At 61.4% G+C, this 459,484-nt stretch carries 405 protein-coding genes, 8 tRNA genes, 3 rRNA genes and 8 pseudogenes (1 of these 424 running past the window's edge); 230 read left to right on the top strand and 194 right to left on the bottom strand.

Features of this window, described 5'->3' with window-relative positions:
- The 6 genes from OCX61_RS10405 to OCX61_RS10380 form a co-directional block, all read right to left on the bottom strand.
- On the bottom strand, window positions 1–759 hold the 5' portion of the coding sequence (locus tag OCX61_RS10405) for an amidohydrolase family protein (protein ID WP_261943706.1). 306 nt of this gene lie to the left of the window's left edge; only the first 759 of its 1,065 coding nucleotides appear in the window; it begins with the start codon at window positions 757–759; its stop codon lies off the left edge, out of view.
- A complete protein-coding gene (locus tag OCX61_RS10400; RefSeq protein ID WP_186598568.1) occupies window positions 759–1,487 on the bottom strand; it encodes an amino acid ABC transporter ATP-binding protein in 729 nt (242 codons plus the stop codon). The genes OCX61_RS10405 and OCX61_RS10400 overlap by 1 nt, the downstream gene beginning before the upstream one ends.
- Window positions 1,484–2,227, bottom strand: a complete 744-nt coding sequence (locus tag OCX61_RS10395) for an amino acid ABC transporter permease (RefSeq protein ID WP_261943705.1) — start codon at window positions 2,225–2,227, stop codon at window positions 1,484–1,486. Before OCX61_RS10395 ends, OCX61_RS10400 begins: the two co-directional genes overlap by 4 nt.
- A gap of 3 nt (window positions 2,228–2,230) precedes the next feature.
- Window positions 2,231–2,932, bottom strand: coding sequence for an amino acid ABC transporter permease (locus OCX61_RS10390; RefSeq protein WP_189684746.1), 702 nt, complete (start codon window positions 2,930–2,932; stop codon window positions 2,231–2,233).
- Between the two features lie 30 nt (window positions 2,933–2,962).
- Entirely contained in the window at window positions 2,963–3,766 is an 804-nt protein-coding gene (locus OCX61_RS10385) for a transporter substrate-binding domain-containing protein (RefSeq protein ID WP_261943704.1), read from the bottom strand.
- A 72-nt stretch (window positions 3,767–3,838) separates the two neighbouring features.
- Window positions 3,839–5,041, bottom strand: a complete 1,203-nt coding sequence (locus tag OCX61_RS10380) for an aminotransferase class I/II-fold pyridoxal phosphate-dependent enzyme (RefSeq protein ID WP_027907280.1) — start codon at window positions 5,039–5,041, stop codon at window positions 3,839–3,841.
- A gap of 114 nt (window positions 5,042–5,155) precedes the next feature.
- Here OCX61_RS10380 and OCX61_RS10375 point away from each other — a divergent pair, with 114 nt between their 5' ends.
- A complete protein-coding gene (locus OCX61_RS10375; RefSeq protein ID WP_261943703.1) occupies window positions 5,156–6,082 on the top strand; it encodes a LysR family transcriptional regulator in 927 nt (308 codons plus the stop codon).
- Here OCX61_RS10375 and OCX61_RS10370 read toward each other — a convergent pair.
- The gene (locus tag OCX61_RS10370) at window positions 6,066–7,307 is read right to left on the bottom strand and encodes an MFS transporter (RefSeq protein WP_202883343.1); all 1,242 of its coding nucleotides are present in this window, start codon (window positions 7,305–7,307) and stop codon (window positions 6,066–6,068) included. The two genes, OCX61_RS10375 and OCX61_RS10370, sit on opposite strands and share 17 nt — an antisense overlap.
- Before the next feature lie 752 nt (window positions 7,308–8,059).
- On the opposite strand from OCX61_RS10370, the gene OCX61_RS10365 reads away from it, so the two are divergent.
- The 9 genes from OCX61_RS10365 (at window position 8,060) to OCX61_RS10325 (ending at window position 16,985) form a co-directional block, all read left to right on the top strand.
- Window positions 8,060–8,866, top strand: coding sequence for a transporter substrate-binding domain-containing protein (locus OCX61_RS10365; protein WP_186598564.1), 807 nt, complete (start codon window positions 8,060–8,062; stop codon window positions 8,864–8,866).
- Between the two features lie 147 nt (window positions 8,867–9,013).
- Window positions 9,014–10,357 (top strand): OprD family outer membrane porin, encoded by a 1,344-nt coding sequence (locus tag OCX61_RS10360; protein ID WP_410011113.1) that lies wholly within the window; start codon window positions 9,014–9,016, stop codon window positions 10,355–10,357.
- Window positions 10,358–10,471: 114 nt separating this feature from the next.
- Complete coding sequence (locus OCX61_RS10355) at window positions 10,472–11,404, top strand: SMP-30/gluconolactonase/LRE family protein (RefSeq protein WP_261943702.1); 933 nt, start codon at window positions 10,472–10,474, stop codon at window positions 11,402–11,404.
- A 79-nt stretch (window positions 11,405–11,483) separates the two neighbouring features.
- On the top strand, window positions 11,484–12,431 hold the full coding sequence (locus OCX61_RS10350; protein WP_049818762.1) for a LysR substrate-binding domain-containing protein: 948 nt from the start codon (window positions 11,484–11,486) through the stop codon (window positions 12,429–12,431).
- Between the two features lie 168 nt (window positions 12,432–12,599).
- The gene (locus tag OCX61_RS10345) at window positions 12,600–13,430 is read left to right on the top strand and encodes a transporter substrate-binding domain-containing protein (protein ID WP_261943701.1); all 831 of its coding nucleotides are present in this window, start codon (window positions 12,600–12,602) and stop codon (window positions 13,428–13,430) included.
- A 51-nt stretch (window positions 13,431–13,481) separates the two neighbouring features.
- Window positions 13,482–14,132, top strand: coding sequence for a 5-oxoprolinase subunit PxpB (gene pxpB, locus OCX61_RS10340; protein ID WP_261943700.1), 651 nt, complete (start codon window positions 13,482–13,484; stop codon window positions 14,130–14,132).
- Window positions 14,129–15,121 (top strand): 5-oxoprolinase subunit C family protein, encoded by a 993-nt coding sequence (locus tag OCX61_RS10335; protein WP_261943699.1) that lies wholly within the window; start codon window positions 14,129–14,131, stop codon window positions 15,119–15,121. Before pxpB ends, OCX61_RS10335 begins: the two co-directional genes overlap by 4 nt.
- Entirely contained in the window at window positions 15,111–15,875 is a 765-nt protein-coding gene (locus OCX61_RS10330) for a LamB/YcsF family protein (RefSeq protein WP_186598559.1), read from the top strand. Before OCX61_RS10335 ends, OCX61_RS10330 begins: the two co-directional genes overlap by 11 nt.
- A gap of 168 nt (window positions 15,876–16,043) precedes the next feature.
- Window positions 16,044–16,985, top strand: a complete 942-nt coding sequence (locus OCX61_RS10325; RefSeq protein WP_261943698.1) for a LysR family transcriptional regulator — start codon at window positions 16,044–16,046, stop codon at window positions 16,983–16,985.
- 17 nt (window positions 16,986–17,002) lie between these two features.
- Here OCX61_RS10325 and OCX61_RS10320 read toward each other — a convergent pair whose 3' ends face one another.
- Genes OCX61_RS10320 through OCX61_RS10310 form a run of 3 tightly spaced genes read right to left on the bottom strand, consistent with a single transcriptional unit; the run spans window position 17,003 to window position 19,249 of the window.
- On the bottom strand, window positions 17,003–17,422 hold the full coding sequence (locus OCX61_RS10320; protein ID WP_261943697.1) for an acetyl-CoA carboxylase biotin carboxyl carrier protein: 420 nt from the start codon (window positions 17,420–17,422) through the stop codon (window positions 17,003–17,005).
- 3 nt (window positions 17,423–17,425) lie between these two features.
- Window positions 17,426–18,781 carry an acetyl-CoA carboxylase biotin carboxylase subunit gene (gene accC / locus OCX61_RS10315; protein ID WP_261944293.1) on the bottom strand — a complete coding sequence of 452 codons (1,356 nt, stop codon included), beginning with the start codon at window positions 18,779–18,781 and terminating at the stop codon, window positions 17,426–17,428.
- Between the two features lie 6 nt (window positions 18,782–18,787).
- Window positions 18,788–19,249, bottom strand: a complete 462-nt coding sequence (locus OCX61_RS10310; protein WP_261943696.1) for an acetyl-CoA carboxylase biotin carboxyl carrier protein — start codon at window positions 19,247–19,249, stop codon at window positions 18,788–18,790.
- 956 nt (window positions 19,250–20,205) lie between these two features.
- Here OCX61_RS10310 and OCX61_RS10305 point away from each other — a divergent pair.
- A complete protein-coding gene (locus OCX61_RS10305; protein WP_261943695.1) occupies window positions 20,206–21,162 on the top strand; it encodes a GlxA family transcriptional regulator in 957 nt (318 codons plus the stop codon).
- Between the two features lie 43 nt (window positions 21,163–21,205).
- Here OCX61_RS10305 and OCX61_RS10300 read toward each other — a convergent pair whose 3' ends face one another.
- On the bottom strand, window positions 21,206–22,828 hold the full coding sequence (locus OCX61_RS10300; protein ID WP_261943694.1) for a methyl-accepting chemotaxis protein: 1,623 nt from the start codon (window positions 22,826–22,828) through the stop codon (window positions 21,206–21,208).
- Window positions 22,829–23,931: 1,103 nt separating this feature from the next.
- Between OCX61_RS10300 and OCX61_RS10295 the strand changes: the two genes are divergently transcribed.
- From OCX61_RS10295 to OCX61_RS10285, 3 genes are read left to right on the top strand one after another with little or no spacing between them, the layout of a single operon-like run.
- Window positions 23,932–25,245 carry an MFS transporter gene (locus OCX61_RS10295; RefSeq protein ID WP_261943693.1) on the top strand — a complete coding sequence of 438 codons (1,314 nt, stop codon included), beginning with the start codon at window positions 23,932–23,934 and terminating at the stop codon, window positions 25,243–25,245.
- A gap of 10 nt (window positions 25,246–25,255) precedes the next feature.
- Complete coding sequence (locus tag OCX61_RS10290) at window positions 25,256–26,251, top strand: amidohydrolase family protein (protein WP_027907293.1); 996 nt, start codon at window positions 25,256–25,258, stop codon at window positions 26,249–26,251.
- A gap of 55 nt (window positions 26,252–26,306) precedes the next feature.
- Window positions 26,307–27,086: an IclR family transcriptional regulator gene (locus tag OCX61_RS10285; protein WP_261943692.1), complete on the top strand. Its 780-nt coding sequence runs from the start codon at window positions 26,307–26,309 to the stop codon at window positions 27,084–27,086.
- Between the two features lie 1,115 nt (window positions 27,087–28,201).
- Here OCX61_RS10285 and OCX61_RS10280 read toward each other — a convergent pair.
- The 3 genes from OCX61_RS10280 to OCX61_RS10270 form a co-directional block, all read right to left on the bottom strand.
- Complete coding sequence (locus OCX61_RS10280; RefSeq protein WP_522731681.1) at window positions 28,202–29,392, bottom strand: D-alanyl-D-alanine carboxypeptidase family protein; 1,191 nt, start codon at window positions 29,390–29,392, stop codon at window positions 28,202–28,204.
- 85 nt (window positions 29,393–29,477) lie between these two features.
- A complete protein-coding gene (locus OCX61_RS10275; protein WP_261943691.1) occupies window positions 29,478–30,878 on the bottom strand; it encodes a sensor histidine kinase in 1,401 nt (466 codons plus the stop codon).
- Entirely contained in the window at window positions 30,856–31,533 is a 678-nt protein-coding gene (locus OCX61_RS10270; protein WP_261943690.1) for a response regulator transcription factor, read from the bottom strand. The genes OCX61_RS10275 and OCX61_RS10270 overlap by 23 nt, the downstream gene beginning before the upstream one ends.
- Window positions 31,534–31,659: 126 nt before the next feature.
- Here OCX61_RS10270 and OCX61_RS10265 point away from each other — a divergent pair, with 126 nt between their 5' ends.
- On the top strand, window positions 31,660–32,493 hold the full coding sequence (locus OCX61_RS10265; RefSeq protein ID WP_261943689.1) for a molybdate ABC transporter substrate-binding protein: 834 nt from the start codon (window positions 31,660–31,662) through the stop codon (window positions 32,491–32,493).
- Between the two features lie 1,175 nt (window positions 32,494–33,668).
- On the opposite strand, the gene OCX61_RS10255 is transcribed toward OCX61_RS10265, so the two are convergent.
- Both OCX61_RS10255 and OCX61_RS10250 read right to left on the bottom strand, forming a co-directional pair.
- Window positions 33,669–37,877, bottom strand: coding sequence for a bifunctional RecB family nuclease/DEAD/DEAH box helicase (locus OCX61_RS10255; RefSeq protein WP_261943687.1), 4,209 nt, complete (start codon window positions 37,875–37,877; stop codon window positions 33,669–33,671).
- A 30-nt stretch (window positions 37,878–37,907) separates the two neighbouring features.
- Window positions 37,908–39,770, bottom strand: a complete 1,863-nt coding sequence (locus OCX61_RS10250) for a hypothetical protein (protein WP_261943686.1) — start codon at window positions 39,768–39,770, stop codon at window positions 37,908–37,910.
- A gap of 1,197 nt (window positions 39,771–40,967) precedes the next feature.
- Here OCX61_RS10250 and OCX61_RS10245 point away from each other — a divergent pair.
- The 4 genes from OCX61_RS10245 (at window position 40,968) to OCX61_RS10230 (ending at window position 45,504) form a co-directional block, all read left to right on the top strand.
- Window positions 40,968–42,245, top strand: a complete 1,278-nt coding sequence (locus OCX61_RS10245; RefSeq protein WP_261943685.1) for a hypothetical protein — start codon at window positions 40,968–40,970, stop codon at window positions 42,243–42,245.
- 1 nt (window position 42,246) lies between these two features.
- Window positions 42,247–43,353 carry a hypothetical protein gene (locus tag OCX61_RS10240; RefSeq protein ID WP_261943684.1) on the top strand — a complete coding sequence of 369 codons (1,107 nt, stop codon included), beginning with the start codon at window positions 42,247–42,249 and terminating at the stop codon, window positions 43,351–43,353.
- Between the two features lie 124 nt (window positions 43,354–43,477).
- On the top strand, window positions 43,478–44,095 hold the full coding sequence (locus OCX61_RS10235; protein WP_261943683.1) for a hypothetical protein: 618 nt from the start codon (window positions 43,478–43,480) through the stop codon (window positions 44,093–44,095).
- Window positions 44,096–44,169: 74 nt separating this feature from the next.
- On the top strand, window positions 44,170–45,504 hold the full coding sequence (locus tag OCX61_RS10230) for a hypothetical protein (RefSeq protein WP_261943682.1): 1,335 nt from the start codon (window positions 44,170–44,172) through the stop codon (window positions 45,502–45,504).
- A 298-nt stretch (window positions 45,505–45,802) separates the two neighbouring features.
- Here the strand turns inward: OCX61_RS10230 and OCX61_RS10225 are convergent, their stop codons facing one another.
- On the bottom strand, window positions 45,803–46,711 hold the full coding sequence (locus tag OCX61_RS10225; protein WP_261943681.1) for a site-specific integrase: 909 nt from the start codon (window positions 46,709–46,711) through the stop codon (window positions 45,803–45,805).
- Window positions 46,712–46,884: 173 nt separating this feature from the next.
- Here OCX61_RS10225 and OCX61_RS10220 point away from each other — a divergent pair, with 173 nt between their 5' ends.
- Both OCX61_RS10220 and OCX61_RS10215 read left to right on the top strand, forming a co-directional pair.
- The gene (locus tag OCX61_RS10220) at window positions 46,885–47,859 is read left to right on the top strand and encodes a DNA-binding protein (RefSeq protein ID WP_261943680.1); all 975 of its coding nucleotides are present in this window, start codon (window positions 46,885–46,887) and stop codon (window positions 47,857–47,859) included.
- A 329-nt stretch (window positions 47,860–48,188) separates the two neighbouring features.
- Entirely contained in the window at window positions 48,189–48,617 is a 429-nt protein-coding gene (locus OCX61_RS10215) for a hypothetical protein (RefSeq protein ID WP_261943679.1), read from the top strand.
- A 135-nt stretch (window positions 48,618–48,752) separates the two neighbouring features.
- Here OCX61_RS10215 and OCX61_RS10210 read toward each other — a convergent pair whose 3' ends face one another.
- Window positions 48,753–48,911 carry a hypothetical protein gene (locus OCX61_RS10210; protein WP_261943678.1) on the bottom strand — a complete coding sequence of 53 codons (159 nt, stop codon included), beginning with the start codon at window positions 48,909–48,911 and terminating at the stop codon, window positions 48,753–48,755.
- Between the two features lie 135 nt (window positions 48,912–49,046).
- The gene (locus OCX61_RS27325; protein WP_410011100.1) at window positions 49,047–49,211 is read right to left on the bottom strand and encodes an antitoxin Xre/MbcA/ParS toxin-binding domain-containing protein; all 165 of its coding nucleotides are present in this window, start codon (window positions 49,209–49,211) and stop codon (window positions 49,047–49,049) included.
- Between the two features lie 1,358 nt (window positions 49,212–50,569).
- Between OCX61_RS27325 and tnpA the strand changes: the two genes are divergently transcribed.
- Genes tnpA through tnpC form a run of 3 tightly spaced genes read left to right on the top strand, consistent with a single transcriptional unit; the run spans window position 50,570 to window position 52,798 of the window.
- Window positions 50,570–50,887, top strand: a complete 318-nt coding sequence (gene tnpA, locus OCX61_RS10200; RefSeq protein ID WP_261943676.1) for an IS66-like element accessory protein TnpA — start codon at window positions 50,570–50,572, stop codon at window positions 50,885–50,887.
- A complete protein-coding gene (gene tnpB / locus OCX61_RS10195) occupies window positions 50,884–51,219 on the top strand; it encodes an IS66 family insertion sequence element accessory protein TnpB (protein ID WP_261943675.1) in 336 nt (111 codons plus the stop codon). Before tnpA ends, tnpB begins: the two co-directional genes overlap by 4 nt.
- Window positions 51,220–51,268: 49 nt before the next feature.
- The gene (gene tnpC / locus OCX61_RS10190) at window positions 51,269–52,798 is read left to right on the top strand and encodes an IS66 family transposase (RefSeq protein ID WP_261943674.1); all 1,530 of its coding nucleotides are present in this window, start codon (window positions 51,269–51,271) and stop codon (window positions 52,796–52,798) included.
- Between the two features lie 17 nt (window positions 52,799–52,815).
- Here the strand turns inward: tnpC and OCX61_RS10185 are convergent, their stop codons facing one another.
- On the bottom strand, window positions 52,816–53,274 hold the full coding sequence (locus tag OCX61_RS10185) for a winged helix-turn-helix transcriptional regulator (protein WP_261943673.1): 459 nt from the start codon (window positions 53,272–53,274) through the stop codon (window positions 52,816–52,818).
- 96 nt (window positions 53,275–53,370) lie between these two features.
- Here OCX61_RS10185 and OCX61_RS10180 point away from each other — a divergent pair, with 96 nt between their 5' ends.
- Window positions 53,371–54,327 (top strand): aromatic alcohol reductase, encoded by a 957-nt coding sequence (locus OCX61_RS10180; protein WP_261943672.1) that lies wholly within the window; start codon window positions 53,371–53,373, stop codon window positions 54,325–54,327.
- Between the two features lie 77 nt (window positions 54,328–54,404).
- On the opposite strand, the gene OCX61_RS10175 is transcribed toward OCX61_RS10180, so the two are convergent.
- Entirely contained in the window at window positions 54,405–54,782 is a 378-nt protein-coding gene (locus OCX61_RS10175) for a hypothetical protein (protein ID WP_261943671.1), read from the bottom strand.
- Here OCX61_RS10175 and OCX61_RS10170 point away from each other — a divergent pair.
- Window positions 54,753–55,055 carry a hypothetical protein gene (locus OCX61_RS10170; RefSeq protein WP_261943670.1) on the top strand — a complete coding sequence of 101 codons (303 nt, stop codon included), beginning with the start codon at window positions 54,753–54,755 and terminating at the stop codon, window positions 55,053–55,055. The genes OCX61_RS10175 and OCX61_RS10170 overlap by 30 nt on opposite strands.
- A gap of 814 nt (window positions 55,056–55,869) precedes the next feature.
- Here OCX61_RS10170 and OCX61_RS10165 read toward each other — a convergent pair.
- A complete protein-coding gene (locus OCX61_RS10165) occupies window positions 55,870–57,018 on the bottom strand; it encodes a hypothetical protein (protein WP_261943669.1) in 1,149 nt (382 codons plus the stop codon).
- Window positions 57,019–58,048: 1,030 nt separating this feature from the next.
- On the opposite strand from OCX61_RS10165, the gene OCX61_RS10160 reads away from it, so the two are divergent.
- From OCX61_RS10160 to OCX61_RS10140, 5 genes are all read left to right on the top strand, one after another.
- Window positions 58,049–58,750: a hypothetical protein gene (locus OCX61_RS10160; RefSeq protein WP_261943668.1), complete on the top strand. Its 702-nt coding sequence runs from the start codon at window positions 58,049–58,051 to the stop codon at window positions 58,748–58,750.
- Between the two features lie 829 nt (window positions 58,751–59,579).
- Window positions 59,580–60,215: a hypothetical protein gene (locus OCX61_RS10155; protein WP_261943667.1), complete on the top strand. Its 636-nt coding sequence runs from the start codon at window positions 59,580–59,582 to the stop codon at window positions 60,213–60,215.
- A complete protein-coding gene (locus OCX61_RS10150) occupies window positions 60,212–62,092 on the top strand; it encodes a TnsB C-terminal domain-containing protein (protein WP_261943666.1) in 1,881 nt (626 codons plus the stop codon). Before OCX61_RS10155 ends, OCX61_RS10150 begins: the two co-directional genes overlap by 4 nt.
- Window positions 62,093–62,186: 94 nt before the next feature.
- Window positions 62,187–63,134, top strand: a complete 948-nt coding sequence (locus OCX61_RS10145; protein WP_261943665.1) for a TniB family NTP-binding protein — start codon at window positions 62,187–62,189, stop codon at window positions 63,132–63,134.
- Complete coding sequence (locus OCX61_RS10140) at window positions 63,127–65,673, top strand: hypothetical protein (RefSeq protein ID WP_261943664.1); 2,547 nt, start codon at window positions 63,127–63,129, stop codon at window positions 65,671–65,673. The genes OCX61_RS10145 and OCX61_RS10140 overlap by 8 nt, the downstream gene beginning before the upstream one ends.
- 124 nt (window positions 65,674–65,797) lie before the next feature.
- Here the strand turns inward: OCX61_RS10140 and OCX61_RS10135 are convergent, their stop codons facing one another.
- Window positions 65,798–66,046 (bottom strand): hypothetical protein, encoded by a 249-nt coding sequence (locus OCX61_RS10135; protein WP_261943663.1) that lies wholly within the window; start codon window positions 66,044–66,046, stop codon window positions 65,798–65,800.
- Between OCX61_RS10135 and OCX61_RS10130 the strand changes: the two genes are divergently transcribed.
- Both OCX61_RS10130 and OCX61_RS10125 read left to right on the top strand, forming a co-directional pair.
- Complete coding sequence (locus OCX61_RS10130; protein ID WP_261943662.1) at window positions 66,045–67,247, top strand: NAD(P)/FAD-dependent oxidoreductase; 1,203 nt, start codon at window positions 66,045–66,047, stop codon at window positions 67,245–67,247. The two genes, OCX61_RS10135 and OCX61_RS10130, sit on opposite strands and share 2 nt — an antisense overlap.
- Window positions 67,248–67,482: 235 nt before the next feature.
- Window positions 67,483–69,108: a methyl-accepting chemotaxis protein gene (locus tag OCX61_RS10125; RefSeq protein ID WP_261943661.1), complete on the top strand. Its 1,626-nt coding sequence runs from the start codon at window positions 67,483–67,485 to the stop codon at window positions 69,106–69,108.
- Between the two features lie 151 nt (window positions 69,109–69,259).
- Here OCX61_RS10125 and OCX61_RS10120 read toward each other — a convergent pair whose 3' ends face one another.
- A complete protein-coding gene (locus tag OCX61_RS10120; protein ID WP_261943660.1) occupies window positions 69,260–70,666 on the bottom strand; it encodes a purine-cytosine permease family protein in 1,407 nt (468 codons plus the stop codon).
- Between the two features lie 317 nt (window positions 70,667–70,983).
- Here OCX61_RS10120 and OCX61_RS10115 point away from each other — a divergent pair, with 317 nt between their 5' ends.
- The 12 genes from OCX61_RS10115 to OCX61_RS10060 all read left to right on the top strand — a co-directional run bounded on the left by OCX61_RS10115 (window position 70,984) and on the right by OCX61_RS10060 (window position 82,047).
- Window positions 70,984–71,469, top strand: a complete 486-nt coding sequence (locus OCX61_RS10115) for a flavin reductase family protein (protein WP_261943659.1) — start codon at window positions 70,984–70,986, stop codon at window positions 71,467–71,469.
- Between the two features lie 75 nt (window positions 71,470–71,544).
- Entirely contained in the window at window positions 71,545–72,585 is a 1,041-nt protein-coding gene (locus tag OCX61_RS10110) for an LLM class flavin-dependent oxidoreductase (RefSeq protein ID WP_261943658.1), read from the top strand.
- A gap of 320 nt (window positions 72,586–72,905) precedes the next feature.
- Window positions 72,906–73,502, top strand: coding sequence for an amino acid synthesis family protein (locus tag OCX61_RS10105; RefSeq protein ID WP_060478410.1), 597 nt, complete (start codon window positions 72,906–72,908; stop codon window positions 73,500–73,502).
- A 68-nt stretch (window positions 73,503–73,570) separates the two neighbouring features.
- Window positions 73,571–74,404, top strand: coding sequence for an alpha/beta fold hydrolase (locus OCX61_RS10100; protein ID WP_261943657.1), 834 nt, complete (start codon window positions 73,571–73,573; stop codon window positions 74,402–74,404).
- Complete coding sequence (locus OCX61_RS10095) at window positions 74,401–75,882, top strand: aldehyde dehydrogenase (protein ID WP_261943656.1); 1,482 nt, start codon at window positions 74,401–74,403, stop codon at window positions 75,880–75,882. The genes OCX61_RS10100 and OCX61_RS10095 overlap by 4 nt, the downstream gene beginning before the upstream one ends.
- Before the next feature lie 13 nt (window positions 75,883–75,895).
- Entirely contained in the window at window positions 75,896–76,381 is a 486-nt protein-coding gene (locus OCX61_RS10090; protein ID WP_261943655.1) for a flavin reductase family protein, read from the top strand.
- A 306-nt stretch (window positions 76,382–76,687) separates the two neighbouring features.
- Complete coding sequence (locus tag OCX61_RS10085) at window positions 76,688–77,077, top strand: carboxymuconolactone decarboxylase family protein (RefSeq protein WP_060478414.1); 390 nt, start codon at window positions 76,688–76,690, stop codon at window positions 77,075–77,077.
- A 90-nt stretch (window positions 77,078–77,167) separates the two neighbouring features.
- Window positions 77,168–77,920 carry a GntR family transcriptional regulator gene (locus OCX61_RS10080; RefSeq protein ID WP_261943654.1) on the top strand — a complete coding sequence of 251 codons (753 nt, stop codon included), beginning with the start codon at window positions 77,168–77,170 and terminating at the stop codon, window positions 77,918–77,920.
- Window position 77,921: 1 nt separating this feature from the next.
- The gene (locus tag OCX61_RS10075) at window positions 77,922–78,485 is read left to right on the top strand and encodes an NUDIX hydrolase (protein ID WP_261943653.1); all 564 of its coding nucleotides are present in this window, start codon (window positions 77,922–77,924) and stop codon (window positions 78,483–78,485) included.
- A 109-nt stretch (window positions 78,486–78,594) separates the two neighbouring features.
- A complete protein-coding gene (locus OCX61_RS10070) occupies window positions 78,595–79,047 on the top strand; it encodes a hypothetical protein (RefSeq protein ID WP_261943652.1) in 453 nt (150 codons plus the stop codon).
- Window positions 78,977–79,777: a M12 family metallo-peptidase gene (locus tag OCX61_RS10065; protein ID WP_261943651.1), complete on the top strand. Its 801-nt coding sequence runs from the start codon at window positions 78,977–78,979 to the stop codon at window positions 79,775–79,777. Before OCX61_RS10070 ends, OCX61_RS10065 begins: the two co-directional genes overlap by 71 nt.
- Before the next feature lie 101 nt (window positions 79,778–79,878).
- Window positions 79,879–82,047 carry a GAF domain-containing hybrid sensor histidine kinase/response regulator gene (locus OCX61_RS10060; protein ID WP_261943650.1) on the top strand — a complete coding sequence of 723 codons (2,169 nt, stop codon included), beginning with the start codon at window positions 79,879–79,881 and terminating at the stop codon, window positions 82,045–82,047.
- A gap of 6 nt (window positions 82,048–82,053) precedes the next feature.
- Here OCX61_RS10060 and OCX61_RS10055 read toward each other — a convergent pair whose 3' ends face one another.
- Window positions 82,054–82,668 (bottom strand): LysE family translocator, encoded by a 615-nt coding sequence (locus OCX61_RS10055; protein WP_261943649.1) that lies wholly within the window; start codon window positions 82,666–82,668, stop codon window positions 82,054–82,056.
- 111 nt (window positions 82,669–82,779) lie between these two features.
- Here OCX61_RS10055 and OCX61_RS10050 point away from each other — a divergent pair, with 111 nt between their 5' ends.
- Window positions 82,780–83,232, top strand: a complete 453-nt coding sequence (locus tag OCX61_RS10050; RefSeq protein ID WP_261943648.1) for an Lrp/AsnC family transcriptional regulator — start codon at window positions 82,780–82,782, stop codon at window positions 83,230–83,232.
- 414 nt (window positions 83,233–83,646) lie between these two features.
- Window positions 83,647–85,059: a purine-cytosine permease family protein gene (locus tag OCX61_RS10045; RefSeq protein WP_261943647.1), complete on the top strand. Its 1,413-nt coding sequence runs from the start codon at window positions 83,647–83,649 to the stop codon at window positions 85,057–85,059.
- Between the two features lie 126 nt (window positions 85,060–85,185).
- Here the strand turns inward: OCX61_RS10045 and OCX61_RS10040 are convergent, their stop codons facing one another.
- The 5 genes from OCX61_RS10040 to glnT form a co-directional block, all read right to left on the bottom strand.
- Entirely contained in the window at window positions 85,186–86,490 is a 1,305-nt protein-coding gene (locus OCX61_RS10040) for an ammonium transporter (RefSeq protein WP_261943646.1), read from the bottom strand.
- Between the two features lie 186 nt (window positions 86,491–86,676).
- Window positions 86,677–88,002, bottom strand: a complete 1,326-nt coding sequence (locus OCX61_RS10035; protein ID WP_261943645.1) for an FMN-binding glutamate synthase family protein — start codon at window positions 88,000–88,002, stop codon at window positions 86,677–86,679.
- A gap of 15 nt (window positions 88,003–88,017) precedes the next feature.
- Window positions 88,018–88,692, bottom strand: a complete 675-nt coding sequence (locus OCX61_RS10030) for a GltB/FmdC/FwdC-like GXGXG domain-containing protein (protein WP_261943644.1) — start codon at window positions 88,690–88,692, stop codon at window positions 88,018–88,020.
- Window positions 88,693–88,717: 25 nt separating this feature from the next.
- Window positions 88,718–89,623 (bottom strand): class II glutamine amidotransferase, encoded by a 906-nt coding sequence (locus OCX61_RS10025; RefSeq protein ID WP_261943643.1) that lies wholly within the window; start codon window positions 89,621–89,623, stop codon window positions 88,718–88,720.
- A 66-nt stretch (window positions 89,624–89,689) separates the two neighbouring features.
- The gene (gene glnT, locus OCX61_RS10020) at window positions 89,690–91,024 is read right to left on the bottom strand and encodes a type III glutamate--ammonia ligase (protein WP_261943642.1); all 1,335 of its coding nucleotides are present in this window, start codon (window positions 91,022–91,024) and stop codon (window positions 89,690–89,692) included.
- A 346-nt stretch (window positions 91,025–91,370) separates the two neighbouring features.
- Here glnT and OCX61_RS10015 point away from each other — a divergent pair, with 346 nt between their 5' ends.
- Window positions 91,371–91,964: a helix-turn-helix domain-containing protein gene (locus OCX61_RS10015; protein WP_261943641.1), complete on the top strand. Its 594-nt coding sequence runs from the start codon at window positions 91,371–91,373 to the stop codon at window positions 91,962–91,964.
- A 110-nt stretch (window positions 91,965–92,074) separates the two neighbouring features.
- Here OCX61_RS10015 and OCX61_RS10010 read toward each other — a convergent pair whose 3' ends face one another.
- Window positions 92,075–92,779, bottom strand: a complete 705-nt coding sequence (locus OCX61_RS10010) for an NrtR DNA-binding winged helix domain-containing protein (RefSeq protein ID WP_261943640.1) — start codon at window positions 92,777–92,779, stop codon at window positions 92,075–92,077.
- Window positions 92,780–92,916: 137 nt separating this feature from the next.
- Here OCX61_RS10010 and OCX61_RS10005 point away from each other — a divergent pair, with 137 nt between their 5' ends.
- Window positions 92,917–93,567, top strand: coding sequence for an isochorismatase family protein (locus OCX61_RS10005; protein ID WP_261943639.1), 651 nt, complete (start codon window positions 92,917–92,919; stop codon window positions 93,565–93,567).
- Window positions 93,564–94,763: a nicotinate phosphoribosyltransferase gene (pncB, locus tag OCX61_RS10000; protein WP_261943638.1), complete on the top strand. Its 1,200-nt coding sequence runs from the start codon at window positions 93,564–93,566 to the stop codon at window positions 94,761–94,763. The genes OCX61_RS10005 and pncB overlap by 4 nt, the downstream gene beginning before the upstream one ends.
- 299 nt (window positions 94,764–95,062) lie before the next feature.
- Here pncB and OCX61_RS09995 read toward each other — a convergent pair whose 3' ends face one another.
- On the bottom strand, window positions 95,063–95,950 hold the full coding sequence (locus OCX61_RS09995) for a LysR family transcriptional regulator (RefSeq protein WP_261943637.1): 888 nt from the start codon (window positions 95,948–95,950) through the stop codon (window positions 95,063–95,065).
- Between the two features lie 109 nt (window positions 95,951–96,059).
- Here OCX61_RS09995 and OCX61_RS09990 point away from each other — a divergent pair, with 109 nt between their 5' ends.
- Together OCX61_RS09990 and ppnN are read left to right on the top strand one after the other, a co-directional pair.
- On the top strand, window positions 96,060–97,121 hold the full coding sequence (locus OCX61_RS09990; RefSeq protein ID WP_261943636.1) for a YeiH family protein: 1,062 nt from the start codon (window positions 96,060–96,062) through the stop codon (window positions 97,119–97,121).
- 63 nt (window positions 97,122–97,184) lie between these two features.
- A complete protein-coding gene (ppnN, locus tag OCX61_RS09985; RefSeq protein ID WP_261943635.1) occupies window positions 97,185–98,558 on the top strand; it encodes a nucleotide 5'-monophosphate nucleosidase PpnN in 1,374 nt (457 codons plus the stop codon).
- A gap of 21 nt (window positions 98,559–98,579) precedes the next feature.
- Here ppnN and OCX61_RS09980 read toward each other — a convergent pair whose 3' ends face one another.
- On the bottom strand, window positions 98,580–99,746 hold the full coding sequence (locus tag OCX61_RS09980) for a GGDEF domain-containing protein (RefSeq protein ID WP_261943634.1): 1,167 nt from the start codon (window positions 99,744–99,746) through the stop codon (window positions 98,580–98,582).
- Window positions 99,747–100,053: 307 nt separating this feature from the next.
- Window positions 100,054–101,382, bottom strand: a complete 1,329-nt coding sequence (gene pssA / locus OCX61_RS09975) for a CDP-diacylglycerol--serine O-phosphatidyltransferase (RefSeq protein WP_261943633.1) — start codon at window positions 101,380–101,382, stop codon at window positions 100,054–100,056.
- Between the two features lie 158 nt (window positions 101,383–101,540).
- Between pssA and cahR the strand changes: the two genes are divergently transcribed.
- Window positions 101,541–102,536 carry a transcriptional regulator CahA gene (gene cahR / locus OCX61_RS09970; protein WP_261943632.1) on the top strand — a complete coding sequence of 332 codons (996 nt, stop codon included), beginning with the start codon at window positions 101,541–101,543 and terminating at the stop codon, window positions 102,534–102,536.
- A 13-nt stretch (window positions 102,537–102,549) separates the two neighbouring features.
- Here cahR and OCX61_RS09965 read toward each other — a convergent pair whose 3' ends face one another.
- The 3 genes from OCX61_RS09965 to katG all read right to left on the bottom strand — a co-directional run bounded on the left by OCX61_RS09965 (window position 102,550) and on the right by katG (window position 107,786).
- Window positions 102,550–103,884, bottom strand: coding sequence for an MFS transporter (locus OCX61_RS09965; RefSeq protein ID WP_261943631.1), 1,335 nt, complete (start codon window positions 103,882–103,884; stop codon window positions 102,550–102,552).
- Window positions 103,885–104,064: 180 nt separating this feature from the next.
- Window positions 104,065–105,276, bottom strand: a complete 1,212-nt coding sequence (gene creA, locus OCX61_RS09960) for a creatinase (RefSeq protein WP_261943630.1) — start codon at window positions 105,274–105,276, stop codon at window positions 104,065–104,067.
- Window positions 105,277–105,530: 254 nt separating this feature from the next.
- Window positions 105,531–107,786 (bottom strand): catalase/peroxidase HPI, encoded by a 2,256-nt coding sequence (gene katG / locus OCX61_RS09955; protein ID WP_261943629.1) that lies wholly within the window; start codon window positions 107,784–107,786, stop codon window positions 105,531–105,533.
- Between the two features lie 349 nt (window positions 107,787–108,135).
- On the opposite strand from katG, the gene OCX61_RS09950 reads away from it, so the two are divergent.
- The 3 genes from OCX61_RS09950 (at window position 108,136) to OCX61_RS09940 (ending at window position 110,170) form a co-directional block, all read left to right on the top strand.
- On the top strand, window positions 108,136–109,044 hold the full coding sequence (locus tag OCX61_RS09950; protein ID WP_261943628.1) for a LysR family transcriptional regulator: 909 nt from the start codon (window positions 108,136–108,138) through the stop codon (window positions 109,042–109,044).
- A gap of 113 nt (window positions 109,045–109,157) precedes the next feature.
- On the top strand, window positions 109,158–109,745 hold the full coding sequence (locus OCX61_RS09945; protein WP_261943627.1) for a hypothetical protein: 588 nt from the start codon (window positions 109,158–109,160) through the stop codon (window positions 109,743–109,745).
- A 107-nt stretch (window positions 109,746–109,852) separates the two neighbouring features.
- A complete protein-coding gene (locus OCX61_RS09940) occupies window positions 109,853–110,170 on the top strand; it encodes a DUF2388 domain-containing protein (RefSeq protein WP_261943626.1) in 318 nt (105 codons plus the stop codon).
- A gap of 131 nt (window positions 110,171–110,301) precedes the next feature.
- Here the strand turns inward: OCX61_RS09940 and glcC are convergent, their stop codons facing one another.
- On the bottom strand, window positions 110,302–111,066 hold the full coding sequence (gene glcC / locus OCX61_RS09935) for a transcriptional regulator GlcC (RefSeq protein WP_261943625.1): 765 nt from the start codon (window positions 111,064–111,066) through the stop codon (window positions 110,302–110,304).
- A gap of 196 nt (window positions 111,067–111,262) precedes the next feature.
- Between glcC and glcD the strand changes: the two genes are divergently transcribed.
- From glcD to OCX61_RS09910, 5 genes are all read left to right on the top strand, one after another.
- Window positions 111,263–112,762: a glycolate oxidase subunit GlcD gene (glcD, locus tag OCX61_RS09930; protein ID WP_261943624.1), complete on the top strand. Its 1,500-nt coding sequence runs from the start codon at window positions 111,263–111,265 to the stop codon at window positions 112,760–112,762.
- Window positions 112,762–113,814 carry a glycolate oxidase subunit GlcE gene (gene glcE, locus OCX61_RS09925; RefSeq protein ID WP_261943623.1) on the top strand — a complete coding sequence of 351 codons (1,053 nt, stop codon included), beginning with the start codon at window positions 112,762–112,764 and terminating at the stop codon, window positions 113,812–113,814. Before glcD ends, glcE begins: the two co-directional genes overlap by 1 nt.
- A gap of 10 nt (window positions 113,815–113,824) precedes the next feature.
- Window positions 113,825–115,060: a glycolate oxidase subunit GlcF gene (glcF, locus tag OCX61_RS09920; RefSeq protein ID WP_261943622.1), complete on the top strand. Its 1,236-nt coding sequence runs from the start codon at window positions 113,825–113,827 to the stop codon at window positions 115,058–115,060.
- Window positions 115,053–115,451 carry a heme-binding protein gene (locus OCX61_RS09915; RefSeq protein WP_261943621.1) on the top strand — a complete coding sequence of 133 codons (399 nt, stop codon included), beginning with the start codon at window positions 115,053–115,055 and terminating at the stop codon, window positions 115,449–115,451. The genes glcF and OCX61_RS09915 overlap by 8 nt, the downstream gene beginning before the upstream one ends.
- A gap of 148 nt (window positions 115,452–115,599) precedes the next feature.
- On the top strand, window positions 115,600–117,768 hold the full coding sequence (locus OCX61_RS09910; protein ID WP_261943620.1) for a malate synthase G: 2,169 nt from the start codon (window positions 115,600–115,602) through the stop codon (window positions 117,766–117,768).
- 247 nt (window positions 117,769–118,015) lie between these two features.
- Here the strand turns inward: OCX61_RS09910 and OCX61_RS09905 are convergent, their stop codons facing one another.
- Window positions 118,016–118,597, bottom strand: coding sequence for a flavin reductase family protein (locus tag OCX61_RS09905; protein WP_261943619.1), 582 nt, complete (start codon window positions 118,595–118,597; stop codon window positions 118,016–118,018).
- 171 nt (window positions 118,598–118,768) lie between these two features.
- Here OCX61_RS09905 and OCX61_RS09900 point away from each other — a divergent pair, with 171 nt between their 5' ends.
- Both OCX61_RS09900 and pdxR read left to right on the top strand, forming a co-directional pair.
- Window positions 118,769–119,107: a hypothetical protein gene (locus OCX61_RS09900; RefSeq protein ID WP_261943618.1), complete on the top strand. Its 339-nt coding sequence runs from the start codon at window positions 118,769–118,771 to the stop codon at window positions 119,105–119,107.
- A gap of 39 nt (window positions 119,108–119,146) precedes the next feature.
- Entirely contained in the window at window positions 119,147–120,580 is a 1,434-nt protein-coding gene (pdxR, locus tag OCX61_RS09895) for a MocR-like pyridoxine biosynthesis transcription factor PdxR (RefSeq protein ID WP_261943617.1), read from the top strand.
- Here pdxR and OCX61_RS09890 read toward each other — a convergent pair.
- On the bottom strand, window positions 120,573–121,769 hold the full coding sequence (locus OCX61_RS09890) for a cyanate transporter (RefSeq protein ID WP_261943616.1): 1,197 nt from the start codon (window positions 121,767–121,769) through the stop codon (window positions 120,573–120,575). The two genes, pdxR and OCX61_RS09890, sit on opposite strands and share 8 nt — an antisense overlap.
- A 201-nt stretch (window positions 121,770–121,970) precedes the next feature.
- Here OCX61_RS09890 and OCX61_RS09885 point away from each other — a divergent pair, with 201 nt between their 5' ends.
- A complete protein-coding gene (locus tag OCX61_RS09885) occupies window positions 121,971–122,408 on the top strand; it encodes a carboxymuconolactone decarboxylase family protein (RefSeq protein ID WP_261944291.1) in 438 nt (145 codons plus the stop codon).
- 98 nt (window positions 122,409–122,506) lie between these two features.
- Here OCX61_RS09885 and OCX61_RS09880 read toward each other — a convergent pair whose 3' ends face one another.
- Together OCX61_RS09880 and OCX61_RS09875 are read right to left on the bottom strand one after the other, a co-directional pair.
- Complete coding sequence (locus tag OCX61_RS09880) at window positions 122,507–123,232, bottom strand: hypothetical protein (protein WP_261943615.1); 726 nt, start codon at window positions 123,230–123,232, stop codon at window positions 122,507–122,509.
- 79 nt (window positions 123,233–123,311) lie between these two features.
- The gene (locus OCX61_RS09875; RefSeq protein WP_261943614.1) at window positions 123,312–124,055 is read right to left on the bottom strand and encodes a sulfite exporter TauE/SafE family protein; all 744 of its coding nucleotides are present in this window, start codon (window positions 124,053–124,055) and stop codon (window positions 123,312–123,314) included.
- A 132-nt stretch (window positions 124,056–124,187) separates the two neighbouring features.
- On the opposite strand from OCX61_RS09875, the gene OCX61_RS09870 reads away from it, so the two are divergent.
- The 3 genes from OCX61_RS09870 (at window position 124,188) to OCX61_RS09860 (ending at window position 130,719) form a co-directional block, all read left to right on the top strand.
- Window positions 124,188–124,811: a glutathione S-transferase family protein gene (locus tag OCX61_RS09870; RefSeq protein ID WP_261943613.1), complete on the top strand. Its 624-nt coding sequence runs from the start codon at window positions 124,188–124,190 to the stop codon at window positions 124,809–124,811.
- A gap of 106 nt (window positions 124,812–124,917) precedes the next feature.
- On the top strand, window positions 124,918–127,749 hold the full coding sequence (locus tag OCX61_RS09865) for an RHS repeat-associated core domain-containing protein (RefSeq protein ID WP_261943612.1): 2,832 nt from the start codon (window positions 124,918–124,920) through the stop codon (window positions 127,747–127,749).
- 213 nt (window positions 127,750–127,962) lie between these two features.
- Complete coding sequence (locus tag OCX61_RS09860) at window positions 127,963–130,719, top strand: RHS repeat-associated core domain-containing protein (protein WP_261943611.1); 2,757 nt, start codon at window positions 127,963–127,965, stop codon at window positions 130,717–130,719.
- A gap of 79 nt (window positions 130,720–130,798) precedes the next feature.
- Here OCX61_RS09860 and OCX61_RS09855 read toward each other — a convergent pair whose 3' ends face one another.
- Complete coding sequence (locus tag OCX61_RS09855; RefSeq protein ID WP_261943610.1) at window positions 130,799–131,968, bottom strand: MFS transporter; 1,170 nt, start codon at window positions 131,966–131,968, stop codon at window positions 130,799–130,801.
- A gap of 94 nt (window positions 131,969–132,062) precedes the next feature.
- Here OCX61_RS09855 and OCX61_RS09850 point away from each other — a divergent pair, with 94 nt between their 5' ends.
- Complete coding sequence (locus OCX61_RS09850; RefSeq protein WP_261943609.1) at window positions 132,063–132,974, top strand: LysR family transcriptional regulator; 912 nt, start codon at window positions 132,063–132,065, stop codon at window positions 132,972–132,974.
- Window positions 132,975–133,102: 128 nt separating this feature from the next.
- Here the strand turns inward: OCX61_RS09850 and OCX61_RS09845 are convergent, their stop codons facing one another.
- Window positions 133,103–133,723, bottom strand: a complete 621-nt coding sequence (locus OCX61_RS09845) for a TetR/AcrR family transcriptional regulator (RefSeq protein WP_261943608.1) — start codon at window positions 133,721–133,723, stop codon at window positions 133,103–133,105.
- Window positions 133,724–133,846: 123 nt separating this feature from the next.
- Between OCX61_RS09845 and OCX61_RS09840 the strand changes: the two genes are divergently transcribed.
- From OCX61_RS09840 to OCX61_RS09830, 3 genes are all read left to right on the top strand, one after another.
- Window positions 133,847–135,526, top strand: coding sequence for an amidohydrolase (locus OCX61_RS09840; protein WP_261943607.1), 1,680 nt, complete (start codon window positions 133,847–133,849; stop codon window positions 135,524–135,526).
- Between the two features lie 27 nt (window positions 135,527–135,553).
- Entirely contained in the window at window positions 135,554–136,705 is a 1,152-nt protein-coding gene (locus OCX61_RS09835) for an MFS transporter (RefSeq protein ID WP_261943606.1), read from the top strand.
- A gap of 419 nt (window positions 136,706–137,124) precedes the next feature.
- Window positions 137,125–138,102, top strand: coding sequence for a D-2-hydroxyacid dehydrogenase family protein (locus tag OCX61_RS09830; protein WP_261943605.1), 978 nt, complete (start codon window positions 137,125–137,127; stop codon window positions 138,100–138,102).
- 17 nt (window positions 138,103–138,119) lie between these two features.
- Here OCX61_RS09830 and OCX61_RS09825 read toward each other — a convergent pair whose 3' ends face one another.
- Together OCX61_RS09825 and OCX61_RS09820 are read right to left on the bottom strand one after the other, a co-directional pair.
- Complete coding sequence (locus OCX61_RS09825; RefSeq protein WP_261943604.1) at window positions 138,120–138,569, bottom strand: acetyltransferase; 450 nt, start codon at window positions 138,567–138,569, stop codon at window positions 138,120–138,122.
- Window positions 138,570–138,748: 179 nt separating this feature from the next.
- Window positions 138,749–139,537 (bottom strand): formate/nitrite transporter family protein, encoded by a 789-nt coding sequence (locus tag OCX61_RS09820; RefSeq protein ID WP_261943603.1) that lies wholly within the window; start codon window positions 139,535–139,537, stop codon window positions 138,749–138,751.
- A gap of 550 nt (window positions 139,538–140,087) precedes the next feature.
- Here OCX61_RS09820 and OCX61_RS09815 point away from each other — a divergent pair.
- From OCX61_RS09815 to OCX61_RS09800, 4 genes are read left to right on the top strand one after another with little or no spacing between them, the layout of a single operon-like run.
- Window positions 140,088–140,564 (top strand): cell division protein, encoded by a 477-nt coding sequence (locus OCX61_RS09815; RefSeq protein ID WP_261943602.1) that lies wholly within the window; start codon window positions 140,088–140,090, stop codon window positions 140,562–140,564.
- The gene (locus OCX61_RS09810; protein WP_261943601.1) at window positions 140,557–141,999 is read left to right on the top strand and encodes a TIGR01777 family oxidoreductase; all 1,443 of its coding nucleotides are present in this window, start codon (window positions 140,557–140,559) and stop codon (window positions 141,997–141,999) included. Before OCX61_RS09815 ends, OCX61_RS09810 begins: the two co-directional genes overlap by 8 nt.
- 9 nt (window positions 142,000–142,008) lie before the next feature.
- A complete protein-coding gene (locus tag OCX61_RS09805; RefSeq protein ID WP_261943600.1) occupies window positions 142,009–144,450 on the top strand; it encodes a PEP-utilizing enzyme in 2,442 nt (813 codons plus the stop codon).
- Window positions 144,450–144,770, top strand: coding sequence for a YceK/YidQ family lipoprotein (locus OCX61_RS09800; RefSeq protein WP_261943599.1), 321 nt, complete (start codon window positions 144,450–144,452; stop codon window positions 144,768–144,770). The genes OCX61_RS09805 and OCX61_RS09800 overlap by 1 nt, the downstream gene beginning before the upstream one ends.
- 17 nt (window positions 144,771–144,787) lie before the next feature.
- Here OCX61_RS09800 and OCX61_RS09795 read toward each other — a convergent pair whose 3' ends face one another.
- Complete coding sequence (locus OCX61_RS09795) at window positions 144,788–145,408, bottom strand: LysE family translocator (RefSeq protein ID WP_261943598.1); 621 nt, start codon at window positions 145,406–145,408, stop codon at window positions 144,788–144,790.
- A 90-nt stretch (window positions 145,409–145,498) separates the two neighbouring features.
- Between OCX61_RS09795 and OCX61_RS09790 the strand changes: the two genes are divergently transcribed.
- The 3 genes from OCX61_RS09790 to OCX61_RS09780 all read left to right on the top strand — a co-directional run bounded on the left by OCX61_RS09790 (window position 145,499) and on the right by OCX61_RS09780 (window position 148,942).
- Window positions 145,499–146,485: a 5'-nucleotidase gene (locus tag OCX61_RS09790; RefSeq protein ID WP_261943597.1), complete on the top strand. Its 987-nt coding sequence runs from the start codon at window positions 145,499–145,501 to the stop codon at window positions 146,483–146,485.
- Between the two features lie 305 nt (window positions 146,486–146,790).
- Window positions 146,791–148,128 carry an MFS transporter gene (locus OCX61_RS09785; RefSeq protein ID WP_085676021.1) on the top strand — a complete coding sequence of 446 codons (1,338 nt, stop codon included), beginning with the start codon at window positions 146,791–146,793 and terminating at the stop codon, window positions 148,126–148,128.
- A gap of 100 nt (window positions 148,129–148,228) precedes the next feature.
- Window positions 148,229–148,942 (top strand): GntR family transcriptional regulator, encoded by a 714-nt coding sequence (locus tag OCX61_RS09780; protein WP_085676022.1) that lies wholly within the window; start codon window positions 148,229–148,231, stop codon window positions 148,940–148,942.
- Between the two features lie 9 nt (window positions 148,943–148,951).
- Here OCX61_RS09780 and OCX61_RS09775 read toward each other — a convergent pair whose 3' ends face one another.
- Together OCX61_RS09775 and OCX61_RS09770 are read right to left on the bottom strand one after the other, a co-directional pair.
- The gene (locus OCX61_RS09775) at window positions 148,952–149,902 is read right to left on the bottom strand and encodes a PDR/VanB family oxidoreductase (RefSeq protein ID WP_261943596.1); all 951 of its coding nucleotides are present in this window, start codon (window positions 149,900–149,902) and stop codon (window positions 148,952–148,954) included.
- A gap of 55 nt (window positions 149,903–149,957) precedes the next feature.
- Window positions 149,958–151,019 (bottom strand): Rieske 2Fe-2S domain-containing protein, encoded by a 1,062-nt coding sequence (locus tag OCX61_RS09770; protein WP_261943595.1) that lies wholly within the window; start codon window positions 151,017–151,019, stop codon window positions 149,958–149,960.
- Between OCX61_RS09770 and OCX61_RS09765 the strand changes: the two genes are divergently transcribed.
- Window positions 151,018–151,191, top strand: a complete 174-nt coding sequence (locus tag OCX61_RS09765; RefSeq protein WP_261943594.1) for a hypothetical protein — start codon at window positions 151,018–151,020, stop codon at window positions 151,189–151,191. The genes OCX61_RS09770 and OCX61_RS09765 overlap by 2 nt on opposite strands.
- 272 nt (window positions 151,192–151,463) lie before the next feature.
- On the opposite strand, the gene trbK is transcribed toward OCX61_RS09765, so the two are convergent.
- The gene (trbK, locus tag OCX61_RS09760) at window positions 151,464–151,643 is read right to left on the bottom strand and encodes an entry exclusion lipoprotein TrbK (protein WP_085676025.1); all 180 of its coding nucleotides are present in this window, start codon (window positions 151,641–151,643) and stop codon (window positions 151,464–151,466) included.
- Window positions 151,644–151,790: 147 nt separating this feature from the next.
- On the opposite strand from trbK, the gene OCX61_RS09755 reads away from it, so the two are divergent.
- A complete protein-coding gene (locus tag OCX61_RS09755; RefSeq protein ID WP_261943593.1) occupies window positions 151,791–152,561 on the top strand; it encodes an SDR family NAD(P)-dependent oxidoreductase in 771 nt (256 codons plus the stop codon).
- Between the two features lie 2 nt (window positions 152,562–152,563).
- Here the strand turns inward: OCX61_RS09755 and OCX61_RS09750 are convergent, their stop codons facing one another.
- Window positions 152,564–153,250, bottom strand: coding sequence for an HD domain-containing protein (locus tag OCX61_RS09750; RefSeq protein ID WP_261943592.1), 687 nt, complete (start codon window positions 153,248–153,250; stop codon window positions 152,564–152,566).
- A gap of 213 nt (window positions 153,251–153,463) precedes the next feature.
- On the opposite strand from OCX61_RS09750, the gene OCX61_RS09745 reads away from it, so the two are divergent.
- The 7 genes and pseudogenes from OCX61_RS09745 to OCX61_RS09715 all read left to right on the top strand — a co-directional run bounded on the left by OCX61_RS09745 (window position 153,464) and on the right by OCX61_RS09715 (window position 160,838).
- The gene (locus OCX61_RS09745) at window positions 153,464–155,185 is read left to right on the top strand and encodes an ABC transporter permease (RefSeq protein ID WP_261943591.1); all 1,722 of its coding nucleotides are present in this window, start codon (window positions 153,464–153,466) and stop codon (window positions 155,183–155,185) included.
- 9 nt (window positions 155,186–155,194) lie between these two features.
- A complete protein-coding gene (locus OCX61_RS09740; protein ID WP_261943590.1) occupies window positions 155,195–156,496 on the top strand; it encodes an ABC transporter ATP-binding protein in 1,302 nt (433 codons plus the stop codon).
- A gap of 130 nt (window positions 156,497–156,626) precedes the next feature.
- Window positions 156,627–157,230: pseudogene (gene gstA / locus OCX61_RS09735) on the top strand (glutathione transferase GstA).
- A 364-nt stretch (window positions 157,231–157,594) separates the two neighbouring features.
- Entirely contained in the window at window positions 157,595–158,218 is a 624-nt protein-coding gene (locus tag OCX61_RS09730; RefSeq protein ID WP_261943589.1) for an NAD(P)H-dependent oxidoreductase, read from the top strand.
- A complete protein-coding gene (locus OCX61_RS09725; protein WP_261943588.1) occupies window positions 158,215–158,814 on the top strand; it encodes a TetR/AcrR family transcriptional regulator in 600 nt (199 codons plus the stop codon). Before OCX61_RS09730 ends, OCX61_RS09725 begins: the two co-directional genes overlap by 4 nt.
- 169 nt (window positions 158,815–158,983) lie before the next feature.
- The gene (locus tag OCX61_RS09720) at window positions 158,984–159,901 is read left to right on the top strand and encodes a DMT family transporter (RefSeq protein ID WP_410011099.1); all 918 of its coding nucleotides are present in this window, start codon (window positions 158,984–158,986) and stop codon (window positions 159,899–159,901) included.
- 166 nt (window positions 159,902–160,067) lie between these two features.
- On the top strand, window positions 160,068–160,838 hold the full coding sequence (locus OCX61_RS09715) for a class I SAM-dependent methyltransferase (protein ID WP_261943587.1): 771 nt from the start codon (window positions 160,068–160,070) through the stop codon (window positions 160,836–160,838).
- Window positions 160,839–160,949: 111 nt separating this feature from the next.
- Here OCX61_RS09715 and OCX61_RS27320 read toward each other — a convergent pair.
- The 9 genes and pseudogenes from OCX61_RS27320 to OCX61_RS09675 form a co-directional block, all read right to left on the bottom strand.
- Window positions 160,950–161,471, bottom strand: a pseudogene (locus OCX61_RS27320) (methyl-accepting chemotaxis protein); the annotation flags it as partial.
- 390 nt (window positions 161,472–161,861) lie between these two features.
- A pseudogene (locus OCX61_RS27315) lies at window positions 161,862–162,833 on the bottom strand (cache domain-containing protein); the annotation flags it as partial.
- A 104-nt stretch (window positions 162,834–162,937) separates the two neighbouring features.
- Entirely contained in the window at window positions 162,938–163,657 is a 720-nt protein-coding gene (locus OCX61_RS09705) for an ABC transporter ATP-binding protein (RefSeq protein ID WP_261943585.1), read from the bottom strand.
- On the bottom strand, window positions 163,654–164,454 hold the full coding sequence (locus tag OCX61_RS09700) for an ABC transporter ATP-binding protein (protein ID WP_261943584.1): 801 nt from the start codon (window positions 164,452–164,454) through the stop codon (window positions 163,654–163,656). The genes OCX61_RS09705 and OCX61_RS09700 overlap by 4 nt, the downstream gene beginning before the upstream one ends.
- Complete coding sequence (locus tag OCX61_RS09695; protein ID WP_261943583.1) at window positions 164,451–165,317, bottom strand: branched-chain amino acid ABC transporter permease; 867 nt, start codon at window positions 165,315–165,317, stop codon at window positions 164,451–164,453. The genes OCX61_RS09700 and OCX61_RS09695 overlap by 4 nt, the downstream gene beginning before the upstream one ends.
- Window positions 165,310–166,203 carry a branched-chain amino acid ABC transporter permease gene (locus OCX61_RS09690; protein ID WP_261943582.1) on the bottom strand — a complete coding sequence of 298 codons (894 nt, stop codon included), beginning with the start codon at window positions 166,201–166,203 and terminating at the stop codon, window positions 165,310–165,312. The genes OCX61_RS09695 and OCX61_RS09690 overlap by 8 nt, the downstream gene beginning before the upstream one ends.
- 63 nt (window positions 166,204–166,266) lie before the next feature.
- Complete coding sequence (locus tag OCX61_RS09685) at window positions 166,267–167,385, bottom strand: ABC transporter substrate-binding protein (protein WP_261943581.1); 1,119 nt, start codon at window positions 167,383–167,385, stop codon at window positions 166,267–166,269.
- 192 nt (window positions 167,386–167,577) lie between these two features.
- Window positions 167,578–168,867, bottom strand: a complete 1,290-nt coding sequence (locus OCX61_RS09680; protein WP_261943580.1) for an OprD family porin — start codon at window positions 168,865–168,867, stop codon at window positions 167,578–167,580.
- A 139-nt stretch (window positions 168,868–169,006) separates the two neighbouring features.
- The gene (locus OCX61_RS09675) at window positions 169,007–170,326 is read right to left on the bottom strand and encodes an MFS transporter (protein ID WP_261943579.1); all 1,320 of its coding nucleotides are present in this window, start codon (window positions 170,324–170,326) and stop codon (window positions 169,007–169,009) included.
- Between the two features lie 332 nt (window positions 170,327–170,658).
- Between OCX61_RS09675 and putA the strand changes: the two genes are divergently transcribed.
- The 3 genes from putA (at window position 170,659) to OCX61_RS09660 (ending at window position 176,439) form a co-directional block, all read left to right on the top strand.
- Complete coding sequence (putA, locus tag OCX61_RS09670; protein WP_261943578.1) at window positions 170,659–174,594, top strand: trifunctional transcriptional regulator/proline dehydrogenase/L-glutamate gamma-semialdehyde dehydrogenase; 3,936 nt, start codon at window positions 170,659–170,661, stop codon at window positions 174,592–174,594.
- A gap of 68 nt (window positions 174,595–174,662) precedes the next feature.
- A complete protein-coding gene (gene proC, locus OCX61_RS09665) occupies window positions 174,663–175,454 on the top strand; it encodes a pyrroline-5-carboxylate reductase (RefSeq protein ID WP_261943577.1) in 792 nt (263 codons plus the stop codon).
- Window positions 175,455–175,521: 67 nt separating this feature from the next.
- Window positions 175,522–176,439 carry a LysR family transcriptional regulator gene (locus OCX61_RS09660; protein WP_261943576.1) on the top strand — a complete coding sequence of 306 codons (918 nt, stop codon included), beginning with the start codon at window positions 175,522–175,524 and terminating at the stop codon, window positions 176,437–176,439.
- Between the two features lie 71 nt (window positions 176,440–176,510).
- Here the strand turns inward: OCX61_RS09660 and OCX61_RS09655 are convergent, their stop codons facing one another.
- Together OCX61_RS09655 and OCX61_RS09650 are read right to left on the bottom strand one after the other, a co-directional pair.
- Window positions 176,511–176,888, bottom strand: coding sequence for a DUF4440 domain-containing protein (locus tag OCX61_RS09655; protein ID WP_261943575.1), 378 nt, complete (start codon window positions 176,886–176,888; stop codon window positions 176,511–176,513).
- Window positions 176,889–176,935: 47 nt separating this feature from the next.
- Entirely contained in the window at window positions 176,936–178,348 is a 1,413-nt protein-coding gene (locus OCX61_RS09650) for an aminotransferase-like domain-containing protein (protein ID WP_261943574.1), read from the bottom strand.
- Window positions 178,349–178,469: 121 nt separating this feature from the next.
- On the opposite strand from OCX61_RS09650, the gene OCX61_RS09645 reads away from it, so the two are divergent.
- Entirely contained in the window at window positions 178,470–179,339 is an 870-nt protein-coding gene (locus tag OCX61_RS09645) for a DMT family transporter (protein ID WP_013971616.1), read from the top strand.
- A gap of 272 nt (window positions 179,340–179,611) precedes the next feature.
- Window positions 179,612–180,511, top strand: coding sequence for a LysR family transcriptional regulator (locus tag OCX61_RS09640; protein ID WP_261943573.1), 900 nt, complete (start codon window positions 179,612–179,614; stop codon window positions 180,509–180,511).
- On the opposite strand, the gene OCX61_RS09635 is transcribed toward OCX61_RS09640, so the two are convergent.
- The gene (locus OCX61_RS09635) at window positions 180,508–181,641 is read right to left on the bottom strand and encodes a porin (protein WP_410011098.1); all 1,134 of its coding nucleotides are present in this window, start codon (window positions 181,639–181,641) and stop codon (window positions 180,508–180,510) included. The genes OCX61_RS09640 and OCX61_RS09635 overlap by 4 nt on opposite strands.
- Window positions 181,642–182,021: 380 nt before the next feature.
- Between OCX61_RS09635 and OCX61_RS09630 the strand changes: the two genes are divergently transcribed.
- Together OCX61_RS09630 and OCX61_RS09625 are read left to right on the top strand one after the other, a co-directional pair.
- Complete coding sequence (locus OCX61_RS09630; protein ID WP_261943572.1) at window positions 182,022–183,341, top strand: MFS transporter; 1,320 nt, start codon at window positions 182,022–182,024, stop codon at window positions 183,339–183,341.
- A gap of 3 nt (window positions 183,342–183,344) precedes the next feature.
- A complete protein-coding gene (locus tag OCX61_RS09625; protein ID WP_261943571.1) occupies window positions 183,345–184,520 on the top strand; it encodes a M20 aminoacylase family protein in 1,176 nt (391 codons plus the stop codon).
- A gap of 214 nt (window positions 184,521–184,734) precedes the next feature.
- Here OCX61_RS09625 and OCX61_RS09620 read toward each other — a convergent pair whose 3' ends face one another.
- A complete protein-coding gene (locus OCX61_RS09620; RefSeq protein WP_261943570.1) occupies window positions 184,735–185,712 on the bottom strand; it encodes a YiiG family protein in 978 nt (325 codons plus the stop codon).
- Window positions 185,713–186,098: 386 nt separating this feature from the next.
- Between OCX61_RS09620 and OCX61_RS09615 the strand changes: the two genes are divergently transcribed.
- Window positions 186,099–187,364 (top strand): DUF4303 domain-containing protein, encoded by a 1,266-nt coding sequence (locus OCX61_RS09615; RefSeq protein WP_261943569.1) that lies wholly within the window; start codon window positions 186,099–186,101, stop codon window positions 187,362–187,364.
- Window positions 187,365–187,894: 530 nt separating this feature from the next.
- On the opposite strand, the gene OCX61_RS09610 is transcribed toward OCX61_RS09615, so the two are convergent.
- Window positions 187,895–188,248: a CPCC family cysteine-rich protein gene (locus OCX61_RS09610; protein WP_261944288.1), complete on the bottom strand. Its 354-nt coding sequence runs from the start codon at window positions 188,246–188,248 to the stop codon at window positions 187,895–187,897.
- Window positions 188,249–188,372: 124 nt separating this feature from the next.
- Complete coding sequence (locus OCX61_RS09605) at window positions 188,373–189,182, bottom strand: IclR family transcriptional regulator (RefSeq protein ID WP_261943568.1); 810 nt, start codon at window positions 189,180–189,182, stop codon at window positions 188,373–188,375.
- Window positions 189,183–189,262: 80 nt separating this feature from the next.
- Here OCX61_RS09605 and OCX61_RS09600 point away from each other — a divergent pair, with 80 nt between their 5' ends.
- The 8 genes from OCX61_RS09600 (at window position 189,263) to OCX61_RS09565 (ending at window position 195,305) form a co-directional block, all read left to right on the top strand.
- The gene (locus tag OCX61_RS09600) at window positions 189,263–190,375 is read left to right on the top strand and encodes an MFS transporter (protein WP_261943567.1); all 1,113 of its coding nucleotides are present in this window, start codon (window positions 189,263–189,265) and stop codon (window positions 190,373–190,375) included.
- A gap of 144 nt (window positions 190,376–190,519) precedes the next feature.
- Window positions 190,520–191,047, top strand: coding sequence for a DUF3455 domain-containing protein (locus OCX61_RS09595; protein ID WP_261943566.1), 528 nt, complete (start codon window positions 190,520–190,522; stop codon window positions 191,045–191,047).
- Between the two features lie 103 nt (window positions 191,048–191,150).
- Complete coding sequence (locus OCX61_RS09590; protein ID WP_261943565.1) at window positions 191,151–191,699, top strand: sigma-70 family RNA polymerase sigma factor; 549 nt, start codon at window positions 191,151–191,153, stop codon at window positions 191,697–191,699.
- Window positions 191,696–192,382, top strand: a complete 687-nt coding sequence (locus tag OCX61_RS09585; protein WP_261943564.1) for an anti-sigma factor — start codon at window positions 191,696–191,698, stop codon at window positions 192,380–192,382. The genes OCX61_RS09590 and OCX61_RS09585 overlap by 4 nt, the downstream gene beginning before the upstream one ends.
- Before the next feature lie 296 nt (window positions 192,383–192,678).
- Entirely contained in the window at window positions 192,679–192,894 is a 216-nt protein-coding gene (locus OCX61_RS09580; protein ID WP_261943563.1) for a tautomerase family protein, read from the top strand.
- Complete coding sequence (locus tag OCX61_RS09575) at window positions 192,891–193,547, top strand: DsbA family oxidoreductase (RefSeq protein ID WP_261943562.1); 657 nt, start codon at window positions 192,891–192,893, stop codon at window positions 193,545–193,547. Before OCX61_RS09580 ends, OCX61_RS09575 begins: the two co-directional genes overlap by 4 nt.
- Window positions 193,548–193,575: 28 nt before the next feature.
- Window positions 193,576–194,286 carry an SDR family NAD(P)-dependent oxidoreductase gene (locus OCX61_RS09570; protein WP_261943561.1) on the top strand — a complete coding sequence of 237 codons (711 nt, stop codon included), beginning with the start codon at window positions 193,576–193,578 and terminating at the stop codon, window positions 194,284–194,286.
- A gap of 95 nt (window positions 194,287–194,381) precedes the next feature.
- The gene (locus OCX61_RS09565) at window positions 194,382–195,305 is read left to right on the top strand and encodes a LysR family transcriptional regulator (protein WP_261943560.1); all 924 of its coding nucleotides are present in this window, start codon (window positions 194,382–194,384) and stop codon (window positions 195,303–195,305) included.
- A gap of 2 nt (window positions 195,306–195,307) precedes the next feature.
- Here the strand turns inward: OCX61_RS09565 and OCX61_RS09560 are convergent.
- Together OCX61_RS09560 and OCX61_RS09555 are read right to left on the bottom strand one after the other, a co-directional pair.
- Window positions 195,308–195,622: pseudogene (locus OCX61_RS09560) on the bottom strand (cysteine hydrolase family protein); the annotation flags it as partial.
- Window positions 195,623–195,976: 354 nt separating this feature from the next.
- Complete coding sequence (locus OCX61_RS09555; protein ID WP_261943559.1) at window positions 195,977–196,801, bottom strand: AraC family transcriptional regulator; 825 nt, start codon at window positions 196,799–196,801, stop codon at window positions 195,977–195,979.
- Between the two features lie 128 nt (window positions 196,802–196,929).
- Between OCX61_RS09555 and OCX61_RS09550 the strand changes: the two genes are divergently transcribed.
- The 4 genes from OCX61_RS09550 (at window position 196,930) to OCX61_RS09530 (ending at window position 199,732) form a co-directional block, all read left to right on the top strand.
- Window positions 196,930–197,448, top strand: coding sequence for a carboxymuconolactone decarboxylase family protein (locus tag OCX61_RS09550; RefSeq protein ID WP_261943558.1), 519 nt, complete (start codon window positions 196,930–196,932; stop codon window positions 197,446–197,448).
- A 531-nt stretch (window positions 197,449–197,979) separates the two neighbouring features.
- Window positions 197,980–198,522, top strand: a complete 543-nt coding sequence (locus tag OCX61_RS09540; RefSeq protein WP_261943557.1) for a redoxin domain-containing protein — start codon at window positions 197,980–197,982, stop codon at window positions 198,520–198,522.
- 11 nt (window positions 198,523–198,533) lie between these two features.
- A complete protein-coding gene (locus OCX61_RS09535) occupies window positions 198,534–199,064 on the top strand; it encodes a DsbA family protein (RefSeq protein WP_261943556.1) in 531 nt (176 codons plus the stop codon).
- Window positions 199,065–199,177: 113 nt separating this feature from the next.
- A complete protein-coding gene (locus tag OCX61_RS09530) occupies window positions 199,178–199,732 on the top strand; it encodes a low temperature requirement protein A (RefSeq protein WP_261943555.1) in 555 nt (184 codons plus the stop codon).
- A gap of 119 nt (window positions 199,733–199,851) precedes the next feature.
- On the opposite strand, the gene OCX61_RS09525 is transcribed toward OCX61_RS09530, so the two are convergent.
- The 7 genes from OCX61_RS09525 to OCX61_RS09495 all read right to left on the bottom strand — a co-directional run bounded on the left by OCX61_RS09525 (window position 199,852) and on the right by OCX61_RS09495 (window position 209,125).
- Window positions 199,852–201,171 (bottom strand): serine hydrolase domain-containing protein, encoded by a 1,320-nt coding sequence (locus OCX61_RS09525; protein ID WP_261943554.1) that lies wholly within the window; start codon window positions 201,169–201,171, stop codon window positions 199,852–199,854.
- A gap of 20 nt (window positions 201,172–201,191) precedes the next feature.
- Window positions 201,192–203,045, bottom strand: coding sequence for a DUF1302 domain-containing protein (locus OCX61_RS09520; RefSeq protein WP_261943553.1), 1,854 nt, complete (start codon window positions 203,043–203,045; stop codon window positions 201,192–201,194).
- A 174-nt stretch (window positions 203,046–203,219) separates the two neighbouring features.
- Window positions 203,220–204,404, bottom strand: a complete 1,185-nt coding sequence (locus tag OCX61_RS09515; protein ID WP_261943552.1) for an acetyl-CoA C-acyltransferase — start codon at window positions 204,402–204,404, stop codon at window positions 203,220–203,222.
- A gap of 21 nt (window positions 204,405–204,425) precedes the next feature.
- Window positions 204,426–204,860 carry an acyl-CoA thioesterase gene (locus OCX61_RS09510; RefSeq protein ID WP_261943551.1) on the bottom strand — a complete coding sequence of 145 codons (435 nt, stop codon included), beginning with the start codon at window positions 204,858–204,860 and terminating at the stop codon, window positions 204,426–204,428.
- 2 nt (window positions 204,861–204,862) lie between these two features.
- Window positions 204,863–206,026 (bottom strand): iron-containing alcohol dehydrogenase, encoded by a 1,164-nt coding sequence (locus tag OCX61_RS09505; protein ID WP_261943550.1) that lies wholly within the window; start codon window positions 206,024–206,026, stop codon window positions 204,863–204,865.
- A 43-nt stretch (window positions 206,027–206,069) separates the two neighbouring features.
- Window positions 206,070–207,857 carry an acyl-CoA dehydrogenase C-terminal domain-containing protein gene (locus tag OCX61_RS09500; RefSeq protein WP_261943549.1) on the bottom strand — a complete coding sequence of 596 codons (1,788 nt, stop codon included), beginning with the start codon at window positions 207,855–207,857 and terminating at the stop codon, window positions 206,070–206,072.
- On the bottom strand, window positions 207,854–209,125 hold the full coding sequence (locus OCX61_RS09495) for a 3-hydroxyacyl-CoA dehydrogenase (RefSeq protein ID WP_410011097.1): 1,272 nt from the start codon (window positions 209,123–209,125) through the stop codon (window positions 207,854–207,856). The genes OCX61_RS09500 and OCX61_RS09495 overlap by 4 nt, the downstream gene beginning before the upstream one ends.
- A gap of 67 nt (window positions 209,126–209,192) precedes the next feature.
- Here OCX61_RS09495 and OCX61_RS09490 point away from each other — a divergent pair, with 67 nt between their 5' ends.
- The gene (locus OCX61_RS09490; protein ID WP_261943547.1) at window positions 209,193–210,092 is read left to right on the top strand and encodes a LysR family transcriptional regulator; all 900 of its coding nucleotides are present in this window, start codon (window positions 209,193–209,195) and stop codon (window positions 210,090–210,092) included.
- Window positions 210,093–210,190: 98 nt separating this feature from the next.
- Complete coding sequence (locus OCX61_RS09485; protein WP_261943546.1) at window positions 210,191–212,149, top strand: alkyl/aryl-sulfatase; 1,959 nt, start codon at window positions 210,191–210,193, stop codon at window positions 212,147–212,149.
- 39 nt (window positions 212,150–212,188) lie between these two features.
- Here the strand turns inward: OCX61_RS09485 and OCX61_RS09480 are convergent, their stop codons facing one another.
- Entirely contained in the window at window positions 212,189–213,526 is a 1,338-nt protein-coding gene (locus tag OCX61_RS09480; RefSeq protein ID WP_261943545.1) for a DUF1329 domain-containing protein, read from the bottom strand.
- A 151-nt stretch (window positions 213,527–213,677) separates the two neighbouring features.
- Between OCX61_RS09480 and OCX61_RS09475 the strand changes: the two genes are divergently transcribed.
- The gene (locus tag OCX61_RS09475; protein WP_261943544.1) at window positions 213,678–214,640 is read left to right on the top strand and encodes a LysR family transcriptional regulator; all 963 of its coding nucleotides are present in this window, start codon (window positions 213,678–213,680) and stop codon (window positions 214,638–214,640) included.
- Here OCX61_RS09475 and OCX61_RS09470 read toward each other — a convergent pair.
- The 4 genes from OCX61_RS09470 to OCX61_RS09455 all read right to left on the bottom strand — a co-directional run bounded on the left by OCX61_RS09470 (window position 214,625) and on the right by OCX61_RS09455 (window position 219,278).
- Window positions 214,625–215,935, bottom strand: coding sequence for an MFS transporter (locus tag OCX61_RS09470; RefSeq protein ID WP_261943543.1), 1,311 nt, complete (start codon window positions 215,933–215,935; stop codon window positions 214,625–214,627). The genes OCX61_RS09475 and OCX61_RS09470 overlap by 16 nt on opposite strands.
- 64 nt (window positions 215,936–215,999) lie before the next feature.
- Window positions 216,000–217,163: an acyl-CoA dehydrogenase family protein gene (locus tag OCX61_RS09465; RefSeq protein ID WP_261943542.1), complete on the bottom strand. Its 1,164-nt coding sequence runs from the start codon at window positions 217,161–217,163 to the stop codon at window positions 216,000–216,002.
- A gap of 15 nt (window positions 217,164–217,178) precedes the next feature.
- Complete coding sequence (locus OCX61_RS09460) at window positions 217,179–218,726, bottom strand: AMP-binding protein (protein WP_261943541.1); 1,548 nt, start codon at window positions 218,724–218,726, stop codon at window positions 217,179–217,181.
- Window positions 218,727–218,885: 159 nt separating this feature from the next.
- Window positions 218,886–219,278, bottom strand: a complete 393-nt coding sequence (locus OCX61_RS09455; RefSeq protein ID WP_261943540.1) for a RidA family protein — start codon at window positions 219,276–219,278, stop codon at window positions 218,886–218,888.
- 141 nt (window positions 219,279–219,419) lie between these two features.
- Here OCX61_RS09455 and OCX61_RS09450 point away from each other — a divergent pair, with 141 nt between their 5' ends.
- From OCX61_RS09450 to OCX61_RS09435, 4 genes are all read left to right on the top strand, one after another.
- Entirely contained in the window at window positions 219,420–220,322 is a 903-nt protein-coding gene (locus OCX61_RS09450; RefSeq protein WP_261943539.1) for a LysR family transcriptional regulator, read from the top strand.
- Between the two features lie 112 nt (window positions 220,323–220,434).
- Entirely contained in the window at window positions 220,435–221,343 is a 909-nt protein-coding gene (glsB, locus tag OCX61_RS09445) for a glutaminase B (RefSeq protein ID WP_261943538.1), read from the top strand.
- A 93-nt stretch (window positions 221,344–221,436) separates the two neighbouring features.
- Window positions 221,437–222,144, top strand: coding sequence for a tellurite resistance TerB family protein (locus tag OCX61_RS09440; RefSeq protein ID WP_261943537.1), 708 nt, complete (start codon window positions 221,437–221,439; stop codon window positions 222,142–222,144).
- A gap of 196 nt (window positions 222,145–222,340) precedes the next feature.
- Complete coding sequence (locus tag OCX61_RS09435; protein ID WP_261943536.1) at window positions 222,341–223,135, top strand: substrate-binding domain-containing protein; 795 nt, start codon at window positions 222,341–222,343, stop codon at window positions 223,133–223,135.
- A 434-nt stretch (window positions 223,136–223,569) separates the two neighbouring features.
- Here the strand turns inward: OCX61_RS09435 and OCX61_RS09430 are convergent, their stop codons facing one another.
- Window positions 223,570–224,067: a hypothetical protein gene (locus OCX61_RS09430; protein WP_261943535.1), complete on the bottom strand. Its 498-nt coding sequence runs from the start codon at window positions 224,065–224,067 to the stop codon at window positions 223,570–223,572.
- A 42-nt stretch (window positions 224,068–224,109) separates the two neighbouring features.
- On the opposite strand from OCX61_RS09430, the gene OCX61_RS09425 reads away from it, so the two are divergent.
- Window positions 224,110–224,460, top strand: a complete 351-nt coding sequence (locus tag OCX61_RS09425) for a hypothetical protein (RefSeq protein ID WP_261943534.1) — start codon at window positions 224,110–224,112, stop codon at window positions 224,458–224,460.
- A 120-nt stretch (window positions 224,461–224,580) separates the two neighbouring features.
- On the opposite strand, the gene OCX61_RS09420 is transcribed toward OCX61_RS09425, so the two are convergent.
- The 4 genes from OCX61_RS09420 to OCX61_RS09405 all read right to left on the bottom strand — a co-directional run bounded on the left by OCX61_RS09420 (window position 224,581) and on the right by OCX61_RS09405 (window position 227,468).
- The gene (locus tag OCX61_RS09420) at window positions 224,581–225,096 is read right to left on the bottom strand and encodes a ProQ/FinO family protein (protein WP_261943533.1); all 516 of its coding nucleotides are present in this window, start codon (window positions 225,094–225,096) and stop codon (window positions 224,581–224,583) included.
- Between the two features lie 122 nt (window positions 225,097–225,218).
- The gene (locus OCX61_RS09415; protein WP_261943532.1) at window positions 225,219–225,569 is read right to left on the bottom strand and encodes a hydroxyisourate hydrolase; all 351 of its coding nucleotides are present in this window, start codon (window positions 225,567–225,569) and stop codon (window positions 225,219–225,221) included.
- Complete coding sequence (locus tag OCX61_RS09410; RefSeq protein ID WP_261943531.1) at window positions 225,566–226,069, bottom strand: nucleoside deaminase; 504 nt, start codon at window positions 226,067–226,069, stop codon at window positions 225,566–225,568. Before OCX61_RS09410 ends, OCX61_RS09415 begins: the two co-directional genes overlap by 4 nt.
- A 61-nt stretch (window positions 226,070–226,130) precedes the next feature.
- The gene (locus OCX61_RS09405; RefSeq protein WP_261943530.1) at window positions 226,131–227,468 is read right to left on the bottom strand and encodes a nucleobase:cation symporter-2 family protein; all 1,338 of its coding nucleotides are present in this window, start codon (window positions 227,466–227,468) and stop codon (window positions 226,131–226,133) included.
- Between the two features lie 181 nt (window positions 227,469–227,649).
- Here OCX61_RS09405 and OCX61_RS09400 point away from each other — a divergent pair, with 181 nt between their 5' ends.
- Window positions 227,650–228,564, top strand: coding sequence for a LysR family transcriptional regulator (locus tag OCX61_RS09400; protein WP_261943529.1), 915 nt, complete (start codon window positions 227,650–227,652; stop codon window positions 228,562–228,564).
- 10 nt (window positions 228,565–228,574) lie between these two features.
- On the opposite strand, the gene OCX61_RS09395 is transcribed toward OCX61_RS09400, so the two are convergent.
- The 3 genes from OCX61_RS09395 to OCX61_RS09385 form a co-directional block, all read right to left on the bottom strand.
- The gene (locus OCX61_RS09395) at window positions 228,575–229,960 is read right to left on the bottom strand and encodes an MFS transporter (RefSeq protein ID WP_410011096.1); all 1,386 of its coding nucleotides are present in this window, start codon (window positions 229,958–229,960) and stop codon (window positions 228,575–228,577) included.
- 76 nt (window positions 229,961–230,036) lie between these two features.
- Window positions 230,037–231,620, bottom strand: coding sequence for an aldehyde dehydrogenase (NADP(+)) (locus OCX61_RS09390; RefSeq protein ID WP_261943527.1), 1,584 nt, complete (start codon window positions 231,618–231,620; stop codon window positions 230,037–230,039).
- A gap of 98 nt (window positions 231,621–231,718) precedes the next feature.
- Window positions 231,719–232,666 (bottom strand): LysR family transcriptional regulator, encoded by a 948-nt coding sequence (locus OCX61_RS09385; RefSeq protein ID WP_261943526.1) that lies wholly within the window; start codon window positions 232,664–232,666, stop codon window positions 231,719–231,721.
- Between the two features lie 116 nt (window positions 232,667–232,782).
- Between OCX61_RS09385 and OCX61_RS09380 the strand changes: the two genes are divergently transcribed.
- Entirely contained in the window at window positions 232,783–233,964 is a 1,182-nt protein-coding gene (locus OCX61_RS09380; RefSeq protein ID WP_261943525.1) for a fumarylacetoacetate hydrolase family protein, read from the top strand.
- Window positions 233,965–233,983: 19 nt separating this feature from the next.
- The gene (locus OCX61_RS09375) at window positions 233,984–235,771 is read left to right on the top strand and encodes an IlvD/Edd family dehydratase (RefSeq protein ID WP_261943524.1); all 1,788 of its coding nucleotides are present in this window, start codon (window positions 233,984–233,986) and stop codon (window positions 235,769–235,771) included.
- Between the two features lie 83 nt (window positions 235,772–235,854).
- Here the strand turns inward: OCX61_RS09375 and OCX61_RS09370 are convergent, their stop codons facing one another.
- The gene (locus OCX61_RS09370; protein WP_261943523.1) at window positions 235,855–236,751 is read right to left on the bottom strand and encodes a homocysteine S-methyltransferase family protein; all 897 of its coding nucleotides are present in this window, start codon (window positions 236,749–236,751) and stop codon (window positions 235,855–235,857) included.
- A 103-nt stretch (window positions 236,752–236,854) separates the two neighbouring features.
- On the opposite strand from OCX61_RS09370, the gene OCX61_RS09365 reads away from it, so the two are divergent.
- From OCX61_RS09365 to OCX61_RS09345, 5 genes are all read left to right on the top strand, one after another.
- The gene (locus OCX61_RS09365) at window positions 236,855–237,676 is read left to right on the top strand and encodes an ABC transporter substrate-binding protein (RefSeq protein ID WP_261943522.1); all 822 of its coding nucleotides are present in this window, start codon (window positions 236,855–236,857) and stop codon (window positions 237,674–237,676) included.
- Window positions 237,673–238,494: an amino acid ABC transporter permease gene (locus OCX61_RS09360; RefSeq protein ID WP_261943521.1), complete on the top strand. Its 822-nt coding sequence runs from the start codon at window positions 237,673–237,675 to the stop codon at window positions 238,492–238,494. Before OCX61_RS09365 ends, OCX61_RS09360 begins: the two co-directional genes overlap by 4 nt.
- A gap of 527 nt (window positions 238,495–239,021) precedes the next feature.
- Window positions 239,022–239,930, top strand: coding sequence for a DUF2167 domain-containing protein (locus tag OCX61_RS09355; protein WP_261943520.1), 909 nt, complete (start codon window positions 239,022–239,024; stop codon window positions 239,928–239,930).
- A gap of 397 nt (window positions 239,931–240,327) precedes the next feature.
- A complete protein-coding gene (locus OCX61_RS09350; protein ID WP_060513428.1) occupies window positions 240,328–240,570 on the top strand; it encodes a hypothetical protein in 243 nt (80 codons plus the stop codon).
- Window positions 240,571–240,673: 103 nt separating this feature from the next.
- On the top strand, window positions 240,674–240,940 hold the full coding sequence (locus tag OCX61_RS09345) for a DUF3077 domain-containing protein (RefSeq protein WP_261943519.1): 267 nt from the start codon (window positions 240,674–240,676) through the stop codon (window positions 240,938–240,940).
- A gap of 900 nt (window positions 240,941–241,840) precedes the next feature.
- Here OCX61_RS09345 and OCX61_RS09340 read toward each other — a convergent pair.
- The 3 genes from OCX61_RS09340 to OCX61_RS09330 are packed head-to-tail and all read right to left on the bottom strand — an operon-like array spanning window position 241,841 to window position 243,357.
- The gene (locus OCX61_RS09340) at window positions 241,841–242,815 is read right to left on the bottom strand and encodes an ImmA/IrrE family metallo-endopeptidase (RefSeq protein ID WP_261943518.1); all 975 of its coding nucleotides are present in this window, start codon (window positions 242,813–242,815) and stop codon (window positions 241,841–241,843) included.
- Window position 242,816: 1 nt separating this feature from the next.
- On the bottom strand, window positions 242,817–243,131 hold the full coding sequence (locus tag OCX61_RS09335; protein WP_261943517.1) for a hypothetical protein: 315 nt from the start codon (window positions 243,129–243,131) through the stop codon (window positions 242,817–242,819).
- The gene (locus OCX61_RS09330) at window positions 243,124–243,357 is read right to left on the bottom strand and encodes a colicin E3/pyocin S6 family cytotoxin (RefSeq protein ID WP_261943516.1); all 234 of its coding nucleotides are present in this window, start codon (window positions 243,355–243,357) and stop codon (window positions 243,124–243,126) included. The genes OCX61_RS09335 and OCX61_RS09330 overlap by 8 nt, the downstream gene beginning before the upstream one ends.
- Window positions 243,358–244,230: 873 nt before the next feature.
- Between OCX61_RS09330 and OCX61_RS09325 the strand changes: the two genes are divergently transcribed.
- On the top strand, window positions 244,231–244,422 hold the full coding sequence (locus OCX61_RS09325; RefSeq protein WP_261943515.1) for a hypothetical protein: 192 nt from the start codon (window positions 244,231–244,233) through the stop codon (window positions 244,420–244,422).
- Between the two features lie 98 nt (window positions 244,423–244,520).
- Here the strand turns inward: OCX61_RS09325 and OCX61_RS09320 are convergent, their stop codons facing one another.
- Window positions 244,521–244,697, bottom strand: coding sequence for a hypothetical protein (locus OCX61_RS09320; RefSeq protein ID WP_261944377.1), 177 nt, complete (start codon window positions 244,695–244,697; stop codon window positions 244,521–244,523).
- Between OCX61_RS09320 and OCX61_RS09315 the strand changes: the two genes are divergently transcribed.
- From OCX61_RS09315 to OCX61_RS27310, 3 genes and pseudogenes are all read left to right on the top strand, one after another.
- A complete protein-coding gene (locus OCX61_RS09315) occupies window positions 244,629–244,892 on the top strand; it encodes a DUF3077 domain-containing protein (protein WP_261943514.1) in 264 nt (87 codons plus the stop codon). The genes OCX61_RS09320 and OCX61_RS09315 overlap by 69 nt on opposite strands.
- Before the next feature lie 344 nt (window positions 244,893–245,236).
- The gene (locus OCX61_RS09310; protein WP_261943513.1) at window positions 245,237–246,070 is read left to right on the top strand and encodes an HNH endonuclease; all 834 of its coding nucleotides are present in this window, start codon (window positions 245,237–245,239) and stop codon (window positions 246,068–246,070) included.
- A 43-nt stretch (window positions 246,071–246,113) separates the two neighbouring features.
- Window positions 246,114–246,257, top strand: a pseudogene (locus OCX61_RS27310) (IS66 family transposase); the annotation flags it as partial.
- A gap of 299 nt (window positions 246,258–246,556) precedes the next feature.
- On the opposite strand, the gene OCX61_RS09300 reads toward OCX61_RS27310, so the two are convergent.
- The 11 genes from OCX61_RS09300 to thrS form a co-directional block, all read right to left on the bottom strand.
- Complete coding sequence (locus tag OCX61_RS09300) at window positions 246,557–248,836, bottom strand: DEAD/DEAH box helicase (RefSeq protein WP_261943511.1); 2,280 nt, start codon at window positions 248,834–248,836, stop codon at window positions 246,557–246,559.
- Window positions 248,833–249,567, bottom strand: a complete 735-nt coding sequence (locus OCX61_RS09295; RefSeq protein WP_261943510.1) for a hypothetical protein — start codon at window positions 249,565–249,567, stop codon at window positions 248,833–248,835. Before OCX61_RS09295 ends, OCX61_RS09300 begins: the two co-directional genes overlap by 4 nt.
- A gap of 209 nt (window positions 249,568–249,776) precedes the next feature.
- Window positions 249,777–249,853, bottom strand: a tRNA-Pro gene (locus OCX61_RS09290).
- A 112-nt stretch (window positions 249,854–249,965) separates the two neighbouring features.
- Complete coding sequence (locus OCX61_RS09285; RefSeq protein WP_008100384.1) at window positions 249,966–250,322, bottom strand: MerR family transcriptional regulator; 357 nt, start codon at window positions 250,320–250,322, stop codon at window positions 249,966–249,968.
- On the bottom strand, window positions 250,303–250,605 hold the full coding sequence (ihfA, locus tag OCX61_RS09280) for an integration host factor subunit alpha (RefSeq protein WP_003250679.1): 303 nt from the start codon (window positions 250,603–250,605) through the stop codon (window positions 250,303–250,305). Before ihfA ends, OCX61_RS09285 begins: the two co-directional genes overlap by 20 nt.
- A gap of 4 nt (window positions 250,606–250,609) precedes the next feature.
- Window positions 250,610–252,991, bottom strand: coding sequence for a phenylalanine--tRNA ligase subunit beta (gene pheT / locus OCX61_RS09275; protein WP_261943509.1), 2,382 nt, complete (start codon window positions 252,989–252,991; stop codon window positions 250,610–250,612).
- A gap of 193 nt (window positions 252,992–253,184) precedes the next feature.
- Complete coding sequence (pheS, locus tag OCX61_RS09270; RefSeq protein WP_261943508.1) at window positions 253,185–254,201, bottom strand: phenylalanine--tRNA ligase subunit alpha; 1,017 nt, start codon at window positions 254,199–254,201, stop codon at window positions 253,185–253,187.
- A gap of 109 nt (window positions 254,202–254,310) precedes the next feature.
- Entirely contained in the window at window positions 254,311–254,667 is a 357-nt protein-coding gene (gene rplT, locus OCX61_RS09265) for a 50S ribosomal protein L20 (protein ID WP_003250671.1), read from the bottom strand.
- Between the two features lie 27 nt (window positions 254,668–254,694).
- A complete protein-coding gene (gene rpmI, locus OCX61_RS09260; RefSeq protein ID WP_003250667.1) occupies window positions 254,695–254,889 on the bottom strand; it encodes a 50S ribosomal protein L35 in 195 nt (64 codons plus the stop codon).
- Window positions 254,890–254,950: 61 nt separating this feature from the next.
- Window positions 254,951–255,502: a translation initiation factor IF-3 gene (infC, locus tag OCX61_RS09255; protein ID WP_176509498.1), complete on the bottom strand. Its 552-nt coding sequence runs from the start codon at window positions 255,500–255,502 to the stop codon at window positions 254,951–254,953.
- A complete protein-coding gene (thrS, locus tag OCX61_RS09250) occupies window positions 255,502–257,424 on the bottom strand; it encodes a threonine--tRNA ligase (RefSeq protein ID WP_261943507.1) in 1,923 nt (640 codons plus the stop codon). The genes infC and thrS overlap by 1 nt, the downstream gene beginning before the upstream one ends.
- Before the next feature lie 337 nt (window positions 257,425–257,761).
- Between thrS and OCX61_RS09245 the strand changes: the two genes are divergently transcribed.
- Window positions 257,762–258,067 carry a hypothetical protein gene (locus OCX61_RS09245; RefSeq protein WP_261943506.1) on the top strand — a complete coding sequence of 102 codons (306 nt, stop codon included), beginning with the start codon at window positions 257,762–257,764 and terminating at the stop codon, window positions 258,065–258,067.
- Window positions 258,068–258,230: 163 nt separating this feature from the next.
- A complete protein-coding gene (locus OCX61_RS09240) occupies window positions 258,231–258,443 on the top strand; it encodes a cold-shock protein (protein ID WP_003250656.1) in 213 nt (70 codons plus the stop codon).
- 275 nt (window positions 258,444–258,718) lie between these two features.
- Here the strand turns inward: OCX61_RS09240 and OCX61_RS09235 are convergent, their stop codons facing one another.
- Window positions 258,719–259,039, bottom strand: a complete 321-nt coding sequence (locus OCX61_RS09235; protein WP_261943505.1) for an I78 family peptidase inhibitor — start codon at window positions 259,037–259,039, stop codon at window positions 258,719–258,721.
- A 260-nt stretch (window positions 259,040–259,299) separates the two neighbouring features.
- Between OCX61_RS09235 and OCX61_RS09230 the strand changes: the two genes are divergently transcribed.
- A complete protein-coding gene (locus OCX61_RS09230; RefSeq protein ID WP_027920507.1) occupies window positions 259,300–259,512 on the top strand; it encodes a hypothetical protein in 213 nt (70 codons plus the stop codon).
- On the opposite strand, the gene OCX61_RS09225 is transcribed toward OCX61_RS09230, so the two are convergent.
- The 7 genes from OCX61_RS09225 to OCX61_RS09195 form a co-directional block, all read right to left on the bottom strand.
- Window positions 259,484–260,491 (bottom strand): nucleoside hydrolase, encoded by a 1,008-nt coding sequence (locus OCX61_RS09225; RefSeq protein ID WP_261943504.1) that lies wholly within the window; start codon window positions 260,489–260,491, stop codon window positions 259,484–259,486. The two genes, OCX61_RS09230 and OCX61_RS09225, sit on opposite strands and share 29 nt — an antisense overlap.
- A 208-nt stretch (window positions 260,492–260,699) precedes the next feature.
- Window positions 260,700–261,098: a D-ribose pyranase gene (rbsD, locus tag OCX61_RS09220; protein WP_261943503.1), complete on the bottom strand. Its 399-nt coding sequence runs from the start codon at window positions 261,096–261,098 to the stop codon at window positions 260,700–260,702.
- Window positions 261,095–262,003 (bottom strand): ribokinase, encoded by a 909-nt coding sequence (gene rbsK, locus OCX61_RS09215; RefSeq protein ID WP_261943502.1) that lies wholly within the window; start codon window positions 262,001–262,003, stop codon window positions 261,095–261,097. The genes rbsD and rbsK overlap by 4 nt, the downstream gene beginning before the upstream one ends.
- 11 nt (window positions 262,004–262,014) lie before the next feature.
- Window positions 262,015–263,037, bottom strand: coding sequence for a LacI family DNA-binding transcriptional regulator (locus tag OCX61_RS09210; protein WP_261943501.1), 1,023 nt, complete (start codon window positions 263,035–263,037; stop codon window positions 262,015–262,017).
- 4 nt (window positions 263,038–263,041) lie between these two features.
- Window positions 263,042–264,037, bottom strand: coding sequence for an ABC transporter permease (locus tag OCX61_RS09205; RefSeq protein WP_261943500.1), 996 nt, complete (start codon window positions 264,035–264,037; stop codon window positions 263,042–263,044).
- Window positions 264,034–265,587: a sugar ABC transporter ATP-binding protein gene (locus OCX61_RS09200; RefSeq protein ID WP_261943499.1), complete on the bottom strand. Its 1,554-nt coding sequence runs from the start codon at window positions 265,585–265,587 to the stop codon at window positions 264,034–264,036. Before OCX61_RS09200 ends, OCX61_RS09205 begins: the two co-directional genes overlap by 4 nt.
- A 20-nt stretch (window positions 265,588–265,607) precedes the next feature.
- Window positions 265,608–266,564 (bottom strand): sugar ABC transporter substrate-binding protein, encoded by a 957-nt coding sequence (locus OCX61_RS09195; protein WP_261943498.1) that lies wholly within the window; start codon window positions 266,562–266,564, stop codon window positions 265,608–265,610.
- 404 nt (window positions 266,565–266,968) lie between these two features.
- Here OCX61_RS09195 and OCX61_RS09190 point away from each other — a divergent pair, with 404 nt between their 5' ends.
- Window positions 266,969–268,057 carry an asparaginase gene (locus OCX61_RS09190; protein ID WP_261943497.1) on the top strand — a complete coding sequence of 363 codons (1,089 nt, stop codon included), beginning with the start codon at window positions 266,969–266,971 and terminating at the stop codon, window positions 268,055–268,057.
- 325 nt (window positions 268,058–268,382) lie between these two features.
- Window positions 268,383–268,625 carry a DUF1654 domain-containing protein gene (locus tag OCX61_RS09185; protein WP_261943496.1) on the top strand — a complete coding sequence of 81 codons (243 nt, stop codon included), beginning with the start codon at window positions 268,383–268,385 and terminating at the stop codon, window positions 268,623–268,625.
- 3 nt (window positions 268,626–268,628) lie between these two features.
- Here OCX61_RS09185 and OCX61_RS09180 read toward each other — a convergent pair whose 3' ends face one another.
- The 4 genes from OCX61_RS09180 to OCX61_RS09165 all read right to left on the bottom strand — a co-directional run bounded on the left by OCX61_RS09180 (window position 268,629) and on the right by OCX61_RS09165 (window position 270,195).
- Window positions 268,629–269,054 (bottom strand): GTP pyrophosphokinase, encoded by a 426-nt coding sequence (locus tag OCX61_RS09180; protein WP_261943495.1) that lies wholly within the window; start codon window positions 269,052–269,054, stop codon window positions 268,629–268,631.
- Window positions 269,055–269,116: 62 nt separating this feature from the next.
- The gene (locus tag OCX61_RS09175) at window positions 269,117–269,689 is read right to left on the bottom strand and encodes an SPOR domain-containing protein (RefSeq protein ID WP_261943494.1); all 573 of its coding nucleotides are present in this window, start codon (window positions 269,687–269,689) and stop codon (window positions 269,117–269,119) included.
- Between the two features lie 173 nt (window positions 269,690–269,862).
- Window positions 269,863–269,939, bottom strand: a tRNA-Val gene (locus tag OCX61_RS09170).
- Window positions 269,940–270,118: 179 nt separating this feature from the next.
- Window positions 270,119–270,195: transfer RNA gene (locus tag OCX61_RS09165), tRNA-Val, on the bottom strand.
- A gap of 201 nt (window positions 270,196–270,396) precedes the next feature.
- Here OCX61_RS09165 and OCX61_RS09160 point away from each other — a divergent pair.
- Window positions 270,397–271,680: an NAD(P)/FAD-dependent oxidoreductase gene (locus OCX61_RS09160; protein ID WP_261943493.1), complete on the top strand. Its 1,284-nt coding sequence runs from the start codon at window positions 270,397–270,399 to the stop codon at window positions 271,678–271,680.
- Window positions 271,681–271,800: 120 nt separating this feature from the next.
- On the opposite strand, the gene OCX61_RS09155 is transcribed toward OCX61_RS09160, so the two are convergent.
- The gene (locus OCX61_RS09155) at window positions 271,801–272,487 is read right to left on the bottom strand and encodes a peptidase C39 family protein (protein ID WP_261943492.1); all 687 of its coding nucleotides are present in this window, start codon (window positions 272,485–272,487) and stop codon (window positions 271,801–271,803) included.
- 212 nt (window positions 272,488–272,699) lie between these two features.
- On the opposite strand from OCX61_RS09155, the gene OCX61_RS09150 reads away from it, so the two are divergent.
- Window positions 272,700–272,870: a hypothetical protein gene (locus OCX61_RS09150; RefSeq protein ID WP_261943491.1), complete on the top strand. Its 171-nt coding sequence runs from the start codon at window positions 272,700–272,702 to the stop codon at window positions 272,868–272,870.
- A gap of 51 nt (window positions 272,871–272,921) precedes the next feature.
- Here OCX61_RS09150 and OCX61_RS09145 read toward each other — a convergent pair whose 3' ends face one another.
- Window positions 272,922–273,674, bottom strand: coding sequence for a TerC family protein (locus tag OCX61_RS09145; RefSeq protein WP_016391529.1), 753 nt, complete (start codon window positions 273,672–273,674; stop codon window positions 272,922–272,924).
- Between the two features lie 29 nt (window positions 273,675–273,703).
- Entirely contained in the window at window positions 273,704–273,943 is a 240-nt protein-coding gene (locus tag OCX61_RS09140; protein ID WP_261943490.1) for a hypothetical protein, read from the bottom strand.
- A 132-nt stretch (window positions 273,944–274,075) separates the two neighbouring features.
- Between OCX61_RS09140 and nhaR the strand changes: the two genes are divergently transcribed.
- From nhaR to OCX61_RS09125, 3 genes are all read left to right on the top strand, one after another.
- Window positions 274,076–274,969 carry a transcriptional activator NhaR gene (gene nhaR / locus OCX61_RS09135; RefSeq protein ID WP_261943489.1) on the top strand — a complete coding sequence of 298 codons (894 nt, stop codon included), beginning with the start codon at window positions 274,076–274,078 and terminating at the stop codon, window positions 274,967–274,969.
- A gap of 94 nt (window positions 274,970–275,063) precedes the next feature.
- Entirely contained in the window at window positions 275,064–276,275 is a 1,212-nt protein-coding gene (sstT, locus tag OCX61_RS09130) for a serine/threonine transporter SstT (protein ID WP_261943488.1), read from the top strand.
- A gap of 150 nt (window positions 276,276–276,425) precedes the next feature.
- Window positions 276,426–277,073 carry a YceH family protein gene (locus OCX61_RS09125; protein ID WP_261943487.1) on the top strand — a complete coding sequence of 216 codons (648 nt, stop codon included), beginning with the start codon at window positions 276,426–276,428 and terminating at the stop codon, window positions 277,071–277,073.
- A gap of 5 nt (window positions 277,074–277,078) precedes the next feature.
- On the opposite strand, the gene OCX61_RS09120 is transcribed toward OCX61_RS09125, so the two are convergent.
- The 8 genes from OCX61_RS09120 to OCX61_RS09085 all read right to left on the bottom strand — a co-directional run bounded on the left by OCX61_RS09120 (window position 277,079) and on the right by OCX61_RS09085 (window position 284,504).
- On the bottom strand, window positions 277,079–277,267 hold the full coding sequence (locus OCX61_RS09120; protein ID WP_085676091.1) for a hypothetical protein: 189 nt from the start codon (window positions 277,265–277,267) through the stop codon (window positions 277,079–277,081).
- 167 nt (window positions 277,268–277,434) lie between these two features.
- Window positions 277,435–278,997 (bottom strand): alkyl hydroperoxide reductase subunit F, encoded by a 1,563-nt coding sequence (ahpF, locus tag OCX61_RS09115; RefSeq protein WP_261943486.1) that lies wholly within the window; start codon window positions 278,995–278,997, stop codon window positions 277,435–277,437.
- A gap of 125 nt (window positions 278,998–279,122) precedes the next feature.
- Entirely contained in the window at window positions 279,123–279,686 is a 564-nt protein-coding gene (gene ahpC, locus OCX61_RS09110) for an alkyl hydroperoxide reductase subunit C (protein ID WP_054884952.1), read from the bottom strand.
- Window positions 279,687–279,882: 196 nt separating this feature from the next.
- Window positions 279,883–281,238 (bottom strand): glutathione-disulfide reductase, encoded by a 1,356-nt coding sequence (gene gorA, locus OCX61_RS09105; RefSeq protein WP_261943485.1) that lies wholly within the window; start codon window positions 281,236–281,238, stop codon window positions 279,883–279,885.
- Between the two features lie 157 nt (window positions 281,239–281,395).
- Window positions 281,396–282,235: a UTP--glucose-1-phosphate uridylyltransferase GalU gene (gene galU / locus OCX61_RS09100; protein ID WP_085676094.1), complete on the bottom strand. Its 840-nt coding sequence runs from the start codon at window positions 282,233–282,235 to the stop codon at window positions 281,396–281,398.
- Between the two features lie 196 nt (window positions 282,236–282,431).
- The gene (locus OCX61_RS09095) at window positions 282,432–283,352 is read right to left on the bottom strand and encodes a c-type cytochrome (protein ID WP_261943484.1); all 921 of its coding nucleotides are present in this window, start codon (window positions 283,350–283,352) and stop codon (window positions 282,432–282,434) included.
- On the bottom strand, window positions 283,349–283,999 hold the full coding sequence (locus OCX61_RS09090) for a c-type cytochrome (protein WP_261943483.1): 651 nt from the start codon (window positions 283,997–283,999) through the stop codon (window positions 283,349–283,351). Before OCX61_RS09090 ends, OCX61_RS09095 begins: the two co-directional genes overlap by 4 nt.
- A 145-nt stretch (window positions 284,000–284,144) precedes the next feature.
- Window positions 284,145–284,504 (bottom strand): hypothetical protein, encoded by a 360-nt coding sequence (locus OCX61_RS09085; RefSeq protein ID WP_261944287.1) that lies wholly within the window; start codon window positions 284,502–284,504, stop codon window positions 284,145–284,147.
- A gap of 159 nt (window positions 284,505–284,663) precedes the next feature.
- Here OCX61_RS09085 and OCX61_RS09080 point away from each other — a divergent pair, with 159 nt between their 5' ends.
- The 8 genes from OCX61_RS09080 (at window position 284,664) to csrA (ending at window position 290,537) form a co-directional block, all read left to right on the top strand.
- Window positions 284,664–284,966, top strand: a complete 303-nt coding sequence (locus OCX61_RS09080) for a DUF1883 domain-containing protein (RefSeq protein ID WP_060479928.1) — start codon at window positions 284,664–284,666, stop codon at window positions 284,964–284,966.
- 9 nt (window positions 284,967–284,975) lie between these two features.
- Window positions 284,976–285,146, top strand: coding sequence for a hypothetical protein (locus OCX61_RS09075; protein ID WP_261943482.1), 171 nt, complete (start codon window positions 284,976–284,978; stop codon window positions 285,144–285,146).
- 24 nt (window positions 285,147–285,170) lie between these two features.
- Window positions 285,171–286,247 carry an NAD(P)H-dependent flavin oxidoreductase gene (locus OCX61_RS09070; RefSeq protein ID WP_261943481.1) on the top strand — a complete coding sequence of 359 codons (1,077 nt, stop codon included), beginning with the start codon at window positions 285,171–285,173 and terminating at the stop codon, window positions 286,245–286,247.
- 226 nt (window positions 286,248–286,473) lie between these two features.
- A complete protein-coding gene (gene modA, locus OCX61_RS09065; RefSeq protein WP_261943480.1) occupies window positions 286,474–287,232 on the top strand; it encodes a molybdate ABC transporter substrate-binding protein in 759 nt (252 codons plus the stop codon).
- Window positions 287,232–287,912, top strand: coding sequence for a molybdate ABC transporter permease subunit (gene modB, locus OCX61_RS09060; protein ID WP_261943479.1), 681 nt, complete (start codon window positions 287,232–287,234; stop codon window positions 287,910–287,912). Before modA ends, modB begins: the two co-directional genes overlap by 1 nt.
- A gap of 1 nt (window position 287,913) precedes the next feature.
- Complete coding sequence (modC, locus tag OCX61_RS09055; protein ID WP_261943478.1) at window positions 287,914–289,005, top strand: molybdenum ABC transporter ATP-binding protein; 1,092 nt, start codon at window positions 287,914–287,916, stop codon at window positions 289,003–289,005.
- Window positions 289,006–289,062: 57 nt separating this feature from the next.
- A complete protein-coding gene (locus OCX61_RS09050) occupies window positions 289,063–290,085 on the top strand; it encodes a DNA topoisomerase IB (RefSeq protein WP_261943477.1) in 1,023 nt (340 codons plus the stop codon).
- 254 nt (window positions 290,086–290,339) lie between these two features.
- Window positions 290,340–290,537: a carbon storage regulator CsrA gene (gene csrA, locus OCX61_RS09045; RefSeq protein WP_012315047.1), complete on the top strand. Its 198-nt coding sequence runs from the start codon at window positions 290,340–290,342 to the stop codon at window positions 290,535–290,537.
- A 70-nt stretch (window positions 290,538–290,607) separates the two neighbouring features.
- Here csrA and OCX61_RS09040 read toward each other — a convergent pair whose 3' ends face one another.
- The 4 genes from OCX61_RS09040 to OCX61_RS09025 form a co-directional block, all read right to left on the bottom strand.
- Entirely contained in the window at window positions 290,608–290,961 is a 354-nt protein-coding gene (locus tag OCX61_RS09040; RefSeq protein WP_261943476.1) for a response regulator, read from the bottom strand.
- Between the two features lie 12 nt (window positions 290,962–290,973).
- Complete coding sequence (locus OCX61_RS09035; protein WP_261943475.1) at window positions 290,974–292,419, bottom strand: ATPase domain-containing protein; 1,446 nt, start codon at window positions 292,417–292,419, stop codon at window positions 290,974–290,976.
- A 5-nt stretch (window positions 292,420–292,424) separates the two neighbouring features.
- Window positions 292,425–293,585, bottom strand: a complete 1,161-nt coding sequence (locus tag OCX61_RS09030) for a two-component system sensor histidine kinase NtrB (protein WP_261943474.1) — start codon at window positions 293,583–293,585, stop codon at window positions 292,425–292,427.
- Window positions 293,586–293,669: 84 nt separating this feature from the next.
- Complete coding sequence (locus OCX61_RS09025) at window positions 293,670–293,954, bottom strand: hypothetical protein (protein WP_261943473.1); 285 nt, start codon at window positions 293,952–293,954, stop codon at window positions 293,670–293,672.
- Window positions 293,955–294,156: 202 nt separating this feature from the next.
- Between OCX61_RS09025 and OCX61_RS09020 the strand changes: the two genes are divergently transcribed.
- Together OCX61_RS09020 and OCX61_RS09015 are read left to right on the top strand one after the other, a co-directional pair.
- Window positions 294,157–294,241: transfer RNA gene (locus tag OCX61_RS09020), tRNA-Leu, on the top strand.
- A 104-nt stretch (window positions 294,242–294,345) separates the two neighbouring features.
- Window positions 294,346–294,759: a DoxX family protein gene (locus OCX61_RS09015; protein ID WP_261943472.1), complete on the top strand. Its 414-nt coding sequence runs from the start codon at window positions 294,346–294,348 to the stop codon at window positions 294,757–294,759.
- Between the two features lies 1 nt (window position 294,760).
- On the opposite strand, the gene OCX61_RS09010 is transcribed toward OCX61_RS09015, so the two are convergent.
- Complete coding sequence (locus OCX61_RS09010) at window positions 294,761–294,955, bottom strand: hypothetical protein (protein ID WP_261943471.1); 195 nt, start codon at window positions 294,953–294,955, stop codon at window positions 294,761–294,763.
- Window positions 294,956–295,602: 647 nt separating this feature from the next.
- On the opposite strand from OCX61_RS09010, the gene OCX61_RS09005 reads away from it, so the two are divergent.
- The gene (locus OCX61_RS09005; protein ID WP_261943470.1) at window positions 295,603–296,277 is read left to right on the top strand and encodes a polysaccharide lyase family 7 protein; all 675 of its coding nucleotides are present in this window, start codon (window positions 295,603–295,605) and stop codon (window positions 296,275–296,277) included.
- Between the two features lie 55 nt (window positions 296,278–296,332).
- On the opposite strand, the gene OCX61_RS09000 is transcribed toward OCX61_RS09005, so the two are convergent.
- Window positions 296,333–296,406: transfer RNA gene (locus OCX61_RS09000), tRNA-Cys, on the bottom strand.
- 154 nt (window positions 296,407–296,560) lie between these two features.
- A complete protein-coding gene (gene sohB, locus OCX61_RS08995) occupies window positions 296,561–297,580 on the bottom strand; it encodes a protease SohB (protein WP_261943469.1) in 1,020 nt (339 codons plus the stop codon).
- A 195-nt stretch (window positions 297,581–297,775) separates the two neighbouring features.
- On the opposite strand from sohB, the gene OCX61_RS08990 reads away from it, so the two are divergent.
- From OCX61_RS08990 to OCX61_RS08975, 4 genes are all read left to right on the top strand, one after another.
- The gene (locus OCX61_RS08990; RefSeq protein ID WP_261943468.1) at window positions 297,776–298,486 is read left to right on the top strand and encodes a histidine phosphatase family protein; all 711 of its coding nucleotides are present in this window, start codon (window positions 297,776–297,778) and stop codon (window positions 298,484–298,486) included.
- Window positions 298,487–298,540: 54 nt separating this feature from the next.
- On the top strand, window positions 298,541–298,858 hold the full coding sequence (locus OCX61_RS08985; protein ID WP_027920549.1) for an SCP2 sterol-binding domain-containing protein: 318 nt from the start codon (window positions 298,541–298,543) through the stop codon (window positions 298,856–298,858).
- A gap of 185 nt (window positions 298,859–299,043) precedes the next feature.
- Entirely contained in the window at window positions 299,044–300,111 is a 1,068-nt protein-coding gene (locus OCX61_RS08980) for a phosphotransferase family protein (RefSeq protein WP_261943467.1), read from the top strand.
- Window positions 300,112–300,134: 23 nt separating this feature from the next.
- Window positions 300,135–300,902 carry an SDR family oxidoreductase gene (locus OCX61_RS08975; RefSeq protein WP_261943466.1) on the top strand — a complete coding sequence of 256 codons (768 nt, stop codon included), beginning with the start codon at window positions 300,135–300,137 and terminating at the stop codon, window positions 300,900–300,902.
- A gap of 102 nt (window positions 300,903–301,004) precedes the next feature.
- On the opposite strand, the gene OCX61_RS08970 is transcribed toward OCX61_RS08975, so the two are convergent.
- Window positions 301,005–301,355: a hypothetical protein gene (locus OCX61_RS08970; RefSeq protein ID WP_060513485.1), complete on the bottom strand. Its 351-nt coding sequence runs from the start codon at window positions 301,353–301,355 to the stop codon at window positions 301,005–301,007.
- Between the two features lie 102 nt (window positions 301,356–301,457).
- Between OCX61_RS08970 and OCX61_RS08965 the strand changes: the two genes are divergently transcribed.
- From OCX61_RS08965 to OCX61_RS08945, 5 genes are all read left to right on the top strand, one after another.
- Window positions 301,458–301,751: an RcnB family protein gene (locus OCX61_RS08965; protein ID WP_085676118.1), complete on the top strand. Its 294-nt coding sequence runs from the start codon at window positions 301,458–301,460 to the stop codon at window positions 301,749–301,751.
- Window positions 301,752–301,912: 161 nt separating this feature from the next.
- Complete coding sequence (locus tag OCX61_RS08960) at window positions 301,913–302,095, top strand: hypothetical protein (RefSeq protein WP_261943465.1); 183 nt, start codon at window positions 301,913–301,915, stop codon at window positions 302,093–302,095.
- Between the two features lie 74 nt (window positions 302,096–302,169).
- Entirely contained in the window at window positions 302,170–302,562 is a 393-nt protein-coding gene (locus OCX61_RS08955; RefSeq protein ID WP_261943464.1) for a glycine zipper domain-containing protein, read from the top strand.
- A gap of 154 nt (window positions 302,563–302,716) precedes the next feature.
- A complete protein-coding gene (locus OCX61_RS08950) occupies window positions 302,717–304,546 on the top strand; it encodes an SLC13 family permease (RefSeq protein ID WP_261943463.1) in 1,830 nt (609 codons plus the stop codon).
- A gap of 138 nt (window positions 304,547–304,684) precedes the next feature.
- Complete coding sequence (locus OCX61_RS08945; protein ID WP_261943462.1) at window positions 304,685–306,109, top strand: GGDEF domain-containing protein; 1,425 nt, start codon at window positions 304,685–304,687, stop codon at window positions 306,107–306,109.
- A gap of 2 nt (window positions 306,110–306,111) precedes the next feature.
- Here the strand turns inward: OCX61_RS08945 and OCX61_RS08940 are convergent, their stop codons facing one another.
- Window positions 306,112–306,873: a sulfite exporter TauE/SafE family protein gene (locus OCX61_RS08940; RefSeq protein ID WP_261943461.1), complete on the bottom strand. Its 762-nt coding sequence runs from the start codon at window positions 306,871–306,873 to the stop codon at window positions 306,112–306,114.
- Between the two features lie 99 nt (window positions 306,874–306,972).
- Here OCX61_RS08940 and OCX61_RS08935 point away from each other — a divergent pair, with 99 nt between their 5' ends.
- Entirely contained in the window at window positions 306,973–307,893 is a 921-nt protein-coding gene (locus OCX61_RS08935; protein WP_261943460.1) for a LysR family transcriptional regulator, read from the top strand.
- A 116-nt stretch (window positions 307,894–308,009) separates the two neighbouring features.
- Here OCX61_RS08935 and OCX61_RS08930 read toward each other — a convergent pair whose 3' ends face one another.
- Entirely contained in the window at window positions 308,010–308,204 is a 195-nt protein-coding gene (locus OCX61_RS08930) for a hypothetical protein (protein ID WP_261943459.1), read from the bottom strand.
- Window positions 308,205–308,667: 463 nt separating this feature from the next.
- Here OCX61_RS08930 and OCX61_RS08925 point away from each other — a divergent pair, with 463 nt between their 5' ends.
- Both OCX61_RS08925 and OCX61_RS08920 read left to right on the top strand, forming a co-directional pair.
- Window positions 308,668–309,240 (top strand): cysteine hydrolase family protein, encoded by a 573-nt coding sequence (locus tag OCX61_RS08925; protein ID WP_261943458.1) that lies wholly within the window; start codon window positions 308,668–308,670, stop codon window positions 309,238–309,240.
- 123 nt (window positions 309,241–309,363) lie between these two features.
- The gene (locus tag OCX61_RS08920; RefSeq protein WP_261943457.1) at window positions 309,364–311,277 is read left to right on the top strand and encodes a tyrosine-protein phosphatase; all 1,914 of its coding nucleotides are present in this window, start codon (window positions 309,364–309,366) and stop codon (window positions 311,275–311,277) included.
- Between the two features lie 84 nt (window positions 311,278–311,361).
- Here OCX61_RS08920 and OCX61_RS08915 read toward each other — a convergent pair whose 3' ends face one another.
- From OCX61_RS08915 to OCX61_RS08905, 3 genes are all read right to left on the bottom strand, one after another.
- Window positions 311,362–312,330 carry a helix-turn-helix transcriptional regulator gene (locus tag OCX61_RS08915; RefSeq protein ID WP_261943456.1) on the bottom strand — a complete coding sequence of 323 codons (969 nt, stop codon included), beginning with the start codon at window positions 312,328–312,330 and terminating at the stop codon, window positions 311,362–311,364.
- 121 nt (window positions 312,331–312,451) lie between these two features.
- Window positions 312,452–313,168 carry a glycosyltransferase family 25 protein gene (locus tag OCX61_RS08910; RefSeq protein WP_261943455.1) on the bottom strand — a complete coding sequence of 239 codons (717 nt, stop codon included), beginning with the start codon at window positions 313,166–313,168 and terminating at the stop codon, window positions 312,452–312,454.
- Window positions 313,169–313,226: 58 nt separating this feature from the next.
- Window positions 313,227–314,597 (bottom strand): oligosaccharide flippase family protein, encoded by a 1,371-nt coding sequence (locus OCX61_RS08905; protein ID WP_261943454.1) that lies wholly within the window; start codon window positions 314,595–314,597, stop codon window positions 313,227–313,229.
- A 339-nt stretch (window positions 314,598–314,936) separates the two neighbouring features.
- Here OCX61_RS08905 and OCX61_RS08900 point away from each other — a divergent pair, with 339 nt between their 5' ends.
- The 3 genes from OCX61_RS08900 to OCX61_RS08890 are packed head-to-tail and all read left to right on the top strand — an operon-like array spanning window position 314,937 to window position 319,005.
- A complete protein-coding gene (locus tag OCX61_RS08900) occupies window positions 314,937–316,436 on the top strand; it encodes a sensor domain-containing diguanylate cyclase (protein WP_261943453.1) in 1,500 nt (499 codons plus the stop codon).
- A gap of 51 nt (window positions 316,437–316,487) precedes the next feature.
- A complete protein-coding gene (locus tag OCX61_RS08895) occupies window positions 316,488–317,738 on the top strand; it encodes an MFS transporter (RefSeq protein WP_261943452.1) in 1,251 nt (416 codons plus the stop codon).
- A gap of 7 nt (window positions 317,739–317,745) precedes the next feature.
- Window positions 317,746–319,005, top strand: coding sequence for an arsenic transporter (locus OCX61_RS08890; protein WP_261943451.1), 1,260 nt, complete (start codon window positions 317,746–317,748; stop codon window positions 319,003–319,005).
- A gap of 251 nt (window positions 319,006–319,256) precedes the next feature.
- On the opposite strand, the gene OCX61_RS08885 is transcribed toward OCX61_RS08890, so the two are convergent.
- The 5 genes from OCX61_RS08885 to OCX61_RS08865 form a co-directional block, all read right to left on the bottom strand.
- A tRNA-Gly gene (locus OCX61_RS08885) sits at window positions 319,257–319,332 on the bottom strand.
- A gap of 63 nt (window positions 319,333–319,395) precedes the next feature.
- A complete protein-coding gene (gene pgsA / locus OCX61_RS08880; RefSeq protein WP_027920568.1) occupies window positions 319,396–319,956 on the bottom strand; it encodes a CDP-diacylglycerol--glycerol-3-phosphate 3-phosphatidyltransferase in 561 nt (186 codons plus the stop codon).
- Window positions 319,957–319,989: 33 nt separating this feature from the next.
- A complete protein-coding gene (gene uvrC, locus OCX61_RS08875) occupies window positions 319,990–321,813 on the bottom strand; it encodes an excinuclease ABC subunit UvrC (RefSeq protein ID WP_261943450.1) in 1,824 nt (607 codons plus the stop codon).
- A 6-nt stretch (window positions 321,814–321,819) separates the two neighbouring features.
- Complete coding sequence (gene gacA / locus OCX61_RS08870) at window positions 321,820–322,458, bottom strand: response regulator transcription factor GacA (protein WP_027920570.1); 639 nt, start codon at window positions 322,456–322,458, stop codon at window positions 321,820–321,822.
- Window positions 322,459–322,521: 63 nt separating this feature from the next.
- On the bottom strand, window positions 322,522–322,911 hold the full coding sequence (locus OCX61_RS08865; protein WP_261943449.1) for a helix-turn-helix domain-containing protein: 390 nt from the start codon (window positions 322,909–322,911) through the stop codon (window positions 322,522–322,524).
- 525 nt (window positions 322,912–323,436) lie between these two features.
- Between OCX61_RS08865 and OCX61_RS08860 the strand changes: the two genes are divergently transcribed.
- The 11 genes from OCX61_RS08860 (at window position 323,437) to OCX61_RS08810 (ending at window position 337,792) form a co-directional block, all read left to right on the top strand.
- Complete coding sequence (locus tag OCX61_RS08860; RefSeq protein ID WP_261943448.1) at window positions 323,437–324,744, top strand: nucleotide sugar dehydrogenase; 1,308 nt, start codon at window positions 323,437–323,439, stop codon at window positions 324,742–324,744.
- A gap of 92 nt (window positions 324,745–324,836) precedes the next feature.
- Window positions 324,837–326,366, top strand: coding sequence for a glycosyltransferase (locus tag OCX61_RS08855; RefSeq protein WP_261943447.1), 1,530 nt, complete (start codon window positions 324,837–324,839; stop codon window positions 326,364–326,366).
- A gap of 16 nt (window positions 326,367–326,382) precedes the next feature.
- A complete protein-coding gene (locus tag OCX61_RS08850; protein ID WP_261943446.1) occupies window positions 326,383–327,546 on the top strand; it encodes a PilZ domain-containing protein in 1,164 nt (387 codons plus the stop codon).
- Between the two features lie 34 nt (window positions 327,547–327,580).
- The gene (locus tag OCX61_RS08845; protein ID WP_261943445.1) at window positions 327,581–329,011 is read left to right on the top strand and encodes a tetratricopeptide repeat protein; all 1,431 of its coding nucleotides are present in this window, start codon (window positions 327,581–327,583) and stop codon (window positions 329,009–329,011) included.
- Entirely contained in the window at window positions 329,008–330,462 is a 1,455-nt protein-coding gene (locus tag OCX61_RS08840; RefSeq protein WP_261943444.1) for an alginate export family protein, read from the top strand. Before OCX61_RS08845 ends, OCX61_RS08840 begins: the two co-directional genes overlap by 4 nt.
- Before the next feature lie 14 nt (window positions 330,463–330,476).
- On the top strand, window positions 330,477–331,904 hold the full coding sequence (locus tag OCX61_RS08835; protein WP_261943443.1) for an MBOAT family O-acyltransferase: 1,428 nt from the start codon (window positions 330,477–330,479) through the stop codon (window positions 331,902–331,904).
- Between the two features lie 9 nt (window positions 331,905–331,913).
- Entirely contained in the window at window positions 331,914–333,008 is a 1,095-nt protein-coding gene (locus tag OCX61_RS08830) for an alginate O-acetyltransferase (RefSeq protein WP_261943442.1), read from the top strand.
- An 18-nt stretch (window positions 333,009–333,026) separates the two neighbouring features.
- Window positions 333,027–333,656 carry an alginate O-acetyltransferase AlgF gene (locus OCX61_RS08825; RefSeq protein WP_261943441.1) on the top strand — a complete coding sequence of 210 codons (630 nt, stop codon included), beginning with the start codon at window positions 333,027–333,029 and terminating at the stop codon, window positions 333,654–333,656.
- A 27-nt stretch (window positions 333,657–333,683) separates the two neighbouring features.
- The gene (locus tag OCX61_RS08820) at window positions 333,684–335,114 is read left to right on the top strand and encodes an alginate O-acetyltransferase AlgX-related protein (protein WP_261943440.1); all 1,431 of its coding nucleotides are present in this window, start codon (window positions 333,684–333,686) and stop codon (window positions 335,112–335,114) included.
- Window positions 335,115–335,194: 80 nt separating this feature from the next.
- Window positions 335,195–336,334 carry a polysaccharide lyase gene (locus OCX61_RS08815; RefSeq protein WP_343596777.1) on the top strand — a complete coding sequence of 380 codons (1,140 nt, stop codon included), beginning with the start codon at window positions 335,195–335,197 and terminating at the stop codon, window positions 336,332–336,334.
- A gap of 3 nt (window positions 336,335–336,337) precedes the next feature.
- A complete protein-coding gene (locus OCX61_RS08810; protein WP_261943438.1) occupies window positions 336,338–337,792 on the top strand; it encodes a right-handed parallel beta-helix repeat-containing protein in 1,455 nt (484 codons plus the stop codon).
- Between the two features lie 124 nt (window positions 337,793–337,916).
- Here OCX61_RS08810 and OCX61_RS08805 read toward each other — a convergent pair whose 3' ends face one another.
- Complete coding sequence (locus OCX61_RS08805) at window positions 337,917–338,348, bottom strand: GNAT family N-acetyltransferase (RefSeq protein ID WP_261943437.1); 432 nt, start codon at window positions 338,346–338,348, stop codon at window positions 337,917–337,919.
- A complete protein-coding gene (locus OCX61_RS08800; protein WP_261943436.1) occupies window positions 338,338–338,724 on the bottom strand; it encodes a DUF488 domain-containing protein in 387 nt (128 codons plus the stop codon). The genes OCX61_RS08805 and OCX61_RS08800 overlap by 11 nt, the downstream gene beginning before the upstream one ends.
- 121 nt (window positions 338,725–338,845) lie before the next feature.
- Here OCX61_RS08800 and OCX61_RS08795 point away from each other — a divergent pair, with 121 nt between their 5' ends.
- A complete protein-coding gene (locus tag OCX61_RS08795; RefSeq protein WP_261943435.1) occupies window positions 338,846–340,462 on the top strand; it encodes an inorganic phosphate transporter in 1,617 nt (538 codons plus the stop codon).
- Between the two features lie 169 nt (window positions 340,463–340,631).
- Here the strand turns inward: OCX61_RS08795 and OCX61_RS08790 are convergent, their stop codons facing one another.
- From OCX61_RS08790 to OCX61_RS08770, 5 genes are all read right to left on the bottom strand, one after another.
- Window positions 340,632–341,327, bottom strand: a complete 696-nt coding sequence (locus tag OCX61_RS08790; RefSeq protein ID WP_261943434.1) for a glutathione S-transferase N-terminal domain-containing protein — start codon at window positions 341,325–341,327, stop codon at window positions 340,632–340,634.
- Between the two features lie 105 nt (window positions 341,328–341,432).
- Window positions 341,433–342,176 (bottom strand): OmpA family protein, encoded by a 744-nt coding sequence (locus OCX61_RS08785; RefSeq protein WP_261943433.1) that lies wholly within the window; start codon window positions 342,174–342,176, stop codon window positions 341,433–341,435.
- A gap of 11 nt (window positions 342,177–342,187) precedes the next feature.
- Window positions 342,188–342,577 (bottom strand): DUF4398 domain-containing protein, encoded by a 390-nt coding sequence (locus OCX61_RS08780; protein ID WP_261943432.1) that lies wholly within the window; start codon window positions 342,575–342,577, stop codon window positions 342,188–342,190.
- A 204-nt stretch (window positions 342,578–342,781) separates the two neighbouring features.
- Window positions 342,782–343,279, bottom strand: coding sequence for a PaaI family thioesterase (locus OCX61_RS08775; RefSeq protein ID WP_261943431.1), 498 nt, complete (start codon window positions 343,277–343,279; stop codon window positions 342,782–342,784).
- 57 nt (window positions 343,280–343,336) lie between these two features.
- The gene (locus OCX61_RS08770) at window positions 343,337–344,719 is read right to left on the bottom strand and encodes an amino acid permease (protein ID WP_261943430.1); all 1,383 of its coding nucleotides are present in this window, start codon (window positions 344,717–344,719) and stop codon (window positions 343,337–343,339) included.
- A gap of 267 nt (window positions 344,720–344,986) precedes the next feature.
- On the opposite strand from OCX61_RS08770, the gene gcvA reads away from it, so the two are divergent.
- Together gcvA and OCX61_RS08760 are read left to right on the top strand one after the other, a co-directional pair.
- A complete protein-coding gene (gene gcvA, locus OCX61_RS08765; protein ID WP_261943429.1) occupies window positions 344,987–345,883 on the top strand; it encodes a transcriptional regulator GcvA in 897 nt (298 codons plus the stop codon).
- A 209-nt stretch (window positions 345,884–346,092) separates the two neighbouring features.
- Window positions 346,093–347,343, top strand: a complete 1,251-nt coding sequence (locus OCX61_RS08760) for a 2-aminoadipate transaminase (RefSeq protein WP_261943428.1) — start codon at window positions 346,093–346,095, stop codon at window positions 347,341–347,343.
- Between the two features lie 8 nt (window positions 347,344–347,351).
- Here OCX61_RS08760 and OCX61_RS08755 read toward each other — a convergent pair whose 3' ends face one another.
- A complete protein-coding gene (locus OCX61_RS08755) occupies window positions 347,352–347,654 on the bottom strand; it encodes a hypothetical protein (RefSeq protein ID WP_261943427.1) in 303 nt (100 codons plus the stop codon).
- A gap of 263 nt (window positions 347,655–347,917) precedes the next feature.
- On the opposite strand from OCX61_RS08755, the gene OCX61_RS08750 reads away from it, so the two are divergent.
- The gene (locus OCX61_RS08750; RefSeq protein ID WP_261943426.1) at window positions 347,918–348,343 is read left to right on the top strand and encodes a hypothetical protein; all 426 of its coding nucleotides are present in this window, start codon (window positions 347,918–347,920) and stop codon (window positions 348,341–348,343) included.
- Window positions 348,344–348,416: 73 nt separating this feature from the next.
- A complete protein-coding gene (gene fusA / locus OCX61_RS08745; RefSeq protein ID WP_261943425.1) occupies window positions 348,417–350,528 on the top strand; it encodes an elongation factor G in 2,112 nt (703 codons plus the stop codon).
- A 112-nt stretch (window positions 350,529–350,640) separates the two neighbouring features.
- On the opposite strand, the gene OCX61_RS08740 is transcribed toward fusA, so the two are convergent.
- The gene (locus tag OCX61_RS08740) at window positions 350,641–352,083 is read right to left on the bottom strand and encodes a SulP family inorganic anion transporter (RefSeq protein WP_261943424.1); all 1,443 of its coding nucleotides are present in this window, start codon (window positions 352,081–352,083) and stop codon (window positions 350,641–350,643) included.
- A gap of 197 nt (window positions 352,084–352,280) precedes the next feature.
- Between OCX61_RS08740 and OCX61_RS08735 the strand changes: the two genes are divergently transcribed.
- The 17 genes from OCX61_RS08735 (at window position 352,281) to OCX61_RS08655 (ending at window position 373,337) form a co-directional block, all read left to right on the top strand.
- Window positions 352,281–353,015, top strand: a complete 735-nt coding sequence (locus tag OCX61_RS08735; protein ID WP_261943423.1) for a secretin N-terminal domain-containing protein — start codon at window positions 352,281–352,283, stop codon at window positions 353,013–353,015.
- A 490-nt stretch (window positions 353,016–353,505) separates the two neighbouring features.
- Window positions 353,506–354,831 (top strand): isocitrate lyase, encoded by a 1,326-nt coding sequence (gene aceA / locus OCX61_RS08730; RefSeq protein WP_138221560.1) that lies wholly within the window; start codon window positions 353,506–353,508, stop codon window positions 354,829–354,831.
- A 224-nt stretch (window positions 354,832–355,055) separates the two neighbouring features.
- Window positions 355,056–355,718, top strand: a complete 663-nt coding sequence (locus OCX61_RS08725; protein WP_261943422.1) for a lysoplasmalogenase — start codon at window positions 355,056–355,058, stop codon at window positions 355,716–355,718.
- A gap of 381 nt (window positions 355,719–356,099) precedes the next feature.
- Window positions 356,100–356,513 carry an NADH-quinone oxidoreductase subunit A gene (locus OCX61_RS08720; RefSeq protein WP_011534614.1) on the top strand — a complete coding sequence of 138 codons (414 nt, stop codon included), beginning with the start codon at window positions 356,100–356,102 and terminating at the stop codon, window positions 356,511–356,513.
- A 10-nt stretch (window positions 356,514–356,523) separates the two neighbouring features.
- Window positions 356,524–357,201 (top strand): NuoB/complex I 20 kDa subunit family protein, encoded by a 678-nt coding sequence (locus OCX61_RS08715; protein WP_027920598.1) that lies wholly within the window; start codon window positions 356,524–356,526, stop codon window positions 357,199–357,201.
- 79 nt (window positions 357,202–357,280) lie between these two features.
- The gene (gene nuoC / locus OCX61_RS08710; RefSeq protein WP_261943421.1) at window positions 357,281–359,062 is read left to right on the top strand and encodes an NADH-quinone oxidoreductase subunit C/D; all 1,782 of its coding nucleotides are present in this window, start codon (window positions 357,281–357,283) and stop codon (window positions 359,060–359,062) included.
- 2 nt (window positions 359,063–359,064) lie between these two features.
- Window positions 359,065–359,562, top strand: coding sequence for an NADH-quinone oxidoreductase subunit NuoE (nuoE, locus tag OCX61_RS08705; RefSeq protein WP_003251433.1), 498 nt, complete (start codon window positions 359,065–359,067; stop codon window positions 359,560–359,562).
- Window positions 359,559–360,935, top strand: a complete 1,377-nt coding sequence (gene nuoF, locus OCX61_RS08700; RefSeq protein ID WP_261943420.1) for an NADH-quinone oxidoreductase subunit NuoF — start codon at window positions 359,559–359,561, stop codon at window positions 360,933–360,935. The genes nuoE and nuoF overlap by 4 nt, the downstream gene beginning before the upstream one ends.
- Before the next feature lie 132 nt (window positions 360,936–361,067).
- Window positions 361,068–363,782 (top strand): NADH-quinone oxidoreductase subunit NuoG, encoded by a 2,715-nt coding sequence (nuoG, locus tag OCX61_RS08695; protein ID WP_261943419.1) that lies wholly within the window; start codon window positions 361,068–361,070, stop codon window positions 363,780–363,782.
- Window positions 363,779–364,786, top strand: a complete 1,008-nt coding sequence (gene nuoH / locus OCX61_RS08690; protein ID WP_027920602.1) for an NADH-quinone oxidoreductase subunit NuoH — start codon at window positions 363,779–363,781, stop codon at window positions 364,784–364,786. The genes nuoG and nuoH overlap by 4 nt, the downstream gene beginning before the upstream one ends.
- 11 nt (window positions 364,787–364,797) lie before the next feature.
- A complete protein-coding gene (nuoI, locus tag OCX61_RS08685; RefSeq protein WP_043209143.1) occupies window positions 364,798–365,346 on the top strand; it encodes an NADH-quinone oxidoreductase subunit NuoI in 549 nt (182 codons plus the stop codon).
- 10 nt (window positions 365,347–365,356) lie between these two features.
- Window positions 365,357–365,857: an NADH-quinone oxidoreductase subunit J gene (nuoJ, locus tag OCX61_RS08680; protein WP_261943418.1), complete on the top strand. Its 501-nt coding sequence runs from the start codon at window positions 365,357–365,359 to the stop codon at window positions 365,855–365,857.
- A gap of 3 nt (window positions 365,858–365,860) precedes the next feature.
- Complete coding sequence (gene nuoK, locus OCX61_RS08675) at window positions 365,861–366,169, top strand: NADH-quinone oxidoreductase subunit NuoK (RefSeq protein WP_008096201.1); 309 nt, start codon at window positions 365,861–365,863, stop codon at window positions 366,167–366,169.
- Window positions 366,166–368,019, top strand: a complete 1,854-nt coding sequence (nuoL, locus tag OCX61_RS08670) for an NADH-quinone oxidoreductase subunit L (RefSeq protein ID WP_085676170.1) — start codon at window positions 366,166–366,168, stop codon at window positions 368,017–368,019. The genes nuoK and nuoL overlap by 4 nt, the downstream gene beginning before the upstream one ends.
- Before the next feature lie 49 nt (window positions 368,020–368,068).
- The gene (gene nuoM / locus OCX61_RS08665; RefSeq protein ID WP_261943417.1) at window positions 368,069–369,601 is read left to right on the top strand and encodes an NADH-quinone oxidoreductase subunit M; all 1,533 of its coding nucleotides are present in this window, start codon (window positions 368,069–368,071) and stop codon (window positions 369,599–369,601) included.
- Between the two features lie 7 nt (window positions 369,602–369,608).
- Complete coding sequence (gene nuoN, locus OCX61_RS08660; protein ID WP_261943416.1) at window positions 369,609–371,078, top strand: NADH-quinone oxidoreductase subunit NuoN; 1,470 nt, start codon at window positions 369,609–369,611, stop codon at window positions 371,076–371,078.
- A 195-nt stretch (window positions 371,079–371,273) separates the two neighbouring features.
- A complete protein-coding gene (locus OCX61_RS08655; RefSeq protein ID WP_261943415.1) occupies window positions 371,274–373,337 on the top strand; it encodes a TonB-dependent receptor family protein in 2,064 nt (687 codons plus the stop codon).
- A gap of 9 nt (window positions 373,338–373,346) precedes the next feature.
- On the opposite strand, the gene OCX61_RS08650 is transcribed toward OCX61_RS08655, so the two are convergent.
- Window positions 373,347–374,411: an AI-2E family transporter gene (locus tag OCX61_RS08650; RefSeq protein ID WP_261943414.1), complete on the bottom strand. Its 1,065-nt coding sequence runs from the start codon at window positions 374,409–374,411 to the stop codon at window positions 373,347–373,349.
- A gap of 129 nt (window positions 374,412–374,540) precedes the next feature.
- Between OCX61_RS08650 and trhP the strand changes: the two genes are divergently transcribed.
- The 5 genes and pseudogenes from trhP to OCX61_RS08625 all read left to right on the top strand — a co-directional run bounded on the left by trhP (window position 374,541) and on the right by OCX61_RS08625 (window position 378,007).
- Window positions 374,541–375,905, top strand: coding sequence for a prephenate-dependent tRNA uridine(34) hydroxylase TrhP (gene trhP / locus OCX61_RS08645; RefSeq protein ID WP_261943413.1), 1,365 nt, complete (start codon window positions 374,541–374,543; stop codon window positions 375,903–375,905).
- A gap of 31 nt (window positions 375,906–375,936) precedes the next feature.
- Window positions 375,937–376,053: pseudogene (locus OCX61_RS08640) on the top strand (copper resistance protein B); the annotation flags it as partial.
- 14 nt (window positions 376,054–376,067) lie between these two features.
- Window positions 376,068–376,496: a DUF411 domain-containing protein gene (locus tag OCX61_RS08635; RefSeq protein ID WP_261943412.1), complete on the top strand. Its 429-nt coding sequence runs from the start codon at window positions 376,068–376,070 to the stop codon at window positions 376,494–376,496.
- Entirely contained in the window at window positions 376,496–376,933 is a 438-nt protein-coding gene (locus tag OCX61_RS08630) for a YqaA family protein (RefSeq protein WP_261943411.1), read from the top strand. The genes OCX61_RS08635 and OCX61_RS08630 overlap by 1 nt, the downstream gene beginning before the upstream one ends.
- Before the next feature lie 75 nt (window positions 376,934–377,008).
- Window positions 377,009–378,007 carry an alpha/beta fold hydrolase gene (locus OCX61_RS08625; protein ID WP_261943410.1) on the top strand — a complete coding sequence of 333 codons (999 nt, stop codon included), beginning with the start codon at window positions 377,009–377,011 and terminating at the stop codon, window positions 378,005–378,007.
- Window positions 378,008–378,034: 27 nt separating this feature from the next.
- Here the strand turns inward: OCX61_RS08625 and OCX61_RS08620 are convergent, their stop codons facing one another.
- The 6 genes from OCX61_RS08620 to OCX61_RS08595 all read right to left on the bottom strand — a co-directional run bounded on the left by OCX61_RS08620 (window position 378,035) and on the right by OCX61_RS08595 (window position 383,605).
- Complete coding sequence (locus tag OCX61_RS08620; RefSeq protein WP_261943409.1) at window positions 378,035–378,616, bottom strand: DinB family protein; 582 nt, start codon at window positions 378,614–378,616, stop codon at window positions 378,035–378,037.
- Window positions 378,617–378,628: 12 nt separating this feature from the next.
- Window positions 378,629–379,738 carry a cell division protein ZapE gene (gene zapE / locus OCX61_RS08615; protein WP_261943408.1) on the bottom strand — a complete coding sequence of 370 codons (1,110 nt, stop codon included), beginning with the start codon at window positions 379,736–379,738 and terminating at the stop codon, window positions 378,629–378,631.
- Between the two features lie 154 nt (window positions 379,739–379,892).
- Complete coding sequence (locus OCX61_RS08610; RefSeq protein WP_261943407.1) at window positions 379,893–381,041, bottom strand: PQQ-dependent sugar dehydrogenase; 1,149 nt, start codon at window positions 381,039–381,041, stop codon at window positions 379,893–379,895.
- Window positions 381,042–381,084: 43 nt separating this feature from the next.
- Window positions 381,085–381,402 carry a hypothetical protein gene (locus tag OCX61_RS08605; RefSeq protein ID WP_261943406.1) on the bottom strand — a complete coding sequence of 106 codons (318 nt, stop codon included), beginning with the start codon at window positions 381,400–381,402 and terminating at the stop codon, window positions 381,085–381,087.
- Window positions 381,403–381,537: 135 nt separating this feature from the next.
- Complete coding sequence (speB, locus tag OCX61_RS08600) at window positions 381,538–382,500, bottom strand: agmatinase (protein WP_261943405.1); 963 nt, start codon at window positions 382,498–382,500, stop codon at window positions 381,538–381,540.
- A 25-nt stretch (window positions 382,501–382,525) separates the two neighbouring features.
- Window positions 382,526–383,605, bottom strand: coding sequence for an extracellular solute-binding protein (locus tag OCX61_RS08595; RefSeq protein ID WP_261943404.1), 1,080 nt, complete (start codon window positions 383,603–383,605; stop codon window positions 382,526–382,528).
- Between the two features lie 103 nt (window positions 383,606–383,708).
- Between OCX61_RS08595 and OCX61_RS08590 the strand changes: the two genes are divergently transcribed.
- On the top strand, window positions 383,709–384,599 hold the full coding sequence (locus OCX61_RS08590; protein ID WP_261943403.1) for a LysR family transcriptional regulator: 891 nt from the start codon (window positions 383,709–383,711) through the stop codon (window positions 384,597–384,599).
- Between the two features lie 115 nt (window positions 384,600–384,714).
- On the opposite strand, the gene OCX61_RS08585 is transcribed toward OCX61_RS08590, so the two are convergent.
- From OCX61_RS08585 to OCX61_RS08575, 3 genes and pseudogenes are all read right to left on the bottom strand, one after another.
- The gene (locus OCX61_RS08585; RefSeq protein ID WP_261944286.1) at window positions 384,715–387,138 is read right to left on the bottom strand and encodes a TonB-dependent receptor; all 2,424 of its coding nucleotides are present in this window, start codon (window positions 387,136–387,138) and stop codon (window positions 384,715–384,717) included.
- Window positions 387,139–387,267: 129 nt separating this feature from the next.
- The gene (locus OCX61_RS08580) at window positions 387,268–388,143 is read right to left on the bottom strand and encodes a FecR family protein (RefSeq protein ID WP_261943402.1); all 876 of its coding nucleotides are present in this window, start codon (window positions 388,141–388,143) and stop codon (window positions 387,268–387,270) included.
- Between the two features lie 4 nt (window positions 388,144–388,147).
- Window positions 388,148–388,654: pseudogene (locus OCX61_RS08575) on the bottom strand (RNA polymerase sigma factor); the annotation flags it as partial.
- Window positions 388,655–388,789: 135 nt separating this feature from the next.
- On the opposite strand from OCX61_RS08575, the gene OCX61_RS08570 reads away from it, so the two are divergent.
- A complete protein-coding gene (locus tag OCX61_RS08570; RefSeq protein ID WP_261943401.1) occupies window positions 388,790–389,278 on the top strand; it encodes an LEA/WHy family protein in 489 nt (162 codons plus the stop codon).
- Between the two features lie 9 nt (window positions 389,279–389,287).
- Here OCX61_RS08570 and OCX61_RS08565 read toward each other — a convergent pair whose 3' ends face one another.
- Window positions 389,288–389,551, bottom strand: coding sequence for a hypothetical protein (locus OCX61_RS08565; RefSeq protein ID WP_027920628.1), 264 nt, complete (start codon window positions 389,549–389,551; stop codon window positions 389,288–389,290).
- A 129-nt stretch (window positions 389,552–389,680) separates the two neighbouring features.
- Here OCX61_RS08565 and OCX61_RS08560 point away from each other — a divergent pair, with 129 nt between their 5' ends.
- Entirely contained in the window at window positions 389,681–390,001 is a 321-nt protein-coding gene (locus tag OCX61_RS08560) for an ElaB/YgaM/YqjD family protein (RefSeq protein WP_261943400.1), read from the top strand.
- A gap of 3 nt (window positions 390,002–390,004) precedes the next feature.
- On the opposite strand, the gene OCX61_RS08555 is transcribed toward OCX61_RS08560, so the two are convergent.
- A complete protein-coding gene (locus tag OCX61_RS08555; protein WP_261943399.1) occupies window positions 390,005–390,622 on the bottom strand; it encodes a MiaE family protein in 618 nt (205 codons plus the stop codon).
- Between the two features lie 153 nt (window positions 390,623–390,775).
- Here OCX61_RS08555 and OCX61_RS08550 point away from each other — a divergent pair, with 153 nt between their 5' ends.
- The gene (locus tag OCX61_RS08550) at window positions 390,776–391,639 is read left to right on the top strand and encodes a universal stress protein (RefSeq protein WP_261943398.1); all 864 of its coding nucleotides are present in this window, start codon (window positions 390,776–390,778) and stop codon (window positions 391,637–391,639) included.
- 79 nt (window positions 391,640–391,718) lie between these two features.
- Here OCX61_RS08550 and rrf read toward each other — a convergent pair.
- From rrf to OCX61_RS08525, 5 genes are all read right to left on the bottom strand, one after another.
- A 5S ribosomal RNA gene (gene rrf, locus OCX61_RS08545) occupies window positions 391,719–391,834 on the bottom strand.
- A 135-nt stretch (window positions 391,835–391,969) separates the two neighbouring features.
- Window positions 391,970–394,860: ribosomal RNA gene (locus OCX61_RS08540) — 23S ribosomal RNA — on the bottom strand.
- Between the two features lie 245 nt (window positions 394,861–395,105).
- A tRNA-Ala gene (locus OCX61_RS08535) sits at window positions 395,106–395,181 on the bottom strand.
- Window positions 395,182–395,187: 6 nt separating this feature from the next.
- Window positions 395,188–395,264 (bottom strand) — tRNA-Ile (locus tag OCX61_RS08530).
- Window positions 395,265–395,341: 77 nt separating this feature from the next.
- Window positions 395,342–396,878 (bottom strand): 16S ribosomal RNA (locus OCX61_RS08525).
- Together the 16S, 23S and 5S rRNA genes with 2 tRNA genes alongside form the textbook arrangement of a ribosomal RNA operon.
- 926 nt (window positions 396,879–397,804) lie before the next feature.
- Between OCX61_RS08525 and rhtA the strand changes: the two genes are divergently transcribed.
- Both rhtA and OCX61_RS08515 read left to right on the top strand, forming a co-directional pair.
- Window positions 397,805–398,692 carry a threonine/homoserine exporter RhtA gene (gene rhtA, locus OCX61_RS08520; RefSeq protein ID WP_261943397.1) on the top strand — a complete coding sequence of 296 codons (888 nt, stop codon included), beginning with the start codon at window positions 397,805–397,807 and terminating at the stop codon, window positions 398,690–398,692.
- Window positions 398,693–398,883: 191 nt separating this feature from the next.
- Window positions 398,884–399,165, top strand: coding sequence for a hypothetical protein (locus OCX61_RS08515; protein WP_261943396.1), 282 nt, complete (start codon window positions 398,884–398,886; stop codon window positions 399,163–399,165).
- A gap of 56 nt (window positions 399,166–399,221) precedes the next feature.
- On the opposite strand, the gene OCX61_RS08510 is transcribed toward OCX61_RS08515, so the two are convergent.
- The gene (locus tag OCX61_RS08510) at window positions 399,222–401,030 is read right to left on the bottom strand and encodes an aminopeptidase P family protein (protein WP_261943395.1); all 1,809 of its coding nucleotides are present in this window, start codon (window positions 401,028–401,030) and stop codon (window positions 399,222–399,224) included.
- A 220-nt stretch (window positions 401,031–401,250) separates the two neighbouring features.
- Here OCX61_RS08510 and OCX61_RS08505 point away from each other — a divergent pair, with 220 nt between their 5' ends.
- Together OCX61_RS08505 and OCX61_RS08500 are read left to right on the top strand one after the other, a co-directional pair.
- A complete protein-coding gene (locus OCX61_RS08505; protein WP_261943394.1) occupies window positions 401,251–402,369 on the top strand; it encodes a DUF3182 family protein in 1,119 nt (372 codons plus the stop codon).
- Window positions 402,353–403,123, top strand: a complete 771-nt coding sequence (locus OCX61_RS08500) for an alpha/beta hydrolase family protein (RefSeq protein ID WP_261943393.1) — start codon at window positions 402,353–402,355, stop codon at window positions 403,121–403,123. The genes OCX61_RS08505 and OCX61_RS08500 overlap by 17 nt, the downstream gene beginning before the upstream one ends.
- Here the strand turns inward: OCX61_RS08500 and OCX61_RS08495 are convergent.
- Window positions 403,102–403,482, bottom strand: a complete 381-nt coding sequence (locus OCX61_RS08495; protein ID WP_261943392.1) for an antibiotic biosynthesis monooxygenase — start codon at window positions 403,480–403,482, stop codon at window positions 403,102–403,104. The two genes, OCX61_RS08500 and OCX61_RS08495, sit on opposite strands and share 22 nt — an antisense overlap.
- Before the next feature lie 85 nt (window positions 403,483–403,567).
- Between OCX61_RS08495 and soxR the strand changes: the two genes are divergently transcribed.
- Window positions 403,568–404,020, top strand: a complete 453-nt coding sequence (soxR, locus tag OCX61_RS08490; RefSeq protein ID WP_261943391.1) for a redox-sensitive transcriptional activator SoxR — start codon at window positions 403,568–403,570, stop codon at window positions 404,018–404,020.
- On the opposite strand, the gene OCX61_RS08485 is transcribed toward soxR, so the two are convergent.
- Window positions 404,012–405,001, bottom strand: a complete 990-nt coding sequence (locus tag OCX61_RS08485; protein WP_261943390.1) for a GlxA family transcriptional regulator — start codon at window positions 404,999–405,001, stop codon at window positions 404,012–404,014. The genes soxR and OCX61_RS08485 overlap by 9 nt on opposite strands.
- A gap of 82 nt (window positions 405,002–405,083) precedes the next feature.
- Between OCX61_RS08485 and OCX61_RS08480 the strand changes: the two genes are divergently transcribed.
- Entirely contained in the window at window positions 405,084–405,632 is a 549-nt protein-coding gene (locus OCX61_RS08480; protein ID WP_261943389.1) for a cysteine hydrolase family protein, read from the top strand.
- Window positions 405,633–405,644: 12 nt separating this feature from the next.
- Here OCX61_RS08480 and relB read toward each other — a convergent pair whose 3' ends face one another.
- Window positions 405,645–406,208, bottom strand: coding sequence for a type II toxin-antitoxin system RelB family anti-toxin (gene relB, locus OCX61_RS08475; protein WP_261943388.1), 564 nt, complete (start codon window positions 406,206–406,208; stop codon window positions 405,645–405,647).
- Between the two features lie 84 nt (window positions 406,209–406,292).
- Here relB and OCX61_RS08470 point away from each other — a divergent pair, with 84 nt between their 5' ends.
- The 7 genes from OCX61_RS08470 to OCX61_RS08440 all read left to right on the top strand — a co-directional run bounded on the left by OCX61_RS08470 (window position 406,293) and on the right by OCX61_RS08440 (window position 413,450).
- Window positions 406,293–407,243: a DMT family transporter gene (locus OCX61_RS08470; RefSeq protein ID WP_261943387.1), complete on the top strand. Its 951-nt coding sequence runs from the start codon at window positions 406,293–406,295 to the stop codon at window positions 407,241–407,243.
- Between the two features lie 149 nt (window positions 407,244–407,392).
- Entirely contained in the window at window positions 407,393–410,308 is a 2,916-nt protein-coding gene (locus OCX61_RS08465; protein WP_261943386.1) for a monovalent cation/H+ antiporter subunit A, read from the top strand.
- Window positions 410,308–410,652: a Na+/H+ antiporter subunit C gene (locus OCX61_RS08460; protein ID WP_261943385.1), complete on the top strand. Its 345-nt coding sequence runs from the start codon at window positions 410,308–410,310 to the stop codon at window positions 410,650–410,652. The genes OCX61_RS08465 and OCX61_RS08460 overlap by 1 nt, the downstream gene beginning before the upstream one ends.
- Complete coding sequence (locus tag OCX61_RS08455) at window positions 410,649–412,328, top strand: monovalent cation/H+ antiporter subunit D (RefSeq protein WP_261943384.1); 1,680 nt, start codon at window positions 410,649–410,651, stop codon at window positions 412,326–412,328. The genes OCX61_RS08460 and OCX61_RS08455 overlap by 4 nt, the downstream gene beginning before the upstream one ends.
- Window positions 412,325–412,813 (top strand): Na+/H+ antiporter subunit E, encoded by a 489-nt coding sequence (locus OCX61_RS08450; RefSeq protein ID WP_261943383.1) that lies wholly within the window; start codon window positions 412,325–412,327, stop codon window positions 412,811–412,813. The genes OCX61_RS08455 and OCX61_RS08450 overlap by 4 nt, the downstream gene beginning before the upstream one ends.
- The gene (locus OCX61_RS08445) at window positions 412,810–413,088 is read left to right on the top strand and encodes a K+/H+ antiporter subunit F (protein WP_003250109.1); all 279 of its coding nucleotides are present in this window, start codon (window positions 412,810–412,812) and stop codon (window positions 413,086–413,088) included. The genes OCX61_RS08450 and OCX61_RS08445 overlap by 4 nt, the downstream gene beginning before the upstream one ends.
- Window positions 413,085–413,450, top strand: a complete 366-nt coding sequence (locus OCX61_RS08440; RefSeq protein WP_261943382.1) for a Na+/H+ antiporter subunit G — start codon at window positions 413,085–413,087, stop codon at window positions 413,448–413,450. Before OCX61_RS08445 ends, OCX61_RS08440 begins: the two co-directional genes overlap by 4 nt.
- Window positions 413,451–413,461: 11 nt before the next feature.
- Here OCX61_RS08440 and OCX61_RS08435 read toward each other — a convergent pair whose 3' ends face one another.
- Window positions 413,462–413,674, bottom strand: a complete 213-nt coding sequence (locus OCX61_RS08435; protein ID WP_261943381.1) for a hypothetical protein — start codon at window positions 413,672–413,674, stop codon at window positions 413,462–413,464.
- Complete coding sequence (locus OCX61_RS08430; RefSeq protein WP_261943380.1) at window positions 413,671–414,141, bottom strand: hypothetical protein; 471 nt, start codon at window positions 414,139–414,141, stop codon at window positions 413,671–413,673. The genes OCX61_RS08435 and OCX61_RS08430 overlap by 4 nt, the downstream gene beginning before the upstream one ends.
- Window positions 414,142–414,514: 373 nt before the next feature.
- Here OCX61_RS08430 and OCX61_RS08425 point away from each other — a divergent pair.
- A pseudogene (locus OCX61_RS08425) lies at window positions 414,515–414,646 on the top strand (hypothetical protein); the annotation flags it as partial.
- A 6-nt stretch (window positions 414,647–414,652) separates the two neighbouring features.
- Here the strand turns inward: OCX61_RS08425 and OCX61_RS08420 are convergent.
- Together OCX61_RS08420 and OCX61_RS08415 are read right to left on the bottom strand one after the other, a co-directional pair.
- Window positions 414,653–414,847 (bottom strand): hypothetical protein, encoded by a 195-nt coding sequence (locus tag OCX61_RS08420; protein WP_261943379.1) that lies wholly within the window; start codon window positions 414,845–414,847, stop codon window positions 414,653–414,655.
- Window positions 414,848–415,033: 186 nt separating this feature from the next.
- Entirely contained in the window at window positions 415,034–415,438 is a 405-nt protein-coding gene (locus OCX61_RS08415; protein WP_027919101.1) for a TraR/DksA family transcriptional regulator, read from the bottom strand.
- 299 nt (window positions 415,439–415,737) lie between these two features.
- On the opposite strand from OCX61_RS08415, the gene OCX61_RS08410 reads away from it, so the two are divergent.
- Complete coding sequence (locus OCX61_RS08410) at window positions 415,738–420,276, top strand: coiled-coil domain-containing protein (protein ID WP_261943378.1); 4,539 nt, start codon at window positions 415,738–415,740, stop codon at window positions 420,274–420,276.
- 37 nt (window positions 420,277–420,313) lie between these two features.
- Here the strand turns inward: OCX61_RS08410 and OCX61_RS08405 are convergent, their stop codons facing one another.
- The 9 genes from OCX61_RS08405 to OCX61_RS08365 all read right to left on the bottom strand — a co-directional run bounded on the left by OCX61_RS08405 (window position 420,314) and on the right by OCX61_RS08365 (window position 437,162).
- Window positions 420,314–421,087: an enoyl-CoA hydratase gene (locus OCX61_RS08405; RefSeq protein ID WP_261943377.1), complete on the bottom strand. Its 774-nt coding sequence runs from the start codon at window positions 421,085–421,087 to the stop codon at window positions 420,314–420,316.
- A 13-nt stretch (window positions 421,088–421,100) separates the two neighbouring features.
- The gene (locus tag OCX61_RS08400) at window positions 421,101–422,228 is read right to left on the bottom strand and encodes an acyl-CoA dehydrogenase (protein WP_261943376.1); all 1,128 of its coding nucleotides are present in this window, start codon (window positions 422,226–422,228) and stop codon (window positions 421,101–421,103) included.
- 8 nt (window positions 422,229–422,236) lie between these two features.
- Entirely contained in the window at window positions 422,237–423,430 is a 1,194-nt protein-coding gene (locus OCX61_RS08395; RefSeq protein ID WP_261943375.1) for an acetyl-CoA C-acyltransferase, read from the bottom strand.
- An 11-nt stretch (window positions 423,431–423,441) separates the two neighbouring features.
- A complete protein-coding gene (locus OCX61_RS08390) occupies window positions 423,442–424,209 on the bottom strand; it encodes an SDR family NAD(P)-dependent oxidoreductase (RefSeq protein WP_261943374.1) in 768 nt (255 codons plus the stop codon).
- Between the two features lie 14 nt (window positions 424,210–424,223).
- Window positions 424,224–425,870, bottom strand: a complete 1,647-nt coding sequence (locus OCX61_RS08385) for an acyl-CoA synthetase (RefSeq protein ID WP_261943373.1) — start codon at window positions 425,868–425,870, stop codon at window positions 424,224–424,226.
- A 128-nt stretch (window positions 425,871–425,998) separates the two neighbouring features.
- Complete coding sequence (locus OCX61_RS08380; protein ID WP_261943372.1) at window positions 425,999–430,549, bottom strand: NEL-type E3 ubiquitin ligase domain-containing protein; 4,551 nt, start codon at window positions 430,547–430,549, stop codon at window positions 425,999–426,001.
- A 72-nt stretch (window positions 430,550–430,621) separates the two neighbouring features.
- Complete coding sequence (locus OCX61_RS08375; protein ID WP_261943371.1) at window positions 430,622–435,142, bottom strand: NEL-type E3 ubiquitin ligase domain-containing protein; 4,521 nt, start codon at window positions 435,140–435,142, stop codon at window positions 430,622–430,624.
- Between the two features lie 78 nt (window positions 435,143–435,220).
- Window positions 435,221–436,234: an AraC family transcriptional regulator gene (locus tag OCX61_RS08370; RefSeq protein WP_261943370.1), complete on the bottom strand. Its 1,014-nt coding sequence runs from the start codon at window positions 436,232–436,234 to the stop codon at window positions 435,221–435,223.
- Between the two features lie 64 nt (window positions 436,235–436,298).
- On the bottom strand, window positions 436,299–437,162 hold the full coding sequence (locus OCX61_RS08365) for a LysR substrate-binding domain-containing protein (protein WP_261943369.1): 864 nt from the start codon (window positions 437,160–437,162) through the stop codon (window positions 436,299–436,301).
- Window positions 437,163–437,274: 112 nt separating this feature from the next.
- On the opposite strand from OCX61_RS08365, the gene OCX61_RS08360 reads away from it, so the two are divergent.
- Both OCX61_RS08360 and phnX read left to right on the top strand, forming a co-directional pair.
- Complete coding sequence (locus OCX61_RS08360) at window positions 437,275–438,381, top strand: 2-aminoethylphosphonate--pyruvate transaminase (protein ID WP_261943368.1); 1,107 nt, start codon at window positions 437,275–437,277, stop codon at window positions 438,379–438,381.
- A 34-nt stretch (window positions 438,382–438,415) separates the two neighbouring features.
- Window positions 438,416–439,243, top strand: coding sequence for a phosphonoacetaldehyde hydrolase (gene phnX / locus OCX61_RS08355; RefSeq protein WP_261943367.1), 828 nt, complete (start codon window positions 438,416–438,418; stop codon window positions 439,241–439,243).
- Between the two features lie 88 nt (window positions 439,244–439,331).
- Here the strand turns inward: phnX and OCX61_RS08350 are convergent, their stop codons facing one another.
- A complete protein-coding gene (locus OCX61_RS08350) occupies window positions 439,332–443,789 on the bottom strand; it encodes an NEL-type E3 ubiquitin ligase domain-containing protein (RefSeq protein ID WP_261943366.1) in 4,458 nt (1,485 codons plus the stop codon).
- Between the two features lie 124 nt (window positions 443,790–443,913).
- Window positions 443,914–444,474: an NADPH-dependent FMN reductase gene (locus tag OCX61_RS08345; RefSeq protein WP_261943365.1), complete on the bottom strand. Its 561-nt coding sequence runs from the start codon at window positions 444,472–444,474 to the stop codon at window positions 443,914–443,916.
- A 158-nt stretch (window positions 444,475–444,632) separates the two neighbouring features.
- Between OCX61_RS08345 and OCX61_RS08340 the strand changes: the two genes are divergently transcribed.
- Window positions 444,633–444,851: a hypothetical protein gene (locus tag OCX61_RS08340; protein WP_261943364.1), complete on the top strand. Its 219-nt coding sequence runs from the start codon at window positions 444,633–444,635 to the stop codon at window positions 444,849–444,851.
- On the opposite strand, the gene ldcA is transcribed toward OCX61_RS08340, so the two are convergent.
- The 4 genes from ldcA to OCX61_RS08320 form a co-directional block, all read right to left on the bottom strand.
- On the bottom strand, window positions 444,835–447,084 hold the full coding sequence (gene ldcA, locus OCX61_RS08335; RefSeq protein ID WP_261943363.1) for a lysine-specific pyridoxal 5'-phosphate-dependent carboxylase LdcA: 2,250 nt from the start codon (window positions 447,082–447,084) through the stop codon (window positions 444,835–444,837). The genes OCX61_RS08340 and ldcA overlap by 17 nt on opposite strands.
- A 65-nt stretch (window positions 447,085–447,149) precedes the next feature.
- Window positions 447,150–447,905 carry a DNA polymerase III subunit epsilon gene (dnaQ, locus tag OCX61_RS08330; protein WP_261943362.1) on the bottom strand — a complete coding sequence of 252 codons (756 nt, stop codon included), beginning with the start codon at window positions 447,903–447,905 and terminating at the stop codon, window positions 447,150–447,152.
- Window positions 447,906–447,956: 51 nt separating this feature from the next.
- On the bottom strand, window positions 447,957–448,403 hold the full coding sequence (gene rnhA / locus OCX61_RS08325) for a ribonuclease HI (protein WP_261943361.1): 447 nt from the start codon (window positions 448,401–448,403) through the stop codon (window positions 447,957–447,959).
- Between the two features lie 13 nt (window positions 448,404–448,416).
- Window positions 448,417–449,190, bottom strand: coding sequence for a class I SAM-dependent methyltransferase (locus OCX61_RS08320; RefSeq protein ID WP_261943360.1), 774 nt, complete (start codon window positions 449,188–449,190; stop codon window positions 448,417–448,419).
- A gap of 85 nt (window positions 449,191–449,275) precedes the next feature.
- Between OCX61_RS08320 and gloB the strand changes: the two genes are divergently transcribed.
- The 7 genes from gloB (at window position 449,276) to OCX61_RS08285 (ending at window position 459,153) form a co-directional block, all read left to right on the top strand.
- Window positions 449,276–450,055, top strand: coding sequence for a hydroxyacylglutathione hydrolase (gene gloB, locus OCX61_RS08315; protein WP_261943359.1), 780 nt, complete (start codon window positions 449,276–449,278; stop codon window positions 450,053–450,055).
- Between the two features lie 100 nt (window positions 450,056–450,155).
- Window positions 450,156–451,580, top strand: a complete 1,425-nt coding sequence (locus tag OCX61_RS08310; protein WP_261943358.1) for a lytic transglycosylase domain-containing protein — start codon at window positions 450,156–450,158, stop codon at window positions 451,578–451,580.
- A 278-nt stretch (window positions 451,581–451,858) separates the two neighbouring features.
- Window positions 451,859–453,631 (top strand): extracellular solute-binding protein, encoded by a 1,773-nt coding sequence (locus OCX61_RS08305; RefSeq protein WP_261944285.1) that lies wholly within the window; start codon window positions 451,859–451,861, stop codon window positions 453,629–453,631.
- Window positions 453,628–455,454 carry an extracellular solute-binding protein gene (locus OCX61_RS08300; protein WP_261943357.1) on the top strand — a complete coding sequence of 609 codons (1,827 nt, stop codon included), beginning with the start codon at window positions 453,628–453,630 and terminating at the stop codon, window positions 455,452–455,454. The genes OCX61_RS08305 and OCX61_RS08300 overlap by 4 nt, the downstream gene beginning before the upstream one ends.
- A 1-nt stretch (window position 455,455) precedes the next feature.
- Window positions 455,456–456,529 (top strand): microcin C ABC transporter permease YejB, encoded by a 1,074-nt coding sequence (locus OCX61_RS08295; RefSeq protein ID WP_261943356.1) that lies wholly within the window; start codon window positions 455,456–455,458, stop codon window positions 456,527–456,529.
- Window position 456,530: 1 nt separating this feature from the next.
- Window positions 456,531–457,550 (top strand): ABC transporter permease, encoded by a 1,020-nt coding sequence (locus tag OCX61_RS08290; RefSeq protein ID WP_261943355.1) that lies wholly within the window; start codon window positions 456,531–456,533, stop codon window positions 457,548–457,550.
- Between the two features lies 1 nt (window position 457,551).
- Window positions 457,552–459,153 (top strand): ABC transporter ATP-binding protein, encoded by a 1,602-nt coding sequence (locus OCX61_RS08285; protein ID WP_261943354.1) that lies wholly within the window; start codon window positions 457,552–457,554, stop codon window positions 459,151–459,153.
- Window positions 459,154–459,484: the final 331 nt, after the last annotated feature.

Here is a 459,484-nt window from a genome sequence, read left to right as displayed (position 1 = left end):
CAGGCCGCCCAATTTGACTCGGACATTCGGAAGCTCTGCAAGTCTGGCTAGACTTGCCCGCCACTCGTTGAAAACCAGCCCTCGGTTGTTAGCGTACTCGCGAACGCCCAGTGGCCCCCCGACATGATCCAGTACAATCACCACCTCTGGATTTGCTAGCGCGAGATCCAGAACTTCTGCCAACTGGGTGTGGTACGCCCATACATCGAGCACGAGGCCATAGTCCTTCAACGCGCGAACGCCTTGCCGAAACTTTGAACTGCTCAACAACCCAGCGGGTGGGGGGTTGGGGTTCGAGACAATTTCAGAATCCCTGTGCCATGCCGTCGTGTTCCTCACGCCGCAAAGCCGGGGGCCGGCTCGCTCCTGCATTTCAGCCAACACCCGCCGCACCGCGTCCCCCAGGCTCAAGTCGGCTCCGGCCACGATGCCTGCGCAGAGCCTGGCATGACCGTACAGTCCGCTAGCAGAGAGGGCCGCAATGCCGTTGGCGAACTCAACTTCTCCCACAGTCTTGAATGGGTCCACTCGCCCTTCCTGGAACATCGAACGACACTGAACGTAAACCGACGCAATGATGTTGTGCTTACCGGATGTATCCGCTCGGAGTTCGTCAAATAGGTAACGACCGCTCGGCCGATCCCAAAGGTGGTGATGAGCATCAACGATCGGCAGGTCTGCATCAAGAGCCTCCTCCTGATGCAATGCCAACCATTCCTCCCGAACAGCGATGTGTGGCGAGCGAGCTGCAGTGTTCATCAGTGGGCCCGGATGTCCGAAATGAACTTCGCCGCTCGCGGATGCTTCGGCGCGGTGAAGAAGTCCTCCGGGGTCCCGCGCTCCAACACTGTGCCGGCATCCATGAACCAGATACGATCCGCCACTTCGCGGGCGAAGCCCATCTCGTGGGTGACGCAAATCATGGTCATACCTTCCGATGCCAAGTCCTTCATGACCTGCAGCACCTCCCCTACCATCTCGGGGTCAAGCGCGCTGGTCGGCTCATCAAAAAGCATGACCGGCGGATCCATCGCCAATGCTCGGGCAATCGCGACGCGCTGCTGCTGACCGCCCGAGAGCTGGGGAGGCATGGCGTCGGCCTTGTGCGCAAGACCCACCTTGGCCAGCAACGCCAGGGCTTTGTCCTTAATCTCTTTGCGATCGGCTTTGAGAACCGTCAGCGGGCCGATCATGACGTTATCGAGCACGCTCATGTGCGGGAATAAGTTGAACGACTGGAAGACGAAACCAATGCGGCTACGAATGGCGTTCAACTGCGTTTTGTGAGCATGCACTTCAGAGCCGCAGACTACGATGCTCCCGTCCTGAATCTCTTCCAGGCGATTGACTGTACGAATTAACGTCGACTTGCCAGACCCCGAAGGACCGCAGACCACCACAACCTCCCCTTTCTCGACGGTTTCGGTGATGCTGTTGAGCGCGTGATAATCGCCGTACCACTTGTTTACATTTTTAAATTCGATCATTTCGAGGCCTCCAGGTGCACTGGCGTATCAATATTGTTTTGGGACTGGCGACCTACGCCCGAACGCTTACGGCCGATATAGCCTTCAAGCCACTTGGCCATGCGGCTCAGCGAGAAGCAGAGGACGAAGTAGCATAGAGCTAGCAGGATGTAGACCTGGAACGGTTTGGTGAGCAGTTGGTTGTTGATCTGATAAGCCGCGAACGTAACCTCCTGAGTACCAATGAGGTAGGCCAGTGAGGTATTTTTGGTGATCAGAACAAACTGGTTGAGAATGCTCGGTATCATGTTGAAGAGCGCCTGCGGCAGAATGATCTTTCGCATGCATTGCCAATAGGTCATTCCCAAGGCGCGGGCAGCCTCGGTCTGTCCTTTGTTCACCGAATCGATGCCAGCACGGATCACCTCTCCGAGGTATGCGCCCTCGTAAAGAACAAGCGCTACCACCATGGTGACGAAACCAGAGATGTTGTAGCCAGTTACCAAGGGGACGACAAAGTAGGCCCAGAACACCAGAAGTACCAATGGAACGGCTCGAACCACGTAGGTGTAGGCTGCGGCAACTTGATAAATCGCCTTGATCTTCGAGGTTCGTGCAAGGCCGATGCAGATCGCCAACGGGAACGACACGAGCAAACTGGTCACAGCAAGAACAATGGTAAGCGCCAAACCGCCGAGCGGGCCGTTGGGAAACTGGCCGACCATCAGCATCACGCCATATTCATTAATGATGTCGATCATTTCTCACCTCGACCCTTGAATTTGAATACGGCGCTGCCAGATGCCACCCAATGCCATGATGGTCCAAGAGCCAATCAGGTAAATGATGCTGGCTACCGCATAGGTCTGGAACGTCATGTAGGTCTCGCCCTCAATCTGCCGCGTCATATACATGACTTCCGCAGTACCGATCGCCATCGCCAGCGCGGTAGTCTTGAACAGGCCTAAAGTCTGGTTAACCAGTGCAGGAGCTGCCGCACGGATCGCTTGAGGGATCAGGATCTTGCGCAGTGTCTGGAAGTAGTTGATGCCCAGCGCACGCGCAGCTTCCGTTTGCCCGGTAGGCAGCGAGCGGAAGCCACTTCTGAGATCCTCGGAGATGTAAGCAGCCGCGTTGAGGGTGAGCGACACGATGGCAAAGAACACCTCACCGCCGTGCACGTTAATCCAGTCCTGGGTGGTTTGCGGCAAAAGCTGCGGCACCCCAAAGTACCATACAAACAGCTGAACCAGGCTGGGCACGTTGCGGTGGTATTCAACATACACCGTAACCAGTGAATCACCGATGCGCCCTGGGGTGAGCCGGATCATCATCAAGATGCAACCCAGCAGTAAGGCAGCAATGAGCGAGACCACAAAAAGCTGGGCCGTCAGGGCTATACCTTGTAAGAACAAGTCGAGATAGCTTCCCGTCAGGAGGGAGCTAAATCCAGAGAAGATTGCCATTTATGCGCCTCCAAAAGCCGCAACTGTCAATTAACGAAACTCGGTAACAGCCGTGAGCTTCTTCTCTCTGGCCAGCTTGTATTCCGTTTCTGGACCGTACCAGTGGTCCCAGATGGCCTGCAGCTCTCCTGAATCCTCCATGGCCTTTAGCGCCCCATCTACCGCTGCCGTCAGAGAGGTTTCCCCCTTCTTGATACCGATGCAGCTCGGTTCAAAATGAAGGCTTTGAGCCAGGAAGTGCATACTTTCAGTTCGAGTATGGAATCGAATGGCTGCCGGCTCAGTCATTGCCATCCCTTGAACCTTGTTCTGCTCCAACGCCATGAATGCTCCCGGCGCATCCTCGAAGCCAATTACCTTGGCACCTGGAATCTGCTGCCGCGCGTACAGTTCAGGAGTAGAGCTCTTTATAGCGCTGATTCGTTTGCCATTTAAGTCAGAGAACTCGCTGACGTTGGAGTCTTTTCTGACCAGAATCTTTACGGGAATTTGATAATAAGCCGAGCTGAAGTCGATCTGCGAAGCACGGGCCTCGGTATAACCCAACGCTGCAGCGACCAAGTCAACTCGACCGGTCATGAGACTGGGAATCCGTGCGCTGACGGCTACTCCTTGAATATCAGCTTTCACGCCAAGATGCTTTGCAACGCCTTTGCAGACATCAACATCCAAACCAACCAGCTGACGACTGGTCGGATCCTGGTAACCCAAGGGCACGCTGTCGGTGAGTGTTGCACAGCGAATCGATCCACGTGCCTTGATGTCACTCAAAGCATCGGCGTGTACAACACTCGATGCGATAAGACCAAGAGCGATAAAAATTATACTTTTCATGCGATACCACTCAAAAGTTACGGCAGGTCAAAGCCATTTTGTTTTATTTAATTATTCTGGCCAGCGGAAATCTCACACCAGCTTGCTGCATGCTTCCTTGATCTGCTTACAGCCTTCCTCAATGATCTCAGTCGAGGTAGCGAATGACAGTCGCAGATACGGGGAAAGCCCGTATGCTCCGCCGTCTAGGACTGCGACATTGGCCTCCTCGAGTAGGTAGTTACGAACATCAGTATCAGTCTCCAGGATCTCGCCCGACGGGGTTCGTTTGCCGATCAGTCCACCGCAGTTCGGGTAGGCGTAGAAGGCACCCTCTACCTGGGTGCAGGTTAGACCTGGAACTTCGTTGAGCATTTTGACGACCAGGTCGCGGCGAGCACCGAACACTCGAGCGGCCTCGTCGACGAAAGGCTTGGAATTGGTCAGCGCCTCGATGGCTGCAGCCTGGCTGATAGAGCAGGCGCCGCCGATGCTTTGCGACATGAACTTGTCCATTGCCTTGGTCAAGCTCTGCGGGCCGCCGGCGTAGCCGATACGCCAGCCAGTCATGGCATAAGCCTTAGAGACACCATTGATGATCAGCGTGCGATCACGAAGTTCCGGATACAGGTTAGTGATCGCTACTTGGGAAACACCACCGTAGTTGAAGTGCTCATAGATCTCATCAGTCAACAGCCAGACGTGGTTATGACGTACCAGTACCTCGCCGAGCGCTTTGATTTCTGCCTCGCTGTAGACAGCGCCACTTGGGTTATTTGGCGTGTTCAGCACCAGCCATTTAGTACGCGGGGTAATCGCCGCCTCGAGCTGCTCCGCGGTGAGCTTGAACCCCTGGGTATCCGGGCATTCGACTACCACCGGCACACCGCCGTTGAGCTTAACAATGTCCGGGTACGACACCCAGTAAGGTGCTGGAACAATAACTTCGTCACCGTCGTCCACGGTGCAGGTGAAGGCCGTGAAGATCAGTTGCTTCGCTCCCGACCCAACAACGATCTCTGCCGGATCGAAGTCAAGTCCATTCTCGGACTTGAACTTATTGATGACTGCCAGCTTCATCGGCCGAGTACCAGTGGTCGGTGTATAGCGAGTTTCGCCGCGCAAGGCCGCCGCAAACGCAGCTTCGCTGATATTGCTTGCCGTCACGAAATCCGGTTCACCGACGCAGAAGTCAAGGATTCTTTTGCCCTGAGCTTCAAGCTCAGTCACGCGGGCTTTAGCACTGACGCTTGCAGATGGAGAAAAACGGTTGAGACGTTCAGACAGCGGATACATGACCTTCGACCTTTTTGTGTGCGAGTCACTGGAGCTTAAGGTCCGTCGAGATGGACAAAAAGCGAATTTTTCACCTAGAATAAAATCGCAAAATACGATGAAAGGTTTTTCACTATGATTACTCTCAAGCAGATCGAAGCGCTCTACTGGGTAGCCCGCCTAGGTAGCTTTGAAGCCGCGGCCGATTACCTGAATACAACGCAATCCGCCATATCCAAGCGTATTCAAGACCTCGAGGCACGGTATGGCCAAGCCCTCCTCGATCGAACTCGCCGCAGCTCCCAGCTCACTCCGCTCGGCGAAGAGGTGGTGGAACTCACCACCAAGCTGCTTGGCCAGCGAGACGCCATCGTTCAGCAGCTTGAGCGGCCCGATACGCTCAAACGCAAATTGCGTCTTGGCGTTACCGAGCTCACCGCCTTGACCTGGCTGCCGATCATGGTAAGCGCCCTGCGTGAGCGATACCCTCAAGTTGAAATCATCCCCGAGGTCGATCTCAGCCCGAATCTTCTTGAGCGCCTAAGTAGCAATACAATTGATCTCATCATTATTCCCGACATTTTCCCTGACAACCGATTTGAATCTGAACTTCTAAGCGACGTCGAAAATGCCTGGATGGGCTCACCTACCCTGATTGGGGACAAGCAGATCCAATCCCTTGAAGAACTGGCCGATTTGCCCTTGATTGTCCAAGGCACTACTTCTGGCATGGGAGTGGCGTATGGACAATGGTTCAAACAGCTTGGCCTTCACATTAACAAACCAATCATCTGTAGCAACCTGTTAGCACAGATCGGTCTAGCGGTGTCTGGCCTAGGCATCTCCTACCTGCCGCTACATTACCTAGGCGCACTTTTGGACAGCGGAACGCTCGTTCGCCTCGATGTCCAACCACTTCTACCACGCATCAAATACCGAGCACTGCATCGTAATGATGCCAATGATCTCTTTATGCAGGATCTTTTGGCCATCGCCAAAAAAACTTGCGACTTCGGCTCGTACGTAACTCAGCCACAACCCGTCATCATGACTCGCTCATAGACGACTGCTTGGCTCGAGCGAACTGGAAATAAAGCCCGATCGCCAATATGGCAAGTATTGATCCTTCAACGCCGAAAGTAACCTTCGCACCGTAGTAGCTGGCCAACCAACCAGCCACTAACCCACCAACAGCCTCGAACCCTGAGCGTAACGATATATACAATGAAACGACACGCCCCCGCATGTGATCGGGCGAATAAGTCTGCAATAGAATATTGGAACTCACATTCGTGCAACTGATGCCAAATCCCATCATGCATAATGCTAAAAGGCTGAGGTTAAATTCAGAAAAGCTACTAAGCAGGAACATGCCACCGCAGCTGACGATCAATGCCGCCGCAATGATACGTTTCAAGTGGGAAGTATTACTCAGGGCTGACAAGAGAATCGTAGCTGCCAATGCGCCAAAACCCGCTGCCCCCCACAGCCCGCCTAGTGTTTTAGAATCACCATCCAGCATGTCTTTGGTGACAATAGGCAAAAGCACTGCATAACTGGCTGCCGTAACATTAACTACAACAACCGAGAGCATTAGCACTCGAATAATCGGCGTTGAAAACGAGTAACTCAGCCCTTCCTTGAAGGCGTTCAGCAGCGAGGACTGCACAGCTGGCTGTGGCCGACCTGGAATCAGCACTATGGCGATCAGCGGCGCAATGAATGCCAATGAGTTCAACGCGAAGCATGCCGCCTCTCCAGTCAAGGCTACAAGCAACCCAGCAAGAGGTGGACCGATGAAACGCGAGGCGTTGAATAACATGGCATTCAAAGCTAGACCATTAGGGATGTCATCCTTATGACCGATAAAACCCGAGATCATGGCCTGCCTTAATGGGTTCTCAATAGCGTTGAGCACACCGAGCAGCAGCGACATCAATATGATCACGATAGGTGTGACCAGCTCTAGCGCTGTCAGCACTGCCAGGGTCAACGCTTGAATCGCTAGCAGTGCCAGCACCACAATCAAAAGAAAACGCTTGTTGACCTTATCGGCCCAAGCACCAGCAGCTGGACCGACTATAAGCTGGGGCGCCAACGAACAGAACGTAGCGATACCAAGCAACGTCGCAGAAGACGTCAGGTGATAAACCAACCACGAAAGGCCCACCTGCTGGATCCATTTGCCTAAGTGCGAAAACGCCTGCCCAAAGAAATAGAACCGGAACTCACGGTGGCGCAGGGCACGGATCGGCGTGGGCCACGAGCTGATACTGGTAGATTGCAAATCATATTCCTATCGCAGCAATGCTGCTTGACAACCGTAGGTTCACGCCAGCCCCAAGCTGGGCTCAGGTCACGCCTCGACGCATGGCTGCAGCCAAAGAGCTTGTTCGCATCGGAGCTTGATAGGCTATTCCTAAAATGAGAAGAGGAGCTTCCCTGCGGTCACTAACGATAACGAAGGCCGACGCTTGGATTTTCATGGAGCATGGAATGCATTAACAGGACCAATCATAACCGCGTTATGAAAAATTAAGCAACGCTTGACCGCCCCCTCCTCCTGACTGCCAGCTCAGCCGGACTGGGGAAAACCTGCTACACCGCCGCTGAGCGGCCTGGACGAACTCGTATCATCAGCCCCTGAATAGCTTCCTAGAGCCTGGGACACCTATCCACCCTAGGTAAAACGACAGAAATTGACCTGGCTAGCCAGTGAGAATCTCGTTCTCAACTGTTCGATAAGGCTCGAATGCGCAAAAAGCTCAAGCCGTCTTAGGGGCACGTTGCGGAAAAAATACGATGAATAGAATGGAAAAAAACTCGCTTTTCTTCATTTCAGATGGCTCATAGGCTGCCTCCATCGATGCGACGACAATGCGGACTCCCCGCAATTTTAGGCGTTCGATAGGCTGTAAGGACACTGAGCTCGACCACTCCTAATCTCTGAAAAATATAGAGCCGGGCTGCATGGAGCGAATAACAGAATGCAATACAAATTTTTATAAAAACTGCCCTATCTGTTAACGAGAGACACTCATGAAAAAGATTCCTTTGATCGCTCTGGCATTTGGCTTGATATCCTGCCATGCAATGGCTGACGCACTGCAAGACATTAAAGATCGAGGCACGCTGCGATGCGCAACGCTCACAGACAGCGTGCCCTTGGGCTATCAAGATCCGAAAACTCGAGAAATTGTTGGCCTTGACGTAGATCTATGCAAAAGTTTGGCCAAGCATCTCGGAGTAACTTTAGAACATCAAGGAATCGCAGTAAGCGCCCGAATCCCTACGCTGATTGCCGGGCGCGCCGATGTCGTAGCTGCCGCCCTTGGATACACTAAGGATCGGGCAACCCAAATCGACTTTACTGCTGCGTATTACCAAACCCCCATCAAGATCCTCGTTAAAGATAGCAGTGGAATCAAGTCTTTCGCCGATCTGGCAGGCAAGCGAGTCAGCTCTGTAAAAAGTTCAACTCCAGAATTGTATGCTCGACAACAACTACCCGACTCAAAAGTCATTGGCTTTGAAGATGCGCCCGCGGCTTTTGTAGCACTGGAGCAAGGAAAAGTGCAGGGGCTGGCTATGTCCGAACCTGCGGCAATCCGATTCCACGCGCGTACCTCCGGTATGCATTTCCTAGATCAAAATCTGCATTTCGAGCCCAACTGCCTGGGGGTCAAGAAGGGTGAAACCTCCCTGCTGGCCGCGCTGGACGGCGCTCTCCAAGACATGGAAAAAAGTGGTGAACTTCAGTCCATCTGGGACAAATGGTATGGCGATCACACTGAGTACAAAATGATCCGTCAAAAGAAACTGACCCAGATCGCAGACTTCGAATAAAGCTTTCTCCCCGCCACCACTTGATCGAGCTCCAGCGATCGCTGAAGCTTGTATCACCGAGCACTGACGACCTTTCAGCCACAATACGCGGCTGACCAAATAGTGCCGGCTATAAGAAATGTAACAGGAGCATCAATGAAACTCTCGATTTCAGCGTCGACTGCACTGATGGGCTTTGGCGTATCTGTACTCCTATCGAATAATGCACATGCTGACTTTCTCAAAGACAGTAAGTCAGTCATTAGTTCACGCACCCTTTACTTTGATAGCAACGCCCGTGAGCAAGATGCCGATCAAAGGCAGACAGTGACCGGCCTTAAGCTTGACTTTATTTCCGGTTACACCAATGGCCCCGTTGGGTTCGGCTTGGATCTGCAAGCTGTCGGAGCAGCAACGCTGGGTGGCGGCACGGACAACCATTCGGCCAGCACCGTGAACACCGTCTCCCCAGTCACAACCGACGGCACCCCCGTTGATGCATGGTCCAGTCTGCGAGGGGCGGCGAAAATGCGCATCTCCAAAACAGAAGTCAAGGTGGGCAACAGTTTGCAACCGCAAGTCCCAGTCCTGATGTCCAACGATGGGCGCGTGCTGCCTGCCGCTTACAACGGCACCCTTTTCACCTCGAACGAATTCGATTCGGTGACCCTCAACGCCGGTCGCCTGGACCGCGAGATCGGCCGCGCCTCCAGCAACTGGGCAGGTATCGCAGCGAACGGCGGTACACGCGGTGCGGACGCATTTTGGTATGGCGGCGCGGACTGGCGGATTAACAAGAATCTGCTGGTGCAGTATTACTACGCAAACCTCCAAGATTACTACAAGCAGAACTTCCTGGGACTGGTGCACACATACCCGATTGCCTCTAACCAATCACTCAAAACCGACTTGCGTTTCTTCAATAGCCGGTCGGATGGTCGCAACGGCCAAACCGGCTACCTGTTCAATAATAATAGTGGCTACGCGAAGAACCCAGGCGAAGTCGACAACAACACTTGGTCGGCCATGTTCACCTATGCATTGGGTGCTCATTCATTCCTGCTCGGTCATCAACAGGTCAGTGACGACGGCGGCATGGCATCCGTCAACAATGGCAGCGTCCGAGATGGCCGCGGCCGGCCTGAAGGCGAAGGCGGTTCCAGCTACTACCTGTTCACAGACTCAATGATCAACGCATTTGTAAGAGCTGGCGAGAACACGTCCTTTGGGCAGTATGCCTACGACTTTGCTGGCTTGGGCGTCCCTGGATTGAAAGCATCCGTGACTTATCTGCACGGTGACTCGATCAAGGACGCTACCGGTAACGGCAAGACCTACAAGGAGTGGGAGCGTGATTATCGCCTCGATTACACCATTCAGTCTGGCCCAGCCAAAAACCTTAATTTCTCGCTGCGCCGCGCGAACTACCGGACCGGCGTCCCCGATGCACAAGGCGGTTATGACGTCGACCAAACCCGCTTCTTCGTGAACTACTCGTACACCTTCAACTAGACCTCATCGTCGCGAGCTCGACTCCGTCCACTTTCAGCCGGTGTCGAGCCTCGCTGTTGCAGCTCGTCTAGTACAACTGCACCTTTCCAAGACCAGACGGCAAACGGACACATCATGAGCTTTTACTCGCCACCCGCCCCCATCTCAACGGATCTATTCACCAGTCTGCCGCGGGAGTTCTGGAAGAATGGCGATTCAGATTGGGTTCGAGCCAACAAGCCTGGCAAGAAGGTGACTTCCTTCTTGGAGGGCCCATCTTTTGATCGAGACGGTAATCTGTATGTGACCGACATCCCCTATGGACGAATTTTCAGGATCAACCCAGACGGTGAGTGGTCCTTAGTGGTCGAATATGATGGATGGCCCAATGGCTTGAAGATCCACAAAGATGGCAGGTTGTTTGTAGCAGATTATAAGTACGGCATCCTGGTGATCGACCCTCTCAACGGGAAAGTTGAGCCCTTCCTAACGCATCGCAAAAGTGAAGCTTTCAAAGGGGTCAATGACCTTTTTTTTGATATGTCAGGCAATCTATTTTTCACCGACCAAGGACAGACAGGCATGCATGACCCTTCAGGTCGTGTCTATCGCTATGATGTCGAGAGGCACCGGCTCGAGTGCCTAGTAGATAACTGCCCTAGCCCGAATGGCCTGGTGATGGACCTGAGTGAGAACAACCTTTTCGTGGCCATGACTCGTGGCAATGCAATCTGGAGGATGCCCATTCAGAAAGACGGCACGACCAGCAAAGTAGGCATCTTCACCGCCATGGCAGGCGGCGCATCAGGCGCAGACGGCTTGGCCTTGGACGAACGCGGGAATCTCTATGCATGTGATGCCGGAAATGGCTGTGTTTGGGTTTTCGACCGCGACGCCGTACCACTCTATCGCATAGCATCCTGTACGCCAGGGCGGACAGTGACCAACTTGGCGTTTGGTGGCCCTAACAATAACTTGCTCTTCATCGTTGAGTCTGCAACGGGCCACATCGTTAAGGCCAAAGCGCCTTACCCAGGCAAGTTCATGTTCTCGCATGTAGCAGGCTAATCCCTCTCCAGATCCAGCCCCTCTCTTGCGAGCGGCTCCGCAGCCACACGGAAGACAGGGTCAACGAATGAGGTGAGGCATGATCTCGACTCGACCACTGAACCTTCGGCGGCTGATGTACTTCGTGAAAAGCGTTGAGATTGGCAGCCTCACACAGGCAGCGGAGGTTCTCTACATTGCTCAACCAGCTTTGAGCCAACAGTTGGCCGTGCTCGAGAGCGAACTGAAGCAGACGCTGTTGATTCGTACCAAACGCGGTGTAGCCCCCACCCCGGCCGGAGCCGCCCTCTATAGGCATGCGCTGCTGATCATTCGGCAGTGCGAGCAAGCCCAATCGGAGGTCCACTCGGTTGCCGGGGACATCTCAGGCAAAGTTCGCATCGCTCTGGCCCAAAGCTCGATGGCCGAGCTATTAGCAATGCCATTACTACATCAGATACGCGACCGACATCCTGGAATTGTTTTGGACCTGAACCAGAACTCAGGATTGCGCCAAAGTGAGTTGGTCATGAGCGGCCGTATTGACTTGGCTATTCTGGGCACAAGCCTGTATACCGCCGGCATACCATATGGCATTCGTTTCACCCCGGTCTTTGAAGAACCGCTGTACTACCTCTCGGCGCGAAGGGATATCCCCGAAGGTCCGATCAAACTTGCTGACATCCTTGATGACTACTACATCCTGGCAAACACAGAGCACTTCTTGCGACGCATTGTCGAGGATGCGTTTCAACGCATGAACAGGCAACCGAAGGTGGTTGCCGAAATCTGCAAAACATCGACACTAGGAGAAGCCATCGCTTCCGGCCTCGGCTCATCTGTCCTCCCCCGCTCCGTAGCCATGCATTTACGCTCTGAGATGCCCAGCATCAGCTGTCATCCCATCGAGGCTCCTGTTATCGCACATCTAGCCTTGTGCGAAGCAGAACGCATCCAGCCAACCCAAGCAGTGCAGGCCGCCCGTCAAGTGCTGTTGGAGGTTCTCGAACGACACGTCCACACGATGCGGGATCACCATAAGCAATAATTATATCTGCATAGGCCCGTGATATTTCTTTGCAACGCCTGAACTGTGTACTCTGGAAATGCAGCCAGATAATAAAACCCAAAAACTTACTGACTCTGCATCCGGTTGCATCATCTCTTTACGTCTGCCCTACAAAAACTCACAACCCATAGCGAGGCGGATTTAGATATGCGTACATTATTTATTGGTTTGAGTGCAGCCGCAAGCCTTGCATCAATGAGCGTTCAAGCGGATCAACTTGCAGACATCCAGAGCCGTAAGTCTCTGACCTGTGCGGTCCAGTCGAGCACTCCGCCTTTCGGATTCATTGATCCGCAAACCCGTAACCCCAGTGGTCACGATGTCGACCTTTGCCGTGCCATCGCTGAAAAAATTGGCGTAAAAGCCATAATTAAACCGGTAGCCACTGAAGCTCGAGTTGCTGAGCTGATCTCCGGCAAAGTGGATTTAGCTGTCGCAAACCTGGCGTATACCAGTGTGCGGGCCAAGCAGATCCAATTCAGCCATGCTTACTATATCACCAGCGAAGTTATCGTAACGCCTGAGGAGCGCAAACACCTCACCATTGCAGACTTCAGAGGGCTGAAGCTGGCGACGCCAACAGGCTCCACTTCAGAAAGTGCGGCCAAGAGCAACTCAATATCAACGATCGCGTTTCACGATACTGCGTCCTCCTACCTATCCGTGATGCAGAATAAAGCAGCAGGTTTCGTAACTTCAAACATTACGGCCAAATACTACGTCCATAAATCTCAGGATTCAGATAAGAAACTGGCCATCATCAAACAGCCGCTGGCAATAGAGCCAATCGGCGTAGGCATTCGCAAAGACCAACCCCAGCTTACCGACGAGGTGAATAAAGCACTCATCGCCTTGGAAGATGAGGGCACCCTAACATCCATCTGGAATCATTGGGTCGGACCCACAACCTATTATGGCCTTGAACGAAAAGACAAAGTTACTCCATTAGAAGACATTGCCATCAACCCTGACATTTAGTCCTCATAGCATCCCTCGCATGTTCACGGGGGCGTCGGAGACACATGATTCATGACCTTCACTCCAAGACTTAGCCTCTTAGGTGAGTCAGCTCTACTACTGGAAGTTCCCGGCCCTATGTCTCTGGAAACTCAAAGAAAGATCTGGGGATTGCACGAGATTGCTGTCGACTGGCCTGGTATTCGAGAAGTCCTGCAAGGGATGAACAACCTGTTGTTTGTTCATGATCCGCTCACCTTTGACTTTCTTGCGTTTAGCGAACGGGTCACTCGAGCGTGGACAAATCACGACATCAGGCATCGAGAACACCATTGCCTAAAGGAAATGCCAGTTTCCTACGGCGGCCCGGACCTTCTCTACGTTGCTGAGCGCACTGGTTTGTCCCCTGTAGAGGTGGCGGAACTCCACGCCAGCGCCACCTACACGGTTTTCGCTCTCGGCAGTTCCCCCGGTTTCGCCTATCTCGCCGGCATCCCCGAGCAGCTCATAATTCCAAGGCGCAAAGAGCCATTACTAGACGCGCCAGCCCTATCCGTAATGATCGCAGGAGAACAGACCGGGGTCCGTGCTGCTGCTGGACCGACAGGCTGGTATTCGATAGGCGTCCCCCTGACGCCAGTATTTGATGTCCATCAAACCCCACCCTCGTACTTTTTGCCTGGCGACACTGTCCGCTTTGTAATCGATAAGGTAATCACATGATCCAGATCCAGCGCGCAGCGCCCTTGGCAACAGTCCAAGACTTGGGGCGCAGTGGATATCGCCAGTATGGCGTCGGCCAAGCAGGTGCAATGGACCCTGTCGCAATCCAGCTCGGCAATGCCCTGGTCGGTAATGAAGCGGGGGCAGCAGCCATCGAACTGTGCATGGCCCCTTTGACGATCAAGTTTCAACAGACCGCAAGTTTCTGCCTCACCGGCGCGCATGTTGCCGCACGACTGAATGACACTGTCATCCTCCCGTGGACCTGTTACTGCGCAACGGCTGGGCAGATATTGAACCTGTCAGCCATAGCGCACGGAGCGCGATCCTACCTCTGCATTTCGGGAGGCATCGACGTGCCGTCCGTACTTGGGTCCAGAAGCACGCAGAACCGAGGTTCGCTGGGCGGTTTTGAAGGTCGCTATTTGCGTGAGGGCGATCAACTCCAGATTGGCTTATGCACCGACAGTCAAAATGCACCCTTCGGTATTCGCGCGCCAAGGGAGTATCTGACTGATATGGCCGCATGCCCGGTTCATGTAGTGGCAGCTGGGGATGCAGAGCTCTTCACCGACGAAAGCGTCTGCCGGTTTTACCAATCGTCCTGGACGATCTCTAACCAGAGTAACAGGATGGGTTTTCGTCTCAACGGCGATCCACTGATTTTCAAGCAGCCAGTCGAAATGAAATCCCATGGAATCATTCCGGGTGTGATTCAAGTTCCACCAAATGGCTTGCCGGTTGTACAAATGGCCGACGCCAATGTTACCGGCGGCTACCCTAAGATTGGCGCTGTGATAAGGGCTGACCTTTGGCGCCTGGCTCAGATGCCCATCGGTACCAAGATCCGCTTCGCACCAATCGACTACACCGACGCCCTCGAAATGGAGCGTGCGCTGCAAGAGCGAATCTCTAGTACTCAAAAGAACATCGAATTCGCCCGGCGCTACATATCCCGGACTCAGCCAGGACATACCCATGCAAATTGACTTGAACTGCGATATGGGGGAAGGCTTTGGGCCATACTCAATGGGCGACGATGAAGGACTGCTGCGTATCGTTTCCTCCGCAAACATCGCTTGTGGTTTCCATGCCGGCGATCCTTTGATCATGACGCGCACCGTCGCACTAGCAGCTAAAAATGGGGTCGATATTGGGGCCCATCCCGGCTTCCATGACCTTAGGCATTTTGGACGTCGACAACTGCCGCTTGAACCATCCGAACTGCGGAGTGAGCTGCTCTACCAACTGGGCGCCCTCTCGGCGATCACCAGGGATGCAGGGCATAAGCTTACCCATCTGAGCTTCCATGGTGCGCTCGGCAATAGACTTTTCCGAGACGAAGAGCTCGCCGACATTCTTGTCAAGACTGTCCACAGGTTTGATTCAGAACTGATATTTCCTGTAGTGCCCAACGGCGCAGTTGCCCGTGCGGCTATGCGATACGGCATGCGAACACATAACAAATTTTTCTCTGATAGGGCTTACGGTGATGACGGCATGCTAGTCCCCCGAGGCAATCCCGGGGCAACGATCAAAGATCCCGAGGAGGCGGCACGACGGGTAACGCAGCTACTAGACTCTGGCACCGTGACAACGATCACAGGTAACTCTATACGGATCAACGCTTCGGTCATCATGGTGCACGGCGATGGCCCGAACGCAGTCGAAATTGCACAAAAGCTTCGCGTTCTTATTGAGAATGGTGGCGGTGTAATCACCCCATTGTCTGCCATGCGCTAGAAACCACTGTAAAGCCGGCAGCGCAAGGCTGGCGGCATTTCAAGCTATATCTGCCTCGGCTTGAAGCAACTGCATGCTAGGATTGAGCGACGCCTAAAGGGCACCATTGTCCAACCTGAGCCGACCTAGCGATGTTCTCGTTAACATCGCGGACTCGAGGAGTAGCCGTTGATCACATTCAAACAAATCGAAGCCATCTATTGGGTCGCTCGTCTCGGCAGTTTCGAGGCAGCTGCCGACTTTCTCAACACGACACAATCTGCAGTCTCCAAACGTGTGCAGGATCTGGAGTCCCGCTACGGCCAACCCTTGTTTGACCGCAGCCGGCGCAGTTCTCAACTGACCCCCCTGGGCGAGCAGATTGTCAGTCTGGCGCTGCCCTTACTCGATCAGCGCGATGCGATTCTGCAACGCTTAGAAAGCCCGGCAACCTTGCGGCGGAAGCTGCGTCTAGGCGTGACCGAGTTGACCGCCCTCACCTGGCTACCCGATTTGGTTCGAGGAATAAAGGCGACCTACCCACTTGTGGAGATCATTCCTGTAGTCGACCTCAGTGTGACATTGCACGACCGTCTGCAAAGCAACTCCATTGATCTGATCATTGTGCCCGACATTTTTGACGACAATCGCTACACGACGCAGCCGTTGGGAAAAGTGGAAAATGTTTGGATGTGTGCGCCAAGTCTGGCAGGAGAGCAGAAGCATTTTACCTTGGATGAACTCACCGGACGCATGCTGATCGTTCAGGGCGTGCTTTCGGGGATGGGCAAGGCTTACGGACAGTGGTTCAAGGCACAGGGCGCGGACCTATCACGTTCCATAGTCTGCAGCAATCTACTAGCGCAAATCGGACTCGCGGTGTCGGGCTTGGCAACCGCGTACCTGCCAAAACACTGCCTTGGCGCCCTGCAGGATAGAAGGCTTCTGGTTGCCTTGGAGGTCACGCCGCCATTACCCAGAGTTCAGTACGTGGCCATTCACCGTAGTCCGGCGACGGACATTTTCATGGAGGGGATCGTCCACATCGCACAGCAGTCCTGCGACTTCACAAAATTCATCATTCAGGACACGCTCGACGAAGTTGAGCCTAATGCCGGTGGCGCGCCCTGAATTCTTAATATAAACAATCAACTTGAAACTTCGCCGTCCTTTGCTTGTATAGCAAGCAGTGGCGTCCCATATTCGACCAATTGACCATCCTCCACCAAGTAGCCTTGCGCCACCCCACATGCCCCTGAAACGACAGGTAGCGACAATTCACCCACCTCAATGATTCCGATTGGATCGCCAACCACTACCAACCGCTCATCAGCGATCATAGGGTCGGCACCCCGCGGGGGTCGCCGGTAAAAATGCCCACAGAATGATGAGGCCACAATCTCTACTGTCGGGGGAGCGATGGCCAGTGCTGGTGGGAGCTCAACAGAAGATAAATTGTGCACCGCACGATGCATCCGTACTTCAACGGTGCTGCCGGTGAGGTTCAGCTCGGAGAGTTCGGCTTCCCTCATCCAATCAGCCAGCTGGCGCAGCTCTTCAATTTGCATATATCAGCTCCTTCCTTGCTTGAGCTTCAGCCAAGCTTCTAGGTGATGGATATCAACGGCGCCATTCTTGAATGCACTATCCTCGAGAATCTGCAGGTGCAGCGGCAAGTTGGTAGAAACACCTTCGACATGAAACTGAGCGAGCGCGGTCCGCATTCGTACCAAAGCCTGATCTCGCGTGGCCCCGTGCGTGATGACCTTGGCAATCATGGAATCGTAATACGCGGGTATCTTGTAGCCCGCTCTTACATGCGTATCGACGCGCACGCCAATTCCACCTGGTAGATCCCACCGTGTTACTGTCCCAGCGTTCGGGATGAACGTCTCAGCACACTCTGCGTTAATACGGCACTCGAGCGCATGCCCTAGCGAGCGAACATCGCTCTGCTGGATCGACAAACGCTCTCCTAAGGCGACTCGCAGTTGCTGCTCAACGATATCGATTCCGGTTGTCATCTCGGTCACGGGATGCTCTACCTGCAGACGCGTGTTCATCTCTATGAAGTAGAACTCGCCGTCCTCGTAAAGAAACTCAAACGTGCCAACCCCGTGATAACCGATGTGCATGCAAGCCTCTACACATCGCACCCCGACACGCTCCATCAGTCCAGCATCAATGCCAGGGGCAGGCGCCTCTTCCAGCACCTTCTGATGTCGCCGTTGCAATGAGCAGTCACGGCTTCCTAGCCAGATGCCATTTCCATGTTGATCGCACAGTACCTGGATTTCGACATGCCGAGGTTGGCCGAGAAATTTCTCCATATACAGCTCAGGATTGCCAAACGCTCGACGTGCCTCCTCGCGTGTGACGTTCACCGCTTGAATCAACTCACTGTGTTGTGTCACCACGCGCATGCCACGTCCACCACCTCCTCCAGCAGCTTTAATAATGACCGGATAACCAATCTCGGCAGCGATCTTTAAAACTTCCTGCTTGTCATCGGGCAAGGCTCCCAGGGGACCTGGCACACAAGGTACTCCCGCGTCCCGCATCGCTTGCTTAGCCGCGACCTTGTCTCCCATACGTCTGATGCAGTCGGCGCTCGGGCCAATAAAGGTCAAACCGGCATCGGTCACCGCCTGACTGAACTCACCATTCTCTGAAAGAAAGCCGTAGCCAGGATGGATCGCCTGAGCACCAGAAGCCAATGCGGCACATAGGACGGCCGTCTTGTCGAGATAGCTTTGTCCTGGAGCTGCTGGGCCGATGCACACCGCCCTGTCTGCGTATTCTAAGTAAGCAGCGCCTGCATCTCCTTGGGAATACACCATCACGGTCTTCAATCCTAGATGCTCACAGGCCCGTTGTATTCGGACGGCAATTTCGCCCCGATTGGCGATTAGAACAGTGTCAAACATGGGCATTCAGACCTCCGTAAGCTTGAAGAGCACTTGTCCACTATCAACCTCGTCTCCTGAACGAGCACAGACCACCTCAACGATGCCACCCTTCTCCGCTCGCACCGTATGGAACATCTTCATCGCTTCAATGATGCATAGTGCCTGGCCTGCCTGAACTTCACTTCCCAGGGTCACGAATTCAGGCTCCTCGGGTGAAGGTGTCAGATGCAAAACACCGAATAGCGGTGAGCGAACTTCTCGCGCCAGCGGCCCAGCGCCGGGATCTTCTTGGACACGTCGCACAGTTTCTCGACTAGATGACGGTTCTTGCGCAGATGAATGTGGCTCGGCGTGGTCACACACGGCGAGCGCCGAGCGGACGTATCGCTTCAGGTGAAGTGTGCTTCCGCCTTCACGGAACGAAAGATCGGTCAGATCGGATGCCTTGACCAGGTCGATGAATTCTTTAATACGTTGCGGATCCATTCAGTTGCCCTATACGCATGGGTTGCGGATATGGGCAACTGTATCTGGAAGGTTTTGGCTCGCGCCAAGAGCGATTCTATGTAGAACCATAAGATATACTTATGGACACAGAAAAATCGATGGTTTCCTAACCTCTCCGTCCCCGAATCCAGCAGAGAGGCACAGGCTCAGTGCATTTTTGGAGAGGGTCGCTCGAACACTACATAGCCATTGCCCGGCATGCACGAGATTAACGCCAACATCATCACATGAGAGTCGTCGGCCTTACTCAAATCGTTCCAACTCCCAATATAATGAAAGCTTATGACCCCAATCAGGCAATTGCATTTTGGAGGTAAGATCGATATCTTCATGCGACAGGGGATGGACAAACTGAAAGAGCTTTCGATATAGACGACCAGAGAAGAAGTCGCGAATGAATTCCCACAAAGTAAATTAAGCTTGAGATCCGTGCCAGCAATTGGTGCACGGAGTTAACGAACGCCCCAATTTACAGCCGATATTGGCGAGCACGCTCAATGTTTGAAAAAAATTGGACATCGAGAGGTTAGAACCTCGGCAATGTCCCCAACAGGGCATAGCCAGGCCACTAAGCGATGAAAGGTGATAAGCAATGGATAGATAGAACAAGGTTCTACTTCAACAAATATCTGTTAGCAGATCTAATCATACGCCGCCATTCAGAAGAACTAACCTTCCCATCAAGCGCCAGCATTGATGCAATACGTATCGCCTCAGCATACTGTTCCTCAGATAGGCACCGCGAATCAAGATAAACTTTGCGCCACTGTCGAATTGCTTGGTTTTTCCTTTTCACATCATGTCTCGCACTCGACAACTCGTATAAGGCCTTGCAGCACCCATGAAAGCGCATGCTTGATTCACGCATGACTATATTTCACACTACCTTGCCAGAGTAGTGTGAATCGTGATTTTTTTTAGGTGAAATAGGCAGCATGCATACTACAATACTAGTTACAGATCTATGCTCATTCACTTCAGCGCATTTAGCCCTAGACTTCCTAGAAGCAGCTAACCTTATAGCAAGCCAGACCACACGCAAATTCACCATAACTATAGCGTCTCTAAACGGCAAACCAGTATATAACTCTAGTGGGCGAGAATTAAAAACCGATGCAGCGCTAAAAGACATAAAACATACTGACATTGTACTCATTCCAGGCTATGTTTTCAGTCTAACTGAAGCACAGCCCAGCTTTAATCAATATAGCGAATGGTTGAAAACGCAGCATGCGCAAGGCGCATTTCTGGCATCTATGTGTACATCTGCTTTCATGCTCGCAGAAGCAGGCCTGCTTAATGAAATTGAGGCCACAACTCACTGGGCATTTTTATCAAAACTGAAGAGAAATTATCCCGGGGTGTGCATTAACGAAGGGCGCATGGTATACGAACACAATCGAATTGCCACTTCCGCAGGCGCAAATGCCGCAGTAGATTTATTACTACATATAGTAAGAAAGTTTATGTCCTTAGAAGTCGCCTTGCGCTGCAGTGAGTATTTTTACGCTCACCCACCAAAAGCTCAACAATCTGAACATCCTTTTTGGGCTCTACCAAAACAGCATGGTGACCGCGCAATACTGCAAATACAGGATTGGATGGAAGCTAATCTAGCTCGGAAAATAGTTATTGCAGAAATTTGCCAGAAATTTGGATTTGGCGAAAGAAATTTCAAGCGCAGATTCTTGGATGCAACAGGCTTCCCTCCCCTCTCCTATCTTCAACTACTTCGAATTGAAGAAGCCAAACGACTATTGGAAATGACGGAAGCGAGTATAGATGCAATAATTAATAAAATTGGCTATGAAGACAGCAACTCCTTCCGCCGCCTGTTCGTGCAACGGGTAGGATTGTCGCCGGCAAAATATCGAAAAAAATTCCGCCAATAACCCTAACGTCACCGCCTAATGAGGCGGTGACGTTAAAAGCTAACTAAATATTAAACCTTCTTACTATGCCGTTTAGATCGACAGCTAAACGTGAAAGCTCTTGGCTGGCAGAGCTCGTTTGATCCGCCCCCGCAGACGTTTGCAGAGAAAGATCTTTAATATTTAGCAAGTTACGATCCACTTCACGCGCGACGTTTGCTTGCTCTTCAGACGCGCTGGCTATCACAAGATTCCGCTCGTTTATCGACGAAATAGCCTGCGCTATTTCATCGAGTGCAGCCCCAGCAGCACGTGCGACCTCTAAAGTATGATCCACACGATCCCGACTTGACCGCATCGAAGCGACAGCAGTTGTTGCACCCTCCTGAATCGTATTAATCATTTGTTCAATTTCTTGTGTAGACTGTTGTGTACGGTGCGCTAACGCTCGAACTTCATCTGCAACGACAGCAAAGCCCCTCCCTTGCTCTCCCGCTCGAGCTGCTTCAATTGCCGCATTCAAAGCCAGGAGATTCGTCTGCTCTGCGATGGCGCGAATTACCGACAAAACTTGACCGATGTCACGAACATTATTTGCGAGCTCCTCTACTTTAACCGAAGTTCCGCCCATTTCTCCTACAAGCTGGGCAATAGACGTTACCGTATGTTCTACCCGATCTCGTCCGCTCCGCGCTGTTTGATTAGCCTTGACCGATGCGTCTGAAGTTGATAAGGCATTATGTGCTACCTCCTCAACGGCACTTGTCATTTCATTAACAGCAGTAGCGGCCAGCTCGATTTCTGCGTTCTGTTGATGCAATCCTCTAGTCGAATCTTCGGTTACTGCATGAAGCTCTTCAGAAGCAGAAGCGAGTTGGGTCGATGAATTAGCGATTTGCTCGATAGTTTCACGCAAATTACTCCGCATATCTGACAGCGACTTAAGCAATTGCGCAGGCTCGTCGCACCCTTGAATATCAAAGCTATAGGTCAGATCTCCAGAGGCAACAATTTTCGACGCTTCGATCGCTTGAGAGAGAGGCACCGTTATGGTTCGTGTAAATGTCAATGCCAACACCAATGTAAGTACTATTGCAATGCCAACCATACCTAGAATGAACTGAACAGCGTTAGCGAATGTCTCATCACTTGCTATAGATGAGGCATTTGCGGACTTACTATTAAATTCTGCCAATTTCATTAGGGCGTCAGCTAAAATTTCCGCGTTGGTCCCAAGTCTCTCTTCTATTATTTCCCTAGCCGCACCTATCTTACCGGATTGAACTAACGAGATAGCTTTCTCCGAATCCTCCAAGTAGTTATCTTTAGCTATTTTGTAAGAGTGAAAAAGCTTCTCCTCTTCTGGGGAGGCAATCATCTCCTTATACATCAACTCGGAATTCGCAAGTGCACTTACTGCCCTGTTCAAACTTTCAAGAGTGCTGTCTCGGTATGTACCTTCTACCACCGCGTATCGTAAGGTCATCGAGCGCACCCTCGAACTTGCCGCGGTCATGTCATTAACCGCCATGATTGCAGGCAACCATTTTCCGTCGATTTCTTCACTTCGATCATCCATTTGATTCATCTGATAGAGGGCTACAGCACCTAGAACTAGAAGAAGCCCCGCCAGCAATGAAAAAGACAGCGCAGACCTTCGACCGACACCCAAGTTTCTCAACCACATAACCCACCCCCATCGATTAGTATATTGCACTGTTCTGACAGGCCGAAGCAAAGCATGCCGCCGTCACTTTTATCTTCGCCCTTTAGCCTCTGCGATATGATACAAACATAACCCACTTGCGACTATGCTTGACCAGATCAACGCACACAAGGACAGACAGTATATTTATCTCTTCAATGATATTGGCATCCTTTCAGCCACGAATACCAAACGAAACACTTTAATGAATTTTTATTTGACTCCATTATAAATGGTGCGCGAAGCTGCTTCTAGTGCACACCTGCATCCTTAAGGCCATAATCACATGCGAAAAATGACTTTTTTTTAGTCAATAGTGAAATGTGATTAACGCGTCTACACATGACCAAGACTGTGCCCTTCGCAAAATTGGTTTTCCCGACCAAATCGCTAGGTGCCGTCGAATCATAAATAAGTGAACTTTCACAAAGCGACTTGAAAATTTCTAACCATTTACACCACCTTAATTTCAGGCTCAACAATGCAATAGCATTTAGATTTACGTCTACCTCACTAGGCTACTGGCTTGAATTAATAATATTTCTAGTAAGAAATACGGGTATCTAGTCATTTATTACTTAGGCATGACCGCCACTAACCTACGGTACCTCCTACCAACCGGAGCATATTTTGTGTATTCAATGTCAGACGCCTGACAAAATGCGAAGTTTCTGCCCCAACAACGCTTGAACGGATTGATAGTTTCCGTAGGACTGTACAAAACCCAGAAAACCAGGTACCGCCTGTCAAACGCTGAGATTTTTTGAGTCACCGCCATCGATGCCCCCTAGGCCGCGCCGTCTTGGTCTGACGCCTAAAAAACCCCTTACTCAGCGATGTCTACAAGGCACAAATACGCTTCCTCCACTCCTGGCGGGTCAAGCGGGTGACATCATCTGCGCCCATCGCATGTGCTGAACGGCTCCCATCTCCGTTCGTCAGGACGGAACCCTCCCTCCAGTTACCCCTAGCTGAACACTGCTCATTTCACTTGCAAAGTGAAAAGCTACGATCCTAGTATTTGTAACGCATGACGATATTGTGTATCGCCAGACGTTACAAATACAAGCAAGGCGGAGAATTGGATGAAGAAGCTGGGATGGTATTCAGAGCTTAATAGCCGGGAGCGGCGGACCTATTGGGCGTGCTTCGGTGGGCTAGCACTTGACTCGATGGACTCGACAATTTTTGCGCTGGTGATGCCGGTTTTGATCGTCACCTTAGGTATCACCCAAGGTGAAGCGGGCATTCTTGGATCGGTTGCTTTAGTTGGCAGCGCGATCGGTGGATGGGGTGCCGGAATGCTGGCTGACCGCTACGGGCGCGTACGCCTGTTGCAAACTACAGTGCTGTGGGTCGCATTCTCCACGCTGATGGCCGGTGCTTGCTCCGAGTTCTGGCAATTCTTCATCGTTCGAGCACTGCAAGGGATCGGCTACGGGGGGGAAGCAGCGGTCGGTGCCGTACTGATCAGTGAAACGGTAGTGCCCAGACTTCGTGGCCGAGTCGCCGCATCGGTACAGAGTGGCTATGCCGTGGGATATGGCGTATCGGTAATGGCGATGCCGCTTATCTTCGCCTTAGCGCCCGAACACCTGGCATGGCGTTTTTTCTTCGCGATCGGCGTGCTGCCTGCGCTATTCGTCTGGATCATTCGTCGCTTGGTGGTCGAATCCGACGTATTCCAGGAATCGCGAAAGACCGTCTCCGTAAGGCAGGACGCACCCGACTTCAGGGCCATTTTCCGTGGTCCCCTGTTACGCGTGACCGTGACCAGCACGCTGCTCGCCAGCGGTGTCCTGGGCGGTGCGTATGTCATGATCACCTGGTTACCGACCTATCTTCGAATGTCGCTTGGCTTGCCCATGGCATCCACTGCCGGGTACCTCGCCGTAAACATCCTAGGTTCTCTGGCAGGCCCCTTCATCTATGGCCTGCTTAGCGACCGCGTAGGTCGTGGAAAATGCTTTATGTTGTTTCTGCTTCTGCAAGCCATAAATGTGTCCGTCTACATTTTCTACCCACTCAACCCTTCCGTGACGCTGACTCTTGGATTCCTGTTGGGGCTGCTACAAGCCGGTTTGGCGTCGGGGTTGACGCCTACATTTGCCGAGCTCTATCCAACAGCCATCAGAGCCAGCGGAGCAGGCTTCTGCACAAGCTTCGGTCGTGGGATTGGTTCAATCGTCCCAGCCCTGGTCGGAATTCTGTCCACCAACATGCCGTTAGGTTCGGCCATGGGCTTATGCGCCATCTGCGCCTACGCCGTAGGTTTCATTGCCGCTTCGATCTTGCCAGATGCAACGGGGGTCGACATGGCGAGCCAGGCCAACGCTAACGATCTGGGTACAGGCACAAAAAGCAATCCAAATTCCGCCTCCGAACAACCAAACCACTAAGGGGTATTACATGATCATTGATATCCATGCGCATTACACTCAGGCTCCCTCGAAGCTGGATGCTTACCGCGGCCAGCAGATTACCCGACGTAACCGGCCAACTAAGGGAAAGTTGAGCTTTAGCGATGAGGAGGTCACAGCGTCTCTGTTACCAAATATTCGCCAGATGCGTGAACGCGGCATCGATCACTTGATGTTTTCACCACGCGCTTCGGGGATGGGCCACGACTTCGGGGATGAGCTGATCAGCCGTTACTGGACTGAAGTGAACAATGACCTGATTGCCCAAGTGTGTGGCTTGTTTCCAGAGCAATTCTCACCTGTGTGCCAGCTACCCCAGACACCAGGCGTCAGCCCCGTAAACTGCCTCGAAGAACTGGAACGCTGCGTCAACGAGCTGGGATTTGTTGGCTGCAACATCAACCCGGATGTATCGGGCAGTGTAGAACCTTTCACGCCCGGATTAGGCAGCGAGTGGTGGTACCCGCTGTGGGAGAAGATGGTAGAGTTGGACGTACCAGGTATGATCCACGCCAGCTCTACCCTCAACCCGGCGCTTGATGTCAATGGCTGCCATTACGTGAACATGGACACCGCAGCAGTAGTTGAACTGTGTCGCTCCCGCGTGTTTCAGGACTTCCCCACCCTGAAGCTGATCATCCCTCACGGAGGTGGTTCGGTTCCTTATCAGTTCAGCCGGCACAGGGCGTTGAACATTAATTGGGGTGCGCTCCCATTCGAAGAACAGATCCGCCACCTGTATTTCGATCTAGCCATCTATGATCAAGACTCCATGGAAATGCTGATTCGTCGCGTGGGCGCAGATCGAGTGCTCTATTCAAGCGAGATGTTCGGCACGGCTAAGTGCTGCAACGTCCATACTGGCAAGCCTTTCGATGACACCTTGGCGCTGGTACGTGGCATCGACTGGCTTAGCGACCAAGATCGGGATCTGATCTTGGGTGGCAATGCCAAGCGTGTGTTTAGCCGAGTGGAAATTGGGTGACGTAGCTTCGGGGTGGTCGCATACTGTGCGGCCACTTTCTACTTGAAGAGTACGTATGAGCGAAGATACGGTTCGAGCTGTGGCGCGCGCCCTCTCGATACTTCAAACCTTCAAAAGTGACGACAAGGCCCTCACCCTTTCGGAAATCGCTCGACGGGCAGAACTGAACAAGATGACTGCCATGCGTCTGCTTGCGACCCTCGAGCAGGCGCGGTTCGTTGATCGCCTTCCTTCAGGCGGCTATCGGCTCGGTGGCGCCGTAATCGGTCTTGCACATGTGTATAACTCAGCGCTGAACCTGGAAGAATACGTACAACCCAGCCTTGAACGACTTGCTTTCCAAAGCGGGGAGAGTGCTGCGTTTTATAGGCGGGAAGCCGACCATCGGGTATGCCTATTCCGAGTAGACTCGCAGCATCGCGTTCGGGCTCAAACCCAGGTTGGCGACCGGGTTCCGCTGCCTCGCGGTGCCTTTGGCAGGGTACTAACCCGCTACGAGGACGACACCGTAACTGAGTCTGCCGGCGTCATCATCACCTTCGCTGATAACGATCCGGATCTGGCTACGGTAGCGGCTCCCGTTTTTGGCCACGGACCGAGACTGTTGGGCGCAATCGGAGTGTCAGTCCCGATCTACCGAGCCTCAGCTGACGGCATTCAGAAACTTGTCACAAATGTCATTGAGGAAGCGATTATACTTACAAATCAATTAGGGGGGGATTCAAAAATTCTCAGAAGTAACCACCTCGATGGCTTTGTCTTCATTCGCTGCGGCGAAGAGATGCAAGGTGATTTGAGGACACTGGTGGGAACACAGGGCATGCTGGAGCACTAGTTCTAATAACTTGGCTAGCTAGAAACGCAAGGTGATTAGATGCTTTTGTTGCGTGCCAGAGGTAAGCCATCAGTGTAATGATGAAACAAGAGTACTTGTACAATCATCCAATTTTAAGCAATGGTTGGTTTACATTTGCTCATACAGGCAAGCTGCCTGTTAATGAGGCGTTGCAACCAATTACACTAAGGCGGTCACCAGCCCTCTACCTGGATCATCCCATGCAAGCAGACGCAGTGCACGCGATGAAGAGATACCATGAGTCGCAAACCTCAGGGGCTCCCGCAGAAGAGATCGAGCGATTGCGCCAAATCGCAGTATCACAATTTTATGCAGTCCGCGAGTATCAGTTAAGAGCATTAGGCTGCAATTCGCGAACAATCCACTGAGCTGAGACGATCGCCAATCTGATCGCAGAAACGCATGAACATGTAAAGACTGGATGTACCTAGCATACTCTCCCCAGCCCGGATGGAGGGTCTTGGGAGGGTTATGAGATCGGGGTGTCGATCGAGCAGCTGTAGACCTACCTCGCTGACGTGTTCATAACGCAAGATCGCTAAATGCTGCATGGGCTTCGATGCAGCGGAAGATAGATTGAAGATCGCCTCCCCGACAGAGGCCATCAGCACCGGACTGCGCCGCTAATTGCGGCAGGACGAAGTGGCGAAACTGCACCGCAACAGGTCCGCTGTGGAGCAGCGGCCGGCACCACAGACGCCACACTCCGTTTAGTTACGGTGCGCTGAGATATCCGCGCCGATCAAGCCCGCGAAGCGCGCCGGCCTCGCTCCACGACGCTAAGCTGAAAAGATTGCGCACATGCCCCACCGAGGCACAGATGCTTCAGGACTGCCGCACTAAGCTGACGGCTACTATTACTGCGGTCATACTTGCTGTTGGCCAAAAAAAGCCATGAGCCGTCACCGCAGCGCAGGCCGTGGGTGGATTAGCGGTGAACTTCTGAGTTGAATAGATCGATATCCATGACAGCCCTGCTTAGTCGACGCGGTCATGATCTACTCCGCAGCCGGCAACTAGCCGTTATTCTGAGTTCGCAGCCAGGTCGAGTCGATCACCGCTACCTCGAAGATCAGCTCTAAGAAGGGGATTGCTCAGGTCGTCGAGGACTGAGCATCGAAGGCATCCTTGCATAGGTTTTGGATAAACAACTTCACCGTATCCCACGCTCGCCACCACCACGGCCCAGCGGCCTCCGTTTCAAGGGCAACCAAGGGTCGCGTAACCAGCGCGTGATCACCCTCCAGTAGGGTCAACTTGCCTACGATATCGCCCTTGGTGACTGGCGCCACGATAGGCTCTTCGAACTGCATCCTAGTCTGGACGTGACGAAATCCATTTTTTGGAAGGGTCAGGCTGAGATTGTCCAGAACGCCTACTGGCAGGGTATGCTCCTCACCTTTCCAGAGCTGTGGACGGGCCAGTTCATGAGCCGCCTTTGCGTAGGTACGGGTTTCAGAGAACCTATAACCATAGGTCAGCAATTTCTGAGTATCGGCTGCGCGATTCTCCATCGAACTGGACCCGAGCACAGCGGTGATCAGCCGGCGTCCGTTTCGAATGGCCGATGTGACCATGCAGAAGCCAGCTGCCTCGGTATGCCCGGTTTTGAGGCCATCGACTGACTTGTCGCGCCATAGCAATAGGTTGCGGTTCGGCTGTCGTATGCCGTTCCAAGTCAGATACTTTTCCTTATATAGTGCATAGTAGTCTGACTCATCGTTGATGATGGCCCTCGCGAGCGTTGCCATATCCATTGCTGAGGAATAATGCTCAGGGTCTGGAAGGCCGGTCGGGTTCATGAAGTGGGTGTTCTGCAGCCCCAACCGCTTCGCAGTAACATTCATCATGCCAGCGAAGACATCCTCGCTACCGGCAATATGTTCAGCGAGCGCGACACTGGCATCATTGCCCGAATCAATCACGATCCCCCGCAGCAGATCATGCACTGAGACGTTGCTCCGGGGATCGAGAAACATACGCGATCCTTGAGTGCGCCAGGCATGCTCGCTCACAACGACCCTATCGTCAGGCTTCAGCCTTCCACCTTGTATCTCAGTGGTGGCAAGATAAACAGTCATCAGCTTCGTTAAGCTGGCGGGTGGTAAGCGCTTCTGAGGCTCATGACTGGTGATCACATCCCCGCTCGCTGCATCCATAAGCACCCAGGATTTTGCGGATAGTTGTGGTGGAGAAGGAATTGGCATGGAGGGTGCCGTCGCAGCAAATGCTGTATTCAAGGTAATGCACGAAATAATCGCGAGGCGCAAAATCAGATCAGTCACAAACTTAAGGCCTTGGTTCAGCGTGGAGGGCCCAAACTTAGGTCAGGGGATCAAGGCCCTCAAATTAAGTGGCGTTAAGAAATGTTTAGGCTGAGCCCTCCTGCACCTGTTGGAGTGGACAAATCAGGATGATTCGTGCTCCACACCCCCCCGGTCCCGCATCGATTTCCAGACAAAAACGGTGCAAATCGGCAACCGCAGCCACAAGCGAAAGTCCCAAACCGCTTCCTGGCTGCTGTCTTGTCCCGTCGCCACGATAAAGTCTGCGGGTCACGCGCTTGCGATCACTCTCTGGGATACCTGGGCCGTTATCCGTAACCTCAATGTTCACACTATTCTCGCCAAGCAGGCAGGTTAAATGAATGATACCTCCGGGCGGTGTGAACTTGATGGCGTTGTCAATCAAATTCACCAACGCCTCGAAGAGCAATGATTCGTCGCCTAGCAGCGATGGGCAGTCCCCGTTCACCTCCAGCACGAGTTGCTGGCTTTTCTCCTGAGCTAGCGGCTCATAGAACTCGTGTGCCTGAGCCAGTAGCACCTCGGGGTGGAAGTGCACAAAAGCCGAGCGACGGCGCGTGTCTTCAAGCTCAGCAATGCGCAAAAGCCCCTGGAAGCGTGACATGATCGAGTCGCTTTCTTCCAACGCCATGCTCAGGCTCTCGGCATCAACAGGCTCCAAGGGCAGCTTCTGAAGTTGATAAAGCCGAGTGTGTAGCCTCGTAAGGGGCGTTCGCAGATCATGAGCAATTCCATCGCACACGCCTTTGACTTCGAGCATCAATTGCTCGATGCGCTCCAGCATCATGTTTACCGCATTGGCGAGCATATCTAATTCGTCTCGCCTGGTTGAGAGTGGCAGGCGCTCCCCCAGGTTTCCCGAAACGATGCTTTCCGTTGTGCGTTGTAATCGTTCAACCCGGCGGATTGGCCGCCGGCGGAGTAGGCTCCAACCTATCAGGCCTGGTACAAGCGTCAACGATAACCCCCAGAAAAAGGCTTGGCCAATGATCCCTCCGACAGCCATGATCGATCCACCGTCACGCGATAGCACCAAGATCCTGCCGTCTGGGCGATTAACTCGCAGCGCGTAGCTGCTCCGGTTCTCCTCATGCAGCAGGGGAATATGTAACCCCCGTTCCAGGTAATGCACCCGGCCATCATCGGGGAGGTTGGCGCGCAATTTTCGAAGATTACCAGTCAGATGACGGCCGTCGGCCTCGAACAAGCCGTAGGCATCAAGACCTGGTGTTGAATAACTCTCACCTTCAGCCAGCTCTGAGATCAGCGCCTCGTCACTGACTTTCTGGTAATAATGAGCGCGCTGCATCAGGGTGCGCTCGGCCACGGAGCCAAGGTAGCGCGAAATTTCCCAATACAACACACCAGTGAACATTGCCCCCCAGGCGACAAAAAATAAAGCGTACAAGCCGATCAGTCGGCTTCCGCTTGAACGCCAGCGATCAGTTTTTTTCGACAAGAACATATCCCGACCCGCGTATCGTCTGAATCACAGGAGCCTCTGGTTCAGCAATCTTTTTTCTGAGGCGTGCCAAATGGACATCAATGATGTTTGTCCCAGGGTCGAAGTGATAGCCCCAGACCTCCTGGAACAGCATGGTACGTGTAACCAGCTTTCCCGCATTACGAATTAGATAAGTCAATAGCTTGAACTCGGTTGGCAACAGTGGAATCGCGGCTCCTTTTAGCGTCGCCGTTTGAGTAATCAAGTTCACCTGTAAACCATCGAAACTGATGCAGTGATTCGTTTCACCGAACGCTTTATCACGCAACAACACTTCTAGGCGAGCGATCATTTCCACCATTGAAAATGGTTTCGTGAGGTAATCGTCCCCACCTGAGCGCAATCCTCGCACTCGCTCGTCCACATCAGACAAGGCGCTGATCATAAGCACCGGTGTCTGAATAGCCAGTTGGCGAAGCGTACTGACGATCGTTAGCCCATCAAAACCCGGCAGCATGCGGTCAAGGGTGATCACGTCGTGCTTTTCAGCGATGGCCTGCGTCAAGCCATCTCGCCCATTGTTGGCCCATTCGGTGCTGAATCCATGGGCCTCCAATTCAGTAATGATGGCATTCGCGGTGACCTCGTCGTCCTCAATTACCAATGCACGACTCATTTTTAACCTCCTGACATAAGGGCTTCTAGTCTAAGGGCAATGAGCGTGCGAACTGATGCCTGAGAGCCGGATATGAAGATTTCTTAATGCGACGTAAGGTGAAGGCAAGCGAAGAACAGCCTTAGCGTGACTGCTTTTCCGGAAAAATCTATGGCTGTTTTGCGCCCCATTTTCATTGCGCTAATGCTTGGTGGCATGCTATCTGCCACTCTTGCCTGTCATGCCAGTGTCAAACTCAACCGGAGTCGCATAACGCTGACGGTCTTGAGTTCCAGCGGATTTGCACAAACGTTGAAGATGGTTGCGCCGAAGTATGAAAAGGCAAGCGGTGTACACCTTGATGTCCAGTTCATCAGCTCCAGCCAACTGAAGCCTGCTGTCAACGCCGTGCATCCTCTACCGGCAGATGTGGTACTGACCGAACGCTCTATCATGGACCGCTTGCTCTATCTGAATCAGATCGAAAAATCGACGCGCATCGATCTGGCGCGTTCGTTCATCGCAATGGCAGTGCGTGAAGGTGCACCACTGCCGGACATTTCGACAGTACCTAGGTTACGTGAAACACTATTGCAGGCGAAGTCGATGGCATCCTCAGACAGCCCGAGTGGACGCTACCTTGCGCATTGGCTATTTCAAACATTGCATCTCTGCAACGATTTCTCGCTCAAAAGCAAAACCTTCAGTCATCAACGCGTGGCCGATGTGATCGCACGAGGCACGGCTCAAATCGGTCTGGAGCAGTTGAGCAAGCTGAAGTCGCTACCCGGAATTTCCATTGTCGGATTGATACCTGATGAAATTCAGAAAATGGTTATATACTCCGGAGCAGTCGTGAGAGGCAGCGCACATACAACTGAAGCGAATGCTGTTCTTGAGTACCTGCTTTCATCCAACGTCCATAAAGCTTTCAAACAAGGTGGCCTTGAACCACTGCACCAAGAGGGACAGCTACCTTGATCCTGCCTATCATTTTGGCGGTCAGTGTGGAGCATGGTTCCATAACACGTTTACAGGTGTTCCCCCGAGCCTACCCACGTGTTGGCCTTGGTCCGATCCGACATCACTGCTTTGTAGCGTGCAGGGAATGGTGGCTTCGACAATCGTAAGGCCGGCCGTTCAGGCCGGCGGAACCGCAGTCTGGCAGAGCCCAAGAAGACCAGCGGCTACTTGGCTTGATCAAGCATGTTTGGCTGGAGAGTGGAGGTGTACGCGGCTATCGAAATTTCACCTGCGAGAGCTGGGCGGAATCGGCTCAGGCGCTTGATGCTTGGAAATTTCCAGGGTTCCTTGGTAAGGACGCTCCAGCAACCGCGCCGATGTTGACAATGCGCAATCTTGGCGTGGTCTCACCACCGCTGCTTTTTTTATTAACTGCCCGCATAAAATTATCACAATCGGTATACGTCCAAGATTTTTCATCAGTTACGAATGCCGCCTACGTTCGGTTTGATCGTTTTCTACATACCATAGACTGCGAAGTAGTTGAGCCTTGCAAAATTATAGAGGTAAAAAGATGCGCATTCAGAACGTGTCCCTGAGTAGTCAAACTCAGGGGCTTGTTTTTTGGTATTGCTATCGTACCGTCCTCAAGGCTATCGACGAACGCTACGACGTACGCGGCTCTACTTTGGCAGAGCTGGTGAGGTCGTGCTTAGAGAATCGAGGTAGGCCCTCGCCTTCACAGCGTGCCTATTACAATCGTCACATGCAGCAAGAGGCGCTGGCGTTCCTCGAGTGTTTTACAGAACGCTTATTGTTCGGCCCAGATGGCAGGCTTTCGCTCCATGAGTACCGTTACTTGGTGAAACTCTCATCAAACTCGGATGAAGCCTAGCTCCAATATCTAGCGAAATAAGTGAGACCGGAACTTATAGAGCAATTTACCGAGACGACGAACAAGGACCTGGAGTCTAGATCATCAAAGTAGCAAGGGAGATATTGGATTTACAGCTAAAGGCTGCTCAGCACACATACTGAGCCAACAACCCGTAACGTGCAGCCCCGTTCTTAAACGGTCTCATGACTGGCAAACAGACCCAGCAGCCAACGCCATTAATGTGTTAATGGCGCACATCCCGTTACCGTACTTACCAGAGCGACAGGCGGAGCATGATTCCGCCCACCACATGAAATTACGTCTGAAGCTGCTTACAGCGGTACGAGCCTTGGCGTCGGCTGATATTCCCTTCTGCTTTAAACGGGATCGATATCTCCGTACGGCTATCGAGGAATGTTTCGGCAAAATACTTGAGCAAGCGAGAGTCGCGCATGATCTTGATATCACCCGGCAGATGGTTGATGACCTCCTGACTAGCCAGCACAATCAGTTTCGCTCGGGGCCGGGACGACATGACGTTAAAGCGATTGAGCGACAGCAGAAATTCGTCTTCATCGGCAATGGCATCGGGGTCTCCCAATGCATAGCTGGCAATGATGACATCCCGCTGCTGACCTTGGAAACGTTCGACGGTGTTGACGGCATCACGAATCAACTGAGCATCGTCACCCATTGGTCCGAACAGTGCCTGCAAACGAGAGACCACCAGTGCCTTGTGCGCCCGGTGCGGAGTGACCACGCCGACTCCGCTCTTCCAAAAGCTTTCAGCGTCATGCAGATCGTTTCCTACAGCACCTGGTAGGTTGGTTAAATTTTTCATGAGGTGGCGCCGCAGCAACACAAGCAATGACGCGACCGTTTGTGCCTCGAAGTCATTCCATTGACTGCTTCTACCCTCAGGATAAATAAACGCGGAAATAGGTTGCGCCGGATCCAACAGGATCGACAATTCCTCGGCAAACTCTAAACTCTGCGGCCAATCCAGAGGGCGGACCTTCGGCAGCGGCACGTCTGTGGCGATCCGCAAATCAGGGAAGAATGCAGTCAATTCTACCGGGTACCCCGCAAAGCGGCTGAACCCCACAATATCAGCATTGGAACGGTAGTTTTCCAGCAAACTAACCGGCTTAACACCGCGATGATCCGCTACAAAGTCATAAACCGAACCTACCAGTTTCTCAAGACCAACGGGCGGCTCGACTTGCTGGATAGGGGGCAGTTGCTTAGGGTCACCCACCACAATTGTGGCGCCATTGGCTGCAATGGGAGCCAGGGCCAGGACGGCATTCGCCATGTCCATTTGCGACGCTTCGTCAATCAGCACAACATCGAACAAAGGTTCTGCCGCATTACCGTTTAGAACAGCAAACTTAGTAACTTGCTGCGGCGGTGCCGACACGATGACGCTGCAGAGCTTCGCCCGCAGCGTCGCGTGAAGCTCGCGAACCTTGGGATCCATTGGATCATTCAGCAGGTTAATCTCCGCTGCCAGATCCTTTGATGATGCCTTGGAACCAGAACGCAAGCGCACCAACTGCACTGGCCCAGTCTCTTTTGCTCCCAACGCCAAGATATTTTGGAAACCCTTCACCACAACGTTGTCAGTCGCGTCGTAGGTGTTGCTAGTGACTAGAATGCGTATCGGACTCTCATTTTGATGTGAGTCCACCAGCAGGCCGAGCAGAATGGCCCGCAGCGTCTCGGATTTTCCTGTACCCGGAGGCCCCCAGATTAACGCTAGGCGCTGCTCCACTGCCTGACGCAATGCATCCCACTGGCTGTCATTCAAACTGATACCGTAGCCTTCCAGGCGAGGTCGAATTCTGCTTACGCTTCGCTGCGTCGGAGTATGTGCAAGTGCTGCGGTATTCCACAGCACTTCTTCGACCGGAACCGAAGCGCTGACTTTCTTGACGGCGGGCTTGCCCAATACCTGCGACGTCGAAACACCCGCCTTTACGGCGAGCGGGGGATTGCCAATTGCCTTCAAGGCCTTTTCCAAACGCTTGGTCATGAAGTCGGTCACCAACTTGTCCAATACAACGTCTCGACTCAGGTCCAGGTCACCCTCGATCAAACGCAGGAAGTCGTCAATGGCCGGATCCAGGTACACTGCAATGCAACGCTTCTCCCGATCAATCGCCAAAACCGTGACCTTGGTTAACGATGTTGCGTAAACGTAGGGACTTAGCTTGATCTCAGACGGCAACGCTTGACTGCCGATTACATCCCTCACCTGCTGCATATGAAAATCAGCCATGGATGCCGGTGACAGCGCACAAAGGAAGTCCCCCGGTTCGAACTTCGCTTCCAGAGAATGTTGACCAAGCTGGTAAAATCTTACACCAGGTTCTCGAGCGATCCCCAGCGACACAGCTGCTAGATTGGCCTCAGCCCCCATCAGCTCGCGCTCAAGTCGGGCAGCCAGATAGCGCGCCTCTCGCTCATGTACCGGAGTGGCCATGGTGATAGCTTGTTCAAGTGCCGCCACTTTGGCATTCAGCTTGGCGTAGGCAAACCAGACCTGCCCATCAGCGCTGACCTTGTCTAACATAGACGGAGCCTTGATGTTGGCGATCTTCGGCGATGTGCTACGCAGCTCCCCTTTCAGCTCCAAGCGTAAGCGATAGACAATCGAGGCCGTCGCGCGCAACTTCGTGGTCACTGTCGATCTGAGCTGGGAGACCTGCTGGCTCCACGGACGCGGTGCCCCCATCCGGGTCCAGATTTCATGAGCCCGCTCTGAAGGCACCTGGTCGGACAACGGATCCTCAAAAATAGTCGGCACTCGGAAATCAAAGGGCGTACGGTCAGGCTTAACCGGCGGCCGGAACTCGCGCGCTAGAGCCAATAATGAGTAGTAATGGGGAATCGGGGCCGCGACCAACGCTTGCACCGCGTTTCGCACGATGGTGATGGGCGCATCTGCGGAGCGGTAGCTTGCGTTTTCGATCAACTCGTCGGCAGGGAACAGCCAGGCCAGCTTTTTAAGATTGCTATCGGCCATGATGTATTGAAGGTGGCGGCCAATTACCCGGATCAAGTGCTCATATGTCACTGAGTCCCAGAGGTAGATTTGTACAGTGGCCTTGGGCTCTGCCTTCAGCGTTGCGCTCAACGCTTTACTTAGGTAAGTCAGGAAATTCAGCAGCTCTCGGCGTTCGCTCTCAATACTGCGAGTGTCATTCACAAACACCTGCGCATCGACGCGTTCGGTCTCGCCATTAATCCTCGAGAAACCGGCTATGCCGAACGCTAGCGTCAAACCACTTCCGACATCAAAGTCTGCGGAGAGGAAGAGGCTGAGGTCCGACCAATTGGGCAGCACTGCAGAGGTACCCGAGCCTGAAGGGATACTGCTGACCTTGGTAGAGAGAGCCTGTGCTCTGCCCGCCACGACCGTGCGCGCTGCTCGTAACCGTGGGTGGCAATCAAACGCCTCATCATCTGCAGATAGACCCGCCAGGGTTTCTGCCTGGATCACCGCGCGATCCCCCAAAGCCCGTCGTGCCCCCCGAGGCAAGAAAGCAATCGAACTAAGGTGGCCATCCTTTGCGGCGCGCGGCATGCAATGCTCAGCATGAGGCACAACATCTGGGCTCCAGCTATAGCCCAAATATTCACAACCACTGCAAGCGGTACTGACGTGATAGTCCTGGTCGCGCCAAGGTTTCTCAAGGGCGGCACGCAGTTCAACGTTGAAAAAATAACGCAGCCGTGGTGCGAATACTTCGATTTCAAGCGTTTCAATGTCCAGCTTCAGAGCTGCTCGCAACTCCGCATCCGAGGCTTGCCGCCCCTCCTCGCGCCTAGCCGCTTGTAGCTTGACGATCTCAGCTGCATCGTGCGAGCCGGGCCAGATCGCTGCTTCAGCAACCACAGCGAATCGCTCGGCAAAACCCTGATCTTGCAGCCAACCGGCGAGCGCAAGTGAGTAGTAGGTAATCTCGGCAAAATACGATGCGCTGGGCTCAGCCGTCATTTTGATGTCGATGACCCGAAGCCCTACTCGTCCATCGGCAGGGTGCACAGTGCCGTCAGCGTGAACGATCCGCTCAATGTCCTCCGGTGCAATCACCTGGATCAGATCGGGAATGAGGTTGGCGAATGCGAGCTTGTAAGCGGTGCTCATCTCGTCAATGGTCAACGCTCGCATGAACGTCTCACCAACTTGGTACTCAGGCCTGACGAGGAACATGCCGGGCAATGCGCGAGGGATGACCGCCGACAGCTTTTGGTCTTGGTAGTCGAGCTTGGTTTTCATTCCAAGCACCGCTTCGGCTCCGAAGGTAACCTCCAGATCATGAAGTTTGGCCTGCTCCCAGCGCCCTCCTTCTTCAGTCAGTGCATTCATACCTGTACGCCCCACTGCTTTGGGCGGCATTTCAAGTGCGCTGCGCGCAGGCTCGTACTGCTTGTTGTGGGGGTAGAGCATCAACGCCAGCTGGCGCGGACAATCGGTTCGAAAATAGTTACTGATAACCCGCTTACTCAGATAAGGCACTGGCATTCCCTTCCACTTCAATTTGGCTGTTTAACGCAGCGCCTCCTTGAGCGGTACGTGATCAAGCCCGATTATTTTATTCTTGGCCAAGGCTTGCCCCACAAGGAAGGCCCTCCTCAGAGCAATCGCGTCGATCGCATTGAAGGCTATCGACAGGCAACCATATCGCTCGCGCCATTCAGCGACCGCCTCATCTGCGGCCAGGATATCGGCCGGGGAGACGAAGAGTTCTCGCGCCTGACCCACAAGACGCCGGCCACGTCGCAGGATAAAGATGGCATCCCACAGGCCACGCTCTCCTTGTCCATGCAAGCCCATACCTACTTCACCAGGCATCGGCAGAACACGAGTAACATGTAAGCCGGTAGCGGCAATGGCCTCCGCTAACGCCAACCATGCAGGGGCTTCAGTATGCCGATAGCTAAATGCTACCACTCCTTTAGGCCGCAGTACTCGTTCAACCTCCACAAACGCCTCTCCCAGCCCAGAGATAAAGTGCTGAACACTCTGCGGCTGGTGCTTGCGTGCGACCAAACTCTCGCTCATGACATGATCACGGGGCAAGCTGCCGATCACCCCTAGAGCTTTCAACCATGGCGTGAAGAACTGAGCAAGCTCGGAATACGCAATATTGTCGAAGTAAGGCGGGTCTGTCATGACCACGTCGACAGAGCCACTCTTTAGAAAGCTCAGCGTACGTGCGCTGCCGAGGTGGATGCGTCCTGGGCGCTTAGATATTCGACGCGCGACAGGAACGAATTCTGCAGCCGCCCTTGGCTCCTTGGGAGACCGCGCATAGGCAGCGGCCTGCCCTAGCTTGCGTACCGTGTTTGGGAAGCTCCCTCGCCCCGTCCGCTCGATCCATGGGTTCAACTCCACCGGCCGCTGAATATGGCGAAACGCGCGGAGCGAAAATAGCGGCGTCAGACGACGCCACCCATAAGCATAGGAAGCCATCATGCAATTGGTCGTAAGATGGTCGCTGAATGCCATGGATATGAATGATCGAACCGGCTCCGGCAATGTGGCTATTTCCTTCATTAGCCACGCCAAGTGCAAAAGTTGCCGATCATTGAACAGCTCTGACCAATAACGATACCCGTACGCGGTCAGGCGTTCGTCCGACCACCCGTCAGCCTCTATCGGGTCTGTCGGTAACGTGAGACTGCCCTCGGCCAGTCCGCGATGCAACAACACTGAAGCCTCCGCGAACTGCTGGCGGTCATCGTCAGTGGCGCGTCTGAATACGCGATTGGCTATTGGCACTACCCGACGGTCATCGGTGCGGGGAATCGTCTCGACGGCAAAAAGCCGCCATGCGGGGACACCGCTGCGGCGGCCGCGGTCTATCAACGGCTCCGCATGTCCGCAGCTAGGGCATGCAGCTCGCCCCCCCTTCCCTGGACCTTCGTCACAGACCGTGTGCTGACCGCAGGCGGCACAATCAAACGCTCGCGTGCCGGAGGCAAGTGTTGCGACCTCATTACAGTATGCGCACACAGCATGACGCACCTTTCCGTCGTCGGCGAGGATGTAGCTGGGGTGAGCATCGAAGTCAGCCGAACACTGCTGACAACTGACATGCTGCACCCAGAAATGATGCAGTACGAGATCGTCACCTGAGCGGTGGAATTGGAGCACCTTTTGTCCAACCCGCTCTTTGAGCTGCTCCAAAGCCGGTTGCAAATCCGGCATTGTGGCGGCATCGAGTTCGAGCTGGCTGACCGCACAAGCCACTGGATCAACGTCGCAGCCGTGGACGTTAGCGCCTAAGCGAAAGGCTTCAAATACCGAAGTACCGCCGCCTACGAACGGATCCAGGACGGTGAGCCCGTTTAAGTCGGCATCACCGTAATAAAGCGACTCGAAATCAGCCCCGGGCACGGTGGTCACCCCGATTAGCAAGCTTCGGAATACTGACGGAAGGCGACGAGCAAACCACTTATGGGCAGTATAGATCGGACGTGGGCGCCGACCGTCTCGCAAAGCAAAACGGATCAGTGTCTCAACCGGAATTTCGTCAGCTTCCGCAAGGGTTAACGCAGGGATGGTCAAACGTTGCTTAGCTGGCGCGGGCGACGCCAACGCAGGATTTGGAGTGCTTACATCACCCACTGGTATTTCTCGCTTTAAAATGTGGCAACTGCGGTGCCCGATTGCCCCAAGACAATGGCCAGGCCAGGCAGGTCGTCCGCTAATAAGATGACCGGCGATAGTACCCTTTTTGGCCACCACGGGTCACCCTTACGATGGTTCGCACAGCCTGGATGCAACCCCAACCAGGCTACTGTGGCTCCGTGCATAGCAGGAATGCCTAAGAGTAGTCAGATCAGACCTATGAACTGGCTGGGACAGCCCTGGCGGTCGATTTGCCGACGGCCACATAGCAAAGCACTTCAGGGCACCGAGCATAATGATCACTGAGCAGCACTGAGCTGCCTCGGCGTGATTTTACGGGAAACTGGCATCAGACAGATGGACGATCTGCCTAGTGATGGCGGTATGATAGCATCCTGCATTCATCGCTATCAGGGATAGAGAGCTAAGGTATGGATATTGATGGAGAAACTCTGCTGTGTTCGGAGGCCCCACCATGGGTCCAGGCCGCGCTTCCGCGGTTTTGTACCCAAGAGATCAGATTCGAGGGGGATCTGTGGGGAAAACGTGCACTGGGTACGCAACATCATGCTCCTCCTAGAAGACTTCAATCGACACTCCAGCCATCAAGAGTCTTCGCGGGCCATTTACCCGCATACGACAACCAGAATCAAATAGCTGCGCGAGGCATATTGCAGACGCTCAGCAATACCCCCAAAAGTCCCAACAACCGAAGTTTTTTCCACTGGCCCAAATTGGCCTATCCGCGGCGCGCACTGAAGATAAAATAGTTTACCTAGATAACTCGGGCATGCCGCGCACCGGAAAATCCATGGACACATCAGTACTGAACAGAAGCCGGGGCACTCCCTACTGAGCATCAAATATAAAAATTAACTTTGCACCATACGATCATGTTCGAAATCCGTTTACAAAGCACACAATCAACAATAAAGCCAAACAACCATCCAGACAAAGACAAAAGAGCAAACTATGTTAAAAGGCCGAAAACTTATTGAACTCTCATACGACGTGCAAGCAGGGCTGGGTCGTATAGATGTGCCTGATTTTGACCGCCTCCGAACAATGGGCATGGCCGCGACCTTGGCAATACACCTGAGAGGCCTTCAGGAAATCGAATTCGAAGTCCTCAGAAAAGTTAGCGATCATTTCTTTTCAATACCGTCATATGCCTTAAGAGAAGTAATCGAGATACTGGGAGAAATAGAATATGTAGGCATAGTGAAAAAAGACGGTAAAATATTATCGATAATACCTGACATACCCCACTTCAAAGATATCTATGAGCGAGTGGGCGATTATTTCAGTTTCTCCGAGCTCAATGAGCATGAACAAGGGACGCTACTAATCCTGTCGGAGCTTCAACAGAAACCTGAAAATCGTGACCGCTTAGTATCTAACATTGGCATTGATCACAAATTAATGGAGCGCTGCGTCAACATCGGCGAAACAGGAAATTATTTTAAAGAATTCCGAGCGCGAGGACGCAACATAATCGCGAGCCCATTTTACTTCTCGGACAATTTAGGTGAGCTAGCCGACCTTACGGCGAAGGTTGGTGCAGATGACATATCCATAGTCCTTGACGTCATAAAAAGCAATCAGGGCTGGCCACTTTCATTAATCCAAAAGCGTGCCGAACTTGGCGGCAAAAAGCTCACCAATCAGCAGATGCAACTATTGATCCATTTATGCTCAGAGGGAATACTGAAGCCTCCCTCCATTGAGTTCAAGAACTCCAAGGAGACTTTTGTCTTCACCCCTAAGCCAGGCAAAAGCCGGCTTGACTCTTCGAACAGAGAAATCTATGAACGTGCAATGGCCTTAGTCGCTTGCGTCCGAAAAGGTCAACTCCTAGCAGAGCAGTTCAGAATCAAAATGCCAATCAGGATCCTTGAAGTACTTCGTGACCAAGGTTATATTGGTTCGAACTCTGAGGCGGCCAGCCAATATAGAAACTTAGTTTTCCTCCGTGTCGGGCACCTGAAGCATATCGCTGGCGACAGGTATCAATTTCACTTAAATCCCGAACCAGAAAACAAAGCCGCCCTGGATTTAGCCATCAATCTCCTACGAACTGGAGAATTGGCAAACTTAGATGTAAAGCAAGAAGCCAGAATTGCTTTATCTAAGGATGAGAAATATATCCAGTCAATCATTTCTGCTGCCGAGCTAAAAGGGCGAAGTCAAGTTACACTTCATGGTGAGTCTGCGGAACAATTCGAACAACTAATCCTTGCGTACGAATGACATGGCCAATCTAGATAAAGATATACATCAAAAAGAAATGGCGATTCGCTTCTGCTTGGTCAACGACATGATTCCTTTCCCTGAAGTCGACATTCAAAATTTCAGAGAGCTTTCAACGACCAGCACGATTATTACCGACATGGACGTCTTAGGGGTCAAGATTGATTCTACTGGTCGGCCACGACGAGTACTATTTGATTGCAAAACTTTAGGTAAAACCAGCCCAATCAATCGAGCGTTTTGGGCCGGGGGCTTGATGACATTTAGTGGTTGCGATGAAGCATTTATCATCTTGAGAAAAAAAGCATCTGAAGCACATCGCCTGTCCGCAAAACAAATCAAAGTGCATTTATTTGACGAAACTCAGTTTCAAAATTATGCAAATTCTTGCTCGCTTGACTTCAGCATCGACTATTGCTACTCAACCTCCATTGAAAACTGGACTAAACTTTATGATATCACCCTTAATGAACCAGCTCTTGCTAAATTTTCAGCTTTTCTTCACAGTGAAGCACCAATCGAAAAAGATGCAGTTAAAGCTTTACGCAAATTTTTATCCGCACTTTCAAAAATAAAAGGTGAGCTTGATCCGGCAAAGGACAAACACAAAAGCCTTTTCTTATACTCGCTTTCAATATTCGCCTTCCTAATGGCGCAAGTGATACACGACCTCCGCAACATAGTTGAGTTTGATGCAGAAGAAAAGCAATTCGAGAGCATTCTAAAGTTCTATATTTGGGGAGGCAGAGACAGTTACACGCTGCGCAGCAGGCTTACTGAACTCTTTACCGCGCAGCGTGAAGGCGCAGCCCCACAAGATCCCGAGCTCAAAGACTGGTCAGGCTTCATGGAGTTAACTCGAAAACTCTTGAATTCCCCCACGGACATACAAAAGTGCATACTTCCACTCAGGGAGCTTGCTCTAATGAAAATATCCACAAAGGAAGCACATAAAGACGAGTACATCTCTCAGGCCATTCAGTCCAACAAAAGAATCAGGCAATTCAGCATGAACATGTCACGCTACCTAGTAGAGTCACTGAAGATCCCGCGTGAATTTTCAGTCCATTTGGAAGAGGATTTCAATGACCTCAGATCCTCCGCATAACCAGTTAAGCCTGGCGACCCATTAATACGGGTCGCCAGATTTGAGCAGACTATTCAAAAATTGCACACCAATATACAAGCCTATGATAAATAATAATCATTGAAAAGCCCCGAACGGACGCACAATGAAATTCGAAACCACAAAACTAAATAAATATTACTACCACGAACTACATTACCTAGCTTACCAAATTGACAAAAAATGCAAGTTAGTCTTCGATAACACCCAGCCACTTTTCCCGGGCGCTTTCATACAAAATGACCCAGAAACACATAGCATAATAACCTCACTGCTGAATGATGCAGCAGGAATTTCAAGACTAATCTCCCTTCCCAAGAAAAAAAGCAAAAGTGAAACCGCACCTTTATTCGCACTGCGCACAAATAGAGCAGAAACAATCAATGCTTTTTTAGAATCCATTGACATAACAGAAATCCAGAATAGAACAGTACGCAATTCAGTAGAGCACTTCGACGAGCATCTAGATCGACTTAATCTCAGACTTTCTAACGATCCTTTCGACCCGCCCCCAATTGCATACAATTTAACCATTTCCGACTGGGACATTTACGAACCAAAACTCCTCCCAATAAAGCTATACGTGGTATCAGAAAAGAAATTCTACAACATGGGCAATAAGGTAGATTTAAACAAAATCCATGAAGAAGCGGAGCAAATATTAAAGAAATGTAGCTCCGCTGGCATATCCCACATACCAATGGGGCTTTTTCCTTCTGCGTGATTTAAATAGTCTCCCCAAGCGCCATAACGCATCGGGCGTGATGACAAAAAACCGACAACCACTGGATTTCAACCATGATTAGTGAAGCGGCAGCCACCTACCTCCCAGACTACCAAGTAATTAAATTTAAATCTGCCTTCCAACCATTTGCCGATCCTGAAAACCTACGGGGCTTTGAAACCCCCCAAGAATCAGGCTTCTTCATTCATGAATGGCTACACTTCCTGCACAATATATCCACATATCACGGCATAGTCGCGTATTCTCACACCGTATTGCTTTGGTCGAATGTCCGCACTTATGTTTATGACAGTCCTACAGCACCCGACCCTCAGCACTTTAACAACATCCACAGACAGCTTAATTACAGGCTCAACGCTCGCTCTCCTAAGGCCAACAGAATACCGCACAACACACCAAGCAGCAGCGTAAAACTCTTATCATACTCACTACGGAGCTGGTCAATTGACGATGATATAAATTACAAGTGCACTGAAATAGTGTGCGACACAGTCATTGACGGCAAGGAACACATCGAAACCCTTATCGGTTGCCATGAGATTGTCGAGTCCGTAGCCTTTTTACTCGAAGAACGATACCTTATTAAAAACAAAGAGCTTGCCTCTGCAAATGTTTATCCCTATCACTTAGTCAGTAAACTAGCATCTTTTATCGCGCCCGACTTGGCTGCTGAGACAGTGTTGAAATGCGGTATCCTTTCACTTCAACACCTCGACCCACCGGAATGGTTGCCGAAACTGCTTGAACGTGCGCAAATAGCCAGTGAACAAGGCATTGACCCCGATCAATTAATTATCAAAGCAGCTTTAGAACATCTTAAGCTCAATGCAGATGCAATTGCCAGAAATATTGACTTTATTGACAGCTTATTCCCTGCCGATGAACCGGTTGCAAGGGCCGTGAAGTACGCCACAAAAAAAATGCGTGAGAATCTCGACCACCGACTAAGCGATCCTTTTTTCGAAATATCTTTAGTTGACACATTTGCATCTGAAGGCGCAGCAGCATTATTCCATTCTCTGGAGAAGTACGGAACTGGCTTCTTGGTCCAAGAAAGAGCTGGTGAAAGTGATAAGCCGCAAAAGGATTTAATGTACGACATATCCTTAGCCGACCAACTCGATCCAGAGCTATCTGCAGGCCGTCGGATGGCACAAGCGTCATTCCTCTATACGTTTAGCTTCCTAAAATTGGACCCAAAAGAAATAAAACACCCCGACGCTCTGATTTGTCCATTTTATACTAGCTGTACAAATACATTAAGGATGGGTAGCTCGGACACCTGTAAAAAACGACCGTGGATCAGCCAATATTTACACCTAAACAACATGTGTTTCTTCGGTAGAGCGGTGCTGAATACAATAGGTTGTGCTCGAACCAACGACTAGATAAAAAATAATTGATTCGCTCCGCGGAGTACAGCTTTCGCGGAGCATTAACCGCCTTAACATATGCTGCATGCACACGATCAGCAATGACCGAACAAACACCAAAAAGTCAAGATAACCCGACCGCTTGGCAAACAGTCCCTATTGTTGACCGAAAGTTTTTTCGCGAGAAAACCATCAACTTGCAGGAAAGCCTGCGGGAGCAGCGATCCACACCTGTGTACAGTAACCCTCTTCAAATAACTCACCTCTCGCAATTCTAAGCCCCATAATACAGCTGATTATTTCGTTAATAATATTACAAAGCCCAATTACCAAACGGTCCATCACTGTCTATGTAGCGTATAGCTGACTGCACATCACGCCAGCCGACGTAATCCATCAAAGCTTTATGACTCCATTGATTCGCACTAGCCCACGTGGCGAAGCCTCGGCGCAGGGAGTGTCCCGAATAGCCTTCCGGGTCGACGCCGCTACGTAGAAAAACTTGACGCAGTAGTCGGGATACGCTGTTGGCGTTGAGGGCCTGCTCACCGATATGCCCCCAGCGATCAATGGAGCGAAACAGCGCGCCCTCGGTAAGCTCACTCTCATTCAACCACACCTCATAAGCCGCGACTGGGCACAAGCGCTTAAGTGCCGGAACTTTGACCAACCGGCCGCGGTTGCTGCGGTCAGTTTTGCTATTTGGTAGGAACAGCTCCAACCCCTGAGCTTTGCGCCACTGGATGTTCTCGATACGCAACCGGCTCAACTCGTCGCTGCGAAATGCCCGCCAGAACCCTAGCAGGATCAGTGCCTGATCACGGGCTGCACGCAGCCTCACCACTGGCAGCGGATCCGCAAGCTCTTCAGCCAATTGATTGATGCAGAGCTCCAACTCGTGGAGCGCTAGGGCCTCGGCCTGCTTCACCGGCTGCGGATGCAGCGCCTGAATCCCCTTCAGCGTATCGCGCACCCGATAGGATTTGGTGGGATCGGCAAAGCCCAATTGCTGGTGCCAGCGCGCCAAGGCGGCCAGGTGCACCCGCAGGGTTCGGCTCGTCAGTTGGTCGCCGTAATGCGTGAGGTAGCGCACCACACTTTCACTGGAGGCGGGCAGCAACCCACCCCACTCCGTCTCGAAGTGCGCAATGGCCTGGGCGTAGCGCCGCTCGGTACTGGCGCGACGCGCGGCCTGGAGATAACGATCGGGCGAAGTGTCCACCACCGCCTCCGTCTGTACCCCCGCAAGCGGCAAATCACCGCTAAACGCGCTATCACGTGCGAGAAACTTGGCTTCTCAAACGTCAGTCTGTCCGATTATTGGTACCGGATCAGGCGCTTGTACACGTGTACTTCCATACTGATTGAACAGTACGAAAAAGTGGGAGCAGACCCATGGCCCGCGCTGGTATCAACAAAGCCCTCGTGCAGCGTGCACGGGATGCCCTCCTCGCCCGGGGTCTGTCACCCAGCATTGAGGCCGTGCGAGCAGAGCTCGGTCACACGGGTTCAAAGACCACCATCCTTCGTTTCCTCCGTGAGCTAGCCGTGGCTGAACCCCATCCACCACAGGTGAATCTGTCGGAAGAATTACAGGCGCTGCTGCTGAGTCTAGCTGAGCGTTTGGCCAACGAAGCGCAGGCCACGGTCGCCGTCGACCGGGCCCGCCTGGAGCGGCAACAAGCGGCCTACCAGCAGCAGCGAGCGGTGGAGGCCGCGCGGTTCGAGCAGTTGCAGGTGGCACACACCGCAGAGATGGAGGCCCATCGGCAGTTGCGTCTGCGTGAAGTGCAGCTCACGGGCCAACTGCAGCTGGCCGAAGGTGAGCGACGGCGTCTTGAGGAGGCGTGCCGACAGCAGCTCCAGCTGCTCGAGGAGCGTGCGGCGACGATCCACTCGCTCGAGACCAAACACCAACAGGCGCGTGAATCCCTGGAGCACTTTCGTCAACAGCATCAGTTACAACGCCAGGAAGAACTGCAACGGCATGATCAGCAGTTAAGTCAGTTGCAAGCTGAGGTGCGGGGATTGCGTGAACAACTGGCCGTTCGCCAGGAAGAGCTGACACAGCTCTACCGAGACCTGGAACGTTCGACCAGCACGCAGGGTTACCAGCAGCAACAGCTCCGTCAGTTTGAGCGTGAGTTGAACGCCGCGCAGCAGCAATTGGCGGCCGAGAAGCTGCACATGAAACAAGCGCATCAGCAGGAAGAAATAATGGCGGGCGAGATCACCTTGCTACGCGAGAAGTCCAGGTCTTACCTCTTGGCCCACCGACATGACCAGCGCCTCCTACGGGCGCAGGCGCAACAATTGGCACGCCTGCAAGGCTTGGTCGAGCCGGGATCATCCGACAGCCCAATTCAATGACGAATTGAGCCTGGCGCGGAGTCGTCCCTCCACACGCGAGCGTCGCGGTGTGCCTCAGCGCATGCGGGCAGGAAAGTTAAGAAAAAATGCAGCAAAACGCCAAAACTGAAGATTTTCATGGGCCGCTTAAGAAAAAGCTGACGCCCGAGTCTTTCTGAACAGAAAATTCCCGGATAGCCTCATACCACTCCAGCACTAAGCTAGCCTGCCACAGCGACCTGGCAGTCCCTACTCACGACCCTGGTCCGCCCGCACCGGCCGGATGTGAGCTTACTAGCCACATCATAAAATTGGGTGGTAGGCGGCCACTGATCACCGGACGGAGATCCATGTCCCTGCGCCCTACCCTTTCCCGTGAAACGGCCATGCTGGAGAAGGGCAAAGCACGCCTCCTGAGAAGCGGTGATTTCTTGAGTGTCGATGCGTTTGCAGTGGTGGCACAGCTAAGCACGGAGCAATCCAGAGCTGAACTCAAGGAGTGGAAACGCGCGGGCAACATCTTCTCGCTGGCTCAGGAGGACAAGGAATACTTTCCCCTCTATGCCTTTGACCCCGCTTCCAACTTCCGCCCATTTTCGTCAATGGCAGTCATCATCACGGCGCTCGGTTCCAGCAAGCCAGACTGGGCTGTGGCGCTCTGGTTCGGCTCATCCAATAGCTACCTAGGGGGGCAGATGCCAAAAGATGTGATGGTGGACGACCCGGCGCGGGTACTGGATGCTGCCCGAAGTGAGAGGTACGGGGCGCTACAGGGTTGATGGGTTGCCTCACCATTTACCTAGGTTTGGCCAAAGTCGTAGACGTACCAAATCGCGATACGTTACCCCCGTGAGCGAGGTCAAAAGCTGACACCACAGGCTCAGCACTGGACCCGGGAAAGTCCGCAGATAGACTTAACCTGCCAGACGCCCTACAGGCTCCCAACTCCGGTCTTTGGAGGCAGCAATGTCGAGAAAGCGACTTTGGTTGCTGCGCTTGGCCAGTGTTTGGCGTGCTTCTGCTTGAAAACGGGCGGTCATCAGAGGCTTGGGTTCTTGTTTGAGCTGCTTCATGGGCACCCCGCGTGTCATGACATTTCGGTGGATAGTATTACGCTCAGCGACCCTGCCCAAGCGCTTCGTCGTCTCCTACCCGAATGGGGCAGCATCGGGGCAGGCAGCAACTGCTACCTAGAGTATACGTGGCGATCAACAGACACCGTAATCGAGCCGTACCAGGAAATCCACAACCTCCATGTACCCCTGATCAGTTTCCAAGAGCATGCACGGCAGACGCCGGCCAAGTCCAATCGCCTGCTTGGTGAGCCATGCTTCAGCCAGCTCAGAGTTGCCCAACACTTGCTCAGCTGCCATCAAAATTTGTTCGCGGCGTCTCCTGAAACAGCGGTGCTTTAGGCTCCAACACCTGTCAGGAAATGGCGAGCCGAGTATGAGGATTCTAAATACGGTCATGCTGCATAACGCCCGAGTGGTAAACCCGAACTGCATCGGGGAAATCTGATTGGCGATGGTGATGTCTCATAGGGGCTGCCGGTCCTTTTACCCCGTAACTGTATTCATGAGGAGAGAATCGTCCCGAGCCAAATAGCAACTGAGCGGTGCACGATTCCACGAACGCAATAGCCTCGCTTTGCACGCTGCGTTCGTAACGGGCGCGATAGGCCAGAGGCACGGTAGCGCGATTGCCTAAACAAAGGCTGACTAGCTCCGATAATAGATAGCCACGGACGTCGTATCGCATATCCGCCGCTTTGAGCACAGTTGCATAACAAAAGTGGTAAACGAGCGTTGCATCACCGGAGCTCTGGGGCAAATTTTGATCGCTAATCTCTAAATTCCTATTACGCCATTGAACAGCTAACGCTGTGACGACACAACTTCCTAATCTGGGATGCCAGCAGCCAAGGCTTCAAGGTAACGTCTCCAGGTAACCACGGCCTGCTGGGCTAGCGGTTGGCTCTCGGTATCCGTCCGGCCAACACACCTTCGGCGGAGGCGTCAGGAAGTGTTGGCCGGACGGATACCTTGACTATCGTGAAATCTCGATAAATCTACTGTCCACATTCCATGGAATGTGGACAGTTGGCATTCAGTAGTCTGCAGAAGTCAATGGGTATGTTTCAGGCACCCTATACCAGTGCCCACCAAAAGCGTCTTATTCCGTCTCCAAATTTCCCACTCATCAACCCGATCCTGATTCTTGGTCTGCCGCGCCAGGTAGCGCCCGCACGTTCTGTAGCGTCTACCGTACCGTGATCAGCCGACCGAGATTTCACCTCTAATAGCGGTTATATGCCATAGATGCGAGAATTTAGGAAATTGGAGCCTAAATGGTGATCAAGTCAAGGTCATGCATTGCACTCTAAGACGTGCGGACCGCTTCGGTGCTGCTTGGGTTCATGGGCCTAGAAGGCGGTAACTCTCTCACCTTGTGTGTCGCCAGTGGACCTGCTGCCGCGCTAACTCGGGCAGTGGTGGAGCACCTTGTACATTTTCGACAACTCCTCAGGGCTGCTCACGCAGCAGTCAAAGCGTCCAGCATTTCTAGTCACGACGGACAAAACGAGCATGGATGACCGCGTATTAACTTCACCTCAAACGCCCCTTGAAGCGTAAGCGGCCAGCGAACACACCTTCAGAAATCCGGAATTAGGGGTGATGGTGTCCGCCTATTTTTAAGCGGACGCGATCACCCTTATCGCCAGGATCCCATGCGCCAACGAAGCTCTTACCCCAAATCTTTCAAGGCGCAGATCGTGCAGGAATGCCTGCAACCCGGTGCCTCAGTTTCCAGCGTCGCCATCTGCCATGGCATCAATGCCAACGTAATTCGCAAGTGGCTGCCGATATACCGCAACCAGGCCGTCGTGCCACTTCCCGCGTTTGTACCGCTGCAAACGATGCCTAAACAGCGCGCTGACGAAGCAGCTGTCATCGTACTGCCGCTGGGCGACAAATCTATCACGGTCAAATGGCCCAGCTCCGACCCTGACGGCTGCGCACGTTTTATCCGCAGCCTCTCGCAATGATCCGCATCGACGCCATCTGGCTCGCCACCGAGCCCATGGATATGCGCGCTGGCACCGACACGGCGCTGGCCCGCGTGGTCGCGGTATTTGGTGCGGCGAAGCCGCACTGCGCCTATCTGTTTGCCAACCGACGCGCCAACCGGATGAAAGTGCTGGTGCACGATGGTGTGGGCATCTGGCTTGCAGCAAGGAGATTGAACCAAGGGAAATTCCATTGGCCTGGTACTCATCGCGGTCTGGAAGTCGAACTCGATGCCGAACAACTACAAGCGCTGGTGCTTGGTTTACCATGGCAGCGGATTGGTTCTAACGGCGCAATTACACTGATTTAGCCTCGCCTTTCAGCTGTGGCAGGTGGGCTGCTTTGGTAAAATCCACGGCATGACTTCCTCGCCCAATCTCGACCAGATGACGCCTGAAGAACTGCGCGCCCTCGCTGCGCAGTTGCTGTTGAAGGTCGACACCATGGGCCGAAAGATCCATCGTGACGAGAGGATCATCGAGCAGCTTTCTCACGAAATCGCGATCCTCAAACGCCACAAGTTTGCCAAGCGCAGCGAGCAAATAAGCCCGGCGCAAGGCAGCTTGCTGGATGACTTGCTCAACACCGACCTCGAAGCCATCGACGCCGAGTTGAAAGCACTTCGTCCCGCCCTGGCACCGGACAAACCCCGTCAGCAGCCCAAGCGTGCTCCGTTGCCTGCGCAGTTCCCACGTACCGTAATCCGTCATGAGCCGGAAAGCACTCGGTGCGCTTGCGGCTGCCAACTTCAGCGCATCGGTGAAGACGTCAGCGAGAAGCTGGATTACACACCGGGCGTGTTCACCGTTGAGCAACATGTGCGTGGGAAGTGGGTTTGTCGCCAGTGCGAAACCCTGACCCAGGCGCCGGTACCGGCACAGGTGATTGACAAGGGCATCCCCACCGCCGGCTTGTTGGCCCACGTAATCGTGGCCAAGTTCGCTGACCATCTTCCGCTGTACCGGCAGGAAAAGATCTTTGGCCGTGCCGGCCTGGCCATCCCTAGATCCACCTTGGCGCAATGGGTGGGCCAAACCGGCGTACAACTGCAACCGCTCGTGGATGCACTGCACGAGGCAGTGCTGGCCCAGCAAGTCGTCCATGCCGATGAAACACCCGTCCAGATGCTGGCACCGGGTGAAAAGAAAACGCACCGAGCGTATGTCTGGGCCTACTGCACGACACCATTCTCTGCACTGAAGGCGGTGGTCTACGACTTCAGCCGGAGCCGTGCTGGCGAACACGCGCGTAACTTCTTGGGCTCGTGGAATGGCAAGCTGGTCTGCGATGACTTCGCGGGCTACAAGGCCGGCTTCGAACGGGGCATCACCGAAATTGGCTGCATGGCCCATGCTCGCCGCAAGTTCTTTGACCTGCATGTGGCGAACAAAAGCCAACTGGCCGAACAGGCGCTGCACTCAATCGGAGGCCTATACGAGGTCGAACGGAAGGCCAAAGAGATGAGCGATGAGGATCGCTGGCGATTACGCCAAGAAATGGCGATGCCCATCGCGGAGAAGTTGCATGAGTGGATGCTGGCTCAGCGCGCACTTGTGCCCGAGGGCACGGCCACGGCCAAGGCTCTGGATTACAGCCTGAAACGCTGGGCAGCACTGACGCGCTACCTCGATGATGGTGCTGTGCCCATCGACAACAACCGGGTCGAAAATACAATCCGGCCATGGGCCCTTGGCCGTTCGAATTGGCTCTTCGCCGGATCATTGCGTAGCGGTAAACGAGCGGCGGCAATTATGAGTTTGATTCAATCGGCACGCATGAACGGGCATGATCCGTTCGCGTATCTCAAGGATGTACTGACGCGGTTGCCGACACAGAGGGCCAGTGCGATTGGCCAATTACTACCGCATCAATGGGCACAGGGCTCCTAATACGCTGAGAGCTACATTTAGTCAGACGCTTCTGAGCCTAATGGTGTCGATGTAGGTATTTGCCATGCGGGTTTTTTGTCACCCTGGCTGTCGAAAATACGCCGCGCCTTGCGGAAATCCTCAACGTTCTCGACAACCCAAGTCCAGATAGGGGACATGCGGATCAACAGTCCCATACCAAGCGGCGTCAGCTCATACTCGACACGTGGGGGGATTTCACCGAACTCCCGCCGATCCACTAGGCCATCCCTCTCCATGGAGCGTAGTGTCTTGGTCAACATCCGCTGAGTCACCCCAGTCATCTGCCTCTTTATTTCGGCATGACGCATCGTGCCGTACACCCCCAGGGCATGCAGGATACCCAACGACCAGCGGTTGCCTGCGTGAGCAAGCACTTCCCGCCTGACGCCATCATCGTCTTCTCTAAGCGTTCGGCAGATTGTCTCTGCCTGGCTGAGAACCTCCTGATCGGTCATTTCTCTCTTTGGTATCACAGGTGTGCCTTCTTACGAGTGTTGCCAAATCGTGCAAGCATTTGTTCATCTTACAGACAATAGGTCTCAGGAGAAATCATGACCGAAGTGACCCAGTTTCCCCCCCAATCTATTCTCGTTCTAGGCGCCGGTGAGCTTGGGCTACCGGTTTTGCGCAATCTTGCGCGAGTAGCAAAGCGCGCGCCCGGTTCCACAATCAGCGTCCTGCTCAGGGATTCGACCATCAACACTCAAGTGCCCGAGAAAAAGGTCGAAATCGATGAGCTTCGGGGCCTCGGCATCCAGATGGTGGCCGCAGACCTTGTGAATGACTCAATCGATCAGCTGGCTGAAGTATTCGCACGTTTCGATACCGTAATAGGCTGTGCAGGCATGGTTGCAGGCCGGGAAACACCAATGAAGCTGGCTACCGCTGCTCTGAAGTCCGGTGTGAAGCGCTACTTCCCGTGGCAGTTTGGTGTCGACTTCGAGGTAATCGGTCGGGGCAGTCCTCAGGATCTGTTCGATGCTCAGCTTGATGTACGCGAATTGCTTCGTGCCCAGGATAAAACTGAATGGGTAATCATCTCGACGGGTATGTTCACCAGCTTTCTGTTCGAGCCAGTATTCGAGGTGGTTGACTTCGAAAACGATACCGTGAACGCGCTTGGCAGTCTTGAGACCAGCGTGACGCTTACGACTCCAGACGACATTGGTGCGTTGACAGCGGAAATCGTTTTCTTCGAACCTCGCTTCCGCAATCAGATTGTGTACCTCTCGGGAGACACTGTGACGTACGGAGAGGTTGCGAGCCTCCTCGAACGTGTACTGGGCCGCCCGTTCAAACGTAACGTGTGGACTGTTCCGTACTTGCTCCAAGAATTGGAGAAAGACCCAACGCATCACATCAAGAAGTACCGCGCTGTGTTCGCTCAGGGCAGAGGTGTGGCCTGGCCTAAAGCAGGCACGTTCAACGCGCAGCAATCGATTCAGGTCACGACCGCTGAGGAGTGGGCCCGGGCAAATCTGGCAACCTCTTCAGCGCAAGTGCAGTAGCCGAACGAGCGTTTCCGCGCAGGGAGTTGACCTACTGAATAGCTGCGAGGTCTCAGATGCTCCAAAGCCACCAGCCATTAAGTTTTCTCAGCGCGGATTGCAAACCACAGCGCTTTAATCAAACGCTTGCCATGATTGTAGGATTTTGAAGGTGTGTTCGTCGGACGCTTACCTTGAAGCAGAGGCCCCGAAACCTGAGGTGAAACCGCTGGTTGTGCTAAATGCATGTGCCGCCAAGTTTCGTTCTTCGCCAGACCGTTGAAATTTTGGCGCACGCAATGAAACGCGGTGACTTGGTCAAGGGCTAGGAAACTGCACTCATCGCGGCCCCTCAAAAATCCTAGCGGACGACGACGGTCCGATCGCTCGAGGCCAAACACCAGCAGGCGCGTGAATCGCTGGAGCACTTTCGCCAACTGCATCAGGTGCAACGCCAGGAAGAACTGCAGCGGCATGGTCAGCAGTTCAGTCAGTTACAAGCCGAGGTGTGGGGGCTGCGTGAACAACTCGCCGTGCGCCAAGAAGAGCTGACGCAGTTGTACCGGGACTTGGAACGCGCGAACAGTATGCAGGGCTACCAGCAGCAACAGTTCCGTCAGCTCGAGCGTGAGTTGAGCGCCGCGCAGCAGCACTTGGCGGCCGAAAAGCTGCTCGTGAACCAGGCGCATCAGCAGGAACAAATAATGGCGAGTGAGATCACCTTGCTACGCGAGAAAGTCCAGGTCTGACCTTCTCACCCACCGCCATGACCAGCGTCTCCTGCATGTGCAAGCGCAGCAACTGGCACGGCTGCAAGGATTAGCCGAGCCGAGGTCACCCAATAGTCCAACTCCTCCATAAGGGTTCAAACCTAACGCGGAGTCATACGCCTCACACAAACATCGGTGGATGCCTCAGCGCATGCTGGGACAGGAAAATGAAGAAAAATTGGAGAAAAACGCCGAAAATTAAGATTTTCATAGGTCGCTTAAGAAAAATCTGTCGACCGGGCCCGTCTAAACGGAAAATTCCCGGATAGCCTAACCTCACTCCAACATTTCGCCTGCAATAGCCAGCTGGCGATCCTTAGGCTCGCCGCTGGACTCTGCCCGCATAGGCCGATTGTGGATATACAGATCACTTCAAATGGGCGGCGGGTGGCCATTGATCCCAGGACGGATATCCATGTCTAAACGCCCCACCCTTTCGCGTGAAGCGGCCATGCTGGAGAAGGGCAAAGCACGGCTCCTGGGCAGCGGTGATTTCATAACTGGCGAAGCAATCCTGATCGCTGTGCACTCCTGATCGGTTTTCAAAAGCTGGCAAGGTCTGCGCCCGTCCGAGTCCGATCACCGGGATGGTGAATCTTCTAGGCCTAATAGTTGACTGCCGGGTGCTCCCTATAGCGGTGTGAACGTATCTGCAAAAAAATGTGCAGAATCCTGTCACAATGCATCCCTAGCGAAGCCATGAAAGGCCCACCGGTGTTGAACGATAAGGGCTGGAAAGGTGCGCGAAAAAATGTGCACTCTGCACCCGCATTGATATACGTATCGCGCCTAATCAAGGTGGGCCCTGACCATCAACGAGTCGAGGGCCGCTGCGACGTCGTTTACCCCCAGGGCGCAGCTGACTCCAATCCACCGGCCGGGCTAATGCATCATGCTCCAGCCAGTATTCCAGCACGCGTGTAAATGCCGTCGTGTAGGCCAACCGTTTGAAAGTAAAGACGGCGTCAGCTCGCCATCGTCGTTGCCGCGCGCATCGCGCAAGCAATTCGTCGACAGCGGGAGCCACTAAGTCTTCCACACCCTCTGCACTAAACAGAGCCAAGTCTGAAACGAACGGTACGCAACAATGCTGGCCTGGTTTGGGGTTGTTGAAGATACTCAAATCATGAAACATCAAGCGCAGCGTGCGCAACGCTGCAGCTTCGCTCAAGCAATGCTCTAGACGCAGTTGCGCTTCTAATGTGGCCAAGCGAGCCAGGCGGCCCTCAAATTCTTTCACATCTTGCGGCCACCCCGGTACCGGCCATATAACACCGCGGCGCGTCAACTGATCGATCACCAGAAATAACGCAGTGGCACTTGAACTCAAATTCGGATGCAGGCAGTGCAGTAAGAAAACGAGTGCGAATCGCCGAGCAAGCCAGCACCGCGTTGTTTGGTATTGAGGCGCCCGACTCGCCAGTACGGCGAGTTGGATGGACAGTACCGGCCACTCGCCAAGGAGCATCAACCGCTGACGGACTGTTGGCGAAGCTTCAAGAAAAGGTCGCTGGTTAATGTACAGCCGGCGTAATGGCTGATTAACCATCTTGATAAGGTGTCGGCGACTCCGCCGCCGCTTCCCTCTTCCCAAGGCATCTAGCAGCCGCGCTGCCTGCTCCAGATGTAGCAGCACAGACCACAACGGGCTAGCCAGTGTCATCAACACGATGGGAAAGGCACGGCAGGCCGCTTCACGCACCCTTAGCGACATCATCACGCCACTGCAAAAGCGAGACCACTTGCCACGACAGCCTTCACTGGCAAAGCCAAAAACTACCGTTTCAAATTTCTTCCCATATTCCCCAAAGGCGTCGTATGGCGCTGGAGCCGCAACGATATCCGCTGCGCTGGCCAGTGCTTGAGCCACTACGCGCGCGTAAATGCTTCTGATCGTGCCTCGCAGGTTGGAAGGTAAGCCGTCACCCTCAGTAGCCTTCACGACGTCGCCCCTACTAGATGTTCACTTTATTAAACACCTTTTTGAGGCGATTGATAGAGCCGAGTATCGATAGAGCCAAGTAATGAAGGCCAGAAAAATTAATACAAAACTGGTAAAAATAATTAAAAATAAAATGCTTGTCACATATATCTAAACAGCATAACCCGATCATACGGGCATTTCTACGCAAAAGATTTCGCAAAATTCCTAAATATTGCGTTACGAAACCTCCAGCACGGTGAGCCACAATACGAATCCGAAGCGGAAACCGACCCTAACTTGACCAACCTGGAGAACCATCATGGTGCGCCGCCACAAGATCCTGTACACGCCTGCACTCCGGAAAACTGCTTGCCACCGGCAGGGTGTTCCTGAGCGCCGTTGCTCCTTTAAAGCGTCTCAAACCACCGCCAAGGCGTCCGCAACGCAATTTGAGGCAGCTTTCCTTTGGGAGCGGAACCAAATTGGAGCAGAGCTGGTGATAGGGGATGAAACGAGCACCGATTGTTACGCATCCCAAATTGCTTGGGATGCACGCTCACGCGTGATCTGGGCCTATCGCTTCGCAGAAACACTCGCAACTTTGAGAAAGACTCCTTGGGTCGTTGACCCCCGTTGTCTCATGCAGCGCCGAGTACGTAGCTATTCTAAGAAACATTACTCATTCAATTCTCTCGTAATCGGCTCCTCACTTAGCGCTCCCTGCCTCCTTATTAGGCCCATGCCCGCGTTCCCTTCCCACTTCCGTAAGTGGGCGCGGTTGCAAGTAGGCAGGTCGTATGCCGACGCCGATGGGTGCATAGCCCTAACGGCTACTCGGCGCCGCATGATTTTTTCCGCTCTGACCGTGTGGCGAAGGACCCACATGCTCTCGTTCTCCTAAAGACGCGAAGTCTATGCAAAAGCGCATAGGGACCCTGCGATGAGCCTTGGAGCAAACTCCTCTATGGTCAGTCCTGCTCATTGCGGTGATCCCTTTCATACAACGACCGACCAACATTGATTGGTGCGTAAGAATCAGGAGGTAGCTATGTTCACTTATCCTTTCAGCATGCTTCCAAACGGTGTGTCGGTAACTCAACCCCCCTCTCGGAAGAGCATTCTTTCTACACAACGCCTCGCGCTTTTCCGATCCATGAAAAATGGGATGATCATGTCCTGCAACCCAAGGCATACCTCCTTCTGTATCCGCCTCGAATTTGACAGGCGAATAAACGCCTATACCAACCGCCCGTTTGCTTTCCACTTCACCGACCAGCAGTACACCGTGTATCCAACCTACATTGCTTGCCTGACTGATGGGACCTGTTTGCATTATCAATTGACGACGCGTGAGCAGAGGTACGATCCCGAAGTTCGCAGCCTTCTGCGGCGGTGCCGCATCTGTTTTGCCGATGTTGGACTCGTCTTGAAACAAGTCGATGTCGACTTCGACTGCCCTACACTTCGTCGCCTGTACCACGAAGCCACGCTCGGTTCCGCGTCACAGATCCCGGCCATTCAGCAATTGCTGAAAGAGCAACCCCATGGTCGGGCGACGCTTCACTATCTGCTCCATCAGGGCATGCAAAAAAACGATGTCGCCTACGGTCTCTTCCATGGTTACCTGGCTGCAGACCTGGTCCGACCACTGACAGCGGACACTGAAATCGCAACAGCTAGAGCTATGCCGCCTCACCTCCCCATTGGCTCGCCTGCTAGCGATGCCCCTTTGCTGTCGAGCGCAGCCTAACGGGGCTGGCTTGACCTGATGGACGCGGGCGTTAATTGAAACGTTCTACGATCGCGAGCAACTGTATCCCTTTTGGGGCGCACCTCAGAGCCGACTCCGGCCATGGCGGAGGCGCAGCGGCTATTGCAGCCGCCTGCCTCAAAATTAATGTGAATCGACACAGTCAAAAGGAGCAAATAATGATTATCTCTTCTGGACGTGTATTAAAGTTTGTACCGCGCGATCACCCAGATGGTGGTGTACCTCAACATTACATAGTCGATGGAGCAGCTGAATATGTACCTGGTTACATACAAGAACTGATCATGATGCTGGGTCGAGAAATCTGCTACTGCGCACCAGCTCCACCCAACCATAAGCCTTACGTAGAATTATTTTTTGCATCCTGCGCAAAGAACTAGTGGACCTGGTGACAAGTCAAATTTTTAGCCCCTGCCGATCGCGTCGACTATGAATGATGCAGTCCATGCGCAGATCACGCGCCTCCAGGCACCGCTAAAGGTGATTACGCCTGGCCGCCAAATCAACTGCCACCGGTTTGGTTTACTTTTCGCCGGACAGTAACTCATTGTGTAACCAAGCGACTTTGCTTGACGAATTGAGGTGACTGGTCGGCGCTATCAGTTGACAACGCGTGAACAGATGTACGATCCAGAAGTTCACCGACTTCTAGGGCTCTGCCACGTCTGCTTTAACAGCAATGTAGAGATGCCCTACCCGCTACAGGGACACACCACAGTCCCCTCTGTAGCCGCTGCGTTGGCAAACCAGCCATCACAGCCGGCTTCCCTGAATTGATTTGAGTCATCGCACTCAAATGGAGCAAGCAATGATTACCTCCGCCGAAAGTGCAATCAAGTATGTGCCTCGTAAGGAGCTGCGCAAGGGCTGTCATGGGAAGCGAGTGACCTTGTTTTATTCGCGTAAGAACGACACCACAGTGGCCTGCGCCAACGTTCTGCAAGCCGAGCAGTGCATCTACCTCGAGTACCGTAAGGACGTCATCGCCTACGAGTGCCGTCCGCCCACCCTTTGCCAAGGCACAACCGTGTTCAATGCGGACTTCCTGGTTCATCTTAAAACGGGATCAAGCGTGTATTACAAATCGCTGAGTCCGCATTTTCGTGAAGCGCCTTACGCGCAGCAAGCGATGAATGCAGTGGAGACCATGGTACTGGATAGCGGCTGCTTCTTTCACTGGGTTGAGCATGCTCAACTTCCCAATTCACTCATTACCCAAAACCTGCAGTACCTCTACCACCATAGCTTGGCTGGAAGTGAAAGCTCTGCACAGCGTTTACGCCAATTGGTGAGTGACGTACAAACCAACCAAACGGACCTACAGACCCTTATAGGCATGGATGTGGCCACCTCGGATATCTGTTACGCGATTTTCCAAGGCTATCTGTCGGTCAACCTCAATCAAAAGTTGACAATGTCGACCCGCATTTGGAGGCAATCATGAACACGTTCGAAATGAAGGTCGGGGAGCGCTACCAGTACCGCGGTTGCCGCTACGAAATTACACAGATTCGCGGTGAACACGTTCAATTGCGAGCGACCGAAGGTTCAAAAACAATACTTCGGAACACCTTGCCCCTGCTTTATGGAGCATGGAAAAGCGGTCGACTGGTCAAAGTTCAAGAAGCACCTATCCAACATGAACCTACAGCCGTTCTCGCTGGATTACCCAAGCGCATTGCAGAAGCATATAACCGTCGTCAGCATTATACGAAGCCGGTCAATGATCGCTTTCCAGGTAGACTGCCTAGTGTCCTGACCCAAGCATTGATTCGCAAACTTGCCCAACAAATCAATGATATCAGCGCACCCAGCCTGAATACCGTACGAGGATGGGTTCGCAAATTGCGCCTCGGCGGAGAACGTTATATTAGCTTGTTGCCGAAGACCCGAACCAGACTCAAGCAACGAATAGACAATCAGCCTCAAGAGGTACAACAAATCATTGAAGCGGAAATTAAGCTTCACTACTTAAACGCGGAGCCCGCCCGAAAAACCGAAGTGATCGACACGATTATCGAGACACTCGACGAAGTTAATGAGACGCGCCCTGACTGCGACAAGTTAAAAGTCCCGTCCAGCTCAACCTTGAATCGAATCTTGCGGGAAGTCGATAGTTATGAAAAAGATCTCGCACAGAAGGGGGTCAAGTATGCCCGTCGGCAGCACCATTGGTCCGTGAAGCACACTAGGGCAACGCATGTCTTGCAGCTGATGGAAGCAGACACCCAAATGCTGCACGTGATAATAGTCGATCAGTTTGGCGAGGTAATTGGCCGGCCATACTTGACCGCCTTCATGGACGTTTGCACCCGCATGATCTGCGCATGGTCTGTATCATTCAATCCTCCCTCTTTAGACACCACACTACGAGCGCTTCGATTGTCCTTGTCTAGCGACAACCCATATGGCGGTTTAGGCCAACGTTACGTTTTTGACGGTGGACCCGAGTACATAGCTGAAAACTTACAACGAATTATCCTGATGCTGGGTGGAGAAATCTGCTACTGCGAGCCAGGCTCACCCAACCAAAAGCCCCACATAGAAGCTTTTTTCGGAACTCTTTCCAAAGAACTTATTCACCTGATGCCAGGGACGACTTTTGCCGCGCCTGCTGATCGCGGCGACTATGACTCCGAGGAGCGCGCAATGTTGCAACTTGACGAGTTAAATGGATTCATCGGCCGGTGGATTTCAGAAGTTTACTCTGAACGGAGGCACAGCGCCATCGGAATTTCACCCCGGCAAGCCTGGGAGAAATACAGCAACGCGCTTTTTCAACCAAAACGATATTCATCGGATGAGCTAAATAAACACTTTTGGCAAGCATTCAGAGCGACGCCAAACCAAGGAAGGTTACGCTTTGATTCGCTGTTTTGGACAGGCCCAGCGGTCGGCTACCTTGCTAAACAGTATTCCACAGAGAAGAAACTACTGGTTTATTACGACCGTAGTAATTTAGGAAAAGCTTGGGTCTGCCACCCTGATCACCGCGAGGAGTTATTCGAATTAGAAGCGGTAGACGCTGACTATCAAGACGGCCTTACTTTGCATCTGCATAAGCTCATACAAAAACGCCTGCGCGAAGACCGGCAGACGTTTAACTCTCGCGTAGCACGCAGAGCCAGGGTCAAAATCCTGCGTGAGATCTCCGACATTAAGAACAAGAAAAACCGGCTAAAACGTCATCGTATTGAAGAATGCAAACAGGGAATGCAACTGAAGCCGAAGAAAAGCAAGTTGATACAACGCACGGAACCTGTAGTGGATTACCCCTATCATCAAGATACACCAGATGATTACTCGGCACCTGGAATTTAACGCAGCAGGAATCAAATCAAGGGAAAAACACCTGTATTTACCTTCACTACCTCTCAGTGGATCAGTGAGGGGCCAGATATCCTTGGAGGTCATAATGACACCGGACATGGCCAGTGCTTTGCTTGCATTTGATAAAACCATCATTTTCTACCCAAGCTTTCGCCGAGCGTTTTCGCAAATCCAGAGCGCGATTGAAAACACACAAACATTGGGGAGGCCAGTTTGCGCTTTACTTTCTGCCCCTAGCGGGCTTGGAAAGTCGACGCTGCTCAACTATTTTCGCACCCTTCACCAACCCGACGATGTTAGGGAGGACGGTGTCTACACACGGATGCCAGTAATCTACTGCGAAGTCCCTGCCCAAGCAACCGTCAAAGGCCTTATAACTAATATCTTGCGCATGTTGATCAATCGGACCCCTGGGGGCACACGAGAAAAGCTGACGCACCAACTCGTCACGTGCTTGATCACAGCAGGCGTCAAAGTCATTTTTCTCGACGAAATTCAACGCCTGTGCGTCACCGCAGGGGAAAACGTTCGGGTTGACTCGTTAGCATGGATAGTTTCTCTTTTGAATACACTCCGGATTCCAATTATTCTTTCGGGCACCGAAGAGTGCATAAATATTCGTGACAACAACAGAGCTTTTGCACGCCGTTATCCATACCTAGTAGAGTTGAATAACTTCCTTTACTCAGAAGGGCCGGATTCTGAGTTTTATTCGATGCTCCAAAAACTTGACTCCAGCATGTACCAGCTAACACCGCTCGGTCTTGGGGCGCATCTGAACGACCGAGCTATTGCATCGGCGTTATACGTTGCCACCAATGGTAACATCGGGACACTGCGCCTTATTATCAGCGACGCCCTAAAATATTGCCTCAATCGTAACGGAACCAAGTCCCTTACTGCAAATGACTTCCTAATCGCCACTGAATATATTGATCTGCCCGAACGCCTAAGCGCGACCAACCCTTTCACACTCAGTTACTCGGAGCTCAAAGAAATAATAAACGAAAAAGATGGAGACCCTGATGAATAACTTACTATTTATTCCTATCCCACAAGCGGAAGAAAGCCCCACCAGCATACTTAAACGCATGGCATTTAAACATGGATGTTTTTACGGGCGTGAAATTTTCAAAATCTTGGGCACTACCTCCATTAGCTCTGCTCCTATTTGTCAAGACAATCCAGCAATAATGAAAATGGCTGAGGAGGCTGGCCCGCTTCGAGACCTAGTCCTCAGTGGTTTCTACCCGCCCGCACCAGATGAGGTAGTGTCATCTTCATTGATAATCAGCGGCATAAAAGTGCCTAGAAAGTACATAAGAGCACGCAACAATGCATTTTGCTCTAACTGTTGGAAAGAAGGCAAGGAACACTTCATAATAGACATAAAACTAAGCACATTTTGCCCATTCCACCACACTCAATACATTCTGATATGCCCACGCTGCAAAAAATCAATTAAATGGTGGAAGCCCATAGAGGACAAATGCCAATGCGGTTGCGTCCTCAAGTCGCCTCCCTGCGACCCAGCAGACACGGTGATTGAGCAATTTTTGCTTAAAATATTTCGATCCCATGACCAGGAAAAATTCGACGCATTGCAAAAAATTTTGATATCCATTACAAATTCATTTGCGTGTGACTGGCAGAGCTCAACAGACCGAGCCATTTTGGGTATTGCAATAGGCGTTATCGATGAATGCCAATCACTGATAGAAGAAAACCTTAAGAAATTTCGCACCCTTTATCCAGACATACCCGCCCGGGTGCTGTTTGCTAAATTCTCTCGAATCCCGCAGCCTATTATGCAGAACTCTGTATTACGCGCATTACGCCACCACTGCAGTGAGGAAAATTCGACCCTCCAATATACAAATAACAGCTTAAATGCTAAGAAAGGTAAACCTGTAGAGTTCAGACTTATCAGCTCACAACTCGGGGCGTGGCTTAAAATCCCGATGCCACACTGGCTTGCCTTCGTCTCATCTATTGTAAACATTAGTGACCGTGGGCCTTACACTTGGCGTCAGGCGCTCGCTATTTCTGACGCGGCGTTAAAATTCCGTCTCAACATGGGCAAAGTAAAGGCAAGCCCAGCACTACCGTTACATCTGTCAAGATCCGAGACAATGCAAAAATTATGCATTAGCCTAAAGATGCTTCGCGAGATCTTGAACGAAGGTCTTTTAACGGGACTGCGAACTCCGACCAGCCAAACAGTTATCACTACTGAATCCGTATCTCGGTTTGACGATAACTTAACGTCAATTGAGCTATTAGCAGCCAGCCACAACCTTACAACATCACGCATCCTCAAGGCGCGAGCAGCGCTTGGAATTCCGCCACCTAGCTGCAGAAGTCGGCTATTACAAGAAAAATTGATACACCGGAAATATCATTCAGCAATCATAGCCTACTGCAACTCCTCCATAACTCCCCCGCCTGTACGCACACTTAACCTTCCGATGATTTCAGACTCACCCACCGAAACTTGGCTTACGGTTACAGAGGGTGCGTGCTACATGGGAAGGAGCAGAATGGTAATACGAAGTCTAGTTTCGAAGGGACTATTAAAAGGCGCTTATACTTTCAAGACCAAAAATGGCTTCTCTGTTAGCAAAGAATCCATTGATACCTTTCTTGATAAACATTTCAACTCACGTGATGCAGCAAACCTACTTGGATGCGCTATAAATCGCCAATCTAGCAAAGCAGCCGAACTCAATATAGTTCCAGTCTGCAGTCCTGAGATAGATGGCACGCCCTGTATCTTTTATTCTAAAGACAGTTTCAAGAGCTTGCAGAGCAAGACCGCTCAAGGAGCAATTATAGAACATGAAAATGGCCTAACGTTCACTGAAACTGCCAGGCTTCTTCACGTAGACTCCGCAGCAATAGCTTCAATGGCAAATCGCAACCTTTTGAAGTCTGTTTATCACCTGACACTTAAACGTCGCCTAATCACCAGCTCGTCAGTTAATAAATTTTATGAGCTTTATGTGAGAGCAGTCACTTTAGCCGATTGGTTAGGCATCACCCCTTCAAAAATCGTCAAAGCTCTTTCTCAACTTGGAATAGCGCCAATCACGGGAAGTCCACTGGACATCTCGCGTTCGCGCTTATATTCTATTGAATCCTTAACAAACTCTCCTTTTTTCATTAGAAATACCTCCCCCGAAAAGACCCCATCACCTGCAAAACACCGAACACACCTAGACCACTGCTTCAAACTAAATCTACACAATTTACAGAGCGTTATCAAACCCCACAACATAAGCCCTCTTGCATTTTACAACTTATTCACCAAGCCAGGCACCATTAAAATTATCACCATTAACAAATTAAAATTCATAACCCCTAGCGACAAAAGTAAAATTGATGAAATTTTTAGTAACTATTACACTTGCCCACAAGCCAATCTCATTCTAAAACCTAAGTACGCAGAAGCTCTAATTAAAACAGGCAAACTCATCGCGCGCTACCCGTTATCTTCTGCCACAGCGACCCCTTTGCTGTCAAAAAAAGATGTACATGACTACATTAAGTCCCTTAAATCCTCAGAAAAATAATTAATTCTCTTAATTTTAGATCTCAAATCTTTGGCATGATTTGGCTATTACAGTGACTATTTTCGACAAAACTCAGAGAAACTTGACAGTCAACTGTTAAGTCATTTTGGCATTCCTATGTAATTCAAAGGGCTAAATTCACCGTCAGATTGAAAAATGGGGGCGGCCTGGCACCGCCCGTCGCTATCTTTCGCGCAATTTTCGCCCGCGAAAGCCCATTAACACAGGCCTTGACTGGGTTTCGTGCGGGCATTGCGAGGTGCGCCATCGCAAAAAAAACTTGCCGATCAGAACTCCGATCAATAGAGTCGTAGTTGTTCGGGGCGCACAACCAACCCTCGAAATCCTCTTCAACCTTGTGGAGCACTTCCATGAAATCGAACATCCTGATCATCGGTGCCGGCTTTGCCGGAGTGTGGAGCGCCCTGAGCGCCGCCCGTTTGCTCGACCAGGCCCAGCGCGATGACCTGAGCATCAGCGTGCTCGCCCCGCAACCGGAGCTGCGCATTCGCCCGCGCTTCTACGAAGCCGACGCGCACAGCTTGAAAGCACCGGTAGGTGAACTGTTCGAAGCGGTCGGGGTGCGCTTCATTGCCGGTAATGCCCAAGCCATCGATGCCGAGCGGCGCAGCGTCCGCTACACCGACGCCACCGGTGAACACCGGCAGATCGGCTACGACCGGCTGATCCTCGCCGCCGGCAGCCAGGTGGCGCGCCCGGCAGTGCCGGGGCTGGCTGAACATGCCTTCGATGTCGACCAGATGGAATCGGCCGTGAAGCTCGAGCAGCACCTGGTCGGCCTGGCTGCCCAGCCAGCCTCGCCGGCACGCAACACCGTGGTGGTCTGTGGTGGTGGCTTCACCGGTATCGAAACCGCCACTGAAATCCCGGTCCGCCTGGGTGCCATCCTCGGCAGCGAGGCTGCGATACGGGTGTTGGTCATCGATCGTGGCCCTCAGGTCGGCGCGGCCCTGGGTGCGGGCATCACCCCATCGATCGTTGCCGCCTGCAAGCAGGCCGGTGTCGAGTGGCTGACCGGCACCTCGGTGGTGGCAGTGGATGCCGGTGGCGTGACCCTGAGCAACGGCGAATACATCGCCAGCAAGACCGTGATCTGGACCGCCGGGGTCAAGGCCAGCCCGCTGACTGCCCAGGTAGCTGGCGAGCGCGACAACTTCGGCCGACTCAAGGTCGACGACCACCTCAAGGTAATCGGCCAGGACCACATCTACGCCACCGGCGACACCGCCTGGGCTGCCGTCGACGAGGTGGGCAATCACGCCCTGATGACCTGCCAGCACGCCATCCCCATGGGCCGCCACTCGGGTAACAATGCCATGGCCGACCTGCTCGGTGTGGCGCCGCTGGTATACCGCCAGCCCAAGTACGTCACCTGCCTGGACCTTGGCGAATGGGGGGCAGCTTACAGCGAAGGCTGGGAGCGCGAACTGAAGCTGCAGGGCGATGAAGGTAAAGCGCTCAAGCGCCAGATCAACTCGGTGTGGATCTACCCGCCAGCGGCCGATCGGACCGTGGCGCTGGCCGCGGCCGACCCCATGATCCCCATCGCATAAGTGCGAAATCCTGACAAATCCGTCAGAAAACGACGGATTTGTCGGAATTTGTCGTTACATTGAATGACTGGTCAATAATAATGGCCATATGGCATCATTTAAATAAAAAACAGATTCGAGAGGGTGAGACACACACTTAAATCCGCAGCGCATCGAGATGCCTGGCGCCATCCCCGGTGACCCGGCCACACGTCCATGCTCTTGACGCCTGCACGCCAACGTCAAGGAGCATTCCATGCAGTTACGGAATATGAAGATCGGCACCCGCGCTACCAGCGTGTTCGCCCTGTTGGGCGTATTGGTCCTGGCCATGGGCCTTATCACACTCTATGAAACCCGGCGGATGGACGCCGCCACCGATGAAATTCGTGTCACCTGGATGCCCGCCGTGGTCTCCCTCGGCGACATCAGCACCGACCTCGGTCGCGCCCGTGCCATTACCCTGCGCGCGGCGCTGGATGACAGCCCCGCTGAACGCGCCCGCAACATCGACCTGGCCAAGAGCATCAACGACCAGCTCAAAGGCCGCCTCAAGGATTATGAGGACACCCTCATCGCCGCCGATGGCCGCGCCCTGTTCAACGCCTTCAATGCAGCCCACCAGCAATACCTCGACCTGCAGACCCGCGTGCTGCAGGCCATCGCCGCTGGCCGCATGGACGAGGCCAAGCAACAGATCAGCGGCCCCCTCACCCAGTACGCCGACACCATGATGAAAGCCATGACCGCGCTGATCGCCTACAACGGCAAGGGCGCCGAGGACGCCTCGCAGCGCAGCAGCGACGTGGCCGACGAAGCCTTCACCGTGATCATCGGTTCGCTGGTGATCATCATGCTTGCCTTGGCCGCCATCGCCGTGGTGCTCACCCGCAGCATCGTGGTGCCCCTGGCCGATGCGGTCGCCGTGGCCGAGCGCGTGGCCACCGGCGACCTGACCCGGGATATCCGTGTCGCCGGCCGCGACGAACCGGCCCTGCTGTTGCGCGCCCTGGGCCGCATGCAGGGCAGCCTGCGCGAGACTATCCGCAAGATTGCCGCCTCCTCCGACCAGCTGGCTTCGGCCTCGGAAGAACTGCACACCGTCACTGAAGACACCAGCCGCGGCCTGCACCAGCAGAGCGCGGAGATCGACCAGGCCGCGACTGCCGTCAACCAGATGACCGCCGCCGTGGAAGAAGTGGCGAACAACGCCGTGAGCACGGCCGACGCCTCGAAAGGTGCCGACCAGACCACCCGCGATGGCCGAGACCAGGTCAACCAGGCGTTGGCCTCGCTCCAGCATCTGGTCAATGACGTGACGGGCACCTCCTCCGAGATCGAACAGCTGGCCAGCAACGCCAACGAGATCAGCCGCGTGCTCGATGTGATCGGCGCGATTGCCGGGCAGACCAACCTGCTGGCACTGAACGCGGCGATCGAAGCCGCCCGTGCCGGTGAAGCCGGTCGCGGCTTTGCCGTGGTGGCCGATGAGGTGCGCGCCCTCGCCCACCGTACCCAGCAGTCGACGGCCGAGATCGAGCAGATGATCGCCGGGATCCAGAACGGTACCGAACGGGCGGTGTCGGCAATGCACAGCAGCCGAGGCCGGGCCAACGGCACGCTGGAAGTGGCGCAAGGTGCCGGTGAGGCGCTGGAGGTGATTGCCGAGGCGATCGCGTCGATCAACCAGCGCAACCTGGTGATCGCCAGTGCTTCCGAGGAGCAGGCGCAGGTGGCGCGGGAGGTGGACCGCAACCTGGTGAACATTCGTGATCTGGCGATGCAGACATCGGCGGGAGCGAATCAGACCAGTGCAGCGGCGCAGGACCTGTCGCGCCTGGCGGTGGACTTGAATGGCATGGTCGCGCAGTTCAAGGTCTGATCCAAAACAACTGGGGCCGCGTTGCGGCCCTTCGCGGGCAAGCCCGCTCCCACAGGAATTGCGCAGCCCTCGTGGACAACTCATCACCTGTGGGAGCGGGCTTGCCCGCGAAGGGCTGCAAAGCAGCCCCTGTTACAGCAACAACAATCTGTCAGTCGTTGACGCTAACCACCCGCCCTGCCTTCTCGGCAGCCTGGCCGCGCGTCGCCAGGCAGTAATACAGCGGCACGGTCACGATCAAACCGAACAACCACGACAGGTCAGCCCCCTCGACAATGTTCGAGTACGGCCCCACATACAGCGACGTGTTGGCAAACGGCAGCTGCACCAGGATCCCACAGGCATAGGCAATGATCGCGTGGTGGTTGAAGCGGCCATAGATGCCGCCGTCGGCGCGGAAGATCGAAGCGATGTCGTACTGGCCCTTCTTGATCAGGTAGAAGTCGATCAGGTTGATCGACGCCCACGGCACCAGCACCAGCAGCAGCGCCAGGATCAGGCCGATGAACTGGCCGATGAAGCCCGCCGAGGCGTTCAACGCCACCATCGCGCAACCCACCAGGATCACCGACGCCAGGATCACCCGCACCTTGATGCTCGGTGTCCACTGGGCGATGAAGGTCTGGATCGCCGTCACGATCGACAGCACCGCACCATACAGGTTGAGCGCGTTATGGCTGATGATGTTGAGCAGGAACAGCACCATCAGGATCGGGCCCAGCCAGCCGGTGGCCTGCTTGACCGCATCCATCGCGTCGGTGCCTTCCGGCACGCACAGCACCGCGATCGTACCAAAGCTGAAGCACAGGATAGTGCCCAGCGTAGCGCCGAAATAGGTGGCCCAGAACGGCTTGGCGATGCCCAGTTCACGCGGCAGGTAGCGCGAGTAGTCGGAGGTGTACGGCGAGAAGCTGATCTGCCAGATGACGCCCAGCGACACGGTGGCGATGAAACCGGACAGGTTGAACGCACCGCGGCTGAAGAAGTCGGCAGGCAGTTCCTGGACGAACATCATGATGAAACCGGCCAGCAGCGCCGACCCCATCACCCAGGTGCCAATGCGGTTGAGAATATGAATGAAGCGGTAGCCGATCACGCCAATGGCCGTCGCACTCAGGGCACCGATCACGATAGCGCCTGGCATCGGCACGCCCGGGGCGATGCCGTGGATGGTCTTGCCCGCCAGGACGATGTTGGAAATGAAGAAGCCGACATAAATGAGCGCGGTGAAGAACACGATCAGCAAGGCGCCATAGCGGCCGAACTGGCCCCGGCTCTGGACCATCTGCGGAATGCCCAGCTGCGGTCCCTGCGCGGAGGCCAGGGCGATGAACACGCCCCCGATGAGATGACCCAGCACGATTGCGATCAGCCCCCACAGCAGGTTCAGGTGGAACACCTGGACCACCATGGCGCCGGTGACGATAGGCAGTGGCGCGATGTTGGTACTGAACCAGAGGGTGAACAGGTCGCGCGCCTTCCCGTGGCGCTCGGCAGGTGGAACGTAATCGACCGTGTGATTCTCGACAAACTGGTGTTGCGACGACGGTTGGGACATAGGATTCAGCTCGAAAGGTCGTTTTTTATCTTTGTAAGGAAACCGCATCTAGGCGGCCTCTCAGCTGCGGACCATATTATGGTATTCCAAACTTTTGACAACACTGATCCGTAGGAAAAAACGCCCACTGATCTGTTCGCGCAACCCCTGCGACAAACCGCCTCACCGCTCAAGCCCACGGTTTACGTGGCCTTGAGCCGTTCATCGTGAAAAACCAGGGCCGAAAATTCCGCTTGCAAAATAGGTATTACGGTATACCATCAGACACATCAACGATAAAAACCGCGGACCACCGCAGCCCCTTAGAGGTACATGAGATGATCGACGCAACCGTCTACAAGAACGTCCTGGGCTCCTTCCCGTCCGGCGTGACCGTCATCACCACCCTGGACGACGACGGCTCGGTCGTCGGCCTGACCGCCAGCGCCTTCTCCTCCCTGTCGATGGACCCGCCGCTGGTGCTGTTCTGCCCCAACTACACCTCCGACTCCTACCCTGTGCTGATCAAGCAGAAGCGCTTCGCCATTCACCTGCTCTCCGGTGAACAGCAGACCGAAGCCTACGCATTCGCCAAGAAAGGCAAGGACAAGGCCACCGGCATCGAGTGGAGCCTGAGCGCGCTGGGCAACCCGATCCTGGCCGGTGCCACCGCCGTCATCGAGTGCGAACTGTGGCGCGAGTATGAAGGTGGCGACCACGCCATCATGGTCGGCAAGGTACACAACCTGATCGTCCCTGAAGAAGCACCACGACCGATGGTCTACTGCCGCGGCAAGATGGCCAGCCTGCCGGCCTTTGCCTGAAGCCTATTCTGAATCGAGACACCTGGCGCCTGCGCAGCCTGGCGACAGACACTTTCAAGCGTTGAGGAAAGCCCCATGAAATTTTCGTTGTTCGTGCACATGGAACGTTGGGATGAACAGGTCAGCCACCGCCAGCTGTTCGAAGACCTGACCGAACTGACCCTGATGGCCGAGCACGGCGGTTTCAGCACCGTGTGGATCGGCGAACACCACGCCATGGAATACACCATCTCGCCAAGCCCGATGCCGCTGCTGGCCTACCTGGCCGCGCGCACCGAGAAGATCCGCCTGGGTGCCGGCACCATCATCGCGCCATTCTGGAACCCGATCCGCGTCGCCGGCGAATGCGCCCTGCTCGACGTGATCAGCAATGGCCGCATGGAAGTGGGCCTGGCCCGTGGCGCCTACCAGTTCGAGTTCGACCGCATGGCCGGTGGCATGCCGGCTACCGACGGCGGCAAGGCCCTGCGTGAAATGGTCCCGGTGGTGCGCAAGCTGTGGCAAGGCGACTACGCCCATGACGGCGAAGTCTACAAGTTCCCGACCTCCACCAGCGTGCCGAAGCCGTTCAACGCCACCCCGCCGATGTGGATCGCCGCCCGCGACCCGGATTCGCACAACTTCGCCGTGGCCAACGGCTGCAACGTCATGGTCACCCCGCTGATGAAGGGCGACGAGGAAGTGCTGGACCTGAAGAACAAGTTCCAGGCCGCCCTCGACAACAACCCGGACGTGCCGCGCCCGCAACTGATGGTGCTGCGCCACACCCACGTGCACAGCCCGTCGGAGCCTGAAGGCTGGAAGATCGGTGCCCAGGCCATCTCGCGCTTCTACCGCACCTTCGATGCCTGGTTCGGCAACAAGACCACCCCGGTCAACGGCTTCCTCGAGCCGAGCCCGGAGTCGAAGTTCGCCGAAGTGCCAGCGTTCCAGCTGGAGAACATCCGCAAGAACACCATGATCGGCACGCCGGAAGAGATCATCGCCCGCATCAAGTACTACCAGGAGCTCGGTGTCGACGAGTTCAGCTTCTGGTGCGACAACAGCCTGCCCCATGCCGAGAAGAAGAAGTCGCTCGAGCTGTTCATCAAGGAAGTGGTGCCAGCGTTCGCCTGAATTCCCATTGCCTGAGTCATTGCGGGACGCGCCCGCTCCCGTGGGCCCCAGTGGCCCGCGTGAGCGGGCTTTTTTTAAGCCTGTGCTGGCCTCTTCGCGGGCAAGCCCGCTCCCACAGGTACAGCGCGGGCCCGAAGGCTTCGCATTACTTGTGGGAGCGTGCTTGCCCGCGAAGAGGCCAGTACAGAGCCCCCATAAATCAAGGCATCAGGCCACCTTTCGTCCCCTCGCAAGAGAAATTTCCAGCCACCTCTTGCACAACAAATATTATGGTATACCATCAGACAACAAGAGCTGATAACCCTCACCAGGAGCCACCCATGAGTTTCGAAATCCGCAAGATCGTCACCTACTCCGAAGAGACCCGCATCGAAGGCGGCAAGGCCACCGACAAGCCGGTGACCATGGTCGGCCTGGCCGTGGTGATCAAGAACCCATGGGCCGGTCGCGGTTTCGTTGAAGACCTGAAGCCGGAAATTCGCGCCAACTGCTCGGAGCTGGGTGCGCTGATGGTCGAGCGCCTGACCGCTGCCATCGGCGGTGCCGACAAGATCGAAGCCTACGGCAAGGCCGCCGTGGTCGGCGCCGACGGCGAGATCGAACACGCCTCGGCGGTGATCCACACCCTGCGCTTCGGCAACCACTACCGCGAAGCGGTAAAGGCCAAGAGCTACCTGAGCTTCACCAACAAGCGCGGCGGCCCAGGCACCTCGATCCAGATCCCGATGATGCAGAAGGACGACGAAGGCCTGCGTTCGCACTACATCACCCTGGAAATGCAGATCGAAGACGCCCCGCGCGCCGATGAAATCGTCGTGGTTCTGGGCGCAGCCGACGGCGGCCGCCTGCACCCGCGCATCGGCAACCGCTACATCGACCTGGAAGAACTGGCTGCCGAAAAAGCCAACGCTCAATAACAACAACCAAGACGGGCCGGGGCGTGGCGTGCTTACCCGCCGCGCCCGACCTTCAAGGAGCGCCCTCCATGATTCAGCCTGTCGCTGAACGTACACCTGCCGGCACCAGCTACCTGTCCGTCGGCCAGGGTCAACCCGTGGTACTGATCCACGGCGTGGGCCTGAACAAGGAAATGTGGGGTGGTCAGATCGTGGGCCTGGCCAACGACTACCGCGTCATCACCTACGACATGCTCGGCCACGGCCAGAGTGCGCTGCCGGCCGCCGACATCGGCCTGGAAGGCTACGCCGACCAGCTCGCCGAACTGCTCGACCACCTGCAGATTCAACAAGCCACCGTGATCGGCTTCTCCATGGGCGGCCTGGTCGCCCGGGCATTTGCCCTCAACTACCCGCAGCGCCTGGCTGCACTGGTCGTGCTCAACAGCGTGTTCAACCGCACCCCCGAGCAGAGTGCCGGCGTCATCGCCCGTGCCGCCCAGGCAGCACAGCTTGGCCCCGACGCCAACGTCGACGCCGCGCTCGACCGCTGGTTCAGCCGCGAATACAAGGCGGCCAACCCGGCGCAGGTCGCCGCCATTCGCCAGGTGCTGGCAAGCAACGACCCGCAGGGTTACCACACCACTTATTCGCTGTTCGCCACCCAGGACATGTACCGCGCAGGCGACCTGGGCAGCATCCAGGTGCCGACGCTGATCGCCACCGGCGAACTCGACTCGGGCTCCACCCCGGCCATGACCCGCCAGCTCGCTGCCAGCATTCCTGGCGCGCAAAGCGTGGTCCTCGCCGAACAACGGCATATGATGCCAGTGGAAGCACCGCGTGAAGTCAACAAGATGCTCCTGGACTTCCTCGCCCAAGCCCGCACCCTCACCGAATCCGCCAAGGGGATTGTTGCATGACCCTCGTTCGTTTCCAGATGTGCATCGACGGCCAATGGCTCGATGCCCAGAGCGGCAAGACCTTCGACAGCCTCAACCCGGCCACTGCCCAGGCCTGGGCGCAACTGCCCGACGCCGACGAAGCCGATGTCGAGCTGGCCGTTCAGGCCGCCCAGCGTGCCTTCGACAGCAAGCAGTGGCGCAGCATCACCGCCACCGCGCGCGGCAAGCTGCTGCGTCGCCTGGGTGACCTGATCGCCGAGAACAAGGAACACCTGGCCCAGCTGGAAAGCCGTGACAACGGCAAGCTGATCCGCGAAACCCGCGGCCAGGTCGGTTACCTGCCAGAGTTCTTCCACTACACCGCGGGCCTGGCAGACAAGCTCGAAGGCGGCACCCTGCCGCTGGACAAGCCGGACCTGTTCGCCTACACCGTGCACGAGCCGATCGGCGTGGTGGCCGGGATCATCCCCTGGAACAGCCCGCTGTACCTGACCGCGATCAAGCTGGCCCCGGCCCTGGCCGCCGGCAACACCATCGTGCTCAAGCCGTCCGAGCACGCCTCGGCGACCATCCTCGAACTGGCCCGCCTGGCCCTCGAAGCCGGCTTCCCGCCAGGCGTGGTCAACGTGGTCACCGGCTACGGCCCGAGCACCGGCGCAGCACTGACCCGCCACCCGCTGGTGCGCAAGATCGCCTTCACCGGCGGCGCCGCCACTGCCCGCCACGTGGTGCGCAGCAGCGCCGAGAACTTCGCCAAGCTGTCGCTGGAACTGGGCGGCAAGTCGCCCAACATCATCTTCGCCGATGCCGACCTGGACAGCGCCATCAACGGCGCCGTGGCCGGCATCTATGCCGCCTCCGGGCAGAGCTGCGTGGCCGGCTCGCGCTTGCTGGTACAGGACGAGATCTTCGACGAATTCGTCGAGCGCCTGATCGCCCGTGCCAAGCGCATCCGCATCGGCAACCCGCAGGACGATGCCAGCGAAATGGGCCCGATGGCCACCGCCCAGCAACTGGCCGTGGTCGAAGGCCTGGTCGCTGCGGCCAAGGCTGAAGGCGCCAAGCTGCACATGGGCGGCAAGCGTGCCGAAGTCGAAGGTGAAGGCTGGTTCTACGAGCCGACCCTGTTCGAGTGCGACAGCAACTCGATGACCATCATGCAGGAAGAGGTGTTCGGCCCGGTCGCCGCGGTGATCCGCTTCAAGACCGAGGAGGAGGCCCTGGCCATCGCCAACGACTCGCAGTTCGGCCTCGCCGCCGGCATCTGGACCCGCGACCTGGGCCGTGCCCACCGCCTGGCCCGCGACGTGCGTTCGGGGATCATCTGGGTCAACACCTACCGCGCCGTGTCGGCCATGGCGCCGATCGGCGGCTTCAAGAACAGCGGCTACGGCCGCGAGAGCGGCATCGATTCGGTGCTGGCCTATACCGAGCTGAAGACCGTGTGGATCAACCTGTCCACCGCGCCGATGCCCGACCCGTTTGTGATGCGCTAAGAGGTAGCACGAGATGATCGAACCAGGCATCTACAAAGACGTGATGGGCTCGTTCCCGTCCGGCGTCACCGTGGTCACCACCCTGGACGCCGACGGCGGCATCGTCGGCATCACCGCCAGCGCGTTCAGCGCGCTGTCGATCGACCCGGCGCTGGTGCTGTTTTGCCCCAACTATGCGTCGGACACCTACCCGATCTTGCGTGACAGCAAGCAATTCGCCATTCACCTGCTGTCCGCCGACCAGACCGCCGAGGCCTATGCCTTCGCTGGCAAGGGCAAGGACAAGGCCAAAGGCGTCGAGTGGCACCTGAGCGAGCTGGGCAACCCGCTGCTGGCCAGGGCCACGGCGATCATCGAGTGCGAACTGTGGCGCGAATACGACGGCGGTGACCACGCGATCATCGTCGGCGCGGTGAAGAACCTGGTGCTGCCGGCCGAGCCGGTGACGCCGATGGTCTACCACAAAGGCAAACTGGGCGCCCTGCCGCCGCTGGGCTGACTTGAGACCGCCGGGGCTGCTTTGCAGCCCTTTCGCCGGCAAGCGCGGCTCCCACAGGAATTCCGCAGACTGCTGGTCCTGTGCTGTACCTGTGGCTCCTGCGGGAATTCCACAGACTTATGGCCCTGTGCTGTACCTGTGGCTCCTGCGGGAATTCCACAGACTTATAGCCCTGTGCTGTACCTGTGGGAGCCGCGCTTGCCGGCGATGGGCCGCACAGCGGCCCCCGTTTCACCCCTTTTTCAGGGGCCGCGCTAATCGTCTCACCCTCGGTTGCGGTCCCTGTTTTATTCCGGAGTACTGCGCATGAGCAACGAAAAGTACGAGAAAGGCCTGCAGATCCGCACCCAGGTGCTGGGCGAGGAATACGTCAACCGCTCGATCCAGAACGCCGACGCGTTCACCCAGCCGCTGCAGGAGCTGGTCACCGAGTATTGCTGGGGCCACGTCTGGGGCCGCGAAGGCCTCTCGCTGAAAGAGCGCAGCATGATAAACTTGGCCATGATTTCCGCGCTCAACCGGCCCCACGAGCTCAAGCTGCATATTCGCGGCGCATTGCGTAATGGCCTGAGCCGTGAACAGATTCGCGAGATCCTGCTCCAGGTCGGCATTTATTGCGGCGTGCCCGCGGCGGTGGACAGCTTCCGCCTGGCCCGCGAAGCGTTCGCTGAAGCCGATGCGGAGTCAACCCGTTAACAGCGGGCTGTTCGAACCCACGCAAGGAGCACCCGAGGTTCGTGGTGCTATTGCAGTTGTGGCCGGGCAGCCTCATTCAGAGCGCACTTGATGAAACGCCAGCCCCTCGACGACAGCTTCAAGGTCAACCGCAACCCCGTTACCCTGCGCGAAATCGTGCTCGACAAGCTGCGCGGCGCGATCATGAACTTCCATCTGCTGCCGGGTGACCGCCTGGTCGAACGCGACCTCTGCGACCGCCTTGGCGTCAGCCGCACCTCGGTGCGTGAGGCCCTGCGCCACCTGGAATCCGAAGGCCTGGTGGAATTCGCCGACGCCAAGGGCCCGCGCGTGGCCATCATCACCCTGGAAGACGCCCGCGACATCTACGAGCTGCGCTGCGTGCTCGAAGGCCTGATCGTGCAGCTGTTCACCCTCAACGCCAAGGCCAAGGACATCCGCGCCCTGGAACGCGCGCTGGAGGTCAACCGCGAAGCCCTCGAAGAAGGCGAACTGCAACAGGTGCTGGACTCGGTGCAAGGCTTCTACGACGTGCTCCTGGAAGGCTCCGGCAACCAGGTCGCGGCCCAGCAACTGCGCCAGCTGCAGGCCCGCATCAGCTACCTGCGCGCCACCTCGGTGTCGCAGGAAAACCGCCGTGGCGCCAGCAACCGCGAGATGGAGAAGATCGTCGAGGCCATCAAGAGTGGCGACCCGCTGGTGGCTCATCAGGCTTCGGTCGATCACGTGCGCGCCGCTGCCAAGGTAGCCCTGGAGTACCTGCGCCAGAAGCAGGACGACAACACCAAGGTGCGCGACATCGTCGAGCCCTTGGCCCTGAAGGAACCTCGAATAGGCCGCTGACATGCCCAACGCCCCGCGCTACTGCCCGCACTGCACCACGGAACTGGCCCGGGGCGTTCCCACAGGCGATACCCACGAACGCCTGCACTGCACCGGCTGCGGCTACATCCATTACATCAACCCGAAGATCATCGCCGGCTGCATCATCGAGCGTGACGGCAAGTACCTGCTGTGCCAGCGCGCCATCCCGCCGCGCCCCGGCACCTGGACCTTGCCGGCCGGGTTCATGGAAGCCGGCGAGACCACCGAGCAGGCGGCCTTGCGCGAGGTGTGGGAAGAAAGCGGCGTGCGCGCCGACATCGTCTCGCCCTATTCGATCTTCAGCGTGCCGAAGATAAGCGAGGTGTACATCATCTTCCGCGCCATCGCCACCGAGGAGACCGGGCAGTACGGGCCGGAGACACTGGCGTACAAGTTCTTCGAACCCGACGAAATTCCCTGGAATGAGATCTACTACCCGGCGATTCGGCAGATTCTCGAGCGCTACATCCTCGAGCGCCAGGCCGGGGTGTATGGCATCTATATGGGGAACGATGACAGTGGCAAGGTGCACTTCATTCGCTGAGCCATCCGCTGCCTACCTGGTAGATTTGCCAGGTTTCAACGCCACACGCCCTGCGTAGAGTTCCCTGTATCCGCCGTGCCTTCGCCGGCACGACAGCAGGGATCTCACCATGGGCAAATGGATAATACCTATTGGCTTGCTGGCACTCGCGATCGCACACGGGTTGATCGAGCAACTGGACATACCCGTCCTCACGGCAGAGCCTGCCGAGAATCGGTCACGGGCCGCCTGGGTCGACAGGCAATGGTCGGTGCGGGTCGACAAGCTCGCCCCCACGACTGAACGGTTGAAGCTGAAGATTGCTGGGATGGAGCGTCTCCAGGCGCACAAACAACGAGCAAGCACACTTGATGACGGTACGCTGGTCTGGCAGGGCGCTTTGAGTGGCAACGGTGTACCTCCCGCGGCAGGCACCTCGAAGGCGGCGACCAACACGATCCTGCTGATCAGCAACGACCGCGGCATGACCGGGACATTGCGCTGGGAGGGCCATGTCTATCGGATTTACCAGAGGCAGGCAAACCGTACTGGAAGAAGTCAATCCATCGAAACTGCCACCTGACCATGAGCCAACAGACGCACTGGGTGCGTCGGCCTGCCCTCCCCAAGGCACAACCGGGGGCCTGCAACCCGGCGTTACCACTATTCGTGTGCTGGTGGTTGCAGGCAAGAAAGCGGCCGCAGCCCATGAAGACATCGAGGCGCTGGCGCAGTTGGCCATCGAAGAGGGCAACCAGACGCTCGACCTGAGTGCTATCGGATTGTCGTTCCAACTGGCAGGGTTCGAGCTGCTGGACTACGTGGAGGCCGGTCAGGGCAACAGCTTGGAGATGTTGCGGCTCTGGAGAAAGGACGATGGCCATATGGATGAAGTACACCCGCGGCGTGACGCGCTTGCCGCAGATGCAGTGGTGCAGCTTGTCGATACCACCCATCCGGACAGTTGTGGAGTAGCAGCAGGAATGACCGAAGACAAGGCGTTCGCTGTCGTGAACATGGCGTGCATAGGGGTGTCACGCTACACGTTTGCCCATGAAATCGGCCACATCATAGGGGCAGCGCATGATGGTGGCGGTGGCCCGTTCGCCTATGGCCATGGCTACGCCCATGAGCCGGCAGAGAGTTCAAAATTGTATACCGTCATGGCCGCTGGCAGACCGGGTATCGTCCGGCTGCCTTATTGGTCAGACCCACAGCGTGAGGTGGACGGCATTCGCTTGGGGGACAAAGAAACCGCCGATAACCGCCGTTTGCTTGAAGAGCGCAAAGGCATCGTGGCGGGATTTCGCTGACAGCTCGCCACTCGCCTGGCAGACCACCACAAAACACTCGCAAATCACGCCATCTCAGTGCATCTTTTGAGCATCTCAAGCAAAAGGATCGGCACCCGGGCATGCTGAAATGGCTAGACGGCGGCGGCTTGATGGCCGAGCGCATCCGCAACCACAACTGGACGCGTACCAGCCTCGGACCGCTCGAGGCCTGGCCAGATGCGCTCAAGACCACCGTGGCGCTGTGCCTGGCCTCGCGCTTCCCACAGGCCGTGCTGTGGGGGCCCGACCTGATTACCCTGCACAACGACGCTTTCTTGCCGATCCTCGGTCAGAAACCCATGGCCTTGGGCACCCCTTTTCGCGAGGTCTGGCAAGAAGCGTGGACCAGCATCAGCAGCATGGCCGAGCGTGCGCTGGCCGGCGAAGCGGTGTACATCGAAGACTTCCCGCTGACCATCGACCGCAATGGCGGCCCCGAGAAGGCCTACTTCACCTTCTGCTACAGCCCGATTCGCGACCACGATGGCCAGGTGCTGGGTATGCTAGACACGGTCACCGAAACCACCGCCAGCGTGCTCACCAACCAGCGCCTGAACTTTCTCGACACCCTCGGGCGCGCCGTGACCGAGGCCACCGACCCCGACCAGATCATGGCCATCACCACGGGCATGCTGGTCGACCATCTTGGCCTGTCCAGCTGCGCCTATGCGGTGATGGACCCGGACCAGGACGGTTTCACCATTTGCGGCGATGCGGTAGCACCCGGCTCACCCCGCCTGGTGGGCCACTACCACCTGCATGACTTCGGCCGCCTGGCGGTCAGCCGGCTGCGCAGCGGCCTGGCCCTGGTGATAAATGACAACCTGCGCGAACTGGCCGCTGAGGAGGCAGCGACATTTCAGGCCATCGGCATTACCGCCACCATCTGCATGCCGCTGATCAAAGGTGGCAGGCTGACCGCGCTGATGGCCATCCACGACCGCGTACCACGGGTATGGACCGGCGATGAACAAGCGCTGATCAGCGACGTGACCGAACGTTGCTGGGCACATATCCAGCGGGTTCAAGCCAATGCCGAAGTGCGCGAGGCAATGGCAGCACTGGAAGCACTCAACGCTCACCTGGAACACAGGGTCGAAGAGCGCACCACCCAGCTGTTGCACACCGAAGCCGTGCTGCGCCAGACCCAGAAACTCGAAGCCATTGGCCAGTTGACCGGCGGCGTGGCCCACGACTTCAACAACCTGCTGACCATCATCCGTTCGTCGCTGCATTTCCTGCAGCGCCCCAACCTCGATGACAAGCAGCGCGCACGTTATCTCAAGACCATGGCCGACTCGGTCGACCGCGGCGCCAAGCTGACCGGCCAGCTGCTCGCCTTCGCCCGGCGCCAGGCCCTCTGCCCGCAGGTGTTCGAAGCCGGCCCACGACTGGAAGCCATGGCCGACATGCTCGATACCGTCACGGGGGCGCGGGTCCAGGTGGAGCTTGAACTGCCTCAAGCGCCCTGCCATATCCGCGCCGACCTCAGCCAGCTGGAAACGGCGGTGATCAACCTGATGCTCAACGGCCGCGATGCCATGGCCGGCGAAGGCACCCTGCGCCTGCGCCTGCAGGCCGACCAGCACATGCCCGGGCAGCCCGGGGTATTTGCCGCCATCTCGGTGACCGACAGCGGTGTCGGCATCGCCCCCGAGTTGCTGGAGCGCATCTTCGACCCCTTCTTCACCACCAAGGCACCTGGCGAGGGGACCGGCCTGGGCTTGTCGCAGGTGTTCGGTTTCGCCAAGCAGTCGGGTGGCGACGTCAAGGTCAACAGCGTACAGGGCCAGGGCACCCGTTTTACCCTGTACCTGCCGCAGGAGACCGCGCCAGCCGCGGCGCCAGCGAGCCACACCGATGACAACACGCACGCCCAGCCCGTTGGCGCGCGGCGGCGCATCCTGGTGGTCGAAGACAACCCTGATGTCGGCAGCTTCACCGCGCAGATTCTCCAGGACCACGGCTACCGCATCAGCTGGGCCAGCTCGGCCGAGGAAGCCCTGACCCAGCTGAACGACCCAAGCGGGCATTTCGATGCGGTGTTTTCCGATGTGGTCACGCCGGGGATGGGCGGCTTGGCGCTGGCCAGGCAACTGCGCCGCCAGCGGCCACAGTTGCCGGTGATCCTGACATCAGGCTACAGCGAGGCGATCGCCGAAGGTGGCCATCAAGGGTTTGCGTTCCTGGCCAAGCCCTATTCGGCGGAACAGGTGTGCCAGATGCTCGGCAAGGTGCTGGGTGACTGACAGGGCTCAGTTCAACTGCCCGTAGATCAGCCCGAGCGCCACCGAGATCATGGCCATCCCCGACACCCGCCCGACCAGCCTCGCCGCCTGCGGGCGGGTGCTCAGCACGGCTTTGGCGCCATAGCCGACCAAGGTGTAGATCACCAGCGAGCTGCACAGGTGCACCGCGCCAAGCAGCAGGATCTGCACCGGCATCGGCCAGTTCGAGGTCGGGTCGGTGAATTGCGGCAGCAAAGCCAGGAACAGCAGGAACACCTTGGGGTTCAGCCCGCTCACGCAAAAGCCCTTGAACGCCCAGCGCGGGCCAGACTCCTGCACACCGGCCTGCCCCGCCTCCGGCACCGCCGGGCTCAGCAGCAGGTTGCCACCCAGCCACAGCAAGTACACGCAGCCGGCGACGGTCAACAGGGTCAAGGCCAACGGATGCCCGGCCAGCAGGCTGCCCACCCCCGCCGCCACTATCAGGGTCGCGAGAAAATGCCCCGACAGCATGCCCATCACTGCAGGCATCACCCAGCGCCCGCGCATGCCTGCCGAAATGGCATAGGCCCAGTCGGCGCCGGGGGTGATCACGAACAACAACGACACGGCCCAGAACGCCGTCAGCACACTGATCGCCACTTGAGTCTTCCTTTCACACAGTTTGGGGGTGAAGAAAGCCTACGGATTCCACCGAGGGATTTTCTTTCGTATATTTCCCGCCAAACCCCTGATGCTGGAAGATTCTTCTCAATGGACCGAACAGACCGAAAGATCCTTGCCGAGCTGCAAAAAGACGGTCGTCTCTCGGTGACCGAACTGGCCGATCGCGTCGGCCTCAGCCTGTCGCCCTGCCATCGCCGGCTGAAGGCGCTGGAAGAGTCCGGCGCCATCCTCGGCTACCACGCACGGCTGGCGCCCAGCGCCTTGGGGCTGAACTTTGCCGCGTTGATATTCGTGACCCTGCGCGAGGTGACCCGCCAGCCCGTGGCGGATTTCGAGGCGGCGCTGGCGGAGATACCGCAGATCGTCGAGGCGCAGCGCTTGTTTGGCGACCCCGATTACCTGCTGCATGTGGTGGCCAAGGACTTGCCGGCGTTCCAGAAGCTGTATGACGAGCAGTTGACCAGCATTCCCAATGTGAAGCGGCTGAGTTCGACCTTGGTCATGAAAGAGGTGATTCAGGACCGGCTGTTGCCGATGTAGCATTTTTCTCTTGTGCCGGCCTCTTCGCGGGTAAACCCGCTCCCACAAGGACAACGCTGACTCGCAGGTTTTCGATGTACCTGTGGGAGCGGGTGTACCCGCGAAGAAGCCGGCACAGGCAGCCTTTACACCTGCCCTGTCAACGCGCACTGTGCACCACGACAGCCCACCCCTTGCACCGACGAACAGCGCAGCCCCCTCTATTCCAAGCCCTCCAGCCAGCTGGCACCCTCCTTGCTACCGTCCACCGCTTAAGCTTTTGTCAGCCTTAGGTTTTTTAAGGTTTATGGGCACATATTTACTAATTTCTCGTTATCTCCGCGCCCCGCATCATCGCTCCAACAAGAACGCGTCGCCCTTCGCCGGCACGCATCCGGGCAACACCCGATGCCCCACCTTGCCTTGGAGTCAGTCATGACCAGTGCAGCCAATTCGGCACCCCTCATAGAAAAACACACGATCGGCTACGTACCGCCGGAAGACCGCCATGGAAAGGTAAGGGATCTGTTCACACTGTGGTTCGGCGGCAATATCGCGCCGCTGCCCATCGTCACCGGCGCGCTGGGCGTGCAGCTGTTTCACCTGAACCTGGTGTGGGGCATCGTCGCCATCCTGGTCGGCCACCTGGTCGGCGGCGTGCTGATGGCGCTGCACTCGGCCCAGGGCCCGCAGATGGGCATCCCGCAGATGATCCAGAGCCGCGCCCAGTTCGGCACCCTTGGCGCCTTGCTGGTGGTGGTGATCGCCGGGGTGATGTACATCGGCTTCTTCGCCTCCAACATCGTCCTGGCCGGCAAGTCGCTGCATGGCGTGGTCGAAGCCGTACCGGTGCCGGTGGGTATCGTCATCGGTGCGTTGGGGTCGGGCATCATCGGCATCATCGGCTATCGTTTCATCCACGTGCTCAACCGCATCGGCACCTGGGTGCTGGGGATCGGCATCGTGGTCGGCTTTGGCTACATCTTCAGCCATGTGCAAAGTGACGACTTCCTCACCCGTGGCGGCTTCAACCTGGCCGGCTGGCTGGCCACCGTGTCGCTGGCAGCGCTGTGGCAGATCGCCTTCGCCCCGTACGTGTCGGACTACTCGCGCTACCTGCCGGCTGACGTGAAAGTCAGCTCGACCTTCTGGACCACCTACCTGGGTTCGGCCCTGGGTTCGAGCCTGTCGTTCATCTTCGGCGCCGTGGCGGTGCTGGCGATCCCGGCTGGCGTGGACACCATGGACGCGGTCAAGCTCGCGACCGGCACCCTGGGCCCGGTGATGCTGGTGCTGTTCCTGCTCAGCGTGATCAGCCACAACGCCCTCAACCTGTATGGTGCGGTGCTGTCGATCATCACCCTGGTGCAGACCTTCGCCTACCGCTGGATCCCCACTGCCAAAAGCCGTGCGGTGCTATCGCTGATCGTGCTGGCCGCCTGCTGCGTGGTGGCGGTGTTCGCCTCGGCCGACTTCATCGGCCACTTCGTCGACATGGTGCTGGTGCTGCTGGTGGTGCTGGTGCCGTGGACGGCGATCAACCTGATCGACTTCTATGCCATCCACAAGGGCGACTACGACATCCAGTCGATCTTCAAGGTCGATGGCGGGATCTACGGCCGATACAACCCGCAGGCGCTGATTGCCTATGCGGTGGGCATCGTGGTGCAGATTCCGTTCATGAACACCCCGCTGTACGTCGGGCCGATCTCCGAGCACATCAACGGCGCTGACCTGTCGTGGCTGGTGGGCCTGGCAATCACTTCGCCGCTGTACTGGTGGCTGGCTTCGCGTGACAGTGCCTACCGCCGTCGGCAGAACAGTGCCAAGTTGGCCATGGGGCACTGATTAAACCTGTCCCGGCCTCTTCGCGGGTAAACCCGCTCCCACTGGTACTGCACAAGTTCAAGCATCTGTGCGATTTCTTTGGGAGCGGGTTCACCCGCGAAGAGGCAAGCACAGGCGACACATTTGTCAGAGGTTGTAAGCCCGCTCATTGTGCTCGGCCAGGTCCAGCCCCTGCTCTTCCTCTTCCCGGCTGGCCCGCAGCCCCACGGTCAGCTTGATGGCCCCAAGAATCGCCCAGCTCACCACAAAGCAATAGACGAAGGTGAACGCCACGCCCTTGAGCTGCACCAAAGCCTGCCCGATCGGTGAAGCCCCTTCCACGTAGCCCCCCAGCGACGGCGCGGCAAACACCCCGGTCAACACCGCCCCGACCATGCCGCCAACCCCATGCAGCCCGAATACATCGAGGCTGTCGTCATAGCCCAGCGCCTGCTTCAACCGGGTTACGGCGAAGAAGCAGATCGCCCCGGTCAGCAAGCCGATGACCACCGCACCCAAGGGCCCCACAAACGCACAGGCCGGCGTGATACCTACCAGCCCGGCCAAGGCCCCCGATGCGGCCCCCAGCGCAGTAGGCCGGCCATGCATGACTTTCTCGGTCAGCAACCAGCCAACAATGCCGGCGCACGCCGCCACCATGGTCGCCAGCATCACCACCCCTGCCCCTTCGTTGGCCGCAAGCCCCGAACCTACGTTGAAGCCGAACCAGCCGACCCACAGCAGCCCCGCACCCACCAGGGTGAAACCGAGGTTGTGTGGCGGCATCGCCACCTGCGGGTAGCCTTTGCGCCTGCCCAGCATCAACGCAGCCGCCAGCGCAGCCACACCGGAGTTGATGTGCACGGCAGTGCCGCCGGCAAAGTCCAGCACCCCCCAGTTGACCATCAGCGCCCCCGGCCCACCCCACACCATATGGGCGATCGGCGCGTACACCAGGACGAACCAGGCCGCCATGAACAGCAGCGAGGCACTGAATTTCATGCGCTCGGCAAAACCGCCGGCGATCAGGGCCGGGGTGATGATGGCAAAGGTCAGCTGAAACACCGCGAACACCCCTTCCGGGATGGTGCCCACCAGGCTGTCGTGGCCGATGTTCAGCATCAGCGCCTTGTCCAGGCCGCCGATGAAGCTGTTCAAGGTCAACTGCCCTTCGACCATGCCGCTGGTATCGACCACCAGGCTGTAGCCGAACAGCACCCAGAGGATGCCGATCACCCCGGCTACGGCGAACAGCTGGGTGAACACCGAGAGGAAGTTCTTGGCCCGCACCATGCCGCCGTAGAACAGCGCCAGGCCTGGGATGCACATCATCAGCACGAACATCGCCGCGCAGATCATCCAGGCGGTGTTGCCGGTATCCAGGGTGGGTTCGGCGGCATGGGCCAGGTTGGCCAAGGCTAACAACATTACAGCGAGGGTGAGGTGCTTCATGGAGTCACTCCTGTGTGAATGAAGAGATGCCCTTGGACCGCGTTGCGGCCCATTCGCGGGCAAGCCCGCTCCCTCAGGGCCACCACAGTTCTCAAGGCCTGTGAGCTTCCTTGTGGGAGCGGCGGTTCGGCGCCCCGACTCGCCCGCGAAGGGCCGCAACGCGGCCCCAATAGCCTGTGAGATGAATCAGTACTGGGCCTGCCCCGGCACCCAGGCGGTGCCAGCCAGCGGCACCCGGGCCATGGCGGCGGCCTCGACGGTCAGCGCCACCAGGTCTTCGGGGTCGAGGTTGTGCAGGTGCGACTTGCCACAGGCACGGGCCATGGTCTGCGCTTCCAGCACCAGCACCCGCAGGTAGTTGGCCAAGCGCCGGCCAGCCTCTTCCGGGTTCAGGCGCTTGGCCAGTTCCGGGTCCTGGGTGGTGATGCCGGCAGGGTCGCGGCCGTTCTGCCAATCGTCGTAGAAGCCGGCGGCCGAGCCGATCTTCTTCAGCTCGCTGTCCAGCCGCGGGTGGTTGTCGCCCAGGGCAATCAGCGCCGCCGTGCCGATGGCTACCGCGTCGGCGCCCAGGGCCATGGCCTTGGCCACGTCGGCGCCGTTGCGGATGCCGCCGGAGACGATCAGTTGCACCTTGCGGTGCATGCCCATCTCCTGCAGCGCCTGTACCGCCTGCGCAATGGCCGGCAGGATCGGGATGCCGACGTGCTCGATGAACACTTCCTGGGTGGCCGCGGTGCCGCCCTGCATGCCGTCGAGCACGATCACGTCGGCACCGGCCTTCACTGCCAGCTTGACGTCGTAGTACGGGCGACTGGCGCCGATCTTCACGTAGATCGGTTTTTCCCAGTCGGTGATTTCGCGGATCTCGGCAATCTTGATCGCCAGGTCGTCCGGGCCGGTCCAGTCCGGGTGGCGGCAGGCGCTGCGCTGGTCGACGCCAATCGGCAAGGTGCGCATGCCGGCTACCCGCTCGGTCACCTTCATGCCCAGCAGCATGCCGCCACCGCCCGGCTTGGCGCCCTGGCCGAGGACGATCTCGATGGCGTCGGCCTTGCGCAGGTCGTCGGGGTTCATGCCGTAGCGCGATGGCAGGTACTGGTACACCAGGTGCTGCGACTGGCCGCGCTCTTCCGGGGTCATGCCGCCGTCGCCGGTGGTGGTGCTGGTGCCGGCAATGGTCGCGCCACGGCCCAGGGCTTCCTTGGCGTTGGCCGACAGCGCGCCGAAGCTCATGCCGGCGATGGTCACCGGGATCTTCAGGTGGATCGGCTTCTTGGCGAAGCGGTTACCCAGCACCACGTCGGTGCCGCACTTTTCGCGGTAGCCTTCCAGCGGGTAGCGCGACACGCTGGCGCCCAGCAGCAGCAGGTCGTCGAAGTGCGGCACACGGCGCTTGGTGCCGCCGCCGCGGATGTCGTAGATGCCGGTTTCGGCGGCACGCTGGATTTCCTGGATGGTCAGGCGATCGAAGGTGGCCGACTCACGCAGTACCGGGGGGAATTGCTCGCTCATGGGAATGCTCCTGGATCAGTACGCGCTGGCGTTGTCGACTTTGAAGTTGTACAGCTGGCGGGCCGAGCCGTAACGTTTGAAATCCGCAGCCTTGTGCGCAAGGCCGGCCTTGTTCAGCAGTTCCTGCAGCTCTTGCAGGTGCTCGGCGCGCATCTCTTTCTCGATGCAATCCGAGCCTAGCGACTGCACCGAACCCTTGACGTAGATGCGCACCTCGTACAGCGAATCGCCCAGTGCATCGCCGGCATCGCCACACACCACCAGGCGCCCGGCCTGGCCCATGAAGCAGCTCATGTGGCCGATGCTACCGCCGACCACGATGTCCACGCCCTTCATCGAAATGCCGCAGCGCGCGCCGGCATCGCCCTCGATCACCAGCAAGCCACCATGGGCGGTGGCGCCGGCAGCCTGGGAGGCACTGCCCTTGACCCGCACCGAGCCGGACATCATGTTCTCGGCCACGCCCACGCCGACGTTGCCGTGCACAGTGACGCTGGCCTGCTGATTCATGCCCGCGCAGTAGTAGCCGGCGTGGCCCTCGATATCCACCGACACGGCGGCGTTGATGCCCACCGCCAGGTTGTGCTTGCCGTCGGGGTGGGTCACCCGCCATTCGCGGTCCTGCACATCGCCATGCAGGGACTGGTTGAGTACGCGCACCGAGGCGCTGGAAAGGTCGATCGTCTTCATGAATGTCTCCAGTGATTCGGTGGGGTCAGGCGCTTTCGCGTTCCCAGACGTACAAGGTGGCCGGCGCCGGCTCCCAGACCTTGGCCTTGTCGATGCCCGGCAGGCTGGCCAGGGCCTGGTACTCGGAGGCCATGGCCACGTAGTCGTCGGTCTCGGCCAGCACGGCCGGTTTGCAGGCAATCGGGTCGCGGATCACGGCAAAGCCGTTGCGGGTGCCGATGGCGAAGGTGAAGAAGCCGTCCAGGTCTTCCAGCGCGCCATCCAGGGCCTGGGCCAGGGTGTCACCCTGTTGCAGGCGCCAGGTCAGGTAACCGGCCGCCACTTCGGTGTCGTTGTCGGTTTCGAAGCTGATGCCTTCGCGCTTGAGTGCCTGGCGCAGGCGGAAGTGGTTGGACAGCGAGCCGTTGTGCACCAGGCACAGGTCGGCGCCGGTGGAGAACGGGTGGCTGCCTTCCATGGTCACGGCGCTTTCGGTGGCCATGCGGGTATGGCCGATGATGTGGCTGCCCTTCATGCCGGCCAGGCCGAAGCGGCTGGAGATTTCCGCCGGCAAGCCCATGCCCTTGAGGATTTCGATGCTCTGCCCGGCGCTCATGATGCGCACGTCTGGGGCCAGTTCGCTCAGGGCCTGGCGGGCCGCTGCCTCGCTGGTGTGCACCTTGAGCACGGCGGCGCTGGCGTTCTGGAACCAGTCCAGCGAGCAACCCAGGCGCCCCTCCAACTGGCCCATCAGGGCCGCCCAGGGGTAGTTGATGTCCGTCGCCTGCAGGGTCAGCTTGACCCAGCCATCGGCCACTTCGTCACCGTAGATGGCGAAACCGGCGCTGTCCGGGCCACGGTCGGTCATGGCTTGGAGCATGGGTTCGAAGAGCTTGCCGAGCTGGGCTTCCAGCGCCGGCTTTTTCAGGTACAGACCTACGATTCCACACATGGTGATACTCCTTCTAGGCAGTGGGTAGCCGCTGCGTTTGCCGCTACCCAGGGATAGGGTTGGCGGTCAGAAGAATTCGGTGTAACGCTGGATTTCCCAGTCCGAGACGTGGCGGCTGTACTCCACCCACTCCATGCGCTTGAGCTTGATGAACTCGTCGACGATCTCGGCACCGAGTACCTCGCGGAACAGCGGGTCGGCCTCCAGCGCGTCAGCCGCTTCCTTGAGCGATTGCGGCAAGGTCTTGATGCCGCGTGCGGCGATCTCTTCCAGGCTCAGGTTGTAGAGGTTCTCGTTGCACATCTCGCCCGGTTCCAGCTGGCGATCGATGCCGTCGAGGCCGGCGGCGATGATGGCGGCGGTGACCAGGTACGGGTTGCAGCCAGCGTCTGGCAAGCGAAACTCCAGGCGGCCATAGGGGATGCGCACCATCGCCGAACGGTTGTTGGCGCCATAGGCGACGAAGGCCGGCGCCCAGGTGGCGCCGGACAGCGAGCGGCCGACCACCAGGCGCTTGTACGAGTTGACCGTGGGGGCGGCGAAGGCACACAGCGCGGGGCCGTGGGCCAACAGCCCGGCGGCAAAGTGGTAGGCCAGTTTCGACAGGCCCATGCCGCTGCTGTCGGAAGGGTCGTGGAACAGGTTCTTGTTGGTGCTGCTGGCCAGCGACAGGTGGAAGTGCATGCCATTGCCGGCGCGCTTGGGATCGGGCTTGGGCATGAACGAGCAGATCATCCCTAAGTCGTTGGCGATTTCGCCGGCGGCCATGCGGAAGAAGGTGAAACGGTCGGCCGACTCCAGGGCGTCGCTGTAGGTGTAGTTGATCTCGAACTGGCCGTTGGCGTCTTCGTGGTCGATCTGATAGATGTCGAAGCCGACCGGCTGCAGGGCCTCGGTGAGGCGCTCGAGGAACAGCCGCGAGCGCGACAGGCCCTTGTAGTCGTAGCAGGGTTTGTCGAGGTTGTCGGAGGCGTCCACCAGCTGCAGCTTGCCGCCTTCGTCGCGACGGAACAGGCTGAACTCGGGCTCAAGGCCAGTGTTCAGGGTCCAACCCTTGTCGGCCAGGCGCTGCACCTGCTGCTGCAATACATGGCGGCTGTCGTAGGGCCAGGGCTGGCCGTTGACATGGCCCACGCACACCACCCGGCCATAGCCCGGCTGCCACGGCACCGGGATCAGCGTTGACAGGTCGCCACGGGCCATGAAGTCCGGGCCGTGGGGCTCCATGCCCATGCCGCAGATGGCGAACCCGGCAAAGCCAGCGCCCTCTTCAGCCACCATCTTGAGGCCCGAGACCGGCACCGACTTGGTCTTCGCCGAACCGTGGATATCGACGAACTGCGCCAATACATACTTGATGCCGTACTGGTCGAGGGTGCGCTGGGTTTCTGCTGGCAACATGGGTTGATCACTCCTGGGTGAGGGGCACTAATTCCGCATGGGAAACTTACTTTCCTCATAGGAATGCAACGTGCTTGCCAACTCTGTCCAGGGTGATGGTCTTGTGTGGCCTGTACCGGCCTCTTCGCGGCTAAAGCCGCTCCTACAGGGACCGCGCAAAGCCCTGTAGGAGCGGCTTTAGCCGCGAAGAGGCCCGAACGGGCGACACAAAACCCATGCAGGTTTTTATGCTCTTTTTATGGGAAACTTGTTTTCATCCGAGGAAAGAAGCAGCCCAGGCTGCCGCCTTTCGCACTTTCCCAGTGCGAAATCTTTATTCTTGAACTGAAACCGTGCAGGACACTCGATGCTAACCGAAACCGAACCGCGCCTCCGCCTGGAGCAGTACCTGGGCCTGCAGATCAAGCGCCAGCGTCAGGCCCAGTCACTCAAGCTCGCCGATGTGGCCCGCATCGCCGGCATCAGCCAGGGCATGCTGAGCAAGATCGAGAACGCCCAGGTGTCCACCAGCCTCGATACCCTCAGCCGCCTGTGCGATGTACTGGGCATGCCGATGGCCAAGCTGTTCAGCCAGTATGACCAGCCCGACGGCAATGCCTTGCTGGTCAAGGCCGGCGAAGGGCTGGAGGTGGTACGCCGCGGCACCGAGAAGGGCCATACCTACCATTTGCTCAATCACGCCCGGGGGCCGAAGAAGAACTTCGAGGCGTACATGGTGACCATGGACGACGCCAGCGAGGAATTCCCGACCTTCGCCCACCCGGGTACCGAATTCCTCCATCTGCTGGAGGGTGAACTGGTCTATCGCCACGGCAACCAGCTCTATCGCATGCAGGCCGGCGACAGCCTGACGTTCGATGGCGAAACCCCGCATGGCCCCGAGCAGCTGGTGCAGGTGCCTATTCGCTTGCTGTCGATCATGAACTACGGCGACGAGTGACGCGCGGCTGCAAGGCAATTTCGCGACCTTGGGTTTGGCCTGGGCAATGAGCTCGAGCGCCGCACGCGCGGCGTTCGAACTCACCGTCACAAAACCCTGTCGGCGTGCACCTAACTGCCTTCAGGCAACAGACTGCGGTCAAACATGAACACCCGCTCCCCCTGCGGCGTGTACTGATACAACTGCTGCGGCCGGCCCAGCCTTGGCTGGTTCTTCTCCCCGGTATCGCGCACCCAACCCAGCTCGCGCAGGCGATCCAGGCGCTTGCGCAGCGAGGTGTTGTTCACCGCCTGCCCCAGGCACGCCTGCACCGCCCCCAGCGCATCGAGCACGGTGAACTTCTGCGCCAGCAGGTGCAGCGGCAGGCTGCTGTACACCGTCTTCGCCGCCAACCGCTCCCTGGCTCGCTCGACCAGCAGGTTATGGTCGAACGGCAGCAGCACCTTGCGGTCAATCACGCTGTCCAGGTCAAAAAACGCCAGCTGCTCACCTTCCACCTGCTGCTGCGGGTCAAGCAACGCCAGGTAATAGGTACTCAACGACCAACCACGCGGGTCGCGGAAGGCATTGCCTTCGGTTCCCACCTGTTCGAGGTGGCGCGGCACCACCAGGGCTTTCTCGCGCAAGGCGCGTTCGGCAGCGCCCTCCAGGCTGGTGTCCGGGGTGCGGCCATTGACGATCACGCCAGGCAAGGCCCACTGGCCGGCATGGGGCTCACGCTCACGACGGTGCAACAACACTTGCAGATGCTGGGCATCAGGGGCCAGGCGCAGGGCGACAATATCGACACTGGCCAGGACTTCAACTGTACTCACCGGGGGCTCCTTGTTCATCGGCACAATAATCCACCAGAGCTTCTAAGTATGGCAACCCGCAAGCCTATGGAAATTGTCACTTGACACACTTATTACACCAGGTGAATTATATAGCCATTCCAGCGAGGAGACCCGCCATGAAGATCGCCAGTTTCGATGTCGACGCGCAAAACGGCTTCACCGCCAACGCCCCTCAGGAGCTGCCGGTACCAGAGGGCAACGAGATCGCCCAGGACCTCAACGCCATGGCGCTGCGCGCCGACCTGCGCCTGGGCAGCAAGGACGCCCACCCGGCCAACGCCGTGTGGGTGGTGGCCGACCCTGGCCAGATGCTGCAACCGCTGCCCCTGGCCAACGCCGACCTGACCTGGGTCAGCCACTGCGTCCCCGGTACCGCCGGCTTCGAGCTGCTGCCCGGCCTGCCCGCCCCGATCGATTACGACTACTTCGTCTGGAAAGGCGTCGAGCCCGACCTGCACCCCTACGGCGCCTGCTACCACGACCTCGCCGAGCGCCGCTCCACCGGGGTCATCGAGTTTCTCAAGGTGCAACAGGTGGGCGCGGTGATCGTCGGCGGCCTGGCCCTGGACTACTGCGTCAAGACCACTGCCCGGCAATTGCGCCAGGCCGGCTTCCAGGTGCTGCTGTACCTGCCGGCCTGCCGCGCTCTGACCCAGGAAGGCGCCATCAGCGCCTGCGGCGCTCTGGCTGCCGAGGGCGTGATCCTGTGCGGCGATGAGGCCGCGCTCGACTACCAGCTCTCTCTGATCAAGGAAGACCGCCCATGACCGAAAGCGTTTTCGGCCCACGGATCATCCAGAACCTGCTGGACACCGACTTCTACAAGATCACCATGATGCAGGCGGTGCTGCACAACTACCCCAATGCCGAGGTGGAGTGGGAGTTCCGCTGCCGCAACCGCGAAGACCTCTCCCCTTACCTGGCAGAAATCCGCAACCAGATTGAGCAACTGAGCGAAGTCACCGTCACCCACGACCAGCTGGCCTACCTGGAAAAGATCCCGTTCCTCAAGCCGGACTTCATCCGCTTCCTCAGCCTGTTCCGCTTCAACCTGCGCTATGTGCAGGTCGGCCTGGACGCGGCCGGGCAGCTGGCGATCCGCGTGCGCGGGCCGTGGCTGCACGTGATCCTCTACGAGATCCCGTTGCTGGCGATCATCAGCGAGGTGCGCAACCGCTACCGCTATCACGACGTGACGATCGAACAGGTGGGCGAGCGCCTGTACCAGAAATTCGACTGGCTCAAGGCCGAGGCCAGTGCCGAGGAGCTGGCAGGCTTCCAACTGGCTGACTTCGGTACACGACGGCGCTTTTCCTACCGGGTGCAGGAAGAAGTGGTGTACCTGCTCAAGCACGACTTCCCCGGCCGCTTCGTCGGCACCAGCAACGTGCACCTGGCCCGCGAGCTTGAGCTCAAGCCGCTCGGCACCATGGCCCACGAATGGTTCATGGCGCACCAGCAACTCGGCCCGCGGCTGGTCGACAGCCAGGCCGCCGCGCTGGAAGCCTGGGTCCGCGAGTACCGTGGCTTGCTGGGCATCGCCTTGACCGACTGCATCACCATGGACGCCTTCCTGGGTGATTTCGACCTGTACTTCGCCAAGCTGTTCGATGGGCTGCGGCACGACTCTGGGGACCCGCTGGTCTGGGCGGAGAAAGCCATCGCCCACTATGAGCGGCTGGGGATCGACCCGCAGGGCAAGACACTGATCTTCTCCGACGGGCTGGATTTCGCCAAGGCGCTGGGCCTGTACCGGGCACTGCACGCGCGGATCAACGTGAGCTTCGGCATTGGTACCCGGCTGACCTGCGATATCCCGGGGGTGGAGCCGATGAACATGGTGATTAAGATGACCGACTGCAATGGCGCGCCGGTGGCGAAGATCTCCGACAGCCCGGGCAAGACCCAGTGCCGGGACGAGAACTTCGTGGCTTACATGAAGCATGTGTTCAAGGTGAGTTGATGCAGCCTGGACCGGCTGTCTTGCTCAATTCCTTGAAACTGGCGCGATCCTTGTGGGAGCAACTGTCTCGCTTGATTGCAAAAGCTGGCTCGATGTGGGAGCCGCGCTCGCCGGCGATGGGCCGCGAAGCGGCCCCGGTATATAAGTGATCGCTATCGACCCATGTCAAACGCAAGAATGTTGGGGCCGCTTCGCGGCCCATAGCCGGCAAGCGCGGCTCCCACAAGTACGGGGCACGCCTGGAAGCTGGCGATAATCGTGTGGGTGCGGCGTTCGGTGCCCCAACTTACCCGTGACAGTCACCCCTCTTCTGACTGCCCGACACACAGCTCCATGAACCGTGCAGCCGCCCGCGACGGCGTGGCGGCATGGGGCAAGAGGATGGAGAACCGCCGCACCAAAGGCTCAGGTGCAACCCGCAGCTGCCGCAACACGCCGTCTTCATGGCGGATCGACATGGCCGACACGAAGCCAATCCCCATCCCGGCCCGTACCGCCTCCTTCACCCCTTCCACGCCAGCGATCTCCAGCGCCACGCGCATGGCCACGCCGTGCCGGGCAAAGGCCCGCTCGACGATCTGGCGCACCCCCGAACCACTCTCACGCAGCACCAACGGGTAAGCCCCCAACGCCTGCAAGCCTTGCTGTTCAGCGCCTGCCAGGGGATGGTCGCACGGCACGATGGCCACGATCTCGTCCTCGCGCCAGGCTGTCACCCCGGTGCCCAGTGGCAGCTCCTGCCCAGGCGGGCCTTCGATCAGGGCGATATCGACGCTGTCCAGCGCCGCGATGATCTCCGCCGTGTTGCCGTGGGACGTGGTCACCAGCACCTCTGGGTGGCGCCCATGGAAGTCGGCAATCAGGTACGGCAGCAGGTAGCTGGCCGGGGTGGTACTGGCGCCGATGCGCAAGGTGCCGCGCTCGAGCCCGCGCATGGCCTCGCACAATGCCTGGGCCTGGCGAAAGGTGTCCCGCAGGCGCTGGGCATGGGCCAGCAACTGCTCGCCGGCAGCGGTCAGGCGCACGCCACGGCCGGCGCGCTGGTACAGGGGCTCGCCAAAGTCCTCTTGCAGCAATTTCAGCTGGCCGGATACCGCCGGCTGCGACAGATGCAGGGCCTGGGCCGCATGGCTGATGTTGCCGTGCTCGGCTACCGTGGCGAAGGTTATCAGTTGCTCTGGGGTCATCCACTTAAAATATCAGCTAGACGGATATTTGCCATCCTAAATTACGATTTTATATAAGCTTATAACCAGATTAACGTAGGCCATGTCGAAACACTTCCGGAGGACTCACATGGCCACGGCAACTTCCAACCCTGCGTTGGCGCCCACCCTCTCTACCCGAGGGCGGCTCAACGGCATCCTGTTCGTCGCGCTGTTCGCGCTCGCCGTCACCCAGCTGGCGGCGCTGCCCGCCATCGCCAGCCTGGGCATCAGCCCGCTGATCGTCGGCATCGTCGCCGGCGCCCTGTACGGCAACGCCCTGCGCGACGGCGTACCGGCCAGCTGGGCAGCCGGTATCAACTTCTCGGCCCGCGGGCTGTTGCGCATCGCCGTGGCCTTCTTCGGCCTGCGCGTCAGCCTGCAAGAGATCGCCGAAGTCGGCTGGTCCGGCTTGAGCGTGTCGCTGTTGGTCGTGACCAGCACTCTGCTGATCGGCCTGTGGTGTGGCACCCGGCTGTTCAAGCTGGACCGCGACACCGCCCTGCTCACGGCGGCCGGCAGCGCGATCTGTGGCGCCGCCGCCGTGCTGGCATTCGAATCGGCGCTGCGCAGCGCACCGCACAAGAGTGCCATGGCGGTGGGCAGCGTGGTGCTGTTCGGCACCCTGTCGATGTTCCTCTACCCGCTGGCGATCAACGCCGGCTGGCTGCCCCTGGACACCCTGGGTGCCGGCCTGTTCCTTGGCGGGACGATTCACGAAGTGGCCCAGGTAGTGGGCGCGGCCAGCAACGTCAGCCCCGAAGCCACGCACATCGCCACCATCGTCAAGATGACCCGGGTGATGCTGCTGGTGCCGGTGCTGCTGGTGGTCGGCCTGTGGATCAGCCGCTCGCGCCAACCCGGCCAGGCCCAAGGCAATGGCCGCATCGCCATGCCCTGGTTCGCCTTCGGCTTCCTCGCCCTGGTGCTGGTGAATTCGCTGCAGGTGCTGCCCGGTAGCGTGACCCAGGCGGTCAACAGCCTGGACACCTTCGCCCTGACCATGGCCATGACCGCGCTGGGCATGGAAACCCGCTGGAGCCAGATCCGCCAGGCCGGGCCGCGGGCGCTGATCACCGGGGCGATCCTCAACCTGTGGCTGGTGGGTGGCGGCCTGGCGATCACCCTGGGGGTGCAACGCCTTTTAGGTTGACGTGCATTGATCGGTATGGTGTTGTCTTGCAAGGATGTTTTTACCTGCACAGGAACGACTTAGATGCCTCAACGCCATGTCATCAACGCATCCGTCAGCCCCAAAGGCAGCCTGGAGACGCTGTCGCAACGTGAAGTCCAACAACTGAGTGAAGTCGGTACCGGCACCCTCTACACCTTGTTCCGCCAGTGCGCCCTGGCCATCCTCAACACCGGCGCCCATGTCGACAACGCCAAGACCATTCTCGAGGCGTACAGGGACTTCGAAGTCCGCATCCACCAGCAAGACCGCGGCGTGCGCCTGGAGCTGCTGAACGCTCCAGCCGACGCCTTCGTCGATGGTGAAATGATCGCCAGCACCCGCGAAATGTTGTTCTGCGCCCTGCGCGACATCGTCTACACCGAAAGCGAGCTGGCCAGCCAGCGCATCGACCTGGAAAGCTCCCAGGGCATCACCGACTACGTCTTCCACTTGCTGCGCAACGCCCGCACCCTGCGCCCCGGCGTGGAGCCGAAGATGGTGGTGTGCTGGGGCGGCCACTCGATCAGCAGCGAGGAGTACCAGTACACCAAGAAGGTCGGCCATGAGCTGGGCCTGCGCAAGCTGGACATCTGCACGGGCTGCGGCCCGGGGGTGATGAAAGGCCCGATGAAGGGCGCGACCATCGCCCATGCCAAGCAGCGCATGCACGGCAGCCGCTACCTCGGCCTGACCGAACCGGGCATCATCGCCGCCGAGGCGCCGAACCCGATCGTCAACGAGCTGGTGATCCTGCCGGACATCGAGAAGCGCCTGGAGGCCTTCGTCCGTGTTGGCCACGGCATCATCATCTTCCCCGGCGGCGCCGGCACCGCCGAGGAGTTCCTCTACCTGCTCGGCATCCTCATGCACCCGGACAACCAGAGCTTGCCGTTCCCGGTGGTGCTCACCGGGCCACGCAGCGCCGAACCGTTCCTGCAACAGCTGCATGCATTCGTCGGCGCCACCCTTGGCGAAGCTGCCCAGCGCCACTACCAGATCATCATCGACGACCCGGCCGAAGTGGCCCGGCACATGGTCGAGGGGCTCAAGGAGGTCAAGCAGTTCCGCCGCGAGCGCAACGACGCCTTCCACTTCAACTGGCTGCTGAAGATCGACGAGGGCTTCCAGCACCCGTTCGACCCAACCCACGCCAACATGGCCGAATTGGCTCTGCGCCGCGATTTGCCGGCCCATGAACTGGCGGCCAACCTGCGCCGGGCGTTTTCCGGGATCGTGGCGGGCAACGTGAAGGACAAGGGAATACGGCTGATCGAGGAACACGGGCCGTATCAGATTCGCGGTGATGCCGCGGTGCTGGAGCCGCTGGGGCGCCTGTTGCAGGCGTTTGTCGACCAGCACCGGATGAAATTGCCGGGGGGCGCGGCGTATGTGCCTTGCTACCAAGTTGTGACCTGAGATCGCCGGGGCCGCAGCCATCTATCTGACTGGACTCGCCAAGGTCCGGTCCACCAGGCGAATGCTGTCACGCCCGCCACGCTTGGACTGGTACAACGCCACATCCCCTTGCTCGATCAATGCCGCCAGACTGGCCGGCGGCTGGTCGAACAGGTTGGCACCGATACTCAAGGTCACCGCCTGCGGGGTCGGCATCGCCTCCCTGGCAAACCGCTGGAACTGGTCGCGCAGCTGGCTGCCCAGCTCCACCACCTTCTCGCTGCTGGCATCGCTGAGCAGGATCACGAACTCATCGCCACCCAACCGCGCGGCCAACGAACGCTCCGGCAGCACTGCGCGAATCATCTCGCTCAACGCGATCAGCAGGCGGTCACCGGCCGCATGGCCATGCAGATCGTTGACCAGCTTGAAGTTGTCGATATCGATCAACAGCAACGCCCCAGGCTGCGCCGGGCTGACTGTCTTGAACAAATGCGTGGCGCGGACTTCCAGGGCCCGCCGGTTGTACAGTGCCGTCAGCGGGTCGCGGGCGGCCAGCCGGGCGATGCGCTCTTCACGGCGATAACGCACGGTACCGGTCATCGACAGCGCGATCAGCATGATCGCCATCGCCCCTTCGACCAGGGAAATCTGGATGATCAGGCCGCCAAAAGTCGCCAGGTCGATCAGCGTGCCCGGTGTCACCGCCACGATCGCCTTGGCCACATAGAACAGCCCATGGATGAGCAGCACGTAACGCAGCTGCACCGCCCCCACGCTCAGCGACTTGCCATGCGGGCGCAGCAGGAAGCTGGCCTTGAGCGTGAGTAACGCCACCAGCAGCGAGTTGACCATCAGCATCACTTTCGACCACTGCGGCCCCACCGGCAGCAGCAACAAGCCGAACCACACCAGCACAATCAGCAGCCACGCCCGCGATAATCGGGCCTGGGTAAAACGCACTACACCCAGCAGAAAGAACGCATGGGCGACCACCAGCAAGCCGTTGGCGAACCAGATGCCGATCAGCAGCAGGCCGATCCCGCGCAGCAGGGCCAGGGTCGAACCGACCGTGATGGTGGCGAAACCGGCGCTCCAGAACAGCAGCGACGGTTCGCGGACACTGCGCCACTCGATCGCCAGGTACAGTGCAGCCGCAGCGGCCAGGGCGATGGTGATCGTCAGCATCGTGGGTGGATCAAGCGCCATATACGGATTGGCCTATCTGGTTAACGTGGAAAAGGGCAGATTGTATGCGCTTGAGATAACTTTTCAGAGGGGCGAACCGTCACGCTGCATTCAAATGAATGTAACCGTGCTAGGCGCGACACAGTCCATAGTCTTCCCACCACTGTCATACCGCTGACGTTGCCCAGCTTGATGATAGCCCGTACGCGCGCAGTCAACGCCGCACCCCTGCAAGGTGCGGCGCCTGCAGCCAGCGCAACAGGCCCGTTAGTTGTGCCGAGTGCACGGGTATGGAAGTGGATCCACGAAGAGCCCCGTGCAGTCGAGCTCAAAGCACCCGCTTGATCAAAGGCTCCAGCCGGCTGTAGCGCAGGCGCCGCAGGAACCTGCGTACCTCCTTGGGGTGCTCGGCCTTCTCGCCCAGCTCGCTCGCCGTACCGATCTGCGGCGCGTGCCGGCGAATGGCCTCCAGCTCCACCGCTCGCGGCACCAGCCACTGCCCGTGTGGGTCGTCGATCAGCAGGCCGTTTTCCAGGTCCAGGTTGAACCCGCGCGGGTTGAGGTTGTTGCCGGTCAGCAGCGAATAGCGCTGGTCGACCCACACTCCCTTGGCATGGAAGGTATGGCCCGGATCGTTCCAGATCCGTATCTGCAACTGGCCACTGGCAATGGCTGCCTGGCGGCGCCGGGCAAAGGCGCGCAGGTTGTCTTCGTACAGGTACGGCAAGGCACCGCTGGCGCTGAACGGCTCGCCCGGAGCGATGTAGAAATCGTTGGCGGTGCGGTGGCCAACGATCAGCTCGATGCGCACTCCCCGGTCCAGGGCATGGTCGATCTCGCGCATCACCACCCGTGGCGGGTTGAAATACGGCGTGCTGATGATGATCTGCGTGTGTGCCGCCGCCAGCAGCGCGCACAACGTGCGGTTGAGCGGATTACCACGGCCGACACCCAGCAGCGGGATCACGCGCAGCCCCTGCCCCGCCATGGCGGCCGGTGCGTCATAAGCCATGCGCCGCAGGCGCGCGCGCAGGCGCCGGATATCGCCGCGCAGCGTGCGGGTAGCGGGTGGCGTCGGCAGGTCCAGGCGCGGCGTGGCGGTGTGGTGCAACAGGCGCCGGACCAGGTCGACCATGGCGTCGGCCAATGCCGGCGACTGGAACAGGTGGTAACGGTCCAGCCGGTATCGGTCGAACCGGTGCAGGTAGACGTTGTTCAGGCTGGCACCGGTATAGATCACGCAATCGTCGATCACGCTGCCCTTCAGGTGCAGCACGCCGAACAGCTCGCGGGTCTGCACCGGCACGCCATGGATCACCACGTCGAGCCCGCGTAGCTGGCGCTGGGCCTGGTACCAGGCCGCATTGCCCGGCTGGCGCCCGGCCCCCAGCAGGCCACGGCGAGCACGGAACCAGTCGACCACGATGACGATCTCCAGGCCCGGCCGCTCGGCCTTGGCCTGGTACAGCGCATCGAGCACCTCCTGGCCGGCCTCGTCTTCCTGCAGGTACAAGGCAACGATGACGATACGCCGGGTCGCCGTGGCGATGCGCTCGAGCAGGCAGGTGCGGTAGGCCGCGGCATCGGGCAACACCTGGATCGCCTCAGGCGCGATGGCGAAACCTGGCAGTGCCGCCAGCATGGATTCGGGGTTCACGTACGATCACCTTCTCTCTGCAATCAGGTCCATTCCTGGCCGTTGCGCCCGGGGTGTAAGATCAGCCCGGCAACGACCCATAACAACAAGAAACACGCGAGGCCTGTTTTCCCACTGCCCCTGACGAACTAAGCCTCAGCTTGCACAGGAAGATCGCAATGGTCCACCCCGCTTCCATCAGCGTAACGCCTTACCCAACCAAAACCTTCGGTTTTCTGGTGCTGCCCAATTTCACCACCATTGGCCTGGCATCGGCGGTGGAAACCCTGCGCATGGCCAACCTGGCAGCGCGCCAACCCTTGTACCGTACCGTGCTGATTGCCGCCAGCCCGGAGCCGGTGGTGGCCAGCAATGGCATGCGCGTGCTGCCCGACCACAGTATCGCAGACGCCCCGGCGCTGGACGCCCTGTTCGTGGTCGGCGCCAACCCGATCGACCGCAGCCGTGGCGGCACCCGCCCCCTGATCGACTGGCTGCGCCAACTGGCCCGCCAGCGCCTGCCGCTGGGCGGGATCTGCACCGGCAGCTACCTGCTGGCCAAGGCCGAGCTGCTTGACGGCTACCGCTGCACCATTCACTGGGAAGACCTGCAGACCCTGCAGGAACACTTCCCCGACATTGTAATCTCCAGCCAGCTGTTCGAGCTGGACCGCGACCGTTTCACCTGTTCCGGTGGCGTGGCGGCCATGGACATGATGCTGCAACTGGTCGCCCGCCAGGCCGGCGGCCAGGACATCGCCGCCAAGGCCGCCGAACTGTTGCTGTGTGACCGTATGCGCGGTGAGCGCGAGCGCCAGCGTGTGCCATTGCGCACCTTGCTTGGCAGTGCCCAGCCCAAGCTGAGCCAGGTGGTGGCGATCATGGAGGCAAACCTGGAGGAGCCGCTGGGGCTGGAGGAGCTGGCCAGCCTCAATGAAGTGACCGTGCGCCAGCTGGAGCGCTTGTTCCATAAATACCTGCAGCGCACCCCCAGCCAGTATTACCTGGAGTTGCGCCTGTCACGGGCCCGGGAACTGCTGCTGCGCAGCGATGTGCAGGTACGCGAGGTGGCACTGGCTTGCGGCTTCAGCTCACCAGCACACTTTTCCAAGAGCTACAGCCGCTTCTTTGGCCTGTCGCCGCTGGGCGAGCGGCGCCAGGCTTCATTGCATTGAGCGCTTGCTCGCCTCAATCCTGCAGGGCTGAATGCGCGGTCTCCCGGCACATCAACATCGCCAGCAAGGCCACCAGCGCCGCCGCCAGCAGGTAACCGGCCGGCGCCAGCTTGCTGCCCGTGGCCTGGATCAGCCACGTGGCGATGAAGGGGGCTGTACCGCCAAACAGCGCATTGGCCAGGTTGAAGCTCAGCGCAAAGCCACTGAAGCGCACCGAGGTCGGGAAGATTTCGGCGAGCAGGCACGGCAAGGTACCGTCGTTCATGGCCAGCATCGCGCCGAAGAAGATCTGGATCGCCAGGATCACCAGCAGTGGCTGGCCATCGAGCAGCTTGAACAGCGGCACGGTCAGGCCGAGAAAGAGTAACGACGCCACCACCAGCATGGCCTTGCGACCGAACTGGTCGGACAGCCGCCCCATCAGGAAGATCAGGCCGATGTAAGTGGCCAGTGACACCGTCGAGGCGATGAACGAATCACGCTCGCTCATGCCCATCTCGCTGGACAGGTAGGTCGGCATATAACTGAGCAACAGGTAGAACGCCACCGCATTGAGGCAGGTGACCCCGAGGCCGATGGCCAGGCTGCGGCGGTGGTGAGCCAGCAGCTCACGGATCGGTGCAGGAGTCATGCAGGCCTTGCGTTCCAGGCGCTGCTCCATTTCCAGGAACTTCGGCGTGTCCTGCAGGCTCATGCGGATGTACCGGCCCACCAGGCCGAACGGTGCCGCCAGCAGAAATGGCAGGCGCCAGCCCCAGCTGTGCAGATCTTCGCTGCTCAACAGTTCATGCAGCACCGCGACGAATGCCGCACCGAACAGCAGCCCCGCAGCGGTGCTGGCCGGCACGATGCTGGTGTACAGCCCGCGCCGGCCTGGCGGGGCGTATTCGGCAAGAAATGCTGCGGCACCGGCGTATTCCCCCGAGGCCGAAAAGCCCTGCACCAGGCGGATCAGCAGCAGCAGGCCGGGCGCCCACAAGCCGATCTGCGCATAACCCGGAAGCAGCCCGATGCAAAATGTCGACAACGACATGATCAGGATCGACCACGACAGGGCGTTGCGCCGCCCGTGGCGGTCACCGAAGTGGCCCCAGACCACACCACCCAGCGGGCGGACCAGAAATGACAGGGCAAATACGGCAAAGGTCGCCAGCAGGCCGCTGGTCTTGTCTGCCTGTGGGAAGAAGGTAGCTGCAATGATGGTGGCGAGGTAGCCGTAGGCGGCGTAGTCGAACCATTCGACGAAATTGCCCATGAAACTGGCACGCGCGGCCTTGCGCAGGGCCTGGCGTTCGGCGTCTGGTGCGGTGCCGTCGAGGGAAGGAGCGTTGAAGGTGGTGCTGGACATGACGGGTACCCTCTGATTCTTCTAATTGGCGGCAGGGTCTGATGGTCATACAGTTGTTTTTGTGTTGCCCGGATCGGCCTCTTCGCGGCTAAAGCCGCTCCCACAGGTGTTTCACTGGCCTTCAGGGCAGTGGTACCTCTGTGGCAGCGGCTTCAGCCGCGAAGCAGGCGACGCCGGTGCTTATTTGCGAATGATGTTGTGCTCCGGGCCGTACGGGAATCGGGTGATGTTCTCGGCACCGTGCTCATTGACGATCAGGATGTCATGTTCGCGGTAGCCTCCCGCCCCAGGCCGCCCCTCGGGCAGCATGATCATCGGCTCGATCGACACCACCATGCCCGGCTCCAGGACCGTGTCGATGTCTTCGCGCAGCTCCAGCCCTGCTTCCCGGCCGTAGTAGTGACTCAGCGTGCCGAACGAGTGGCCATAGCCAAACGTGCGGTACTGCAGCAAATCGTGACGCAGGAAGATCTCGTTCAGTTCGCGGGCGATGTCGCAGCATCGCATGCCCGGGCGCACCAGCTTGAGACCCGCTTCATGCACTTCGACGTTGGCCTGCCACAGGCGCAGGTGATCGTCCGGGCAATGGTCGAGGAACAAGGTGCGCTCCAGCGCTGTGTAGTAGCCGGCGATCATCGGGAAGCAGTTGAGGCTGAGGATGTCGCCCTTGTTGACCTTGCGGCTGGTGACCGGGTTATGCGCGCCGTCGGTGTTTAGCCCGGACTGGAACCAGGTCCAGGTGTCCATCAGCTCGCTGTCGGGAAAGCTTCTGGCAATCTCACGGACCATCGCCTGGGTGGCATGCAGCGCCACTTCATATTCCGGCACCTGGTCGCGCAGCGCCTCGACCACCGCCGCCCCGCCGATATCGGCAACCCGTGCCCCATGGCGAATCAGCGCCTGCTCCTCGGCCGACTTGATCATGCGCATGCGCATGCACGGTGTACCGATGTCCAGCAGCTCGGCCTTGGGGTAGCAGGCAGCGAGCTTGGCATGGTTCTGCAGGTTGAGGTGGTCGTATTCGACGCCGATGCGCGAGGCCAGCGGCAGGGCCTGCTGGATGGCGACGAAGTAGTTGTCGCGCTGCCAGTCGGTGTAGACGATGTTGTCGGTACCCAGCGTGCGCCGCCAGGGCTGGCCGCCGTCGATATTGGCGCTGATCGACACCACCTTGTCGTGGGTGACCACCAGCGCGTAGGGACGACCGAACGAGCAGTAGAGGAAGTCGCTGTAGTAGTTGACGTTGTGGTACGAGGTGAAGATGGCCGCCTCGATATCCTGCTCGGCCATGTAGGCCCGCAGGCGGGCATGACGGGCGGCGTACTCCTGTGCGGAGAAGGTCGGCTTGACCTTGTCGCCATTGCGGATTTTCAGGGTCTGGGGCATTTGCATGGTCGGTGTTCCTTGTCGTTGTGAGCACGCTGTTCAGGCCGGCCGCCTGGAAAGCATTGCAACAGAACCGACGAGGACGCTTTTGTATCTATCCGACCTGGAATTGGCGAGATTACCAATGGGGGCTGCCTTGCAGCCCATACGCGGCACAAGGCCGCTCCTACAGGTAGTGCGCCATGTTCAAGCCCGGCGCTGTAACTGTGGGAGCGGCCTTGTGCCGCGAATGGGGCGCAGAGCGCCCCCGACATACGTGCCTATTTCAAGTCGAAGCGGTCCAGCTCCATCACTTTTTCCCAGGCCGCCACGAAGTCCTTGACGAACTTGTCATTGCCATCGCTGCTGCCATACACCTCGCTCAGCGCCCGCAGCTGCGCATGCGAGCCGAACACCAGATCGACCCGGCTGCCGGTCCATTTCACTTGCCCGGTCTTGCGGTCGCGGCCCTCGAAGCTTTCGTTGTCCGCCGAAGTCGGCTTCCACTCCACGCCCATGTCCAGCAGGTTGCGGAAGAAGTCGTTGCTCAGGGTGCCAGGCTTGTCGGTGAACACGCCCTGCTTGCTGCCGCCATGGTTGGCGCCGAGCACACGCAGGCCGCCGATCAGCACGGTCAGCTCCGGCGCGGTGAGGGTCAGCAGTTGCGCCTTGTCCAGCAACAGCTTCTCGGCCTTGACGCTGTAACGGGCCTTGCTGAAGTTGCGGAAGCCGTCGGCCAGCGGCTCGAGCACGGCGAACGACTCGACGTCAGTCTGCGCCTGGGAAGCATCGACGCGGCCCGGGCGGAAGCCCACGCTGACGTTGTGCCCGGCATCCTTGGCGGCCTTTTCCACTGCCGCGGAGCCTGCGAGGACGATCAGGTCGGCCAGGGAGACCTTCTTGCCACCGGCGTTGAACTCGCTCTGGATCTTCTCCAAGGCTGCCAGTACCTTGCCGGTGCCCTGGTTCGCCGCCCAGTCCTTCTGCGGCGCCAGGCGCAGGCGGCCACCGTTGGCCCCACCGCGCTTGTCCGAGCCACGGAAGGTCGAGGCAGCTGCCCAGGCGGTGGCCACCAGTTCGGCGACGCTCAGCCCGCTTGCGAGAATCTTGGCTTTGAGCCCGGCGATGTCCTGCTCGCCCACCAGCGGGTGGTCGACTTTCGGCAACGGGTCTTGCCACAGCAGCTCTTCGTTGGGCATCTCCGGGCCCAGGTAGCGAGCCAGCGGGCCCATGTCACGGTGGATCAGCTTGTACCAGGCGCGGGCGAAGGCGTCGGCCAGTTGGTCCGGGTTGTCCTTGAAGCGCCGGGCGATCGGTTCGTAGATCGGGTCGAAACGCAGGGCCAGGTCGGAAGTCAGCATCGACGGGGCATGCTTCCTGGCCGGATCGTGTGCATCCGGCACGGTGCCCGCGCCCTTGCCGTCCTTCGGCCGCCATTGATGGGCACCGGCGGGGCTCTTGGTCAGCTCCCACTCGAAGTTGAACAGGTTGTTGAGGTACTCGTTGCTCCATTTTGTCGGCGTCGAGGTCCAGATCACTTCCAGGCCGCTGGTGATGGTGTCGCCACCCTTGCCGCTGCCGAACTTGTTGGCCCAGCCCAGGCCCTGCAGCTCCAGGCCTGCCGCTTCAGGCTCAGGGCCGACATTGTCGGCCGGGCCGGCGCCGTGGGTCTTGCCGAAGGCGTGGCCGCCGGCGATCAGCGCCACGGTTTCTTCATCGTTCATGGCCATGCGGCCGAAGGTTTCGCGAATATCCCGGCCCGATGCCACGGGGTCCGGGTTGCCTTCCGGGCCTTCCGGGTTGACGTAGATCAGGCCCATCTGCACGGCAGCCAGGGGGTTTTCCAGGTTGCGTTCGGCCGAAAGGTCACGGTTCTGTTCTTCACCATGCTTGGCAGGTTCCGCCACCAGGTCTCCTTGGCCGGGCGGCTGGGCCTTGACCTGGTCCTTGCCGTAGCGGGTATCACCACCCAGCCAGACCTTTTCCGAGCCCCAGTACACGTCTTCGTCCGGTTCCCATACATCGGCGCGGCCGCCGGAAAAACCGAAGGTCTTGAAGCCCATGGACTCCAGGGCAACGTTGCCGGTAAGCACGATCAGGTCGGCCCAGGAGATCTTGTTGCCATACTTCTGCTTGATCGGCCACAGCAGGCGCCGGGCCTTGTCCAGGCTGACGTTGTCCGGCCAGCTGTTGAGCGGCGCGAAACGCTGCTGGCCAGAGCCGGCACCGCCACGGCCATCACCAATGCGGTAGGTGCCGGCGCTATGCCAGGCCATGCGGATGAACAGCGGGCCATAGTGGCCGAAGTCGGCTGGCCACCAGTCCTGGGAGTCGGTCATCAAGGCGGTCAGGTCTTTTTTCAGGGCCTGGAAGTCAAGGCTCTTGAACGCCTTGGCATAGTCGAAGTCCGGGTCAGGGCTGGACTTGGACGAGTGTTGATGGAGGATCCTGAGGTTGAGCTGGTCAGGCCACCAGTCTCGGTTGGTGGTGCCGCCACCTGCGGTTTGATGGAACGGGCATTTCGATTCGTTCGACATCTGCTGTTACCTTTGGGTCGGTTATCCAGATTTCCGGTCTATGCCAGGTGTTCTTTCAGCCGAGCACATGGGCTCATGCCTACCCCTCATCAGGTCTGGTCGGTCACGTGCCGACACGGGGCTTGCGAAGCTCTCACGCCTTGTGCAGCGCGGTCTTGCATCCAAGTGCTGAGACGCCGCCCGCACGCGGATTTCGCAGGGCCAGGGGAAAGACTAGTCGAGCTTGGGCAGAGGTCTAATAGAGTGGCTCTTGCAGGCCGATAGCCACGGCACATCCATACAAGGCGCAACGGCCGCCGCCGTGCTTCAATACACCGCCAACCCCTCTAGCCCCGGTGAGCCAAGCCCCATGAACCGCAACGACCTGCGCCGTGTCGACATGAACCTGCTGGTGCTGTTCGAAGCCCTGATGATCGAACGCAACCTGACCCGCGTCGGCGAAAAGCTGTTCATCACCCAGTCCACCGTCAGCGCCGCCCTCGCCCGCCTGCGCGAACTGTTCGACGACCCGCTGCTGATCCGCAGCGGCCGGGCCATGGAGCCGACCCCGCGGGCCATGCAGATCTTCGCCGAGCTGGGCCCGGCCATGGATGTGATTTCGTCGGCCATCAGCCGCGCCCGCGACTTCGACCCGGCCAACAGTTGCAACCAGTTCCGCCTGGGCCTGTCGGACGATGCCGAGTTCGGCCTGTTCCCCGCCCTGCTGCAGGCCTTGCGCGAAGAAGCGCCCGACATCAGCGTGGTGGTGCGCCGCGCCAACTTCCTGCTGATGCCGGGCCTGCTGGCCAGTGGCGAGATATCCGTGGGCGTGAGCTACACCACTGACCTGCCGGCCACCGCCAAACGCCGCAAGTTGCGTGATATCGGCGTGCGTGTGCTGCGCGCCGACGACCGCCCGGGCCCGCTGTCCCTCGACGAGTATTGCGCCCGGCCCCATGTGATGGTGTCGTTCTCCGGCGACATGAGCGGCAACATCGACCTCGACCTCGCCCGCATCGGCCGCTGCCGCAAGGTGGTGCTGGCCGTACCGCAGTTCGGCAGCCTGCGTGCCCTGCTGCGCAACACCGAACTGATCGCCACCGTGCCGGACTACGCCGCCTGTGCCCTGGCCGACGATGGCAGCCTGCGCGCCGACCCGGCGCCGTTCGAGATCACCGAGGCCGAGCTGTCGATGGTCTGGAGCGGCGCCCACGACAACGACCCGGCCGAACGCTGGCTGCGCGAGCGCATCCTGCAGTACATGGCCCGCCCGAGCTGATTCATCGACCTCATCGATAGCCACCATGAATGCCATCAAGTTCCGCCGCAACCGCTGCGGGCGGAAGATGGCGGCATTCACTGATCGATGAGGCTCTACCCATGAAAACCGGCATGCTCGCTGCCCTGCTCGCCCTGTTCGCTGCCCTTGGCGGTTGTGCCGCGCCGGCTGGCCAGCAGGCTGCCCAGCCCTACGGGCACTTCTACTCGGCCACCGCCATTTCCAGCGTCGCGCTGGCCCCAGGGCAACACGTGGCCGTGCTGCTCGGGCGCAATGCCGACAGCACCCTCAGCTACCTGCAGCAGCACCGCGGCGCAGCGGCGGCGAAAAGCCCGCCGCGCAGCATTCCGGTGGCGACCCTGCGCGGTGGCAGCCAGGCCTACGACTGGCTGGCGCGTTCGCTGGCCCAGCAGTTCGCCGAGGTGACCTTCTATGAAGACCTGGACAGCCTGCTCGCCGACCATCCGGACGTGATCGTGCTGCTGGACAGCGAAAGCCGCCTGGCCACGGCGGACGTCGAGAGCCGGGTGGTGGCGCGCTTCTTCGACAGCCAGCTGAGCTACATCGGTCGCGCCGAAGGCCGTGCGCGCAAGGATGTCAGCAATGTGGCGCGGATGCTGGAAGATGAACAGGCCGCCAAGGCCGATGCCCTGCGCGATTTCGACGCTTCGCTGCAGCGCTTGCTGGGCAGCAAGGTATAAGGCGCCACGGCGCTTCGGCAGAAACCAGGGAACTCTTGCCAATCGCCTGTCCTCTTAAACAGTGAGTGGTTTATTTCCCTGTGCTTCACGTTACTGGAGAACACGACATGCGCCACCTACTCCTCGCCCCTGCGCTGCTGCTCCTGCTGCCTGCCGGTGCTGCCCTGGCCCGCGTCGATGCGGGCGACGTCGCCACCTCGGCCGGTGTTTCCGCTTCGCTGTATTCGACCTTCAAAGACGACAAACGGATCATCCCCGCCCGTGACGAGCTGTCTGCATTCGTTGCCAGTGGCGGTGCCATACGCGGCGCCTACGTGGAGTCGGCGCTGGAACAGGCTCGCAAGGAGCATCCCGGCCTGCAGGCCAGTGACGAAGAGCTGGCTCGGGCAATCCTCTCCCAGGATGACCCGGTCGCCCAGCATTGATCATTTAAGCTATCGCCAGTACCGGCCTCTTCGCGGGCAAGCCCGCTCCCACAGGTAATGCACAGTACTCAACAGCTGTGCCATACCTGTGGGAGCGGGCTTGCCCGCGAAGAGGCCGATACTCGCATAACCTAGCCCCAGCCATCCATGCGCATGGTCGCCCTGACCAAGCGCTGCTCCTCTTGCTCGATCTCACGCAAGCTGTCGCAAATCCCGTTGATATGCTCGCGCGCCGCCCGTTGCGCCTGCTCGGGCAACTGCTCCATCACCGCGTGATACAACCGTGCATGCTGGCGGTCGATCTGGCGCTTCTGCGCCGGGCGGCAGTAAAGGTTGTTGACCGAGGCGAACACCGTGCTCAAGGTCAGGTCGCTCAGCGACTGCAAGGTATGCACCAGCACCGGGTTGTGCGACGCCTCGCTGATCGCCCGGTGAAACGCATGGTCACGCCGCGCGTGTTCACGAGCATCGAGCGCTTCGGCAGCGGCATGGGCGTCGAGCATCTCTTCGTAGCGCCGGCGGATCAGCAGGCGGTCGATATCGGTGGCGCGCAAGGCCGCCAGGCGTGCCGACTCGGCCTCCAGCAAGGCACGCACCTCCAGCAGGTCGAACAGCGTGCGCGGCTGTGAGCTGAACAGGTGCATCAACGGCGTGGCGCTGGCCTGCCCGTTGAGGTCGGTGACGAACGAACCGCGCCCCTGCTCGGTGTCGATGATGCCGCGCCCGCGCAGGATGCGCAGGCCTTCACGCAGCGCCGAACGCGAGCAGCCGAGCTTTTCGACCAGGCGCCGTTCCGAGGGCAAGGCCTGGCCGACCTTGAGCACGCCCTCGACGATCAGCCGCTCGACCCGCTCGGCCACCTGGTCGGCGACCTTGGCCTTGCCTTCAATCCCCATGCGCAGACTCCAACTGGTAGGACCACTTCTGTCGACGGTTCCAATCTAGCCGTTCCAAGCCATGGATAACCAGTACTTTGCGGAAAAACTGGTAGGACCAGTTATCTGAACCCTCGACCACCCCCGTCCAAGCGCGCAGGCTGCAAGGGTGATCGGTTTGCCTACAAATACAAAAAACTGCCGCTGAGTGAGCCTGATGAACATCCTCTACGACGAACGTGTCGACGGCGTGCTGCCTGCCGTGGACCTGCCCGCACTGCTGCAGGCGTTGCGTGATGCCATCCCCGACCTGGAGATCCTGCACCGCGCAGAAGATCTCAAGCCTTATGAATGCGACGGCCTCTCGGCCTACCGCACCGTGCCGCTGCTGGTAGTGCTGCCTGAACGCCTGGAACAGGTGCAGACCTTGCTCAAGCTCTGCCACCAGCGTGGCGTGCCGGTGGTGGCACGCGGTGCCGGCACCGGCCTGTCGGGCGGCGCGCTGCCGCTGGCCAAAGGCATCCTGCTGGTGATGGCGCGCTTCAACCGTATTCTCGAAGTCAACCCGCAAGGCCGCTTCGCCCGGGTGCAGCCCGGTGTGCGCAACCTGGCCATCTCCCAGGCCGCTGCGCCCCATGGCCTGTACTACGCCCCCGACCCGTCTTCGCAGATTGCCTGCTCGATCGGCGGCAATGTCGCGGAAAACGCCGGTGGCGTGCACTGCCTGAAATACGGCCTGACCGTACACAACCTGCTCAAGGTCGAGATCCTTACCGTCGAGGGCGAGCGCCTGACCCTGGGCAGTGACGCACTCGACAGCCCAGGCTTCGACCTGCTGGCGCTGTTCACCGGCTCCGAGGGCATGCTCGGCATCGTCACCGAAGTCACCGTCAAGCTGCTGCCCAAACCCCAGGTGGCACGGGTCCTGCTGGCCAGTTTCGACAGCGTCGAGGACGCCGGCCGCGCCGTGGCCGAGATCATCGCCGCCGGCATCATCCCCGGTGGCCTTGAGATGATGGACAACCTGGCGATCCGCGCCGCCGAGGACTTCATCCACGCCGGTTACCCGGTGGACGCGGCTGCCATTCTGCTGTGCGAGCTGGATGGCGTCGAAGCCGATGTCCAGGAAGACTGCGAGCGTGTCGCCGACGTGCTCAAGCAAGCCGGCGCCCGCGATGTGCGCCTGGCCTGTGACGAAGCCGAGCGCGTGCGCTTCTGGGCCGGGCGCAAGAATGCCTTCCCGGCGGTGGGGCGGATTTCCCCGGACTACTACTGCATGGACGGCACCATCCCGCGCCGCGAACTGCCCCAGGTGCTCAAGGGCATCAGTGAACTGAGCGAGGAATACGGCCTGCGCGTGGCCAATGTGTTCCACGCCGGCGACGGCAACATGCACCCGCTGATCCTGTTCGATGCCAACCTGCCTGGCGAACTGGAACGCGCCGAGGCCATCGGTGGGCGCATCCTCGAACTGTGCGTGGCAGTGGGCGGCAGCATCACCGGCGAGCACGGCGTGGGGCGCGAGAAGATCAACCAGATGTGCGCGCAGTTCAACAGCGACGAAATCACCCTGTTCCATGCCGTGAAAGCGGCGTTCGACCCGCAAGGGCTGCTCAACCCGGGCAAGAACATCCCCACCCTGCACCGCTGCGCCGAATTCGGCGCCCTGCACGTGCATCACGGGCAACTGCCCTTCCCTGAGCTGGAGCGTTTCTGATGAGCATGGACCGCGACATGAGCCAGGACCTGCTCGAACAGGTCAACCAGGCCCTGAACCTGGGCACAGCGCTGCGCATCCAGGGCGGCAACAGCAAGGCCATGCTCGGCCGCCCGGTAGCCGGCGAAATCCTCGATACCCGCAACCACCGTGGCATCGTCAGCTACGACCCGACCGAACTGGTGCTCACCGCCCGCGCCGGCACGCCATTGCTGGAGATCGAGGCAGCGCTGCACGAGGCCGGGCAGATGCTGCCCTGCGAACCCCCGCACCTGGGCGCCGAAGCGACCCTGGGCGGCATGGTCGCGGCCGGGTTGTCCGGGCCGCGCCGGCCGTGGGCCGGTTCGGTTCGTGACTACGTGCTCGGCACGCGGGTGATCACCGGGCACGGCAAGCTGCTGCGTTTTGGCGGCGAGGTGATGAAGAACGTCGCCGGCTATGACGTCTCGCGGCTGATGGCCGGCAGCTTTGGCTGCCTGGGGCTGCTGACCGAGGTGTCGCTGAAGGTCCTGCCACGCCCACGCGAGTGCCTCAGCCTGCGCCTGCCGATGGACCGCCACCAGGCCCTGGCCGAACTGGCCGAATGGGGCCAGCAGCCCTTGCCGATCAGCGCGGCCTGCCACGATGGGGCAACGTTGTACCTGCGCCTGGAAGGCGGTGCAGGCTCGGTGCAATCGGCCCGCCAGCGCCTGGGCGGCGAGGTGCTCGACAGCAGCTTCTGGAGCGACCTGCGCGAGCAGCGCCTGGGCTTCTTCAATGACCCGGCACCGCTGTGGCGGCTGTCGCTGCCCACGGCCAGTGGAGAACTCGACCTGCCGGGGCAGCAGCTGATCGACTGGGGCGGCGCGCAACGCTGGCTCAAGTCGACGGCACCGGCGCAGGAGATTCGCGAGCAGGTTGCCAAGGTCGGCGGCCATGCCACGGGCTACACGCCGGGGGATGACAGCACCGCCCCGCTGCCCGCCGCACTGATGCGCTATCACCACGCCCTCAAGCAGCAACTCGATCCCCAGGGCGTGTTCAACCCTGGCCGCCTGTACCCTGACCTGTGAGGCCACGCCCATGCAAACCAACCTGAGCGAAAGCGCCAAGCGCCTGGCCCGCGGCGAAGAAGCCGAAAGCATCCTGCGTTCGTGCGTGCACTGCGGTTTCTGCACGGCCACCTGCCCGACCTACCAGTTGCTCGGCGACGAACTGGACGGGCCTCGTGGGCGCATCTACCTGATCAAGCAGGTACTCGAAGGGGCACCGGTCACCGCCAGCACGCAGCTGCACCTTGACCGCTGCCTGACCTGCCGCAACTGCGAAACCACCTGCCCTTCAGGGGTGAAGTACCACGATCTGCTGGACATCGGCCGCGCCGTGGTCGAGCAACAGGTACCACGCCCGCTCGGCCAGCGCCTGCTGCGCCAGGGCCTGCGTGCGGTGGTGCCGCGCCCGGCGCTGTTCAAGGCCCTGACCCGCACCGGCCAGGCCCTGCGGCCGGTGCTGCCGGCCAGCCTCAAGAACAAGCTGCCGGCCCAGGTGGCGCCGGCCGGCAAACGGCCCGCGCCCCGCCATGCCCGGCGCATCCTGCTGCTCGAAGGCTGCGTGCAGGCCGCCTTGTCGCCCAACACCAATGCCGCCACCGCGCGCCTGCTCGACCGCCTGGGGATCAGCGTGGAACCGGCCTACGAGGCCGGCTGCTGTGGCGCGGTGGATTACCACCTCAATGCCCAGGAACAGGGCCTGCAACGCGCGCGGCGCAATATCGATGCCTGGTGGCCTGCCATCGAGGCGGGTGCAGAGGCCATAGTGCAGACCGCCAGTGGTTGCGGTGCCTTTGTGCGCGAATACGGCCATCTGCTGGAAAAAGACCCGCACTACGCCGCCAAGGCTGCACGGGTCAGTGCACTGTCGCGGGACCTGGTCGAAGTGCTGCGCGACGAGCCGGTCGAGCAGCTCGGCGTGTGCGCCGAACAGCGCCTGGCCTTCCATTGCCCGTGCACCCTGCAGCATGCGCTCAAGCTCGGCGGCCAGGTGGAAAGCCTGCTGACGCGCCTGGGCTTCACCCTCACCCCGGTGCCGGACGGCCACTTGTGCTGTGGCTCGGCCGGCACCTATTCACTGACCCAGCCCACGTTGTCGCGGCAACTGCGCGACAACCGCCTGAACGCACTGGAAAGCGGCAACCCGCAAATCATCGCCACTGCCAACATTGGTTGCCAGACCCACCTCGACGGGGCCGGGCGCACGCCAGTGCGGCACTGGATCGAAATCGTCGAAGCAGCCTTGAACCAGGAGAACAGCCATGCATAGCAAGTCCGTGATCGGCCAGGCAGAAGTGAGCTGCCTGCTCGCTGCCGCCCGCCAGGAAGCCCAGGCGCAACAGTGGAACGTGACCATCGCCGTGGTCGACGACGGCGGCCACCCGCTGGCCCTGGAGCGCATGGACGGCTGCGCACCGTCCAGCGCCTACATCGCCATGGAAAAGGCCCGCAGCGCTGCACTGGGGCGCAAGGAGACCCGTGACTTCGAACAGATGGTCAATGGCGGGCGCACCGCCTTCGTTACCGCGCCACTGCTGACCAGCTTGGAAGGTGGCGTGCCGCTGCGGGTCGATGGCCAGGTGGTGGGTGCCATCGGCGTGTCCGGGGTCAAGCCCGAACAGGATGCCCAGGTGGCCAAGGCGGGCGTCGCAGCCCTTTGAACCGGCGCCGGCCTCTTCGCGGGCAAGCCCGCTCCCACAGGGACCGCACCGGTTTGAAAGGTGCGCAGTACCTGTAGGAGCGGCTTCAGCCGCGAAGAGGCCCGCACAAGTGGCACATCTTCTAAACCTCAACAGCGAGCGAGAAAAAATGCCCCACCCACTCAAGGTCGACCCGACCCTGCAACGCTTCATCGAGGATGAAGTGCTGCCCGGCACCGCCATCGACGCCGCCAGCTTCTGGCAAGGCTTCAGTACCCTGGTCCACGACCTCGCCCCGCGTAACCGTGAATTGCTCGCCGAACGCGACCGCCTGCAAACCGAACTGGACCGCTGGCACAGCGCGAACCCAGGCCCGATCAGCGACATGCCCGCCTACCAGGCTTTCCTGCGCAGCATCGGCTACCTCGTTGAAACCCCGCAGCAGGTGCGCATCAGCACCACCCAGGTCGACCGCGAAATCGCCGAACAGGCCGGCCCGCAGTTGGTGGTCCCGCTGAGCAATGCCCGCTACGCGCTGAACGCCGCCAATGCCCGCTGGGGCTCGCTGTACGACGCGCTGTACGGTACCGACGCCATTGCCGACAGCGACGGCGCCCAGCGCGGCCAAGGCTACAACCCAGTGCGCGGCGCCAAGGTGATCGCGTTCGGCCGGGACTTTCTCGACCGTTCGGCACCGCTTGCGGGCGCTTCACACGCTGACGCCCAGGCCTACGTGATCAACCAGGGCACACTGCAGGTACGCTTGAGCGATGGCCGCCAGGTTGGCCTCGAAGACACTGCGCAATTGCGCGGCTATCAAGGCGAACCCGGCCAGCCAACGGCCATTGTGCTGCAACACCATCGCCTGCACTTCGAAATCCAGATCGACCCGGCCAGCACCATCGGCAAAGCCGACCGCGCCGGGGTCAAGGACATCCTCGTCGAAGCCGCGCTGACCACCATCATCGACTGCGAAGACTCGGTGGCTGCGGTGGACGCCGAAGACAAGGTGAATGTCTATCGCAACTGGCTGGGCCTGATGAAGGGCGACCTCAGCGAGCAGGTGAACAAGGGTGGCAAGACCTTCACCCGCGCGCTCGCCAAGGACCGCGAGTACCACGGTGCCGATGGCGGGCAATTGACCCTGCCAGGGCGTTCGCTGCTGTTCATCCGCAACGTCGGCCACCTGATGACCAACCCGGCGATCCACGACCGCGATGGCCGGGAAATCCCCGAAGGCATCCTCGACGCCGTGGTCACCAGCCTGATCGGCCTGCACGACCTCAAGCGCCGCGGCAACTCCCGCGAAGGCAGCCTGTACATCGTCAAGCCAAAGATGCACGGCCCGGCCGAAGTCGCCTTCGCCGACCAGCTGTTCAGTCGTGTCGAGGACCTGCTGGGCCTGCCGCGGCACACCCTGAAGATGGGCATCATGGATGAAGAGCGGCGCACCAGCGTCAACCTGGCGGCCTGTATCGCCAGCGCGGCGGCGCGGGTGGTGTTCATCAACACCGGTTTCCTCGACCGCACTGGCGACGAGATGCACAGCGCCATGGAGGCCGGCGCCATGCTGCGCAAGGGCGACATGAAAGGCAGCGCCTGGATCCAGGCCTACGAACGCAGCAACGTGCTGGTCGGCCTGGCCTGCGGCCTGCGCGGCAAGGCGCAGATCGGCAAGGGCATGTGGGCCATGCCCGACCTGATGGCGGCCATGCTCGAACAGAAGATCGCCCAGCCCCGCGCCGGCGCCAACACCGCCTGGGTGCCCTCGCCCACTGCCGCGACCTTGCACGCCTTGCACTATCACCAGGTGGACGTGCCTGCTGTGCAGGCACAACTGGAAAAGGTCGATCTGGGCGCCGAGCGCGAACCGTTGCTGCACGACCTGCTGAGCATCCCGGTGAGCCCGGACCGGCCCTGGAGTGCGGACGAAATCCAGGCCGAGCTGGACAACAACTGCCAGGGCATCCTGGGCTATGTGGTGCGCTGGGTCGAGCAAGGGGTGGGTTGCTCGAAGGTGCCGGACATCCACGACGTCGGGCTAATGGAAGACCGCGCCACCTTGCGCATCTCGGCCCAGCACATCGCCAACTGGCTGCACCACGGGGTGGTTGGCAGTGACCAGGTCGAAGCGACCTTGCAGCGCATGGCCAAGGTGGTGGACCAGCAGAATGCCGGCGATCCGGCGTACCGGCCGATGGCTGAGAACTACGCAGGTTCCTATGCGTTCCGTGCGGCGCGGGAGCTGGTGTTCAAGGGCCGTGAGCAACCCAGCGGGTACACCGAGCCGTTGCTGCATGGCTGGCGGTTGAAATTCAAGCAGGAGGTTCGACAGTAAGGCCCATTCGCGGGCACGCCCGCTCCTATGGGATTCACACCAGCATCCAGGCGTGAGCTGTACTGGTGGGAGCCGCGCTTGCCGGCGATGGGCCGCGAAGCGGCCCCACGATTTCAAGGTTGTTGCATAAATTGCCGGGGCCGCTCTGCGGCCCATCGCCGGCAAGCGCGGCTCCCACAGTGGTCGCGCCAGCCTTTAACATTTGAGCAAGACAGTGACTCCCCGGAATGGGGCGGCACAGGTACTGTCAATCCTTCTGTTCCACCACCACCGGCTCGCCAATCGCATAGAAATGCCCACCCGCCACGTAGTGCAGGCTACGCCACTGCGGGTCGGCATTCTCATAAGCCCAGTGCCCATCACGGAACACCCGGTCATCCGCCCAGGCCGCCACCACTTCACCAATGAACAGGTCATAGGTGCTCTGGTTATGCGGCTCGTCGATCACCCGGCACATCAGCCAGGCCGAACACCCCTGGACCAGTGGCGCCGCATACCCCTCCACCCGCGCCAGCTCGACGCCGATGCTGGCCAGCTTGTCCGGCTGGTCGAACAGGCTGCGGGTACCCACCTGGTGGGTCAGCTGCGCCTGGGCGGCGGTCGGCACCTGGATCACGAACCAGCCACTGCCCTCGACCAGTTGCCGGGTGCGGGCGATCTTGTCCAATACCACGGTGACCTTGGGCGGGTCGAAGTCCAGCGCACAGGCCCAGGCGGCGGCCATGATGTTGTCCACGCCAGCATGGCTGGCCGACACCAGCACAGTCGGCCCATGGTTGAGCAGGCGGTAGGCCTTTTGCAGGTCGACGGCTTGGAAGTGGCGGTTCATCGGTGTCCTCGCTGAGCACAGAAATCAGGCCAAGAATTGTGCCGCATCAATACAGCACAAGCACCCTCCTAGTGACTTCAGAAAATTCCTACATCCTTTTTTAAAGCGTCTTACTTGTCGCCGTGGGCCGGTGAAAACAAGATCGAGACTGCGACCCAGAGGAGGCAGCGCATGCACCCAGATACCCGCACCACCGCCGAACTGCGCAGTGCCCTGCGCGAACTGCTAGCCCACGACGTCAGCAACCCGGACCACGACCCGCACTTGTCAGGGGTGCTGTTCTTCTGCGCCACCGACGAGCGCACCCGGCAACTGGTCGAACGCATCGAGCTGCTGGCCAGCGAAATCTTCTTTAACCCATGCGGGCGCGCCATCAGCCACCAGATGCGCGCCATCCGCGTCAAAGGGGTATGCATAAAGCAGAAGCGCAAGGCCCCTGCGGATGAAACAGTGATACGCATTGACCTGCACGACAAGGGCTACATCACGGTAAGCACCGCAAGGCTCTGATCCGCTATCCTCAGCACTCCCGTGTTTCGGATTGTGATCATGGAACTGCATATCCGCCTGGACGGCCGCAAAGGCCTGGCCGACCAGCTGTATCAGCAGCTACGTGCCGGCATCGACAGCGGCCACCTGGCCGCCGGCACGCAACTGCCGCCGACCCGGCTGCTGGCCGAGCAACTGGGCGTGTCGCGCAAGACCGTGGCCGAAGCCTATTCACGGCTGACCTACGACAACCTGCTCAGCGGCGTAGTCGGCCGTGGCACGTTCATCACCCCGCGCCAACCGCTGCACAGCCGTGAAACGCAAGCCGTGCCCCTGGCCGCTGCCGCCTCACTGCAGCGCTGGCAGCAGCGCGCCACCGTGCTCGCCAGGCGCGCCCAGGAAGCCCCTTCGCGTTATGACTTTGTCGGCGGCGCTTCGAGCAAGGCGCAGTTTCCCTTCGACCAGTGGCGCAGCTGCCTGAACTACGCCCTGCGCCGCAGCCAGCGGCATCCCGAGCGGCAGTTTGCCGCCCAGGGCCTGGCCGAACTGCGCGAGGCCATCGCCCACCATATCGCCTACGCCCGCGGCGTGCAGTGCACAGCAGCGGACGTGCTGGTGTGCAACGGCGCCCAGCAGGCCCTGGACCTGATTGCCCGGGTGCTGGTCGAGCCCGGCTGCCAGGTGGCCATGGAAGACCCCGGCTACCCGCCGGCACGCCAGCTGTTCCTGGCCCTGGGGGCAAAGCTGCAGTCTGTGCCGGTGGACGATGAGGGGATGTGCGTGTCGCACATCGCCGAGGGTACCCGGCTGATCTACGTGACCCCTTCGCACCAGTTTCCCCTCGGCATGCCAATGAGCGAGCAACGCCGCCATGCTTTGCTGGCACGGGCCGCCGAGCTTGGCGCGTTGATCATCGAGGACGACTACGACTGCGAGTTCCGCTACCAGGGCCCGGCCGCCGACGCCCTGCAGCGCCTCGACCGGCAAGGGCTGGTGGCGTATGTCGGGACCTTTTCCAAGACCTTGCTGCCGGAACTGCGCCTGGGTTACGCGGTGCTGCCACCGGCGGTGCTCAGCGCCGCCTGCGTGGCCAAGCACCTGAGTGACTGGCATAGCCCGACCTTGCTGCAGTGGGCGCTGGCGCGGTTCATTGGCGAGGGCCACCTGAACAAGCATATCCGCCGCTGCCACGACATCTACAGCGCCCGCCGCACGCGCATCCTCGCGCGGCTGGACGGCGACCTGGCGCCCTGGTTCAGCGCCGTGCCCGCCAGCGCCGGGTTCCACCTGAGCGCCCTGGCGCGGCCGGGGGTGGATGTCGAGCTGCTGGCCAACCTCGCGCGCAAGGTGGAGGTCGGCCTGTATTCACTGGCGCCGTTCTTCAACGAAGCACCCGTACGCCCCGGATTGCTGCTGGGCTTCGGCGCCATCGACCTGCTGGATATCGACCCGGCGCTGGACCGGGTCCGCGATACCCTGCAACGCCTCAGTTGACCAATGCTGCCTGGCTCCCCTGCCTTGGCCGGGCGATGGCGGCGGCATAGCCGCGCGGGGCGAAGCAGGCGGTTACCAGCAGCATCGCCAGCACGGTGACGGTGAGCAACGTCCACGAGGCCTGGAAGTCGCCGCTGACATCGCGCAGCCAACCGGTGATGTACGGGATGATGCCGGTGATGATGAAGCCGATGCCCTGCACGAATGCCGCCAGGCTGCCGGCTTCAGCGGGCGTCTTGAGGTGCTCCAGGGTCAAGGTCAGGCTCAGGCTGAAACAGGCGCCCAGGCCAAAACCGATCATCGCTACCCAAAAGCCCATGGCCAGGTTCGGCGCCAGCAACAAGCCGAGGAAGCCCGCCAGCTGGATCGACAGCGCCAGCCACAAACCCGGACGACGGTCGGCAACACCGCGCAGCAACAGCGGCAGGCCCAGGGCACCGCAGACCTGGAAGATCGTCATCATGCCCACCAGGTCGCCACCGCCCTGCGCCGTACCCCCATGTTCCAGGTGGTAGGCCGGCAGCCATGCCACCATGCTGGTATAGCCGCCATTGATCAGGCCGAAATACAGCGCCAGCAACCAGGCCCGGCGCGTGCCGAACCAGTGCCCACCGGTGGCGCCGGCCAGCTGGGGTGCGCTTTGCCGAGGGCGCAACGCGGCCCAGGCCAGCACGGCCAGCACGGCCGGGATCGCCCACAAGCCAAGCCCGGCCTGCCAGTGGCCAAAGTGCCCGCTGAGATGCGGGCCGAGCACGGCTGCCAGGCCACCGCCACTCATCAGCGCCGCCGAGTACAGGCCCATGGCTCCGGCCAGGCGGCTGGGGAACCAGCGATTGACCAGGCCCGGCATCATGCCCTGCACCACCGCCACGCCCAGCCCAGCCAGTACCGCGCTGGCGATAAGCGCCCAGGCGCTGTCCAGTTGCAGCCGCCACAGGCAGGCCAAGGCAATGGCACCAAGGCCACCGAGCATGCCACCGTGTTCGCTGATCCAGCGTCGCAGCCAGGGCTGCAACAGCGGCACCAGGCCCATGCACAGCACCGGCAACGCCGTCAGCAGCGCCGCCTGCTGGTAGCCCAGCCCGGTGCTGGCGCGCATCGGCTCGAGCAACGGGCCGATGCTGGTCAGGATCGGTCTCAGGTTCATTGCCAGCAAGATCACCAGCAACAGGTTCAACGCCGCTCTCATCACGAATCGATACTCCCAAGCAAGACCCGGTCATTATCCTGTCCAGGCAGTCAGGGTAGAAATGAAGAGATTGGATGCAGGTCAGTGGCCACCTTAATGGCCCGATTGGCCTCCCGGCAAAGCGCGCGATTGGCTATCGGGGCAATGGTCGGCGGGCGCTAAGGTAGTGCCATGTCCACCACACATTCCCTGGAGCACAGCATGAACAACCGTATCGAATGGGCCAAATACTCGCCGGAAGCCTACAAGGCCATGATCGGCCTGGAGCAGGCCCTGGCCAAGAGCGGCCTGGAAAACTCACTGCTGGAACTGGTGCGCCTGCGGGCTTCGCAGATCAACGGCTGCGCCTATTGCGTGAACATGCATGCCAATGATGCGCGCAAGGCCGGCGAAACCGAAGCGCGCTTGCAGACCCTGTGCGTCTGGCAGGAAACGAATTACTTCACGCCGCGTGAACGTGCCGCCCTGGCCTGGGTGGAATGCCTGACCCGGCTGCCCGAGCGTGGCGCCCCGCAAGCTGAATACGAAGCGCTGCAGCAGCACTTCGAGCCGGCCGAGGTGGCCAACCTGACCTTGGCCATTGCCACCATCAATGCCTGGAACCGGTTTGGTGTGGGGTTTGCCATGGTTCCGGCCTGATTGAGCGAATGGGTCGGGCTGGAGATTTGCAGCGCCTGTGAGATCGAGCGCCGCCCGCGCGGCGCTCGATCTCACAAACACTGCAAACGCAGAGCCGATCACATCACAGTCCGCCGCCGCGCCAGGCAGGCATACCCCATCCCCAGCAGGCCAAGCAACAATACCCCGAGCAGCGCCACCAACTCGCGGCTGTAGCGCGCCACCAGCGCCGGGAACCCGGTGAACTGGCGAGAAACCCGCACATCCGCCTCGCCACCGGCAAAACTGACACCGATGCCGCCCTGGCGAATCTGCGAATAGTCGGCATCGAAGTAGACCCAGACCCTGCACGCCCCGCCCTGCTCGATGACCGGTATCTCCACCTGCGCCGTCGCCGCCTCGTAAAGCGTGTCGTTGCCTGCCGCATCACGCACCTGCACCAGGCCCCTGGCCGGCAGGCGGACCTTCACCTCACGCACATCGCTGTCACCACGGTTGTGCAGGTCGATGAGCAAGCCCGTGCGGTGATCCACCAACCCGGCTTCGAAGGGTTTGGCGAACAGCTGGGCATAAGGTGCCTGGGCCAGTTCGACCAGCTTGTCGACCTGATATTGGCTCAACGCACCGCCGCTGATGTTGTTGATGCGAGGCTGCAACTGCTCGTACTTGAGTTGCTCGTTGGCCTTGCTGATACGTTCGCTGAACTGGCTGGGATACGTGAGGTAAGCATAGGTCAGGGTCGCCTCGAGCCGAGGCGAGTCCTTGAGCAGCACGTAGGCCACCAGCAAGACCATCAGGCCAAGCAGCATGGCTACCAGGCGTTTGCCGACTTTGTCCCAACTCAACGGTGCGGTTCCTTCTGTTTCGGCGCGCAAGATCGATGCGGCGCAAAGGGTGCCAAGTTCAGCGTCGCCAGGCAAGCGCTCAACGGCTCAACAATGCCGGTAACGACGCCATCAGCATGGCCACCCCGGAGGCCGTCAGCAAACCCAGCACCACCCGGCGAAAGGCCAGCTCGCTGATCCCCAGGTACACCCGTGTACCCAGCAGCGCCGGCAACGCCATGGCCAGCAGCACCACGCCGAATGAGGGCAGCATGTCGCGGGTCACTACCCCGGTGCCGAGGTAGGTGAGCATGGTCACCAGCAGCATCGACAGGTTGAAGTTCTGGATCACCGCGCGCTGGGTGTCGCGCTCGAAGCCGCGCAAGGTACACCACAGTGTAGGCACTGTGCCGGTAAAGCCACCGATCCCGCCCAACGCCCCGCCCACCAGGCCCACCGCGCCATCGGCCAGGCGATTGCCCGGCAGCCGTGGCAGGCGCGGCGCCACCAGCATCAGCGGGCACCATAGCACCAGCAGGGTGCCGAACACGGCCTTGAACCAAAGCATGTCCAGGTAAGGCAGCACCCACACCCCCAGCGGGATACCTGCCAGGCCGCCGAGCACGAACGGCCACAGCAAGGCCCAACTGAAGCCGCGGCGAACGCTGAACACGGCGATGAGCTGGCCGGTGAGGCTGCCGAACACGGTCAGCGACGCCGCCAGCCGCGGCTCCAGGCCCCAGGCCCAGAACGACATGGCGACCATGCCGAAGGCAAAGCCGGAAAGACCCTGGACGAAACCGGCGACAATGGCGCCGAGGGCGATGAGGTAGAAGGCATCCATGGGGTGATGTGAGCCAGGCTTGAACGGCGTTCCACCTTGCCAGAGACGGGGGCGAATGTCTGCACCAGGTCGAGCTTGACTGGCGCCGTGCCGTCGTCGACGATCGGCGCTCAGCCAATCAAGGAAGACAGCATGTTACGCATACTGGGCAGGGCCTCTTCGATCAACGTGCGCAAGGTGCTGTGGGCCTGCGCCGAATTCAACATTCCCTTCGAACGCGAAGACTGGGGCAGCGGCTTCCGGCCCACCGACGCGGCCGAATTCCTTGCGCTCAACCCCAACGCCATGGTCCCGGTGATTCAGGACGGTGACTTCACGCTATGGGAATCCAACAGCATCATTCGCTACCTGGCCAACCGCTACGGCGCCCCGGCCCTGTACCCCGCCGAAGCCCAGGCACGGGCCCGTGTCGATCAGTGGATCGATTGGCAGGCCTCGGACCTGAATCGCGCCTGGAGCTACCCGTTCATGTCACTGGTGCGCCAGTCGCCTGCGCACCAGGATGCCAACGCCCTGGCCGCCGGGTGCGCCGAGTGGGCCCGTTACATGAGCATCCTCGAACAACAGCTGGCCGTCACCGGCGCCTTCGTTGCCGGCGAACACTTCACCCTGGCCGACATCCCCATCGGCCTGTCGGTGCAGCGCTGGTTCGCTACGCCGCTGAACCACCCAGGCCTGCCTGCCGTGAGTGCGTACTACGAGCTCCTCAGCCAACGCCCGGGCTATCTTGCTCACGGGCGCAATGGCCTGCCTTGAGCAGGCCTGCACTGCGAGAACTGGTATTTTTGCCAGGTGCGTGAGCCAGGGCACGGCATTAGACTCATGACCTTGTAGCAGGCACAGCCCCCAGCGGAGACTGCCGATGCACAAGGCTGCACGCGTCGCCCTTCATGCGAACACGCCCAGTCTGGCTGTCCGGTCCAGCGCCGACAGCCCGTTGCTTGCCCTGCGCCTGTTGCGCCACCCCGATGAGCCGCAGGCCCGGTTGCTGCGCACACGTACCGAGGCAGACCTGCTGACACGTAAGACCTGGGTGTTCGGTGCCCGCCCTCTCAGAGCAGCCCCGGCAGCGCCGCTGCTGCCCGACGCCACTACGGTCAGCAGCCTCGACGGCCAGACGCTGGAACGACACACAGCTGATGGCGATACCACCCTGGAACTCAAGGACAGCGCCGGGCGCTTGCTGTGGGCGCAGAATGCCCAAGGCACTCGCAACTGGTACCTGTATGAAATCGCCGCTGAAGGTGGTCGGCCACTCGCAACTTTCGAACAACCAGCCGGTGGCATGCCGCGCCAGCGCGAACGCATGCTGCACGCACAAGCGACTTCCGCCGAGCGTGACCGCAACCTGGCGGGTGGCATCATCGAACAGTTCGACAATGCCGGGTACCTGCGCACCCGCTCACGATCGTTGACCGATCAGGTGCTGGAAACCGAACGGCGCCTGTTACAGGTCGAAGCACAGCTGCCGGACTGGGCAGGCGGCAGCGAAAGCGAACTGGAACCCTCCCCCCTGCGCATGACCGCTTGCCACGACGCCACCGGTGCCGCGCTGACCAGCACCAATTCTACGCACGTCACCGTGCTGACAGCCTATGACATCAGCGGTGCGGTAAGCGAAACCCGGCTGCGCCGAGGCACTGCTCAGGCCGTGGCATTCAGCGCCGTGCAGCGCCGGGCCGACGGTGCGCTGCTATCGCAGACCGCAGGTAACGGCGTGGTCGACACCTATGCCTACTCACCCACCACGAATCGCATTGCCCGTCACCGGACTTCACGCCCAGCCGGGCACCCGCTGGGCGCGCTGGTGATCTGCGACCTGCACTACCACTACGACCCTGTGGGCAACATTCAGGTCCTGGATGATCGCGGTGCCGCCCCGGTTTGGCACGGCAACCAGCAGGTCAGCGGCCGGCGTGAATTTGCGTACGACACCCTGTACCGCCTGGTGCACGCCACTGGCCGCGAGCGCGCTACCGTGGGCAGTTTCTGGGCACCGGCGTTCAGTGCCGCCGACCGCCAGGGTGGCAGGGTCTGGAGCCAATACAGCGAGCGCTACACCTACGACGACGGCGACAACCTGACCGCCCTCAATCACATTCACAACGGTGACGTGGGCGCAAGAAGCCGCAAGCTCATCGTTGCAACCCAGAGCAACCGGGCATTGGCGCAAGACAATGGCCTACAGCCGGGAACTGGCTTCCTCGCCGGTGGCCTGCAGAAACAGCTGGGCGCTGGCAGGCCGTTGGCGTGGCAGGCGGACAATCAACTGCGTGAGGTATGCCTGGTCGGCCGCTCAGCTGGCGAGGTCGACGACATTGAGCATTATCACTACGCCGACGGCAGTACCCGTACGCGCAAGATCACCTCGGTGAAAAAGGGAAACAGCAGGCAGATGACCGTCACGACCTATCTGCAGAACGTTGAGATACGCCAACGCCTAAACGTCGGCCAGCCGCTGCCGCAGAAGGACGTCGCAATCAGCGAAGCTGCTGGCCTGCGTTGGGTGCATGATCGGCTGAGCGATGAAATCCATTTGCGTTATGCATTCAGCGATCATCTGGGCAGCGTCGGTGGGGAAACCGATCGTGATGGGATACTGGTTACGCGTGAAGAATATGCGCCGTTCGGGGAAACCACTGGGCTGGATGAGGACATCTCGGAAGCCGGTGGCCTGATTCAGCGAAGCTGGCGCTATTCGGGCAAGGAGCTGGACGCGTCCGGGCTCTACTACTACGGCTGGCGCTATTACCAGCCAGGGCTGGCCCGTTGGTTGAGCGCGGATCCGGGCGGGCTGGTGGACGGCCCCAACCTGTTTCGGATGGTCAGGAACAACCCAGTCCTACTGCGAGACAGCCTGGGCATGGCACCGGGAGAATACAGTCCGGGAGATTTCCAAGAGCCGGTGACAGAGGGCGCTGGCACATCGAACAACGCGGTGACTCCCTTTGAATGGATCCGTCGCATCCTCTCCATTTTCCTCGGCATCGCAGCGTTGGTTCTCACCAATCTTCCATTCATCATCAGGACTTACCAAGTTGCCACAAAAAATGGCACCGAGCGATTTTCCCCAAGCCGTCTGGGCAATGCACTCAACAGACATCTACGCACGCGACACGGAGCAGTACAGCGATTGCAGGCAGTGGGCGATATTGTCGAGCAAGGACTAGGCATAACCGGACTGATATTGGCCGTCAACGGTGATATGACGCAAGCAACGTACACCTTGACGGCCTCGACAGCACTCTCGTTTGTCATGAAATTGATCACTACAGTCAATCAGCTGCTGAATTACAGGGAAGACCCCAGCATGCTTAGCGACATTCCGATGGCAAGTCAAAGGTCGGTCAACTTAAATCCCAGGTCCAGCTCGCCGGACGTCATTGCGCTGGTGAATGTGCAGACAGTGGGCTCAAATGTAGAATCGCCCACTGAGCCCGGCCCGCAAAGGGAAAGTGAGCTTGTGCACAACGACGGCGAAACCGCATCGAGCAGCTCACCGGCCCGCACAGAAAACGACAGTCCATCTGAAGGTCCCTCGGCCAATCAAGTACCCACGAACTCTGGCGCACTTCGCAGAAGCGCCAGCGCCCCCAATTATCGAGCCCGCAGACATGAGCTCCCCCGCAACGTTGCGTCCAAAACCTTGTCTTTAGAACGCAGGCGCTCACAAGCCAAGGATCGCCGACAGTAGATAGATCTGCGGTGTAGACAAGCTCAGCCCCGGCTCGCGGTCGTCCGACGCCCCCGCCGATGCCGACATTCTCGCTGGCCTGAGAGAGCGGCACGGCTTCATCATCGATCGGAGCAACGGTCTGCCGTGCACATGACCTGATATTTTTGCCAGCTGCTCGGCAGGCGTCCCACGTCTAGACTCGGCAATCAAAAGGGTCAGCAGGGCAAACCGATGTCCACACTGGAGCATGCATCAGTTCATCGCGCCACACCTGAAGTGGCAGCCCGGGCCAGTACTGGTAGCCCAGCGTTGACCCTGCGCTCGCTACGCCTTGCCGACGGCATGGACGTACCCGCACGCTGGCTATGCACCCGCACTGATACCAGCAGGCTGACTCGCACTTCTCGGCTGTTTGGAGCCCGCGCGCTGCGGGCTTCGTCGCAGCACACGCCACTGGCCGATGCCATGCAGATCTCCAGCCTGGGTGGCCAGGCGCTTGTGCAGCAAACCGCCGATGGCGATGCCGTGATCACCTTGAATGACAGCGCGGGTCGCGCACTCTGGTCGCTCAATGCCCAAGGTACCGCTCAATGCACGCAGTATGAGGCGCCACTGAATGGCGGGCGGCACATCGCCACGCTTGAGCGCCCGGCTGGCGGTCCCGGCCGCTTGCGCGAACGCCTGCGCCATGCCGATGCCAGCGCGAGCAACCGCCAGCACAACCTGGCGGGAACCGTGTTCGAACATTTCGACAATGCCGGCGTCGTGCGCACCTGCGCACAATCATTGACCGCCAAGGTGCTGGAAGCGCAACGCCGCCTGTTGCGCCCGGAAGCGGACTTGCCGGATTGGGCTGGCACAAGCGAGGGTGAACTGGAGCCGCCCCTGCTCACGATGGCCAGGCATGATGCTGTAGGTGCGATACTGGCCGACACCAGCTCGGCGGGTATCTGCACGTTGTCGACGTATGACATCAGCGGTGCTCTGAGCAATACCTTGCTAAGTCATGGCGAACGCAAGGCTATCGCACTCAAGGCGGTGCAACGTCGCGCTGACGGTAGAGTGCTATCGAGCACTGCTGGCAATGATGTGGTCGACACCTATGTCTATTCGCCCACGACACATCGCCTGATCAGTCACCAAACCGCACGCCCAGGTAAACACCCACTGGGTGGGCTGGTCATCAGCGACCTGCACTACCAACATGATCCCGTCGGCAACCTGCTCAGCCTCGAAGACCGGGCGGCCAAGCGACAATGGCATCGCAACCTTGAAACCGAGGGCTTGCGTGAGTTCCGCTACGACTCCCTGTACCGCCTGGCTTCAGCGACCGGCCGCGAGCGCAGCACAGTTGCAGGCTTCTGGTCCCCGGCGCTCGATTCTGCAGACCGCCAGGGGGGCATGGCATGGAGCCCTTACACCGAGCACTATACGTACGACGACAGCGATAACCTGACCACCTTCAGTCACAACGGCGGCGCCGGCTCCCGCAGCCGCCATCTGGTGGTCTCGGCACGCAGCAACCGGGCACTGCCGGAAGGCCACAACCTGACTCCGGACACGGGGTTTCTCCCCGGAGGGCTGCAGAAGCAACTGGCCGATGGCAGGGCCTTGAGCTGGCAGGCCGACAATCAGTTGCGCCAGGCAACCTTGCTCACGCGCGCAGAAGCGGATGCCGATGACACAGAACACTACCACTATGCGGACCCCGGCACCCGCACCCGCAAGATTGCCACGGTGAAAACCTCAAAAGGCACGCAGATCACCGTCACAACCTATGCAGCAGGCTGCGAAACCAGGATGAGGTGGCTAGACGACCACTTGCTGAGGCATGTCGTCATCTGCGAAGTCGACGGCACGCGCTGGGTCGAAGACCGTCTCAGCGGCGAACTGCATCTGCGTTACGGGTTTACCGACCATCTGGGCAGCAGCGGCGGTGAAACCGACAGCGAGGGCAAGTTGGTTTGCCGCGAAGAATATGCCCCGTTTGGGGAAACCACCGGGATCGATGAGCCCAAGCTGGAGGCCGACAGCCTAGCCCAGAGAACCTTGCGTCACGCTGGCAAGGAACTCGACGCTACCGGGCTTTACTACTACGGAGCGCGCTACAGCCAGCCGACGCTAGGTCGCTGGCTAAGCGCAGACCCTGCAGGGCTGGTGGACGGTCCCAACCTCTATCGTCTGGTAAGGAACAATCCCCTGCGTTATCGAGACAAGCAAGGTTTTAATCCTGTCGAAAGTGATCCGACTGCTCTGCCCAACCCGCCAGACCAAGCGCCGACGCAAGGCCCGCCAGAGACCGCACCATCCAGCACACTGGATGTGACGGATTTTGTTTTGGGTAGCTTGGGCACCACCCTGTTTTTTCTATCGGGTGTGATCCCGGTAGCCGACTCGCTACTCCACGCTTTCAACCAAGGCGAAAACTGGTCCGACGGCCTTCGCCGTGTGGGTGCCGATTTGCTGCGCCAGCTGCGAACAGTCCCTGGCGCCATGATCATCGTCGCCACACTGTTGAGGCTTTTCGGCCTTCCGACATCGATGATCAGTACACTGAACGGTTCTGCCAATGTGAGCTTCTATGCCAGAAAAATGGTAGCGGGGGCAGCCATCCTTGCCGCAGGTGCGGCGTTATTCAAATTCTGGGAAAACCCCAGGGCACGACAGTCCGCACGCCCACCGATGAGGAGTGCGGCACCGAACGAGACCGGCAACCTACCAGACCAAACCAGCGCTGGGGACGTTGGGGGCGCTGGCAGCGTGCCTATGCACGTCATTAGCGGCAGCTCCGGTCGTGAGCTCCCCACCACGCAGCCACCCGTAACGGAGGCCTCAACCTCGGGAACCAACCATGCCAGAGACCCAGCGTTGCAACCCCCAATCCAAATTTCGACAGCTTACCCGCGCAACCGTCGAAGGCGCTCCGATCCAGGGCCATTCAGGCAGCGTAGTAGGTCAAGTAGCCCCGCAACGATCACAAAGCTGTGATCGAGAACAGCCAGCTCAGCCCCGGCGCCCTGTCGCCCTACCCGAATAGGGCCGTTGGAGGTGTCTGGCACACTACTGCTTATGCCACGGCCCTTGACACGGGTGCAGCCTGACGAGTGCGCCAGGCAAGCGTCAGCACCAATCCCAGCGCTGCCATCGATGCACCCGCAAACGACACCGCTGCATACCCAAGCCCGGCGCTGATCACCGCACCACCCAACGCCGCACCAATCGCATTGCCCAAATTGAACGCCCCGATGTTCACCGCCGAGGCCAGGTTGGGCGCGTCCTTGGCGGCATCCATCACCCGCATCTGCAGCGGTGGCACCAGGGCGAAACTGGCAATGCCCCAGACCAGGATCGCCAGCGCTGTCGGCAGCGACCAGCCAAGCATCGCCGGGAACACCAGCAGCACCGCAATCAGCACCAGCAGCGACACGATCAAGGTCCGGTCGACCGAACGATCCGCCGCCTTGCCACCCCACACATTGCCCAAGGTCAGGCCGACACCGAACAGCACCAGCATGGCAGTGATGAAGGTGGTGGACGCCTGGGCCTGGCTGTGCAGGATCGGCGCTATGTAGGTGAACACGGTGAACATCGCGCTGGAGCCGACCACGGTCAGGGTCAACGCCGCCAGCACCGGCCCACGCCCCAGCACACGAATTTCGGCCATCACCCCGGCGCTTTTCGGCAGCGGCACATTGGGCAGCGCGAACCACAGCGACGCCATCGCCACCAGGCCCAGGCCGGCAATGCCCCAGAACGCCGTGCGCCAGCCAAGCAGTTCACCGAACCAGGTGGCCAGCGGCACACCGCCAATGGTGGCCAAGGTGAGGCCCATGAACATGGCGGCCACCGCCCCTGCCCTTTTCTCTGGCGGTACCACGCTGGCCGCCACCACCGAGCCGACACCGAAGAACGCACCGTGGTTGAGCGAGGTCACCACCCGCGCGATCAGCAGGCTCTGGTAATCGGTGGCCAGGGCCGACAGCAGGTTGCCCAGGGTGAAGATGGCCATCAGGCCGATCAGCAGGTAACGCCGCGGGACCTTGCCGGTGGCCAGGGTCATCAACGGGGCACCGATCAGCACACCCAGCGCGTAGGCACTGACCAGCAGGCCTGCAGCCGGAATCGACACGCCGAGGTCAGCGGCGATACCGGGCAGCATGCCCATGGGCGCGAACTCGGTGACACCGATGCCGAAGGCACCAATGGCGAGTGCTACAAGAGGGGGATTGATACGCATACAAGGCTCCTTATCTATGACAGGAATGCTACGATCCAGCTTTTAAATGCACTAGACCGGTTTTCCGGCAACCACCTTTGCGCTGGAGGCACAGATGGACTACAACGGGCGATCCGGGGAGATGGAGGTGTTCGCCAAGGTGGTGGATGCCGGCAGCCTGTCTGCCGCTGCGCGCGAGCTGGGCCTCACCCCCTCGGCGGTAAGCCGCATCATCGCCCGTGCCGAGCAGCGCCTGGGCACGCGCCTGCTGCTGCGCACCACCCGGGCGATCACCCTTACCACCGAGGGCGAGGCGTACCTGCGCGGGGCGCGGCGCATCCTGGCGGACCTGCTCGAAGTCGAAGAGGCGATCACCGACCAGGGCGTGCCACGCGGGCGGTTGCGGGTCAGCGCGGCGCTGGGGCATGGGCGGCAGACCGTGGTGCCGTTACTGACGGCGTTCAGCGCGCGGTATCCGCAGGTACTGGTCGACCTGACGCTGAGTGACGAAATCGCCGACATCCATGGCGGTCAGGCCGATGTGGCGCTGCGCTTCGGCGTGCTGCCAGACAGCTCGCTGAGCGCGCGCTGCATCGGCCATACCGGCCAGGTGGTGGTGGCTTCGCCCGAATACCTTGCGCGCAGTGGCACGCCGCAGGTGCCGGAGGACCTGGCGCAGCACAACTGCCTGCGCTTCAACTTCCGGCGAGCAGCGCCGGATTGGCCGTTTCGTCGGGCGGGGGAGGATTTTTCACTGAAGGTGACGGGGAATATCGAGTGCAGCAGTGGCGAGGCGCTGGCGCAACTGGCCAGGCTGGGGGCGGGCATTGCCCGAATCGGGACCTTTACCGTAGCCGATGAGCTGAAAAACGGTCAACTGGTGGCGCTGTTGGAGGACTACAACCCCGGCGACCGCGAGCCACTGCATGCGGTGTTCGTCGGCGGGCCGGCGATGCCGGCAAGGGTGCGGGTGTTTGTCGACTTTCTGGTGGCGCATCACCAGGGCTGGCCGCTCAACCAGCCCTGACATTGTTCCCTTGTGGGAGCCGCGCTTGCCGGCGATGGGCCGCAAAGCGGCCCCACGATCTCAAGGTTGTTGCATAAATGCCGGGGCCGCTTCGCGGCCCATCGCCGGCAAGCGCGGCTCCCACAGGCTTAACCTTGCATGCCAGCCAGCAAGAACCCCATGAACCGGCGTACATCCTCGCGGTGCGCCACCAGGTCCAGCGGCTCGCAGTTGCACAGCCGCAGCAGCTGCAGATGCCCATAGTCGTTGATCAGAAACGCCGCATAGCCCACGTCGAGGTCGGCGCGCAGCTTGCCGCTGTCGCACAGGTCCTGGAGCAGGTGCTTTAGCTCCTCGACCAGCGCGTCGTTGACTCGCTTGTAAGCCTCGGGCACATCGCGCTGATGGCTGCCCAGCAACGGCAGCAAGGGCGGCAGAATCTCCCGCCACAGCGCTGCCGGCAGTACCTCGAAGGCGTAGTCGGTCAGGTGCGTTTCGTAGCAGCACAACGCATCCAGCGCCTGGTCGAATTCCGCCAGGCGCCTGCGCGCCTCGGCCACCGCGCGGTGGTCGGCCTCGCGCAGTTTTTCCAGCAGGATCTCCTGCTTGCTGCCGAAATAGGCGAATACCGTGGGCACCGACACCGCCGCCAAACGGGCGATCTGCTCCATGGTGGTGGTGTGGAAGCCCTGGCGCTCGAACAGGCCCAGCGCCGTACGGCTGATCGTCTCCCGGCGCAGTGCCTTCTGCTGCTCGCGCAATCCGCTCACTTGGCAACCCTTTGTCAAAACCGGTGGCCAGCATACAGCAAAGCCAACCCGCAAAAATATTTTATTGACTAAAACTTTTAACCGACACAAAACTAGCGCGGCATTTTGCCCCAGGGAGCCGCCATGACCACCGCCGCCGATCTCATCATCCACAACGCCCGCATCTACACCGTCGACCCGCATTTGCCATGGGCCAGCGCCGTGGCCGTGCAGGGCGAGCGCATCCTCTGCGTTGGCGACCACGCCAGCGTCATGGCCCACGCCGGCCCCGCCACGCGCTTGCTCGACGCTGCCGGCAAGCTGGTGCTGCCAGGCTTCGTCGAATCGCATTGGCACTTCTCCAGCACCGCCTTCGCCTTCCAGGCCCTGGTCAACCATGAAGACCCGCATGAGGTGCTGGCCCTGCTCAAGCGCTACGTGGCGGCCAACCCCGGCGAGAAGGCCATCACCGGCATGGGCTGGATCCAGCCACTGATGCCGGCCGCCCTGCTGCGCCGCGAAGTGCTCGACGAGATCTGCCCGGACAAGCCGGTGTGCCTGCTGTCCACCGACTACCACACCATGTGGGTCAACACCTACGCACTCAAGGCCGCCGGCATCGACCGCGACACCCCGGCCGTGGAAGAAGGCGCCAGCTGGTTCGAAAAAGACCCGATCAGCGGCGAGCCCACTGGCGTGATCATCGACTGCGCGGCCTATTCGTTGCTGATGCAACGGCTGAGCGAAGCCGGCTACTTGCCAACCGGCATCGACCTGTACCTGCGCTCGATCCCGTTCTGGCAAGAGAAACTGGTCGCTGCCGGCATCACCACCGTGTTCGATGCCGGCTTCCTCGACCCGGCCGGCGACCAGACCTTGCTGTACGAAACCCTGCAGCAGCTGGAGCGCGAAGAGCGTCTGAAACTGCGCGTGGTCGGCAGCTACATCAACATGGGCACCGAGGATGATCCGGTGACCATCCTGCAAGGCATGCGCAGCCGCTATGACTCGCCGCTGGTGAAGGCGCAGACCCTGAAACTGATGCTCGACGGCACCGAGCTGAACCACACCGCGTTCCTGCTCGAACCCTACTGCGACAAGCCGCACTGCGGCTCGACGACCATGCCCGAAGCGGTATTCGAACAGCACGTACGCCAGGCCGATGCCGCCGGTATCGATGTGATGGTGCACGCCGTGGGCGATGCGGCCGTGCGCATGGCGCTGGACGTGTTCGAACGGACTTTCGCCAGCAACCCGCCGCGCGACCGCCGCCATGTGATCACCCACGCCTTCCTCACCCACCCTGATGACATCCCGCGCTTTCGCCGCATCGGGGTCATGGCCAACACTCAGCTGCAATGGGGCGTGGTGGATGCCTACGCCGAAGCGATCCAGCAGTCCTATGGCTTCAAGCGCTGGGCCTCGATGTACAAGTTCCGCACCTTCATCGACCAGGGCGTGACCGTGTCGATCGGCATGGACGGCCTGGTCTGCCAGTGCCGTTGCCAGCACAAGCCGGTGGAGCACATCGAGTCGGGCCACACCCGCCAGCTCAGTGGCGAGCCGAATGCGCCGGTGATGCCCGATGCCGACGAGCGCCTGAGCATTCCGCAACTGATCGCCGCCTACACCCTCAATGGCGCCTATCAGCTGGGGCTGGAAAAGGAGATTGGCTCGATCACCACCGGCAAGCGCGCCGACATCATCATCCTCGAGCAGGACCTGTTCGAGCTCGACCGCTATGAGATCGGCAAGACCGATGTGGCGCTGACCCTGATGAACGGCCGCATCACCCACGACGCAGGCACCCTCCCCCACGCCTGAACCTGATGCGCCCACCGGGAAACTCCAATGCACAACAAGAACAACAACCTGCTGCTGCGTGCCGCCCTGATCTACATCGCCGCCACGGCACTGATCATCATTGGCGTGCAGCCGATCTTCATCGGCCTGGTGGCCGAACGGCTGAACCTGGACCTGAGCCAGCAAGGCTGGGTCCTGTCCAGCGAAATGACCGGCACTCTGCTCGGCAGCCTGTTGCTGCCGTGGCTGGGCCGGCGCTTCGGGGGCCGCGGCCTGTACCTGGCGGGCGCCTGCGCCGCGCTGGCGCTCAATCTGCTCAGTGCGATGCTGGGCTCACTGGCAGCCCTGGTGCTGTGCCGGCTGGCGTGCGGCGTTGCCACCGGCGTGCTGTATGCCGGCGCGATCAGCGGTCTGGGGCGCCTGCCAGGGCAGGATCGCTCGTATGGCTTGTCATTGTTGATCCAGACCGCCGTGTTCGCCCTGTACGCCACCTGCATGCCGCAGCTGGCGGAGGTGTTCGGCAATCGAGGCGCCGTGGCCAGCATCGGCTTCTGGTTCGTGCTGATCGCCCTGGTCGCGCTGGCCATTCCGCAGCGGCTGCACCGCGAGGCAGCGGCGCCGGTAACCCAGCGTGGCGTTGGCTGCGCCACCCTCGGGCGCTATGCCCTGCTGGGGATGCTGTGCCTGCAACTGGCGATCTATTGCATCTGGGGCTTTGTCGACCAACTGGCCCGCGAACGCGGCATCAGCCCGCTGGATGTGGGCTGGGCATTCGGCCTGGGGATCCTCGGCGGCTTGCCTGGCGGGGCCTTGCCCAGCGTGCTGGGGGCACGGGTGAGGCGTGGGCCGATGATCGGCTTCGGCTCACTGCTGGTGCTGCTGTCGATCGTGTTGCTGGCGCGCCATGCAGCGGATGCCGGGCAGTTGTGCGTGACGCTGTTCCTGATGAACTTTGGCTGGGTGCTGGCGCTGACCTACTACATGGGCGCCATCGCCACCAACGACCCGCGCGGCACCTTGACGCCCTGGGTGAGCATCCTGCAAGTGGCGGCGGCGGCGCTGGCCCCGGCGTTCGTGGCCTTGCAGCAGCAGAGCGCCGGGCACGAGGCGATCTTTGTCAGTGCCGGGGTGGCGGTGATGCTGGGGGTTGTGCTCAAGTGTATGGCCGGGGTGAGGCTGCGACGGGCCAGGCCAGCCTGACAACAACCTGATGGATGGCACGGGCTAAGCCCGTGTCCGCGGGGCAAGTCGGGGCGCCGAACCGCCGCTCCCACAGGGATCGCGCATGCCTTGAGGTAAGCATTGAACCTGTGGGAGCGGGTTCACCCGCGAAGAGGCCGGCACAAGCAGCACAAGACAGTTGCTCCCACAGGGTCTGCGGACCGCTTGCGAACTCAGTTCTCTACGCGAAAGCGCAGGCCAAAGGGCTGGGTGATCTCCCACAGGTACAGCGCAGTCTTCAGGTTCGGCGTGAATGCCTGGTCGCTCAGGGAGCAACGGGCTTGCTCAAGGCTCGAAAGCTAGCACTATCCTGTGGGAGCCGGATTGCCGGCGATCACGGGCGCAGCCCGTGCCATCCATCTGTAGACTCGCCACAACCAACCTCAGGGCCGACCGACATGCGCATTGCCATTCCCGATGACTACCAGGACGTAATCCGCTCACTCGACTGCTTCAAGCGTCTGGCGGGGCATGACGTCAGTGTGTTTCACGACAAGCAGCCTGCCTCAGTGGACGCGCTGGCCGCACGCTTCGCCGACGCTGACGCCCTGGTCCTCACCCGCGAACGCACGCGCATCGATGCCGCCCTGCTCGACCGGCTGCCGAAGCTCAAGCTGATCAGCCAGACCGGCAAGGTCGCTGGCCATCTGGACCTTGAGGCCTGCACGGCTCGCGGCATCATCGTCACCGAAGGCCGCGGCTCGCCGGTGGCGCCGGCCGAACTGGCCTGGGCGCTGATCCTCAACGCCCGGCGCCAGCTGGTGCCGGCGATCGAGGCGTTCAGGCAAGGTCGATGGCAGGTCAACCTGGGCCAGGCAATCGCCGGCCAGGTGCTGGGGATCTGGGGCTACGGCAAGATCGGCCAGCGCCTGGCACGCTATGCCCAGGCGTTCGACATGCCGGTGCTGGTGTGGGGCAGCGAGGCCAGCCGGGCAGCGGCCGAGGCCGATGGGCACCGGGCGGCGACATCGCGCGCGGCATTCTTTGCCGAAGCCGATATCCTCAGCCTCAACCTGCGGCTGTCAGATACAACGCGCCACGGGGTGACCATCGATGACCTGTCGCGGATGAAAACCGATGCCCTGCTGGTGAACGTCAGCCGCGCCGAACTGATTGCGCCTGGGGCCCTGCTGCAGGCGCTCGACGCCGGCAGGCCGGGCTTCGCCGCAGTGGATGTCTTTGAGCAGGAGCCGATACTCGAGCCGAACCACCCCCTGCTCACCCACCCGCGGGTACTGAGCACACCGCACCTGGGCTACGTGGAGAAGAACGGCTACGAGCTGTACTTCGGCGATGCCTTCGACAATGTGCTGGCATTTTTCCAGGGTGCCCCGAAGAACGTGGCCAATCCACAAGCCTTGAAAGTGCCTCGCTGACCGTCGAACCCGTTTCGTCAGCCCGACACGTTGTCGGGCAAGGCCATATGCAACAAAGGGAACGGCCGCCCCTCACCGTCCAGCGGTGAACGCCCGGTCTGCACAAAGCCATAGTGCAGATAGAACCCTACCGCCTGCGGGTTCTGCTCGTTCACGTCGACACTCAAGGTGTTGCGCGTGCTGCGGCAGAAATCCAGCAGCGCACGGCCAATGCCCCGGCCATGCAGGTCGGGATCGATGAAGAGCATTTCCACGTGGTTATCGCCGAGCCCGATAAAGCCCAGCGGGTTGTCTTCAAGGTCGACAGCCACCCACAGCTCGACGGCATGCAGGTAGACATCGCGCAGCTGTGGCAGCAGCGCGTCGATGTCGGACGCCTGCAGAAAGTGGTGGGTCGCGCGCACGGCGCGCAGCCAGATGTCGACCAGCCGGGGGTGATCGGCAGCGATAGCTTGGCGAATGATCATGGAATCATCCTGAGATTTTCTGATGACGGATTATCGGTGCGCCTTGGCCAGGCGACCGTGCTCATGTCGGCATCATGTATGCCCGCTTCGCGAATCAACGCCTGGGCGGTGCACGGCAGAACGGCCGCAAAGGAGGGAAGCAACAATGCTACCCAGCCTTGCCGGCGAGGTAAAGGCCGTTACTGCGCTGACGCCTGCTCCTGGGCCGCAGCGCCAAACGACACGTAGTACGCCAGGCCGACGAAGATCGCGCCGCCCACCGCATTGCCGAGGAACACCGCGACCAGGTTATGCACCAGCGCCGCCCAACTCAGGTAGCCGGCAAAGATCGCCGCCGGGATCAGGAACATGTTGGCCACCACGTGCTGGAAGCCGATGGCGACGAACGCCATGATCGGGAACCAGATGCCGAGGATCTTGCCGCTCATCTCACGGCTGGCATAGGCCAGCCACACCGCCAGGCACACCAGCCAGTTGCAGCCGATGCCGGAGACGAAAGCATGGACGAAATCGGCGCTGGCCTTGCTGCTGGCGGCGGCCACGGTCTTGTCCAGGTAGGCGCCCTCGGTCAGGCCGAGCAGGTGGCCGAAGAAGTACGCCACAAACAGCGCACCCAGCAGGTTGGCCAGGGTCACCAGCAGCCAGTTGCGTGCCACGGCCGCCAGGCGTATGCGCCCGGCGAACATGGCCAGTGGCAGGCTCATCATGTTGCCGGTGAGCAGTTCACCGCCCGCCAGGATCACCAGGATCAGGCCGATGGGAAATACCGCGGCGCCCAGCAGGTTGCCCAGCGAAGCCCATTGCCCGGGAATCATCGCGCTGACATGGATGGCCAGGATGAAGCCCATCGAAATGAAGCCGCCGGCGAGGAAACCGAGGATGAGCAGCGCACGGATGGGCAGTCGGGCTTTCTTGGTACCGGCCTCGATGACGAGCTCAGTGATCCGGGAGGGGGCATTGACAGACATTTCATTAACTCGAACGCAGGGACGCCGGATCACGCCCAGGAGCATGCCGGAAGTCGGGAATTTACGGATTGCGGGGGTGCGACAGAGGGGTCAGGGGGAAGGCAAAACAGGGGATCTCTGGGGCTGCAACGAAGAGCCGCGCACGTTACTGAGGCAGAATGTCGCAGTCAAATTGATACGGTGGATGGGTTGATAGATAGGGTTGATCAGGGGTGTTCGCCTCACGGTATTCAGCGCCTGTGAGATCGAGCGCCGCCCGCGCGGCGCATCGCGAGCTACGCTCGCTCCTACGTTTGTTTCGGGCCAGTAACGCCTGTGACAGACGCGCGCGATCGCCTTATGGGTACATCGCGATATCGAGTCATGCGCCAAGGCGTCCGCGCGCAAATTCCACAGAAATAATTGGCCCGAAACAAACGTAGGAGCGAGCGTAGCTCGCGATGCGCCGCGCGGGCGGCGCTCGATCTCACAGGCGCTGAAGGTCTTGCGGCAAACCATCAAGCGAATCGAGGTACACTACCCGCCGACATGGAAGCCGCAAGGTCAAGGAATGCTCTTCTCTTCTACAGTGCAGGTGCGCCGCATCTGGGTGCGCTGGCTGCAAGCTGCAGCATTGATGCACTTGCTGATTGGCCTGGGCCTGACCTGGGCCGGCCATAGCCCGCTGCTGGGCAACTACCAACTGAGCATCGAGCAGGCCTTCTGGGGCCAGGCAGCGCCAGCGCCTGCCCGTGAGCAGCAAGTCTGGTGGCTGGCGCTGTTCGGCGCCACCTTGCAAAGCTACTCACTGTACATGCTCGGCCTGATCCACCTGGGCGACCGTCTGCGCAGCCACAGCGCCTGGGCCTGGCTGGCGTGCGGCATCGTGCTGTGGGCACCGCAGGACATGCTGGTGTCGCTGCAGGCCGGGATGTGGTCGCACCTGGTCATCGATGGCCTGGCCTTGCTCGCCCTGCTGCCGCCCTTGCTGTGGCTGTATCGCCACGACCGCCCCACCACCACTTTGAAAGGACTTGAACGTGGCTGAACTGCCGATCCTGAACTGGGCCCTGAACTTGCTGCTGATCCAAGGCCTGCTGGGCGCATTGGACACCCTTTACCACCATGAACTGACCGTGGCCCTGCCCCAGCGCTACAGTGCGCGGCTGGAGCTGGCGATCCATGCGGTGCGCTCGTGCTGCTACGGCATCCTGTTCCTGGGCATCGCCCATGTGGCCTTCCAGGGTGCCTGGGCGGTCATCGTGGCAGTGGTCTTCACCCTGGAAATCGGCCTGACGCTGTGGGACTTCGTGGTCGAGGACCGCAGCCGCAAACTGCCTGCCATCGAGCGCATCATGCACACCGTGCTGGCGATCAACGCTGGCGCCTTCTTCGCCCTGTACGGCCTGCAGCTGCTGCAGTGGTCGAGCCTGCCCAGCGGCCTGGTGGCCATCGACCTCGGCTGGCGCGGCTGGTTGCTGACGTTGTTCGCCCTCGGCGTGACCGCGTCGGGCATTCGCGATGCGCTGGCAACCTTGCGCATGCAACGCCAGGGGCAGCCGGCCAACCCGTTTGCCGGAGGGGCCTACAAGCAGGTACTGGTCACCGGCGGCACGGGTTTCATCGGCGAAACCCTGGTCAACCAGCTGCTCGATGCCGGGCACAGCGTCAGCGTGCTGGCCCGCGACCCACTGCGCGCCGCCTACCTGTTCGACGGCCGCGCCCGCTGCCTGCGCAGCCTCGACAAACTCGGCCATGACGAACGCTTCGATGTGGTCATCAACCTGGCTGGCGCCCCCGTCGCCGGGCCACGCTGGACGCCACGCCGCCAGGCCCAGCTGCTCGCCAGCCGGGTCGGCACTACCGAGGCCTTGCTGCGCTGGATGCGCCAGGCCAGGCACAAGCCGGCGCTGTGGATCCAGGCCTCGGCCATCGGTTATTACGGTGTGCGCGACGCTAGCCAGCCACTGGACGAAGGCGCCAGCAAAGGCGATGGCTTCATGGCCGAATTGTGCGATCGCTGGGAAGCCTCGGCCAGCCCGGCCAGCACCCTGGGCGCCCGCCAGGTTGTGCTGCGCCTGGGCGTGGTGTTCGGCCCGGGTGGTGCGCTGACGCCCCTGCTGATGCCGTTTCGCCTGGGCCTGGGCGGGCGCATGGGCGATGGCCGGCAGGTCATGAGCTGGGTGCACCGTGACGATGTGCTGGCAGTGATGGCGCGCGCCATGGCCGACAGCAGCATGCAGGGTACCTACAACCTGGTGGCGCCCGAGCCGGTCAGCCAGGCCACTTTCGCCCAGGCTGTCGGCCGGTTGCTCAAACGCCCGGTGTGGCTGCATATCCCGGCAGCACCAGTGCGTGCCCTGGCCGGTGAAATGGCCGAGCTGTTCTTCGACGGCCAGCGCGTGCTGCCGAGCCGCCTGGAGCAAGCCGGCTACCGCTTCCAGTACCCGACCCTGGACAGTGCGCTGCGTGACCTGGCCTGAGGAGCATCGATGAACAAGCCCCTGCTTTACCTGCTGGCCGGCAACGGCAGCGCCGCCGACTGGTGGGACGATGCCCTGCCGCACTTCCGGCACTACCGGGTGCAGGCCCTGGAGCTGCCGGGTTTCGGCGACAACCCCTCGCCGCCCTGCACCAGCCTGGACGCGTACGCGCAAGCACTGCTCAGCCTGACCGAACGCGGTCACGCGATCATGGCCGTTGGCGTCAGCGCGCTGATCGTGCTGCATGCGCTGCAGCGTCGCCCGGGGCACTTCAGCCGCAGCGTGCTGCTGGCCCCGGTCGGCGCTTTCCTCTGGCAGCGGCGCCTGCCGGCACTGATGTCGCCGCTGCCGCTGCGCAAGGCCATCCACGGGCTGCTCAGCCATAAACCGCACTGGTTCGCCGGCAAGTTTTCCAGCCAGCGCTGGACGCCGGCGCAGTACCAGCGCATGGGCGCCGGCTACGCCCGTTGCCGGGCCTTCGTGCCGTCCTGGGAACAGCTGCGTGCCGACACCGCGCTGCCGCTGCTGGAATGGATCACCGACCCGGTCGAGCTGGTATGGGGCGACCACGACCGCATGCTGGGCATTGCGCAGGCGGCCGCCTGGTCGGCGATCCTCGCCCGCGCCGACCTGCGCATCAGCCTGCAACCCGGCTGGGGCCACTACCCCTGGATCGACGCACCCGCAGCATTCGCCGCCTGGCTGGAATCGGGCAGCCAAGGCTTTGTCGCCCACACCAAAGGCGGCCGCCTGCGGCTGGCGGCGCTTGCCGGCCAGGCCGTGCCAGAAGCCCTGAGCCTCGACGATGGCAACGACCCGCGCCTCGCCTCATTACTCGCCTCGGCCCCGCACGCCCTGTGGGCAGTGCGCTCGTCCAGCTACGGCGAGGACCAGGCCGATGCCGCCAACGCCGGCCTGAGCACCACCTACCTGCGCGTGCCCGGCAATGCCATCGCCGCCCGCGTCAGCCAGTTGCGTGAAGCCGGCGTCGAGGAAGTGGTGGTACAGCGCTTCATCGCGCCGAAGGTGTCCGGTATCGCCTTCGTGCGCCACCTGTCGGTGGAACTGGAGTGGCTCGAAGGCCACCTGGAAGCCCTGGCCGACGGCCAGGCCACACCCCTGCGCGCGACGCTGTCGCGCCTGGGCCCCGCCTGGCAAAGCGGCCAGTTCTCCGACCTGCACGGCCTGACAGCCACTGCGCTGTGGGACTTCCTGCAAGCCGTGCTGAAGGTGTTCCACTACGTGCCCGGCGACATCGAATGGGCCTGGGACGGCCAGCAACTGTGGCTGCTGCAGTACCGCCCGATCAGCGAGCACGGCTGGCGCCGCCACCTGACCTCGGCGAACATCGCCGAGATCCTGCCGCCCCAGCCCAGCCGCTTCGTCGAATATGCCCAGCGCCGCGCCGCTGCCAGCATCCCGGCGATCATGGCGCGCTGGGACAGCCGCGTGCTGCAGGACAACGAGCCCTTCACCGCCGTGTTCGGTGGCGCCTCCTATATCAACAACGACCTGTTCCTCGCCCGCCTGGCCGACTGGGGCATCTCTGCCGCCAGCTACGCTGGCGAGGTTGGCGGCGCTACCCCGGCACTGCCCTGGCGGCCGGCACGCCTGCTGCGCTCGCTGCCGCGCCTGTGGCGTATGCAACGCGCAGCGCGCAGCCACCTGCAAGCCCTGGCCCCCGGCCTGCAACGCTTCGACGAGGAACTGGCGCAGCTGCAGGCGGCCGCTGCCGACGGCCAGCAACTGGCGGACTGGTTCAGCCGCTTCTACGTCTTCGTGGTGCAAGGCAACCTGTGCATCGCCACGGCCCTGGCCAGCAGCGGTGGGGCCTGGCTGGGCCGGCCACCGACCGCTTACGACGACCTGCAGCACAGCCCCCACCGCCTGCCCTGGGAGACCGACCCCGGCACCCCGCGCCCGGCGCCGACCGAACTGCCCCTGCAGCCGATGCCGGCCTGGCCGCATGCCGTGACACTTGCGCACCGCGTTGGCCTGCCCGGCTTGCGTGGTTACTACCTGCAAGTGCGCGAGTGGTACCGCGACAACCTGATGCGGATATTTTTCCGCGTGCACCACGCCATGCCTGAAGCGGAGCGTGCGTATTGGTTCGCCCCACATCCAGACGTGCGCAGCCGCGATGGCAGCTTCTGGCAGGACGGCAGCCAGGGCAGCGAACAGGCCAGCGGTTTCATGATCTATCCCGGCCAGGTGCAAGGCATCCTGGGCCAGGACATCCTCCTCGAAGACAGCCTCGACCCTGGCCGCCATGCTCAGTATCAAGCTGCGCGGGCAGTGATTGCGCGCATGGGTGGGCGGTTGTCCCACGGTTCGACCTTGCTGCGCGAACTGCGCAAGCCCTCGGCGGTGCTGCCGCAAGTGAGCAGTGAATGGCTGGGGCGCGAGGTGCAGTACCGGGATGGTGAACTGCGCCTGGTTGAAGCGCGTTGATGAACGACACGGAAGGTATGACGGAGCTTATGAAAAGGATTGCCAAATGCCTGGTGCTCACCCTGCCGCTGTTGTTGAGTGGCTGCTGGAGTACGCTCATTCACCTCGATGGCGAGCGCTGCGTGTATCCGGGCACACGCTTGGGCTGGAACTTTGCTACTCAGAATGGCGCTGACGGCTGGGTTGGCCTGATCGACGTGCCCTTCTCTTTTGCGCTGGACACGGTGCTGCTGCCTTATGACCTGACCGCGTTTCTTCCGCAAGACATGGGTGGTGAAAACCGGGAATGCAATCTGGATGGTTCGATCAACGTCATGTAGGTCTCTGCGCTGGGCGCCTATCGCTTGCCCAACGCCAGCCGAGCCGCGAACAGCACGAATACCAGGCCGGTCGCACGGTCCATCCACTGGATGACCTTGCCCCGCCGCAACAGCCCCGCCAACGGCCGAGTCGCACCAATCAGCGCCAGCGCCCACAGCAGGCCGAGCACCACGTGGATGCTGACCAGGCCGAAGGTCCAGGCCACCAGGGGCTGGCCTTGCGGGATGAACTGGGGCAGGAACGACACGTAGAAGATCCCGACCTTGGGGTTGAGCAAGTTACCCAGCATGCCCTTGAGGAACCAGTTGGCAGTGCGCTGGCCGTCCTCCCCGGCGGGTGCCAACGATCGCCGTGGGCGCAGGAGCATGTTGACGCCAAGCCAGGCCAGGTAGGCAGCCCCGCAGTACTTGAGGATGTTGTAGGCAAGCTCTGAAACCGCGATCAATGCACCCAGGCCGAACGCAACGGCTGCGCCCCACAGCAGGCAGCCGGCGTTGATGCCCAGGGCAGCGCGCATGCCCTGCTTGCGCCCCTCTACCGTGGCCGTCCTGAGAATCAGGGCAGTGTCCAGGCCTGGGGTCAGGGTCAGCAGCGTGGCTGCCAGGGTAAAGGCGATCAGGTTGTCGACGATGGGCATGCGGGATCTGGCCTTGGAGGAACGCTGGCGCAGATTAGCATGGCGTTGGCCTATCATGGTGGCTGGTACCCGCCTTTCTCTGGACAGCCCATGCCCTACCCCATCGAACAGAAACTCGTCGTCGGCGTCGCCTCCAGCGCCCTGTTCGACCTGACCGTCTCCGACAGCATCTACCAGTCCGAGGGCGTCGAAGCGTATCGCCTGCACCAGGAAGAAAACCTCGACGTGCCTTTCCCCAAGGGCGTGGCCTTCCCGTTCATCCGCCGCTTCCTGAGCATCAACAAGGCCTTTCCCGAGCAACTGCCGGTGGAAGTGGTGCTGCTCTCGCGCAACTCGCCGGAAACCGGTCTGCGGGTGTTCCGTTCGATCAACCATTACAACCTGGACATCACCCGCGCGGCGTTCATGTCCGGTCGTTCGCCGTACGAATACATCCCCGCGTTCAACGCCTCGCTGTTCCTCAGCGCCCATGAAGGCGACGTGCAGCGAGCGATCGATGCCGACTACCCGGCGGGCCTGGTGCTGCCGAGCAAGATCTACGATGACGAGATCGACACCGAGCTGCGGGTGGCCTTCGACTTCGATGGCGTGATTGCCGATGACGAGGCGGAAAGCGTTTACAAGCAGCGCCTGAACCTGGATGAGTTCCAGGCCCATGAACGTGAGCGCAAGGCGATTCCGCATCAACCAGGCCCCTTGGCGGACCTCTACAAGAAGCTGTCGCTGATCCGCCAGCTCGAAGACCGCAAGCTGGCGCAGGACCCCGCGTACAAGCGCATCCTGCGCATCGCCATCGTCACCGCGCGCAATGCGCCGGCCCATGAGCGAGTGGTGACCACCTTGAAGAACTGGGGGGTTTCGCCGGACGAGTCATTCTTCCTCGGAGGGATGGAAAAAGAGCGAGTGCTGCAGATTCTCAAGCCGCATATGTTCTTTGATGACCAGCGCAGTCACCTGTATTCGGCGGCGGGGGATCTGCCCATGGTGCATGTGCCATTCGGGGTGGCGAATAACGGCCCCCAGAAGCGCCACCCTTCCCCTGCCACAGGGGTTGACCCCCTCAAAATGGATCCATAAATCAGCAATCATTCTCTGTTCGATAATCGAACTGAATTATCGCCAGGAAAACGAATGTAACTCATTGATTTAAAAGCATTTTTTATAATAAAAATGAAATCGAGTCTCTAGAACGGCAAAGTCGCTTGGCCGACCTATTGATGTAGGGATCCACAAAAAGCTTTGATTTGCACCTGACGTGCTGGCACTCGAGCCAGTACCGATCACAAGAACAAAGGTGCTTCCATGTACGAACCGTCCCAAGCCGCCCCAGGGTGGCTGCCTTCGCCTTTCTGCCCTGCTGCCCCTGCCACCGAGGTGCAGCCATGAATCAGTGCCTGAGAGAGGTGATCAACGAACACCCCATGCGCCCCTTCCAGTACCTGGCCATCGGTGTGTGCATCGTGCTCAACATGATCGATGGCTTCGATGTCCTGGTGATGGCATTTACCGCTTCGTCGGTCGCCAGCGAATGGAACCTCAATGGCGCGCAGGTCGGCTTGTTGCTGAGCGCCGGGTTGTTTGGCATGGCAGCAGGCTCGCTGTTCATCGCGCCCTGGGCCGACCGCTTCGGCCGGCGACCGCTGATCCTGTGCTGCCTGGCCCTTTCCGGCATCGGCATGCTGCTGTCCGCACACACCCAGACGCCCTTGCAGCTGGCGCTGTTGCGCGGGCTGACCGGGCTGGGGATCGGCGGCATTCTGGCCAGCAGCAACGTCATCGCCGGCGAATACGCCAACAAGCGCTGGCGCGGCCTGGCGGTTAGCCTGCAGTCAACCGGCTATGCCCTGGGCGCAACCTTCGGCGGGCTATTGTCGGTGTGGCTGCTGACCCACTTCGGCTGGCGCTCGGTGTTCACCGTCGGCGGCTGGGCTACCCTGGCGACGCTGCCGGTCGTCATGCTGTGCCTGCCCGAGTCGCTGGACTTTCTGCTGGCCAAACGCCCGGCCAAGGGCGTGGCAAAGCTCGACCGCCTGGCCATCCAGCTCGGCCAGCCTGCCCCAGGCGCCTTTCCGCCTGCCGCAGCGGCCTCACCGGCAGCCCAGCGCAGCGCCCTGCTGCAGTTGCTCAGCGCCGAGGCACGGGGCACCACCCTGCTGCTATGGGGCTTGTTCTTCCTGGTGATGTCCGGCTTCTACTTCGTCATGAGCTGGACACCGAAATTGCTGGCGTCCGCCGGGCTGTCCGCCCAACAGGGCGTCAGCGGCGGGGTGCTGCTCAGTGTCGGCGGCATCGTCGGCGCGGCCCTGATCGGCCTGCTGGCATCGCGCTGGCGATTGGCAACGGTACTCTCGCTGTTCATGCTGGTCACCGCCGGGCTGCTGGTGCTGTTTGCCTGCACGGCCACTTCGGTGACATTCGCCCTGGCCCTGGGTTTGCTGATCGGCCTGGCCGCCAATGGCTGCGTTGCAGGGCTGTATGCACTGTCACCGATGCTCTACGGCCCGTCGGTGCGCGCCACTGGCGTGGGCTGGGGGATTGGCATCGGCCGCATCGGTGCGATCCTCTCACCCAGTATTGCCGGGCTGCTGCTTGACGATGGCTGGCAACCCTTGCACCTGTATGGCGTGTTCGCCGTGGTGTTCGTGATCGCCGCAGCGGCGTTGCTGCTGTTCAACCCTCGGCCCGAGGCGCGACAACCCAGCGCACTGTCCAACGCCTGAACCTGGCGGCCCTGGGGCGGCATGCAACCCGCGCTGCCCTACCTGCACAGCCTTGATTCGTTGCGCTAACATGGCGGCCTCTTTTCCGAGGTCGCCTGCAATGAGCAAACACGGCCAGACCATCCTGGTCGCCCTGCGCAAGATGATCGCTTCCGGCGAACTGGCTGGTGGCGAGCGCTTGATGGAGGTCCCTACTGCCGAGCGCTTCGGCGTCTCACGGATGCCGGTGCGCATGGCGTTTCGCACTCTCGAGCAGGAAGGCCTGCTGGTGCGCCACGGTGGCAAGGGTTTTCAAGTCAGGGCCTTGAGCGTCGAGGACATCACCGGGGCCGTGGAAGTGCGCGGTGTGCTGGAGGGCCTGGCGGCGCGGCAGTGCGCCGAGCGCGGCCTGGCACCTGAGGCCCTGGCCACGCTGCAGCAATGCCTGGATCAGGGTGACGCGCTGTTCGACAAGGGCTACATCACCGAGCAAGACCTCGAGCGCTTCCACGACCTGAACCTGCGCTTTCACCAGGTGATCGTCGAAAGCAGCGGCAACCCTGCCATTGCCGAGGCCCTGGCACGCAATGACCATCGCCCTTTCGCTTCCGTGTCGGCGCTGGCCTTCGACCGCCACGACATGGCGCGCGAGTATCGCCGCTTCAACTTCGCCCACATGCAGCACCACTCGCTGGTGGATGCACTGCGCAGCCGCCAGGGCGCGCGCGCCGAAGGCATCATGCGTGAACACGCCAACGCCACGCTGCGCTACGCCGAAGTGTTTGGTGCAGCCAGCGCAGCGGGCGGGGTACAGGTGATTTCCAGAAGCGACTAGTCTGCTGGCTTACAGGTCCAGCACCAGCACTGCGGACTTGGCGCGGGAGCAGCATGGGGTGAACTGGTCGTTGGCCGCCTGTTCGTCCTCGGTCAGGTACAGGTCGCGGTGCTCCGGCACCCCGTCCAGCACCCGTGTCAGGCAGGTGCCGCACACCCCTTGCTCGCAGGAAACGGCAATCGACACCCCGTGGCTTTCCAGCACCTGGACCACCGTCTTGTCCGCCGGGATTTCGAACACTTGCCCGGTGCTGCCGAGCCTGACCGAGAACGCACCATCGTTGCCGGTGTCGACCGGTGTGGCGGCGAAGTACTCCCGGTGCAGTTGCGCCTGGGGCCAACCCTGGTCGCGGGCAGTGTCCAGCACATGCTGCATGAACCCGGTCGGGCCGCACACATACAGATGATCATCAGCCCCTGGCCGCGCCAGCACCTGCGCCGCATCCAGACGTGACTCGGGGTTTTCGTCGAAGTGCAGGTGCACCTGGCTGGCGAATGGCGCGCCGGCCAAACGCTCGAGAAACGCCGCCCGCTCGCTTGAGCGCGCGCAGTAGTGCAGTTCGAACAGGTCGCCCTGCAGCCACAGCTGCTCGGCCATGCAGAGTATCGGCGTAATGCCGATACCACCGGCGAACAGCAGGCTGCGCGTGGCACCTGGCACCAGCTCGAAGAGGTTGCGCGGCGCACTGATGCGCAGCCGTTGCCCGGCCTGGACCTGCTCGTGCAGGCAGCGCGAACCACCGCGTGAAGCGGCGTCGTTGAGCACGCCGATCAGGTAGCGGTGGCGTTCCTGGGGGTGGTTGCACAGTGAGTACTGGCGCACCAGCCCACCGGGCAGGTGCACGTCGATATGCGCGCCGGCGCTGAACGCGGGCAAGGGGTTGCCCTGGGCGCAGGTCAATTCGTAGCTGCAGATGCCTTCGGCTTCATGGTTTCGGGAATTAACGACAACTTCAATCATGGTGCACCTTCCGTAGACGGCCACTGCGGTGGCCGTGCGCGACATCGACAGGGGGTTACTGGGCAGTTGCGATCAACTGCGGCGTCACCTGCGCCTGCTCCTCGGCGAGCAGCCGCTCCAGGACCTTGCGCGACTGCACGCCACCGGCGTCGATGTTGAGCTTGAGCAGATTGCGCTGCGGGTTGGCCAGCAGGTTCGCCTGCTGCTGTTCGAGCATGTCGAGGTCTTCGCTGAAGATCTTCCCCTGCCCTTCGCGGATGCTGGCCGTCAAGGCCTTATCCTGTGGGTTGAAGCTGCGCGCCATGCCCCAGAAGTAGTGGATGGAGGTTTCAGTCTCCGGGGTGATGAAGTCGACCACGATGCTCGATGCCTTGTGCTCGGGCGCTGCGTCGTAACCGCCCTTGCCGGCCAGGGCCACGCCCACTTCGATCAGCACGTGGCTGGGCGGGGTAAAACGGCAGATCTGCCAGCGGTCGACCGGCTGATCGTCAGGCAGGTTGTTGCCACGCAAGGCCATGCGCCAGAACGGCGGGGCCATGATGTTCTCCATGTGCCGGGCAGTGACCACCTCATCGCCATTGACCGTGGTCACCGGCGGGGCTTCATCGATCTCTTTCTGGCCGATGCTGGAAGCGTGAACGTAGGTTTCGTGGGTCAAGTCCATGAGGTTGTCGATCATCAGGCGATAGTCGCACTTGATGTGGAACAAGCCGCCGCCGTAGGCCCACTGCTCGTTCTCGGCCCATTCCAGGTGGCAGATGGTGGCGGGATCGGCCTTGTCCTGGTCGCCCGGCCATACCCAGATGAAGCCATGCCGCTCGACGGCGGCGTAGGTCTTGTTGCACGGGAAACCGCGAACGCGCTGGCCGGGCATCGACACGGTCTTGCCGTCACACCCCATCACCAGGCCGTGGTAGCCACAAACCAGCTGGCCATTTTCGACATAGCCCAGGGACAGCGGCGCGCCACGGTGCGGGCAGAAATCCTCGACCGCGTGGACCTGCTTCTCAAGGCCACGGTAGAACACCATTTTTTCGCCACAGATCTGCCGACCCAAGGGCTTCTCGGCAATTTCGTCAGGTGTGCAGGCGACATACCAGGCGTTTTTCGGGTACATGAAGCTCTCCATGGATTTTGTTTTTGTGGATCCATTGAAAGGCATAAATCGATTAAAAGTCAATTCAAATCATTGGATAACCATTTTTGTGGATCCACAAAATGAAAATGGCGTTTTCGAAGGCTTACTCATTGCCAGTCGCGACTCGGCATCGGTAGTGAAAGGCCATTGAACAGGGAGGCCATTGGGGCTGCGCTGTCGCGTAGAGAACTGGGTTCGCAAGCGGTCCGCATACCCTGTGAGAGCGGCTTTAGCCGCGAAGAATCCAACGCGGTGCATGGCACCGGCTGCGCCGGTGTTCGCGGGCAAGCCCGCTCCCACAGGGACCGCGCCAGCTTTTAGAAATTGAGCAAGACAGTAGCTCTCACAGTGTCCCTGCTAATTCAATGCGTGCAGTGCTATGAGAGCGGACCGACGATGGGCCGCAAAACCCTGGCTGCAGCCTCAGGGGGATTGCCGAGGCATGCACTTCTCGACCAGCGTATCCCGGTTGGGATTGTTGGGGAGGGTCTTCAAACGATCGGGCTGGCAGTGTTCATCGGACACCGCGTAGTGGGAAGAATCATCGCCACAGCCCGCCAGCAGGACAGCGATGACAATCACAAGCAGGGGTTTGCGAATCATTTGCTCACTCCATTGAAAGGCGGAGGTTTGGCAAAGAAAGGATTCTTGCCCAAAGCGTAGCGCGTCACAGGCCGAGTTCAATGCCAGACTGACATTGATCCAACAAACGATCGAGCTGATTTTGCCCACTGCCGCGTGAGGTACTGCATGAGCCTGATACCCAACCTGAATGGCCAAGCCAATGTCCTGATAGGCGGCGCAAGCCGAGGCATAGGCTTGGCGCTGTGTACGGCACTGCTGGCCGATGATGAGGTGGCCAGGCTCTGGGCCGTCTCACGCAACGCCAAGGGCAATGAGGCGCTTGCAGAACTCGCCAGCCAACACGGCGAGCGCCTGGTGCTGGTGGATTGCGACGCGCGAGACGAACAAGCGCTCGCGGCACTGGCAGCTGAGCTTAGGCATGCCTGCGACCACCTTCACCTGGTCATCAGCACCTTGGGCATCCTCCAGCAGGACGGCGCCAAGGCGGAAAAATCATTGGCGCAACTGGATCTTGCCGGCCTGCAGGCGAGTTTCGCGAGCAATGCCTTCGCACCGATACTGCTGCTCAAACACCTGTTGCCCTTGCTGCGCAAGGAGCCCGCCACCTTTGCCGCGCTGTCAGCCAGAGTTGGATCGATCGGCGATAACCGCCTGGGCGGTTGGTACAGCTATCGGGCCAGCAAGGCAGCGCTCAATCAGCTGCTGCATACGGCCAGTATCGAGCTGAGGCGGCTGAACCCGGCGGCCACGGTGCTGGCGCTGCATCCCGGGACCACCGACACGCAGCTGTCGCGGCCGTTTCAAGGAAATGTGCCAGCGGGCAAGCTGTTTGACCCTGCGTTCGCGGCGCAATGCGTCATCGAGCAGGTGGGACGGTTGGGGCCCACGGACAGCGGAGGGTTCTGGGCGTGGGACGGGCGAGCGATTGAATGGTGAGATTATCGGCAACCGTCAGCGCACACAGCGTTGCCCTGGCTCGCGCCCACCTCTTCCATGAAATCTGCAAGAAATGCCTCGAGCCGCCCATGGCGCTCGGCAGCCAGCCGAGCTCCTTCGCCGGTTGTGAAACCTGAGGCAAGTTTCAGCAGCTTGGTTTGAAAGTGCTCGATCGCATAGGCCGTATCTCGATACGCCCTGCCCTGCGCACCGGGGTTCTCGAAGTCGTATAACGCCGAGCCCATTCGCCCAGCCGTGTAGAAACACCGGGCAATACCCAACGCACCCAAGGCATCCAGCCTATCACTGTCCTGGAGGATCTTGGCCTCAAGCGTCTCAGGTTCGAAACCGGCCGAGTAGCTGTGGGCCTTGACGGCATGTGCCACCTGCTCGATACGCTGCGCAGACCAACCCACGCCAGCCAGGATCGACGCAGCCTTGTCCGCGGACAGCGTCGATGCCTGGTCACGCAGTGGCGAGTTCTTTTCCACGGCGACGCAGTCATGCAGCACCGTCGCAGCCAGCAGCACCTCCAGATCGCCGCCTTCCACCCGCTGGATCCGCTGCGCGTTGACCCACACGCGATGGATATGGGACAGATCATGGGAGCCGTCTTGCTGGCCAGCCGGCAGGCTTTTCAGCAACGCGGCGGCGAGGGCCTGGAAAGGGGCAAATGTTTCACCAGTCATCTGAAGTGCATTCCATACTTATCAAAAAAGTTACCCATGACCCTCGTGCCTTCACGTGACATTCCATTTCGGACAACCGAACCTTATCCGAACAGCGTGGCTACCTCCATCTGACCGTCCGCTTTCGACACATTGACCTGCCAGCCACGTGAACCATACTGGCTCACGTTGTGGCATCCGCCCATTCCACATCCTGACGATCGAGACCTGTTCATGGCCCGCCTGTTCAACCCGTCGCCAGGCCTGCGTGACGCCGCGCCCAATCGCTGGGACTGGATCCTCCTGCCGCTGGTGCTGGTCTTGCTGGTGCTCGCCGCCTATGGCGCGATGCAGATGAGCCGGCCGTTCGTGGTCGGCGAGGCGCTGCCGATATCCCTCGATCCGGTCAACCTGCCCTATTACCTGATGCGCACCATCCTGCGGATGTTCATCGCGCTGGGCTTCTCGCTGCTGTTCGCCTTTGTGTTCGCCGCGCTGGCGGCCAAGTATCGCGCCGCCGAGAAGGCCATGATCCCACTGCTGGACGTGCTCCAGTCGGTGCCCATCCTGGGCTTCCAGGCCATCGCCATCGCGCCCTTCATTGCGCTGTTTCCGGGCAACCTGCTGGGCGTGGAATGCGCGGCGATCTTCGCCATCTTCACCTCGCAGGCATGGAACATGGCGCTGAGCCTGTACCAGTCGTTCCGCACCGTGCCGCCCGAACTGAACGAGGCCGCGCGGGTCTTCCGCCTCTCGGCCTGGCAACGCTTCTGGCGCCTGGAGCTGCCTTTTGCCATGCCCGGCCTGCTGTGGAACATGATGATGTCGATGTCCGGTGGCTGGTTCTTCCTGGTCGCCGCCGAGGCCATCTCGGTGGCCGGGCAGGACATCAAGCTGCCCGGCATCGGCTCGTACATCGCCGTGGCCATCGACCAGCGCAACCTTGCTGCCATTGCCTGGGCCATCGGCGCGATGCTCACCGGCATCCTGCTTTACGACCAGCTGTTCTTCCGCCCCCTGCTGGCCTGGGCCGACCGCTTCCGCTTCGAAGACACCCAGGGCGACACCGCACAGCGTTCCTGGGTGCTTGACGTGGCCCGTCGCAGCCGTTGGTTGAGCGCCTTCAGTGGGTGGCTGGCGATGGGTTTGCAGAACGCCATGGGCTGGTTTGCCGGGGGCCGCGACGGCACCGTGGCACGGCGCCAGTGGCTGCGCCTGCCCGCCTGGTGGCCGCGGGCCTGGGACCTCATCCTGGTGCTGGCCTGCGCCTTCGCCTTCTTGCGCCTGGGGCTGTTCGTGCATCAGGACGTCGGCTGGGGCGAAGCCCTGCATGTGCTCGGCCTGGGCCTGATCACCCTGTGCCGGGTGATGCTGCTGATCGGCCTTGCTTCGCTGGTGTGGGTGCCGCTGTCGATCTGGATCGGCCTGCGCCCTCGCTACTCGCAGAAGGTCCAGGCGCTGGCGCAGTTTCTTGCCGCCTTCCCGGTCAACCTGCTGTTCCCGCTGGTGGTGTTGCTGCTGGTGCATTTTGAGCTCAGCCCGAACATCTGGCTGAGCCCGCTGATGGTCTTCGGCACGCAGTGGTACATCCTGTTCAACGTGGTCGCAGGCGCGGCCAGCATCCCCTACGAACTGCGCCTGGCCGCCGACAACCTTGGCCTGCGCGGCTGGCTGAAATGGAAGCGCGTGTACCTGCCGGCGGTGTTCCCCAGCTTCGTCACGGGCGCCATCACCGCCAGTGGCGGCTCGTGGAACGCCAGCATCGTCGCCGAGTACGTCAGCTGGGGCGACACCTCACTGGTGGCAGACGGCCTGGGCAGCTACATCAAGCAGATGACCGACGCCGGCGACTTCCACCGCATAGCTTTGGGCATCGGTGTGATGTGTATCTACGTGATGCTGCTGAACCGCTTCTTCTGGCGCCGCCTGTACCTGCTCGCCGAAAGCCGTCGTTGAGGACCTGCCATGAAACCACTGCTGATCGAACTCAAGGGCGTGAGCAAGGCCTTCCAGGCCTCCGACGGCACCCCGCGCACCGTCCTCGAAGGCGTCGACTTCCACCTGCGCGAGCGTGAGATCGTCGCCCTGCTGGGCCGCTCTGGCTCGGGCAAGTCGACCCTGCTGCGGATCATCGCCGGCCTGGTCGGCGCCGACCGCGGTACCGTCAAGTACCATGGCCGGCCGATCCATGGGCCGGTGGGCGGCGTGGCCATGGTCTTCCAGACCTTCGCGCTGTTCCCCTGGCTGACCGTGCAGCAGAACGTCGAGCTCGGCCTGGAAGCCCAGGGCGTGACCCCGGCCGAGCGCGAGCGCCTGGCCGGCGCGGCGCTGGAGCTGATCGGCCTGGCAGGTTTCGGCGGCGCGCTGCCGCGCGAACTGTCCGGCGGCATGCGCCAGCGCGTGGGCATTGCCCGCGCCCTGGTGATGAACCCCGAGGTGCTGCTGATGGACGAGGCCTTCTCGGCGCTCGACGTGCTCACCGGCGAAACCCTGCGCGACGACATGCTCGAGCTCTGGGAAGAGCACCGCATCACCACCCGCAGCATCCTGGTGGTGTCGCACAACATCGAGGAAACGGTGATGATGGCCGACCGCATCCTGATCCTCTCCAGCGACCCGGGCCGGGTGCGCTCGGAGCTGCACATCGACCTGCCGCGCCCGCGCAATGCCGATTCGGCCGAGGTCCGCGCGCTGGTCGACGAGGTCTACGCACTGATGACCCAGCGCCCCGAAGCCATCGCCGCCGCTGGGGCGCCGCCGGCCGTGGAGCTGGGCTACCGGCTGCCCGGCGCCGACATCGCGCGAATGGAAAGCGTGCTCGAACTGATCGCCGGCGAGCCGTTCAACGGCGAGGCCGACCTGCCGCACCTGGCTGAGGAAACCGAGCTGCCCGACGAGGTGCTGTTCCCGATATACGAGGCCCTGGGCCTGCTCGGCTTCGCCCAGGTGATCGAGGGCGACATCCGCCTCACGCGCCAGGGCCGCCACTACGTCGCCGCCCGCCAGGCGCGGCGCCAGGACCTCTTCGCGCGCCAGTGCAAGGGCCGGGTATCGCTGATCGGCTACATCCTCGACAGCCTTCACCTGGAACCCGCCGGCCTGCTGGAAAAGACCGTGCTCGACCGCCTGACCGAATACATGGACGCCGAGGAAGCCGAGCGCGTGCTCAAGGTGGCCATCGAATGGGGGCGCTATGCCGAACTCTATGCGTACGACTTCCACACCCGCCGCTTGACCCTGGCGCGGGAAATGCTGGGTGAGCAATGATTCGGCTGGCAGTCACTTGCCGCTGGTCACTGGCTGGCTTGAGATCCCGCTCAGGTGGCATAACCTGAATGCTGCACAGTGCCTCACCTCGCTGCCGCCCCGCGGCTGACCCACGCAATGGGAGAAGACAATGAAGCTCTTTTATTCGCCAGGTGCCTGTTCACTCTCGCCGCACATCGTACTCAACGAACTGGACCTGCCCTACACCGTCGAGAAAGTCGACCTCAAGACCCACACCACCGCCAGCGGCGCGGATTTCTACACGCTCAATGCCAAGGGCTACGTGCCAGCCCTGCAACTGGATAACGGCGAAGTCCTGACTGAGGGCCCGGCCATCGTCCAGTACCTTGCCGAGCAGAAACCCCAGGCCAACCTGCTGCCAGCGGCGGGCTCGCTGGGGCGCGTGCGGGTGCAGGAATGGCTGAACTTCATCGGCACCGAACTGCACAAGACCCTCGGAGCCCTGTTCAACCCCAGCATCAGCGCAGAGGCCAAGAGCAGGACCCTCGATACCTTCGGCAAACGCCTGGGCTTTGGAGAAGGCCTTGCAAGGCAAGGACTACCTCACCGGCAAGGCCTTCAGCGTGGCCGATGCCTACCTGTTCACCATCGTCAACTGGGCGCCCATGCTGGGCATTGACCTTACGCCCTGGCCGACTGTGGCGCAGTTCCAGAAGCGCGTAGCCAGCCGACCGGCCGTGCAGAAGACCCTGCAGGCTGAAGGACTGATCTGACGCCGCTGGCATCTTCGTCGGGATCATGCCTGGCACAGGAATGATCAGATCGATCTCGGCGAGCTTGATCCATGTGATCCCTGAATCCGCTGGCCATTTCACGTCAGTCATCACAGCGTTCCTCAGCATGCCGTTCACCTGCGTGCTGAGCAACGACGCTTTCCAGTTCGCAATCCTCCCTATCCTGGCCGAGACCGCGGTGGCGCCGATCGCCCCCGCGCCTTGCTCGCAAGGGGGGGAACAACGGGTCAGGCACAGACAGTTCACGCGTAGACAAGTTACCTTTGGTAAGTTACTTTCAGTATATAGAGAGTGGCGCTTGATGGTTAAGCGAGCTACTCGCCTGACACTCGGAGAGCTAACCATGCACAGCGTGATCGTCGTCGCCCATCCCAATCCCCATTCATTGACTCATGCCATTGCCCAGCGCATCGCGCAAAGCATCACCGCTTCGGACTCCCGACACAGCGCGCAAATTGCTGACCTCATTGCCGAGGGTTTCGATCCGCGCTTCAACCTGGCGGATCACGGACTATTTCTCAAGCAGTCTGCCCCGCCCGCTGACGTTGCCGCAGAACAGGAACGACTTGATCGTGCGGACGCCCTGGTCATCGTCTACCCGATCTACTGGTGGTCATTCCCTGCCGTGCTCAAGGGCTGGATCGACCGCGTCTTTGCGCAGGGCTGGGCTTATGAGGAGATGAGCAACGGTAAGTTGGTAAAGAAATTGGGGCACTTGCAGGTGCACTTGGTGGCCATCGGCGGCGCCGATGAAGGCACCTACATGCGACACGGCTATACACCCGCCATGAAGGCCCAGATAGACCACGAGATTTTTGACTACTGTGGCGCAAATGTGCGCAGCTCCTGCCTACTGCTTCCCTCGGATGGTCACTATGCAGAGGCTCATCTGCACACAGCGCACAGGATCGGTGCCAGTATCTTCGCTCCCCAGGAACCAGCCACAGCGGGGCAAACCTGCGCATGACGTCGCCAACTCCCGTACCTTCGCGCCGACGCCTGACCCGGGAAGCCCGTGCACGCCAGTTGCTGGAAGTCTCCTGGGCGTTGATCAACGACGAGGGTACCGATTCTCTCACGCTCGGTCGTCTGGCTGAGGCGGCAGGCGTCACCAAACCGGTGGTCTACGATCACTTCGGAACCCGAAATGGGTTATTGGCTGCACTGTATGAAGACTTCGACATTCGCCAAACCGCCCTCTTCGATCATGCTGTCGCAGCGGCTGAGCCTACGGTGCAGGACAAAGCGAGGGTTTTCGCCAACGCCTATGTCGATTGCGTGATGACACAGGGGCGCGAGATCCAGGGCGTCCTGGCGGCCCTTGGCGGCTCGCCAGAGCTGGTCATCGTCAAACGCCACTACCAAAAGGCCCTGCTCAAGAAATGCGCCGAGATATTTGCGCCTTTCACTGGGCCGGTTGGTGTATCCAACGCCAGCCTCTGGGCGATGTTAGGGGCCGCAGATGCGCTGTCGGATGCTGCGGTATCAGGCGACATCGCTGAGCATGAGGCAAAAGAAGAGTTGCGACTCAGTATCCTGCAGGTGGTTCAACGCAGCGCCTAGAAATCAGTTTCTGCCATGGGCGAAAGGCTCAGGCCAACTCCACTCCGCCGTTCCAGCTCGCCAATATTCACAGCAACAAGATCCTTGACTGTAGAGCAGGCTCTACACATTACCCTGCGCCGATGGGTAGCCATTTTCAGCGACATGCGCTCTGCCCACGCCAAAGACAATGAAAGGGAATATCATCGTGCGATCTCATCTAGGCAAAGGCATCCTGTTTGCGCTCTGCGCCGCATCCTTGAATGCAACCATCGGTGTACTCAGCAAGTTCTTGATCAGCGTGGGTTTCAGCTCGAGCAGCATCGCCTTGATCAAAACCGCTCTCGGCTGCCTGCTGTTGTCAGTTCTCCTGCCATTATTGAAACGACCCGCGTCCCCTGGCAGGTGGCTACCTGCAGCCATTTGTTCGTTTCTCGGAATATTCGTGTTGTTTCACTTTGAAACTGCCGCCTACAGCCATTATGCAGCGGCCGGCGTCGTCATCATTCTGATGGCGAGCGCCTCCATTTCCTCGATTCTATTGGGGCGCATCTTCCTTCACGATCCCATCACAGCCAACACCATGATGGGCGCCGGCTTGACGATTGCCGGGATTACGGTGATTTTTGGCGCCGACCTGCAACAAGGCTTCACGCTGCAAGGCGCGGTACTTGCTGCGATTGGCGGAGGCGGCTATGGGGCCTTTTCGGTTGCCATGAAGCGCATGGGTGTATCGGGAGGGCTGCATTTCACCCGGCAATTGTTGTTCTTTGGCAGCTTCTACCTCCTGATGCCGGCGGCTACCGATGGTTTCGCAGCGGGCGAGCTATCGCCGCTGGCGATCGCCACACTGCTGGCGCTCGCCACGCTGCCGACAATTCTGGGCTTCTTCTGCACCACAAAGGCAATCGAGTATCTCAAACCATCCCAAGTGCAAGCGTTGGAGCTGACAGAGCCACTGTTCGCCGCACTGCTGGCCTTTATAGCGCTCAATGAAATACCGCGAGAAAGCCTGTACGCGGGTGCGGCACTGATCCTCGTTGGCCTGTGTTTCTCTAATGAGCTAATCCGCATAGGCAGCAAAGTATCGCTGCCGTCCACCGAATGAGCCCCCTTGGATAACCTGTAACTCAGCCAGTTGCAGTTTCTCTGGCGATTGATAGCCACTGGTGGGCCTGCCTAGGGTGCAAGCCTACGCAGGAGTGTTTCACCTTCACACCACCGCAAGGTTTCTATAATCCGCTCATCCCCAGCCCTGTCAGGAGCCACCCCGCATGCCTTCCATTCATGACGCAGCCCAGAGCGGATACTCCAGCCAGGCCCATACCTACGCCCAGGGCCGGCCCACATACCCTCAAGCCTTGACCACCTGGCTGCAACAGCGGCTGATGATCGACAGGCAAACCCGCGTGATCGACCTTGGCGCTGGCACCGGCAAATTCACCCGCCAGCTCCTGCCATTGACTGACCGGTTGATGGCCGTCGAGCCCGTCGATGCGATGCGCCGGGAGTTCGCCAAGAGCGTGCCCGGCATCGAGGTGCTGGCCGGCACAGCCCAGGCAATACCCTTGCCCGCGGCCAGCGCCGACGTGGTGCTGTGCGCCCAGGCGTTCCACTGGTTCGCCGACGCCCAGGCACTGGCAGAGATCCACCGGGTGCTCACCCCTGGCGGGCGCCTGGGGCTGGTGTGGAACGTACGGGACGAATCGGTCGATTGGGTCGCGGCGATTACCCGGATCATCACCCCTTACGAAGGCGATACACCGCGCTTTCATACCGGCCAATGGCGCGCCGCGTTCGACGGTTCGGGGTTCTCGGCGCCGGAACCGACCTGCTTCGAGCACACTCACCTCGGCAGCGCCGAAACGGTGATCATGGACCGCTTCCTGTCGGTCAGTTTCATCGCCAGCCTGCCGCCTGCGGACAAGGCCGAGGTTACCCGGCAACTGCGCGAACTGATCCAGACGCATCCTGCGCTGCGGGGCCGGGAAACCATCGCGTTCCCCTATCAGACCCAGGCGTACCTCTGCCATCGACTCGGCTAAGGCTCAGTTCCGTTCGGAACGTCACGCAGCCCAGGTTTCGTGAAGATGACGCCATAGCACGCGCTCGCCTCGCAGGCTGAACAGTGCGGCCACCGACAACCATCGAACGCACTAACGCTGGATGCAGAAGCCTGCCACCATCTGGCGCAATTCACCCGATCTGACATCCATCGTCTTGCAAACGTCCAGCGTCTGCTGTTGGCCCATTTGAACATGCTGATTGAGCGTCGCGATTTCGCCCACTTCGCGACTGATCGACTCGACCACCGCGCGCTGCTGACCCGTGGCGGCGGCAACGGACTGGTTCATTGCATCAATATCGGCCAAACGCTCGATGACCGCCTCAATCCCCCCACAGGCCTGAGCAATGACGTTTACGCTGTGCTCGGCATGCCGATGACTGGCAACCATCGAGGCAATCGACGCTTGGGCGCCGAGCTGAAGCGATTCGATCATGTCATGGATCTCCTGGGCCGACCCCTTACTGCGATGCGCCAGTTGACGAACCTCATCCGCCACTACCGCAAAACCTCGGCCAGACTCCCCTGCTCGCGCAGCTTCAATGGCTGCGTTTAGCGCAAGCAAATTGGTCTGTTGGGCGATGCTGTGGATCACTTCAAGGATACGCCCGATGGCTTCGGTCTGACCGCCCAATTGCTCCATGCTCGCACGGGCGGTTTCAACTTGGGCCGCGAGCGCATCAAGTGCCGTGGAACCATCGCGCAGAATACGCTGGCCCTGCTCGGCCTGCTTGCGCGCCGCAGCACTTTGCAGCGAAACATTGGCGGCGTTACCGGCGATTTCCTCGGCGGCGGCGCCCAATTGCTCAATGGCCGCGGCAACCGTGTCGCTACGCTGCACCAGCTCGCCTGACTGGCGCAGGGTAGCCTGGCTGGCCTGGACCACACTGCGCGCACCGTCATCGACACCGACGCAACCCGTGGCGACCAGCCCGATGGTGCGCTGCATGCGCTCGACGAAAAGGTTGAAGGCCTGGGCCAACTGGGCCAGTTCGTCACGGCCAGTGGCCGGCAGGCGCTGGGTGAGGTCGCCTTCACCGGCGGCAATGTCCTGCATGGCGACGATCATGCGTGACAGCGGCTTCAGCAGCATACGCAGCAACACCCCGAGGGCGAGCATCACCAGCAGCACCGACACCAGCATGGCGATCAAGGCCGAGCCGCTGAAGTCGCGCAACTGCCGGTAGGCCAGATCGCGATCGACCGATAGCCCGATATACCAATCGGCAGCCGGCAGCCCGGCTACCGGGACGAAGGTGTCGAGGCGAACCTGGCCATTGACCTCGTGCTCTTGCAGGTCACGACTGACTTTCAGGGGGTGCGCCGGGTCCAGTTCGTCGAGACGACGGTTGATCAGCTCGGTCTGTGGATGCACCAGGATCTTCCCGGCACCATTGACCAGATAGGCATAGCCCTTTCCTTGCAGATCGACGCTGCCAATGATCTGCACCAAGGTATCGATAGGCATTCCCGCACCCACCGCGCCAAGCAACTCGCCGGCACGCACCACCGGGGCGGCGGCGGCCATGATCATTTCCTGGGTGGCGGCATTGACATAGGGCTCGGTAAGAACGCTGTCGTTGCGCCTCTGCACACGCAGGTACCAATCGCGCTGGCGGGCATCATAACCGGCGGGCATATCCTGCTGCGGGCGAATGCTGAAACTGCCATCGGCGCGCGCCAGGTAGACCATGTTGAAGGTGTTCTTCAGTACATCCTGGTCGAAAGCCTGCTCGACAGAGGCCTCGCTGGTATCTGCGGCCAATCGTTGTGCCAGGCTTTCCACCAGCAGTACTCGCCCGCCAAGCCAGTTGTGAACGCTGTCAGCGGCCAGGGCGCCAACCTCGCGCAGCTGGCTTTGCAGCTCTCGAGCCAGCAGGCGCTTTTGCCAGATGTGGTTGTACAGGGTGAACGAAGCGAAGGCACTGACCACAACCAGTGCAGCGGCCAACAGAATCTTGTGGCTGAATTTCATCATCTAGGCCCTAAAAAGGGCCGCGCAGCAAAAGCTGCGCGACCAGACACACGCTACGCCGTTCGCGGCCCCAGGAGCGCGAGCAAGCGAATACCGACAGAGTCTCAGGCGACCCGGCCGCCCAGGTACAGTTCGCTGACTTGCGGGTCGTGCATCAGCTCCCGGGCATTGCCGGTCAACGCCACACTGCCCATCGACAGCACATAGGCGCGGTCGGAGATGCGCAGCGCCTCCATCGCGTTCTGCTCCACCATCAGGATGGTCACACCTTTCTGGTCGCGGACCTGCTGGATGGCTTCGAACACTTCCAGCAGCACCTTGGGCGACAGGCCCGCCGAGGGCTCGTCGAGCAGCAGCAAGCCAGGCCTGGGCATCAGTGCCCTGGCCAGGGCGAGAATCTGCCGCTCACCACCGGACATGGACGCCGCAGGTGCGTTGAACTTCTTTGCCAGGATCGGGTAGGCCGTGCACAGTTCATCGATACGTCGCAGGTTGTCCTGGGGGCACTGGTAGTGCCCGCCCACCTGGAGGTTTTCGCGGATACTCAGGCTGGCGAACACGTTGTCGGTCTGCGGCACGAAGCCAAGCCGGCAGCGGCGGATCTTCTCGTGCACCGGTACCCGTGACACGTCCTGCCCCTGCAGCAGCACCTGCCCCTTGCGCGGTAGCAGGTAACCGGCAATGGTCTTGAGCAAGGTGCTCTTGCCACAACCATTGGGGCCCAGCAAGGTAACGATCTCCTTCTGTTGGGCATGCAAGGTCATGCCGCGCAGGATGTCCACTTCCACGTTGTAGCCGGCGACGACGTCCTTCACTTCAATCATGGCGCGTTCTCCTCGAGGGCTTGCGGGCTGTGTCGGCCACCCAGGTAGGCCTGGATCACCCGCGCGTTGGAGGCCAGTTTGTCCGGCCTGCAACTGGCGACGATCTCGCCGCGGTCCAGGACCACGCAGCGGCTGCAGACATCGCGGATGAAGTGCATGTCATGCTCGACGATCACCAGCGTCATGCCCTGGGCATTGAGGCGCTTGAGCGCCTCTACCAGGTCACGGCGCAAGTTGGGGTGCACCCCGGCGGTAGGCTCGTCGAGCAGCACCAGCTTGGGCTCGCCCATCAAGGCACAGACTATGCCCAGCAGTTTCTTCTGCCCCCCCGACAGCGCCGACGCAGGCAGATCGCGCACAGGCCTGAGCAGCAGCTCATCGATCAGCCGCTCGGCCTTGGCCCGCGCTTGTTCTTCGGCCCGGCGCAGCGCCGCAAGGCCGAGCAGCGTGGCGAACACACCGTGCTGGCGAGTGCAGGCGGCCATCGCCACTTCAATGACCGACATCTTGGTGGGCATGGAAGGCAGTTGGAAAGTCCGGGCAATACCGTGGTGGACGATTTGGTGGGCCTGCAACCGCTCGATACGCCGCGTTTCAAGCGCAATAGCGCCGCCATCCACCGCTTCAAAACCCGTGATGCAGTTGAGCAAGGTGCTTTTACCGGAGCCGTTGGGCCCAAGCAGGCCGACGATTTCGCCGCGCTGCACGTTGAAACTCACGTCGCGCAGCACCTGGTTGCCGCCAAAGGCCTTGGCCACCGATTGCACGCTGAGCAGGTATTCGCGGGAAGCACTCATGGGATCTTCCTTACTTTTTCAGGGATCAGACCTTCACTGCGCCACATCAGGCAGGCCAGCAGGATCGCGCCGATCAGGCCCAGGCGCAGGGCGCCGGCGAGGTCGGAGTCAAAGCCCAGGTAATCCTTGGCGAACGGCACCAGGCTGTAGGCGGCCTGTACCAGGAACACCCCCAGCAGCACGCCGCACAGGTTGCCCAGGCCACCGATCATCAACATGGTCCAGAGCAGGAACGTTTCGGAAGCGAGCAGGTAGTCGGGGCCGACATAACTCATGAAGTGGGCGTACAGCGAACCGGCGACGGCGGTTAGCGCAGCGCTGGCCATGATCGCCCGTGACTTCAGTGAGGTCAGGTCGTAACCCATGCAGGCGGCCAGTTGCGGTTCTTCGCGCATGAGCCGCAGGGCACGCCCGAAGCGGCCATCGGCGAGGCGCTGGCAGAGCAGCGTGGCAAGGCCCAGCAGCACCAGCATCAGCACCAGAAAGCCGACACCGTCGAAAAGCGCAGGGATCGCGCCGATACCTTGCGCACCACCGGTAAGCCAGCCCTCGTTGGTCGCCACCACGCGCAGGATTTCGGCAACGGCCAGGGTTGCGATACCCCAGTAGTCCGAAGCCAGCTTGCGCCCCAGGCGGGCCACGCATCCGCCCAGTCCCATGGCCAGAAGAACGCCACCGGCCATGCCCAGCCATGGCGAATGGCCCGCCTGGACCGCGATGCCGGTGGCGTAGGCGCCGAGGCCGGCGAAGGCGATGTGGCCGAAATTGAGCAGGCCACCGAAGCCGGCCTGCAGGTTGAGCCCCAATGCCATCAGGCCATAGAGGCTGGCGAAGGTAAGCGCGGAAACCAGGAAATCAAACACGCCGCACCTCCCGGTCGAACAGGCCATAGGGCTTGAACAGCAATGCCAGTAGCAGGATCAGGAACGCAGCGCCACTGATGTACGACACTGGCAGAAAGGCCATTTCCCGGCCCGTCAGCCAACCGAAGTTCAGGTTGGTGACCAGGGTTTCGGTGAAGGCGATCAACAAGGCGCCGGCGACTGCCCCCATGGGGTTGCCAAGGCCTCCGAGGATGGCCGCAGCGAACACTGGCAAGAGCAGGTCATGCCCCAGGTTGATGTGGGCACCGGTGGACAATGCCAGCAGGCCACCACCCAGGCCGGCAATGGCACCACTGGCGAAGGTCACCATCAGGGTGATCCGGGCAGCGTGCAGGCCGCTGGCGTTGGCCAATGCCGGGTTGCCGGCCAGCGCGCGCATCGCTCGCCCCAGACGGCTATGGAACAGTGCCACGGTGAAAGCTGCCAGCAGTGCCGCGGTGGTGGCAAAGAAATACAGCTGGGTACAGGTGATACGCGCATCGCCCAACACGATCGGCGCCGCCAGGGGTAGCTCGAACATCCGCGGGAAGGTACCCGCGCTGCCCTGAAGCGCGGCAACCAGCAGCATGGCGATGGCCAGCGAGCCAATCATGGCGATGGCCGGGCCGCTTTTGAGCAGACGCTGAAACACCAGGCGCTGCAGCACCAGGGTCAGGGCGCCGACCAGCAGTGCGGCAAACAGCAAGGCCAGTGGCAAGGGCACGCCGGCGGCGTCCAGGCCATAGGTCAGGTACGCACCCAGCATGGCGTACTGTACGTGGGCGATATTGGGAAACTTGACCAGGCCATACACCAGGCTCAGGCCGAAGGCGATCAGCGCCAGGTCGGTTGCCCGCAGCAAGGTATCAATGAGGAACTGCAGCATGGAAAACACTCCGCAAGAGCAGGCACAAACCCGCCCGGCAAACCGGGCGGGCGTATCGCGTACTTATCGAGGTACGACCTTGCCGCCGTCATACTTGAGCTTGGCGTAGGGCGGATCGAGGCGCTGGCGGCCATCGTCGAAGGCGACTGTGCCAGTCACGCCGTCATAGCCTTTGCCCACCTCCTTGAGCGCAGCCTGTACTGCGGCCGGCTCGGTGCTGCCGGCCTTTTCGATCGCCTTGGCTGCCATCAGCACGGCGTCATAGGCATAGCCGGTATAGGAAGTTTTCATGCCTTCCTTGTACTTGGCGGCAAAGGCTTCGGCGTAAGCCTTGCCCGTCTGGCCAACGAACGATCCGACCTCCATGCCCAACTGGCCTTGGGCGATGTTGGCCGGCGTGTCCGACAGGCTCATGGACAACAGGATCGCGTACCACGGTTGTTCACGCAGCCCCAACTCCAGTGCCTCGCGGTTGATGACCGCAGACTCCTGCCCGTAGGCGGTATAGATGTACGCGTCCGGTTTGCTGCGGGCGATCTGTTGCAGCTCGCGGCGGTAGGTTGATTGGCCGGCGGTGTACAGCGTCTCGTTGACGATCTTGCCACCGAGCTTTTCGAACTCGGCGCGAAAACCGTGTGCTACCCCCTGGCCGTAGGCATTGTTCGGAGCCAGAACGGCAACGTTACGAAATCCCAGGTCCCAGGCATCTTGGGAAGAAAACTTGTTGCCCTTGTCTTCCAGGCCGATCAGGTTGAACGAGCTACTGCCCAGGTCGCGGATCTTCACGCTGGTGCTGGCGATGTTGATATGCACCACGCCCTCTTTCACCAGATACTGGCCCATCGGAATGCTGATACCCGACGAGTATTCGCCGATCACCACCGGCACCTTGTCAACGCTGACCAGCTTGCGCGCGGCGTTGATGGCGGTAGTGGGGTTGCCGCCGGAATCTTCGACGATGACCTGGAATGGCTTGCCAAGCACACCACCATCGGCGTTGACCCTGTCTTCAGCCAGCTTCACGGCACGGCGTACGTCTTCGCCAACGGTGGCGTTGGGGCCCGTCAGGGAAAGCACGGCGCCCATCTGCACAGCCTCGGCGGCAGACGCAAACGGCGCGGCCATGGCCAGGGTGAAGAACATCGAAGTCGAGATAAGCATGGAGCGGAACTTGAAAGGCATAACTGTCTCCTTGAAATGATCGTGACGGCGTCGCCGTCGCTCACTGCGTCATGCAGCCCCCTGCGCCAGCGGGGTAGAACAGCTCAAGCACCGATGCTCCCTGAGTCGCTTGTGGCAAATCACGGGCGCACCGCTCCGGCCCTCCCGAGGGTTGCGGGAGGAGGAAAAATTCATTGCATCGCTTCGAAGCCCTTACCAGATCGGCAAGGTGTAACTGACGGTCAGGCGGTTGTGATCGATATCGCCCAGCACGTCGCTGCGCAGTACACCGTTGCGCCAGGCAACGCCCACGCCTTTGAATGGTCCGCCCTGCACCACATAGCTCAGTACGATGTCGCGCTCCCACTCTTCACGGTCGGCACCAACGGCAGTCTTGATCTGGTCGCCCTTGAGCCAGGTGACGCTGGCGTTCAGCCCTGGTACGCCAAGCGCGGCGAAGTCGTAGGCATAACCGCCAAGGATGGTGCGCTCACCGGCATAGGTGAAGTTCTGCACCAGGCTGTCGGTGATCAGATAGGTGCTGGTGCCACCTGCGCCCTCGTTGGCCAGGCCGCCCTGGTTCAACTGGGTGAAGATGCTGTCGTCCGACACCTGCTGGTAACCCAGGGTCAAGGCATGACCGCTCAGGGCGTAGGTGAACTTGGCGCTCCAGGTCGAGTTGTCCAGTTCGCCATCGTTGCCGCTGCCGTTGGTCGATGCCAGGTAACCTGCGGTACGGTCGGCATTTTTGCCATCGGAGGTGGTGCGGAAGTAGCGCAGGTCGGTCTTGAGCACGCCGGGGCCCAGTGGCAGGCTGTGCAGCGCACCGAGGAAGTGCTGGTCGTAATAATCTTCGAGGTTGGCGAAGTAATACTGCAGGGTCAGGTCCTTGATGCCCTTGTAGTCGCCCCCGACAAAACGCAGGTGGTTGCTTTGCTGGGTGCCACCCGCGATAGACATGCCGGTGAAGTTGCTCGACATACGCCCCACTACATGCTCGATCTGGCCGCCGGTGAGGGTCAGGTTGTCGATCTCGTTGCTGGTGATCTGCCCCCCTTCGAACAGTTGCGGCAGCAAGCGGCCGTCGTTCGACCAGAGGATCGGCAGCTTCGGCGTGAGGATGCCATAGCGGGCCTCGGTCTTGGACAGGCGCACCTTGCCGGTCAGGCCACCGCGGCTGAAGTTGTCCACGGCCTCGCCGTCACTGTCGGCCGGGAAAATGGAACGCGCACCCGGTGCATCGAGCTTCACGCCCAGGGTGTAGGTAGCATCGGCCCCGAAGCCGACAACCCCTTGGGTAAAACCGGACTGCACGTTGAGCAGGAAGGCCTGGCCCCACTCGTCCTGGGTCTGGGTATCGGTGTCACGGAAATCGTGGTTGAAATAGAAATTGCGTAGCTCGAGCTTTGCCGTGCTGTCTTCGATGAACCCTGCAGCAAGCGCCTGCCCGCCAACACTCCCCATGGCCGCAAGCATGGCCAGATTCAATAGTTTTCTCTTCATGTGAAGCGACTCTCCTTGTTTATTGCTTTTTTTTCAGGACGCGCGCCCCCGCGGAACTGCCATGGCAAGGCAGGCCCGGGGAACGGATACGGAGTGGCGACAGATTGAACCCGGAGCACCCAGGCTCCGGTTATTGCATTCAGGCAGCGCGAGCGCCGCCTTGAATTGCGTCGTCTTTGCGACGTTTACCAACGGACAGAATGGCGACCAGCGAGATGGCTACGGTTGCCAGCATGTACAGGGCCACTGGCTGCCAGTCACCTTTGTACTCGGACAGCAGCCAGGTTGCGATCAGCGGTGCCGTGCCGCCTGCCAGTGCGGCGCCCAGCTGATAGCCCAGGGTGATGCCGGTGTAGCGCACACGGGTGGAGAATATTTCCGAAGACAAGGTGCCAAGCACAGCGGTGACCGGCGACCAGAGCACGCCAAAGCCGATGACGGTGGCGACAGTGATGCCCCACTGGGTGTGGGTATCGAGCAGCATGAAATACGGCACGATGTACAGCGCGATGGCCAGGATGCCGCCGATGTACACGCGCTTGCGGCCGATGCGGTCAGACAGCCAGCCCATGACCGGAATCAGCAGCGAGGCTGTCAGGGCACCGATCATGACGGCGTTCAATGCTGAGACTTTCTGGTAGCCGAGGTTGTTCACCGCGTAGCTGACCACGAAGGTCGAAAAGATATAGAACGGCGCCGTCTCCACCACTTTCAGGCCTGCGGCGATCAGCACTTCACGCCAGTGATTGCGCAGTGTCTCCACGACCGGCATTTTCGAGACGTTACCGCTGGCCTTGGCTTTCTTGAAGTCCGGGGTTTCGTCGAGGCCGTGGCGGATCCACAGGCCGAGAAACACCAGACCTGCGCTCAGCACGAAGGGCACACGCCAACCCCAGGAGAGGAAGTCTTCCTCGGGCAGCATCGCCATCAGGCTCACTGCCATGGTGGCGAGCAGCATGCCCAGCGTCACGCCCACTTGTGGCACGCTGCCGAACAGCCCCTTGCGGTTGGCCGGTGCGTACTCATAGGCCAGCAACAACGCCCCACCCCACTCGCCACCAATGCCAAGGCCCTGTATCACTCGCAGCAAGATCAAAAGTATCGGTGCCCAGACGCCGATATGTTCATAAGTTGGCAGGCAGCCGATCAACACGGTTGCGCCCCCCATCAGCGACAACGTGATGACCAGGGTCTTCTTGCGCCCGATGCGATCGCCGATATGCGCAAACAGCACGCCGCCAATAGGGCGAATAAAGAACGTGAGGGAAAACGACAAGTAAGCCAGCAGCAGCCCAACGACCGGATCAAAGTTTGGAAAGAACAGTTTGTTGAAAACCAGCGCGGCGGCTGTTCCGTAAAGGAAGTAATCGAACCATTCAATCGAACTGCCCGTGAGGCTGGCGACCAGCGCGCGGCGGCGGGTCTTGGCCGATTGCTCCTCGGCGAGGGAAATGCTCATGTTTTTGTGCCTTATTTTTTTGGTTGGGCCACGATAACCCAAGTATCACTGGGTAGCACCGATCCTAGATTTCATTGAGCACAGGGTGCAACCACAGACTTTTCTATGGGTATTACAAAATGGATAACTGACGCGCAAATGCACCATTGCAGTGCACTTTCGGCAAGTGCCAAACGTTTGCTGCCTTTGCCTGGCACATAATTGTTTTTATTGAACAAAGATCCAACAAAGTTAATGGGGAGTATCAGGTTGCACCCGGTTGCACCTTAATGGATTCCGAGTTTAATCTGCGCACCGTTCCGTTAGCCAACTCCCTACCCGGTGATAACAACATGGCAACCACCACACTTGGCGTGAAGCTTGACGACGCCACCCGCGAGCGACTCAAACAGGCTGCACAACAGATCGCCCAAACCCCGCACTGGATGATCAAACAGGCCATCTTCAACTACCTGGAGCAGATCGAAGGCGGCATGAACCCAGCCCAGCACTCTGCCCTGGCCGCTGTTGCAGGCGAGGAGCAGGCAGAACACCTGGCTGAGGGCGCCTTGCAGGTATTTCTCGACTTCGCCGAGAGCGTCCTGCCGCAATCGGTGCTGCGCGCTGCCATCACCGCGGCCTATCGCCGCCCGGAAGCCGACGCCATACCGATGCTGCTGGAGCAGGCGCGCCAGCCGGCAGAGATGGCGAAAGCGACTCACCAGCTTGCTTACAACATTGCCCAGAAGCTGCGTAACCAGAAGAGCGCTGGCGGCCGGCAGGGGCTGGTACAAGGCCTGTTGCAAGAGTTCTCGCTGTCTTCGCAGGAAGGTGTGGCGTTGATGTGCCTGGCCGAGGCCCTGCTGCGCATCCCTGACAAGGGCACCCGTGACGCCTTGATCCGCGACAAGATCGCCAATGGCAACTGGAGCCAGCATCTGGGGCAGAGCCCGTCGATGTTTGTCAACGCTGCCTCATGGGGCCTGCTGATCACCGGCAAACTGGTGTCGACCCACAATGAAACGGGCTTGTCGTCCTCACTCAACCGCATCATCAGCAGGAGTGGCGAACCGCTGATCCGCAAAGGTGTGGACATGGCCATGCGCCTGATGGGCGAGCAGTTCGTCACCGGTGAAACCATCGGCGAGGCCCTGGCCAACGCGGCACGTCGTGAAGCAAAAGGTTTCCGCTACTCCTACGACATGCTGGGCGAAGCCGCACTGACCGAGCATGACGCACAGAAGTACCTGGCGTCCTACGAGCAGGCCATCCACTCGATCGGCAAAGCCTCCCATGGCCGCGGCATCTATGAAGGCCCGGGCATCTCGATCAAGCTGTCGGCGCTGCACCCGCGCTACAGCCGCGCCCAGTACGAGCGCGTGATGGAAGAGCTGTACCCGCGCCTGCTGTCGCTGACCCTGCTGGCCAAGCAATATGACATCGGCCTGAACATCGACGCCGAAGAGGCCGACCGCCTGGAGCTGTCCCTCGACCTGCTCGAGCGCCTGTGTTTCGAGCCGGCCCTGGCGGGCTGGAACGGGATCGGTTTCGTCATCCAGGCCTACCAGAAGCGTTGCCCGTACGTGATCGACTACATCATCGACCTGGCCAAGCGCAGCCGCCACCGCCTGATGATCCGCCTGGTAAAGGGCGCCTACTGGGACAGCGAAATCAAGCGCGCCCAGATCGACGGCCTGGAGGGCTACCCGGTCTACACCCGCAAGGTTTACACCGACCTGTCCTACATCGCCTGCGCCCGTAAGCTGCTGTCGGTCCCAGAGGCCATCTACCCGCAGTTCGCCACCCATAATGCTCACTCACTGGCGGCCATCTTCCATATTGCCGGGCAGAACTACTACCCGGGCCAATACGAATTCCAGTGCCTGCATGGCATGGGCGAACCACTGTACGAGCAGGTCGTAGGCAAGGTCGCCGACGGCAAACTGAACCGCCCGTGCCGCATCTATGCGCCGGTCGGCAGCCACGAGACCCTGCTGGCCTACCTAGTGCGCCGCCTGCTGGAAAACGGCGCCAACACCTCGTTCGTCAACCGTATCGCGGATCGCTCCATTACCCTGGATGAGCTGGTCGAAGACCCCGTTGTGCAGGTGGAGAAAATGGCCGCACAGGAAGGCGCACTAGGCCTGGCGCACCCACGCATCGCGCTTCCACGCAACCTGTATGGCGCCACTCGCCTCAATTCCGGCGGCCTGGACTTGTCCAATGAGCACCGGCTCGGCTCACTGTCCTCGGCGCTGCTCGCCAGCGCCAACCAGCACTACACTGCCAGCCCCACATCAAGCAACGAGCCCGGCCACCCGCGTACCGTTACCGCCGTACGCAACCCGGCGGATCATCGCGACCTGATCGGCCAGGTCTACGAAGCCAACGAAAGCGATGTGCAAAACGCCCTCCTCCGCGCCCAGGCCAGCGGCCCGATCTGGCAGTCGACCCTGCCCACCGAGCGAGCGGCCATTCTGGAGCGCGCCGCCGACCTCATGGAAAGCGAGATGCAGCAACTGATGGGCCTGTTGGTGCGTGAGTCTGGCAAGACCTTCAGCAACGCCATCGCCGAAGTCCGTGAAGCGGTCGACTTCCTGCGTTACTACGGCGCCCAGGCTGGCAGCTTCAGCAACGACAGCCATCGCCCCTTGGGCCCTGTGGTATGCATCAGCCCCTGGAACTTCCCGCTGGCAATATTCAGTGGCCAAGTTGCAGCTGCCTTGGCCGCCGGCAACACCGTGCTGGCCAAGCCTGCCGAGCAGACACCGCTGATCGCCGCCCAGGCCGTGCGCATCCTCCATGAAGCCGGGGTGCCGACCAGTGTCGTGCAACTGCTGCCAGGCCGGGGCGAGACCGTTGGGGCGAGCCTGGTCGGTGACAGCAGAATCAGGGGGGTAATGTTCACCGGTTCCACCGAGGTCGCCGGCATCCTCAGCCGCAACCTTGCCGGCCGCCTGGATGGCCAGGGCCAGACCTTGCCACTGATCGCCGAAACAGGCGGCATGAACGCGATGATTGTCGACTCTTCGGCACTCGCCGAACAGGTGGTCGCGGATGTCATCAGCTCTGCGTTCGATAGCGCCGGCCAGCGCTGTTCAGCGCTGCGGGTACTGTGCGTGCAGGCAGACGTGGCCGACCCTGTCTGCCAGATGCTGCGAGGCGCGATGGCCGAATACCGCGTTGGCTCGCCAGAGCGCCTGGATACCGACATCGGCCCGGTGATCGACCGCGAAGCCCGGGACAACATCCTCAACCACATCGAGCACATGCGCCGTAAAGGCCGCACCGTCTTCCAGGCTGCCCGGGCCGACGGCCAGGTACTGCAACGGGGCACGTTCGTGCTGCCGACCCTGATCGAACTGGACAGCCTCGACGAACTGGAGCGGGAGATCTTCGGCCCCGTGCTGCATGTGGTGCGCTACGAGCGCAGCCAGCTCAACGAACTGCTGGAGCAGATCAACGCCAGTGGTTACGGGCTGACCCTTGGCGTGCATACCCGCATCGACGAGACCATCGCCCAGGTGGTTGAAACCGCCCGCGTCGGCAACCTCTACGTCAACCGCAACATCGTCGGCGCTGTAGTGGGCGTGCAGCCGTTCGGTGGTGAAGGCCTATCCGGCACCGGCCCGAAGGCGGGTGGCCCACTGTACCTGTATCGCCTGCTCGCCACCCGCCCACTCGATGGCGTGGCACAGGCCCTGGCTGACGGCGACAGGCATCCGGTTGCAGCTCCCACAGATGTGGTGAACGCACGCAAGGCATTTGCCGCTTGGGCCGAGCAGAAAGAACCGGGTATCGCCAGGCTCTTCGCCCGGTATCTGGAACAGTCGCAAAGTTACACCACTCACCTGCTCGCCGGCCCCACCGGTGAGCGCAACAGCTACACCCTGCTGCCGCGGGAGGTGGTGCTGAACCTGGCCGAAAACCGCCTGGACCTGCTCGCCCAGCTCGCTGCCAGCCTGGCAGTCGGCAGCCGCGCGCTATGGCTGGATAGCCATGAGGCCCTGCGCGCAGCACTGCCGGCATCGGTGCAAGCGCGCATCGACAGCATCAGCGACTGGACCGACCCGCAAGCCCGTTTCGACGCGATCCTGTACCACGGCGATAGTGATCAGTTGCGCCATGTCAGCCAGCTGTGCGCACGGCGCCACGGCGCCATCGTCGGCGTGCACGGCCTGGGTCGAGCTGACACTGACATTCCGCTGGAGCGCCTGCTGATCGAGCATGCCCTTAGCGTCAATACCGCAGCGGCCGGAGGTAACGCCAACCTCATGACCATCTGCTAGGCCCCACGATCGAACCCGCGCAGCGCCCCTTTGCGCTGCGCACCTTCGCACTACAACGAGGAACCACCATGAACGCACTTTTCCTGGGCTACGGTCGCATGGGCAGCGCCATTGGCCAAGCCTGGCTCAAGGCCGGCCTGGTCAGCCATGTCAGCGCCGTTGACCCCTACCTGCAAACAGCCAACCAAGTGTCCCTCTACAGCAGCGTCGAAGCCCTGCCTACACTGCCGTTTGACATCATTGTGGTGGCGGTCAAGCCAAACTACGCATGCGAAGTGCTGGCTGCGCTACCCCACGCAGTTCGTGAACACGCCGTAGTCATTTCGGTCGCCGCAGGTGTGCCCCATGACAAGCTCAGCCTGGCACTAGGCCACGGCTGCCCGGTGGTACGGGCGATGCCCAATACGCCGGTACTGGTCAACGCGGGCTGCACCGGCCTGTTCGCTCCGCCTGACCTGGATGCAGCCCTGCGCGAGCGGGTAACTCGGCTATTCGAAGCCGTCGGCAGCGCCAGTTGGGTAGAGCACGAGGACCTGCTGGATGCTGTGACGGCTTTGTCCGGCAGCGGCCCGGCGTACTACCACCTGTTCAGCGAGGCCCTGGCTGCCGCAGGTGTCGGGTTGGGCCTGAGCCCGGAACTGGCAAAGACCCTGGCAGCACAGACAGCCCTGGGTGCCGCAACGCTGCAGACCCAGCCAGACGCAGACTTTGTAGCGCTACGCACCGCAGTCACCTCGCCCAATGGCACCACGGCGGCGGCGATCACCTCGTTCGAACACGATGACGGCTTGCGCCGGCTGGTCGACGCCGCGGTGCAGGCCGCCCATTCACGTTCGCAAGCGCTCTCGCGCGAATCCTGAAAGCCCTGGGCAGCGGGCGGCCAGCAGGGCTGCCAACGCTGCACCACGTAGCCGATGTACAACGCCTATGAAGCTCCATCAACTTAAAGTGTTGGTCACCATCTGTGAGAGCGGCAGCTTTCAGGAAACTGCACGTTTGCTGCACCTTTCCCAGCCTGCGCTCTCCAGGACCATCAAGGAACTTGAGACATCGCTCGGGGTGCCTCTGTTGGTCCGTTCCAACCGCGGCATCACCACCACCGAATTCGGCGAACGCCTGGTACGCAGGGCCCGCCTGATGCTGGAAGAGGCCAATCGTGCCAGGGAAGAAATCGCAGCGCTGAAGGGGGAAACCAACGGCCGGGTATCGATCGGCTTGTCACCGGCGACGCCTCGTGCACAAGTGATTGCGGCGATCAATCAATACAGCGAACGCTACCCAAAGGTGCGCCTGCGCATTCATGAGATGCGCCCTTCAAAGCTGATGGAAGGCCTGCGTGAGGGGCAAGTGGACCTGGCATTGTCGTGCCAACCGGCCAGTCGCTATGGCGACGGGTTCCAATGGACCGAGCTTTACCACCAGCCGACCGCATTGGTGGTACGCCGAGGCCACCCACTGCGCCACACACGTTCCCTTGAACAGCTACGCGATCAGCGCTGGCTGCTGCAGGAGCCATTGGATAGCTCGCAGATCGGCTTGATGTTTGAGCAGTACCAGCTGGCGCCCCCGGAAAACATTCTTGAATGTTCAGCCGGGATCATTTTTTGCGAACTGGCCCGCACCACGGACGTGATCAGTTTTTGGCCGCTTCGCATGCTCGACTACGTCAACCGAGATGGTCAGGCCATGGAGATACTGAACATTGAGGAACAGGTGCCAGCGCTCAATATCTCCCTGGTCTATCGGAACCAGGAGCTTCTCACACAAGAAGCCCGGCTGCTCGCCGATGAGCTCGTGTATGTATTTACCAACTCAGGGACGCCGCCGCATAACGGCGGTTACTGAGATGGCGTGATTGACTGCAGGTTGCAGGTCGTCGAGCAGTCGGCCGATTGCCGTCGCCCCGTCCCGGAACATCATGCAGCCCAGGTTTCGTGAAGATGACGCCATAGCACGCGCTCGCCCTGAAGGCTGAACAGTGCTGTGGAGATCCGTGTCTTCGCGTCCTGGCCGGGTAGCCGGTGTGTCTCCTGATAGCGGATCACTGCCCCCTGCGGCCACTGCGCCAAGGTTTCCAGCGCGGTCAGCTCGATGACCAAACCTGGCTGGCCGCCTGCACGCTTTGCGAACAGGCTGGCTACCTCCTGCAGGCTTACCTGAAGTCCGGTAGGGGTGATCATGGAGAAGTCCTGGGTGAAGCGCGCGATCATCGCCTCAACCTGGCCCTCCCCTCTGGCGAAGAGCGCCTCGATCAGTACGTGCAGGTCGATGACTTCTTGTAGGTAAGGATTCATGGCGTTCCAGTCCTGGATTGATAAGCTGATTGATGCCGCAGGTGTCATCACACCGACAATGTGGAGTGCTCTGGCGACTGCGCACCCAGCGCCCGTTTCAACACTTCGTAGAGTCTGCCGTCACCCGACTGAGCAACGTTGAAGCGCAGGAAATCCCCCGCCGTCATCGACTGGCTGAACGCATTACCAGGCGCCAGCACTACACCTTCATTCAGGCAGGCCCTGGCCAGCGTTGCTGCATCCTTGCCTTCAGGGAGCTGGCACCACAGGTACATGCCTGCCTGGGGAATCATCCACGGCTTGATACCAATGGCCTGAAGCCTCGGCACCGTTCTGTCCATTGCCTCGCCTAACCGGTGGCGCACACCTTCCATGTGTTTTCGGTACCCGCTATCCGTAATCGCTTGATAGATGAGGTCCGCGGCCAAGCGTCCCCCTCCGAAGGTGGTCGCGATCTTCAGGTCGACCAGGCTCTCGATCCATTCACCACGGGCGGCGATGTAGCCGCATCGGACTGAAGCGGAGATGGTCTTGGAAAAGCTGCCTATCTGGATCACCCGCGAGAGGCCGTCGAAGGCAGACAGCCGAGGCGCGGGGGCATTCTCGAAATCCGCGAAGATGTCGTCCTCCACGATCACCAGGCTGGAGGTGTCGACCAGCTTCAGCAGCCTGTGCGCGGTGACTGGCGACAGGCTGGCCCCGGTTGGGTTGTGGATGCCGGAATTGGTGATGTACAACCTGGGAGCGTGCCTGAGCAGGGCTGCGGCAAACGCATCGATGTCCGGGCCCGTCTGCGTGTAGGGTACGCCAACAATGTTCACCCTGTGGGCTTTGAGCAGTGCGTGAAAATTGAAATAGCAGGGGTCGTCGACCAGGACCGTGTCCCCCGGCTCCAGCAGAAATCGGCAAATCAGGTCGATGGCGTGGGTGCCCGACTCGGTGAGCATGATCTGCTCCAGCGGGGCTTCGATGCCGATGCCAGCCAGCCGTCGCGACAGGAACTGCCTGAGCGGCGGATGCCCAAGCGGCGACGCGTACTCGGCCAGTTTCACCGTGTCGGAACGGGCTGCGACTCGCAGCGCTTTACGCATGCCGGCTTCGTACATCCAGGCGGCAGGCAGCCACCCGCACCCTGGTTTCAGCGCATCGCTGGAGGTTTCAAGAGACTGGCGCGAGATCCACAGCGGGTCGACCTCACGATCGAGCCTGGGGCCGAGTTCGGTCAGCGCCAAGGGCGCCACGGGCCCTGCCACGTAATAGCCAGAGCCAGGGCGAGCGCTGAGTACACCCTCTGCCATCAACCGTTCATAGGCCTCAAGGACGGTAGAAACCGATACCTGCATGGCCTGCGCCATTGCCCGCACCGAAGGGATTCGCGCACCTGGGGTGTAGGTCCGGGAGGCTATCCTCGACTGCACCTCACCCATGACGGTCCGAATCAGCGTTCCACTGCGTTTCATCGCACCCTCAACTGTGCTGGATTAATGTGCATAACAGTTCGGTCAAACTGTATTGGATTGTACATGGCCTTGATGAGCCCGTCAGTGATGTACTGAACCCGGACTTATCGAGGACTGGGTGATGGAAAAATCAACAAGCGGGTGGATCAATGGCTTCATAGGCGTTGCAATCTTCGCCGGCTCGCTGCCGGCCACCCGTGTGGCAGTGACGGCCTTCGAACCGACCTTCCTGACCTGTGCCAGGGCAACGATTGCCGCCCTGCTGGGTGCGCTTTTCTTGCTTGTGCTGCGCCAGCCTCGACCAGAACGCGGTGACTTGTGGTCATTGGCGGTAACAGCATTGGGCGTGGTCATCGGTTTTCCGCTGTTGACGGCACTGGCCCTGCAGCACGTCACCTCTGCGCACTCCATTGTCTTTGTCGGGCTGCTGCCGCTGTGTACTGCCGGGTTTGCCGTGCTGCGGGGCGGTGAGCGACCTCGGCCACTGTTCTGGCTGTTCTCGTTGACGGGTGCCGGAATCGTCGTTGGTTATGCGCTGATGAATGGCGGGGAGGCATCTGCGCTAGGCGATCTGCTGATGATGGCCGCGGTCATTGTCTGTGGGTTGGGTTATGCCGAAGGGGCGCGCCTTTCGCGGACGTTGGGGGGTTGGCAGGTGATCAGTTGGGCGTTGCTGGTGGCGTTGCCACTGATGCTGCTGCTGACCATCACTAATCTTCCGACGCCAGATGCCTTCGCCAAAGTAAGCGCCCCTGCGTGGTTCAGCCTCGGCTACGTTTCACTGTTCAGCATGCTGATCGGTTTTGTGTTCTGGTACCGGGGGCTGGTCCAGGGTGGCATTGCAGCAGTGGGCCAGTTGCAACTCTTTCAGCCGTTCATGGGGCTTGGGCTGGCAGCGTTGCTGCTGCACGAACAGGTCAGCTGGATGATGCTGGTGGTGACGCTGGGGGCTGTCATCTGTGTTGCCGGGGCCAAGAAGTACGCTTTGTAGTGCTCCCCACCGGCAGCAATTGTAGGCCAAGTTGACGCTCGACCAACTGAGCACCCAGCGGCAGGGTCGGTGAAAAACCATCAAGTGGTCCAGGGTGCAACGCCCCATAGCCTTCTATCGCCTTGTTCAGGTATGTTCCTGCCCCAAAACCGACTGGTACTCATGGAAGAATCGATGCGGATCTACATCACTCACCCTGGCGTTGTGGCAATTGCAGGATGTTGGCTGAAGTCTTGCACTCACTCGTCAATCAACAAAACGAGTCGAGTAGCGTGAAACTCCACCAAATCAAAGCACTGGTCGCGGTAGACCAATGTGGCAGCATCAATGAAGCCTCCCAACGGCTGCATGTGACACAACCGGCATTGAGCCGCTCCATCAAGGAACTTGAGCGCGAACTGGGGCTGACGTTGATGCAGCGCACCTACAAGGGCATGTCGCTGACCGAAGAAGGCCGGCGCGTCCTTCGCCACGCGCAGATGGCGGTGGAGAGCATGCGCCGGCTACAGATCGAGGCTGACAACATTCATGACGCCGCCGTCGGTGAAGTGGCCGTCGGGGTAACGTCCCTGACAGCGGTGTTGCCGGAATTCGGGCCATGCATCAGTGATTTCCAGGCGAAAAACCCGCGTGTGCGGCTCAAGCTCACCGAGCAGCGCCCAAGCCACATCGTCCAGCGCCTGCGCGACGGCTCGCTGGACTTCGCCCTCACCTCACAACAGAACACGCAACGGCTTAACCTGGACTGGGAAGCCGTGCAACGCATCAAGGGCAATGTGTTCTGCCACCCCAGCAACCCGCTGCGCCATGCGCGCTCACTGCGTCAATTGCAGTACGCCAACTGGATCAGCCTGGATGCGGTTGACGATCGTTCCTCGCAGTTTTACCAAATGTTCGAGGTGAACGACGTCAACCCGCCGCAGAATGTCATCGAGTGCTCTTCCATGCTGCTGGCATTGGGCTTGGTGGAGAACGCAAACGCGTTCATGACGCTCAGTGATTTTGCCGCAGCCAGTACCCTGACACCGGTGCCGACCGCAAAACTGACCAGGGTCGACGTGGAGGAAATCATCCCCGAATACCCTATCTACCTGGTCAGCGTCGATCGGCACGCGCTGACGTCACCGGCCCGGGAGCTGTTCCATAGCCTGCGCGCCAGGCTGCAGCGCTAGAAGTGGTAATACATGCCGATGGCCACATTCTGCGGGTCATCGCCGCTTTGCTCGAGCGGTATGCCCGCATAGCTGACAGCTGAGTTGCGGTGGTTGGCGATCATTGCCAAACGCCCGTAGATTGCCCACGTGGGCCGCAGGAAGTGGTCATAGCCGAGCATCATCCCGTAGGCGTCCTTGTCGCCAAATTCGATGTCGCGCTTGACCAGCGCCAGGCGTGCGACATCGGCTTTGCCTACCGGTGCACTGAGGCCCAGGGTCCACGCCTGCATGCTGGGCGTGCCGTGATAGTCCACGTCCTGGCGCTGCCAGGTCAGGCTGCCAGCCACCGGCCCGAAATCGCGAAAGACCGACGCACTCTTGAAGTAGTTGTGGGTTTGCCGATTGTCATCACCCCAGGGGTCGCTCAGGTAATCGTTGTAAGACCCCAGCACAATCCACTGCGCGTCGCTGTACTGCACGCTCACGCCCTTGCCCCGCAGGGTCTTGCCTGAACTGGCGGTGTCGTTCCAGCCGAAGGTTACCGCGCTGCCCACGCTGATGCCCGCGAATTTTGGGGTGGTGTAGGCCAGGGTATGCTTGGGCCGCATGTCGAGGTAGAAGGCCCCGTTGCCCGCCGGCGGGCTGGTCAGGTAGGTGTAGGGTGACCCGTAGGTAGCCAGGAACGGGTCGGTGTAGGTGGGTGTTCCCATGCCGTAGGTCTTGCCGAATTCCAGCTTGCCATAATCGCGCGAACGCAGTGCGACCAGTGCCAGGCGCAAACCGCCAATCTGCTTCCAGTGCTGTGACAATGCCTGACCGTTGACGTTGAAGCCCTCCTCCACGTCCATTTCGAGCACCGTGTCCGGCCCGAATGCCTTGCGCATGTACAGCCCCAGCTTGTTGGTCCAGGCACCGCCGCCAGCGATCTTGTAGCCTGAGTAATGGCCGGAGTCCTGGTAGTTCACGAACGCATCGACCGTGCCATACACCTTGAGCTTGTCGTCATAACCCTTGTCCACGTTGTAATAACCGAAGCCCGGTGCCACCCGCGCCAATGAGGGAAACCCCTCTGCCTCGCTTGCCAGTGGCAAGCCGAGCCCGACGAACATGATGGCCAGCGACCGAGTACGTGTAGCGAACGCCCCCATTGCAGACTCTCCGTGCAAGTGTGTACGGGTTCGCAGCCTCCACGAAAATAAAAATGCTCGGAAATCGCCAATTTGGTAAGGCTATGCCTTGTTGTTAATTGGCTGTGTTCAACGCGGGATAACACCGTCGCGTTTCGCCCCGAGTGAGGTGGCAGAAAACGGCAAATGAAGGTTCTCAGGCCACTACCACTCACCAGCCGGGCAAACAATGTGTGCAAGGCCAGGCTGAAAATCCCGCCTGCGCATCCGATTGGTGCGCTTTTGACCTGCAAACGGCGACCTTATTAACCGTTGGTAATGTGCTTGTAAAAAGCGCAAGTGATTCAGCGCCCGGGTTACTCGATAGTTCGTCCACAACACGAATGACTCGGAGAGAGCCCATGACTACTCTGCACCCGGATACCCGCCTGGCGACCGACACACGACCTGTCGAAAAACCTGGCGTCGGCTCCAGACGCACCACCGTGGCGTGTGCACTAGGCAACGCCCTCGAGATGTACGATTTCACCATCTACAGTTTTTTCGCCGTGATCATTGCGAAGAACTTCTTCCCGGCACAGTCACCGGTGGCATCGTTGCTGATGTCGCTGACCGCATTCGGTGTGGGCTTCCTGATGCGCCCCGTGGGGGCCTTGGTCATCGGCCGGCTGGCCGACCGAAAGGGCCGCAAGGCCGCCCTGACCCTGACCATCGGGTTGATGTGCCTGGGCACCGCGTTGATCGCCTTCGCCCCCACCTACCAGCAAGCGGGCGTATTCGGCACGGTGATGCTTGTGATCGGGCGCCTGACCCAGGGGTTTTCCGCAGGGGGTGAAGTGGGCACGGCATCGGTACTGCTGATGGAGTCCACCACCACCCGCAGCCGTTGCGCGAGCGTCAGCTGGCAAGCCGCCAGCCAAGGTTATGCAGCCCTGGTAGGGGCCGGCATCGGCCTGCTGCTGAGCAGCGTCATGAGCACGCCGGACCTCGAAAGCTGGGGCTGGCGCATTCCCTTCCTGGTCGGCCTGCTGATCGGCCCGGTCGGCTGGTACATTCGTCGCTGCATGCCCGAAACCCTCGAGCAGCAGGCGCCCTGCATGCCTGGCCCAGTACCCGCCAAACCCGATTGGCGCAGCGTGATCGACCTGCGCCACACCGTGCTGGCGACCGGGTTGATGGCCAGCGCGACCATCGGCATGTACCTGTTCATCTTCTACATGCCCTCGTACCTCATCACCACGTTGCACTACCCGCAGCGCAGCGCCATGGCGATTGCCTGTGTCGCTGCCGCATGCCTGGCGATCATCAGCCCGATTGCCGGGCGCTACGCCGACCGCCATCGCCTGCGCAAGAAACTGCTGGCGTGGACCGTTGCCCTCCCGGTCATCAGCGCATGGCCGGCCTTCTGGCTGTTGTCGCACACCACCGACCTGTATGCCGCGATGCTGATCGTGGCGCTGCTGGTATTGCCTGGGTGCGCCGGCACGGGGGCGTTCTTCGCCTTGATCATGGAGGGCTTCGCCAAGCCGCAGCGCGCCTTGGGGACCTCCGTCAGCTACAGCTTTGGTGTCACCTTGTTTGGTGGCTTCTCACCGCTGATCGCCACTTGGCTGACGTCGACCTTGAACGACCCGTTGGCACCCGCCTTCTATCTGCTGGCCGGTGGGGCAATCAGCCTCGCCTGCCTGAAACTGTTCCCCGAAAACATCGGAAGGGCCTGAACCATGGATGCGCTACAAACCTGCACTGCCTTGAGCGAAACCGAATTACACGCCTTCGCGGCCCTGCGCCGCCAGATTCATGCGGCGCCGGAACTGGGCGGCGATACCCCGCACACTGCTGAGCTGGTTGCTGCCAAATTGCAGCAATGGGGCTATCAGGTGCATCGAGGGATCGGTGGGCATGGGCTGGTCGGTGTGCTGCGCAAGGGCCAGGGCACGCGCCGTATCGGCCTGCGTGCCGACATGGACGCACTGCCCATGCAAGAGAAAAACACCTTTGCCCATGCCAGCCAGATTCCCGGGCGCATGCACGCCTGCGGCCACGACGGCCACACGGCAATCTTGCTGGCGGCCGCCTATCGCCTGGCGAATTGCCCCTTCAACGGCACGCTGAACCTGATCTTCCAACCTGACGAAGAAGGCCTGTGCGGCGCCAAGGCGATGATCGACGACGGCCTGTTCGAGCGATTCCCCTGCGACGCCATTTTTGCCTTGCACAACATGCCTGGCGCCCCCGTGGGCAGTGCGGTAGTGCAGGCAGGGCCCACAATGGCCTCCTCGGAACGGGTACAGGTGCACATCACTGGCAAAGGTGGCCACGGTGCCATGCCGGAACTGGCCGTGGACCCTTTGCCTGTGGTGGCAAGCCTGATCAACGCCATCCAGACCATCAAGTCGCGCAACCTTGCCCCGGAGGAGTACGCCGTGGTCAGTATCGGCATGTTGCAGGCCGGTAGCGTGTACAACATCATCCCGGACGAGGCCAGCATGCTGATCAGCGTGCGCACCGACACTGCGCAGACCCAGCAGAAGATCAACCAGCGCCTGGAACAGATCGTTCGTGGCCATGAGCAGGCGTTCGGTGTCGCCATCGCATTGACCTTCACTCAACTGGCCCCTGCCCTGATCAACCACACGGCCGAGACAGAGCAGGTTCGTCAAAGCCTGACACCGCTGTTCGCACCAGGGCAGCTGCACAGCAAAGGGCCAAAGGTCATGGGCACGGAGGATTTTGCCTGGATGCTGACGCAGGTACCGGGCTGTTACTTCATGCTGGGCAACGGCGAAGGTGAGTTTCACGGCTGCTCGGTGCACAACCCGCACTACGACTTCAATGACGAGCTCATCCGCCTGGGCGCGGATTGCTGGTACAAGCTGGTCAGTGATTTCCTGGTTTAGGTGGGTGTCGCGTGCGTGGCGATCAGCGATCGCCCGCTGGTTGGCACGGGTGGCTTTTGTAGTCGGCCCTGTAGCGGTGGACGGTGAAGGGTTCCGCTGGATCGGGGTTCTGCAATTATTGAAAATACAGCAGACCCAGTGCCTTGCTGGCCTGGGTCTGCTGCAGATGTCTACCGCGTGCCCGGATCGACTGCTATCTGCGCGCTCACCTTGCTCAACTGCAGGTTGTAGCGTTCAGCCCGTTGATCACATCGTCGAAGGACTTGCCGAAGAACTTCGCGTCACGCTCGATCGGGTTGCTGTTCTTCCACGCCATCTGGCGCTGCTCATTGTACTTGTAGCCACCGGTCCTGGCCGTGTCGATGGCCTGGCGGCCCTTGCCGACGAACTGGTTCATCTGGCTGAGCAGCACAGTGCAGCCGGGGGTCTTGGCGGTGCTCTGCTTGTGCCAGCCTTCGATCATCTGCGCGGTCTTGCCCAGGCTTTCTTCGAACGGCTTGACCGACGCCTCGGCCCCGGCCGACTGGAAGAACTCCGAGGACAAGCGCACAGACTGCTTGGCGTACAGCACGATACCGGCGCGGTAGTACGCCAGCGAGCCCTTTTCGGCTTCGTCGAACGCTTGCTGGGTGTTGATCTCGTCGCGCTTGCTCAGGCCGTCGTAGAACTTGACCTGTTCGACGGCAACGCTTTCGAGCGCCGCGTCCAGGGCAGGCTCCATGTCCTTGCCCTTTTTGCCGCCGTCGCTCAGGTAACCTTTGGTGTCGGCGTAGTTGGCCAGCTCGCTGTGGATCGGTTCGAGTTTTTCCAGTGCCACCAGCATCTCCTTTGCCGGCTCGTCCAGCTCCGGCATCGGCGTCGACAAGGCCAGGGCCTTCTTCAGGTTGTCGCGCAGGCCGCTGATGTCATAGGCGCTGAACAGGTAATACTCGGTCAGCTTGTTCTTCGACGTGAGCTGCTTCGAATACTCTGTACGGCGATGTTCCAGAATGGCCGCGAAGTTGCCACCACGGTTCGCGGCGTCGACATAGGCGTTGTATTTTTCGATCTCGATCTGTTCAGCGCTGGGTTGCTCAGTTGCCGCCTGACCTTGCCGGGCCGCTGCTCTGCCAGGCGCCTGGCCGTTATCGCAACCTGCCAGCAGAACCCCGGCCGCGACCAGCAGTCCTAGCCATACACATCTTGCTTGCATTGTCTTCTTCCTTGATTTGTCGAGAGGCGATCGGCTACCGACACATTGCCACTAGCCGGGAGCGGTATCCTAGAGCGCCAAGGCGCGATGAAGTTCACACAAAAACCAACTTTTTGCTTTTTTGCGTCTGACTTCTCATTCTGCGGCCGTGACTGCCTCGTAAACTTGTGTTCGCAACGAAAAGCAATTCTCCGCGATTGTCGGGATTGGCCTGGATACGACCAATAGGGCCAGCACATGCACTTGAAGCGCTTGGCGACGTTCCAGGTCCGCTTCTTTGCGTAGGCACACTCATCAACGATATTGACCTAGCCCGTCTGAAAAGCACCCATGAGGGGATGCTTGATCTGCTCGGCTGAACTCACTTGTAGGCAAGGACTTGAACGATGAATTGGAAAGCTCTGGAACAGGCGCTGTTCGACGCCGCCAGGCAGGCATTGCAAACGCTGCTCGATGAGGGGGGCAGCCCTTTGTATGCCGCAGCGTTTCATGCCAGCTACCGAGAAGAAGAGGCGGTTCTGTCGCTGCCCAGCTTTGCCGCAAACAGCCTGCAAGCACTCAGCGAAGACTGCCCCGACGAGGAAGATGAAAGCTTCAGTTCAGTGAAGTGGAACCCGGTGGACTGGCGCTGGGATTGGGAAATCTGCACGGGTGAACCGTTCACGCGGCTCGATCATGAACTGCAAGCCCACGCCAATCGGCTTGGCCCTCGCCAATGGCAAGCGGCTGAGCAACGCTTGCTGGTCACCGTTAGCCGTGCTGCCAGATCGCTGGGCCGCCATTTTAGTCAGCACCCGGGTGTGACGCCTGGCTTCGTGGTCATTTTTCATGACTTTGCAGGCTACATGTCCCTGGCCAAGCGCAGCATGACTCGCCAGCAGTTCGAGGTTAATTTCCCTGTCGAACTGGCCATTGAAAACACCCTGCACGATGTCGCGGCCTTGCCGCTCGCCGAACAGGTCACGTTCTATGTCAGCCGCTTACATTGTTCGGATGGCATTTCGGGGGAAGACGCAGAGCGCTGGCTGATTGCCAACGGCCGTTGCGCACAAACAGCACTTATCGAGCAACTCGACGGGCAGAGAGCGCCTGCCGCTGCCGCGCGTATTCTCGGGCTGGCCGGCATGACTGATGAGCCCGTCATCCAGGCCCTGCGCCGACAGGCAATTGAGGCCCGTGAGCAGCCGACCCGCAACTGGTGCGCAAATGCCTTGGGTTACCTTGAGGATTTCGACTGGCTTATGCAGCAAGCGCCCGACGTCGCTGTCGCGGGTATTTGCGCTAACTTCGACGGTTTCCGCTGGCGAGGCGTGCAGCCGCCGGTGCTGAACTACACCCCCGTTGAGCGCCTGCTTGATCAGCGCCCTGCGCTTCGGGCGGCTGTTGAAGAGACCTTTGAAGAAGTCCACGGCCAGATCGATACCACCACCGCCGATGTCAGCGAAGCCTTGCGCGGTTTGGTTTCACCTCACGTAGCCATTCGTCGTCATGCTGTGAGTGGACTGAATAACCGTGGCCTGCAGCCCGGCGACACGCTTCGAGCCATCGAGGCGCTACGCCTGGCAACACTGGATACCGATGAACACGTGCGGCACGTCGCGGGTCTTGGCCTGGAAGCGATGAAACCCATCCTGGCTCATCGTTCTTCGTGAGTGCATCGCAAATGGGTTGTCGGTAATCTCTGAAATCTGAAGGTCGGCTAAGGGTCGTTAACCGCCATTCGCGAATGGACAGCTTTCGACCCAGAGCCGCCGGTGAAGTTGGCAGTGATTCTGTGGGAGCGGGCTTGTCCCGCGAAGAGGCCGGCCCATGCGATTCAGTTACCTGGCACGGGCTACGCCCGTGTTCGCGGGGCAAGCCCGCTCCCACAAAGATCGCCTCTGAGGTCACTGGCGGCTCTGGGGCGAGAGCGGTCAATCGCAACCGGCAGCTTTCGACCCAAAGCGGCCATTGCGCAAGTACTGCTATTGCTCATTTTTCGAGGCCGGCGCAAACCCTGTGGGAGCGGGTTTACCCGCGAAGCAGGCAACGCGGAGGATGGCACGGGCTTCGCCCGTGTTCGCGGGTAAACCCGCTCCCACAAAGATCACCTCAGATACGAATGTCCGCTATGGGTCGTTAACCGCCATTCGCAAAGGACAGCTTTCGACCCATAGCGGACTTTTTACGCCATTTCACGCAACTAGGTTCGCAGCCAATGGTAGAGGTCGTATTTCGATTGCATGTTTTGAGAATGTTGGTTCTCGGACTTGGCATCTGGGATGGCAACTCGGCGAACCCAGAGCGGGAACCACTCGCCATCCCGCACATCGCCATGGTTAGCGACTCGCACATTCTTCGCCATGCCTCGCTCGCAGGCACCGAATTGGAAGAAGTTCACCTGCGCCTCAATCAAACTACATTTATTCGAGCCACCTTTCTGGTGAGGGTAGTAGAGTTGGAAGAGGTCATCCTCCCAGAAACAAATTGGACAAATGTCGTGTGACCCTGGGGGCTCCTCGAAGACTGCATATCCGCAGCATGGGCAGGTAAACATCAAATCACTTATGGGTGCCATCTACTTTTGCTCGATTTTAGCCACATGCTGAACAACTGCAATGGGAAAAAGCGGCCATTCACGTGAACGGCTGCTCTCAGCGGCCCCCCTCCTCATGGGATGCTCACACCCCAATCACCGCTTCAACTTCTGCCTTGCATTGAAGTAGCGCCGCCTTCAGCACTTCCAGATTGTCGTGGAAGCGCAGTGCCGGGACTGCCAGCGAGATCGCATAGTGCTCCGATAGCCCGCTGCGGATATGCACGCCGATACCGCAAACACCCTGGGCGTGCTCTTCCTGATCGATGGCCCACCCTTGTCGTCTGGCGACACTCACTTGCTCCATCAGCACATCGAAAGAGACGATGGTCAACGCTGTGCGACGTTCAAGGGGTGCCGTCAGCATCTGGGTCAAGTGCGCTTCCGAGAACGTGCTCAGCAGCGCCTTGCCATGCGCGGTGCAATGGATGGGAAATGCTGTGCCCACCGGGGAAACGACGCGCAATTCCTGATCCGAGGGATATTGATCCACGGAAATGGCATGAAGCCCTTTGTACACGGAGACATCGACAGTCTCACGGGTACGCCGCCCGAGGCTCTCGACATAAGGCCGGGCAATTGCCACCAGATCTGTGTGGGCAGACGCCGCAAGCCGAACAAGTGCGGGACCCAGCCGAATCCCCGAGCTGCCGGTAATCACCATCTGCTGAGCTTCCAGCGCCGTCACGATGCGATGCACTGTAGTACGTGGCAACCCGGACGCCTTGGCAACCTGGCTCAGGCTCAATCCATCGCGCTGATTTTCCAGCGTTTTCAACACCGCAGCGGCACGCGCGATGACCTGCTTTCCAGCACCCTCTGCTTCAGATGTCACCTCTTCCCCCCTTTGCCATTCGTCGATCCTCTCGTTGACATCGACAGGATAACCCAACATGCTCTGTTCCGTTATTCGGATATGTGTTCCATTTAACGGGCAAGCCTATGAATCCACCACTTTCTCGATCAGGATCTCTCGTGCTACTGGCAGTCGCGTCGCTGACCATCATGGTCGGGTGCGTCATCGTCCCGGGGTTGCCTACCATTGCTCACAAACTGGGCGTCGGTAACGCTGCCAGTTGGCTGGTCACTGTCCCGTCGTTGGGTGTCATCGTCTTTGGGCCAATGGCGGGCAAGCTCATCGACCGAATCGGGCTATACAAGAGCTTGTGCCTTGGCCTGTTTGCCTACGGGCTGTTAGGCATGCTGGGCTGCATTTTTCACGGCCCAGCGATATTTGTAGACCGACTCCTTCTGGGAGGATCGACGGCCATGATCATGGCCGCCGGAACCGGGCTGATCTCGGAGTTCTACGAAGGCAATGCCCGGTTGAACATGATTGCCAGGCAAGGCATGTCAATCGAGCTGGGCGGCGTGCTCTTTCTCTCCGCAGCCGGCCTTCTGGCAAACGTGGGATGGCAGTGGCCATTCGCGCTGTACCTGTGCGCGTGGGTGCTGCTTGCGCTGGTGCTGGTATGCGTGCCACAGCCTTCCGTTACCAGGCACGCGACGCCAGCAGGCGAGATCTCTCGTTCGCCCTCGGCTGCGCTGAGGCTTGTGTATGCGTTAGCCACGCTCTCCATGATCGTATTCTTCAGCGCGATCATCATGCTGCCATTGCGGTTGCATGACATTGGCCTCAATGAAGCCCAGGTCGGGTACTTTCTGTCTGGTGTTTCACTGGTTGCGGTGGGAGCAGCGGCCCTCATGCCCATTGCTGCCCGCAAGGCAGGCGAACACGCAACACTGATTTTCGGATTGGCTTTTTACGCGCTGGCGCACTTGGCGTTTGTGACCGCAGAGGGCATGACGTTGATGATCGAAGCCGGAATTTGCCTTGGTCTTGGATTCGGGCTCACCGTGCCATTGCTCAACCACATGACCATCGAGCTCAGTCATGCTGCCCAGCGGGGACGTAATCTGGCCTGGCTTTCTGTAGCAATCTTCGGCGGGCAGTTCCTTTCTTCATTCATCGAGTTCGTGCCAGGAGGGCGAACCTATGGATTTCTGTGGGCAGCCGGCGTGGCCTTGGTGGCGTGTGCGATAGTGGCAGGTAGTGCCAGCCGGCGCCGATTCAGAGCCACTTCTTGAGGAGCCTGGCCCTCAGAGGAATGGATGGAAAGCTGTGGGTGGAAGCTTGCGCCCCATTCAGTGCATCCAGTTTGCTCGTTGGCGGGTATTGCTAGTGGGCGGTTTGTGACTGCCCAGCCAAATCACCTGTCAGGAGCACTCCCCATGAGCCTCAAAACCTCCGCCTGCCTGCTCGCCTGCAGCCTCGCCCTGGCGCTGCAGCCCGTACACGCCCAAGCCCCGCTGCCAGATGCGGTCAAGGTCCCCGATGGCCATCGTGTCTTGCTTGAGACCGTCGGCGTTGGCGAGATCACCTACGAGTGCCGAGACAAGGCCAACACCCCCGGGCAAACCGAATGGACCTTCGTCGGCCCCAAGGCCGTGCTCAATGACCGCGCCGGAAAACAGGTGGGTGACTACTTCGGCCCACCTGCCACCTGGCAGGCCAAGGATGGGTCGAAAGTAACCGGCACCCAGCTGGCGGTGGCGCCGGCCGACAAAGGCGCCCTGCCCTACCAACTGGTCAAGGCCAACCCGGCCGAGGGCAAGGGCGCCATGCACGGCGTCAGCTACATTCAGCGCCTGGCCACCCGCGGCGGCGTGGCCCCGGCAAGCGACTGCACGGCGCAAAACAAAGGCGCCCGGCAGGTCGTCCAGTACCAGGCCGACTATGTGTTCTGGACAGCCAAGTGAAGGGCACTTGAGCAGACACCTTGCAATCGTTCATCTACGCTCGTTGGCAAGCCCCCGGCTCAATGGCCGGGGTACCTTGCACACATCAAGGAATGCGGACACGTTGGACTCGCCTGCCACCCACTTCGACTTCGACCGTTGTCTCAAAGCCTGTGCCCAGGGCGACCGCCAAGCCCTGCATGCGCTCTACGATCACGAGGGTGCACGCCTGCTGGGTGTTGCCCGGCGCATCGCGCGTGACGACGCCACCGCCGAAGATATCGTCCACGATGCAATCATCCGCATCTGGACCCGCGCTGCCAGCTTCGACCCGGCGCGCGGCTCGGCCCGGGGCTGGATCTACAGCATCACCCGCCACCTGGCGCTGAACACGATCCGCGATACTCGCCGTGAAACCGTGCTGGATGACGCCGACATCGATACTTCAACCGCAGTGCAGGGCGGCTTTGATGACATTGACCTCTGGTCAGGCTCGGCGAAAATCTACCGTTGCCTCGAACAATTGCAGCCAGCCCCCCAGCGTTGCATCCTGCACGCCTATGTGGACGGCTGCAGCCACGCCGAAATCGCCGGGCTGCTGGGTGCACCTTTGGGCACCGTCAAGGCCTGGATCAAGCGCAGCCTGAAGGCGCTGCGGGAGTGCCTGGAATGAACCCGGATACTGCCGAAGCACTGGACACCCTCGCCGGCGAATACGTTTTGGGGACCTTGTCGCCCCAGCAACACGCCGCGGTCACCCAACGCCTGGGCACCGACCCATCCTTGCGCGCCGCAGTGGATGCCTGGGAGGCACGCCTGCTGGAGCTGACCGCGCTGGCTGCTGCGCGGCCACCGAGCGCCCGCCTGTGGGGCCGTATCCAGCGTAGCCTGAATGAACTGGCCGCACCCTCAGTCAAGTGGTGGCAACGCCTCGGCCTATGGCAGGCACTGAGTGCTGCGGGGCTGGCTGCAAGCGTGTTGCTGGCGTTCATGTTGCTGACAACACCCCCGCCCACCACTCAATTCGTGGTCGTGCTGGTGGCGCCGAGCAGCCAGGCCCCCGGCTGGGTGGTTCAGACCAGCGACAGCCGTATGATCGAGCTGATCCCGCTTGCCAAGGATGCCGTCCCCGAAGGCATGGCCCTGCAGTTCTGGACCAAGGGCGAGCAGTGGCGCGCACCGGTGTCGCTGGGCCTGGTCAAACCTGGTGAACCCTACCGGGTTCCGCTACTGAGCCTGCCACCGTTGGAGGCCAACCAGTTGTTCGAGCTGACATTGGAGAAAGCCGGCGGTTCGCCCACCGGGCTGCCGACGGGGCCGGTGAAATTCATTGGCCGCGCGGTAAAAGTGATATGACCCCAAAAGTCTGCCGGAACTGACCGACAGGGGTCGATGGCGATTCTTCACGGCGGTCAGCAATCGACTCAAGGCTGCCAGGGAGTTTGCCAGTGATTCGGTGAAAGCCGGCTTGCCCCGCAAAGAGGCCAGCCCCATGAATTGGAGTTGCCTGGCACGGGCTACGGTGCCCGTGATTCGATACACGAGATAACAAATGAAGTACCTCAGGGCATATTTATCAACTCGCTCTGAATTCTTAAAGTTTCTCCATCAACTGCTCATCACCCAACGCACACTTGATAGAGGAACTCCCCATGCCATTCATCAGCGTCCGCATTACGCGCGATGGTGTTACCCGTGAGCAAAAAGCTCAGGTAATAAAAGAAATCACTGACACGATGGAGCGCGTGCTTCATAAAGACCCGACGTTGACCCACATCGTGATCGAAGAAGTCGACACGGACAACTGGGGTTACTCTGGAATTACGACAACCGCGTACAGAAAGCAATTAGCCGAAGCAAAACCATGAAGCACACAGTCATAATCGACTTTGTTTCTGATGTCGTATGTCCGTGGTGCGCGCTTGGCTCGATTGCCTTGGACCAAGCCATCGCCAACGTAGCCGGCGAAATCGATGTCAAGTTGACGTTTAAACCGTTTGAGCTCAATCCCGACATGCCCGTCGAGGGTGAGGATGCCATCCAGCACATGATTCGCAAGTACGGAAGAACTTCGGAGCAGGTGACGGCACGTAATCTGATGATTATTGAAAGAGGACGGGAGCTGGGCGTTGAGTTCAATCTTCAAAGACGAACTCACTTTTTCAATACCCATGATGCACATCGCCTGCTGTTCTGGGCAGCGAGCCAAGGGCTGCAAAGCGAGCTTCACCGAGCATTGCTTGAGGCTTACTTCGTGAATGGGCAAAACCCCAGCAGTCACGAGACGTTGGTGGCGTTGGCTCAGAAAGTCGGTTTGAACGCCCAGCAAGCGCAGGCAGTACTTGAACGCGGGCAATTCACCGATGAAGTCCGAGCGCTTGAAAGTTTTTACTTGGATCGCGGCATCACCTCGGTACCCGCACTGGTACTGAACAATCGGCAAGTCGTCGCAGGCTCACAGTCTGTTGAGTATTACGAAGACGTGTTACGGCAGGCGGCACACGTCGCTTCGTCTGACTGAAAACTGAATCCATAGTTGAGGAAACATCATGAGCAACTCTCAAAAGGTAGTCATCGTAACGGGTGCATCCCAAGGCATTGGTGCAGGTGTAGTGGAAGGGTTCCGAGCCCTCGGCCACAAAGTGGTAGCGACCTCGCGCTCCATTCAACCATCGACCGATCCAGATATCCTGACTGTTGCCGGTGATATCGCGGATCCGGCCACAGCCGAACGCGTGGTGCGCGAAGCCGTGGCCCGCTTCGGGCGCATCGATACGCTCGTCAACAACGCCGGGATTTTCGTCGCCAAACCGTTCACCCGCTACACCAAAGAAGACTATGCGCAAGTCGTTGCAACCAATATGAGCGGCTTCTTCTACATCTCCCAGCTCGCCATCGCGCAAATGGAGAAGAATGGTAGCGGGCATGTGGTCAGCGTCACCACCAGCCTGGTTGACCACGCAATCGACGGTGTTCCGTCGGTAATGGCATCGCTCACCAAAGGTGGCATCAACGCTGCAACCAAATCGATCGCGATTGAGTATGCCAAGCGAGGCATCCGCGCTAACGCCGTGTCGCCTGGCATCATCAAGACCCCAATGCATGGCGCCGAAACTCACGATACCCTGGGCAAGCTGCATCCCGTCGGTCACATGGGCGAGATCAACGACATCGTTCAAGCGATTCTCTACTTGGACAGCGCTTCGTTTGTCACCGGCGAGATCCTGCACGTCGACGGCGGTCAGAGCGCAGGTCATTGATTGACAGAATGCAAGCAGCACGCTCAGTTCGGTGTATCTGTCTACCGCAGTGTGCGACGCCCAGCCTCCTACCAGCCTCTGTACGGATAAATCCCATGAAGCGGCACTTTGACGATCTGCAGTTGGGAAGCATTGAGCTGTTTTGTCTGTCGGCGGAAGCGGGCAGCTTTACTGCCGCAGCTCAGCTCGCTGGCGTTACCCCGGCCGCAGTGAGCAGGTCGATCCTTCGTTTGGAAAAAAGGCTGGGCTCTCGGCTGTTCACAAGGACAACCCGAAGCATTCGATTGACCGATACGGGAAAGGATTTCTTCGAGCAGTGCAGCCAGGCACTGACGCAACTGGTGGAGGCCCAGCAGGCCGTTATGGGCGCTCAAGCAACGCCTTCAGGCCGTCTTCGCATCAGCCTGCCCACGACTTATGGGCACCACCGCATCCTGCCGTTGCTGCCAAAATTTCGGGACCTGTATCCTGAAGTAACGGTTGATATCCACCTTGGTAATCGAAATATCGACTTCGTTGCAGAAGGGTACGATCTGGCGATTCGTGTACGAGCTCAGCCTGACTCCACGATGATTGCGAGGTTGCTGGAGGATGCCAAGCTGGTTGTCGTAGCGTCCCCGGCCTACCTGGAGAAAGCCGGGACACCGCAGACCTTGCAGGACCTGGAGCAGCATGAATGCATTCAGTTTGAGCTTCCGAGTAGCGGTAGGCGTATCTCGTGGCTGTTCCAAGAGGACGGTCGAGAGCGTGAGGTATTCACCGCTGGAAGCTATTCGTGTTCCGACGATGTGTTGGGCGGAGTGACACTCGCCAAGAACGCTGCCGGTTTATTCCAAACCTACAAATTCATCGTGGAACAAGAGCTGGCTGACGGACGACTCGTCGAAGTCTTGAAACCGTTTGGCGGGCGATCGAGACCGTACACCTTGCTGTACCCTCACGGTCGTCATGTCCCGCAGAGGGTGCGCGCTTTTGTGGATTTCCTGGTTCAGTATCGTGAAGAGTGGGCTTCGCTCTAGCGCGAATGTCGTTCACCCGTTCGCAGTTCTGCTGTCGCATCGCGTACCAGCGTCACGTGATAACCCAACTCCATGGCGAAGCGTGCGGTCGATTCGATGCAGGTGTTCGCCAGCAGGCCGACGACGATCACGTGTGTGATGCCTCGCTGCTTTAGCTGGAAGTCCAGGTCGGTATTAGCGAACCCGCTTTGTCCCCAGTGTGCCTGGATGATGATGTCGCCCTCCTGCGGCACGAAGTCGGGATGCCATTCGCCGCCCCAGGAACCCTTGGCAAAAGTGTGGCGTTGCTGGATCAGGCGTTGGGTCGGATTGGGATGGTGCTCCAGGTGAACAGAGAGGCGTTCCGGGACGTTTGCCAAAGCGGCAACTGCCCCACTGCTACAGCGTAAGCCGCACAGGGCCATGATGTGGGTGTTGCCAGCGTTTGTCCTCACTGCGGCGACGCTGTGGAACGCAAGGACTTGGAGGCGCTCATCAGCGATCGTTTCCTTGACGAACGCGAGTCTCGTCGAGAAGCCTTCAAGCGCAAGTAGCTGGGGCTACGAGGGCATCCCGTACTGACATCCTTGAATTGCTGCCAAAGGAATACTGCCAAGCCAGTCTGCGCTGAACTCGCAATCACCGGGCTTGCAAACAACGGCCAGCGAAGTACGGCAATCTGTGTTCAGGCATCATGCCGGCTTCTGCTGCAGCCATCCTTTCGGGCTTGTACCCACCTTCCGCCGAAAGGTGCGGGCCAACGCAGACGGGCTTTCATAGCCCACTTCATCTGCAATGAGGGCTATCGGGCGGCCTTCGCGCAGGCGCTTCTGGGTCAGGCTGATGCGCCAGTTCGCCAGGTAATCTGCCGGCGTAATACCCACCGTCTCGCGAAAGTGCGCAGCAAAGCTCGCCCGCGACATGCCGGAACGACCGGCGAGTTCTGCCACGGACCAATTGCGCTGAGGTTCGTCGTGAATGCACACGAGCGCTCGCGACAGCTGAGCATGGGCCAACCCCGCCATCATCCCTGAGGCGATGGTCCGCCTGGCCATCAGGTGCCGAAGCAGCTGAATCACCATCAGTTCGAACAGCCGATTGAGGACTACATCGCGGCCACATTCATCGCCAAAGGCCTCTGCAAACAGCCAGTCGAGGGTGCCATCGAGGCCCTGCAATTCGCGCAACGGCATGATGATGAAATCCGGCAACGCCAAAGTCAGCGGATTGTTGGCCCCCCCGTCGAAATGCAAGGTGGCACATACCAGTTGCGCATCATCGGCTTCGCTCGCCAGCAATTGATGCGCCTGTGGGCGCACCGCCAGGATCAGGCTTGGCTCAGACAATTCGGTGGGCTGGCCGCGATTGTTCCTGAAGGTCAGCCGCCCTGCACGCAGCAGATGTGCATGGCCGAAACTGTGCTGCCCGTAAACGGGCGTGGTGCCACAGAATCCACCCTGATGAAACGTCGATGCATGCAAGTTGAAGTGCTTGAGCAATGTCGATAGACGGTCCATGGCGCCCTCAGGTTTAGACGATCTGTTGCATAACTTGGACGATCTGAACCCGAAAGGAAAGCTCATCTCCTTACGATTCATACCAAGCCGATCGACAAACCGATCGAGCATCCCAAAGGAGAAATACCATGACCCGTATTACTGCGCTCTCGCTGGAGCAAGCCCCTGCCGGCTCGCGAATTGCCCTGGAAGGTATTCAGAAAGGCCTGGGCTTCATTCCCAATGCATTCAGGACACTGGCGCACTCGCCGGCCGCACTCAATGGTTACCTGGGGCTCGCGCAGGCCCTGGGCAAAAGTTCACTCAGCGCCGCCGAGCGTGAAGTCGTTGCCCTCGCCACCTCGCAAATCAATGGTTGCGACTACTGCCTGGCAGCCCATAGCTACTTTGCTACCAAGGCCGGCTTGAGTGATGAAGCCATCAGCCAGGCCCGCAACGGCACACTCAGCGCGGTCGCCACACTGGCGCAACAGATCACCGAAAGCCGCGGCCAGTTGAGCGATGCACAGATCACGGCAGCACGCGAAGCAGGCCTCACCGACAGCAAGATTGTGGACGTGGTGGCACAGGTCACACTGTTGACGCTGACCAACTACCTGAACAATGTCGCCACGACCGACATCGACTTTCCGCCGTCGGCCCGTTAGGAGGGAAGCGCCATGAGCCGGGTGACTGTCTACACCACTCGACACTGCCCTTACCGTGTGAGCGACAAGCGATTGCTATCACGCAAAGGCGTTGATCCTATCGAGATTGATGGAGTGCAGTCTCCCGCCCCCCCTGGCTCAGATGCTGCAGCGCTCCGGGCGCAGAAACGTCCTGCACCGTGAGCCCAACGCGATATTCGTCAAGAAGTGTTGCTTGACTGGAGGGTAGCGAAAATTCGTTCTGCGACTCCGGTAGGCGCCAACACCGACTATACTTTTTGGTGAGTCAGAGCAAATCCGACCGCTTCCCTGCCAACCTGGCCTCAATCCAATTCCGCGAATACACGGCGGATCTTCTTGTGTTCCTTGTTGCGGAACGTGAACGCCTCGCTGCCGAAAAACCCAGGCTCAGGTTGAGATAGAGGCATGCTTGCCTTTTTTCAAACCCCTTGATGGTGGATGGAGTTATCCCCCGGGCACGTCATCTCCCACTGAGCACGCCCCAACCACCCATCTATCAAGGTTCAGGCAATGAACACTTCAGAATTTGATAATGCAAAAGAGGCGAATGACGGCCTGGTTCAAGGGCCGCTGCCGGCCGGTACTGCCGCGCCAGACTTCACGCTGTACGCAACCCCTGATCAACCGTTATCGCTGCGCGAGTTGAAGGGAAATCCCGTGATACTGGCGTTTTATCCTGCTGACTGGACTTCCGTGTGTGGTGATCAACTGACTTTGTACAACCAGTTGTTACCCACCTTCAAAGAATACGGTGCAGCGCTGCTGGGTATCTCAGTTGACAGCACCTGGTGTCATCAGGCCTTTGCCAAAGATCGGAATTTTCACTTCAGCCTGCTGGCCGATTTCGAGCCCAAAGGGGCTGTGGCGCGACAGTATGGCGCGTACGAGACCCACCTGGGGGTTTGTAAGCGTGCACTGTTCGTGATCGACAAGGAAGGAGTGGTCGCCTGGAGTTACGTCTCACCCATGGCCATCAACCCTGGGGCGGACGGCATTCTGGATGCGCTGGATGCGCTGGCGATTTCATCACACAGCACGCCAACAATAAGTTAGCAGGTGATCCCATGGCCACTCTCAAAGTTCCGGTAAGTGCCAACGACCATTGCCAGGGAAGTGCGCAAGCCAAGGTCATTTTGGTAGAATTTGGCGACTATCAATGTCCCTATTGCGGTGAAGCGCATTGGATGGTGAAGAATCTGCAACAGCATTTTCGCGATGACTTGCTGTTCGTGTTCCGTAACTTTCCACTGACCACCGCTCACCCGCAGGCGATGGGTGCAGCCATCACCGCTGAGTATGCCGGAAGTCGAGGATTCTTCTGGGAAGCTCACGATGAACTGTATGAAAATCAGGACCGATTGGGCATGCCGCTGTTTCGGGCCATCGCTCTGAAACACAGCCTTTCCGTAGAAGAACTCTACCTGGCCATGCAAGACGGTACCTACGCACCCAAAATAAGATCCGATTTCAATGGCGGTGTACGCAGCGGCGTGAATGGCACCCCGGCGTTTTACATTGACGGACTTCGCTATGACGGTGTTCCCGAGTTCACTGCGATAAGTCATATCATTGAGCTTTCGATAGCACGTGGGTGAAATCGCCAAGCCCAGACAGTGACATCAGTCTGGCATTACCCCTGCCCGGCTTGAGGCCCAGGCACCGTCAGTTCCCTTCTACATGACAGAGGTGCACACGGAGCCAGCAGCGCATGAAACCCTTGAAGTATCATGAAAAAAATCGACACGCCACATGGCTGGAGTTGTTTTTTGATCTGATTTTTGTTGTTGCGATTGGCAAGGTTACGCATACGCTCGGGCACGTTCAGCAGGGTCACTTTGAACAGGAGCAATTATGGACATTTTTCCTGCTTTTTGTTCCGTTATGGTGGGTCTGGTCCAGCCACACGATTTACTCCAATAGAAATGATAGCAATATGAGTGGGCACGCCTTGATCTACTCGCACCTTTTTCTATTCATGGGGCTGGCCCTCCTGGCAAACTTGATCCGGCATGCCATCCTGAATGACATTGCCATACTCGATTTCCAGATCATGTCATTCATCGGCATGACCTTGTTTTTCCTGGGCAAGCAATACGGCTATTTCATAGCTGTACCGAAAATCAGAAAATACATAGTACAGAATACCTTGATCGTACTGGCTTTAGGCGGGCTGGTTATACTCCTGCCGCGAGTCGATTACATATTGTGCGGCCTGACCGCAACCATGATTTGTTATGTTTTCCTAAATTTCAGATACCGTTGAGTCTTCATCATCAGGCCCGTTGATCGTGGGGGCGCCCTGCAACAGGACGTTGCCCCTCTTCTCGCCTCGTCCCACCATTCATCAACGTCCGCTTCACGCACCCCATGCCCCCTCACAGCTCAACCAGGCAGCGCCGCCAGCAATGCAGCAACCATGCTGTTGAACGTGGCCGGCGAGTCCACGACGCGGGCGGTGGTTTTTACCTCGCCGTCGGCACGCGTGGCGCGCCTGGCCTGATCGGCGGTGGCTGACAGCTTCACGATCACCACTTCGCGGCGAGGGTTGATGTAGATCTTCTGACCGAAGCGCCCGCTGGCCTCGACCGAGCCATCGCCGTCATTCTTCTGGTACCAGTAGTTGCGGTAGCCGTAACCTGGCCGGCCAGGCCCAAGGTTGCCACGGGCGAACACCGCCGGGTCCGCAGGCTGGAAGGTGCTGTGCACCGCCTGGTTGAAGCTGTCGCCTTTGGCATCGCGGGCCAGTTCGCGGCGCACCAGCTCGGCGAAGCGGGCGGTGTCGCGCAGGTTGCAGCTGATGCCACCACTGGCCATCTCGGTCCCGAGCGGGTCGACCTGGACATAGGCAACGTCCTCGGCGAAGCGTGACCACAACCGCTGCTCGACCAGTTGGGCCCAGTTGAGCCCGGTGATGCGCCGCAATGCCCAGGCCAGGGCCTCCGGCGAACCGTTCTGGTAGAAGAAAGGCGCATTGCCGTCAGGGTTCGGCGCCTGCTGCACCTGCTGGAGGAAGCTGTAGATATCCCCTGGCATGCCCTCGCCCCGCGGTATCAGGCCGGTGGCGGCAAACAGGCCAAGGTCCGGCGGCATCTGTGCGGGATACTCCACCGCCACCCGCATGTCCAGATTGGCCTGTACGGTGGACTCGCCAAACGGCGTGCCGCTCAGTTCCGGCACGTAATGCGCCAGCGTGCGCTGCGGGTCCAGCACACCTTCTGCGATCAGCTGGGCGGCGATCAAGCCGGTGACCGACTTGGTCATCGATGCCCAGATATGCGGCTGGCCAGGTTGGAAACCTTCCAGATAACGCTCGTACACCACCTTGCCGCGGTGCAGCACGATCAGCCCGTCGGTGCTGGATTGCTGCAGGTAACCGCCCACGGTCAACGGCTGGTCGCCGGCACTGAAGGCCAGCTGATCGAGCGCCGCAGCGCTGCCTTCGGGCAAGGCCAGCGGCTTGGCTGCACGGCCAATGCCACGGGTCGGCGACACCTCGCGGGCGTGGCGCATCGACCAGCGCAGGTACGGTGGCTGAAAGGCATTGGCCTGGTTGACACGCAACTCCGGTGCCGGTGGGAACCCCTGCATCACGCCCTGCCCGCTCGAAGCAGCGGCCGCCAGCCCAGGGGCCAAGGCACCGGCCAGCACCAGGGCGATGCCAGGCAGGTTTGCGGATGAAGGCTGCATGTTGCGCTTGGACATGGTCTTGCTCCTTGGTTGCACTAGAAGTTGGCGCCCACGCTGAACGCCACATAATCGCGGTCACCGCGGGTGCCGTAATCACCGTCGAGGTAATCGGTATAGGCCAGGCTGGCCCAGTACTGGCTGGCCAGGCTGACGTCCACGCCCAGGCTGATCGAGCGCGAGCCTTCGTTGAAGGCCGAGCCATCAGCGGGTGAGTAACCCTTCACGTCATGGGCCCAGGCCAGGTTGGGGCGGATGTCCAGGCCCTGGATCAGGTACGGGTAGCTCCAGGTCGCACGCAGCCGGTACCCCCAGGAAAAGGGCGTGACAAAACCTTCGCTGTTGCAGTCGCCCGGGCTTTTCGAGATCGCCAGGCACAGGCTGTTGTCGGCCAGCTCGCCATTGCCATAGGCCCCGGAGCGGCCATAACGCGGCCCAAAACGCCCCTCCAGGCCACCGACATAGGTGGCCCCCACCTCGCCCATCAGCAGCAACTGGTTGGCGCCCATGACCTGGCTGAACGCCTGTACGGCCGATACCTGGGCTTGGGTTACCTCCTTACGCCGGTAACCGTCGAACAGCGTGTTGTCGGTCGCAGGGCGCAAGCCATCGGCGTTCAGCGGGCTGCGACCGGGGGCATTGAGCAACGACTGCAAGATGTCGTTGCCGTTGAGTTGCACCGGCATGTTCGGCCGGTAACTCAGCTCGCCTTGCACTGCGGCACCGTTGCGCAGGGTGGTGGCAAAGGTAAGCCCATACAGACGGATGTCTTCAGGGTATTGGGCTCGATACTGCGAAGTCCCCATGCGTAACGCGCCGGCCAGGGTCTGCCCGTTGCTGGAGGCCAGAAAGGCGCCGCAGTTGGCCAGCGCCACGCCGACATTGCCGCACAGTCCCCGGGCAAAACCATTGTTGGCATAGTAGGGGCTGCTGACCGTGCCCAGGTAGGGGGAGCGGCTGTGGTAATTGGCGGCGAACAGGCCGAACTCGGTATCCAGCGGTTCGACATACCAATGCAGCGACAAGCCCCATTGGCCACCGTTGCGCGCATCCTGGTCGGCGCCCCGGGGCACGCGCACGCCCTCCTCCGTGAGCGTCACACCGAAGGGAGCCAAGGCTTGCGAAACGGCCGGGTTGGTCACCATTTGCCCGCCGACATCCAGGCCCGTGCAACCTTCGGGCATGAAGTCGTTGCCGGAAAAGAACGTGGCACAGTTGTCCAGCCGGGTCTGCTCCCAGTCCAACTGATAGAAGGCGTCGAACGACAGCGCCGGGTTCAGGTTCTGCGTGACATACACCAGGTTGACCGGCGCCAGGGCATCTTTCACCTCTGAACCGGGCCGGCGCAGGGCGGCCTGGTTGAAGGGGTTGATCACATTCAGCCCGCCCTGGATGAACAGACTTTCTCCCCAGTTGACCACCTGTTTGCCCAGGCGCAACGAGCCGGGCTCACCGTCGATGTCGTAGAGGGCATAGGCAAAGGCATCGAGCAACTCTGCGCCAGCGGTTTTCGCCGATTCCTGGCGGTTGTGGTCGTCGATGTCCACCGCCCGCTGGCTGTGGTCACGCTGCAGGGTGTCGTACCAGTAGGTACCGCGCAGGAACACACCGAGGTTGTCGCGGCGCAGCTCCAGGTCGTGGGTGCCTTTGAAGATTGCCGAGAACACATCGCCTGCCCGGTAGTTGCGCCGCCCGTCATTGCCGTTGGCGGCCTGTAACTGGTGGTTGTCCGGATTGGCCGTGCTGACGGCGGTACCGAACGACAGGGCTGAGTCGAAACGGCCCTGTACCGGGCCAACATCGAATTGCACGCCGGCAACGGGGGTGGCAAGCAGGCAGCACAGTGCCGCCACCGGCGCACGGCGTCGGCAGAAAGAAAGGATTGCGCTCACGCTTAACCTCTTGTTGTTTTATTAGAGAGGGAAATGATGTATTCAGCGCGGACGCGCCGGCCGCCCAGGCCGGCGGTGTCGGTGATGACGAGTATCAGGCAGGTTGAACGGCCCTCACAAATAGCGTCTTCGGATCAATGCCATGCCACTTCGTTATGGCTCGTTGGCGATCAATCAGAGCACCTCGAACAAGGCCGCAGCCCCCATGCCTCCGCCGACGCACATGCTCACCACCACATGGCGCACCTTGCGCCGACGGCCTTCGAGCAAGGCATGCCCGACCATGCGCGCACCGCTCATGCCGTAGGGGTGGCCAATGGCGATGGCCCCACCGTTGACGTTGAGCCGTGCCGGGTCGATATCCAGGCGCTCAACGCAGTAAAGCACCTGGCAGGCGAACGCTTCGTTGATCTCCCACAAACCGATGTCCTCGACCCGCAACCCGTGGCGCGCCAACAGGCGAGGTATTGCCAGTACCGGGCCAATGCCCATTTCCTCCGGGGCCAGGCCGACCACCGCCATGCCTCGGTACAACCCCAGCGGTTGGCAACCCGAGCGGGCCGCCCGGGCACCGCTCATCAGCACACAGGCGCTGGCACCGTCAGACAATTGGCTGGCGTTTCCTGCGGTCACGCAGCCGCCGTTGAGCACCGGCTGCAATGCCTCAAGGTCCGCCAGCTGGGTCTGCGGGCGGTTTCCTTCATCCTGGGCCAGGTACACACGTTCGTAGGTCTGAATACCGGTGACCTTGTCGACGACCTTGCGCTGCGCCGTTACCGGCACGATTTCATCGGCGAACAGCCCGGCAGCCTGGGCGGCTGCCGTGCGCTGCTGCGACAGCAAGGCGTAACGGTCCTGCGCCTGGCGACCGATGCCGTAACGATCGGCGACAAGCTCGGCCGTTTGCAGCATGGGCATGTAGGCGTGCTCGCACATGCGCCGCACCGTGGCGTCCTGAGCGGCGGTGGCGGCCTGCATGTGGGCCTGCTGCACCAGGCTGATCTGCTCCTGCCCGGCGCCGACCACCACGTGCATACCCTCGCCGCGAATTTGCTGGGCGCCGATCGCGATGGCCATCAGCCCCGAAGCGCACTGCCGGTCGATGGTTTGCCCAGGCACCGACAGCGGCAGCCCGGCCGCCAGGGCCGAGAGGCGCGCCGGGTTGATCGCAGCAGTACCGCTTTGCATGGCGGTGCCCAGCACCAGGTCCTCGATTTCACCCGGTTCCACACCCGCGCGCTCGACTGCAGCGCGAATGGCGATGGCGCTCATGCTCGGTGTGGTGAGGTCGTTGAAAGCGCCGCGCCAAGCCTTGGCGATGGGCGTGCGCGCGGTGGAGACGATGACGGCGTCTTGCATGAAACGGCTCTCCTTGAGCAGTCAAAGCGACAGCAGGCGCTGGTAGGCGCTGCGCAGCCTGGCGGGAATGGCGACCGGGCGGTTATCGCGACGGTCGACGAAAACATGAATGAAACGGCCAGCCGCGCAGGCTTCAGGTTCGCCCTCGACGAACACGGCCAGGGCGTAGTGCACGGAACTGTTGCCCAGCCGCTCGACGGCTATGCCCACCTCAATGCGTTGCGGGAAGGCAACAGAGGCGAAATAGTCGCAGGCAGACCCGGCCACGTAGGCCACCACCGGGTCGCGATGGATATCCAGGCCGGCATGCTCAATGAGCCAGGTATTCACGGCGCTGTCGAAAAAACCGTAATAGACGACATTGTTCACATGCCCATACAGGTCGTTGTCGTGCCAGCGCGTGGTGATCGGCTGGAAATGGCGGTAGGCGCCGCGCAGCGGGCGCTCCCTGGCCATGTTCAGAACGCCGCCTGGTAGAGGGCCAGGGCATCGGCGAGGGTGACCTTGCGCGGGTTGTTGACCAGCAACCGTTGCTGTTGCAGGGCATCCTCGGCCAGCAGGGGCAGGCTGTGCCGTGGCACGCCCACATCACGCAGCCGGCTGGGCAGGCCGCAGCGTGGCGCCAGCTGCTCCAGCTCAGCGATAAATTGGCTGCACAGCTCATGGGGGTCGCCAGGCACCAACCGCTCGCCCAGCAATGCCGGCGCCAGCGCCGCGTAGTCCGCAAACGCCTCGCCACGGTTGAAGCGCATCACATGGGGCAATACCAGGGCGTTGGCCAGCCCGTGGGGCACGTGATAGCGCGCACCCAACGGGTAGGCCAGTGCATGCACCGCCGCCACCGGCGCGTTGGCAAATGCCTGACCGGCCAGGCAGGCGCCCAGCAGCATGGCCTGGCGCGCCGCCAGGTTGCCACCGTTGTGCACCGCCTGATCCAGGTTGCCGGCCAGCAGCGCCAGCGCTTCACGGGCCAACAGGCTGGACAGCGGGTTGCGCTTGAACTGGCTGGTGGTGGCCTCGATGGCATGGACCATGGCATCGATACCCGTGGCTGCGGTGATCGCCGGGGGCAAACCCAAGGTGCGCTCGGCATCGAGCAGCGCCAGGTCGGGCAACAGCAACGGTGAAATGACCGCCATCTTGGCCGCCTCGCCGGTGGTGATCACCGCGACGGGCGTTACCTCCGAGCCGGTCCCGGCGGTGGTTGGCACCTGGATCAGTGGCAGGCGCGCGCCCTTGGCCTGGTCGATGCCGTAAACAGCCTCCAGCGGCTGCTCGCACTCGGGGTGCGCCAGCAACGCCACCAGCTTGGCGACATCCATGGAGCTACCGCCACCAAAACCGACAATCAGCTCGGCGCCGATATGCCGCGCTCGGCCGACCGCCGCCAGTACGCAGGCATGGCTGGGGTCGGCATTGACTTCACTGAAGATCGCCACGCTCAGGTGCGCCTGGGTGAACCCCGGCAGCAGGTCATCGAGCATGCCCAGGTTGACGATGCCTGGGTCTGTGACGATCAGCACGCGGCGCACCCCGCGCTGCCGGCACAACTGCGCCAAGCGCCCGGCGGCGCCGGCTTCGCAGAGCAAGTGGGGGGTGGTGGCAAAACTGAATGGCTGCATGTTGGTGTTCCTCTTGTTCTTGTGGGTGAACAGCCGGGCCGGGTCAGAAGGCGAAGTGCGCTTCATCCAGGCTCATCAGGCACTGCGCGCCGCCACGCAACGCCTCACAGTGGGCACTCGCGCGCGGCAATACCCGCCGCCAGTAGAAGCTGGCAGCGTGCAACTTGGCCTGGTAGAAAGCGCTGTCTGCAGCGCCTGCCGCCAGCGCCGCGCTGGCACGCTCGGCAGCCCGCAGCCACAGCGCGGCCAGCAGCACGTAGCCTGAGTAGGCGAGAAAATCCACCGACACCGCGCCGATCTCCTGGGGGTCGCAGCGGCAGGCGTCAAGGATCTCAGCGCTGAGGTTGCGCCACTCCAGCAGCCGCTGGGTGACGGCGTGGGCCATGCCTGCCAGCGCGTCGGCGCGGCAACTGCGCGATGCTTCGAGCAGTTCATCGATGAGCAGGCGCAGCTGCTCGCCGCCGTCGCCGAGCAGCTTGCGGCGAACCAGGTCCAGGGCCTGAATGCCATTGGTGCCCTCGTACAGCTGGGTGATACGGCTGTCGCGCATCAGTTGCTCCATGCCCCATTCACGGATGTAGCCATGCCCGCCATACAGCTGTACGCCCAGGCTGGCGACCTCCTGGCCGACATCGGTGAGGAACGCCTTGACGATGGGGATCAGCAACGCCGCCCGGCGCCCGGCGGCTGCCTGCACTTCAGGCTGCGCGGCGCCGTGTTCGAGGTCGAGGGCCTGCGCCGCGAAGGCGGCCAGCATGCGGCAGCCTTCACTGAGGGTCTTTTGGGTCAACAGCATGCGCCGCACGTCCGGGTGGCAGATGATCGGGTCGGCACTGCGTTCGGGCGCCACGGGCCCTGCCAGGCTGCGTGACTGCAGGCGTTCACGGGCATAGGCCAGGCCGCCCTGAAAGGCCGCCTCGGCGATGCCCAGGCCCTGCAACCCAACCTGGAAACGTGCATCGTTCATCATGGTGAACATGCAGGCCAACCCCTGGTTGGCTTCCCCTACCAGCCAGCCACGAGCGCCATCGAAGTTCATCACGCAGGTCGCCGCGCCCTTGATGCCCATCTTGTGCTCGAGCGCACCACATTCGACGGCGTTGCGCGCCCCCAACCCACCGCCATCGACGCACTCGAACTTGGGCACCAGGAACAGGCTGATGCCACGCACGCCGGCCGGTGCATCGGGCAGGCGTGCCAGCACCAGGTGGACGATATTGTCGGTCAGGTCCTGGTCACCGCCGCTGATGAAGATCTTGCTGCCGCTGATGCGGTAGCTGCCATCGCCTTGCGGCTCGGCACGGGTACGCAGCAGCGCAAGGTCGGTGCCCGCCTGTGGCTCGGTCAGGCACATGGTGCCGGCCCATTCGCCACTCACCAGCTTGCCCAGGTAGTCGCGCTTGAGCGGCGCGCTGGCATGCCGGTGCAAAGCCAGCACCGCGCCCTCGGTCAGGCCTGAATAGATCCGAAACGACAGCGAGGCAGCCATCAGCATTTCGTGAAAGCAGGCCGACAGCAGTTGCGGCAGGCCCTGGCCAGCGTATTCCACCGGGCCGGTCATGCCGCCCCAGCCCTGCTCAACATAGTGCTGGTAGGCCTGGCGGAAACCGTCGGGTGTGCGCACGCTGCCCTGCTCCAGGCGGCAGCCTTGCTCATCGCCCTGGCGGTTCAGCGGCGCAACCACCTCGCCAGCAAAGCGTGCACCCTCTTGCAGAATACCGTCGATGGTTTCGCGGTCCAGTTCATTGCCCAGGCGCGCACAATGCGCCGTCACATCGAACAGTTCGTGCAGGACGAACTGCATGTCACGCAGGGGGGCTTGGTAGTTCATGCGCGGCCCTCGCAAACATCACTCAACCGTTGGCCTGCGGCGGCCAGGCGCATCAGCAGCGCGGCCGGCCGCCAGTGCTCACCGAACAGGCCCTGCAAGCGCTCCAGACGCGCCAGCAGCAGGCCCAGCCCCTGCTGGTCGGCCCAGCGCATCGGCCCGCCGACGTGGGCCGGGAAACCGTAGCCATTCAGGTAAACCCGGTCGATGTCAGCGCTGCAGCTGGCCACCGATTCTTCAAGTATCTTTGCCCCTTCGTTGACCAGCGCCAGCAGGCAGCGCTCACGGATTTCCTCGTCGTCGATCTGGCGCCGACGCACGCCCAGGTCGTGGGCGACCTTGAGCACCAGTGCATCGACTTCGGGGTCGTGCACCGCATCACGGCTGCCAGGGGCATAACGGTAGTAACCCTGGCCGGCCTTCTGCCCGAAGCGCCCCAGCGCACACAGGCTATTGTCGACCTGGGCCAACGGCGCATCCATGCCTTTGCCAGCCAGCTGGCGCGCCCGCCACTCCAGGTCGATGCCGATCACGTCGTACATGCGAAACGGGCCCATGGCCATGCCGAACCTTTGCAACGCCTCATCCACCTGCTGCGGCGTGGCGCCTTCGAGCAGCAGCTTGCGCGCCTCGGCCACATAGCTGGCGAGCATGCGGTTGCCGATGAAGCCTGGGCAGTTGCCGGCCACCACCACTTCCTTGCCCATGCGTTGCCCCAGGGCCTGGGCCGCCTCCAGCACGGCAGGCGTCGTGCGGCTGCCGCGCACCACTTCCAGCAACTTCATCACATGGGCGGGGCTGAAGAAGTGCAGGCCAAACACCTGTTCAGGCCGACCGGTCACGGCGGCGATGGCGTCGATGTCCAGTGCCGAGGTGTTGCTGGCAAGGATGGCATCGGCCTTGAGTGTGCCGTCCAGGGTGCGAAAGATCTCCTGCTTGAGTGCAAGATTCTCGTACACCGCTTCGATCACCAGGTCCGCTTCGGCGAGTTCGGCATAGGCAGTGACCTGGCGCACGCGCGCCAGGCAGGCATCGGCCTCGGCCTGGTCGATGCGGCCCTTGGCCACCTGCTGCGCCCAGGTCTGCGCGATTACCGCCAGGCCGGCTTCGGTGGCACGCGGGTCGTTGTCCAGCCACGCCACCGGTACGCCTGCACGGGCCAGGCTGATGACGATGCCGCGGCCCATGGTGCCGGCGCCGATCACCGCCGCCTGCCGAACGTTGTAGGAAGTAATCACGGGTGACGCTCCTGAGTGCTGTTGTGAAGGCATTGCCCCCACCCTAGTCAGGCGCCTACTATTTTTGAAATTCTCATTTTCCATCCCATGTATTTCGCGCATGAATATAGCCAACTTTGATCTCAACCTGCTGCGCGTGCTGGACATGCTGTTGCGTGAACAGAACGTGTCCCGCGCCGCCGAGCGCCTGGCCCTGACCCAGCCGACCGTGAGCAATGCCTTGGCGCGCCTGCGCGACCTGCTGGGCGACCCACTGCTGGTGCGCGTGGGCCGGCGCATGCGCCCCACCCCACGCGCCTTGGCCCTGGAAGGCCCGATCCGCGCGGCGCTGCAACAGATCGAGCAAACCCTCGGTGGCGGCGACCGTTTCGACCCGCAGCTCAGCCACCGGCAACTGCGTATCGCCCTCACCGACTTTGCCGAACAGCTGTGCATGCCCAGGTTGCTGACCACCTTGCAAACCCAGGCCCCCCATTTGCGCGTAGACGTGCTGCACCTGGCGCCCAACCTGCCGGCCGAAGCCCTGGACCGCGGCGAGCTCGACCTGGTGCTGGGGCGCTTCGACGATGTGCCGGCGCGCTACGAGCGGCGCCACTGGCGCAGCGAAACCCTGCAAGTGGCGGTGCGCCAGGCGCACCCCGAGGTGAACGGTACGCTCGACCTGCAGGCCTTTCTTGGCCTGCGCCACCTGTGGGTGCACGGTGGCCAGACCCGGGGCATGGTCGACCAATGGCTGGCTGAACAGGGCCTGGCCCGGCGCATCGTCTATACCACGCCCAACTACCTGCAGGCCGCGCACCTGGCCGCAAGCTCCGATCTGTGCGTGGTGCTGCCCACCGCACTGGCCGGCCATTTCGCCCGGTTGCTGCCGCTGCAGGTGTTCGACCTGCCGTTCGCGCTGGAGCCGTTCCAGCTGGAACTGGTGTACCTTGCCCATCGCCAGCATGACCCGGCGCTGGCATGGTTGGTCGCCCGCATCATGGACATCGGCGCTGGCTGATCCATCGCATTTGGGCATGGCTGGCCATGCAAGAGTGGTATTGGTTCGCCATTGACGTCTGTCCTTAGAGTGATCGCCTCCACAACAAGGACCACCCCATGCGCCTACGATCACTGCCCTGCCTGCTGGCCTTGGCCCTGCCCTTCGCGGTGCTGGCCGACGAGCCTGCCAAGGACGCCACCGACCTGACCCGCCAGAGCAACCAGCAATGGCTGCAGCGCCTGCCCTTCGCCGACCGCAGCGACTTCGACAACGCTCGCCGCGGCCTGCTGGAAGCCGCCGACAAGCCCGTGCTCAATGCCGACGGCAAAACCGTCTGGGACCTGCAGCGCTATGCCTTCCTCAACGGCGAGGCGCCAGCCACGGTCAACCCGAGCCTTTGGCGTATCGCCCAGCTCAACACCATCGCCGGTTTGTTCAAGGTCACCGACGGTATCTATCAGGTGCGCGGCATGGACCTGGCCAACATGACCCTGATCGAAGGCGAGCATGGCCTGATCGTGATGGACCCGTTGCTGTCGGTGGAAACCGCCAGGGCCGGCCTGGCCATGTACTTCCGCCATCGCCCGCAGCGGCCGGTGGTGGCGGTGATCTATACCCACCCGCATGTCGATCATTTTGGCGGCGTGCGCGGGGTGATCGACGAGGCCGACGTCAAGGCCGGCAAAGTGCAGGTCATCGCCCCGCAAGGCTTCTTCGAGCACGCCATCAGCGAGAACGTGCTGGCTGGGCCGGCGATGAAGCGCCGGGCTCAATACATGTATGGCGCGCCTCTGCCACGCGGGCCGCGCGGCCAGGTGGATGCCGGCCTGGGCAAAGGCGTGCCGGCCAACGCCACGGTCAGCCTGATCGCGCCTACGCGGTTGATCGAGAAACCCTTCGAGACCCTGCGCATCGACGGCGTCGATATCGAGTTCCAGCTCACCCCTGGCACCGAGGCGCCCGCCGAGATGAACCTGTGGTTCCCCGGGTTCAAGGCCTTGTGCATGGCCGAAAACGCCTCCCACGTGCAGCACAACGTGCTGACCCTGCGCGGTGCCCAGGTGCGCGATGCCAAGGTGTGGGCGCACTACCTGGACCAGTCGCTGTTGCGCTATGGCGAGCAGGCCGAGGTGGTCTTCGCCCAGCACCACTGGCCGACCTGGGGCGGCGCGGCGATCCGCGAATACCTGGCCGATCAGCGCGACATGTACGCGTTCATCGACAGCCAGACACTGCGCCTGATCAACCGCGGGCTGGGCCCCACCGAGATTGCCGCAGAGCTGACCACGTTGCCGCCACGGCTGGCCAGCAAGTGGTACAGTCGTGACTACTACGGCTCGCTCAGCCATAACGTGCGGGCGGTATACCAGCGCTACATGGGCTTCTACGACGGCAACCCGGCAACCCTCAACCCACTGCCGCCGAGCGACGCCGGGGCACATTACGTCAAGGCCCTGGGCGGTGCCGAGCGGGTGCTGACGCTGGCGCGTGAGGCCTATGACAGCGGCGACTATCGCTGGGTCGCCGAGCTCACCCGGCACCTGGTTTTCGCCCAGCCCGACAACGGCGCGGCACGCGAGCTTCAGGCCGACGCCCTGGAACAACTGGGTTACCAGAGCGAGAACGCCACCTGGCGCAACGCCTACCTGACCGGCGCCCAGGAACTGCGCACGGGGGTAGCGCCGTCGGCCAGCAAGGGCGGCAGCGCCGATGACCTGGTGCGAGCCCTGACCCCATCGCTGTTCTTCGACTACCTCGGCGTGCGCGTGGACGCGGCCAAGGCCGCCGCGCAGGACCTGACCATCAACTGGCGGTTCACCGACCTGAACGAGGATTACGCCCTGACCCTGCGCAACGGTGTGCTCACCCACCGCGACCAGGCCCGCCATGCGCAGGCCGATGTCGAGGTGAAGATGAGCAAGGCCACCCTCGACCGCATCGCCCTGAAGCAGACCGGCTTTCTCAAGGAAGCGACCGTGGGTGATATCGACATCAGCGGCGAACGCCTGAAATTCATGCGCTTCATGGCCGGGCTGGACGAGCCGGACGGCCGCTTCAATATCGTCACGCCCTGAGCCACCGACACCGCTGCTCCAGTAGCAAGGCGACCGCTGTCAGCGCAGCCCCTGGCTGCGCAATGCGCCGGGTGAGAAGTACGAAGCGCTGGTGCGCACGTCGAAAGCGTACGGCCGTGGCTGCTCGTTGGTCAGGCCCGACAGCTGGTAGCGGCCACTGCGCAGGTCGTAGATCGCCTCCATGGCGTTGACCAGCGCCTGACCGGTGACGTGGTAGTAGCTGTGGGCCTGGGCAGTGCGCCACAACTGCCCCTGACGGTCGAAGAAATCCGCCTCGACGATGGCCCAGCTGTCCTCGTCCAGGTAATAGCGGCGGCTGGCATAGATGTGCTCGGCGCCGGGCTTGAGGGTCCCTACCACTTCCCATACCCGGTGCAGCTCGTAGCGGGTCGGTTGCGGGTTGACATGGCCCGGCCCGATCAGCTCGGCATAACCGAGCAGGGGCGAAGCCAGCCGGTAGCTGTTGTAGGGCACGTGCAGGGCCTTCTTGCCCACCAGGGTCCACTGGTAGAGGTCCGGGGCCCCATTGAACATGTCGCGGCTGTCTGCGGTACGCAGGCCCGCCGAGCCCGGGGTGATGCTGTCATAGGCCAGCGCCGGAGCACGCCGCACGCGGCGCTGGCTGCTGCTGTACAGCCACGACAGGCGCGGCTGCGCGACCTGGTCGAGGGTTTCGTGCAGCACCACGGCATCTCCCGCCAGGCGCGACGGTGCGGTCATGCGGTAGCTCAGGTAATACAGCACAGTGCCTGGCTCGCCATCGTCCAGCACGTCGGGCCGGGCAAAGGTCTGCTGCAGGCTCATCGTCGCGAAGCGCCCGTCAGGGCGTGGGGTGATACTGTCCGAGGCCAGGCTGAAGCTGCCGTTGCGTGGCCGGGTAAGGTGGTTCCACAGCACCTGCAAGCCATTGCCGGGCTGGGGGAAAGCCAGCACGCCGGCGAACCCCTGCACGCCGTTGCCGCCATTGACCAGACGGGCACTGGCGGCATTGCGCCGGGCCCACTCGCCGACCTGGGGCGGCACCGCGACACTGCGGTGCGACGGGTACACCGGCAGGTAGAACGATTGTGGGTAGCGCTGGATCAAGGCCATCTGCCCTGCGGTGAGCTGCGCCTGGTATTGCTTGTAGTTTTGCGCATTGATGACGTACAGCGGCTGCTCATCGGCATAGGGGTCCAACGGCGTGCCATTGACCGCAAGGGACACCTGCTCCGCCCGCAGGCCGCCGTTCCAGCCTGGAATGCGCCCGTCGCTGCTGGGCCCTCGCTCGGCCCCAACTGGCGTCAGGTAGGCAGGCAGCGGCTCGGCGCCAACATGCAGGGCCAGCAGGCTGGCGTTGACCAACAGGATGCTGCGCAGCAGGGCAAAAGGCTTCATCGGGCGTATTCTCTTGTTGTTCTGTCGTTCGACCAGGGCTTGCCTTGGCCAGCCCATTCAGGGGGATACTAGGAGCCGCGCTTCGAACCCCACAAATAACGTGTTCGGATACGTCCCATATCAGCTCGGCATACCCCTTGGAACCGCTCCGATGACCTTGAAACAGCTCCGCTATCTGATCGCCATCGTCGAAGCCGGCAGCTTCTCTTCTGCCTCGCGCCGCGCCTACATCGCCCAGCCAGCCCTGAGCAGGCAGATCAGCCTGCTGGAAAGCGAGCTGGAAATGCAGCTGCTCGATCGCCAGCACGACGGCATTGCCCTGACCGATGCAGGGCGCCAGCTTTACGAGGTGGCCCGCCAGGTGGTGCAGAAACTCGACTCGGTGAAGGACGAGCTGAAATCCAGCCGCGGCGACCCCAAGGGCCACGTGGCCATTTCCATCCCGGCCACCGCCGCCGACCTGCTGTTGCCGGAAATCGTCAGGCGCGCCGAACAACGCTTCCCGGGTGTGACCCTGACGGTGTGGGATGGCCTCAGCCGCGAAGGCGGCCAGGCTATCGAACTGGGCAAGGTGGACTTTGGCGTGGTGCCCAATGCCGAGGAACTCGACCATGTCGAAGCCGAGCCGATCTTCACCGAGGCGCTGTACTGGGTCGGTGCCGCAACGCCGGGGGCCCCCGACACCATCACCCTGGCCGAAGCCGCCGCCACCCGGCTGGTGCTGCCGCCGCGGGCCCTGCACCTGCGCCGCCGCATCGAGCAAGCCGCCATGGAGGCTGGCGTGCCGCTGGCAGCGACCTATGAGCAACAATCGGCGCCCGGCATCGCCAGCCTGGTGCGTGCCGGGCTGGCGGCGACCATCAGCAACTGGCCGCCGCTGAGCGAACTGCTCGAACCCACCACAGCGCGGCGCATCGTCGAGCCGCGGATCAGCCGCACCATCACCTTGGCGCACTCCCGGCACAAGCCTCTTTCATTCGCCGCCGCGTGCCTGCGCGACCTGGTACGCGGCGTGCTGATCGACCTGGTCAACAGTGGCCGCTGGCGCGGCGAACTGATCGGCCGCGAGGCCGAGCCGCTGGAGTCCGTGCTGGGTGTTCAGCTGGCGGTCTGAGCGCGTGCCTGCTTGCCTCCTGCCACCGGCTCACCCAAGCGCTGCAGGGTGCGTTGCGGGTTCAAGGTGAGCAGCCCGACCAGCCCGGCCACCACCAGCACCACACCGCATACCAGGAACCCCTGGGCGTACCCCGCCGGGTGTTCGCTACCGGCGCCCTGCACCAGCACGCCAGTCACCACCGGCGCTGCCAACCCGGCCAGTGAAGCGATGCCGTTGCCCATGGCGAGAATGCCCCCGCGCTGGGCCGCTGGAGTGAACTCGGCGAGCATTGCCGGGCCCACCGAATACATGACCAAGGCCAGGCCACCGCTGAAGGTCAGCGCGGCGACCCGTACGCCAGTGCTCAACCCGCGCAGGATCAGCGACGCCGACAACAGCCCGCCCAGTATCAGGCACACCGAAACGAACACGCCACGTGCCACCCGCGAGGGCAGGCCACGGCGCATGAGGCGTTGGGAAAACCAGGCCAGCAGCAAGCTCAGCGGCGTGGTCACCACCACGAACATGACGAAGATGCGCCCGGTCTGCAGCGGGTCGATACCCAAGCCCACCTGCAGGTAACTGGGCACCCAGGTCAGGGTCAGGGCCAATGACCAGTTGGCGGCGAAGTGGCACAGGTAGTTGCCCAGCACACTGGGGTCACTCAGCAGCCTGCCATAGGGGATTGCCGGCTCATCAGCCTTGAGCTGGCTGGCGCGCAGGCGCTCGAGGGTGCCCTCCTGGCCCAGCCGCCACCACAGCAGGCACCAGACCAGGCCGATAACCGCAAGAATGATGAAATTGCTGCGCCAGCCATAATGCAGGCTGACCCAAGGGATCATCGCCCCGGCCACCAGCAAGCCCATCGCACTGCCAGCATGCAGCAGGGCCACAGGCAAGTTGCGCCGGTCGTTGGGGAACCACTTGTACAACGCATGGGTGGCAACCGGGGATGCCGGCCCCTCACCTATGCCCAGCAGCACGCGGCAGGCGACGATGGCCCACAGCGAAGTGGCAAACAGCATCGGCAGCTGGATCAGTGCCCAGAACAAGCCCATGCCCAGCAGCAAGGTGCGGGTGGGGCGGCGATTGGCCAGGAAGCCGCCGATCACGGCGGAGATGGCGAAGAACCAATGCAGAGCGCCGCCGATCAGGCCAAATTCGGTGGCGGTCAGGCCCAGCTCGGTGCTCATCGGCACCGCCACCAGGCCGATCACCACCTTGTCGAGAAAGTTGACCAGCATCAGCAGCGCCAGCAGCGCGGCCACCAGCCAGGCAGTCCGGGGGTTGGGCAGGGAAGGATCCGCAGTCATGGCAAGTACTCTTGTTATTGTTGTGAAGTGTTACGAAAAGGCCGCCTCAGCAGCGGCCCGTCGATCAACCGGGCATCAGTACCCCTTTGGCAATGGTGTTGCGCTGGATCTCGCTGGTGCCGGTGAGGATACGCATCATCCGTGTGGCACGGAAAATCCACTCCACCGGGTGCCCCTGCAGCAACCCCGCGCCACCATGCACCTGCACCGCCTTGTCGGCGATGCGGAAGGCGGCCTCGGAGACAAACAGCTTGCACATCGGCGCCTGGGTGCGGATATCGCCCCCGGCGTCGTTCACCTGGGCCGTGGCGTACACCATGCTGCGTGCTGCGTGCAGCTCGGTGGCCATGTCGGCGATCATGTGGTTGACCGCCTGGAACATGGCGATCGGCTGGCCAAACTGCTTGCGGCTGCGTGCATGGTCGATGGACAGGTTCAAGGCCAGGCCGGCCATCCCCAGCAGGGTCGGACAGTGCAGCAGGCGGTTGAGGGTGATGCGCCCCATCGCCAGCTTGAAGCCTTGCCCCTCCTCACCGATCAGGTTGGCCGCCGGCACCCGCACCTCATCGAGCAGGATATCGGCATGGGCACCGCCACCGGACATCACCGAGTAGTCGCCCTCGATGCGCACGCCTGCTGCCTTGAGGTCGACGAAAAATGCCGATATGCCCTGTGCGCCCTGGCCCGGCCCGGTCACCGCCAGCAGCACCGCCAGGTCGGCGTAGGTAGCACCGGAGATGTAACGCTTGCTGCCGCTGAGCACATAGTGATCACCGTCGCGGCGGGCCTGGGTGCGGATGGCGGTGGCATCCGAACCGGCCTCGGCTTCGGTCAGGGCAAAGCACACGGCCCGTTCGGCGCGGCACACCGGCTTGAGGAAAGCCTCGACCTGGTAGGGGCTGGCCACCTTGAACAGGTGGCCGACCCGGGGCGGCCCCGACAGCTCGCCCAGCACATGCGGCGCGAGCATCGAGCCGGTCAGCACCGTGGCCTCCTTCACCGCGCACAGGTCGGCCACGTTCAGCCCGGCGCCCCCCATGCTTTCCGGCAGCATGACCGTGTACAGGCCTTGCTCGCTGGAACGCTTCCATACCTCTCGCAGCACCGCCTGCGGATGCGGCCGTGCCCAGTCCAGTTGAGCCTGCTGCTCCAGCGGGCGAACCTGGTCACGGACAAACCCCTCGATCGCTTCAATGATCTGTGCAGCCTTGGCACTCGGTTGATACATGGTGATACTCCCTGTTCAGATGCGACGTTCGCTGTGTTGCCAGTAGGTGTCCCGGACCAGGCGGCGCACCACCTTGCCATTGGGGTTTTTTGGCAGTTCGCTGACAAAGTCGACGCCGCGCGGCTTCTTGAACCCCGCCAGAGCACGGCCGCAACGTTCGATGAGCTCGTCGGCCTGCAACTGGGCGCCGGGCTTGAGCACCACCACCGCGCGCACCGCTTCGCCCCACTGCACATCGGGCACGCCGACCACCGCGACCTCGAACACTTCGGGGAAGCCGTAGATCACCTGCTCCACTTCGCTGGGGTAGACGTTGAAGCCACCGGAAATGATCATTTCCTTCTTGCGGTCGACAATGAACACGTACCCCTGGGCATCGACCTTCGCCAGGTCGCCGGTAAGGTAATAGCCGTCACGCATCACTTCGGCAGTGAGCGCCGGGGCCCGCCAGTAGCCCTGCATGATGTCCGGTCCCTTGACCACGATTTCGCCGACCTCGCCGGGTGCGACGTCCTCGAACGCCTCGTTGACCACCCGCAGGTCGGTCTCGAAATAGCAGCGCCCGCAGGAAGCCAGGCGCTGATAATCGCCGTCTTCCACCAGATGGTCCTGCTCGGTCAGTACCGTCACCAGCGAGCAGGTTTCACCGGCGCCGTAACCCTGCGCGAGAATCGGCCCGAACAGTTCGATGGCTTTTTTCACCAGTGCCGGCGCCATCGGCGCGGCGCCGTACATGACCAGCTTCAGGCTCGACAGGTCGAAGCGCTCGACGCCGGGGTAATTGACCAGCCGGTTGATCATCGCCGGCACCAGGAACAGCCGCGTTACCCGTTCGCGCTGAATGGTTTCGAGCAACAGGCGGTCGTCGTAACGGTCGAGCAGCAGGTTGCACGCGCCCACCGCCAGCAGCGGCATGATCTGCATGCCACTGGCATGGGTGATGGGCCCGACGTGGGCCATGACGTCGCCCGGTTCCGAGCGCCGTGTGGGGCTGGCGATGCTCTTGCGCACCAGCGCCTTGCGGTTGCCGAACGACAGCATGGCGGCCTTGAGCACCCCCGAGCTGCCGGAGGTGTAGTGCAGCACGGCCAGTGCATCGTCGGCAGGGTCCAGGCCCAGGGGGGCGTCGTTGCCGCGTTCGAGCAGCGCGGCATAACCCACGTCACCGCCCTCGCCCTCCAGCACGATCAACTGGCGTAACAGCGGCAACTCGGCGCGCCGCGTCGCCAGCGCCTGGGCAAAGCGGGCGTCGGTGATCAGTGCGACGCTGCAGGAGTCTTCCAGCACCCGCACCACTTCATCCAGTGACAGCCGCGCATTGATCGGCACCTTGACCATCGCCGCCTTGTACAGCGCCACTTCGGCTTCTACCAACTCCACACGGTTGGCCGCGAGGATCGCCACATGCTCGCCGCTGGCCACGCCCAACGCGCCCAGCCCTGAGGCCAGGCGGTTGCTGCGGCGCTCCAGCTGGGCGTAGGTCACACGCGACTGGCTGTCCGCCACGGCGATGTGGTCCGGCCAGTAGCGGGCGCTTCGGGTAATGATCGTTCCAAGGTTCACGTTGTTGTTCTCGTCGACAGGAAGACTTCGACGATGCTAAACAGCCGTGCTCAGGCACATGAAATACAACATTCAGATGCCGGCCATAACGTTATTAGCTGGCGGGATACTTGGGTGCGTTGATACAGGCTCAGCGCCTTTCTGAAAGCAGTGATCCCGTCAGGGTAGCCGGGCGATCACCTTGATCTCGAAGTCGAAGCCGGACAACCACGTCACGCCGATAGCGGTCACCGTCGGGTAAGGCGCTTCGCCCCAGAACTCGGCGGCAACTTCCCAGAGGGTCTCGAACCTGGCAGCGGGGTCGACCATGAAGATGGTGGTATCGACCACATCGGCGAAGCTGCTGCCCGCCGCGGCCAAAATCGCATTGAGGTTGGTGAAGGCCAGGCGCACCTGCGCCGCGAGGTCGGGCTCGGCCGAGCCATCCTTGCGGCTGCCGACCTGCCCGGATACGAACAGAAAGCCATTGGAGCGTATCGCCGGCGAATAGCGGTGCAGCTCATACAAGGCATGGCGGTCAGGGGGGAAAACCACATCACGTTGGCGGGTCATGGCAAATCTCCAGTGGGGCCGGTCGCGGCCCGTTGGTTACGGTGAAGCCACTGTAGAAAACGCACCCGAGCGGATAAACGGGCAATGCTGGTCATGACTGTTTGTATAATCCAAACAATCCCGACCGGAGCGAGGCCTGAAATGGACCGTATCAACGCGATGCAGGCCTTTGCCCGCGTGGTGGAAACCGGCAGCTTCACCAAGGCCGCCGACACCCTGAACATGAGCAAGACCAGCGTGACCCAGCTGGTCCAGCAGCTGGAGGCCGGGCTGCGCGTGCGCTTGCTCAACCGCACCACGCGCAAGGTCAACGTCACCGCCGATGGTGCGGCCTACTATGAGCGCGTCATCCGCCTGCTGGCGGACATCGACGACGCCGAGACCAGCCTGTCCAGCGCCTCGACGGCACCGCGCGGGCGCCTTCGGGTCGATGTGCCCAGCCCCCTGGCGCGTCTGCTGCTGATACCCGCCCTGCCCGGCTTCTATGCCCGCTACCCGGACATTCAGCTGACCCTGGGCGTGAGCGATCGCATCGTCGATATCATCGAGGAAAACGTCGACTGCGTGGTGCGCGGTGGCGAGATCACCGACCAGTCGCTGGTGGCGCGGCATGTGGGCGACCTCAAGCTCGGCGTCTATGCCACCCCAGGCTACTTGCAGCGCGCCGGAACGCCGCTGCACCCACGGGAACTGGAAGAAGGCCAGCACCGCACCATCGGCTATCTCTGGTTCCGCACGGGCAAGGCACTGCCGCTGGTGCTGCAACAAGGCGATGACCGTCTCGAAGTCCAGGGCCGTTCGGCACTGACGGTCGACGACGGCAACGCCTACCTCGCCGCCGGCCTTGCCGGTCTGGGCGTGCTCTGGCTACCGCACTACATGGCCAAACCGCACCTGGCCAGCGGCGAGCTGGTGCCATTGTTCGAAGACTGGCAACTGGCGCCGATGCCGCTGTACCTGGCATTCCCACCCAATCGCCACGTCAGCGCCAAGCTGCGCCTATTCATCGACTGGGTGATGGAGTTGATGACCACACACACCTGATGCACATGCCCAGCTGCGCCAGCTTGGTGCGAAAGTGTGATCTGTTGTGCTGAGCCTGCGTCTGAAACGCTACCCCTCGCCGTCGCCTGGGGGAGTGATGACAGGGCCTTCCATGCAAACGCTGTTGAACGAGATTCTCGACGAAGTGCGCCCCTTGATCGGCAAGGGCAAAGTGGCTGACTACATTCCTGCGCTGGCCGATGTGCCGGCGCAGCAACTGGGCATCGCCGTGTATGGCAACGATGGCAGTTACTACTGCGCAGGCGACGCTCAGGTACCGTTTTCGGTGCAGAGTATTTCCAAGGTGTTCAGCCTGGTCCAGGCGATTGGCCACTCCGGTGAAGCCATCTGGGAGCGGCTTGGGCACGAGCCCTCGGGCCAGCCGTTCAACTCGCTGGTGCAGCTGGAGTTCGAGCGCGGCCGCCCGCGCAATCCCTTCATCAATGCAGGCGCGTTGGTGATCTGCGATATCAACCAGTCGCGCTTCGCCGCCCCTACGTTGTCGATGCGCGATTTCGTGCGACGGCTGTCGGGCAACCCACACATTGCCATCGACGCCCGCGTCGCGGATTCGGAATACCAGTTCCGCGCGCGCAACGCGGCCATGGCTTACCTGATGCAGTCGTTCGGCAACTTCCATAACGAAGTCGAGACGGTGCTGCGCAGCTACTTCAGCTACTGCGCCCTGCAGATGAGCTGCCTGGACCTGGCCCGGGCGTTCTGTTTCCTGGCCAACGACGGGTTCTGCAAGCACAGCGGCGAGCAGATCCTGACCCGACGCCAGACCCAGCAGGTGAACTCGATCATGGCCACCAGCGGGCTGTATGACGAAGCGGGGAACTTCGCCTACCGCGTGGGCCTGCCGGGCAAGAGTGGCGTGGGTGGCGGGATCGTGGCGATCGTGCCGGGGCAATTTACCGTGTGCGTGTGGTCGCCGGAGCTGAATGCGGCGGGCAACTCCTACGCGGGCATGGCGGCGCTCGAGTTGCTGAGTTCGCGGATCGGGTGGTCGGTGTTCTGAGCCGATAGCCATCAGCCAGACGGTCATGGCGGTTCGCTTCGAGGGGGCTATCGTTGCTGGTCTGGGCAACGACTACCGATCGAGGGTAGAGCCATGAACACCAGTGATTTGCTCGAACAGTTACTCCGGGCCGGCCAGGGTTCGCAGGCGCAATCAGGCAGCGGCGGCCTGGCATCGCAAGACGGCCTTGGCGGCTTGCTGGGCGGTTTGCTCGGCGGCGCAAGCAGCACGGGCGGTGGCAATGGCCTGGGGGGGTTGTTGGGCGGCCTTTTGGGGGGTGGCAGCGCTGGTGGCTCTGCGCAGGGTCGCTCGGCAGGTGGCATCAATTACGCGGCCCTGGCGTCGTTGGGCATGATGGCGTTCCAGGCTTACCAGAGCTGGCAACGCAGCCAGGCGGCAGCGCCACAACAGGAGGTGCGCACTGTCGATCAATTGTCCGGGCCCGAGGCCGAGGATCATAGCCACGCGATCCTGCGTGCGCTGATTGCCGCCGCCAAGGCAGATGGTCGCATCGACGCACAGGAAGAACAGCTGATCTACGCGGAAATCAAACGCCAGACCAGCGACCCGCAACTGCAGCAATGGCTGGATGACGAAGTCAGCAAGCCGCTCGATGCTGCCGAGGTGGCGCGGTCGGCACAGGACCCGGCGATGGCCGCGGAAATGTACCTGGCCAGCGTGATGCTGGTGGATGACCAGCAGGATGCGGAGCGGGCGTACCTTGATGAACTGGCCAGCGCACTGCAGATCGACCCCACATTGCAGGTGCATCTGGAACAACAGGCCAAGGGCGCTGCTTGACGGGCTGAGGAAAAGCCCGCCACCGCGCATCGGCCTTCACAGCCAGTCAAAAGCTGCCAGCGGGCTCAGAGGTGATCTCGGTGGGCGATCCGCCATGTGCAGACCGCAATGTAAAACATTCTTAATAGTTGATTAATCCCGAGCTTGCTCCTCGCACCGGTAAAATTTCGCGCTTTTACCTGTGGAGGAAGCGCCAATGCTTCGAATGTTGTCCTGTGCCGCCCTCTTGAGCACGTCATTCATTTGCTCGGCTGCTGACGTTGTACAAGGCGGTGAGCAAACCCTGACCGTTCTGAGTTCCGGCGGCATCATGGGCGCTATCCGGGAAGTGGCGCCAGCTTATGAGAAGAAATATGGTGTGAAGCTGGATGTTCTCGCCGCGCCTTCGATGGGGCAAACCCCGCAGGCCGTCCCCAACAGGCTCGCCCGCGGTGAGCAGGCGGATGTCGTGCTGATGGTAGGTTCGGCGCTCGACAACCTGGTCGCCAGCGGTCAAGCCGACAAGACCAGCCGAAGGGATCTGGGCAAATCCTACATCGCCATGGCCGTTCGCAAGGGCGAACCGAAACCCGACATAAGCACCCTGCAGGCCTTGCGCACAGTGCTGCAAAACAGCAGCTCTGTCGCCTACTCCGACAGCGCGAGCGGCGTCTACCTGTCCAAGACCCTGTTCCCTCGCATGCAGCTCGGTGAGCAGTTCGAGGCCAAGGCTCACATGATCCCTGCCGAGCCTGTCGGCGCAGTGATCGCTCGCGGCCAAGCACAGATCGGCTTCCAGCAGCTGAGTGAACTCAAGCCAGTAAAGGGCATCGACATAGTGGGTCTGATCCCGGCTGAAGCGCAGAAGATGACCCTGTATTCGGGCGCTGTCGTCAGCAAGAGCCAGCACCAATCTGCAGCCAAGGCACTTCTGGATTACCTGGCATCACCACAAGCTGACGCCGCGATCAAGGACAGCGGGCTGACACCACTGGAGCATTCAAAGGGCTGACTGCAAACGCAGCACTGTTACGGGATGCGGCCAGAAACGCCTGCATTGCTTTCCCCATAGGCAGGGTCCTGCGAGTGTCAACAAAGGGTCGATAGCTGTCGGTCGAGGATCACTGCCTTCGACCCATGATTGCCTGTAAGTTCAGAGGCGATCTTTGTGGGAGCGGGCTTGCCCCGCGAACACGGGCGTAGCCCGTGCCAGGTAACTCCATCGCATGGGCCGGCCTCTTCGCGGGACAAGCCCGCTCCCACAGAATCACTGCCAACTTCACCGGCGGCTCCGGGTCGATAGCGGTCTGTCACGACCGGCTGTTTTCGCCCCCTATCGGACAGAGAGAAAGCAGCCACTGAGGTGGCTAAGCACTTCTTTTACTGACAATGCCGTGACCGGCACTGGCGTCTGCGGTTACCTGCGCATGCATTGCTGAAACACGCTCACCGTCCGCTCGGCAAGGGCGGTCGAGTTTCGATTTGTTCAAGGCTTACGCGGTAGGTGGTGTAGGTATCGCCGTCTTGCAGATAAAGGTTGCTGCGGTAATCCGAGACTGCGCCTTTGAGCTTGATGTGCAGGCCGTTGGCGACACGCTGGATTACCACGTCTTTCACATCAGTGTCTGAGACCAGAAAGGGTGGTGTCTTGGCAACAAGCACCTTGATCGCCTCTTTACTCCTACCGCCGCCGTCGTAGACATAGAACCTCAGCTTCTTGGGTTCTTCGGGATCCCTGGCCTCCTGAACGATGTAGATCGATTGCCCCGGAATGAAGGCTTGCTCCAGGACAATCTCAGACGGGAATTGCGGTTTTATCAGGTATGCAAAGATGGAAAAGCAGGCTAAGCAGAGCAAAACAGTAATCAAGCGATGCTCTTTGACGCCGACTACAAGACGCTGCAGTAAGGACTTGCGTATGCCTTTCAATGTTCGACCTTCCATGTCTTGAATTCCATTTCCACCCTCACAGTCGAACCCGTCAAAATGCTCGTCGAACTCAAGGTTCGCAGGCAGAATCTCAAGCCAGTTCGTTCAAGGAAGTTATCCGGCATGATACCACATGACGCTTTACGATTTACCCGCTGGGTAGCCGGCTTCTCGATCGCCACCGTGATCCTGGGTGTGGCATTGGCGTTGTACGTACTGCAATCACCCACCTCCTCCCCCGTCAAATTCTCAGGCGTTCTGGCGCTGGGCGTGCTGTGGCTCACCAACTTGATCACCTTGCTGATGAACGCGGTTTACTGGTTTATCCGCAGGTGGCCGAAATGGCTGCTGGTAATGATCGTGGCACAGGGGGCTGTAGCAGTGATAGGGCTGCTGCCTATGTTCTGACCCGATGAGCATTTCAGATGAATGCTTTTGCTTGACCTGAGCGAGCCAGGCTGGAGGAAGCTGCTCGGTCGGCGGGACGGGGCAAGGTTGAATACCCTGCCCTGTCATTCTGCGACTGACTCAGTCCGCCGCCTGTTCCGCAGCGGTATCGGCAACAGGTGCCGGAGCTGCCGCCTTTGCCTTGGCACGGTCTTTACGGCCTTTGCCACGCTGGCGCGAAGCTTGCTGCTTGGCATACAGCGCCTGGCCGGCGGTGACGATGCCAGCTGGCTGACCGTTCAAGTCCAGGCGCGGCGCGTTCTCTACCATGCAGGCCCAGTAGCGGTTGCCCCGGCACCAGGTCGAGATGCCCAGCTTGAGCTGTTCGCTGGTGATGCCGAGCAGTTCCAGGTGTTGCTCGGCATCCTTGAAGATGCCCTCTTTGAGCGGCACCTTGGGGGCCGGGTTTACAGGGAACGCCAAGGGGAAATGCTTCTGCAATGGCCAGATCGCTTCCACCGCCGGGTCCACCTCACGCGCCTTCGCCTGTGGCGCGGGCTTGCGCTTGGCGGGGCGCGGCGGGTTCTCGGCCTTTTTCTGCTGCTCTTTTTCAGACCGCAGGCGGTCACGTAACTCAGCTAGTTGTTCAAAACCCATCGTTAATTCACTGCTTCTACGTTGATTGCGTGGCGCAAGGATAAGCCATGCAGCGCCAACGAGCAGCAGAAAGAGGACAAATCGCTGCTGTTTTTACTGAAATGGCATGACCACGCGCCCGTTCAAGCGCCACCCCGGAAGCAACTAACGCCCCAAGCGGTGATCTTGAACGGCAAGTGATAGTGCGCCTGTGCATCGCCAATACCGAAGCGATACACAAGCTCGTCGATAAACGGAATTTCAGGCAATTCAGTACCCAGCTGGCGGTAGAACTGCGCCACCTGCAGACGCACTTCATAGACGCCCACCCCGAACAGCGCGTTCATATCGGCCAGCCCCGCCCACTGGCCACGCGCATCGATGACACCCTGCGCGATCGGCGCGCCGCCCGGCAACGCGATGCTCAGGCGCAGCCCTTGCGCGGCACGCCCGCTGGCGATGTCCACAACATGCACGGAAACGCCACCGTTCATGCCCAGAACCCCTGGTGGGCAGCTGCGGCCTCTTCTTCAAGCACCGGACCATGAACCTGCACGGTGCGCTGACCACGCGCGAACACCTCGCGGCACGGCAGCGAGAAGGTGGGGTTTTCCGGGTGCGCACCGGTCAGCCCGAGCAGCGCGTGTTCCGACAACGCATACACCACCCGGCCAATACCGGTCCAGTACACCGCGCCCGCGCACATGCAGCAGGGCTCGGCGCTGGTGTACAGGGTGCAGCCTGCCAGTTGCTCCGGGGTCAGCAGCTTGGCGGCGCGCGCCGCCGCGACCAGTTCGGCATGCTGGGTCGGGTCGCCCTCCGGAGGCATGGAGTTGTTACCGGCACTGGCGATGATCTGGCCTTGGGCATCGGCGACAAGGGCGGCGAACGGGTGGCGGCCATCGTTGCGCGACTGCTCGGACAGGCGGATCGACTCGCGCAGCAGGGCCAGGTCCATTTCGGACAGGTCAGCGCCGGAGCGGGTGAAGGTCATGGCTGTTACTCCTTGAACGGCGTTTGAAAGCGCGCCAGCTGGCGCGCGTGAGAATGCAGGTTCACTTGGCCAGGCTGGTATCGACGGCGTCCTGGCTGCCGGGTTCGGCTTCACGGTTGAGCAGCAGGTTGAGCAGAATGGCGCTGACAGCGGCAAGGAAGATCCCGCTTTCCAGCACCAGCTTCAGCGGGCCGCTGACATGCTCGAACAGCGCCGGCATCGACATCGGCAACACACCGATGCTGACCGACACCGCCACGACCAGGCCGTTGCGGGTGCCCTCGAAACGTACGCGGGCCAGTTCCTGGATGCCGGCCACGGTGGTCATGCCGAACATCACGATGGCGCAGCCACCGAGCACGGGCGTCGGCACGCTGGCGATCAACGCACCCAACTTGGGAAACAACCCCATCAGCACCATGATGGCGCCCGCTGCCGCGACCACGAAGCGGCTCTTGACCCCGGAAAGCGCGATCAGGCCGGTGTTTTGCGTGAATGCGTTGTACGGAAAGCTATTGAACAGGCCGCCGAGCATGGTCGACAGGCCATCGGCGCGAAACGCGTTGCCCAAGGTGCGCTGGTCGGTGGGCTTGCCGGTCAGCTTGCCGATGGCCAGGCAGTTGCCGGTGGTTTCGGCCATGATCACCAGCATCGCCAACAGCATGATCAGCACGGGGGTGAAGGCGAACTGCGGGGCGCCGAAGGCCATTGGCGCGCTGAGCTCGAACCACTTTGCATCGGCCACCCGGCTGAAGTCAGCCATGCCGCAGGCCACGGCCACCACGCTGCCGGCGATCAGCCCCAGAAGCACGCTGAGGTTGCCGATAAACCCACGAAACCGTGCGTGGATCACCAGCGTCATCGCCACCGTGGCCACGCCCAGCATCAGGTTGGCCGGTTTGCCGAAGTCCGCAGTGCCTGGCTGCCCTCCCCCGAGCCAGATGGCCGCGGCCGGCATCAGCGAAATGCCGATGACAGTGATCAGGCTGCCGATCACCACCGGCGGGAAAAACCGCAGCAGTCGGCTGAACAGCGGCGCGATGGCAACGGTCAGCGCACCGGCTGCGATCACTGCACCGAACACGTGAGGTAGCCCGAATTCCTTGCCGATCATGATCATCGGCGCCAAGGCAATGAACGAGCAGCCCTGGATCAGCGGCAAGCGTGCACCGAAGCGCCACAGCCCGAGGGTTTGCAGCAAGGTGGCACCCCCCGATGTGAGCAGGTTGGCATTGATCAGCGTGACCACCTGGGCCTGGGTCAGGCCCAGGGCGCTACCCAGAATCAGTGGCACGGCAACGGCACCGGCGTACATCACCAGCACATGCTGCAGGCCGAAGGTGAACAGCTGCCGCGCAGGCAGTACTTCATCCACGGGGTGGATAACAGGTTGGCTCATGTCGTGACTCTCCTCATGTGCGGCTCTTTTTATTGTTGAAGGCGCCCGGAGTGACATTCAGCGCAGGGAAGCAGGGGCAGCTGCCGCGATGTCGGAGTGGAGAATCCTGCGAAATCAGCGATGGAGCAAATGATTAACCATCGTTACCATCGATGGATCGACGCGTAGAAAGGATCAGGCCATGCGCTTTTCTCTGGATCAGTTGCAGGTATTCGTCAGTGCCGTGCAGGCCGGCTCGTTCTCTGCCGCTGCGCGGCGGCTGGGGCGTACCCAGTCGACGGTCAGCGCGGCCATCAGCAACCTGGAAACCGACCTGGGTGTGCAGCTGTTCGACCGCACCAGCCGCATCCCCGCCCTGACCGCCGCCGGGCACAAGCTGTTGCTGCGCGCCGAGGGCATTCTTGAGCGCTGCTATGCCCTGGAGGGCAGCGCCGACAGCCTGGCGGGCCAGGTGGAAGCCGCGCTGACCTTGGCGATCGAGGTGCCTTATGGCCCGCTGATACCGCCGTTCAAAGACTTTGACGCGGCGTTTCCTTTCGTCGACCTGCTGATCCGCCACCCGCTGCACGGCGATGTCAGCGAGATGATCCTGACAGGCGAGGCCGACCTTGGGGTGAGCTTCGCCCAGCCCCACTACCCGCCAGAGCTTGCCTTCCAGCAGTTGGGCAAGCTGATCATGACCCACGTCTGCCACCCGCAGTTCGCCCTGGCCGGGCAGTGCCCGGTGAGCTTTGCCGACCTCAACGCCCATCGCCGGCTAGCCTTTTTCGCCCATGCCGACAAGCTGCCCAGCAGCGAATACCTGCGGGCCGGCCAGCTGTGGCGGGCGGAGAGTTACCTGGCGCTGGTGGAGATGGTGCGCGGTGGGCTTGGCTGGGCGACGCTGCCGCGCCAGCTGGTGCAGCACGAGTTGGCAAGCGGGCAACTGGTGGAGCTGCAGCTGGAGGCCTACCCCCACACCGACTGGCTGGTGGGGGTAGACCTGCTGTGGCACCGCAAGCGCCAGCCTGGGCCGGCGGCGCGCTACCTGCGCGAGTGCCTGCAACGCAGCAAGGTGTTCGAGCTGGACCGCATGGGCAGGTCCACGACCTTGTGAGGGGCGCCACTCAAGCTGCTTTGAGCTCCAGTGGCTTGCGCGGCTCGGCGCCCGAGCGCGTGAGCATGCCAGCGGGGATCGCCAGGATCAGCAAGCCGCTGATGAACAGGCACAGGCCCAGCACGTAGGTGCCGTCGTTGATGTTACCGGTCAGGGTCTCTGCCATTGCCGTGATCATCGAGCCGGTGAAGCCCGACAGGTTGCCGATGGCATTGATCATGCCGATGCCCGCCGCCGCCGCGACACCCGACAACACCGTGCCCGGCAGTGTCCAGTAGATCGGCATCAGGCTCAGCACACCCGAGGCCGCCACCGTCAGGAACAGGATCGACAGCGTCACATCATGGGCGAACGCGGCGCTGAGGATCAGGCCGCAGCCACCGATGAACGCCGGAATCGCGGCATGCCAGCGGCGCTCACCGGTGCGGTTGGAGTGGCGTGCGTTGAGGAACATGGCAATGATCGCCACGCTGTAGGGAATGGCGGTCAGCAGGCCGATCTCCAGGCTGCTGGTCACGCCCGCGCTCTTGATGATCGACGGCATCCAGAACGCCAGGCCATAGAAGCCGGTGTTGAAGGTCAGCAGGATCAGTACCAGCAACCACACCCGCGGGTTGAAGAACACCTCGCCCAAGCGCGAGACCTTGCCGTGCGCCTCTTGCTGCAGGTTGGCCTTGAGCAGCTGCTTCTGCGCATCCGACAGCCAGGTGGCCTTGTCGATGTTGTCGCACAGGCAGGTGAACACCACCACGGCCATGATCACCGAAGGCACACCCTCGATCAGCAGCATCCACTGCCAGCCCGCCATTTCATGCCAGCCATCCAGGCTCGTCATCAGCCAGCCCGACAGCACGCCACCGAGGGTGAGGCTGACCGGCATTGCCATCAGAAAGCCCGACATGACCCGGCTTTGCCGATGGGTCGGAAACCAGTAGTTGAGGTAGAGGATCACCCCAGGAAAGAAACCGGCTTCGCAGATGCCCAGCAAAAAGCGCAGCACGTAGAACATGGTGCTGGACTCTATGTGGAAGAACCCGGCCAATGGCTGAGTGAAGGCCACCGCCATCGAGATGATGGCCCAGCTCAGCATGATCCGCGCGATCCAGAAGCGCGCGCCGTAGCGATGCAGCAGCAGGTTGCTGGGCACCTCGAACAGGAAGTAGCCCCAGAAGAACACGCTGGCGCCAAGGGCATAGACCGTGTTGCTGAACTGCAGGTCGTCGAGCATGCTCAGCTTGGCAAAGCCGATATTGACCCGGTCAAGGTAGGCGGCGATGTAGCACAGCAGCAGGATCGGCAAGATACGCAGGATGACCTTGCGGTAGGTGCGATCTTCAAACGCCTGATCGTGGGTGGGGGCGACAGAGTGATGAGCCATGGCCAAGCCTCTTGGCATGTCGTGCATGCCTGATTGTTGTTATTGGAAGCCCCCAGGTGCGCGTGCACCCAGGGGGGACTATCAGCAGCGGTTGTCAGCGGATCGGGTCTCGGCTGGGCTGGCCGTCGACCAGGCGCAGCAGCCCCAGCGGGTTGGCATCGCGCAGCGCCTCGGGCAGCAACGCATCGGGGAAGTTCTGGTAGCACACCGGGCGCAGGAAGCGGTCGATCGCCAAGGTGCCGACCGAGGTGCCACGGCTGTCGGAAGTGGCCGGGAACGGGCCGCCATGAACCATGGCATCGCACACCTCGACGCCGGTCGGGTAACCGTTGACCAGCACGCGGCCGGCCTTCTGTTCCAGCAATGCCACCAGTGGCGCAGCGTTGGCAAGGTCGTCGGGCTCGCCGATCAGCGTGGCCGTCAGTTGCCCGCCCAGCGCATGCAGCGCCGCCAGCAACTGGGCCTGGTCGGCAAGCTCGACCACCACGGTGGCCGGGCCGAAGATTTCCTCCTGCAGCAGCGCTTCGCCACCCAGCAACAACTGCGCATCCGCCTGGAACAGCTGCGGCCAGGCCTGGTCGCCCTGCTGCTCGGCACCGGCCAGCAGGCGCACACCGGCATGGGCCTTGAGCGTGGCCACGCCGTGGGCATAGCTTGCCAGGGTGCCGGCATTGAGCATGGTCTGTGGCGGCTGCTCGGCCATCTGCGCCGCCAGGTGCTCGACAAAGGCGCTGAATGCTGGCGAGCGAACCCCCAACACCAGGCCTGGGTTGGTGCAGAACTGCCCGCAGCCCAGCACCACCGATGCGGCCAGTTCGCGGGCCACGGCCTCACCGCGCTGGGCCAGCGCCCCAGGCAGCACCAGCACGGGGTTGATGCTGCTCATTTCGGCGAACACCGGGATCGGCTGCGGCCGCGCCGCCGCCATGTCGCACAGGGCACGGCCGCCCTTGAGCGAGCCGGTGAAGCCCACGGCCTGGATGGCCGGGTGCTTGACCAGCGCCTCACCGACCCGGCCACCGTAGATCATGTTGAACACCCCAGCCGGCATGGCACAGCGCTCAGCGGCAGCAACAATGGCCTCGGCCACCCACTGCGCCGTGGCCATATGGCCGCTGTGGGCCTTGAACACCACCGGGCAGCCGGCGGCCAGCGCCGCGGCGGTGTCGCCGCCGGCGGTGGAAAACGCCAGGGGGAAGTTGCTGGCACCGAACACCGCGACCGGCCCCAGACCCATGCGGCACTGGCGGATGTCCAGGCGCGGCAGCGGGGTACGCTGGGGCTGTGCACGGTCGATGCGCGCGCCGACGAAATCACCGCGGCGCAACACCGTGGCGAACAGCCTCAACTGGCCACTGGTACGGGCCCGTTCACCGTGGATACGCGCTGGCGGCAAGGCCGTTTCCTGGCAAACGGTAGCGATGAAGGCCTCCCCCAGGGCATCGAGTGCGTCTGCGATCGCGTCGAGAAACTCGGCGCGGCGGGCGGCGGGCAAGGCCCGGTACGCGGGATAGGCAGCTGCTGCCGCCAGCGCTGCGGCATCGACTTCTTCGTCACTGGCCTGGTGGAACGCGCCTGGCAGAGGCTGCCCGGTACGCGCATCGACACTGTACAAGGCCGCCTGACCGGTGGCGCGGCGAACCCCGCCGATGAATTGCTGGCCTGCGTGGGACGTCATGGATGATTCCTCGGCATTGCGAAAGACATGGGGCGCTAATCTAGGCGGCTCTGCGATGCTTTCCCAATGGCATTTATGGATCATCCGATAACGCTGCGTTATCGCTCCCCTTGCCCACGGCCCGCGTGGGCCAGCAGGATTTCGGCAAACTCCAGGGCCGCCCCGCTCAACGGCTCGCCCTTGCGGGTGAGGATGCCGTAGTCCTGAGGCGCCAGGTGCAGCGGGGTGTCGAGGTTGACCAGCACACCGCTGGCCAGGTGCGGCTCGACCATCGCCTGGGGCAACATGCCGATCATCGGCCCGCCCAGCAGCACCTTGAGGAAGGTCTGCATGGAGATGGTATCGATGGTGTTGCGCGGCACCGCCACGCCAGCCTCGGCGAACGCCCGCTCCATGCGCCCGCGAATCGGGGTGCCCTTGGGGTAGAGAATCCACGGCCATTCCAGCAGTTGCGGCAAGGTAACCGGCCCGATATCGCTCAACGGATGCTGATCGTTGACCACGAAACAGAACGGTTCCGGCGCCAGCGGCTGGAAGTCGAAACGCTGCTGCTGGGACACGTCGGTGAAGCGGGCCACGGCCAGGTGCAGGTGCTTGTCTTCGAGCATGGCCATCAGGTGGTCGCTGGTCTGCTCCACCACCTCGATCGCCAGCAACGGCTTGCGCTGCTTGATCTCGACGATGGCATCAGGCAGCGCCACGGCAGTGGCGGCAAAAATGCCACCGACCTTCAGCTGCCCGTGCCCGCCCTGGCGCAGGCTGTCGATCTGGTCGACGAAGTTGCGCGCATCGTTCAAGGCGACCTGGGCATAGCGCAGCACCTGCTCGCCCAGGGCCGTGGGCGGCATGCTGCGTGGCAGGCGTTCGAACAGGGCAAAACCCAGCAGGTGCTCGATTTCCTTGAGCATCTTGCTGATCGCCGGCTGGGTCAGGTTCATCTGCTGCGCCGCGACGTGCATGTTGTGCGTGCGCCCGAGGGTCTCGATCAGCAACAGGTGGCGGAACTTGAGCCAGTTGCAAACGTGGGAAAAGGAAAGGTCCGACATGCAAGCCCCTGCGGCTGCGATAACCGCTTGTTATTGAATGGTGAGATTAAGCCATTGGAGTTTATCGCGCCGCTTGCCTAGCGTGCAGCTCTCACGTTCCGAGAGATTGCGATGCCATGCCGATTACCCTCACTCCCGCCAACACATTGCCCGCGGACGGCCTGACCGGCACCCTGATCGGCCGCGCCTGGACCCCCGGCGAGCCTGGCGGCCCCTCCCCGATCACCTTGCGCCCCGACGGTGTGTTCGACCTGTCCGAGCGCTTTGCCACCCTCAGCCAGCTGCTTGAAAGCGAGAACCCGTTGCAGGCCGTGCGCAGCACCCCGGGCCGCTTCCTGGGCAGCCTTGAAGCGTTGCTGGGCAACAGCGGTGAAGCATTCGACGCCAACCAGCCCTACCTGCTTGCCCCGGTCGACCTGCAAGTGATCAAGGCGGCAGGCGTGACCTTCGCCGCCAGCATGATCGAGCGGGTGATCGAAGAGCAGGCCGCCGGTGACGCCAGCAAGGCCGAAGCGGTGCGCGCCACCGTGCATGCGGTGATCGGCGACAACCTGCGCGCGGTGCGCCCCGGCTCACAGCAGGCCATGGCCCTCAAGGCGCTGCTGATCGAGCAAGGCATGTGGTCGCAATACCTTGAAGTGGGCATCGGGCCGGATGCCGAGGTGTTCACCAAGGCCCCGGTGCTGGCGGCCGTCGGCAGTGGCAGCGCGATCGGGGTACACCCAGGCTCGGCATGGAACAACCCTGAGCCCGAGGTGGTGCTGGCAGTCGATAGCCGCGGGCGCATCCACGGCGCCACGCTGGGCAACGACGTCAACCTGCGCGATTTCGAAGGCCGCAGCGCGCTGCTGCTGAGCAAGGCCAAGGACAACAACGCCTCGTGCGCCGTCGGCCCGTTCATCCGCCTGTTCGACGAGACGTTCGGCCTGGACGCGGTGCGCCACTGCGTGGTCGACCTGGAAGTCCAGGGCGACGACGGCTACCGCCTGCTCGGCAGCAGCTCGATGGACCAGATCAGCCGCGACCCTGAAGAGCTGGTGCGCCAGACCCTCAACGCCAACCATCAATACCCCGACGGTTTCCTGCTGTTCCTTGGTACGCTGTTCGCCCCCATCGAGGACCGCGACCAGCCCGGCGCGGGGTTCACCCACAAGGCCGGTGACCGGGTGCGCATCGCCAGCCCGCTGCTCGGCCAGTTGCACAACCGGGTCACCACCAGCGACCAGGCACCGCCGTGGACTTTCGGCCTCGGCGCCATGATGCGCAACCTCGCCGCCCGCGGCCTGCTGCATCGCTAGAACAACAAGAGAGCATGACATGACCGATACCGCGAAACGCCCGCTGCGCAGCCAGCAATGGTTCGACGACCCGAGCCACGCCGACATGACCGCGCTGTACGTCGAGCGTTACATGAACTACGGCCTGACCCGCGACGAGCTGCAGTCGGGCCGGCCGATCATCGGCATTGCCCAGACCGGCAGCGACCTCACCCCGTGCAACCGCCACCACATCGAACTGGCCCAGCGGGTCAAGGCCGGCATCCGCGATGCCGGGGGCATTCCCATGGAATTCCCGGTGCACCCGATTGCCGAGCAGAGCCGCCGCCCCACTGCCGCCCTGGACCGCAACCTGGCCTACCTGGGCCTGGTGGAAATCCTCCACGGCTACCCGCTGGACGGCGTGGTGCTGACCACCGGCTGCGACAAGACCACCCCGGCCTGCCTGATGGCCGCAGCCACCACCGACCTGCCGGCCATCGTGCTGTCGGGCGGGCCGATGCTCGACGGCCATCACAAAGGCCAGCTGATTGGCTCGGGCACAGTGCTTTGGCATGCCCGCAACCTGATGGCCGCCGGCGAAATCGACTACGAAGGTTTCATGGAAATGACCACGGCTGCCTCGCCGTCGGTGGGCCACTGCAACACCATGGGCACGGCGCTGTCGATGAACGCCCTGGCCGAGGCCCTGGGCATGTCGCTGCCGGGCTGCGCCAGCATCCCCGCGCCCTACCGTGAACGCGGGCAGATGGCCTATGCGACCGGCAGGCGCATTTGCGAATTGGTACTGCAGGACGTGCGCCCGTCCTCGATCATGACCCGCGAAGCCTTCGAAAACGCCATTGCCGTGGCCTCGGCACTGGGCGCCTCGAGCAACTGCCCACCGCACCTGATCGCCATCGCCCGGCACATGGGCATCGAGCTGTCGCTGGACGACTGGCAGCGCATCGGCGAGGACGTGCCGCTGCTGGTCAACTGCATGCCCGCCGGCAAGTACCTCGGCGAAGGCTTCCACCGCGCCGGCGGCGTACCGGCCGTGATGCATGAACTGCGCAAGGCCGGCCGCCTGCACGAGGCCTGTGCCACGGTCAGCGGCAAGACCATTGGCGAGGTGGTCAGCGATACCGTCACCAGCAACCGCGAGGTGATCCTGCCGTTCGACGCACCACTCAAGCACAACGCCGGCTTCATCGTGCTCAGCGGCAACTTCTTCGACAGCGCGATCATGAAGATGTCGGTGGTCGGCGAGGCCTTCCGCAAGACCTACCTGGCCGAGCCCGGCAAGGAGAACAGCTTCGAGGCCCGGGCCATCGTGTTCGAGGGCCCGGAGGACTACCACGCACGTATCGACGACCCGTCGCTGGACATCGACGAGCGCTGCATCCTGGTGATCCGCGGCGCCGGTACCGTGGGTTACCCAGGCAGCGCCGAAGTGGTCAACATGGCGCCCCCGGCCGCACTGATCAAGCAAGGCATCGACTCGCTGCCGTGCCTGGGCGACGGCCGCCAGAGCGGCACCTCGGCCAGCCCGTCGATCCTCAACATGTCGCCGGAAGCGGCGGTAGGTGGCGGCCTTGCGCTGTTGCAGAGCAACGACTGGCTGCGCGTGGACCTCAACCAGCGCCGCGTCGACCTGCTGGTGGACGATGCGGAAGTGGCACGCCGCCGCGCCGCCTGGAAGCCGAACATCCCGGCCTCGCAAACGCCTTGGCAGGAGCTCTACCGCCAGCTCGTGGGGCAGTTGTCCACGGGCGGCTGCCTGGAGCCGGCGACCCTGCACATGCGCGTGATCGCCCGGGAAGGCGGGATGCCGCGGCATTCCCATTGACCCTGGCTGCCAGCCGGCATGGGCGCCCGTCAGCGCTGCCCATGCCGGCGTCTGCTTGAGCTAGCGCCCAGCCCCTGGCCTGCTCACAGGTTGCGCTTGATCTCGGCGATGTGCTCCGGGCCGATGCCACAGCAGCCACCGATCAGGCTCGCCCCACGCGCACGCCAGTCGCGGGCCCATACCAGGTAACCTGGCGGGTCGAGGTCTTCGCGCAGCTCGCTCAGGCCATCGTTGGCGGTCGCTTCTTTCGATTGCGGCGGGAAGGCATTGGCATAGGCACCGATGGCGATATCCGCCTGGCGGGCCTCGATCACCGCGCGCGCCACATCCAGCGCCGCGCCGATGACTTCAGGCTGGCTGCAGTTGAACAGCACCGCCACCACCCCGAGGTCGGCCACCGCATTGATGGCATCGGCCACCGGCTCACCCGAACGCAGGCGCGGCACGCTGTCGACGTCTTCGTCCTGCAAGGTGAACGACACCCAGAACGGCTTGCCGTCCGCTGGCAGATGGCTGTGAATGGCCCGCACTTCGGCAATCGAGCTCTGGGTTTCCGCCAGCCACAGGTCCACATGGGGCGCCAGCCCCTGCAGCAGCGGCGTCAGCACCTCAGTTACCCGCTGCGGCTGGAACAGGTCCGGCCGGTAGGAGCCGAACAACGGTGGCAACGAGCCCGCCACCTGCACAGGTTGCGCACTGGCATCGGCCGCCTGACGTGCCAGTTGCCCCGCCACCGTGGCCAGCTGCAGGCCCTCCCGGGCGAAACGCTCTTCACCGATATGGAACGGCACCACCGCATAGCTGTTGCTGGTGATCACCTGTGCACCGGCAGCGATGAACGCCGCATGCACGCCGACTACCGCCTCGGGGGCCTCGCTCAAGGCCAGCGCCGACCACTCGGGCTGGCGGAACGGCGCACCGCTGCGCTGCAATTCCCGCCCCATGCCACCGTCCAGAACCACCAACGCTCGCTGTGTCATATAACGTTCCTAAAGGTGCTTATGAATAAAATTCATTATGTTTGGTTTATTTATAACTATTTAATACCTCTTATCCCGTTTTGCCAACACTTCAGGAATTTACATGCGCATCCCAGCCCTTCTCGGCGCCAGCCTTCTGTTACTCGCTACCGCCACTCAAACCTTTGCCGGCACCACCCTTGAGCGCGTCGAGTCGAACAAGGAACTGGTAAACGTGCTGATGGAAAGCTACCCACCGTTCTCGTTCCTCAACGAGCAGAACCAGCTCGACGGCTTCGATGTGGACGTGGCCAAGGCGGTGGCGAAGAAGCTTGGCGTCAAGCTGCGCCTGGAAACCCCGTCCTGGGACGTGATCGCCGCCGGCCGCTGGAGCGGCCGCTACGACATCTGCATCTGCTCGATGACCCCGAGCAAGGCCCGCGCCGAAGTGTTCGCCTTCCCGGTGGAATACTACGCTTCGCCCGCCGTCATCGTGGTCAACGCCAAGGATGAGCGCATCCACGGCGCCAAGGACCTGGACGGTCGCAAGGTCGGCCTGACCGCCGCCTCCAGCTACGAAAGCTACCTGAACAAGAACCTGGTGATCGAAGGCGCCGAAGACCGGCACATCGACTACCCGTTCGAGGCCGTGCAGATCGCCCCCTACGACACCGACAACGTCGCCTTCCAGGACCTGGGCCTGGGTGCAGGCGTGCGCCTGGACGCCATCCTCACCAACCTGGTGACCGCCAAGCCGCGCCTGGACCAGGACAACCGCTTCAAGCTGGCCGGCGCCCCGCTGTATGAAGAGCCCAACTCGGTAGCCATCGAAAAAGGCGACCCCGAGTGGGACGCCAAGGTGCGCCAGGTGTTCGCCGAGCTGAAGGCTGACGGCACGCTGGCGCAGATCTCGCAGAAATGGATCGGCGCCGACATCAGCAAATGAGCACCTTCCCCCCTGCCCCCAAACCCGTGGCCCGCGCCACGGGCGCACGCCTGTTCGGCTTTCGTACCCGGCTGTACCTGACCTGGCTGGCGCTGTTTGCCCTGTTCGTGGCGTTCTTCCTCAGCTTCGATTTGAAGTTCGCGATCATCGTCGAGAAATTCCCCAATCTCGCCGGCTTCAAGCTCGGGCCCAATGGCTTTTTGCAGGGCGCGGCGCTGACCCTGTTCCTGTGCCTGTGCTCGATGGTGGTGTCGGTGGCGTTCGGCTTTGCCGCAGCGCTGGCGCGGCTTTCGAACAGCGCGGTGCTGGTGGGCATCGCCAGCTTCTACACCTCGTTCTTCCGCGGCACCCCGCTGCTGATCCAGATCCTGCTCATCTACCTGGGGCTGCCACAGCTGGGCCTGGTGCCCGGCGCCATCAGCGCCGGCATCATTGCGTTGTCGTTGAACTACGGTGCGTACCTGAGCGAGATCTTCCGCGCCGGCATCCTCGGCGTGGCCCGCGGCCAGCGCGAAGCAGCCCTGGCGCTGGGCATGCGGCCGGTGCAAATCTTCTGCAGCATCGTGCTGCCCCAGGCCATGCGGGTGATCATTCCGCCTACGGCCAACCAGTTCATCTCGATGCTCAAGGACTCGTCGCTGATCTCGGTAATGGGGGTTTGGGAAGTGATGTTCCTGGCGCAGTCGTATGGCCGATCAAGCTATCGGTACCTGGAGATGCTGACCACGGCGGCGGTGATCTACTGGGTGTTGTCGATCCTGCTGGAGCTGGTGCAGGCACGGCTTGAGCGGCATTTTGGCAAGGCCTACCAGCGCTGACCTACCCGCCCGCCCCAAACCGCTCCCGTGTGGGAGCGGCTTCAGCCGCGAAGGGCCGCAAAGCGGCCCCAGCTACGGCAACCCACTGCCGCATCATCCATCACTCAGCGCCTGGCGGAATACCGTCCTTGTTCTTGTCCTTGAGCCGCGCTTTTTCCTCTTCGGTCGAGTGAGCAGGCACTTCGGATTGTTGTTGCTGATCCTGTTTCTGGTCTGTCATGGCATAGCCCTCACAAGTGATCTCTAAACTGTGAATGCGCGGACCGGCCAGTGGTTCCTGAATAAACCGCAGCGCTTGTTATTTCATCGCCAACACCGTCGGTAATTGCCGCGTGGGCTTGATGAAATGCTGACGGCGCCAGCAGAAGCCGGGCATCGCTGATGTCACTCGCATAACCGCCAAAGAGGAGCAAGCGCCATGGTGTCCCGTTGGCAACGAAGATAGGCACGAACATGAATTCTGGCGATTGGCCAGTTCTTTCAGTTATCCTGCGCGGCCAAATTGATTCAAATTGTAAGGGACTACAATGAAACACCTGCGCCAGCTATTGGCGGCAGTGTTGCTTTGCGCAACCGCTTTGCCCGCCATTGCCGCCAACACGCCCGCGTCTGCGCCAACCGCCAGCGAACAACCACAGCAGACCGCCGAACAGTGGCTGGCCACGCTCAAGCCACAGCACGGCAACATCACCCTGCCCAGCGGCATCGCCAGCCTGCAACTCAACAATGAGTTCTACTACCTCTCGCCGGACGACACCGAGCGCCTGCTGACCGAAGGCTGGGGCAACCCACCGGGCTTCGAGACCCTCGGCATGATCATCCCGACCGCCGTCAACCCACTGGCCGACAACGGCTGGGGCGTGATCATCAGCTACAAGAACGACGGCCACATTTCCGACGATGACGCAGCCAAGATCGACTACGCCGACCTGCTCGAGCAGATGAAGGCCGATGACGAGGAAGACAACAAGGAGCGTCGCGAGCAAGGCTATGCCGGCCTGACACTGCTGGGCTGGGCCGAGCCACCGAGCTACGATCAGGCGACCCACAAGATGTACTGGGCGCGAGAGTTGAAGGCCGAAGACGCCGACCAGACCACGCTGAACTACAGCATCCGCGTGCTGGGCCGCGAAGGCGTGCTGGAGCTCAACGCCGTGGCGGCGATGGCCGACCTGCAGACCATCAAGCAGGAAACGCCGAAGATCCTCGCCTTCACCAACTTCACCGACGGCAACCGCTACGCCGACTACGACGCCAAGACCGACAAGCTGGCGCCCTACGGGCTGGCCGCACTGGTTGCCGGTGGCATTGCTGCCAAGGCGGGGCTGTTCGCCAAGATTGGGGTTGCCTTGCTGGCGTTCAAGAAGTTTATCGTTCTGGGGTTGGTGGCCATCGCCGGGTTCTTCGGCAAGCTGTTCAAGCGCAAGCGAGCCTGATTCTGAGCTGGCTCACCCATACTGGGTGGGCCAATACCGCAATTGTTCGAGTCGGCTTATGGGGCTGAGCAGTCACATATTGTTACGCCCTTTGGCTAACAAAATCAGATTTAGCCCCTTCCTTGTAGGACCTTTCCCAAAGATACTGCCGACGTCCATTTTTCGTTGCACATGGTCAACGTGGAACTTAGTCTCGGCCGGTCGCTGCCAATTCAGCGATCGGTTTTGACAGACCGTCGATTGTTGTCCGTGTGCACACGCTTATGGCGGCTGTACGTGCGGGCACATTATTGTGCGCCGAGTGCCAACAATCTCGGTCTGTCAACCCGCGTACAGCTGCCACCCTCCCGTTTGACAGCGAGGTGGATCGCAGCTCAACCATTGTTGGAGCGTAAGCATGCTGAAAATCGTCCCCGATCCACCCCATAATCTCCACTCCCTCGAAGACACGCTGATGATGGCGGCTGACTACGCACTTTGCGCAGAGGTCGTTGCGCAGCAGGCAATGCTGATGCAGCCCAAGTCACCCGTGTCGCTGCTGATCATGACGTCAATGCACGAGCTAGAAACCCTGCGCAAATTGCTCGAATCGGCGCTGGTTCAAATCCAGAAACCAGCCGACCCGCAGACGCTACATTAAATCGCATCATGATTCTGCCTGGTCTGAAGCTTTCGTCTTCGGGTCCCCAGCTTGCGAGCGATTAGGCCGGCCCAGGCAGCTACAACTTCAGGGAGATCAGCCAATGGCCACCGAAGAAACCAAATGCACAGTCGGCAAAACCACCTTCTACCAAGGTGATAACCAGACCCATCCGCTCTTCCGCATCGAACCCGGCATCCCTTGCCAAAGCGCCCGCGAACAGGCCTCAGAACTGATGGGCTACGTCCGCGACCTGACCATCGACGGCCTGATGGAAGACAAACCCCAGCTGCTCTGGGCCTCGCACTATCTCAGCGCCCTGGCCAAGGCACTGCTCGATGATGCCGAACTGGGCATGATGAAAGATTGAAACAGTTCACCTCCGGCACCGCCGCTTTCATTCATGTGGGCGCCGCACTTGCCGGCGATGGGCCGCAAAGCGGCCCCAACAATCGAAGCCCATGTCCAACCTCCAGGAGAATTCACCAATGATTAAAATCACCACCCCGAGCGATTCGAGCGGCGACAATACAGCTTACTCGGGTATTGTATGGTGAAATATCCTGGACTGCCTTGGCTCATAGCATAAGGTGTATAAAATATTCCGAGGATGAAGAAGCCCGACGGTGTCCAATTATAAGCTGGAACCGTCACCTGAGACTGAACCAGCAAGACTTGATTGAACTGCAAACATGATAATCAACTTTTATGCAGCAATCTCAACTTAAGTCTTATCAGGAGCTAAAAACAAGGGGCTTGATGAGCCTGCCGAGTGCATTCTAGATTACAGGCGGAACGGTCTAACAATCTAAAACCAAATGCTCTGCGAGTTAAATGATACACCGCTGCGTTTATTCCTCTCTAGTTTACAAGTAAGTGATAATTAGGCTCAACCACTGCTGGACGTGATCAGCATTCCATCAATGCTAACGTGCCCCCCGCATAAACGCTGTAAATGGCCGCTTGCCGACAAGAGCCTCAACGCCCAAGCACTACGCCGATACTGCGATCTGAAACCCGTCATATCATTGCGCTCCACGAGACGCAAACCTAAACTTTTTTACCGAGGCTATTTAGTCGACGTAAGTAGTGACAGCGCAACATCACCGAACGGATGTTTGGCGCGCTGAAAGTGGACCGCCGGATGGTAACGTGCTCCGGCAGGTTCGCGAAAAGCCATATTGCCATGGTCTCGCCGGCCTATTCCAGGCGGTGTCTGCTACTTCTATTTCCGCATATAGACTAGTAAGGTGCCGTCGCACTTTGAGCCTCATGCCTTGCTAGAAATTAGCTCCTTAATTTTACTTGCGAGAAAATCTTTAAACCTTCCATGCTTTATAATAGCATCGAGAGTTTCGTTATTGTAGAAGCGCTGCAAACAGGCGCTATAAAGGGTAGCTTCTGTATAGGTGCCTTTCCGCATGATACTATTCGCATATCCGAGAACGCCATTAATTTTTTGCTTATACCTCATTTGCAAGTCTGGATCCTGCGTACAATCCTTAACCATTTCATCAAGGATCTGGCGCCAATCGCCTCGACCGTCGCGCTCCAAGGCGACCTCATTCGAAATTCTAAACCATACATATTCACTGCCCCCAATCACGACTGAGTATGACGCGCTAACACTTTCAAGTCGACTCAGGACATCTCTGCTACTTCCCTTGCCAGGCGGGCTTGCGCATGTCTCATCACTTCGACCAGAATAATTAATTACACCATCAGCACCAACGACAATGAAGATATATCCAGGCGATAATAGAGAACGAAGCCGCAAGGTTGCCGCTATGGGAGAAACCTTGCATTCCTTTGCAACTAGTTTATTAACAGAAGCCAAATCCGTGTTATTGCCTATCTGCTCTAACACCCATGCACTAGGCATCAAAAGCTCAGTCGCGAAAGAGTTTGCTTCAGCCTCCATTTCCCAATAATCTTGAGCGCCATCAGCGGCTTTCTCGATGGTAACATCGCAAATCGTCCCCATATGCCAAGGTATAATTACATGGCCGATTTCGTGTGCAATGGTGAAGCGCTGCCTAGTTGCCACTCGATTTTTGTTCACAAGGATGGTCGGTCGCTTATTAAGCTGCTTTAAATTAGCTGCCACACCGTCGATGTCGACTGGGAACTCTTCAAATCTTAAGTCGGCATACTTGTTAGCTAGAGCCTCCACATCAACCGGGAGACTTAAAGCGTGCCGGACATGCATCCTCTTCGCCAAATTAACGACAATGTCTTTACGCAATTTATATTCCCTTTTGTTTTAACCATTCCATCAGAGCCTTGGCCTTTTTTGGCGAGTCGGCACGTGCAGCAAGTGGGAGATCGTGCATATCTTCCAACATCATCTCAAGAGAGCGACCTTGAATTCTAGCGGTTATTATAAAGTACAGCAAATCGGGCTCACGAGTCCAAAGGCGATACTCCTTTTGAGACATGCCAAGATATGTATATATCTCGCCAGGAAAATCTGACTCATGCCATGCATCAATGTAGTCGTCTATCTCTTCAGGAAGTGCCAAGCCTTCCGCGCAAAGCTCAATGAACACTTTCTCAGACATTGATTTTTCTCCCTTTTACAGCATCTTTGATAGTCTCCCCGCTTTCTGCATCTAATACTTCAAGATGCTTACCTCTTGAGTTGAAGACCTCAATTTCCCCATGAAAAGCATCCCAGGTATAAATGCGACGCTTACATAACGATCTCCAGCGACGCTCACCATGGATAAACCCTAGATACTCTTGCTTATCAAGATAGGAAGGACTGGGGATAGGTAATTTAGTCACCACGGCTCCTTGGGATGACCGGTAAGGTGACCAATCGTAACATATGCGCGCGATTTCCTCTATGGTCATGAAATCGTTAACTGGTGCGCGAAGACTCGCTGCAGTATGAAAAATTGTGTGACCAGGTATACGCTGAGAAAGGCACCACACCTGGCGCACACCGGCACTAAAAATCTTATAGTCAAGAGTTACACGTTGCTGCGCCACGCACCGAAACAAACCAGTGAGAATTCTGGCGAGTGATGATGGCGTAACACTATTGCCCGGAATTGCACGCCGGCTGTGCTGATCGCAATCACGATTTAGGCTCTCGAATGGGCCAGATCGCGCCGGGAGCGTGGCCCTGCAGTGAAGACTCCAACATTGCGTAAGTCACCTGCTGCGCTGGAGTTCTCAGCAATAATCCAATGCACTCATAATCCAAATGCCAGGCCTCACCTCGCAGGAATACTGAGTGAGCCGGGCAGCTTGGTTTGTCTGAGTCTCCTCCATGAAGCCCTTATGGAACGACAGAGAAAGATATTAAAATTGCTATTTCCGAAACTGAAAATTTACATATTATTATGTGCTACAGACGAAAAATCAGATTCAACTCCTTTCCTTTAGGACGTTACTCAAAGATATTACTGACGCCCATTTCGTTGCACATGGTCAATGTAAATCCTAGTCTCGGTCAGTCGCTGCTAATTCGGCGACCGAGCTTGACGGGCCGTTGATCGTTATCCGTTTGCATACGCTTATAGCAACTGTACGTGCGGGTACATTGTGTGCGCCGAGTGCTAACGATCTCGATCCGTCAACCTACGTACTGCTGCCACCCTACTTGCTTGACGGTTAATTGGTGTGCAGCTCAACCATCGTTGTAGTGCAAGCATGCTGAAGATCGTTCCCGATCCACTCTACAATCTCCACTCCCTCAAAGACACACTGATGATGGCCGCCGACTATGCGCTCTGTGCCGAAGTAGTTGCCCAGCAGGCGATGTTGATGCAGACGAAATCACCTGTGTCGTTGTTGATCATGACGTCCATGCACGAGCTTGATGCCCTGCGCAAATTGCTCTAATCGGCTCTGTTCCAAATCCAAAAACCAGATGATCCGCAGACGCTGCATTAATCCGCATCAGGATTTGCCTGCCCTGACGCTTTCGCAGGGTAGCGCCCTCACACAGTGTCCCTGAGGTTGTAGACGACTCTTAGGCGTGTGGTGCCCTTGTGGGAGACCGGCTTGCCGGCGATAGGGCCAGCCCAGGCATTTACCACATCAGGAAGATGAACCAATGGCAACCCAATAAACCAGCCGGCAAAACCACCTCCTACCAAGGTGATAATCAGATCCATCCCCTCTTCCGAATCGAACCCGGCATCTCTTGCCAAAGCGCCCGCGAACAGGCCTCGAAACTGATGGGCTACGTCCGCGACCTGACCATCGACGGCCTGATGGAAGACAAACCCCAGCTGCTCTGGGCCTCGCACCATCTTAGCGCCCAGGCCAAGGCCCTGCTCAATGATGCCGAACTGGGAATGAAAGATTGAAAAAACCCCTCCAGCAGCACCTGCACCGTCCGCGCTGTGGGAGCTGCGCTGCCGGCGATGGGCTGCAAAGCGGCCCCAACAATCCAAGTCCCTGCTTCAGGAGAATTCACGAATGCTGCAAATTAACATCCTAAGCAGTTTCAGCGACAACGATCGGGGCTACCGCTACAGACCATTTCAATGACTGTTCACCGATATCCCCGGGGCACGATCTTCAAGGGATTTCTTAGGACCGCTCACCGCAAATCGATGCAGATATTGATGTAGGAGATTTCCTTTCCCTTTGTAGGACTTCACGCTAGAGTGTCAGGCAATATGCCATCGCTAAGCGTGAGATTCATACAGTGCCATCAATAACTGCCCTAATGCCGGGGACAATCATCAACAACGAAATTCTGACCAACACTTTTCAGTGCAGCACTCAAGGTGGAATGCGACGATCCCATGCAACGAATACCTTAGTAATCGTCTCTAACCATGTGAAATCTGTTTATGATGACAGATGGATAGGTGACATTTTTCACTATACCGGCATGGGCCAGTACGGCGATCAAAATTTAAACCTCGCTCAAAATAAGACGCTAAACGAACTACCAAAGAATAACGTCACAGCACACCTTTTCGAAGTATTTAAATCTCAGCAATATACTTATATCGGCGAGGTTTTATTGGCCGGCGACGCATATCAAGAACAGCAATACGACGCTCGCAAAAAACTCAGGAAAGTATGGGTATTTCCACTCCAACTGAGTATCGGAGAGCCTCCGACAATTCCAGCCTCATCACTATTAGGTGTATTTAAAGTAAAAGAGAAAAAAATAAAAAAATTTAACGACGCGGAGATTGAGGAAAACGCGCGCCGGACTGAAAGCTCGTTCGTTAGTCGGCGCCATACGGAAGCGCCATACTACCTAAGATCGATATGGGTAGCGGAATTTGCCAAGCGACGCTCCAAAGGGAACTGCGAACTCTGCACAAAGCCCGCGCCATTTGAGCGCAAAAATGGTGAGCCGTATCTGGAAACGCACCATATAAAATGGCTTGCTAATGGAGGAGCAGATTCAATCGATAATACAGTTGCGCTTTGCCCCAACTGCCACCGAAGAATGCACATCATCAACTGCAAAAAAGACATCAAGGTTTTACAAAAAAAGGCAACACAACAAAATCATCTATAAAGAGGAAAAGCAATTACTTGAAGAGTTGAGACAGGCCAGCGGCGAGCGCTTTCAGCGCCTGCTGAATCTGATCCGCGACAGCCTATTGAATAGCCGCATCGTTCATTGCGATGAAGCTCGGGTCCAGACTCTTAAAGAGCCTGACCGAGAAGCCAGTAGCCAATCATGGATGTGGCCCAGCATGTCGTCCAGGGGTATCATCGTGCGCTGCCGGAACTCCACCACCATCGCCTCTTCAAAGGCGCTTGGCGCCGCGCGGGTTGGCAGGCTCCATCTGAGCGTCCTGCGTAGTGGTTCGTAATTGTCACTTGGGACGCTCTTCACGTTCAGCCGGTATCGGGATTTCGACTCTTTCGACGCTTGGAGTTCAGCTCTAATTTGCGGCGTCGTGCGGGCTGAACCATGGAGCCGTCTTTCCAAAATGCATCCTCCTCGTGGGGGTCAAGGGTGCACCATAACTTTTGCGGACTGAACACCTAACAAACCCTACGGCCGATACCATTCCGTCAAATCTTGAATATGCCGAGGAGCTTTGGCGATAGCCGGAGAGAAGACAATCTCCTTCTCATTAACAAATAAAACGTAATCGGATATCTCAGAAACACTCTCCGGAGGGAAACCATACCTCATTAATAGCATATGCATTACATTGTTAGTACCATACCTCAATAGCTCTGCCATTTTTTGAGCGCGCGTATCGCCAGTCAGCTCCCCATACACCCTGAAAGATGCTAAAAACACATCCGATAGGGAAAACGATATTACTTGGTCCATATAGTCATAGGTATCAAACACGACAGCATCATAGCTAACATTTCTTGCCAACACGCCACTAAACAGTGAGAAACTATTAGTCAGCCTTGCGTCTGGAAGCTTATGCGCAGGCTGTGCGAAATCGGCAGGACCATCACGCCCCGAATCACGCTTTGATATATTACTGAAACGGATGCCCGCAATCTCTCTGAAAGAGCGACCACTAACCGCCAATAAAAATATCATTATTGCGGTGTCAAACACTTTTTCCTCACCAGAATAAAGTGGACGCTTTATAGAGGCAGTGAAAATTATTTTTAAATTTTCTCGCACCGCCATACGCTGATCTTTACTTTCTTTACCAGAGAGGCCACTCCTAATTTCATTTCCTTCGTATATTATATCAAGCACTTTTCGGCATGCAGCCAACACAGGTGAAGCCGATAGACGTGCAACCTTAGTTTGCGGCATGTTATAGTCATCATCAAACGAGCCGTCTTTAATCGAGTCTATTACCTCCTTTACTTCCGCATCATCACCTTCATACTCTTTATCGAGAATAGATACTTCACTAAGGGAATACGTATCATTTAAACGTTCCGCATATAATTTCGGACTTTCAGTAAAGACATACCCGTAATCATATTTTTTGAAAGCTGTCAATCTTCCAGCTCTCCCAATAAGATTTTTAAATGATAGCGACTTATCGCTTCCATCGCCAATCATCCTCATATTTTGCAACCAGAGAATATCAAATGGCATGTTAACTCCTTGGGCCAAGGTACTCGTAGCGAAACAAATTTTCGCATACTTTCCCCTGATGAATTTCTCAACTAAAAATCTAACCTCCAATGGAACAGAACCGTGATGAATCACTACGCCTTTCTTGAGTAGAGCTACTAGCTTAGAGCGATGTTCCTTTACATCAGCCCCCAACATATGCTCAACCGCTTTGATTATCTCTAGAGCCTCCTCATCAACAATATCAGGAAATTCGTTTATATATTTTTCAAACCCAGCAGAAAACCTATCATTATAGATAGATGCTTTAGACACGAATATTAATATGGAATGCTGTCCATTAAACGCAAACCCCTCAAAACCACCTTCATACTCGCAAGCATTAGTCAATAAATAACCCTTCTCCTGAAACGGTGAGAAATAATAATCCTTTTGATTTGCATGCCTAAATATACTTATTTTCCCTACAGCACCGTGAGAATAAGATCGTGCATATCCTTTTTCAACTGGAATGCTATGCTTTTTGAATTGCGCTACTGGATTTTCAACAAATGGATGAGCAAATATTAATTTCGCTTTGGGGAAAGCTTTAGCAACGCGCCGCACAAGCACATCGAAATCTACACCTCGCGTCTTTTCTTCAGAAACCTGTGCCTCATCAAAAAAGAACACATTGACACTCAGCTTAGGTCCCGATACAAACAATTCTCTAGCGCGCTCTGGCGTTAAAATAAAGATGCGCCTTAGGTTACGATTCGTGAATACAGAATCAATAAATGAAGACACCATTACGGTCTTATCGCCAGCAAAACGATCCCTAATTGTATTCATGTACTCTGCGATCAACGCCCGAGATGGAACAACGATAACTGCATCGCCACTCTGCTCTGCAATGAAGTCCCGAATAGAATATGACTTCCCTGCCGATGTTGGTGCAGATATCGAAACAAACTGCTTTTCTTCAATTGCACGCCTTACGCTTGCTTGCACAGGAGTTAACAGCTCCCCGAAGTCCTTTTTATGCTGCGCGCCGACTGATGACATCAGCAAAGCGTATAAATTGGCAGGCGAATTTATTTTATAAAAAAGACCGATCGCTGATATGATAGACTCTTCTAATTCTAAGAAAACATCCTTATGAAATTCCTTATAGAGCGCTAAGCTCTCTAGCATTTCCGAGCGCACCGGGCCTTCTTCATGTAAAACCCCAAGCAGCTTCGAAATACCAGAATATGGGTCCTTAGAATTTTTTATTTCAAGTATATTGCTCACAAGTCCTCCTTGACACCAACAAGATAGAACCCACTTACACTATTATCACCCAAAAATGTTTTAGCCGACTCTAGAGCATTCTTAAAAATCAACATTGGATTGTCAGAGTTAACTGAAAATGCTGCAACAACCCCAAATTTATCATCATCCAAATTAGAGATGGAAATCGGGCAGGCAAGTTTCTCTAAGTGCGCGCGATCGCGAAAATGTTTTTCTACTTTAATAAAATCTGAAGCCTGCCCAATTGCCAACCCGTGAGGATTCGAAGAGCCCGAGTATTTTGCCTCACCGAAGTTTATGAAGCTTGATCTGCAAACCGTGTGAAAATCAAAACCCTCGTTTTGTTTTGCCTGCGGCTTCCAAAGTTCAGCTATCGGTAAACGAACGTGTTCAAAAATTTGCTCAAGAGCCCTGGCTGAACCTATAGAAACCATTAGTTCGCCAAACTCAGCACCTATAGTCCCTTCAGCGCTAGTTTGCTCAAAAACTTCAACCAGAAGAGCAGCTGTTTCTTTGACTGTATAGTCATACTGCCTTCGAACGCCCTTATCTAGGCTCATCATCCACGACGTATCAAGCACTGTACCCGTCAGCTTTTCAGAAAAATCCTTTAAGCTACGAACATTGACGAGGCAGATTCTTATATCTCGATATCCAAAAGAATCTGCAATTTCGTGGTATGAGCACCCCCACTCCAAGTCGGACTTCTCGTCGCCTAGCACCAACCCCATGTCGCCTCCATTCATGGATACGCGGCGCATAGATTTCAGAACAGCCGCACATATCATAATGCCATTACATACGGATCCAAACCTTATGTAAAGACGTACGTTATCGCTACAAGGTGAATGGCAGACTAAATCTAAGAGGTGGTGGAGGATATTTTTCGGGATAACAAAAAAGCCCAGTCGTTTCCGACTGGGCTTTTTCGTTTCAATAATGGTCGGGACGGAGTGATTCGAACACTCGACCCCTTGCACCCCATGCAAGTGCGCTACCGGGCTGCGCTACGCCCCGACTGGGCTTGAAGCATGTTCTCAATCTTGCCGAGAACGTTGAAGAATGTACCCTAACCTCCTGATAAATGAAACCTTTTTCTCAAAAAATTTTCCACTCATCAGAAACCAGCCTACTTCTTCAACACCACCAACACATCCTCCAACTCGACAATCATCTGCCGAATCAGCTGCTTGTACTGGCTCGATTCATCCTTCACCTCATCACTGGAGAGCCGCAACCGCGCCCCGCCAATGGTAAACCCCTGGTCATACAGCAGGGCGCGGATCTGGCGAATCATCAGCACATCCTGCCGCTGATAATACCGCCGGTTCCCCCGCCGTTTCACAGGGTTGAGCTGAGGAAACTCCTGCTCCCAATACCGCAGCACGTGTGGCTTCACGGCACACAACTCGCTGACCTCACCAATGGTGAAGTAGCGTTTGCCCGGTATGGGGGGCAGTTCGTCGTTATGGCTTGGTTCCAGCATAGGCCTCAACCCGGGCCTTCAACTTCTGCCCTGGACGAAAGGTGACGACGCGCCGTGCGGTGATCGGGATCTCTTCCCCTGTCTTGGGGTTGCGGCCCGGCCGCTGGCGTTTGTCGCGAAGGTCGAAGTTGCCGAAACCGGACAACTTGACCTGCTCGTTCTCTTCAAGTGCGTGCCGAATTTCTTCAAAAAACAGCTCGACCAGCTCCTTGGCCTCACGCTTGTTAAGCCCCAGCTCCTCGTACAGCCTTTCGGCCATCTCAGCTTTCGTCAGAGCACCCATGCCGTTATTTCCTTAACGTGGTGTTCAACCTTTGTTCGAGCGAGGTGAGGATATTTTGCAGTGCGGCGTTCACCTCATCGTCGTTAAGAGTGCGCGATGGATGCTGCCAGGTCAAGCCGACGGCGAGGCTTTTTCTATCAGGATCAATACCTTTACCCTGGTAGACATCAAACAGCCTGAGGTCTGTGAGCCATTCGCCTGCATTGTCACGAATTACTTCAAGCACCGAGCTAGAAGCTACATCACGTCCTGCGATCAAGGCCAGGTCGCGACGGGTTTCCGGGAACTTGGAGAGTTCGCTGAATTTCGGCAGGCGGCCTTCGACCACATCACCCAACACCAGCTCGAAGACGAACACCGGGCGGTCCAGGTCCAGGGCTTTGGCAAGCTCTGGGTGGAGGGCGCCGAGGTAGCCGACGTCCTTGCCGTCGCGCTGGATCACGGCGGTCTGGCCAGGGTGCAGGGCTGGGTGCTTGCCGGCGGCGAAGGTGAAGTCGCTCAGGGCGCCGCTGTAGCCCAGCAAGGCTTCCACGTCGGCCTTGACGTCGAAGAAGTCGATGGTGTCGCGACCGTTCGCCCAGCCTTCTGGCAGGCGGCTGCCGGTGACGACGCCGGCGATCATGGGCTGCTGCTGCAGGTTACCGAGCTGGCCGACGAAGCGCAGGCCGCTTTCGAACAGGCGCACGCGGTCTTGCTGGCGGTTGAGGTTGTGCTGCAGTGCCTTGACCAGGCCCGGCCACAACGAGGCGCGCATGGCGGCCATGTCGTTGGAGATCGGGTTGGCCAGCAGCAGCGGCTCGACGCCTGGGCTGAACAGCTCGAACAGTTTCGGGTCGATGAAGCTGTAGGTGATGGCTTCCTGGTAGCCGCGGGCGACCAGCAGGCGGCGCAGGTTTGGCAGCTCGCCGCGGGTTTCCGGGCGGGCTTGCGGCGCGAGGCGGGCTTGCGGGTAGCGCACTGGCAGGTTGTTGTAACCGTACAGGCGGGCCAGCTCTTCGATCAGGTCGACTTCCAGGCTGATGTCGAAGCGGTGGCTTGGGACGTTGACGGTCCACTGCCCTGCCCCTTCAGCTTTAGTCGCCAGGCCAAGGTTGTTGAGCAGCTGCTCGACCTGGGCCGGGTCCATCTCCATGCCGAGCATCTGGGTGATGCGTTCGGCGCGCAGGGTGACCGGGGCGACGTTCGGCAGGTGCTGCTCGCTGACGGCTTCGACCACCGGGCCGGCTTCGCCGCCGACGATGTCGAGGATCAGCTGGGTGGCGCGCTCGATGGCTTCGCGGGCCAGCTGCGAGTCGACGCCGCGCTCGTAGCGGTGCGAGGCATCGGTGTGCAGGCCGTAGGAACGGGCCTTACCGGCAACGGAGATCGGCTCGAAGAAGGCGCTTTCGAGGAACAGGTCGCGGGTTTTTTCGGTGTTCACACCGCTGTGCTCGCCACCCATGACGCCGGCGATGGCCAGGGCGCGGGTGTGGTCGGCGATGACCAGGGTGTCGGCACGCAGGGCCACTTCCTGGCCGTCGAGCAGCACCAGCTTCTCGCCCTCTTCAGCCATGCGCACGCGGATGCCGCCGTTGATTTCGGCGAGGTCGAAGGCGTGCATCGGCTGGCCGAGTTCGAGCATCACGTAGTTGGTGATGTCGACGGCGGCGTCGATGCTGCGCACGTCGCTGCGGCGCAGGCGCTCGACCATCCACAGCGGGGTCGGCTTGCTCAGGTCGACGTTGCGGATGACACGGCCCAGGTAGCGTGGGCAGGCCGCCGGGGCGCTGACTTCGACCGGGCGCACTTCATCATGGGCCGGGGCAACGGCTGGCACCACCGGGCGGGTGACCGGCACGTCGTACAGGGCGCTGACGTCGCGGGCCAGGCCGGCGATGGACAGGCAGTCACCGCGGTTCGGGGTCAGGCCGATCTCGATGCTGGCGTCGTCCAGGCTCAGGTACTGGCGGATGTCTTCGCCAACCGGGGCGTCGGCAGCCAGTTCCAGCAGGCCGTCGTTTTCTTCGCTGATCTGCAGTTCGGCGGCCGAGCAGAGCATGCCGAACGACTCGACGCCGCGCAGCTTGGCCTTCTTGATCTTGAAGTCGCCTGGCAGTTCGGCGCCGATCATGGCGAACGGGATCTTGATGCCTGGGCGGGCGTTAGGCGCGCCGCACACGACCTGGAAGGTTTCCTGGCCGTTGCTCACCTGGCACACGCGCAGCTTGTCGGCGTCCGGGTGTTGTTCGGTGGCGAGGATCTCGCCCACGACGATGCCGCTGAACTGGCCGGCAGCGGGGGTAACGCTGTCGACTTCGAGGCCGGCCATGGACAGGCGGGCGACCAGTTCGTCACGGGAGACTTGCGGGTTTACCCAACCGCGCAGCCACTGTTCACTGAATTTCATGCTGTTCTCCTGAAAGTTGCGTCGGGCATTGACTGAGTGACCTGTACGACCAACCCGCACGCCCAACTTCGGCACCAGGCTTCGCACCGCTGCGTTGCCACTCCTCGCCGTAGCTGGCTACGACTCGTCGTGGCGCCTTGCGGTGCAAAGCCTGGCGCACGAATTTGGGCGCGCGCCTTGGCCGCACAGCCCACTAACGGAATTGCGCGAGGAAGCGCAGGTCGTTGTCGAAGAACAGACGCAAATCGTTGACGCCATAGCGCAGCATGGCCAGGCGCTCGGCGCCCATGCCGAAGGCGAAGCCCTGGAATTCTTCAGGGTCGATGCCAGACATGCGCAGCACGTTCGGGTGCACCATGCCGCAGCCCATGACTTCCAGCCAGCCGGTCTGCTTGCACACGCGGCAGCCCTTGCCGGAACACATCACGCACTGGATGTCGACTTCGGCGGACGGCTCGGTGAAGGGGAAGAACGACGGGCGGAAGCGCACGGCCAGTTCTTTCTCGAAGAACACCCGCAGGAATTCTTCGATGGTGCCCTTGAGGTCGGCGAAGTTGATGCCGCGGTCGATCAGCAGGCCTTCGACCTGGTGGAACATCGGCGAGTGGGTGATATCCGAGTCGCAGCGGTACACGCGGCCCGGGCAGACAATGCGGATAGGCGGCTGGGTGGACTCCATGGTCCGCACCTGCACCGGCGAGGTGTGGGTGCGCAGCAGCATGTTGGCATTGAAGTAGAAGGTGTCGTGCATCGCCCGGGCCGGGTGGTGGCCAGGGATGTTGAGCGCTTCGAAGTTGTGGTAGTCGTCTTCGACCTCAGGGCCTTCGGCGATGCCGTAGCCGATGTGGGTGAAGAACTGCTCGATGCGCTCGAGAGTACGGGTGATCGGGTGCAGCCCGCCGGTGGTCTGGCCACGGCCTGGCAGGGTGACGTCGATGCATTCGGCAGCCAGGCGAGCGCTGAGCTCGGCTTCTTCGAAGGCGGCCTTGCGTGCGTTGAGCACGGCGGTGACGCGCTCTTTGGCGTCGTTGATCAGCGCGCCGACTTTCGGGCGCTCGTCGGCTGGCAGGTTGCCCAGGGTCTTCATCACCTGGGTCAGTTCGCCCTTCTTGCCGAGGTACTGAACCCGGATCTGTTCCAGGGTATTGATGTCTTCAGCGCGCTCGACGGCCTCTAGGGCTTGGGAGACCAGCGCATCCAGGTTTTCCATGTACAGACTCCAGATACGAAAATAGGGGAAGAGCTTTGAAGGCTCTTCCCCTATCGATGACGTTCAATGCCCGGCGCCGCAAGCGCCGCCGGGTGATTGTCGCGGGTACTTAAGCCAGAACGGCTTTAGCTTTCTCGACAATCGCAGCAAACGCCGCTTTTTCGTTCACTGCCAGATCGGCCAGAACCTTACGGTCGATTTCGATCGAAGCCTTTTTCAGGCCAGCAATCAGACGGCTGTAGGACAGACCGTTGGTGCGGGCACCGGCGTTGATACGAGCGATCCACAGTGCGCGGAACTGACGCTTCTTCTGACGACGGTCACGGTAGGCATATTGACCAGCCTTGATGACAGCCTGCTTGGCAACGCGGAATACGCGCGAGCGTGCACCGTAGTAGCCTTTAGCCAGTTTCAGAATTTTCTTGTGACGCTTACGAGCGATGACGCCACGCTTAACACGAGCCATGAGTAACTTCCTCTATCTAAACCAGAATTAACGTACGCGCAGCATGCGCTCGACTTTTGCCACGTCAGACGGGTGCAGCAGGCTGGCACCGCGCAGTTGACGCTTACGCTTGGTCGACATTTTGGTCAGGATGTGGCTCTTGAAAGCGTGCTTGTGCTTGAAGCCGGAAGCGGTCTTCAGGAAGCGCTTCGCAGCACCGCTCTTGGTTTTCATTTTTGGCATGTTGGAACTCCGCATTCGATAAAATTACACAATAATCATCAGGCCTGCCGTGCCCGGGAGATTACTTCTTCTTTTTGGGGGCGATGACCATCATAAGCTGGCGTCCTTCCATCTTCGGATGCTGCTCAACGGTGCCGTATTCGGCGAGGTCGGTTTCGACCCGCTTCAACAGCTCCATGCCCAGCTCCTGGTGGGCCATCTCACGGCCGCGGAATCTCAGAGAGATCTTGGCCTTGTCCCCATCGGTAAGGAAACGTACCAGGTTGCGTAGTTTTACCTGGTAATCCCCTTCTTCCGTCCCTGGACGAAACTTGATTTCTTTGATCTGGATCTGCTTCTGGTTTTTCTTGGCTTCGTTGGCCTGCTTCTTCTTCTCGAAGAGGTGCTTGCCGTAGTCCATCACCTTGCAGACAGGCGGTACCGCGTCTGCAGAGATTTCCACCAGATCCAGCTTCGCTTCTTCAGCGATACGAAGCGCTTCATCAATCGAGACGATGCCAACCTGCTCGCCATCAGCGCCAATTAACCGAACCTCGCGGGCCGAGATATTCTCGTTGATCGGGGCCTTCGGTACAGCACGCTTATCGTTTCTCATTTCACGCTTAATAGTCATTACTCCGATTCTTGGCGTCCACGCCGGGAAACCGCTTGTGCCAGAAGCTCAACGAACTGGGCGACGGGCATGGAGCCCAGGTCTGCGCCTTCGCGAGTACGCACAGCGACGGTTCGTGTTTCGACTTCACGGTCCCCTATAACCAAAAGGTACGGGACCTTGAGCAAAGTATGCTCGCGGATTTTAAAGCCGATCTTCTCATTTCTCAAGTCCGACTTGGCACGGAAACCGCTACCGTTCAGGGCATTTTCCACTTCGAGGGCGAAATCGGCCTGCTTGTCGGTGATGTTCATGATCACCGCCTGGGTCGGTGCCAGCCACGCCGGGAACACGCCAGCGTAGTGCTCGATCAGCATGCCGATGAAGCGCTCGAACGAACCAAGGATCGCACGGTGCAGCATGACTGGGCGAACCCGGCTGTTATCTTCGGCGATATAGCTGGCATCCAGGCGCTCTGGCAGGTTCGGGTCGTACTGCAGGGTACCGCACTGCCAGTTACGGCCGAGGCAGTCGCGCAGGGTGAACTCGATCTTCGGGCCGTAGAAGGCGCCCTCGCCCGGCTGGTATTCCCACTCCAGGCCCGACTCGTTCAGGGCGTCGGCCAGTGCGCCTTCGGCACGGTCCCACAGCTCTTCGGAGCCGACACGCTTGGCCGGACGGGTGGACAGCTTCATGGCGATGTCGGTGAAGCCGAAGTCCTTGTACACGTCCAGGGTCAGCTTGATGAAGTCGGCGGCTTCTTTCTTCACCTGTTCTTCGGTGCAGAAGATGTGCGCGTCGTCCTGCACGAAGCCACGCACGCGCATGATGCCGTGCAGGGCGCCAGATGGCTCGTTACGGTGGCAGGCACCGAACTCGGCCAGGCGCAGCGGCAGGTCGCGGTAGCTCTTCAGGCCCTGGTTGAACACCTGCACGTGGCACGGGCAGTTCATCGGCTTGACCGCGTAGTCACGGCTTTCCGACGAGGTGGTGAACATGTTTTCGGCGTAGTTCGACCAGTGGCCGGAACGCTCCCAAAGGATGCGGTCGACGACTTGCGGGGTCTTGATTTCCTGGTAGCCATTGACGCGCTGAACCTGGCGCATGTACTGCTCGAGCACCTGGTACACGGTCCAGCCGTTGGCGTGCCAGAACACCATGCCCGGGGCTTCTTCCTGCAGGTGGAAGAGGTCGAGCTGCTTGCCGATCTTGCGGTGGTCGCGTTTTTCGGCTTCTTCGATGCGCTGGATGTAGGCAGCCAGCTGCTTCTTGTCAGCCCAGGCGGTACCGTACACGCGCTGCAGCTGCTCGTTCTTGGCATCGCCGCGCCAGTAGGCGCCGGACAGCTTGGTCAGCTTGAAGGCCTTGAGGAAACGCGTGTTCGGCACGTGCGGGCCACGGCACATGTCGACGTATTCTTCGTGGTAGTACAGGCCCATGGCCTGCTCGTCCGGCATGTCTTCGACCAGGCGCAGCTTGTAGTCTTCGCCACGGGCCTTGAACACTTCGATGACTTCGGCGCGCGGGGTCATCTTCTTGACCACGTCGTAGTCTTTTTCGATCAGCTCCATCATGCGCTTTTCGATGGCGGCCATGTCTTCAGGGGTGAAGGGGCGCTCGTAGGCGATGTCGTAATAGAAGCCTTCGTCGATCACCGGGCCGATCACCATCTTGGCGGTCGGGTACAGCTGCTTCACCGCGTGGCCGACCAGGTGGGCGCACGAGTGGCGGATGATCTCCAGTCCCTCTGCATCTTTAGGGGTGATGATCTGCAGGGTGGCGTCGTGGTTGATCAGGTCGCAAGCATCGACCAGTTTGCCGTCGACCTTGCCGGCCACGGTGGCCTTGGCCAGGCCGGCGCCGATGGAAGCGGCGACGTCGGCAACGGATACGGCGTGATCAAACGAACGTTGACTGCCATCGGGAAGAGTAATAACGGGCATGGCGCCTCCTCTCCTAGTGGTGACCCCTACCAAAGGTCACGTGGGTTGGGATGAGCCAGTACAAGATCCGACCTGCCTTCCCTTCGGGGAAGCCTGCCTCACAGTGGCAGAAGCCTTTCGGCTTGCCAGGGACGAACCAGAGTGACTGGAAAGAAAAAAGATAGCTGCAAGCTGCACGTTGTCAGCTGCAAGCCGGGCATGCTAGCACGCGGGCTGCACGGCCCGTAGAAATATTTGGAAAATACGCCATTGCGGTGAACTATCGAGGAAAAATTCCTATCAGACCTTGGGAAGCAACCTACTCTTGTTGAGACCTTAACCCAAGGAGTAACTGGTTATGCGAGTACCGTCTCTTCTGGCTCTGGCGGCCGCTGGCGCCCTGCTGCTGCCGATGGCTGCCAACGCTGGCAACTTCCCTGCCGGGAAGGAAGGCCACTACATGACCCAGTGCCAACAGGCGGCCAGCGGCCAGGGCGTCGACGCCGCAGCCGCGAAAAAGCACTGTGAATGTGGTGCCCAGGCGATCAAGAAGAATTTCACCGACGCAGAGATTGCCGACCTGGACAGCACTGACGGCGTGGACGCCAAGCTGATGCAGAAGGCGCAAAGCGTCGTGAAACAGGCCTGCGCGCCAAAGAGCTGAAACCTTAAAGCCAGAGCAGGCCAGGCATTATTTGCCCTGGATCAATATCCTGCGAAGGTAAAAGGCGCTAGATGCGCAGAATTAGACTATGATGTCCCCCGTGCTCCGTAGCCTCGGCCGCATTGCACCACTGAAAAAACTAAATGTTCTGGAGATTCACCTCATGTCCAATCGCCAACAAGGCACCGTCAAATGGTTCAATGATGAGAAAGGCTACGGCTTCATCACCCCAGCAGGCGGCGGCGACGACCTGTTCGTACACTTCAAAGCCATCGAATCCGACGGCTTCAAGAGCCTGAAAGAAGGCCAGACTGTTTCCTTCGTCGCCGAGCGCGGCCAGAAGGGCATGCAGGCTGCTCAGGTTCGTCCGGAGTAATTCGGGCAGCTGTAAAAAAACCCGCCACATGTGGCGGGTTTTTTTATGGGCGTTTGTCGCTGCCCGGTGGGAGCAGCTGTCTTGATCAATTTCTAGAATCTAGCGCCCCCACCCACCCTGTGGGAGCCGCGCTTGCCGGCGATGGGCCGCGAAGCGGCCCCACGATTTCAAGGTTATTGCATAAATTGCCGGGGCCGCTTCGCGGCCCATCGCCGGCAAGCGCGGCTCCCACAGGGGGGCGCGCGCGCGCCAGCTTTAAGAAGTTAAAGTGCCGGTCAGCCGCAGTTGACGCGGGTCACCACACCTTGCTCATCCACGTTCAGGTTCAAGCGTTCGGAGCGGTACTCCAGGGTTACCACGTCGTGCGGCTTGAGCATGCGCGCCATCTGCGAACCACTGGCCTTGCGCGCCTGCTCCAGCAGCTCGGCGCTACCGCGCTTGCCAATGGCGAAGTCGGCGCCGCTGGCCTCGCAGCGGCCATCATTGCCTGCCGACGCCTCAGGTGCCTTGCCGCCCCTCGAGTTACCGCCAGTGCTGCAACCCGCCAGGACAGCAGCCACCGCCAGGGTTGCCAGGAAAGCACGGGTACGGAACATGAATCCTCCTAAATCGATCTGGGAACTGCCTGATCGGACAGCTCCTTCATTAATTCGTTGCAAAACCGCGCAAGTCTGCCTGAACTCGGCACGCCGAGGCCAAAGGCAATCGTGACCGAATTTTACCGCTCAACCGACGAGGCGCTTGGTGTGCGTTGCAAAGTCATGATTTACTTTAGGAAGTGAAGGCACAGTGCCTTCTTCGAACGCCAGGATCCGGTGTTCGCCCCTCCGCCCCGGGTCTTCCGCGAGAGCCTTTCATGAGCAGCCACAGCATCGACGCCGATATCAAGGTCAAATGGGCCGAGGGCCAGAGCGCCTACAGCCCCAGCACGCCCGAAGAGTTGCTGCTGATCGCCATCGACCTGCTGGTGCGTGACCGCGGCGGTGAAGCGGCGCGCAGTTTCATCGACCAGGTCTTCGAGCGCTACGCGCCGCACGCAGCTATTGCAATCGAGCCAGGCGCGCGCTGAGCAGGTCGAAAAAGCCCTGGGCATCCGCCTCGTTGATCCACAGCACATTGGCCGGCTGCTTGAGCACGCCGTACCAGTCGGCGATGGTCTGGCCAAAGGTCGGGCCTTCGCGGCTGTCGACGCGCATGTGGATGCGCCGGCCGCTGAACAGCTCGGGCTTGAGCAGATAGGCGATGACACTGGCGTCATGCACCGGGCCACCGGGCATGCCGTACACGTCCATGTCGTGCTTGACGTAAGCCTGCAGAATGTCGACCACCTGCTTGCTGGCCTGGTTGTTCACGGCAGCCAACTGCTTGAGGCGGGCGTCGCTGGTGATGACTTTGTGCGTGACATCCAGCGGCAGATAAGTGAGTTGCACGCCACTGGCCAGCACCACTTCGGCGGCATGCGGGTCGGCGTAGAGGTTGAACTCCGCCACCGGGGTCATGTTGCCGCCATTGAAGTGGGCGCCGCCCATGACCACGACTTCCTTGATGCCTTGGGCGATCTCTGGCCGCTGGATCAGCGCCAGGGCCAGGTTGGTCTGCGGGCCGAGCATGGCGAGGGTGATGCTGTGGGGTTTGGCGCTACCCAGGGTGTCGACCAGGTACTGCACGGCATTGCCTTCGGCCAAGGGCTTTTTCGGCTCATGCACCTGGACGCCGGTCAGGCCTTCTTCGCCGTGGACATCGGCGGCGTAGATGGGCGGGCGCACCAATGGCCGCCCTGCCCCGGCGTATACCGGGATGTCTTCGCGGTTGGCCCATTCGCGGGCCAGGCGGGCGTTGCGCGAGGTCTTTTCCAGGCGCACGTTGCCGGCGACGGTGGTGATGGCGCGGATGTTCAGTTCGTCAGGTGAGGCCATGGCCAGGAACAGTGCGACCACATCATCGGCGCCGGGGTCGGTGTCGATGATCAGGTCACGCGGGGCGGCCTGGAGGGTGGTGGTAGCGGCTGCGGCCATGAGGGTGAGTCCTTGTAGCAGGGGCTTGAGCATGGGGCACTCCTGTTGCCTTGGATACATGTTTCCAACGTATTACCGGCCCCTGTGGGAGCGGGTTTACCCGCGAAGAAGACACCGCGCTGGATGGCACGGGCTTCGCCCGTGTTCGCGGGCAAGCCCGCTCCCACAGGGATCGCGCCAGATTCTAGAAATTGAGCAAGACAGTTGCTCCCACAAGGACCAGCCTTTAGAAATTGAACGATTAGAAGGTCACGCCGGAAACCAGGGCGATGTTGCTGTAGGGCTGGCACTCGCCGGTGCGCACGATCGCCCGGGCACTGCGCGACAGCACCTTGAAATCCTCATGGCTCAGCCATTCGCGCTTACCCAGCTTGCCCTTCAGGCGCTCGATTTCGACCAGCGCCGGCGGCACCACCTTCTGCATCTCTTCAGCCAGCACATGCCGCTCCACCTGCAGCTCGCTCAACACCGCGCGCAGCACGCTGGCAAAATCCGGTATCCCCGCCGTCAACGCCAGATCGATCAGCTCGACCCCAGGCGGCACCGGCAACCCCGCGTCGCCAATCACCAGGATGTCGCCATGGCCCATCCCGGCGATGGTGCGCGACAGGGCGACGTTGAGCAGCGCAGTCTTTTTCATGGCGTCAGCTCCGCAAGATAAGGAATCGACGGTTGGGCACCGGCACGGGTAACGGACAACGCGGCGGCACGCTGGCCGAACGCGATGGCCTCGCCCTCCTCCTTGCCCTGCACCAGCGCAGCGGCAAAACCGCCGATGAAGGTGTCACCCGCCGCCGTGGTATCCAGCGGCTGAACCTGGGGCGCCGGGAAGTGCCGGCTGCCGTCACGGCTGACGAACAAAGCCCCCTGCGCGCCCAACGTGACGATCACCTTGCCGGCCCCCAGTTGCAACAAGCGTTCGCCAGCACGGCGGGCGCTGTCCAGATCGCTGACCGGCAGGCCGGTCAGGGCCTCGGCTTCGCTTTCATTGGGCGTGAGGTAATCGATGTGGGCAAACCAGTCCGCCGGCAACGGGCCAGTGGCCGGCGCCGGGTTCAGGACCACCTGCTTGCCCAGTTCGCGCCCCCGGGCCAAGGTCCAGGCCACGGTCTCGGCCGGCACTTCGAGCTGGCAGATGATCACCTCGGCCGCTTGCAGCAAGGCATCGAAACGCTGCACCGACTCAGGCGTCAGCAGCCCGTTGCCGCCTGGGATGATGACGATGCAGTTCTGGCTGGCAGCGTCCACGGTGATCAGCGCCACGCCACTGGACACGCCCGGGCACACGCTGACCGCCTGGCAATCGATGCCTTCCACTGCCAGCGCCTGGCGCAACTGCTGGCCGTAGGCGTCATCCCCGACATTGCCCACCATCGCCACGCTGCCGCCCAGGCGCGCCACCGCCACCGCCTGGTTGGCACCCTTGCCGCCGGGCACGGTGAAAAAGCTCTCCCCCGCCAGTGTTTCACCGGGCCTCGGCAGCCGCTGGGCGCGGGCCACCAGGTCCATGTTGAGGCTGCCGACCACCACTACCTTGGGATTCATGGCGCAATTCCTTAGCGGTAATCGTTGAACAGGTCCGGGCGCGGCCCGGTGGATTCGCGCAGCACGATGCGCGGGGCGACGATGCGCTGTTCGGCCGCATCGCGACGGGGCGTGGCGATACGCGACAGCAGCAAGGCGGCAGCATTTTCGCCAAGCTCGCGAATCGATTGGCCGACCGTGGTCAGCGACGGGTACACATAGCGGCTCAGCTCGATATCGTCGAAACCGATCACCGACAGCTCGCCCGGCACACTGATGTTGCGCTCGGCAGCGGCGCGCAACACACCAAAACCGATCATGTCGTTGCCGGCGAAGATCGCCGTCGGCCGCTCGCCCTCAAGCAACTGCACGGCGGCGGCATGGCCACCTGGGCTGGTGAAGTCGCAGTGCAATACCCGGCCTGGCAGCACCTGGGCCTCGGCTTCGGCCATCGCCCGGCGGAAGCCGCTCAGGCGCAATTGCGTGACGCCGGTCTCGGCGGGGCCGCCGATATAGGCGATGTCGCGATGGCCCAGCTCCAGCAGATGGCGGGTCGCCAGGTAGGCGCCGCGCTCATGGTCGATACGCACCATATCGGCGTCGACGCCTTCCAGCTCACGGTCGACGATGACCATCGGCGTGCGCACGCCGGCCAGGCTCTGCAGCAGGTCGGCGTCCTCGCCCACCGATGCCACCACCAGGCCATCGATGCGTTTTTCCAGCAGCACGCGCAGGTAGCTGCGCTGCTTCTGTGGGTTGTCGTCGGAGTTGCACAGGATCACGCAATAGCCGTTGCGCTCGCAGGCATCCTCGATGCCCCGGGCCAGTTCGGCAAAGTACGGGTTGACGCTGCTGGGTACCAGCAGGCCGATGGTGGCCGTGCTGCGCGCCTTGAGCGAGCGCGCCACGGCGCTGGGCACGTAGTCGAGCTCGAGGATGGCCGCCTCGACCTTGAGCCGCACCTGCTCGCTGACCGGGCGGGTCTTGTTCAGGACATGGGATACCGTGGTGTAGGAAATGCCCGCGAGGGCCGCGACGTCTTTGATGGTTGCCATGTTGTCAGTTCCGCCGGCCTGCACGCCGGCTGCGATAAGTGTCGAGCACCACGGCGATGACGATCACCGCCCCGGTGATGATGCGCTTGGTGGGTTCCGACGCGCCGATCTGCGCAAGGCCTGCGGCCAGCACAGAAATGATCAGCACGCCGAAGAAAGTACTGATGACCGAGCCGCGCCCGCCCATCAGGCTGGTGCCGCCGATCACCACGGCAGCGATCACCTGCAGCTCAAGGCCAGACCCGGCGTTGGGGTCGGCGGCCTCCAGGCGCGAAATCTGGAACAGCGCGGCCAGGCCGGCGAGCAGGCCCATCAGGGCGAACACCAGCACCTTGTAAGGGCGCGGGTCGATGCCGGCCAGGCGCACGGCCTCTTCGTTGGTGCCGATGCCGATCAGGTAGCGGCCAAACACCGTGCGGGTCAACACCAGTTGCGCCAGCACGATCACCAGCAAGGCGATGATGAAGGCCGGCGAGATACCAAAGGCGACCGGGTTGGAGAACCAGGCGTAGGCATCGCCGATATAAGCGGTGCGCGAGTCGGTGAACTGGTAGGCCAGGCCGCGGGCCATCTCCAGCACACCGAGCGAAACGATGAACGACGGGATGCGCCAGGCCACGGTGACGCCACCGGTGACGCTGCCAGCCAGGGCGGCAACGGCCATGCCGAGCAAGGCAGCGGGCAGCACGCCCCAGCCCCAGCCGAGGATCGCCACGCTGACCGTGGATGCCGCCAGGGCCAGTACCGAACCGACCGACAGGTCGATGCCGCCGATGATCAGCACGAAGGTCATGCCCACGGCCAGCACCATCAGGTCGGGGATCTGGTTGGCCAGGGTGCTGAAGGTTGCGTACGACCAGAAGTGGCTGCTCAGGAACGAGAACAGCACGATCATCGCCAGCAAGGCGCCGGCCAGGCCCAGGTAGGTGCCCAGGCCAAAGTAGCTGCCGCTGCGGCGCACAGGCGCGCCGCTCGGGGTGTCGAGGGGTGTGGTCTTCATGCATCCATCCTGGGCGCTGCTTCATGCAGCAGGGCGTCACGTTTTTGGTAGCCGGCGAAGGCAGCGGCAAGGAGCTGGTCCTGGCTCCAGTGCTCGCGGTCGAAGGTATCGATCAGGCGGCCGGCAGAGAGCACGGCGATGCGGTCGCAGATCAGCATCAGTTCTCGCAGGTCGCTGGACACCACCACCAAGGCCTTGCCCTGGCGCGCCAGTTCAGCCAGCAGGCCATAGATGTCGAACTTGGCACCGACGTCGATGCCGCGGGTGGGCTCGTCGAACAGCAGCACCTGGCAGTCGCGCTCCAGCCAGCGGCCGATCACCACCTTCTGCTGGTTACCGCCCGACAACTCGCCGACCGCCTGCGCCGGGCTGGCGCTGCGGATGCGCATGGCGCTGATCTGGCGTTCGGCCAGGGCCTGCTCTGCCTCATGGTCGAGCACGCCGGCGCGGGATACGGCGGGCAGGTTGCCGAGGGCGATGTTGGCGCTGATCGACTGGGTCAACAGCAGGCCTTCGCCTTTGCGGTCCTCGGTGATCAGGGCAATACCCGCTTTTACCGCAGCCTTGGGCGAATCGATGGTCACCGCCTTGAGCGGTTGGCCGATCTCGATGCTGCCGCTGTCGGCGCGGTCGGCGCCATAGATCAGCCGCAGCAGCTCGGTGCGCCCGGCACCGATCAGCCCGGAGATGCCAAAAATCTCCCCTGCCCTGACCTGCAGCGATACATCACGCACCTTGTCGCCGCGGCACAGCTTGTCGACCTTGAGCAATGGCGCGCCGATCGTGCGCCGGCCCAGGTCGATATGCTCGCCCAGTTCGCGCCCCACCATCAGGTTGACCAGCTCGGCGCTGGTGTAGCGCTGGATCGGCTCGTCACAGACCAGCTGGCCGTCGCGCAGCACGACGATACGCTGGGCCACCCGTTGCAGCTCCTCCAGGCGATGGGAGATATAGACGATGGCCACGCCGCGCTGGCGCAGGCGCTCGATCTGGGTGAACAGCAGTTCCACTTCGCGGGCGGTGAGCATCGCCGTGGGTTCGTCGAAGATCAGCACATGGCAGTCGCCGATCAGGTTGCGGGCGATCTCGACCATCTGCTGATGGCCGATACCCAGCTCGCCGACCGGGGTGTCCGGGTCGATGGCATCCAGGCCCACCTGGGCCATGGCGGCCGTGGCCAGCTGGCGCAAGCGCTTGTGGCTGATCCAGCCGAAGCGGCTGGGCAGGTTGTCGAGGAACAGGTTTTCCGCCACGGTCAGGGTCGGCAGCAGGTTGAGCTCCTGCATGACCATACGCACGCCAAGGCGCTCGGCCTCGCTGCGGCTGGCCGGCGCGTAGGCCTGGCCGCGATAGGTCATGTGCCCGGTGGTCGGTGTTTCCAGGCCACAGATGAGCTTGGACAAGGTGCTCTTGCCTGCGCCGTTCTCGCCGGTCAGCGCCAGCACTTCGCCGGCGCGCAGGGCCAGGCTCACTTCGCTCAGCACCGGCTGGGCGTAGCTTTTGCCCAGCGCGCTGGCGGCAAGCACCACTTCATTGGCCGCTGCTGACATGGCCACTTCTCCTGCTGGGGTCAGGGCTGGGTGATGAGCTGGACCGGGGTCTGGATGACGTTGTCGGCGTCCACGTTCGGCTTCTCGCCCTTGAGCACCTGCAACGCGGCCTGGATGCCGTACACCGCCTGCTGGCTGGCGGCCTGGTCGAGGGTGGCGAGCACGCGGCCATCCTTGAGCATCGGCTTGATGGCGTTGATGTTGTCGTAGCCCACCACCTGCACCTGGCCGGTCTTGCCAGCGGCGCGCACGGCCGAGACGGCGCCCAGGGCCATGCTGTCGTTGCCGGCGAGCAGCGCCTTGAGGTCCGGGTATTCGTTGAGCATGGAGGCGGCGACGGCGTTGCCCTTGTCGATCTCCCAGTTGCCAGACTGCACCGAGACGATCTTCATCCCTGCGGCATCCATGGCGTCCTTGAAGCCAGCGGTGCGCTGCTGGGCATTGGTGGTGGTCGGCACGCCTTCGATGATGCCAACCTGGTCACCAGCCTTGAGCTTCTGGCTGGCCAGGTAATCGCCGACCAGGCGCGCACCCTTGCGGTTGTCGGGGCCGACGAAGGGCACGCTGATCTGCTTGCTCTTGAGCACGTCAGGATCAAGGCGGTTGTCGATGTTGACCACCACGATCTTGGCGTCCATGGCTCTTTTAAGTACCGGCACCAGGGCCTTGGAGTCAGCCGGGGCGATGACCAAGGCGTTGACGCCGGAGCTGATCATCTGCTCGACGATCTTGATCTGCTCGCCAGTGTCGGTTTCGTTCTTGATGCCGTTGGCGACCAGGTCGAATTCGTTGGCGTGACCTTTCTGGTAGTCCTTGGCGCCGTCTTCCATGGTGCGGAAAAATTCGTTGGCCAGCGATTTCATGACCAGCGCAACTTTGGGCTTTTCTTCGGCTTGGGCAGCCGAAAATGGCAGGGCGAGGGACAGCGAGGAGATGACGGCGAGCGCCAGCAGACGACCGGGGAACGGCAGTTTCATGGGGGATGACTCCGAATCTTGTGTTTTTTATCGGATCGCAAACGTTTGCGTTGAGTAACTATGGAAACAAGACCTGGTTTTGTCAAATCCGTTTCGCTGGCGGGGTCAAGACGCTGCTGGCGCAGATTATCCGGAATTTTTCCGAAAAACCGAACATCTTTTCCTATCCTTGTTCGGATTTCCGAATGGAATAGGCCCTTGCAGGCGCGGCCTTGCGTCACGAAACGGCCACAACGCGGCCCCGGCAATTCAAGCTGCGAAGCTGAAAACCCGTGGGCGCTTCGCACCCCTTTCGCGACGCAAGGCCGCTCCTGCACACCTGGCCGTAAGGAGTGGTACGGAATCTGCGTACGTTCTTGCGCGACACAGCAACCATCTCATTAGGAAGAGAGAGAACAATAATCATGAATGCTGCACTGAAGTCCTTCGCCCCGAGCGCCCTGGCGCTGCTGCTGATCCTGCCCACCACGGCCTCGGCAAAGGAAGCCGAAACCCAGCAGAAACTGGCCAACGTGGTCATCCTCGCCACCGGCGGCACCATTGCCGGCGCCGGTGCCAGCGCTGCCAACAGCGCCACCTACCAGGCCGCCAAGCTCGGCGTCGACAAGCTGATTGCCGGTGTGCCGGAACTGGCCGACCTGGCCAATGTGCGCGGCGAACAGGTGATGCAGATCGCCTCCGAGAGCATCACCAACGACGATTTGCTGAAACTGGCCAAGCGCGTCGCCGAGCTGGCCGACAGCAAGGACGTCGACGGCATCGTCATCACCCATGGCACCGACACCCTGGAAGAAACCGCCTACTTCCTCAACCTGGTGGAAAAGACCGACAAGCCGATCGTGGTGGTCGGCTCCATGCGCCCGGGCACGGCGATGTCCGCCGACGGCATGCTCAACCTGTACAACGCAGTGGCGGTGGCCAGCGACAAGCAGTCGCGTGGCAAGGGCGTGCTGGTGACCATGAACGACGAGATCCAGTCGGGGCGCGATGTGAGCAAGTCGGTGAACATCAAGACCGAAGCCTTCAAGAGCGCCTGGGGCCCGATGGGCATGGTAGTGGAAGGCAAGTCGTACTGGTTCCGCCTGCCGGCCAAGCGCCACACCAGCCAATCGGAGTTCGACATCAAGCAGATCAGCAGCCTGCCGCAGGTGGACATTGCCTACAGCTACGGCAACGTGAGCGACACGGCGTACAAGGCCCTGGCGCAGAGCGGCGCGAAAGCGATCATCCATGCTGGTACCGGCAATGGTTCGGTGTCGTCGCGGGTAGTGCCGACGCTGCAAGAGCTGCACAAGAATGGCGTGCAGATCATTCGCTCGTCCCACGTCAACCAGGGTGGTTTCGTGCTGCGCAATGCCGAGCAGCCGGATGACAAGTATGACTGGGTGGTGGCGCACGACCTGAACCCGCAGAAGGCGCGGATCCTGGCGATGGTGGCGATGACCAAGACCCAGGACAGCAAGGAGCTGCAGCGGATTTTCTGGGAATACTGATACTGGTATGACCCAGGGCTGATGAGCTACGCATACAAGCACTTGTGGGAGCCGCGCTTGCCGGCGATGGGTCGCGAAGCGGCCCCGGCAATTTATGCAACAATCTTGAATTTGTGGGGCCGCTTCGCGGCCCATCGCCGGCGAGCGCGGCCCCCACAGGGAATCGCACAAGATTCAAGAAATTGAGCAAGACAGTTGCTCCCAAAAATAACGCATAAGCCTGTAGGGGCGGCTTCAGCCGCGAAGAATCCAGCAGCGATGGAGTTGCGAAATGATTTGCCTTGAAATACTGTACGCACATACAGCAAAACAAGGAATCGCCTCCGTGGCCAACACCGCCGAAGCAAGCGCAAGCAGCTACCAACAACTGGGCCTGCGCATTCAGAAGATCATCAACAACCCCCTCGCCCAGCGCAGCCGCGCCGCGCTGATCTTTCGCCTGGAGCACGAGTCGCCCGATGACTGGGAAACCCTGCTCGAGGAAATCGCCGAGAATGACAACGTCACCCTCGCCCACCGCGACGACGGCGGCGTGCAGATCTTCTGGACCGTGCCGAAGGAAGACTGAGGCTCAGGCCAGCGCCTGCAGGTAGGCGCTGGCCTCGCGGTAACGGGCCAGCCGTGCCAGGTCGGCAGGGCCAGGGGCGGCAATACGCGAGAGATCGCTGTTGTCGGCCAGGTCGGCCAGCTTGACGGTACGCGCCAGCGGGTCGCTGCCCAGGCGCACGACGAAGTCGTGATAGCTTTCGCCCTTGTTCCGGCTCAGGGCCAGCAAGGCGGCGAGAATCTTCAGGGGAAAGCCCTCTCGGGCCAGATCGGAAAGGGTCAGCGACGTGTCTTCGATCACGTCGTGCAGCACTGCGACAATCCGCTGCTCCGGGGTACTGACCCGCATCATCACCCGCAACGGGTGGAGGATATAAGCCGCCCCACCCTTGTCAAATTGCCCTTCATGCGCCCTGGCGGCCACAGCAATGGCCCGCTCCAGTGTAGACATGAGGCCCTCCCCGTTTGGCTTGTCTCAGGCCAAGCATAGCCGGGGAAGACTACAGATTACAGTTAGCGCTGCGCACCATGCTGGATGACGATCGAATCGGTACCCAGCTTGGCCATCACCTCGGCCTTGCGCGCATCGGCCTCAGCCTTGCTCGGGAACGGCCCCATCAGCACCACCGGCTTGCCGTCGCGGTATTCGACCGAGGACGGGATGCCCTTCTCGATCAGGCGTGCGGTCATGTCGCTCAGCGCACCCATGTTGGCGCCCTGGATCACTTCGACATCCCAGCCTTCAGGGGCCGGCTGGTCGGCCAGCGCCTCGGCGCGACGCTGCAGGTCGGCACCGCCACAGTATTCGCGGATACGCAGGTTGTTGCCGCCGTCATCGACGATGATTTCATACTGGCCATCGGCACCCTTGATCGCCACGTAACTGCGGTAAGCCTCGTACTGGCCGGCATCGTCCTTGCCACGCACCTGGCCGCAGATGGTGCCCTTGGTGTCGATCCGCACGTTGCCGAACTTGGCGGTCTTGGGGTTGTGCAGGTGCTCGGCAACCTGCTTGTGCACACCTTCGACCTCGTTCTCACAGCCCGCCAGGGCCAGCACTGCCAATACCACTGCCAGTTTGCGCACGCGTGTACCTCCAGATTCGAAGGGGCGGATTCTACCACGGCCGCCCACGGCACCGCCCGCGACCAAAGGTTACACGCTGCTTCGAGGGGGGCTTTTTCGAGAAGGGCATGAAAAGCAGAAAGGGCGACCCTTGCGGATCGCCCTTTCTGATGCCCGGAGACCGGGACTTTGTTTGGTAGGCACAATTGGACTCGAACCAACGACCCCCACCATGTCAAGGTGGTGCTCTAACCAACTGAGCTATGTGCCTGTCGTGTGGTGCGCATATTAGTGATCAAATGCGTACCTGTAAAGCGTTTTTTTCAAAAAAATCTAAAACTTTCAGAAACCTACGGGCGCCAGCAACAGCAACCTCGAATGCGCCCATAATGCAAAAAGGGCGACCCTTGCGGATCGCCCTTTTCGCTGCCCGGAGACCGGGGCTTTGTTTGGTAGGCACAATTGGACTCGAACCAACGACCCCCACCATGTCAAGGTGGTGCTCTAACCAACTGAGCTATGTGCCTGTCGTGTGGTGCGCATTCTACGCAATCCAAAAACCCTGTCAACACTTTTTTTCGCGCTAACTCACTGAATCTTAAACTGTTTATAGAGAAGGGCGCGCTTCAGGCCAGTAAAGGATTTTCAACGGACGACTAGCGGGTGTTTATTATTATTGATAGCATCGGTACATTCGTTAAAAATATAAAACACGAGGTTCCTGCAGCATGGCTAACACCCCCTACCCCCAGTCCTACTACGCCGCCTCGGCCAACCCGGTGCCGCCACGTCCGGCGCTGCAGGGTGAGGTGGAAACCGATATCTGTATCATCGGCGCCGGCTACACCGGCCTGTCCAGCGCACTGTTCCTGCTGGAAAACGGCTTCAAGGTGAGCATCGTCGAAGCGGCCAAGGTCGGCTTCGGCGCATCGGGCCGCAACGGTGGCCAGATCGTCAACAGCTACAGCCGCGACATCGACGTCATCGAACGCACCGTCGGCCCCAAGGAAGCACAGCTGCTGGGCAAGATGGCCTTCGAAGGCGGCCGCATCATCCGTGAGCGCGTGGCCAAGTACAACATCCAGTGCGACCTGAAGGACGGCGGCGTGTTCGCCGCACTGACTTCCAAGCAGATGGGCCACCTGGAGTCGCAAAAGCGCCTGTGGGAACGCTTCGGCCACACCCAGCTGGAGCTGATGGACCAGAAGCGCATCCGTGAAGTGGTGGCCTGCGACAGCTACGTCGGCGGCATGCTGGACATGAGCGGCGGCCACATCCACCCGCTGAACCTGGCCCTGGGCGAAGCGGCCGCGATCGAATCGCTGGGCGGCATCATTTATGAGCAGACCCCGGCCATCCGCATCGAGCGTGGTGCCAACCCGGTGGTACATACCCCACAGGGTAAGATCCGCGCCAAGTTCATCATCGTTGCCGGCAACGCCTACCTGGGCAACCTGGTACCGGAGCTGGCTGCCAAGTCGATGCCGTGCGGCACCCAGGTAATCACCACCGAGCCGCTGGGCGAAGAACTGGCCCGCACCCTGCTGCCGCAGGACTACTGCGTGGAAGACTGCAACTACCTGCTCGACTACTACCGCCTGACCAGCGACAAGCGCCTGATCTTCGGCGGTGGCGTGGTGTACGGTGCGCGCGACCCGGCCAACATCGAAGCGATCATTCGCCCGAAGATGCTCAAGGCCTTCCCGCAGCTGAAGAACGTCAAGATCGACTACGCCTGGACCGGCAACTTCCTGCTGACCCTGTCGCGTCTGCCACAGGTCGGCCGTATCGGCGACAACATCTACTACTCGCAAGGTTGCTCGGGCCACGGCGTGACCTACACCCACCTGGCGGGCAAGGTGCTGGCCGAGGCCCTGCGTGGCCAAGCCGAGCGTTTCGATGCCTTCGCCGGCCTGCCGCACTACCCGTTCCCGGGCGGCCAGATGCTGCGTGTACCGTTCAGCGCCATCGGCGCCTGGTACTACAGCCTGCGCGATCGCCTGGGCTTCTGATGTAGGCAGGCCCGGCCTCTTCGCGGGCAAGCCCGCTCCCACAGGATCTGCGCCACACCTGAATGTGGCGCAATCTCTGTGGGAGCGGGCTTGCCCGCGAAAGGGCCGGTGCAGGTAAAACTACTTATTCAGGCTACGCACAGCCTGTTTCGCCGCCACTTCCTGGCCCGCCCGGGCCAGTTCGTCGGCAGCCTGCAGCCAACGCTGGCGGTCCACCTGGGCCGGCAGCTGGCGCGGGGGCTGCACCAGCACCGCCCAACTCCCCTCCTTCGCCCACGCCGAGGCAAAGTCGTCGAACGCCATCAGTTGGCGCCGATGCATCCCTGAGCGCAGCAGCACGCGCTTCTTGAAGCTGTCATAGCCGATCAGCACCGCGTAACGCGGCTCGCTCCACCACGCCGAACCCTCCTCGTAACGCAGCAGCACCGGATTGCCAGCGGCCACCTGGGCCAGCAAGGCATCCAGTTGCTTGTCCAACGGGTACACGACCATGCCGTACTCGCGCGCCACGCGCGGGATGCTGGTTTCCAGGGCATCGGCGCCCTTGGGCAGATTCAGCGGTTTGTCCAGCAGCCCCGGCGTGATCGGCGCGCCTTGCTGCGAAAGCAATGCGGCCAGGGCCATCGCCCCGCTGTGGTTGGCATTGCCGCGGTAGAACGGCACGCTGCTGATCTCGACCCGCTGGGGCATGCCCTTGAGGCTTGCAGGGGGTGCGCTGGCGCAGCCGCCCAAGGTTGCAGCCACCAGGCAGGCGGCCAACAGTTGACGTGGGACAGTCGCCCAGCGCTTGCAGGAATGTTGCTGCATGGACACTCGCTTGTTCCGATGCCAGGCGGGCAGCGCCCGGCTCTGGCAGCGATCATAGGGCGCCGCGTTGCGCGGGTATAGTCCGACAAGTGAACGGAACCAATCGGCTTAAGCAATCGACCTTTGGTCAATGGAACGTCACGGCCGCGCAGCTAGACTAAAGCAGTGTCTGGAGGGCTAACCCCAGGTTGGTCCAAGAGAAGGAGGCACACATGAGCCTGACAATGGCAATCCTCATGCTGGTGGGTATGTGGCTGAGTGTCGCAGCCGCCATGCTGTGGGGGGTTCTGCGTATCGTGCGGCGTCATTCCCAGCACCACCACCTGCCACCGCAGGCCCCGCAGCCTGTGCGCAGGGCGCGGCGGCATGCCGGGGTGCACTGAGGCAATTTCACCTGAATGCGAACGGGGCGCCAAGCGCCCCGTTGTTTTTCATCAGCCTTCTGCTGCTTCACGCTTGAGCCGCGCTCGGCGAGCCAGGATGTTGAGGATCTCGATCACCGTCGAGAAGGCCATCGCCGCGTACACATAACCCTTCGGTACATGGGCGCCAAAACCTTCGGCGATCAGCGTCATGCCGATCATGATCAGGAAGCCCAGGGCCAGCATCACCACGGTCGGGTTGTCGTTGATGAAGTTGGCCAGCGGGTCGGCGGCCACCATCATGACGATGACTGCGGTGATCACGGCAATGATCATGATCGGCAGGTGCTCGGTCATGCCCACGGCGGTGATGATGCTGTCGACCGAGAAGACGATGTCCAGCAGCAGGATCTGGAAGATAGCCGCAGCAAAGCCCAGGGTGACCGTGGAAGAGACTTTGGCCTCTTCCTTGGCGCCGTGCGGGTCGACGTTCTCGTGGATCTCCTTGGTGGCCTTCCACAGCAGGAACAGGCCGCCGGCAATCAGGATCACGTCCTTCCAGGAGAAGGCATTGCCGAACACTTCGAACACCGGGTCGGTCAACTGCACGATCCAGGCCACGGTGCTGAGCAGCGCCAGGCGCATGACCAGGGCCATGCTGATACCGATACGGCGTGCCTTGGAGCGGTACTCCACAGGCAGCTTGTTGGTCAGGATCGAGATGAAGATCAGGTTGTCGATGCCCAGTACCACTTCCATGGCCACCAGGGTAGCCAGGGCAACCCAGGCGGTAGGGCTAGCGGCGAGTTCCAGCAAGTATTCCATTGTTCAAATCCTGAAGCGGCGGTTGGGGGTCAGATTTCCTGGGTGTGGGCTTTCTTGTCGGCTTCCTTGGGCTTGTGGCCCTCGTGACCGATGGCATCGCTCAACGCCTGCTGAGCAGCCTTGTTGGTGTCGTCAATGGCCTGCTTGGCCGACTTTGCGGCCTGGTCGAGCATCTGCTGGGCGGACTTCTCGGCCTGGTCGCAACCGGCCAGGGTCAACAGTGCCAAGGCCAGCACCAGCGGAGTGCCAATGGATTTGAGTTGCAGCATGGTGTCCTCGCTTGAAAAATCCCGGCGGCGCGAAGCGCCTGATGGGAACGCATTCTAAAGACGCCAATACCTCAGGAAAATTCGTATTTCCAGTGTGTATACTTCGGTTTTTTCGAATCGGGACCCGCTTGCGTGCTCAACTATCGCCAGCTCCACTACTTTTGGGCCGTGGCCAAGACCGGCAGCATCGCCCGCGCCAGCGAGCAGCTGAACCTGACTCCGCAGACCATCAGCGGGCAGATCAGCCTGTTCGAGCAGACCTACGGGCTGGAGCTGTTCCAGCGCGTCGGCCGGCAACTGGAGCTGACCGAAACCGGCCGTCAGGCGCTGGTTTATGCCGAGCAGATGTTCCAGATCGGCAGCGAACTGGAGGCCATGCTCAGGGCCGGCCCGCAGGAGCAGATACTGTTCCGCGTGGGGGTGGCTGATGTGGTGCCGAAGTCGATCGTCTATCGCCTGCTGGCACCGACCATGGAGCTGGACGAGGCGCTGCGCATCAGCTGCCGCGAAGACAAACTCGAACGGTTGCTGGCGGACCTGGCGATTCAGCGCCTGGACCTGGTGATTTCCGACAGCCCGATGCCCAGCCACCTGGACATCAAGGGCTATAGCCAGAAGCTTGGCGAATGTGGCCTGAGCTTTTTCGCCACCCCGGCCCTGGCCAGGCAGCATGCTGGCCCCTTCCCCGCCTGCCTGCAAGATGCCCCACTGCTGATTCCCGGCCCGGAAACCGTGGTGCGCAGCCGCCTGTTGCGCTGGCTGGGCGAGCAGCAGGTGCAGCCGCAGATTATCGGTGAGTTCGACGACAGTGCGCTGATGCAGGCGTTCGGGCAGTCGGGCAGCGGAGTTTTCGTTGCGCCCAGCGTGATTGCCGAGGAAGTGTGCCGGCAGTATGGCGTCGAGCTGATCGGCCAGACCGAGGCGGTGCATGAGTCGTTCTATGCCATTTCGGTGGAGCGCAAGGTCAAGCATCCGGGGATCGTGGCAATTACCGAGGGGGCGCGGCGGGAGCTGTTCCACTGGTAGTGATGGCGGCTTTTTCGTGGCGGTTCGGCGCGAAAGGGCCGGGCCTGATTGTGCTAGAGTCGCGCCCTTTGAAGATTCCGAGACTGCGCTGCACATGACACCTGTTTTCCACCTCTTGAACCGCACCAGCCTGGTGACCCAGATCGTCATCGGCCTGGTCGCCGGTATCGCCCTGGCCCTGCTGGCCCCTGCCATCGCCCGCGACCTGGCCTTCCTCGGCAAAGTGTTCGTCAGCGCCCTCAAGGCGGTCGCACCGGTATTGGTGTTCATCCTGGTCATGGCCTCGATCGCCAATCACCGCCACGGCCAGGAAACCCATATCCGGCCGATCCTCTGGCTGTACTTGCTGGGCACCTTCGCCGCCGCCGTGGTGGCGGTGGTCGCCAGCATGCTGTTCCCTTCGCATCTGGCCCTGAGCACCGGCGAGGCCACCCTGAGCGCGCCAGGCGGCATCACCGAGGTGATGCAGAACCTGCTGCTGAGCGCAGTCGACAACCCGATCAACGCCTTGATCAACGCCAACTTCATCGGCGTGCTGACCTGGGCCATCGGCCTGGGCGTGGCCTTGCGCCATGCTGGCCAGACCACCCGCACCGTGGTCGAGGACCTGTCCAATGGCGTGACCCTGATCGTGCGCGTGGTCATCCGCTTTGCCCCGCTGGGCATCTTCGGCCTGGTCAGCTCGACCCTGGCCCAGTCCGGCCTGAGCGCCCTGCTCGGCTACCTGCACCTGCTGGGCGTGCTGATCGGCTGCATGCTGTTCGTGGCGCTGGTGATGAACCCGCTGATCGTGTTCTGGAAGATCCGCCGCAACCCTTACCCACTGACGTTGCTGTGCCTGCGTGAAAGCGGCATCACGGCGTTCTTCACCCGCAGTTCGGCGGCCAACATTCCGGTCAACCTGGCGCTGTCGGAGCGCCTGGGCCTGCATGAGGACACCTATTCGGTGTCGATCCCGCTGGGGGCGACCATCAACATGGCAGGCGCGGCGATCACCATCACCGTACTGACCTTGGCGGCAGTGCATACCTTGGGCATTCCGGTCGACTTGCCGACAGCGGTGCTGCTCAGCGTGGTGGCGGCGATCTGCGCCTGTGGCGCTTCAGGCGTGGCTGGTGGGTCGCTGCTGCTGATTCCGCTGGCGTGCAGCCTGTTTGGCATCCCTGGCGAAATTGCCATGCAGGTGGTGGCGGTGGGCTTCATCATTGGCGTGCTGCAGGATTCGGCGGAGACGGCGCTGAATTCCTCCACGGACGTGCTGTTTACCGCAGCGGCTTGCCTGGCGCAGGAGCGGCGCAGCGCTTGAGTTTGCCGGGGCCGCTTTGCGGCCCATTCGCGGGCAAGCCCGCTCCCACAGGTACTGCACTGGCCCTGAGGTGGGTGTACTACCTGTGGATTGCTTAAGCCAGGCGCTTTACCTACGCTAGTGGCCTTTCCCCAGCAATGAGACAGGGCCATGTCAGAACACGAAACCGCAGGCGAAGGCCGCTTCAGCAGCATCGAGATCCGCATTCTCGGCGCGCTGATCGAAAAGCAGGCGACCAGCCCGGAAAGCTACCCGCTGACCCTCAACGCCCTGGTCCTGGCCTGTAACCAGAAGACCAGCCGGGAGCCGGTCATGAACCTTACCCAGGGCCAGGTCGGCCAGGCCCTGCGCGCCCTCGAAGGCCAGGACATGACCCGCCTGCAGATGGGCAGCCGCGCCGACCGCTGGGAACAGCGGGTGGACAAGGCGCTGGAGCTGGTACCGGCGCAGCTGGTGCTGATGGGCCTGATGTTCCTGCGCGGGCCGCAGACCCTCAACGAACTGCTGACGCGCAGTAACCGCCTGCACGACTTCGACGATACCGAACAGATCCAGCATCAGCTCGAACGCCTGATTTCGCGCGGCCTGGCCCTGCACCTGCCACGCCAGGCCGGGCAACGGGAAGACCGCTATACCCATGCCCTCGGCGACCCGGCGGAAATCGAGGCGATTCTGGCGGCGCGCCAGCAGGAAGGTGGCGCTCGCAGCAGTGGCGCCAGCGTGTCGGAAGAACGTATCGAAGCCCTGGAAGCGCGGATCGCAGCGCTGGAGGCGCGCCTGGCCGAGCTGGAAGGCTGAGCCGCCTACTGTTCAGGGTCGGGGAAGTTGCGACAGCTCTTGCGTTCGGCCAGCTCCCGGTCACTGGGGCGCTGGTCGACGAACACGGTGCGGCCGTCGGCGTAGATCTCGAGGTAGCCCCAGTGCAGGTCCTGCTCTTTCTGCCCGGGCTTGGGCGGAACTAGCCACCAGGGTTCGCGGCTGATCAGGGTCATGGTGAAGCTCCAGAGGGTGCCTGCGGTAAGCATAGACACCCTCCGGTTTTGCTTTGCTTGTGCCGGCCCTTTCGCGGCTAAAGCCGCTCCTACAGGGATATCACCGCCCTTGAGGCTTGCGCTGTACCTGTGGGAGCGGCTTTAGCCGCGAAGAGGCCGGTACAGGCTTACGCCGGCGCGGAAGTGCGGATCAGGTGATCGAACGCCGCCAGCGAGGCCTTGGCGCCCTCACCCACCGCGATGACGATCTGCTTGTACGGCACGGTGGTCACGTCACCTGCGGCAAACACACCCGGCACACTGGTCTGGCCCTTGGCGTCGACGATGATCTCGCCACGCGGCGACAGCTCGACAGTGCCCTTGAGCCAATCGGTGTTCGGCAGCAAGCCGATCTGCACGAAGATGCCTTCCAGCGCCAGGTCATGCACCGCGTCAGTGGTGCGGTCCTTGTAACGCAAGCCTGTCACTTTCTCGCCATTGCCAACCACTTCGGTGGTCAGCGCACTGGTGATCACCTTGACGTTCGGCAGGCTGTGCAGCTTGCGCTGCAGCACTGCGTCGGCGCGCAACTGGCTGTCGAACTCGATCAGCGTGACCTGGGCGACGATACCGGCCAGGTCGATGGCCGCTTCCACGCCCGAGTTGCCGCCGCCGATAACCGCCACGCGCTTGCCCTTGAACAGCGGGCCATCACAGTGCGGGCAGTAGGCGACGCCACGGGCGCGGTATTCCTGCTCGCCCGGCACGTTCATTTCACGCCAGCGGGCGCCGGTGGCGAGGATCACGGTCTTGGCCTTGAGCGAGGCGCCGCCGGCCAGGCGCACTTCATGCAGGCCGCCATCGGTGGCCGGGATCAACGCTTCACCGCGCTGCAGGTTCATGATGTCGACGTCGTACTGCTTGACGTGCTCTTCCAGCGCCGTGGCCAGCTTCGGCCCTTCGGTTTCCTGCACCGAGATGAAGTTCTCGATGGCCAGGGTATCGAGCACCTGGCCACCGAAACGCTCGGCAGCGACGCCGGTGCGGATGCCCTTGCGTGCAGCATAGATGGCCGCTGCAGCACCGGCCGGGCCACCGCCGACCACCAGCACGTCGAAGGCGTCCTTGGCGTTGATCTTCTCAGCCTGGCGTGCGCCGGCATTGGTATCGATCTTGCCGAGGATTTCTTCCAGGCCCATGCGGCCCTGGCCGAACACTTCGCCGTTCAGGTAGATGCTCGGCACCGCCATGATCTTGCGCGACTCGACTTCATCCTGGAACAGGGCACCGTCGATGGCCACGTGGCGCACGTTGGGGTTGAGCACCGCCATCAGGTTCAGCGCCTGGACCACGTCCGGGCAGTTCTGGCACGACAGCGAGAAGTAGGTTTCAAAGGTGAATTCGCCTTCCAGCGCCTGGATCTGCTCGATCACTTCGGCACTGGCCTTGGACGGGTGGCCGCCCACTTGCAGCAGCGCCAGCACCAGCGAGGTGAATTCGTGGCCCATGGGGATGCCGGCGAAGCGCAGGCTGATGTCGGCACCCGGGCGGTTCAGCGAGAACGAGGGACGACGGGCATCGCTGCCGTCCGCGCTGAAGGTAATGAGGTTCGACAGACTGGCAATTTCCGCCAGCAGGTCGTGCAATTCGCGGGACTTCGCGCCGTCGTCGAGGGAGGCAACGATCTCGATCGGCTGGGTGACCCGCTCCAGGTAGGTTTTCAGTTGCGATTTAAGCGTGGCGTCCAACATACGGGCGATTCCTTTTTCAAAACTCGGATACAAAAACGCCCAGGCGAGCTCGCCCGGGCGCTTTTACGGGGCGGTGGGTACTTCAGCTTTGGCGGCTGCTCACCGCCCGCGATTGATGCATGACCTTAGATCTTGCCGACCAGGTCCAGCGATGGCGCCAGAGTGGCTTCGCCTTCTTTCCACTTGGCCGGGCACACTTCGCCTGGGTGAGCGGCAACGTACTGGGCAGCCTTGACCTTGCGCAGCAGTTCGGCTGCGTCGCGGCCAACACCACCGTCGTTCAATTCGACGATCTTGATCTGGCCTTCCGGGTTGATCACGAAGGTACCGCGATCGGCCAGGCCGGCTTCTTCGATCAGCACGTCGAAGTTGCGCGAGATGACGTGGGTCGGGTCACCGATCAGCGGGTACTGGATCTTGCCGATGGTTTCCGAGGTGTCGTGCCAGGCTTTGTGGGTGAAGTGGGTGTCGGTGGACACGCCGTAGATTTCCACGCCCAGCTTCTGGAACTCGGCGTAGTTGTCGGCGAGGTCACCCAGTTCGGTCGGGCAGACGAAGGTGAAGTCAGCCGGGTAGAAGAACACGACGGACCACTTGCCTTTCAGGTCGGCTTCGCTGACCTGAACGAACTCGCCTTTGTGGTAGGCGGTGGCGTTGAACGGTTTGACCTGGCTGTTGATGATTGGCATGAGAGACGCTCCTTCATGGGGTTGGAATCAGTTGATGGAGAGAATCCTAACCGCTGGTCCCGACAAAGGCTCATTGGCAAAGCTCATGCTTGTGATTGGTTTTGGCTATAACCGCAGATAATTAATAGAAGGGAATGGGCTGAGCAAACGATCTGGAGGATGGCGCCGCTCCTGCAAGGCACGGCGCCAGGCTTGATCAGCGGGTCACGGTACGCATGGTGACGAACTCTTCCGCGGCGGTCGGGTGCACGCCGATGGTCTCGTCGAACTGCAGCTTGGTCGCGCCGGCCTTAAGGGCCACACCCAGGCCCTGGATGATCTCGCCGGCATCGGGGCCGACCATGTGGCAGCCCAGCACCTTGTCGGTCTCGGCGTCCACCACCAGCTTCATCAGGGTCTTTTCCTGGATGTCGGTGAGGGTCAGCTTCATGGCGCGGAAGCGGCTTTCGAAGATCTGCACCTTGTGCCCGGCTTCCAGCGCCTGCTCTTCGGTCAGGCCGACGGTACCGATCGGTGGCTGGCTGAACACGGCGGTCGGGATGTTCTGGTAATCCACCGGGCGGTATTGCTCAGGCTTGAACAGGCGCCGCGCCACGGCCATACCTTCGGCCAGGGCCACCGGGGTGAGCTGCACGCGGCCGATCACGTCGCCAATGGCGAGGATCGACGGTGCGGTGGTCTGGTACTGCTCGTCGACACGAATGAAGCCGCGGGCATCCAGCTCCACGCCGGTGTTTTCCAGGCCCAGGTTGTCGAGCATCGGGCGGCGACCGGTGGCGTAGAACACGCAATCGGCAAGCAGCTCGCGGCCGTCCTTGAGGGTGGCTTTCAGGCTGCCGTCGTCAAGCTTGTCGATGCGCTGGATGTCGGCGTTGAACTGCAGGTTCAGGCCGCGCTTTTCCAGCTCTTCCTTGAGGTGGGTACGCACCGAGCCGTCGAAGCCGCGCAGGAACAGGTCGCCGCGATACAGCAAGGTGGTATCGGCGCCCAGGCCCTGGAGGATGCCGGCGAACTCGACGGCAATGTAGCCACCGCCGACCACCAGCACGCGGCGCGGCAGGTCTTTGAGGTAGAACGCCTCGTTGGAGGTGATGGCCAGTTCCTTGCCCGGAATGTCCGGCACCTGCGGCCAGCCGCCTGTGGCGATCAGGATGTGCTCGGCGCTGTAGCGCTGGCCGTCCACTTCCACTTCGTTGGCGCCGGTGATGCGTGCATGGCCTTGCAGCAAGGTCACGCCGCTGTTCACCAGCAGGTTGCGGTAGATGCCGTTGAGGCGCTCGATCTCGCGGTTCTTGTTGGCGATCAGCGTGCCCCAGTCGAAATGGCCCTCTTCCAGGGTCCAGCCGAAGCCTGCGGCCTGCTCCAGCTCATCGGCGACGTGGGCGCCGTACACCAGCAGCTTCTTCGGCACGCAGCCGACGTTGACGCAGGTGCCACCCAGGTAGCGGCTCTCGGCCACTGCCACTTTTGCACCGAAGCCCGCAGCGAAACGCGCCGCGCGCACACCGCCGGAACCGGCACCAATCACGAACAGATCAAAATCGTAGGCCATGTATTCACTCTCCTAGGCAGGCGCCCAGCATAACGCACTGGGGCCGCTTTGCGCCCCTTCGCGGGCAAGCCCGCCCCCACAGGTATCGCACAGACCCTGTAGGAGCGGGCTTGCCCGCGAAGGGCCACAAAGCGGCCCCAGTCAACAGCAACTTGAATCAGTAAGCCTTGCCGGCCTTGTAGAAGTTTTCGAAGCAGAAGTTGGTCGCCTCGATGTAGCCTTCGGCGCCACCGCAGTCGAAACGCTTGCCCTTGAACTTGTAGGCGATCACGTTGCCTTCGGCGGCCTGTTTCATCAGCGCGTCGGTGATCTGGATCTCGCCACCTTTGCCCGGCTCGGTCTGTTCGATCTTCTCGAAGATGTCCGGGGTCAGGATGTAGCGACCGATGATCGCCAGGTTGGAAGGTGCGTCTTCCGGCTTCGGCTTCTCGACCATGGCGTCGACGCGGAAGATGCCGTCCTTGATCTCTTCACCGGCGATGACGCCGTACTTGTTGGTTTCCTGCGGATCGACTTCCTGGATGGCGACGATCGAGCAGCGGTACTTCTTGTACAGCGCGACCATCTGCGCGAGCACGCCCTCGCCGTCGAGGTTGACGCACAGGTCGTCCGCCAGCACCACGGCGAACGGCTCGTCACCGATCAGCGGGCGGCCGGTCAGGATGGCATGGCCCAGGCCTTTCATTTCGGTCTGGCGGGTGTAGGAGAACGAGCACTCGTCGAGCAGGCGACGGATGCCGACCAGGTATTTTTCCTTGTCGGTGCCCTTGATCTGGTTTTCCAGCTCGTAGCTGATGTCGAAGTGGTCTTCCAGGGCGCGCTTGCCGCGACCGGTGACGATGGAAATCTCGTTCAGACCAGCATCCAATGCTTCTTCAACGCCATACTGGATCAGTGGCTTGTTGACCACCGGCAGCATTTCCTTGGGCATGGCTTTGGTAGCAGGCAGGAAGCGCGTGCCGTAGCCGGCTGCCGGGAACAAGCATTTCTTGATCATAAACATCCTTAAACATAGGCGAGGCCTGTGGAATTCGGCGCAGTCTAATCAGCCGGCAGGCAGCTTACAATGCCCTGCCTGCGACGACCGCTGCCTTCATAGAGATAACCTAGTGTAGATAGTTCCAGAAAGTTCGTGAAATTCCCGTCATCCGGCCCTTGCGGGGCAGCCCCGAAAAGGCCGGCGGAACGTGGTTTCAGCTACCACTTCCCTGCCCGATCAACACCCCGTCGACCTGCTGGCCATACAGGTTGACGCCATCGTTGGCATGGAATTTCAGCCGCGTCTTCTCGACGGAGCCTTCCACCAGGCGCGGGTCCTGGGGGCGCTCGTGGCGGTTGACCCAGGCGGCCACGTCCCAGGCCTGCTGATCGCTCAGGCTGCCCGGCTTGCCCAGTGGCATGTTGTGCTTGATGAACGATGCCGCGGTATTGATCCGGTGCATGCCGGCGCCCCAGTTGTAAGAGTCCTTGCCCCACAGTGGCGGCATCACATACTCACCTGCGACCTTCTGCCCCTCGCCGTTGGCACCGTGGCAGAGGGCGCACTGTTCGCGGTAGACCTGCTGGCCGCGCTTGAAGTCGTAACCGTCTTTTGGCTGTGGCACCTCGGGGTAGCCGCGACCGGCGATTTCCACGCCCGTGGGCGCCTGTGTCGAAAGCCAGTACGAATACACCGCAAGCGCCGTCATCTGCGCGCTGTCGGCGGCCGGCGGCTTACCGTTCATGCTGAACTGGAAGCAGCCCTGGATGCGCTCGGCGAAGGTGTTCACCTTGTCGTTCTTCTTGCGGTAGGCCGGGTACATCGGATAGGCGCCCCACAGCGGCGCTGAATGCGCCAGGCGGCCCTGATCGAGGTGGCAGTTGCTGCAATTCATGCCATTGCCCACGGCCTCGGGCATCAGCCGGCGGGTATCGACAAACAGCGCGTGGCCCTCACGGACCATCTTGCCGAAGGCATTGTCCGGCAGTGCGCTTTCGGCCGGCGGTGCGAACTGTGGCGCGGCCTGGGCAGCAGGGACCTTGAGTTGCGACTGGTCTTCCATGGCGATGGGCGCCTGATTGGCCAGGGCATTGCCGATGTACAGCAGCATGAACGTGGGCAACAGGGCTTTCATGGCTTGACCTCCGGGCTGGCGGGCTGGGCGAAGTACTCGGCAATCGCCTTGACTTCGGCGTCGGTCATGGCCTTCGCCACGCCTACCATCAACTGGTTGGGGTCATTGCTGCGGCTACCCTCGCGCCAGCCGTTGAGCTGGGCCACCAGGTAGGCAGCGGGCTGCCCAGCCAGCGGCGGGAAGTGCTCGCCGACCCCACTGCCGCCAGGGCCGTGGCACTGCACGCAACCGGGAATCTGCCGGCTCCAGTCGCCATAGAGGGCCAGGCGTTCGGTGGGGTTGCTGGCGATCTGCTGGCGGCGCAGGTCCGGGGCAGGATCACCCGGCAAGCCGGCCAGGTAGCGGCTGACAGCCTCGATTTCGTCTTCGCTCAGGGCCTTGGCCAGCGGCGCCATGACCGGATGCTGGCGGCTGCCAGTGCGCCAGTCATGCAGCTGCTTGCTCAGGTAAGCGACCGGCAGGCCAGCCAGGCGAGGGAACCCGGCGGCGGCAACCCCCTTGCCGTCCGGGCCATGGCAGCCCACGCAGGCCATGGCAGCGGGGTTGGTCCCGCCCTGGGTAAAAATTGTCTTGCCTTCGGCGGCATGCGCCGCAGGCCAGGCGAGGATCAGCAGGCCGCCGATCACGACGCGACTCAACGGTGTCATCACGAATCTCCATTTCTTTTGTTATAAGCTTAGGCTTAAAAAACATAAGCAAATGGATACTAGTCCTGTAAGGGAATTCGCAACAACGCCCGAGTCGACCACCGGCTGGCAATTGGCCCTCTAAGCGTCGATCCGTTGAGCCAGATCAACTACCAGAGATGCACTCGGTCGTTGCCTCGCGCACATCACCCGGGCGCAGCGGGAAGTTATTCATGCGCTCATGCAGTTTGATGCTGCTGCCGCTGCCTCGCTTATGGATGTCGAGCAATGCTGCCGGTCCGGAACCTGCCGTGAGCTTTTGCGGCACGATCAGGCGCAGGCCGTCATTGCGCTGTTCCTCCACCAGAGGGTCACGGCTTTTGGCCAGGTGCGCCTTGACACAATCGGCATATTCGCGCGGCGTCTTGCCAGACATGACATCCATGGTTTCATGGGATTGCTCAAGTTCCGAAACACTGACACAACCGCCCAGCGCCAGGAACAACGCCGCCACCATCCACTTCATTTGCCGCACCTCGAAAAACAAGAGAGCGTAGGACAACAGCCAGGCGGTTTTGCTCCCCGCTTTGGCCGTTTTATCTGCCAAGTGCCATCAGGCGCGGCAGCGCAAGCCGACATCGTGGTATCTTTCGCCTTTGCAGAACCAATCCTTGCGGAGCACCCCATGAAATTCGTACACCAGCGCGAGCACCTCAACGAGGACGATATCGTCGTCATCGAGTGCTCCCAGCGCTGCAACATCCGCCTGATGAACGACGCCAATTTCCGCAGCTTCAAGAACGGCGGCCGGCACACCTACCACGGTGGCCACTTCGAGCGCTTCCCGGCCAAGATCACCGTGCCCAGCACCGGTTTCTGGAACATCACCATCGATACCGTGACCAGCCGCCCGATCTCGGTAACGCGCAAACCGAACCTGACCCACAAGATCAAGATCATCCGCCGCTCGTCGTCGAAACTCGGATAAGGCCCCACCATGACCCAGAACATCAAATACGTCATCAAGTACAAGCTCGACGGCCAGCGCCGCTGGGACTTCGCGGTGATGGCCGACGCCTCGCACGAACAGGCGCTGGAAGCCCTGCGCAAGATCCACGGCGAAGACGCCGAGAAGATCAGCGACATCCAGGTGAGCAAAGCCCTGTAAGGCAGCCGCGGCAAGGAGAAGCGCATGAGCAACTGGCCCGACCGTCGTATCCTCGATCTGCTGGGCATCGAGTTGCCCATTCTGCAGGCGCCCATGGCCGGCGCCAGCGGTTCGGCCATGGCCATTGCCGTGGCCAGGGCGGGCGGCTTGGGCGCCCTGCCTTGCGCCATGCTCACCGGCGATCAGGTACGTGGCGAGATAGAAGCATTCCGCGCGGCCTGCCCTGGCCGGCCGCTGAACCTGAACTTCTTCTGCCACCAGCCGCCAGCGCCGGACCCCGCGCGCGACGCTCGCTGGAAGCAGGCACTGAAAGGGTATTACGCCGAAGTCGGCGCCGACTTCGATGCGCCGACGCCGGTGTCCAACCGTGCGCCGTTCGATGAACAGAGCTGCGTGCTGGTCGAGCAGATGCGCCCGGAGGTGGTGAGCTTTCACTTCGGTTTGCCGCACGCTGCACTGCTGCAGCGGGTCAAAGCCTCGGGCGCCAAGGTGCTGTCCAGCGCCACCACCGTGGAAGAAGCGCAGTGGCTGGAAGCCAATGGCTGCGATGCGATCATCGCCATGGGCTATGAGGCCGGCGGGCATCGCGGCATGTTCCTCAGCGACGACATCACCAGCCAGATCGGCACCTTTGCCCTGGTGCCGCAGATCGCCGATGCCGTGGGCCTGCCGGTGATCGCCGCCGGTGGCATTGGCGACTACCGTGGCCTGGTGGCGGCCCTGGCCCTGGGCGCCAGCGCGGTGCAGCTCGGCACGGCCTACCTGTTCTGCCCCGAGGCCAAGGTCTCCCCTGCCCACCGCCGCGCATTGGACACCGCACCGGCCAGTGACACCGCGCTGACCAACCTGTTCACCGGGCGCCCGGCGCGGGGCATCAACAACCGCATCATGCGCGAGCTGGGGCCGATGAGCGAACTGGCCCCGCGCTTCCCGCTGGCCGGCGGCGCACTGATGCCACTGCGGGCGATTACCGATGCGCAGGGCAACAGCGATTTCAGCAACCTGTGGTCGGGGCAGGCGTTGCGCTTGGGCAAGCACTTGCCGGCTGAGCAGTTGACCCGGGAGATGGCTGACAGGGCGTTGGCGCTTATTGCTCGGTAATGCTTTGAAACTGCGTCTGCCTCTTCGCGGGCAAGCCCGCTCCCACAGGGAGCGCTAAAGCTTCAGTAGCTGTGAAAAACCTGTGGGAGCGGGCTTGCCCGCGAAGGGGCCTGCACTGACAACCTATCACCCACAAGCTATAACCCTTCCTGCAGCCCCTTCCGGCAAAAGGTCTATCGCTATATAGTTAACGACATAACGATAACCACCTCCAGGAGCTGTCTTCATGCGTATCCGCCTGCCTCACTTGGCCGCCACCACCCTGGCCAGCCTGATCTCCCTCAACAGCGCCTGGGCCGACGAGGTGCAGGTTGCGGTCGCGGCGAACTTCACCGCACCGATCCAGGCCATCGCCAAGGACTTCGAGAAAGATACCGGCCACAAGCTGATCGCCGCCTACGGCGCCACCGGGCAGTTCTACGCACAGATCAAGAACGGCGCGCCGTTCGAAGTGTTCCTTGCAGCTGACGACAGCACCCCGGCCAAGCTCGAACAGGAAAAGGATACGGTCCCAGGCTCGCGCTTCACTTACGCCATCGGCACCTTGGCCCTGTGGTCGGCCAAGCCTGGCTATGTGGATGCCAAGGGTGAAGTGCTGAAGAAGAACCAGTTCCAGCACCTGTCCATCGCCAACCCGAAAGCCGCCCCTTACGGCCTGGCCGCCACCCAGGTGCTGGACAAGCTGAAGCTGACCGAGGCCACCAAGCCCAAGATCGTCGAAGGCCAGAACATCGCCCAGGCCTTCCAGTTCGTGTCCACCGGCAACGCCGAGCTGGGTTTCGTCGCTCTGTCGCAGGTCTATAAGGATGGCAAGGTGACCGAAGGTTCGGCCTGGATCGTGCCTGCCAACCTGCACGAGCCGATCAAGCAGGATGCGGTCATCCTCAACAAAGGCAAGGACAACCCTGCCGCCAAGGCCCTGGTCGACTACCTGAAAGGCCCGAAAGCCGCTGCAGTGATCAAGTCCTACGGTTATGAAATCTGATGCCGCTGGACGCCAGTGACTTCGGCGCGATCTGGCTGACCCTCAAACTGGCCAGCCTGACCACGCTGATCCTGCTGATCGTCGGCACGCCCATCGCCTGGTGGCTGGCGCGCACGCGCTCGTGGCTACGTGGGCCGGTGGGCGCGGTGGTGGCATTGCCACTGGTGCTGCCGCCGACGGTGATCGGCTTCTACCTGCTGATCGCCCTCGGCCCGCACGGCTGGCTCGGCCAGGCTACCCAGGCACTGGGCCTGGGTACCGTGGTGTTCAGCTTCACCGGCCTGGTGATCGGCTCGACGGTGTACTCCATGCCCTTCGTGGTGCAGCCGCTGCAAAACGCCTTCGCCGCCATCGGCCAGCGCCCGCTGGAAGTGGCGGCGACCCTGCGTGCCAGCCCCTGGGACACGTTCGTTCACGTGGTGCTGCCGCTGGCCCGCCCCGGCTTCGTCACCGCCAGCATCCTCGGCTTTGCCCATACCGTGGGTGAGTTCGGCGTGGTGCTGATGATCGGTGGCAATATCCCCGACAAGACCCGTGTGGTCTCGGTGCAGATCTTCGATCACGTCGAGGCCATGGAATATGCGCAAGCCCACTGGCTGGCCGGTGCCATGCTGGTGTTCTCGTTCCTGGTACTGCTCCTGCTGTATGCGGGACGCCGCGGCAAGACGGGTTGGAGCTGAAATGAGCGGATCGATTGTGGCGCGCCTGAAGCTGGCACGCGACGACTTCACCCTGGACGTCGACCTGAACCTGCCCGGTCGCGGCATCAGCGCGCTGTTCGGCCACTCGGGCTCAGGCAAGACGTCATGCCTGCGCTGCCTGGCCGGGCTGGAGCGTGCGGCCAGCGCCTATATCGAGGTCAATGGCGAGGTCTGGGAAGACAGCGCCCGTGGCCACTTCCTGGCACCGCACCTGCGCCCGGTGGGCTATGTGTTCCAGGAAGCCAGCCTGTTCCCGCACCTGTCGGTGCGCGGCAACCTGGAATTCGGCTGGCGGCGCATTGCTGCGGCCGAGCGCAAGGTCAGCCTCGACCAGGCCTGCCAGCTGCTGGGCATCGGCCACCTGCTGGCACGCAAGCCGGCCACCTTGTCGGGCGGCGAGGCACAACGGGTCGGCATTGCCCGCGCATTGCTCAGCAGCCCGCGGCTATTGTTGATGGACGAACCACTGGCGGCACTCGACGGGCCACGCAAGCGCGAGATACTGCCCTACCTCGAACGGCTGCACGCTGAACTGGACATCCCGCTGGTGTACGTGAGCCATGCCCAGGATGAAGTGGCGCGGCTGGCCGACCACCTGGTGCTGCTGGAGCAAGGCCGGGCCATGGCCAATGGGCCGATCGGCGAGACCTTGGCCCGCCTCGACCTGTCCCTGGCCCAGGGCGAGGACGCCGGGGTGGTTTTCGAGGGCATGGTGGTCGGCCACGACCCGCACTACGACCTGCTGGACCTGCGCCTGCCCGGCAGCGACGCACCGGTGCTGCGCATCGCCCACCCGCCACTCAGCATCGGCAGTACCTTGCGCGTCAAGGTCCAGGCCCGGGATGTAAGCCTGGCACTGCGCGCCGACAGCACCTCAAGCATTCTCAACCGCCTGGCGGTGCGGGTGCGCGAGACACGCCCGGCGGACAACCCGGCGCATGTGCTGGTAAGCCTGGATGCCGGCGGCAACGCCTTGCTGGCGCGCATCACCCGGTTCTCGGCGGACCAGCTGGGCTTGCACCTGGGCCAGGCGCTGTTCGCGCAGATCAAGTCGGTAGCGTTATTGGGCTGAGCATCATCGTAGCCGCCGTTGTCCATTGATCAGTGACCTGATCGAGGCCTGCCACCGATGCTCGACTGCCCTCTGCCGCCCAGCCTGCATTATGTCGACGACAGCCAGCCGGGCCTCACCCGGCGCCGCTGGCGCGACCGCTTCATCTACCTCGATGCCCAAGGGCAGCGCGTTCGCGACAAAGAAACCTTGGCGCGCATCGCCGCGCTGGTGATTCCGCCGGCCTACACCGATGTGTGGATCTGCAGCGACCCGCAGGGCCACCTGCAAGCCACCGGCCGCGATGCCCGTGGCCGCAAGCAATACCGTTACCACGCCCAGTGGCGTGAGCTGCGCGACCAGCACAAGTACGGGCGCATGCTGGCCTTTGCCCAGGCGCTGCCGAAACTTCGCGCGCAGCTGGAGGCGCACCTGGCGCGCCCAGGCCTGGATCGAGAGAAAGTCATGGCGCTGGTGGTGAGCCTGCTCGACCACACGCTGATCCGCATCGGCAACCAGCGCTACCTGCGGGATAACCAGTCCTACGGCCTGACCACCCTGCGCAATCGCCACGTGCAAGTACAGGGCAGCACCGTGCGCTTCCAGTTCCGCGGCAAGCGCGGCGTGGAGCACAATGTCACGCTGCGTGACCGGCGCCTGGCCAACCTGCTCAAACGCTGCATGGAGCTGCCTGGGCAGGCGCTGTTCCAGTACCTGGATGAAGACGGCCAACGGCACAGCATCGGCTCCAGTGAGGTCAATCAGTTCCTGCAGCAACTGACCGGCGCCGACTTCACCGCCAAGGACTACCGTACCTGGGCCGGCAGCAGCCTGGCCCTGAGCCTGCTCAGGCCACTGGCATGGGAGCCGGAGAGCGAAGCCAAGCGCCAGGTCGCGGCCATCGTCAGGCAGGTCGCCGCCCGCCTGGGCAACACCCCGGCGGTTTGCCGGCGCTGCTACATCCACCCGGCCGTGCTCGAGCATTACGCCCTCGGGCGCCTGGCCAACTTGCCCGGGCGCCGAGTGCGCAAGGGGCTGGACAGCGAAGAGGTGGCCTTGCTGCTTTTTCTCCAAGCCCTTGAAACAACAGCCGATGATTGAGCCGAACTATTCGGGCCATCATGCAGAGAAATTTCCCATAAAGGCCGAAGCCCCCTATTCTTGCCATCGAGCACCTTCGCCGACACGCTTAACAGCATTTTCCTCGGCACCTGCGACTAAAGACACACAACAGAATTTGTCTTTCGGGGAATTACTATCCGCTGAAAGCGTCTTTAATGAGAAGGAAGAGGGACAAGCTCCCACCGTTGCGGCCCAATGGCCCGGCGGATTTCTACATCACCAAGGAGAACTACATGCTGATACTCACCCGTAAGGTTGGCGAAAGTATCGTCATCAACGATGACATCAAAGTCACCATTCTGGGCGTAAAAGGGATGCAGGTGAGGATTGGCATCGATGCACCAAAGGATGTCCAGGTGCACCGTGAAGAAATCTTCAAACGCATCCAGGCCGGCAGCCCGGCTCCGGAAAAGCACGACGACCAACACTGACCTGAGCGCCTCGCTTCAAGCCGCACGGACGCGCTTGATCGAATGGCCGGCGCAAGCCGCAACCTGAACCTCAGGTGCCGAGCAGCTCGCGCACCTTGGCGATCATTCTGTCCATGTCGAACGGCTTGTCGAAGACCGCAGCGAACAGCTCCGGGCGCCCTTGGCTGGCCTGAGCGCCGCTCATGAGAATCACCGGCAGGTCAGGCAGTGCCAGTTCGTCGCGAATCGCCCGCACCAGTTCCTCGCCATTGAGCACCGGCATCATGTAGTCGGTGATCACCAGTTCCACGCGTTTTTCCTTCAGCGCCTCCAGCGCCTTGCGCCCGTTGCTCGCCTTTTCCACCAGAAAGCCTTCGTCCTCCAGGGCAAAACCGAGGATATCGGCGATCAGGTATTCGTCATCGACGATCAGGATGGTGTTCATCGCCAGGCCCCGTCAGCCACCCCCTTGCGGCACCGGAGTGCCCGAAAGTACGCCACAGGCGCCCTCGAACGCCTTGCGCAGGCTAATGCCCTGCGGCCCGATCTGCAGTTCGTGCAGCGCTGGGTCGTGATGGCTGTCGCGCACCTTCAGGATCGACAGCATGCGCCGCAGCTGCGAGTCCAGTTCGACGAAGCGCATCAGCATGAGGTTGTCGACGATGCTCGACAGGTCCGGTGCCGGGGCGGTGATTTCCGAACCGAAAATATCACGCATCTCCCAGGTGAGCATGACGCTGACATCCCGCGCCCGCAGCTCGCCAACCAGCGCACGGAAGAACGCATTGAGCCGCGCCGGGTCGGTTGCCAGGCGGCTGAACGCGCCCAGGCTGTCGATCAGCACGCGCTTGCTGCCCTGCTGCTCGACCTGCGCGAGCAGTCGTGCACCCACCTGGTCCAGCAGGCCTTCGGTGGTCGGTTGCCAGCATAGCTGCAAAGCACCCGCGCGCTCTTGCGCGGCGAAGTCGTAGCCCAGTGATGCGGCCTTGAGCCGCAGCCTGGCAGGGGTTTCGTAGAAGCCGAAATGCAAGGCTGGCTGCTCGGCGCTGGCGGCCGCCAGAAAGGCCAGGCCCAGGGAGGTCTTGCCGATCCCCGAGGGGCCGATAAGCAGGCTGACCGAGCCCAGTGTCAGGCCCCCGCCCAGCATTTCGTCCAGTGCCCCAACGCCTGTGGATACCCGGTTCAAGGAGGCGCTGCCGAGCTGGCTGGGGTGGCTGTAAAGTGCTTCCAGGCGCGGGTAGACATGCATCCCCGACTCATCGATCAGGCACTCGTGACGCCCGGACAATGCCCCGCTGCCACGCGTCTTGCGCAACTGCACATGGCGCACCGCGCGGCTACCGACCAGTTGCTCGCCCAACTCGATCACACCATCGACCATGGTGTGTTCCGGGCTGTTGTCATCCAGCCGGGCACTGGTCAGCAACAGCACGGTACAACCGGCAAAGGCCGCATGCCCCTGCAGTTCCGAGACGAATTTCTTGGTATCCAGCGCCGTTTCCGCGCGCACCCGGGCATTGAGCACCCCATCGACGATCAGCAGGCTCGCCTGCTGTTTGCCGATTTCCTGGCGCAGCAACCTGACCACCGCATCGAGCCCCTCCTGCTCCAAGGTATCGAAGGCACTGACGAACTGGATCTGGTCACCGACCAGGGCCGGGTCGAAGAACTCGAGGGTCGCCAGGTACTGGAACAACCGCTCATGGGACTCGGCGAGCAAGGTCGCCACCAGCACCTTGCCACCGTCACGCACGTGGCTGCAGGCCAACTGGTTGGCGAGGATGGTCTTGCCCGCGCCAGGCGGCCCCTGAACGATGTAGGAGGCGCCCGCAACCAGGCCGCCCTTGAGCAGCGCATCGAGCCCTTCGATCCCCGTGACCAGCCGTTTGAGTGCCTGCACCATGGTGGCTACCTGTTGTCTTGTGCCCCTGCTACGGGCTGATAGGCCGGGAGGTACAGGCGCATGCATGTACCTTGGCCGAGCGTGCTTTCCACACTGATGGCGCCATTGCTTTGCTTGGCGAAGCCGTAGACCTGGCTGAGACCAAGACCGGTCCCCTTGCCGAAAGGCTTGGTGGTGAAGAACGGCTCGAATATGCGCGGCAGCACCTGCGGGTCGATACCGTCACCACTGTCATTCACTTCGAAGCACACGAACGTGCCATGCAGCCCCTCCACTTCGCCCGCCAGATCGACCGTGAGCACCGCCAGGTCGATGCTGCCCCGCTCGCCTATCGCATCGCGCGCGTTGAACAGCAGGTTGAGCAACACCATCTGCAGCTGCCCGATATCCACCTCGATCAGCGGCAGGTCGGGCTGCACGTACTCCTGCAACTCGATTTCACGCGGTAGCGCGTGCTCCAGCAGGCCACGCGTGGACTCCAGAAGCCTGGTCGGAGCGATGAGCGAGACATCGAGCTGGCGGTGGCGGGCAAAACTGAGCAATTGCTGGGTCAGTTCGGTGCCGCGCTGGCCGGCATCGAGGATATGCTCGAGCATGCGCGCGACCCGCGCCGGGTCATGGCTGGCCTGCGCCAGGCGCGCCGAATTGATGATGATGGTCAGCAGGTTGTTGAAGTCGTGTGCCAGGCCGCCGGTGAGCTGGCCCAGCGCTTCGAGCTTCTGCGCCTGGAACAGCTGTGCGCGCACAGCGTCGAGCTGCAGCGCCGATTCGCGCCGGTCGGTGATATCACGGGTGACCTTGGCCAGGCCGACGATCTGCCCCTGTTCGTCGCGGATCACATCGAGCGCGGCCAAGGCCCAGAATTGCGTGCCATCCTTGCGCACGCGCCAGCCCTCGTCCTGTGCCACCCCCTGCTCCAGCGCCTGCCTGAGCAGGCGCTCCGGGCGCCCTTCGGCGCAGTCCTGCGGGGTGAAGAACAGCGAGAAATGCCGGCCTATGACTTCTTCGGCGCGGTAGCCCTTGATCCGTTGCGCACCTGCATTCCAGGACACTACATGGCCGGAGGCGTCGAGCATGTAGATGGCGTAATCCACCACTGACTGCACCAGCTGCTCATAGCGGCTGGCGGGCATGACAGGGTGATCGGTACAGTCGGCTGAAACCATGCAAACTCCACAGGCACAGCGGGAGGGACCTGCTTAGCTTAGCCAAGCGTACCCTTCTGCAACAGCGCATGCTGTAACAGATTATCAACGCTCAGGTTCGACCAATACCGGGCTGATACGCCGCGGCATCGCCACTTTCAGCAGCCACAGGCCCACCAGCAGGATCAGGCCGCCACCGCCCAGCGCCATCAAGCGCTGCGGTTGCGGGTGTTCGGCATCAAGCCCGAGCATCAGCAGGTAACCACCGAGGGTCATCAGGCTGAGGTACAGAAACGCCCCCATCAGCAAAACCTGCGCGAACAGCAGGCGCCAGAACAATCGAGGACGGACAGTTTGCCCGGGAACAACCGAGGGGGTGGCCTGGGACATGGCATCATGCTCATTGGATCCAATAGATGGGCAACAGTGGCGTAATGACAGCAACGTGTCAATTACCCGTTGGATCACCCCTCATTCCTTTGAGCATAGGTGCTGCGTTTGACTCAACTATAACAATGGGTTATAAAGCGCACTTGATTGTCAGGCCCTTCTGCCTAGGAAGCGCGCCGGTCGCCATGACCCTTTCAAGCGTGCGAGTGTGGTGGAATTGGTATACACAGCAGACTTAAAATCTGTCGGCGTGAGCCTTGCGGGTTCGAGTCCCGCCACTCGCACCAAACTTCTTTGAAAAGGCGCCCTTGCGGCGCCTTTTTGCTGCCTGGCAGCAATCTCCCGAGCAACTGCTAGAGTGGAGCTTGTCCCCGCTCACCGGTATGCCGCCATGCGCTACTCCCTGTTCGATGGTCAACGCGACTTCATCCTCCTGATCGCCCGCGTGCTGCTCATGATCCTCTTCGTCCTTTCCGGCTGGGCCAAGCTCACCGGCTTCGAGGGCACGGTCGGCTACATGACTTCGCTGGGCGCCCCCGCCCCGATGCTGGCGGCGGCGGTTGCGGTGTTCATGGAGTTCATCGTCGGCATCCTGCTGATCCTCGGTTTCTACACACGCCCGCTGGCCTTCCTGTTCGCCCTGTTCGTGCTAGGCACCGGGCTGCTTGGCCATCCGTTCTGGAACATGGTCGACCCGGAGCGCGCCGCCAACATGACCCAGTTCCTGAAAAACCTCAGCATCTGCGGCGGCCTGCTGGTGCTGGCAGTCAGCGGCCCGGGGCGCTTCTCGGTCGACGGGCGCTGATTCAGTCGTCCAGGTCGTCGTGCCAGGCTGGGTGATCAGGCTCTTCGTCATCGAGGTCATCCAGCAGCGCTTCGTCCTCCTCGACTTCATCCTCGGCGCCCTGGGCATCCGCCTCAGGGTCGAAGTCTTCATGGAGGAATTCGTGATCGAGCAGGTGATCGTGCTCGGGCTCGTGCAGGTCGTCTTCGTCGCGCATGGTGGCTCCTGGAAATCTGGCACGCCTGTATAGGCGCATCGTTGGTCGTGGTCAATGGATTACGGTTAATGCTGACTTAACCGACCGGCCCCAGGCTGAAATCTCTCCCTTCAAATCGTTCATTGCCCGCCTTCATGGCGGGCTTTTTTTCGCTTGTTGGCAAGCACCCTTCATCGCCAAGCTCAAGCCAGACGGGACGAGATGGCGACATGGGCTTCACGATTTCATGACAAGGCTTTGGGCACCATGACTGTGCTCCATACGTTCTTTGAACCCGCCACTTGCTGGCGGGTTTTCTTTTTTCTGAGGGCGTGACTTGGCGCCGCCGCCATGACGATGCTGGCATAGCCAAGAATGCCTGAGCAAAGCCCGGCCCTGAGCCGGGCTTTTTCTTGCCTGCCATTGGCTGATCGAAGTCCTGGTTTTTCCGCGCATTCGACCCTTGCAGCTACGCCGGCTTGCGGATATGCATAAACGCATATACTGTATATGCATACAGCCGATTCATCCCCAGCGACACTCGGCTCCAGAGCATGACACCCGAACCATCCGGCTGTGCATTCAGGAGTGCATAGCCGGATGCGGAGGAACGCATCACGGTTGGAAGGCAATCGTGCCAGGCCAATGTTTTATCATCAGGAGCATTTATGACCGTGAACATCAGCAATCTAACGATCGCCACCCCCGTGGCAGTTTCTTCAACGAACCCCGTAGCGCTTGAACTCAACGGTGCCGAGGCAATCGCCCAGTTTCCTAGCGTGGTGAAAGTGCTCAGCGACGGGTCGATCCAGTTCTCGGCGCCGACCAAAGGGGCGTCAAGCAAGAGCACCCACAGAACCCGTTGCGAATGGTCGGAGACACAGAACTGGACGCTGGACAGCGCCCCGGACCACTGGAATCGCCAGACCATGACGCTGACCAAGGTCAACTCGGCGCAAAAGGTGGTCATCAGCCAGATGCACGTCAGGGGCGATGACAGCCCGCCGGTGAAAGTGTTCTGGAACAAGGGCAATATCACCATGGGATTCCGCCAGTCCTACAACCAGGCCGATCCAGTCAACAGCACCCTGCTGCAGGGCGTGCCGCTCGGCACGGAGTTCGACGTGATCATCCATGCCACGTCGGCGGGCGCGGTCAAGGTGACCGCCAGGTGCAATGGCGCCTCCAAATCATCGAGCAGCCTGCAACTCGATGACACCTGGGACACACGCCTGTTCGAATTCCACGGCGGCATCTACAACCAGGTCGACTACACCGATGCAACGCCGTCCAGCGATGGTTCGGTGTGCATCATTAGCGCACTGTCGCTCAGTCATGGCTGAATGCCGGGCAAATGAAAAACCCCGCAGACTTTCATCTGCGGGGTTTTTCGAATGGTGGAGGCCGAGGTCGGAATCGAACCGGCGTAGACGGATTTGCAATCCGGAGCATAACCACTTTGCTACTCGGCCTCAAAGTTCGGATCTAGCTGCTTACGCTTTGCTATCTCCTTGAAACACCGCATCTTTTTCAAAGTTTGCTGCGTTTCGATGGGCGCCATTATGTCTGCATTCCTTCAACCTTGCAACCCCCTGAACAGAAAAAAATTTCAGTGGGTTCAAGGTGTTAGCGCAAGCGGCCGAGTTTGCTCCACAACCCTACCACCGCGTTCTCAACGGTACCGCTGGCCGCCATGCCGATACGCTCTTGCAAGCTCTTGCGCTCGGCGTAGTGCAGGTGGAACAGATTGGCCGTGCGGGCGCGGTCACTGAGGTACTCGTCACTGGTCTGCAGTTCATCGACCAGCTTGCGGTTCAGTGCGGCAACGCCGAGCCAGACTTCACCGGTGGCCACCTCATCGATGTGCAGCTGCGGGCGGTAGCGGGAGACGAAGTCCTTGAACAGCTGGTGGGTGATGTCCAGGTCTTCCTGGAACTTCTCCCGGCCCTTTTCGGTGTTCTCGCCAAATACCGTCAGGGTACGCTTGTACTCGCCGGCGGTCAGTACTTCGAAGTCGATGTCGTGCTTCTTCAGCAGGCGGTTGACGTTGGGCAACTGTGCCACCACACCGATCGAACCCAGCACGGCGAACGGTGCACTGACAATCTTCTCGCCGATGCAGGCCATCATGTAGCCGCCGCTGGCGGCGACTTTGTCGATGCACACGGTGAGCGGGATGCCGGCCTGGCGGATACGCGCCAGTTGCGAGGCCGCCAGGCCATAGCTGTGCACCAGGCCGCCGCCGCTTTCCAGGCGCAGCACCACTTCATCGCGCGGGGTGGCGAGGGTCAGCAGTGCGGTGATCTCGTTACGCAGGCTTTCGGTGGCGGAGGCCTTGATATCGCCGTCGAAATCGAGCACGAACACCCGGCCCTTCTCTTCGGCCTTGCCCTTCTTCTGCTGTTTCTGTGCCTTGGCCTGCTGCTTGCGCAGGGCCTTGAGCTGGGCTTTGTCGAGCAAGCCGCTTTCCAGGCGTTCGCGCAGCTCTTTGTAGAATTCGTTGAGGCGGGTGACCTGCAACTGCCCACCGGCCTTGCGCCGCCCCTTGCCACGCAAACCGGCGATGGCGGACAACACCACCAGGATGGCAATCACCAGGGTGGCGGTTTTGGCGAGAAAGCTTGCGTACTCGGCAAGAAACTCCACGTTGACTCCTTATGAACCTGCGCCAGATCGGCGCGAAACTGTTGCAAGCATACCGTTGCGCCCGTGCCCTCGCCAGCCGAGGTAAACGCTGGCAACACAGTTCAAACAACCTTTTCAAACGCTTGTATGTTTTTTCGTTGACAGCCTGTGTGGCGCATCCTAACCTCGCAGCAACCTTCAACGCCGGATACCCCAGTGGGCAATCTCTACCTGATCCGACATGGCCAGGCTTCCTTCGGTGCAGACGACTACGACGTCCTCTCACCGATCGGCGTGCGCCAGAGCCAGGCCCTCGGCGAACACCTCGCCCAGCTCGGCCTGCGCCTGGACCGCTGTGTGGCCGGCGATCTGCGGCGCCAGCAGGACACCGCCAGGCACGCGTTGCAGGCGCTGAACGCAGGTGGTTGCGCGGTACCGGCCATTGAGACCGACCCGGCCTTCAATGAGTTCGATGCCGATGGCGTGATTCGCGCCCTGCTCCCCGGCCTGCTGGCCGATGAGCCGCACGCCCGGGATATCCTGCGCAACGGCGCGCAGAACCGCAGCGAGTTCCAGCGCCTGTTCGCCCTGATGGTGCAACGCTGGCACGCAGGTGAACATGCCGATGACGGCTTGGAAACCTGGCAGGCGTTCACCGCCCGGGTCGCAGCTGGGCTGCAGCGTGTGCTGGACACCGCGGGCAGTGGCGACAACATCGCCGTGTTCACATCCGGTGGCACCATCGCCGCCCTGCTCCACCTGGTTACCCGAATCACCCCCAGTCAGGCCTTTGCGCTGAACTGGCAGATCATCAACACGTCGCTCAGCCAGCTGAAGTTCCGCGGCCGCGACGTGGCACTGGCTTCCTTCAACAGCCAAGCCCATGTGCAGCTGTTGAGGGCGCCGGAGCTCATCACCTACCGTTGAGCCCGGCCCATAGTGTCCCTGCGGACGCGACTATCACTTAACAAGGAAAACACCATGAGCGATGTAGCTAAAGCCGTCGAGGCGATGAAAGCAAAATTCAACCCAGCTGCTGCGGCTGGCCTGGACCTGGTGTTCGGCTTCAACATCACCGACGAAGACAAGCACTATGCGCTGCTGGTCAAGGACGGCACCTGCGAAATTCAGGAAGGTGAAAACCCGGATGCCAACTGCACCCTGGTACTGGACAGCGAAACCCTCAAGGGCATCGTCAGCGGTGAAACCGACGGCATGCAGGCCTTCATGGGCGGCAAGCTGCGCGTTGAAGGCGACATGATGCTGTCGATGAAGCTCAGCGAGCTGTTCCCTTCCTGAGTGATGGGCACACCGTACAATGAGAAAACCGAAGCCTGACTGGCTTCGGTTTTTTTTTGCCCGGCATTCGGTGCAGTGATCGACCAGCAACACCCTCGCCTATATGGCTCCTGGCACGCTTGTTCCAGCGCCGCCAGGCCATTAGATTAGCCAATAGTCCTTGCGCCAGAAAATAAGGAAAACGCATGACGCTCACCGACCAGTCCACCCAGGTACGCCCCGGCGAAGAACTCGACGCGGCCGTCATCGATCCTTACCTGAAGGGCCACATCGCCGGCCTCGAGGGCACGCCGAGCATCAGCCAGTTCCCTGGCGGGGCGTCCAACCTCACCTACCTGGTCAGCTACCCGGGCCGTGAATTCGTGTTGCGCCGCCCACCCTTCGGCCAGAAGGCCAAGTCGGCCCACGACATGGGCCGCGAGTTCCGCATTCTGAACCAGCTCAACAGCGGTTTCCCGTACTGCCCCAAGGCCTATGTCCACTGCACCGACGAATCACTGATCGGCGGTGAGTTCTACGTGATGGAGCGGGTCAAGGGGGTGATTCTGCGCTCGGACATCCCGGCCGAACTGGGCCTGGATGCCAGCCGCACCGAAGCCCTGTGCAAAAGCTTCATCGACCGCCTGGTCGAGTTGCATCAGGTGGATTACCACGCCTGCGGCCTGGCCGACCTGGGCAAGCCAGAAGGCTATGTGCAGCGCCAGATCGAAGGCTGGACCAGCCGCTACGAGAAAGCCCTGACCCCGGATGCGCCACGCTGGGAAAAAGTGATCGCCTGGCTGCGCGAGAAGATGCCCGCCGACCATCCGCGCCCGGGCATCGTGCACAACGACTACCGCTTCGACAACGTGATCCTCGATGCCGAAAACCCCATGCGCATCATCGGTGTACTCGACTGGGAGATGGCCACCATCGGCGACCCGCTGATGGACCTGGGCAACAGCCTGGCCTACTGGATCGAGGCCAGCGACCCGGCGCCAGTACAACTGATGCGCCGCCAGCCGAGCAATGCACCAGGCATGCTGACTCGCCGCCAGTTCGTCGATTACTACGCCGAGCGCGCCGGCATCCAGCTGGACAACTTCGATTACTACTATTGCTACGGCCTGTTCCGCCTGGCCGGCATCGTCCAGCAGATCTACTACCGCTATTACCACGGCCAGACCCAGGACAAACGCTTCGCCCAGTTCATCCACATGAACCGGCTGCTGGAGCAAATGAGCCTGCAGGTCATCGGCAAGTCCACGCTCTGACGCCAGATAACAAGGAAAACAGCATGTCCAAGACCCAACTGTTCGACCTCGACGGCAAGATCGCCTTTGTTTCCGGTGCCAGCCGTGGCATCGGCGAAGCCATTGCCCATCTGCTGGCCCAGCAGGGCGCCCACGTGATCGTTTCCAGCCGCAAGCTCGACGGCTGCCAGCAGGTGGCCGACGCCATCATTGCGGCGGGCGGCAAGGCCACGCCGGTCGCCTGTCATATCGGTGAACTGGAGCAGATCCAGCAGGTGTTCGCCGGTATCCGCGAACAGTTCGGGCGCCTGGATATCCTGGTCAATAACGCGGCCACCAACCCGCAGTTCTGCAACGTGCTCGACACCGACCCGAGTGCCTTCCAGAAGACCGTCGACGTGAACATCCGCGGCTACTTCTTCATGTCGGTGGAGGCCGGCAAGCTGATGCGCGAAAACGGTGGCGGCAGCATCATCAACGTGGCCTCGATCAACGGCGTTTCGCCGGGCCTGTTCCAGGGCATCTATTCGGTGACCAAGGCCGCGGTAATCAACATGACCAAGGTGTTCGCCAAGGAATGCGCGCAGTTCGGCATTCGCTGCAACGCCCTGCTGCCGGGCCTGACCGACACCAAGTTCGCCTCGGCGCTGGTGAAGAACGACGCCATCCTCAATGCCGCGCTGCAGCAGATTCCGCTCAAGCGCGTGGCCGACCCCAAGGAAATGGCCGGCGCCGTGCTGTACCTGGCCAGCGATGCCTCCAGCTACACCACCGGCACCGCGCTGAATGTCGACGGTGGTTTCCTGTCCTGATCAGGCTTTAGGGGCCCCTTCGCGGGTAAACCCGCTCCCACAGGTTCAGTGAGGTCCTGTAGGAGCGGGTTTACCCGCGAAGAGGCCGGTAGCGCAGAGACGTTACAGGCAGGTCGCCGCCGCCGCCCGGCGCTGCAAGGCCATGCCGTCATTCTTCTGCGCGTAGTAATCCACCCGTGTACCGCCCGCTTGCGGATACACATCCACGAACGACTCCGCCTCGCGGGTATAAACAGTCAACCCGCCCTGCTTGCGTGGCTCCAGGTAGCCACTGGCATCGTCGCCAAACACGTCCTCTTTCTGCCAGCTGAACTGAATGCACTGGGCCACCAGCTCCGGCGCCTTGCGCGAATCGAGCTGGGCCGTCGGCTTGCCACCCCGCGCCGCATCCATGGTCGCGCTCGCGCAACCGACCAACACCAGCGCCGCAGCCATCGGCAGAATTGCTCGCATGTTCCATCCTCGGGGCAAAAAAGAAAGCGACTCTAGCATTGCGAATGAATTGTCCCAAGCGGGCCGCTGTCGCAGATAAGGAATGCAACCAAGGAGAGCCCCATGCAAGCCAGACACCTGCTGCCCGCACTGCTGATCGCCAGCCTGCCCGCGCTGAGCTTCGCTGCCCCCTCGGCAGAAGAGAGCATCAAGGCGCCGGAAACCCACAACCGTGAACTCAAGGTCGGCGACAAGGCCCCCGACCAGTACAAACGCGATGACCAGGCCATCAGCGACTGGAAAGCCAAAGGACTGCCCGCCCCCGAAAAAGAAAGCCACTGGGTGCGCATGGGCGAGCATTATGTGCTGATCCAGATCACCAATGGCGTGGTACTGGCGATCCATCCCGCGTCCTGAAGCTACCCGCCGCTTGACCTGAGCTGATCCGACCGCTGCCGTGCAAGCATGCCATTCATCGCTCGCACGGCATTTTTTTGCGCGCCCGGGAAACCAAATGGATCGATCCCAGTCTCATTCAGTGTCCCGTAAACCTTTGCGGATCAAGGACCTATATCGAGATGGCCCGCTTTGTAAACTTTTCGCTGATTGCCGCCTTCCTGCTGTTGTCCGGCTGCTATCACCACCACTACCGTGATGATGACGGCTGGCGAGACGACGATCGCGGCCACCGTCACCACCACCGACACGATCGCGACGACGACGATGACCGCCAATGGCGCGGTGACCGTTACTACCGCTGAAGCGTCTCCCCTACCCTGACCCGCCGCCCAACCGTGCGGCACCTTAACCTGATGATTCCTTTGAGGTTCAAATCATGCGTCTGACTCTGCCTTCCATTGCCCTCGGCCTGCTGCTGTGCCAGGGCGCTTTCGCCGGTGACGGTACTGCCGCCATTGGCGGTGGCCTGGGTGGCGTGCTGGGCAACGTTGTCGGCCAGCAGCTCGGTGGTCGTACTGGCGCAGCCATCGGCGCCGGTGTCGGTGGTGCAGCCGGTAGTGCGGTAGGTGCGAGGAAAGGCAACCGTACCGAAGCGGCCATTGGCGGTGGCCTGGGCTCGGCAGGCGGTTCGCTGCTGGGCGGCGCGGTAGGCGGCAAGACCGGTTCCACCATTGGTGCCGGCCTGGGCGGTGCAGCCGGTGGTGCGCTGGGTAACCACCTGGGCGACAATGGCGGCAGCCACAAGCACCGCCATCACCGCCGTCACTGAGTAAAGACAATGACAAGGGCCGCATTTTGCGGCCCTTTTCATTGGCGTCATGGGTGCAAACCCTGCAGCACATCAACACCACCTTCACCGCAAGCTGCCACACTGACTGCTACTGTCTTTCGTGCCCCCTTGAGTGAAGGAACACCTCCCCCCCATGAACCAGGAACTGCTCTGGGTCCTCGGCCTGCTGGCTGTCGTCGTCATCCTCTTCGTCATCAACCGCCCGCGCATGGACGTGGTCGCCTTGCTGGTGATCCTCGCCCTGCCGCTGTCTGGCATCCTCACCGTCGAACAGGCCCTGGCCGGCTTCAGCGACCCCAACGTGGTGCTGATCGCCGCCTTGTTCGTGATTGGCGAAGGGCTGGTGCGCACCGGCATCGCCTACCGCATCGGTGAATGGATGAGCGAACGAGCCGGCAACAGCGAAGCCCGCCTGCTGGTCTTGCTGATGGTTTCAGTGGCCGGGCTGGGCTCGGTGATGAGCTCCACCGGCGTGGTGGCGATCTTCATCCCGGTAGTGCTGAGCATTGCCGCGCGCCTGAAACTCTCACCCAGCCGGCTGATGATGCCGCTAAGCTTCGCCGGCCTGATCAGCGGCATGCTCAGCCTGGTGGCCACGCCACCCAACGTGGTGGTGCACAGCGAGCTGGTACGTCACGGTGGGGCCGGTTTCAGCTTCTTCAGCTTCACCCCGTTCGGCCTGGTGGTGCTGGTGCTGGGCATCGGTTACATGCTGCTGACCCGCCACTGGCTCAATGGCGAAGTGCGCAAGGACGGCCGCGTGGAAAGCCGCCGCACCTTGCTCGACCTGGTACTCGACTACAAGCTCAACGGCCGCGAACGGCGCCTGCGCATCCGCCCGCACTCGCCACTGATCGGCCATACCCTGGGCGAACTGGAGCTGCGCACAAAACACGGTGCCAACGTGATCGGCATTGAACGCCAGCACAAGTTCACCACCCGGGTAATCGCTGCCGATTCGGGCACTGTGCTGCAACAGGGCGATGTGCTGCTGCTCGACCTGTTCGCCAACCGCGGCGACCTGCGCAACCTGTGCCAGACCATGCAGCTGGAGCCACTGCACTTCAAGGCGGCCTACTTCATCGACCAGTCCCAGGAACTGGGCATGGCCGAAGTGTCACTGCCACCAGGCTCGCAACTGATCGGCAAGAGCATTCTGGAACTGGCCTTCCGCACCCGCTACGACCTCAACGTGGTCGGCCTGCGCCGCGAGCAGGCGGCCATCGAAGAGCAACTGGTGGAAGAGAAGCTGCGCCTGGGCGATACGCTGCTGGTGGTCGGCCCATGGAAGGCCGTGCGCCAACTGCAGAGCCGGCCACAGGACTTCCTGGTGCTGAGCCTGCCGGCCGAAATCGACCAGGTTGCACCGGCCCGCACCCGTGCACCGCAGGCTTTGCTCAGCCTGGCGGTGATGGTCGGGCTGATGGTCAGCGGCGCCGTGCCCAATGTCATCGCCGCGTTGATTGGCTGCCTGCTGATGGGCGCCGGGCGCTGCATCGACATGAACAGCGCCTACCGGGCCATTCACTGGCAGAGCCTGGTGCTGATCGTAGGCATGCTGCCATTCGCCCAGGCGCTGCAGAAAACCGGCGGCATCGACCTGGCCGTGGGCGGGCTGGTCAGCCTGCTGGGCGGTGCCGGGCCGCTGGCCATGCTGGCCTGCCTGTTCATGGTCACGGCAGTCATCGGCCTGTTCATTTCCAACACCGCCACCGCCGTACTGATGGCTCCGGTGGCGATCAGCACGGCAACGCAGTTGGGCATGTCGCCCTACCCGTTCGCCATGACCGTGGCCCTGGCGGCCTCGGCGGCATTCATGACACCGGTGTCATCCCCCGTCAACACCCTGGTGCTCGGCCCAGGTCAGTACCGCTTTGGCGACTTCGTCAAGGTCGGCGTGCCCTTCACCGTGCTGGTGATGCTGGTGACCGTGCTGATGGTGCCCTGGTTCTACGGTCTGTGAGCAATCTGGCAATGAATAGAGGCTATTTGCCATTAACTTGCACGAATACGGCAGATTGACATCAAGCACCCGGTGCCAACACACTGACGCGTCAATGCCCCAGGTGCTTATTGCCGTTGTCCTGGATTTCGTTCCCGCTTGTCGGTCGAGCCTATGGTTTTTCCAGCACAATCGCGCGTGTTGCCCTATATCGCCCTGTTTGGCCTCACCTTTGCCCTGACCCTCGGCGGGGTCCTGGCTCGGCCGATCGAATCACTGTCGCTGTTCTGGCCGGTCAATGCGGTACTGGCCGGCGCACTCTTGCGTTATCCACGCCAGGCCAACCTCGTGGGCTTCACCCTGGTGTGGCTGGCGATGGTCGCAGCCGACCTGGCCTGCGGCAGTGCCTGGGCGCCAGCCCTGTGGTTCAACCTGTGCAACCTCGGCGTGGTGGTAACGGTGTGGTGGTGGTTGTCGCGCCTGCCCCGCCTGCACCGGCGCATGCGAACCCCGCATGGCGTGCTGAGTGTGTTCGGCGCCTGCGCGGCGGGCGCCGTGGTGGCCGCCAGCATGGCCTGTGTGATGGCCGCACCGTGGTTCGACAAGTCGCTGCAGACCACTTGGCTGGCCTGGTTCAGCGAACAGTTCTCGACCAGCGTGCTGGTGCTGCCGATTCTGCTCACCACCCCTTCGGCTCGCGCCTTGGTGCGCAGCGGCGCCCAGGCCATCCGCGTGGGCCCCTTGCTGGTGCTGCTGGCCTCACTGGCCTTCAGCATCGCGTTCGGCGGGCCAGGCGCCATCGCCTTTCCGATTGCCGCACTGCTGTGGTGTGCCTGGACGTATTCGCCGTTCCTGGTGTCGTTGTTGACACTCACTGCCGGCAGCACACTGATCGTGGCGGTGGCGCAGAACCTCATGCACTTCAGCGTGCCGCAGAGCGAACCCGGGGTCACCACACTGATGTCGGCTCGCCTGGGTATCGCCATGCTGGTCCTCGGGCCGTTGGTGGTGGCCTGTGTCAGCCAGGCCAATCGCAGCCTGCTGGCCCGCCTGGCGCGCCAGGCCACCATCGACCACCTCACCGGCCTGCTCAGCCGCAGTGCCTTCAGCCACCGTGCCAACGCCCTGCTCGACAGCCGCCAGCAGCATGCCCAAGGGCTGCCACTGACCCTGATGATGCTCGACATCGATCATTTCAAGTCGATCAACGACCTCCATGGCCACGCCGTAGGCGACCAGGTGCTGCGCCAGTTCGCCCGCACCCTGCAGGACCAGTTGCACGACGAAGAACTGCTGGCTCGCCTGGGCGGCGAGGAGTTCGTGGTGGTGCTTCCTGGGCTGGCGCCGGAGCGAGCCCAATTTACCGCCGAACGCCTGCGACGCGCCGTGCAGGACCTGCACCTGGCCCAAGGCGATGCACGCCTGCAGATCACTGTCAGCATTGGCCTGGCCGGCTGCGGCGCGGACGAAGCCTCCCCCAGCCTGGACGAACTGCTGGCGCGCGCCGATCTGGCGCTGTACCGGGCCAAGGCCCATGGCCGTAATCGCGTCGAGCAGGCAGAGCCGCAGCGCCAGGTGATCTGAGTTCAACTCATCAGCAAGTCCCAGGACAGCTTGGCAATGAGCACGCACAGCAGAATCAGGAACAGCCCGCGCACGAACCCGGCGCCCTTGCGCACCGCCAGCCAGGTCCCGGTCAAGGCACCGAGGATGTTGCACGCGGCCATGGGCAGGGCGATGGCGTATAGCACATTGCCCGACGGTACGAAGAACACCAGGGCCGCCAGGTTGGTGGCAATGTTGACCACCTTCGCCGACGCCGAGGCATGCAGGAAATCCAGGGCGAAGAAGCGAATGAACAGGAAGATCAGGAAGCTGCCGGTGCCTGGGCCGAACAAGCCATCATAGAAACCGATCGCCCCGCCGATCAGCACCGCCAGGCACTGCTCCCGGCGGCCGATCTTCGCCGGCTTGTGCAAGGTGCCGAAGTCCTTCTTGCAGAAGGTGTAGATCGCCATGACCACGATCAGCACCAGCACCGCCGGGCGCATCACGCTGGGTGGTACCAGCGAAACCGTGGCCGCCCCGGCGAACGACATGACAAAGGCACTGACCGCCGCCGGCACGATCAGGCCCCAGTCCAGGGTCACCTTGCGAATGAACGAGCGGGCGGCAAAGGCTGTGCCGCACACCGAAGCCAACTTGTTGCTGCCCAGCAACGCCGCCGGTTGCGCAGTGGGCAGTACGTTGAACAGCGCGGGGATCTGAATCAGCCCGCCACCGCCGACGGCGGCATCGATCAGGCCGGCAGCGAAAGCGAACACGGAAAGTACGGCGATATCCATCATGGCGCGGTTCCAGGCAGTGAAGACAGACTGCAAGGCTAATCAAAGCGGCGCGCTTGTGTTGAAATGCCATATTGCGAAAACTGCAATGAGGAACCCTCCATGGCATTGGACATGCTGCGCGAAATCCAGGCGTTCGTCAGTGTTGCGCACAAGCGCAGCTTCGTCGCCGCCGCACGCACCCTGGGCCGCTCGCCTAGCGCAGTGACCCGCGCGGTGCAAACCCTGGAAGACAACAGCGGGTGCAAGCTGCTCAACCGCAACGCCAACGCCGTGACCCTCACCGAAGCCGGTGAGCGCCTGCTGCCCCACGCCGAACGCTTGCTGGATGTGCAACGCGACGCTGCCGACGAACTGGCCGCGCTTACCGGCAGTGCACAAGGCTGGGTTCGCTTCGCTGCGCCGCAACTGCTCGGCGAGCACGTATTGCCCGGCGTGCTGGCCAGCTTCAACCAGCGCCACCCGCAAGTGACCCTCGACGTGCAGTACAGCGACGCAGCCCTCGACCCGTTGCAAGGCAAGTTCGATTTCGTGGTCCGCGGCGCCTTCCCCCAATCGAGTGAACTGATTGGTTATCCACTGTGGCACTACCACCGCCACTTGTATGCCAGCCCCGCCTATGTCGCCCGCGCCGGCATGCCCGAACACCCCGAGCAACTGGACCAGCACGCCCTGATCCTGCATACCGCTCCGCGCATCCTGAAAGCCTGGCACTTCTGCCGCGCCGGCCAGATCACCAGCCTGCGCCCGCACCCACGCTTGCGCCTGGGCTCAGGTGATGCGGTGTACCACAGCACCCTGGCCGGTGCCGGTATCGCACGCCTGGCGGACTGGGTAGCGCAAGCGCAGGTGAAGGCTGGACGCCTGGTGCGGGTGTGCGCGGATTACCGGCTGACTTCAAGCACCGGCCAGGACCCGCAGATGCATGCGGTGTACCCCTCAGGCGAGCTGCCGGCCCGGGTGCGCGAGTTGCTGCTGGCCTTGCGCCAGGCTGGCCAAGCCGCCTCTGATCGGGCGGGCTGAACGCTGTTCAAATTCTGCTCAATTTAACAGAGCCCGCAAATTGCCTGGCTTGCAGAACTTTATCCACAGACCTACCCACGTTTTTTGTGGACAGATTTCCTCAAGCAATGAAGGACTTATCGCACGCTCAGCAGCGCAACATTCGCCGCCTTGACCAGCTCGATCCATTCCTGCGCACTGATCACCCCGGAGTGTTTCAGGGACTCGGCACAGCGCAGCGCCTGATCGTATTGATCCTCTTCGAGAATGCCTTCGCTGAGATAACGGCTGCGCCACTCCAGCATGGCTGAAGTGTCCTTCTGGTATTCCATCTATGTGCTGACTCCCGAGGCAAAAGACTGGGTTCGCCATACGCGACCCATTATGACGCAGCGGGAGACTACACGAGGCTTCTGCACGTGAGAACGACGTGCACCTACCACTAGTCCAGCGGTAGAGCCGAGGAGAACTGCCATGATCTGGCAGGAATCTGGCCCATCTCGCGAGACAGATGGGCCGGAGGGCATGAGGAGAATCAGCCTGGTAGATCAGCTTGGCGGAATGGTGCCGAGCAGGCCGATCAGAACGGTCAACAGCAGAAAGCCACCCAGAAACAGCGCGAGCTTGCCCATCGGAACCTCTTCAGTGTGATAGCAGGGACGAAAAGCATTGTCGGCGCCAGGCTGATACGGTTACAGATTCAGGTTCGACGAAAAAAAGCGTATCAGATGATGCGCGCGGGCCCCAGCCTGCGACCTGTGCTAGGGTCAGACACCCCCTTACATGGAGTTCTGCATGACTACGCTCGCTGCCAACGCCGCACTGTTGCTGATCGACCTGCAGGTCGGTATTCACCACCCACGCCTGGGCCGACGCAACAACCCCGAAGCAGAATTGCGCATGGGTGAACTGCTCGCGGCGTGGCGCCTGGATGGCCGACCGATCGTGCATGTACGGCATCTCTCGCGCTCGCCCGATTCGGTGTTCTGGCCGGGGCAAGCGGGCTGCGAATTCCAGCCGGCCTTCACGCCGCTGGCCAGTGAAACGGTGTTCGACAAGCACGTGCCGGACGCCTTCGCCCACTCGGGCCTGGAGCGCTGGCTGCTCACGCGCGGCATCTGCGAACTGGTTATCGCAGGGGTGATCACCAACAACTCGGTGGAGTCCACTGCACGCTCGGCGGGCAACCTTGGTTTCGACGCGGTGGTGGTGGCCGATGCCTGCTTTACCTTCGACCAGCGTGACCTGCAGGGGCGGCATTGGCCCGCCGAAGAGGTGCATGCCATGTCGTTGAGCAACCTGGCGCTCGATTACGCGCGGATTCTGGACTGCGCCGAGGTGTGCGCAGGCCTCCCGGGGGCGGCGTAGACAGAAAACGCACATTGCAGACAGATTGCGCAGCCATTTGTGTCGCGCCGCCACTCGTAACATTCAGTTTCATCTAGCCCACCGACAGTAGCCAGCTCAACGCATCCGATCGAGGCTACTTCCGTGTTGCAACGTCTGTTCTGCTCCGTGTCCCTGCTTACCCTGGCCATTTCCGCTGCCCATGCCGCCGACGCGCTCGACACGCCGCGCCTGGCCGGCATGGACAACTTCCACGACATCGCCGGCACCACCAGCGCCTACAGCACCCGCCATGATGGCGTGATGCGCGCCGGCGTGTTCTACCGTTCCAATGCCCTGACCCCGACAGCGGCCGATCTCGCCGTCCTCAACGGCCTGGGCATCAGCGATGTCTACGACCTGCGCACCCCCAGCGAAATCGCCAGCACACCCGACACCCTGCCGGCCGGTGTCCGCTACACCAACATCGACATCATCGGCAGCACCACTTCAGGCTCGAACATCACCAACATCTCATTCACCAGCGCTGCCCAGGCGCGGGCGATGATGCAGGAAACCAACCGCGCCTTCGTCAGCGATGCCGGCATGCGCGGGCAGTTCAGTGTGCTGTTCAACGAACTGGCCAACGCCGACGGTGCGGCGCTGTTCCACTGCACCGCCGGCAAGGACCGCACAGGCTGGACCGCAGCCGTGCTGCTGAGCATCGCCGGGGTCGATGACGCGACCATCATGAGCAACTACCTGGCCACCAACGACTACACCGCCACCCGCGTCGCAGCAACGCTGGCCGCCATGCCGGCGAGCATGGCCGAGATCTACGCACCGCTGCTCGGTGTCGAAGCCAGCTATCTGCAGGCCGGCCTGGATGAAGTCTCCGCCAAATACGGGAGCATGGACAACTACCTCAAACAGGGCCTGGGGCTGTCGCAGGAAACGCTCTACGTGTTGCGCGGCAAGATGGTGCGCTACGGCACACTGCCAGGCGAAGCCGGCCTGCTGGGCAACGCCGCTGCCGGTGCGCAGCTGCTGCGCCAGTTGCAGGACACCTCGCTGTCGGGCCGCTATACCGCCTACAACTATTACCTGCAGTCGGCCATCGATGCCGGCACGCTGGGCGGCGTCGAGTCGACCGTGGGTGGTCAGGTGCATGCCGACGCCGCCAGCTACTTGCTGCGCCAGGCGGCGATGATCGACCGTGCGGCCGCCCCCTTTGCCGATGGCAGTGACCTCAAGGTTGGCCAGTCGCGCCTGTGGAGCACCGCGCTGGCCGGCTACCTGGGCACCGATGGCTCGTCACACGCGGCCAGCAGCAACGAGCACAGCCAGGGCCTGATGGTCGGCATGACCCAGCGCTTCTCCGAGCAGCTCAGCGCCCACGGCGGCTTCGGCTACAGCAATGGCAATGTCGGCGGTGCCGGTGGCGAAGCGGACAGCGACCTGACCTTCCTCAGCCTGGGTGCGCGCTTCGCGCCGAATGGCCTGGAACAAGGCCTGTTCATCGACGCCGATGCCAGCGCCGGCTGGCTCGATTATTCGAGCAAGCGTGAACTTGGCGGCGGCCTGGGCACGGCCAAGGGCGACAGCCACGGCACCCTGGCCGGCGGCAGCCTGGCGCTGGGTTATCGCCTGCCCACCGGGGCCATGGTGCTGGAGCCGAGCCTGGGGCTGCGGGTCAGCCGCGTGGACCTCAACGGTTTCACCGAGAAAGGCAGCGAGCTGGCCTTGCAGGTAGATGACCTGAAACAAACCCGACGCGCCGCCGTGGCCAACCTCAAGGCCTCCTTCGCGCCGGTCGCCATGGGCAGCTGGCAGCTGGTGCCAGGGGTCGAGGTGGGTTACGAGCATGCCCTGGGCGATCACCAGGTCGACAGCCAAGGTCACTTGCTGGGGCTGGATATCGAGCAGCGGGCGGCCTTCGACAACCGCGACCAGTTCATTGGCGGTGTCAACCTGATGGCCAACCTCGGGGCGCTGAGTGTCGGGGCCGAGGTGGCCGCCATGGGCGGCGGGGACAGCCACGGGGTCAGCGGCAGCCTCAAGGCCAGCTATGCCTTCTGATGCCTGAAGGGGGCCACTGTGTGGCCCATCGACGCGGTTCGTCGCCACGACAAGCGCGTCGATGGGCTGCACAGCAGCCCCCGGCTAGCGACGCCGAACCAAAGCCGGGCTGACACCAAAAGCCTGCTGGAAGTACTGGGCAAACCGCCCGGCATTGCTGAAGCCATGGCGCAAGGCAACCTCTGCCACCGACCCGCCCTCCCCGCGTTCCAGCACTTCACGCGCCTGCTCCAGCCGTACCTGACGCTGATAGCCGACGATCGACGTCCCGGCAAAACGCCGGAAGCCATCCTGCAACGCCCGCAAACTGACATTGGCCAACCCCGCCAGCTCGCTGCCGCTGACCGGCCTGGCGGGATGCTCGCGCAGATAAGCCATGGCCAGTTTCACGTGCCGTGGCGCAATCGCCGGGGCCGGGTTGCGCAACGCCTCGCTGTAATTGTGCGGCCAGGTTTCGAGCAGCGCATCGACCAGCATCTCCTGCAAGCGCACAGGCATCAGCAGGCCGGTGTTGATCAATTGGTCGAACTCGGTACCGGTTGCCAGCTCGAGCAAAGCCCGGATCCCCTGGAACGCCGGGATGTTCAGGTCGACCCGCGACGCAAAGCGGATCGGCGCCGACAACGGCTGCTCCAGCAAGGCCGAAAGGCGCTCGGTAAACGCCCCACGGCGGATCGACATGCCGCACTGGGCGTGGCCCTCGGTGATGCGCACCGAGCGAATGTCGAGCTTGTCCACCGCCAGGCCGACCTGGGCAGCGCCGATCGACTCGCCGCGGTGATCGAAGATGATCTTGCCTGCAGTGGGTAGCACAAAGGTGATTTCGTCCTGCGGCGCCGGCAGGACGATGGTGAAGTCGCCCTGGTACTGCATGCGCCGCACGCTCATGCCGTCGAAGCGGCCGTAGACGCCAGCGATGGCGATGCCCTCGCCCAGCGGCGGCATGTCGGCATACAGGTTGCCGTACAGTTGCGTGAACAAGGCGGCGAACTCGTCGCTGCGCATGTCGCTGGAACGCAGCATGAACTGCTTGCGGGTCGTGCCGGGATACACCGTGCCGCACACCTTGTGCCATTGAGGGGACTGGCACACTATCAGCCACGCATGACAGGCACGTGACGCCCGGTCCAAGCCCGATCAGTGCCCAGCACCAACAGGCGGCACACCTTGCGTGCTATCGGGTCCGCCTGAGTTTTTCTGCCTTGAAGCGCCGATACAAGGCCATCACCGGCCGCAGCATGGCCAGCCGGTCAAAGATCGACAATGCATGCAGGTCGGTGCGCGAAGGCCTCTGGTAGCCCAGGTTCCAGGTGAAGTAGTAGGCCTGGATGTTCTTGTCGCTGTGAATGAGGGTATTGAGGGCGGCGTCATAGTGCATCGGGCCGCCGTCCGGGTGCCCCGGGGGGCGTTGCAGAATTTGTGCGAGAAAGTCGCGCAGCTTGCCCACGCTCTTGCCGTTTACCGCGTAGAAGTGCGACAGGTGGATGGGGCGGTCGACCAGCACCCAGCCAGGCGTATTCGAATTGCCCTCGCAGGAATGGCCAAGGTAGGCAATGTCCCAGTCCATGCCTTGCAGGGACTCGATGGCCTGTTTGCCAAACGGGCCAATGCGCCGGGAAAACTGGATGTCGTCTTCCATGATGAGGATGTTGTCGACCTTCAGGCGCACGGCTTCTTCCAGTATCTGCATGTGGCTCATGAAGCAGCCCCGGGCGCCGATGCTGGGGAAACCCTGCTGATCGGTGGGCGTAACCGCCGGGAAAAAGCCGATTTTTTCGTCATCGATATGGAAGCCATTGCGGGCGAACTCGGCTTCGGTTTCCTGGCGGCGGTCCGTTCTGGACGGGATATTGATGATTCGGGTCCGATCAAAAAAGTCGATCACATTCATCTGTCAGGTCCTTGGTGCAGCTGATCAGAACGACGGTGCTGGCACGCGCACAGCATGCTCAGGCAAACAGATGGCTGATGAACTGGCCACACAGAGCACCGAACACCATGACTGGCAACACCAGCAGCTCGCGCTTGATGCTCAGCATGCCCAGTTGGTGACTGACCTTGAAGATCAGGATCAAGGTGAAGAAGGTATGCAGTGCCACCCCCCATAGCGCGTAGGTCACCCCACCGATGGCCAGCAGCAGCGGCATCAAAGTGAACAGCGCCACCACCCGGATGATGTTGTCCATGGCCATGTACTTGGTCAGCCCCAGGGCCATCCAGATCTGTTGCGTCAGGCCGTAGCGCAAGGTGAACAGCGACAACGAAAGGATCGCCATCATCTGCCCGGCGTCCTGATAGCGGTCGTCATACAGCCAGTGGATGATCAGCGGGCTGGCGGTGAACAGGAAGCCACAGGTGAACAGGGTGAGCACATCGAAGATCAGCCTGAAGCGGAAATACAGTTGGCGCAGGCGCCCCATGTCACCCGTCCTGGCCGCCTCGCTGAAGGCCGGCAAGGCCACAGCCCCGGCCAGCCGCTGCAGGCTGAGCTGGAAGGCCGCCAGAATGCCCACGGCAATCGAATACACCCCCAGTTGCGCCACCGTCATGCTGCCGCCGAACCAGATGCGGTCGCCCTGCATGGCCAGCACACCCACGGCGGAGGACAGGAACACCCAACGGCCGTAGTTGACGATTTCGCGCAGCGCTGCCGGGTCCCACTGCGGGCGGTCCTTATGCCCCGGGAAGATCATGTGGCTGAGCACTGTGGTGACCAGGGTCGAGACCAGCCCGGCGGCCACCAGCGCCCAGATGGAACGGGTGAGGTAACCAATCAGCAACATCACCACCAGGCCGGCGATTTGCGAAACCAGTTCGACCAGCACCACTTTCTTCTGCTGGAAATTACGGATGGCCAGATCGATCTTGGTCGACTGGAAGGCGAAGATGATCGCGAAAAAGCCGGTGACGGCCAGCACTGCGGGCAACTCCGGGGCGGCGTAGGTGGAATGCGCCGGCCACATGTCGAAATGTTGGGATACCCATGAGGCCAGTGCCACCAGCTCCATCACCACGAACAGGCCAAAGCCGCGAATGATCTGCAGCGACCAGATGGTGTTGAGGAACAACGGCTCATCGCCGCGCGGGCTTTGAATGATGTTCTGCCGCAGCCCCACATCGGACAGCAACAGCAGCAGCACCGACACCGTGGTGGCGATGGCCATGAGGCCGAACATCTCTGGCAGGAGCAAGCGGGTGATGATCAGGTTGCCGCCCAATCGGATGACCTGGGAGGCCACGATGGACCCGATATTCAGTGCCCCGGCCAACAACACGCGTTTGCGAAGACTTTGCGAGGACGACAGATCGATCGTAGACATGGCACCCACTGATCCGGTTTTTAAGAAGTTACTATAGTCTCAATCTGCCATGTTGCTATTGCGCCAGCGGGTATTGGGTGTGGTCTGCGATCAGTGAGAAACCGCCCTGAATTGGCTTTGCCAAGGCTGGCGTCTGATAAACGAGCCTGCCTGCAGGGTTCTTCCACTAGCCAGCAAATGTGTCCACGCACACGATTGCGCCAGATTTTTTGTCAGACATTCCAACGCTGTATAATGCTATATTTCTGGCATTGTACTAGCCAGTTACTTCCTGACCGCCTGGTTAACTAGTCGCAAGGAAAGCGAGCAAGAGAAACCGGAATCTCATCAGGTACTGACGTGAAGCGTGATATCCACCTCGTTGTTCTCCTGCTGTTGGTCATTGGTTGTTCCCTCGCATCGCTGACGCTATGGAAGGTCATGGCCTCCCGCGAGCAAGCACTCGAAGAAGTCAACATCCACGGCCTGAACCTGGCCCAGGCGCTATCCACTTATTCAGAAGGCATCGTGCGGCAGAGTTCACTGCTGTTGCTCGGCCTCGTCGAGCGCCTGGAAACCGAGGGCAGCGGGCCTGCGCAGATCGAACGCCTGAACCAACTGGTCAGCCGTCAGCAGCCCCTGATGCCACAAATGAGCGGCATCACCATCTACGCCAAGGACGGGAGCTGGCTGATGTCGTCGAACCGCCCGATCCCGCTCAACGCCAACAGCAGTGACCGGGCCTACTTCATCCACCACCGCGACGACCCCTCCCGGGAGCCCTTTATCGGCCTGCCCATCCGCAGCCGTGCCAACCAGGAATGGGTGATCACCATCAGCCGGCGCTTCAACGACGCCCAAGGTGAGTTTGCCGGTGTCGTGGCCGTGACCCTTGGCGTGGAGAACTTCCTGCGCCTGTTCGGCCAGATCGACGTGGGCCATGACGGCGCCATCGGCCTGTCCTACACCGACGGCGCGATGCTGGTGCGTTACCCGTTTCGCGAGCAGGACATGGGGCGCAACTTCTCGAAGTCGCCCATATACGCCAAGTATCTGGTCGACCGGTCAGTGGGCACTGCTTCGTTCACTTCAAGCCTGGACGGCGTCGAGCGCCTGTATGCGTTTCGCAAGAGTGACAAGCTGCCCCTGGTGACGACCGTCGCGCTAGGCAAGCGCGAGGCGCTGGCGGCCTGGCAGTTCGAGGCAATGCTGTCGTTGCTGGTGGTTTCCGGGCTGCTCGCGCTTACCGGCGCCATTGGCGCTCTGCTGATCCGCGCCATGAGCCGCCGCGCTGCGGTTGAAGGTGAACTGAGAGCGACCCAACAGCAGTTGCTTGACAGCAATCAGCAGCTCGAGCGCCAAGCGATGCACGATGCGCTGACCGGGCTGGCAAACCGGCGCTGCTTCGACGAGGTGTTGACCGAGGAGATTCAAAGAGCCCGGCGAAATGGCACAACTCTGTCTTTGCTGATGATCGATATCGATCATTTCAAGCGCTACAACGACACCTACGGGCACCCCGCTGGCGACGCCTGCCTGCAACAGGTGGCTGGCCTGCTCTCGACCTGTATCCGACGCCCTGGCGACCTGCTGGCAAGGTATGGGGGTGAGGAAATGGCGATCATTCTGCCCGATACCAGCAGCGACGGTGCGGCGGCCGTTGCGCGGCTGATTATCGAGCGCCTGGCCCTGGAACCTATCGCTCACCAAGACAGTCCTTTTGGATATGTGACCGCCAGTATCGGCATCGCCAGCGCTGCCGGAACCAGCGCTGAAGGCTGGCTATCGCTGCTTGAACGCGCCGACCAGGCGCTCTATATCGCCAAGGAAGCGGGCCGCAATCGCCTGCATGTCGACTGAGCGAAGCTTGCGTTGACGTGCTCCACTCTTCTGGCTCACCGAGATCGTTCTTTGGATAACTCCCGGTCAAATCAATCGCATCAACGCGCACTCGATTGGCTGAACTTCTTCCTTGCCGACGTGCGCGATGGTCTGGGGCCTTATCTGGCGATCTACCTGCTGGCCGTGCACCACTGGCAACCGGCGAGCATCGGCCTGGTGATGACGCTGGCGGGCATCACTGCGCTGCTTGCGCAGACCCTGGCTGGCGCCCTGATCGACACGACACCGGCCAAGCGAGCGGTCGTGGTGATCGCCGCTTTGCTGGTTACCGGCAGCTGCCTGTTGCTACCACTGATCTCGACATTCGGGCTGGTGGCCGCGACCCAGAGCATCAGTGCACTTGCAGGCTCAGTGTTTGCCCCGGCGATTGCCGCCATTTCCCTTGGCATTACCGGCCCCAAGGCCTTCACACAGCGTGTGGGGCGCAACGAGACCTTCAATCACGCCGGCAACGCCTGCTCAGCGCTGCTGGCCGGAGGCCTGGCTTACCTCTACGGCCCGGTAGTGGTGTTCTACCTGATGGCCATCATGACCGTGGCCAGCATCATCGCGGTCAGTCGCATTCCTGCGGCGGCCATCGATCATGAAGTCGCACGCGGCCTGGTCCATGCGCAATCGGGTGAGGTTCACCCGACAGATCTGCGCCTGCTGCTGCACAACCGCACGCTACTGCTGTTCGCGGTTTGCTGCGCCCTCTTCCACTTGGCCAATGCGGCAATGCTGCCGCTGGTGAGCCAGAAGCTGTCGCAAGTCAACCTGAGCCTGGCGACGCCGCTGACCTCCGCCTGTATCATCGCGGCGCAACTGGTCATGGTGCCCATGGCGTTACTGACCGGCGCCAAGGCCGAGCAATGGGGGCGCAAGCCGTTTCTGCTGGCAGGCTTTCTCATCCTGCCGCTACGCGGCGCGCTCTACGTGGTATCCGACAACCCATTCTGGCTGGTCAGCGTGCAACTGCTCGACGGCATTGGTGCGGGGATCTTCGGTGCGCTATTCCCCATCGTGGTCAAGGACCTGACCGAGGGCACCGGGCGATTCAACGTCAGCCTGGGGGCGCTGACGGCAGTTTTCGGCCTGGGCGCCGCATTGAGCCCAGGCATTGCCGGCCTGGTGGTACAGGAGGCCGGCTACGATGCGGCGTTCCTGACACTGGCCGCCATCGCCGCAGCAGCGTTCCTTCTGGTGCTGATCAGCCTCCCGGAAACCCAACCCCGCTTGAACGACACGCCGACTGGCTTACCCACATCCGCTGGACACTGAACGTACAATGCTTATCTCCAACACCGCACTCACCATCTGGGCCGTGGCCGCCCTGGCCACCTGTGGCGTCATCCTGCGCCCCTGGCGCATCCCTGAATACGTCTGGGCCATGGGTGGCGCACTGCTGCTGACCGGGCTGGGGCTGATTCCGCTGCGCTCCGCCCTGGCGGCCATTGCCGAAGGCGGCGATGTGTACCTGTTCCTGATCGGCATGATGGTGCTGGCCGAGCTGGCACGCCAGGAGGGGTTGTTCGACTGGCTGGCCAGGTACGCGGTACGCCATGCCCGGGGCTCCGGGCAGCGGCTGTTCGACCTGGTGTTCGCAGTGGGCACGCTGGTCACCGTGTTCTTGTCCAACGACGCGACCGCTGTGGTTCTCACACCTGCGGTATACGCGGCCTGCAGGGCGGCCAAGGCAGAACCTCTGCCCTACCTGTTCATTTGCGCCTTCATCGCCAACGCCGCCAGTTTCGTGCTGCCGATCTCCAACCCCGCCAACCTGGTAGTGTTCGGCAGCCAGATGCCGCCGCTGCTGGACTGGCTCAGGCAGTTCACCTTGCCATCGCTGGCAGCCATCGGCCTGACCTACCTGGCACTGCGCATCACCCAGCGCCGGCAAATTCGTCAACCCCTGGCCCTGGACATCGATCCGCAACCGTTGCCCCATGGCGCCCGCCTGTGCGCGATGGGCCTTGTGCTGACCGGCGCACTGCTGCTGACGGCCTCGGCGCTGGACACGCCACTGGGCCTACCCACCTTTTGTGCTGGCGTCGCCACCACCGGGCTGATCCACCTGCGCCAGCGGCGCAGCCCGATGCCTGTGCTCAGGCATGTGGCTTGGGGAGTCTTGCCGCTGGTGGCAGGCTTGTTCGTGCTTGTCGAAGCGGTGGCACAGACCGGGATCATCGAACAACTGGCCCATGCCCTGGCCGCACTGGCTCAGACCTCGCCCACCCAGGCCAGCTGGGTAGCGGGCACGGGCGTCGCCATCGCCAGCAACCTGATGAACAATTTGCCAACCGGGCTGATCGCCGGGGCCATGGGGCACCTCGCCGAGTTGCCAGGCCAAACCACGGCGGCGCTGCTGATTGGCGTGGACCTGGGCCCGAACCTGTCGATTACCGGCTCCCTGGCAACGCTGTTGTGGTTGGTGGCCATCCGCCGGGAGGGCGAGCATGTCAGTGCATGGCGCTTCCTGCGCCTTGGCTTGCTGGTGATGCCGCCCGCGCTGGCGGCAGCGCTGTGGGTACTGGCACTCTCGGCGTGATCAGGTTGCAGGGTCGTCGAATGGACCTGGCAGGCTACTCGGGCCAGGTCTAGCACCCTTGCACTTCTCGGGCGCGCCCCTGCCCCACTGAAAGCCGGAGGGAGTGGGACTATCGCACTCTGGCTTTGAACCTGGCCTGTGAATGCCCGGCTACTCGCGTTCTTCGCTGATTTGCGCTGAAACGAAAAAAGGCCCCGAAGGGCCTTTTTTCACGACATGCAGACTTCAAGCGAAATCTGCAGGTCTTTATTTGGAGCGGGAAACGAGACTCGAACTCGCGACCCCGACCTTGGCAAGGTCGTGCTCTACCAACTGAGCTATTCCCGCGTCGTGATGGGTGCCATTCTAGCGATATCTGAAACGGCGTCAACCCCTTGATTCAAAAAAGTTTTATTTTTGTTCGGAGCCTTCGCGCAGGTGCGGCCAGGCGGCCAGCAGGTAGTGCACCATCGACCACAAGGTCAGGGCCGCCGCCACCAGCAACAGGCCGTAGCCTAGCACCACCCAAAAGCTCACCACCGGCGGGTTGGCCAGCAGGATCACCAGCGCCAGCATCTGTGCCGCCGTTTTCCACTTGCCAAGGCTGGATACCGCCACGTGGGCCCGTGCACCCAGCTCGGCCATCCACTCGCGCAACGCCGACACGACGATTTCGCGGCCGATGATCACCGCCGCCGGCAGGGTCAGCCAGAAGTTGGCGTGCACCTGCACCAGCAGCACCAGGGCCACCGCCACCATCAGCTTGTCGGCCACCGGGTCGAGGAAGGCGCCGAACGGGGTGCTCTGCTGCAGGCGACGCGCCAGGTAGCCATCCAGCCAGTCGGTGGCGGCGGCGATGGCGAACACCGTGCTGGCGGCCATGTAGCTCCAGTGATAGGGCACATAGAACAGCAGGATGAAGATCGGGATGAGCAGGACGCGTAGAACGGTGAGCAGGTTTGGAATATTCATCGGTACGACTGGCTGCGGGTTGAGCCCGGCATTCTACTCGCTATGCAGGCTGGCATAAATCGACTCGGCAAGCTTTTTACTGATGCCGGGGGCTTTGGCGATCTCATCGATGCTGGCGCGGTTGAGCTCCTGCAGGCCGCCGAAGTGCTTGAGCAGGTCGCGGCGGCGCTTGGGTCCTACCCCGGCGACGTCTTCCAGGCTTGAGGTACGGCGGGCCTTGCCGCGCCGGGCACGGTGGCCGGTGATGGCAAACCGGTGGGCTTCGTCGCGGATCTGCTGAATCAGGTGCAGCGCCGGGTTGTCGCCCTTGAGGGTGAACTCGTGGGCCACGTCGTTGAGGTACAGGGTCTCGAAGCCGGCCTTGCGGGTCACGCCCTTGGCCACGCCAAGCAGGGTCAGGTCGGTGAAGGCCAGCTCCTGCATCACTTCGCGGGCCATGTTCAGCTGGCCCTTGCCACCGTCGACCAGCAGCACGTCGGGCAGCTTGCCCTCGCCGTCCTTGATCCGCCCATAACGGCGGGTCAGGGCCTGGTGCATGGCGGCATAGTCGTCGCCGGCAGTGACACCTTCGATGTTGAAGCGCCGGTAATCCGACTTGATCGGCCCCTCCGGGCCGAACACCACGCAGCTGGCTACCGTGGCTTCGCCGCTGGAGTGGCTGATGTCATAGCACTCCAGGCGCTGTGGCACTTCATCCAGGCCGAGCACTTCGGCCAGCGCCTCGAAGCGCGCAGCCATGTGCTGGCGGTTGGCCAGGCGGGCATTGAGGGCCTGCTCGGCATTGGTCACCGCCAGTTGCTGCCAGCGCGCGCGGGTGCCGCGTACGCGGTGGCTGATGGTCAGCTCGCGACCGCGCAGGCTCTGCACGGCTTCGGTGATGGCCTCGAAGTCCTCATGCACCACGTTGACGATCAGCTCGCCGGGCAGTTCGCGCTCGGCATTGCCCAGGTAGTACTGCGACAGGAATGCGGCCATGACTTCGGCCACCTCCTCCTCGATGCCCACCTGCGGGAAGAAGTTCTTGCTGCCCAGCACCCGCCCGCCACGCACGCTGATCAGGTGCACGCAGGCACCGCCCGGGTTGACGAAGGCGGCCACCACATCGACGTCGCCGGAGCCACCTTCGATGTACTGCTGGTCCTGCACCCGGCGCAACAGGGCTATCTGGTCGCGCAGTTCGGCAGCCTTCTCGAAATTGAGGGCCATGGCGGCCTTTTCCATGGCCTCGTTGAGCTCATTGCCCAACTGCTGGCTGCGCCCTTCGAGGAACATCACCGAATGGCGCACGTCCTCGGCATACTCCTCGGCCGTGACCAGCCGGGTGCACGGGCCTTTGCAGCGCTTGATCTGGTACTGCAGGCAGGGGCGGGTACGGTTGGCGAAGTAACTGTCTTCGCACTGGCGCACGGAAAAAGCCTTCTGCAGCAGACTGAGGCTCTCGCGAATGGCGCCAGCACTGGGGTATGGCCCGAAATAACGCCCCTTGGCCTTCTTCGCCCCACGGTGAATCCCCAGGCGGGGGAATTCGCCATCCGACAGGAACACGTACGGATAGGATTTATCGTCGCGCAACAGAATGTTGTACGGCGGACGCCACTGCTTGATCAGGTTCTGTTCGAGCAGCAGTGCCTCGGTCTCGTTGGCGGTGATGGTGGTTTCGACCTGGGCGATGCGCCCCACCAGCGCGGCGGTTTTCGGCGCCAGGCCGGTCTTGCGGAAATAGCTGGCCAGGCGCTTCTTGAGGTTCTTGGCCTTGCCGACGTAAAGCAGCCGCGCCTCGGCGTCGAACATCCGGTATACACCCGGGCGACCGCTGCAGGTCGCCAGGAACGCGCTGGCATCAAAGGCTTCTGACATGAGGGTTTACAGGCTTGCGTCAACCATACCGTGGCGAACGGCCAGCAAGGTCAGTTCGACGTCGCTGGTGACCGAGAGTTTTTCGAAGATCCGATAACGGTAAGTATTGACGGTCTTGGGCGACAGGCACAACTTGTCGGAGATGATCTGCACTTTCTGGCAGCCGACGATCATCAGGGCAATCTGGATTTCCCGCTCCGACAGCGCGTCGAACGGCGAACCCTGGGGCTGGAACGACTTCAGCGCCAGCTGCTGGGCAATCTGCGGGCTGATATAGCGTTGCCCGGCAAATGCCAGGCGAATGGCCTGGACCATTTCGTCCAAGCCTGCGCCCTTGGTCAGGTAACCGGCGGCACCGGCCTGCATCAGGCGGGTGGGGAACGGGTCTTCTTCACACACGGTAACAGCCACCACCTTGATGTCGGGGTGGCTGCGCAGCAGTTTGCGGGTGGCTTCCAGGCCGCCGATCCCAGGCATCTTCACGTCCATCAGCACGACGTCAGGCTTCAGTTCCCGGGCGAGCTTCAGCGCCGATTCGCCCGAATCCGCCTCACCCACCACCTGCAGGCCATCGATATCGGCGAGCATGCGAGTAATACCGGTTCGAACCAGATCGTGATCGTCGACCACTAGGACCCTAATCAAGCAGACACCTCGTCAACAGGGCGATTGGATCCCGCCACCTTAACAAAATTTTTCATGGCGGACCTAGCGTAAAACTTCCTTCAGATACGCCGGACGCTCAGGACGCGGCAGCCGCGCCAACTCACCGCCACTGCCCTCACCCACCAGGCGCCCCAGCAGATGCCACAACGCCGCCTTGTCGGCTGCCGGCAAACGCCGAAACGCGCCCAGCAGACCGGTTTCATCCGCCGTCAGGCTTTCCAGCGGTGCCGGCGTGCGCTCACCACTGAGCACGTACAGCGCATCCACGCCCCGGTTCGCCAGCGCCGCCAGGTAATCCGCCCGTGGGGTGCGCTCGCCACTTTCGTACTTGCCCTGGGCATTGGGCTCGACGCCGCCGATGTCACCAAATACCCGCTGGGTCATGCCCAGCCGTTCACGCTCTTCCCGCAGACGTGGACCGAGTCCTTTCATATGACGTTTCTCCTTGTTCCTTTGCCGTCATGGGTGCTGCTCACAATCCTGTAAGCAGTTGCAGACTGTGTGGTCACTATGCCCATCACCGGCCAGCGTCGCAAGCCAGTATTGCGCCACTAGCGCACCCGGCGGGGCCCCGATTTATTGGGGTTTTATAGGCTCCCGCAGTGCAATCCAAGCCACAAAAAACACAGGAAAATTGGCAGAACGCCATGCCATTGGCGCCACTTTATCGCCACCGACAGGATAATCATTTTTTTGACGCCCAACTAACAGCAACTTTAACTTATTGATTTATAAGGGTTTTTAAACTTTAACAGAGAAAATATAAGTTATTTTCAAACAAGCGAATATCAACGCTTGCAATAAAAATAAGAACAACATTAGGCTGTAAAAAGACCACTAAGAAACAGCCTGAAACGCCACTTCCGAGCGCGGCTTAATTCTGCGCGTCTGCCATTTCGACAACTTCATGAACGATGTATCTCGGCCGGCTTTGCCGTGCCCCAGGGAGAGGGACCTATGAACATCAGTATCTTTGGACTTGGCTATGTTGGCGCGGTCTGCGCGGGCTGCCTGTCGGCCCGCGGCCATCACGTGCTGGGGGTGGACATTTCCCCGGCGAAAATCGAACTGATCAACCAGGGCAAGTCGCCGATTGTCGAGCCGGGCCTGGAACAGTTGCTGCAGGACGGCATCAGCAAGGGCCGGCTGAGCGGCACCACCGACGTGCAAGCGGCGATCCTCGCCACCGACCTGTCGCTGCTGTGCGTCGGCACCCCCAGCAAGAAGAACGGCGACCTGGACCTGGTGTACATGGAAGCGGTCTGCCGGGAAATCGGCACCGCCCTGCGCGACAAGGGCAGCCGCCACACCGTGGTGGTGCGCAGCACCGTGCTGCCAGGCACGGTGAAGAATGTGGTGATCCCGATTCTCGAAGACTGCTCGGGCAAGAAGGCCGGCGTCGACTTCGGCGTGGCAGTGAACCCGGAGTTCCTGCGCGAGAGCACGGCGATCCAGGACTACGACTTCCCGGCCATGACCGTGATCGGCGAGCTGGACAAAGCGTCGGGCGACCTGCTCGAGTCGCTGTACAAGGAGCTCGACGCACCGGTGATCCGCAGGACCATCGAAATTGCCGAGATGATCAAGTACACCTGCAACGTCTGGCACGCGACCAAGGTCACCTTCGCCAACGAGATCGGCAACATTGCCAAGGCTGCCGGTGTCGATGGCCGCGAAGTCATGGATGTGGTCTGCCAGGACCACAAGCTCAACCTGTCGCGCTACTACCTGCGCCCGGGCTTCGCCTTTGGCGGCTCGTGCCTGCCCAAGGACGTGCGGGCCCTCACCTACCGCGCCGCCAGCCTGGATGTGAAGGCGCCGCTGCTCGACTCGCTGATGGCCAGCAACGCCTCGCAGGTGCAGAACGCCTTCGACCTCATCGAGCGCCAGGACAAACGCAAGATCGCCCTGCTCGGCCTGGCCTTCAAGGCCGGCACCGACGACCTGCGGGAAAGCCCGCTGGTGGAACTGGCCGAGCGCCTCATCGGCAAGGGTTACCAGCTGCACATATTCGACGAGAACGTCGAATACGCCCGCGTGCACGGGGCCAACAAGGACTACATCGAAGCCAGGATCCCGCATGTTTCGTCGCTGCTGCACAGCGACCTGCAGCAGGTGATCGATGACGCCGAAGTGATCGTCCTGGGCAACAACGACCCGCGCTTCGCCAGCGCCCTGCAAGCCGACCACGGCAAGCAGGTGATCGACCTGGTCGGCTTCATGCCCGGCCTGAGCGATAGCCGCAGCCAAGGCATCTGCTGGTAACCGACCCGGCAGCCACCGCGCACCACCCACCGCAGGCTGACGCCTGGGTGGCGTGGCGCGCGGGCACCGCAAAAAACAGGAGTCAAGCCGACATGGATCGACAGCAACCGCCCTTCGTGGCACCCGGCTACCTGCGCGCAGGCGCCAGCTTCTTCGGCTGGGCGTGCCTGGCCGGGCTGATCGCGCTGGCGTCGGAGATGGTCGCACCGCAGTACCTGGACCCGAACCACCACCTGTTCATCTTCATCATCGGCACACTGGGCATGTGGCGCTATGGCAACGCCATCGTCCACTACCTGCGCGGCATGTACTTCCTGCACTGGAAGTTCCCACGCCTGCGTCGGCAGGTCGAACGCCTGGGCGATGCAGCACTGCCCTCGCACATGTTCATGGTGGTCACCAGCTTCCGCATCCCCACCATGACCACGTTCAAGGTCTACCAGTCGGTATTCCAGGAAGTGCAACGGCTGAAGGTGCCGTGCACGGTGATCGCCTCGATCGTGGAGAAAGGCGACGAGACCTTCATCAAGGACATCATGCGCAACGAGGTCAAGGACCGCGACGACATCAAGCTGGTGATCGTCCGCGCCCGAGGCACGGGCAAGCGCGACGGCCTGGCCCATGCCTTTCGCGCGCTGTCGCGGCAGATGCCGCTGAGTGACGCGGTGGTCGGCGTGGTCGACGGCGACACCATGATGCTGCCCGGCTGCGTCGAGCGTGCGGTCAAGCTGTTTGCCGTGCTGCCGGACGTGGGCGGCCTGACCACCAACGAATTCTGCGAAGTCGAAGGCAGCCGCTGGATGCGCCAGTGGCACTCGATGCGCTTCGTCCAGCGCCACATCAACATGTGCTCGATGGCCCTGTCGCACCGGGTGCTGACCCTGACCGGGCGGCTGTCGTTCTTCCGCGCCGAAGTGATGACCGACCCCGATTTCATCCGCGACGTCGAAGCCGACTTCCTCGAACACTGGCGCCTGGGCCGCTTCCAGTTCCTCACCGGTGACGACAAGTCGAGCTGGCTGAGCCTGATGCGCGCTGGCTGGAATACCTTCTATGTGCCCGACAGCCACACCCTGACCGTCGAGCACCCGCCCAGCGACAGCTTCTGGATCGCCACCCGCCAGCTGATGTTCCGCTGGTACGGCAACTCGCTGCGGCAGAACTTCCGCGCCACCGCCCTGCTCGGCCGCGCCCGGCTGGGGTTGTTCACCCTGTACGTGCTGCTCGACCAGCGCGTGTCGATGTGGACCTGCCTGATGGGCCTGACTGCCTCGGTGGTGGCCGGCCTGGTGTTCGGTATCCAGTACCTGCTGGTGTACCTGTTCTGGGTGCTAATCTCGCGCAGCCTGGTGACCGTGCTGTTCGTCTTCGCCGGCCACCCGGTCAGCCCGATGTACCCCTTCGTTCTTTATTACAACCAGATCGTCGGTTCGCTGATGAAGGTCTACGCGATGTTCCACATGGACCAGCAAAGCTGGACGCGGCAGAAGACCACCCTGGCCACTGGCAGCGTCGACTTCGACGCCAGCCTCAACCGCTGGTCCTCGAAGGCGATGCTGTGCTCGTCGATCGCGATCTTCTTCGGGGTCATCACCGTTCTCTTAGAACTCTCGCAACGTTAAGGAAAGGCGCCTGCATATGAGTACCACGAACATTCCCGCGGCCCCGGGCAAGACAGCGGCCAACATCGTCCATGAGGCGGTCGACGAGCGCCAGTACGTGCGCACCCGGATGAACGCACGGGTACGCCTGGCCAGTGCCGGCCAGGCGCCGTTCGAAGTGGCCCTGCAGGACATTTCCCTGGGTGGCCTGGGCCTGATCCATGACGCGCCGCTGAAAGTCGGCACGCTGTACGACGCCTCGATCCGCCTGCGCCTGAACCAGGTCGACCTGAACATCGACAGCAAGATCCGCATCGTCTCCCAGCGCGGCAACGAAGTGGGCGCACAGTTCGTCGAGCTCGATGCACAGAAGCGCGACATCCTGCGCTACCTGATCAGCGCCTACATGTCCGGCGAGATCGCCGACATCAACGGCCTGTTCAATGTCATGCAGCGCGAGAACTACATAAAGGAGCGCAAGCACAAGTACGCCAGCGCCCGCACCCCAGGCGCCCGCCTCAAGGCCTTGACCGGCACCTTGCTGTACACCGCCGCCGGCATCGCCGCGCTGGCCTTCGTCGGCTACAAGGGCTACCTGCTGTTCTTCCGCATCCCGGCGCTGCAGGCCCAGGTGGCGACCAACGCCCAGGTCATCAGCATGCCCGACAACGGCTATGTGAAGTACCTGCTGCCCGCCGGCGCCACCGAAGTGCAGGCTGGCCAGCCGCTGGCCAGCATCTCCACGCAGCTGGCCACCAGCTTCACCAGCCCGGCCGACATGAAGGCGGTCGCCGACCTGTCGCCGGGCGACCTGCAGGCCCTGCTCGGCCGCGCCACCATCGAGACGGTGATCAACAGCCCGTGCGACTGCCAGGTCTACTACCCGAGCCAGCGCCTGGATGGCTATGGCTACAAGGAAGCCCCGCTGATGCACCTGCTGCCCAAGGACCAGGGCCTGTTCGTGCGCGCCAACGTGCCGTTCGACAAGCTCGCCGATGTCGACCGGGTGAAGTCGGTGGACATGCAGGTGTTCGGCCTCGACCAGCACTACAGCGGCAAGGTGGTCGACGCGCGCGTGGATGAGCTCAATCGCAACCTGGCACTGACCATCCAGCCCGACAGCCCGCTACCGGCCGCGGCCTACCAGAAAGCGGTGGCGGTCGACCTGTTCCTGGGCCTGCCATTCGGCGCAGCGCGCTAAGCGCGCCGAGGACGATGACGCCATGACCGCGAACATGCCCCCCCGCCTGCTGCTGGCCGGCCTGGTGCTGGCCTGCGCCAGCACGGCCAGTGCCGGGCAGAGCCTGGAACAGATCCGCTATGCGCTGTACAAGGACCCGTCGGCCGAGGTCACCAGCGACCTGCGCGAGCTGGCTGCCCGTGGCGACCTGGCCAGCACCCTGCTGCTTGGCGATGTGCTGGCCGGGCGCGAAGGCGCCAGCCGCGCGGAAGTGGTGGCGCTGTACCAGAAGGCCTTTGCCGACGGCCATGGCCTGGTCCCGGCACTGGCATCGCTGGCCCGCCTGATCGACCGCACGCCGAGCCTGCGCGAGGCGCAACGGCCGTGGATGGCACAGGCTCTGACGCGCTACCCGGCCAACCTCGACCCGCGTAACACCAGCACCACACTGGAAGTGTTCCTGACCTACCCGGAGCTGGTCGACACCGCCCAGCTGCTGGCCCTTTACGAGCAGGCTTGCCTGCTCAACTGCCGCCCCGAGCTGTACCACGCCGTGCTCGCCGAGCGCCAGGGCGACCGCGCCGGCGCCGAGCGCTGGTATCGCCAGGCGGTGCGCGTGGACGTGCGCGCCCTGGACCGCTACTACGCCTTCCTCGGCGAGCAGCAGGACCGCCTGTTCCCGCCCTTCGCCGACCAGCTTGAGCCTGAGCGTGAGCAGTTGCCGGTGGAGATCATCCACCGCGTCGCCGCGCTGCTCGACAGCATCACCAGCGTGCAGCGCGCCGAACTGGACGCCGACCGCTACGAACGCCAGGCCAGCGCACCGGGCGCCGACAAGCTGCCGCCAACGCCCGCGCAACTGGCCCGCGAAAAAGCCCAGGACCAGGCGCTGAACCTGGCTACCGCCCGCGTCCAGCGCTGGCGCGATGTGGCCGTAGCCCGCGGCTTCGTGCCGGCCATGGTGTCCAAGGCCAACTACATGATCTCCAACCCGACCGAGCACAACGCCGAGGAAACCCAGGCGCTGATCGACCAGGTACGCGAGCGCGAGCCAACCCGGGCCAAGGCCTTGCAGGCGCAGTTCTACATGGTCAACAACTGGCTGACCCTCGACCCGGACAAGGCCCGCGCACTGATCGAGGAGCTGGGTGCCAGCGGCTACCCCGGCGCCGGCCTGCTGCTGGCCGAGTACTACAGCAAGGGCGTCGAGGACCAGCCCGACCAGGAAAAGGCCCTGGCGCTGTTCCAGGCCGAAGCCGACAAGGGCAACACCGCCGCCTGGTACCGCATGGCCACCCTGCACGCCTACGGTCGTGCCCTGTGCCACGACCCGGTCAAGGCCTACACCTATGCCCGCGTCGCCCTCGACCTGGGTGAACGCAGTGCGCGCAGCCTGATCAAGCGCCTGGAAAAGACACTGCCAAAGGATGACATCGAGCGTGCCCTGGCCGCTCGCAACGGGCTGTTCAAGGAGGCCACCCTGTGAAAGCGCACCACCCCCTGTTCGGCGCCCTGCTGGCCCTGGCGCCCTTGCCGGCGGCCTTCGCCGCGGAAGAAATCACCGGCCCCGAGGCTGACAGCAACGAACCGGTACGCGTCGCCGCCGTGGATGGCAGCGAGCCAGTGATCACCTCGGAAGTGTTCAACAAGCTCACCGTGCAGACCGGCTACGGCCCTGAGGACTCCCAGGTCGGCAGCGACCGCGAGATGTTCTACAGCCTGCGCTACGAACCGTCGTTCGCCTGGTACTCGCCGGAAAAGCGCTGGGCCAAGTGGATGGTCTACGGCCGCCTGTGGCTGAACTACGACTCCAGCCAGTCGAGCAACCTGACCAACGAAGCCAGCAACAGCAACCAACGCGAACAGCCCGAAGGCTGGTATGCCGAGCTGCGCGAGCTGTACGTCAAGCGCAACCTGATCGGCGACGACCCGCGCTTCTCCGCCTCGTTCGGCCGCCAGCGCTTCTATGACGACTACGGCATCTGGTGGGACGACAGCCTCGAGTCGCTGCGTTTCAACTACCAGGACACCTTCAGCGAGGCGTTCTTCGCCGTCGGCCAGAAGTTCCACAACTACAACACCGACGTCAACCGCCTGGCCGACAGCGAGGAGCGCACCACCTACCTGATGGGCCAGTACGCCTACCGCTGGAGCCCGAACAACCAGGTCGGTGTGCGCCTGATGCACGAGAACGACCACAGCGGCCACGACGCCGACGACCGCTACGACTTCAAGGGCATGCGCTACGGGCTGTTCTTCAAGGGTGACAACCTCGCCTACCCGGTGCTCAGCGACTACCACCTGGAACTGGCGGCGCTGGATGGCAAGATGGACAACACCGACGGCAACGGCATCACCACCACCGGCCACAGCAGCAAGGGCTGGGCGGTGCTGGGTGAAGTCGGCAAGCGCTTCGACAGCCTGGCGTGGACCCCGCGCCTGGCGCTGCGTGGCGGCCTGACCGACAAGCCCGGCGACGAGAACGATGGCTTCCGCCTGAACGCCATCCAGTCCGACCGCATCACCCGCACCGGCTCCTACAGCACCCGCCTGACCAGTTCGTTCGTCGCCCTCGACCTGCGCAACCTGAGCTACTACGGCTTTGCCGTGGAGACCCGCCCCACCCCGCGCAGCGCGCTGGACCTGCGGGTGACCCAGCTGGACCTGCGCGATGCCGACGGCACCCTGCCGATCCGCATGAATGGCGACCAGCGTTCGCAGCGCAACCGTGCCATCAACCAGGGCAGCAACGGCAACGGGCGCAATGTCGGGCAGATGATCGACCTCAACTACTACTGGAAGATGTTTCCGGTGGCTATCGATGGCAAGCACCTGGACGTCAACGCGCTGGTCAGCGCCAGTTACCTCAATGCCGGCAGTGCATTGGCAACAGGCGATGACTACCAGCTGAGCGTCGGCGTGGTGATCAGTTACTAAGGACGGGCCGTGCCATGATCTTCGCCTCCAATGTGTTCCTGTTCCTCTACCTGCCGCTGTTCCTGGCCGTGTACTTCCTGGCCAAGGCGCAGTGGCGCTCCACGGTGATCGTGGCCGCCAGCTACATCTTCTATGCCTGGTGGCGGCCAGACTTCCTGCTGCTGTTCGTCGGCATCACCTACTGGAACTACTGGTTCGGCCTGCGGATCAAGGCACGCCTGGATGCCGGCGACAAACCCATGGCCCTGCGCCTGCTGTGGATCGGCGTGGCCGGCAACCTGTCGACCCTGGGCTACTTCAAGTACGCCAACTTCGGCGCCGAGGTGCTGGCCATGCTGCTGGCGCCACTGGGCATCAATACCTGGACGCTGGAGAACATCTTCCTGCCGCTGGGCATTTCGTTCTACGTGTTCCATGCCCTGAGCTACATCGTCGACATCTACCGCAAGGACGCCACGCCGACGCGCAACTTCATCGACTTCGCCGCCTTTGTCGCGCTGTTCCCGCACCTGGTGGCCGGGCCGATCCTGCGCTACAGCCAGCTGGCGCCGCAGCTGCGCGAACGCACCCACTCGCTGGAGCTGTTCTCGCTGGGTGTGTGCCGCTTCATGCTCGGTTTCATCATGAAGGTGCTGATCGCCGACCGCCTGGCGCCGATCAACCAGCTGTTCGTCAGTGAAGGCACGTTGCAGTTCAGCGATGCCTGGTTCGGCCTGGTGATCTCGACCCTGCAGCTGTACTTCGACTTCGCCGGCTACAGCCACATGGCCCTGGGCCTGGCGCTGATGATGGGCTTCCGCTTCCCGGAGAATTTCAACCAGCCCTATGTGGCACAGAGCATCACCGAGTTCTGGGCACGCTGGCACATGACCTTGGCGCATTTCCTGCGCGACTACGTGTACATGCCCCTGGTGCGCAAGCGCGTGGCCGGCGCCCTGCCGGCGCTGGTCTGGACCATGCTGCTGTCAGGCCTGTGGCACGGCGCAAGCTTCGCCTTCATCTGCTGGGGGCTGTTCTTCGGGGTCGGCATGGTCATCGAACGCAAGTTCAACCTGGCGACCAAGGTCGGTGCGCCCTACCGCCTGAGCCGCAACCTGCGCACGGGCCTGCTGATCGTGCTGAGCATGCCGCTGTTCTTCACCATGGACCTGCGCCACAGCATCGACATCTACCAGGCGCTGTTCGGCTTCAACGGTTTCGGCTCGCTGGAGCTGTACGTGCTCGGCGCCTCGAAGATGGCCATGGCCTTTGCCCTGGTGGCGCTGGCCTGGCTGGTACTGGCCGGGATCAACAACCTGCGCTTCTACGCCGGCAACAAGGAAGGCTATTTCATGCGCCATGTCAGCGCGCTGAACAGCGTGCTGCTGTGGGGCGGCTTCCTGCTGGCGCTGAGCAGCCTGGCGGCAAACTCGTTTTCACCCTTCCTGTATTTCCAGTTCTAGGAGAGTGCCATGTACCCGGTGATGAATTCGGCCAGCAAGGCCAATGGCATTCTGTTCGTGGTGGTGCTGGCGGCGATGTTCGTCTATTCGCTGCCACCGGTATTCAGTTTTGCCCGCACGTCGACCGATACCTGGAACCTGTTCGTCGACGGCAAGCTGCTGCGCAAGTTCGAGCAGGCCTACGACAAGCGCTTCTTCCTGCGTGAGCCGTCGGTGCAACTGTGGGCCGACGCCCAGTTCCACCTGTTCGGCGAGGGCACCAAGGGCGTGGTGCTGGGCAAGGACGGCTGGCTCTACACCAACCAGGAATACCGCGTTCCAAATGACCTCGACGCCAACCTGACGAGCCAGCTGGAGCAGATCGCCAAAGTGCGTGCGCAGTTGGCCGAGCGTGGCAAGCAGCTGGTGATCCTGCCACTGCCGATGAAACTGGATGTGTACGCAGCGCACGCCGCGCACGCGTTCGACCCGCGAGTGACCAGCCTCTATGACCGTTTTGTCGGCGCGCTGCAAGACCGCCAGCTGGATGTGGTGCCGCTGCGCCAGGCGTTTCTGGCCAACCTCGACGGCCCGCAGCTGTTCCTCAAGTCCGACACCCACTGGAGCCCGGAAGGCGCACGGCTGTCGGCCTACGAGCTGGCGCGCCAGCGCCCGCAACTGCTGGGTGACCAGGTGTACGTGTCACACAAGGCCGGTGAGAAGAGCGTCAAGGGCGACCTGATGAACTACATCCAGTTCGACCATTCACGCCTGGCGCCGCAGTTCGGCCCCAATCCGATCACCCTGTACGAAACCCTCAAGGCCGAGCAAGGCGCCGACGACCTGTTCGCCGAGCAAGACCAGAGCCTGCTGCTGGTCGGCACCAGTTACAGCAAGATCGACGACTGGAACTTCATCGGCTTCCTCAAGGAGGCGCTCAACCGCGACCTGCTGAGCATCGCCGTGGAAGCCCGCGGCCCGTTCGAGGCGATGAACCAGTTCCTAGCCAGCGACCAGCTGGCCAACCCACAGATCAACACCGTGGTCTGGGAGTTCCCCCTGCGCACCCTGCTCGCCCACCGCCCCGGCTCACTCAGCCGCAGCGCTGCGCCCCAGCATTTCTGACGATTCAAGGAGAGCCTGATGAAACTCACCCCACTGTTCACCGCCATCGCCCTCGCCGCTGCCAGCCATGCGGCCTTGGCCGCCGAAGGCAACGCCGACCTGTACGATGCCGTGGCGCCGGCCAACTCGGCATTCGTCCGCGTGCTGAACCTGTCCGACAGCAACATCGACGTCAGCCTCAGCGGCAAGATCAACCCACAGCGGGTCGCCGCCGGCCAGCTCAGCGGCTACCGCTTCACCCCTGCTGGCCCGCACAAGATCGCCGTCGGCGGCAAGTCGATCGAGCCGCAGCTCAAGGCCAATGCCGCCAGCACCGTGGTCTACGACGGCAAGCAGTTGAAGCTGATCAGCGACAAGTATGTCAACGAGCCAAAGAAGGCGCAGATCGCCTTCTACAACCTGACCGCCAACCAGGCCGCACTGAAGACCTCCGATGGCAAGCACGAGGTGATCCAAGCGCTTGGCAACGGTGAAACCGGCACGCGCATGGTCAACGAGATCAAGATCGACTTCGCCGCCTACCAGCAGGACACCAAGGTCGCCAGCTTCGACGAGCAGTTTCTCAAGAAGGGCCGCTCGTACAGCTACGTGCTGCTGCCCGGCAACCGCAGCATGACCCTGGCCAACAGCATCGACCCGACCGAGTGATGATTGCCCTGCAAGGATGAATGGCACATGAAGACCCTTGTACCTTTTGGCCTGAGCGCTGCCCTGGCCTTGCTCAGCCTGCCGGGCCAGGCCGCCCAGCCCGCCCAGCCTGCCCAGCCTGCCCAGCCTGCCCAAGTGGGCGGGCCGGGTTGCGAGAACCTGCAGTGCATGGTTTGCCCGGCCTTGAGCGACCCGCAACGCTATGCCGAAGGGCGCATGAAACTGATGCGCGAGATCGTGCCTGGCAAGGACCGCTGGTTGTTCCGCTCGGCGGTCGACCTGACCAACGACTTCGGCATCCCCGCGCCGATGCGCCCAGAGTTCGCCCGCCTGATGCAGGCGTTCGAGCGCCAGGGCATTCATGTGGCCATGGCGATCCAGCCGACTCGCGGGCTGATGCACCGCGACAAGCTGTTCGCCGACCAGTTGCATGGCTTCGACTATGCCCGCGCCAGCAACAACCTCGCCGCCTACCTCGGCCAGTTGCGCCAGGCCGGCGCGCTGGTGGCGCCGATGATGCAGCTAGTGCAGCAGCCGCCGAAGGGCGAGTACTTCTTCCGCCGCGACCACCACTGGACGCCTTCCGGCGCCGAGGCCACCGCCAGGCTGATGGCCGAGGAAATCCGCCGCCAACCGTTCTATGCCGGGCTGACCAAGAAGGAATACCGCACCGAACCGGGCGTGATGGTGCCCAAGGACGGCACCCTGAACCTGGCGATGAGCAGCATCTGCGGCAACAACTACGGTTTCCAGTACGTACGCGGCTACCAGACCATTCCGCTGGCGTCAGGCGCCGACGCCCTGTTCGACGAGGCGCCGGACCCACAGGTGATCCTGGTCGGCGACAGTAACGCCGCAGCCCGTGAAGACGAGAGCAAACAGTTCAATTTCGACGGCTACCTGAAACAGTACCTGAACGTCGACATCCTCAACTACGCCTTGCCCGGGGTGGGTGAAGAGGGTTCGTTGCTGGAATACCTGCTGTCCAGCGACTACAAAGCCAAGGCGCCGCCCAAGCTGATCGTCTGGGAGCTGCCGGCCAACTACCGGCTCGACTCGCCGTTGATGTACCGCCAGCTGGTGCCGGCGGTACAGGGTGGCTGTGCGGCAAACAAGGAGGTGCTCGGCGCGAAGCTGCAACGGCCGGCGTTGAAGGTGGGCGAGCGCATCGAGCTGCTGAGCAATGCCGGCAGTGGCCGCCAGGCGCTGTCGAAGGGGTTTCTCGACATCCGCCTGAGCGACAAGAACGTCAAGGACTTCTACATCATCGTCTATTACGACAACGGTGCGCGGGACAAGGTGTGGTTCCGCCGCGAGGCGGCGGTGACGGGTGGGCAGTATTACCTGGAGCTGAGCAAGGCACCGGAATTTGCCGGGGCCAACCTGCTGTCGGTGTTCATGGAGCCGACCAAGGCCGGGACTGCGGCGACCGATGTGGAGACCAGGCTATGCATGTGATACCGCTGATTGGGGCCGCTTTGCGGCCCTTCGCGGGCATGCCCGCTGCCACAGAGTTCCCCACAGCTGACGCGGTCGGTGTGGGAGCGGGCTTGCCCGCGAAGGGCCGCAGAGCGGCGCCAATCCTGCTCACCCTGTTCCTGTTGAGCTCCCAATCTCAGGCAGCGCAATCCATCTGGCCCCCCCACAGCACTCCACAGTCAGCCATGATCGCCGACTACCGCACCCTGGTCTGCAGCAAGGAACCGCCAGCGCCCTACACCGGCAGCCTGCACCTGGAAAGCAAGTACGACCAGCGCGACGCCAGCAAGTCGACCCTGCGCAGCAGCCCCGATGCCGACAGCGAACGCATCGGCAAGCAGGTCAAAGCGTTCGTTGGCGGCCTGATCTACGCCAGCAAACGCTTCCAGGGCGCCAAGAAACCCCAGCAGGCCAACATGGCCCTGGCCTGCCAGGACCAGTGGCTGCAACACTGGGCCGAAGCCGGCGCCCTGCTCAACCCGGATGCCAGCGGCACCGGCATGGCCGCGCGCAAATGGGCGCTGGCGGCCATGGCCGGTGCCGTGCTGCTGACCCAGTCGGCCAGTGACGGCAAGCTGCAGTTGAGCGAGGCACAGCGCCGCTGGTTCACCCGCCTGGGCGAGCTGGTGATCCAGGAATACGACCCACGCCGCAGCACCAGCGGTGTGTACTTCAACAACCACGACTACTGGGCGGCCTGGGCCGTGGCCGCCACCGGCATGCTGGTCGGCCGCGACGACTTCATCCAGTGGGCCGACGGCAACCTGCGCCGTGGCCTGGCCCAGGCCGTGCGCGCCAACAATGGCAACTATGCCTACCTGCCGCTGGAAGTGGCGCGCAGCAAGCTGGCGGCCAACTACAGCCAGTACGCCCTGGTGCCGCTGGTGCTGCTGGCCGAGTCGGCGCGCGCCAACGGCCTGCCGTGGAGCCGCGAAGACCAGCAGACCCTCGACCTGCTGGCCAACTTCGCCGCCCGCACGGTGCTCGCCCCAGGCGACCTGCCCGAACTCAAGGGCCAGTCCCAGGCGGATGTGGCACCGTACAAGATGGCCTGGCTGATCCCGTTCCTGCAGCGCAACCCCGGACATGCCCTGGCCCGCCAGCTGTACGACAGCGAAGACGGCGAGGTGGACAACTACAGCCAGCTCGGCGGCCCGATCAAAGCGTTCTACCCCCCACTGCCCGGATCAAGGAGCTGACCCATGGCTGCCCTCGCCCGCTTTTCCCTCACCTGCCTGGCCGCCCTGTGCCTGGCAGGCACCGCCCAGGCAGCCAGCCAAACGCTGCCAGTCAACCAGACCGTGGACACCCTGCCCCGGGAGCAACGCCAGCTGCAGGCCGACCAGTTGCGCCTGAAGGTGCGCCAGGCCGTGGCGTTCCAGCAAGCCGAACGGCAACGCCCGGCCGGGCGCGCCAGCGTCAGCCTGCAACCAATGTTCTCGTCCCAGGCCGGCAGCTGGCCGTTCGAGCCGTTCGTCAACAACGGCCTGTTCCGCGCCATCGCCGGTTACCAGGCCCACCACCCGCAGGTGGTGATGCTGCGCGACGGCAGCATCACCCTGGCGCAGTTGCACGACGCGCTGAACGACCCACGCATCCTCAAGCGCTACAAGGATGGCTACCTGCTCAGCTACCCGTTGATGATCGGCAGCGACGCCGGGTTGCTGCTCGAAGGCACCAGCCTGTACCTGTCGAGCCTCTCCGGCACGGCGCTGATCAACCAGGGCTGGCTCGGGCTGAACCAGTCCAGCCTGCAGAGCATGGCCGGCGACCGACCGGGCAGCACCGACCGTGCCTGGCGGCCGTTCGTGGTGGCCTGGGCCGGCAGCCACACCCAGGTGATCGGCTCGACGCTCAAGCGCCTGGGCTACAACGCCAACCTGTCCCGGGGCCTGACCACGGCGTTGAGCACCCAGCAGGCGGCCAGCACGCGCCCGGCTACGGTGATCATCCGCGACAGCCAGTTCAGCGAGATGTCCAGCGCGGTGGAGCTGCAGCACAGTCAGGCGACCATCACCGGCAGCCAGTTCGAGCAGTCGCAGCAATACGCCATCGATGTGCAGAACAGCCAGGTCAAACTGCTGGGCAACCAGCTGCGCGGCATCGACAACAACAGCGGCGTGCGCCTGCGTGGCCAGACCCGCGCCCTGGTCGAAGGCAACCTGATCCTTGGCGCAACCAAGGCCGCCATCGAAGTCAGCGAGCAACAGGGCGCGGTGCTGCTGGCCGGCAACCGCATCGGTGACAGCCGCGGCAATGGCATCCAGCTGCGCAGCCTGGCACCCACACCGGCGGCGCCGCTGGTGATCGACGACAACTTGCTGGCCAGCAGCCAGGGTAGCGCGGTGGATGCCAGCGAGGTGGGCGCCGTGGCGCTGCTCGACAACCGTATCGGCAACACAGCGGAATATGCCATCAGCCTGCGCAATGCCACGCCACTGGCCGGGCCGCTGGTGCTCAGCGGCAACCGCCTGGGCCAGGTCGGCAAGGCACTGGTGCGGGTGGAGGGTGTGCGGGATGTGCTGCTGGGGGGCAACAGCTTCGATGGCAAGCCGTTGTTGCAGAACCTGTTGATCGGCGACTTGCTGCCATTGCAGGGGCAGTTGCTGGAAGCCACTGTGCGCCAGGGTGAGACTGTGAGGGTGAGGCAGCAATGATCCACCATCTGCTGTGACTGCACCGGCCTCTTCGCGGGTAAACCCGCTCCCACAGATTTACCACTGACTTGAATGCTGTGATGTTCCTGTGGGAGCGGGTTTACCCGCGAGAGGCCGGCACAGGTCAACCGATAGCCCGTTGCATCCTCACAAAGCAGTCATCCTCCCCCATCTCGACAAACCCATGGCGCCGGTACAGCTGCCGCGCCGGGTTGCTCTTGAACACCATCAACCTCAACAGCGGCAGGCGCCGCTGCGCCGCCCATTCGGCCAGGGTCTCCAGCACCTGGCTGCCCACCCCTCGCCCACGCTGCTCCGGCACCAGGTGCAACTCGCGAATGAACAATGCCTGCCGGTCCTGGCTGAGGCTGCAGAAACCCAGCACGACCTCACCTTCCATCACCAGCCACTGCTCGCGCCAGCCCCAGGCCTGGTCGAATGCTTCTTCGATCCATAACAGGTCGAACTCGCGGTAATAGGGCAGCATCGCCCGCCGCGTCAGGTCGCGGGCAAAGGTGCACCAGGCGTCGCTCGCGGCGACCAGCTCAACGGGCATAGCACACCGGCGAGCTGCCCGGGCCGCGCCGCTCCAGTTCGTCTTCCAGCCAGGCCGCCAGCACTTGGGCGTTGTTGTGCTCGGTGTCCTTGCCGGCGTACAGCAGGGTCAGGTTGCCGTTGGCCGCAAGGTCCAGCAGCGGGTACCAGTGTTCAGGGTGCGCCGCCAGTTCTTGCTGATAGCGTTGGGTGAACCCGGCGAAATCCACCTCGCCCTGGTGCAACGCCTTGCGCAAACCGGTGGATGGCGCCACGTCGCGAAACCACTCGCCCTGCAGTTGCTCCTTGCGTTTGTTGCGCGGCCACAGGCGGTCGACCAGCACACGCTGGCCATCCTCCTTCTCTGGCGCGTCGTAGACGCGCTTGCAGCGAATCATGGGGTTCTCCTGCCTTTACCGTCTGTCTTGAGCCTAGGTAATTCATTGACCGAGGTCACGTCCAGCCGAGGAATTGTTTCTATGCTCAGAGCCACCCTCGCCGACGCCGACCGGAGCCCCCATGGCAACCCCGTCCCTGGCCAGCCAGCTGCCACTGGCCCATAGCGATTCTCGCCCGCAACTTGCGCACAGACCCGGGCGCGCCACCCTCGTGCTGTTCTTCGGCCTGCTGCTGGCCGGTATCGCCTATACCGCCTGGAGCCTCAAGCAGGACGTGACCGCCAGCGGCACGGTGATCACCACCGTTACGCCCTTTCTGCTACTGGGCCTGGCACTGCTGATCGCCCTGGGCTTCGAGTTCGTCAACGGCTTCCATGACACCGCCAACGCGGTGGCCACGGTGATCTACACCCACTCGCTGCCGGCACCGGTGGCAGTGGTCTGGTCCGGGTTGTGCAACTTCCTGGGCGTGCTGCTTTCCAGCGGCGCGGTGGCGTTCGGCATCATCGCCCTGCTACCGGTGGAGCTGATTCTACAAGTCGGCTCCTCCGCAGGCTTCGCCATGGTCTTCGCCTTGCTGCTGGCGGCGATCATCTGGAACCTTGGCACCTGGTGGCTGGGCCTGCCTGCGTCCTCTTCGCACACACTGATCGGCTCGATCATCGGCGTGGGCGTGGCCAACGCACTGATGCACGGGCGCGACGGTACCAGCGGCGTCGACTGGGCCCAGGCCAGCAAGGTCGGCTATGCCCTGCTGTTCTCGCCGCTGATCGGCTTTGCCTGTGCTGCCTTGTTGCTGCTGGCCCTGCGCGCGCTGGTCAAGCGCAAGGAACTGTACCAGGCGCCGAAGGAGCGCACGCCACCACCGTGGTGGATCCGCGGCATCCTGATCCTGACCTGCACCGGCGTGTCGTTCGCCCACGGCTCCAACGACGGGCAGAAAGGCATGGGCCTGATCATGCTGATCCTGGTCGGCACCCTGCCGATGGCCTACGCCCTGAACAAGACCATGCCCAGCGAGCAGGCGCTGCAGTTTTCCGCCGTCGCCGAAGTGACCCGCCAGGTCCTGGTGCGCACCGCCCCCGGGCCGGCCCCCGCCGACCCGCGTCAGGCGCTGACCGCGTTCATCGCCGAGCCCAAGGCCAGCGCGCAGCTGGTACCAGCACTCGCCGCGCTCACCGGCATGATCGGTGACCAGGTCAAAGGCTATGGTTCGCTGCAGCGCGTGCCGGCCGAAGCCATGGCCAACGTGCGCAACGACATGTACCTGACCAGCGAAGCCATCCGCCTGATCGAGAAGAAACAGCTGGTGGCATTCGACGCCGATACCCGTAGCCACGTGCAGCTGTTCAAGACCCAGCTGGACGATGCCACCCGCTACATTCCGCTCTGGGTCAAGGTGGCCGTGGCCATCGCATTGGGCCTGGGTACCATGGTCGGCTGGAGGCGTATCGTGGTGACGGTGGGCGAGAAGATCGGCAAGACCCACCTGAGCTATGCCCAAGGGGCTTCGGCGGAAGTGGTTGCCATGTGCACCATTGGTGCGGCGGACATGTTCGGACTGCCGGTATCGACAACACACGTGCTGAGTTCGGGGGTGGCCGGGACCATGGTTGCCAACGGCTCGGGCATTCAGCAGCGCACGCTGATCAACCTGCTGATGGCCTGGGTGCTGACCTTGCCAGCGGCGATGCTGTTGGCCGGTAGCCTGTACTGGCTGCTCAATCAGATCATCTGAACCAACACCGAACAGCTTCCAGGTGTACGCGGTCACGTGTGGGAGCCGCGCTTGCCGGCGATGGGCCGCGAAGCGGCCCCACGATTTCAAGGTTCTCGCATGAATCGCCGGGGCCGCTTCGCGGCCCATCGCCGGCAAGCGCTGCTCCCACAGTGTCCTCAGCTGTTTATCAGGAAGGGATTTTCAGACCACGCTGCACGGCGGGCCGCTCAAGGAACTTGGCCAGCACCCGCTGCACTTCCTTGAATTGGTCAAAGCCCACCAGCTCGCGCGCGTTGTAGCGTTCCACCAGGTTGCGCACCCAGGGGAAGATGGCGATGTCGGCGATGCTGTATTCATCGACCATCCACTCACGCCCTTGCAGGTGCCGGTCCAATACCCCCAGCAGGCGCTTGGACTCGTTGACGTAACGGTCGCGCGGGCGCTTGTCTTCATACTCTTTGCCAGCAAAGAAATGGAAGAAACCGACCTGGCCGAACATCGGCCCGATACCGCCCATCTGGAACATCAGCCACTGCAGCGTCTGATAACGCTGGGCCGGATCCTGGCTCAGCAGCTGCCCGGTCTTTTCCGCCAGGTACTGCAATATCGCTCCCGACTCGAACAACGGCAGCGGCTGGCCGCCCGGGCCGTTGGGGTCGAGGATCGCCGGGATCTTGTTGTTGGCACTGAGCGAGATGAACTCGCGGCTCAGCTGGTCATCGTTGTCGAAACTGACCTTGTGCGGCTCATAGGGCAGGCCGATTTCCTCCAGCATGATCGATACCTTGACGCCGTTGGGCGTGGGCAGCGAATACAGCTGCAGGCGCTCGGGGTGCTGCGCCGGCCATTTGCGGGTGATGGGGAATGCGCTCAGATCGGTCATGCTCGGTCCCTGCAATCGTGGAGACGATTACTTTAGGGACAGCGTTGTGATTTGACCATCGCAACGTGCAGGATGGCGCAGCCCGGGACTGCGCCTGGCGAAGGGTCAGGTGCGCTTGAGGAGCACCACTTCGACGCGCCGATTGAGTTGGCGCGAATGTGCCGTGGCATTGCTCGCCACCGGTTGGTCCTTGCCATAGCCCACCGTGCTGATACGCTCAGGTGCCACGCCTTGGCGCCGCAACGCATGGGCTACCGAGGCGGCTCGATCCTCGGACAGTCGCCGGTTGAGGCTGTCGCTGCCGGTGGAGTCGGTATGACCTGCCACTTCGATGGTGAGCCCGGGGTTGCCCTGCAAGTAGGCCGCCAATTGCTGGATCTTGTGATGGCTGCCGCTATTCAGTTCGGCCTTGCCGGTCTGGAACAGCACGTCAGCAAAAGTGACTACGTCGCCGCGGGCACTGGGCCTGGTCTGCAGCGCCTTGAGCTGCGCGGTGCGCGCATCCAGCTGAGCCTGGGTACGCTCGAGCTCTACACGCTTGAGCTGGGCATCGCTCTTGCGCCAGTCGATGGTCTGTTCGGCAAACGCGATCTGCCGGCCAGCCAGGGTGGCCAAACGCTCGACCTCGGCGGACTTGCGGTCCTTCAGGGAGGCGGCCTCGGCCTTGCCCAGGGCGGTATAGGCATCCTGGGTTTCCAGCGCGGCGAGGCGGCTTGCTTCAGGGTTGCCCTGCAACACCGAATAGGCTTCTCGGGCTTCAAGCAATGTGGCGTTTTCCGGTGTAGTGCCGCAACCGGCCAACATCAACCCTAGAAGCGACACAGCGGGCAGTAAGTAGACTTTGGACATGGTCACTTCCTTCAATGAGCGGAGTTGGCGGTCGGGCTGCTAGGCGCATTCAGGATTTCCTGCCTGAGCACCTCTATCCCCTCTCGGGCACTCGCCAGCTGCTCCTTGGCCTTGAGGGCCTGGGCGGTGCGTTCGGCCAGGCGGGCATCGGCCGTCGCTCCTTCGGCCAAGGTGCGCGCCTGGTCAAACTTCTTCTCGCCCATGGCGCGGTCCATTGCGCTCATCTTCTCGTGGGCGGCACGCATTTCCACCGGAGCATACTGGGTAGCATCAGCGGTAACGGCACGGCTGACCGCGTTGCGGGCCAGTTCGATCTGCTCATTGGGCACGGTTACGCCGGCGCAGCCGCCGACGATCATGAGCAGGCCGGCAAGCGGCAATGTCTTGCAATTAAAACGCATGGAATAGGCTCCTTTGATGCGCTCTCGAATTCAGTGGCTACTGACGTCGGTAACCACAGGCAGTTGAAAAACAAACAGCCTGATCTGGAAACGACGCAAGACTATTGCCACGCAGTTGGCAACCAAATAGGACTTTTCCTAAGCGCCCAATCAGTTTATTCAGCAAACGCGTTCGCAGCGGCGCCATCGCTCAAGAGCCGGTATCTAGGCCTGACCGTGGGCCTTGAGCTTGAGCTTTTCGGTGTCCACCCGCACGAACACCGAGTCGGCGCTGACGGTCAGCACATCACCGGCCCAGACTTCGCAGAGGACCCGGGTCTTGCGCCCGACTTCACCTTCCACGCGCGCCTTGAGCAGCAGCTCCACCCCCATCGGCGTGGGTTTGAGGTAATTCAGCCCGAGGCTGCCGGTCACGCAGTCGATACGTGGCAGGCTGCCCGCTTCGCGGCCTTCGGCCCGGTAGTGGTACGCCATCGCGGTCCAGTTGGAATGGCAGTCGACCAGCATGGCCAGCAGGCCGCCGTAGACCAGGCCGGGCCAACCGATGAAGGTGCTGTCGGGTGAGTGCCGGCACAGCAGGTGGATGCCGTCGGCATCCCAGTGGCTTTGCAGGTGCAGGCCGCAAGGGTGGGAACAGCCACAACCGAAGCAAGTGCCTTCGGGGGCGGCCAGGGCCTGGAGGGAAACAATCGGGTCGTTCATACGCTGCCTGTACTTGTTGGAATGGGGGCGCGAAACGCCCCCATTAAAGCAGAAAGCTCAAGCCGGCTGGGCAACCACCTTGCTGCCCTTCTGGGTCAGCGACACCAGCAGGATGAATGCGGTCACCCCAGCGGTCATCAGCGTCTCGTAGCGGTAGGCATCGCTCAACAGCATGTAGCCCAGGACCATGACGATGGTGCCGATCACCAGCCACGTCAGCCATGGGAACAACCACATCTTCAGCTCCAGCGGCCGCCCTTCACGTTCGGCGCGGGCGCGCATGCGCAGTTGCGACACGGCAATCACCAGGTACACCAGCAAGGCGATGGCACCGGTGGTGGACAGCAGGAACCCGAACACCTTGCCCGGCAGCACGTAGTTGACGAAGCAACCGACGAAACCTGCCAGGGTCGAGAGGATTACCGCCACGGTCGGCACGCCAGCACCGGAAATACGCTTGGTCATGCTCAGCGCCTGGCCACGGGCACCCAGCGAATAGAGCATCCGCGACGCCGTGTACAGGCCGGAGTTCATGCAGCTGGTCACGGCCACCAGCACCACCAGGTCGACCAGCAACTTGGCGCCCGGCACGTTCAGCACTTCCAGCACGCGCTGGAACGAGCCCACAGCTTTCAGGCCTGGGTCGTTCCAGGCCACCAGCGACACCACCAGGAAGATCGACGCCAGGTAGAAGATCGCGATGCGGTACACCACCAGGTTGGTGGCGCGGCGGATCTTGTCTTTCGGGTTGGCGGTTTCGTCGGCGGCAATGGTGACGATCTCGGCGCCGAAGAACGAGAAGATGGTGATCAGCACGCCACCGAGCACAGTGCCGAAGCCGTTGGGCATGAACCCGCCGTGGTCCCACAGGCGGCTGATGCCGGATACCTCGGCCAGCGGCCAGAAGCCAAACACCGCCAGGCTGCAGACCACGATGAAGGCGATGATCGCGATCACCTTGACCAGTGCGAACCAGTACTCGAACGCACCGAAGTTCTTCACGCTGACCAGGTTGCTGCCCGACAGCACCACCATGATCAGGAAGGCGAACAGCCAGGACGGCACGCCCGGGAAGTAGGCATGCAGGATGTCTGCGCCGGCGATGGCCTCGACCGGAATGATCAGTACCCAGAACCACCAGTACAGCCAGCCGATGGTGAAGCCGGCCCACGGGCCGATGGCCTCGGAGGCGTAGGTGGAGAACGAACCGCTGTTGGGGTTGGCGATGGCCATTTCGCCCAGCATGCGCATCACCAGCAGCACCAGCAGGCCGGTCATGGCGTAGGAGATGAGAATGGCCGGGCCAGCCGTGGCAATGGCGTTGGAAGAGCCGATGAACAGGCCGGCACCGATGATGCCGGCTATGGAAATCATGGACACCTGACGCGAAGTCAGGCCGTGCTGCAAGGAACGCTGTTTGTTGTTGTGTAGCGAAGCCATGGAGAACCCTCGAATGGGTCGGCCGGCGTGCGGCTGTGCTGCCGTCGACGGCTGAAAAGTTGGAGCAGAATTCGTGCAGGTCGTATTGCTCGTTGTTGTTGTTTTATGTCGCCGGTGCCGTACTTGCCTCCTCTTCGCCGTACCGGTTGTAATCGTTGTTCGAGGTCAGTATTAATCTATAGGGCGAGGTCAACAAACGACCTTTTCGAAGCACATGATTCCAGTACGGAATGAACTTCTTCCTTTTTTGCTCGGTACGCGCCTGCCATGTCCAAACGCCTGATGCCCTCGACCACCGCCCTGCAGTGCTTCGAAGCCGCCGCCCGGCACCTGAGCTTCACCCGTGCGGCACAGGAGCTGCACCTGACCCAGAGCGCCGTCAGCAAGCAGGTTGCGCAGCTCGAGGACATGCTGTCGCATTCGCTGTTCCAGCGTATTCGCCGGCGTCTGCACCTGACCCCGGCTGGCGCGCTGTACCTCACCGAGGTGAACAAGATCCTCACCCAGATCGACATCTCCAGCCGCTACATCCTCAGCTACGGCGACGAGACCGAGGTGCTGCGCATCGCCACCCAGCCGACCTTCGGCGCGCGCTGGCTGGTGCCCAGGCTCAAGGGCTTCGGTGACCGCCACCCGCGCATCCACCTGGACATCCGCAACGAGCTGGAGCCGTTCGACCTGGTGCAGGCCAAGGCCGATATCGCCTTCTTCTTCGGCCAGGGCACCTGGCCGGGGGCCACCTGCATCGAGCTGTTCAGCGAGGAGGTGGTACCGGTGTGCTCGCCCGAGGTGCTGGCCCGGCACCGTTTCGACAGCGCCCAGGCACTCACCGAACACCGGCTGCTGCAGTGCGCCTCACGGCCGGAGGCCTGGCACGAATGGTTCCTGGGGCTGGGCCTGCATAGCCAGAACAGCTACCACGGGCCGCGCTTCGACACGTTCTACCTGTGCATCCGGGCGGCCATCGCCGGCTGCGGCATCGCCCTGATTCCGCGCTACCTGGTGGCCGAGGAACTGAGCGAAGGCAAGCTGGTGGTGGCCTGGGACCACCCGGTGGCGAGCAATGGCCGGCATTTCATTGCCCATGCCGAACATGCCGCCGAAGTGCCCAAGGTCAAGGCGTTCGTGCAGTGGATTCGCGAGCGGGTGGCTAAGGGAGATTGATATGGCCTGGACTGGCCTCTTCGCGGGCAAGCCCGCTCCCACAGGTACTACACAAGACTTGAATCTTGCGCTGACCCTGTGGGTGCGGGCTTGCCCGCGAAGGGGCCAGTTCATGAATCTGGGGAATGACCGCAATCGAATAATTCGTTTGCGCTATAATACCGCGGCGCGCTTGGATATTAAGAAACTCGAACAAGGTCCGCGTGCCCATGAATCTGGAAAGTATCAGTCAATCCATCGCCATCGTTCATCCGATCACACTTTCCCATGGGCGTAATGCCGAAGTCTGGGATACCGACGGCAAACGTTACATCGACTTTGTCGGCGGCATCGGCGTGCTCAACCTGGGCCATTGCAACCCGGCCGTGGTCGAAGCGATCCAGACCCAGGCCAGCCGCCTCACCCACTACGCCTTCAATGCCGCCCCCCATGGCCCGTACCTGGAATTGATGAAGCGCCTGCGCCAGTTCGTGCCGGTCAACTACCCGCTGGCCGGCATGCTCACCAACAGTGGCGCGGAAGCGGCGGAAAACGCCCTGAAGGTCGCCCGCGGCGCCACCGGTAAACGCGCCATCATCGCCTTCGACGGAGGCTTTCACGGCCGCACCCTGGCCACCCTGAACCTCAACGGCAAGGTCGCGCCTTACAAGCAACGGGTCGGTGAGCTGCCGGGGCCGGTGTACCACCTGCCCTACCCCAGCGCCGATACCGGCGTCACCTGCGAGCAGGCGCTCAAGGCCATGGATCGCCTGTTCAGCGTCGAGCTGGCGGTAGAAGACGTGGCGGCGTTCATCTTCGAGCCGGTGCAAGGCGAAGGTGGGTTCCTCGCCCTCGACCCGGCGTTTGCCCAGGCGCTGCGGCGCTTCTGCGACGAGCGCGGGATCCTGATCATCATCGACGAGATCCAGTCCGGCTTCGGCCGCACCGGCCAACGCTTCGCCTTCCCGCGTCTGGGTATCGAACCAGACCTGCTGTTGCTGGCGAAAAGCATCGCCGGTGGCATGCCACTGGGTGCGGTGGTCGGGCGGCAGGAACTGATGGCAGCGCTGCCCAAAGGCGGCCTGGGCGGCACCTATTCGGGCAACCCGATCGCCTGCGCGGCGGCGCTGGCGAGCCTGGCACAGATGACCGACGAGAACGTCGCCACCTGGGGTGAGCGCCAGGAGCAGGCGATCGTTGGCCGCCATGCCCGCTGGAAGGCCTCGAACCTGAGCCCGTACATCGGCCGCCTGACCGGTACCGGCGCCATGCGCGGCATCGAATTGGTCAATGCCGATGGCAGCCCGGCGCCCGCCCAGCTGGCCAAGGTGATGGAGGCGGCGCGAGCCAAGGGGCTGCTGCTGATGCCCAGCGGCAAGGCGCGGCACATCATTCGCCTGCTGGCACCGCTGACCATCGAGGCCGAGGTGCTCGAGGAAGGGCTGGATATCCTCGAGCAGTGCCTGGCCGAGCTGAACTGAATCGGGGCTTACAGGCCCAGTTCTTCAGGGGTGAGCATGTCGGACTCGAAGGCGATCCAGCCGCCTTCGAGTTCAGCGTGGCCGTTGACGATCGGGCCGTAGTAGGTCAGACCGTTCTCCAGGGTCACGCAGATGTGCGTGGCGGATTTCTCGGGGGCCGCGAGCGTACCGACGAAATGCACCTTCTTCAGGGTTTCGGTCACCGCTTCCAGGCCCACGCGCATGTTGGGGTTTTCCGAGGCCTCGGTGTCGCCGCCGCGGTCTTCGGCGCTGACAGTCACGGTGGCGGTGTACGGGTACTTGGTGCTCAAGCGGGGTTACCTCAAAGGGATGTATAAGCGTGAAGGCGCGTAGAGTACGGCAGGTGATCGCTGTTGTCTCTAGCGGACTCTTCGCGGGCAAGCCCGCTCCCACAGGAATTTCTCATTGCTCACGATGTGCACAGTATCTGTGGGAGCGGCGGTTCGGCGCCACGATTCATCCGCGAAAGGGTCAGACCTGCAACAGGTGATCTGAAAGGCCTGATCTGTTAGGGTGCCCGCCGATGCACGCCACACCACACGAGGACACCTGAGTGAGCGCCGAAGAACCCCTGATCGCCGACCTGTTCGAGGTCGACAAACGCCTGACCCTCAAGCCCGTCGTGGACTTCAACAGCTACCTGCGCAACGCCTTCGGCGAAGGCCCGTGCAGCTGTTACCGCTGCGCCGAAGGCAGCGATGAAAGCAGCTACAGCCACGCCCACAATTTCACCTTCGAAGGCCGCCCGTGGCACCGCCGCTTCGCCAGCACCGCCGGCAGCGACGTCGCCCAGGTGCTGAAAAAGGCCTGGCTGTCGTACACCAAGGCCGACCTCAGCCTGATCGGTGCGCTGGACCTCGCCACCCTCAAGACCTTCACCGAAACGGCCCTGCACGAGCGCCTGCTGGCCCTGCTGCCGGCCAGCGGCCTGGCCCGCGAAATCGACGGCCAATGGATGCTGCAAGCCCAGGCTGACTGACGGCCCGGCGGTCAGGCAGGATTCCCCCGCTCTGCTACCGTGGGAGAATCCGCATCGCCGCAGGTAGTCCGTCATGGCCCGTACAACGCCCATCGAGCTGTACCGCAATATCGGCATCGTCGCCCACGTGGATGCTGGCAAGACCACCACCACCGAGCGCATCCTGTTCTACACCGGGGTCAACCACAAGATGGGCGAGGTGCACGATGGCGCCGCGACCATGGACTGGATGGCCCAGGAGCAGGAGCGCGGCATCACCATCACCTCGGCGGCGACCACGGCCTTCTGGCAAGGCTCGACCAAGCAGTTCGCCGACAAGTACCGCTTCAACATCATCGACACCCCAGGCCACGTCGACTTCACCATCGAGGTGGAGCGCTCGCTGCGCGTGCTCGATGGCGCGGTGGTGGTGTTCAGCGGCGCCGACGGCGTCGAGCCGCAATCCGAAACGGTCTGGCGCCAGGCCAACAAGTACCACGTGCCGCGCCTGGCCTACATCAACAAGATGGACCGCCAGGGGGCTGACTTCCTGCGGGTGGTCAAGCAGATCGACCAGCGCCTGGGCCACCACCCGGTGCCGATCCAGCTGGCCATCGGCAGCGAGGAGAACTTCATCGGCCAGATCGACCTGGTGAAGATGAAGGCGATCTACTGGAACGACAACGACCAGGGCACCAGCTACCGCGAAGAAGACATTCCCGCCGAACTGCAGGCGTTGGCCGACGAATGGCGCGCGCACATGATCGAGGCCGCCGCCGAAGCCAATGATGAGCTGACCATGAAGTTTCTCGAAGGCGAGGAACTGAGCGTCGATGAAATCAAGGCCGCCCTGCGCCAGCGCACCATCGCCAATGAAATCGTCCCGACCATCCTCGGCTCGTCGTTCAAGAACAAGGGCGTGCCGCTGATGCTCGACGCGGTCATCGACTACCTGCCCGCCCCCTCGGAGATCCCGGCGATCAAGGGCACCGACCCGGACGACGAAGAAAAACACCTGGAACGTCACGCCGACGACAAAGAGCCGTTCTCCGCCCTGGCCTTCAAGATCGCCACCGACCCCTTCGTCGGCACCCTGACCTTCGCCCGGGTGTATTCCGGCGTGCTCAGCTCAGGCAACGCCGTGCTCAATTCGGTGAAAGGCAAGAAGGAACGTATCGGCCGCATGGTGCAGATGCACGCCAACCAGCGCGCCGAGATCAAGGACGTATGCGCCGGTGACATCGCCGCGCTGATCGGCATGAAGGATGTCACCACCGGCGATACCCTGTGCGACATCGACAAGCCGATCATCCTCGAACGCATGGACTTCCCCGACCCGGTGATCTCGGTGGCGGTGGAGCCCAAGACCAAGGGCGACCAGGAAAAGATGGGCATCGCCCTGGGCAAGCTGGCCCAGGAAGACCCGTCGTTCCGCGTGCGCACTGACGAAGAAACCGGCCAGACCATCATCTCCGGCATGGGCGAACTGCACCTGGACATCATCGTCGACCGCATGAAACGCGAGTTCAACGTCGACGCCAATATCGGCAAGCCGCAGGTGGCCTACCGCGAGAAGATCCGCAACACCTGCGAGATCGAAGGCCGCTTCGTTCGCCAGTCCGGCGGGCGCGGCCAGTATGGCCACTGCTGGATCCGCTTCGCGCCCGGCGATGAGGGCAAGGAAGGCCTGGAGTTCATCAACGAGATCGTCGGTGGCGTGGTGCCGCGCGAGTACATCCCGGCGATCCAGAAAGGCATCGAGGAGCAGATGAAGAACGGCGTGCTGGCAGGTTATCCGCTGATCAACCTGAAAGCGGCAGTATTCGACGGCTCCTACCACGACGTCGACTCCAACGAGATGGCCTACAAGATTGCCGCCTCCATGGCCACCAAGCAGCTGTCGCAAAAGGGCGGCGCGGTGTTGCTGGAGCCGGTGATGAAGGTCGAGGTAGTGACACCGGAAGAGTATCAGGGCGATATTCTCGGCGACTTGAGCCGGCGCCGGGGCATGATCCAGGATGGCGACGAGACGCCGGCCGGCAAGGTGATCCGCGCCGAGGTGCCGTTGGGCGAGATGTTCGGCTATGCCACCTCGATGCGCTCGATGACCCAGGGGCGGGCGAGCTTTTCGATGGAGTTCACTCGGTATGCCGAGGCACCGGCGAGCATTGCCGATGCCATCGTTAAAAAGAACCGCGGGGAGTAAGCCTTTCACCTGCACCGGCCTCTTCGCGGGCAAGCCCGCTCCCACAGGGATCGCGTAACCCCTATGGGAGCGGGCTTGCCCGCGAAGAGGCCAGTGCAGGCCACAACGATGCTCAGTGCTGCTCGCCAGCCCGCTTCAGCAGCTTCTTGCAGCGCTCGGAAAGGTGCACCACACGCAAATGCTTGCCCGCCTTGGCATAGCGCTCACGCAAGGTCTTCAGCGCGGCAATCGCCGAATAATCGACAAAGCTCAAATGCTGGCAATCAAGGGTGACCTTGTCCGGGTCATTGGCCGGGTCGAACTGGTTGAGAAATGGCGCGGTCGAGGCAAAGAACAGTGTGCCATGCACCTGGTAGTGCTTGCCCCCTTCCCCGTCCTCGTGGCTGTCGGCATACAGCTCGCGGGCATGCTGCCAGGCAAAGTTCACCGCCGCGATGACGATACCGAACAACACCGCCATGGCCAGGTCGGTGAACACCGTCACCACCGTGACTGCGATGATCGCCAGCACATCGCTCACCGGCACCTTGTGCAGCACGCGCAGCGAGGCCCAGGCAAAGGTCTGCTGGGCCACCACGAACATAACCCCGACCAGCGCCGCCAGCGGGATGCGCTCGATCAGCGGCGACAGGAACAGCACGAACAGCAGGATCATCACCCCGGCCACCACCCCCGACAGCCGACCACGGCCATTGGAGCTGAGGTTGATCACGGTCTGGCCGATCATCGCGCAGCCGCCCATGCCACCGCACAGGCCAGAGAGCATGTTGGCCGCCCCCAGGGCCACGCATTCGCGGTCCGGGTAGCCGCGGCTCTCGGTGATTTCATCGGTCAGGTTGAGCGTCAGCAGGGTTTCCAGCAAGCCGACCATGGCCATCAGCACCGCGTAGGGGGCGACGATCTTCAGGGTTTCCAGGTTCCACGGCACCTGCGGCAAGGCCAGCTGCGGCAGGCCGCCAGCGATGTGCGCCATGTCGCCGAGGGTGCGTGTCGGCAGGTCGAGCAGGTACACCAGCATGCCAACCCCGAGAATCGCCACCAGCGCCGGTGGCACCGCGCGGGTCAACTTCGGCAGCACGTAGACCACCAGCATGGTCAGTGCCACCAGGCCGATCATCAGGTACAGCGGCGCGCCGGCTAGCCAGTGCTCACCGTCCTTGAAGTGTTCGAGCTGAGCCATGGCGATGACGATCGCCAGGCCGTTGACGAAGCCGAGCATCACCGGGTACGGCACCAGGCGCACCAGCTTGCCCAGTCGCAACAGGCCGAACAGGATCATCACCACCCCGCCCAGCAGCACCGTGGCCAGCAGGTATTGCACACCGTGTTGCACCACCAGGGCGACGATCACCACCGCCATCGAACCTGCGGCGCCGGAAATCATCCCCGGGCGGCCGCCGAACAACGCCGTGAGGGTGCAGATGATGAAGGCGCCATACAGGCCCATCAATGGGTTGAGATGGGCCACCAGGGCAAAGGCGATGCATTCGGGCACCAAGGCAAACGAAGTGGTCAGGCCGGCGAGCAGGTCGGCGCGTAGTCGGGCGGGTTTCATGGGCATCCTGTGGTGCTGTCCAGGCGGACGGTACGAAAAATCAAGGGGCGCGATGTTACGGAATTTGTCTGGCAGCGGCCACCGCAAGGCGTTTCATCAGCCTGTGGCAAACCTGCAGACAAGCAGCTGTGATCCATGCCCGGCAAACTCCTGACAAATTTGCCATCATGTTGATTCCACTTGCGGAGAACATGAGCATGCCGCTACGCCCCCTTTTCGCCTCGCTGCTGCTGGCCGCCAGCCTCACCGCCCAGGCCGCCACCGAGGTGGTGCCCCTGCAGCATCGCAGCAGCGCCGAACTGCTGCCCGCCGCCCAGGCCTTCATCGGCCGCGACGGCACCGTCAGCGCCTTCGAGAACAAGCTGATCGTCAACGCCAGCCCCGAACGCATCGACGACCTGCGCACCCTGCTGCAACAGCTGGACACCGCACCCAAGCGCCTGTTGATCAGCGTCGATAACACCGACAGCAACTACCAGGACAACCGTGGCAACGGCCAGGTCATCCGCTACGGCACCAGCAACCGCGACGGCGGCCTGCAGCAGATCCAGGCCAGCGAGGGCCAACCGGCATTGATCCAGGTCGGCCAGAGCATTCCGATCACCAGCACCAGCACCGACGGCTACGGGCGCATCCAGAGCAATACCGAATACCGCAACGTGACCCAGGGTTTCTATGTCACGCCAAGCCTGAGCGGAGATACGGTTCGTCTGCAAATCAGCACCAATAATGACCGAATGAGCCAGGAACGTGCCGATGTAGTGAAAGTGCAAAGTACCGACACGACCATCAGCGGAAGGCTCGGCGAATGGATCACCCTGGCCGGACACAACCAGCAGAGCCAAGCCGATCGCAACCCGTCAAGCCGTACTTACAGCACGCAACGGGGTGAAAACATGACTTTGCGTGTCAAAGTCGACCTTCTGGACTGATCCCAGGCAAATCAAGGCCTCGACCAAAGGCCTTGAAACTGACCAGCAAGTCGCATTAGACCAAAGATGTAGTAAGTAGAAAAAAGCACTACAAAACATTTGACAGGGTCTTTTTCCCAAGGGCATGATGGCCTCGCTCCCGCTAATCAGGGGCCCTGGCAAGGGCCTTCGAGGCGTACTCCTCCCACCCCTGGAGGCACCTCGTGTCTATACGGCTCACAAGGCGGTTCGACGGGATTGCGACTGCAACGAAGAAGTTGTCCCGAGGGACGGAAGCGCATCACCGCAGTACTGGCAATCGCGTAGCACCGCAGCAAGGCAACCACGAGCCGACCTGCCGGAGCACACGTGCGCCTGGGCTGCACACCCTTCCCCTTCGAGCCTTCGCGTTCGCCGCCGCACTCCCCCGGACAGGACAGCCGCCAGGTCCCTGATCAGCCCCGAGCATCAGCACAATTAACCCAAGATCGATGCGACGAGGTTTATTTCCATGGCACTGACACGCGAACAGCAAATTGCAGCCCTCGAGAAAGACTGGGCCGAGAACCCGCGCTGGAAAGGCGTGACCCGTACCTACACCGCCGCCGATGTCGTTCGCCTGCGTGGCTCCCTGCAGCCTGAGCACACTTTTGCTCGCCAAGGCGCAGAAAAACTGTGGAAGCTGGTCACCCAGGGTGCCCACCCGTCCTTCCGCCCAGAAAAAGATTTCGTCAACTGCATGGGCGCCCTGACCGGCGGCCAGGCGGTGCAGCAGGTAAAAGCCGGCATCCAGGCCATCTACCTGTCGGGCTGGCAGGTGGCCGCTGACAACAACTCGGCCGAGTCCATGTACCCAGACCAGTCGCTGTACCCGGTCGACTCGGTACCGACCGTGGTCAAGCGCATCAACAACGCGTTCCGCCGCGCCGATCAGATCCAGTGGAAAGCCGGCAAGAACCCAGGCGATGACGGCTACATCGATTACTTCGCACCGATCGTGGCCGACGCCGAAGCCGGTTTCGGCGGCGTACTGAACGCCTACGAACTGATGAAGAACATGATCGAAGCGGGCGCTGCCGGCGTGCACTTCGAAGACCAGCTGGCTTCGGTGAAAAAATGCGGCCACATGGGTGGCAAGGTACTGGTACCTACTCAGGAGGCCGTGCAGAAACTGGTGGCAGCCCGCCTGGCTGCGGACGTTGCCGGCGTGCCGACGATCATCCTGGCCCGTACCGATGCCAACGCCGCCGACTTGCTGACCAGCGACTGCGACCCGTACGACCAGCCGTTCGTGATCGGCGAGCGTACCCGTGAAGGCTTCTACAAGGTGCGCGCCGGCCTCGACCAGGCCATCGCCCGTGGCCTGGCCTACGCCCCGTACGCCGACCTGATCTGGTGCGAGACCGCCAAGCCGGACCTGGACGAAGCCCGCCGCTTCGCCGAAGCGATCAAGAAGGAGTACCCGGACCAGATCCTGTCGTACAACTGCTCGCCTTCCTTCAACTGGAAGAAGAACCTGGACGACGCGACCATCGCCAAGTTCCAGCGCGAGCTGTCGGCCATGGGCTACAAGCACCAGTTCATCACCCTGGCCGGTATCCACAACATGTGGCACGGCATGTTCAACCTGGCGCACGACTACGCCCGCAACGACATGACCGCCTACGTGAAGCTGCAGGAGCAGGAATTCGCCGACGCCAGCAAGGGCTACACCTTCGTGGCGCACCAGCAGGAAGTCGGCACCGGCTACTTCGATGACATGACTACCGTGATCCAGGGTGGCGCTTCGTCGGTAACCGCGCTGACCGGTTCGACCGAGGAAGAGCAGTTCCACTGATAGTGGGTTGCTGACTGAGGCCCGGGGCTTGCGAAAGCCCCGGGCCTTTCTTTTTCCTGTACCGGCCCTTTCGCGGGCAAGCCCGCTCCCACAGGATTACTGCAGCCCTCGAACTGTGCACAGTACCTGTGGGAGCGGGCTTGCCCGCGAAAGGGCCGGTACAGGCCGAAGCAGAAACCAGAATCAGGGCTATGCTTGTGGCAGCCCAGCAGCAAGGACCGCCCATGCCCCGTCCAAGCCACCTGATGATGCTCGCCCTGGCCGCCGCTGCCCTCTATATATATGCACTGGCCAGCGACAACCCCTTGCTCGGCCTGCTGGCCAAGCCGATGCCCGTCATGGCATTGATAGCCTGGCTATACACCGCTCCCGCCACCCCCTATCGCCGCTGGATCAGCATCGGCCTAGCCTTCTCGGTACTCGGCGACCTCCTCCTGGCCATCCCTGCCGACCTGTTCGTATTCGGCCTGGCCGCCTTCCTCTGCGCGCACCTGGCCTACCTGCGCGCCTATTGCGGGAAGACCCTGCGCCCCGCCCTGCCCGCACTGCTGTTGAGCGCCATCACCGGCATCACCCTGTTCGGCGTGCTCGCCAGCCATGGCCTCGGCCCACTGCTGGCCCCGGTCGCGGTCTACGCTCTGGCCATCAGCGCCATGCTTTGGCGCTCGCTGGCCTGCGGCGGTGCCGCTGCATTGGGCGCCTGCCTGTTCGTGTTCTCCGACAGCCTGATCGGCATCGACCGCTTTGTCAGCCCGTTCGCTGCCGCGCCCTACCTGATCATCCTCGCTTACTGGCTCGGCCAGTGGGCGATCGCTTCATCGGCGCGCCAGGGCTCAACCGACAAAGTATTGACCCAGAGCGGTGCGCGCGGTGTCGGAAGCTGCTAGAACACGATTATTTCGCATTTGCAAGCGGGGGAAAACTGCAGATGAACTTTACAAGGTGCAGAACAGCCGAATTAGAAGGTATCAGGCCAAATGATATCAATTATCATTACTGGACTTGTAATTCGTTACCAGCCGCAAGAAACATAATTAACAAAAGCGCATGCAATGCCCGAATCTCAAGGCTTTCAGCCAGTTAGCAGCGGGTTTTGTTCTAAATCCTACGAATAAATTTGCAACGGAAATTTTACTTGCACCGGGTTTACCCATAAAATCAGCGCGATTGATTCAGCTGCGACATTTGGTCACTGCACCTGCGACACCACGTCGCCGCTCTACTTATTTCAGACTGCAGAGCTGGGTCTCTGTATAAGGATCTCTAGCATGTCCGATTCGGCAGGACTCATCGCCCACAACTGGGGCTTTGCCATCTTCCTTCTGGGTGTCGTCGGCCTGTGTGCCTTCATGCTCGGTCTCTCCAGCCTGCTCGGTAGCAAGGCATGGGGCCGCGCCAAGAACGAACCCTTCGAATCCGGCATGCTGCCCGTCGGCAGCGCCCGCCTGCGCCTGTCCGCCAAATTCTATCTGGTCGCGATGCTGTTCGTGATCTTCGATATCGAAGCCCTCTTCCTGTATGCATGGTCTGTGTCCGTCCGCGAAAGCGGCTGGACCGGATTCGTCGAAGCACTCGTTTTCATAGCAATTCTGTTGGCTGGTCTTGTCTACCTATGGCGCGTCGGGGCACTTGATTGGGCTCCCGAAGGTCGCCGCAAGCGGCAAGCGAAGCTGAAACAATGAGGCTTTGGCAATGCAATACAATCTCACCAGAATCGATCCGGATGCGCCCAACGAGCAGTACCCGGTAGGTGATCGGGAAACCGTCACCGACCAGCTGCTCGAGGACCAGGTCCACAAGAACATCTTCATGGGCAAGCTTGAAGATGTGATGCGTGGCGCGGTCAATTGGGGTCGCAAGAACTCCCTCTGGCCGTACAACTTCGGCCTGTCCTGCTGCTACGTGGAAATGACCACGGCCTTCACGGCGCCCCACGACATCGCCCGCTTCGGCGCCGAAGTCATCCGGGCCTCGCCGCGTCAGGCCGACTTCATGGTCATCGCCGGTACCTGCTTCGTCAAAATGGCGCCGATCATCCAGCGCCTGTACGAGCAGATGCTCGAACCGAAGTGGGTCATCTCCATGGGTTCGTGCGCCAACTCCGGTGGCATGTACGACATCTACTCGGTCGTTCAGGGGGTCGACAAGTTCCTCCCCGTGGACGTCTACGTGCCTGGCTGCCCGCCGCGCCCTGAGGCTTTCCTGCAAGGCTTGATGCTGCTGCAGGAGTCGATCGGCCAAGAACGACGCCCGCTTTCCTGGGTAGTTGGTGATCAAGGCATCTACCGTGCCGAGATGCCCGCCCAGAAAGACCTGCGTCGCGAACAGCGCATTGCGGTAACCAACCTGCGCAGCCCCGACGAAGTCTGATCCAGCGACCTGCCGCCCGCTCCCGAACGAGCCGGCGGCCTGGCTTCATTCTTAACGCTGACCCAAAGCGACCGAGACCATGACAGCGGACAACGCTATTTTCATTCCGCCCTACAAGGCTGACGACCAGGATGTGGTCGTCGAACTGCACAACCGTTTTGGCGCCGACGCATTCGTCGCCCAGGAAACCCGCACCGGCATGCCCGTGCTGTGGGTCAAGCGCGCCCAGCTCAAGGAAGTGCTTAGCTTCCTGCGCGGCGTCGCCAAGCCGTACAGCATGCTGTACGACCTGCACGGCGTCGACGAGCGCCTGCGCACCCAGCGCCGCGGCCTGCCAGCCGCCGACTTCAGCGTGTTCTACCACTTGCTGTCGATCGAACGTAACAGCGACGTGATGATCAAGGTGTCGCTCAGCGAAGGCGACCTGAACCTGCCGACCGTCACCGGCATCTGGCCCAACGCCAACTGGTACGAGCGCGAAGTCTGGGACATGTTCGGCATCGACTTTGCCGGCCACCCGCACCTGAGCCGCATCATGATGCCGCCGACCTGGGAAGGTCACCCGCTGCGCAAGGACTACCCGGCCCGTGCCACCGAGTTCGACCCCTACAGCCTGACCCTGGCCAAGCAGCAGCTTGAAGAGGAATCGGCGCGCTTCAACCCGGAAGCCTGGGGCATGAAGCGTCAGGGCGCCAACGAGGACTACATGTTCCTCAACCTCGGCCCGAACCACCCTTCGGCCCACGGTGCCTTCCGCATCGTCCTGCAGCTGGACGGTGAAGAGATCGTCGACTGCGTACCGGACATCGGCTACCACCACCGTGGTGCCGAAAAAATGGCCGAGCGCCAGTCCTGGCACAGCTTCATCCCCTACACCGACCGTATCGACTACCTCGGCGGGGTGATGAACAACCTGCCGTACGTGCTCGCGGTCGAGAAACTGGCCGGCATCCAGGTACCACAAAAGGTCGACGTGATTCGCATCATGCTGGCCGAGTTCTTCCGCATCACCAGTCACCTGCTGTTCCTGGGTACCTACATCCAGGACGTCGGCGCCATGACCCCGGTGTTCTTCACCTTCACCGACCGCCAGCGCGCCTACACTGTGATCGAAGCGATCACCGGTTTCCGCCTGCACCCGGCCTGGTACCGCATCGGCGGCGTCGCCCACGACCTGCCGCGCGGCTGGGACAAGCTGGTCAAGGACTTCGTCGAATGGCTGCCCAAGCGCCTCGACGAGTACACCAAGGCTGCCCTGCAGAACAGCATCCTCAAGGGCCGTACCATCGGCGTTGCCGCGTACAACACCAAGGAAGCCCTGGCCTGGGGTACCACCGGCGCCGGCCTGCGTGCCACCGGTTGCGACTTCGACCTGCGCAAAGCCCGCCCTTACTCCGGCTACGAGAACTTCGAGTTCGAAGTACCGCTGGCCCACAACGGCGATGCCTACGATCGCTGCATGGTCCGTGTCGAGGAGATGCGCCAGAGTATCCGCATCATCGACCAGTGCCTGCGCAACATGCCGGAAGGCCCGTACAAGGCGGACCATCCGCTGACCACGCCGCCGCCGAAAGAGCGCACCCTGCAGCACATCGAGACCCTGATCACGCACTTCCTGCAAGTCTCGTGGGGCCCGGTCATGCCGGCCAACGAGTCGTTCCAGATGATCGAGGCGACCAAGGGCATCAACAGTTACTACCTGACGAGCGATGGCGGCACTATGAGCTACCGCACCCGGATCCGTACCCCGAGCTACCCGCACCTGCAGCAGATCCCTTCGGTGATCAAAGGCAGCATGGTCGCCGACCTCATTGCGTACCTGGGCAGTATCGACTTCGTTATGGCTGACGTGGACCGCTAAGCATGAACAGCACGCTTATCCAGACAGACCGTTTCGCCCTGAGCGAAACCGAGCGCTCGGCCATCGAGCACGAAATGCATCACTACGAGGACCCGCGCGCGGCGTCCATCGAAGCCCTGAAGATCGTCCAGAAGGAACGTGGCTGGGTGCCGGACGGCGCCATCCACGCCATCGGCGAAGTCCTGGGCATCCCGGCCAGCGACGTCGAGGGTGTGGCCACCTTCTACAGCCAGATCTTCCGTCAGCCTGTTGGCCGCCACATCATCCGCGTGTGCGACAGCATGGTCTGCTACATCGGCGGCCACGAATCGGTGGTCAGTCAGATCCAGAGCGAGCTGGGCATCGGCCTTGGCCAGACCACCGCCGACGGCCGCTTCACCCTGCTGCCGGTGTGCTGCCTGGGCAACTGCGACAAGGCACCGGCGCTGATGATCGACGACGACACCTTCGGTGACGTGCAGCCGGCTGGCGTTTCCAAACTGCTGGAGGGTTACGTATGACCATTACTTCCTTCGGCCCGGCCAACCGCATCGCGCGTTCGGCCGAAACCCACCCGCTGACCTGGCGCCTGCGTGATGACGGCGAGCCGGTCTGGCTGGCCGAGTACGAGTCGAAGAACGGCTACGCCGCTGCCCGCAAGGCACTGGCGCAGATGTCCGCCGACGATATCGTGCAAAGCGTCAAGGACTCCGGCCTCAAGGGCCGTGGCGGTGCAGGCTTCCCCACTGGCGTGAAGTGGGGCCTGATGCCCAAAGACGAATCCATGAACATCCGCTACCTGCTGTGCAACGCGGACGAAATGGAGCCGAACACCTGGAAGGACCGCATGTTGATGGAGCAACAGCCCCATCTGCTGGTCGAGGGCATGCTGATCAGTGCCCGCGCCCTGAAGGCCTACCGTGGTTACATCTTCCTGCGTGGCGAATACACCACCGCAGCGAAGAACCTCAACCGCGCCATCGATGAAGCCAAGGCCGCCGGCCTCCTGGGCAAGAACATCCTGGGCAGCGGTTTCGACTTCGAGCTGTTCGTGCACACCGGTGCCGGCCGCTACATCTGCGGCGAAGAAACCGCACTGATCAACTCGCTGGAAGGCCGCCGCGCCAACCCGCGTTCCAAGCCGCCCTTCCCTGCCGCCGTTGGCGTGTGGGGCAAGCCGACCTGCGTGAACAACGTCGAAACCCTGTGCAACGTGCCCGCCATCGTCGCCAACGGCAACGACTGGTACAAGTCGCTGGCCCGTGAAGGCAGCGAAGACCACGGCACCAAGCTGATGGGCTTCTCCGGCAAGGTAAAGAACCCTGGCCTGTGGGAGCTGCCGTTCGGCGTCACCGCCCGCGAGCTGTTCGAAGACTACGCCGGTGGCATGCGCGACGGCTTCAAGCTCAAGTGCTGGCAGCCAGGCGGCGCCGGTACCGGCTTCCTGCTGCCCGAGCACCTCGATGCGCAGATGTACGCCGGTGGCATCGCCAAGGTCGGCACCCGTATGGGTACCGGCTTGGCCATGGCGGTCGACGACAGCATCAACATGGTCTCGCTGCTGCGCAACATGGAAGAGTTCTTCGCCCGCGAGTCGTGCGGCTGGTGCACCCCCTGCCGTGACGGCCTGCCGTGGAGCGTGAAGATGCTGCGCGCACTGGAAAAAGGCCAGGGCCGCGCCGAAGACATCGAGACACTGCTGGGGCTGGTCAACTTCCTCGGCCCAGGCCGTACCTTCTGTGCTCACGCACCGGGTGCCGTCGAGCCATTGGGCAGTGCCATCAAATACTTCCGCTCGGAGTTCGAGGCCGGTGTTGCACCCGCTAACGCGGGTGACACCCTGCGCCCGAACCTTTCCGTCAACCGGAGCGGGCCGATTGTGGTCGGCGCATAACAAGATGAAACGCGGGTGGTCCGTGCCACCCGCCAGCCTGCAGGCCGGCCCGAACGACTCGTGGCGGGCCGCAGGCATACAGATTTCCATTAGCCACGCCCGCTCACGCGGGCCAACGAAGAACTTTGAACAATGGCCACTATCCACGTAGACGGCAAAGCGCTCGAAGTCAACGGTGCAGACAACCTGTTACAGGCGTGTCTGTCGCTCGGCCTCGATATCCCCTACTTCTGCTGGCACCCGGCGCTCGGTAGCGTCGGCGCCTGCCGGCAGTGTGCGGTCAAGCAGTACACCGACGAGAACGACACCCGTGGTCGTATCGTCATGTCCTGCATGACCCCTGCCTCCGACGGCACCTGGATCTCCATCGACGATGACGAGTCCAAGGCGTTCCGCGCCAGCGTCGTCGAATGGCTGATGACCAACCACCCGCACGACTGCCCGGTGTGCGAGGAAGGTGGTCACTGCCACCTGCAGGACATGACGGTAATGACCGGCCACAATGAGCGCCGCTACCGTTTCACCAAGCGTACCCACCAGAACCAGGACCTCGGCCCGTTCATCGCCCATGAGATGAACCGCTGCATCGCCTGCTACCGCTGCGTGCGCTACTACAAGGACTATGCCGGTGGTACCGACCTGGGCGTCTACGGCGCCCACGACAACGTGTACTTCGGCCGCGTCGAAGACGGCGTGCTGGAAAGCGAGTTCTCCGGCAACCTGACCGAGGTCTGCCCGACCGGCGTGTTCACCGACAAGACCCACTCCGAGCGCTACAACCGCAAGTGGGACATGCAGTTCGCCCCGAGCATCTGCCACGGCTGCTCCAGCGGCTGCAACATCAGCCCGGGCGAGCGCTACGGCGAACTGCGCCGGGTCGAGAACCGCTTCAACGGTTCGGTCAACCAGTACTTCCTGTGCGACCGCGGCCGCTTCGGCTACGGCTACGTCAACCGCAAGGACCGCCCACGCCAGCCACACCTGGCCGACGGCACCAAGCTGGGCCTGGACGCCGCCCTGGACAAAGCCGCCGACCTGCTGCGCGGCCGCACCATCGTCGGCATCGGCTCGCCACGCGCCAGCCTCGAAAGCAACTACGGCCTGCGTGAGCTGGTCGGCGCCGACTACTTCTACTCGGGTATGGAAGCCGGCGAGCTGGCCCGCGTACGCCTGGCCCTGGACGTGCTGAACAACAGCCCGCTGCCGGTGCCGACCCTGCGCGACATCGAAGACCACGACGCCGTGTTCGTGCTCGGTGAAGATCTGACCCAGACCGCTGCCCGCGTTGCCCTGGCCGTGCGCCAGTCCACCAAAGGCAAGGCCGAGGCCATGGCCGAAGCCATGAAGGTTCAACCGTGGCTCGACGCGGCAGTGAAGAACATCGGCCAGCACGCGCTGTACCCGCTGTTCATCGCTTCGCTGGCTGAAACCAAGCTGGACGACGTTGCCGAAGAATGCGTGCACGCCGCCCCGGCCGACCTGGCCCGCATCGGCTTCGCCGTGGCCCACGCCATCGACCCAAGCGCCCCGGCCGTCGAAGGCCTGGACGCCGAAGCCAAGGCCCTGGCCCAGCGCATCGCCGACGCCCTGGTCGCAGCCAAGCGCCCACTGGTGATCGCCGGTACCTCGCTGGCCGACGCGGCGCTGATCGAAGCCGCCGCCAACATCGCCAAGGCCCTGAAGCTGCGCGAGAAAAATGGCTCGCTGAGCCTGGTGGTGCCTGAGGCCAACAGCCTCGGCATGGCCATGCTGGGTGGCGAGTCGGTAGATGCCGCACTGGACGCCGTCATCAGCGGCAAGGCCGACGCCATCGTCGTGCTGGAAAACGACCTGTACACCCGCGTACCGGCTGCCAAGGTCGACGCAGCCCTGGCTGCGGCCAAGGTGGTGATCGTTGCCGACCACTCCAAGACCGCGACTGTCGACCGCGCCCACCTGGTGCTGCCGGCTGCTTCGTTCGCCGAAGGCGACGGCACCCTGGTCAGCCAGGAAGGCCGTGCCCAGCGCTTCTTCCAGGTGTTCGACCCGCAGTATCTGGACAGCAGCATCCTGGTTCACGAAGGCTGGCGCTGGATGCACGCCCTGCGTGCCACCCTGCTCAACAAACCGGTCGACTGGACCCAGCTGGACCACGTCACCAGCGCCTGTGCCGAAGCCGCCCCGCAACTGGCCGGCATCGTCAACGCCGCACCAAGCGCCGCGTTCCGCATCAAGGGCATGAAGCTGGCCCGTGAGCCGCTGCGCTACTCCGGCCGTACCGCCATGCGCGCCAACATCAGCGTGCACGAGCCGCGTACCCCGCAAGACAAGGACACCGCGTTCGCCTTCTCGATGGAAGGCTACTCGGGTTCGACCGAACCGCGCCAGCAGGTGCCGTTCGCCTGGTCGCCGGGCTGGAACTCGCCGCAAGCCTGGAACAAGTTTCAGGACGAGGTCGGTGGCCACCTGCGTGCCGGTGACCCGGGCGTGCGCCTGATCGAATCGCAAGGCGATCGCCTGAACTGGTTCAACGCCATCCCGGGCGCCTTCAACCCGGCCCGTGGCACCTGGACTGCAGTACCGTTCTTCCACCTGTTCGGCAGCGAAGAGAGTTCCTCGCGCGCCGCCCCGGTGCAGGAGCGCATCCCGGCCGCCTACGTCGGCCTGGCCAAGTCCGAAGCCGACCGCCTGGGTGTCAACGACGGCGCCCTGCTGAGCCTGAACGTGGGCGGTGTGGCCCTGCGCCTGCCGCTGCGCATCAATGAAGAACTGGGCGCTGGCCTGGTTGCTCTGCCGAAAGGCCTGGCCGGCATTCCGCCTGCCATCTTCGGTGCATCCGTCGAAGGTCTGCAGGAGGCAGCACAATGAGCTGGTTCACCCCCGAAGTGATCGATGTGATCCTCACCGTGGTCCGGGCTGTCGTGGTCCTGCTCGCCGTGGTGGTCTGCGGCGCACTGCTCAGCTTCGTCGAGCGGCGCCTGCTGGGCTGGTGGCAGGACCGTTACGGTCCGAACCGCGTCGGCCCGTTCGGCATGTTCCAGATCGCTGCCGACATGCTGAAGATGTTCTTCAAGGAAGACTGGAACCCGCCCTTCGTCGATCGCATGATCTTCACCCTGGCGCCGGTAGTGGCCATGAGCGCCCTGCTGATCGCCTTCTGCGTGATCCCGATCACCCCGCTGTGGGGCGTCGCCGACCTGAACATCGGCCTGCTGTTCTTCTTCGCCATGGCCGGCCTGTCGGTCTACGCGGTGCTGTTCGCCGGCTGGTCGTCGAACAACAAGTACGCCCTGCTGGGCAGCTTGCGTGCCTCGGCACAGACCGTGTCGTACGAAGTGTTCCTGGGCCTGGCGCTGATGGGCGTGGTGGTGCAGGTGGGTTCGTTCAACATGCGCGACATCGTTGAATACCAGGCGCAGAACCTGTGGTTCATCATTCCGCAGTTCTTCGGCTTCTGCACCTTCTTCATCGCTGGCGTCGCCGTGACTCACCGTCACCCGTTCGACCAGCCAGAAGCGGAACAGGAACTGGCCGACGGCTACCACATCGAGTATGCCGGCATGAAATGGGGCATGTTCTTCGTCGGTGAGTACATCGGCATCATCCTCATCTCGGCGCTGCTGGTGACCCTGTTCTTCGGCGGCTGGCACGGCCCGTTCGGCATCCTGCCGCAACTGTCGTTCCTGTGGTTCGCACTGAAGACCGCGTTCTTCATCATGCTGTTCATCCTGCTGCGCGCTTCGATCCCGCGCCCGCGCTATGACCAGGTGATGGACTTCAGCTGGAAGTTCTGCCTGCCGCTGACCCTGATCAATTTGCTGGTGACCGCTGCGATCGTGCTCTACAACACGCCAGCCGTCGCGGCCCAGTGAGGATTTGACCCATGTTCAAGTATATCGGCGACATCGTTAAGGGCACCGGCACTCAGCTGCGCAGCCTGGTCATGGTGTTCTCCCACGGGTTCCGCAAGCGCGACACCCTGCAATACCCCGAAGAACCCGTGTACCTGCCGCCGCGCTACCGCGGCCGCATCGTCCTCACCCGCGACCCCGATGGCGAGGAGCGCTGCGTAGCGTGCAACCTCTGCGCGGTGGCCTGCCCGGTCGGCTGCATCTCGCTGCAGAAGGCCGAGACCGAGGACGGCCGCTGGTACCCGGAGTTCTTCCGCATCAACTTCTCGCGCTGCATCTTCTGCGGCCTGTGTGAAGAGGCGTGCCCGACCACCGCGATCCAGCTGACTCCGGATTTCGAAATGGCCGAGTTCAAGCGTCAGGACCTGGTGTACGAGAAAGAAGATCTGCTGATCTCCGGCCCCGGCAAGAACCCTGACTACAACTTCTACCGTGTTGCGGGTATGGCGATCGCTGGCAAGCCGAAGGGCGCTGCACAGAACGAAGCCGAGCCGATCAACGTGAAGAGCTTGCTCCCATAAGGACAGAAAGATGGAATTCGCTTTCTACTTCGCATCCGGGATCGCCGTGGTCTCCACCCTTCGGGTGGTGACTGGCACCAACCCCGTGCACGCCTTGCTTTACCTGATCATCTCGCTGATTTCCGTCGCGATGATCTTCTTCGCCCTGGGTGCGCCGTTCGCCGGCGCCCTGGAAGTGATCGCCTACGCCGGTGCCATCATGGTGCTGTTCGTGTTCGTGGTGATGATGCTCAACCTCGGGCCGGCTTCGGTCGCCCAGGAGCGGGGCTGGCTCAAGCCCGGCATCTGGGCCGGGCCAGTGATCCTGGCCGCCCTGCTGCTGCTGGAGCTGCTGTACGTGCTGTTCGTGTCGCCAAGCGGCGCGGCCATCAGCGGTACCACCGTCAGCCCGAAAGCAGTGGGTATCAGCCTGTTCGGCCCGTACCTGCTGGTGGTCGAACTGGCGTCGATGCTGCTGCTGGCTGCAGCCGTCACCGCCTTCCACCTGGGCCGCAACGAGGCGAAGGAGTAAATCATGGGTGCTATCCCTCTCGAGCATGGTCTGGCAGTCGCCGGCATCCTGTTCTGCTTAGGTCTGGTTGGCCTGATGGTCCGCCGCAACATCCTCTTCGTGCTCATGAGCCTGGAAGTCATGATGAACGCCTCTGCCCTGGCGTTCATCGTCGCCGGTGCCCGTTGGGTCCAGCCCGACGGCCAGGTGATGTTCATTCTGGTGATCAGCCTGGCAGCCGCCGAGGCCAGTATTGGCCTGGCGATCCTGCTGCAGCTGTATCGCCGCTTCCACACTCTCGACATCGATGCTGCCAGTGAGATGCGCGGATGAACCTTCTCTTCCTGACTTTCGTCTTCCCCCTCGTCGGCTTCCTGCTGCTGTCGTTCTCGCGCGGGCGGTTCTCGGAGAACCTGTCCGCGCTGATCGGCGTTGGCTCGGTGGGCCTCTCGGCCGCCACCGCCGCCTATGTCATCTGGCAATTCAACGTCGCCCCGCCTGAGGGCGGCGCGTACAGCCAGCTGCTGTGGCAGTGGATGTCGGTGGACGGCTTCGCGCCGAACTTCACCCTGTACCTGGACGGCCTGTCGGTCACCATGCTCGGCGTGGTCACCGGTGTCGGCTTCCTGATCCACCTGTTCGCGTCCTGGTACATGCGTGGCGAAGCCGGCTACTCGCGCTTCTTCTCGTACACCAACCTGTTCATCGCCAGCATGCTGTTCCTGATCCTCGGCGATAACCTGCTGTTCATCTACTTCGGCTGGGAAGGCGTGGGCCTGTGCTCGTACCTGTTGATCGGTTTCTACTACAGCAACCGCAACAACGGTAACGCGGCACTCAAGGCGTTCATCGTCACCCGCATCGGCGACGTGTTCATGGCCATCGGCCTGTTCATCCTGTTCGCCCAGCTGGGTACCCTGAACGTGCAGGAGCTGCTGGTGCTGGCGCCACAGAAGTTCCAGGCGGGCGACACCTGGATGGTGCTGGCCACCCTGATGCTGCTGGGTGGTGCGGTCGGTAAATCGGCCCAGCTGCCACTGCAGACCTGGCTGGCTGACGCGATGGCGGGCCCGACTCCGGTTTCGGCACTGATCCACGCGGCAACCATGGTGACCGCGGGCGTTTACCTGATCGCCCGTACCAACGGCCTGTTCCTGCTGGCGCCGGATATCCTGCACCTGGTCGGCGTGGTCGGTGGCGTGACCCTGGTACTGGCCGGCTTCGCCGCGCTGGTGCAGACCGACATCAAGCGTATCCTCGCCTACTCGACCATGAGCCAGATCGGCTACATGTTCCTCGCTCTGGGTGTGGGTGCCTGGGACGCGGCGATCTTCCACCTGATGACCCACGCCTTCTTCAAGGCCCTGCTGTTCCTTGCCTCCGGTGCGGTGATCGTTGCCTGCCACCACGAGCAGGACATCTTCAAGATGGGCGGCCTGTGGAAGAAACTGCCGCTGGCCTACGCCAGCTTCGTGGTCGGTGGCGCCGCCCTGGCCGCCCTGCCGATCGTGACCGTGGGCTTCTACTCCAAGGACGAGATCCTCTGGGAAGCCTTCGCCAGCGGTAACACTGGCCTGCTGTACGCCGGCCTGGTCGGCGCGTTCATGACCTCGCTGTACACTTTCCGCCTGATCTTCATCGCCTTCCACGGCGAAGCGAAGACCGAAGCCCACGCTGGCCACGGCATCAGCCACTGGCTGCCGCTGGGTGTGCTGATCGTGCTGTCGACCTTCGTCGGCGCCTGGATCACTCCGCCGCTGGCAGGTGTGCTGCCGGAAAGCGCCGGCCACGCCGGTGGCGAAGCCAAGCATGCGCTGGAGATCACCTCGGGTGCCATCGCCATCGCCGGTATCCTGCTGTCGGCCCTGCTGTTCCTCGGCAAGCGCCGCTTCGTCAGCGCCGTGGCCAACAGTGGCATCGGTCGCGTCCTGTCGGCCTGGTGGTTCGCCGCCTGGGGCTTCGACTGGATCTACGACAAGCTGTTCGTCAAACCTTACCTGCTGATCAGCCACGTCCTGCGCAAGGATCCGGTTGACCGCAGCATCGGCCTCATCCCTCGCCTGGCTCGCGGCGGCAACGTCGCCATGAGCAAGACCGAGACCGGCCAGCTGCGCTGGTACACCGCTTCGATCGCCGTTGGCGCAGTGCTGGTACTCGGCGCTGTGGTAGTGGCAGCGGTATGACCATGAACTTTGCGAACCTTGCGACTCTGCGAAAGGAAACCAACCCGTCATGATTTTGCCTTGGCTGATCCTGATCCCCTTCATCGGCGGCCTGCTGTGCTGGCTGGGTGAGCGCTTCGGCGCCACCCTGCCGCGCTGGATCGCGCTGCTGACCATGTCCCTGCTGCTCGGCATCGGCCTTTACCTGTGGGCCAATGGCGACTACACCCTGGCCCCCGCTCCGGGTGGCGAGCCTGCCTGGGCCCTGGAATACAAAGTCCAGTGGATCCAGCGCTTCGGCATCAGCATCCACCTGGCCCTCGATGGCCTGTCGCTGCTGATGATCCTGCTCACCGGCCTGCTCGGTGTGCTGTCGGTGCTGTGCTCCTGGAAAGAGATCCAGCGCCACGTCGGCTTCTTCCACCTCAACCTGATGTGGATCCTCGGCGGCGTGGTCGGTGTGTTCCTGGCCCTGGACCTGTTCCTGTTCTTCTTCTTCTGGGAAATGATGCTGGTGCCGATGTACTTCCTCATCGCGCTCTGGGGTCACAGCTCGGCAGATGGCAAGAAGACCCGGATCTACGCGGCGACCAAGTTCTTCATCTTCACCCAGGCCAGCGGCCTGATCATGCTGGTGGCGATCCTGGGCCTGGTGCTGGTCAACTACTCCAACACCGGCGTAATCACCTTCAACTACAGCGACCTGCTCAAGGCCGAGCTGCCGGCCGGTACCGAGTACCTGCTGATGCTGGGCTTCTTCATCGCCTTCGCAGTGAAGCTGCCGGTGGTGCCGTTCCACTCCTGGCTGCCTGATGCTCACGCCCAGGCACCGACCGCAGGTTCCGTGGACCTGGCTGGTATCTTGCTGAAGACTGCGGCCTACGGCCTGCTGCGCTTCGCCCTGCCGCTGTTCCCGAACGCCTCGGCCGAGTTCGCGCCGATCGCCATGACCCTGGGCCTGATCGGTATCTTCTACGGTGCCTTCCTGGCCTTCGCCCAGACCGACATCAAGCGCCTGATCGCCTTCTCCAGCGTCTCGCACATGGGCTTCGTGCTGATCGGTATCTACTCCGGCAGCCAGCAGGCCCTGCAAGGCGCGGTGATCCAGATGCTGGCCCACGGCCTGTCGGCTGCCGCGCTGTTCATCCTGTCCGGCCAGCTGTACGAGCGCCTGCACACCCGTGACATGCGCCAGATGGGCGGCCTGTGGCACCGCATCGCCTACCTGCCGGCCATCAGCCTGTTCTTCGCCGCCGCGTCGCTGGGCCTGCCAGGCACCGGCAACTTCGTCGGCGAGTTCCTGATCCTGATCGGCAGCTTCGTGCACGTACCGTGGATCACCGTGATCGCCACCACCGGCCTGGTGTTCGGTTCGGTGTACTCGCTGATCATGATCCACCGCGCCTACTTCGGCCCGGCCAAGGCCGACACCGTGCTGGCCGGCATGGACGGTCGCGAGCTGATCATGGTCCTCGGCCTTGCCGGGCTGCTGATCCTGCTGGGCGTGTATCCACAGCCGTTCCTCGACACCTCTGCCGCCACCATGAGTGGTGTGCAGCAGTGGCTCGGTTCCGCTTTCACTCAACTCGCTTCGGCCCGGTAAGAGCGCTATGGAATTCACCACTCAACACTTCATCGCATTGGCGCCGATGCTGATCACCACCATCACCACGGTGGTGGTGATGCTGGCGATCGCCTGGAAGCGCAATCACTCGCAGACCTTCCTGCTGTCCACCGTGGGCCTGAACCTGGCCCTGCTGTCGATCCTGCCGGCGCTGAAGGTCGCACCACTGGCGGTCACTTCGCTGATCACCATCGACAAGTTCGCCTGCCTGTACATGGCGATCATCCTGGTCGCCACGCTGGCCTGCGTCACCCTCGCCCACGCCTACCTCGGCGAAGGCTCCAAGGGCTTCCCGGGCAACCGTGAAGAGCTGTACCTGCTGCTGCTGATGTCTGCCCTCGGTGGCCTGGTGCTGGTCAGCGCCAACCACCTGGCCGGCTTGTTCATCGGCCTGGAGCTGCTGTCGGTTCCGGTCTATGGCCTGGTGGCGTATGCCTTCTTCAACAAGCGCTCGCTGGAAGCCGGCATCAAGTACATGGTGCTGTCGGCCGCAGGTTCCGCCTTCCTGCTGTTCGGCATGGCCCTGCTGTACGCCGACGCTGGCAGCCTGACCTTCGACCAGCTGGGCAAGGCCCTGGCTGCCACCAGCATGCCAAGCCTGCTGGCCCAGCTGGGCCTGGGCATGATGCTGGTCGGTTTGGCCTTCAAGCTGTCGCTGGTACCGTTCCACCTGTGGACCCCGGACGTGTACGAAGGTGCTCCGGCGCCAGTCGCCGCATTCCTGGCCACCGCCAGCAAGGTTGCGGTATTCGCCGTGGTCGTGCGCCTGTTCATGCTCTCGCCTGCTGCCAGCAGCGGTGTGCTGAGCACCGTACTGGGCGTGATCGCCGTGGCCTCGATCCTCATCGGCAACCTGCTGGCGCTGACCCAGAGCAACCTCAAGCGCCTGCTCGGTTACTCGTCCATCGCCCACTTCGGCTACCTGGTCATCGCCCTGGTCGCCAGCAAGGGCCTGGCCCTGGAGGCCATGGGCGTGTACCTGGTCACCTACGTGATCACCAGCCTCGGTGCCTTCGGTGTCATCACCCTGATGTCCTCGCCTTACGCCGGCCGTGACGCCGACGCACTGTACGAGTACCGCGGCCTGTTCTGGCGCCGTCCATACCTGACTGCGGTGCTGACCGTGATGATGCTGTCGCTGGCGGGTATTCCGCTGACCGCAGGCTTCATCGGCAAGTTCTACATCATTGCCACCGGCGTCGAGTCGCAGCTGTGGTGGCTGGTCGGTGCGCTGGTGATCGGTAGCGCCATCGGTGTGTACTACTACCTGCGCGTCATGGTCACCCTGTACCTGGTCGAACCGAACCTGCGTCGCCACGACGCCCCGCTGAAGTGGGAACAGCGCACCGGCGGCGTGATGCTGCTGGCCATCGCCATTCTCGCCTTCGTCCTGGGCGTTTACCCGCAGCCGCTGCTGGACATGGTTCAGCACGCTGGCCTGCAACTGCTCGGCTGATTGCAGATGAAACACAAACACCCCGCACTTGCGGGGTGTTTTTTTATCTGCGCCTGGTAGCCGCCTTGCCAAAGAACCGTCTTACACATCCGTCCAACACGAACTACGCAGGAAAGTTTCTTATCGCCGTGCTTCGACCAGCTTTTCGTGCGTCACAACGCCGTTGTCCATCCGACTATCGCCTGGAGTTGTACGATGCGTCCCGTTTTACCCCTCTCGTCATACCTTGGTCTGCTGGCCATCTTCGCCGTCAGCCAGCCAACCACGGCTGCCCCTGCGGTCGAACTGGGCCAGGTGCTGATCAACGACGAAGAGCAAAGCGAACTGGACGACGCCCGCGAACGCCTGCGGACAGTGCCTGGCGCCAGCAACCTGGTGGACATGGAAAAGGTGGGACAAGGCCGGGTCGCCAGCAATCAGGATGTGTTGGCCTATCAGCCCGGCGTGTTCGCCCAATCGGCAGGCAACGATGGCATCAAGCTGTCGATCCGGGGCTCGGGCATCAACCGTGCGCCGGGCGCACATGGCTCCGGGGTGTACACGATGTTCGACGGTCTGCCGTTGACCGGCCCGGGCGGCACGCCCTATGAACTGTTCGAACCCCTGTGGCTGAGCCGTGCCGAAGTGCTGCGCGGGGCCAACGGCTTCGATCAAGGCTCGCTGGCCCTGGGCGGGGCCATCAACTACGTGACCCACACCGGCTATGACGCCGCGCCGCTGCAGGTGCGCTATGAAGCCGGCAGCCGCGGCTACCAGCACCGGCAGATCAGTTCCGGGCAGGTGCTTGGCAACCTCGACTACTACGTGGCCCTGACAGACTCGGAGTACGACGGCTATCAGGCGCACAGCAGCGGCAGCTCGAAGGGTATCGCTGCCAACGTCGGCTACCGCTTCAACCCGAACCTGGAAACTCGCTTCTACCTGCGCTACCGGGAAACCGAAAACGAACTGGCCGGGCGCCTGACCAAACACCAGATCAAGCACGACCCCCGCGCTGCGAACCCAGGCTACCTGTCGCGCAACGACAGCCGCCCGCAACCGGGCAGCACCTGGGTGGGCAACAAGACCACCGTCTACCTCGATGACGATTCGCGCCTGGAGACCGGGCTGGTCTATCACGACTACCCGATGGACCTGCGCGAGGGCGCCATGCGCCTGAAGGTGGCCTACGCCGATGTCAGCGGCACACTGAACTACTTCCGTCGCGACACCCTGTTCGGCCACGAGAGCAAGACCACCGTCGGCTGGCGCACCACCAAGCACCTGCCCAACAGTGGCGCCTCGCAGTTTTCGCGGGTCAACGATGTCGTCGGCGCCCGCACCCGCGACTTCACGTACCAGGGTTCGGACACCGTGCTGCATGCGGGCAACGATCTGGAGCTGATCCCCGACCTGTGGCTGACCACGGGCCTTGCGATGATCTACACCCGCCGTGAAAGCGAGGTCACTTACCCGGCCAGTGGTGGCAAGGTCAGTCAGCATGACTGGGACTATGCACCACGCGTTGGCCTGCGCTACGACATTCGCCAGGACCTGCAGGTGTTCGGCAACCTAAGCCGTTCAGTGGAGCCACCGCATCCGTGGTCTCTGGTCTGGAGTGCGCCGGTCAACAACCAGCCCATGAAGATGCAGAACCAGACCGCCACCACCCTGGAGCTGGGCGCCCGCGGCGATTCGGCGCTGGGGCATTGGGACCTGGCCTGGTACTACTCCCACGTGCGTCATGAGCTGCTGAACGTGGAAGTGGTGCAAGGCTTGCCGTTCAAGGAGTTCAACGCCAGCCCTACCGTGCACCAGGGCGTCGAGGCCGGCCTGGCCAGCATCCTCTGGGAGCAACCCGGCACTGGCAGGCTGAGCCTGCGCCAGGCCTACACCTTCAGCGACTTCCATTACCGCGACGACGACAAGTTCGATGACAACCGCCTGCCCGGCATTCCCATGCACTACTACCAGGCCGAACTGCGCTACGACTGGCCGAGCGGTTTCTACGCCGGGGTCAACACACAAATGGCGTCGAAGGTGCAGGTGGACTACGCCAACAGCTACCAGGCCGATGCCTATGCCCTGCTCGGCGCACGCCTTGGCTGGGACTCGCCGAAACAGGACTGGCAAACCTGGCTCGACCTGCGCAACCTGACCAACAAGCGCTACGCAGCGACCGTGACCCCAGGGTACGACGATGCCGGGCAGGACGTCGCCCGCTCGACACCGGGTGAAGGCTTTGCCGTTTATGCCGGGGTTTCGTACAGCTTCCGTTGACGGAACGCCTCAGGACGGTAGTTGCACCTGTGGCTTGGTCGCGGCAAAAATCCCCCAGCTGGAGACGAACAACGCCGCGATCAACGGCCCGATCACAAAGCCATTGAGCCCGAATACCGCCAGCCCGCCCAAGGTGGACACCAGGATCAGGTAATCGGGCATGCGCGTGTCCTTGCCCACCAGTATCGGCCGCAGCAGGTTGTCCACCAGGCCGATCACCAGTACCCCGAACGCGGTCAGGATCACCCCTGGCAGAATCGCACCGGTAAGCAGGAAGTACGCTGCCACCGGCGCCCAGACGATCCCCGCGCCCACCGCCGGCAACAGGGACAGAAACGCCATCAGCACGCCCCACACCAACGCGCTGGGGATATCCAGCACCCAGAAGATCAAACCACCCAGCGCACCCTGGGTAATGGCCACCAGCACGTTGCCCTTGACCGTGGCCCGCACCACCCGGTTGAACTTCAGCTGCAGGCGGCGCTTCTGGTGCTCCGGCAGCGGCACCGCAAGGCGTACCCGGCGCGCCACGTCGGCACCTTCGCGCAGAAAGAAGAACAGCAGGTAAAGCATGATGCCGAAGCTCACCAGGAACTCGAAGGTGCCTTGGCCGAAACTGAACGCCTGGCTGGCCAGCACCTGGCTGCCCTGGGTGGCCCACTTGGTGATCTTGTCGCGCAGCCCGTCCAGGTTGCCCATGCCCATGCGGTCCAGGCCGTGCTGGGCAAAGGCAGGCAGCATGTCCTTGCCGCGCTCGACATAGCCCGCGATGTCCAGCTGCCCGCTTTCGATACGCTGGTACAAGGTAGCGCCCTCCTGCACCAGCAGGGCACTGGTGATGATCACCGGCAGCACTGCCACCAACAGGCACACCAGCAAGGTGCTCAGCGCTGCCAGGTTGCGGCGACGGCCGAAACGGATCAGCAGGTGACGCTGCAACGGGGCAAACAGGATGCCGAGAATCACCGCCCAGAAGATGGCGCCGTAATACGGCAGCAGGATCCACACGAAGGCGATGGTCACCAGTGTCAGTAGTACTGCCAGCGCTTTGTTCTGCAGGGCATCGTGGTTCATGGCGGCTCCTCAGGTGTCATGGTCATTAGTGCACGCCACCTGCGCAAAAGTGCCACCCTGACCTTGATTCAAATCAATGCCATGCCCCCGATCAACCGTTAGCATCCGCGCCTTTGCCCCGGTGCGCCCATGAACCTACCCGCCAAGCCCGAACTGCTTGCCCCCGCTGGCAGCCTCAAGACCCTGCGCTATGCCTTCGCCTACGGTGCCGACGCGGTGTACGCCGGCCAGCCACGGTACAGCCTGCGAGTGCGCAACAACGAATTCGACCACGCCAACCTGGCGTTGGGCATCGCCGAGGCCCATGCCCTGGGCAAGCGCTTCTATGTGGTAGTCAACATCGCCCCGCACAACGCCAAGCTGAAGACCTTCCTCAAGGACCTGGCGCCCGTGATCGAGATGGCACCCGACGCGCTGATCATGTCCGACCCGGGCCTGATCATGCTGGTGCGCCAGCATTTTCCGCAGATGCCGGTACACCTGTCGGTGCAGGCCAATACGGTGAACTGGGCCAGCGTGCAGTTCTGGCAGCAGCTGGGCCTTAGCCGGGTCATCCTGTCGCGCGAGCTGTCACTGGAAGAAATCGAAGAGATCCGCCAGCACGTACCGGGCATGGAACTGGAAGTGTTCGTCCACGGCGCACTGTGCATGGCCTACTCCGGCCGTTGCCTGCTGTCCGGCTACCTGAACAAGCGCGATGCCAACCAGGGCACTTGCACCAATGCCTGCCGCTGGAAGTACGAGGCTACGCCAGCCACGGAAAACGCCACCGGCGACATCGTTCGCGTGGTCGAACCGACGCTGGGCCTGGGCGCACCCACCGAGCAGGTTTTCCTGCTGCAGGAGAGTAATCGCCCTGGCAGCGAGATGCCGGCCTTCGAGGACGAGCATGGCACCTACATCATGAACGCCAAGGACCTGCGGGCCATCCAGCACGTCGAGCGCCTGTCGGCCATGGGCGTGCATTCGCTGAAGATCGAGGGGCGCACCAAGAGCCACTTCTACTGCGCCCGGGCCGTGCAGTCCTACCGCAAGGCCATCGACGACGCTGCGGCCGGGCGGCCGTTCGACATGAGCCTGATGGACGACCTCGAATCGCTGGCGCAGCGCGGTTACACCGAAGGCTTCCTGCGCCGCCACGTGCACGATGAATACCAGAACTACCTGCGCGGCAACTCGCTGTCCGAGCGCCAGCAGTTCGTCGGTGAACTGACCGGTGTGCGCGTCGATGGCCTGGCCGAAGTCAAGGTGAAGAACCGCTTCGCCCTGGGTGACCACCTGGAATTGATGACCCCGCGTGGCAACTACCACTTCGACCTGCACCGCCTGTTCGACCGCCAGCAGCAGGCCATCGAGGAGGCCCCTGGCGACGGCCATGTGGTGTACCTGCCGATTCCGGAGCAGGTTGCCCTTGAGTACGGCCTGCTGATGCGCGACCTGGACAACGCTGAAAAGGCGCCTGACAAGGCTGTAATCAGCACCTCAGCCAGCTGACAGGCGCCCGTGGTGGGAACTGGTCGGCGGCCTGCGCTACGATATCAGCCGGGGTTTCGCGCCCTATGTCGGGGTAAGCTTCGAGCGCCTGCACGGCAACCGCGCCGACCAGGCCTGTCTGGTGGCAGGCATCCGCCTGCGTTTCTAAGGAGTTGTTCGACCATGCTGCGTAAACACCTGATCACCTTCGGCCTGCTGGCCATCACCGGCCTGGCCCAGGCCGCCGAGACCATTGATGTCTATCGCGATCCCAATTGTGGCTGCTGCAAGGCCTGGATCAGCCACCTGCGCGACAACGGCTTCACCGTCAACGATCACGTCGAGCCGAACATGAGCGCCGTCAAGCAGCGCCTGGGCGTGGCGCCGCGCCTGGCGTCGTGCCACACCGGGGTGATCGACGGCAAGTTCGTCGAAGGCCATGTGCCCGCCGAACAGGTGCGCCTGCTGGCCAAGCGCAACGACCTCAAGGGCCTGGCCGTGCCGGGCATGCCCATGGGTTCGCCCGGCATGGAAATGGGTGACCACAAGGATGCCTACCAGGTCATCGGTGTGACCCAGGATGGCCAGGACACCGTGGTCGCCAGCTACTGATGCTGAGCCTCTGGGCGCTGTTTCTCAGCGCCTTCGGTGCCGCGACCCTGCTGCCGCTGCAATCGGAGGCGGTACTGGTCGGCCTGCTGCTGCGTCAGCCCGAAGCCTGGTTGACGTTGTTGCTGGTCGCCACCCTGGGCAACGTGCTTGGCTCGGTGGTCAACTGGCTGCTCGGCCGAGCCATCGAGCACCTGCGCGACAAGCGCTGGTTCCCCTTCAGCGCCAGCCAGCTGGAGCGCGCGCAACAGCGTTACCAACGTTGGGGGCAATGGTCGCTGCTGTTGAGCTGGATGCCGGTGATCGGCGATCCGCTGACCCTGATTGCCGGCCTCATGCGTGAGCCGTTCTGGCGTTTTCTGCTGCTGGTGACCCTGGCCAAGGGCGGGCGCTATATCGTCGTGGCGATGATTACCCTGGGCTGGTTTCATGCCTGGTAACACCTTTAACGTTTAAGGTGTTCCACTGACTGCTACAGTCGCCAATTCCTACATGGTCCTACACGGAGTGCCCCCATGCTGCGCGCAACCGCCCTGGCCCTGGCCTGCCTCGTCGGCGCCCCGGCCATCGCCGCCGAATCGCCCACCTATGGCAAACAGCTCGAAGGCTTCAGCTATCCTCACCCTCTCAAGCATTTCGACTTCCAGTCCCAGGGCCAGCACCTGCAGATGGGGTACATGGATGTGCCTGCCCAAGGCCAGGCCAATGGCCGCAGCGTGGTGCTGATGCATGGCAAGAACTTCTGTGCCGCCACCTGGGAGACCACCATCGACGCCTTGAGCCAAGCGGGTTATCGGGTGATCGCCCCCGACCAGATCGGTTTTTGCACCTCCAGCAAGCCGGCCCATTACCAGTACAGCTTCCAGCAACTGGCGGTGAACACCCACGCCCTGCTCGAGCAGTTGGGTGTCAAGCGGACCATCGTGCTCGGCCACTCCACCGGTGGCATGCTCGCCACCCGCTATGCATTGATGTACCCGCAGCAGGTCGAGCGCCTGGCGATGGTCAATCCCATCGGCCTGGAAGACTGGAAAGCCCTGGGTGTGCCGTACCGCACCGTGGACCAGTGGTACGCCCGCGAACTCAAGCTCGATGCCCAAGGCGTGCGTGAATATGAGCGCAAGACCTACTACGCCGGGCGCTGGAAGCCTGAGTACGAACGCTGGGTGCAGATGCTGGTGGGGCTGAACCAGGGGCCGGGGCATGAGGCGGTGGCGTGGAATTCGGCGTTGATCTACGACATGATCTTCACTCAGCCGGTGTATCACGAGTTCAAGGACCTGAAGATGCCGACCTTGCTGCTGATCGGCGACCAGGACACCACGGCGATCGGCAGCGACATCGCCCCCCCTGAGGTGAAGGCGAAGCTGGGCAAGTACCAGGAACTGGGGCCGCAGGTAGCCAAGCTGATTCCACAGGGCGAGCTGGTGACCTTCGAGGGCATGGGGCATGCGCCGCAGATCGAGGAGCCACGGCGCTTCAACCGGACACTGGTGGAGTGGCTCGGGCGCTAAGCGGGCCAATGGGGGCGCTGTGCGCCCCTACACTCTCCAGACCTGCGCTTCAGTCCAGCCGAGCTCGGCAAAATCCAAAGCCCGCAGGTCGGCTTCCTCTTCACAGAAGAACTCGTCGAGCTGCGGCGGCCGCACTGCAGTATCGCTGAGCATCGCATGCACCTGACCACGGTGATGAATCTGGTGCTCGAACAGGTGCGCCAGCAGGCGCAGGCGCTGTTCGCGCTGGATCCGTTGCGGGCGCACGATGCTCACATAGCGCTCCAGTTGAGCATCCTGCAGCAGGCTGCAATAGGCGATCAGCCGGTGATCGGCCTGGGCCTGCTCGGCATGCAGGTCGGTGCAAGTGGCGAACGGTTGCTCCGGTTCGAAGAAGCGCTCGCCATCCGGGTTCGGCGGCTCTCCGCGCTGTTCGCACTCGAGCATGTCGAGGTAGAACCAATCCACCATCAGCAGGTGGTTGAGGGTGGCCTTGATCGACGGGAAGAAGCTGCAGCGGGGGGCGACGAACTCGTCGTGGGTCAGTTGCAGGCAGGCCTTGTACAGGCGGTGGTTGGCCCAGCCATTGTTGTAGGCCTGGGTCAGCAGATGATGCGACAGCGGCTCCATGGTTCGGCTCCTTCAGGCGAAGCGTTGCAGTTGCATCTCCCGTAGCCGGCTCAGGGTCCTTTGGTACGGGAACGCCAGATACCCTTGAGTGTAGAGCGCATCGAGCGGAACCTGCGCCTCCAGGTACAGCGCCACCCGGCGGTCGTAGCATTCGTCGACCAGGGCGATGAAACGGCGCACGGCGTCATCCTTGGGGGACAGCCTTGGCAGCTCACGGTCGCCTGCCACCACACGCGCCGCGCCATCCTCGGTGCCGCGGGCGATGCGCCCGTTGCGCTGCTCACCGCCCAGGGCCGGGATGCCCTCCACCAGGATCGCCGGGAAGTGATCGCACAAGGCCATGAACTCCATGGCAGCCAAAGGCCGTTCGCACAGCTCGGTAAAGTGGCACCAGACAGCCTGGGTGCTGCGCCGGATCACCTCGATCTGCCGCGAGCCAATTTGCAGTGGCGCGTTGCTGCCAGGGTCATGCGGGCTGAGCTGCTGGAACACCGCTGCCAGCGCACCGCCCGTGGTCCCCTCCTCCGCCACCCAGTAACGTTGGCGTTGCGCACCCGGATGCAGGCGATGGTCCTGCTCGCCTGCCACCGAGAGCACCTGCATGTGCCGCTCGATGGCGCTGATGGCCGGCAGGAAACGCTCGCGATTGAAACCGTCGCGGTACAACTGCTGCGGCGGCTGGTTGGAGGTGGCGACGACCACCACACCGTGATCGAACAGCACCTGGAACAGGCGGCCGAGGATGATCGCATCGCCGATATCGCTGACGAACAGTTCGTCGAAGCACAACACCCGGATCTGCCCGGCCAGTTCCCGGGCCAGCGCCTTCAGGGGGTCGGCTGTGCCGTTGAGCTGGAACAGGCGCTGGTGCACCCAGCCCATGAAGTGATGGAAATGCTGGCGCCGGGACGGGACGCTGAGGCAGCGGTGGAACAGGTCCATGAGCCAGGTCTTGCCACGGCCGACCGGCCCCCAGAGGTACAGGCCCTGGGTGGCACGGCCATTTTCCAAGGCTTCGAAAGCGGTTTGCAGGGCCATGACAACCTGAGCCTGAGCCGGGTCATGAGCAAAACCTTGTTCAGTGAGAGCCTGATGATAAAGGGACTGCGGGTCGAGGGGCATGGTAGCTGGCTTGGCCTGTTAGAGCTCCATTGTCTGCACTGGCCCCTTCGCGGGCAAGCCCGCTCCCACCGGTTCTCCACAAGCCTGAGGGCGATGCGCCCCCTGTGGGAGCGGGCATGCCCGCGAAAGGGCCAATGCAGGATAAAAAGCTCCTTCAGCCTTCGCTCAGGCCCACCTTCAGCAGTGCCCCATCCTTGGCATCGGTCAGCACATACAAGTAACCATCCGGCCCCACTCGCACATCCCGGATGCGCGCCTTCAAGTCACCCAGCAAGCGCTCCTCATGGACGATCTTCTCGCCATCGAGTTGCAGGCGGATCAACTCCTGGGTCGCCAGCGCACCTATGAACAGGTTGTGATCCCAGGCCTTGAAGGTCGGGCTGTCATAGAAGGCCATGCCGCTGATGCCGGGCGACTTCTCCCAGACATGGTGGGGGTCGACCATGCCGTCGACATGCTTGCCCTTGGCCTCGGGGATCGGCAGCAGCGAGTAGTTGATACCGTGCGTTGCGATGGGCCAGCCATAGTTCTTGCCCGGCGCCGGTATGTTGATCTCGTCGCCACCGCGCGGGCCGTGCTCGTGGGTCCAGAGCTTGCCGGTCCAGGGGTTGAGCGCCGCCCCTTGCTGGTTGCGGTGGCCGAACGACCAGATTTCCGGGCGCACATCCTGCTTGCCGACGAAGGGGTTGTCTTTTGGTACTTCGCCGTCGGGCAGGATCCGCACCACCTTGCCCTGCAGCTTGTCCAGGTCTTGGGCGGTCGGGCGCTGGTTGTTCTCGCCCAAGGCGATGAACAGGAAACCGTCGCGGTCGAATACCAGCCGCGAGCCGAAGTGGTTGCCTACAGAGAGCTTGGGCTGCTGACGGAAGATCACGCTGAAGTTTTCCAGCCGGGCGCGGTCCTCGGACAGCTGGCCACGGCCCACTGCCGTGCCGGCCTTGCCATCACTGCCCTGCTCGGCATACGACAGGTACACCGTGCGGTCCTTGGCGAACTGAGGCGAAAGCACCACGTCGAGCAAACCACCCTGGCCTTCGGCCCAGACCTTGGGCACGCCGCTGATGGGCGGGCCGACCTTGCCTTCGGCGCTGACCACCCGCAGGTTGCCGGGGCGCTCGGTGACCAGCATGTCCTTGCCACCCGGCAGGAATGCCAGCGCCCAAGGGTTGCGCAGGCCGTCGGCCACGGTGCTGACGGTAAGTTGCCCTTCCTCGCTGGGAAACTGCTGCTCGGGGGCGGCTTGGGCCATCAGGGGCAGCAGTGCTGCAGCGGTCAGGGTCGTCAGCCAGGTAATTCGGATCATGCAGGATTCCTTTCTAGCGAGTGGGGCTTCTAGCGTGTGGCGCTCAGGGCACGCGCTGGGTATCACGCGGCGGCCGCGCGGGGTCCAGGTTCGGCGCCTGCTGCTGGCGGCGCATGTTGTCGCCGTTGCCAATGCCGCGGTTGTCCAGGCTGGGCGTGCGGTAGATGGGCTCGGTGGACGGGCCGCGCACCGGCGGTGTGGCCGGCATGCTGCCCTGGCGGCTGTTGGGGTTGGCGCGCTGGATCGGGCTGTTGTACGGGTTGTTGTTGCCGGCGGCGAGCTGCAACGGCTGCACGGGCGCAGCCTGCACCGGCAGGCACAGCAGCAGGCCGATGACCAGGGTGGGCAATGTACGATTCATGCTTCACCTCCTGTACGAAAAGCGCGCCTTGAGCATTTGGATAGCCTAAGGCGCGAAGGGTTCGCGGCAAAAGGGTGAATGCGATTCCTGATGTTTCAGTATGGGCCTGATGGCGTTGCCCACCAGGCTCGCCGATCACCGGGCAATGTCGACCTTGTGCCGCGCCGCATACAGGCACAGCATCTCCATGGCCAGGGTGGCTCCGGCCAGTGCGGTGATATCGGCATGATCATAGGCCGGCGCAACTTCCACCAGGTCCATGCCCACCAGGTTGATGCCGCGCAGGCCGCCCAGGATCTCCAGCGCCTGCACTGTGCTCAAGCCGCCGCACACCGGGGTGCCCGTTCCGGGCGCATAGGCCGGATCGAGGCAATCGATGTCGAAGGTCAGGTACACCGGCCGATCGCCGACCCGCTGGCGGATCGCCGCGATGACTGCTTCGGTACCCTGGCGGTGCACCTGCCGGGCATCGACAATGGCGAAGCCCTGGCTGTCATCATTGGTGGTGCGCAGGCCGACCTGCACCGAGCAGGACGGATCGACCAGCCCCTCCCGCGCGGCATGCCAGAACATGGTGCCATGGTCGATACGCCCCTCGTCGTCCGGCCAGGTGTCGCTGTGCGCATCGAAATGAATCAGCGCCAGCGGGCCATGGCGCCGGGCATGGGCCTTGAGCAGCGGGTAGCTGATGAAATGGTCTCCGCCCAGGGTGAGCATGGCGCAACCGGCCTCGAGAATCTGTTCGGCGTGGGCCTGGATGCTGTCCGGTACCGACTGTGGGGTGCCGCTGTCGAAGGCGCAGTCGCCATAGTCGATCACGGCCAGGTGGTCGAACGGGTCGAACGCCCATGGCCAGTGGCGGGCCCAGGCCTGCTGCACCGAGGCGGCGCGGATCGCGCGCGGCCCGAAGCGCGCGCCAGGGCGGTTACTGGTGGCGGTGTCGAACGGCACACCGCTGACCACCACATCCACCCCGCGCAAGTCGCGGCTGTAGCGGCGGCGGGCAAAACTGGTAATACCGGCGTAGGTACTTTCCGCTGCGGTACCGTACAGGCTGTCGCGGGTCATGGCCTGGTCGTTGTTCTGGGCTTTTTCCACGGTTGGGCTCCTTTGTGTTCATCGATCACTGTCGGCTGCGGAAAGCCGTCCACAGCCGGTTGCGCTGGCGCAGGTCGGACAGCGCCATGCTGCGATCGGCATACAACCGCGCGCGCACGTCGGCAGGTGGGTAGATATCCGGGTCATTGCGCACGGCGTCATCGACCAGAGGCGTCGCTGCCTGGTTGGCGTTGGCGAAAAACAGCGTGTTGGTCAACGCTGCCACCGACTCTGGCTTGAGCATGAAGGCGATGAAGGCCCGAGCGGCTTCAGGGTGCGGGGCGTCCTTGGGGATGACCAGGTTGTCCTGCCACACCAACGTGCCTTCGCGAGGGATGCGGTAGATCAGCTCGAACGGCTTGCCGGCGCGGCGCGCCTGGTCGGCAGCCATGGCCGCATCGCCGTTGTAGGTCAGCGCCAGGCATACGCTGCCGTTGGCCAGGTCACTGATCTGCCGGCCATTGGCGACATAGCTGACCGACGGTTGCAGCTGGTTCAGCAGGTTCTGCGCCGCCGTGAGGTCAGCCTTGTCCTGGCTGTAGGGGTCCTTGCCGAGGTAGTTGAGCGCGACGCCGATCACTTCCTGCGGCGAGTCCGGCATGGCGATGCCGCACCCTTTGAGGCGGCTGGCGTACTCAGGCTTGAACAGCAGGTCGAGGCTGTCCAGCGGCACATCACCCAGGCGCTGGCGCACCGCCTCGACGTTCACCCCCAGGCCCAGGGTTCCCCAGGTATAGGGCACGGCGTAGCGGTTGCCAGGGTCGGTCTCGGCCAGCTTGGCCAGCAGGTCCTTGTCGAGGTTGGCGTACCCAGGCATGCCTTGCGCATCGAGCGGTTGCAGGGCATTGGCCTGGAGCGCCCGGGCCAGCACAGTGGCTGACGGTACCACCACGTCGTAGCCGCTGCGGCCGGTGAGCAGCTTGGTCTCCAGGACTTCGGTGGTGTCGAAGGTGTCGTAACGCACCTTGTAGCCGGTTTCCCGTTCGAAGCGCTGGAGTGTTTCCGGGGCAACGTAGTCGGCCCAGCTGTAGAGATTGACGACCTTTTCTTCGGCCTGCAGCGGCAAGGCCAGGATCAGGGACAACAGGCACAACGATCGACGCATGACGGACACCTCGGGCGAATGGGTGGATGCCGCCAGCATGCCAGCCGGGTAACATTGCAAGAATGGCAAGTTTGCAAAGCTGACATTCATCGGGAGCAATGTGATGCTCGGACAACTGCACGACCCCGACCTGCACCTGCTGCGGCTGTTCGTCACTGTAGTAGAGGCCGGCGGCTTCAGTGCCGCCCAGGGCGTACTGGGGTTGAGCCAGCCCACCATCAGCCAGCGCATGGCGCAGCTGGAAACGCGGCTCGGCTACCGCCTGTGCAGCCGCGGCAAAAGTGGCTTTCGCCTGACCGACAAGGGCGAGTTGCTGCTGGAGGCAGCCCGTGGCCTGTTGCTGAACATCGAGCTGTTTCGCCAACAGGCCAACGGCGTGGCAGGGCGCCTGCTGGGGACGGTGCGGGTGGGCATGGCGGAGAACCAGGACTCAGCGGTGAGCCTGCGCCTGGCCTCGGCCATTTCATGCTTTCGTGAACGAGACGAGTCGGTGCAGCTGGAGTTGATCAGCGCGCCACCGGCAGAGTTGGAGCGACTGTTGCTGGAGCAACGGCTGGATTACGCGATCAGCTACTTTTCCGGCAACCAGGCGGCGTTCGACTATCAGCCATTGTTCGAGGAACGCCAGCGGTTATATTGCGCCAAGGGCCATCCACTGTTCGACGTGGCCGAGGTGACGCTCGATCAGTTGCTGGACGCCGATCAGGTACGCCATCCCTACCGCTTTCTCAAAGGCGGCGAGCCGTTCCAGAGCCAGCGCAGCATGGCGGTGGCGGAGCAGATCGAGAGCGTGCTGACGTTCATCCTGTCAGGCAAGCATATTGGTTATCTGCCGTGTCACTGCGCGGCGAGCTGGGAGGCTCAGGGGGTGTTGCGGGGGCTGGATCCGGGGCTGGATTTTGTGGTTCCGTTCACTCTGGCACGGCACCGGGCGCAGGTGCCTGGGGAGGCGCAGGCAGCATTTGCAGCGGATTTGCTGGCAGCGTTCTCCTGACATGGCCGCTTCGCGGGGCAAGCCCGCTCCCACAGGTATCGCACGCGGCCTGAGGTTGTGATGAACCTGTGGGAGCGGGCTTGCCCCGCGAAGAGGCCATGTCAGGCAACAACAATCAGTAAGCCATGCTCCAGGTCAGGGTGTAGGTACGGCCCCGCCCCTGGTAGTCATAGAGGTAGGCCGGCCCGTAGGTCGGCGAATAGAACAGCGTCGCCCGCTGCCCCCACACCGTGCTGTACTGCTTGTCCAGCAAGTTCTGGATCCCCGCACTGAACGTACCGAAGCCGGTGTCCTGGCTGCCCAGAAGGTCGAAAGTGGTGTAGCCGTCGATTTCATGATCGGCGTCGTCCTTCAGGCTGAAGGCGTGGTTGGCCTGCAGCCGCGCACTGCGGCCATCGCCCTTCCAGCCGACGAACGCAGTGGCCTTGGACAGTGAGGCATAGCGGGCATCACGCTTGATCCAGTCGCCGTCGGCGTCTTCTTCCTCGGATCGGGTCAGGTGCAGGGTACCGCCTGCCTCCCAGCCCGTCTGGAAATGCCGGGTCAGCGCGCCCTCGAAGCCAAAGTCGCGGCTCTTCTGGTCTTCGACGTTGATGGTCAGGGTTTGCGAGTCGACGTTGATGATCTTGTCCGACCAGATGTAGTACAGCGCTGCCTGCGCGTCCCAATCCAGGTCGGCATAGCGCCAGCCCAGCTCGACCTGGCGGCTCTTGATGCCGGCCAGCGGATTGTCCGCCACGCTCAGCCCAGGCTTGCCGTAGTACTTGGCCGGGTCCGGCAGGTCAAAGCCTTCGCCGTAGTTGGTCCACACCTGGTGGCCGTTCTTGAAGTCGTAGATGGCGCCGACGTTGTACAGGTCGACTTGATAGTCGTTACTGCCACCGGGTACGCCCTTGAAGTCGCTGACATCCACATCCATCTGCTGGCGCCGGGCACCACCGGACAAGGTCAGGTTGTCGCTGGCATGCCAGTCGAGCTGGGCGTAGAGCGAAACGCCATCGACCCGATAGCTGGGGTAACGCTCGGCCTTGCTCTGCTTTTCCAGGTCCAGGCCGCCGCTTTGCGATGAAGTCAGGGCATCGAAGGTAGTCTGGTCGGCATTGAAGCGCTCGCGATCCAGGTCGACGCCATAAGTCAGCTTGAGGGTATCCCACTGCTTGGCGAACAGTCCCTTGAGGCTGGTGACCTCGAAGTTCTGCTGCGAAGCGGCGAAGTACACGCCACGCGAACCGGTTGGCGTGGCACGGTTGTAGTACGGGAACGGGTAGAAGTTGTCGTCTTCCTTGCGGTATGAGGCCTGCAGGTAGAAATCCTGGCCCAGTACATCGGTGTGGTGGTAGTTGGCGTTGAGCAGCAGGCGCCGGGTACGCGGCTCCAGGTCGGAGGCGTAGCCACTGCGCAGTTCGGCGTCCTCCAGGTCGGAGGGGGCGTTGTAGTTCAGGTTGGGGAAGTAGATGCCGGTACTGCCGTGGTTGCCGGAATCGTAGTACTGGGCCAGCAGGTCGAGGCTTTGCGCGTCGGTGAGTGTCAGGCCGAGGGTGCCCAGCACGTCGAGGGTGCGGTTGTACTGCAGGTCAGTCTGGGTATTGTCGATGAAGATCTGCTCGCCCGCGCCATCGTAGAAGGCTTCGTTCTGCTCGCCGGATACCCCCAGTCGCGCATTGACCCTGTCGTTGCCGCCGCTGATCGACTGAGCGAAACGGGTGGCCAGGTCATCACTGTTGTTGAAACCGCTGCTGGCACCGAGCTGGGTCTCGAAGCGTGCCGGGCCCGGCTCGCCCTTCTTGGTGACGATGTTGATGATGCCACCGGTGGCGCCGCCGCCGTAGAGAGCGCTGGCGCCGGACAGAACCTCGACGCGTTCGACGTTGAACGGAGAAATGCTGTCGAACTGGCGCGACAAGCCACGCGAGCTGTTCTGGCTGACACCGTCGATCATCACCAGCACATTGCGCCCACGCATGTTCTGGCCATAGTTGGTACGCCCTTCGGGCGCCAGGTCCAGGCCTGGCACCAGCTTGCCGATGGCCTCCTTGAGACTGACGCCGCTGTCGATCTGTTCACGCAGCTGCTGTTGGTCCACCACCCACACCGTGCCGGGGATTTCGCTGATGGCGGTGCTGGTGCGCGAGGCAACGCTGACTTCGATGGGCTTGAGGTTGACCGCCTGCGCTGCAGGCTCGGCCTTGCGCAGGGTGACGGTGCGGGCATCGTTGAATTGCCAGGCCATGTCGCTACCGGCCAGCAGCAGTTGCAGTGCCTGTTCGATGCTGTAGCTGCCTTGCAGCGCCGGGCTGCGCAAGCCTGCCACATCCCCGGTGGTGTACAGCAAGTGCAGGCTGGCTTGATCGGCAAATGCAGTCAGGGCCTGATCCAGGGGCTGTGCTGGTAGGTCCAGTTGAACCTGGCGGGCCTGTACCTGTGCGTGTACGTCGGTAGCGGCCCATGCCTGCAGGGGGCCGGCGAGCATGGCAAGGGCGCTGCAGGAGATCAAGGCGTGATGGAGGCGAGCGCCGCGACGGTGAGTGGGCTTGGGCAAAAGAGGCACGAATGAGCTTCCAGACAAGTCGTAATTGAGAATGGGTTGCTGATCAGTCCCACTACGACGATCTGGCTTGCAGGAACTTGCAGTGCCAAATGAAAAAAGTTTCGATTATTTTTTACAAACTCAATGCACCACGGCCAGCCACGGCAGATAGGTGACTGTCAGGCCGTAGCGCTGCTCCAGGGTGCGCAGCAGGGCGTGCGGCTCGTTCAGGTCAAACACACCGCTGACCTCAAGTGCCGAGAGTTTGGGGTCGGACAGCAGAATGCGACCGTGCTGGTAGCGCTCGAGTTCGGCCAGTACCTGCCCCAGCGGTTTGCCATTGAAAATCAGCTTGCCGCGCTGCCAGGCAGTCTGTGCGCTGGCATCGGCGGCAATGGCCAAGCTGTGCTCACCGCTTCGCGCTTCGCCCTTGGCCAACACCACATGGCCGTCTCGGCGCACACTGAAGATTGCCGCACTGCCCTGCACGGGCTCGCCGGCGGTTTCGACCACGAAGGGCCGGGGATCATCGGCGGTTTCGAACAGCGCCTCACCCGCCTGCAGCGTCACCCTGCGCTCGCGGGCGCTGAAGGCGACGTCGAGGGCGCTGCCGCTATTGAGCACCACCCGCGAGCCGTCCGCCAGGGTAATGCTGCGCTGCTCGCCAATGCCGGTGTGATAGTCCGCCAGCCACACCGGCGCCTGTTGCCAGCCACTGTAGCCTGCAACCAGCAGCACCAGCGAGGCGGCGATGCCCGTTGCCCAGTGCCGCTTGCTACGGCGTGCAGGCGATGCCTCGAACAGCTGGGCAGTCGGCGTATGACCAAGATCCTGCCACAGCGCTTCGGCCTCACGCGCCGCCTCGGCATGCGCCGGGCTCAGCTGACACCAGCGCTGGTAGCGCGCCTGGTCGCTGGCGTTGGCATTGCCCGAGTGCAGCAGTACCTGCCAGTCGAGGGCATCGTCGGACACGTCGCTGATCGGCTGGGGAGCGTGCATGGTCGAAGTATCAGTCATGGTTGTGCTTGAGCCAGTCGCGGCAGTGGCGCAGGGCCTGGCCGATGTATTTTGCCACCATGCTCTCGGAAACGCCCAGTCGTTGTGCGATCTGCGCCTGGGTCAGGCCCTCGACACGGTTGAGCAGCAGCGCCTGGCGAGCATTACCGGGCAGCTGCAGCAGGGCTTCGTCAAGCAACTGCAGGCGCTCGCGGGCCAGCAATGTGGCCTCTGGAGCAGGCGCCGGGCAGGCAACCTCCCCTGCGCCATCGCTGTCCTCATGGCTGGCGGCGATACGCTGTTCGCGGCGCAGCGCATCGATGGCCAGATTGCCGGCCACGCGGAAGATGAAGCTGCGCGCATGCAGCACCGGCACCGCCTGCTCGTCGATCTTCACCAGCTTGAGGTAAGTCTCCTGAGCCACGTCGGCGGCACGCTGCCGGTCGCTCATGCGCCGGGTGAGAAACTGCAGCAGGTCGTCGTAGTGCTCCTGGAAACTCGCCAGCAGACCGGACACGGGTGACGTCAGCATTGGGTAGAAGCACTGCCAGTAGGAGGAGTTATCGGGCGTTAATGAGAAACAGTATCTTTCATAAAGCCTGACACTTTCAACGCTGGCGTGCATTTGCCACACTGGGTACACACTTCGTCAGCGAGGACCTCGCCCATGGCTGCCCGTTTGCGCTGCTCCCTTCGCCTGCTGCTGGCGCTGATACTGGCCAGCGGGCTCAACGCCTGCGCGCTGTTCCAGGCCCACGACCCACTCAACATCAGTGTGATCGGCATCGAGCCGCTGCCGGGGCAGGAGCTGGAAATGCGCATGGCGGTGAAGATGAGGGTGCAGAACCCCAACGAGTCGGCCATCGACTATAACGGCGTCGCGCTGAACCTGGAGGTCAACGGCCAGCCGCTGGCGGCTGGCGTCAGTGACCAGCAAGGGCACATCGGCCGCTACGACGAAGCCGTGATCGTGGTGCCAGTGAGCATCACCGCGTTCGCCTTCCTGCGCCAGGCCTATGGCCTGGGCAAGCTCGAGTCGCTGCAAGGTATGCCCTACAAACTACGCGGTAAGCTGGCGGGCGGACCATTGGGCACGGTGCGCTTCACCGACGAGGGCAAACTGGACCTGCCCAAGCAGGGCAGCCTGTATTGGTAAAGCGCTAGATCAGCGATTGGCGCTGGCCGCGGCCATCATCTTGTTGACTTCGCTGCGCACCATGTTGGCGTACTCTGGTGGCGACATGCCCTCCAGCTCGGCACGCACCCACTCTGCCCACTTGCCTTTGCGCCGGGATTTTTCCGAGATCAACCGCGCGGCTTCGCCCTTGGCCTTGCCCAGGTTGTTCTGCCACATCTCGAACAGCCGGGCCTTTTCCGCCTCGATCTGTGCCCGTTCCTCGAAGCTCATGTTGGCCAGATTGAAACTCATGAAGGTACCTGCCTGTTGAAAATGGCCGCTATCTTACACCGTGACGTCGCATCATCGGCAAAGCCGTCGCAACTTTCCCGGCGCGCTGGCATCCATTGTTCAAACCACCCCATCGACGAGGACGTGTTCATGGCCCGTAAAACCGCCGCACTGGCCGACAGTGATCAGATCAAGGACCAGGTATTCAGTGAGCTTCAGGTATTGATCGAAGAATCGGAAAAGTTGCTCAACGAAAGCGCCGCGCTGGTTGGCGAAGAAGCCGAGACTCTGCGTGCACAGGTCAGCCTGAAACTGCGCCAGGCACGCGAGGCCGCCGGCCAGGTGCGTGCCAAGGCGCAACCGGTGGTCGATGCCACCCAGGACTATATCGGTGGCCATCCCTGGCAGACGGTGGCGGTGTCAGCGGGCTTCGGTCTGGTGATCGGCCTGCTGCTGGGGCGCCGCCACTGAGCGTCAGGCTGCTTGCACCATCGGGATGCCGCTGTGGAAACGTAGCTCCTGATCCGGTGACTGGATCAGTTCTGCTTCAGCTTCACGCACCAGGGTGACGCGGCGGGCGATGTCCGCCTCGTCGCCATACTGGTGGGCCAGTTTCAGGTAGCCCTGATAGTGCCGCGCCTCGCTTTTCAGCAAGCCGTGATAGAAGGTGCCAAGCTCTTCATCGAGGTGTGGCACCAAGGCTGCAAAGCGTTCGCAGCTGCGGGCTTCGATGAATGCACCGACCACCAGCGTATCCACCAGTTTTACCGGCTCATGGGCCCGCACCAGCCGACGCAGGCCAGACGCATAGCGCCCCGCCGACACCGGCCGCAGCGGCACGCCGCGCCGCTTCATCAGGCGCAGTACCTGCTCGTGATGCACCAACTCTTCACGGGCCAGGCGCGACATCATGTTGATCAGGTCCAGGTGGGTGTTGTACTTGGCGATCAGGCTCAGGGCGGTGCTGGCTGCCTTGAACTCACAGTTCTTATGGTCGATCAGCAGGGTTTGCTGGTCGGCGAGTGCCGCTTCGATCCAGGCATCTGGGGTCGGGCAGCCGAGGAAGGCATCGATTTCGGGGATCAGCGACATAAGCGAACAACCACACTGGACGGGCAGGACCGGCGATTATACCGACCGCAACGGGTAGCACCAGTGACTATGCTTGATGTACATCAAGCGGCGACGCGAGGGGCGCCGACTATAGTCAGGCATTGCTCGCCACCTTTGAAGGGAGTTAACGCCATGCAAGCCGTCCGCAGCATCCTCGTCGTCCTTGACCCCGACCATGCCCATAGCCGAGCACTGACGCGGGCCAAACTGATTGCCGGCGTGACCGGTGCCCGCCTGCACCTGTTGATGTGTGACAGGAAACATGACCACAGCGCGCTGCTCAGCCTGCTCGGCAGCCAGTTGCATGATGATGGCTATGACAATGTCACCCATGAGCAGGCCTGGCATGACACCTTGCATGAATCGATCATCGCCGTGCAGCAGGCCGAAGGTTGTGAACTGGTCATCAAGGAGCATCGGCCGGATAACCCGCTGAAGAAGGCGCTGCTGACCCCGGCCGACTGGAAGCTGTTGCGCCAGTGTCCCTGCGCGGTATTGATGGTCAAGAGCGAGCGCCCCTGGGCAGGTGGCGTGATCCTCGCAGCAGTGGATGTGGGCAACCAGGACGAGGATCATCGTCGGCTGCATGCCAGCATCATCGACCATGGCTACGCCATTGCCGGATTGGCCAAGGGCGAGCTGCATGTGGTCAGTGCACATCCCTCCCCCATGCTGTCTGCCTCTGACCCTGTGTACCAGCTGAGCGAGACCATCGAGAAGCGCTACCGGGAAGCCTGCAGCGCGTTTCAGGCCGAATTCGATATCAGTGAAGAACGTCTGCACGTCGCGGAGGGGCCGGCGGATGTGCTGATACCCTATACCGAAAAGAAACTGGATGCGGTGGTCACGGTAATTGGCACGGTTGCCCGTACCGGGATATCGGGCGCCCTGATCGGCAATACCGCAGAAGTGGTGCTCGACTCACTGGAAGGCGATGTGCTGGTGCTCAAGAGCGAAGAAGCGACGGCGCACCTGGCGGAGCTTGCCCGGGGCTGAAGAGCGCCTAGAGAAACCGTGAACGGCAGAAAGACAAAACCCCTACCTGCATGTGCAGATAGGGGTTTTGCGAAATGAATCTTGACGATGACCTACTCTCACATGGGGAAACCCCACACTACCATCGGCGATGCATCGTTTCACTACTGAGTTCGGGATGGGATCAGGTGGTTCCAATGCTCTATGGTCGTCAAGAAATTCTGTTGCCAGAATGTCCTGTTGGACAGCCCAGCGAATCCGGATATGCGATATTTGTGATGTTGCTGCGAACTTTCGGTTCGTTTCGTCTTCACCACCGCAATCTGCGTCAGCAAATTGCTTGGGTGTTATATGGTCAAGCCTCACGGGCAATTAGTATTGGTTAGCTCAACGCCTCACAGCGCTTACACACCCAACCTATCAACGTCGTAGTCTTCGACGGCCCTTTAGGGGATTCAAGATCCCAGTGAGATCTCATCTTGAGGCAAGTTTCCCGCTTAGATGCTTTCAGCGGTTATCTCTTCCGAACATAGCTACCCGGCAATGCCACTGGCGTGACAACCGGAACACCAGAGGTTCGTCCACTCCGGTCCTCTCGTACTAGGAGCAGCCCCTCTCAAATCTCAAACGTCCACGGCAGATAGGGACCGAACTGTCTCACGACGTTCTAAACCCAGCTCGCGTACCACTTTAAATGGCGAACAGCCATACCCTTGGGACCGGCTTCAGCCCCAGGATGTGATGAGCCGACATCGAGGTGCCAAACACCGCCGTCGATATGAACTCTTGGGCGGTATCAGCCTGTTATCCCCGGAGTACCTTTTATCCGTTGAGCGATGGCCCTTCCATACAGAACCACCGGATCACTAAGACCTACTTTCGTACCTGCTCGACGTGTTTGTCTCGCAGTCAAGCGCGCTTTTGCCTTTATACTCTACGACCGATTTCCGACCGGTCTGAGCGCACCTTCGTACTCCTCCGTTACTCTTTGGGAGGAGACCGCCCCAGTCAAACTACCCACCATACACTGTCCTCGATCCGGATAACGGACCTGAGTTAGAACCTCAAAGTTGCCAGGGTGGTATTTCAAGGATGGCTCCATGAGAACTGGCGTCCCCACTTCAAAGCCTCCCACCTATCCTACACAAGCAAATTCAAAGTCCAGTGCAAAGCTATAGTAAAGGTTCACGGGGTCTTTCCGTCTAGCCGCGGATACACTGCATCTTCACAGCGATTTCAATTTCACTGAGTCTCGGGTGGAGACAGCGCCGCCATCGTTACGCCATTCGTGCAGGTCGGAACTTACCCGACAAGGAATTTCGCTACCTTAGGACCGTTATAGTTACGGCCGCCGTTTACCGGGGCTTCGATCAAGAGCTTCGCTTGCGCTAACCCCATCAATTAACCTTCCGGCACCGGGCAGGCGTCACACCCTATACGTCCACTTTCGTGTTTGCAGAGTGCTGTGTTTTTAATAAACAGTCGCAGCGGCCTGGTATCTTCGACCGGCATGGGCTTACGGAGCAAGTCCTTCACCCTCGCCGGCGCACCTTCTCCCGAAGTTACGGTGCCATTTTGCCTAGTTCCTTCACCCGAGTTCTCTCAAGCGCCTTGGTATTCTCTACCTAACCACCTGTGTCGGTTTGGGGTACGGTTCCCAGTTATCTGAAGCTTAGGAGCTTTTCTTGGAAGCATGGCATCAACCACTTCGCGCTCTAATGAGCACTCGTCATCAGCTCTCGGCCTTGAAATCCCGGATTTGCCTAAGATCTCAGCCTACCACCTTAAACTTGGACAACCAACGCCAAGCTGGCCTAGCCTTCTCCGTCCCTCCATCGCAATAACTGGAAGTACAGGAATATTAACCTGTTTTCCATCGACTACGCTTTTCAGCCTCGCCTTAGGGACCGACTAACCCTGCGTCGATTAACGTTGCGCAGGAAACCTTGGTCTTTCGGCGTGCGAGTTTTTCACTCGCATTGTCGTTACTCATGTCAGCATTCGCACTTCTGATACCTCCAGCAAGCTTCTCAACTCACCTTCACAGGCTTACAGAACGCTCCTCTACCGCATCACCAAAGGTGATACCCGTAGCTTCGGTGCATGGTTTGAGCCCCGTTACATCTTCCGCGCAGGCCGACTCGACTAGTGAGCTATTACGCTTTCTTTAAAGGATGGCTGCTTCTAAGCCAACCTCCTAGCTGTCTAAGCCTTCCCACATCGTTTCCCACTTAACCATGACTTTGGGACCTTAGCTGACGGTCTGGGTTGTTTCCCTTTTCACGACGGACGTTAGCACCCGCCGTGTGTCTCCCATGCTCGGCACTTGTAGGTATTCGGAGTTTGCATCGGTTTGGTAAGTCGGGATGACCCCCTAGCCGAAACAGTGCTCTACCCCCTACAGTGATACATGAGGCGCTACCTAAATAGCTTTCGAGGAGAACCAGCTATCTCCGAGCTTGATTAGCCTTTCACTCCGATCCACAGGTCATCCGCTAACTTTTCAACGGTAGTCGGTTCGGTCCTCCAGTCAGTGTTACCTAACCTTCAACCTGCCCATGGATAGATCGCCCGGTTTCGGGTCTATACCCAGCGACTAAACGCCCTATTAAGACTCGCTTTCGCTACGCCTCCCCTATTCGGTTAAGCTCGCCACTGAATATAAGTCGCTGACCCATTATACAAAAGGTACGCAGTCACCTAACAAGTAGGCTCCCACTGCTTGTACGCATACGGTTTCAGGTTCTATTTCACTCCCCTCTCCGGGGTTCTTTTCGCCTTTCCCTCACGGTACTGGTTCACTATCGGTCAGTCAGTAGTATTTAGCCTTGGAGGATGGTCCCCCCATGTTCAGACAAAGTTTCTCGTGCTCCGTCCTACTCGATTTCATTGACAAGAGATTTTCGTGTACGGGGCTATCACCCACTATGGCCGCACTTTCCAGAGCGTTCCACTAATCTCAAATCAACTTAAGGGCTGGTCCCCGTTCGCTCGCCACTACTAAGGGAATCTCGGTTGATTTCTTTTCCTCAGGGTACTTAGATGTTTCAGTTCCCCTGGTTCGCCTCTTGCACCTATGTATTCAGTACAAGATACTCAGCTTGTGCTGAGTGGGTTCCCCCATTCAGAGATCTCTGGATCACAGTCTGTTTGCCGACTCCCCAAAGCTTATCGCAGGCTACCACGTCTTTCATCGCCTCTGACTGCCAAGGCATCCACCGTATGCGCTTCTTCACTTGACCATATAACCCCAAGCAATCTGGTTATACTGTGAAGACGACATTCGCCGAAAATTCGCATGTTGCTCATTGCTGAGCAGAACTCACAAATTTTACCTTAGCCTGATCCACCAGCAGTGAAACTGGTGTTCAGTCTATATCTATCACATATCCGAATTTTTAAAGAACGATCTGACAAAAGTCAGAAATCAACATTCGAACTGAATGTTCATTTCTAAGTTCTGAACAGTGACTGCGTACCGCGAAAGTGGTGGAGCCAAGCGGGATCGAACCGCTGACCTCCTGCGTGCAAGGCAGGCGCTCTCCCAGCTGAGCTATGGCCCCGCATATTGGTAGGTCTGGGCAGATTTGAACTGCCGACCTCACCCTTATCAGGGGTGCGCTCTAACCAACTGAGCTACAGACCTATATAGGGTCTTGATCGTCTTCAACCATGAATCAAGCAATTCGTGTGGGAGCTCATCAGCAGGCTGATGTCGTCGATTAAGGAGGTGATCCAGCCGCAGGTTCCCCTACGGCTACCTTGTTACGACTTCACCCCAGTCATGAATCACACCGTGGTAACCGTCCCCCCGAAGGTTAGACTAGCTACTTCTGGTGCAACCCACTCCCATGGTGTGACGGGCGGTGTGTACAAGGCCCGGGAACGTATTCACCGCGACATTCTGATTCGCGATTACTAGCGATTCCGACTTCACGCAGTCGAGTTGCAGACTGCGATCCGGACTACGATCGGTTTTGTGAGATTAGCTCCACCTCGCGGCTTGGCAACCCTCTGTACCGACCATTGTAGCACGTGTGTAGCCCAGGCCGTAAGGGCCATGATGACTTGACGTCATCCCCACCTTCCTCCGGTTTGTCACCGGCAGTCTCCTTAGAGTGCCCACCATAACGTGCTGGTAACTAAGGACAAGGGTTGCGCTCGTTACGGGACTTAACCCAACATCTCACGACACGAGCTGACGACAGCCATGCAGCACCTGTGTCAGAGTTCCCGAAGGCACCAATCCATCTCTGGAAAGTTCTCTGCATGTCAAGGCCTGGTAAGGTTCTTCGCGTTGCTTCGAATTAAACCACATGCTCCACCGCTTGTGCGGGCCCCCGTCAATTCATTTGAGTTTTAACCTTGCGGCCGTACTCCCCAGGCGGTCAACTTAATGCGTTAGCTGCGCCACTAAAATCTCAAGGATTCCAACGGCTAGTTGACATCGTTTACGGCGTGGACTACCAGGGTATCTAATCCTGTTTGCTCCCCACGCTTTCGCACCTCAGTGTCAGTATCAGTCCAGGTGGTCGCCTTCGCCACTGGTGTTCCTTCCTATATCTACGCATTTCACCGCTACACAGGAAATTCCACCACCCTCTACCGTACTCTAGCTTGCCAGTTTTGGATGCAGTTCCCAGGTTGAGCCCGGGGCTTTCACATCCAACTTAACAAACCACCTACGCGCGCTTTACGCCCAGTAATTCCGATTAACGCTTGCACCCTCTGTATTACCGCGGCTGCTGGCACAGAGTTAGCCGGTGCTTATTCTGTCGGTAACGTCAAAACAGCAAGGTATTAACTTACTGCCCTTCCTCCCAACTTAAAGTGCTTTACAATCCGAAGACCTTCTTCACACACGCGGCATGGCTGGATCAGGCTTTCGCCCATTGTCCAATATTCCCCACTGCTGCCTCCCGTAGGAGTCTGGACCGTGTCTCAGTTCCAGTGTGACTGATCATCCTCTCAGACCAGTTACGGATCGTCGCCTTGGTGAGCCATTACCCCACCAACTAGCTAATCCGACCTAGGCTCATCTGATAGCGCAAGGCCCGAAGGTCCCCTGCTTTCTCCCGTAGGACGTATGCGGTATTAGCGTTCCTTTCGAAACGTTGTCCCCCACTACCAGGCAGATTCCTAGGCATTACTCACCCGTCCGCCGCTGAATCAAGGAGCAAGCTCCCGTCATCCGCTCGACTTGCATGTGTTAGGCCTGCCGCCAGCGTTCAATCTGAGCCATGATCAAACTCTTCAGTTCAATACTGCTTGGGTTTTTAAGAAACCCTAAACTTGGCTCAGCAATCTCAAATGACTATGTGATTTCTCGCATGGCCACTTGTGATGCTGATAATCTTTGTGACTATCAGTCCGTACTCACAAGCACCCACACGAATTGCTTGATTCGATTTGTTAAAGAGCGTTTGGTTAAGAGCCTTTCGTCTCAACCGAGGCGCGCATTCTACGCTTTCCTCATTTGCTGTCAAGCGTTTATTTTGAAGTTTTTTGCGAGAAACTCGTTTAGCTTCAAACACTTGACTCGCTGCGATCACTCGCAGCGGGAGGCGAATAATACAGCGTTTAAAACCGCTGTCAACCTTCATCTCAACCGCTATCGATCATTTGATCGAAGCCCTTTCAGCACCTTCCGAATCGTCTAACTCGTTGAATTTCAAGGAGTTTGTCGTTCCGTTGTCGCTGGAAGTGGGGCGCATTATAAGGGGATTCGGAAGGGCGTCAACCTTTAATTTCAATAAAGTGAAATATAAGCGAAAAAGACCGTATCAAGGCTGCCAAGTGCCCGCCACGACGCATTCAGCGCCTATGCGATCGAGCGCCGCCCGCGCGGCGCATCGCGAGCTGCGCTCGCTCCTACGTTTGTTTCGGGCCAATTTTTCCTGGGGGATTTGCGCGCGAACGTCTTGGCGCATGGCACGCTATCGCGTCGTGCCAACAAGGCGGTCGCGCGCGCCTGTCACAGGCATTACTGGCCCGAAACAAACGTAGGAGCGAGCGCAGCTCGCGATGCGCCGCGCGGGCGGCGCTCGATCTCACAGGCGCCAGACAACTAAAGGCAGGCACCACTTAAAACCAACCCAATCCCAAGCCATCCCCTTGCACCCGGCCCAAGCAATTGCGCACTATATTGCACACCCCTGCACACATCCCAAGGATAGCCGCACATAAATGAACACCCAGCCCCGCAGCCTGGCCGCCACTCTCTTCCCGATCGGCCTGCTGCTCATTGCCATGGCCTCGATCCAGTCCGGCGCCTCGTTGGCCAAAAGCATGTTCCCCATTATCGGAGCACAAGGCACCACCACCCTGCGCCTGATTTTCGCCAGCATCATCATGTTGCTGATCCTGCGCCCCTGGCGCGTGCGCATGACAGCCAACACCCTGCGCAACGTCGTCATCTACGGCATGTCCCTGGGCGGCATGAACTTCCTCTTCTATATGTCGCTGCAAACCACACCGCTGGGTATCGCCGTTGCCCTGGAGTTTACCGGCCCACTGGCCGTGGCGCTGTTCGCCTCGCGCCGTGCATTGGATTTCGTATGGATTGCCCTGGCAGTCGTCGGCCTGTTGCTGTTGCTGCCAGTCGGGCATGGCGGCCAGCCACTTGATGTACTGGGGGCAGCGTATGCGCTTGGCGCTGGCGTGTGCTGGGCACTGTACATCCTGTTCGGCCAACGCGCCGGCGCCGAGCACGGTATCCAGAGCGCCGCCCTCGGCGTGGTGGTCGCAGCGTTGTTCGTCGCGCCCATCGGTATCGTCCATGCCGGCAGTGCATTGCTCACCCCTGCCCTCATCCCGCTGGCTCTGGGCGTCGCGGTACTTTCGACCGCCCTGCCCTATAGCCTGGAGATGGTCGCCCTGACCCGCATGCCAGCCCGTACTTTCGGTACCCTGATGAGCGTCGAACCGGCGATTGGCGCACTGTCAGGCCTGCTGTTCCTCGGCGAAGTACTGAGCACTACCCAATGGCTGGCGATTCTCGCCATCATTACAGCCTCGGCCGGCGCCACACTGTCCATGCGCCGAGAATCGAATCCGGTGGTCGCTGCAGACTGATTTGAGACATATTTTCATTTGAGACGCGATTAATCATTGTCCCCCTTCGTCCTGCTGATTAAGCTGTCACAAAATCATAATCTTCACGCTATCTACTTGTGCGCACACGGAAGCCGAGAAAGACTCAAGAAGAACCGAAGCGATAACGACAGGGCCAGACAGCTGATCAGCCCTGCATTATAAGGACAGGCATGAAACGTATTTTGCTCATCCTGGCCGTCTTGGCCATTGCCGGATGCGCCGCAACGGCCAAGACTGAGGTCAAAAGGGGGAAAAAGGGCCTGCATATCAATTGCTCCGGCCTGTCCTCGTCGTGGGACAAGTGCTACAGCAAGGCAGCCACGTCCTGCAGCACTCGCGGTTACAAGGTGATCGCCCGCTCCGGCGACACTGACGAAGAGCCTGGGGACTACCTGTTTGGCATCAACCCCGCCGGCTATACCAGCCGCAGCATGATCGTCATCTGTAAATGAGCAAGGGCAGCCCGCGAGCTGCCCTTCTTCCATTTGCCGACCTGCCATCAAACCGCTCAGAGCGGCGCTGTACGCACCTGCAGCCAGTCCAGCGCAGGGCCTTGCAGCAAGGGTGCCAGACGCTCACGCACTGTTGCGTGGTATTGGTTCAGCCAATCCCGCTCTTCCTTGGCCAGCATCTCGGGAAGCAGGCAACGGGTGTCGATAGGGCACAGGGTCAAGGTCTCGAACCGCAGGAAATCACCAAACGCACTCTTGCCCGACTCACGGTTGGCTACCAGGTTCTCGATACGCACACCCCAGGCACCAGGCCGGTAGGTGCCCGGTTCGATCGAACTGATCATGCCTTCCTGCATTGCCGTCTGCGGCGTGGTTGCCGCTTGGTAGGCAATCACCTGCGGGCCTTCGTGCACGTTCATGAAGTAGCCAACGCCATGCCCGGTGCCATGACCGTAGTCGACCTGGTCTGCCCAGATCGGCGCCCGCGCGATGGCATCGAGCAACGGAGACAGAATGCCGCGCGGGAAGCTGGCACGCGACAGGGCAATCATGCCCTTGAGCACGCGCGTGCAGTCCTGCTTCTGCTCCAGGGTCGGATTACCCACCGGGACCATTCGCGTGATGTCAGTGGTACCTCCCAGATACTGCCCTCCAGAATCGATCAACAGCAGGCCATCACCTTCGATGACCGCATGGGATTCTTCGGTAGCACGGTAATGCGGCATCGCGCCATTACCGTTGAATGCCGCGATGGTCGAAAAACTCAGCGAGACGAAGCCGGGCCGGCGGGCACGCGCAGCACTCAACTGTTCATCGACCGTCAGCTCGGTAATGACCTCCTGGCCCTGATGCGCTTCAAACCAGGCGAAGAATTCGCACAAGGCCGCGCCATCCTGCTCCATGACCTGGCGTACATGCACCAGCTCCTCTTCCCCTTTGCGTGATTTGCTCAAGGTGGTCGGATTCAGTCCTTCCACCAGTTGCACCCGGGCATCCAGGCTTTTCAGCAGGCCGCAGGTCACCCGAGCCGGATCGACCAGCAGCCGGCTATCGGCCGCCAACTGCGCCAAGGCATCGTGCACCGCCGTGTAATCGCGCACTTCGATGCCATCGACCTTGAGCACATGGCGCAAATGCTCATCGAGCTTTCCGGCACCGACGAACAGGATCGCCTGCGCTTTGCCGACCAATGCAAAGGAAACGAAAACCGGGTTGTACGACACATCACTGCCGCGCAGGTTGAACAGCCAGGCGATGTCGTCCAGGGTCGCGATGAAGTGCCAATCCACGCCCTTCTCCTGCAGCGTGGCCCGCAGCTGGGCGAGCTTCTCGGCCCGGCTGACCGTGGCATGGGGCGGCAGATGCTGATACACCGGGTTGCCAGGCAGCGCCGGGCGGCCCTCCCAGACGTCGGCGAGCAAGTCCCGATCGGTTACCAGGCGGGCCTTGCGAGCCTTTAGCCGTTCTTCCAGTTGACGCGCCGGCGCCAGCGCCATGACCGCACCATCCACAGCCACGGCACCACCCTCCCGGACATTGTCCCCGAGCCACTCGAGCGCGCCCGGCTTGCCTGGCAACAGCTTCATCAAGGCGATGCCGCTACCGGCCAGCTCCTTCTCGGCTTGCTCCCAATAGCGGCTGTCGACCCACACTCCAGCAAAGTCCGCAGTCACCACCAAGGTGCCCACCGAGCCATCGAACCCCGACAGCCACCGCCGCCCCTGCCAGTAGCCTGGCAGGTATTCGGAAAGATGCGGGTCGGCCGACGGCACCAGCAGGGCATCGACCCCTTCCCGCGCCATGACTGCGCGCACGCGCGCCAGGCGCTCCGGCACACTTTGCTGAATGGTGGTCTGAACGTTCATGCGCACTCCTGCGGACACATCGTGGTTATTCCAGGATGAGGATAATGGAACAGCTGCCACGGTGCCGCAATCGTGGCGACCGACTCACGGCATGCTATGCCCACGACGCCACCTGCAAAAAAGACGCTTCCTACAACCGACTCTGGACCATCAGTCATTTCCAGCTGAACTTACCGCAGGCACAGGCTTCACAACCTGTACATTCATTGCGCAGAGGCAGATGCCCATGCCCAGTGCCTGCGACCAGAAGACCGCCGTGGTGCTGCTCGATACCCGCGAACACACCCCGGAACATGAACATGCCGTGCACCTGAAGCTTGCTGATCGCCTGGCCCGGCTGCTGGGCTGCGATACCGTGCTGGCCAATGTGCCGGCGGGGGAAGCCCCACACTACTTTTACCTGCCTACCGAAACCCTGATCGGCCCTGAGCGTTACGCCGCCATGGGCATTCGCAGCGAGCAGGACCTGTTCGGCGGCTTGGTCAGCCACCCCTACATGGCTACCAAGGCGATTTCCCACCCGCTACCGGCCGATGCCGAGTTCCCGCTGGGCTGGACCGATGCCTTCGCCCGCCAGGCCAGTGATGCCCTGCTTTGCGGCTACACCGTGTTCAGCAAGGCCGATGCCCGGCACGCCGCCCGATTGCTGCTGCGTGACGGCCCGCTGCGCGTGAAGCCGGTACTGGCTTGTGCCGGCCGTGGCCAGCGCGTCATCACCGAGGCGGATGAACTGGAGCCACTGTTGGCCAACATCGATGAACGAGACCTGGCCCTGTGGGGCCTTGTGCTGGAGGAGGACCTCAGCAAGGTCGAGACCTTCAGCGTCGGCCAGGTCCGCGTCGCAGGCCTGACCTGCAGCTATCACGGCACCCAGCAGTTGACCCATGACCACCAAGGCATCGAGGTCTACGGTGGCTCCGAACTGGTCGTGGTACGGGGTGATTACCATGCCCTGCTGCAGCTGCCTCTGGAGGACCATCTACGCCTGGCGATCAACCAGGCTATGGTCTACGAGCAAGCCGCCGAACAGCATTTCCCTGATTTCATCGCATCGCGACGCAACTACGATATCGCCCGCGGCACCACGGCCCAGGGCCATTTGCGCAGCGGCGTGCTCGAACAATCCTGGCGCGTGGGGGGCGCCAGCAGCGCAGAGCTCCTGGCATTGCAGGCATTTGCCGACGACCCGGCCCTGCAGCAGGTATGCGCATCCACCCATGAAGTATTCGGTGTCCCCGACCTGCCCACTGACGCCACCCTCTTCTATCAAGGAAACGACAGTGAACTCGGACAATTCAGCAAGTACGCGCGGATTCGCCAGCATGAGCATTCAGAGTGAACCCGTGGAACTGCAGGTCGATGGTGACAGCATCGCCGGCACCCTGGTCAGCCCTGGCAGCAAGATGCCCGGCATTCTCTTCGTCCACGGCTGGGGCGGCAGCCAGCAGCGCGACCTGGCGCGCGCCCGGCAAATTACCGGCCTGGGTTGCGTGTGCATGACCTTCGACCTGCGCGGCCACGAAAAGACCGAAAGCCAGCGCCTGACCGTCACCCGCGAACAGAACCTCACGGACCTGCTGGCCGCCTACGACCGGCTGGCCAGCCACCCGGCGGTCGACGGCAGCGCCATCGCCATCATTGGTAGCAGCTACGGCGGCTACCTGGCCACCTTGCTGACCCTGCAGCGGCCGGTGAAATGGCTGGCCTTGCGGGTACCGGCGATGTATTGGGATGACGAATGGAACATGCCCAAGCAGGCCCTCGACCGCCAGCGCCTCCATGCCTACCGCCAGCGCGCGCTCGGCCCGGCAGACAATCGTGCCTTGGCCGCCTGCGCCGAGTTTGCCGGGGATGTGCTGCTGGTCGAATCGGAACAGGACGACTACGTGCCGCATTCCACGCTGATGAGCTACCGTTCGGCGTTCGTCAGCGCACACTCGCTGACCCATCGTATCGTCGATGGTGCCGATCACGCGTTATCCAGCGAGGCCAGCCAGAAGGCCTACAGTGCGATGCTGACGGCCTGGATCAGCGAAATGGTGGTCGGCGCACGCCTGGACCGCTACCCGCACTACGCCCCCTGGTATGCCTGACTGTCACCGACCTGGCAATGCAGCCCCCCGTCAGCCCCTCGTACCAGGCTGCGCAACGTCTGATAGGCAGCGAAGTTGACACCTCGCGCCTGATGGCGGCTGAGCAGGTCGAAGAATGGCTCTTCAGCAAAACACTGCGCAGCCTCCACCCAGGCCAGGCGTGATTGCCATTGCAGGTATTGCAAGACGCGGCAGCCATCGTCGCTGGCCTGAATGCTGACACGTTGCAAACCTTGGCAACGCATGGCCAGGTCTTCGCTGCGCGAGACCAATGCCTCAGCCAGCGCTGCCTGGCGTGAAGCGGGCACCTCGTATTCGATCATCTGAGTGAACCACAGTGAATGCTGCGTGGCCGTCATGGCGGGTCTCCTTGCTACTGCGCTTGCTACAGAATGGCCAGCAGGGTAAAACCTCCAGTTAACTCAAGGTCAAGCGATTTTTCCCATGACGAGGACAACCTCAACCACCCCCGACAAACTGCTCAGCGTCGGCCAACTGGCAGCGCGCAGCGGCGTGGCGGTGACCGCGCTGCATTTCTATGAGACCAAGGGGCTGATCCAGAGCACCCGCAATGCTGGCAACCAGCGGCGCTATCCCAGGGCGATGCTGCGCCGGGTCGCAGTGATCAAGATGGCCCAGCGTCTGGGCATACCGCTGGCTGAGATTGCCGCTGCCCTGGCCGCGCTGCCCAGCGACCACACGCCGACCGCCGAAGACTGGCAACGGCTTTCGGCGCGCTGGCGTGACGACTTGAGCCGGCGCATCGACGAAATGGTCAGGCTGCGTGACCAGCTCGATGGCTGCATTGGCTGTGGTTGCATGTCGCTGAAGGAGTGCCCGCTGCGCAACCGCCAGGACCACCTGGCAGACGCTGGGCCGGGGCCGCATCTACCCTGAACAGGGCAGCGCGAGGCGTTGCCGGTACTCGCTTGGCGTGAGCCCGGTGATGCGTTGGAACACCTTGCGAAACGCCCCAGGGTCCTGATACCCCACACCCCAGGCAATCTGCTCCACCGTACGCCGGGTGAACTCCAGCATCCGGCATGCCCGCCCTACCTTGACCTGCTGACAGTACTCAGTGGGTTTCAAACCGGTGGCCGCACGGAAGCGCCTGAGGAATGTGCGCGCTTCAAGCCCGGCACAGGCTGCCATGCCGGCGAGGTCGGCGTCTTGCGCCCCAGCGGCCTGCAACCAGTGCTGAACCCTCAGCACCGCTTGGTCACCATGATCCAGGCGCGGGCTGAACAGCGCCCCCGGCAACGGCCTGGCGACCGGCTCGACAGACATGTAGCGCGCCGTTTCCCAGGCCACGCAGGCCCCCAGGTAGCGCTCCAGCAGACGCAGCCCCAGTTCGGTCCAGGCCATCAACCCGGCTGAAGTCATGATGTCACCGTCATCCAGCAACGGCTGGTTGGCCTCCACACGGACCTTCGGGTAACGCTGGGCAAGGGTTTGCGCATAGTTCCAGTGGGTACTCGCGGCCCGCCCGTCGAGCAGGCCACTGGCAGCGATGAAGAATACGCCAATGCATACCGAAGCCAACACCGTGCCCTGGCCATGCCATTGGCACAGCGGCTGCCGGTGTCGCTCCAGCAGCTCCAATGCAGGCGTCGACTCGAGGCTCGGCGGAATGATCAGCACACGCAGCGGCTGGCCCGCCGTGCCGGGGCTATCCTCAAGCAGGCGTAATTGCCCTGCTTCATCGACCTGCCAGTGGCTGACGCGCACCTGTGGCAGTTCGAGCGCGCCCAGCTCGGCGGCCACACGATTGGCCACGCTGAACAGGTCGCTCAAGCCATGCAGTGCCGCGCGCTGCGCGCCCGGATAGTGCAGCAGGCCGATCTCCAGGCTGCCAGGGCTGTCAGTTTTTGCCGTCATTGTGTCGATCGCGCCAATCCTCAAGTCGGTGACCACAGCCTATAACTATCGTCAGCCAACGACTACTGCCACAGGAGGCAACATGAGCAAGCAGGCCCTGATCATCATCGACATCCAGAACGACTACTTCCCTGGCGGCAAATGGACCCTCGAGGGTGCCGACAAGGCGGCTGACAATGCCGCACGCCTGCTGGCCGCGGCGCGCCAGAAAGGCGACCTGGTGGTTCACGTGCGGCATGAGTTCGAAAGCGCCGATGCGCCATTCTTCGCCCCGGGGAGCCAAGGTTCGGCCATTCATTCGAAGGTCGCGCCAACGGCGGGCGAACCCGTGGTACTCAAGCACAAGGTCAACGCATTTCTCGGCACCGACCTGAAACAGACGCTGGACCAGCATCAGGTCGAGGCCGTGACCATCGTCGGCAGCATGAGCCACATGTGCATCGACGCCGCTTCCCGTGCGGCCGCCGACTTTGGCTATGACGTCACCGTGGCCCACGATGCCTGCGCCACCCTGCCGCTGGAGTTCGATGGCAAGCAGGTGCCGGCTGCCCAGGTGCACGATTCGGCCATGGCCGCGCTCGCGTTTGCCTATGCCAAGGTGGTGAAGACCGACGAACTGCTCAAGGGCTGAGCCTGGCGCCACTCAGATCACCACATTACGCACGAAGCGCACGGGCACTGCCCCATCATTGCGGTAGGCATAGCGGCAGTTGCTGGGGAACACATGGAACTGCCCGACCCGCAGGCAGTGCTCGGCGCCTTCGATGATCAGCGTCAATTGGCCTTCGGCCACGTAGATCTGCTCACTCCAGCCATCGGCATCGGCTTCGCTGCGGTAGCACTCGCCAGGCGCGAGGGTCCACTCCCAGATTTCCACTTCGCGCCGGGCGCTGCTGCTGGCCAGCAGCACTGCCTTGCTCTGCGGGTGCTCGCCGGTCCAGGCCAGTTCGTCGATGCGGCTGGGGTCGCGCTGATCCGGGGCCTGGATCAGGGTGCTGAAGGCGACCCCAAGGGCTTCGGCAATCAGGTCGAGCGTGGTCAGGCTGACATTCTTCTCGCCCGCCTCGATCGCCACCAGCATCCGTCGGCTGACCCCGGAACGTTCGGCCAGGGCGCTCTGACTCATCCCGGCCGCATTGCGCAGGCTGCGGACATTGAGGCTGACATGTTGCAGCACCGAGGCCCGGTGCGCGGAATCTTTGTGCACTATATTGCTCACTCTCACCAGTTGCGCAGTATACTGCCCACTTTGCGGCGATTGTGCGCCGTACCCCTTCGAGTGCGCAAGCCCATGAGCCAACCGACCAGCAGCCCACAGACCGCGGTATCTTTTCGCCTGAGCAAGGCAGAAATGGTGCTGGTGTTCATCACCATGCTGTGGGGCGGTACCTTCCTGCTGGTGCACAACGTCATGACCGTGAGCGGCCCGATGTTCTTCGTCGGCCTGCGCTTCGCCGCAGCGGCGCTGTTCGTCGGCCTGGCCTCGGCGCGTGCCTTGTCTGGCTTGACCTTCACCGAGCTGAAGGCCGGCGTGCTGATCGGGGTATCCATCATGCTGGGTTACGGCCTGCAGACCATGGGCCTGCAAACCATCAGCAGCAGCCAGTCGGCGTTCATCACGGCGCTCTACGTGCCGTTCGTACCGCTGCTGCAATGGTTGGTGCTGGGGCGCCGCCCAGGGCTGATGCCGAGCCTCGGTATCTGCCTGGCGTTCGTTGGCCTGATGCTGCTGGCCGGGCCCGAAGGCGGCGCGTTGCACTTCAGCGAAGGTGAAGTGGTCACCCTGGTGAGTGCAGTGGCTATTGCCGCCGAGATCATCCTGATCAGCCGCTTCGCCGGCCAGGTCGATGTGCGCCGGGTCACCGTGGTGCAGTTGGCCACCGCTTCGCTGCTGGCGTTCCTGATGATCGTCCCGACCCAGGAGCGCCTGCCCGACTTTTCCTGGTTGCTGTTGCTCAGCGCACTGGGCCTGGGCGCCATGAGCGCGGTGATTCAGGTGGCGATGAACTGGGCGCAGAAATCGGTTTCGCCAACGCGTGCCACGCTGATCTACGCAGGTGAACCCGTGTGGGCCGGCATCGTCGGGCGTATCGCCGGCGAGCGCCTGCCCGGTATCGCGTTGATCGGCGGGCTATTGATTGTCATCGCCGTGGTGGTCAGCGAGCTGAAGGTCCGTCGCAACCGTGAAAACAGCGAAGCACTCGACGCACCAGCCTCCCGCGAACACGAAGCCGGCCTGTAAAGTGCCCGGCAACGTCTATGCTCTGTAAGAAACTGTTATAAAAAAACAGCTCGTCACAGCGCTTTTGTAGGATTCTGCGACAGCTTGCGTGTTGGTGATCAACGGCCCGGCACGTATGATCCTTGCAAACCTTTCCAGAATAGACCGCTATGTCATTGATAGTGCTACTGCTTCTGCCGTTCGTGGGCAGTTGCCTGGCAGCTGTGCTGCCGCACAACGCACGCAACGCCGAGTCCATCCTTGCCGGGCTCGTGGCCCTGGTCGGCACCGTCCAGGTAGCACTGCTGTACCCTCAGATTGCCGATGGCGGCGTCATCCGCGAAGAACTGCTGTGGTTGCCCAGCCTGGGCCTGAACCTGGTCCTGCGCATGGACGGTTTCGCCTGGCTGTTCTCATTGCTGGTACTGGGCATCGGCACCCTGGTGTCGCTGTATGCACGCTACTACATGTCGCCACAGGACCCGGTGCCGCGCTTCTTCGCCTTCTTCCTGGCATTCATGGGCGCCATGCTCGGCCTGGTGATCTCCGGCAACCTGATCCAGCTGGTGTTCTTCTGGGAACTGACCAGCCTGTTCTCGTTCCTGCTGATCGGTTACTGGCACCACCGCGCCGACGCCCGCCGCGGCGCCTACATGGCCTTGATGGTAACGGGGGCCGGGGGCTTGTGCCTGCTGGTCGGGGCCCTGCTGCTCGGCCATGTGGTCGGCAGCTACGACCTGGACAAGGTCCTGGCTGCCGGCGATAGCATCCGCCAGCACGCGCTGTATCCTGTGCTGCTTCCTCTTATCCTGATCGGCGCACTGAGCAAGAGTGCGCAATTCCCCTTCCAGTTCTGGCTGCCCCATGCCATGGCAGCACCCACTCCGGTTTCGGCCTACCTGCACTCGGCAACCATGGTCAAGGCCGGCGTGTTCCTCCTGGCACGCCTCTGGCCGGTATTGTCGGGCAGTGACGAGTGGTTCTGGATCGTCGGCGGCGCGGGTGCCGTGACCCTGTTGCTGGGCGCTTTCGCTGCAATGTTCCAGAACGACCTCAAGGGCTTGCTGGCCTACTCCACCATCAGCCACCTCGGTCTGATCACCCTGCTGCTGGGCCTCAACAGCCCGCTGGCGGCGGTCGCCGCCGTGTTCCACATTCTCAACCACGCCACCTTCAAGGCCTCGCTGTTCATGGCCGCCGGCATCATCGACCATGAAAGCGGCACCCGCGACATCCGCCGCCTCAGCGGGCTGATCCGCCTGGTGCCCTACACCGCGACCCTGGCCATGGTGGCCAGCGCCTCGATGGCCGGCGTACCGTTGCTGAACGGTTTCCTGTCCAAGGAAATGTTCTTTGCCGAAACCGTGTTCATCACCTCCACGGCCTGGGTCGAAGCCGCACTGCCGGTGATCGCCACCCTCGCCGGGACCTTCAGCGTCGCCTATGCCTTACGCTTCACCGTCGACGTGTTCTTCGGGCCCAAGGCCGAGGACCTGCCGCACACGCCTCACGAGCCACCTCGCTGGATGCGCGCGCCGGTCGAATTGCTGGTGCTGACCTGCCTGGTGGTGGGTATCTTCCCGGCGCAGTCGGTCGGCCCGCTGCTGGCTGCCGCTGCGCTGCCAGTGGTGGGTGGCACGCTGCCGGAATATAGCCTGGCCATCTGGCATGGCTGGAACGCCCCGCTGATCATGAGCCTGGTGGCCATGAGCGGCGGTATCGTGCTCTACCTGCTGCTGCGCAACCAGCTGCGCCGTGGACGCTTCCCGTATCCGCCGCTGATCGAGCGCTTCAATGGCAAGCGCCTGTTCGAACACGGTCAGGTCCGGCTGATGCTGCTGGCACGACGCATCGAGCGGTTGCTGACCAGCCGCCGCCTGCAGTCACAACTGTTCATGCTGGTGCTGGCAGCCTTCATCGCCGGCCTCACGCCGATGCTGTACAGCGGCCTGAGCTGGGGCGACCGGCCGAAGATCCCCGGCTCCGGCGTATTCGTCGCGCTGTGGCTGATCGCAATCGCCTGCGCCATCGGCGCCGCCTACCAGGCCAAGTACCACCGCCTGGCGGCATTGATCATGGTCAGCGTCTGCGGCCTGATGACCTGCATCACCTTCGTCTGGTTCTCCGCCCCGGACCTGGCCCTGACCCAACTGGTAGTCGAGGTGGTCACCACGGTACTGATCCTGCTAGGCCTGCGCTGGCTGCCACGGCGCATCGAAGGCGTCTCGCCACTACCCGGCAGCCTCGACCGTGCCCGAGCCCGGCGCCTGCGCGACCTGCTGCTGGCAGTGCTGGTCGGTGCCGGCATGGCGGTGCTGTCGTACGCCATGCTGACCCGGCCGACGCCCAACGATATCTCGTCGTTCTACCTCAGTCGCGCCCTGCCGCAAGGCGGCGGCACCAACGTGGTCAACGTGATGCTGGTGGACTTCCGCGGCTTCGATACCCTCGGCGAGATCACCGTGCTGGTGGCCGTGGCGCTGACCGTATTCGCCCTGCTGCGGCGCTTCCGCCCACCGAAGGAAAGCATGCAGTTGCCAGCCCAGCAGCGTCAGCTGGCGCCGGACGTGGTCACCGACCTGATCAACCCGCGGCATGCCACCGACACCGCCCTGGGCTTCATGATGGTGCCCGCAGTGCTGGTACGCCTGCTGCTGCCAATCGCCCTGCTGGTGTCGATGTACCTGTTCATGCGCGGCCATAACCAGCCAGGTGGCGGTTTCGTCGCTGGCCTGGTGATGTCGGTGGCGTTCATCCTGCAGTACATGGTGGCCGGCACCCAATGGGTCGAAGCTCAGATGAGCCTGCGGCCGCTGCGCTGGATGGGCACCGGGCTGCTCTGCGCGACCTTGACCGGGGTCGGCGCCATGCTGCTCGGCTACCCGTTCCTCACCACCCATACCGCTCACCTGCACCTGCCGCTGCTCGGCGACGTGCACGTGGCCAGCGCGCTGTTCTTCGACATCGGCGTGTTCACCGTGGTGGTCGGCTCGACCCTGCTGATTCTCACAGCCCTGGCGCACCAGTCGGTGCGTGCCTACCGCCCGGGCAACCCGTCGAAGTCCAGCCAAGCAGGAGCCGCCTGATGGAAGAAGTCATTGCAGTCGCCATCGGTGTACTGGCCGCCTCGGGGGTGTGGTTGATCCTGCGCCCGCGCACCTATCAGGTGATCATGGGCCTGTGCCTGCTGTCGTATGGGGTCAACCTGTTCATCTTCAGCATGGGCAGCCTGTTCATCGGCAAGGAGCCGATCATCAAGGACGGCGTGTCCCAGGACCTGCTGCACTACACCGACCCGCTGCCGCAGGCGCTGGTACTCACCGCCATCGTCATCAGCTTTGCCATGACCGCACTGTTCCTGGTGGTACTGCTGGCATCGCGCGGCCTGACCGGCACCGACCATGTAGACGGCCGGGAGCGTGACGAATGAGTGGCATGAGTCAGCTGATCGTCGCCCCCATCCTGCTGCCACTGCTGACGGCGGCAGTGATGCTGTTGCTGGGTGAAAAGCATCGCCAGGTCAAGGCGCGCCTGAACCTTCTTTCGACCTTTACCGGGCTGGCCATAGCCGTCAGTCTGCTGTTGTGGGTGCGCACCCAGGGGCAGGCGGAATCGATCGGTGTCTACCTGCCTGGCAACTGGCCCGCGCCCTTTGGCATCGTACTGGTCGTGGATCACCTCTCAGCCCTGCTGCTGACCCTGACCGGCGTCATCGGCATCAGCGCCCTGCTGTTCGCCCGTGCCCGCTGGGATGGTGCCGGCGCCAGCTTCCACGCGCTGTTCCAGATCCAGCTGATGGGCCTGTACGGTGCCTTCCTGACCGCCGACCTGTTCAACCTGTTCGTGTTCTTCGAGGTGTTGCTGGCCGCCTCCTACGGCCTGCTGCTGCATGGCTCGGGCCGCGCACGGGTGCGAGCCGGGCTGCATTACATCGCCATCAACCTGTTCGCCTCATCGCTGTTCCTGATTGGCGCAGCGATGCTGTACGGCGTGACCGGCACCCTGAACATGGCCGACCTGGCCCTGAAGATCCCGCTGGTGCCAGAAGCCGACCGTGGCCTGCTGCACGCTGGCGCAGCGATCCTGGCCATGGCCTTCCTGGTCAAGGCCGGCATCTGGCCGCTGAATTTCTGGCTGGTGCCTGCCTACGCCTCGGCCAGTGCCCCCGTCGCCGCGCTGTTCGCCATCATGACCAAGGTCGGCCTGTACGCCGTACTGCGCCTGTGGACCCTGCTGTTTTCCGGGCAGGCCGGTGCTTCGGCGCATTTCGGCGGGCAATGGCTGGTCTACGGGGGCCTGGTCACCCTGGCCGTGGCGGCGGTGTCGATACTGGCCGCACAACGCCTGGAGCGCATGGCCGCGTTGAGCATCCTGGTTTCCGCCGGCACCCTGCTCGGCGCAGTCGGTTTCGCCCAGCCGGCGCTCACTGGCGCAGCCCTGTTCTACCTGGTCAACTCAACCCTGGCGCTGTGCGCGTTGTTCCTGCTGGCCGAACTGGTCGAGCGCTCGCGTTCGGCCAACGAGGCGCCGCTGGATGAAGAAGAAGACGCCATGCCTTCACCACTCGAGTCGCTGCACCCGCCCAAAGGCATCAACCTCGACGACGAGCAGAAGGTGGTCATCGGCCAGATCATCCCCTGGACCATGGCATTCCTCGGCCTGAGTTTCATCGCCTGTGCCCTGCTGATCATCGGCATGCCGCCGCTATCCGGGTTCGTCAGCAAGCTCAACCTGATCAGCGCACTGTTCAACCCACTGGGCCTGGGCATGCCAGCCGAGCAACCGCTGCCGGCGGCGGGCTGGGTGCTGGTGGCCTTGCTGATCCTCTCAGGCATGGCCTCGCTGATCGCCTTCGGCCGGGTTGGCATCCAGCGCTTCTGGAAGCCCGAAGAGCGCCCCTCACCTGTGCTGCGCCGCTACGAGTGCCTGCCCATCGTGGTCCTGCTCGGCCTGTGCATCATCCTCAGTTTCAGGGCTGAACCGCTGCTGCGCTACACCCAGGACACTGCGGCCAGCCTGCAGGCGCCGGACGCCTACATCGAAGCGGTAATGGCCGCCCGCCCCGTCCCTGGCCCGACCACACTCGACGTACAGGTGCAGCCATGAGCCGACTGTTTCCCGCTCCGCTGCTATCGGCTGCATTGTTCGTGCTGTGGCTGCTGTTGAACCTGTCGCTCAGCCCCGGCAACCTGTTGCTGGGCGCAGCACTGGGCGTGCTGGCCCCACTGCTGATGGCACCGTTGCGCCCGCAATACGCGCATGTGCGCAAACCCTGGGCAGTGGCAAAGCTGATTGGCCGGGTCGGCCTCGATGTCATCCATTCCAACCTGCTGGTGGCCATTGGTGTGCTGCGCGCCGGGCAGCGCCCGCCACGCTCGGCCTTCGTGCACATACCACTGGACCTGCGCGACGCCCACGGCCTCGCGGCACTGTCGATGATCACCACCGTGGTACCCGGCACCGTATGGTCGGAACTGGCCCTGGACCGCAGCGTACTGCTGCTGCATGTGTTCGATCTGAACGACGAAGCGGCCTTCATCGAACACTTCAAGCACACCTACGAACGCCCGTTGATGGAGATCTTCGAATGACAGGCCTGCTCGCCAACGCAGTCCTCGCCAGCCTGTTCATCTTCGCCCTGGCCATGGGCCTGGCGTTGATCCGGCTGTTCCGCGGCCCCTCCGCCCAGGACCGGGTGCTGGCGCTGGATTACCTGTACATCCTGGCCATGCTGACGATGCTGGTGCTGGGAATCCGCTATGCCAGTGACACCTACTTCGAGGGTGCGCTGCTGATTGCCCTGTTCGGCTTTGTCGGCTCGTTCGCCCTGGCCAAGTTCCTGCTGCGTGGTGAGGTGATCGAATGACCGAAACCCTTGAACTGCCCTTCTGGCTGGAGCTGGTCACTGCCGCGCTACTGCTGATCGGCAGCCTCTTCGCACTGATCGGCGCCATTGGCCTGCTGCGCCTGAAAGACTACTTCCAGCGCATGCACCCACCGGCGCTGGCGTCGACCATCGGTGCCTGGTGCGTGGCGCTGGCGTCGATCATCTACTTCTCCTGGCTCAAGGATCACCCGGTGCTGCATGCCTGGCTGATCCCGATCCTGCTGTCGATCACCGTACCGGTCACGACACTGCTGCTGGCCCGCGCGGCGCTGTTCCGCAAGCGCATGGCGAAAGAGGCCGTACCTGAAGAAGTGAGCAGTGGCCGCGACCGCGGCCACTGAAACGGCTGGCCTCAGCCTTGTGTCAGGCGCTGCAACTCGCGCCGCACCATGGAGGCATAAGGGGGCGGGCTCAGTTGATACAGCTGGGCCGCCACCCAACTCAGCCAGCCTGCGCCCATCACCCCACGCTGCGCCAGCAGGCGCTGGGCCTCAGCCAGGGCTTGCACCTGGTACTGCCGATGAAACGCGGCACGCGTACCAGGCGCTTCGTCACTTTCGCTCATTCACTGGCCTTGAAGGTGGTCAGCTCGCCCTTGCGCCACTTGGCGACCTTGCCGGTCACCGCCTTGAGCAACTTGCCCAGGCCTTCCTGAACCTGCTGCTGTGCGGCGAAAACCAGCATCACGCCCTGCCCTTCGCGGAACACGATGCCCTCGCCTTCAGGCACCGAAACAAATGCGTAGTCACCCACGCCGTAGACGTTCAACTTGATCTCGCGAAAGCGCATTTCCAGTTTGCCGCCTTCGCGGCTAGGCAACACGGCGGCGCGGAAGTGATCGCCGACTTTCAATTCTAGGCGTTGCTTGTCATCGACCACCAAGGCGCTTTCGGTGTCGATCTCGGCCATGTACAGGCCTTCGGGGGTCTGTTCGGTAACATAGATGAAACGGCCCTGAAACAGCTTGGCCAACTTACCGCGCAAATCGCCCAGGGCAAACAAGGCGTGGGTATCCAGTGTACTGACTGCCAATGAAGTAATCCTCAAACCGGTGACATCCGCCCTCACTCGGAGTCGGTGAGGCACGGCCATTTCAATTCGATAGGCGAAAAGAATAATAAATTGATGCACGAAACGTCTGTACCTGCTGGCGATGCAGCACGCAGGAATCTGTACTCTGGCTTGCCAGATATGGCCTCAAAGCAGGCTTTCGGCATATTCCCCATAAGGGAAGCGTAATGTCTGACAACAAACCCGCCAGAAAAGATGCGATAGATAACTGCAGGCCCCTCGGCAGAACGGGCTCAGGTATCCATCAGCGCATTACCGGGGAATGAATATGCACGAAAACACTGAAATCCGTCGAGAGGTAAAGAGCATTTCTTACCTTTCATGCGCCAGCAGCATGCCACGCTACGTGGTGATACCCGCAGGTATAGAGTTTTTCCACATTACCGAAAGCGCCACGGGCAGGGTCAAGGGCTTTCGCCGACTGCACCGCGATGCCTGCGCACTGGCGCGCAGCCTGGAAGCCTGAAACCGTTCAGGCGGCGTGACCTTGTTGCATGAGCTGCAACCAGGCGGCCTGGCATTCCATGGCCTCGCCACGGGTGGCGAACGCCGTACCACGGCGCTCGCCATTGACCAGGACCACCCAACAGACCCGCTTGCCCAGTGCCTGCAAGCTCGCTGGCACCCCTGAACCGATCATCACCGCGACATCGACTCGGCTGTTCATCATTCCCTCCGGCACTTAGATAGCACCCTAACGATAAGGTCATGATACCCCCAGCGACCGCCCTGAAACAGCGCATCCCGGTACAGCAGTCTTACGCCCTGAGCAATAAATACCGCAAGGCCATTCATGCAGCGAACGCAAAAAGCCCCAGGGATTGCTCCATGGGGCTTAGCGCACTGCGCCGGGTCAGACCTGGCGCTGGTGGCGGTCGAGCTGCTCGTGGCGCTCCTGGGCTTCGATGCAGTACTTGGTGGTCGGGCTGATCAGCAGACGCTTCAGGCCAATCGGCTCACCACTGTCATCGCACCAGCCGAAGCTCTCGTCGGAGATGCGGTCCAGGGCCATTTCCAGTTGCGGCAGCAAGCGCTGGTCGCGGTCGATGGCATTGACCAGCCAGCTACGCTCTTCTTCGACCGACGCCACGTCGGCAGGATCCGACGGAGTGTCCAGGCCTTCGATGGTGGCACGGCTCAGCTCGATGCGTTCATGGGTTTCGACTTTCATCGCCTGCAGCAGGCCAGCGAAGAAAGCCAGCTGGTCAGCGTTCATGTAGTCATCGGCCGACATGGCCAGCAACTGTTCCTTGGTCATCGATTTCTCTATGAAAAAATGTGCATTTGGGCGATTCAGGTGCCGCCGGCGCCTTGGCACCGGCAGCGGAATTCTTCAAGCGCCAACCGGCACTCTTTTACAGGGGGCGGCAGTCTAAGGCGCCAAGCCGCCATGAGCAACAGCAATCACCGGGGAAATTACCCCAATGGGCTGGAATCTGCTCGCCGGCACCCTGGCACACAGCACGCAACAGGTGCTCCGCAGGTGTCAACGGGCTAATACAGCTACCCGGATCAAATGTCGCCTGATGGCTGTTTCCAGCCGATGAGCGATAGATCATGACCGACACCCTCGTCCAGCGCTTGGCACTGCACACCAATCTCGACTGCCAGGTAGCCCGCCGCTTCGCAAAACGCCCCACGCTGCTCGACACAGCCACCTCCATGGTGCAGTCACGATGGCAGCAACACGGGCTGAGCGCGAATCTGGATCCAGCCAGTCTCAATCTGGTCAGTTGGGTGCCATGGCACGGCACGGTGTGGATCCGGCCATTGGCACAAGCGGTGGTTGAAGCCTACTGCAGCAAGCTCACCCTGCATCTTGCTGAAGGCGATGATTATCTCACCCATCATCATCAGCCTGACCCCGCCTGGGCCCTGACTGTCGAACTTTCCGCGGTAGAGCAACTGATCAATCAGGTCGCTCCGTGTCTGATCGATGAGCACCTGCAGCAGCTGATCGCCTACTGGGACCAGCCCGATGAAAGCGGGCAATCGCCCTGGAACTGGTATGCCCGTTACCTGCGAAGGGTATTCGGACAATCCATCGACAGCCACTATCAGGCAGCTAGCCTGCCCTCGCTGGCCCTGGGCACCGCGCGGCTGCTGCACGATTATCCAAAAGCCGCCTCGCGGCGAGCCTGGAGCAACACGGCAATGCTGGCGGTCAGTGAACTGAGCATCGATTGCTCGAGCGACGGCAAGCTGGATGTCGACCTGGCCAGCGCCCTGCTCATCGAGCGCACCGACAGCCAGCCGACAGCCGCCATCACGCTGCTGTACACGCTGACCGGCAGGCTCCTCGATTTCAGCTCCCGCCAGGCGCTGCTGGAAGACATTGGCATCAGCTGGCCTGCAGCCGCTCGTACCGCGCCGCGCAGGGTCACCCTCCAGCCGTCCACGGGTGATGCGTTCGAGCACCAGGCGCGGGGCATGCTGGCGCAACAAGTTCGAGCGATCCAGCACGTGGGCAAGCAGTTCGCCCCAGTACCGGATCCGATTGCCCTGAACCTGCTGGTGGATAACCTCAGCGCCATGTTCGACCAATGCGATGACCTTGAGACCGCACGTCGCGCCTCGCTCAACGAGCGCCTGCCCGATTGGCTGCGTAACGCCGACAGCCCGGTTCTGCTGCACTACAGCAATCTGCTGGCCGACATCGCTGAAGGTTATGACCGGGTGCAGGGTCAGTTCTGGCTGGACGGCATCGACAGCGCCGAAGACTTCGCCAATCATCAACTGTCCACACGCATGCAACACGATCACCCCGAGAGCGCGCCTGACCCCAGGCAGGTGAAGGTGATCAACCATCAGGTCACAGCCACTGCCGTGCCCGGGCAAGGCGGCGTGGTCCAGACGGGTGAAATCAATCCCGTCACCTACACCCTGGCACAACTGGCCATCGGCAACCTGGGCTTGCTCAAGCCGGGCAAAGTCACCCTCACTCGCGACGGCGGCGTGCTCCCGGCCTGGCTGAGCGAAAGCTACCTGCGCAAGATCATCACGGAACTCGACATCGGCAGCGCGTACCCGGCCATGCTCCGCCAGAAAATGCTCGACGATCCGCATCAACGACAGGAGCGCGTGCAACTGCTGACCCGGCAGCTCCGTTCCCAACTGCCTGCGCAAGCGCTGGAACTGCACCTGCGCGGCCAGGACATCGACAAGGATGCTGCAGAGCGCATCGCCCAGGCGATCAACCCCCAACAGGGCACCGACTCACCGCGCTGGGTGATCCGCCCACTTGGCTTCATCAAGTCGCCAGGCGCCACCCCCGATCACCCACGCAACACCTGGTTGATTGAAGCTGATACCCCGGCTCACTTCCCGTGTCTTCTATACCGGCCGCTGCATACACCCGCGCTCCTGCAGTTCGCCGACCGCCTGGCGCTGTTCGTGGCGCTCAGCACGCCAGGCGAACTGCAGACCGACATGCTGAAACGGCTGGCCCCGGACGTTCGGAAAATCTACGCGCATGGCGGATTCCTCGAACCGCACCTGTTCCACCCTCTGGATGACACCAGTCAAATCCCGCTGAGTACCCCCGCTCCCGTTCAATTGGCCAGTGAACCTGCCTCGACCGATCCCGGCGCGGCGATCTACCAGGCGTGCGTAGAAGAAACCATCGAACGTTTCCGCGAACATGCAGTAACCAGCGAGCAAACCCGCTTGATGAACTGGGGTGAACTCGGCTGGCTGTTGCTCAACTCAGTGCTCCCCGTGGCCGGTAAGCTGGTGAACAGCATTGCCTGGCTGGCGCAGATGGAGGTGGCACTGGCGGCATACGTCGAATCTGCCGACGAGCAGAACCCGACCGAGCATCGCATGGCACTGGTGAACCTGCTGGTCAATATCGCCATGTTGCTGTTTTCCCACGCGCTGTTCCGGGAGCGCCTGGAACTGCAGCCAGAAGCCCCCGTCGAACCAGGCGGACAGACTCCGCCAGCATCTGCCACAGTTTCGATGCCGCAAATCAGCGAAACGCCATTACAGCCCGAGCTTCTGGACTTCAGCTGGGCCTCTGCCAGGCGCACACTTACGGCCAGCCAACAGCAGCAGCTGATGTCCTTGCAGGCCGCCGTACCGGTTTCCCTGCTGCACAGCCCCGCACCTAGCGGGCCGCTGGGCGGGCTGTATCTGCACGAAAACCGGTTGTATGCAGTGATCGACGGGCATCCCTTCGAGGTCGCGGCAGACACAGACACCGACCAGATGCGCATCATCGGCCCTGATCGCACGCCAGGCCCTTGGATAAAACGCGGCCAGAACGGTAGCTGGCAGCTGGACCTGGGCTTGCGCCTGCTGGGCGGCATGCCCCTGGGCAAACGTATTCAGCAAACCCGGGAAGCCAACCGCCAGGCACTGCAAGATGTGACGGCGCGTATCGGTGCGGCCAGCAGTCGCGCCCACGCGCAAACCGACGCGCTGGCGGCCGAAGTGGCGAAAATGGACACCGACGACCCCGCTACCCTGAAAGCTTCGCTGGCCCGCGTGCAAGCCTTGGCCCAGTTCTGGGAGCAGTATCTCGACGACTTCGAACGACTGGATACACTCACCGGCGGAACCCGTGACTTCAAGCTCAACCGTGCCAAGCTGCTGTATCAGGCGGGTATGGCACGGCAAGCCATGCTCAGCGCATTGCATGAGCTCTACCAAGGGCAACGGGAGCAATTACTCAAGCTTGCGCACAAGCAGTCACTGGGGGAATCACTCAGCGATGCGGACGCCAGGATCGCCGGCCAACGCCTGAGCGAACTGGCGCCGTTGCTCGAGCAGTTGATGGACACCACCCGTGTCCTGGGCCAACATCAGGCCCGGCTGCAGCAGTCCAGCAGCCGTAGCCAGCCCGACATCAATCGTTGGTACGAGTCGATCACGCAACTCAAGGTTACCCGCGAGCAGCCCGTGGCACTGCGTTTTCTGCATGTCGAGACGCTGATCAACCGCCTGACTTTCGTACACACGTTGAGCGAAGAAGCCCTCTACTGGCTGGAGCGCGTGTGGGACGGGATCCAACTGTGCATGGGCCAGCGCGTGCAATTCCTGACCACCGACATCGCCAGTGACGAGGCCAAGGTCCGTTTGCTGCAAGGTCTGCGCGAAAAGCTGGCCAGCGTGCGCCGGCAGCTGCAGAACCTGGACGCTACCCAAGTCGACACCGCGATAAAAACCACCCTCGCCGAGCTGGCCAATGACCTGGATGATATCGACAATGGCGTCAAGGCCGACCTCGATGAGCTGCCATCCTACCCGCCCACCGTGACCGTGGCGCAACTGCGCCGGCAACTGCCTGGCCTGATCGAAACCCAGGAACATGGCCTTCTGCTAGGCGAGCCGCGCAAGAACGATGCTTCGATTGTCGATATAGCCGGGCCTGACCAGCATGTGCCCAGCCGCGCCTACCGCCTGGAGGATGGCAACTGGGTGGCGCTTGCCCGTCAAAGCGATCCACGCCCTGCCACCAACGGCAAGTCACTCAAACGCCTGCTCAGGGAAAGCAACGCGCTGATGCGCAGGGTCGATGAGCGCTTGCAAAAACTTGAGGAGCAGACCACTGGGAATTTTCTGCCGGTCGAGATCGAGGAACAGGTCACCCAACAGCGTGAGGATCTGCTGGCGCAGATCAGCGCCATCGAAGCCCGCCTGACCGCTGAAAACCAGACCGACGCGGCGCCTCGCCAAGAGGATGCCGCCGTCGTGGTGCAGACCTTGTACCAGCAAAGCGAACGGCTCAGGCAAGCGGCGCCTCGCCTGCGAACCCAGGCCGCCCTGGCGCAGTTGCCGCGCATGGGCGATGTTCAGTACCTGATCGAACACGGCCAGGTGCAGGTCAGCGCAACGCCCGGCCGTACCCGCCTGGCCAAGGTCAAGGGCCGACCTGCAGACTTCATGGACGAATACGCCATCAGCCATGACGGTGAGGTGCTGTGGTACGCACACTTCCACTACCCGGCGCTGGAGACGCCGAAGGCGGGCTTCATCGTGGGTCACCTGAAGACCGCGGCGCAGCGTTACCTGACCAACAACGATCCTGGCACCGTCTACCGCGCTGGCATCACGCCGGCGGCGGCGCAGCGGTTCTTCTTCAACGCACAATGAAGTAGCGGGCGCTGCCACTGGCGGTGCCCGCTGCTTTTCAGCGGTCCTTGAACTGCGCCTCGCGCTTGGCAATGAAGGCGGCCATGCCTTCTTTCTGGTCTTCGGTGGCGAACGCCGCATGGAACACCCGACGTTCGAAACGCACACCTTCACTGAGGGTGACCTCGAAAGCACGGTTGACGCTTTCCTTGACCATCATGCTGACCGGGATCGACTTGCTGGCGATGGTCGCCGCCACCTTCAGCGCCTCTTCCAGCAATTCGGCCTGCGGCACGATGCGCGCCACAAGGCCTGCGCGTTCGGCCTCTTCGGCGCCCATCAGGCGCCCGGTCAGGCACAGCTCCATGGCCTTGGCCTTGCCCACCGCACGGGTCAGGCGTTGGGTGCCGCCCATGCCCGGCAGCACGCCCAGGTTGACTTCCGGCTGACCGAACTTGGCATTGTCGGCAGCGAGGATGAAGTCGCACATCATCGCCAGTTCGCAGCCACCGCCCAGGGCAAAACCAGACACCGCAGCGATGATCGGCTTGCGGCGATTGGCAATGCGGTCCGAGTCGCTGAACAGGTCGTCAACGTAGATCTGCGGGTATTGCAGTTCGGCCATTTCCTTGATGTCGGCGCCAGCGGCAAAGGCCTTGGCAGAACCGGTAAGCACCACGCAGCCGATATTCGGGTCGCGTTCGAGCTGGTCCAGGGCCTGGTTGATCTCGCCGACGATCTGCGCGTTCAGCGCGTTCAGCGCCTGCGGGCGGTTGAGGGTGATCAGGCCGACCTTGCCGTGGATGTCCAACAGGATGGTTTCGAATGCCATGCAGTCTGCTCCTTCAAAGATTGCGCGCAATGACCATGCGCTGAATGTCGCTGGTGCCTTCGTAGATCTGGCAGACCCGAACGTCGCGGTAGATCCGCTCCAGCGGGAAGTCGCTCAGATAGCCATATCCGCCCAGGGTCTGCAAGGCATCCGAACAGACCTTCTCGGCCATTTCCGAGGCAAAAAGCTTGGCCATGGACGCTTCCACCAACGCCGGGCGCCCGGCATCACGCAGTGCGGCGGCGTGCAGCACCATCTGCCGGGCCACGGCAATCTTGGTGGCCATGTCGGCCAGGCGGAAGGCCACGGCCTGGTGCTCGATCAGCGGTTTGCCAAAACTTTGCCGTTCGTTGGCGTAGTCGCGCGCCACTTCGAAAGCCGCACGGGCCATGCCGACGGCCTGCGAAGCAATGCCGATACGACCACCTTCGAGGTTGGCCAGAGCGATCTTGTAGCCCTCACCTTCCGCGCCCAGGCGGTTGGCCACCGGTACGCGCACATTGTCGAAGACGATCTGGCAGGTATCGGAGGCGTGCTGGCCGAGCTTGTCCTCGACCCTGGCCACCTGGTAGCCCGGTGAGTCGGTGGGCACGATGAAGGCGCTGATGCCCCGCTTGCCAGCCTGCGGATCGGTAACGGCAAAGACGATCACCACGCCGGCATTCTGCCCGGACGTGATGAACTGCTTGCTGCCATCGAGCACGTAGTGGTCACCCTCAAGCCGTGCGCGGGCCTTCAGGCTGCTGGCGTCGGAGCCGGCCTGCGGTTCGGTCAGGGCGAACGCCCCGAGCATCGAGCCCATGGCCAGCGGCGTGAGGAACTGCTCTTTCTGCTGCTCGGTGCCAAAACGCAGGATCGGCACGCAACCCACCGAGTTGTGCACGCTCATGATGGTCGAGCAGGCACCGTCACCTGCCGCGATCTCCTCCAGCGCCATGGCGTAAGCCACGTAACCGGTGTCACTGCCGCCCCACTGCTCCGGCACCAGCATGCCGAACAGCCCGAGCTCGGCCATTTCCTCGATGGCCTCCTTTGGAAAGCGGTGCTCCTTGTCCCATTGCTCGGCAAACGGTTTAAGGCGCTCCTGGGCAAAGGCGCGGACCGCATCGGCGATCTGTTGTTGCTCGTCAGTTACCAGCATGGTTCACCTCAATACAGGCATTCGACAGCCATGGCCGTGGCCTCGCCACCGCCGATGCAGATGGCTGCCACACCACGGCGCAGGTTGTTCTGGCGCAGGGCCGACAGCAGGGTCACCAGGATGCGCGCGCCCGAGGCGCCGATCGGGTGGCCCAGGGCGCAGGCGCCTCCGTGGATATTGACCTTGTCGTGCGGCAGGTCGAGGTGCTTCATGGCGGCCAGGGTGACCACGGCAAACGCTTCGTTGATCTCGAACAGGTCGACTTCGCCCAGGCTCCAGCCGGTGCGCTTCATCAGCTTGTCAATGGCACCGATCGGCGCGGTCGGGAACAGTGCCGGGGTGTCGGCGAAGGCGGCGTGGCCGTGGATCACCGCCAGCGGCTTGAGGCCTCGCTTGTCGGCTTCGGAGCGGCGCATCAGCACCAGCGCGGCGGCACCGTCGGAAATCGAACTGGAGTTGGCGGCGGTCACCGTGCCGCCGTCGCGAAAGGCCGGCTTGAGCTGCGGGATCTTGTCCAGGCGCGCCTTGGGCGGCTGTTCGTCATCCTTGATGGTGCGCTTCTCCTTGCCCTCGGTGACCTCGACCGGCACGATCTCGGCGGCAAAGCGACCGTTCTTGATAGCGTCCTGGGCGCGGGTCAGCGAGGCGATGGCGAACTGGTCCTGGGCTTCGCGGCTGAAGGCATTGGCCTGGGCGCAGTCTTCGGCGAAGGTGCCCATCAGGCGGCCCTTGTCGTAGGCGTCTTCCAGGCCGTCCATGAACATGTGGTCGATGATCCTGCCGTGGCCCATGCGGTAGCCGCCACGGGCCTTGTCCAGCAGGTAAGGTGCGTTGCTCATGCTCTCCATGCCACCGGCCACCACCACATCGGCCGTGCCGGCCAGCAGCAGGTCATGGGCCATGATCGCCGCCTGCATGCCCGAACCACACATCTTGTTCAGCGTGGTGCAGGTGGTGTGCTTGTCCAGCCCGGCACCGAGTGCCGCCTGGCGCGCCGGTGCCTGGCCGAGGCCTGCGGGCAGTACGCAGCCGAACAGCACCTGCTCGACACTGCTGGCATCGATGCCGGCGCGCTCCACGGCACCACGGATGGCGGCGCTGCCCAGCTGCGGCGCGGTCAGGCTCTTGAGATCGCCCTGCAGGCCGCCCATGGGCGTGCGCACGGCGCTGACGATAACGATCGGGTCATTGGCGAGGTTCATGTGCGTTCTCCTTACTTGGCAGCCATGCGCAGTGCGCCGTCGAGGCGGATCACCTCGCCGTTGAGCATGCTGTTCTCGATGATGTGGCGGGCCAGGGCGGCATATTCCTGCGGGCGCCCCAGACGCGGTGGGAACGGCACGCCTGCCGACAGCGAAGCGCGTACTTCCTCGGTCATGCCGGCCATCATGGGCGTTTCGAAGATGCCCGGGGCGATGGTCATCACGCGGATACCAAAACGCGCCAGCTCGCGGGCGGCCGGCAAGGTCAGGCTGGCGATGGCGCCCTTGGAGGCGGCGTAGGCTGCCTGGCCGATCTGGCCATCATAGGCGGCGATAGAAGCCGTATTGATGATCACACCGCGCTCGCCGCCGTCATCGGCCGGCCCTTCAGCCATGGCCGCGGCAGCCAGGCGCAGCAGGTTGAAACTACCGACCAGGTTGACGTTGATGACCTTGGCGAAACTGGCCAGGCCATGCGGCCCCTGTTTGCCAAGCACTTTTTCGGCGCCGACGATGCCGGCGCAATTGACCAGCCCGTGCAGGCTGCCAAAGGCGCTTACAGCTGCATCCACCGCCGCCTGAGCGGCCTGTTCGTCACTGATGTCGGCCACCGCGAAGCGGGCGTTGTCACCCAGTTCGCGTGCCTTGGCCTCGACGGCCTGGGCATTGAGGTCGACCAGCATGACCTTGGCGCCAGCCTCGACCAGCATCTGCGCGGTGGCCGCGCCCAGGCCGGAGGCCGCGCCGCTGACGATGAAGTGTTTGTTGGCTATCTGCATGATCGTGTTCCTTGTCAGGCGCTGGCAGGGGTGGCCTGTTGCGCGTGTTGTTTGGCGACTTCCTGGTTGCGCAGGATGAAGCGTTGCAGCTTGCCGCTCGGGGTTTTGGGCAGCTCGCTGACGAATTCGATTTCCCGGGGGTAGGCATGGGCGTACAGCCGCTGGCGCACGTGCTGGCGCAGGGTTTCCTGTAGCTCGTTACTGCCTTGGTAACCGCTGGCCAGCACCACGAAAGCCTTGATCAGCTCGGTGCGCTCCGGGTCTGGCTTGCCAATCACTGCGGCTTCGATCACGGCCGGGTGCTCGATCAGCGCGCTCTCCACATCGAACGGGCCAACGCGGTAGCCGGAGGTGGTGATCACGTCGTCACTGCGGCCGACGAAGCTGATGCTGCCGTCCAGGTTCAACTCGACGGTGTCGCCGCTGAGGTAGTACTTGCCGACGAAGGCCTTGGTCGGCAAACCATGGTAGCCACTGAACCAGCTCAGCGGTGACTGCTCGCGGTCGACCGCGAGAATGCCCGGCTGGCCGGCGGGCAGCTCGTTACCCTGCTCGTCCAGCACCACGATGCGGTGGCCGGGGATGGCGAAGCCGGCCGAACCCAGGTGTACCGGGTGCTGCAGACCATGATGGTTGCACAGCACCATGCCCAGTTCGGTCTGGCCGTAGTGGTCGTGAATGGTGACGCCCAGTTCATCGGCGAACCAACGGATCACCTCTGGGTTGAGCGGCTCGCCGGCACTGCTGACAACGCGCAGGCGGCCTTTGATCGGTGCCGAAAATTCATCACCGGCTGCGATCAGCAGGCGGTATGCGGTGGGCGAGCCTGCCAGATTGGTGATGCCCAGTTGGTCGATCACCCGTACACAGCTTTCGACGCTGAACGGGCCATCGTAGAAGGTGGTGGCATGGCCCAGCGACAAGGGGCCGGTGACAGCGTAGTACAGGCCATAGGCCCAGCCTGGGTCGGCCAGGTTCCAGAAGTTGTCGTCAGGGCGCAAGTCGATGGCGTCGCGCATGTAGCCCTGAAAGGCGACGATGGCACGCAGCGGCACTTCCAGCGGTTTGGCCGGGCCGGTGGTGCCGGACGTGAACATCAGCAGGAAGGGATCATTGCCCGTGCGCATGACCGGCTCGCAATCGACCGAGGCCAGCTCCAGGCATTGCTGGAAATCCAGCTCGCCGCTGCGGGCCTTCACGGTAATGATCGTCGGGCAGGCTTGCACCTCGTCCAGCTTGGCGCGGTTGTGGTTATCGGTGACCACGACCCGGGCGTGGGACTGTTCCAGGCGGTGCTCGATGGCCTTGGGGCCGAAGGCGGTGAACAGCGGCTGGTACACCGCGCCGAGGCGCCAGGTGGCAAGAATGGTGACCAGCAGTTCGGGAGTACGCGGCATCAGCCCGGCTACCCGGTCGCCAGCACCCACACCCTGCGCCCTGAGCACATTGGCAAAACGGGCTGCCTGTGCCTTGAGCTGATCGAAGCTGTAGTCGCGCGTGTTGCCCTCACGGTCTACATGGACCAGAGCCAGCTTGCCGACCCCGGCATGGCGGTCGCAGCATTCGACACAGGCATTGAGGGCATCGAGGTTGCCATGCAATGCGGCCATGGTGGCCTGGGCATGGTCGAACGCTCGAGCGGCCTCGGTGTAATCGCGCATCGTCGGACTCCTGATTTGTTGTTTTTGGAGTTGAACAATCGGTCCGACGATGTTCGCGCCACCCGGGCGTGGCGACAATGGCCAAAGCTGTCAATCTGGATGACCGGTTTGGCCGCAGGCCACAAGCGCTATACCGGGGTTTCGATTGCTTCGCGGGTCAGCTTCAGGGCCAGGGCGGCCAAGGCCATCTCGCGTTCCTTGCGCAGGTTGGTGGCCTGGCGCAGGTACTCCTGATGCCCCAATGCCGCTTCGCTGGCGACGCTCGACTCCCACCGGGCTTCAACGGTTTCCCAGCTTTGCTGGAACGCTTCATCGATGGCGCCAAAGGCTTCGGGGTGCAGTTCGCGCAACGCGTCCACCCAGAACTCACGCTCACTGATGAAGACCACCCGCTCCTCGGACGCTTCGGCACTGATTACCTGCTGATAGGCTTTGTCCAGATCCGCCTGGGTGACACCGGCCAATGAGCCGAACAACATGTGCCGTGGCTGCCCCAACAGGTTCAGGCGCTCGGCCAGGCCGGTGCGGTAGGCCAGGCTCACTTCCACCTCCTCTTCGTCATGGGTCCCCCGCCACTGACCGTTTCCGTAGCGCTCATCCATCATCGCCCGGGCCAGGGCATTGACCTTTTCCAGGCGGAACAGGCGCTGGGCAAGCTGCAGCCGTTCGCTGCTGGTGGCTGCGGGTGCCCCGTTGTGGGTGAATTGCGACACATGCATCTGCACTTCAAGGTTGCTGAAACAGTGGGCCACACTGTCGGCGCAGGTACGTGGATCAGCGGCGATGTCGAAGAGGTCCTGACGAATGCGGTCATCCCCGGCTGCCGCGCCGATAACCCGCCAGACCCGCTCTGCAGTGGCCTGCGCGGCAGCCCTGAAATCGGCACTCTCGACCAGTTCGTCGAGCAAGCCGAAGAATGCATCGCTACCCGGTGTAGCGCGCAACGTGTCCCACTGCGCGCTGCGGGCCGCGTATTCAGTTTCATCAAGCGTGGCCAGCCACCGGCTGCCAGACAATGCAGGCTCGACATCTTCGATCGGCGCCAGCCGATGCCGACGCAACTGATCGTTCAGCATCGCAGCCACCGGGTTGCCGCTCAGGACTATCACCTGGCGCCGTTGCACGGGCGAGTTCAGCAGCGCCGGCGTAACGGCTTCAATCTGGTTGTTGCGAAAATCGATGAGGGTGAGCCTTTCGCAGCGCTCGAGCCCCTCAGGCATGGCCCGCAATCCAGCGCTTCGTACAACCAGCGCCTGCAAATTGACCAGCTGTCCAACACGCAAGGTAACAGCGCCGATCGGGTTGTCACTCAGGTTCAGGTGGCGCAACGTGGTCAGACGTGCCAGCACATCGGCCTGTGCCTGGGTCAGGCGAAGGCGGTTGCCGGCCAGGATCAGCTCGCGCAGCTCGGTAAGGCGCTCCAGACCGTGTGGCAATGTGTGAAGGTCGTTGAAGCTCAGGTCCAGGCTCTTCAGGGAGGGGAAGTTTTCAAGGAAGCCTGCCGGCACCACCGTCAGTCTCAGATTGACCAGGGTCAAATGCGTCACATGAGAAAAATCGGTTCCTCCAGGAATGTCGGGCAGGTCGCCTAACGGCAAAGCAGCAAGGGCCAGGCGCATGCTCCAGCGCGCCTCCACATCGCCAGGTGCGCCCTCCACCCTTTCCACGATCCGTGGCCCCTCCAGCCGCCAGGTGCGGCGGAATTCATCGCTGGCCAGAGAGCGCAGCCGCCATTGCGCGGCATCCCCCTGCCGGGCCCAGGCTCTCAAGCTGCGATCCAGCGCGTCATACTCCATTTCCTGATGCAGCAAGGTGGTAAAGGGGGATGACCTGCGCAGGAGCAGAAAGTGAATGAACCGCTCGACCTGAGCCTCGCTGAAGCCGGGATAGAGGCTGCGCACCCGGCGCCGCAACGTGGTCCCAGGTGAATCCAGGCATGACAGCACAGGGCCCAGGGGGTAACCGACGCGGCCATCGTCCAGTCGCTGGATGGCCGCGCCCAGCGGCTTGGCTTCGCGCCAGCCGAGCAATGCCAGCAGGCCCTCACGATCCCGCGGCAACAACGCCTGCATCCTTGCCCTGATATGACCGGGCCCGTTCTCACCGCCCCCGCCCAGACGCTCTAGCATACTGCTCGATAGCGTAGCCGCCAGCACGTCGAACAAGCCCTGCGGCTCGGCCACCTCAAGATCGCTGGCAAGGCCTCTTTCGTCATACAGTTGGAAGCTGCCGTCTGTCCATACCAGGTCGAGGGTCTGCGATGCATCGCCAAAAGCCGGCAGCAACCGCGCCTGTACCGCACCGGTGGAGCTCCGCTCACGTAACACAAGATTGATCTGCCCGGCACTCAAACCCTGTCGCCGAAGCAGGGCAAACACCAAACGCACCAGGTCTGGGCCATAGCTGCCGTGCAGGAACAACGCCTCACGCATGCGCACCAGGCGCACCTCCAGCAGCAGGCGCCGCGCCTGCTGCGCGAGGGCCAGTGGCAAGCGCAAGTCTTCGACCATGCGCTGGCGCATTTGCGGCGAAGCGGCCTTGAGCACGTCCAGTGCATAGGCTTTCGGCAGGCCGGGGAAATCGCGCCTGATCACGGCAAGTGCCGGATCGTCTGGCAGGCTGGCTTCGGCGAAATGGTCGAGCATGGGTTGGCGCAAGCGTTGCGCGGCATCGCTGATCGCTGCGAGCTGTGCGTCCGGCGCCTGCTCCTGCAGCGATAACCTGTCGAGGCACCACGTCAGCCGCTCGGCGTACTGCGGCCCTGCCCCAGCCGGGTCGAAAAATGCTTCATTCTCGCGCTGCACCTCGAAACGTCGCAGGGTGTCTCGTAGCCCGACCGGCAGCGGCCGGCTCTCCACCAGCAGCTGCCGCAGCTTCGCCTCGTCCACGCCAGCCACCAGCAGAATCTGCTCGACCTGTTCGGCACTCAGGGCCCTCGCAGCCGGCCACAGGCTGGTCAGCAGCCTGGAGCTGCCTTGCCATTCCAGCGGCCGGTCGTAACGCAACCACCAGCCACGCTCGCCATTGCCTCGCAACCCTGGGCCGAAGCGTTCGACACCGCCCTGGTGCAACAAGCGCCAGGTGCCATCGCCATCCTGGCGCACAGCGTAGAACGCCCCCTGATTGTGCCACCAGAGCTGATCGTCGCCAGAGAACAAGCCGTCGTGCCGCTCGGTCAGGGTAATGTCGGATGCCGCGGTGCGATACGGCGTCAGATCATTCAGCCACAGGCGCTGCAAGCCCGACTCGGTAGTGACAGGCTCCAGGGTGTCGACGAAAGCACTGCGCAGGGCATGTACCCCCAATGTGGCAGTGCCCAGCAGCGCGACAGAGGCGGCAAGGCCCACCAGATGTTCCAGCGCCTCGTGCTGATGCCCCTGGGCCCAGTGATCGGCACCTTCATACACCTGGGTCAGCAATTGCCGGGCAAGGTCACCCAGCAGCACAGCATTGATGACGGGCACGAACAGCCCGGCAAGGCCCAGCAAGCCCAGCCCTGCGCCTTCCAGCGCAGCAAGCCGCTCAGCGCTGGCGCGGCGGTCCACGTCGGCAGTGGGCACTGCGAGGAAGCGAGCGTCTTCCCTGATACGCCGGGCGTGTCGCCTGGCCATGGCGGTGAAGACATCATCCTTTATCGCTAGCCAGGTCGGTTGCAGATCCGGTTCATCGTCGCTCATGCGCTTGCCCAGCAACGTCAGGAAAGCTGCCCGCTCATGCAATGCGATACGCTGGACGAATGCGCTTCTGAAAGCCTTACCCCGCATGCTCCGCACCAGCGCACTATTGACCGCATCCCAGTCCGCAAAACGCCGCAAGGGCTGCTCATGGTCATCAGGCAAGTAGATGATCACCCCCTTGAGTCTGTCCGGCGGGCCACCCGGGATATCACTCTGGCGTCGCGGCGGTTCGATCAACTCAAAGGCCATGGCGCCATCGACCTGGCAATCGAGAACCCGCAAAGCCCTGGCAACACCACTCCAGCCCTGAGCATGTCGGGCAGCTCTGCCTTGGATGAGCAGGCGAAGCATGTTCAGATCACTGCTCTGGAGTTGCTTTCGCAATGCGGCGATTTCCACCACCAGCGCCAGACGGGTGCGCAGATCGTTAGCCAGGGCCGTGGAAAAATCCGCAGTCAGCACCTGGTCAAGATGCTGCTGGTACGCAGCGCCAACATCAGCCTCACGACACAGGCTGACCAGGTCATCGATCTGCCAGCTCAGCACCTGTGCCGATGAGCCTTCGGCCGGCTGTTGCTTGATGACCGCCGTCAGTTCGAAGAACGATTCGCCATCCGTGAAGTTCTGCATGAGTGTCTGCAGCAGCGGCTGGTAGACCAGCACCTGTTCATAATCAGGGGGCAATACGCCCAATCCCGGGTCAAAAGGCCGCGGGCTGAGGCGCAGGCGCTCTTCACGCCACACCACGTTATCCAGGTCCAGCTGCATCTGCAGCTTCGCTTCGATGGCAGGGTTCAGGCGCTCTTTGGCGAAGCGGTCCAGCGGTTGCAGGCGCTTCAGCCGTGCGGTCAGCATGCTGCGGCTCACCAGGTGATCAGCCACGGCTGCGCGCAGTGCCTTGATCGGTTCTGCCCCTGCTTTGCTTAGCCAATCAGGCAGTATTTCGACGATGAAATCGTTGACCGGGTGGGCGAGCTTGGGGTGTTCACTCGGTTGAAGCATGGCGATCTCCAGGCAATGACAAAGGCGATCAAATTGCGCCTGCACGAGCACGTCGTGCAGGAGGAATTTCGCCTAGGGATGCTCGCCTGCCGCCGCTCGGGAAGTCCCCTGTTGCGGGGCTTTCAGCTCATCCTGGGTGAGCTGCAGAGCAAGCGCATCGAAGGCTTGCTCGGTATCCCGGCGCAGCTGTTCGCAGCGCTGGGCATAAGCGCCGCTACCGAGTGCTTCTTTGTCTTCGTCCAGGGCGTCCAACTGCTGGTCGAAGTTGTCGGAGATCTGCTTGAACTGCTCAGGGTATCGCTCACGCAGGTACGCGATCCAGTAGTCGCGCTGGCTGATGTAACGCGCCCGCTCATCAGTTGCTTCAGCAGTATGGACTGCCTGGTAGGCACGATTCAGATCGTTTTGCGTCACGCCGGCAATTGCACTGAACTGCAGGGTCCGTGGCTGCCCGATCAGGTTCAGGCTGCCCGCCAGGCCCGTGCGATAAGCCAGGTTGACCTCGACCTCATCCAGGCCAGATTCACTTGCCTGGCGAACCAGGAATTCATTACGCGCGAAGGCTTCAACCTGATCGAGACGGAAAAGACGCTGGGCCAACTGCAAGCGCTCGTCACGCGTAGCGAGCGGAGCCCCCCCATAAGTCGCCTGGAGGACCCGCATGCGCACTTCGAGCTGGCTGAAACAGTGCGCGACGCTGTCGACACAGGTACGCGGGTCTGCGGCCCGCTCGAACAACTCCTCACGGATCACGGCGCTGTTGTTCGCGGCGTCGATCATCGACCACACCCTGCGCGACAGGTCCGCCCTTGCCAGACGAAAATCAGAGCTCTCGGTCAGCTCTGCCAGAAGCTGGAAGAACTGGGTGTTTCCTGGCTCCCCCTGCAAAGCATCCCATTGCGTGGCATTGGCTGCCTGCTCGGCATCAGCAAGTGTTCCAAGCCAGGCAGTGCGGGCTTGCAAGGGATTGGCAACGCCCGCTTGTACACTGGCATCGAATGCCTGGCCATGAGCATGGAGCCGCTCACGGTCAGCCACGGACAGCGGATTGCCATCGACCCACACCGCCCGGCGCAAGGCCAGCGGGGCGTCGAGCAGCGCCTGGGGCAGACTGGATATCTGGTTGCCACGCAGATCGACATACTCGAGCAGACCACACCACTCCAGCCCCCTTGGCACAGCGTGAAGCCCTGCCCGATTCAGATGAAGCTCACGCAGGCGCGACAACTGATTGAAGCTCAAGTTGATCGAGCCCAATGTGTTTTCACTCAAGTCCAGAATGCGCAGGCGGCCCAAGCCGGCCAACGCGTCGACGTGTGGCACCGTCAAGCGAATCCGGTTGCGCGGCAGGCGCAGGTGGCGCAGGTGCGACAACCCCGCAAGGCCTTCTGGAATTGCGCGCAAGGCATTGTTGCTCAGGTCCAGCCGGCGCAGTTCGGGAAAGGTGTGCAGAAAACCGCCGGGAAGCGACTCCAGGCGCAGCCCGACCAGCACCATGTCAGTAATGTGGGCAAAGTCCGTACCCACGGGCAGGTCAGGCAAACTGCCGGCCGGCACACCGACGATGCTGAGCCGCATGCCGCCTGGCTGACCGTTGCGGTAGACCACCCGCTCGCCCTCAAGACGCCAGGCCCGCAGAAATGCATCGGCAACCGCTTGGCGCTGACCACGGCTGGGGTCGCCAACGGCGTCAGTCCAGAGCCGCAAACTTTGCGCAAGCTGTCGATAGTCTTGCTCTTGCCGCAACAACGTGGCATAGACCGACTGCGAATGAGTCAACATCAACTGCAGGTAGCGTTCTATCTCTTCATCGTCGAACGACGGATAGAGGCTACCGATACGGCGGCGCAGTATCGCACCCTGCCCAGGGCTTGAAGCCCCTCGCCCACTGAGCAGATAGCCCACTCGCCCATCGTCCAGGCGATGCATGGCCGATGCTACAGGCCGGGACTCGCGCCAGCCAAGCAGCCGTATCAGCTCCAGGCGTTGGCGTGGCAGCCATGCCTGTAACGATGTCCGGATAAGCCCAGCGGCGTCTTCTCCGGTCCACCCTTGCTGTTGCAGGAAAGCGGATGGCAAACAGGCTGCAAGCACCTCGAAAAGCCCCTGAGGCTGCGCAACTTCGATCTCGCTGGCACGGCCCATGGCGTCGAACAGTTCGAAACTGCCGTCACGCCAGACCATTTCCGTGATGAGTTGAGCACCCGTACGCTCAGGGAGCAGCCGCTCCAACACCGGCCCGGTAGCTGAACGCTCGCGCAAGACCAGATTCATCCCACCTGGGGTCAAACCGCGACGGCGGAGCAAGGAGAACGCCAGGGTTACCCCATCGGCACGGTAGCTGTTACGCAGAAAAAGCACTTCGCGCGCCCGCGTCAGGCGGGCCTGCTGCAACACGCCACGGGCCCGCTCGGCCAATGCCAGCGGCACGCGCGCCGCACTTGCCATACGTTCGCGCAGTTCGGCACCGGCGCTCTTCAGCAAATCCAGCGCGTAAGCATCTGGCAACCCGGGGAAGCTGCCCTTGAGCGTGGCCAGCAGCGGATCAGGTGCAAGGTAACGCTCGGCGAAATGCTCCAGCATCGGCCCGCGCAGCGCTTCGGCCGACTCGAGGATCGACTGAAACTGCTCTGTCAGGCTTTCCCCTTGCAGTTTCAACCTGTCGATACACCACTGCAACGCTTCGGTGTCATCACCAAGCACATCCGCTTGGGCGAAGAACGCATCGACCCGGGCATCGGCAGCAAAGCGCTCCAATGTATCGCGCAGCGTGATAGGCAACGGTCGCCCTTCTACCCACAACCCACGCAAATGCGCCTCGTCGATGTCCGCGACCACCAGCATTTGCCCGATCCGCGCCGAATCAAGCTGCGCAGCGCCCGGCCACAGGCGCTTGAGCATCATCTCGGCGCCCTGCCACGTCAGCGGCCGCTCCCAGGCAAGCCGCCAGGCACGCTCGCCATTGCCTTCCAGTGCGGGCCCGAACACCCCGGGCCCGTCGCGATGCAGCAAACGCCAAGCACCCGCCGCATCGCGGCGCACCCGGTAAAGCACACCGTCGCGCCGCCACCAGTGCGCCTGGCCATCACTGAGCAGGCCATTGTCCAGTTCGGTCAGGGAACCCGGAGTCGAGGGCTGCTCGTACGGCTGCAGCGCACGGCACCACAGTCGTTGCTCCCCCGTCTCGGTGGCAACCGGCTCCAGTTGCTCGACGAAAGCGCTGCGCAGCACCCTTGCACCCCCTGCGACGCCAATGCCGGTGGCCAATGTCGCAGCGAGCTCGAGCAGGTGCTCCACCGCCTCATGCTGGTGGCCCTGCGCCCAGTCGCCGATCCCCTCGAACACATCGGCGAGCACCTGCCGGGCCAGATCAGCCAGCAACAGCACGCCAACGACTGGTACGAACAGCCCTACCACATTCAGCAGCACCAGCCCCGCCGTTTGCAGTGCCTCCAATCGCGCTGCCGACGCGCTGGCATTGGCCTGTGCCGTCGGCACAGCCAGGAAGGCCGCATCCGCCAAGATACGTTGCACATGGGCGTCAGCCAGGTCAGTGAAGCGCTCACCTGCTGCGGTCACCAGCCCAGGCTCCAGGTCCGGCTCGTCATCCTCAAGGCGCTTGCGCAGCAGTAGCTGATAGTCAAGTTGGCCTGCCAGGCTAATGCGTCGGGCAAGCGCCTTGCGGAAATCGGCACCGCTCATGCGCCTGGCCAGGGCGCGGTTCGCCGATGGCCAATCGTCGAAACGGTGAAAGGGTTGTTCATGGTCATCTGGTAGATAGAGCAGCACAGCCTGCACGCGGTCCGGATTGAAAATCAGGCCAGGTATACCGCTCACGGTGCCGGTCAATTCAAATGCCAGTGCACCATTCACTGTCTGACCGAGCACCTTCAAGGCGCCCATGCCCAAGCGCAGGCTCGAAGGCAATTGCACGGTTTCACCCTTGCCGATCTGGCGCAACATCCGCAGATCGCTGACTGCCAATTGGCCCTTCAAGCCAGCGATCTCGACTGCGGCGGCCAGGCACAACCGCGTATCCTCGGCCAACTGGCGCTTGAAGGCGGGCGTAAAGATTTGCTTCAGGTGCTCCTGGTAGGCTTTGCCCACATCCACCTTGCGGCACAGAGCGACGATGTCGTCGATCCGCTGAGTGAGGATCCTGTCGCCTTCACCGGCAGCCCGCGCCTCACCGATCACTGCGGTCTGTTCGAAGTAGGACTCACCGTTCTTGAAGTTCTGCAGGAGCTTCTGCAACAGCGGCACAGTCACGAAATACGACTCGAAATTGCGCACCGTACCCTGGACCACTTCCAGGCGCCGGCGCTCTTCCCGCCACCGTGCCGTGCTCACATCGATATCCAGTTGCAGCTGGTCTTTGAGCGCCTGCTGCAAAAGCCCGGCAGCGAAGCGCTCGAGCGGCTGCAGTTGGTGCAAGGCCAGCGCCATGGCCTTCTGGCTTTGCAGGTGCGCTGTCATGCAGGCACGCAAGGCCTCAATCTGTGCATGCGTGGCGTTTTTCAGCCATGTGGGCAAACGTTCGCCGATGAAGTCATCAGCCGGGTACAGCAGTTTCGCAGGGACCTGGTCGGGCATGGTCGATTACCTCAGGATGGTTCGACCTGCCAGCCTGCGCTTGCTCGGACCCACCCTGCAGCAGGAAGGGTTGTCTCTTCAGCGCTGCGCCTGGTTCAGGGCCCGGTAGTGCCCCGGGTTGCAGCCGAACCATTTGCGAAATGCCTTGTAGAACGAACTGCTGTCGGCGAAACCCAGGCGCTCGGCGATCTCGGCCATGGGCCGCTCACCCTGGCTCAGCCAGGCAATGGCCAACTCACGCCGCACGCTGTCCTTGAGCCCTTGGTAAGTCTGCCCCTCCTCGCCCAGGCGGCGGCGCAGGGTCGAGGGCGACAGGCCCAGTTGCCGGGCCACGGCATCGGCGTCGGGCCACGCCGCCGGGTCCAGGTGCAGCAGGTTGGTGCGGATGCGCCGGCCCAGGCTGGCCGGGTCACGGTACTTGACCAGGATGTTGCCAGGCGCTTCGGCCAGAAACCGTTGCAGGTCATCGGCCGTGCGCCGCAGCGGCAGGTCGAGGCTATCGGCGGCGATGATCATGCGCGTGCACGGGCGGCCAAACTGCAGGTTCTCCGAAAACATCACCCGATAGTCATCGCAGAACGGCGGCTCCGCGCAGCGCAGGTCGATGGCCAGGATGGGAATGCGCCGCCCCGCCAGCCAGCAGGCCACACCGTGCACGATCATCCAGAAGGTGAAGTAGGCGAAGGCACGCCGCGGCTCGTCACGGGGCTCGTTGATCACGATCTCGGCCAGGCTCTGCTGCCGCACCAGGCTCGGCTGCAAGTCTTCGAGCATCAGTGCAAGGAACGCCAGCAGGGTATCCAGGCCTGCGCCCAGGGTCGGCTGGGCCATGCTCGCCCGGCACATGAACGCCAGGCTGCCGCTGCGCAGGCCACGGGGGTCCATGGCGAAGAACTCGTCATTGCAGCGCCGCGCCAGCAGCCGCCAGAGGTTTGCATAGGATTCGGCGCTGACCCGCGCCTCTGGCCGCTCGAGTTGGCCGATATCGATACCGGCGCGGGCCAGCAAGCCAGCATCGGGTTGCCCGGCCGGGCAGGTCTGCAACAGTGCCTCGCGCACCAGTTGCATGGAGATGGTGTCTTTCTCGCTCATCGGCCGTCCAGTCTGCTCTATGCCGGCCATCTTAGGCCCGCCGGGAAAAAACACCAGCCCTGGTTCACAGGCTTTCAGCCAGCCCCAGGAAGGCCTGGATCAGGCGCAGTTCACGCCGCCGTTCCAGGCAGCCGAGCATGTGCTGATTGACCAGCCCTGCCCCGGCCAGTGGGCGTGCCACGACTCTCGGGTCATGGGCCACTTCAGTAGATGAGACCACGCCAATGCCCAGTTCCGACGCCACCGCCTCGGTGACCGCCTCGCGGCTATCCAGTTCCAGCAGCACCCTCGGCTGCACAGCCGCCTTGCTACAGGCCTGATCGAAGGTGCGGCGGGTGGTGGAGCTCGGCTCGCGCAGCACCATGATCTGCTGATGCAGCTCGGCCAATGGCAAGTCGCCCGTGCCGCTGGCCCAGGCATGCCCGACCGGCAGCAAGGCGCACAGGCGCGACTCGCAGAGGTTCTGCAGATGCAGGCCCTTGCGCGGCTCGATCTCGGTCAGCACCGCAACGTCGGCATGCTCGCTGAGCAACGCACTCAAGGTTTCCTGAGCATTGCCCAGGCGCAGGTTGACGGTGATCCCCGGGTAACGTTCGCGCAGCAAAGCCAGCATCGGCATGACCCGGTGCGGGCCGTCAGCAGCCACTTCCAGGCGCCCTGTCAGCAACTGCCGGTTGGCTTCGAGCATGGCCTGGGCTTCCTCGGCCAGGCCGAACATGGCGCGGGTGATGGCCGCCAGGCGCGTGCCCTCTTCGGTCAACTCGACGCGCCTGGCAGTGCGCCGCAGCAAGGTGATCTGGTAGTGCTCTTCCAGCGCCTTGACGTGCCCGGTGACCGCCGGCTGGCTGATGAACAGACGCGCAGCGGCGCGGGTGAAGCTGCCTTCACGGGCCACGGCATCGAAAGCACGCAACTGGAACAGGTTCATGGGTATCGGCCTTACTTATAGCTCGGATAACAACAAACAATTTGATTGATGACAGGGCGAATTGCAACCTAGGCCCCGTAGTTTCACTCCACCGCTTGCGAGGAATAACGGAATGAGCAATGCCCCGATACTGCTGACCCCAGGCCCGCTGACCACTTCAATCCGCACCCGCCAAGCCATGCTGGTGGACTGGGGTTCCTGGGACCGCGACTTCAACCAGCTGACTGCCAGCGTCTGCGAGCAACTGCTGGCGATCATCGACGGTAGCGCCAGCCACCACTGCGTGCCCCTGCAAGGCAGCGGCACTTTCGCCGTGGAAGCCGCCATTGGCACCCTGGTGCCTCGCGACGGCAAGGTGCTGGTACTGATCAACGGCGCCTACGGCCAGCGCCTGGCGAAGATCTGCAAAGTGCTGGGCCGCGCCTTCAGCACCTTCGAAACCGCCGAAGACCAGCCCACCACTGCTGCCGATGTCGACCGCCTGCTGGCCGCCGACCCAGCCGTGACCCACGTCGCGCTGATCCACTGTGAAACCAGCACGGGCATTCTCAACCCGCTGGCGGAAATCGCCCAAGTCATCAAAGGTCACGGCAAGCGCCTGATCATCGACGCCATGAGTTCGTTCGGCGCACTGCCCATCGATGCCCGTGAAATCCCCTTCGAAGCGCTGATCGCGGCTTCAGGCAAATGCCTGGAAGGCGTGCCGGGCATGGGCTTCGTCTTTGCCGAAAAAGCTGCCCTGGCCGCCGCCGAAGGCAATGCCCACTCGCTGGCCATGGACTTGCACGACCAGCACGCCTACATGGCCAAGACCGGCCAGTGGCGCTTCACCCCGCCGACCCACGTGGTCGCCGCCCTGCATGAAGCGCTGCAGCAATATAACGAGGAAGGTGGGCTGCCCGCCCGCCACCAACGTTACGCCGACAACTGCAAGGCCCTGCTCGAAGGCATGGCCGCCATTGGCCTGCGCAGCTTCCTGCCGGCCGAGATCCAGGCACCGATCATCGTCACCTTCCACGCGCCGAAGGACGCCCGCTACCAGTTCAAGGACTTCTACGAGCGGGTCAAGGCCAAGGGCTTCATCCTCTACCCAGGCAAGCTGACCCAGGTCGAAACCTTCCGCGTCGGCTGCATCGGCGTGGTCGGTGCCGAGGGCATGCAGGCCGCCGTGAATGCCGTGGCCGAAGTGCTGCGGGAAATGGAAGTGCTGGACATCTAACCCTTTGCCCACCCGATTTCAGGAATAAGCGCACATGAACTACAGCAACCCCACCCAGCTGCAAGCCGCCATCCTCGACTGGGCCGGCACCGTGGTCGATTTCGGTTCCTTCGCCCCCACTCAGATCTTCGTTGAAGCCTTCGCCGAGTTCGACGTGCAGGTTTCCATCGAGGAGGCCCGTGGCCCGATGGGCATGGGCAAGTGGGATCACATCCGTACCCTGTGCGACGTGCCGGAAATCGCCGAGCGCTACCGCAAGGTGTTCGGCCGCACGCCGACCGACGATGACGTCACCGCCATCTACAACCGCTTCATGCCGCTGCAGATCGAGAAGATCGCCGTGCACTCGGCGCTGATCCCTGGCGCCCTGGACACCCTCACCGGCCTGCGCCAGGGCGGCCTTAAGATCGGTTCGTGCTCGGGCTACCCGAAGGTGGTGATGGACAAGGTAGTGGAACTGGCGGCGCAGAACGGCTACGTAGCCGACCACGTGGTGGCTACCGACGAAACCCCGAATGGCCGGCCGTGGCCGGCCCAGGCGCTGGCCAACGTGATTGCCCTGGGCATCGACGATGTGGCGGCGTGCGTGAAGGTCGACGATACCGTGCCGGGCATACTCGAAGGGCGCCGTGCCGGCATGTGGACCGTGGCGCTGGTGTGCTCGGGCAATGCCCTGGGGTTGACCTGGGAAGGTTACCGGGCCTTGAGCGCCGAGAAGCTGGAAAGTGAGCGCAAACGCATTCACCAGCTGTTTGCCGGGTCGCGGCCCCATTACCTGATCGACACCATCAATGAACTGCCAGAGGTGATTGCCGATATCAACCGCCGCCTGGCCAACGGCGAGATGCCACAGGCGTCCTGACCGATCGCTGCCGTGCCCCTCGTGGCAAAGCCCGCGCCAACAGGTTCACCAGCAACCCTGTTGGCGCGGGTTTTCTCGCACGCCTCGCTCAGCCCCTGCTTCGCTCCAGGCTGCGAATGGCCTGCAAGGTAAGTTGCAACCTCAAGGCATGGGTATCGGCATCCTGCTCGTTGTCCAAGAGGTCAAGATGGTACCGGTACTCAGCCTCGCCCAACTGCGTGCGCTGCCCTTCGATCAGGTTAAGCCGTTGCTGATACAGTTGGGTCAAGTTACTGAAGGCGTCAGCATTCACCAGTGCCACATAACGTTGCCAGAACGACCGGCGGCACAGGCTGGCTGCCAGGGCCTCGTCGGTTTCGATCTCACGTAACGCGCGAACGGCCTCGAGCAACTGCTCACCGGTTATCCGGCCGTCTTGTGACTCTCGCATTGCCAATGGCTGTTCAGGCAGGTTCAAACGCTGGCGAAGACGCACCCGATAGCCCAGAACAATGGCCGTGCGGTCTACACGGCTGCGCAAGGCTAAACGCCGAGCGACCTCCCGCCGAGCGTGCTGATCGAGAAAGTCCAGACGCATCAGCGCCCGCCCCAGCTCCAACAGTTCGATACCACTGCCGACAGCCACTCGGCCAGTGGCCCGCGCAACGCGCAAGCGCAATGACAACTGGCTGAAGCGCTCGATGGCCGCATTATCGTCGGCCATTGGTTGCGCCATCAGCGCATCGATTTCCTGGCGGAATTCGGCATTGCTTTCCCTCTCGGCCAGCACACTCCAACCCCGCTCGAGCAGGTGCGACTGCGGCCAACTGAAACCGGCGAATTCAATCAAGTCGCCCAGCAGCGACTCAAGCCTTGCCCCTTGCTCAGTGGCCTGCAACCTGTTCCACAGCTGGCTGCGACTACCCGGCGCCTCGGCGTGCTCCCCGACCCACCATTGACGAACAGCGGCCGCCGACCTGGGCAGTTCATAGGGCTCTTCCGAGATGCTTTCCAATGCATAGAAGCGCTGCACGGCCCCGCTGCTGATCGGGTTGCCATCAAGCTGGATCACACGGCGAAACTCATAAGGCATCTGCAGCAAGGCATCCGGGGCAGCCTGCAGTTGGTTGTCGCGCAGGTCTGCTACCTCGAGGAACCCACAGAGCTCCAGCCCTGTCGGCCAGGCACCCAGGCGACAGTTGCGCAAATAAAGGCTGACCAGATGGGGCAAATGATTGAACTTCATTGCAAATTGACCCAGGGGGTTCTGACTGAGGTCGAGATGGGTGAGGCGCGGCAGCCCGGTCAATGCTTGCTGGGCTGCGGCATCCAGCCGAATATTGTTACGCGCCAGGCGTAACTCGCGCAGTCCGGTGAGGTAGGAGATGCCCGCTGGCAAGCGCAACAAGCCATTGCCGGCCATGTTCAGGACCTGCAGGTGGGTGAACGTGCCGATGAACTGCGCCGGCACGTCGGTGATTGCCGTACCACTTACCACCAAGGAGGTGATGTAGGTGAAGTCCAGTTGTAACGGAAGCTCTGGCAGGGTGGTGATATTGAGGTTGGTCAAGGTCAGGCGTTGCCCTGCCACACCTCGATCATTCGCAGGCACCGGCTCGGCCTGTGCAGCCCAAGCCCTGCGCAGGCGCTGGACAACGTGTCCACGGATCTGCCGCCGGGCATCGTTGAGCTCGCTGCCTTGCCAGCGCTGCAGCGCCCTCTCCAGCTGCTCGTGGTCGTGCTGCAGCCCAAGCAAGAGTTCATACGCCGACGCCCGCCCTGCGAGCAAACGGTGCAGTTCCGCATCGATTTGCGCCTCGCTCAAGCCCGGGAAATACCGGCGCATACCCTCTCGCAGCACATCTCTGGAGCTCCTGCGCTGGCCTGCACCGCGCCCGCTGAGCAGATAACCGACGCGACCGTCTTCCAGGCGTTGCCCGGGGTTGAGCCAGCGCTCCCGGTCAGGCCATTCCAGAAAACGTGCAATTTCCTCATGGCTTGCGGGCAACTGCTCCAGTGCAAGAGCCCGTAGCGTCTGACTGACCGGCTCGTCCCCCTGAATTCCCAGTTCAACCTGCTGAGCGGGGGACAACAAGGCGGCGATGACTTCGAAGAGATCCCCTGGGTCGTTGACAGAAAGCGCAAGCGTGCTGCCATCACCGGTGAAGGCATTGAACTGTCCATCCTGGCGTACCAGTTCCCGCAATGGCGTCCCTTGCTCCTGCGCCACCAGACTGGCCACTATGCGCCCGTCCACTTCACCTTCACGCAGGTTGATGTTGAGCGTCTGCGGGCCCAGTTGATTGATCAATGCGAAGATCAACTCACCGGTTTCAGTGGAATATGCGCTGGCCAGGTAAAGCCCGGCCAACGCCTTGCTGATCCTTGCCACTCGCAGTAACGAAGCCGCTCTGCGCGCCATTGCCAGGGGTAGCTTGCCAGTCCTTAGCGCTTCATTGCGCTCAACCGTGCCGGCCTCGGCTTCCAACCGCTGGGCAAACGCACCTCCCAAACCAGGGAAATCTTTGTACAGCAGCGTCAGCAGTGGTTCATTGCCAACAGACTCCAGGCGCGTCAGATGTGTGTATAGCTGCCCACGCAGTTTCAGCTTTGCCGCCTGCACTTGTGCAACGCCCTTGCCCACATCGGGTAATGCCTCGCACCAAGCCAGTAACTGCTCGTCCTGTTCATCAAGGCGTTTGTACTGCAAATGCTCGAAGAAACGTTCGATCTGCTCGTCTGCTTCAAAGCTGCGTAGCGACTCACGCAGGTTGACGGGCAGTACCCGGTTTTCCATCAGGATGCCACGCAGTTCGTCTTGATCGACCCCTGCCACGCTCAATATCTGCGCGGCTCGCTGGGCATCGACCATCGGGTGGCGTGGCCACAGCCGATCGAGCATCCGGCTGCTGTCATCCCACTCCCAGGGCCGTTCGCATATCGGCCGCCAGCAGCGCTCATCGTTATGCAGCACGATTGGCTCGTAGGCCCCCGAACGCCGTTGGTGACGCAACCGATAAGGGCCTTCTGGGTCGGGCCGATGCACTTCATAGTAACGTGAACCGCAGCGCAACCAACGCTGCTTGCCATCGCCATACAGGCCATCGGGGTGCAGGACGATGTTCTCAGGTACCGACTCGTAAGGCATGAGACTGTTGTCCCACAGGCGCGCAACGCCAGTTCTCACATTGACAGGCTCCATGGCAGCAACCAGGGCACTGCGCACGACACTCACGCCAATCACGGTCGCCGTGGTGGCCGCCAGCGCTTCAGCCACACCCAGCATATGCTCCAAGGCTTCATGGCGGTGGCCCTCATACCAGTCCTGCGCGCCCTCGAACACATCGCCCAAGGTCTGCAACACCAGTTGCCCCAGCATCACAGCCCCCACCACCGGGATAAACAGCCCTGCCAGATTGCTCAGGTTCAAGCCTGCTGACTTCCAGGCCTCATGCCTGGCACGGGCGGCTCGGGCGTCGGCTTCGGCGGTTGGCACCAACAGCAACCGCGCATCGTCCTTGGTGCGCTTGACTTGGCCACTGGCCAGCGCTGCAAAGATACTGCCTTCAACCACGATACCTTGCATTTCAAGGTCAGGCTTCGGGTCTTTCAGACGCTTGCCGAGCCGCTCGACAAAATCGGCGCGGGTGCGCAGGCTGATCAATTGGGAGAAAAAGGAGTGATAGGTTTCGCCTTGCAGCAACGTGACCAGGGTGCTGTTCAACGACGCTTCATCAGCAAAATAGCGCAATGCCTGCAGCGGGTCGCCTGGCAAATAGAGGAGGATCCCCGTCTGCTGCCCCTCCACATTGCGCAAGCGGACAAGCATGCCATCGCTGGCCACCTGACCGAGCACCTTCAATGTTCCGCCATAAGCGCGCAGCCCCGAATGCTGGAGGTGTATCTGCTCGCGAGTCATCTCCAGCAGTGCGACCTCGACATCAGCTGATATATCGCCCTTCATCGCGGCAATCTTGCTGGCCAAGGCCAGACCGGAACGCTTGTCCTCGGCCAGAATGCTCAGGGCGGCCGAGCCAAATACTTCATCCAGCCTTTCCTGGTATTTTTTACCTGCATCCAGCTTGCGGCACTCGGACGCGATCTGCGTCGCCGAGATCGACAGCACTTCATCGTGCCCCGGCGCAACCAGCCCAGACCCTTCATAAAATGAGCCATCAGCCTCAAAGTTGCTCATCAACCTCAAGGCGCCGTTGCTGCGTAAAGCCCTGTAACCAAACTGCTGCATGTCGCTACTGCCAAGCCTACCGACCCAGGGCGTCACCACCAGCCACTCGAGCGCTGAAAACGCCACCCCCTTGGGCAGTGGCTTGGCCAATAACGATTCGAGGTGCTTTTCGGCGAATACATCCAAAGGTTCAAGCTTGAGGGTGAGCCCACGCAAGCGTGCCTGGCTGGCCTGGTGGGTTTTGAAGGCAGTACGTAACGCTGCCAGCTGGGCGTGAGGGGCATGCCTCAACCAGGCGGGCAGCCTTGCGCCAATGAAGTCATTGGTGGCGACGTCGATCTTATCTTCGACCGAGCGCACCGCCGCGGAATTGTTGATCATGGTCACTCCAGCGATCAGCTTCAGGAGTGCCAATACTGTTGGAAACCAGCGGTATCACTTCAGCTGGAATGGATGCCGCGAACACAGCTGACGAGGCCAGGCCGGGCATCCTCCGGCAGGCGGTTCAGACCGCCCGGTTCAGTTTCACCCAGGAAGCGAACTTGTCGATGAAGCCCTGCAGGAACGGCCGCGTCTTGTCGCTGAGTTTGCCACTGTCCTCGAACAGGCTCGCCGCACCACCGATGTAGGCCTCGGGCATCTGCATGCAGGGCATGTCCAGAAACACCAGCGACTGGCGCACGGCATGGTTGGCGCCAAACCCGCCAATGGCCCCTGGCGAGACGCTCACCACCGCCGCCGGCTTGCCGCTCCAGGCGCTCTGCCCATAGGGCCGAGAGCCCACGTCGATGGCGTTCTTCAGGCAGCCCGGTACCGAGCGGTTGTACTCCGGGGTGACGAACAGTACCGCATCGCTGTGGCGGATCTCATCGCGAAAGCGCTTCCAGGGCGCGGGTACGCCCTGGGCCTCGACATCCTCGTTGTACAGCGGCAAGTCGCCGATTTCGACGATCTTCAGGGCAAGGCTGGACGGCGCCAGCTCCGAAAGTGCGCGGGCCACCTTGCGGTTGTAGGAGTCCTTGCGCAAGCTGCCGACGACGACCGCTACCGAATACACCTGGCTCATGGCGATTTCCAACCTTTGCTGGGAAAAGAGACGTCAGTAGTTATAGATGACCGTTCCTCGGCGGCCTGGTTTTTTTTCCACCCTTGGAAAACTTCCTGATGCCTTTCACGGTCTATCCCTGCAGACATTTCCCACGTAATTCAGAGGTTTCCCCCCAAATGGCAGCAGTAATGGTCGGCCAGTTCCACGCCCGTGACGCCGAAGGCCGCATCTACCCCGTCCACGAATTCCAGGAGTCCACCCTCCAAGCGGACGGCAGTGCAGTGGGTGCTCCGATCACCACCTACCGCCTGGCCATCGGCGATCGCGTCAATCATCTGGGTGAAGACCGTTTCGAACTGGCGCAGACCGGCGTCGAGATCATTCGCATTCCTTGATGCAGTCCACCGTGTACTGGCCGCCATCGTTCTGCAGGCCATGCACATCGGCAACGAAACCCGGAAAACCGCTATTGAACGCCCGGGCAAACGCCAGATAGTCGAGGATCGAGCGGGTTGCTTCGGTGAACCGCTCACCTGGCATGATCAGCGCAATCCCCGGCGGGTACGGCACCAGCATCACCGCCGCGACCCGGCCCGGCAAGGCCTCGATCGGCACCGCCTCCACCTCTCCCCGCACCATCTGGTCATACGCCCGCGCCGGGCTCACGGCCACTTCCGGCAGGCGCGTGAACAACCGCTTGAGCTGCTTGGCCGTAGCGTTGGCGCGGTAGCAGTCATGCAGCTGGTCACACAAGTCGCGCAGGCCCAGGCCTTGATAGCGTGAAGCATCGACGGCAACCACGCTGGGCAGGCAGGCACTGAGTGCGCTGTTGCCGTCGTAATGGCGTTTGAACTCCAACAACTCCGTCAGCAAGGTACTCCACTTGCCCTTGGTGATACCCATCGAGAACAACACGAGAAAGCTGTACAGGCCGGTCTTTTCCACTACCAGCCCGCGCTCCCAGAGGAACTTGCTGACCACGGCCGCGGGGATGCCATGCTCACCCAACACCCCACCGGCACTGAGCCCGGGCATCACCAGGGTGACCTTCAGCGGGTCGAGCAGTACGTAGTCGTCGTTGACCTCGGCAAAACCGTGCCACCCTGCCCCCGGTTGCAGCAACCAGTCGCGCACGGCCAGCCGATGGATGCCCTCCGCCACCGGCGGCTGCCAGATGCTGAACCACCAGTCGTCTGCCGCGATATGCTCGCGCAGGTTGGCCAGAGCGCGACGAAAACTCAGGGCTTCATCGAACATTTCCTGCAGCAGCGAACGCCCAGCCGGGCCTTCCATCATGGCCGAAGCCACGTCGAGCGAGGCGAGAATGCTGTATTGCGGTGAAGTGGAGATATGCATCATGAAGGCTTCATTGAAGCGGTCACGGTCCAGCTGACGTTGGGCGCCATCCTGCACGTGAATCATCGAAGCCTGGCTGAAGGCCGCGAGCAGCTTGTGCGTCGAATGGGTGCTGAACACCAGTGGGCTACCCGCGCTGCAGGCCGTTCCCATGGCGTAGCGACCCTCAAAGAATTCGTGGAACGCCGCATAGGCGAACCAGGCTTCATCGAAGTGCAACACCTCGACACTGGTGCCCAGCGCCTGCTTGATCATGCCGGCGTTGTAACAAAGCCCGTCGTAGGTCGAGTTGGTCACCACCGCCAGCTTGATCCGCGGCTCACGCCCCTTGGCCAAGGGGTGGGCCTGCACCTTGGCCTGGATTGACTCAAGGCTGAACTCACTCAACGGAATCGGGCCGATGATGCCCAGTTCGTTGCGCTCGGGGCACAGGTAGATGGGAATGGCGCCGGTCATGATGATGGCGTGGACCACTGACTTGTGGCAGTTGCGGTCCACCAATACCAGGTCGTCACGGCCGACCATGGCGTGCCAGACGATCTTGTTGGCGGTGGAAGTGCCATTGATCACGAAAAAGGTGTGATCGGCGCCGAAATTGCGCGCTGCGCGGGCCTCGGCAGCGGCCAGAGGGCCGGTATGGTCAAGCAGCGAACCCAGCTCAGGCACCGAGACCGACAGGTCCGAACGCAGCGTGTTCTCACCGAAGAACTGGTGAAACGCCTGGCCTACCGGGCTCTTGCGGTAGGCCACGCCCCCACCGTGGCCGGGCGTGTGCCACGAGTAGTTGGACTGGGCAGTATGCTGCACCAGTGCCTTGAAGAACGGCGGCAGCAGGCCGTCGAGGTAATTGTGCGCAGCGCGTGCCACCTGGCGAGCGAGAAACGGCACGGTGTCTTCGAACAGGTAGAGAATGCCGCGCAACTGGTTGAGCTCGCTCATGGCCTCGGCCGGGGCGTTTTCCAGGGTGACCTGCTCGCCGAGGGCAAAGATCGGCAGGTTCGGCGCTCGCAGCCGGGCCAGACCAATCAGCTCGGCCATGTTCTGCAGCAGGTGGGTGTTGTCGCCGACGCCTTCGGCGGCGATCAGCATGCAGGCCAGGCCATGGTGGGTGGTGGCGACCAGGCGCGCTTCGGCGTGGTCGGCGGCCTTGATGATGGCGAAGCCGTCCTGGCTCAGTTCCTCGGCGATGCCACGGATGCGCTCGCCGGCAACGCTGTCGGCCTTTATCGCACGGTGGACGATGAGGATGGGGAACTTGAGGTCCTTGTACATCCGGCTACTACCTCCGCAGGACTGGTTGTCCTATTGAGGGTAGTAGGCCGGTGCAGGCTTGCCGATCAGCTGGCCGGTGTCTCGGTCAGGGTTTGCCACATCGACGGCCCACCCGCCGACTTGGCCACTGCCGCCAGCCGCTCGGCATGCGCCTCGAGTTCTTCGGCACTGGCCATGATCACCCGCCCTGGCGCCCGCCCGACGATGCGGCGGATCTCGCTGCCACCGCTGCCCTGCCCCTCATTGTCTTCGGCCCCGTGCCCGGCCAGCGACAGGCTGGTCTGGCCACCGGTCATCGCCAGGTAGACGTCGGCCAGCAACTCGGAGTCGAGCAATGCGCCGTGCAGTTCACGGCCGGAGTTGTCGATGTCGTAGCGTTTGCACAGCGCATCGAGGCTGTTGCGCTGCCCAGGGTGGCGGGCACGGGCCAGCAACAGCGTATCGAGGATGGTGCAGTGCCTGGAAATGTCGGCGCGGTCGCTCTGCCCCAGCAAAGCGAACTCGTTGTTGATGAAGCCGACGTCGAACGCCGCGTTGTGGATGACCAGCGTAGCGCCCTGGATGAACTCGAAGAACTCCTCGGCCACATCGGCGAAGCGTGGCTTGCCGACCAGGAACGCATCGGTAATGCCGTGGACGTTGATCGCGCCCTCGTCACTTTCGCGATCGGGCTGCAGATAGACGTGGAAGTGCCGCCCGGTCAGGCGCCGGCCCATGACCTCGACACAGCCGATCTCGATGATCCGGTGGCCTTCACTGACCGGCATGCCGGTGGTTTCGGTATCGAGAATGACCAGGCGTTTATCTTGCTGCTGCTCCACGCGGGGCGCTCCAACTTGCATCAGTTACAAAGGCGACGATTGTACCGCAGCTCAACGCTTGGCGCGCACTTCCTCGACGCCGCGGTTGGCCAGCTGGTCGGCACGTTCGTTGCCGGGGTGGCCGATGTGCCCGCGCACCCACTTCCAGGTGACCTTGTGGCGGTTGACCTGCTCGTCGAGCAACTGCCACAGGTCGGCGTTCTTCACCGGCTCCTTGGCCGCGGTCTTCCAGCCGCGCTTCTTCCAGTTGGCCATCCATTCGTTGATGCCTTTCATCACGTACTGCGAGTCGGTGGTCAGCACCACGTCGCATTCACGCTTGAGCGCCATCAGCCCCTGGATCGCGGCCATCAGTTCCATGCGGTTGTTGGTGGTTTCGCGCTCGCCGCCCCACAGTTCCTTCTCGACGCCCTTGAAGACCAGCAGGACGCCCCAGCCGCCTGGGCCGGGGTTGCCCTTGCAGGCGCCATCGGTATACATCTCGACGCTATCGCTCATGTACCACTCATGTTCAGTGCTTTTCGGTATCCGGGTTGGCGGTGCTACGGTTGACCTTGGCCAGCGGCAGCGGCAGCAGCTTGCCCATCGGCTCGCGGCGCACCTGGCGCAACGGCCGCAGGCCGACCACCATCTTGCGCGCCACCAGCAGGTAGACCCCGCCGCCAGCACACTGCCAGCCCCCCGCCATCCGTTCCCAGCCTGCCAGGCGTTGCTGCCAGGCCGGCGAAGTGAGCGGCGGACGATAGCACCCGAAGCGGCGTTTCTCCAGCGCGAAGCCCAGCAGGTTGAGCCAGTCACCGACCCGTGACGGCGAGATGCAGCGTGCCTTGCGCAGGGCGCCATGGCTGAAGAAATGGCGCACGCCCCAGCCGCTCCAGGGGTTGATCCCGACGATCAGCAGGTGCCCGCCCGGGCGCACCGCGCTGGCTGCCTCGCGCAGCAGGCCATGGGGCGACAGGCTGAAGTCCAGGCCATGCTGCAGCACTACCACGTCGGCGGCATGCTCGCTCAATGGCCAGGCCTGTTCCTCGCAGACGATTTCCACCCCGGGCAGCGGTGCGCCAAGGCGCACGTTGCGCTGCACCTGTGGCGCGCTGGGCGGCGCCTCGGCACAGGGGCCATAGTGCACGAGGTAGCCACCGAAGAAGCGCCCCAGCTCTTCTTCCAGCAGTTTTTCCTCTTCCTTGAGCATCAGCTGCCCGAGTGGGCCGTTGAACCACTCACGGGCCAGACTGATCAGTTCGACCCACTCCGGGTCGGCCTGAGCAAAGGCTTGGTCGGTCATTGCGCTCTCCCTCGAAGGTTCTCGCACAGCGCCATCGCGGCTAAGATGCCCTCATGTGCCACGCCAGGCGATACGGATCCGCACCATGATACAGATCGACGCTCTTCCCGCTTTCTCCGACAACTACATCTGGTTGTTACAGGATACTGCCAAACGCCGCTGCGCGGTGGTCGACCCTGGCGATGCCGGCCCGGTGGAGGCCTGGCTGGCCGCCCACCCCGGCTGGGCGCTGGACACCATCCTGGTGACTCACCACCACCATGACCATGTCGGCGGTGTCGAACGCCTCAAGCAGCAGACCGGTGCCCGCGTCTGCGGCCCGGCCCGCGAGCAGATCCCAGGCCGCGACCTGGCGCTTGACGAAGGTGACCAGGTCAGCGTACTGGGCGTGGCCTTCCGGGTATTGGCCGTGCCGGGCCACACCCTGGGGCATATCGCCTACTTCAGCGATCAGCCGGCAACGCCGCTGCTGTTCTGCGGCGACACCTTGTTCGCTGCCGGTTGCGGGCGCATGTTCGAAGGCACGCCGGAGCAGATGCAACCTGCCCTCGCGCGCCTGGCAGCGCTGCCAGAGCAAACCGAGGTCTACTGCACCCATGAATACACCCTGAGCAACCTGCGCTTCGCCAAGGCCGTGGAGCCTACGAACCCGCACGTTCTGCAGCGGTTCGAGGACGTTAGCCAGTTGCGCGCTGAAAATCGCATCACATTGCCATCAACGATCGCACTCGAGCGCCTGACCAACCCTTTCCTGCGTACCTCTGAAACATTAGTTAAACAAAAAGCAGACGAATGGAAGGGACATTCAAACGACTCGCAGGTCACTGTTTTTGCTGCTTTGAGGTCTTGGAAGGATAGCTTCTGATAACCTCAAGATATATCGCAGAGGGCTCACAACGGTTGACCCAGGCGGGTGCGGTTTCTAGAATCGCCGAAATTTTTCGCCCGGAAACCTGTCTCAGCCGATGTCTTCCCGTAGCCGCAGAACCGCTCATTCAGTCGCCCTGACGCGCCTGGCCCAAATCAGTGCGCTGGCGCTGGCCGCCACCCTGGTGGGCTGCCAGAGCACCCGTCAGCTCGACGAAGCCGAAAGCGTTCGCGCGCACAGCTACCAGGCACGGATCAAGCACAAGCCCTCGCCGCTGGCAGTCAAACCCGCCGAGCCGCCGCAAGATGTGTGGGAGCGCATGCGCCAGGGCTTCGCCCTGCAGGACAACATCGACGTCAACCCACGCATCGAGCAGCAGCGCCTGTGGTTCGCCAGCAACCCGTCGTTCCTCGAAAGTGCCGGCGAGCGTGGCAGCCTCTACCTGCACTACATCGTCGAACGCCTCGAAGAACGCGACATGCCGCTGGAGCTGGCCCTGCTGCCAGCCATCGAAAGTGCCTACAACCCGATGGCCTACTCGCGCGCCCATGCCGCAGGCATGTGGCAGTTCATTCCTTCCACCGGCCGCCACTTCAACCTGCGCCAGACCAACTTCTACGATGGCCGGCGCGACGTGACCGCCTCGACCAACGCCGCGCTGGATTACCTGACCCGTCTGCATGACATGTTCAACGGCGACTGGCTGCTGGCCCTGGCGGCCTACAATGCGGGCGAAGGTACCGTCAGCCGTGCCATCGAGCGCAACGAAAAGCTCGGCCTGCCCACCGATTACTGGAACCTGCCCCTGCCGCAGGAAACCCGTGACTACGTGCCCAAGCTACTGGCGCTGTCACAGGTGGTCTCCACACCTGAAGCCTACGGTGTGAACCTTACGCCGATCGCCAACGAGCCCTACTTCGAAGCAGTGGCCATCAACGACCGCCTCGACCTGTCGCGGGTCGCGGCCTTCGCCAACATCGACGAAGACGAACTGATCCAGCTGAACCCGGCCTTCAAGAAACGCATGACCGTGGACGGCCCGCAACAGTTGCTGGTACCGACCGCCAAGGCGCAACTGCTCAGCGACAGCCTGTCCAACCTCAAACCCGAGCAATTGGTCAGCCTGCAGCCGAACAAGGCCGTGTTCGCCGCCGCCGTGGCCGAAGCCAAGGCGCCTGCAGCGCGCAGTTACCGGGTCAAGCGTGGCGACAGCCTGAGCAGCATCGCCAAGGCCAACCGGGTGGCAGTCAAGGACCTGCAGCGCTGGAACAAGTTACCGGGCAATCGCGTCAAGGCCGGCCAGGTCCTGGCCCTGCGCGGCGGCAGCGCGCCGAGCGCTGCCGGCAATCGCGTTGCGGCCTCCGGCCAGCGTTCCACCCAGTACAAGGTGCGCAAGGGTGATTCGCTGTATCTTGTAGCCAAACGTTTCAATGTCGAGATGCAGCACCTCAAGCGCTGGAATCCGCGCAGCGGGCATGCACTCAAGCCAGGCCAGACCCTGACCGTATACCTGTCCCACTGATGTAACCCTGGGGCTGCTTTGCAGCCCATTCGCGGGCAAGCCCGCTCCCACAGGTACAGCACAGCTTCCAAAGCCGGTGATATACCTGTGGGTGCGGGCTTGCCCCGCGAATGGGCCAGAAAAAGCCCTGCAGAAATCCCCTGCACCTTCTCTTTTTCCATACCCGCCAAGCTGTTACTGTACCCCGATCAAAGCCCAACGCCTCTGGATCGGATGCCGACTTGATACGTCCCCTCCTGCTGTCACTCAGCCTGGCCTTGAGCTTTCCCGCAGCCGCGATGGTGAGCGAAAGCCACGGATACGCGCAGTTCGGCACGCTCAAGTACCCAGCCACATTCACCCACTTCGACTGGGTCAACCCGCAAGCGCCCAAGGGCGGTACCTTGCGGGCCATGGCTTTCGGCACCTTCGACACGCTCAACCCCTACACCTTCAAGGGCACCAGCCCGGTTACCACGCCGAATTTCCTGCAATACGGCGTCAGCGAGCTGAACGAAACATTGATGGTCGGCACCGGCCAGTACGACCCGTCCGGTGACGAGCCCACCTCCAGCTATGGCCTGATCGCCCGCTCGGTGGAGTACAGCGAAGACCGCAGCTGGGTGGTGTTCAACCTGCGCCCGGAAGCGCGCTGGCATGACGGCACGCCGATTACCGCCGCCGACGTGGCATTCTCGTACCGCACCCTGCTCAAGCAAGGCCACCCGATCTACCGCACCAACCTGCAGGAAGTGCAGCGCGTCGACATCCTCGGCCCGCTGCGTATCCGTTTCGTCTTCAAGCGTGCTGGCAACCCGCTGTTGATCCTGCGCCTGGGCGAGATGCCGGTACTGCCCAAGCACTATTGGCAAAAGCGTGACTTCGAGGCCACCACCTTCGAGCCGCCGCTGGGGAGCGGGCCGTATCGCATCACCCAGGTGGAGCCTGGCCGGCGCCTGGTGTTCGAGCGGGTGAAAAACTACTGGGGCAAGGACCTGGCGGTAAACCGCGGCAAGTACAACTTCAACCGCGTCGAGTACGAGTTCTACCGCGATGCCACCGTGGCCTTCGAAGCGTTCAAGGCCGGTGAGTTCGACATCTATATCGAGCACCAGGCGAAAAACTGGGCCAACGGCTACAACTTCCCGGCCGTACGCCGTGGCGAGGTGATCAAGGCACAGATCCCGCACCGCATCCCGACCCAGACCCAAGGCCTGTTCATGAACAGCCGCCGGGCCGCCTTCAGCGACCCCAGGGTGCGCCAGGCGCTGGGCCTGATGCTCGATTTCGAGTGGACCAACCGCGCGCTGTTCAGCAGCGCCTACCGCCGTGCGAGCAGCTACTACCCCAACAGCGAGTTCGCCGCCAGCGGCGTGCCCACCGGCAAGGAGTGGCTGCTGCTGGCGCCATTGCGCGACCAACTGCCCGACAAGCTGTTCACCCAGCCCTACCAGGTCAGCCATACCGACGGGCGCGGCATCGGCCGCCAGACCCTGCGCCAGGCCCTGGGCCTGCTCAATCAGGCCGGCTGGAAGCTTGACGGCCAGCGCCTGGTCAATGCCAAGGGCCAGCCGCTGCGCATGGAACTGCTGCTGGTGAACCCGAGCCTCGAACGCATCCTGCAACCTTATGTCGAAAACCTCGCCAGTATCGGCATCGAGGCGCGCTTGCGCACCGTAGACCGTGCCCAGTACAAACAACGCCTGGACCAGTTCGATTTCGACATGATCCTGATGACCCTGAACCAGACCTTGAGCCCCGGCCTCGAGCAGTGGCTGTACTTTCATTCCAGCCAGGCCTCGATCAAGGGCAGCAAGAACTATGCTGGGGTCAAGGACCCGGTGGTCGACCACCTGCTCGACACCCTGCTGGCCGCGCGCACCCGCGACGACCAGGTCGCCGCCGCCCGCGCCCTGGACCGCGTGCTTTCATGGCAGTACTACATGATCCCCAACTGGTACCTCGACAATCACCGCCTGGCCTACCGCAACCGGTTCGCCTTCGTCACCACGCCGCCCTATACCCTCGGGCTGAATACCTGGTGGATAAAGCCTTCGGAGAACGCCCAATGAAGCCGACGCATCGCCTGGCCTGCAGCCTGCTGTTCGCCTGCCTGAGCCTGCCCGCGCTGGCCGCGCCGCAACACGCGCTGACCTTGTATGACGAGCCGCCGAAATACCCGGCCGACTTCAAGCACTTCGACTACGTGAACCCCGACGCCCCCAAGGGTGGCACCTTCCGCCAATCCAGCTTCGGCGGTTTCGACAGCCTCAACCCGTTCATCAACAAGGGCGTGTCGGCCGACAACGTCAGCATCATCTACGACACCCTGATGCGCCAGAGCCAGGATGAGCCGTTCACCGAGTACGGCCTGGTCGCCGGCAAGATCGAGAAGGCCCCGGACAACAGCTGGGTGCGCTTCTACCTGCGCCCCGAAGCACGCTTCCACGATGGCCACCCGATGCGCGCCGACGACGTGGTGTTCACCTTCAATACCCTGATCAAGGACGGTGCACCGCTGTATCGTCAGTACTACAGCGATGTGGCCGAAGTGGTCGCCGAAGACCCGCTAAAGGTGCTGTTCAAGTTCAAGCACAACAACAACCGGGAACTGCCACTGATTCTCGGCCAACTGCCGGTATTGCCCAAGCACTGGTACGAAAACCGTGAATTCACCCGGGGCAACCTCGAACTGCCGCTTGGCAGCGGCCCCTACAAGGTTGCCGAGGTCAAAGCCGGGCGCTCGATCCGCTATGAGCGGGTCAAGGACTACTGGGCCAAGGACCTGCCGATCAACCGTGGCTTCTACAACTTCGACGCCATGACCTTCGATGTCTACCGCGATAACAACGTGGCGCTGGAGGCACTCAAGGCCGGCGCCTTCGACTACGAACTGGAGATGAGCGCGAAGAACTGGGCCACTGCCTACGACGTGCCCGCCGTGCGCGACGGGCGCCTGATCAAGGAAGAACTGCCCAACGGCAATCCGGTGGGCATGCAGGGCTTCATCTTCAACCTGCGCAAGCCGGTGTTTCAGGACGTGCGGGTGCGCAAGGCGCTGAGCCTGCTGTTCGACTTCGAATGGACCAACAAGCAGTTGTTCAACGGCGCCTACATTCGCACCGACAGTTACTTCGAAAACTCCGAGATGGCCGCCAGCGGCCTGCCCTCGCCAGCCGAGCTGAAAATCCTCGAGCCGCTGCGGGGCAAGGTACCTGACCAGGTATTCACCGAGGCGTTCACCAACCCGGTGAGCGACGGCAGCGGCATGATCCGCGAGCAACAGCGCCAGGCCTACAAGCTGCTGCAGGAGGCCGGCTGGAAGATCGTCGACGACAAGATGGTCGACAAGGATGGCAAGCCGGTGAACCTCGAGTTCCTGCTCGCGCAAACCCAGTTCGAACGCGTACTGCTGCCGTTCAAACGCAACCTTGCCGACCTGGGCATCGGTTTCGAGATCCGCCGCGTGGACGTCTCGCAATACATCAACCGGCTGCGCTCGCGCGACTTCGACATGATCGTCAGCGGTTACCCGCAATCCAATTCGCCGGGCAACGAACAGCGTGAGTTCTGGTCGAGCGCCGCCGCCGACAACCCCGGCAGCCGCAACTTCATGGGCCTGCGCGACCCCGCTATCGATCAACTGGTGGAGGCGCTGATCAATGCCGACTCGCGCCAGAGCCTGATCGAGCACTGCCGTGCCCTCGACCGCGTGCTGCAATGGGGCTACTACGTGGTACCCAACTGGCACATCAAGACCAACCGCGTGGCCTACTGGAACCACATCGGCCACCCCAAGGTTTCGCCGAAGTACGACGTCGGCATCGATACCTGGTGGATCAAGCCCAACGTGACCCCAGCGGTCAGCGAAGCCCCGACGCAAGAGGCCCACTGACATGCTGGCCTATATCCTGCGCCGCCTGCTGCTGATCATTCCGACCCTGTTCGGCATCCTGATCATCAACTTCATCATCGTCCAGGCCGCCCCCGGCGGCCCGGTGGAACAGATGATCGCCAAGCTCGAAGGCTTCGAGGGCGCCACCAGTCGCATCGCCGGCGGCGGTGCCGAAGTCTCGGTGGCCGGCTCCAACTACCGCGGTGCCCAGGGCCTGGACCCGGCGCTGATCGCCGAGATCGAGCACATGTATGGCTTCGACAAGTCGGCGCCAGAACGCCTGTGGATCATGATCAAGAACTACGCCACGCTGGACTTCGGCGACAGCTTCTTCCGCGACGCCAAGGTCATCGACCTGATCGCCGAGAAATTGCCGGTGTCGATTTCGCTGGGGCTGTGGAGCACGCTGATCATGTACCTGGTGTCGATCCCCCTGGGGATCGCCAAGGCGGTGCGTCATGGCAGCCACTTCGACGTCTGGACCAGTTCGGCGATCATCGTCGGCTACGCCATCCCGGCGTTCCTGTTCGCCATCCTGCTGATCGTGCTGTTCGCCGGCGGCAGCTACTTCGACTGGTTCCCGTTGCGCGGCCTGACCTCCAACAACTTCGACGAACTGTCCGCCACCGGCAAGGTGCTGGACTACTTCTGGCACCTGGTGCTGCCGATCACCGCGCTGGTGATCGGCAACTTCGCCACCATGACCTTGCTGACCAAGAACAGCTTCCTCGACGAAATCAACAAGCAGTACGTGGTCACCGCCAAGGCCAAGGGCCTGAGCCGGCCGCGGGTGCTGTACGGGCATGTGTTCCGCAACGCCATGCTGCTGGTGATCGCCGGTTTTCCGTCGGCGTTCATCGGCATCTTCTTCACCGGCTCGTTGCTGATCGAGGTGATCTTCAGCCTCGACGGCCTGGGCCTGATGAGTTTCGAAGCGGCGATCAACCGCGACTACCCGGTGGTCTTCGGCACCCTGTTCATCTTCACCCTGCTCGGGCTGGTGGTGAAACTGATCGGCGACCTGACCTACACCCTGGTCGATCCACGTATCGACTTCGCCAGCCGGGAGCACTGACATGGCCCTTTCTCCCCTCAACCGCCGGCGCTTCGAGCGCTTCAAGGCCAACCGCCGAGGCTGGTGGTCGCTGTGGCTGTTCCTGATCCTGTTTGGCCTGAGCCTGGGCGCCGAACTGATCGCCAACGACAAACCGATTGCCGTGCGCTACGAAGGCTCATGGTACTTCCCTGCGTTCAAGCGCTACCCGGAAACCACCTTTGGCGGCGAGTTCCCGCTGGAGGCCAACTACAAGAGCCCATACATCCGCGACCTGCTGGAGAAGAAAGACAGCTTCGTGCTCTGGGCGCCGATCCCGTTCAGCTACCAGAGCATCAACTACGACCTGCGCGTACCAGCCCCGGCGCCGCCCTCGGCGGATAACTGGCTGGGTACCGACGACCAGGGCCGCGACGTGCTGGCGCGGGTGATCTATGGCTTCCGCGTCTCGGTACTGTTCGCCATCACCCTGACCGTACTGAGTTCCATCGTTGGCGTCATCGCTGGCGCCTTGCAGGGCTTCTACGGTGGCTGGGTCGACCTGGCCGGGCAGCGCTTCCTGGAAATCTGGTCCGGCCTGCCGGTACTGTACCTGCTGATCATCCTCGCCAGCTTCGTGCAGCCGAACTTCTGGTGGCTGCTGGGCATCATGCTGCTGTTCTCGTGGATGAGCCTGGTGGACGTGGTGCGCGCCGAGTTCCTGCGCGGGCGCAACCTGGAGTACGTGCGCGCGGCCCGCGCCCTGGGCATGCGCAACGGCGCAATCATGTACCGGCACATCCTGCCCAACGCGATGATCTCGACCATGACCTTCATGCCGTTCATCCTCACCGGAGCCATCGGCACCCTGACCGCGCTGGACTTCCTCGGCTTCGGCCTGCCCCCCGGCGCGCCGTCGCTGGGTGAACTGGTGGCGCAAGGCAAGTCCAACCTGCAAGCCCCGTGGCTGGGCATCAGCGCCTTCGCCGTACTGGCGATCATGCTGAGCCTGCTGGTGTTCATCGGCGAATCCGCCCGCGATGCCTTCGACCCGAGGAAGTGAAATGAGCGAACAGAACCTGATCGAAGTGCGCGACCTGGCCGTGGAGTTTGTCACCGGCGAGCAGGTCAACCGCGTGGTCGACGGCATCAGCTTCGACATCCGCAAGGGCGAGACCCTGGCCCTGGTCGGCGAAAGCGGTTCGGGCAAATCGGTCACCGCGCACTCGATCCTGCGCCTGCTGCCCTACCCGCTGGCGCGTCACCCGAGTGGCAGCATCCGCTATGAAGGCCAGGACCTGCTGCAACAGAACGAGAAGACCCTGCAGCGCATTCGCGGCAACCGCATCGCGATGATCTTCCAGGAGCCGATGACTTCGCTGAATCCGCTGCACTGCATCGAGAAGCAGATCAACGAAATCCTCCTGCTGCACAAAGGCCTGACCGGCAAGCAAGCCACTGCACGCACGCTTGAACTGCTGGAAATGGTCGGCATTCCTGAACCGCGCAAGCGCCTGAAGGCCCTGCCCCACGAGCTGTCCGGCGGCCAGCGCCAGCGGGTGATGATCGCCATGGCCCTGGCCAACGAGCCGGAGCTGCTGATTGCCGACGAACCGACCACGGCGCTGGATGTGACCGTGCAGTTGAAGATCCTCGATCTGCTGAAAAAGCTGCAGGCGCGGCTGGGCATGGCCCTGCTGCTGATCAGCCACGACCTCAACCTGGTGCGCCGCATCGCCCATCGCGTGTGCGTGATGCAACGCGGGCAGATCGTCGAACAGGCCGAGTGCGCCACGCTGTTCAGTGCGCCGCAGCATCACTACACGCAGATGCTGATCAATGCCGAGCCCAGCGGGTTGCCTGCGCATAATCCGATTGGCGCGCCGTTGCTGGAGGTGAAAGACCTGAAGGTGTGGTTCCCGATCAAGAAGGGGCTGTTGCGCAAGACGGTTGACCACGTAAAGGCGGTGGACGGGATCAACTTCAGCCTGCCCCAGGGGCAGACGCTGGGGATCGTCGGCGAGTCCGGGTCGGGCAAGTCGACGCTGGGGCTGGCGATTCTGCGGCTGATCTCCAGCCAGGGCGGGATCCGTTTTCATGGCCAGCAGCTCGAAGGGATGAACCAGAAAGCCGTGCGGCCACTGCGGCGGGAGATGCAGGTGGTGTTCCAGGACCCCTTCGGCAGCCTGAGCCCGCGCATGTGCGTGGAGGACATCGTTGGCGAGGGGCTGCGGATTCACAAGATCGGCACGCCTGCGCAACAGGAGGCGGCGATCGTTGCGGCGCTGGAGGAAGTGGGCCTGGACCCGCGCACCCGTCATCGCTACCCGCATGAGTTCTCCGGTGGCCAGCGCCAGCGCATCGCCATTGCCCGGGCGTTGGTGTTGAAACCGGCGCTGATTCTGCTGGATGAGCCGACCTCGGCGCTGGACCGCACGGTGCAGCGGCAGGTGGTGGAGTTGCTGAGGAATCTGCAGGCCAAGTACAACCTGACCTACCTGTTCATCAGCCATGACCTGGCGGTGGTGAAAGCGTTGAGTCACCAGTTGATGGTGATCAAGCATGGGCATGTGGTGGAGCAAGGGGATGCGCGGGAGATCTTCCATGCGCCACAGCATGTTTATACGCGGCAGTTGTTGGAGGCGGCGTTTTTGGGTTCTTCGTGAGGGCGCCAGGTGCCTGTCGAGAGATTTGCAGCGCCTGTGAAATCGAGCGCCGCCCGCGCGGCGCATCGCGAGCTGCGCTCGCTCCTACGTTTGTTTCGGGCCAATCATTCCTGGGGGATATGTGCGCGAACGCCTTGGCGCATGGCGCGGTATCGCGTCGTACCCGCAAGGCGGTCGCGCGCGCCTGCCACAGGCGTTACTGGCCCGAAACAAACGTAGGAGCGAGCGCAGCTCGCGATGCGCCGCGCGGGCGGCGCTCGATTTCAGCCCCCCCGCAAAAACCAAGGCATGCACCTGTCAGCCTTCTGCACACCCCCATGAATCATCAAAA

The organism is Pseudomonas sp. LRP2-20 (genome assembly GCF_024349685.1).
Lineage (GTDB): Bacteria > Pseudomonadota > Gammaproteobacteria > Pseudomonadales > Pseudomonadaceae > Aquipseudomonas.
This window is presented reverse-complemented; position numbering and strand designations above follow the sequence as displayed.

Bases quoted from the DNA above. Each gene is read 5' to 3' on its own strand.
- OCX61_RS10400 (WP_186598568.1), bottom strand. From the start codon at position 1,487: ATGATCGAATTTAAAAATGTAAACAAGTGGTACGGCGATTATCACGCG.
- OCX61_RS10395 (WP_261943705.1), bottom strand. From the start codon at position 2,227: ATGATCGACATCATTAATGAATATGGCGTGATGCTGATGGTCGGCCAG.
- OCX61_RS10390 (WP_189684746.1), bottom strand. From the start codon at position 2,932: ATGGCAATCTTCTCTGGATTTAGCTCCCTCCTGACGGGAAGCTATCTC.
- OCX61_RS10385 (WP_261943704.1), bottom strand. From the start codon at position 3,766: ATGAAAAGTATAATTTTTATCGCTCTTGGTCTTATCGCATCGAGTGTT.
- OCX61_RS10380 (WP_027907280.1), bottom strand. From the start codon at position 5,041: ATGTATCCGCTGTCTGAACGTCTCAACCGTTTTTCTCCATCTGCAAGC.
- OCX61_RS10375 (WP_261943703.1), top strand. From the start codon at position 5,156: ATGATTACTCTCAAGCAGATCGAAGCGCTCTACTGGGTAGCCCGCCTA.
- OCX61_RS10365 (WP_186598564.1), top strand. From the start codon at position 8,060: ATGAAAAAGATTCCTTTGATCGCTCTGGCATTTGGCTTGATATCCTGC.
- OCX61_RS10355 (WP_261943702.1), top strand. From the start codon at position 10,472: ATGAGCTTTTACTCGCCACCCGCCCCCATCTCAACGGATCTATTCACC.
- OCX61_RS10350 (WP_049818762.1), top strand. From the start codon at position 11,484: ATGATCTCGACTCGACCACTGAACCTTCGGCGGCTGATGTACTTCGTG.
- OCX61_RS10345 (WP_261943701.1), top strand. From the start codon at position 12,600: ATGCGTACATTATTTATTGGTTTGAGTGCAGCCGCAAGCCTTGCATCA.
- pxpB (WP_261943700.1), top strand. From the start codon at position 13,482: ATGACCTTCACTCCAAGACTTAGCCTCTTAGGTGAGTCAGCTCTACTA.
- OCX61_RS10335 (WP_261943699.1), top strand. From the start codon at position 14,129: ATGATCCAGATCCAGCGCGCAGCGCCCTTGGCAACAGTCCAAGACTTG.
- OCX61_RS10330 (WP_186598559.1), top strand. From the start codon at position 15,111: ATGCAAATTGACTTGAACTGCGATATGGGGGAAGGCTTTGGGCCATAC.
- OCX61_RS10320 (WP_261943697.1), bottom strand. From the start codon at position 17,422: ATGCAAATTGAAGAGCTGCGCCAGCTGGCTGATTGGATGAGGGAAGCC.
- accC (WP_261944293.1), bottom strand. From the start codon at position 18,781: ATGTTTGACACTGTTCTAATCGCCAATCGGGGCGAAATTGCCGTCCGA.
- OCX61_RS10310 (WP_261943696.1), bottom strand. From the start codon at position 19,249: ATGGATCCGCAACGTATTAAAGAATTCATCGACCTGGTCAAGGCATCC.
- OCX61_RS10305 (WP_261943695.1), top strand. From the start codon at position 20,206: ATGCATACTACAATACTAGTTACAGATCTATGCTCATTCACTTCAGCG.
- OCX61_RS10300 (WP_261943694.1), bottom strand. From the start codon at position 22,828: ATGTGGTTGAGAAACTTGGGTGTCGGTCGAAGGTCTGCGCTGTCTTTT.
- OCX61_RS10295 (WP_261943693.1), top strand. From the start codon at position 23,932: ATGAAGAAGCTGGGATGGTATTCAGAGCTTAATAGCCGGGAGCGGCGG.
- OCX61_RS10290 (WP_027907293.1), top strand. From the start codon at position 25,256: ATGATCATTGATATCCATGCGCATTACACTCAGGCTCCCTCGAAGCTG.
- OCX61_RS10285 (WP_261943692.1), top strand. From the start codon at position 26,307: ATGAGCGAAGATACGGTTCGAGCTGTGGCGCGCGCCCTCTCGATACTT.
- OCX61_RS10275 (WP_261943691.1), bottom strand. From the start codon at position 30,878: ATGTTCTTGTCGAAAAAAACTGATCGCTGGCGTTCAAGCGGAAGCCGA.
- OCX61_RS10270 (WP_261943690.1), bottom strand. From the start codon at position 31,533: ATGAGTCGTGCATTGGTAATTGAGGACGACGAGGTCACCGCGAATGCC.
- OCX61_RS10245 (WP_261943685.1), top strand. From the start codon at position 40,968: ATGTTAAAAGGCCGAAAACTTATTGAACTCTCATACGACGTGCAAGCA.
- OCX61_RS10240 (WP_261943684.1), top strand. From the start codon at position 42,247: ATGGCCAATCTAGATAAAGATATACATCAAAAAGAAATGGCGATTCGC.
- OCX61_RS10235 (WP_261943683.1), top strand. From the start codon at position 43,478: ATGAAATTCGAAACCACAAAACTAAATAAATATTACTACCACGAACTA.
- OCX61_RS10230 (WP_261943682.1), top strand. From the start codon at position 44,170: ATGATTAGTGAAGCGGCAGCCACCTACCTCCCAGACTACCAAGTAATT.
- OCX61_RS10220 (WP_261943680.1), top strand. From the start codon at position 46,885: ATGGCCCGCGCTGGTATCAACAAAGCCCTCGTGCAGCGTGCACGGGAT.
- OCX61_RS10215 (WP_261943679.1), top strand. From the start codon at position 48,189: ATGTCCCTGCGCCCTACCCTTTCCCGTGAAACGGCCATGCTGGAGAAG.
- OCX61_RS10210 (WP_261943678.1), bottom strand. From the start codon at position 48,911: ATGAAGCAGCTCAAACAAGAACCCAAGCCTCTGATGACCGCCCGTTTT.
- OCX61_RS27325 (WP_410011100.1), bottom strand. From the start codon at position 49,211: ATGGCAGCTGAGCAAGTGTTGGGCAACTCTGAGCTGGCTGAAGCATGG.
- tnpA (WP_261943676.1), top strand. From the start codon at position 50,570: ATGCGCCAACGAAGCTCTTACCCCAAATCTTTCAAGGCGCAGATCGTG.
- tnpB (WP_261943675.1), top strand. From the start codon at position 50,884: ATGATCCGCATCGACGCCATCTGGCTCGCCACCGAGCCCATGGATATG.
- tnpC (WP_261943674.1), top strand. From the start codon at position 51,269: ATGACTTCCTCGCCCAATCTCGACCAGATGACGCCTGAAGAACTGCGC.
- OCX61_RS10185 (WP_261943673.1), bottom strand. From the start codon at position 53,274: ATGACCGATCAGGAGGTTCTCAGCCAGGCAGAGACAATCTGCCGAACG.
- OCX61_RS10180 (WP_261943672.1), top strand. From the start codon at position 53,371: ATGACCGAAGTGACCCAGTTTCCCCCCCAATCTATTCTCGTTCTAGGC.
- OCX61_RS10175 (WP_261943671.1), bottom strand. From the start codon at position 54,782: ATGCCGCTGCAGTTCTTCCTGGCGTTGCACCTGATGCAGTTGGCGAAA.
- OCX61_RS10160 (WP_261943668.1), top strand. From the start codon at position 58,049: ATGTTCACTTATCCTTTCAGCATGCTTCCAAACGGTGTGTCGGTAACT.
- OCX61_RS10155 (WP_261943667.1), top strand. From the start codon at position 59,580: ATGATTACCTCCGCCGAAAGTGCAATCAAGTATGTGCCTCGTAAGGAG.
- OCX61_RS10150 (WP_261943666.1), top strand. From the start codon at position 60,212: ATGAACACGTTCGAAATGAAGGTCGGGGAGCGCTACCAGTACCGCGGT.
- OCX61_RS10145 (WP_261943665.1), top strand. From the start codon at position 62,187: ATGACACCGGACATGGCCAGTGCTTTGCTTGCATTTGATAAAACCATC.
- OCX61_RS10140 (WP_261943664.1), top strand. From the start codon at position 63,127: ATGAATAACTTACTATTTATTCCTATCCCACAAGCGGAAGAAAGCCCC.
- OCX61_RS10130 (WP_261943662.1), top strand. From the start codon at position 66,045: ATGAAATCGAACATCCTGATCATCGGTGCCGGCTTTGCCGGAGTGTGG.
- OCX61_RS10135 (WP_261943663.1), bottom strand. From the start codon at position 66,046: ATGGAAGTGCTCCACAAGGTTGAAGAGGATTTCGAGGGTTGGTTGTGC.
- OCX61_RS10125 (WP_261943661.1), top strand. From the start codon at position 67,483: ATGCAGTTACGGAATATGAAGATCGGCACCCGCGCTACCAGCGTGTTC.
- OCX61_RS10120 (WP_261943660.1), bottom strand. From the start codon at position 70,666: ATGTCCCAACCGTCGTCGCAACACCAGTTTGTCGAGAATCACACGGTC.
- OCX61_RS10115 (WP_261943659.1), top strand. From the start codon at position 70,984: ATGATCGACGCAACCGTCTACAAGAACGTCCTGGGCTCCTTCCCGTCC.
- OCX61_RS10110 (WP_261943658.1), top strand. From the start codon at position 71,545: ATGAAATTTTCGTTGTTCGTGCACATGGAACGTTGGGATGAACAGGTC.
- OCX61_RS10105 (WP_060478410.1), top strand. From the start codon at position 72,906: ATGAGTTTCGAAATCCGCAAGATCGTCACCTACTCCGAAGAGACCCGC.
- OCX61_RS10100 (WP_261943657.1), top strand. From the start codon at position 73,571: ATGATTCAGCCTGTCGCTGAACGTACACCTGCCGGCACCAGCTACCTG.
- OCX61_RS10095 (WP_261943656.1), top strand. From the start codon at position 74,401: ATGACCCTCGTTCGTTTCCAGATGTGCATCGACGGCCAATGGCTCGAT.
- OCX61_RS10090 (WP_261943655.1), top strand. From the start codon at position 75,896: ATGATCGAACCAGGCATCTACAAAGACGTGATGGGCTCGTTCCCGTCC.
- OCX61_RS10085 (WP_060478414.1), top strand. From the start codon at position 76,688: ATGAGCAACGAAAAGTACGAGAAAGGCCTGCAGATCCGCACCCAGGTG.
- OCX61_RS10080 (WP_261943654.1), top strand. From the start codon at position 77,168: ATGAAACGCCAGCCCCTCGACGACAGCTTCAAGGTCAACCGCAACCCC.
- OCX61_RS10075 (WP_261943653.1), top strand. From the start codon at position 77,922: ATGCCCAACGCCCCGCGCTACTGCCCGCACTGCACCACGGAACTGGCC.
- OCX61_RS10070 (WP_261943652.1), top strand. From the start codon at position 78,595: ATGGGCAAATGGATAATACCTATTGGCTTGCTGGCACTCGCGATCGCA.
- OCX61_RS10065 (WP_261943651.1), top strand. From the start codon at position 78,977: ATGTCTATCGGATTTACCAGAGGCAGGCAAACCGTACTGGAAGAAGTC.
- OCX61_RS10060 (WP_261943650.1), top strand. From the start codon at position 79,879: ATGCTGAAATGGCTAGACGGCGGCGGCTTGATGGCCGAGCGCATCCGC.
- OCX61_RS10050 (WP_261943648.1), top strand. From the start codon at position 82,780: ATGGACCGAACAGACCGAAAGATCCTTGCCGAGCTGCAAAAAGACGGT.
- OCX61_RS10045 (WP_261943647.1), top strand. From the start codon at position 83,647: ATGACCAGTGCAGCCAATTCGGCACCCCTCATAGAAAAACACACGATC.
- OCX61_RS10040 (WP_261943646.1), bottom strand. From the start codon at position 86,490: ATGAAGCACCTCACCCTCGCTGTAATGTTGTTAGCCTTGGCCAACCTG.
- OCX61_RS10035 (WP_261943645.1), bottom strand. From the start codon at position 88,002: ATGAGCGAGCAATTCCCCCCGGTACTGCGTGAGTCGGCCACCTTCGAT.
- OCX61_RS10030 (WP_261943644.1), bottom strand. From the start codon at position 88,692: ATGAAGACGATCGACCTTTCCAGCGCCTCGGTGCGCGTACTCAACCAG.
- OCX61_RS10025 (WP_261943643.1), bottom strand. From the start codon at position 89,623: ATGTGTGGAATCGTAGGTCTGTACCTGAAAAAGCCGGCGCTGGAAGCC.
- glnT (WP_261943642.1), bottom strand. From the start codon at position 91,024: ATGTTGCCAGCAGAAACCCAGCGCACCCTCGACCAGTACGGCATCAAG.
- OCX61_RS10015 (WP_261943641.1), top strand. From the start codon at position 91,371: ATGCTAACCGAAACCGAACCGCGCCTCCGCCTGGAGCAGTACCTGGGC.
- OCX61_RS10005 (WP_261943639.1), top strand. From the start codon at position 92,917: ATGAAGATCGCCAGTTTCGATGTCGACGCGCAAAACGGCTTCACCGCC.
- pncB (WP_261943638.1), top strand. From the start codon at position 93,564: ATGACCGAAAGCGTTTTCGGCCCACGGATCATCCAGAACCTGCTGGAC.
- OCX61_RS09995 (WP_261943637.1), bottom strand. From the start codon at position 95,950: ATGACCCCAGAGCAACTGATAACCTTCGCCACGGTAGCCGAGCACGGC.
- OCX61_RS09990 (WP_261943636.1), top strand. From the start codon at position 96,060: ATGGCCACGGCAACTTCCAACCCTGCGTTGGCGCCCACCCTCTCTACC.
- ppnN (WP_261943635.1), top strand. From the start codon at position 97,185: ATGCCTCAACGCCATGTCATCAACGCATCCGTCAGCCCCAAAGGCAGC.
- OCX61_RS09980 (WP_261943634.1), bottom strand. From the start codon at position 99,746: ATGGCGCTTGATCCACCCACGATGCTGACGATCACCATCGCCCTGGCC.
- cahR (WP_261943632.1), top strand. From the start codon at position 101,541: ATGGTCCACCCCGCTTCCATCAGCGTAACGCCTTACCCAACCAAAACC.
- OCX61_RS09965 (WP_261943631.1), bottom strand. From the start codon at position 103,884: ATGTCCAGCACCACCTTCAACGCTCCTTCCCTCGACGGCACCGCACCA.
- creA (WP_261943630.1), bottom strand. From the start codon at position 105,276: ATGCAAATGCCCCAGACCCTGAAAATCCGCAATGGCGACAAGGTCAAG.
- katG (WP_261943629.1), bottom strand. From the start codon at position 107,786: ATGTCGAACGAATCGAAATGCCCGTTCCATCAAACCGCAGGTGGCGGC.
- OCX61_RS09950 (WP_261943628.1), top strand. From the start codon at position 108,136: ATGAACCGCAACGACCTGCGCCGTGTCGACATGAACCTGCTGGTGCTG.
- OCX61_RS09945 (WP_261943627.1), top strand. From the start codon at position 109,158: ATGCTCGCTGCCCTGCTCGCCCTGTTCGCTGCCCTTGGCGGTTGTGCC.
- OCX61_RS09940 (WP_261943626.1), top strand. From the start codon at position 109,853: ATGCGCCACCTACTCCTCGCCCCTGCGCTGCTGCTCCTGCTGCCTGCC.
- glcC (WP_261943625.1), bottom strand. From the start codon at position 111,066: ATGGGGATTGAAGGCAAGGCCAAGGTCGCCGACCAGGTGGCCGAGCGG.
- glcD (WP_261943624.1), top strand. From the start codon at position 111,263: ATGAACATCCTCTACGACGAACGTGTCGACGGCGTGCTGCCTGCCGTG.
- glcE (WP_261943623.1), top strand. From the start codon at position 112,762: ATGAGCATGGACCGCGACATGAGCCAGGACCTGCTCGAACAGGTCAAC.
- glcF (WP_261943622.1), top strand. From the start codon at position 113,825: ATGCAAACCAACCTGAGCGAAAGCGCCAAGCGCCTGGCCCGCGGCGAA.
- OCX61_RS09915 (WP_261943621.1), top strand. From the start codon at position 115,053: ATGCATAGCAAGTCCGTGATCGGCCAGGCAGAAGTGAGCTGCCTGCTC.
- OCX61_RS09910 (WP_261943620.1), top strand. From the start codon at position 115,600: ATGCCCCACCCACTCAAGGTCGACCCGACCCTGCAACGCTTCATCGAG.
- OCX61_RS09905 (WP_261943619.1), bottom strand. From the start codon at position 118,597: ATGAACCGCCACTTCCAAGCCGTCGACCTGCAAAAGGCCTACCGCCTG.
- OCX61_RS09900 (WP_261943618.1), top strand. From the start codon at position 118,769: ATGCACCCAGATACCCGCACCACCGCCGAACTGCGCAGTGCCCTGCGC.
- pdxR (WP_261943617.1), top strand. From the start codon at position 119,147: ATGGAACTGCATATCCGCCTGGACGGCCGCAAAGGCCTGGCCGACCAG.
- OCX61_RS09890 (WP_261943616.1), bottom strand. From the start codon at position 121,769: ATGAGAGCGGCGTTGAACCTGTTGCTGGTGATCTTGCTGGCAATGAAC.
- OCX61_RS09885 (WP_261944291.1), top strand. From the start codon at position 121,971: ATGAACAACCGTATCGAATGGGCCAAATACTCGCCGGAAGCCTACAAG.
- OCX61_RS09875 (WP_261943614.1), bottom strand. From the start codon at position 124,055: ATGGATGCCTTCTACCTCATCGCCCTCGGCGCCATTGTCGCCGGTTTC.
- OCX61_RS09870 (WP_261943613.1), top strand. From the start codon at position 124,188: ATGTTACGCATACTGGGCAGGGCCTCTTCGATCAACGTGCGCAAGGTG.
- OCX61_RS09865 (WP_261943612.1), top strand. From the start codon at position 124,918: ATGCACAAGGCTGCACGCGTCGCCCTTCATGCGAACACGCCCAGTCTG.
- OCX61_RS09860 (WP_261943611.1), top strand. From the start codon at position 127,963: ATGTCCACACTGGAGCATGCATCAGTTCATCGCGCCACACCTGAAGTG.
- OCX61_RS09855 (WP_261943610.1), bottom strand. From the start codon at position 131,968: ATGCGTATCAATCCCCCTCTTGTAGCACTCGCCATTGGTGCCTTCGGC.
- OCX61_RS09850 (WP_261943609.1), top strand. From the start codon at position 132,063: ATGGACTACAACGGGCGATCCGGGGAGATGGAGGTGTTCGCCAAGGTG.
- OCX61_RS09840 (WP_261943607.1), top strand. From the start codon at position 133,847: ATGACCACCGCCGCCGATCTCATCATCCACAACGCCCGCATCTACACC.
- OCX61_RS09835 (WP_261943606.1), top strand. From the start codon at position 135,554: ATGCACAACAAGAACAACAACCTGCTGCTGCGTGCCGCCCTGATCTAC.
- OCX61_RS09830 (WP_261943605.1), top strand. From the start codon at position 137,125: ATGCGCATTGCCATTCCCGATGACTACCAGGACGTAATCCGCTCACTC.
- OCX61_RS09825 (WP_261943604.1), bottom strand. From the start codon at position 138,569: ATGATCATTCGCCAAGCTATCGCTGCCGATCACCCCCGGCTGGTCGAC.
- OCX61_RS09820 (WP_261943603.1), bottom strand. From the start codon at position 139,537: ATGTCTGTCAATGCCCCCTCCCGGATCACTGAGCTCGTCATCGAGGCC.
- OCX61_RS09815 (WP_261943602.1), top strand. From the start codon at position 140,088: ATGCTCTTCTCTTCTACAGTGCAGGTGCGCCGCATCTGGGTGCGCTGG.
- OCX61_RS09805 (WP_261943600.1), top strand. From the start codon at position 142,009: ATGAACAAGCCCCTGCTTTACCTGCTGGCCGGCAACGGCAGCGCCGCC.
- OCX61_RS09800 (WP_261943599.1), top strand. From the start codon at position 144,450: ATGAACGACACGGAAGGTATGACGGAGCTTATGAAAAGGATTGCCAAA.
- OCX61_RS09795 (WP_261943598.1), bottom strand. From the start codon at position 145,408: ATGCCCATCGTCGACAACCTGATCGCCTTTACCCTGGCAGCCACGCTG.
- OCX61_RS09790 (WP_261943597.1), top strand. From the start codon at position 145,499: ATGCCCTACCCCATCGAACAGAAACTCGTCGTCGGCGTCGCCTCCAGC.
- OCX61_RS09785 (WP_085676021.1), top strand. From the start codon at position 146,791: ATGAATCAGTGCCTGAGAGAGGTGATCAACGAACACCCCATGCGCCCC.
- OCX61_RS09780 (WP_085676022.1), top strand. From the start codon at position 148,229: ATGAGCAAACACGGCCAGACCATCCTGGTCGCCCTGCGCAAGATGATC.
- OCX61_RS09775 (WP_261943596.1), bottom strand. From the start codon at position 149,902: ATGATTGAAGTTGTCGTTAATTCCCGAAACCATGAAGCCGAAGGCATC.
- OCX61_RS09765 (WP_261943594.1), top strand. From the start codon at position 151,018: ATGAAGCTCTCCATGGATTTTGTTTTTGTGGATCCATTGAAAGGCATA.
- OCX61_RS09770 (WP_261943595.1), bottom strand. From the start codon at position 151,019: ATGTACCCGAAAAACGCCTGGTATGTCGCCTGCACACCTGACGAAATT.
- trbK (WP_085676025.1), bottom strand. From the start codon at position 151,643: ATGATTCGCAAACCCCTGCTTGTGATTGTCATCGCTGTCCTGCTGGCG.
- OCX61_RS09755 (WP_261943593.1), top strand. From the start codon at position 151,791: ATGAGCCTGATACCCAACCTGAATGGCCAAGCCAATGTCCTGATAGGC.
- OCX61_RS09750 (WP_261943592.1), bottom strand. From the start codon at position 153,250: ATGACTGGTGAAACATTTGCCCCTTTCCAGGCCCTCGCCGCCGCGTTG.
- OCX61_RS09745 (WP_261943591.1), top strand. From the start codon at position 153,464: ATGGCCCGCCTGTTCAACCCGTCGCCAGGCCTGCGTGACGCCGCGCCC.
- OCX61_RS09740 (WP_261943590.1), top strand. From the start codon at position 155,195: ATGAAACCACTGCTGATCGAACTCAAGGGCGTGAGCAAGGCCTTCCAG.
- OCX61_RS09730 (WP_261943589.1), top strand. From the start codon at position 157,595: ATGCACAGCGTGATCGTCGTCGCCCATCCCAATCCCCATTCATTGACT.
- OCX61_RS09725 (WP_261943588.1), top strand. From the start codon at position 158,215: ATGACGTCGCCAACTCCCGTACCTTCGCGCCGACGCCTGACCCGGGAA.
- OCX61_RS09720 (WP_410011099.1), top strand. From the start codon at position 158,984: ATGAAAGGGAATATCATCGTGCGATCTCATCTAGGCAAAGGCATCCTG.
- OCX61_RS09715 (WP_261943587.1), top strand. From the start codon at position 160,068: ATGCCTTCCATTCATGACGCAGCCCAGAGCGGATACTCCAGCCAGGCC.
- OCX61_RS09705 (WP_261943585.1), bottom strand. From the start codon at position 163,657: ATGATTGAAGTGAAGGACGTCGTCGCCGGCTACAACGTGGAAGTGGAC.
- OCX61_RS09700 (WP_261943584.1), bottom strand. From the start codon at position 164,454: ATGAGTGCTTCCCGCGAATACCTGCTCAGCGTGCAATCGGTGGCCAAG.
- OCX61_RS09690 (WP_261943582.1), bottom strand. From the start codon at position 166,203: ATGCTGCAGTTCCTCATTGATACCTTGCTGCGGGCAACCGACCTGGCG.
- OCX61_RS09685 (WP_261943581.1), bottom strand. From the start codon at position 167,385: ATGCCTTTCAAGTTCCGCTCCATGCTTATCTCGACTTCGATGTTCTTC.
- OCX61_RS09680 (WP_261943580.1), bottom strand. From the start codon at position 168,867: ATGAAGAGAAAACTATTGAATCTGGCCATGCTTGCGGCCATGGGGAGT.
- OCX61_RS09675 (WP_261943579.1), bottom strand. From the start codon at position 170,326: ATGAGCATTTCCCTCGCCGAGGAGCAATCGGCCAAGACCCGCCGCCGC.
- putA (WP_261943578.1), top strand. From the start codon at position 170,659: ATGGCAACCACCACACTTGGCGTGAAGCTTGACGACGCCACCCGCGAG.
- proC (WP_261943577.1), top strand. From the start codon at position 174,663: ATGAACGCACTTTTCCTGGGCTACGGTCGCATGGGCAGCGCCATTGGC.
- OCX61_RS09660 (WP_261943576.1), top strand. From the start codon at position 175,522: ATGAAGCTCCATCAACTTAAAGTGTTGGTCACCATCTGTGAGAGCGGC.
- OCX61_RS09655 (WP_261943575.1), bottom strand. From the start codon at position 176,888: ATGAATCCTTACCTACAAGAAGTCATCGACCTGCACGTACTGATCGAG.
- OCX61_RS09650 (WP_261943574.1), bottom strand. From the start codon at position 178,348: ATGAAACGCAGTGGAACGCTGATTCGGACCGTCATGGGTGAGGTGCAG.
- OCX61_RS09645 (WP_013971616.1), top strand. From the start codon at position 178,470: ATGGAAAAATCAACAAGCGGGTGGATCAATGGCTTCATAGGCGTTGCA.
- OCX61_RS09635 (WP_410011098.1), bottom strand. From the start codon at position 181,641: ATGGGGGCGTTCGCTACACGTACTCGGTCGCTGGCCATCATGTTCGTC.
- OCX61_RS09630 (WP_261943572.1), top strand. From the start codon at position 182,022: ATGACTACTCTGCACCCGGATACCCGCCTGGCGACCGACACACGACCT.
- OCX61_RS09625 (WP_261943571.1), top strand. From the start codon at position 183,345: ATGGATGCGCTACAAACCTGCACTGCCTTGAGCGAAACCGAATTACAC.
- OCX61_RS09620 (WP_261943570.1), bottom strand. From the start codon at position 185,712: ATGCAAGCAAGATGTGTATGGCTAGGACTGCTGGTCGCGGCCGGGGTT.
- OCX61_RS09615 (WP_261943569.1), top strand. From the start codon at position 186,099: ATGAATTGGAAAGCTCTGGAACAGGCGCTGTTCGACGCCGCCAGGCAG.
- OCX61_RS09610 (WP_261944288.1), bottom strand. From the start codon at position 188,248: ATGTTTACCTGCCCATGCTGCGGATATGCAGTCTTCGAGGAGCCCCCA.
- OCX61_RS09605 (WP_261943568.1), bottom strand. From the start codon at position 189,182: ATGTTGGGTTATCCTGTCGATGTCAACGAGAGGATCGACGAATGGCAA.
- OCX61_RS09595 (WP_261943566.1), top strand. From the start codon at position 190,520: ATGAGCCTCAAAACCTCCGCCTGCCTGCTCGCCTGCAGCCTCGCCCTG.
- OCX61_RS09585 (WP_261943564.1), top strand. From the start codon at position 191,696: ATGAACCCGGATACTGCCGAAGCACTGGACACCCTCGCCGGCGAATAC.
- OCX61_RS09580 (WP_261943563.1), top strand. From the start codon at position 192,679: ATGCCATTCATCAGCGTCCGCATTACGCGCGATGGTGTTACCCGTGAG.
- OCX61_RS09575 (WP_261943562.1), top strand. From the start codon at position 192,891: ATGAAGCACACAGTCATAATCGACTTTGTTTCTGATGTCGTATGTCCG.
- OCX61_RS09570 (WP_261943561.1), top strand. From the start codon at position 193,576: ATGAGCAACTCTCAAAAGGTAGTCATCGTAACGGGTGCATCCCAAGGC.
- OCX61_RS09565 (WP_261943560.1), top strand. From the start codon at position 194,382: ATGAAGCGGCACTTTGACGATCTGCAGTTGGGAAGCATTGAGCTGTTT.
- OCX61_RS09555 (WP_261943559.1), bottom strand. From the start codon at position 196,801: ATGGACCGTCTATCGACATTGCTCAAGCACTTCAACTTGCATGCATCG.
- OCX61_RS09550 (WP_261943558.1), top strand. From the start codon at position 196,930: ATGACCCGTATTACTGCGCTCTCGCTGGAGCAAGCCCCTGCCGGCTCG.
- OCX61_RS09540 (WP_261943557.1), top strand. From the start codon at position 197,980: ATGAACACTTCAGAATTTGATAATGCAAAAGAGGCGAATGACGGCCTG.
- OCX61_RS09535 (WP_261943556.1), top strand. From the start codon at position 198,534: ATGGCCACTCTCAAAGTTCCGGTAAGTGCCAACGACCATTGCCAGGGA.
- OCX61_RS09530 (WP_261943555.1), top strand. From the start codon at position 199,178: ATGAAACCCTTGAAGTATCATGAAAAAAATCGACACGCCACATGGCTG.
- OCX61_RS09525 (WP_261943554.1), bottom strand. From the start codon at position 201,171: ATGTCCAAGCGCAACATGCAGCCTTCATCCGCAAACCTGCCTGGCATC.
- OCX61_RS09515 (WP_261943552.1), bottom strand. From the start codon at position 204,404: ATGCAAGACGCCGTCATCGTCTCCACCGCGCGCACGCCCATCGCCAAG.
- OCX61_RS09510 (WP_261943551.1), bottom strand. From the start codon at position 204,860: ATGGCCAGGGAGCGCCCGCTGCGCGGCGCCTACCGCCATTTCCAGCCG.
- OCX61_RS09505 (WP_261943550.1), bottom strand. From the start codon at position 206,026: ATGCAGCCATTCAGTTTTGCCACCACCCCCCACTTGCTCTGCGAAGCC.
- OCX61_RS09500 (WP_261943549.1), bottom strand. From the start codon at position 207,857: ATGAACTACCAAGCCCCCCTGCGTGACATGCAGTTCGTCCTGCACGAA.
- OCX61_RS09495 (WP_410011097.1), bottom strand. From the start codon at position 209,125: ATGCCTTCACAACAGCACTCAGGAGCGTCACCCGTGATTACTTCCTAC.
- OCX61_RS09490 (WP_261943547.1), top strand. From the start codon at position 209,193: ATGAATATAGCCAACTTTGATCTCAACCTGCTGCGCGTGCTGGACATG.
- OCX61_RS09485 (WP_261943546.1), top strand. From the start codon at position 210,191: ATGCGCCTACGATCACTGCCCTGCCTGCTGGCCTTGGCCCTGCCCTTC.
- OCX61_RS09480 (WP_261943545.1), bottom strand. From the start codon at position 213,526: ATGAAGCCTTTTGCCCTGCTGCGCAGCATCCTGTTGGTCAACGCCAGC.
- OCX61_RS09475 (WP_261943544.1), top strand. From the start codon at position 213,678: ATGACCTTGAAACAGCTCCGCTATCTGATCGCCATCGTCGAAGCCGGC.
- OCX61_RS09470 (WP_261943543.1), bottom strand. From the start codon at position 215,935: ATGACTGCGGATCCTTCCCTGCCCAACCCCCGGACTGCCTGGCTGGTG.
- OCX61_RS09465 (WP_261943542.1), bottom strand. From the start codon at position 217,163: ATGTATCAACCGAGTGCCAAGGCTGCACAGATCATTGAAGCGATCGAG.
- OCX61_RS09455 (WP_261943540.1), bottom strand. From the start codon at position 219,278: ATGACCCGCCAACGTGATGTGGTTTTCCCCCCTGACCGCCATGCCTTG.
- OCX61_RS09450 (WP_261943539.1), top strand. From the start codon at position 219,420: ATGGACCGTATCAACGCGATGCAGGCCTTTGCCCGCGTGGTGGAAACC.
- glsB (WP_261943538.1), top strand. From the start codon at position 220,435: ATGCAAACGCTGTTGAACGAGATTCTCGACGAAGTGCGCCCCTTGATC.
- OCX61_RS09440 (WP_261943537.1), top strand. From the start codon at position 221,437: ATGAACACCAGTGATTTGCTCGAACAGTTACTCCGGGCCGGCCAGGGT.
- OCX61_RS09435 (WP_261943536.1), top strand. From the start codon at position 222,341: ATGCTTCGAATGTTGTCCTGTGCCGCCCTCTTGAGCACGTCATTCATT.
- OCX61_RS09430 (WP_261943535.1), bottom strand. From the start codon at position 224,067: ATGGAAGGTCGAACATTGAAAGGCATACGCAAGTCCTTACTGCAGCGT.
- OCX61_RS09425 (WP_261943534.1), top strand. From the start codon at position 224,110: ATGCTCGTCGAACTCAAGGTTCGCAGGCAGAATCTCAAGCCAGTTCGT.
- OCX61_RS09420 (WP_261943533.1), bottom strand. From the start codon at position 225,096: ATGGGTTTTGAACAACTAGCTGAGTTACGTGACCGCCTGCGGTCTGAA.
- OCX61_RS09415 (WP_261943532.1), bottom strand. From the start codon at position 225,569: ATGAACGGTGGCGTTTCCGTGCATGTTGTGGACATCGCCAGCGGGCGT.
- OCX61_RS09410 (WP_261943531.1), bottom strand. From the start codon at position 226,069: ATGACCTTCACCCGCTCCGGCGCTGACCTGTCCGAAATGGACCTGGCC.
- OCX61_RS09405 (WP_261943530.1), bottom strand. From the start codon at position 227,468: ATGAGCCAACCTGTTATCCACCCCGTGGATGAAGTACTGCCTGCGCGG.
- OCX61_RS09400 (WP_261943529.1), top strand. From the start codon at position 227,650: ATGCGCTTTTCTCTGGATCAGTTGCAGGTATTCGTCAGTGCCGTGCAG.
- OCX61_RS09395 (WP_410011096.1), bottom strand. From the start codon at position 229,960: ATGCCAAGAGGCTTGGCCATGGCTCATCACTCTGTCGCCCCCACCCAC.
- OCX61_RS09390 (WP_261943527.1), bottom strand. From the start codon at position 231,620: ATGACGTCCCACGCAGGCCAGCAATTCATCGGCGGGGTTCGCCGCGCC.
- OCX61_RS09385 (WP_261943526.1), bottom strand. From the start codon at position 232,666: ATGTCGGACCTTTCCTTTTCCCACGTTTGCAACTGGCTCAAGTTCCGC.
- OCX61_RS09380 (WP_261943525.1), top strand. From the start codon at position 232,783: ATGCCGATTACCCTCACTCCCGCCAACACATTGCCCGCGGACGGCCTG.
- OCX61_RS09375 (WP_261943524.1), top strand. From the start codon at position 233,984: ATGACCGATACCGCGAAACGCCCGCTGCGCAGCCAGCAATGGTTCGAC.
- OCX61_RS09370 (WP_261943523.1), bottom strand. From the start codon at position 236,751: ATGACACAGCGAGCGTTGGTGGTTCTGGACGGTGGCATGGGGCGGGAA.
- OCX61_RS09365 (WP_261943522.1), top strand. From the start codon at position 236,855: ATGCGCATCCCAGCCCTTCTCGGCGCCAGCCTTCTGTTACTCGCTACC.
- OCX61_RS09360 (WP_261943521.1), top strand. From the start codon at position 237,673: ATGAGCACCTTCCCCCCTGCCCCCAAACCCGTGGCCCGCGCCACGGGC.
- OCX61_RS09355 (WP_261943520.1), top strand. From the start codon at position 239,022: ATGAAACACCTGCGCCAGCTATTGGCGGCAGTGTTGCTTTGCGCAACC.
- OCX61_RS09350 (WP_060513428.1), top strand. From the start codon at position 240,328: ATGCTGAAAATCGTCCCCGATCCACCCCATAATCTCCACTCCCTCGAA.
- OCX61_RS09345 (WP_261943519.1), top strand. From the start codon at position 240,674: ATGGCCACCGAAGAAACCAAATGCACAGTCGGCAAAACCACCTTCTAC.
- OCX61_RS09335 (WP_261943517.1), bottom strand. From the start codon at position 243,131: ATGTCTGAGAAAGTGTTCATTGAGCTTTGCGCGGAAGGCTTGGCACTT.
- OCX61_RS09325 (WP_261943515.1), top strand. From the start codon at position 244,231: ATGCTGAAGATCGTTCCCGATCCACTCTACAATCTCCACTCCCTCAAA.
- OCX61_RS09315 (WP_261943514.1), top strand. From the start codon at position 244,629: ATGAACCAATGGCAACCCAATAAACCAGCCGGCAAAACCACCTCCTAC.
- OCX61_RS09320 (WP_261944377.1), bottom strand. From the start codon at position 244,697: ATGGATCTGATTATCACCTTGGTAGGAGGTGGTTTTGCCGGCTGGTTT.
- OCX61_RS09295 (WP_261943510.1), bottom strand. From the start codon at position 249,567: ATGGGGTTGGTGCTAGGCGACGAGAAGTCCGACTTGGAGTGGGGGTGC.
- OCX61_RS09285 (WP_008100384.1), bottom strand. From the start codon at position 250,322: ATGCTGGAACCAAGCCATAACGACGAACTGCCCCCCATACCGGGCAAA.
- ihfA (WP_003250679.1), bottom strand. From the start codon at position 250,605: ATGGGTGCTCTGACGAAAGCTGAGATGGCCGAAAGGCTGTACGAGGAG.
- pheT (WP_261943509.1), bottom strand. From the start codon at position 252,991: ATGAAATTCAGTGAACAGTGGCTGCGCGGTTGGGTAAACCCGCAAGTC.
- pheS (WP_261943508.1), bottom strand. From the start codon at position 254,201: ATGGAAAACCTGGATGCGCTGGTCTCCCAAGCCCTAGAGGCCGTCGAG.
- rplT (WP_003250671.1), bottom strand. From the start codon at position 254,667: ATGGCTCGTGTTAAGCGTGGCGTCATCGCTCGTAAGCGTCACAAGAAA.
- rpmI (WP_003250667.1), bottom strand. From the start codon at position 254,889: ATGCCAAAAATGAAAACCAAGAGCGGTGCTGCGAAGCGCTTCCTGAAG.
- infC (WP_176509498.1), bottom strand. From the start codon at position 255,502: ATGACTATTAAGCGTGAAATGAGAAACGATAAGCGTGCTGTACCGAAG.
- thrS (WP_261943507.1), bottom strand. From the start codon at position 257,424: ATGCCCGTTATTACTCTTCCCGATGGCAGTCAACGTTCGTTTGATCAC.
- OCX61_RS09245 (WP_261943506.1), top strand. From the start codon at position 257,762: ATGCGAGTACCGTCTCTTCTGGCTCTGGCGGCCGCTGGCGCCCTGCTG.
- OCX61_RS09240 (WP_003250656.1), top strand. From the start codon at position 258,231: ATGTCCAATCGCCAACAAGGCACCGTCAAATGGTTCAATGATGAGAAA.
- OCX61_RS09235 (WP_261943505.1), bottom strand. From the start codon at position 259,039: ATGTTCCGTACCCGTGCTTTCCTGGCAACCCTGGCGGTGGCTGCTGTC.
- OCX61_RS09230 (WP_027920507.1), top strand. From the start codon at position 259,300: ATGAGCAGCCACAGCATCGACGCCGATATCAAGGTCAAATGGGCCGAG.
- OCX61_RS09225 (WP_261943504.1), bottom strand. From the start codon at position 260,491: ATGCTCAAGCCCCTGCTACAAGGACTCACCCTCATGGCCGCAGCCGCT.
- rbsD (WP_261943503.1), bottom strand. From the start codon at position 261,098: ATGAAAAAGACTGCGCTGCTCAACGTCGCCCTGTCGCGCACCATCGCC.
- rbsK (WP_261943502.1), bottom strand. From the start codon at position 262,003: ATGAATCCCAAGGTAGTGGTGGTCGGCAGCCTCAACATGGACCTGGTG.
- OCX61_RS09210 (WP_261943501.1), bottom strand. From the start codon at position 263,037: ATGGCAACCATCAAAGACGTCGCGGCCCTCGCGGGCATTTCCTACACC.
- OCX61_RS09205 (WP_261943500.1), bottom strand. From the start codon at position 264,037: ATGAAGACCACACCCCTCGACACCCCGAGCGGCGCGCCTGTGCGCCGC.
- OCX61_RS09200 (WP_261943499.1), bottom strand. From the start codon at position 265,587: ATGTCAGCAGCGGCCAATGAAGTGGTGCTTGCCGCCAGCGCGCTGGGC.
- OCX61_RS09195 (WP_261943498.1), bottom strand. From the start codon at position 266,564: ATGAAACTGCCGTTCCCCGGTCGTCTGCTGGCGCTCGCCGTCATCTCC.
- OCX61_RS09190 (WP_261943497.1), top strand. From the start codon at position 266,969: ATGAATGCTGCACTGAAGTCCTTCGCCCCGAGCGCCCTGGCGCTGCTG.
- OCX61_RS09180 (WP_261943495.1), bottom strand. From the start codon at position 269,054: ATGTCTACACTGGAGCGGGCCATTGCTGTGGCCGCCAGGGCGCATGAA.
- OCX61_RS09160 (WP_261943493.1), top strand. From the start codon at position 270,397: ATGGCTAACACCCCCTACCCCCAGTCCTACTACGCCGCCTCGGCCAAC.
- OCX61_RS09155 (WP_261943492.1), bottom strand. From the start codon at position 272,487: ATGCAGCAACATTCCTGCAAGCGCTGGGCGACTGTCCCACGTCAACTG.
- OCX61_RS09150 (WP_261943491.1), top strand. From the start codon at position 272,700: ATGAGCCTGACAATGGCAATCCTCATGCTGGTGGGTATGTGGCTGAGT.
- OCX61_RS09145 (WP_016391529.1), bottom strand. From the start codon at position 273,674: ATGGAATACTTGCTGGAACTCGCCGCTAGCCCTACCGCCTGGGTTGCC.
- OCX61_RS09140 (WP_261943490.1), bottom strand. From the start codon at position 273,943: ATGCTGCAACTCAAATCCATTGGCACTCCGCTGGTGCTGGCCTTGGCA.
- sstT (WP_261943488.1), top strand. From the start codon at position 275,064: ATGACACCTGTTTTCCACCTCTTGAACCGCACCAGCCTGGTGACCCAG.
- OCX61_RS09125 (WP_261943487.1), top strand. From the start codon at position 276,426: ATGTCAGAACACGAAACCGCAGGCGAAGGCCGCTTCAGCAGCATCGAG.
- OCX61_RS09120 (WP_085676091.1), bottom strand. From the start codon at position 277,267: ATGACCCTGATCAGCCGCGAACCCTGGTGGCTAGTTCCGCCCAAGCCC.
- ahpF (WP_261943486.1), bottom strand. From the start codon at position 278,997: ATGTTGGACGCCACGCTTAAATCGCAACTGAAAACCTACCTGGAGCGG.
- ahpC (WP_054884952.1), bottom strand. From the start codon at position 279,686: ATGCCAATCATCAACAGCCAGGTCAAACCGTTCAACGCCACCGCCTAC.
- gorA (WP_261943485.1), bottom strand. From the start codon at position 281,238: ATGGCCTACGATTTTGATCTGTTCGTGATTGGTGCCGGTTCCGGCGGT.
- galU (WP_085676094.1), bottom strand. From the start codon at position 282,235: ATGATCAAGAAATGCTTGTTCCCGGCAGCCGGCTACGGCACGCGCTTC.
- OCX61_RS09095 (WP_261943484.1), bottom strand. From the start codon at position 283,352: ATGAAAGCCCTGTTGCCCACGTTCATGCTGCTGTACATCGGCAATGCC.
- OCX61_RS09090 (WP_261943483.1), bottom strand. From the start codon at position 283,999: ATGACACCGTTGAGTCGCGTCGTGATCGGCGGCCTGCTGATCCTCGCC.
- OCX61_RS09085 (WP_261944287.1), bottom strand. From the start codon at position 284,504: ATGAAGTGGATGGTGGCGGCGTTGTTCCTGGCGCTGGGCGGTTGTGTC.
- OCX61_RS09080 (WP_060479928.1), top strand. From the start codon at position 284,664: ATGAAATTCGTACACCAGCGCGAGCACCTCAACGAGGACGATATCGTC.
- OCX61_RS09075 (WP_261943482.1), top strand. From the start codon at position 284,976: ATGACCCAGAACATCAAATACGTCATCAAGTACAAGCTCGACGGCCAG.
- OCX61_RS09070 (WP_261943481.1), top strand. From the start codon at position 285,171: ATGAGCAACTGGCCCGACCGTCGTATCCTCGATCTGCTGGGCATCGAG.
- modA (WP_261943480.1), top strand. From the start codon at position 286,474: ATGCGTATCCGCCTGCCTCACTTGGCCGCCACCACCCTGGCCAGCCTG.
- modB (WP_261943479.1), top strand. From the start codon at position 287,232: ATGCCGCTGGACGCCAGTGACTTCGGCGCGATCTGGCTGACCCTCAAA.
- modC (WP_261943478.1), top strand. From the start codon at position 287,914: ATGAGCGGATCGATTGTGGCGCGCCTGAAGCTGGCACGCGACGACTTC.
- OCX61_RS09050 (WP_261943477.1), top strand. From the start codon at position 289,063: ATGCTCGACTGCCCTCTGCCGCCCAGCCTGCATTATGTCGACGACAGC.
- csrA (WP_012315047.1), top strand. From the start codon at position 290,340: ATGCTGATACTCACCCGTAAGGTTGGCGAAAGTATCGTCATCAACGAT.
- OCX61_RS09040 (WP_261943476.1), bottom strand. From the start codon at position 290,961: ATGAACACCATCCTGATCGTCGATGACGAATACCTGATCGCCGATATC.
- OCX61_RS09035 (WP_261943475.1), bottom strand. From the start codon at position 292,419: ATGGTGCAGGCACTCAAACGGCTGGTCACGGGGATCGAAGGGCTCGAT.
- OCX61_RS09030 (WP_261943474.1), bottom strand. From the start codon at position 293,585: ATGGTTTCAGCCGACTGTACCGATCACCCTGTCATGCCCGCCAGCCGC.
- OCX61_RS09025 (WP_261943473.1), bottom strand. From the start codon at position 293,954: ATGTCCCAGGCCACCCCCTCGGTTGTTCCCGGGCAAACTGTCCGTCCT.
- OCX61_RS09015 (WP_261943472.1), top strand. From the start codon at position 294,346: ATGCGCTACTCCCTGTTCGATGGTCAACGCGACTTCATCCTCCTGATC.
- OCX61_RS09010 (WP_261943471.1), bottom strand. From the start codon at position 294,955: ATGCGCGACGAAGACGACCTGCACGAGCCCGAGCACGATCACCTGCTC.
- OCX61_RS09005 (WP_261943470.1), top strand. From the start codon at position 295,603: ATGACCGTGAACATCAGCAATCTAACGATCGCCACCCCCGTGGCAGTT.
- OCX61_RS08985 (WP_027920549.1), top strand. From the start codon at position 298,541: ATGAGCGATGTAGCTAAAGCCGTCGAGGCGATGAAAGCAAAATTCAAC.
- OCX61_RS08980 (WP_261943467.1), top strand. From the start codon at position 299,044: ATGACGCTCACCGACCAGTCCACCCAGGTACGCCCCGGCGAAGAACTC.
- OCX61_RS08975 (WP_261943466.1), top strand. From the start codon at position 300,135: ATGTCCAAGACCCAACTGTTCGACCTCGACGGCAAGATCGCCTTTGTT.
- OCX61_RS08970 (WP_060513485.1), bottom strand. From the start codon at position 301,355: ATGCGAGCAATTCTGCCGATGGCTGCGGCGCTGGTGTTGGTCGGTTGC.
- OCX61_RS08965 (WP_085676118.1), top strand. From the start codon at position 301,458: ATGCAAGCCAGACACCTGCTGCCCGCACTGCTGATCGCCAGCCTGCCC.
- OCX61_RS08960 (WP_261943465.1), top strand. From the start codon at position 301,913: ATGGCCCGCTTTGTAAACTTTTCGCTGATTGCCGCCTTCCTGCTGTTG.
- OCX61_RS08955 (WP_261943464.1), top strand. From the start codon at position 302,170: ATGCGTCTGACTCTGCCTTCCATTGCCCTCGGCCTGCTGCTGTGCCAG.
- OCX61_RS08950 (WP_261943463.1), top strand. From the start codon at position 302,717: ATGAACCAGGAACTGCTCTGGGTCCTCGGCCTGCTGGCTGTCGTCGTC.
- OCX61_RS08940 (WP_261943461.1), bottom strand. From the start codon at position 306,873: ATGATGGATATCGCCGTACTTTCCGTGTTCGCTTTCGCTGCCGGCCTG.
- OCX61_RS08935 (WP_261943460.1), top strand. From the start codon at position 306,973: ATGGCATTGGACATGCTGCGCGAAATCCAGGCGTTCGTCAGTGTTGCG.
- OCX61_RS08930 (WP_261943459.1), bottom strand. From the start codon at position 308,204: ATGGAATACCAGAAGGACACTTCAGCCATGCTGGAGTGGCGCAGCCGT.
- OCX61_RS08925 (WP_261943458.1), top strand. From the start codon at position 308,668: ATGACTACGCTCGCTGCCAACGCCGCACTGTTGCTGATCGACCTGCAG.
- OCX61_RS08910 (WP_261943455.1), bottom strand. From the start codon at position 313,168: ATGAATGTGATCGACTTTTTTGATCGGACCCGAATCATCAATATCCCG.
- OCX61_RS08905 (WP_261943454.1), bottom strand. From the start codon at position 314,597: ATGTCTACGATCGATCTGTCGTCCTCGCAAAGTCTTCGCAAACGCGTG.
- OCX61_RS08890 (WP_261943451.1), top strand. From the start codon at position 317,746: ATGCTTATCTCCAACACCGCACTCACCATCTGGGCCGTGGCCGCCCTG.
- pgsA (WP_027920568.1), bottom strand. From the start codon at position 319,956: ATGAATATTCCAAACCTGCTCACCGTTCTACGCGTCCTGCTCATCCCG.
- uvrC (WP_261943450.1), bottom strand. From the start codon at position 321,813: ATGTCAGAAGCCTTTGATGCCAGCGCGTTCCTGGCGACCTGCAGCGGT.
- OCX61_RS08865 (WP_261943449.1), bottom strand. From the start codon at position 322,911: ATGAAAGGACTCGGTCCACGTCTGCGGGAAGAGCGTGAACGGCTGGGC.
- OCX61_RS08860 (WP_261943448.1), top strand. From the start codon at position 323,437: ATGAACATCAGTATCTTTGGACTTGGCTATGTTGGCGCGGTCTGCGCG.
- OCX61_RS08855 (WP_261943447.1), top strand. From the start codon at position 324,837: ATGGATCGACAGCAACCGCCCTTCGTGGCACCCGGCTACCTGCGCGCA.
- OCX61_RS08850 (WP_261943446.1), top strand. From the start codon at position 326,383: ATGAGTACCACGAACATTCCCGCGGCCCCGGGCAAGACAGCGGCCAAC.
- OCX61_RS08845 (WP_261943445.1), top strand. From the start codon at position 327,581: ATGCCCCCCCGCCTGCTGCTGGCCGGCCTGGTGCTGGCCTGCGCCAGC.
- OCX61_RS08835 (WP_261943443.1), top strand. From the start codon at position 330,477: ATGATCTTCGCCTCCAATGTGTTCCTGTTCCTCTACCTGCCGCTGTTC.
- OCX61_RS08830 (WP_261943442.1), top strand. From the start codon at position 331,914: ATGTACCCGGTGATGAATTCGGCCAGCAAGGCCAATGGCATTCTGTTC.
- OCX61_RS08825 (WP_261943441.1), top strand. From the start codon at position 333,027: ATGAAACTCACCCCACTGTTCACCGCCATCGCCCTCGCCGCTGCCAGC.
- OCX61_RS08820 (WP_261943440.1), top strand. From the start codon at position 333,684: ATGAAGACCCTTGTACCTTTTGGCCTGAGCGCTGCCCTGGCCTTGCTC.
- OCX61_RS08810 (WP_261943438.1), top strand. From the start codon at position 336,338: ATGGCTGCCCTCGCCCGCTTTTCCCTCACCTGCCTGGCCGCCCTGTGC.
- OCX61_RS08805 (WP_261943437.1), bottom strand. From the start codon at position 338,348: ATGCCCGTTGAGCTGGTCGCCGCGAGCGACGCCTGGTGCACCTTTGCC.
- OCX61_RS08800 (WP_261943436.1), bottom strand. From the start codon at position 338,724: ATGATTCGCTGCAAGCGCGTCTACGACGCGCCAGAGAAGGAGGATGGC.
- OCX61_RS08795 (WP_261943435.1), top strand. From the start codon at position 338,846: ATGGCAACCCCGTCCCTGGCCAGCCAGCTGCCACTGGCCCATAGCGAT.
- OCX61_RS08790 (WP_261943434.1), bottom strand. From the start codon at position 341,327: ATGACCGATCTGAGCGCATTCCCCATCACCCGCAAATGGCCGGCGCAG.
- OCX61_RS08785 (WP_261943433.1), bottom strand. From the start codon at position 342,176: ATGTCCAAAGTCTACTTACTGCCCGCTGTGTCGCTTCTAGGGTTGATG.
- OCX61_RS08780 (WP_261943432.1), bottom strand. From the start codon at position 342,577: ATGCGTTTTAATTGCAAGACATTGCCGCTTGCCGGCCTGCTCATGATC.
- OCX61_RS08775 (WP_261943431.1), bottom strand. From the start codon at position 343,279: ATGAACGACCCGATTGTTTCCCTCCAGGCCCTGGCCGCCCCCGAAGGC.
- OCX61_RS08770 (WP_261943430.1), bottom strand. From the start codon at position 344,719: ATGGCTTCGCTACACAACAACAAACAGCGTTCCTTGCAGCACGGCCTG.
- gcvA (WP_261943429.1), top strand. From the start codon at position 344,987: ATGTCCAAACGCCTGATGCCCTCGACCACCGCCCTGCAGTGCTTCGAA.
- OCX61_RS08760 (WP_261943428.1), top strand. From the start codon at position 346,093: ATGAATCTGGAAAGTATCAGTCAATCCATCGCCATCGTTCATCCGATC.
- fusA (WP_261943425.1), top strand. From the start codon at position 348,417: ATGGCCCGTACAACGCCCATCGAGCTGTACCGCAATATCGGCATCGTC.
- OCX61_RS08740 (WP_261943424.1), bottom strand. From the start codon at position 352,083: ATGAAACCCGCCCGACTACGCGCCGACCTGCTCGCCGGCCTGACCACT.
- OCX61_RS08735 (WP_261943423.1), top strand. From the start codon at position 352,281: ATGCCGCTACGCCCCCTTTTCGCCTCGCTGCTGCTGGCCGCCAGCCTC.
- aceA (WP_138221560.1), top strand. From the start codon at position 353,506: ATGGCACTGACACGCGAACAGCAAATTGCAGCCCTCGAGAAAGACTGG.
- OCX61_RS08725 (WP_261943422.1), top strand. From the start codon at position 355,056: ATGCCCCGTCCAAGCCACCTGATGATGCTCGCCCTGGCCGCCGCTGCC.
- OCX61_RS08720 (WP_011534614.1), top strand. From the start codon at position 356,100: ATGTCCGATTCGGCAGGACTCATCGCCCACAACTGGGGCTTTGCCATC.
- OCX61_RS08715 (WP_027920598.1), top strand. From the start codon at position 356,524: ATGCAATACAATCTCACCAGAATCGATCCGGATGCGCCCAACGAGCAG.
- nuoC (WP_261943421.1), top strand. From the start codon at position 357,281: ATGACAGCGGACAACGCTATTTTCATTCCGCCCTACAAGGCTGACGAC.
- nuoE (WP_003251433.1), top strand. From the start codon at position 359,065: ATGAACAGCACGCTTATCCAGACAGACCGTTTCGCCCTGAGCGAAACC.
- nuoF (WP_261943420.1), top strand. From the start codon at position 359,559: ATGACCATTACTTCCTTCGGCCCGGCCAACCGCATCGCGCGTTCGGCC.
- nuoG (WP_261943419.1), top strand. From the start codon at position 361,068: ATGGCCACTATCCACGTAGACGGCAAAGCGCTCGAAGTCAACGGTGCA.
- nuoH (WP_027920602.1), top strand. From the start codon at position 363,779: ATGAGCTGGTTCACCCCCGAAGTGATCGATGTGATCCTCACCGTGGTC.
- nuoI (WP_043209143.1), top strand. From the start codon at position 364,798: ATGTTCAAGTATATCGGCGACATCGTTAAGGGCACCGGCACTCAGCTG.
- nuoJ (WP_261943418.1), top strand. From the start codon at position 365,357: ATGGAATTCGCTTTCTACTTCGCATCCGGGATCGCCGTGGTCTCCACC.
- nuoK (WP_008096201.1), top strand. From the start codon at position 365,861: ATGGGTGCTATCCCTCTCGAGCATGGTCTGGCAGTCGCCGGCATCCTG.
- nuoL (WP_085676170.1), top strand. From the start codon at position 366,166: ATGAACCTTCTCTTCCTGACTTTCGTCTTCCCCCTCGTCGGCTTCCTG.
- nuoM (WP_261943417.1), top strand. From the start codon at position 368,069: ATGATTTTGCCTTGGCTGATCCTGATCCCCTTCATCGGCGGCCTGCTG.
- nuoN (WP_261943416.1), top strand. From the start codon at position 369,609: ATGGAATTCACCACTCAACACTTCATCGCATTGGCGCCGATGCTGATC.
- OCX61_RS08655 (WP_261943415.1), top strand. From the start codon at position 371,274: ATGCGTCCCGTTTTACCCCTCTCGTCATACCTTGGTCTGCTGGCCATC.
- OCX61_RS08650 (WP_261943414.1), bottom strand. From the start codon at position 374,411: ATGAACCACGATGCCCTGCAGAACAAAGCGCTGGCAGTACTACTGACA.
- trhP (WP_261943413.1), top strand. From the start codon at position 374,541: ATGAACCTACCCGCCAAGCCCGAACTGCTTGCCCCCGCTGGCAGCCTC.
- OCX61_RS08635 (WP_261943412.1), top strand. From the start codon at position 376,068: ATGCTGCGTAAACACCTGATCACCTTCGGCCTGCTGGCCATCACCGGC.
- OCX61_RS08630 (WP_261943411.1), top strand. From the start codon at position 376,496: ATGCTGAGCCTCTGGGCGCTGTTTCTCAGCGCCTTCGGTGCCGCGACC.
- OCX61_RS08625 (WP_261943410.1), top strand. From the start codon at position 377,009: ATGCTGCGCGCAACCGCCCTGGCCCTGGCCTGCCTCGTCGGCGCCCCG.
- OCX61_RS08620 (WP_261943409.1), bottom strand. From the start codon at position 378,616: ATGGAGCCGCTGTCGCATCATCTGCTGACCCAGGCCTACAACAATGGC.
- zapE (WP_261943408.1), bottom strand. From the start codon at position 379,738: ATGCCCCTCGACCCGCAGTCCCTTTATCATCAGGCTCTCACTGAACAA.
- OCX61_RS08610 (WP_261943407.1), bottom strand. From the start codon at position 381,041: ATGATCCGAATTACCTGGCTGACGACCCTGACCGCTGCAGCACTGCTG.
- OCX61_RS08605 (WP_261943406.1), bottom strand. From the start codon at position 381,402: ATGAATCGTACATTGCCCACCCTGGTCATCGGCCTGCTGCTGTGCCTG.
- OCX61_RS08595 (WP_261943404.1), bottom strand. From the start codon at position 383,605: ATGCGTCGATCGTTGTGCCTGTTGTCCCTGATCCTGGCCTTGCCGCTG.
- OCX61_RS08590 (WP_261943403.1), top strand. From the start codon at position 383,709: ATGCTCGGACAACTGCACGACCCCGACCTGCACCTGCTGCGGCTGTTC.
- OCX61_RS08580 (WP_261943402.1), bottom strand. From the start codon at position 388,143: ATGACTGATACTTCGACCATGCACGCTCCCCAGCCGATCAGCGACGTG.
- OCX61_RS08570 (WP_261943401.1), top strand. From the start codon at position 388,790: ATGGCTGCCCGTTTGCGCTGCTCCCTTCGCCTGCTGCTGGCGCTGATA.
- OCX61_RS08565 (WP_027920628.1), bottom strand. From the start codon at position 389,551: ATGAGTTTCAATCTGGCCAACATGAGCTTCGAGGAACGGGCACAGATC.
- OCX61_RS08560 (WP_261943400.1), top strand. From the start codon at position 389,681: ATGGCCCGTAAAACCGCCGCACTGGCCGACAGTGATCAGATCAAGGAC.
- OCX61_RS08555 (WP_261943399.1), bottom strand. From the start codon at position 390,622: ATGTCGCTGATCCCCGAAATCGATGCCTTCCTCGGCTGCCCGACCCCA.
- OCX61_RS08550 (WP_261943398.1), top strand. From the start codon at position 390,776: ATGCAAGCCGTCCGCAGCATCCTCGTCGTCCTTGACCCCGACCATGCC.
- rhtA (WP_261943397.1), top strand. From the start codon at position 397,805: ATGAACACCCAGCCCCGCAGCCTGGCCGCCACTCTCTTCCCGATCGGC.
- OCX61_RS08515 (WP_261943396.1), top strand. From the start codon at position 398,884: ATGAAACGTATTTTGCTCATCCTGGCCGTCTTGGCCATTGCCGGATGC.
- OCX61_RS08510 (WP_261943395.1), bottom strand. From the start codon at position 401,030: ATGAACGTTCAGACCACCATTCAGCAAAGTGTGCCGGAGCGCCTGGCG.
- OCX61_RS08505 (WP_261943394.1), top strand. From the start codon at position 401,251: ATGCCCATGCCCAGTGCCTGCGACCAGAAGACCGCCGTGGTGCTGCTC.
- OCX61_RS08500 (WP_261943393.1), top strand. From the start codon at position 402,353: ATGAGCATTCAGAGTGAACCCGTGGAACTGCAGGTCGATGGTGACAGC.
- OCX61_RS08495 (WP_261943392.1), bottom strand. From the start codon at position 403,482: ATGACGGCCACGCAGCATTCACTGTGGTTCACTCAGATGATCGAATAC.
- soxR (WP_261943391.1), top strand. From the start codon at position 403,568: ATGACGAGGACAACCTCAACCACCCCCGACAAACTGCTCAGCGTCGGC.
- OCX61_RS08485 (WP_261943390.1), bottom strand. From the start codon at position 405,001: ATGACGGCAAAAACTGACAGCCCTGGCAGCCTGGAGATCGGCCTGCTG.
- OCX61_RS08480 (WP_261943389.1), top strand. From the start codon at position 405,084: ATGAGCAAGCAGGCCCTGATCATCATCGACATCCAGAACGACTACTTC.
- OCX61_RS08470 (WP_261943387.1), top strand. From the start codon at position 406,293: ATGAGCCAACCGACCAGCAGCCCACAGACCGCGGTATCTTTTCGCCTG.
- OCX61_RS08465 (WP_261943386.1), top strand. From the start codon at position 407,393: ATGTCATTGATAGTGCTACTGCTTCTGCCGTTCGTGGGCAGTTGCCTG.
- OCX61_RS08460 (WP_261943385.1), top strand. From the start codon at position 410,308: ATGGAAGAAGTCATTGCAGTCGCCATCGGTGTACTGGCCGCCTCGGGG.
- OCX61_RS08455 (WP_261943384.1), top strand. From the start codon at position 410,649: ATGAGTGGCATGAGTCAGCTGATCGTCGCCCCCATCCTGCTGCCACTG.
- OCX61_RS08450 (WP_261943383.1), top strand. From the start codon at position 412,325: ATGAGCCGACTGTTTCCCGCTCCGCTGCTATCGGCTGCATTGTTCGTG.
- OCX61_RS08445 (WP_003250109.1), top strand. From the start codon at position 412,810: ATGACAGGCCTGCTCGCCAACGCAGTCCTCGCCAGCCTGTTCATCTTC.
- OCX61_RS08440 (WP_261943382.1), top strand. From the start codon at position 413,085: ATGACCGAAACCCTTGAACTGCCCTTCTGGCTGGAGCTGGTCACTGCC.
- OCX61_RS08435 (WP_261943381.1), bottom strand. From the start codon at position 413,674: ATGAGCGAAAGTGACGAAGCGCCTGGTACGCGTGCCGCGTTTCATCGG.
- OCX61_RS08420 (WP_261943379.1), bottom strand. From the start codon at position 414,847: ATGAACAGCCGAGTCGATGTCGCGGTGATGATCGGTTCAGGGGTGCCA.
- OCX61_RS08415 (WP_027919101.1), bottom strand. From the start codon at position 415,438: ATGACCAAGGAACAGTTGCTGGCCATGTCGGCCGATGACTACATGAAC.
- OCX61_RS08410 (WP_261943378.1), top strand. From the start codon at position 415,738: ATGACCGACACCCTCGTCCAGCGCTTGGCACTGCACACCAATCTCGAC.
- OCX61_RS08405 (WP_261943377.1), bottom strand. From the start codon at position 421,087: ATGGCATTCGAAACCATCCTGTTGGACATCCACGGCAAGGTCGGCCTG.
- OCX61_RS08400 (WP_261943376.1), bottom strand. From the start codon at position 422,228: ATGCTGGTAACTGACGAGCAACAACAGATCGCCGATGCGGTCCGCGCC.
- OCX61_RS08395 (WP_261943375.1), bottom strand. From the start codon at position 423,430: ATGAACCTCGCCAATGACCCGATCGTTATCGTCAGCGCCGTGCGCACG.
- OCX61_RS08390 (WP_261943374.1), bottom strand. From the start codon at position 424,209: ATGCAGATAGCCAACAAACACTTCATCGTCAGCGGCGCGGCCTCCGGC.
- OCX61_RS08385 (WP_261943373.1), bottom strand. From the start codon at position 425,870: ATGCGCGATTACACCGAGGCCGCTCGAGCGTTCGACCATGCCCAGGCC.
- OCX61_RS08380 (WP_261943372.1), bottom strand. From the start codon at position 430,549: ATGCTTCAACCGAGTGAACACCCCAAGCTCGCCCACCCGGTCAACGAT.
- OCX61_RS08375 (WP_261943371.1), bottom strand. From the start codon at position 435,142: ATGCCCGACCAGGTCCCTGCGAAACTGCTGTACCCGGCTGATGACTTC.
- OCX61_RS08370 (WP_261943370.1), bottom strand. From the start codon at position 436,234: ATGAGCGAGAAAGACACCATCTCCATGCAACTGGTGCGCGAGGCACTG.
- OCX61_RS08365 (WP_261943369.1), bottom strand. From the start codon at position 437,162: ATGAACCTGTTCCAGTTGCGTGCTTTCGATGCCGTGGCCCGTGAAGGC.
- OCX61_RS08360 (WP_261943368.1), top strand. From the start codon at position 437,275: ATGAGCAATGCCCCGATACTGCTGACCCCAGGCCCGCTGACCACTTCA.
- phnX (WP_261943367.1), top strand. From the start codon at position 438,416: ATGAACTACAGCAACCCCACCCAGCTGCAAGCCGCCATCCTCGACTGG.
- OCX61_RS08350 (WP_261943366.1), bottom strand. From the start codon at position 443,789: ATGATCAACAATTCCGCGGCGGTGCGCTCGGTCGAAGATAAGATCGAC.
- OCX61_RS08345 (WP_261943365.1), bottom strand. From the start codon at position 444,474: ATGAGCCAGGTGTATTCGGTAGCGGTCGTCGTCGGCAGCTTGCGCAAG.
- OCX61_RS08340 (WP_261943364.1), top strand. From the start codon at position 444,633: ATGGCAGCAGTAATGGTCGGCCAGTTCCACGCCCGTGACGCCGAAGGC.
- ldcA (WP_261943363.1), bottom strand. From the start codon at position 447,084: ATGTACAAGGACCTCAAGTTCCCCATCCTCATCGTCCACCGTGCGATA.
- rnhA (WP_261943361.1), bottom strand. From the start codon at position 448,403: ATGAGCGATAGCGTCGAGATGTATACCGATGGCGCCTGCAAGGGCAAC.
- OCX61_RS08320 (WP_261943360.1), bottom strand. From the start codon at position 449,190: ATGACCGACCAAGCCTTTGCTCAGGCCGACCCGGAGTGGGTCGAACTG.
- gloB (WP_261943359.1), top strand. From the start codon at position 449,276: ATGATACAGATCGACGCTCTTCCCGCTTTCTCCGACAACTACATCTGG.
- OCX61_RS08310 (WP_261943358.1), top strand. From the start codon at position 450,156: ATGTCTTCCCGTAGCCGCAGAACCGCTCATTCAGTCGCCCTGACGCGC.
- OCX61_RS08305 (WP_261944285.1), top strand. From the start codon at position 451,859: ATGGTGAGCGAAAGCCACGGATACGCGCAGTTCGGCACGCTCAAGTAC.
- OCX61_RS08300 (WP_261943357.1), top strand. From the start codon at position 453,628: ATGAAGCCGACGCATCGCCTGGCCTGCAGCCTGCTGTTCGCCTGCCTG.
- OCX61_RS08295 (WP_261943356.1), top strand. From the start codon at position 455,456: ATGCTGGCCTATATCCTGCGCCGCCTGCTGCTGATCATTCCGACCCTG.
- OCX61_RS08290 (WP_261943355.1), top strand. From the start codon at position 456,531: ATGGCCCTTTCTCCCCTCAACCGCCGGCGCTTCGAGCGCTTCAAGGCC.
- OCX61_RS08285 (WP_261943354.1), top strand. From the start codon at position 457,552: ATGAGCGAACAGAACCTGATCGAAGTGCGCGACCTGGCCGTGGAGTTT.